Consider the following 448,759-nt stretch of genomic DNA (forward strand, 5'->3'; position numbering starts at 1 on the left):
TCCATTCGGTGGCCAGCTGCGGCACGACCTTCAGGTTCGGATCGATATCGACCAGCTTGTCGCACAGCGCCGAGAAGACCAGGCGGCTGACAAAGGTGCGCGCCAGCGTCGGGTCGAGTGCGTCCGGATCTTCCGCCAGACCGAATTTCAGCGTCTGTGCAGAGGCGCCGCCGGCCCCCAGCACCATCACGGCGGCCAGCGCCGCAAAAGCAGTCTTCCTCATCATGTCAGCCTCTCCTGTTTATGGTTGTGATGTGGTGTGTAAAAAACGGGCCTGCAGCCGGGCGAGGCGTGCCGCGCCTGCGCTGTCGCTCTCGGCCGGCAATGGTGCGGCGGCCGGCAAGTCGCGCCAGTGATGGCAGGCGACGCTGTGGCCTTCGGAGGTGGTTTCCGTCGCCGGCTTTGTCTGCCGGCAGAGATCGGTGGCGAAGGGGCAGCGCGTATGGAAGCGGCAGCCGCTCGGCGGGTTGATCGGGCTCGGCACATCGCCGGTCAGGATGATGCGCTGGCGCGTCGCGCCCGGCTGCGGCACCGGGATGGCCGACAGCAGTGCGCGGGTATAGGGATGCTGGGGCCTGGCAAACAGTTCGGCAGCCGGTGCGACTTCCACGATATTGCCGAGATACATCACGGCGATGCGCTGCGAGATATGGCGCACCACGGCCAGATCATGCGCGATGAAGACCATGGTGATGCCAAGCCGGGCCTGCAGGTCCTTCAGCAGGTTCAGCACCTGGGCCTGCACCGAGACATCGAGCGCCGAGACGGCTTCGTCGCAGACGATCAGATTCGGCTGCACAGCCAGCGCACGGGCGATGCCGATACGCTGGCGCTGGCCGCCGGAGAATTCATGCGGATAACGGCGCGCGTGAGAGGCACGCAGCCCGACGAGGTTCAGCAGCTCTTCTACGCGCGCCTTGCGCTTCCCGGGCGGCACCAGGCCATGCAGCATCAAAGGCTCTTCCAGCGTGGCGGCCACCGTCATGCGCGGATTAAGCGAGGCATACGGATCCTGGAACACCAGCTGCATCTCGCGGCGCAGGTCGCGCAACGCCGTGCCGGTCAGTGTCGTGATGTCGCGGCCATCGAAGCGGATCGTGCCGGCAGTCGGCTCGATCAGGCGCAGCAGCAGCCGGCCGGTGGTGGATTTGCCGCAGCCGCTTTCGCCCACCAGGCTCAGCGTCTCGCCGGGCTTGAGATCGAAGCTCACGTCATCCACGGCGGAGACATGGCTGATCGGGCGGCCGAACCAGTTGGTGCTGGCGGTGAAATGCTTGGTCAGGCCGCGGACTTCCAGAAGGTTACTCATATCAGGGGCGCCTTCCAGCAGGCGACGGCATGGCCGGGCAGTACCTCGCGCAAGGCCGGCGCAGCGGTGCGGCACTCTGCCTCGGCAAACGGACAGCGCGGACTGAAGCTGCAGCCCGGCGGCGGATCGAGCGGATCTGGCACGCTGCCCTCGATGGAGGCGAGCCGGTCTTTGGTGTGGTCCAGCCGCGGAATAGATCCCAACAGGCCGATGGTGTAGGGATGCTGCGGCGCATCGAACAACTGCTCGACGGGCGCCTGTTCCACGATGCGCCCGGCATACATCACCGCGACATGATCGGCCATCTCGGCGATCACGCCCATATCGTGGCTGATCAGCATGATGGCGGTGCCGAGATCGCGCTGCAGTTCGCGCAACAGATCGAGGATCTGCGCCTGTACAGTGACATCGAGCGCCGTGGTCGGTTCGTCGGCAATCAGCAGCTCCGGGCCGCAGGCCAGCGCCATGGCGATCATGGCGCGCTGGCGCATGCCGCCGGACAGCTGGTGCGGATAGTCATCGACGCGCTTTTCCGGTGCGGGAATCTTCACCTTGCGCAGCATGGCGATGGCCTGCTCGCGCGCCTGCGCGCCGGTCAGCCCCTTGTGCCGCGTCAGGCCTTCCATGATCTGGTCGCCGATGGTGTAGGCCGGATTGAGCGAGGTCATCGGTTCCTGGAAGATCATCGCCAGGCGATTGCCGCGCAGGTCGCGCAGGTCGTCGGCGGAGAGTCCGCGCAGGTCCTTGCCGGCAAAGCGGATGCTGCCGCTGGCGATACGCGCGCCGCGACTGGGCAGCAGGCCCATGACGGTCAGCGAGGTGACCGATTTGCCGCAGCCGCTCTCGCCGACGATGCCGAGCGTCTTGCCTGACTCGACCGCGAAGCTGATGCCATCGACGGCGCGGAATTCGCCGCCGCCCTCGGTGGCGAAATGTGTGCGCAGGTCGTCGACTTCCAGCAGGGCCATTTAACGCTGCTCCGCTTCCAGGCGCGCGACTTCGGCCTCGACCAGTGTGCGATCCCAGATGCCGCTCGGGTTCTCGCGCGTGGCGTAGAATTTCGTGAAGGCCGCCGGACGGCCGCGTGAAACGACGTGGAGGCGGCGCAGCTCGGCCAGCGGCTCGGCATGATCGTCGACGCGCAAACTCAGCGCCGGATAATCCTGGTCAGTATGGATGATCAGCGCAGCCGACTGTCTGCCGCGCTTGTCGCCGCCTTCGGCCTGTCCGGCATCCAGCGCGTCGAGGAAGCGCTCGGCGAAGGGCTTATTGCTGCCTGCGAAGCTGGCAAAGGTCGCGTCCACCACGCTTTCGCCGGCCAGCATGTTGCCGGCGACCGAGAAGCCCTGACCGGTCCTGTGTCCGCACCAGCCGATGCAGTCCCTGCCGGTAAAGGCAGCCGTGTTGCCCTCGCGATCCACCACGTGAAGCTGGCGCGCCTCGCGGCCGTCATCGGAAGCCACCAGCCAGCGCACGACTTCCGTGGCCGGAAGTTCATCGCTGAGCATGCGCAACCCGCGCGGCCCCCAGGTCGGATTGAGGAAGGCCTGCGTCGCCAGCGCGCCGGTCCCACTCATCGCATGCGGGCACATCGCGCCGACGGCGAAGAACTTGGTGGTGACAGCAACGCCATAAGCGCCAGTCGCGGGATCGCGGGCGACGATCGACCACGTCATCTCTTAGCGACCCACCGCGTAGCCCTGCATGCCGCGCGGGTTGGCGCCGGCAGTGAGAAGCGTGCCTTCCGGGGTTTCAGTTGTGCCGCAGGCCGTCAGCCGGCCTTCCGACCAGTCGCCGCCGACTTCGACCTTATGGCCGCGCGCCTTCAGCGCCTCGATGGTCTCTTTGCTGAAGCGGCCTTCGAGGCCGAGATGGCCCGGCTTGGCGGCGCGCGGATAGAAGGAGGAGGGGAAATGTTCGCTGTGCCAGGCCGGGCTGTCGATGGCTTCCTGCAGGTTCATGCCGTGATGCACCACTTTCAGGAACATCTGCGGCGACCACTGGTCCTGCTGGTCGCCACCGGGCGTGCCAAACGCCAGCGCCGGCTTGCCGTCGCGCAACGCCATCGACGGAGAAAGAGTCGTGCGCGGCCGCTTGCCGGGCACCAGTGAATTGGGCAGGCCATCTTCCAGCCAGAACATCTGCGCACGGGTGCCGAGGCAGAAGCCGAGTTCGGGGATCAGCGGCGAGGACTGCAGCCAGCCGCCTGACGGCGTGGCCGAAACCATGTTGCCCCATTTGTCGATCACGTCGATATGGCAGGTGTCGCCGCTGGCGGCACCGCGCGCCGTGACCTTGCCGTCGCTGCCGGCGAGACGGCCCACCGTGGGCTCGCCGACACCGACGCCGCCGGATTCACCCGCCTTGATCGAGGTCAGTTTCGCGGCCTTGCCCATCGGATCGCCCGGGCGCAACTCGAGCGAGGCCTTGTCGGTGATCAGCCTGGCGCGCGCGGCGTTATAGGTATCCGACAGCAGCGCGGCCATCGGCACATCCACATGGTTGGGATCGCCATACCAGGCCTCACGGTCGGCGAAGGCCAGCTTGGACGCCTCGACCAGCGTATGCACGAAGTCCGGGCCGGCCGGATCCATCGCGGAGAGATCGAAATGCTTCAGGATGGCGAGCTGCTGCAGGAAAGCGGGCCCCTGACTCCATGCGCCGCATTTCGCCACGGTCCAGTCCTGGTAGTCGTAGGTCAGCGGCGCTTCGATATGCGCCTGCCACTTCGCCATGTCGTTGCCGCTCAGCACGCCGCGATGACGCTTGCCCGAGGCATCCATCGCCTCGGTGCCGGCGACATATTTGTCGATCGCCTCGGCGACGAAACCTTCGCGCCAGCTTTTACGCGCGGCTTCGATCCGCTGCTCGCGGTTGCCGGCGCCGGCGGCCACCAGCTTGCGATAGGTAGCGGCCAGGCCCGGCTGTCTGAACAGCGCATAGGGCTTGGGCAGGTTGCCGCTCGCATCCAGCCACAGCGCGCCGGAAGTTTTCCATTCGTCCTGGAACAGCTTCTGCACGGTCGAGATCGTGTCGATCACGCGCGGCACCAGCGGCGCGCCGTATTCGGCATAATGAATCGCCGGCGCCAGCGCATCGGCGATGTCGATGGTGCCGTAATCGCGCAGCATCAGCAGCCAGCCATCCACCGCACCCGGAACGCAGGGCGCCAGCAGACCCGAGCCGGGGATCAGGTCGAGGCCGAGCGATCTGAAATGCGCGATCGAGGCTTTTTCCGGCGCCGGACCCTGGCCGCACAGCACTTCGATCTTCTGCTTTTTCGCACTCCACATCAGCGCCGGCAGATCGCCGCCGGCGCCATTCAGATGCGGCTCCACCATATGCAGCACGAAGGCGGCGGTGACGGCGGCGTCAAACGCATTGCCGCCGCGCTCCAGCACGCCCATCGCGGTCGACGAGGCAATCCAGTGCGTGGTGGCGACGACGCCGAAGTTGCCTTTGATTTCGGGGCGGGTGGTGAAGGCGAACGGAACTTTCATGACACGATCCAACTCAAAAAAGAGAAATGCTGGGCTTATTCGGCAGCCGGAGAGACCGGCGCGAGGTTCATCGCCTTCAGCAGGGCTTCCTGATGCGTGGTGATATGCTGGCGCATGATCTGCGCCGCCTGGTTGCCGTCGCGCGCGGCGATCGCATCGGCAATGGCGAGATGCTGCTGCGCCGAGCGCATCTTGCCATCCGGTGTGCGCGCGCGCGCGCGCATGCTCTGCCACGAGGTGTCGTTGCGGATCTTGTCGATCACCTCGAACAGGTCGAGCAGCAGGCGGTTGCCGGCCGCTTCGGCCAGGCTGCGATGGAAGGCGCTGTCCCAGCGTTCCAGCGTCGCCGGCTCGGTGTCGAGGCTGGCGGTGGCGATGCGCTCGGCCAGACGGCGGATCATCGCGATCTGGTCCGCACTGGCACGATGCGCTGCCAGCTGCGCCATGCTGGGCTCGATATGCAGCCGCACTTCCATGATCTCGTAGAAATTCGTGCGGCTGGCCAGCCGGCTGAGCGACGGCGCGGAGGCCGACGGGGCAGGGCCGATGAAGGTGCCCTTGCCCTGGCGGCGCCAGATCTTGCCTTCGGCCTCCAGCTCGGCCAGCGCCTGGCGGATCACGCGGCGACTCACGCCCAGTCGGGCGGAGAGATCGCGCTCGGTCGGCAGCGGGGTTTCGGGATGCGGGGCGTGTTCGACCAGCAGTTTGCGCAGCACGCCCAGGGCCTCGACGGCCGAGGAGACGCGCAGGGTGGTGGGGGGCGACATTTCGTTCATGTCCCCGAACCTAAACCCAATGGTTTAGGCAGGACAACTGCAAATCATTGCTTTAATTGCCAATTAAATGCCCAATACGCTGCCTCTTATGGCATTTTGATCGCCTGAACGACGAACCATTTCCCAGATTGGTTCAAAGAGGTCCAACCCCGCTGCGGCCCAGCTCCGGCATCGGTGAATCTGGAGGCGGGAGCGGCTATTGATTTGTCGACACTGACCCGGTACACACCGCCTCGCGCCGGGCAACCGGTGCTGCTGCCGGATCATTTGATTCGCGCAGCCACAGGCCGACCCCATCGTCTAGAGGCCTAGGACGTCACCCTTTCACGGTGAAGACACGGGTTCGAATCCCGTTGGGGTCGCCAGCTTACCTGGCTGGTCTGACCAGGCCATTCACGACATTCCAGATGCACCGCCCAGCTCAGGCTCGCGCCTGCGCGTGCGGGAGGTTTATCGCCTTGACCTTCCCACACGGTAAGGACTTAGATTTCACTCATGAGCCGTCGAGGACAAGCGAATCATCAGCCCAGCAGACTGCGCCGTTTTGGCACAGTCTTGGCGCTGCTCGGCCTCATCTTTGCCAGCACCATCGCTTCGATCTCGCACAGCATCGCCATGCCGATGATGGCCGGCGCGGTCCTGCAGTCGGTTGAGCAGGACAGCGCGCCGGGTGGTCATTACATGGCCAGAATGGCGCATGACTGCGAGAGTGAAGCAAGCGCGGAGGCCGCGCCGCAACAGCCGCAGGGCCCCTGCGATGAAGGCTGCATGCTATGCAATGACTGCACGATGACGAGCTTCACGCTGATATCGCCGATCGGCGTTGGCCTGGCCGAAGGCTACAGCATCTATGCGCCGGCTGCCGTTCTTGTCCCGGCGAGCATTACACCTCCGTCTCCCAGTGAGCCTCCGAGAGTCTGAGCCACAGCACATCTGCGCCTGACGCCACAACCGTCAGTCGCAGTCGGAGTTTGTTGCTCAACGTCGTGAGGTATTTCCATGTCTTCCCGCATGCAGTCGGCAGCTTTTACGTTGCTGATGCTGACACTCGGTCTGGCTGAAGCGGCCAGTGCCGGTGACAAGCGCCCGGATCCCGCGGATCCAGAGGCTGTTGTTCCGCCGCATCGCTACGTCTCGAATTTTACGTCCTACCGTCAGCCGCAGCTCGAACAGAAGCTCGACTGGCGTCAGGCCAATGACACCGTCCGCGATGTCGGCGGCCATGCCGGCGCCTTGAAGGGCGCACCCACGCAGGCAGCCGGGCAGCCTGCCGATCAGTCGCCCGCACATCACAGGCCAGCGATGCCTCACGCAGGGCATGCCGGTCATGGAGGGCATAAGCCATGAGCGCGAAGATCACGTTGCGACGCGTGACAGCGTCGGTTGCGCTTGTCGCCCTTCTCGCGGCCTGCGCCAGCCCGGTGGCGAATGGCGCGTTTGACGAGGTGGCAGACACCACCGAGCAGCGCATCGGCAAACGCCCGCTCTGGATCAAGAGCGAACAGGAAGAGCAGACGGTCCGCGAGGCGTTGGACAGGCTGCTGGCAAAACCGCTGACGGCCGACGATGCTGTTCAGGTCGCGTTGCTGAACAACCGGCGCCTGCAGGCCGGTTTTGCCGAACTGGGCATCGGCGCCGCTGACCTGACCAGTTCATGGCGTCCGGCAAATCCGGGCTTCACCTATGGGCGCCTGCGCGGCGGCGGCGAGACCGAGATCGAACGCGCTGTCACGCTTGATGCCCTGAGCCTGCTGGTGCTGCCCATCTCGGCCGGGATCGAAAGCCGGCGATACGAGCGCACCAAGCTCAACACAGCAACGGAAGTCCTGTCGCTGGCTGCCCGCACCCAGCGCGCCTGGTATGAGGCGGTCGCGGCTGAGCAGATCGCAAAATATGCCGTGGATGTCCGGGAAGCGGCCGATGCGCAGGCCGAACTGGCGCGGCGCATGAAGCAGGTCGGCAATTTCTCCATGCTGGCCTATGCGCGCGAGCAGCTGTTCTACGCGGATACCACAGCCCGTGTCGCAAAGGCACGCATGGCCGCCACCGCCGCCCGCGAACGGCTTGGCCGTCTGATGGGGCTATGGGGCAGGGATATGGCATTCAAGCTGCCCGAGCGCCTGCCTGACATCCCGAAGCAGCCGCGTGACATCGAGAATATCGAGGCCAAGGCAATTGCCGAGCGGCTCGATGTGCGGATGGCCAAAGCCAATGCTGAAGCGACGCGCAAGGCCAATGGCCTGACCCAGGCGACACGCTTCGTCAATGTGCTTGAAACCGGCTTAATGCGGAACAGCGAGACCGGCAACAAGGACAAGACTGGCTACGAAATCTCGATTGAAGTACCGATCTTCGATTTCGGCGATGCCAAGGCGACCAAGGCGGAGAATCTGTACATGCAGTCGGTCAACCTGCTGGCCGATACCGCCATCAATGCCCGCTCGGCGGCCCGAGAAGCCTATACCGGCTACCGCACGGCTTACGACCTCGCGCAGCATTACGCGTTCCACATCATCCCGCTGCGGCAGAAGGTCTCGGAGGAAATGGTGCTGCGCTACAACGGCATGCTGATCTCGACATTCGAGCTGCTGGCCGATGCCCGCGACCAGATTGCCGATGTGAGCGCCGCGCTCGAAGCGCAACGCGATTTCTGGATCGCCGATACCGATCTGACCTTTGTCACCATTGCACCCGTAGACGCATCGGGCAGCCCGTCCTCCCTGGGGATGGTGGCTGCGCGATCCGGCGCGGCTGGTCATTAAGGAGGCCATCATGCTGTCACGTCGTACCCTGTTTGCTGCCGCTGCTTCCGGCATTGCTGCCACAGCCGTCAGCCGCACGGCTCTCGCGAACCTGCCTGACCCGGTCTATTCGCCAGGCCCGAAAACCGCGCCGCCGCCACAGCCCTCCAGCGGTCGGCCGTTCAACCCGGTTGTCACCCTGAATGGCTGGTCGGCGCCCTGGCGCATGAATGGTGACTGGAAGGAATTCCATCTCGTTGCCGAACCTGTCGTGCGCGAACTGGCGCCGGGTATGAAGGCCAATCTCTGGGGTTATAACGGCAGTTCACCCGGTCCGACCATCGAGGCAGTCGAAGGCGACAAGGTGCGCCTGTTCGTCACCAACAAGCTGCCGGAACACACCACCATCCACTGGCATGGCCAGCTGCTGCCGTCGGGCATGGATGGCGTCGGCGGTCTGAGCCAGCCGCATATCAAGCCGGGCGAGACTTACGTCTACGAGTTCCAGCTCAGGAAATCCGGCACCTTCATGTACCACCCGCATGCCGATGAAATGGTGCAGATGGCCATGGGTTTGATGGGCATGTTCATCGTGCATCCGCGCGATCCGAACCAGTATCGGGTGGACCGGGATTTCGTCTTCCTGATGAGTGCCTATGACATCGATCCCGGCGCCGCCACGCCCAAAGTCGCCGAGATGCTGAACTTCAACCTGTGGACCTGGAACAGCCGGGTCTTTCCCGGCATCGACAGCCTGCCGGTGCGGCTCGGCGATCGCGTGCGCATCCGCTTCGGCAACCTGACCATGACGAACCATCCGATCCACCTCCACGGCTATCACTTCTCGGTCACGGGTACGGATGGCGGCTGGGTGCCACCTTCGGCGCGCTGGCCGGAAGTCACCATCGATGCGCCGGTGGGTGCGATGCGTGCTTTCGAGTTCGACGCCGATGCGCCGGGCGATTGGGCATTCCACTGCCACAAGTCGCATCACACCATGAATGCCATGGGCCATGACGTGCCCACCATGATCGGCGTCGATCATCGTGGCATGACCAAGCGGCTTGTCTCGCTGATTCCCGATTACATGACGATGGGCGAACGTGGCATGGCCGATATGGGTGAGATGGAGATGCCGCTGCCGGACAACACGTTGCCGATGATGAGCGGCAGCGGGCCGTTCGGTCCTCTTGAGATGGGCGGCATGTTCACCGTGGTGAAGGTGCGCGAGGGGCTGGCCCGTGGCGATTACCGCGATCCCGGCTGGTACAGGAACCCGCCTGGGACAGTGGCCTACAAGCTCAATGCCAGTTCGATAAACGCGGCACCCCAGCCGCCCAAACCCACGCACAACCACTAAGGAACAGTCCCATGTCGTCTATTTTCCTAAAGGCCGCTTTCACCGTTGCGACTGCCGTGGTCATTCCTGTCGCCGCTCTGGCCCATGGTCCGGAAGCGCATTCACCCGTGGGGGAACCCGGCAAGGCCAGCGCCGTCACCCGCACCATCGACGTCAAGATGAGCGACACCATGCGGTTTCATCCGGAAAACATCTCGGTCCGGCGCGGCGAGACCGTGAGGTTTGTGGTGAAGAACGATGGCCTCGAGCCGCACGAATTCATGCTCGGCGAGATCAAGGCGCTGCAGGAGCATGCCGAGGTGATGCGCAAGCATCCGACTATGGTGCATGACGAGCCGAACGCCATCACCGTGAATCCCAGCCAGACCGGCGAACTGGTCTGGACATTCACCACATCCGGTCGTGTCGATTTCGCCTGCCTGATTCCCGGCCATTTCGAGAAGGGCATGAAGGGCGACATCCGGGTTTCACAATAAGGGGTACTGACATGAAGTTCAGTGCATTCGCGTTCGCCGCAATCCTGCTGGCGTCTGCCGCCAGCTTCGCCCAGACCGGCAAGACGGAGGGCGATATTCGCAAGGTCGATCCGGAGACCGGCAAGATCACTTTGCGCCACGGTCCGATTGAAGGCGAGTTGGAGATGCCCGCCATGAGCATGGTGTTCCAGGTCAAGGACGCGTCCCTGCTCAACAGGCTGAAGGTCGGCGACAAGGTCGCGGCCACGATCTCCAAGGAAGACGGCGTCTTCTACATTCAGTCAGCCGAGAAGAAATGAGGACAGCCATGAAAGCAGTTATCGCCAGCCTGTTGGTTCTCATGGGATGGGCAGGCACCGCCCATGCGCAGCATCAGCATGGCAGCGGCTATGCCGCCATGGCGACGCGGCCCATCAAGGCGCTGTCGGAGGACCAGATCACGCAGCTCAGGGAAGGCCGGGGCATGGGGCTGTCCCTGCCGGCCGAACTGAACAGCTATCCCGGACCGATGCATGCGCTCGAACTGGCCAATGCACTCAGGCTCACGCCGGACCAACGCACGCGACTCAACGCGATCAAGCAGCAGATGAGCAGCAGGGCCATTGCCCTGGGCCATCAGGTGATCGCTGCCGAGGCGCAGCTCGATCGCGCTTTCGCCTCAGGCCAGGCCGACCCGTCAGCCGTCGTCCAACAACTCTCCGATATCGGGCACCTGAACGGCGAACTGCGATCCGTTCATATCCTGGCGCATATGGAAACGAGAGCACTGCTGACGCCCGACCAGGTGGCGCGGTATGACGCGGAGCGCGGGTATCGGCCTGCCGGTCATCAGGCGCCGCAGCGGCACAATTCAGGAGAACACCGGCGGCAGCATTGACAACCTCCGGGGCATCATGTGGTCAGCGCCTACTGCGAACGACATCGCTGCTGTCGTCTGACGGTTTCCCGCGAGTTTTGGAGCAGAATCTGACCGATTCGTATTTAATTCTTAATCCATTCAAGATTGCAGCGAGGCGAAACCTGGCCATATAATCTGGGTAGAGACTAGATTATGCCTGCGCCGACCAAACTCGCTCAGCTGAACGACCTGCTCAACAAGGCGGAGCTGCATGGGGTGGCCATCATCCGCAAGATGGCCGAGCCGGAGAAGTTTGCCGCCAGCTTCGATCAGTTCCGCGGCTATATCGACGAGATCGACAAGTTCTACGTGCTGGTCGACCTGGTGGAAGACCAGTTGCCGCTGTTCGAGGCCGCGCGGCGCGACAAGCTGGCGCATAACCTGGTGAACCTGCGCTGGCAGGTCTGCATCGTCGAAGTCAACGCCACGCGCATCTTCATCCTGCAGATCGGCGAGAAGGGGCGCAGCATGCCGTTCGGCAGCCGCGACTTCCTGCAGCGCCGGCGCGACCGGCTGGGCGACATCGACCTGTTTTACGACCGCTTTGGCGAGCAGCACGGCTTGCCCAAACTGCAGGCCGAACTGGTCGACACCGTGCGCCGCCTGCTCGACAACGTGATCGGCAAGAGCAGCTCGCTGCCCGACCTGCTGGCGGACGCGATGGAGCAGAGCCGCGACGAACCGGTTATCCAGCAGCCGCGCCTGCGTTCTCCGGGCGAGATCACCGGCAGCGTCACCCAGAAGCGCAGGCCGGCCGAACTGAAGGTCAAGGTGGTCTACGGTCGCTACTATGCCGATGGCATGTCGCTGCAGGCGGTGGCCGAGGCTTGTGCTGAATCGAAGATGACGATGGACCAGCTGGCGCAGCAGCTCGGCGTCAACCGCACCCAGCTCGGCCTGATGCTGAATGGCGCCGATGCGATGTCGAAGCGGATTTATGAGGACCTGCGCGATTTCCTGCGCAAGGGCTGAAAGTCCCTTCAAGCAAAATCAATAACTTGCCTTACGACGGAATGGTTGCTATAATGTTCCGAGTGGCCTTATGCTGCTTTTTAAGTAATTGAATTTACGTCGAAAACAGAAATTAAGCAGAAATAAGTACCGAATAAGCCGGAATACGCCGAAACAGACTGCGGGCAAGGCCGGGAATGACTGGATCAGGCGTCCTGACGGGAAAGAACAGCCGCTTCCGATGAGCAGGGACACCTCCATGATCCGGGTCACCGGCCGCATCAGTCTCGATCCGCGCGAGCTGGAGATCAGCTTCATCCGCGCATCGGGGCCGGGCGGGCAGAATGTCAACAAGGTGTCCAGTGCCGTGCAGCTGCGCTTTGACGTGCGGCAGTCGCAGGCCTACAGCGACGATGTGCGGGCCCGGCTGGAAAAGCTGGCCGGCAACCGGCTGACGCTGGACGGCGTGCTGGTGCTGACGGCGCAGGAACATCGCAGCCAGGAGCGCAACCGCGAGGACGCGATCGAGCGGCTGCTGGGCCTGATCCGCGCGGCGGCCGTCGTCCCCAAGGTGCGGCGGGCGACCCGGCCGACGCTGGGCTCGAAGAAGCGCCGCCTGGAATCCAAGAGCAAGCGGTCGGGCGTGAAAAGCATGCGCTCGCGCCCCGGGATGGATTGAGTATGATGTTCGCCGCGATCATGCCACATTCCCCCAGCAAGACAGACGGGCCATATCCCATGACGAGTCCGTCCCGCCAGATGTTTTCCCGCACACCCGCCTTTGTCTTCGCGACCACACTGCTGGTCGCGCCTGCGGTTTTTGCCGCCGACCCGCCGGATCTCGCCAAGCAGGCCGAACCGCAGGTCGGCATTTTCAGTTTCGTGCTGGAGAACGACCTTTTCTACAACACCGACCGGCGCTACACGAGCGGGTCGCGCCTGAGTTACCTGACGCCGAAGAACGGCGAGCCGGAATGGCTGCGCGATCTGGCCTATGAAGTGCCGATGCTGGCCTGGCACAGCGATATCCGCGTCGAATATTCCATCGGCCAGAATATGTACACGGCGTCGAACAAGCTGCTGCGCGATCCGCCGCGTGATGATCGCCCCTATGCCGGCTGGCTCTACGGCTCGGTTGGTGTGGTTGCGCGTACCGGACAGGTGCTCGACCAGTTCTCGGCCAGCGTCGGCGTCGTCGGCTCGGCCTCGCTCGCGCATGAGACGCAGGATTTCATCCACTCGATCGTCGATTCACCCGAGGCGCAGGGCTGGAGCAAGCAGCTCAAGAACGAACCGACCCTGCAGCTGACCTACCAGCGCAGCTGGCAGTCGCCCGAATTCAAGCTGCCGGGCGGTTTCGGCATCGATGCCACGCCGCATGCGGGCGCCGCCATCGGCAATGTCTACGACTATGCCAATATGGGCATGATGTTCCGCTTCGGGCAGAACCTGCCGATCGATTACGGTCCGCCGCGCGTGCAGCCCAGCCTGCCGGGCTCGGGCTATTTCGAGAAGGCGCCGGGCGGTTTCGGCTGGTATCTGTTCGCCGGTGTCGATGGCCGCGCCGTGGCGCATAATATCTTCCTCGATGGCAACACCTTCCGCGACAGCCGCAGCGTGGAGAAGGAAAACTTCGTCGGCGATGCGCAGTTCGGCCTCGCCGTGGTGGTGGATGGCGTGCGGCTGGCCTACACGCATGTGTTACGCACGCGTGAATATGTCGGCCAGGATGCCAGCGACCAGTTCGGCGCGTTCAGCGTGTCCTTTGCTTTCTGACCGGTAAGCGGCTCAGCCCAGCGGTGCCGTCCGGGCTCTCGCCCTTGTGACCCGATAGCGCTTGCCCGCGAGGGCGATTTACGGGAATTTTATGGCATGCGCCGCTTCGGTTTTTTCCGCCGCCTGCACCAGGCCGCCCTTGTGGCTGTCCTGGTCTTTGGTTTGCTGCCAAGCGTTCAGGCGCAGCCATCGGGAAACGACCTCGTCGATGCCGCGCTGATCGCCGAGCCGCAGAGCATTCGCGCCGGTCAGCCGTTCTGGGTCGGCGTGCGCCTGCGCATGGCCGAGCACTGGCATACCTACTGGCGCAACCCGGGTGACTCCGGCCTCGCCACTGAAATCAGCTGGGCCTTGCCGCCGGGCTTCAGCGCCGGACCGATCGTCTGGCCCGTGCCGGAGCGTATCCCGGTCGCGCATCTGGTCAATTATGGCTACGAGGGCGAGATCGTTCTGCTGACGCAGATCACGCCGCCGGCTGCATTGCCGGGTGGCGATGTGCCGCTGCGCGCCGATGTGAACTGGCTGGTCTGCCAGAAGGAATGCATCCCCGGCGAAGCAACCGTCGATCTCGCGCTGCCCGGCGGCAATGGCGACATCAATGCGGCGACGAAATCTGCGTTCGATGCCGCGCGCCAGAAGGTGGCACAGGTCTCGCCCTGGCCGGCGCGCATGCAGATGACCGATGGCGGCTTTGTCCTGTCGGTTGCGGCAGCGGGACTGGAGGCCGGCCGCATCCGCGAGGCAACATTCCTGCCGCACCAGGAATCGATGATCGAGCATGCCGCCGCCCAGCTGCTTAGCATCGACGCCAATGGTCTGGCCCTGAGGATGCAGCGCGGCAGCTTCGCCACAGCCGGCCTGCCGCAGCAGACCGGCGGCCTGCTGCTGATCACGGAAGACATTGGCGGCAAACTGCAGCAGCAGGCGTTTGAATTCTCCCAGATCGCCTATGGCGCAGCACCTGCTGTCGCCACAGTTGCCGATTGGGCCACCGTGCTGCAGGCGGCGTTGCTGGCTTTGCTGGGCGGGGTGCTGCTCAACCTGATGCCCTGCGTCTTCCCGGTGCTGTCGATCAAGATACTTGCGCTGGTGTCGCACAGCGGCCAAGACGGAGAAAAGGCGCGCAGGGCGCAGATACGTCGTCATGGCATCGCTTATACACTCGGCATTCTCGTCAGCTTCGCGGCGCTGGCTGGCCTGCTGCTGGCGCTGCGTGCCTCTGGTGCGCAGATCGGCTGGGGCTTCCAGTTGCAGATGCCGCTGGTGATCGCGCTGCTGGCCTATCTGCTGTTCGCCATGGGCCTCAGCCTGTCGGGCGTGTTCCATGTTGGCGGCAGTTTCGCCGGCATCGGCGACGCGCTGACGCGGCGCGGCGGTTATCAGGGCTCGTTTTTCACCGGTGTGCTGGCAGCCGTCGTCGCCACGCCCTGTACCGCGCCGTTCATGGCCACCGCAACAGGCTTCGCTTTGACCCAGCCGGCGACTGTCGGCATCGGTATCTTCCTCGCGCTGGGTTTCGGCCTGGCACTGCCATTCCTGATTCTCACCCTGGTGCCGCAACTGGCCGACCGTCTGCCGCGTCCGGGCCTGTGGATGGAGCGCGTGAAGCAGGCGCTGGCGTTTCCGCTTTATGCGACTGTCGCCTGGCTGATCTGGGTCTTGAGCCAGCAGGTCGGACAGCAGGGACTGCTGACCGCCATGCTCGGCCTCGTACTGGTGGCGGCTGCGGCCTGGAGTTTTGGTTTGCGCGGACGTGTGGCGATGGCAAGCGCCGCGCTTCTGCTGGTTGCCGCCGCCGGGGCGCTGTACAGCACCGCGCGCGATCCTGCGGCACCGGCTGCATCGGTGGCCCAGACTCAGCCGGGTGGTGCGACGACCGAAGCCTTCAGCCGCCAGAAGCTCGATGGCCTGCTGGCGCAGCAGACGCCGGTCTTTGTCAACATGACGGCGGCCTGGTGCATCACCTGCATGGTCAACGAGCGCACGGCGCTGTCGAGTGACACCGTGCAGGCCGCCTTCCGCGAGCGCAGCATCGTCTACATGAAGGGCGACTGGACCAACCAGGATCCCGAAATCACCCGCGTGCTGGAACAGAACGGCCGCAGCGGCGTGCCGCTCTATCTCTATTACGCTGGCGGCAAGAGTGTCGTGCTGCCGCAGATTCTCACCCCGGCCATCGTGCTCGAGCATCTCGACCAGCTCGACCGGCCGCAGAAAAGTGTGTCGCTTTCCAACCCAACCCTCAATCCTCAACGATAGGAGCATGCAGTCATGACCATCTCTCGTCGCATCCTGCTTTCCGCCGCCGCCATCGGCGCTGTTGGTCTGCTGGCCATCCCGCAATTCGGCAATGCCTCATCCGGCGTTCAGGTTGGCCAGCCGGCACCGGCCTTCAGCGTCAAGGACACCAACGGCAAGACCGTCTCGCTCGCCGACCTCAAGGGCAAGACCGTGGTGCTGGAATGGTCGAACCACGAATGCCCCTTCGTGAAAAAGCACTACACCGGCAACAACATGCAGACGCTGCAGAAAAAATGGACCGGCCAGGAGGTGGTCTGGCTCACCATCGTCTCCTCGCCGGTGGGTGAGCAGGGCTATGTCGATGCCGGCCAGGCCAACAAGCTGACCACCGAACGCGGTGCCGCCCCGTCGGCCGTGCTGCTCGATCCGAAGAGCCAGATTGCCCGTGCCTATGGCGCGACGGTGACGCCGCATATGTACGTGATCGACAAGACCGGCAAGCTGGCCTATGCCGGCGGCATCGACGACAAGCCCTCGGCCCGCATTGACGACCTGAAGGGTGCGAAGAACTTCGTCGATAGCGCCCTGACCGAACTGGCGCAGGGCAAGGCGGTCAGTACCACCACGGCACGTCCCTATGGCTGCACGGTGAAATACGCGTCGCCGTCGGCCTGATCCTGATATCGCTCTGAAATGGAAACGCCCGGTTCTGAACCGGGCGTTTTCTTATTCGGCGGCCTGCGGGACTGCCGGACGCAGGCTGGCCTCGAAATCACCCAGCATGTTGCCCAGCGACTGGCCGTCCGGGTCGGCCAGCGCGGCGGTGCGTGCCTGCACCAGCGCATCGGTCGCGGCAGTCGTCGAGAGGCGGTGCTCCAGCGCCGGCAGGATCACACGATCGCGGATGCGTTCGAAATTGCCGGCGCCACGTTTGAAGGTATCGCCATAGCCCTTGATCAGCCGGGCGCAATCGACGATCTCGCGGGCCAGATGGAGATTCAGCGCGGCGGCGCGGCGGATCAGGTCAAGCCAATCCTCGATACGGGCCTGCTCCTCGGCGTAACGCGCGCTGCGCGGCCGCCAGCCCCGCAGGCCGGCCAGCATCCGCAGTTTCAGATAGCCGCCGATGCGGTTGGACTGCACGGTCATCGCCAGATGCAGCTTCTCGGTCCAGCCCCTGCGTTCGCAGAGTGCGATCACGCTGCGCGCCATGGCCGGCGGCAGCAGCGAGGCGATCTCTTCCACGCCGGGTTTGAGAAATTCGGCTACGGTATAGGGCTGGCCGGGTTTCACGCGCTGCTCGCGTTCGATGGCGGCAAAGCGTTCGGGTTTCAGCTTCAGTTGCGCGACGCGGATCACGTCTTCGAAGCTCATGCGCAGCGCCAGATGCCGCGCGGTCTCATTGGCCAGCGCCTCATCGCCCAATTTCGCGACGGTATCAAGGCGGTCGAGATAGAGGCGGGCGTAAGCCACGCCCTGATAGTCGACCAGACGCTTGATGCCTTCGGCGGCAAATTTCTGCACGGCCATCGGCAGGCGCGCGATACGGTCGGCCAGCGCCGGCATAGCGGCAGCCGGTGGCAGCGACGACAGTACGTCGGCGCGTGCCTCGATCTCGTTCTGGCCATGGCTGAGGCCGAAGCGGAAGCCGGCGAGATTGCTTTCCACCGCTTTGCCCTCGGTGCGGATGCCGTCCTCGAAGGCGGCGGCGTCTAGCGGCAGGGTGCCGGAGCCGGCCAGCGCACCGAGCAGCACGGCATTCAGGATGCTGCCGGCATCTTTCGCGGCCTGGTCCATGTCGAACAGGATGGTGTGGCGGGCATGGTCTTTCGCGGCCCGGAACAGCTTGCCGGTGTCGTAACGGCCGTCGCCCATGGCGCTTTTCTCGGCCACGGCAAAGATGCGATGCGTGGAGGCGATCAGCAGCGTACGGTCCGGCGAGACAAAGCCGTTGGCGATGGCGCGACCGGCCTCGACGAATTCACTGGCGATCATCACGTCGACCTGGCCCGGCATCGGGTTCAGGCACATCACCGGGCGCTGTGTCGTCTTTTCCGGCCAGATCTCGATGTAGTAGGTGGTGGCGCCGGTGCGCTGGGCGACGCCGGGAATGGATGTGCTCTGCACCGGATAGCCGGCGCGTTCGGCGGCATCGACGATCCAGCCGGTCAGCACGCCGCCGCCTTCGCCACCCATGGCGGCGATCAGGATGCAGAGAGGGCGAGTCTGATTCATTTTACTCTCCCGCAGCCGGCATGGGCGCAGGTGCAGCCTTGCTGCCGCCGAGCCAGCCGATCACGGCGCGATGCAGGCGGTCGCTGAAGCGGTCCCACCAGCCCGGGTTATGCACGATCTCGGTCTTGTAAAAGGACGGGCACAGCACGGCGGCATGCGCCACCTCACCGCAATGGCCGCAACCGACGCAGCCGCTGTTCACGCTGGCCACCGGATCGGTGCGCAGCGGGTCGGGATTGGGCTTGATGGTCAGCGACGGGCAGCCCGACAGGCGGATACAGGAATGGTCGCCGGTGCAGACCGCGTCGTCGATACCGAAGCGGGTGCGTAGCACGCGCTCTCCCGACTTCAATGCCTTGGCCTCGTCGCTGCGCAGGCGGCGCTGACGTGCCAGCTGGCATTCGCCTTCGGCCAGGATGATCTTCAGGCCCTTGGTCGTGGTGGTGAGCGCGTCACGCAGGGTCTCGCGCATGGTGCCGAGGCTGTAGGAGCGGATGCGTTTGACCCATTTGACGCCGAGCGCCTTCACCGTCGTCTCGATATCCGAACCGCTGGCGAGGCCGTCGACGCGGTTGCCGGCCGAGGAGGGAATGTACTGCACGCCGGTGGCCGACGTGTAGCCGTTCTGCATCACCACCAGCACGCCGTCGCCACGATTGAACATGGCCGAGGCCACGCCCGACAGCACGCCGTTATGCCAGAAGCCGCCATCGCCCATGATGGCGAGTGAACGCGTGTTCATGAGCGGTCCGACGCCAGCCGCCGAGGCCAGCGACATGCCGTAACCGAGAATGGAATGACCCAGCGAAAACGGCGCGAAGGTCGCCAGTGCATGGCAGCCGATATCGGCGGCGACATGCACCTTGCCGATCTCGCGCTCGACCAGCTTGATCGCTGTGAACACTGGCCGCTCGGGGCAGCCGGTGCAGAAGGTAGGCGGGCGCAGCGGCAGGTTGGTGCCGATGAGCGTCTGCGCGGTCTTGCGATTTTCAAGCGCACCATTGAATGCGGCGTCGGCGGCAGACACATCGATCTGCGGCTGCTCGGTCTTGACGAAGGCGAGCAGGCCGCGGGTCAGCGCCTCGATGGAATATTCGCCAGCCGCCGGCAGCATGCCCTTGCCATGCACGCGGGTATTCACATCGGCACGGCGCAAGGCAGTGTGCAGCGCCTGCTCGATATAGTCCGGCGAGCCTTCCTCCACCATCAGCACGGCGCGCTTGCCGGTGCAGAACTGCACCAGCTGCTCCGGCACAAGCGGGTAGGTGACATTCAGCACCAGCGTCGGTACGCGGCTGTTGCCGAAGGCATCGGCCAGGCCGAGATTCATCAGTGCGCGGTTGAGCGCATTGTACAGGCCACCCTGCACGACAATGCCGATCTCCGATAGATCGCCCGGCATGGTCTCGTTCAGCCCGCGCTCGAGGATGAACTTGCGCGCCGCCGGCAGGCGCTGCTCCAGCTTGAGCTTTTCCTGCATGAAGGTGGCGGGTGGATGCGCGAGGCGGTCGTAGTTGAAGGCCGCGGGGCCGGGCAGGCGGCTGTTGCGCGAGACTTTCGCCGGCTTGTTGTTCTTGGCCGGGAACTCGCCGGTGACATGGCAGGCGCGGATGCGCAACTCCAGCATGACCGGCGTGTTGGTGGCTTCGGAAAGTTCGAAACCCTCTTCGACGCAGCGGGTGATCATCGGCAGGTCGGGGCGCGGATCGAGCAGCCAGATGGACGACTTCATCGCATAGGCGTGGCTGCGTTCCTGGATCACGCTGGCGCCTTCGCCGTAGTCTTCACCGACCACGATCAGCGCGCCGCCGGCGACACCGGGAGAGGCAAGGTTGCTGAGCGCGTCAGACGCCACGTTGGTGCCGACGATGGCCTTCCAGGTGACGCAGCCACGCGCAGGATAATGGATCGAGGCGCCGAGCAGGGCGGCAGCCGAAGCTTCATTCGTGCAGGTTTCGAGATGGATGCCGAGATCGTCGAGCATGTCCTGCGCCTGCACCAGCACGTCGACCAGATGCGATACGGGCGCGCCCTGGTAGCCGCCGACATAGGAGACGCCGGACTGCAGGATGGCCTTGGTGACGGCGAGAATGCCTTCGCCGCGGAAGATGTCGCCATCACCCAGACGCAGCGATTCAATCTCTTTGGCGAAAGAGCGTTCCATTCGATTCCTCCCAAGCGCGCGGAATCTTGCACCGCACACTCGCAGGGTCAAGAAATTAGTTTGGTATCCAACAAAACAATCTGGACAGCCCCCGCCGGGCCGGGCTACGCTGCCGCCGCAAAAACAAAAAAAGGGCTGTCAGGTTTCGCTGACGGCCCGCAAGCGGAGGAAACACATGACCAGCAAACGCCACAGTTATGTCTGTGCCGCAGCCCTCGGGCTCGGTGTCGCGCTCGGCCTCGCCGCCGTTGCGCAGCCCGCCATCGCGCAGGACAAGCCTGTGAACCTGCGGCTCGGCCACTGGCTGCCGCCGTCGCATCCCCTGCATCCGGCTTTCACCGAATGGGGCGCTTCGCTGGAAAAGGCGACCAACGGCACGGTGAAGACGCAGATTTTCCCGGCGCAGCAACTCGGCCAGGCAAAAGACCATTATGACATGGCGCGTGACGGCATTGCTGACATCACCTATGTGAATCCAGGCTATACGCCGGGCCGCTTCCCGGTGATCGCCGGCAGCGAAATCCCGTTCCTGTTCTCGAACGGCAAGAGCGGTTCGGCCGCGATCGATGCGTGGTATCGCAAGTATGCCGAGAAGGAAATGAGCGACGTGAAGGTCTGCATGACCTTCGTGCATGATCCGGGCACCTTTCACAGCAAGATCAGGATCGCCAAACCGGATGATCTGAAGGGCCACAAAATCCGTCCCGGCAATGCCTCGGTGGCTCGTCTGGTGACACTGGCTGGCGGCACCAACGTGCAGGTCACCGCACCGGAAGCCCGCGATGCGCTGGAACGCGGCCTGGCCGATGCGATCAGCTTCCCGTGGGGCAGTGTGTTCATCTTCGGCTTCGAGAAGGCCGTGAAGTATCACATGGACGCGCCGCTCTATATCAGCAACTTCGTGCTGGCGGTGAACAAGGCAGCCTATGGCAAGCTGTCGGCGAACCAGAAGAAGGCATTTGACGCGCATTGCACTTCGGAAATGTCGGAGAAGGTCAATACGGCCTGGTCGGATGCCGAATCTTCGGGAAAAGCCAAGATGCTGGCATTGCCGGGACATGAAGGCGTGAAGCCGAGCGACAGCGATATCGCGGCCTGGCGCAAGCTGTCGGATGAAATGACCAAGGCCTGGTACGAAGACGCCAAGAAGGTTGGCGTCAACGGCGAACAGGCGCTGAATGAATTGAAGGCGGAGCTGAAGAAGCGCAACGCTGCCTTCTGATCGTGTAAAGCCTGCGTAAAAAGGGCGGCTGCGGTCCGACAATGGCCGCAGCCGCCCAATTTATTCTAGAATGACGTGATTCGGATTCCGCAGTGCTGCCGCGTACCGGCAGGGGGAGCTGCCTCATGAAGACATTCATCTCATGAAAACATTGATCGACAAGGCCGAGCTGGTGGCCGGGCTGCTGCTCGGCGCTATCGCCGTGCTGACCTTCGTGGCCGTGATGTTGCGCTGGCTGGTCAACTATGGCCTGCCGGACACCTTCGATTTCTCCCGTCTGCTGCTTGGCACCGCGATGTTCTGGGGCATCGCGCTAGCCGGGTTTCACAACCGCCATATCCAGGTCGACGGGTTCTGGGAAATGGCGCCGGCCTGGGGCAAGCGCCTGATCGACATTTTCGCCACGCTGGTGACGCTGGCGTTCATGGCGCTGTTCACCTGGATGCTGGAAAGCAAGGTCAGCAGTGTGTTTGCCAGCAACGAACAGACTTTCGATCTGCGCCTGCCTGTCTGGCCGTTCCATGCCGTGGCGGCGCTGGGTATCGCGCTTGCCACCGTGCTACTGGCATTGCGTCTGTTCCGCCTGATCACCCGGCGGGAAGGGGCCTGACGCAATGGATCAGGATTTTGTCACCATAGCCGGCTTCGTCGTCCTCTTCGTATTGATGATGCTGCGTGTGCCAGTCGGCGTCGCCATGGGCATAGTCGGCGTTGGCGGTTTCGGCATTCTGGCCGCCACAAAGCCAGCGCTGAACCTGCTGGCACAATCGCCGATCCGTGTTGCCACCGATTACGATCTCGCCGTCATCCCGATGTTCATCCTGATGGGCAGCTTTGCCACCGCTGCCGGCATGAGCCGCGAACTGTTCCGCGCCGGCGAGGCCTGGCTCGGCCATCGTCGCGGCGGCCTCGCCATGGCGACTGTGATGGCCTGCGCCGGTTTCGCCGCGATCAACGGCTCGTCGGTGGCCACAGCCGCCACCATGACCAAGGTGGCGCTGCCCGAGATGCGACGCTTCGGCTATCACCCGGGCTTCTCGACCGGCGTGATCGCTGCGGGCGGCACGCTCGGCATCATGATCCCGCCGTCCGTGGTCTTCGCGCTATATGGCATCCTGACCGAGCAGGATATCGGCAAGCTGTTCATCTCCGGCATCCTGCCCGGCCTGCTCGCCATCGTGCTGTATATCATCACCATCCAGATCGTTGGCTGGTGGAAACCCGATCTGGTGCCACGCGGCCCGAAGACCAGCTGGCGCGAGAAAATCACCTCGCTGCGCGACATCTGGGCCACTGTGCTGCTGTTCGCCGGTATCGTCGGCGGACTTTATGGCGGCGTGTTCACCGCGACCGAGGCGGCCGGCTGCGGCGCCTGCGGCGCGCTGATCATCGGCATCCTGCGTGGCCGGCTGCGCTGGACCGAGATCAGGGAAAGCCTGATCGATGCCGTGCGCACCGGCGGTTCGATCTTCACCATCGTGGTTGGCGCTTTCCTGTTCGGCTATTTCCTGGTGATCACCCAGACGCCGCAGAAGGTGAGCGATTTCCTCACTGCCCTGCCGGTCGGCCCCTACGGGGTTCTCACCCTGATCCTGATCATGTACCTCATCCTCGGCGCGCTGATGGACGAATTGGCGATCATCCTGGTCACCGTACCGATCATCTATCCGGTGATGATGCAGCTCGGTTTCGATCCGATCTGGTTCGGCGTGATCATCGTGATGGTCACCACGCTGGGCATGGTGATGCCGCCGGTCGGCATCAATGTCTTTGTCATCAACTCGATCGCCCGCGACATCAGCCTGTGGGAAATCTACAAGGGCGTGATGCCGTTCATCCTGGTCGATCTGATCCGCCTGGCGCTGCTGGTGATCTTCCCTGCGATTGCGCTTTGGCTGCCCGGGAATATGAACTGACATGCGCGGCAAGAAGGAACAGAGCGGCGAGACCGTTGCACCCGTCCGCAAGGAAGCGAAGGTCCGCAGGCTGGACCGTGGGCCGCTGCCCGGCCTTTATGGCTACAATCTGCGCATCGCCCAGGTCGCTGTTTTCGACAACTTCATCAAGGTGGTGGGCACCGGGCTCGCGGGCCGAATGGGCGGACTGACGCCCGGACGTTTCAGCCTGCTGGTGCTGTTGCGCGCCAATCCCGGCATCAACCAGACGGATCTCAGCCGCGGAGTAGGGGTGGACAAGTCGACCCTGACGCCGGCGCTGGACCAGCTGGAGAAGAAGGGCCTGATCCTGCGCCAACGCACCGCAGCCGACCGGCGGACCTACTCGCTGTCGCTCAGCCCGGCGGGCGAACAGCTGCTGACCGAGCTGATGGTCAAGGTCGAGCAGCATGAGCGGAATATCGTGGCCGGGCTTACGACGTCGGAACGGGTGACGCTCAACCGGCTGCTGAAGAAAATGGCGCGTAGCTTGGGCAGTGAAGCGCTCGGCTAAGCTGGCGTCACTGCAAGGATTTTTCTACCACAAGTCGCCCTGTTTTAACTTGGCCGTAGAGCCATTCGCAGAAAACGGCGATGCAGGCGAGCTTGGCCATAAAAGACGACATCTCTTAAGGGGTCGAACTTTCGGGGTAGCTATCGAACAAAACCTGATCATATGGATTGACAAGCCTTTGCTACATATGGCGAAATTGTCGTCGCTGGTTGGCAACTGCAGCCAGCGCATTTTGTATTCCTCCCGGTAAACTGCGGGCGATTGCCGCGAAACGCTCCGGGTGAGAGAATTAACGCGTTGATTGATATGTTCCGCCGTGACGGGGTGCAGAATCGGGTTGTAAGAGCCTACGCTTCGCCTACGGGTAGGGCTGTGCGCCGTGAGTGGCAGGATGCCTGCATCCAGTTGCCTTCGGCGCCCCGGATTGCCGGCCAGCCTGCAAACGACAGATATCGGGACATAGACCTAAATGAGCGACGAAAAAGCAGTAACGATCGTGATGGTCGAGGATGACGAAGGTCATGCTCGTCTGATCGAAAAGAATATTCGCCGCGCCGGCGTCAACAACGAGATCATCTCCTTCTCCTCCGGCACGCCCGCGGTGGAGTATCTGCTGAAGGCAGGCGACAGTGACAACGGCACGCATGGCGGCGCCTATCTGGTTCTGCTCGATCTGAACCTGCCAGACATGCAGGGCACCGAGATCTTGCGGCGCGTGAAGGAACATCCCGGTCTGCGACGCATGCCCGTCGTGGTGCTGACCACGACTGACGACAAGCAGGAAATCCAGCGCTGCTATGATCTTGGCTGTAACGTCTACATCACCAAGCCGGTGAATTACGAAAACTTCGCCCAGGCGATCCGTCAGCTTGGCATGTTCTTCATGGTCATGCAGGTTCCCGAGACGACGTAATGACCCCCGATCGGCCTCGTCTGCTCTATATCGACGATGATCCGGGCCTCAGCCGCCTGGTGCAGAAGGAATTCGAGCGCAACGGATTCACCGTCGAACTGCTGACCAGCGGTGCGGCCGGTGTCGAACGGCTGCGGACATCGAACGATGTGGATGTTGTCGCGCTGGATCATCACATGCCGGACCAGCTGGGTCTCGACACGCTCCACATGATTTCCGCTTTGCCCAATCCGCCGCCGGTGGTTTATGTGACGGGCGAGTCCGAAGGGCGTGTTGCGGTGGCGGCACTCAAGGCCGGCGCGGCCGATTATGTGATCAAGGATGCCAGCCCTGAATTCCTGACCCTGCTGCGCGCAGCCATCGATTCCGCGCTGGAAGGCCGGCGGCAGAAATTCCTGCGCGAACAGGCCGAAGCCGAGATGCGTGCCGCGCGCGACCGCTTTGAGGCCCTCGCCAACGAACGCGCCGTTCTGATCCGCGAGGTCAATCATCGCGTCTCCAACAGCTTGCAGCTGATCGCCAGCCTGCTGCAGGTGCAATCGGCCGCGCAGAGCGACATGAAGTCGGCGCAGACGCTGCTGAATGCTTACAAACGCGTATCGGCCGTGGCGCGGGTTCACAAGCGCCTGTACACCAATGCCGACGTACGATTTGTCGATCTGGCGGACTATCTCTGCGGCCTGGTGGAAGACCTGCGGCAATCGGCCGATCAGGGCAGCCGTATGCTGCAGTTCCTGGCCAGCCAGACCCGGATAGGCACAGATTTCGCCATCCCGATCGGCCTGATCGTGACTGAACTGGTGATCAACGCCTATAAATATGCGTATCCAGACGGTGATGGTCCGATCCGGGTGAAGGCGGAGCGCACCAATGACCTGATCACCGTGCAGGTGCAGGACGACGGTATCGGCGTGACGGAGCACGACTGGCGCAGGGGCGGCGGCATCGGCAGCAAGATCGTACTGGCCATGGTCGAGAAGATCGGCGGCGCGATCAATATCGAGAGTGGGCGGAGCGGCGCCTGCATCACCATAACCTTCACGGCCGTCGATCCTGCCCCGGAACTGGATGCGGTGGGCGACAGCCTGACGTCTGTGCTGGTGATTGCCGACAGCCTGGTGCGCGGTATGGCGACCAGCGACGAGGCGCGGGATGAGATCGAACCACCAGTCCTGCTGCTGGTGGAAGACGATCCGCTGATGCGCATGGTTGTTGCGGGCAACCTCGAGGCTGCGGGATTCCGTGTCGAGGAGGCCGGCAGCGGCGAAGAGGCGCGCGCCATCTGGACCCGCACGGGCGGTGTGGCCGCAGCCATTGTCGATATCGGTCTGCCCGATTGCCGTGGTGATCAGCTGGCCAGCGAATTCCGCGCATCCATGCCAAACCTGCCGATCATTCTGGCGACCGGATATGACGAGAAGGTGGTGGCGCCGGGTTTCGTCGGCAGCCGCTACAGCCGCGTTCTGGCCAAGCCGTATGACGATACGGCGCTGCTCGGCATCCTGGGTGCGCTGGGCATCACCGGCGGCACTATACCGGTGAGCGAAACCGGGCCGGCGTTAGCACCGCGCGTAATGTGACCTGCCGCGGCTTTAGCCGCGGAAGACAACCGTCTTGTTGCCATTCGGGAAAATGCGGTGCTCGACGTGGTATTTCACCGCGCGGGCCAGAACCAGGCTTTCGATATCGCGCCCTGTCGCCGCGAGCTGCTCCGGCGAATAGCCATGATCGACGCGGGCGACTTCCTGCTCGATGATCGGACCTTCATCCAGGTCGGCCGTCACATAATGCGCGGTCGCGCCAATCAGCTTCACACCGCGCGCATGCGCCTGCCTGTATGGGTTCGCCCCCTTGAAGCTGGGCAGGAACGAATGATGGATGTTGATGATCCGGCCGGCATAGTCACGGCTGAAGTCGGGTGACAACACCTGCATGTAGCGGGCGAGCACGATCAGGTCGATCTTCTCCTGCTCGATCAACTCGCGCAGCATCTTCTCCTGTCGTGCCTTGCTCTCCGGCGTCACCGGCCAGTGATGAAACGGGATGTTGTGGTTGGCGGCACGCTGATACCAGTCGCGGTGATTGGAGACGATGGCGGGAATTTCGATCGGCAGCGCATCGATCGAATAGCGATAGAGCAGGTCGTTCAGGCAGTGACCGAATTTCGAGACCAAAACCAGCACGCGGGACTTTGCGCGCTCGTCATGGATTTCCCAGGTCATGTCGAACGGCGCCGCGACCGGCGCGAATGCGGCGCGGACCTGTTCCAGCGGCCGCCCGTTCCCATCTGGCCCGGCTTCCAGGTCCTCGACGCTGACCCGCATGAAGAACAGGCCGGTCTCGCCATCGCCGAACTGGGCGGAATCGCGGATGTTGAAGCGATGGGTGGCGAGGAAGCCGGAGACGGCCGCGACAATGCCGGGGCGGTCGTGACAGGACAGTGTGAGGATCAGGCTCATTGGGACGCGATAAAACCAATATTCGGGCCAGGGGCGGGCGCGACAGTACCCGCGCGGTGGCAGAGTCGCAACCGCAGGGTTAAGAAAGGGTGGACTATGCAGGCGGTTTCCCGGCTAACAAGATGCTCGCTTCGGGTGTAGGGCTTGATTAAGCTGCACTCAAACTGAACGGACTAGGCTCTACAGACATGATCACCCGCGGCCCCGATTTACTGCGCCAGATGGCCAACAAGCTGCTTGATGCGCTGCTGCAGGGGGCTGAGGCCGAGGCCCGCAAGGCGCCGTTCACCACCGACATGCTGCGTCAGCTCGTCGAAGCGATGAAGACGGCGTCGGATTACGACCATTATTATCGGGCGTCCTACGACAGCCTGATGAAAGTGGTGGAGGAAGACGCCCGCCGCGGCGCCCGCGTGAATGCCTTCGGCCGCCTGCTGGTGCATCCGCTCGATCCGCTGTTCAGCGAAGAGAAGCTCGACCGCCGCCTGATCGGCAACTTCTTCTTCTTCGTGCGTTCGCTGTTCGGCGACGAGGTCGAAATCATGGCGGACGAGGCGGCCACCATCGCCGAGGAAATCCGTACCCGCGCCGACGGCAACCTGGACTGGGCCAGCTTCTATGCCGACCCGCGCGCCAAGCAGCTCTATTTCAGGGTCATCGCCCGCGTGATCCGCGCCTTCCGCGTTTTCGAGACGCGCCGCGACTGGGTGATGAAGGTGATGCAGCACGATCCTACCGCGGTGGGGCTGTCTTCGAATGTCTATATCGAGCGGCCATTCGAAGGCCAGGCGCTGCCATTCGGCAACCGCGAATTCTATCTGTTCTTTGATGGGCTGATCCGGCCGCTGGCGCAGCTCACCGCCGAAGATGCGGCACTGTTCCAGAGCGCAACCGGCGAGGACCCGGCCAGGATTGTCGGGCACTTCCTGTCCGAACTGGAGCAGCACCGTACGCTCAGCTGAGCGTGCGATGTCCTGCTATCCGCGAACAATCAGTTGGAGTTGGCGGGCTCGCGGTGATCGAGCTTGGCGGCAAACTGCTCGAACAGTTCCGACACGCAGCGGGCAACAGTGCGCTGATGGTTGTCGTTGAGCTGGTCGGCAGCCCGCATGCACATATCGGCGAACTTGCGGGCGAGGATCACTGCGTCGCGGTTGCTTTCCAGCCGGATCTCATCGAACACAGTGACGATGAAGTCGCGCGTCTGGTTGCTTTCATGATGCGAAACCGGACGCTCGCCCATCAGTGAGTCCAGCATCGCATTGAAAGTCTGCGAGGTGTCGATGGCGATGCTCGCCAGGATCTTCTCGATCCGCTCGTTGTCTTTTGGCGCCAACTGCTTGCGGGTGCCGGTGCTGGCGCCATTAGAGCCCGCGCGGACTTCAGTCGGCTGGTTCTCGGTCTGGTTGGGTCGCTGGCTACGGTTCCACATGAGACTGAATCCTGCTGTTACGGTCAGGCGATATGACGATCAGGGTGGTGGCCGAACGCGCCAGCGCCGGCTTTAGTTCACGACTTCGCGCGAGGCACGGATCATGTTGTCGATATGCCAGCCTTGGAACAGGCGGATGCCGGCAGCCAGGCCGGCCTTCAGCGCCTCTTCGGTCTCGCAACGCGCCATGATCACCCGGTTGGCGTCGGTCTCGCCGATCTTGCTCGCCAGTTCCTTGTCGATCCAATCCTCGTGGCGGTCCTTGAAATAGAACAGCTTCACGAAATCGGCCTTCAGTTCCTTGCGGCCGAACAACTGCAGAAGATCCGGCGTGATGCCGTCGATCAGCAGGCGATAGCCTGAATTGTGCAGGAATTCGCAGGCCAGCAGATATTCGTTGTAATCCCAGAACACATCGTAACGCTGCAGCTCGATGATGATCTGCTCCTTCTTCACGATGTTGCCGATGCGGCTGTCGAAATCGCGGAAGGTGTCGCTCAGGATGGTGCTGACGTTCAGGTTGATGCTGAACGGGCCGCTGTTACGGGTGACGAAACCGTCCAGAAGCGCGCGGAACACGCGGGTATCCAGCGTGCGGGTGAGGTGGTGGAACAGCGAGCGGGCGCCGCGCAGGTTCACGGTCGGCGCGATCGCCTGGCGCAGTTCGTTCACGCCGACGAAGATTTCCTGGAAGATCGGCTTGGGCGGCTGGTTGCCAAAGCACAGCGTCACCGGCTGGCGCTTCATGAAGGTCGAGACGTCGGCCTTCTTCAGGATGTCGTCGATCTGCTGCAACGCGCCTGGCGTCAGCGGCGTGCCGTCGCCGGTAGTGGCGGCAGTGCCGGCCTTGGCGAGCAGGCGCTTGCGGCGCTCGGAGAAGACGCGGAAGCGCTGCTGGAAATTATCCATCAGCTCCTGCAGGTCTTCGAACTGGCTGTCGAAGCGATACCAGCGAACGGCGTTCTCGGCTTCCTCGGGTGTCAAGCCGATGGCAACGTTGTTGCGGGTGAGGATGTCGTCGATCTCAAGCACCAGCTTTTCGAAGGTCTGGTCGAAGAAGCGCTCGGAGAGACGGATGAACATCACGATCGAATAGTCGTGCAGCGTGTAGAACGTGCCTTCGTATTTCGACATGAGCGAGCGCATCGAATGCACAACGATGTTGTAGCTTTCGCGATTGCGCTCGAAAGTCTTCGGATTCACGAACTGAATCACCGAGGCGAGGCGTCCACCGAAAATCTTGCCGCGCGCAAGGCGGTCAAAGTCGGTGAACATCTTCTCGTCATCGGACGATTGGTTCTGTACAGCCTCACTCATAGAAAAGGTCGCTTTCTCCGGTAACGGTCGTGGAGAGGGCGACAACCAGCCAATCTAAGCTGCCCCCTGCGGCACTATGGCAAATTCCACCCTTGGGAAAAAGCCGGAAGACATAGTTAATGTCGTGCTTGTGGATAATATTCAATTAATGCCAAGGGTTTGCGGTTAAGACTTGATAACCCCTCGGGCTGCCAGCGCGGCTGGAGTGTCGTAATCGTGGAGGATCCCGGGATCATCCACAGACACTTCGCAGACCCATTCTGCATGCGGCCCCAACAGGCTTCGCGCTCCGCTGTCGCCGTCGAGCCGCATCAGTTCAGGCAGGAATTGCAGGCCCCAGAGTGTCGGATTGCCGCGTTTGCCGCCAATCACCGGCAGGCAGATCGCCCGGCCTTCAACCGGGTTGAAAGCGGCAATCAGTGCCTCAAAGGTTGCAGATGAAACGTCCGGCATATCGCCCAAACAGACGATGACGCCGTCCAGGCCCTGAGGCAGCGCGCTCAGGCCTGTGCGCAGCGAACTGGCCAGACCTTCGGCATAGGCAGGATTATGGATCGCTGTGACGTCCGGTCCGGCGGCGGCACGCACCTCGTCGGCGCGATGGCCGGTCACCAGCAGCACCGGGCTGGCCGAAGAAGCTGTCGCATGGTCGACGACATGGCGCAGCACCGGTTTGCCATCCAGATCGGCGAGCAGCTTGTGCCTGTCGCCGAAGCGGCTCGAGAGCCCGGCGGCCAAAATCAGGGCGGCGACTTTCGGTCGGCGCGGCGCCGGACTTGCCGCAGCGGCGACGTCAGTTCCGGCGCGTGGCCCCTGATCGCGGAGCATCGGCCGGGTCGGGATTTCCTTCAGCAGGCCGCCGCTGCCCATGCGCATGATGTCGCGCCGCGCGATCGGCACGCCGGCACAGAGACGTTGCAGCACCCAGTCGAAGCCGTTCAGCTTTGGCGAACGTGCGCAGCCGGGTACACCAATCACGGAAACGTCATCGTGGCGGCCGAGCATCAGCAGGTTGCCGGGATCGACTGGCATGCCGAAATGCAGCACTTCGCCGCCGGCCCGCGTCAGGCCTGCCGGCACCACGTCATGGCGATCCACCGTGGCCGAGGCACCGAAGACGAAGATCGGCGCGCAGCCGCCGGCCTTCAGCTCGGCGATCGCCTTGGCTACCTCGGCTTCATCATGCGACACGATCCGCTGCTGTCTGATCCGGCTTCCGAACTGGGCCAGCCGCAGTGCCACCGCCTGCTCGGTCTTTTCCAGCACACTGTCCTTGGTGCTGGGGACGCGGGTCAGCACCAGGCCGACCTCGCGCGGCGCAAACGGCATCACCTGCACCAGCGGGGCATGGCCGCGCAGCAGCTGTTCGCCTCGCTCGACGGCATGGCGCGGCGCGGCGAAGGGGATCACCTTCACGGTCGCCAGCATCTGCCCGGCTTCGACCGGCTCGTAATCGGCCAGTGTCGCGACGGTCACGGCCTCGTCGATCCCGTTGAGTTCATCCAGCCGCGCTGCATCGACGCGCACGAGGCCCGGTGCTTCCGCATAGAGGTTGGCGCGCCCGGTGAAGGCGGCAGCCGTTCTCGCATGCGGGCCGGTCAGGGCCAGCGCGATGCGGTGCGCGGCTTCGTCTTCGGCAACGTCACCGTCTTCCAGTCGGGCGACATAGATCGTGGCATGGCCGGATTTCTCAAGTGCGGTGATGTCTTCGGCGCTGAGCCGCCGGCCCTTGCGGAAACGTTCGCTGCCGGCCGACAGGCTGTGGCCAAGAATGCCGCCCTCGGCTTCGCGCACCGGCACCGGGCCGAAGAACATCAGGCCGCCGCCGAACTGGCCGACGCTGCCGGCTGCCGCAGGGCTGCCGTCATCTGCGCCAGGATGGAAATCGAAATCTCGGCCGGCGACTTGGCGCCGATGCTCAGGCCGACCGGACCATGGATGCGGGCAAAGTCGTCTACCTCGAAACCGGCATCCGTCAGGCGCTCGATCCGCGCGGCATGCGTCTTCTTGCTGCCCAGCGCGCCGATATAGAACACATCGGATTTCAGCCCGGCGATCAGCGCCGGATCGTCGATCTTGGGATCATGCGTCAGCGTGACCAGTGCGGTGCGGAGGTCGGGGCGCAGCTTCTCCATCGCCTCATCGGGCCAGTCGTTCGACAGCTGCACGCCGGGGAAGCGCTCGATGGAGCCGAAGGCACTGCGTGGATCGATCACGATCACTTCGTAACCGGCGAGCTGTGCCATCGGCACCAGCGCCTGCGCGATATGCACGGCGCCGACCAGGATCAGCCGCAGCGGCGGATTGAATACATTGAGGAAAAGGGGGCCTTTTTCGGTCTCTATCGTGCGCGGCTTGTCTTCGATCAGCGCTGCGCGCGCCGCTTCGCCGATGCGCGGGTCGATGTCCTTCAGTCCCTTCTTGCCGACCAGATAGAGCAGGCGCTGTTCGCCGGTCTTGAGAAACGTGGCCAGCACCACAGGGCGTTGTTCCGCGCGGTCAGCCTGCAGCTGTTCGAGAATCTCGCGCTTCATGAGTCGAGCCGCTCGACATAGACCTGGATCTTGCCGCCGCAGGCGAGGCCGACTTCCCAGGCCTGTGCATCGGAGACGCCGAAATCCAGCATGCGCGGCTTGCCGTCGGCGATCGCATCCAGCGCCTCGGTGACCACGGCACCTTCGATGCAGCCGCCCGACACTGATCCGATGAACTTGCCCTCATCATCCACGGCCAGCTGGCTGCCGACCGGCCGCGGCGCCGAACCCCAGGTGGTGACGACGGTGGCCAGCGCCACGCCCTTGCCGGCCTGTTTCCAGTCGAGCGCGGTGGCGAGAATGTCGGCGGATACATCGGTCATCGGTTCGCTGTTCATGCGGCCAGTCTCCCGAGATTGAGCTTCAGCCGGTTGCCTGCCTCGGAGGCATGGCTCAGGGCATGGGCCAGATCGGCAATGGAACTAAGATTGTGAACCGGACGGAAATCGTCAACATGAGGCAAAATGGCGCGGATACCGGCGGCTTTCGGCTCAAACCCGTCCCAGCGCAGCAGCGGATTGAGCCAGATCAGCCGGTGGCAGGATTTGTGCAGTCGCTCCATTTCGCGCGGCAGGCCCGCGCCGCCTTCGCGGTCCAGCCCGTCGGTCAGCAGCAGCACGACGGCGCCCTGACCCAGCACGCGACGCGACCACAGGCGGTTGAACTCGGCCAGCGTGGCGCCGATGCGGGTGCCGCCCGACCAGTCGGGCACACGCTCGCTCACCGCATTCAATGCCTTGTCGACATCGCGCTGGCGCAGCATGCGGCTGATATTGCTCAGGCGCGTACCGAACAGGAAACTGTGCACACGGCTGCGGTCGTTGCTGAGCGCATGCATGAAATGCAGGAACATGCGGCTGTACTGGCTCATCGAGCCCGAGATGTCGCACAGCACGACCAGTGGCGGCGGGCGCTCGCCGGGACTCTTGCGCTTCAGCGGAATGATCGTGCCGCCGGTGCGCAGGCTGGCCTGGATGCTGGCGCGCAGGTCGATGCGTGTCCCGCGCGGATCTGCCTGCAGGCGGCGGGTGCGGGCAGGGCGGAACGGCCAGTCGATCCGCGCCATCGCGGCCTTGGCCTGATCCATTTCCTCCGCCGTCATATCGGCGAAGTCTTTCTTCTGCAGCAGTTCGTCGGCCGAGAAGGTCAGCGTCGCGTCGATCTCGACCTCCTTCTTTTCATTCTCGGCCCTGCCTTCGCCGCGACCGGGCAGCAAAGCTTCGCGCAGCCGCTGCGACATCTGGTTCTTGCTTGGCTCGGCGGTGCCTTCGGCCTGCGGCAGCAGCAGGCTCATCATGCGTTCGAGAATCTTCGGATCGCGCCAGAAGATGTGGAAGGCCTGGTCGAACAGCTCGCGCTGGTCGCGCCGGTTCACCAGCACCGAAAACAGGGTCCAGTACAGATCGTCGCGCCGCCGGATGCCGGCAACTTCGACGGCGCGCACCGCATCCATCGCCTTGCCGGGCCCCAGCCGCAAACCTGACGCGCGCAGCAGCCGCACGAAATGCACGATATTGATGGCAAATGCGCCGCCGGGCCCGTCCGTAGAAGGCGGTTCAGGCAGCAGCATCCCGCGCCTCAGATGCCCAACGCGGCCATATCCTGCTGCACCTGGCGCAGGATATTCGCGGCTTCCGAGCCCTTCATCTTGGCGATGTCGTCCTGGTATTTCAGCAGCACGCCAAGCGTATTGTCGATCGTCTCGGGATCAAGGCTCACCTTGTCGAGGAAGGCGAGCGCGCGCGTCCAGTCAATGGTTTCGGCCACGCCGGGCAGCTTGAACAGTTCGGTCTCGCGCAAATGCTGCACGAAGCCGACGATCTCGCGGCTCAGCCGCTTCTGCACGCCCGGCACCTTGCGCTCTAGGATCGCCAGTTCGCGTTCGGCGCTGGGATAATCGACCCAGTAATACAGGCAGCGGCGCTTCAGCGCGTCGTGGATTTCGCGCGTGCGGTTCGAGGTGATGATCACGATCGGCGGTTCGGCTGCCTTGATCGGGCCGATTTCCGGAATGGTGATCTGGAAGTCGGACAGCACTTCGAGCAGGTAGGCCTCGAAAGGCTCGTCGGTGCGGTCGAGTTCATCGATCAGCAGCACCGGAGCGCCGGCCGGGTCGGGCTTCAACGCCTGCAGCAGCGGCCGTTCGACCAGGAAATCCGGGCTGAACAGATCGCGCGCGAGCGTCTCTTTGTCGCCCCCGCCGGTGGCTTCGGCCAGACGGATTTCCAGCATCTGGCGCGGATAGTTCCACTCATAGACCGCCGAGGAGAGATCGAGGCCCTCGTAGCATTGCAGGCGCACCAGCCGGCGGTTCAGCGTCGCGGCCAGCACCTTGGCGATCTCGGTCTTGCCGACGCCGGCTTCGCCTTCAAGGAACAGCGGCCGCCCCATCTTCAGCGCCAGGAACAGCGTGGTGGCGAGCGAACGGTCGGCAACATAATCGCCGCTGTTCAGCAGGGTTTCGACGGCATCTATGGAATCTGGCAGGATGGACATGGGCTTACATATAGGGCTGGGTCGAAAAAAGCCGGGGGAGAAATCATGCCCGGTTCGGCCTGCTGTCACAAGGCGGCACGGCTGGCCGTCTGGGCTTGGAAACCCGGAGGAAACCATGATGCCCGCGCCCCATCCCAACCGCCTGATGCTGCAGCGTCATCTGGCGGCAGAAAATGCCCATGACATGGCAGCCACGCTGGCCACCGTGCATCCCGACTGCGTGTTCCGCGATCTTGCCACCGGCCAGGTGTTTCCCGGCCGGCCCGGGGCCGAGCGGCATTACCGGCAATGGTGGGAGGCTTTCGGCAACGTGGTGGAACGTTCACCGAGCGGCAGCGCGCAGTGGATCGATGACGATACCTATGTGGCCGAACCGCAATATACCGGCCGCCATATCGGGCCGTTCCTCGGTCTGGCGCCAACCGGACGGACTTTCGTGCTGCCCTTCGTGGTCTTCGTGAAATTCCGCGATGGGCTGTTCGTGGAGGAACGCTTCTACTACGATCTCGCCACGCTCATGCGCCAGTTGGGAGAAACGCGGATCGATCCGCAGGCGCTCCAGGCTGCGCGGGACTGGGCGGCGGGGAAGCAAAGCTAAACGGGAGCAGGGCATGCCGAAGCCGCGTGCGGTCTACTGGATCGACTACCAGCGTGGCCCGACATGGCCGGTGGGTCAGTCCGCGCCGACACAGGCGCTGCACGATCACCAGATCTATCTCGAACGCCTGATGCAGGACGGCAAACTGCTGATGGCCGGCCTGTTTCGCGACGATGCGGGCGGTGGCATCGCGGTGCTGGACAGCAGCGATGAAACAACGGCCCGGCGCATGATGGAAGACGATCCGGCGGTGCAGTCGGGTCTGCTGTCGGCGCGGCTGCGGCCCTGGCAGATGGTGTTCAATCCGGCCAGCGGCACATCGCCGTTTGCCGAGACCTGATGCGGCCGATTACTTCGTAACCGCCAGCAGCGTGTAGCCGCGTTCGATCACGCGCTTGGTTGCTTCGAAGGCGTGCAGCAATTCGTCGTTGGCTTCGCGCGCGGCCTTCAGCCGGTTAATGTCATCGGACGAGGGATTGGCGTTGGCGGAAAGCTCCAGTGCGATCTTCAGGTAACGGGCCCGCGCCTCGGCGACGCGGACGGCGAAGGCGACGAAGGATTCCCGGGTCAGCTCGGGGACGGCTTTCTTCATCACCTCGCGATTGGCGTTGAAGATCGCCATCTCGGTCTCTTCCAGGAATTTCTGCAGCTTGCGTTGCGATTCCCGGTCCAGCATTTCCCTGGTGACCAGGTGATCAACTTTTTCGGTCTTGCCGTAGCCCAGAATCTTCATCGCCGCCTCCTGCCGCGATTAACTACCTGAAATCAAAAGATAGCCACGCCGGAGCGGGGATAGAAGGGGGGTTATCGCCATTTAAGGTTCCCGGCGGCCGGAATGGCAGCCCGGGCGGGAAATCTGGGCGTTTTGGGAGGGGAAATTGGAGGTCCGGGCCGGAATTGAACCGGCGTACGCGGATTTGCAGTCCGCTGCGTCACCACTCCGCCACCGGACCTCGCGCGCGCGGCCCCTTACTAAGGGTTGCCGCCCGGTGGGGTCAAGGCCTTCCGGGGCCGGGCGGCAAGGCCGACCGGTCAGGGGTCAGGGAGTGGCAGCAGCCTCCCGGCCGGCCGGCTAACCCCCAATACGACCGTTGTTTTCGCGGCATTGCAGCATTATAAACGGCGCCTGTCCCAAACACCTGTTCCAGCCCGGATTCTCACCCCATGGCCACTGCAGAACGCCAATTCGCCGAAGCGCGCCGCCAGATGGTGCTGACGCAGCTCCGTCCCAACAAGGTGATCGACGAGCAAGTGATCGCCGCCATGGCCGCGCTGCCGCGCGAGCAGTTCGTGCCCAAGGCCTATCGTGGCGTTGCCTATATGGACGAGGACGTGGCGATTGCGCCCGGTCGCCACCTGATGGAACCGATGGTCCTGGCCCGCCTGCTGCAGGAAGCCGAGATCCAGCCCTCCGAAGTCGCCCTCGTGATAGGTGCTGCCACCGGATATGAAGTGGCCGTGCTTGCCCGCCTGACCAGTACCGTGATCGGCCTCGAAGTCGATGCCGCGTTGAGCCAGCAGGCCGGCCAGACCCTGCAGGCTCTCGGCATCGATAATGTAGCGCTGGTCGACGGCGCGCTGAAAGACGGCCTGGCCAAGCAGGGCCCGTTCAACGTGATCCTGTTCGCCGGCGCGGTGCCGGAATTTTCGCCCGCCGTGCTGCAGCAACTGGCCGATGGCGGCCGCCTGATCGGCGTGCTGCGCGCGCCGGGTGCTCCGATCGGCCAGACAGTGCTGGTCAAGCGGGCCGGCGACCTGTTCCCCCATCGCGTGCTGTTCGATGCCGGTACCCCGATGCTGCCCGGTTTCGAGCGCCCGGCCGGCTTCGTATTCTGACCGGCATGACCGACGCACCCCTGGAAATCGGCGTTGCCGAACTCGACTCCTGGCGCAAGAGCGGCAAGGACGTTGCGGTTCTGGATGTGCGCGAGGATTGGGAAGTGGGGACGGTATCGCTGCCGGGCACGCTGAATATTCCGATGCAGCAGGTGCCGCTGCGGGTTACCGAATTGCCACGTGACAAGCCGTTGGTGGTGATGTGCCATCACGGCGGTCGCAGCCGCCAGGTGACCGGCTGGTTGCGACAGAACGGCTTTACGCAGGCGACCAACCTTGCCGGCGGAATTCATGCCTGGGCCGAACAGATCGAACCTGGCATGGCGACATACTGAGTGCATAACAAAAATATAAGAGTTCGGGGACTACGATTGGGACGCGCCGCGGCGACAACAATGAAACGGAACGAAGGACGGATGCGCGTCATGAGCTTCACGAAAACCATCTTGGCCACGGCGGTTGCCGTGAGCTGCATCATGTTGACGCAGCCCGCCAGTGCGCAGTCGCTGACCGATGTGTTCAGCGCGGCCTACAACAACAACCCCACGCTGCTCGCCGCCCGAGCGGCCCTGCGCGCCACCGACGAAGGTGTGCCGCAGGCGAAGTCGGGCTGGCGTCCGACCGTCAGCGTCAGCGGTGAACGCGGCTGGCAGGATGTCGAGTACACGCCGGAATCGGCGAGCGCACAAAGCGGCTCGATGAATCCGAACACGCTGCAGCTGACCGTGTCCCAGCCGCTGTATCGCGGCGGCCGCACCGAAGCCGCAACCGACTCTGCCGAGGCGCTGATCCTCGCTGGCCGCCAGGATCTGGCCAGCACCGAACGCCGCGTGCTGCTCGATGCCGTCACCGCCTACATGGACGTTGTGCAGAACCAGGCCGTGCTGGACCTGACCCGCAACAACGAGGAAGTGCTGCGCCGCCAGCTCGAGGCCGTGCGTGAACGCTTCCGCGTCGGCGAAATCACCCGTACCGACGTGGCGCAGTCTGAATCACGCCAGGCGCGTGCGACCGCTGATCGCATTTCGGCGGAAGGCGTGCTGGTGTCTTCGCGTGCCGTGCTGGCCCGCGTGATCGGTGAGATGCCGCGCACGCTTTCAGCACCGCCGCCGCTGCCGCAGTTGCCGAAGAGCGAGGAGGAAGCACTCGCGATTTCCTATGACGAGAACCCGGATCTGCAGGGCGCGCGTTTCCGCGAAGTTGCCGCCAAGAACGATGTGCGCGTTGCATCCGGTGCGCTGCTGCCATCGGTGTCGCTGAACGCATCTGCTTCAAAGGCGGATGAAAACACCCGCAACAACTTCCGGCAGGACACCCAGAGGGTTGGTCTTGTGGTGACGGTGCCACTGTATGAAGGTGGCGCGGTGTACAGCCAGACGCGCCAGCGCAAACAGACGCACAACCAGCGTCGCATCCAGGTGGAAGAGCAGCGTCGCAGCGTGCGCCAGTCGGTCGTGCAGTCCTGGGAAAATCTTGGTACCGCGCGGTCCAACATCACGGCGCGTGTCAGCCAGGTGCAGGCGTCGCGCATCGCGCTTGAGGGCGTGCAGCAGGAAGCCGAAGTCGGTTCGCGCACCACGCTGGATGTGCTGGACCAGGAGCAGGAGTATCTTGACGCCCGCGTGGCCGAAGTGCGTGCTCGCCGCGATGAGTATGTCGCTGGCTTCGCGCTGCTGTCGGCGGTTGGCCGGCTCAATGCCCGTGGCCTCAGCCTGCCGGTCGAATATTATGATCCGACCGAAAATTACGAGCGCGTACGCGACAAGTGGTTTGGCACCGACGGCGGTCTGAACGTCGAGTAATCCCGAATGCTTTGAGCCCGGTTCGCGGTGGAAAGCGCCGCGAATCGGGCGAAAAGCGCAACCGGACCGGCGATTTGGGGAGAATCCCCTTAACCCAGGTTAACAGTTCGGTTATCTTTCCCCCGCATACCATTGACCTGATTGATTCGGCCCGGGTTTCAGCCTTGGCTGGGTTGGCGATGGCCTGCATGCCATGCCGTCATCCTGACGGCTCGCGTAACAGAATGAGTGTATCGGGCGGATGAGCGACCCCAAGGCAGGCCAGAATGAACCGACCATGGAGGAAATCCTTGCCTCCATTCGCCGGATCATTTCCGAAGATGGCGCCGACCAGGGTGCAGCCGCGCCTGCAGCGGACCCTGCGCCGCCGCCAGCCCCCGAGCCGGAGCCTGAACCCGAGCCGATGATGGCAATGCCGGAACCGGAGCCTGAGCCGGAACCGGAGCCCGAACCTGAGCCGTATATGCCGGAACCGGAGCCCGAGCCGGAACCGGAATTCGAGCCGGAATACGAACCCCCGCCGCCACCTCCGCCGCCGCCGCCGCGACCCCGTCGCGCTGCTGCGCCGCCGCCGCCGCCGCCGCCGCAATACGGCGACGATATCCTCGAGCTCACCGATGTGGTGCGCGACGAAGCAGAGGGTCTGGTGTCGCAGCCCACGGCTGCCCGTGCGGCCGCCCATCTGGGTCAGTTGTCTGGCGCCATCGCCGGCAGCCGCGCCATGGGGCTGGGCAACAGCCAGCGCACCCTTGAGGAGCTGGTAAAGGAATTGCTGCGCCCGATGCTGAAGGAATGGCTGGACGCCCATCTGGCCACCATCGTTCAGCGTATCGTCGAGCGCGAAGTCGCCCGCCTGACCATCCAGGCGGAAGAAGAGCAGGACCACCTCTAGAAACTGCGGTTTTGGCCGTGTCTCTGCTCTCCGACCGCCCGGCCGGGGGCTGGACTGCTGCTGCCGGATCGTCTTTTATTTCCGCCCTTTCCCGTAAGCCCCGATGACTGAGTTGCCACCCATGCTGGACAAGAGTTTTTCCCCCCAGGACGTCGAAGCCCGCCTGTACAAGGCCTGGGAAGAGGGCGGCGCGTTCAAGGTCGGCGTGAAGTCGGGCAAGCCCTATACCATCGCCCTGCCGCCGCCGAACGTGACCGGCAGCCTGCATATGGGCCATGCGCTCAATCACACGCTTCAGGATATCCTGATCCGCTATCACCGCATGCGCGGCTTCGACGCGCTGTGGCAGGCGGGCACCGACCATGCCGGCATCGCCACCCAGATGGTGGTGGAGCGCCAGCTGGCCGAAAAACAGATGAACCGCCACGAGATGGGGCGCGACAAGTTCGTCGAGCGCGTCTGGGAGTGGAAGGCGGAATCCGGCGGCATGATCACCAGCCAGCAGCGCCGCCTGGGCGAAAGCTGCGACTGGAGCCGTGAACGCTTCACCATGGACGAGGGCCTGTCCGAGGCCGTGCTCAAGGTCTTCGTCGAACTCTATCGCCAGGGCCTGATCTACAAGGATCAGCGGCTGGTGAACTGGGACCCCAAACTGCTGACCGCGATTTCTGATCTAGAGGTCGAACAGCATGAAGTGAAATCTCACCTCTGGTACTTCCGTTATCCTGTTGAAGGTATGGAAAATACTTTCATTACGGTGGCCACGACGCGACCCGAGACAATGCTGGGCGACACCGGAATCGCCGTGCATCCGGATGACGAGCGCTACAAGCACCTGATCGGCAAGCACGCCGTCCTGCCGCTGGTCGGTCGCCGCATTCTCATCGTGGCCGATGAGTATTCCGATCCCGAGAAGGGCTCGGGCGCGGTGAAGATGACGCCTGCGCATGACTTCAACGACTTCGAGGTCGGCAAGCGTCACAAGCTCGAGATGATCAACATCTTCGACAAACATGCGAAGCTGAACGAGAACGTGCCCGAGAAATACCGTGGCATGGAGCGCTTCGCCGCCCGCAAGCAGATCGTCGCCGATCTGGAAGAACTGGGCCTGGTCGAGAAGATCGAGCCCAACACCCATATGGTGCCGCATGGCGACCGCTCGCAGGTGGTGATCGAGCCCTGGCTGACCGAGCAGTGGTATGTGAATGCCGAGGTGCTCGCCCGTCCGGCCATCGAGGCGGTAGAGAAGGGCGACATCCAGTTCGTGCCCAAGAGCTGGGAAAAGACCTACTTCGAATGGATGCGCAACATCCAGCCCTGGTGCATCTCGCGCCAGCTGTGGTGGGGCCACCAGATTCCGGCCTGGTATGGCCCCGACGGCAAGGTTTTCGTCGCTCATGACGAGGCCGAGGCGCAGGCCGAAGCGACGACGCATTACGGCAAGGCCACCGAGCTGAAGCGCGACGAAGACGTGCTGGACACCTGGTTCTCGTCGGCGCTATGGCCGTTCTCGACACTCGGCTGGCCGGAACAGACGCCAGTGCTGAAGTCGCATTACCCGACCGACGTCCTGGTCACCGGCTTCGACATCATCTTCTTCTGGGTCGCCCGCATGATCATGATGGGGCTGCACTTCACGAAGAAGGCGCCGTTCCACACGGTCTACATCCATGCCCTGGTCCGTGACGAGAAGGGCCAGAAGATGTCCAAGACCAAGGGCAACGTGATGGACCCTCTGGATGTGATCGGTAAATACGGCGCCGATGCACTGCGGTTTGCGCTGACCATCTTCGCCGCGCAGGGCCGCGACGTGAAGATGTCGGAACAGCGCGTGGAAGGTTACCGCAACTTCGCTACCAAGCTGTGGAATGCCGCGCGCTTTGCCGAAATGAACGGCTGCGCGCTTCCGGCTGATTTCAAGCCGGAAGCCGTGCAGAACACTGTCAACAAGTGGGCGATCGGCGAAGTGGGCAAGGCGGCCCGCGAGGTCGAGACGGCGCTTGCGGCCTACAAGTTCAACGAGGCCGCCGGCGCGCTCTATCATTTCACCTGGGGCACCTTCTGCGACTGGTATCTGGAGCTGATCAAGCCGGCGCTGATGGGCGAGGATGCCGCGCTCAAAGCCGAGACGCAGGCGACATGTGCCTATGTGCTGCGCCAGCTGATCCACCTGCTGCATCCCTTCATACCCTTCGTCACGGAAGAGCTGTGGGACAAGCTGTACGGCGCCCCTGAAGGCTTCCTGATGCTGCGCGACTGGCCGAAGGACGGCGAGCGCGGCGAGGATAAGGCGGCGTCTGCCGAGATCGACTGGCTGATCCGCCTGATCGACGGCGTGCGCGCGGCCCGCGCGGCCCTGAATGTGCCGGCCGGTGCCAAGATCGCCATGATCGCCAATGGCGGCAATGCCGAGACGGCGGCGCGTCTTGCCCGCCATGCCGATCCGATCAAACGTCTGGCGCGCATCGAGACGCTGAGCGAGAACCAGCCGGCGCCGCAGGGTTCGGCGCGCATCGTGGTGGACGAAGCCACCTTCGTGCTGCCGCTGGCCGAGGTGATCGACATTGCCAAGGAAAAGCAGCGTCTGGGCAAGGAACGCGAGAAGGCACTGGCGGAGATCGCCAAGATCGACGCCAAGCTGGGCGACCAGACCTTCATGTCGCGCGCGCCGCAGGCGGTGGTTGACGAGCAGCATGAGCGCCGCGCCACCCAGTCGTCGCTGGCTGAGAAGCTGGCCGACGCGCTGCAGCAGCTGGGTTGACATGACGCTGCCGGCCGCCGATCAGGAACTGCTGGATGCCGCCACGGCGCTGATCCGCCAGCGCTACATCGTCGGCCGGCATCACATCGCAGCGGCACTGCGCACGAAGTCTGGCAAGATCATCACCGGCCTGCATCTCGACACTTACGTGGGGCGCGCCTCGGTCTGCGCCGAAGCGGTAGCAGTCGGCCAGGCTATGGCGCAGATCGGACCGAATGATCCGATCACCGATATCGTCTCGGTGCGCCATCCGCGCCCCACCGAGCAGAACCAGGATATCCAGGTGGTGGCGCCCTGCGGCATCTGTCGCGAGATGCTGCGTGACTTCGCGCCCGATGCCCGCGTTCTGCTGACCGACGATACGTCTGGCGGCCTGCGCGCCTATGCGCCTTCCGACCTGCTGCCGCTGAAATACCACCGCAAGCCCTGATTGTCGGGATGCATTGCCGCGCTTGACCCTGCCGCGCCCGGCTGATCTGCTGCGTATCAGCAGGAGGACAGCATGAGCAACGCGCAGATCAACGACATTCTCGCCACCGTACAGGTCTATCTCGACGGTCTCTTCGAAGGCGACACCGCGAAGATCCGCCAGTCTTTCCATCCTGCCTCCAGCCTGTTCGCTGTGGCCGCCGACGGTAAGCTGGTGAACATGCCGCGTGAAGAATGGTGCAAGATGATCGAGGGACGCGCTTCACCCAAGGCCAGCGGCATGACGCGCGAGCATGAGCGGATTCTCTCGGTCGACATCACTGGGCCGAACACGGCGCTGGTCAAACTGAACTGCGCCATCGCGCCGCGCTTCTTCACGGATTATCTGAGCCTGATTAAGCTCGACGGCCGCTGGGTGGTGATCAACAAGACCTTTGTGGCCGAGACACTGACGGCTTAACCCTGCGCTGACTGTGTCTGCATCCTGCTAACGAGGACGGCCTGCGCCATACAGGATTAATCAGGCAAGATACGCCCGAATTCTGCCGCAATCCTGCGGCCTGCTGCCGCTCAAGAAAACGGGGGCAGATGATGGTGAATATCCGGCTTTGGGTCATGGTCTTCGCGCTGGTAATTGCAATCGCTACCAGCCTTGTCTTCGTCGCCGATTGCTCAGCGGCAGACAGCAGCATCCGCAGCAACAGTCCCTATCAACGCCCTGTCTTGCGCAAGCAGTATCCGACAATGGCCCGGGGGGTCGAACGCATCCAGTTCGAAGCAGGCGAAAGTCTGCTGACGCCGGCCGCGATCAACATTCTGGATCGACAGGTGGCTAGTATCCGCGCGCAGCCCAAAGCGCCCGTAACAATCTACGGCTTCGCCGATGCTGAGGAAGGGGAAGCGCAGGTCGTCGAACGCCTGGCGCGCCGCAGGGCTGAAACAGTGCGCGATTACCTCTTGGCAAAGAGCCTGAATCTCTACCGGCTGAAGTTGGAGACCATTCTGCCATCGGCCGGTTACGCCCCGCCATTGGCAAGCGGCTGGCCGCGACCAACCCGATATACACTCACGCAACTGTCGCCCTGGGACGAGTAATTACTCCGCCGCGACGGCAGTCGTCTTCTTCGTGGAGGATTGCCGGATCGCGACTGCTGTCAGCGTGGTGAGCGCGAGCATTAAGGCCACGAACCACAGCACGTAGTCAGCACGGCCATGATCGAGCAGCAAGCCGATCACCAGCGGCGCGATCGCCGAACCGGCATCGAGGCCGGAATAGACGAAGCCGAAGACGCGGCCCGAGGCACCCTTGGGCGCAGCGCCGCGCACGATCAGGTCGCGCGACGGCGTGGTGAAGCCCTGCAGGAAGCCGGCCGCGGTAATGGCTGCCACCAGCGCGCCAGCGGGCAGGTCGAGATTGGCAATCAACAGGATCAGCGCTGCCGCGCCGAGCAGGCCGGAGATCACGATGGCTTCCAGCTTCACGCCCTTGTCCGCGACCCAGCCGCCGACCATCACGCCGGCGGACGCGCCAAGCAGGAAACCGGTCAGCGCCGTGGTCGCCAGTGCGAACGGCGTGGCATAGAGCGCCGCGAGCGTCGCCGGCAGGAAATTCTGTGTGCCAATCAGCGCGAATGACAGCAGCAGGAAATAACCGAAGCACATCACCACCGGCAGGCTGAGCAGGGGCCCAAGCGCCTCGGTTTTCTCACCGGCCTTGGTGGCTGCGCGCCGCGCGGCGCCGGCATCTTCCTTCAACAGGTCGCGGTTTAGCAGCAAGGCAGCAAGAATGGCGTAACCGACCAGCGCTGCGATGATGGGGGCGGCGCGCCAGCCGAGCATCGCTGCGCCGCCGGCCATCAGCACCGGCGCGAGGCCCCAGCCGAGATTGCCGCCCAGCGTATGTGTGCCATAGGCGCGGCCGAGCCGCTTCTGGTCGACCGAGGCATTGAGGATCGAGAAATCGGCAGGATGGAACACGCTGTTGCCTGCGCCAGCGAGAACAGCGACGGGCAGCAGCATCCAGTAGCTCGGCACCAGACCATAGAGCAGGATCGCAGTGCAGAAGAGGGCGAGGCCGCCAATCAGCACATTGCGCGCGCCGATACGGTCGACCAGGAAACCGGCCGGGGTCTGCAGCACGCCGGAGGTGACGTAGAACAGCGTCATTACCAGGCCAAGTTCGGTGTAGCTGACTGCGAAGTCGTTTTTCAGGAAGGGGAACAGCGGCGGCAGCACCAGTTGGAAGAAATGGCTGCAGCCATGCGCGACGCTGATGAGCGCCATCACCTTGATGTCGCGATTGGGAATGGAGGAGGGGCTGCCGGCGGGAATGGCGAAGTCGGTCATGATGAGGGCCTGCGAGACGAAATCTTGGGTATTGGCGGGACTGCTCCGGCTGTCTCGCCGGTTGTGCCAAGCCTAGCAGAGAATGCCGCACGGGCCAGTGAAAACTCTTGCCACGGAGTAAACTGCGCATAAAAAAGCGCGGGGCTTTGAGGCCCCGCGCCGGTACTCAAACCTGACTGCCAGTAGCGTGGCAGCGGCTTACTTCTTCATCTTCACGGTCTTGTCGAGAAAGTCGTTGCTGTAGACCTTGGTGACGTCGAAGTCCTTCTCCATGCCGAAGTAGGTCTTCACCATGTCGTAGTCGTTCTGCATGCGCTTGGCGTCGAAGGCGCCGAGCGCGACGCCGGTGGTGGCCGGGTCGGTCATCAGTTCCTTGATGCGGTTCCACTGGTCGCGCTGGTTGGCTTCGTCCAGACCGCTGACGCCGGTCATCAGCGCCTTCAGGCAGGGGCTGACATCGGCGACGCAGGCGGCAAAGGCCTTCTGCGAGACCGACACGAACTTGGCGACTTTATCCTTGTTCTTGCCGAGGTATTCGCCGTTCACGATGATCGAGTTGCCATAAAGGTTGAGGCCGATATCGCGCCAGGCCAGGAAGCCGAGATCGGCGCCGAACTCGCGTACCTTCAGGTCATGTTCGTTGTAGAAATCGCTGGTGATGTCGATCGCCTTGGCCTTCAGTGACGCCACCTTGGCCTGCGGCGTGATGTTGACGAAGGTCACGCTGTCGGTGGCGATGCCGACCTGCTTGGCAAAGGCCGGCCACATCACGCGCGAGGCGTCGCCCGGCGGATTGCCCAGCTTCTTGCCGGGGAAGTCCTTCGCCCCAGTGATCCCGGAGCTCTTGAGCCAGTAGAAGCCCTGCGGCGAGTTGGCATAGACGGTCATCACCGCCACCACATCGGCGCCCTTGCTCTTGGCGACCAGCGCGGTGGCCATGTCGGCGATGGCAAATTCGGTGTTGGCCGCGCCCACGCGCTGGGCCGAAACGCCCGACCCCTTGCCGCTTTCGATATTCACATCCAGGCCAGCCTGCTCGTACCAGCCCTGCGCCTTGGCGTAGTAGTAGGGGGAGTGATCGGCGGTCGGCACCCAGTTCAGCAGCAGGTTAACCTTGTCCTTGGCCTGGGCGAGCGCGCCCCCGGCCGGCAGCAGGGCCGCCGCTACCGCGATGGCAAGAAGTCGACGTGATGTCATGATGGTCCCCTGTATGTTGTGATTCGGCCAAGTCTGGGCCCGGCCCCCGCCGGGTCTGAAAGAAACTCTAGCCAGACCGCAGCGAACCGGTCAATAATTAATCAACTAGTTGGATGATAAGAGATGAGTATGGCAGGCCCTGCTGCAGATCGAGCCGCCTCCCGCGAAATGGGGGCCCGCGAAGACGGCGACGGACGCCGCCGCGACCCCGTGGCGACGAAAGCCGCACTGTTGCGCGCGGCGGTGGCGGAATTCGCCGGCAAGGGCCTGGCCGGTGCTCGCATCGACGAGATTGCCCAGCGGGCCGGGGTCAACAAGCAACTCGTCTATCACTACTTCGGCAGCAAGGACGACATTTACGCGGCGGCGCTGGAGACGGTGTATGCCGAGATCCGCGAACGCGAGCGTGGCTTGCATCTGGGCGATCTGCCGCCCGAAGCGGCGATGGAGCGTCTGATCGGCTTTTCCTTCGACTATCTCGCCGAGCACCCGGAATTCCTCGCGCTGCTGAATGATGAGAACCGCCAGGAAGCCCGCCATGTGCGCGGTTCGCAGCGGCTCGAGCAGATGCATTCGCCGCTGGTCAGCCTGATTCAGGAAACCATCGAGCGCGGTGCGAAGGAGGGCGTGTTTCGCGCCGATCTAGATCCGGTGCAGCTCTACATCTCGATTGCTGGCCTGTCGTATTTCTTCTTCTCGAACAACCGCACGCTGTCGGCCATTTTCGGTCGCGCGCTCGACAAGCCCAAGGCCGTGGCCGAACGCCGCCGCCATATTATCGCTTTCGCGATGGGCGCTTTACGGCCCGAATAGCGCCGATTTCAACGATCCAGCTTCCAATCAACTGGTTGGTTGATTAACTCAAAACAGCCTGCTAGGCTGCCGTCAGCAGGAGGGGAGCCATATGGCCGCAGCCGAACCGGACACGCCGCAGGACAAGCCGAAAGGTCCTTACCTGCGCTGGCTGATGATCCTGGCGATCCATGTCGCCGCCATCATCCTGTGGGAACTCGCGGTTCGCGCCACCAAGCTGCCGGCCTTCATCCTGCCGGCGCCGAGCGCCATCTTCGCCACGCTGGCCAAGACCAACTACGCATGGGCGAGCAACACCTGGGTGACGGCGCAGGAAATCTACGGCGGCTATCTGCTGTCGGTGATCGCCGGCGTGGCGCTGGCGCTGATGTTCACCTGGTCGCGACTGCTGACGCTGCTGATGTTCCCGCTATTCATCACGCTGAACATGATCCCGAAGGTCGCGCTGGGTCCGCTGATCATCGTCTGGTTCTCGTATGGCATTGGCACCAACATCCTGATCACCCTGTCGCTGTGCTTCTTCCCGATCCTGCTCACCACTGTACGCGGCCTGAAGGAAGTCGAGCCCGACCTGCTCGATCTGGTGAAATCGCTGAAGGGCTCGCAGTGGCAGACCTTCATCTACATCCAGCTTCCAGGATCGTTGCCGTATCTGTTCTCCGGCATGAAGGTGGCGGCCATTCTGGCTGTTGCAGGCGCCGTGGTCGGTGAGTTCATCTCGTCCGACAAGGGGCTTGGCTACCTGATGATCCAGGTGCAGGCCGCGCTCGATACGCCGGCCATGTTCATGGCCGTCATTCTCATTACCCTGCTCGGCATCGCGCTGTATCTGCTGGTGCTGCTGCTGGAACATCTGCTGGTTCGCAAGGATGCGAGGATTTCGTCATGACCAAGCACGACATGAAAAAAGACCTCTGGCTCGACGATAGCGCGCTGCCGACCGGTTTTGCCGATGAAGCCGCGCTGGAAGAATTCATGACGCGGCCGAGCCGCGCGCTGGCTGCCGATCTTGAGGCCCTGGATGGTGACATCATGATCCTCGGCGTCGGCGGCAAGATGGGGCCGACCATGGCGCGTCTGGCCAAACGTGCGGCACCGAACAAGCGCGTGATCGGCGTGGCCCGCTTCAGCGAGAAGGGCCTCAAGGACGGCCTCGAAAGCCACGGCATCGAAACCATTGCTGCCGATCTGATGGATCGCACCGCCGTCGACAAGCTGCCGCGAGTGAAGAACGTGATCTTCATGGCTGGCCGCAAGTTCGGTGCCAGCGGCAATCAGGCGCTGACCTGGGCGATGAATGCCCATGTGCCGGCGCTGGTGGCGGAAAGCTTCAGCGATGCGCGCATCGTTGCCTTCTCGACCGGTTGCGTCTATCCCTTCGTGCCGGTCGCCAGCCAGGGCTCGACCGAGGAGATGGCGCCCAATCCGCCGGGCGAATATGCGATGTCCTGCATCGGCCGTGAACGCATGTTCGAGCATTTCTCGCAGGTGCATAACACGCCAGGCCGGCTGTTCCGCCTGAACTACGCCATCGACCTGCGCTACGGCGTGCTGCATGACGTGGCCGCTTCGGTCATGCGTGGCGAACCGGTCGATGTCACCATGGGTCATGTCAACGTGATCTGGCAGGGCGATGCCAATGCGCAGGCACTGCGCTGCCTGAAGGCCGCCACCGTTCCGACCACGCCGCTGAATATCACTGGCCCGGAAACCATCGCCGTGCGCTGGCTGGCCGAAAGCTTTGGCAAGCGCTTTGGCAAAAAGGCGGTGATCACAGGCGAGGAAGCGCCGACCGCCTGGCTCAACAATGCCGCCGAAGCCGCGCGGCTGTTCGGCTATCCGCGCATTTCGCTGGCCAGCATGATGGACTGGGTGGCCGACTGGGTGTCGCGCAGCGGCCGCAGCCTCGGCAAGCCGACCCATTTCGAGGTGCGCGATGGCACCTATTAAGGCGTTCGATATCGATCGTCTTGATAGCGCCGGTCTGCCCGGGGCGCTGGCGCTGTCGGCCGAGGCCGGCTGGAACCAGAGCGCGGATGACTGGCGCGTTTTTCTCGAACAGGGCCAGGTCTTCATCATTCGCGATGACGGTCGCATCGTTGCCACGGCCGCCATCCTGCCTTATGGCGATTTTGCCTGGATCAGCATGGTGCTGGTCACCGCCAGTCATCGCCAGCGCGGGCTCGGTACGCTCCTGCTGCGTCACTGTATTGCCGAATTGCAACGCAGGGGCTGCACGCCCTATCTCGATGCCACGCCGGCCGGTGAAAATGTTTACCTGCCGCTGGGCTTCCGGCCGGTGATGGAGATCACCCGCTGGCAGGGCCGGGGTGCGGGGCTGGCGGTGCCGGCGTCACTGGCCGAGCTCGATGCCTGCCTGGCGCGCGACACGATTGCCTTCGGGGCGAGCCGCGAACCGCTGCTGCGCGCTTTCCTGAGCGGTGTTCCGGAACTCGCGATCCGCAGCAACAACGGCTTCGTTGCCGCCCGCAGCGGCCGGCTCGCCATCCAGATCGGACCGCTTGGCGCCGACAGTGAGGCCGATGCTCTGGCGGTGCTCCGCACGGCGCTCGATCGCGTGACCGGCCCGGTCTTCCTCGATGTGCCGAACCGCTGGACCATGCTCAGCGACGAACTGAAATCGCGCGGCTTCACGGTGCAGCGCGGCTTCCGCCGCATGGCACTGCATACATCAAAGTGCAATGGCAATCCCGACCAGAGCTTCGTGCTGGCCGGGCCTGAATTCGGATAGCAGGGGACGTCAATCATGGGTTTGCATCATTCCAAACTGCCGGCTGATGTTCTGGCCAATCTGCGCAAGGGCGTGGCGATCCCCGCACACCCGCTGGCGCTGGATGCCAACCGAAAGTTCAACCGCAAACGCCAGCGCGCGCTGAGCCGCTACTATGTCGATGCCGGTTCTGGTGGCCTTGCGGTCGGCGTGCACACGACGCAGTTCGCCATCCGCGAGGTCGGGCTCTATGAGCCGGTGCTGGCCGCCGCGATGGAAGACGCCAAAGCCTGGACCGATCGTCCGCTCGTCATGGTCGGCGGTCTGGCCGGCAAGACCGCGCAGGCCGTGAAGGAAGCGCAGACCGCCGTGAAGCTCGGCTACCATGCCGGCCTGCTCAGCCTGGCCGCCATGAAAGACGCCGGCGTCGATGCCATCATCGCGCATTGCGAAGCCGTGGCGGCTGAAATCCCGCTGGTCGGCTTCTACCTGCAGCCCGCCGTCGGCGGCGTGGTGCTGGATGCCGAATTCTGGCGGCGGTTCGCCAGTATCGACAACGTGATCGCCATCAAGGTGGCGCCGTTCCACCGTTATCGCACGCTGGATGTGATGCGCGGTGTTGCGGCGGCGCGGGCCGAGAAGCGTATCTCGCTCTATACCGGCAACGACGACCATATCGTGCTCGACCTCACCATTCCCTTCACGGTGAAGCGCGATGACGAGACCGTGAACCTGCGCTTCGTCGGCGGCCTGCTTGGCCACTGGTCGGTCTGGACCCAGCAGGCGGTCAAGCTGCTCGACAAGGCCCATGCCGCTGTCGCTTCCGGCAGCGTGTCGCCCGAACTGCTCGGCCTCGATGCGCGCGTCACCGACTGCAACGCCGCCTTCTTCGATGTTGCCAATGATTTCCACGGCTGCATCGCCGGCTGCCACGAGATCCTGCGCCGTCAGGGCCTGCTGGAAGGCATATGGTGCCTCGACCCGCAGGAAGGTCTCAGCCCCGGCCAGGCCGCACTGCTGGATCGCGTCAGCCGCGAGCACGCCGACCTGTCGGACGACGCCTTCGTGAAGGCCAATCTGGAACGGTGGCTGTCATGATCACGCAGACTGCTGCTACAGGCAGCGCGCCGTTCATTCATCTCGAGAACGTCCGCAAGACCTATCGCGGTCGCGGCAAGGAGTTCGTCGCCGTTTCCAATGTCACCTTCGATGTCTACGAGGGCGATCTGGTCTCTCTCGTGGGCCCGTCGGGCTGCGGCAAGACGACGGTGCTGAAGATCCTCGCCGACCTTCATTCGGCAGATGACGGCTGCAAGGTCGAGATCGGTGGCGGCACGCCGTTCACGCCGGGGCGTGACGTAGGCATGGTCTTCCAGCAGGCGTTGCTGCTGAAGTGGCGCACGATTATCGACAACGTGCTGCTGCCGGCCGATATCCTCGGCCTGCCGCGCAAGGCCGCGAAAGCGCGCGCGCGCGACCTGCTCGCCATGGTCGGTCTCGCCGGGTTCGAGAGCAAATATCCGTATGAACTTTCCGGCGGCATGCAGCAGCGCGCCGCCATTGCGCGTGCGCTGGTGCATGATCCGAAGCTGATCCTGATGGACGAGCCGTTCGGCGCTCTGGATGCGCTGACGCGCGAGAAGATGAACCTCGAGATGCTGCGCATCTGGCAGGAGAGCCGCAAGACCATTCTGTTCGTCACCCACAGCATCCAGGAAGCGGTCTTCCTCGGCTCGCGCTGCGCGGTGCTGACGGCCGGTCCGGCGCGCATGGCCGATTTCTTCGAGATCGATCTGCCATTCCCGCGCGCGCTGGATGTGAAGACCACCGAGAAATTCGGCGATTATACCAAGCGCATCTACCGCCAGCTCGGGATGGACTGAGTTTTAAACCGGCTGGCTGCCGATCCAGTCGAGATAGGCCTGCAGGATATAGCTGGCCGCCAGCTTGTCGACCAGTTCGGCGCGGCGCGCGCGGCTCAGATCGGCCTCGTCGGTCATCATCCGCTGCACCGCCATGGTGCTCATCCGCTCGTCCCACAGCGCGATCGGCAGTGGCAGCAGCTGGGCGAAGTTGCGCGCAAACGCCCGCGTCGCCTGGCAGCGCGGTCCTTCGGTGCCGTCCATATTGACCGGCAGGCCCAGCACCAGGGCAGCCACGCCTTCCCTGGCGATGATCTTCTGCAATTCGCCGGCATCCTGGCCGAATTTCTTCCGGGCGAGCGTCAGGTAGGGCGAGGCGATGCGGTGCCCGGCATCGGACAGCGCGAGTCCAATCGTCTTGGTGCCGAGATCGAGCCCGAGATAGCGCTGGCCGGTCTGCAGCCGGACCGGGCCTTCTGCGGGCTTGAACAAGGACTTAGCTTGGGGTGAGGCGGGGTTGCCGGGGCCGGTCACGAGTGTTATTTTCCGCCGCTATTTCAATGGATTCTCCCCAGTTTACCACCAGAGAACGGACAGCGCATGTCACTGGATAAAGCGGCCGTGGCGAAAATCGCCAAACTGGCCCGGCTGAAGATGGAGCCGGACCGGCAGGAGGCCCTGGCTTCCGAGCTGAACAGGATTCTTTCCTTCGTCGAGGAATTGCAGGCGGTGAACACCGACAACGTGCAGCCGATGACCTCGGTGGCCCCGATGAAGCTGCGCCACCGCGAGGATGCCGTCACCGATGGCGGCAAGCCGGAAGCCGTGCTCAAGAACGCCCCGCAGCGCCAGGGCGACTTTTACACCGTGCCGAAAGTGGTTGAGTAATGACCATCGATCCCGACAAGTTCACCATTGCCAGCGCCCTGGAGGGCCTGGCGAAGAAAGAGTTCACTTCGGTCGAGCTGACCCAGGGCAGCATCAAGGCGATGCAGGCGGCCAAGCCGCTGAATGCCATGATCACCGAGACGCCGGAGAAGGCGCTGGAGATGGCCAGGGCCGCCGATGCGCGCCGTGCCAAGGGCGAGGCCGGATTGCTGGAAGGCATTCCGCTGGCGATCAAGGACCTGTTCGCCACCCAGGGCGTGCTGACCACGGCGGCCAGCCATATCCTCGACGGCTTCCACCCGGAATATGAATCGACCGCCACCGCCAACCTGTGGAAGCAGGGCGCGGTGATGCTGGGCAAGCTCAACCTCGATGAATTCGCCATGGGCTCGTCGAACGAGACCAGTTATTACGGGCCAGTGGTCAATCCCTGGCGCGCCAAGGACGGCACCAGGCTGGTGCCCGGCGGTTCGTCGGGCGGCTCTGCGGCTGCCGTGTCCGCCGGATTCGCGCTTGGCGCCACCGGCACCGATACCGGTGGCTCGATCCGCCAGCCGGCCTCGCTCTGCGGTATCACCGGCATCAAGCCGACCTATGGCCGCGTGTCGCGCTGGGGCATCGTCGCCTTCGCGTCCTCGCTGGACCAGGCCGGTCCGATGGCTCGCACCGTGCGCGACTGCGCCCTGATGCTGCAGGCCATGGCCGGTTTCGATCCCAAGGACAGCACCTCGGTCGACCGCCCGGTGCCGGATTACGTCGCCAATCTGGACGGCGGCGTGAAGGGCATGCGCATCGGCATTCCGCGCGAATACCGCATGGACGGCATGGACCCCGAGATCGTGGCGTTGTGGGAGCAGGGCAAGCAGTGGCTCAAGGAGGCGGGTGCCGAGATCGTCGACATCAACCTGCCGCATACTCATTACGCGCTGGCGACCTACTACATCGTCGCCCCGGCCGAAGCCTCGTCGAACCTCGCTCGCTATGACGGCGTGCGGTATGGCCTGCGCGTGCCGGGCAAGGACCTGACCGAGATGTACGAAAATACCCGCGGCGAAGGGTTCGGCCGCGAGGTGCAGCGTCGCATCATGATCGGCACGTATGTGCTGTCGGCCGGCTATTACGACGCGTATTACACCAAGGCACAGAAGGTGCGGACGCTGATCAAGAAGGACTTCGAACAGGCCTTCCAGCGCGTCGACGCCATCCTGACGCCGACTGCGCCGAATGCGGCTTTCCCGATCGGCATGAAGAACGACGATCCGGTCACCATGTATCTGAACGACGTGTTCACCGTGCCGACCAGCCTGGCGGGTCTGCCCGGCATGTCGGTGCCGGCGGGGCTGTCCAGCGGCGGGCTTCCGCTGGGCCTGCAGCTGATCGGCAAGCCGTTTGAGGAATCGCAGCTGCTGCGCGTCGGTCGGACGCTCGAAAAGGCCGCCAACTATACGGCGAAACCTTTCCATTGGTGGGAGTCGTAAGATGGCCGAGAAGGATTATATCCAGGGCGCCACGGGTCCGTGGGAGATCGTGATCGGCATGGAAGTCCATGCCCAGGTTGCGTCGAAGTCCAAGCTGTTCTCAGGCGCCGACACCACGTTTGGCGCCGAACCGAATCATCAGGTCAGCCTGGTGGATGCGGCGATGCCGGGCATGCTGCCGGTGATCAACGGCTTCTGCGTCGAGCAGGCGGTGCGCACCGGTCTCGGCCTGAAGGCGCAGATCAACCTGCATTCGGTGTTCGACCGCAAGAACTACTTCTACGCCGACCTGCCGCAGGGCTATCAGATCAGCCAGTATCTGCAGCCGGTCGTGGGCAAGGGCGAACTGCTGCTCGACATGCCTGATGGCAGCACGCGGATGATCGGCATCACCCGCCTGCACCTGGAACAGGATGCGGGCAAGAGCCTGCATGACCAGAGTCCACGCGAGAGCTTCATCGACCTGAACCGGTCTGGCGTGGCGCTGATGGAAATCGTCTCCGAGCCCGACATGCGCAATTCGGAAGAGGCCGGCCTCTATCTGAAAAAGCTGCGCACCATCGTGCGCTATCTCGGCACCTGCGACGGCAACATGGATGAAGGCTCGATGCGCGCCGATGTCAATGTGTCGGTGCGCAAGCCGGGCGGCCCGCTTGGCACGCGCTGCGAGATCAAGAACGTCAATTCCGTGCGCTTCGTTCAGCAGGCTATCGAATACGAAGCCCGCCGCCAGATCGAGATTCTGGAAGATGGCGGCAAGATCGACCAGGAAACCCGCCTGTTCGACACCGGCAAGGGCGTGACGCGCAGCATGCGCTCGAAGGAAGAGGCGCATGACTACCGCTACTTCCCCGATCCTGACCTGCTGCCGCTCGAATTCGAGCAGGGCTGGGTGGATGGCATCAAGGCCACGCTGCCCGAACTGCCGGATGAGAAGAAGGCGCGCTTCATCGAAAAGCTGGGCCTGAGCCCCTATGACGCCGCCGTGCTGGTGGCCGAGAAGGAATCGGCCGACTTCTACGAGAAGGTGGCCAAGGGCCGCGACGGCAAGCTGGCCGCCAACTGGGTGATCACCGAGTATTTCGGCCTGCTTAACAAGTCGGGCCAGTCGATGGAGGATTTTGTCATCACCGCCGAGAAGCTTGGCGGCCTGATCGACCTGATCGCCGACAACACGATCTCCAATCGCCTGGCCAAGGATGTTTTCGCCCTGATGGTGGAAACCGGCAAGGACGCCGCCACCATCGTGGAAGAGAAGGGCATGCGTCAGGTCACCGATACCGGCGCCATCGAGAAGGTGATCGACGAGGTGATGGCGGCCAACCAGGACAAGGTGGCCGAATATCGCTCAGGAAAAGACAAGTTGTTCGGCTTCTTCGTCGGCCAGACCATGAAGCTCTCGGGCGGCAAGGCCAATCCGGCGGCGGTCAACGAACTGCTGAAGAAGAAGCTGGCCGGCTGATTGCCGTGACCAAGCTGTGAACAGAAAGCTGTGCCAGGCCGGGGTGGTTTGACCCCGGCCTTTTTTCTGGCAGTTTCGCGGGATTATTTCCGATCTGCGTCGTTATGCTCCGCCCCAGATAAGGAATCCCCATGATCCGGCCCGTTCTTCTTTCGGCAGCGCTGCTGCTTGTTCTGACTGCCTGCAGCGGACGGCGCGAGACCGATCCGGTTCGCTCCGCATCCGAGATGCTGCTGGTGTCCACCGCGGCTGACCGTGCCGCCGACAAGCTGACCTTCAGTCTGCAGCCCGGCACGAAGGTGTTCATTGATGCCAGCTATGTCGAGGGTACCGACAGCAAATACATGATCAGTGCCCTGCGTGACCGCGTGGCGCGCAAAGGCGGCGATCTGGTGGACGACAAGGGCAAGGCCGATCTGCTCATCGAGCCGCGCATCGGCTCGCTGTCGATTGATCGCGACAGGACCCTGTTCGGCACACCGGCCATTCCGGTTCCGCTGGTGGGTGTCGAGGTGCCCGAAATTGCGATCTTCAAGCGCAGCTATCAGCAAGGTGTCGTGAAGCTGGCGGCCACGACCTATGACCCCAAAACCGGCCTGATGGTGCAGTCGCATGAACCGGTCTACGCTTTCTCCAACCGCAAGGACTGGACCTTCCTGATCTTCTTCTCCTGGACCACGACTGACCTGATGCCGGAGGAGGACAAGAAGCACTGGATCGGCGATTGAGACCTGTAATCACGGCAGGCTAGTGTTTCCAACCATTCAAAGCAGGTACGGGTAGCATTTCGCTCTGCGACAGCATGGATGGTTGCGGAGCAGGGCTGTGCGCGTTAAGCCAGCGGCAGCTTTCCCCGGAAATCCGCCAGTTCGATGTTCTGCGAAACCGATGCCGATGCCTTTGCCGACCCGGCCCGTGAACTGATTTTTCAGGTCGCGCGCGGCTATCTGGAGCGTCAGGGCATCACCAGCACCAATCTTGTCTTCGATCCCGCCCAGCATCGCGCGATGCTGGATGACGGTGCGCGCTTCCAGGAAATCCTGCAGCGCGTGGCGCTGCTGCAGGGACAACATACGCGGCGCCCGGTCAGCGAACGCATGAAGGAACTTACGGCGCTTGCCGAGGCCGGTATGCAGCGTGTCGAGACGATCTCGGCCGCATTGCCCGCTATTGTGTCTTTCGCCGATGCGCAGCGGCAGGGCCTGTTCGGCGGCCGCAATCTGGATGAATGGATCCGCGGCGGCGTCGCGCTGGCCCGTCTGCTGGCCCTTGCCGGGGACTGGGAGAAGCGGGCAGCACTCTGCCTGGATGTGCTGGAAGCGGCGGCGGAGGGCAGCGAAAGCCATGGCATGGCCGACCAGACGCTGGCCGAAATCCTGCGCCTGCAGCCAGCGGCCCCGGTGTTGTTCGGCGAGAAGGCCAATCGGCGGCGCATGATCGCCCTGTCCCTGGGCGTGGGCGGCGGCGACATCCCGGCCGATACGCATGCGGTGTTGCGGCGTCTGCGCGATGTGGTGACGAAACAGACCCTGCCACGCACGACTGACGCCCTGCGGGCCCGTCTGGTCGAGATGATGCATGGTACGGCGACTATCTTCTCGCCTGAGCCGCAGGATGAATGGCGGGCGATGCAGGGCTTGAAGCAAAAGATCAGCGATCTGAAGCTGTTCTCGGGCGATCCGGAGATTGCCGCGAGCCTGACGCGGCGTTTCACACGCTTCGCCGGCCCGGAAATGCTGAATCCGATCCTGGCGCGCGAAACCGAAATCGCCCGCAAGCTGCTTTTCCTGCTGCAACTCTATGCCGAGATCGACGATGGTAATGCCCGCTTCGAACTGCAGGGCATCCTGACGCATTATATGGATCATCGCGATTTCAAGACGCAGTTCATTGGCCCGCAGACCGGACGCGAGGATTTCGCCAGCCTGGCCGCTGCGATTTCCGGCGCACTGGCCGCGATCGACATACCCGAACCGCGCAAGGGCAGGCTGCTGGAGCAGTTCCGCAACCAGCTTGCGGCTGTCGTGAAGCCGTCGGGCGCGCGCAGCAACCAGCGCGGCATTGGCGGTGCCAAGGATGCAGTGATCGTGCGCGGCCTGCGGTTCCCGTTGAAAAACTGGAGTCCGGTCGGATTGCAATTCGGCCCATGTTCGCCGGCGCTGACCAGCAAACTCGAAGCCGGCAGCAAGCTCTCGGTCGCGGTCGAAATCCGCAACAGTCTAATCAGTCTGGATTTCGCGGCAGAGGCCGAGGTGCTGCGCGTCGGCGATGGCATGATCGCCGCGCGCTATATCTGCAGCGATATTGCCGTGCAGCAGCGCATCAAGACCTATTTCGCCTGAATTTTTATCTGTCCGGGCGGTCCGGCCTGCCCTGATCACCGGATAGGGGCGCTCAGAGCAGGACCATGTTTCAGCGTATGCCTGCCAGGCTCTGGCCGTGCAGACCGCCAGCTTCGGACACCTTCTTCAGGGCTTCGCCGGCATGGCGTGGCTGAGTCTCGGTCGCCACATCGCCCAGCGACACGATGCCGACCAGACGCTTCTGGCGGTTCAGCACCGGCAGGCGGCGGACCTGGATATTACCCATATTTTTGGCGACATGGGCGAGATCCTCGTCCTCGAAGCAATATTTCACATCCGGCGTCATCACCTCGCGCACCTTGGTGTCGGGCTCGCAACTCTTGGCGACGCCGCGAATGGCGATGTCGCGGTCAGTGATCATGCCGACCAGCCGGTCTTCCTCGCCGACAGGCAGGCTGCCGGCATCGATCTCGGCCATGATCTGGGCCGCTTCGGCAATACTCTGGTCCGGAGAGGCGATCCGCACCTCGCGGCTCATGGCTTCGCTGACACGCATGATTCCATCCTCCTTTTCAACACCTGCAATGGCTTGAAATAGGTAAGAACCATCCGGCGGATCGCAACCTGAGCCGCAGCCTGCAGGCCATGGGTCACAGGCGGGCCACAGCCATGCCGCGCAAATGGCTGGCGTCGGTTAAGCTATGCTAGAGTAAGGCGGGAATCGCCGGGAAGACATCTGGGAAAGCGATTATGAATCTGATGGAAGCCACCATCTTTGCCCTGCTGATCAGCACACCGCCGACCGATGGGCCGCCCTTCGGCTGCCGGGCGACGGCCGAGAAGGAAGCGCTCTGCACCAATGACCTGGTGATCAAGGAATTCCAGGACGGCACGCTGGAATTCGGATCGAAGGTAACAGTGAAGAAGAGCCGGCGCCGCGACCTGATCTTCTCCAATGGCATCTCGTCGTATTTCGACAGCTTCGGCTGGCTGCAGTTTTCCAACGGCTATGCCGTGCGCCGTATCGAAGGCGATATCTTCAAGATCACGCAGCAGGGTGCGCGCGAATTCACCTGCCGCTATGCCATCCAGGGCAAGCAGACGCGCTGCACGGTAGGTTGACGATCTGCAGACGGGTGGCGCTTTAGCGCTTCATGTCGACAGCGCGCGACAGCATGGTGTCGGCGGCGCTGATCACCTGGCCGTTCATTGAATAGGCCTGCTGCGCCACCATCAGTCTGGTCATCTGCTCTGCGATATCGACGGTCGACTGTTCCAGCGCGCCAGTGATAAAACCGCCAACGCCGTTAGTGCCCGAAGTCGGTCGACCGAAGACGACCTCGCCCGAGGCAGTACTCTCCGTAAAAACGGTGCCGTCCAGACGCTCAAGCCGGTCTGGCTCGCGGAAATTGGCCAGCATGATCACGCCACCGATGGCGCTGCGGCCATTCTCATAGTTGTACATGATGCGGCCGTCATCCTCGAAGGAGACGTATTTGAATTCACCGCCGCGCAAGCCATTCTGATTGATGCTGATGTTGCTGGCTTCGCGATCCTCGCCGGCATACTGCGTCAGGCTAGGCAGTTCGGTTGGATCTACGACACCATTGCTGCCCATGTCGAGGCGGATGGTTTGCGACCCTGAACCATAATCAACTGCGACATCGACCCAGATTGCTCCATTGGCGCCGTCAGCGATTGTGGCATTGGGATCGGCTGTAACGGCAGTAGCGAGCACACCGTTGTTGAATGTGTAAGTGATCGGGCCGAAATTGTTTGGTGTCGCCTGAGTGGTGTTGATGTTCAGGTCCCAGGTATTGTTCCCGGTCTTCGTCCAGATCAGCTGGAAATTCTGCTCGTTGCTCTCAGCGTCGATCACGCCGATGCCAGTGACGATTTCCTTACCGGCCAGCGCGGTGGCCGGCAGGTTGATGCTATAGCCGACAGTGGAGGTCGGCACGGCGGCGATCGGACGCGTATCGACCACAAAATCGCCTGGCGTAGCCGTGTCGAGGTTGACTGTCTGCCCTGGCTGCGCCGTCACGGCCTGTAAATAGAAGCCTGCCGAGTTGACCAGGCGATTCGACGACTCCATGCGAAAGTCGCCAAGGCGGGTGTAATAGGTCGTGTCCTCGAAACCGCTCGGTTCCCGCGTTAGGGCATCGACGCCGGTCGCCCGCGAGACCGGGATGAAACCGGCGCCGTTCACGGCGATCGAGGTCGTGTTGGACCCGTCGCGGATGATTGTGCCCTGGCGGCGGTTGCCGAAGTCGGCAGTTGCCGTAACGCCCATATGCTTGTTGGAGTCGATGATCTTGCTGTCGCCGATCACCTTGTTATTCACAAGGTCGCCAAACAGGGTGTTGACCTGCTTGTAGCCGATGGTGGAGGCATTGGCGACATTGTCGGAGATGTGTCCGATGGCCGTCGCCTGGGCAGTGATACCCTGCACGGCCGTGCCGAGGGCGCCGAAGAAAGTCATGTCTGGACTCCTGGTCCGCAGAATCGTCTCGGACCTGCCGGAGCAAGCCCCGTGCCAACCGGGGCCTGACACTATGTTTCTGAAATAAAGGCGAAAAACTGTATCAGCCGGGGCTGGTCACTAGGCAAAATTTGCCTCCGCCTTTCCCCCGAGGGGGCCGGGGGTCATAATGTGCCGGGGACTCAATGCTGCAACCGCCGCCATCATCACTGCTGCAAGCCGCCGACGACAGGCGCCTGTTCCTGTGGACCGGTGAGTTTCGCGACCGCCGGGTCGAGGAGATGTACCGCCAGCAGCGGCTGGAGCCGGTGCGCGTTCTGCTGCTGGCCTGCGGTGTGGCGGCCACCACGGTTTTCTTCCTGCTGATCATCCGGCAGTACTTGCTGTTCGGCGACAGCCTGACCTTCTGGCTCGACGCCGCGGTGCGCGGCATCGGCCTGCTGATCGGTGTGATCTATCAGGTGCTGGTCCGTCGCGCTTCGGCGATTGCCATGCTGGATGTCATTGGCGGCGTTGGTATGGCGTCGCTGACGACGCTGACGTTCATGACATGGCTGATCGGCGCGCCACCGGCGCTGAATGCCGGCACGCTGAGCTTCGGCTACCTGCTGGTTTTTTTCCTGCTGATGCCGTCGCCGGCCCAGATCGTCCTCGCCAATGCAATCTATCTCACTCTCGGCACGCTGCTCCTCACCATGCTGTGGCTGCCGTCGCAGACCTCGGCCGCCTTCAGCGTCGTGCTGTTCCTGATGATCGGCAATGGCCTCGGCGCGGTCGGCATGCGGCAGTTCAAGCTGGAACGCCGGCGTAACTTTCTCGCTCGCGAAGAAGCCCGCCGCGTCACCGAGGCATTGACCCTGGCGCGTCAGGAGGGGCGGCGGCGTAACGAATACCAGGCCTGGGCGCTGGATGCGCTGCAGGTCGGCGTCATCCTGTTCCATCCCGGCGGCGAAGTGCACAGCCTGAACCGCCGCGCCACCGAGCTGCTGGCGCTGCCGGCGGGCGCGCTGCGGCCGGGCGACACGCATGAAACCCTGATGCGCTTCCTGTTGCAGCGTCGCGACTTCGGCGATCTTGAACTGAGTGATGTGCGCTATCATGTCGACCGCCTGCTGCGCGGCGCCGGCTCCATCGCCGCGATCCGTCACGCCGGCACCGGAAAGATACTCGAATTCACCCTGAACCGGCTGCCCGACCAGTCGGTCGCCGTCACCATTTTCGACGCCACCGAACGCTATGCGCTGAACCGCCGGCTGCGCCATGCGGTGGAAGTCGCCGGCGACGGTTTCGCCATCTACGACGCGCAGGACCGCATCGCCATCTGCTCCAGCCGTTTCGCCGCGCTCTACGGCCTGACCGCCGATCAGGCGATCGGCAAATCCTTCGAGGACCTGCTGGCGCTGGGCTACGAGCGCGGCGTGTTCGGCCGCGACGAGCGTGAAGCCGGCAGCACCGCCGGCGCCACCACCACCTCGCGTCGCCATATCCCCGAGCGCATGATCGAAATCCGCACCACGGCGGGCGAGTGGTTCCTGGTGCACGAACGCGTCACGCCGTCGGGCGACCTGGTCGTGGTGCGCACCAACATCACGGCGCGGCGGCGCATGGAAGACGAACTGCGCCGCGCCAAGGAAGAGGCGGAGCGGGCGCTGGCCGACCTGCGCGGCGCGCAGGCCAACCTGATCCTGGCTGAGAAAATGGCCTCGCTTGGCTCGCTGGTCGCCGGCATGAGCCACGAGATTTCCACGCCGCTTGGCATTGGCGTGTCGGCCGCCTCGCATCTGTCGGAAGAGGTCGAGCAACTGACCAACAGCTTCCGCGACGGGCAGCTCAAGCGTACCGACCTGGAAGACTTCCTTGAAACCGCCACGGAAGCGACGCGCATCATGCAGGGCAACCTGACGCGTGCTGCCCGCCTGATCCAGGCCTTCAAACAGGTCTCGGTCGACCAGACCACAGACGAGATCCGCGATTTTGGCCTTGGCGAATACCTGCAGGAAATCATGCTCAGCCTGGCGCCGGCCATGCGCCGCACCACGCATCGCGTTGAGATCGACTGCGCGCCGCATCTGATCATCCGCAACCGGCCGGGCGCGCTCGGCCAGATCGTTACCAACCTGCTGATGAATGCGCTCCAGCATGCCTATGAGGGCCGCGCCGAGCCGGGCATCATCCATATCGCCGTGTCGGTACCACGCGAGGGCCGCATCGTCATGGAATTCCGCGACGATGGCAAAGGCATCGCGGCCGAAGACCTGCCGCGCGTCTTCGATCCGTTCTTCACCACGAAGCGCGGCACCGGCGGCACAGGCTTAGGGCTCCACATCGTCTACAACCTGGTCAGCCAGGTGCTGGGCGGCACCATCGCGGTGTCGAGCCGGCCCGGCGAGGGTACGCGCTTCACGATAAGTTTCCCGCAATCCGCATCGTCCTGAGCTATATCGGCGGTTATGAACGTCGCAACACGCACAACACCCCAGAAGAATCTCCCGGCGGCCTGGAAACGTGGCTGGCCCTGGCAGGAAGGAGCCGCCGGGCGCTTCTCGCCGTTCAAGGCCGTGGTTTTTGCCCTGCTGCTGCTGCCGGCTTTGTGGCTGCTCTGGCGCACGGCGGAGAATGATCTCGGGCCCCGGCCGCTCACTGAACTGATCCTGCAGACCGGCACCTGGGGCGTTCGGATCCTGCTGGTGTCGCTGTTCGTCACGCCGCTGCGCCAGATTCTGCGCTACGGCCGGCTGGCGCTGCTGCGTCGCATGACCGGCGTCGCGGCGGCGTTGTATCTTCTGTCACATTTCATCCTTTACATGGCGAACCACGCATTTGTGCTCGACAAGATCGTCACCGAGATCGTCAAGTCGAACTACCTGATCATCGGCCTGGTCGCGCTTACCGCGCTGCTGCTGCTGCTCGCCACCTCGACCGATGCCATGCTACGCCGGCTCGGTGGCCGCCGCTGGCAGATGCTGCATCGCCTGGTGTTTCCGGCCGCCATGCTGGGCGCCTGGCATTATTTCCTGCAGGTCAAGGCCGACATCTTCCAGCCGCTGCTGATCATCGGCTTCCTCACCTGGCTGCTGGGCTACCGGGTGTGGCGCAAGTGGCAGCCGCAGGGGGGCACGCTGCCGGTCGGGGCCGTCGCGGTGCTTGGAATTTTTGCAGCGGTGCTGGTGGTGGTCATCGAAGCTGCCTATTTCAGCTGGAAGATTGGTCCGGCGGTGGTTCCGCGCGTGCTGGAGGCCAACCTGTCCATCGACATGGGGCTGCGTCCGGGAATATGGGTGCTGCTGGTGGCGGCAGGGGTGACACTGACCGCCGGACTCGCCACAATACGGGCTCGTCGTTCCTAACAGCGAGAGTCGCCCGTGCGTGCCGTTTTCGTCGATGCCAACCCCACGCTTGGCGATCTCGCCGGGCGTCTGCACAAGTCTTCCGATCCCGCCGTCGCCGTCAATCGCGACCCCGATGTGAAGCCGGCCGATCTGCCGACTGTCCTGGGCGACGCTGAAATTGCCTGGATCGACCACACTTATCTGCCGACCGACGTGGCGAAGCAGTGCAAAGGGCTTAAACACGTCGTGTTCCTCGGCACCGGCGCGCGCAGCTACATGAATGTCGAAGAACTGGCCGCACTCGGCATCGAGGTGCATCTGATCAAGGGCTATGGCGATACCGCCGTGGCCGAATGTGCCTTTGCCCTGATGTGGGCCGCCGCCAAGGGCTTCGCCACGATGGATCGCGGCATGCGTGGCGGCAACTGGCTGCGCATGGATGGCGTGCAGCTGACCGGCAAGACGGTCGGCCTGATCGGCTATGGCGGCATCGCCGCTGAAATGGCGCGGCTCTGCCTCGGCGCCGGCATGAAAGTGCTGGCCTGGAACCGGACGAAGAAAGACGCCGCCGACGGCGTCACCTTCGTCGAACTCGACCAGCTGCTGAATCTGAGCCATGTCATCTCGATGCACCTGCTGCTGAACGACGAGACGCGCGGCTTCCTGTCCGCCGAGCGGATCGCGAAACTGCGTCCCGGTGCCATTCTGGTGAATACCGCGCGCGGCGCCGTGGTGGATGAAGCCGCGATGATCGCCGCGCTGAAGTCGAAGCAGATCGGCGCTGCCGGCCTCGACGTGTTCGACGTCGAGCCGTTGCCCAAGGATCACCCACTGACCAAAATCGACAACGTCACGCTCTCGGCGCATTCGGCCTTCCGTACACCGGAAGCCAGCGAGAACCTGATCGAGGCGGCGCTTAACCATACCCGTCGGATCGCGAAATGACCCGGCGCTACGATCTCGCCATCCGCAACGCCCGTATCTTCGACGGCAGCGGCGCGCCACCCGTCACCGGCGATGTCGGTGTCAGCGGCGACCGTATCGTGGCGGTCGGCGACCTCGGCGCGCAGGCGGCTGATCGCGAGATCGATGCCAAAGGCCTGGCCATCGCGCCGGGCTTCATCGACGCCCATACCCATGACGACAATGCCGTGCTGCACGGCCCGGACTGCATGCACTGCAAGCTCAGCCAGGGCGTCACCAGCGTGGTGACCGGCAATTGCGGTATCAGCCTGGCGCCCGCCACGATGAACCGCCGCCCGCCGCCGCCGCTTGACCTGGTCGGCCTCGAAAGCGCCTGGACCTTCCCGACGTTTGCCGACTACGCCAAACAGCTGCGCAAGACGCCGCCAGCCACCAACACCTATGCGCTGGTCGGACATATGTCGCTGCGCGTCGTTGCCATGGACCACGACGTTCAGCGTGCCGCCACCGATAAGGAAGCGGCGCAGATGCAGCAGCGGCTGGAAGAGTCGCTCGATGCCGGTGCATCCGGCCTGTCGTCCGGTCTGTGGTATCCGCCCAGCCGGTCTGCGCCCACCTCGGAAGTGATCGCCGTGGCCGAAGGCCTGCGCTCGCGCGGCGGGCTTTACGTGACGCATATGCGCGATGAAGCCGATGGCGTGATCGACAGCATCCAGGAGACGCTGAAGATCGGCCGCGACAGCGGCTCGGCCGTGGTGATCAGTCACCACAAATGCACCAATCCGGAGAATTTCGGCCGCTCGACCGAAACGCTGGCGCTGATCGACAAGGCTGCGAAAGAGCAGATGGTCGATTTCGACGTCTACCCTTACGCGGCCAGTTCCACTGCGCTGCTGCCGGATCGACTGCGCGACGACATGGCGGTGCAGATCGCGTCGTCCGAGCCGTATCCCGAAATGCGCGGCCGCATGCTGGCCGATATCGCGAAGGAATGGGGCACCGATATCGTGACGGCAGCCAATCGCCTGCTGCCGGCCGCGGCGATCTATTTCATGATGAACGAAGACGACGTGCAGCGGATCATCGCGCATCCGCGCAGCATGATCGGCTCCGACGGCATCCCGTCCAACGACATGCCGCATCCGCGCCTGTGGGGCACGTTCCCGCGCGTGCTGGGCCATTACAGCCGCGATCTGAAGCTGCTGAGCCTTGAACAGGCCGTGCACAAGATGACCGGGCTCACCGCCCGCGTCTTCGGCATGGTTGATCGCGGCGCGATCCGCGCAGGCGCCTTTGCCGATCTGGTGCTGTTCGATCCCGAAACGGTGATCGACACAGCCACGTTCAACAACCCGATCCAGCCGGCGGCCGGCATCCGGGAAGTCTGGGTGAACGGCGCGTCCAGTTATGTGGGTGGCAAAGGTGTCACGGGTGCGGCCAACGGCCGGCTGATCACCCGCAACAAGGCCTGATGCGCCGGCTGGCGGTTTTACTGGCAGTGCTGGTTGCCGGCAGCGCCGTCGCCGCCGAGCTGCCGCGCGAACAGATCGTGCTCCGCTCGGCGGTCAGCGTCGATGCCGAAGCCAATACGGTGACGTTGCCACTATTTCGTGGCGAGGTCTCCGGCAAGACCGTCTGGTACATCGTGACAGACTCATCCGACGCTGCCGATGCATTGGCGCGCGGTGTGGTGCATGCGCCGCTGCTGGCCCGCGCCGGCCATGTGCAGGCGGCAACGCGGAAGGGCGGACTCCTGCATTTTGCCGCCGCGCCTGATTTCGCACCCCGGCGCGGGCTGACGCCCGGTCCGCAGGGCTTTCCGCCGGCCGAAGCGGTTCCGGGCGCGACGGCTCCGGCAGCCTATTCGCCGTTCATTCGACTTTCGTCTGATGGCCCGGTGCTGAATGCCCCCATCGTGGCAACCGGCGAAGGGCCATTTGATCTTGCCGGCCATACCGATGTGATGGATCGCGTGCTGGCCATCGACACCGGCCGGGGCACGGTCACGCTGCTGCTCAGCCATGGTTTCGCCGAAGGCCGCCGTGTCGTTTATATCAGCACCGAAGCCTCCGACTCCGCCGCAGCGGCGCTGGAGCGTGCAACCTGGGTGCCGCGACTTGGCGAAGGCGAGGCGGATATCGCGCTGCTGGTCTTCATGTCAGCGCCTGATCAGGGCATGGCGCAGGCCCTGCTGCGCGGCGGACTGGCGCGCGAAGCAACACTGGGGGCAGCCAGGGAACTGGGCGCGCCGCTGAACATCCTTTCGGCCTTTCCGATGGGAAAGACGGCGCGCGGATATTCTCCGTCCTGGCGCGTCACATTGCTGCAATGGGCCGAGGGTGCATCGCCGCGCCGCCTGGAGGGACAAGCGGAAATCTGGCGCCTGATCTCGGGCAAACAGATCCTCGGTCCAGGAGGCGTACCGCCGGCGCCGGGCGACATGGTGGTGAATTGTCCGGTCATCGCCTGGCTGGATGGCCCGGTACCATAGGCAAACCAATCCCGCAGCGGGGCTGCCGATTGCCTTTTTGCGGGCGATCCCGTCTACTGATTTGCATACGGATTCGCCCTTTTGAGCTATAAATGATCCTTCCAGACACCACCGTGCAGGGGAATGCTCGTTATTTTCCCAAGTCGACCGATCTCGTCGTGCTGCGCTGGTGCAGCGCGCGCGGTGTGACGATGGATGAGCTGGCAACGCAGGTCGGCGTGCCCCGCATCAATCTCGGCCTGATCCTGAAGGGGCTCGACCCCGTCACCTCCGCGCTGGAACGCAAACTGCGTACCGTCATCGACGGCAACTGACCATCAGGCCAGCAGCGCCTGCATGAACTCCGGCACCCGTCGCTTTTCCCCCAGCAGATAGCGCGCCATCGCGCCGGCCACCTGACGCACGCTGGCACGTTCGCCGATGCGGCCGCGCCAGGCGATCAGGCGATGGTGCGACACCGGGATCGGTGCGCCCATGCGATCACCGAAAACCTGCGCCATGTAGAAGGCGATGTCGGCATAGGTGAAGGCCGCGCCGGCCAAGTATCTGCGGCCGTCATCAAGCAAGGCTTCCAGCTCGTCGTAGAATTTTGCGGCACCCGCCCGCGCCGCAACGGCGGCAGGATCGTCAGGCGCCTGCTGCAGGCCCATCAGCCGAATGATATGCGGGAAATAGACCTCGTCGGATTTCAGTTCCAGCAAGCGGGCACGTGCGCGCTCTGCCGGCACCTGCGGCCACAACCGTGGTTCCGGTGTCAGGTCTTCCAGATATTCGAAGATCTGCGTGGAGTCGAAAATCTCCAGATCACCATGCACCAGAACCGGCACCTGTCGCTTCGGATTGATGCGGAGCACGTCAGGGTGCTTGGGTTCGTACAGCGCTTTCATCTCGAAAGGCACCATGATCACGGCGGCGTCGATCCGCTTCTCCAGCGCGGCGATCTGCGCCTTCGCGCCGAACATGCTGAGTGGACCGGAATAGAGCTGGATGGCTGCCATGATTTTCCTCCCGAGGCGGATCAAACCTAGAGAGCGCGCGCGTTGCGGGCAATCAGTCCCGGAAACACTACTGACAACCCCTGTCAGACTCGACCCGGTCTGGATCGGCGATATCTCAAATTGCGCGACTTCGCGGCGCTGCCCTCCAAGGTAGGGGTAAGCCTTGTTGGAAAACAGCAGATGACACCTATGAAAACTAAGTCATACAGTCGTAGCCATGGGGGCGCTGGAAAGCGGGTTTGAGCTGCCGCGGCGCGCGATACGGGTATCATCGGTCGCGCTGGTTTGCGTTGTCGTGCTGCTGGCTTGCCTGGCACCGATCGGCTTCGTCACATGGCATGCCTGGCAATCGCGTGCTGCCGCGCTGGAGCGTGGCTTCGCTGAGGCCGAAGACCTGGTCCAGGCGCTGAGCCAGCATGCCGCGCGCACTTTCGCAGAACCCAACCTGATCCTTCAGGATGCCATCGAGCATGTGCAGTCCGATGGTACCGGACCGGCAGCACAGCAGCGCCTGCATAAAATCCTTGTGAATCACATCAAGACTTCGCGGGTGATCCGCGAACTCGGCGTTCTGGATGAGCGGGGCTACTGGCGGAACTCGTCGCTGCCCGTGCTGCCGACGCACAGCAACGGCGACCGTGAATATTTCATCTACCATCGCAACAACCCCGACGGCGGGCTGCGCATCAATACGCCGATCCTCAGCCGCCTGACCGGCAAATGGACAATTCTGGTCACCCGGCGCATCAACGATGCCGACGGCGGCTTCGCAGGCATCGCGCTTGCTTCCATCGGCACCGAGTACTTCCAGGCTTTCTACGATACGCTGAATGTCGGCACCCTTGGTCATGTCGGGCTCTATCGCGACGATGCGCGGTTGCTGGTACGCCGACCATTCGTGGAATGGCACCTGACCTCGGATCGCTCCCAGGCCTTTTTCGAGGCCACGCAACGCCAGCCTGTCGGCCGTTTCCATGGCGCTTCGGTTTATGACGGCATCACGCGTCTGGCAGCCTGGCGCACACTGGAGGATTTCCCGCTGATCATGACGGTCAGTCGTGCCGAAACCGATGTACTGGCAGCCTGGCGCAAGTCGGCAGACGTAGATATTGCGGTTGCGGCCGGGGCATCCATCATCATCATGCTGCTCGGTAGCCTGTCGGTGATCCTGCTGCGTCGACGCATCCATGCCGAGAGTGTCGCCGCCGAAGCTGGCCGGCAATATGCCATGCTTGCCGAAACCGCCACTGACGTGATCGTGCGGATCAGCCCCGCCGGCAGGCGGTTATACGTCTCGCCGGCCAGTCGCGACGTGCTCGGATACGAACCTGAAGAACTGCTGAAGCAAAACCTGACGGATATCGTGCATCCCGATGATGTTGTCGTGCTGGAACAGACAATGACGGCTCTGCAAAGCGGCACGCCGCGCAGCACGGTGATCTATCGCGGTCGACACAAGGATGGCCATTATGTCTGGCTGGAAATTGCCTTCCGCGCAGTCCTCGATCCGGACACCGGTTTGCTGCGTGAGATCATGGCCAGCACGCGCGATATCAGTGCACGCAAACTGTCGGAACTGCAGCTGGCGCGCGCCAAGGAAGCGGCCGAGATCGCCAATCGCGCCAAATCGAGCTTCCTGTCCGGCATGAGCCATGAACTGCGAACACCGCTGAATGCCATTATCGGTTTTTCGGATCTGATGGTGAATGAACTGTTCGGTCCGATCAGCAATCAGAAATATGCCGGTTATGCGCGCGACATCAAGGCGAGTGGCGAGCATCTGCTCGATCTGATCAACGACATCCTCGATCATGCCAAAATCGAGGCCGGCCAGTTTGAATTGCATGAAACAGCTCTGGATCTGGCAGAGGTGATGGAATTCACGGTTCATATGGTGGCGTTGCATGCCGAGCAGGCAAAACTCTCCTTGCACGTCGACGTTCAATCCGGCATTCGCCTGTTTGCCGATGAAAGACGCATCCGCCAGATACTGCTGAACCTGCTCAACAATGCGATTAAATACACGCCCGAAGGCGGTCATGTCCGGGTCGGCGCCGATTTCAGCGCCGACGGCGGTCTTTTGCTGATCGTATCGGATACCGGTATTGGTATGTCCGCGGCTGATCAGCAGCGTGCATTGCAGCCATTTGCCCAGATCGACAATGAACGGAACCGCAGCCAGCAAGGCACCGGACTTGGCCTGACGCTGACGCGCCGGCTCGCCGAACTGCATGGCGGGCGACTTGATTTGCGCAGCGCCGTAGGCGAGGGAACGACGGTGACTGTGACATTCCCGGCAGGACGCGTTCTGGCGCGGCCGAAGCCTGAAGCGATGCCGGCTTAGCCGGCGGCGGCGCCGCGATACAGCTGCACCAGGGTGGCCTGGCGGCTGGACGACAGGCTGAGGGCTGCGACGCTGAGCTGCTTCTGTACAGCAAGCGAAGCAAGCACGGCGTCATTTGCCGAGATGTCGCTGTCGACCAGCGCACCGACACCGAACCGCATCGCATCGACCAGGGACTCGTTGAAATCCATCTGCAGTGTCAGCTGCCGCCGCACGATAGCGAAATCCGCAATCGCTGCGGTGGAGGCGGAGGTCAGCGGTTCGATCAGGTTATAGGCGGCGCTGGCCGTGGTGGCGTCAGTGATGGCATCAATCGCGCTGCTCAATGCGCCATGCTCGGCGCTCATGTCGAAGACCGGCACCGTAAAGCTGTTGCCGGCAAAGTCGGCGATGAAAGTGGCCGTCGTCGAACTGGCGAGTAACTGGTTGCGGCCCTGGAAGCTGCCCTGATTGACGATAACGAGCATCTGCTGGGCCAGCTGCTGTCCGTCACTGCGATAAATGCTGCGCTGCGCATCCGACAGTGAACCATCAGATGCCTTGATCAGGGTGGAGCGCATATTGTCGGCCAGCTGCAAAACACCGTTAAGAGCGGCAATGGTGACGTCGATCAGGCCGATGCCCTGTTGCATGGACGAGTGCGCGGCGGCGTGGGCACGGAAATTCGTGCGGATACCCTGGGCGACAGCAAAGACAGAGGCATCGTCAAAAGCATCAGCGACGCGAAAGCCGGTTTCCAGCTGCTTCGACGTCATGTCGATCTGTGCGTCAGTGATACGCAACGCGGCAATAGCCGACATCGCGCCGTAATGAGTGTTAATTGACGTCATTCAGTTGCGCGCAGGGCTTAACGCGCCCTGGTCCCCCGATAACCTTCTCTATCCCTGCATTTTTTGCATGTGGTTAATGAAGTGTAAATACAGAATCTGCAACCGGTTCATGATTCGCGAGCGGGGCAGATAAATTAATCCGATGGCTGATTAACCTTAACGGGACTTGATTGAGCGCGAACAATATGAGAACATAAAACTTAAAGCCGGCCCCGGATGGTCGTCGCGAACCCGGACGAACCACCGAGAACGCTCACGAACTCCTACGAACCCGCACGAACGCCCGCGAACCAGCACGAACGCCAGCGAACCGGCACGAAGCAGGACGAGCTGCTGCGAAGCCGGATGAATGCGAACCAGGCTGCCCTGGGCATTTGGGTAGCTTCCTGTGGGTAACTAGTTGTTCGGGCTGACTTTCACGTTAGCTGATGGGGGCCGGTGGCTTGTCGAGCCGGTGATCCTGTCCCATCCTGCGCGCCTTGATACTCTTGCGCGCTTTTACTGGCGACCCTGCCGCGGAGCTTCCCGATGATCGACCTGTATTACTGGCCCACCCCGAACGGCCACAAGATCACCCTGTTTCTGGAAGAGGCAGGTATTCCCTACACCATCAAACCGGTGGCGATCGGCAAGGGCGAGCAGTTCAAGCCGGACTTCCTGGCGATCAGCCCGAACAACCGCATGCCGGCCATCGTTGATACCGCGCCCGCCGATGGCGGAGCGCCGATCAGCGTGTTCGAGAGCGGCGCGATCCTGCTGTATCTCGCCGACCGCTACAAAAAGTTCATCCCGCAGGATCTGCGCGGCCGTGTCGCCTGCACCGAATGGGTGATGTGGCAGATGGGCGGACTGGGGCCGATGTGCGGCCAGAACCATCACTTCACCCAGTATGCACCCGAGAAGATCGAGTATGCGATCAACCGCTATGTCAACGAGACCAACCGTCTCTATGGCGTGCTGAACAAGCGGCTCGACGGCCGCGCCTTCATCTGCGGCGACGACTACACGATTGCCGATATGATGAGCTATCCCTGGATCGTGCCGCATGAGCGCCAGAGCCAGAAGTTGGAAGACTTCCCGAACCTGAAGCGCTGGTTCGACAGTATCTGGGCCCGTCCCGCCACCAAGGTGGCCTACGAGAAGGGCAAGGCGATCAACCAGGGCATCCCGGTGATGACCGAGGAGGCCAAGAAGGTTCTGTTTGGTCAGACCGCCGGCGTGGTGAAGGGGTAGTTGTTTTTTTATTTGTCGTTCCCGCGAAAAGCTGGAACCCAGAACTGCATCTGGATCCCCGCTTTCGCGGGGATGACGATTGTGTAGTGGAGACCAATGAGCATTTCAGTTCACATCGCCGAAACCGACGCGCAGATCTCTGCCTGTTTTCCCGTTATGCAGGACCTGCGGCCGCATCTGAAGGATGCCGACGAACTGGTCGCACGGGTGAAGCTGCAGCAGACGGAAGGTTATGTGCTGGCCTATTCGACTGGCATCGATGGCAAGCCGGTCGGCTGCATGGGGTTTCGCCGGCAGAACCGGCTCGTGCACGGCCCGGTGATCTATGTCGATGATCTCGTCACGCTGGGTAACCAGCGCTCCAGCGGTCATGGCGCGGCCTTGCTCGACTGGCTTGAGGCACTGGCGAAACGCGAAGGTTTCAAGGCTGTCGATCTCGACAGCGGCACGCAGCGCACCGATGCGCACCGCTTCTACCTGCGCCAGCGCTTCGCCATCACCGCTTTCCATTTTCTGAAAAGGATCTGACCCGTGATCGATCTCTACACCTGGGGTACGCCGAACGGCCGCAAGGCTTCTGTCATGCTGGAGGAAACCGGCCTGAAGTATCAGGCTTTTCCGATCAACATCTCGAAGGATGAGCAGTTCGCGCCTGACTTCCTCAAGGTGAACCCGAACAACAAGATTCCGGCCATCGTCGACCACGAACCGCCGGCCGCTTATGGCAAGGAGCCGGTGAGCGTGTTCGAATCCGGCGCGATCCTGATCTATCTGGCCGAGAAGAGCGGCAAGTTGCTGCCGACCGATGCCAAGGCGCGGATGCAGGCGCTGCAGTGGCTGATGTGGCAGATGGGCGGCTTCGGTCCGATGCCGGGCCAGCTGCATCACTTTGGCCGCTTCGCCAAGGAGAAGATTCCCTACGCCATCGAGCGTTTCACCACCGAAACCGCGCGCCTCTACAAGGTGCTGGATGGCCAGCTGGCGAAGAACGAGTTCGTGTCCGGCAAGGATTATACCATCGCCGATATCGCGATCCTGCCATGGGCCGCGCGCTGGGAATGGCACAGCATCGACTGGGCGACCCATCCGAATGTGAAGCGCTGGTTCGATGCCGTGATGGCGCGTCCGGCCGTGCAGCGCGGCTTCGAGGTGCCATAAGGCATGTCGTCTGCCGCGATTCTCGAGAATGCCTCGGTGAAGCGCGTGCGCGAGGCGCTCCGCCTGCGCGGCGTTGAAGGCGAGCGCGTGATTGCCCTGGATGGCGCCGCGCGGACGGCAGCCGAGGCCGCAGCTGCGCTTGGCTGTGAGGTGGGCGCCATCGTGAAGTCCCTGGTCTTCTCCTGTCCGGCCGAGGGCGGCGAAAAGCAGGCGGTGATGGCCCTGGTGGCCGGGGATCGGCAGTGCAATGTCGAGATGCTGGGCCGGGCGCTGGGCCTGGGCGTAACGCCCGGCCGGGCGGATGCCGATCTGGTGCGCCGGGCGACCGGTTTTGCCATCGGCGGCGTGGCTCCGCTGGGTCATCCGGAGCAGCTGCCCATCGCGATTGACGGCAGCCTGGCGCGCTTCCCGCTGCTGCATGCCGCGGCCGGGCACCCCCATGCCGTATTTCCGTTGACTTACGACGAGTTGCTGGAATGGACCGGGGGGCTGGCGGCCCCTGATCTGGCAAAGGCTTGAGCGTTGACAGGCCATCTTCGGGCCCTTAGAAGAAGCCCCGCATACACTGTGTTAATACCCACTCACATGCGGAGGGGTGGCCGAGTGGCTGAAGGCAGTGGTTTGCTAAATCACCGTACGATGTCAAGTCGTACCGCGGGTTCGAATCCCGCCCCCTCCGCCACTTACTTTTTCTTCTTTCCCGAGCCCGACTCCTGCCCGGCGACGATGCCGAGCTGCTGAAGGATCGGCAGGGTGCGCTGCCGGAATGTCTCGTAGCGCTCGCGCAGATGCGCCAGGTTTTCCTCGCGGGTGGCCAGCGCCTTGCCATCGCGGACCAGCACTTCGTTGCGGGCTGTCAGGCAGTCGGTGACGAAGGCGGCGGGATCCTGCTTGCGCTGCTCGCCCAGCAGGAACAGCTGTTCGAACCGGCCGATCTGGTAGCCGCCGCCAGTTACCGGCGAGGCGAGGAACTGCAGCTCGTTGCTGTACAGCGCGCGCTCCATGATCGCGGTGTTGAACGCCGCCGTCGACCTGGCGCGCTCCGCATCGCCCGCTGCGGGAAGGCAGGGCTGCACATGGTTCTGGCCGACCAGAGCGGTGATCGCCTCGATCACGGCGACGATGTTGACGGCACTGAGCGCGGCATCCTGCATCAGCTCGGCCAACGTGCGCGGGCCACGGGCCAGCACTGCAATCAGCGGGTCGAACACCGCAGCGTTCAGACCCAGGTTGCCCAGCGGCGTCAGCACATTGCGCTTGATCGTATCATCGGGAGAGGTCAGCACGAAGCGTGTCGCCAGTATCTGTCGGTTTCTTTCCGCAGCATCCAGCGGCAGCCGACCTTTGATGTAGAGATCGCGGCGGAACTGGCGGTTGGTCAGGAAATCGCGCATCACCTCGCGATGATCCGGATTCTCGGTGCCTTGCAGCAGCGCCTGCTGCTCGGCCGTCAGGTTGAAGTTGTCGAGATGCTCGAAAAGCTCGACGGTTGTTGCATAATCCAGCTTGGCGCTGCGCATGTCGCGCGCCACATCGGTATGATAGAAAATCGTCCAGTCGCGATTAAAATACTCGTGGGCGATATACGGGCGCGTCTGCTTGCGAACGCCCTCGAAGCGGTCTTTCAGCATCGGGTTGACGCGCGAATACATGCTGTTCGTGTCGAACAGTCCTTGGATTTTTGATAGCGCCTGATCGATGCGCGGCAGCAGCGGGTCGCTCGAATTGCCCGACAGCATCACCATAAGCTGGCGCAGCGGCGCCATGGTGGCCCAGCCTGGATAGCAGTTGTAGCTGATATAGACGGTGCCGCCGACCTTGAGCCGCTTGGCGAGGAAATTGATGATGTGGTTGCGGTTCTCCTCATTCACCCAGGTATAGACGCCATGCAGGGTGATGACATCGAACTGCGGCAGGTCGCGTTTGACGAATTCCTCGAAGGAGTCATCATAGAAATGGACGTTCTTCATCCCGGGCTCCGCCGCCAGATTCTGGGCATAGCTGATATGGCCGGGCAGGAAGTCGTTGGCGTGGAATTCGGCCTGCGGGTGTGCCGCCGCCAGCAGCGCCGTACTGAAGCCATGGCCGCAGCCGAGCTCGCAATAGGTGATGCGATCGAGATTGACATGACCGGGATCGATGCTGCGCGACAGCAGGGCGAAACGGTGCAGGGCAGGGGTCAGCTCACGATAGAAATCGTGGGTATAGCCGACGTCCACGTAACCTTCTGTCCAATCCACGCCTGACCCCCATTGTTGGCTTCTGGCATGGTGCGTAACGCAATAACGTAAAACAAGCCCTAACATCGCTGCGCCAACGCGCCGCGGCAGGCGTGGTTGACCCCGGCCGGGCTCAGGGTCAACTATGGGGCATGGACAAGATCAGGCTGACGAGGCGGGAAGCGATAGCTGCGGGCGCAGCCGCTTTGTTGATTGCGCCGCGCGGCGCAAAAGCCGCCCCCGAACCGGTGACCCTGACCGCTGCCGTTGTCCCCCGCACCCTGCCGGGCAATGTCGGACCCTCTGATCTCTGGCTGTACAACGACACCATCGCGCCGGTTCTTCGAACACGCCGTAACGAAGTGTTTACTGCCGTGTTCCGCAACCGTCTGGCCGAGCATAGCGCGATCCACTGGCATGGCGTGCGCGTGCCGCATGACATGGATGGCGTGCCCTATATCACGCAGCCACCGGTGAAGCCGGGCGAAAGCTTCACCTACAAATTCGCGCCGCCCGATCCCGGCACCTTCTTCTTCCATCCCCATTGTAACACTGTTGAGGCTCTGGGCCGTGGCCTGGCCGGGGTGCTGATCGTGGAGGACCCGCGCGAGCAGGGTCTGTTCGACATCGAGCATGTGCTGGTGCTGAAGGATTGGCGCAGCCGGCATGACGGCAGCTTCGAGGAGTTTCTGACAGATGCCGGCGCAACGCGGTCAGGCACCTTCGGAGATCTGCGCACCGTGAACGGCGAGGCCCAGCCGGTGCTGCGGGTGCAGCCCGGCGCTCGTGTCCGCCTGCGGATCGTCAACGTCGACCCGACGCGTATTCCGATGCTCAGTCTGCGTGGCGTCGAGCGGTCGATGGTGATCGCCACCGACGGCAATGCCTGCGATCCCTTCGCGCTGAATGGCTGGCGGCTGGGTCCAGCGCAACGCGCCGATGTTGCCTTCATCGCGCCTGAGAAGGAAGGCGCGGAGATCGTTCTGGAAGACGTGTTCAGCACCCGGCCGCGCCCTCTGGCCAAACTGGTGACGGCTGGGCAGGGATTGCGCTCGACCCGGGCGGTTTTGCGCCTGCCTGCCGCTGAACTGCCGCAACCAGACCTGAAGACCGCGACCATGCTGGATGTGCAGCTGCTGGCCGGCAGCGCCGATCCCAAGCTGCTGGCCTGGGCCAGGGAGATGGGCGTCAGCCCGGATGAAATCTGCCTGACGCAGAAAGCCTTCTGGTCGATCAACCGTCAGGTCTGGCCCGGCATGGGCCATGAGAAACTGCCGCCGCCGCTGTATGAACTGAAAGCCGGCCGCAGCTATGTGATGGAAATGTTCAACGGTACGCCGCATCAGCACCCCATGCATATGCATGGCCATACTTTTCGGGTGCTGTCGTCGTCGAACCGCGACCTGCCGGCGCACTGGGCCGACACCGTACTGGTGCGGCCCAAGGAGCGCATCCGAATTGCCTTCGTAGCCGGCGAAACCGGCGACTGGATGTTCCACTGCCATATCATAGAACACCAGGAAACCGGCATGATGGGGTATCTGCGGGTTTCCTGACCTCCAGGATTAAAAAGATTTAATCCGGCGTTCAGGCGCGCTGAAAGTACGGCTTCCTATGTTGCAGGGGTGAGTTCCCCCTGCCCAAGGAGCAGACGCCATGAAGACCCCCTCCAGTATAAAACGCGCCGTCATTGCAGTTCTGCTGGCCAGCACCGTGCTGTCCGGCGGCGGCGGCTATCTGGCAGCCCGCGCCTATGCGGCGAACGACGCGCCGATCACCATCACTCCGGCCGAACAGCCGATGACGGCAGCCAGGCCGTCCTTTGCCGATCTGGTCGAGAAGGTGAAGCCGGCAGTCGTGAATATCTCGACCACCGAAAAGGTCGAAGCCAAGCAGCGCCAGCAACAGCAGATGCAGCCCGGGTCGATGGAAGACTTCTTTCGCCAGTTCATGGAGCAGGGCCAGCGCAAGCGTGGCCCGCAACATGCGCTGGGTTCAGGTTTCATCATCGACGCCTCAGGCTACATCGTAACCAATAACCATGTGGTCGCGGATGCGGCCAAGATCGTGGTGACGCTGGAGGATGGCAGCGAACATCCCGCCGTGGTGAAGGGACGTGATCCCAAGACCGACGTGGCGCTGCTGAAGATCGAGAGCAAGACGCCGCTGCCTTATGTCGCTTTTGGTGACTCCGACAAGGCGCGGATCGGTGACTGGGTGATCGCGGTCGGCAACCCCTTCGGCCTGGGCGGCAGCGTCTCGGCTGGCATCCTGTCGGCGCGCGGCCGCAACCTGAACAGCGGGCCTTACGACAACTTCCTGCAGATCGACGCACCGATCAATCCGGGCAATTCCGGCGGGCCGATCTTCGATGCGGCTGGTCGTGTGATCGGTATCTCGACGGCGATCTATTCGCCGAGCGGCGGCAGCGTCGGCATCGGCTTTGGCGTGCCATCCAATCTGGCTGGCAGCATCGTCGCGCAGCTGAAAGACGGCGGCAAGGTCGAGCGTGGCTGGCTCGGCGTCAGCATGCAGCCGATGACCGAAAGTTTGGCCAAGGCGATCGGCCGCAAGTCCGCCGACGGCGTGCTGGTCAACGATGTGATGGCTGACGGTCCAGCGGCCAAGGCGGGCCTGAAGCAGGGCGACGCGATCGTGACCATCAACGGCCAGACAATCCGCGATCCGCGCGATCTTGCGACCCAGGTGGCCGGGCTGAAGGCCGGCGACAGCGCGAAGTTCGGCATCTGGCGCGACGGCCGCGAGCGCAATCTGACCGTGGCGATCGGCACTCAACCGAGCGACCAGACGGCGGCGCTGAACGATGCCGCGGGCGAGGACGGCAAGGTCGGCCTCAGCCTGGCGCCACTGACACCCGAACTCCGTAATCGCTTTGGCCTGGAAGCCGGTGCGAAGGGCGCTGTGGTCGCCGAGGTGGCGTCTGACAGCCAAGCCGAGGAAAGTGGTGTGAAGCCGGGCGACGTGATTGTTGGTGTCGCCGGGAAGTCGGTCGCCAATCCGGGGCAGGCGGTCGATGCCATCAAGTCGGCGCAGCGCGAGAAAAAGGAGGCCGTGACCCTGCTGGTCATGCGTGACGGCACGACCTATTATCTTGCCCTGCATCTCGTCTGATCCATCATTGGCCAGGGCGGCAGACCCGCCCTGGCCGATCCTCCAGCGATCCATGAAGATTCTCCTCGTCGAAGATAACCAGCAGGTCGCGCAGTTTGTCCGGAAGGGGCTGACGGAGGCGGGCCATGCCGTCGACCATGCCGATAACGGGCGTGACGGGCTGTTCATGGCCAGCAGCGAAAGCTACGACGCGCTGATCCTGGACCGCATGCTGCCGGGCGGCGTGGATGGCCTGGGGATCATCGAAGCATTGCGCCGCACCGGCAACACGACGCCGATCCTGATCCTGAGCGCGCTGTCCGATGTGGATGAGCGCATCCGCGGACTCAAGGCCGGCGGCGACGACTACCTGACCAAGCCCTTCGCCTTCGGTGAACTGGAAGCACGCCTGATGGCACTGACCCGGCGCGGCCAGTCGGCCGGGCAGGAAACCATGCTGAAGGTCGGCGATCTCACGCTCGATATCCTCAGCCGCACGGCGATGCGCGGCAGCAAGGCGATCAGCTTCAAGCCGCGTGAATACAAGCTGCTGGAATATCTGATGCGGCATGCCGGACAGGTGGTCACGCGCACCATGCTGTTGGAGAATGTCTGGGACTATCATTTCGACCCGCAGACCAATGTGATTGACGTGCATATCAGCAACCTGCGACAGAAGATCGATGCCGGCTTCGACAAGCCACTGCTGCAGACCGTGCGCGGGGCGGGATATCGCTTAAGTGAAAATGCCTAAGCTCCTGCGCTCGACGGCCACGCGGCTGGCGCTGGTCTTCGCCATTCTGTTCATGGTGGCGGCTATGCTGCTGGCCGGGCTGCTGTGGTGGACCACCACCGGCTACCTCGACCGCGAAACCGATGCTGTGATCGCCGCCGATACCCGCGCCATCGGCGATCGCCTGAGTGACTTCGGTCTTGCCGGCGCGGTGCAGACCATGAATGAGCGTATCGCTGCCGATGCTGATAATCGCGGCATCTACCTGCTGACCGATCCGCGCCTGCGGCCGCTAGGTGGCAATGTCGATGCCTGGCCGCTGAAAGTGGGACCCCGGCCCGGCTGGTACGAGATCGAACTGGTGCATCGCGACCGACTACATGTCGCCCGTCTGCTGCATGTGACGCTGCCGGGAAATTTCCAGCTGCTGGTTGGCCGCGACGTGCAGGACCGCGTGGAGATGCGCAACCTGTTCCTGCGCGGCCTGGTCTGGGCCGGCGTGGCGGCGCTGACATTTGCCTTCTTCGGCGCCTGGCTGATCCGCCGTGCCGTCGAGCGCCGCATCGAAGGCATCAACCGCACGGCCCTGGCAATTGTTCAGGGTGACCTCGCACGGCGTGTTCCATTGCGCGATGCCGATGACGAATTTGACCAGCTGGTCGCCACCATCAACCGCATGCTGGACCAGATCCAGCAACTGATCGAGGGCGTGCGCAATGTGTCGAATGCCATCGCGCATGACCTTCGCACACCGCTAGCCGAAACCCGGGCGCGGCTGGAGGGCTTGCTGCGTCAGCCGGCCGGGATGGATGTCTCTCTGGATGGCATCGCTGCCGCCATTGCCGATATCGATCGGCTGATAGGTGTGTTCAATGCGCTGCTGCGACTGGCCGAACTGGAGACCGGCCTGCGGCGCGCCGGCTTCGCGTCGGTTGATGTGCCGGCATTGCTGGACGATGCGGCCGAACTTTATAGCCCGGCGGCAGACGCCAAGGGGCTTGATCTGGTCAGCCATGCCGATACCGGCCTTGTCCTGAACGGAGACCGCCAGCTGCTGGCCCAGGCCATCGGCAACCTGCTCGACAATGCGGTGAAATATACCCCGGCGGGCGGGCGTATCGATGTGCGGGCCGAGGTTGGCACGGATGGCCGAATCCTGATCAGCGTGGCCGACAGTGGCCCGGGAATACCCGAAGCTGAGCGGACCAGGGCCGTGCAACGCTTCTATCGTGGCGATGCCAGCCGCCATGCCGAGGGCGTGGGGCTGGGACTCAGCCTGGTTGAGGCCGTGGCTCGGTTGCATGGCGGAGAGTTGCGATTGGATGGCAACAATCCGGGCTTACGAGCCGTCTTGGCACTGCCGCCTCAGGCTTGATAGGATCGGGTCATGACGCATGACCACGATCACGACCATCATCACCATGATCACGACCACGATCATGGCACCGTCCTGAGCGATGTCGAGCTGCGCGTGCGCGCACTCGAAAGTATCCTGGTTGAAAAGGGCTATGTCGATCCGGCAGCACTCGATGTTCTGATCGAGACCTATGAAACCAAAGTCGGGCCGCACAATGGCGCCCATGTGGTGGCCAAGGCCTGGAGCGATCCGGCCTATCGTGACTGGCTGCTCAAGGATGCGACCGCGGCGATCGAGTCCCTCGGCTATGTCGGCCGGCAGGGCGAGCATATGGTCGCGGTGGAGAACACGCCTTCGACGCATAACATGGTCGTCTGCACGCTGTGCTCCTGCTATCCGTGGCCGGTGCTGGGTCTGCCGCCGGTCTGGTACAAGTCGGCGCCGTATCGCTCGCGCGCGGTGATGGATCCGCGTGGGGTGCTGCAGGATTTCGGCGTCACACTACCCGAGGGCAAGAACATAAAGGTCTGGGACTCGACGGCCGAGATACGCTACCTCGTGCTGCCCGAACGGCCGGAAGGCACCGAGGGCTGGAGCGAGGAGAAGCTGGCGACGCTAGTGACGCGCGACAGCATGATCGGCACCGGTGTCGCAGGGCAGCCGACATGAATGGCGGCGCCGATATGGGCGGCATGATGGGCTTCGGCCCGGTGCGCCATGAAGGCGAGCATGAGCCTAAATTCCATGCCGAGTGGGAAAAGCGCGTTCTGGCCCTGACGCTCGCGATCGGCTCGACGGGGCAGTGGAATATCGACATGTCGCGTTCGGCGCGCGAAAGCCTGCCGCCGCCGCAATATTTCGCCAAGACCTATTATGAAATCTGGCTGGCCGGCATCGAGAAACTGATGATCGAGCGCGGCATGATCTCGGCCGACGAGATCGAGACTGGCCGCGTGCTGGCGCCGCCGAAGCCGCTGCCGCGCATCCTCAAGGCCGAGAGCGTCGCCGCCGTATTGTCCAAGGGTGGACCGACCGCGCGTGCCAGCGAACAGCCGGCGCGCTTCAAGGCCGGCGCCCGCGTGCGCGCGAAGAACATCCATCCGGCCGGTCATACACGCCTGCCGCGTTACGTCCGTGGCCATGTCGGCACAATCGAACTGCTGCATGGCGTGCATGTCTTCCCCGACAGCAACGCCAGGGGGCAGGGCGAACAGCCACAATGGCTTTATACCGTGCGTTTCGAGGGGCGTGAGCTCTGGGGACCGGAGGCTGATCCGACGCACTCGGTTTCAGTCGACGCCTGGGACAGCTATCTGGATCCGGCGTGACCAGCCTGAAAGACATTCTGCCGGATCTGCCCTGTGACGACACTGCGGCACCGGTATTTCGCGCGCCATGGGAAGCGCAGGCCTTTGCCATGGCCGTCAGCCTGCACCAGAAGGGCCTGTTCACCTGGACCGAATGGGCAGCGGTGCTGACTGCCGAGATCAGGGCCGCGCAGGCGGCGGGCGATCCCGATACCGGCGCGACCTACTATCACCATTGGCTGCGCGCGCTGGAGCGCCTGGCCGTCGAGAAGGGTGCTGCGACACCGGCAGCTTTGCAGGCCAAGGCCGCGGCCTGGGATCGCGCCGCGCGCGCCACGCCGCACGGCCAGCCCGTTACGCTGCTTTCCTGAAGCTACGCCGTCTTTGGCACCGATATGCCGAGCTTGTCGGCCCAGGGCCGCAGGCTCGGCATGATCTCGGGATGCAGCGTCACACCTTCGGCCTGCTGCTGCGTCCGCAGCTTCAGGCCGCGTTCGCCCGGCATGCGCACCGACGGGTTGCCGGGCTTGACCGGTGCGGTACGGCAGGCCTCGGCCAGCCATTCGGTTTCCTGGGCAAATGCTTCGGCGCCGCCGAAGGCCGCTGGATCGATCACCTGCACGAAGACGCGCGCGCCCCACTGTTTGGAACCTTCGGCACGGCCCGAACCGGCGAGGGCCGAGGTCAGCATTTCGACCAGCAGGCCGAGCGCGAAGCCCTTGTGGCCGAGATCCATACCGCCGAGCGGTAGTACCGCGCCGGGCGGCGTCGCGGTGAAGCTGGCGGGATCGTCGGTGGCGTTGCCCTTGTTGTCGACCAGCCAGGGGCCACCGAGTTTGCCACCGGTGCGGTTCAGCCGCGCCACCATGCCGTTCGTGGTGGTCGAAGCGCTGATATCGAAGATCACCGGCGTGGTTTTGGTCGGCCAGCCACCGGCGATGGGGTTGGGTGTGTAGCGGCCGACAATCGCACCGAATGGCGCCACTGAGCCGCTATGCGGGTCGGAACTGGCGATCAGCAGCGCCATGCCGCGCTCGATCACACGCAGCGGATAGGCGGCGAGACAGGCGATGTGGTGCGAATGGTTGATCACCACGGTGCCGGTCCCATAGGTCCTGGCTCGCGTGATGGCGTTCTCGATGGCCTTGAGCACCAGCCAGGGACCGGGCAGGTAATGGCCGTTCCAGGTAAGCACCGCAGGGCGCTCGGCGATGATCGTCGGCTCGCCGTTCTTGGCCATGCGGCCGGCTTCCAGCTCCGCAAGGTAAGGCCCGAGCAGCTGCAGGCCATGCGTGCTGTGGCCCATCAGGTCACCTTCGACCAGGATCGCGGCGGTGGCGCGGGCCTTTTCCACATCCAGCCCGCCCTTGCGAAGCAGATCGATGGCGAAGGTGACAAGATCGGTGGCGGCAAAGCGTTCGGTCATGGCCTGTCCAGACAGCGCGAATCAAAAACGGCGCGCCATTGTAGTCGGGCGCGCCGTCGATGTGAAAGCTATGATCTCAGCCGAGCGCGTTCTGCACGGCGCGCTTGGCGACCACACCCACCAGATGAGCACGGTATTCGCCGCTGCCGTGGATGTCGTTGTTCATCTTGGCGGGATCAGTCTTGATGCCCTTCAGTGCGTCAACGCTGAAGGATTTCGACAGTGCCGCTTCCATTTCCTTGTGACGGAACACGCAGGGGCCAGCGCCGGTGACGGCAACGCGGACACCATCGGCAGTTTCAGCCACGAAGACGCCAACCATGGCGTAGCGCGAGGCCGGGTTGCGGAACTTCTCGTAGCCGGCGCGCTTGGGCACCGGGAACTCGATCTTCGTGATGATCTCGCCGTCTGCCAGCGCGGTCTCGAACAGGCCAGTGAAGAAACTGTCGGCGGCGATCTTTCGCTTGGTGGTATGCACCGTGGCATTCAGGCCGAGCACGGCGGAAGGATAGTCCGCTGCCGGGTCATTGTTGGCGACCGAGCCACCCACCGTGCCCATGTTGCGCACGGCGGGGTCGCCGATCAGGCCGGCGAGTGTGCTGAGCGCCGGGATGGCCTTCTTCACCTCGGCCGAGGTGGCGACAGCGCCATGCTTTGTGATGGCGCCGATGCTGACGGTGCTGCCTGCGACTGAAATACCGCTCAGTTCGGCTATGCCGGTGAGGTCAACCAGGTCAGACGGCGAGGCGAGGCGGTTCTTCAGCGTCGGCAGCAGGGTCTGGCCGCCGGCGATGAATTTGCCGTCGCTGGCGTCGCCAAGCAGCTTGGCGGCATCGGCCAGCGATTTCGGTCGATGATAGTTGAACGCATACATGGGGGCTTCTCCTGGTCTCTTACTCGGCGGCCGCGGCGAGATTCTGGCTCTGGATCACGCGCCAGACATTCTGCGGCGTCGCCGGCATGTTGATCTTCTCGGTGCCGAGCGCATCGGTAATGGCATTCATCAGCGCGGCCGGAGCTGCAATCGCACCGGCTTCGCCGCAGCCCTTCACGCCCAGCGGATTATGCGGGCAGGGCGTTTCGATCATGCCGACGTTGTAGGATGGCAGGTCATCGGCGCGCGGCATGCAATAGTCGTTGAACGATGCCGTGAGCAGCTGGCCGCTCTTGGGATCGTAGACCACGCCTTCCAGCAACGCCTGACCGATGCCCTGGGCGATGCCGCCATGCACCTGGCCCTCGACGATCATCGGGTTGACCACCTTGCCGAAGTCATCGACCGCCACCCAGTTCACGATGTGGGTGACGCCGGTATCGCTGTCGATCTCCACTTCGGCCACATGCACGCCGGCGGGGAAGGTGAAGTTCGCCGGATCGTAGAAGGCGCTGGCCTCCAGCCCCGGTTCCAGGTCGGCCGGATAGTTGTGCGGCACGTAAGCCGTGAAGGCGATCTGCGCCATGGGCACCTGCTTGTCGGTGCCTTTCACCGAGAAGACGCCCTTGTCGTAAGCGACATCGTCGGCCGACGCCTCCATCAGATGGGCGGCAATCTTCTTGCCCTTGTCGATGATCTTGTCGGCCGCGCGCATGATGGCGGAGCCACCGACGGCCAGTGAACGTGAGCCGTAGGTGCCCATGCCCATCGGCACCAGTGCGGTATCACCATGCACCACTTCGATACTCTCGAGCGGCACACCGAGGCGGTCCGACACGATCTGGGCAAAGGTGGTTTCATGGCCTTGGCCATGGCTGTGCGAGCCGGTATGGACGAACACACTGCCGGTGGCGTTGAAGCGGATCTGTGCCGACTCCCAGAGGCCGACGCCAGCGCCGAGCGAGCCGACCACGGCCGAGGGCGCGATGCCGCAGGCCTCGATATAGGCGCAGAGGCCAATACCGCGCAGCTTGCCTTTCTTGGCGGCATCTGCCTTGCGCTGCTTGAAGCCACTGTAGTCAGACATCTTCAGCGCTTCATCCAGCGCCTTGGCATACTGGCCACTGTCATACACGCAGGCGACCGGCGTCTGGTACGGGAATGCGTCGTCCGGCACGAAATTGCGCCGGCGCAGTTCCGCCGGATCGACCTTCAGCTCGCGCGCCGCTGCTTCGACGATACGTTCGACCACATAGGTTGCTTCCGGACGGCCGGCGCCGCGATAGGCGTCCACCGGGGTGGTGTTGGTGAACACGGCCTTCACCTCGGCATAGATCGCCGGCGTGGTGTACTGGCCCGCCAGCAGCAGTGCGTAAAGATAAGTCGGTACGGCCGAGGCGAAGGTGGACAGATAGGCGCCCATATTTGCCTTGGTCTCGACGCGGAAGCCGAGGAATTTGCCGTCCTTGTCCATGGCCAGTTCGGCATGGGTGACATGGTCGCGGCCATGCGCATCGGTCAGGAAGGCCTCGGTGCGATCCGAGGTCCACTTCACCGGCTTCTTCAGCTTGCGCGCGGCCCAGACGCAGACGGTTTCTTCGGCATAGTTGAAAATCTTGGAGCCGAAGCCACCGCCGACATCGGGCGCGATCACGCGCACCTTGTGTTCGGGCAGGCCGAACACGAAGGCGCAGAGGATCAGCCGGATGACATGCGGATTCTGTGAGGTGGTGTAGACCGTGGTGTTGTCGGTGCCCGGTTCGTATTCACCGATGGCGCTGCGCGGCTCCATAGGATTGGGCGACAGCCGATTGTTCACCAGGTCGATTTTGGTGACATGCGCGGCCTTGGCGAAGGCAGCTTCGGTGGCAGCCTTGTCGCCGAAGTCCCAGTCGTAACAGAGGTTGCCGGGTGCATCGGCATGCACCTCCGGTGCTCCGGGTTTCAGGGCGTTGACCACATCGACCACCGGCGTCAGTACGTCGTAATCGACCTCGATGGCCTCGGCGGCATCGCGGGCTTCACCCAGGCTGCGCGCGATCACTACGGCCACCTGATCGCCGACATGGCGCACATGATCGATGGCGATGATGTCGTGGCGCGGCGCCTTGTGCGGCTCGCCCTTCTTGTCCTTGACGGTCCAGCCGCAGATCAGGCCGCCGACCTTGTCGGCCGCCACATCCTTGCCGGTATAGACGGCAACGACGCCTGGCATCTTGCGGGCGGCGTCGGTGCTGATCGATTTGATTTTTGCGAAAGCGTGCGGTGAACGATGGAAGTAGGCGTAAAGCTGGCCGGGGCGGTTGATATCGTCGGTGTAATGGCCCTGACCCGTAATGAAGCGGAAATCTTCCTTGCGACGGACTGACTGGCCGATGCCCTGGTTGGTCATAACGCTTACCCCCGCATTGCCTGTGCCCCGGCCATCACGGCCTTGACGATGTTGTGATAGCCCGTGCAGCGGCAGAGGTTGCCCTCCAGCTCGTGACGAACGGTTTCCTCGTTGGGGTTCGGATTGCGCTGCGCGAGGTCGACGGCACTCATGATCATGCCCGGCGTGCAGAAGCCGCATTGCAGGGCGTGATGCTCGCGGAAGGCTTCCTGCATTGGGTGCAGCTTGCCGTCCTGGGCCAGGCCTTCGATCGTGGTCACCTTCGCACCCTGCGCTTGCGCGGCGAGGATGGTGCAGGCTTTCACGCTTTTGCCGTCGACATGGACGACGCAGGCACCGCACTGGCTGGTGTCGCAGCCGACATGCGTGCCGGTCAGCTGGAGATGCTCACGCAGGAACTGCACCAGCAGGGTGCGGGGTTCGACGTCACGCGTTTCCGGCTGACCGTTGACGGTTATCGTCACGGAAATGGTCATGCTGATCCTCCCATGGGGCGCGGAGAAGTGTTGGGGCATTCGCGCGCCGCACCCGATAACTTTGGGCGCAATGCGCGAGGGGCGTCAAGTTGCAAAACGGTGGATATCAGCTGCGCAGGATCAAAACCGTAGCTGCGCATACGATCGCGATCAGGCCGGTGATCCAGAGCCAGCTTGGTATCCCACCAGTTACTGGCGTCGATGGTTGCGTTGCAGCAGGGCGTTGCAGCGCGTCGGCTGCTGCCGAAGCCGAGATCGGTTCCGCCATGGCGATGTCTTTGGCGGCTTCCGCTACGGTAGACGCAATGTCCGCGCCGGCGGCCGGCCCGCCGACGATCTGGTTGAACTTGGTGAAGAAGTCTTCGGCCATCTTGGCGGCGACGCCATCGATCAGACGCGCGCCGATCTGGGCCAGCTTGCCGCCAACCTGGGCATTGACTGAATAGGAGAGACGGGTGGCGGGACCCGGCGTGCCGTCGATCTGGGCGTCGACGAGCTGCACCTTGGCGCTGCCCTTGCCGAAACCGGCGGCGACGCCGCCCTGGGCCTCGCCTGAGATGGTACAGCTGCTGGGCGGATCGAGGTCGCCAAGTGTCACCTTGCCCTTGAAGCGGGCTTTGACCGGCCCGACCTTGACCAGTACAGCGGCTTCAAAGTCAGTGTCCGAGGTCTTGGTGACGCTCTCGCAGCCGGTAATGCACTGGCGAAGGATCTCGGGGTCGTTGATGGCATCCCAGACCGCCTGACGAGAGGCGGGAATAAGCTGTTCGCCGGTCAGTTCCATGACAAACCTCCAAAAATCACAACATTAAGTGGCTGAGAAACGATTCACGGGCTGTTAAGATTAGCCGCCTAGGTTCGACAGAACTAGGTTCAGGTCCAGTGCAAGGGTAGGGGTGCTATGGTCCCCGCGACACGATCCGGCATCGATGTAAGTTTCTGGCTGCTCGAACAGGCGGCGACAGAGCGTATTGCCATGTCGCTGCCGAAACTGCGCTGGCTGCTCTATCTGGCGCAGGCGCATTATGCGATTGCCCGCGACGGCGCCAAGCTGATGCCGGCGACCTTCCTGGTCGGCGACGACGGTCCCATCGAGCCGACACTGGATCTGGTATTCCAGGCCGGCATTGAAAACCCCTGGTCCCCCGCTTTGAGCGAGACTGCGGCCGCCTTCCTGGAAGGTTTCTGGAAGCGCTTCGGTGCCCTGCCGGCGATTGCGCTGCACAAACTCGTGATTGGCGACCCAGCTTGGCGCAAGGCGCAGGAGAATGGCCCGGGCAGCGAGATCGCCGTCGACCTGCACCGCGCTTCCGCGCCCAAGCCCACAAGTCTCGGCCATGCACCTGTCCATCCGGCATCCGCCACCGGCGCGCGCCGCCGGCCGCCGGCGCCGCCGGCCGTGCTGCCGCCGTTCGAAGAAGCGGTGCGGCAGAAGATCGCCGAGCATGCCATCGACGCGGCTCATCCGCTCACCCGGGCAGTGCGCACTGCGCAGCCGGCCCGGCCCGGGCAGCAGTCGCAGGCCAAGACCGCATCGGTTCAGGAAGCCGCTGGCCACCTCCGGGCAGCACCGCCTGACAGTCAGGAAGTCCGGTTCACCGCGGACGGCCGCTCGGTCACCCGATGGCGCCCGAAGCGGCGCGTCGAAGGCCCCACGATTTGAACTGACAGCCCTTCGTAACCCTCCGCAGCCCTTGTTAGAATCGCTTTGGCACCGCCCGTAAAAGGTGTTACGGTTAGACGTTTAGTGGGGCAATTGAAGGGCTAAAAGAGTGGATCAAGGGGGCTTCGGCGACGCCGAGATCGTCAAGATTTCCGGCAAGGTCAAGTGGTTCAACGCAGTCAAAGGCTTTGGTTTCGTCAGTCCTGACGACAACTCCGGAGACATCTTTCTTCATCTCTCCTGCTTGCGACAGGCTGGTTACGAAAGCATCGAAGAAGGCTCGACCCTGATGCTCGAAGTGGCCAAGCGGCCCAAAGGCATGCAGGCCGTCCGCGTTCTGTCGGTCGATACCAGCACTGCGCAGCCCTCGAGTGGCGGCCCTGGCGGCGGTTTCGGTGATCGCGGCCCGCGTCCCCCGCGTCAATCGCGGTTCGGTGACCGCGGTGGTTTCGGTGATCGCGGCGGCTTTGGCGACCGTGGCGGTTATGGTGACCGCGGCGGCGATCGTGGTGGCTTCGGCGATCGCGGTGGTTATGGCGACCGCGGCGGTGATCGTGGCGGCTTCGGTGGCGATCACGGCGCAGCTCGCTTCCCCTCGGTTGTCGCCCAGGGCGATTTCTTTGAAGCCAAGGTCAAGTGGTTCAATGCCGTAAAGGGCTATGGCTTTGTGTCACGCGGTGACGGCGAGCAGGACATTTTCGTCCACATGGAAGTGCTGCGTCGCGAAGGCATCAATGAGCTGCAGCCGGGCCAGTCGGTTCGCGTGCGCATCGGTCAGGGCCCGAAGGGCCCGCAGGTGGCCGAAATCCGCAACGAGTAATCGACCCACACCAGATTTTTGCAAAAACGCCGGCGGATCAAACCGCCGGCGTTTTCATTTTGGCGGTGCCGGATGGCGAACTGCTGGGCGCGACGCCTTGCCTTCAACGGCCGGTGCCGCAGTCTTTTCCTCGTCGGGGTAGGCGTTGAGGATGAGCAGCATGTCGACATTTTCGCCGTCCCGGGCCAGCGGAAAATAGACGCGCTCGGTATCGATGAAATCGCGGCCGGGATGCGGCATGCCGAACCGGTCGTAGACGGCTTCACGCCTTTCAAGCACGGCCATCATGTTACCGTGGATACGGCCGAAATATTCCGGCAGAACGGCATCCTCAAGATACTGGCCGCTGATCTCGCGGCCGGCAGCCGTGCTCTGCAGCGTGCCGATCAGGCGGAAGCGGAAGCGGATTTTTCCGTCCGTACGCTCGACATCGACGAGGTTGGTGAAAGAGAGCAGGGCGCGTATGGCCAGCGGATCGATATGCTGCCGACCGGGCAATTTGCCCGGCGGGGCAACCCCAGCCAGATAGTCCCGCATACGCGCAAATTGCGCATCCAGCTTGGCGTAATCCGGTCGCTGCATTTCTGCCTCCCCCTGACGCCACGGGGATCAGCCTAATCCTGTTGCGCCGTCAGCGCAATTCAGCTGCATAATCCGCGACCGGCAGGGCGTTGGGGATCAGGCCCTGTTTAACGAGGTAATCGGCGAAGCGGCTGTAGCGGTGATTGTCCAGCGCCCGAGGTGACTGCGCGAAGCGCGGCAGAGTGGCACCCCAGGCGCGGCGGTTCAGTTCGTCGTCCAGGCTTTTGCTTTCCTTGATGAACGCCTGCCAGCTTTTCTGCGGTTCGTTATGCATGTAGGCGACCGCTTCTTCGATGGCGTCCAGTAGTCGCTTGAGGCGATCGTCGTTCAGTTTGTCCTTATGGGCGACCAGTACCAGTTCGTCATACAGCGGCACGCCGTAGTCCTCTGGATAGAAGGCGCGGCCTGGCTTGCCCGCGATGTCCATCTGGTTCAGCTCAAAATTGCGGAAGGCACCGATGGTGGCATCGACCTGGCCGGAGAAAATCGAGGGCGAGAGTGAAAAGTTGACGTTGATCAGCGTCACGTCGGTAAGCTTCAGGCCATATTGCTCCAGCATGGACTTGAGCAGGGCATCCTCGAAGCCGCCGACGGAATAGCCGATCTTCTTGCCCTTCAGGTCGGCAATCGACTTGACCGGACCATCGCGCAGCACGACCAGCGAATTCAGCGGTGTGGCGACCAGCGTGCCGATGCGGCGCAGCGGCAGACCCTGCGCCACCTGCACATGCAGTTGCGGCTGATACGAGATCGCCACCTCGGCCTTGCCGGCGGCAACCAGCTTGGGCGGATCGTTCGGATCGGCGGGCGCGACCAGATCCACCAGTAGCTCGTTGCGGTCGAAGATGCCGGTGTGCTTGGCGACAATCAGCGGCGCATGATCGGGATTGACAAACCAGTCGAGCAGCACGGTCAGCTTGTCATGTGCCGAGGCGATGCCAGGCAGCAGGGCGGTGACAAAGCCGGCAATGGCGATCATGCGTTTCATGGATGGACTCCTTCAGGATACGCGGTCGGTCGATAAGGGGGCATGGCTGTCGGCCTGCCAGCGCAGCAGTCGGCGGGTCGCGATGTCGACGCCGGCGTATAACCCGACGGCGCAGGCGGCGAGCAGGATCAGGGCGGCGAACATCAGGTCGGTCTGTACGCGCGCATTGGCCTGCAGCATGCGGAAACCCAGGCCTGCGCTGGCGCCGACCCATTCGCCGATCACCGCACCGATCGGCGCGACGGCGGCGGCAATCTTAAGCCCGCTGGCAAAGGCCGGCAGCGCGGCCATGACGCGGATATGCAGCAGGATGCGCAGGCGATGCCGCGGCGCATCGGCTGTCATCACGCGCGCCAGATCGAGCCAGCCGGATTCAGTGCGGCGCAGGCCATCGTAAAGCGCGACAGCGACAGGGAAGAAGATCACCAGCACCGCCATCATCACTTTCGAGGCCATGCCGAAGCCGAGCCACAGCACCAGCAGCGGTGCCAGCGCAAACACCGGCACGGCCTGGCTGGCGATCAGCAGTGGCAGTAACCAGCGCCGGGCGACTGGCGACAACAGCAGGCTGATCGCGGCAATGGCTCCCAGCAGGCTGCCGAACAACAGGCCGAGCAGCATTTCGGCCACCGTCACCGCTGCTTCGCCGAGCAGCAGTGCGGCATTGTCGACGAGGGCGACGGCCACGCGATCCGGCGCGGGCAGGATGTAGGGCGGCAGTTCAAACACCCAGACGATGCCCTGCCAGAGCAGCAGCAGGCCAATGAGGGTGATGGCGGTGCGGATCAGACTGTTCATACGGCCACAGCTTTCTGCAGCGCGGCCTGCACGCCGCGTAGCACGGGCAGCACGGATGCCGACAAGGGATCACGCGGCGCGGCCGGCGATAACACGGCAGCCTGCTGCAGGCTGGCCGGCTGGCCGCTCAGGATGAAGATACGGTTGGCAAGACGGCAGGCTTCGGCCGGATCATGCGTCACCAGCAGCACGGTGCGATGCGCCAGCATCTCGCTGGCCAGCTCCTGCATCGCCGCGCGTGTGATCGCATCCAGTGCCGAGAAGGGCTCGTCCATCAGCACCAATGGCCGGTCTTCCATCAGCGTGCGCGCCAGGGCTGCGCGCTGGCGCATTCCGCCAGAGAGAGAGGCCGGCAGGGCAGTGGCGCGGTCGGCCAGGCCAAGCCGCGTCAGCAGGGTCTGTGCCAGCGCAATGTCGGGTACTTCTCCGCGCAGGCGTGCGCCGAGCAGGATGTTGTCCTGCAGGCTGAGCCAGGGCAGCAGCAGGTCCTGTTGCGCCATCCAGGCAGCCTGGCCAGCGAAAGGGGAGGATTGGCCAGGCAGCAGGCCGGCGATCAGGCGGAGCAGTGTGCTCTTGCCGCAGCCGCTGGCGCCCAGGATCGCCACCGTTTCGCCGGCAGCAAGGTCGAGCGAGAAGGGTGCGAGCACAGCGCGGTTGCCATAAGCGAAACCGCTGCCTTCCAGCCGGAAGGCCGGCGCAGATGCGGACGGAGGAAGGGAGATGGAGTCTGCTGACAAACCGCTGATCCCTACGCCGGTATCAACCGGATCAGGTTCGAGGGGTCGTCCGGCTCACCCGGACCTCTCAGCCGCCAATCGGCTCCCCCTCAGCTGGGGCCATTATAGGCGAGCTGGACAGCTTGTTAAGCCCCGCAGGCCCACTAGATTCTGCCTATGCACCAGCCAGCACTGTTTATCGGCAACGAGATCTATCGGCATTCCAGCCTGGGCGGAAAACACCCGCTGTCGATCCCGCGGGTTTCGACCGTGATGGACATGGTGCACGCGCTGGGCTGGCTGGAAGACGGCCAGTATCGCGAAAGCCGCCAGGCAACGCCCGAGCAACTCGCGCGTTTCCATCGCGAAGACTATGTCGCTGCCGTGCAGGCGGCTGAGCGGACCCTGACCGTGAGCCGCGAGGATTCCGAGCGCTACAATCTCGGTCGCGGCGGTAATCCGGTTTACGCCACAATGTTCCGCCGCCCGGCCACCGGCGTCGGCGGTAGCCTGATCGCGGCGCAGCATCTGCTGCAGAACGGCGGCGGCATTGTCTACAGCCCCGGCGGCGGCACGCATCACGGCCGCCCGGCGCAGGCCTCGGGCTTCTGTTATTTCAACGATCCGGTGCTGGCGATCCTGGCCATGCTGGATGCCGGCCTGTCGCGAGTCGCCTATATCGATCTTGATGTCCATCACGGCGACGGCGTGGCCGATGCCTTCGCTGCCGATCCGCGCGTGCTGGTTGTCTCGGTGCACGAAGCTGGCCGCTGGCCGCATTCAGGGCAGCTCGATGAAGAGGGTGTTGGTAATCTTTTCAACCTGCCGATCACGCCCGGCATGGTCGATGACGAGATGATGGCGCTGGTCGAAGAGGCCATCGGACCGCTGGTCGAGGGCTTCCGGCCAGACGCACTGGTGATCCAGTGCGGTGCAGATGCGCTGGCTGACGATCCGCTGGGCAAGCAGACGCTGTCGAACGGTGCCTTGTGGCATGCGGTCGCAGCCCTGAAACCGCTGGCGCCGCGCCTGTTGGTGCTGGGCGGCGGCGGCTATAATCCGTGGTCGGTGGCGCGGTGCTGGACCGGCATCTGGGCGGAGCTGAACGGGCTGGAAAAGCCCGACCGGTTGCCACCTGTTGCTGAAACCCTGTTGCGGGGCCTGAGCTGGAACCGCAGTGCGGGCCGCCACCCGCCAAACCACTGGTTCGTCACGCTTGCCGATATCCCGCGCCATGGACCGGTGCGCGACGAGGTGCAGGGACTGGTACGGCGTGTGAAAGAGAGGATGAGGGCGTGAAACTCAGTCGGGTATGGACCGTTCTATGCGGCATGATTCTGTTGGCCACACTTACCGTTGCCCCGCCGATCGCGGCGCAGCCGCAGCCGACCCTGCCGCAGAGCGACCTGGTGATCCAGACCGCGAAGGGGCCACAACGTTTCCGTGTCGAACTGGCGGATAACGACCAGTCGCGGGCGCGCGGCATGATGTTCCGCACCAGCATGGCGCCGGATGCCGGCATGCTGTTCGACTTCAGGCAGGAGCAGATGGCGTCCTTCTGGATGCGCAACACGCTGCTGCCGCTGGATATGCTGTTCATCAAGGCCGACGGCACCATCCTGAACATCCACCAGCGCGCTATCCCCCGGGACGAGACCGGTATCAACTCGGTCGGGCCGGTACGGGCGGTGCTGGAGGTGAATGGTGGCACGACCGCCCGGCTGGGCATCAAGGCCGGCGACAAGGTCGAACACGCCATTTTCGGAAACACGCCCCGGAAGTGATTCTGGCGAGAAAGCCGGTTTCCGGGCCCCGTCCGGGCCAGTTTAAGGCTGGGCAGGGGCTGGTCGGGGACGATGGCTTCATGCTAAAAGGCGGCCACTTTCCGCTATTTACGGGCGGGGTGTAGCTCAGTCTGGTAGAGCGCTTGCTTTGGGAGCAAGAAGTCGCTGGTTCGAATCCAGTCACCCCGACCATAATGGCCCTGACGACCAGCAGACCCAGGATCAGGACGATGACCAAGGCCCGTATCTATCAGCCGACCAAGACCGCCATGCAGTCGGGCAGGGCGCGGACCCAGCAATGGGTGCTGGAATACGATACCGCTGCCAGCCGTTTCGTCGAGCCGCTCATGGGCTGGACCGGGGCTGCCGGCACGCTGGGCCAACTGACGCTGAAATTCGACAGCAAGGAAGAAGCGATCGCCTATGCCAACAAGAAGGGCATCGCCTACGACATCGAGGAGCCGCAGGTTCGCAAGCTGAACCGCCGCGCCTATGCCGATAACTTCGCGTATACCAGAATCCGCTAAGCAGTCTCCGGCGAGGTGCCCGCAGCGGCCGGCCTCGCCGGCCGTTTTTGTTTGCCGCCAGAGTCTCCTGCGTGCCCTTAGCTCAGTTGGATAGAGCAGCCGCCTTCTAAGCGGCAGGTCGGTGGTTCGAATCCACCAGGGCACGCCATTCCTCACATTCGTCATCTTCGCAGTAACGACGTGGGAGTGTTCCGCGCGTTCACTCGTCACTGCGAAATACAAGCTTGACGCGACAAATTTTCGTTGACGGCCTCAAAGTCTCTGCCCTAACTACCATACAAGATATGGAACATGGCCATAGATGCCATGGCGGGAGGAAAACAGTTGGCGGCGATGGGGCGCAGTCAGTCAGCAACGCGTGTAAAGCAGCGCCAGCGAGAAGCTGATGTGCTGCCGGTGGCGCGTCCACGACGGATGCGCGGCAATACCTCGCCGGGCGGAGCCACCGCATCGGCCCAGGTGTATCAGCAGCTGCGCGCGCAGATCATCGCACTCGACATTCCGCCCGGCGCAGCTTTGTCCGAGAACGATCTTGCTTCGGCATTCGGTGTAAGCCGTACGCCCGTTCGCGAGGCGCTGCTGCGACTGGCGGACGAGGGACTGGTCGAGATCGTGCCGAAATCCGGCACCACCGTCAGCCGTATTCCCTATGCCCAACTCGCCGAGGCCATCGTCATCCGCAAGGCGCTGGAGGAGGTGGCGGTGCGCGAGGCGAGCCTGCGTGCCACCAAGAGCCAGTTCACCGGTCTTTGGGCGCTGATCGAGCGCCAGCGTGAAGCGGCGAAGGCCGATGATCGCGATGCCTTCCATGCCGCTGACGAGGCGTTTCACGCCGCCATTGCCGAAGCAGCCGGCTATCCCGGCATCTGGCGCCTGGTCAATCAGGTGAAGGTTCAGGTTGACCGCCTGCGGCATCTGACGCTGCCGGAAGGCGGTCGCATGCTGCGCGTGACCAAGGAACACGCCGCAGTGCTGACCGCCATGGAGAAGCGCGACGGCAACAAGGCGATTGCCGCCATGCGTGGTCATCTGGACGGGCTGGAGTACAGCCTGCCGGAAATCCGTCGCAGCAATCCCGATTATTTTGTTGGTGAAACAGGAGTGTTCGTGTTGCCCGGTGTTGCTGGGCGAAAAACCAGAAGTGCGTGACAACCAAAACGAGGGAGAGAAACATGAAAAAGATGATGACAGGCCTGGCTGTGGCAGCACTGTTTGCGGTCGCTGGTCCGGCAGGGGCGCAGACCAAGCTGAAATGGGCGCATGTTTACGAAACGCCTGAACCCTATCACACCGAGGCAGTCTGGGCCGCCGGCGAGATCGCCAAGCTTACCAACAACAAGTATCAGATCGATGTGTTTCCGGCCTCGCAGCTCGGCAACGAAAACCAGATCAACGAAGGCCTCGGGCTCGGCACTGTTGATATGATTTATACCGGCGTGGCTTTCGCCGGCTCGATCCACAAGCCGATCGCCATCACCAATGCGCCGTTCATCCTGCGCGATTTCGATCACTGGAAGGCCTATCGCGATTCCAAACTGTTCCGCGATATTGCCGCCGGTTACGAGCAGAAGACCAAGCATAAGGTGACGGCGCTGACCTATTACGGCCAGCGACACGTCACTGCCAATAAAGCGATCAACAAGCCCGAAGACATGAAGGGCATGAAGCTGCGTGTGCCGCCAGCGCCGCTGTTCCTGATGTTTACCAAGTCGGTTGGCGCCAATGCTACGCCCATCGCCTTCGCCGAAGTGTATCTGGCGCTGCAGCAGGGCACGGTGGACGGGCAGGAGAATCCGCTGCCGACCATCATGGCCAAGAAGTTCTATGAAGTGCAGAGCCACATCATGCTGACCGGCCATATCACCGAGTCTCTGCTCAGCATTGTCGGCAGCCATGTCTGGGCGAAGCTGAACGACGCTGAAAAGAAAATCTTCGACGAAACCCTCCGCGCGGCGGCGATGCGGGCGTCCGACAAGATCCGTGCTTCGGAACTGAGCCTGGCGGATGAGTTTAAGAAACTCAACAAGACCGTCGTGACACCGGATCGTGAGGCTTTCCGCAAGGCCGCGATGCCGTTGCACAACGACGCTTCGGCAGGCGCCGGCTGGAGTCAGGCGGAGTACGACGCGCTGCAGGCGCTGAAGTAAGTCGGGTTGCCGGCGGTCCGCGCAATCGGGCCGCCGGCGTCCTTCAACTAATAACGATTGGCGTGAAGGCCTGCCGTTTGGCAATGGCGTCCCAGTTCCAGTCGATGCCGAGACCAGGCGCCATCGGCGCCACGGCCTTGCCATCGGCGATCTCGAGCCGGTTGAGCGTGACATCGTCGAGTTGCGGAATCCATTCTACCCAGGCGGCATTCGGTACGGCAGCGCAGAGTGAAACGTGAAGTTCCATCAGGAAATGCGGGCAGATCGGCGTGTTGAAGGTCTCGGCCAGGTGGGCGACCTTCAGCCATGGCGTGATGCCGCCGATGCGCGCCACGTCGGGTTGCACGATGCTGCAGGCGCGCTGTTGCAGATACTCCCGGAAATGACTGGGATGATAGATCGACTCTCCCACCGCGATGGGCAAGGTCGTCGCGCCGCAGAGCCGCCTATGGCCATCCAGATCCTCGGCCGGCAGCGGTTCCTCGAACCAGGCGAGATCGAAAGCCTCGAACTGACGTGCCCGACGGATTGCTTCGGCGGCGGTGAAGGCCTGGTTGGCGTCGGTCATGATCTCGAAGGCCGGACCGACAGCCTGACGAACGGCGCCGAGCCGCGCCACGTCTTCCGCCACATGGGGGCGGCCGACCTTGATCTTGGCGCCGCGGAAGCCGGCATCGCGCGCCTTCAGCGTATCATCCACCAGCGCTGCAGGCTCTATATGCAGCCAGCCGCCCTCGGTGGTGTAGACCGGTACGGCCGGCTGGGCACCGCCGGCTTCCTGCCAGAGCGGACGTTCGGCTGCCAGGCAGCGCAGATCCCACAAGGCGGTATCAATGGCAGCCAGCGCCAGGCTGGTAATTGCGCCAACCGCAGTGGCATGCGTGGCGAAGAACAGATCCTTCCATATCATCTCGATCAGCGCCGGGTCGCGGCCGATCAGTCGCGGCGCAAGATGGTCGCGCAGCAGCGCCACTACGGACGAGCCGCCAGTGCCGATTGTATAAGTGTAACCTGTCCCGACAAGTCCGTCGGTGGTGGTAATGCGCACCATCGGCGTTTCCTGCGTGACGAAAGACTGGATAGCGTCGGTTCGTTTCACTTTCGGCGGCAGGTCGACCTGTCCCACCTCCACGCGTGCAATTCTCGCCATAAAAACGTCCTCCCTGATTTTTACTTGGCCACAGAATGCCAAGGCTTTCGCTATAAGGAAATGAGGAAATGACCGACCTGAAAACCGACGACACACCGCATTTGATCAGCACGGTCGATCCTGAGGTCAAGATCGAACATCATGTGGAGGATTGGTTGTCCTTCGGCATCTTCTGGACATTGGCCGGAGTGGTGTTTCTGCAGTTCTTCACCCGGTACGTGCTGAACGATTCAGTCGCGTGGACCGAGGAGATTGCACGTTATCTGTTGATCTGGATCACCTTCATCGGCGCTACCATCTCTTTTCGCCGGGGCACTCATATCAGCGTCGAGATGTTGCAGCACTTCATGCCGGAAAAGCTGGTGCGACCACTGCGTTTTGTCATCGATGTGCTGACGGTAGGATTCGTCGCGCTGCTTTGCTGGTTTTCGATCGCCATTACCGAGCGCATGCACATTCAGACCATGACGGTGATCGAATGGCCAATGAGCATCGTCTATGCCGGCGTCGGGCTAGGGTGCTTCCTGATGTTTTACCGCGCGGTACAGGTGTTCATCGCCAACGCCAGGCGTCGCTGGGCCGAGGATCCGGCCAAGCAGACACTGATCATTGATTGAGGGTATCCATTATGGCTCTTCTTCTTGCCGTTTTCTTTGCTGCATTGCTCACGGGCCTGCCGATCTTCATCGCACTGGCTGGCTCCTCTCTGGTCTACACCCACTTTTCCACAATGATTCCGGATTTCGTGGTGCTGCACCGCATCGCCGGTGGCGTCGATTCCTTCCCACTGATTGCGGTGCCGTTCTTCATCCTGGCCGGCAACCTGATGAACACGGCGGGTATCACCAACCGGATCTACGACTTCGCCACCGCCGCAGTGGGCTGGATGCATGGTGGTCTGGGCCACGTGAACGTGGTGGGATCCGTGATCTTCGCCGGCATGTCGGGCACGGCCGTAGCGGATGCCGGCGGTCTGGGCACCATCGAGATCAAGGCGATGCGCGATCACGGTTATCCCGATGATTTCGCCGTCGGCATCACCGCAGCATCCTCCACAATCGGACCGATCATCCCGCCCTCGCTGCCCATGGTGATCTTCGGCGTGATGGCGAATGTCTCAATCGGTCAGCTGTTTGCCGCCGGTTTCCTGCCCGGCCTGCTGATGGCTGCCTGCATGATGGTCTATGTCGCCTGGTATGCCTGGAAGCACAAGATCGGCGCCGATCAGCGCTTCTACTGGGCTGTGCTGGGCCGCACCCTTATCGGCGCCATTCCTGCGTTGCTGACACCAGCTATCATCATCGGCGGCATGGCGACGGGTGCCTTCACGCCGACAGAAGCGGCCATTGCGGCCTGCGCCTGGGCATTGATCCTGGGCACGCTGCTGTACAAGTCGCTGAACTGGAAGCAATTCTATCGCATCTCGATGGAGACCATCGAAACCACGGCCAGCGTACTGATTATCGTAGGTGCAGCTTCCCTGTTCGGCTGGGTGCTGACCACGACGCGCGTCACTGAACAGGTGACATCAGTCCTGCTGTCGATCACATCAGATCCGCTGCTGCTGCTGCTGATCATCAACGTGCTGTTGCTGATTGTTGGCTGCTTCATGGAGACGATTGCGGCAATTTCGATTCTGGTGCCGGTGCTGATGCCGGCCGTGCTGAAGGTCGGGATAGACCCGGTACAGTTCGGCGTCATCATGGTGCTGAACCTGATGATTGGCCTGCTGACACCGCCGGTCGGCATGGTGCTGTTCGTGCTTTCAAGGGTGGCAAAGATGTCGTTCGATCGCACGGTGATGGCCGTGCTGCCATTCCTGTTCCCGCTGCTTGCGGTGCTGGTGCTGATCTCGATCTTCCCGCAGATCACGCTGTATCTGCCAACACTCTGGTATCGTTGACCTGCGCGACCACGGGATGTTTCCCTAATGTTCCGAGGCGGATAACAGCCAGCCGGACTTCCCCCTGTTGTCCGGCTGGCCGCACTGAAATCCATCAATTAGGCGTTCCTGCAGGCCATCGCACGCGCCGGCGCTTTTCAGTCGCGGGCGGTTGGTTATTGTAGGTGTACATAAATTTGGAGGAACCCCAGCAATGACATCAACAAAGGTCGCACTGGTTACAGGCGCAGGCACGGGTATCGGCAAGGCTTCAGCCATTGCGCTGGCCAAGGCAGGGTACAATGTAGTGTTGGCCGGCCGCCGGCTCGAGGCGCTCGACGCCACCGCGCGCGAAGCCGAGGCGCATGGCGTGCGCGCGGTGGCAGTGGCGACCGATGTGGGCGATCACGCTCAGGTCAAGGCCCTGTTCGCCAAGACCAAGCAGGCCTTCGGCCGCCTTGATGTGCTGTTCAACAATGCCGGCATGGGCACCCCGGCCATGCCGCTGGAAGACCTGTCATACGAGCAGTGGAAAGCCGTGGTCGATGTCAACCTGACCGGCCCGTTCCTGTGCACCCAGGAAGCCTTCAAGATCATGAAGGACCAGACCCCGCGCGGTGGCCGGATCATCAACAACGGCTCTATTTCCGCTTATGCGCCGCGTCCGTTCTCGTCGCCCTATACCTCGACCAAGCATGCGATCAGCGGCCTGACCAAAGCCAGTTCGCTGGATGGCCGGGCCTACGATATCGCCGTCGGCCAGATCGACATCGGCAATGCCGCCACCGACATGACCGAGCGCATGAAGAACGGCGTGCCGCAGCCCGATGGCTCGATCCGGGTCGAACCGCGCATGGATGTCCAGCATGTCGCCAACGCCGTGGTCCATATGGCCAGCCTGCCGCTCGACGCCAATGTGCTGTTCATGACAGTGATGGCAACCAAGATGCCCTTCGTCGGCCGCGGCTGACGCGCCGGCGGCACGACTACGCCTTTTGAATAGCTAGGCGGCTTTCGCCCGTGCCTTTATGTAATCGGCACGGCGGGGGCGGCCGTTGCGAATCAGTGAAGGAGAACGGGGTGAGCGACGCCATTACCCAGATGCGGGAGCAAATCCGCAAATATCAGGACGACAAGGCGCGGCTGGAGGGCGATCTGGCCACATTGGCGAAAAAGCGCCCTGAACTCGACAAGCAGATCATGGCCGCCCAGGCCAAGCTTAGGGACGCCAAGGGACCTGCGGTCCAGCAACTCCAGAATGAAATGCGCAACGCCAAGGAAGCCGCCCAGGGCGCTGCCGGCGGCATGCAGAGTTTGCGGGGAAAAATAGCGGAACTGACCGGAAAGATTGCAGAACTGGATAAAAACATTAAAATCGTTGAAGATTTCATGCGGCCGAAGAAATAGGCTGCCGAGGGCACGGAAATAGGGGGCAGGGGCAGTATGAACCCCATGGAAGTAGAACGGATGCTGGCACGCCATCGGGAGTGGCTGGCCAAGCGTCCCCGCGGTGCCCGTCTGAATCTCTCACTGGCAGACTTGCAGGGCTATGATTTCAGCGGTGCCGATCTGCGCGCCGCCAAGATGTCTGGCGCGAATATGTCGCGCGCCGTCCTGGTCGAGACCAATCTGTCCGAAGCCGACCTGTTTGCCGCCAATCTGGAACGCGCGGACCTGTCGAAGGCCGACCTGACCAAGGCCGACCTGCGCGGGGCCTCGATGCGCGGCGCCACCCTGGCTGGCGCCCGCCTGATGGGGGTGGATTTCCGCGGTGGCGCACTGATGCAGGCCTCTGACAACGGCGTTGGTTTTGGCGGCCCGGATTCAAGCGGCAACAAGCCGAAAGCGAATACCTCGGGCGCTGACCTGGCGGAGGCCAATCTACGCGGTTCGAACCTGACCGGTTCGAACATGAACGGCGTCAATCTGGCTGGCGCCAATCTCTCGCGCGCCAACCTCACTAAGGTGTCTCTGCGCAAGGCCAACCTCGCTGGCGCAGATTTCAAGGGCGCCTGCCTGCGTGGCGTCGACATGTCGCTGGCACTGATCGACGGCGCCGATTTCCAGGGTGCCGACCTCAAGGGCGCAATCCTGGAAGATGTCGACATGGACTCCGCCAACTTCACCGGTGCCGAGCTGTTCGTCGATGTCGCCAGCTTCGGCGATACCGTCGCCAGCATCCTTCAGGAGCACGAGAAGTGGATCAAGACGGACGGGCGCGAAGGCACCCGCGCCGATCTTGCCGGCCTGAACATGGAGCGCATCGATCTTTCCAATAAGGATCTCAGCGGCGCCAATCTGAAAGGCGCGAAGCTGGCCGGTGCCAAGCTGCAGAATTCCACTCTGGTCATGACCGATCTTTCGGAAGCCGATCTGACCGGTGCCAACCTGATCGGCGCGCTGGCCAACGGCGTCAATCTCGCCCGCGCCATCCTGCAGAAGGCGATACTCACGCGTGCCCAGCTCGGGCAGGTGCCGCTGCGTGGCCCTGACGGCAAGCCGATCGGCCGTTTCTGGTCAGCCAGTCTGGCGGCTGCCGATGCCAGCGACGCGGATTTCTCGGACGCATTGCTGAAGGGCGCCAACCTGATCGACGCCAAGCTCAATCGGGCCCGGCTGGTGAATGCCAACCTGACCGATGCCAAGATGGTGAATGCCGATCTGACGGGCGCCGATCTGACGGGTGCGCAAATTCCGCAGCAGGGGTGATCCGGTCTATCGACCGGATCAGCAATCTTTCCGCTCAGCTTTCCATGTTGCGTGCACGCTCAAGGCGCATGCGACCGGCATGGTCGATGGCTTCCTTGTAGGATTCGGGCGCCAGCGACGACAGCTTGTGGCTAAGGTTGCGTGACATCTGCCATTCCTTGCGCGGCTCGTTTTTGCTGAGCAGAGCCTTCGAGCTCAGGTTTGACAGGATGCGTTCCCACAGCGTGTCGGCGCAGAGCGGCAGCTTGTTCTCGCCCAGCAGTCGATTGACCTTTTCCAGCAACGGATCGGGCTTGGCCGGCATTTCCAGCTTACCGGCCGACAGGTCGGCCAGTGCGATCAGCGCCTCCGAGAGGCCAGGGCGCGAGCCCAGCAGGTCCTGGATCAGTGTGGTTGAATCCATGCATGCGGCCGAAATCTCATCCAGCAGCACTGCAGTGCCGTGCATCGGTCGCTCGATCATGTCGTTCAGCGCGAGATCCAGTCGTGCCGCATAGCTCGACAGCGACTGGGTCACTTTCGTCGTCTGGAAGAAGAACGTGAAGCGCAATTCATCATCTTTCATGCGCTGCGACAGACGCTCGTACAGCCGGGCATAATCATTGTTCTCGAATGCCGGCAGGTTTTTCTCGGCCAGGGCATTGCGCGTATGCGCCATCAGCTTGTCGAACAGCGCTTCCAGTTTCTTGCTGCGTTCGGCCTGGCCGGGCAGGCCCGGCTGTGTCTGTGCGCCAGCAAGCGCATAGATACCGGCCCGCATGAAGCTGCTCATGTCGTTGAGCTTGCGCTGATGCTGCGGTGAATGAAGTAGCTCGATCGCGGTGGCATTCTGCTTGTCAAGGAATTCGCGGAAGACAGTGCCGAACGCCTTCACCGAAGGACGCTTCGCCATGTCGAAGATGGTGTCGCAGACCGGGAACACGCCCTTGTAGGGGCGCGTCGCCATCGTCTTGGGGCGGGCAGTGGCGACCTTGTTGAAGATTTCCGACTGTGTGCCGAAACCATCCGAACGCTCACGCGAGCGCAGCACCTTCACGGCCTGGAAGTCACCCATGTTGAGTAGGGCATTGGCCTGGGCGATGGCACTCTTTTCAAGCTGTTCATTGGCGTTCTGCGTGTTACTGGCCTGGCCTTCAAGCCGCTTGTCGAGCCGCCAGCGGCCATCGACCTGCACATAGATCTCGTAGGCAAAGGCGCGGGAGCCCGCACCGAACATCGAACCGAAAACCATGACTTCCCCACCAACTCGCTTTGTATGTTTTAGTCTGAATCGATCCTTGCCGCCGGACACGGTTATTGCAAGGCGATTGTCACTCAGTCCTGCTTGTCGCGGCGCTGCTTCTCAGCAATCGCACGCTGCTCGACTGTCTGTAATTGCTTGGCAAACCGCTCAAAAGCCTGAGACACCGAGAGTACGAATTGGCGTTGCTGCGGTTCCGGCATTTCCAGCGCAGCCTCGGCGAATTTACGAGCCTGCTGACGCGCCAGCCCGGCGGCGTCGCGGAACGCATCGACGCGCACCTGCTCGAATGTGGACAGGATGCAATGTCGGGTGATGCTTTCTTCAACGGTCTTGAAAGAGGCTTCCTTGACCATGCCGTCTTTCAGCAGGTCGAAAACCAGAAGTGTCTCTTCAGAAATCCGGTTGATGATGCCATCGACCCGCTCGCGGTCGCGCGGAGTCGGGGCCAGGTCGGGCTCCGACGGCCGCTTGTTGGAACGCTTTACGACACTGGACCACATGACCCGCGGTGACGGCCCTTTCTGGCATCCGTCGGAATTGCCTTGCCCCTTGCTATAGTGCGACACAACCCCGAGGTGCGCCATGATTATGGCCGATAAATGGTTGCCCAAGGCTTAAGTCTTGATAACCCGGATCGGGTTAGCGAAATGTTCTCGGCGGGATTTGCCGAGAATCACGACAACAGGCAAGAAAAAAGGCCCCGCAAGCGGGGCCTTTCTCCGGGTTCAGAAAGTGGCTGGATCAGCCGCCCTTCTTGGGCGGAGCGGCAGCGCGACGCTGCTGCGTTCCGGCGATCATGAAGTTGTCGAAGGTGTTTTCGGCAACACGGAACCAGGCAACTTGGTCGTTACGGAAATTCACCCAGCTGTCATAGACCTTCTTGAACTTCGGATTCTTGGCAGCGGTTTCGGCATACAGCTCGTTGGCTTCTTTCAGGCAGGCTTCCATCACCGGCCGCGGGAAGGCGCGAAGCTGAGTGCCACCGGCAATGAGCTTTTTCAGGGCTGCCGGATTAAGCGCGTCATACTTCGAGACCATCCAGATATTGGCTTCGGCGCAGGCCGCTTCCAGAACGCTCTGGTACTCCTTCGGCAGCTTGTTCCACTGCTCGATGTTGACCATGACCGACAACTGCGGGCCGCCTTCCCACCAACCCGGGTAGTAGTAGTATTTGGCGACCTTGTTGAAGCCGAGCTTCTCGTCATCATACGGACCGACCCATTCGGCCGCATCGATGGTGCCTTTTTCCAGCGACGGATAGATATCGCCGCCAGCGATCTGCTGCGGTACCACGCCGAGTCTGCTGAGCACCTGACCGGCGAAACCACCGACGCGGAACTTCAGACCGGTGAGATCTTCAACTGTCTTGATTTCCTTGCGGAACCAGCCGCCCATCTGCGCACCGGTATTGCCGGCCGGGATCGCATGGCAGTTGTAGTCCTTGAAGAACTCGTTCATCAGGGCGCGGCCGCCGCCATGATACATCCAGGCATTCTGCTGACGGGCATTCAGGCCGAACGGAATGGAAGTATCGAAAGCGAAGGTCGGATCCTTGCCGACATAATAATAGTTGGCGGTGTGGCCGCATTCTACGGTGCCAGCCTGAACCGCATCCAACACCTGCAGGCCGGGGACGATTTCTCCCGCGGCAAAACAGCGGATCTGGAACTTGCCACCCGTTGCGGAGTTCACGCGATTGGCGACCACTTCGGCTGCGCCGTAAATGGTGTCCAGGCTCTTCGGGAAGCTCGAAGCCAGGCGCCAGCGGATTTCCGGCTGGCTCTGCGCGATCGCCGGCATCGGGAAGCTGGAAGCAACACCAATACTGCCGGCGCCGGCCAAGGCCGCGCCTTTTAGGAACTTGCGTCGTTGCATTGTTTATCTTCTCCCTGTTTGACGGGCCGGACTCTGTCGGCCCGATTACCCACCGTCCTTGCAGACTGACGCTGCTTAAGACGATGGAGGGAGATTACGGGATCAGTTTCATCAGAACAATGACTGATAAAGAAAAGCCCCGCAGGGCGGGGCTTTTCCATAGTTCGTATACTGAAAGTCTTTAGGCTGTTGTATCAGCCCTTCTTCGCAGGGGCCTTGCTCTTGCGTTGGCTGGCGGCCGACATGAAGTTGTCGAAGGTGCCTTCAGCAACACGGAACCACAGCAGCTGGTCATCGCGATACTTCACCCAGCTGTCGTAGACCTTCTTGAACTTCGGATTGGCAGCAGCGACTTCGGCGTAGACTTCGTTCGTTGCATCGAAGCAGGCTTCCATCACCGCACGCGGGAACGGGCGCAGCTGCGTGCCGCTCGCGACGAGCTTCTTCAACGCAACCGGGTTCTGCGCATCGTACCTGCCGAGCATCCAGTTGTTGCATTCCGCGCTGGCGGCTTCGAGGGCAGCCTGATATGGCTTCGGCAGGCTCGCCCACTGTGCGTTGTTGACGTACAGCGAGACCTGCGGACCGCCTTCCCACCAACCCGGATAGTAGTAGTACTTGGCAACCTTGTTGAAGCCGAGCTTCTCGTCATCATACGGACCCACCCACTCGGCGGCGTCGATGGTGCCCTTTTCAAGCGCCGGATAGATATCGCCGCCAGCGAGCTGCTGCGGTACGACGCCCAGCTTGGTGAGGATCTGGCCGGCGATGCCTGCGATACGGAACTTCAGGCCCTTCAGATCTTCAACGGTCTTGATTTCCTTGCGGAACCAGCCGCCCATCTGCGTGCCGGTGTTGCCAGCCGGGAACTGCACGATGTTGTAGTCCTTGAAGAACTCACGCATCAGTTCGAGGCCGCCGCCATTGCGCATCCAGGAATTCTGCTGGCGCACGTTCAGGCCGAAGGGCAGGCAGGCGTCGAAGGCGAAGGTCGGGTCCTTGCCGACGTAGTAGTAGCTGACGCTGTAACCGGCTTCGACGGTGCCAGCCTGAACGGCATCGAGCACCTGCAGACCCGGGACGATTTCGCCGGCGGCGAAGACGCGAATCTGGAACTTGTTGTCGGTCAGCTCAGCGACGCGCTTGGCCAGCTGCTCGCCACCGCCGTGGATGGTGTCGAGGCTCTTCGGGAAGCTGGTGGGCATACGCCACTTGATTTCGGGCAGGCTCTGCGCGAGCGCGGGGGCCGGGAAGCTTGCGGCAGCGCCTATGCTGCCCGCGCCGGCAATGGCCGCGCCTTTCAAGAATTTACGACGAAGCATGTTTGGTCCTTCTCCCTAGCGTGTCTGTCAGCCGGTATTCCGGTCCGGAAATTGAGGCTACAGGAACTACGTGTACACGGAGAATCCGTATACGTCGGGGGAAAATACCCCTCTAGGGAACCCCAGGCAAGAAACCCGGATCAGACAAAGGTGGGAACGGCGGGGGCCGCTTGAGGTATCGGATCGGCTTCCTGGTCGAGGAGTCTCCAGCCCTCCTGGGTGAGGGCTTCGAGCGGCCGGAATCGGCTCTTATAGGCCATCTTCCGGCTCTCCGAGATCCAGTAGCCAAGATAGACATATGGCACGCCCAGGTCGCAGGCGTTCTGGATATGCCAGAGGATGATGAAACTGCCCGGACTGCGGTTTTCGAAGTCAGGATCGAAGTAGCTGTATACCAGCGAGATGCCGTCGTTCATCTCGTCGATCAGGCAGACGCCGAACAGGCGGCCGTCGGCGTTGCGGAACTCGGTCAGGCCGCTGCGCACCGGACTGTCTTCAACCATGGCGCGGTAATCGGCGAATTCCATATCGGCCATACCGCCGCCATCGTGGCGCGCGGTCACATAGCGGCGGAACACCTGGTAATGCTCGCGCGTCGCGTAGGCCGGCAGGCGGCGTGCCATCACACCGCTATTCCGCCGCAGCACTCGGCGTTGTGCCTGATCGGGCTGGAAGTCGGCGGCGGGTACGCGCACCGGCACGCAGGCATTGCAGTTCTCGCAGGCTGGCCGATACGCCAAATCCTGGCTGCGGCGGAAGCCCGCCTGGCTGAGCGCATTGTGCAGCCCATCGGGATCGTCACCGGCCAACAGTGTCACTACCTTGCGCTCCAGCCGGCCCTGCAGGTAGGGGCAGGGCGTAGGCGGCGTCGCAAAGAAGTGCCGCAAGGGTATCTGCAGGCGATGTTTCACGTCGCAGTCCGTCCGCGTGAGAGTCGGATTGAGATTAGCGTAATTGACCGGCTTGGGGAGGGGGTAATCTGCGCTTTTCTCACATGCGGCCCAGGCGGCGAACCACCATCGTGCCGCAAAGCTGGTCATGCAGGCAGCGCCGGCGATTGCTGAACAGCGGCCAGAGCAGGATCAGTCCGCCGGTGAAGCTGGTTGTAACGTAAAAGACCGCAGTATGCAGTAAAGCCTGGATATAACCCGGTTTACCGCCATCCCACACCCGCACCTGCAACCCGAAGAGACGCATGCCTAAGGTTGCAGAGCCCGAACCGCCGATAGTGAGGGTGTGATAGGCGACGGGTATGGCAGCCGCTAGCAGAACCAGCAACGGCGTGGCGAGGCCGAAAGTGATTACCGTGAAGAAGACCAAAGCGACCTTGTAGACCAGCAGCAGGCCCAGCAGGATGCAGAGGTCGATGAAATAGGCTAGGCAGCGTCGCCATAGCAGGCCATCGAACTGTGCGGGATCAGAGAAGGGATCCACGACAGGGATCGTGGTCGACGCAAGTTCAGAAGGTGGTTTTTGATCTGACACGATCAGCGACTCGGCATGACGCGGATCTGACTGTTGCTGCCCGGTCCGTTGAGCCCCGGCGGCGGCGGCGGCGGCGGCGCCGGGTTACGCAACGCGCCGGGATTGACCCGACCCGGCGTAAAGCCGCCGCTGTTATTGCTGCCTGCGCCACCACTACGATTGCCGCCAGGCGTGTTATTGCCACCGGGTGCGGCCTTCGGCACATCGCTCAGCAGCAGGATCGCGATGCGACGGTTACGCGCATCGAGCGGGTTGTCCTTGATCAAGGGATCCTGGTCGGCATTGCCGGTCACCTGACGAATGCGCTCGCTTGGCACGCCAGCCTCGATCATGGCGCGGCGCGCAGCGTTGGCGCGATCGGCCGACAGTTCCCAGTTTGAATAGGAACCCTGACCACGGAACGGCTGCGCATCGGTGTTGCCACTGATCGCCAGCTTGTTCGGCAGTTTGGAGACGGCCTGAGCCACCTGCTGCATGAGGCGGCGAGTCTTGTCGGTCATGCCCGAACTGCCCGACGGAAACATCGAGGACTGCTCTTCATCGACCAGTTGGATGCGGAAGCCTTCCGGCGTGTTGTCAAACACGATCTGCTTCGACAGTTCGGAGAGCTGCGGGTTGTCGCGGATCGCCTGGCGAATCTGGTTTTCCAGTTCGTGGAAATTCTCGGCCTCGGCCTGCGCGACGCGCTCGCGCGCGGCCTGCGCATCGATCTGCTGCAGGTCGGTGACCTGCTCGGGTCCGCCGCCGGTGCCATCCTGGTTCTGTTGGCCGGCACCGCGCTGTGCGGCGTCAGCGGGATCGGGGAAACGATCGCCCTGCGTGCCGGGCGCTGGCGGCGGCTGGCGCGCATCGGGATAGCGCTGGTCGTATTGTGGCTGGTCCGGCTGGTCGCTTTTTTCCGATGAGGGGCCGATCACTACGGTCGGCAGGCCGAAGCTGGAAATCTTGCCGCCATCTTCCAAGATGGTACGGCCGCCCATCACGCCGCCGGCGCCGGACAGGCTGCGGCTGACGGAAGCGGGCGAAAAGTAATCGGCAACGCCCTTCTTTTGCTCATCGGTGGTCACGTTCAGGAGCCAAAGCAGCAGGAAGAACGCCATCATCGCGGTCACGAAGTCGGCATACGCAACCTTCCACGCGCCGCCATGGGCGGAATGCACGCCCTTCTTGATCTTCTTGACGATGATCGGGCGATCGCCCTCGATACCGGCCATGGTTCAGAGCCCTGCGGTCGTCACACCGACTGCACTTTGCTAGTCGCTTCTTCCACTTCGTAGAAGGTCGGCCTGACATTCGACATCAGGGACTTGCGGGCGAACTCGACCGAGACGGCCGGCGCATAGCCCTGCAGGTGGGCCAGCAAGCCGGCCTTGATGCACATCAGGTATTTGCTGTCATGCTCCATCGTGGCCTTACAAGCGGCCGCAATCGGCGAGACGATGCCATAGGACATCAGAATGCCAAGGAAGGTGCCGACGAGCGCGCCACCGATCAGCTTGCCGAGCACTTCCGGCGGCTCACTGATCGAGCCCATGGTTTTGATAACGCCGAGCACTGCGGCGACGATGCCGAGCGCCGGGAAGCTTTCGCCAAAGGCGTTGATCGCGGACTGGGCGAGGTGATCTTCCTGATGGTGAACTTCAAGTTCCATATCCATCAGGGATTCCATCTCATGCGGGTTTTCGCTGCCCAGGGTCATCAGGCGCAGATAGTCGCAGAGGAAATCCATATTGTGATGGTCGGCCATGAATTTGGGAAACTGGGTGAAGAGCTTGCTCTCTTCCGGTTTCTCGATGTGCTGCTCCAGCGCCAGCATGCCTTTACTTTTGGCGAGCTTGAACGTGCTGTACAGCATCGACAGCAGTTCGAGATAATCGTCCTTGCTGTATTTCGGGCCTTTGAAAGCGGTCTTGAATCCATTCAGGCCGGCCTTCAGCACCGGCTTCGGGTTACCGACAATGAAAGCGCCAACGCCGGCACCGCCGATGATGACCAGCTCGAACGGCTGCCATAGCACCATGAGCTTGCCGCCCATGGCGACATAGCCGCCCAGCACGCAGCCCAGACCGACGATAGAGCCGATAATGATGAGCATTCAAAATCTCCATACCCACGCCACGATGGCTCGCAGACGCGAATCCGCCTGAGACGTGCAACCCGACCCTTCTTATCTTATGCGGGGGGTAAATAGAATATTGAAAAGGGGTAATGGCTTACGTCGTAAAGGGCTGATTTGATCACTTTTTCCGGCTCTTGGCCGGCTATCGAGCGGTCAGGCGCAGGCGTCCCAAGGCTCCGGTCTCGAAATCGGCGGGCCGCATCGACATGGGAATATACTCAACTGCCGCCCAGGGGGTCGCATAATCCCGGTAGTGTCGCGACAGGACATGGCCGGACTGGCCGGTCGAATGCATGAACTGCGACCGGTTCAGGTCGGCCAGATCGTAGATCGCCCGCAGCGACGCGGCATGGCGATTCCCGAACGGATCCTTGTCGTTGGCAAGATCGTTGCGGCCGACATTCACCGTAAAGGCATCGCCACCGGTGGGAACGCTGACTTCGAAGAAGCGCCGCAGCATGGCGATGTTACTGAAGGGCCGGTGCGTGCCCCGTGCCGAATGGGCCTCACCCCAGCGCCAGCGCGCCATGTCCGACCCGTAGCGCACCTTGAGGTCGTCGAGTGCCCGGTCCAGCGCTTCGGCGACCAGTTCGGAGCAGGGCGTGGTGGCGCCGGTCGCCTGGTTGGCGCACCAGCGGCTCTGGCCGTTCTGGTTGGTGAGGATATTCTTGATCAGAATCGGCCGGAAGCGCCACAACGGCTGGAAGGCATCCCCCAGTTCGTCGGCTAGGATCAGGCGGGTGAGTTCGCGATACCAGGCCTGGAAAATCAGCGGCTCGGCGCGATTGACCGACATGTTGCCGTCCCATGAGGCCATCAGGCCATGGCTGCCCGGCAGTTCGCTGTTGCGCGGCAGGTTCTTCGGCGGCACGGCCAGCAGGAGCGGCAGGATTTCCCCCACCATCGGTGACATGATATCGCCCTGCAGCTGTTTGAAGCTTTCCACCGAGTGGACATTGCGCTCCTTCAGCAACTGTTCGATGCGGCGGGCGCGATACGGCTCAGCCCAGTCGGCGGTGATGAAATGAGGATAACTGTCGGGCACGATCTTGTTGTTAGCCGTGACGATGGTGCCGGGCGGTGGATTGTAGCTGCGCGGCAGTTGGTCGAACGGAATGAAGCCGTTCCAGTCGTAGCGCGCATCCCAGCCGGGGGCCGGTGCAAGGCCCTTTAGATCGTTGTCGGCGCGGCGGATCGGGATCAGTCCCGGCGCGACGAAACCGATATTGCCCTCTCGGTCGGCGTAAACGATGTTTTGCTGCGGCGAGACGAAGCGGCGCAGGTTATCGTTGAAACCGTTCCAGTCCGTCACACTGTCGAGGCCGAGCAGGGCGTCGGCCGTAGTGTCTTCATCCAGCAGGGCGGTCCACGCAAAAGCGAGGACATAACCGGCCTCCAGTTGCTGGCGTGCGCCGTCATGTACATCGGAGATCACCGGGCCATGGCGCGTTTCTCGCACGGTGATGACGACATCCTCGCCGCTGCGCTGCTTGATAGTTTCCTGCCGCGTGACGAAGGCCGCCGAGCCCTCAGGCGTGACATACTGCGTCGTATCTGCGGGATCAATCTTCTCGATATAAAGGTCCTGCGTGTCCGGGCCGGTATTGGTGAAGCCCCAGGCGATGCGGCCGTTATGGCCCAGCACCACGCCCGGCACGCCGGGCAACGTCGCGCCGATCGCAGCGCCGGCGGGTGACGCCATATGCGCGAAATACCACAGCGCTGGCGTGGCGAGACCGAGATGCGGATCGTTGGCCAGCAGCGGCTGGCCGGTCACCGTGCGCTTGCCGTTTATCACCCAGTTGTTGGAGCCGATGCCTTCCGGCCGCTCGGGCGGCAGGATTTCAAGCAGGCGCTCGACATCAACGGCGGCCGCAACCTGGCGATACAAATCTGTCATATCAGCCAGGGCGACCGGGCCATCGCCGGGATAGGGCGGATAGAATTCTTCGATCTGCTGCTTCGTCAGGCGTTTTGCGAGACCGAGTGTGGCGAGTTCACGGCCCCAGTTGCCGCCCAGATCCCAGGCCATCATTTTCAGCCAGCCGAGAGAGTCTGCCGGCGTCCAGGGCTCGGGCGTAACATCGAAGATCAGAAATTCCGGCGGCAGTGGACCGTTGCGGCTGGCGAGGAAGGCATTCACGCCATCGGCATAGGCCTGCAGCGTCGTCTGCGTCTCGGGCTTCAGATGCGCAAAGGCGGTGACGGCCTTGCGTCGGATGCCCAGCGTACGAATGAATTTGTCGGTGTTGAGCGCAGCCGCGCCAAACAGTTCAGCCAGCCGGCCGGCGGCAATGCGACGCTGAACTTCCATCTGCCAGAGACGGTCCTGCGCATGGGCATAGCCGAGGCCGAAGGCTGCGTCATTGCGGCTGCTGGCGCGGATATGCGCGACGGCATTCCGGTCACGCAGAATCTCAACGGGGCCGGACAGTATCTGCCCGACTTTCACTTCTCCATTGACGACTGGCAGAGAGAGGCGGGCAACAACATAACTGCCGCCAGCGGCAAGGCCCAGAAGCACGAACAGAAGAACGACTAACCTGAAAATCCAGCGCATGCGATCCCGATCAACCTGTACCGGAGATCAGGCTTAACAGATTCGACAATGATTTGCAGGTTCGAATCGCCACATGACCGTAAACACACGGTCACGGAATGGGATCAGGCTTCAGCAACCTGCTTGCTGCCGGTCGGAACGCCCTGCAGGCTGCTGAACGCGGCAGCTGATGCCGCGACCACCTGCGGAGCAGGAGCCGTGGGGTTCGGCGCAGGCGCGCTGGCAGCACGATCCTCGGCACTGCCGATGATGCGAGGCTGCGGTACAGTTCGGTCGTGCCCACCCTGCGGACGCAGGCTCGAATCCTCGGGAAGGTGCTGCTGATACTCGCGCACGGCGCGCGGGCTCGGATACTGTTGCTGCACTTCGCCGGTTTCGCTGTTGCGAATTTCGACAATGGCTAGACGTGCCGTGATGTCGAAGCGGATGAAGGGGCTGACAAACACAGCCAGGTTCGCGGATGGAGAGGAAACCTGAACCTCTTCTCGCGGCGCACTCTCAGAATGCACTGAAACAGCCGCGTCCCTGGAGGATGCAGCTGCGGAGATCTGGTCGTTTACTCGGGCAGTATTGCGGGCGTTCGCTCCGCTACTGCCCGACGCGGCAACAGTGCCGAGGATGTCGAGCGGCATGATGGGTTTCTCCCACGCAGATACAGCAACGTTAGTAATTATTTACCATATTTTTCTTGGACTTGCTAGCAGTAATTGTGTCTTGCAGCTCACCAATCGCTATAAGAGCGTTAACGGGGCGATTGCCCGAAAGTTCCTCATGGTGCAAACTGCCGACCGCTGCGGCAGTTAACCTTAACTGCTTATGATTCTTGGACTTTAGGGGGAAACGATGGCGAAAGTGGCGTTTATTGGCCTGGGAGTGATGGGCTACCCGATGGCGGGGCACTTGGTAAAAGCCGGCCATACCGTGACGGTCTGGAACCGCTCAGCCGACAAGGCTGACAAGTGGGTTGCTCAGCATAAGGGCCAAAAGGCTGCCACCCCGAAGGAAGCCGCAACCGGCGCAGAACTGGTCATGGCCTGCGTCGGCAACGACGATGATCTGCGGTCGGTGACCTACGGTGATACCGGTCTCTTGGCGGGTCTGGCCAAGGGCGCGATCTTTGTCGATCACACCACGGCCTCGGCTGATGTGGCGCGCGAGATCGGCGAGAAGGCCAAGGCAAACGGTCAGGGCTTCATCGATGCCCCTGTGTCAGGTGGGCAGGCCGGCGCCGAGAACGGTCAGCTTACCATCATGTGCGGCGGCGATGCGGCCACCTATGACAAGGTGCATCCGGTGATCCAGGCCTACGCGAAGATGCAGAACCTGATGGGCCCGACCGGCAGCGGCCAACTCACCAAGATGATGAACCAGATCTGCATCGCCGGTCTGGTGCAAGGCCTGGCCGAAGCGCTGGCCTTTGGTCGCGCTTCAGGTCTGGACCTGACGAAAGCTGTGGAAGTGATCTCCAAGGGCGCAGCCGGCTCGTGGCAGATGGACAACCGCCACAAGACGATGATCGAAGGCAAGTTCGATTACGGTTTCGCCGTCGATTGGATGCGCAAGGACCTCAGCATCTGTCTGGCCGAAGCGCGTCGCAACGGCGCCAGCCTGCCAGTGGCTGCACTGGTCGACCAGTTCTATGCCGAAGTGCAGCAGATGGGCGGCAATCGCTGGGATACGTCCAGCCTGATCGCGCGCCTGGAAGCGACCAAGACCGCCAAGAAGTTCTGATTGAGGTGAAAGCCGGGGAGGCAGCCGATTACGGCTGCTTTCCCTCGGCAATCATGCGCGCGATGTCGCGTGCAAAATATGTCAGCACGCCATCGCAGCCAGCGCGCTTGAACGACAGCAGGCTTTCCCAGGCCACCTTGGCGCGATCCAGCCAGCCGCGCTCCGCAGCACCAGCCAGCATCGAATACTCGCCCGACACCTGATAAGCGTATGTTGGCAGGCCAAAGGTGCTTTTCACCCGCCAGCAGATGTCGAGATAGGGCATGCCCGGCTTGACCATCACCATGTCGGCGCCTTCAGCAATATCCAGCGCGACTTCACGTAGCGCCTCGTCGCCATTGGCCGGATTCATCTGATAAGTGCGTTTGTCGCCCAGCCCCAGATTGACCGACGAGCCGACGGCATCGCGAAACGGCCCGTAGAAGGCAGACGCATACTTTGCGGCATAGGCCATGATCTGCGCGTGTTTGAATCCTTCGCGCTCGAAGGCCTGGCGGATCGCGCCGATGCGGCCATCCATCATGTCGGACGGCGCGGTGATGTCGCAGCCGGCCCTCATCTGCACGAGTGCCTGCTGCACCAGCAGCTCGACGGTTTCGTCGTTGAGGATTTCACCATCCTTCAGCAGGCCGTCATGGCCATGGCTGGTATAGGGATCGAGCGCGACATCGCAGAGGATGCCGAGATTCTTCGTTGCGCTCTTCACGGCGCGAACCGTGCGGCAGACCACGTTGTCGGGATTGAGCGCTTCGCGGCCGTCTTCGCTCTTCAGCTTCGGATCTGTGGCCGGGAACAGGGCGATGGCGGGAATGCCAAGTTGCTCCGCTTCGCGGGCGGCTGCAACGGCGGCATCGATGCTCAAGCGCTCGACGCCCGGCATGGACGCGATCGGTGCGTTGTTCGCGGCGTCATGCACGAAGATCGGCCAGATCAGGTCATTGACGCTGAGGCTGTTCTCGGCGACGAGGCGACGGGTCCAGTCGGCACGGCGCAGACGGCGAGGGCGCGCGAGAGGGAATTGCGGCAGGGGCGGTACAGCGGTGTCGGTCATTCAGAAAGCTTTATCAAACCGCTCCTGAAACGCAATCCAGACCCAGGGAGAAGTGCCCAGAATTCTGCCCAGCCGCATGGCCAGGCCGGAGGAAATCGGCCGTTCGCCGGCCAGGACCTGCCGCAGCAGCTTGCGGGGAATATGGGCTTCGCGGATGAAATGCTCGGGATCGCTGCCGCGGGCGAAAATGGCCCGCTCAAGCAGAATGCCAGGATGGATCGGCAGCATCGCATCACCTCGCGCATCGAACTGTACCGTCCGATTCTCGCGCGGCAGTGGTTAATGCCCCGTAACGCCACTCCGGGCAACTTCTCCCGTCTTATTTTTCCTGGGGTTTGCGGCCGGCCAGGCGGTCGAACTGCTTCACCAGATCAGCGATATCGGCATCGATCGGGCGCGGCGGCAGTATTGTCGCGGCATCGTTGGCCGGCGGGCGCGCAGCAGGCTGAGCCGGCTCCTGCAGCGCCAGTTTCGCGGTCAGTTCGAGATCTTCGCGGCAGCGCACGGTGAACCAGAAGGTGGAGCCTTCGCCCGGGGCGCTGATCACGCCGATCTCGCCGCCCATCAAATGCACCAGGTGCTTGCAGATGGTCAGACCAAGCCCGGTGCCACCATAGCGACGGGTCATCGAGATATCGGCCTGGGTGAAGGGTTCGAAGAGAGTCAGTTGCTGCTCGGCGGCGATGCCGATGCCGGTATCGCGGATCGCGCAATGCAGCATGAAGTCACCGTTCTGCAGGCCCGTCGCCGTGATTGTGATTGTCACCGTGCCTTTCTCTGTGAACTTGATGGCGTTGCCGATCAGGTTGGTGAGAATCTGCCGCAGGCGAAGCGGATCGCCAATCACATGCTCCGGCACGCTCTCGGCAACATCAAGGATCACCTGATTGCCGTTTTCGCGGGAGCGCGGCGTGAGCAGGGCAACGATGCTGTCGATGGTCGGTCGCAGGTCGAAATCAATCGCCTCGATCTGCAGCTTGCCGGCCTCGAGCTTGGAAACATCGAGAATATCGTCGATCAGGCCGAGCAGGTCGCGTGCCGACTGGTGCGCGACTTCCGAATAACGCTTCAGTGCTGGCTCAATGTCGCTGCGGTTCAGCAGGCTGAGCATGCCCAGTACGCCGTTCATGGGCGTGCGGATTTCATGGCTCATCATGGCGAGGAAATTCGACTTGGTCTTATGCGCGGTTTCTGCGGCATCCCTGGCGGCGGCCAGAGCCTGGGCGGTTTCGGCCAGCTTGACCGACTGTTCTTCCAGCATATGGCGCTGCAGTTCGAGTTCGTTCATCTGGCGGCGAATCTGGTCGACGTCTTCGAGACTACCGATCAGTCGCGAAGCGCGACCAGTTGCCGTGTAGCTCGGTTCGGCGCGCGCCAGAACCCAGATATACACGCCATCGCTGCGCCGGATGCGGAATTCGGCCTCGTATGTGCGCCGCTGCTTCAGCGCGGTGTTGACGCGACGCGTTACCATGTCGCGGTCATCGGGATGCATCAGCTCGGTGAAGGCTTCGATCGTGGTGCGCGATGACAGCAGTGTCGTGTCGTCACGGTCCTGCAGATAGTTGGCGACGATCAGCAACTCGCCGGTCAGCAGATCCCAGTCCCAGATGCCGAGCCGGCTGCTGCGCGCAGCGGCTTCGAACAGGTCGTTGCTGGCCTGCAATGCCGCGCGTGCCGCCGCCATGGCGCGCTGCTGCACCATCACGCGTACTGCAAGGGCGATCAGTCCGGCGATCATGTAGGTAGCGACCAGACAGGCCATGAAAGACAGCATGGCAACGAGCGGCAGCGTCGTGCTGGCGCTCGTTGCCTGCCACAGGATGAAGGAGGCGACGATACCGCCGATCAGGACGATGGCCTGGCCGGCCAGCAATGGTAGCGGCGCGATCTGTGACGAGGGATGGAAGGTGCGGGCGGCACAGGCCGCGCCCAGCAGAAGCAGAACGATGGCGCCATCGGGCATGGCGGCGGAGTGCGCCGTCCAGGCAGCCGTCTGCGGCAGCAGGTCGAGTGCACCGATAGACAGCGTGAGTGCCAGCGCCACAAGTGTCATCGCAACTGACCACCCGAGTGGCACATTGCCCACGGTGGCGCGTGGCGAGGCGGGAACATACAGGCGCGCGGCCGTCAGCAGCGCGCCAACGCAGAGTACCGGCCCCATGCTGCCACTCCACAGCATGGCTAGTGTTGGCGCGACTGAAGCTTCGGTGGCCTGCAACAGGCTGCCATGCAGAATATAGTTGCCCAGCCCGGCGATGCTAAGGCAGGCGAGCGTCAGCGCCAGCAGGCGTGAGGCCGGTGGCGCGGTATCGCGCAGCAGCAACGACAGACCGGCCAGTGCGGCCACGACCGCAACATCGGCATGGAAGGGCGGTGTACCCGGCAGCCAGGCGGTGGTCATGGTGCCGCTGAACAGCGGCGCACCGGCCAGCAATACGGTGAGTCCAATCAGCAGGCCAGCTAGCCCGTAAGCCAGGCCGCGCAAAGGCCAGCCGATGCCGGTTTCGGCATCCGGTTGTCGCTGAGGATCGAGAGGCAGCATGGGCGGTGGCAATGGACCTGATGAAGCGCGAAAGGCTAGCATGCAGAAACAGCCCATGCGACTCTGTTCGGGCCTAGTTCGTCTGGACTAGACCGGCCGTTGACGGCTGATTGGCGGGCAATTAAGACCCGGAATAAGGGAGAAAACAGCATGCTGTTCGAGTTGTCCGATGATCAGCGGGCCATCCAGGAAACCGCCCGGCGTTTTGCGCTGGATCGGATGCAGCCCAATGCAGCAGCGTGGGACGAGAAGAAGCACTTTCCCGTGGACGAACTGCGCGAGGCCGCTGCGCTCGGCTTCGGCGGCATCTATGTCGCTGACGACGTCGGCGGCTCGGCGCTCAGCCGCCTCGATGCCGCGATCGTCTTTGAGGAACTGGCGGCGGGCTGCACATCGACGGCGGCCTATATCTCGATCCACAACATGGCGGCCTGGATGATCGACCGCTTCGGCGGCGACGAACAGCGCCAGCGCTTCCTGCCCGATCTTTGCAGCATGCAGAAATTCGCCTCCTATTGTCTGACCGAACCGAATGCCGGCTCCGACGCCGCAGCGCTGCAGACGCGCGCAGCTGATGCCGGTGACCATTACATACTGAACGGCAGCAAGGCCTTCATCTCGGGTGGCGGACGTTCTGATATCTATGTCTGCATGGTGCGTACTGGCGAGGCCGGCGCGCGCGGCGTCACCTGCCTGGTGGTCGAAAATGGCACGCCTGGCCTTTCGTTCGGCGCGCAGGAACGCAAGCTCGGCTGGAACAGCCAGCCGACCGCGATGGTGAATTTCGACGATTGCAAAGTGCCGAAGGCCAACCGTATCGGCGCCGAGGGCGAAGGCTTCCGCATTGCCATGGCCGGGCTGGATGGGGGCCGCATCAATATCGGTGCCTGCTCGCTGGGTGCGGCCAAGGCCTGTCTGACCACGGCGCGTGAATATGTCGCCGGCCGCAAGCAGTTTGGCAATGCGATCGGCAACTTCCAGGCGACCCAATTCAAGCTGGCCGATATGGCCACGGATCTGGCCGCCGCGCGGCTGATGATCCGCCAGGCTGCAGCTATGCTGGATGTAAAGCATGTCGAGGCGACGATGTACTGCGCCATGGCCAAGCGATTTTCCACCGATGCCGGCTTTGCCATCTGCAACGAGGCATTGCAGTTGCATGGCGGTTACGGCTATCTGAAAGACTACCCGGTCGAACGCTATCTGCGCGATGCGCGGGTACACCAGATACTGGAAGGCACCAACGAGATCATGCGCGTGATTATCGCGCGTGCGCTGACATCCGGTTCATTTCACGATTGAGCTTTGGAGTAAATCTTGAGCAACGACATTCTGTTTTCGGTTCAGAACGGCATCGGCATCATCCAGCTCAATCGTCCGCAGGCGCTCAATGCGCTGACGCACGACATGTGCATTCCGCTGGAGCAGCATCTGCGCAGCTGGGCGAAAGATGCTGCCGTCAGGGCGGTGATCATCAAGGGCTCGGGCGAGAAGGCCTTCTGCGCTGGTGGCGACATCCGCAAGCTGGCCGACCGTGGCCCGGATGGCGTGCAATATCGCAAATCTTTCTGGTATGACGAATACCGCTGCAACACCCTGATCGGCGAATATCCGAAACCGTTCATCGCACTGATCGATGGCATCTTCATGGGCGGCGGCGTTGGCCTGTCAGTGCATGGCAGTCATCGCATCATCAGCGAGTTCGCGCATTTCGCCATGCCGGAAACCGGCATCGGCCTGTTCCCCGATGTTGGTGGCACCTATTTCCTGCCGCGCTGCCCGGGCGAACTCGGCGTCTATCTCGGTCTGACGGGTGCGCGTCTGAAAGGCGCCGATATCCTAACCGCCGGCGTGGCCACACATTTCGTGCCGCGGGCCAGCATGGCGGCGCTCGAGCAGGGATTGATAGATGCTGCACCGACCGATAAGGCCGGCATCGATGCCGTGGTGGCGAAGTTCGCGACTGATCCCGGCCCGTCGCAACTGGCTGAGCGTAAAACCGAGATCGACAGGCGTTTCGGCGGCGAGAGCGTGGCGGCGGTGATGGCGGCGCTGGAAGCCGATCCGTCGCCGTTTTCGATCGAGCAGGCCGGCATCATCCGAGCCAAGTCCCCGACGTCCGTGAAACTGACCTTCGCACAGCTGCGCCGTGGACGCAGTCTCTCGCTGCGCGACTGCATGAAGCTGGAATGGCGCATCTGTAATCATGTTGCCGTCGGCCATGACTTCTATGAAGGCGTGCGCGCGGTGATCATCGACAAGGATCACAAACCGAAGTGGCAGCCGGCACGACTTGAAGACGTGACCGATGCCGAGATCGAGGCTTATTTCGCGCCGGTCTCGGACGGCGAGCTGCTGTTCGACTGAATAATCCAGAAATATAACCGGAGGAATGACCATGGCGACGATTGGTTTCATCGGCGTAGGCAATATGGGCGGCCCTATGGCCCGGAACCTGCTGAAGGCCGGCCATAGGGTGAAGGCTTTCGACCTGATGCCGGATCCGGTGCAGAAGGTGGTCGATGCCGGCGGAACCAGGGCCGCAAGTGCTGCCGATGCCGCGCGTGATGTCGACGCCGTTATCACCATGCTTCCGGCCGGTAAGCATGTCGCCAGCGTCTATACCGGCGACAAAGGCATTCTCTCCGTGGCGCGTCCGGGCACGGTTTTTATCGACAGTTCGACCATCGACGTGAAGACAGCGCGTGACGTTATCGCTGCGGCTGAAGCCAAGGGCATGCTGATGCTGGATGCGCCGGTGTCAGGCGGCATCGCCGGCGCCGAGAATGCGGCGCTGACTTTCATGGTCGGCGGCAGCGATGCGGCGTTTGCCAAGGCCAAGCCGATTCTGGAAGCCATGGGCAAGAAGATCGTGCATGCCGGCGGTGCGGGGAACGGGCAGGCGGCCAAGGTTTGCAACAACATGGTGCTGGGTATCACCATGATCGGCATTTCGGAAGCCTTCGTGATGGCCGAGAAGCTCGGACTGTCGCCGCAGGCGATGTTCGACATCGTCGGAAGTTCGTCGGGCTCCTGCTGGGCGCTGCTCAACCATTGCCCGGTGCCGGGTCCGGTGCCGACCTCGGCTGCCAACCGCGACTACAAGCCCGGCTTTGCCGCTGACTTGATGCTTAAGGATCTGAAACTTTCGCAGGAAGCGGCGAGGTCGGCAAAAGTCCAGACGCCGCTGGGCTCAGAGGCCACGGCGCTCTATGCCGAATATGTCGAGGGCGGCAACGGTTCGCTGGACTACTCCGGCATCATCCGCATGATCCGCGATCTGGGATAAGGCGTCTCAGCCCGGCTGGCGCTTCGGTGGCGAGAATTTCGCCATAGCGAGCAGTTCCTCACGGCTGAGCGGCGTGACGAAGCTGACGACCGAATCCCTGCGCTCAAAGCGGACCTGTTTCCATTCGATCTCAACGCGATCTTCAGCCAGGCCCAGCATTTTGTCCACGCCGACCACAACCCCGACGGCCTGACCGTCGCGATCCAGGATGATGTTTTCGACCGTGCCGATGACGTCGCCGCTTTCATTGCGCAGCTTGGCGCCGACCACAGCAACCTGATCGCTGCTCAGGTGTGGCATATGTTTGTCCACAGAGAAGTCAGGTGCTTTTGACTTCTCGCCCAGCGGCACGCCCGGTTCGGCGTTGGGGCCTGGCACTGCTGCACGCGGCTGCCGCGGGGCGGGGTCTTCCTGCTTGGGCGCCTGGGCCAAGGCGGCAGTCGCGGCCAGCGCGGCGATGCCGGCGATGAGGGCGGTACGCATCACTTGCGCTCGCCAGACATGCTGACGGTCATCACTTTGGGCATGTTCGGCATGCTGTAGCTCGAGCCGGTTTGACGCAGATCGTCGCCCCACATCGCCACGCTGGACTGGCGGGGTGTGGTCTGCAGGAAGCCGCTGAAGGCGACAAAAGGCAGGCTGGCGATGCAGGCTGCTCCCAGGATCAGTATCAGTTCGCGCATGACCCACCTCCGTTTGAAGAACGCCGTGGCTGGCATTCGTAAACCAAACGTAAATGGCCATGGGCGGTTCCGGCCCTGACAGGTAGGGAATCCGTGATTTGCCTGTGACAAAAGTCGGCAGGTCAGGAAGCGGAGGGCATCACCGCAGTGGCTTCGATCTCGACCTTCGCGCGGTCTTCGAGCAGGGATGCCACCTGCACCAGGGTCATTGCCGGGTAATGCCGGCCAAGAATTTCGCGGTAAGCTTTACCGATGTCGGCATTGCGGGCCATGTAGTCGCGCTTGTCGACGACATACCACGTCAATCGCACGATATGCTCGGGACGGGCACCGGCCTCTGCAAGTACACGAACGATATTGCGCAGTGCCTGACGCGTCTGGTCGGCAATATCGTCGCTGTCGAAGGTTGCTTCGGCATTCCAGCCGATCTGGCCCGCGACGAAAACCTGACGGCCTTCAACGGCGATGCCATTTGCATAGCCTTTCGGCTTGGCCCACTCGGCTGGATTGAGAATCTGCATGGGATGCCCCGACGGAAATTTGTTTTATATATAAAATACTATTCCGGAATCGGCAAGGCGCGTGTAAAGCAGCAATTAAATTTCCCGCATCGGCATACTCGCGCAGCATGACGTCGGAACCTGTGCAAAACCCGCTTAACCCTTGAGAGCAGTAACAAATAAATGTACAGACGATTCATGTCAGACGCGACAGGGAGCGATGACGGGGACTGGGAAGCGATCATCGAGTTTCGCCGCATCGGTACGGCGTTGCAGGTGATAGCGATTGACCCGGAGACCGGGAGGGAAGTGTCGATGGTGGGCGATCCACGCCTGTCGCGGCATGAACTCGGACGGCTCGCGGCGCAGAAACTCCGCTATGTGCTGACCAAGCACGCGGACCAGTCGAACGGATGATCGGGGGCGAATGGAGTATTTTCTTCAGCAGTTGATCAACGGTCTGACGCTGGGCGCTGTGTATGCGCTGATCGCCATCGGTTACACGATGGTTTACGGCATCATCGGAATGATAAATTTCGCCCACGGCGAAATCTACATGATCGGCGCCTTCATCGCGGTGATCACGTTTTCCATCCTCGGGATCGTCGGCATCACCTGGGTGCCGCTCGCGCTTCTGATCGTGCTGATCGTCTCGATGATTATCACCGGCCTGTATGGCTGGACCGTCGAGCGCATTGCCTACCGGCCCTTGCGCGGTTCCTTCCGTCTGGCGCCGTTGATCTCTGCCATCGGCATGTCGATCTTCCTGCAGAATTATGTGCAGATCGCCCAGGGCGCCAAGATCAAGCCGCTGCAACCGATGATCCGCGGCGGTATCGAACTGATGAAGGGCGAAACCTTCTCGGTCACGATCTCTTATCTGCAGATGATCATCATGGCGATGACCCTGGTGCTGATGCTGGGCTTCTCCTACCTGATTTCGGCCACGCCGCTCGGTCGCGCGCAGAGAGCATGCGAGCAGGATCGCATGATGGCCTCGCTGCTCGGTGTGAATGCTGACCGCACCATCTCTCTTACCTTCGTGCTTGGTGCCGTGCTGGCGGCTGTCGCCGGCGTAATGGTTTCACTCTATTACGGCGTGGTGGACTTCTACATCGGCTTCCTCGCCGGCCTGAAGGCGTTCACGGCCGCGGTGCTGGGCGGCATCGGCAGCCTGCCGGGCGCAATGCTCGGCGGATTGCTGATTGGTCTGATCGAGGCTTTCTGGTCTGCCTATTTCAGTATCGAGTACAAGGATGTCGCCGTCTTCACCATCCTGGTGGTGGTGCTGATCTTCCGTCCGACTGGTCTGCTGGGCCGGCCTGAAGTGGAGAAGGTGTGATGACGGCGGCTGAACGTCTCAAGGACGCGATTATGGCTGCCGGTGTGGCGGCCCTGCTGGCGCTGCCGCTGATCGGTTTCGAAACCGTCGATACCGGCGGCCCGCTCGGCATCAAGACACGGTTCGACTACATCGCCTATGCCGCGATCGCCGTCTTCCTCGGCCGGCTTGGCATGCGGATCGCGCTCGACTGGCGACGAAACTACCGGGAATCGCTGGTCGATAAGCTCGATCCCGTCGCTGCGGTCAAACACCAGTCGGTGCTGTCCGATCTAGGGCAGAAGGCGGACAAGTGGCTGATGCCGGTGATGATAGGCTTTGCCATCATCATGCCGTTCCTGCCATTCGCCAACCGCACCGTGATCGACCTCGGCACCGTGGTGCTGATTTATGTAATGCTGGGCTGGGGCCTCAATATCGTGGTCGGCCTCGCCGGTCTGCTCGATCTCGGCTACGTCGCTTTCTACGCGGTCGGCGCCTATACCTTCGCGCTGCTGTCGATGCATTTTGGCTTCGGCTTCTGGGAAACGTTGCCGCTCGCCGGGCTGTTGGCTGCCACCTTCGGCGTCGTTCTCGGCTTCCCGGTACTGCGCCTGCGCGGCGATTACCTCGCCATCGTCACGCTCGGCTTCGGCGAGATCATCCGCGTGATCCTGCTCAACTGGCAGCCGGTCACCGGCGGCCCGGCCGGCATCTCGGGCATTCCGCGTCCGTCCTTCTTCGGCTTCCCGTTCTCGGCCGACCCACCGGCCGGCATGACGTCGTTCCACCAGCTGTTCGGGCTGGAATTCGCCTCGCTCCATCGCATCACCTTCCTCTACTACCTGATCCTCGCGCTGGCGCTGATCACCAACATCTTCACCATGCGGATCCGTAAACTGCCGGTCGGTCGTGCCTGGGAAGCGCTGCGCGAGGACGAGATCGCCTGCACGGCGCTTGGCATCAATCCGACCAACACCAAGCTGACTGCCTTCGCCATTGGTGCGATGTTCGGTGGTTTCGCCGGCAGCTTCTTTGCCGCACGCCAGGGCTTCATCAGCCCGGAAAGCTTCAGCTTCATCGAGTCCGCCGTGATCCTGGCAATCGTCGTGTTGGGTGGCATGGGCAGCCAGGCCGGCATCGTGCTGGCCGCGGCTTTCCTCACGCTGCTGCCGGAAGTGGCGCGCGAATTCTCGCTGTTCCGAATGCTAGCCTTCGGTGCCGCCATGGTGCTGATCATGGTGTGGCGTCCGCAGGGCCTGCTGGCGCATCGCGAGCCGACGATGCGGCTGCATCCTGCCGGGGCCAAACCGGGCGGAGGCAAGCCATGACTGCTTCCACCGTGAAGACTGGGCCTCTGCTCAGGGTCGAACACCTGACCATGCGTTTCGGCGGTCTGATTGCGGTGAACGATGTGTCCTTCGATGCACATGAAGGCCAGATCACGGCAGTGATCGGCCCGAACGGCGCCGGCAAGACCACGGTGTTCAACTGCATCGCCGGCTTCTACAAGCCGACAGTCGGCCGACTGGCTCTGACCAGGAATGATACGCCATATCTGCTGGAGCGCATGTCCGGCAACGACATTGCAGGCAAGGCGCGCGTGGCGCGCACCTTCCAGAATATCCGTCTCTTCCCGAAGATGACTGTGCTGGAAAACCTGATCGTCGCGCAGCACAACAAGCTGATGCGGGCATCAGGTTTCACGCTGCTTGGCCTGTTCGGCTGGCCGGGATACCGCAAGGCCGAGGCCGCTGCCGTCGATATGGCGCGTTACTGGCTGGAGCGCACCAACCTGACCGATGTCGCCGACGAAGTTGCCGGCAGCCTGCCGTATGGCGGCCAGCGTCGCCTCGAGATCGCGCGCGCCATGTGCACCGAACCGGTGCTGCTGTGTCTTGATGAGCCGGCCGCCGGGCTCAACCCGCGTGAGTCGGCCGACCTGAACACACTGCTGCGTTTTATCCGCGATGAACACAAAACCGGCGTGCTGCTGATCGAGCATGACATGAGTGTGGTGATGCAGATTTCAGATCATGTCATCGTACTGGATTACGGTCGTAAGATTGCCGATGGCTCGCCGGATACCGTGCGAAACGACCCGAAGGTGATCGCTGCCTATCTGGGCGAGCCGGAAGAGGTTGTTGTTGCCGAGGGGATCGCCTGATGCTCTCGATCAGCGGCCTGCATACCTATTACGGCGCGGTGCATGCGCTGAAGGGCGTCGATGTTGAAGTGAAGCAGGGCGAGATTGTAGCGCTGATCGGCGCCAACGGCGCCGGCAAGTCGACCCTGCTGATGAGCATTTGTGGCAGTCCGAAGCCGCGGCATGGTCATGTGAAGCTCGCCAATGAAGACATCACCGGCATTGCCACGCATCATCTGGTGCGTCGCGGTCTGGCGCATGCGCCGGAAGGCCGCCGGATCTTCCCGCGCATGACAGTGCTGGAAAACCTGCGTATGGGCGCAGTCGCCGGCAATCCTGCGCATTTCGAGTCCGATCTTGAGCGTGTCTACGGGTTGTTCCCGCGTCTGAAAGAGCGCAGCGAGCAGCGCGGCGGTACGCTGTCGGGTGGCGAGCAGCAGATGCTGGCCATTGCCCGTGCCCTGATGAGCCGGCCGAAGCTGCTGCTGCTGGACGAACCGTCGCTTGGTCTGGCGCCACTGGTGGTGAAGCAGATTTTCTCGATCATTGAGGAAATCAACCGCGCTGATGGGGTGACGGTCCTACTGGTCGAACAGAATGCCTATCATGCACTCAAGCTTGCCCATCGCGGCTATGTACTGGTGAATGGGCACATCACCATGAGCGGTACCGGCAGCGAGCTGCTGGCTAACGAGCAGATCCGCGCGGCCTATCTGGAAGGAGGGCACTGATGGTGCACGCCATCCTGGGGGAGAGTATCCTGGTATTCCTGGGATTGACCGTTGTCCTGGTGGGCGGTTGCGCCTTCCTGATGGGGCAGGCGATTGCCGGAACCTGGCGGCCCTATTGGCAGATCCTGCCCTACAGCCTGATCATGGCGGCTGCGAACCGCTTCCTGGCTTTCTCGCTGTTCAAGGAGCAGTTGCTGGCGATAGTGCCGTACCTGATCTCTATTTTCGTCGTCTGGGCGTTTGCCACATTCGGCTTCCGGCTGACCCGGGTTGATCAGATGGTGCACCAGTATCCGTGGCTCTACGAACGATCCGGCCTGCTCGGCTGGCGGGAAAAGCAGGGGACACCTTAGGTTGTTGCCGAGGTCGGCCCGACTGCATTAGACTTTGTTCAACGTTGTATAACAGGGAGAGGATGTCATGCGTAAACTCACTACCGGTTTGGCTGTTGTCGCTGCGGTCGGCCTGTTCGCCGGTGCTGCTACGGCACAGATCAAGGTTGCCCTCAACGGTCCGATCACCGGCCAGCTCGCCAGCTTTGGCGAACAGATGAAGCGTGGCGCCGAAATGGCCATCGCCGACATCAATGCTGCTGGCGGCGTCAACGGCCAGAAGCTGCAGCTCGTGATCGGCGATGACCAATGCGATCCGAAGCAGGCGGTGGCGGTTGCCAACCGCGCGGTGCAGGAAAAGGTTGCCGTCGTGTTCGGTCACTTCTGCTCGGGTTCGTCAATCCCGGCCTCGGATGTCTACAAGGAAGAGAATATCCTGCAGATCACCCCGGCCTCGACCAATCCGCGCTACACCGAGCGCGGCTACAAGAACACGTTCCGCGTCTGCGGCCGTGATGACCAGCAGGGCATTGTCGCCGGCGACTACATCCTTGAGAAGTTCAAGGGCAAGAAGGTCGCCATCCTGCATGACAAGACCCCGTATGGTCAGGGCCTTGCCGAAGAGACCAAGAAGCGCCTGAACTCGAAGGGCATGACCGAAGCCATGTTCGAAGCGGTCACCGCTGGCGAGAAGGATTACTCGGCGCTCGTTTCGAAGATGAAGCAGGCCGGTGTCGAGCTGATCTATCTCGGCGGCTATCATCCGGAAGGCGGCCTGATCGTTCGTCAGGCCAAGGAGCAGGGCCTGAATGCTCCGCTCATGGGTGGTGACGCTCTGGTCGACAAGCAGTTCTGGGCGATTTCCGGCCCGGCCGGCGAAGGTTCGCTGATGACCTTCGATGCCGATCCGCGCAAGAACCCGATTGCCAAGCCGCTGGTCGACAAGTTCAAGGCGCAGGGCTACGACCCGGAAGGCTACACGCTCTACACCTATGCTGCGGTTCAGGTCTGGGTGCAGGCTGCCACCACGGCGAAGTCGGTGAAGACCGCTGACGTCGAGAAGGCAATGCGGGCCGGCAAGTTCCAGACCGTGCTGAATGAGATCTCGTTCGACGCCAAGGGTGACACCACCTCGCCGGCGTACAAGGTCTATGTCTGGAAGAATGGCTCCTACGACTACGTGAACTAATCTCCGTATCCGGAGAGTAGGGAAGCCCGGGTCGCCATTCGATATGGCCCCGGGCTTCTTTTTCGGACAAATGTTCGCTAATTGTACGCATGAATGAAAGATGGCAATCCGCCACGGCCAAGCATTTCCCTTGTTGGTAGGGTTGGCACCTGCCACCGGATATTGTAGGGTCCGGCCGTCTTTCCCGAGGTGTCCTGCCGATGTCCAAGCCCACGGTCGCTCTCGCTGCCGATCATGCCGGTTTTGAGTTGAAAAACCTGCTGCGCGATGAGCTTAAGGCCGAGGGCTATGACGTACTCGACCTCGGCACCAATTCTTCCGACAGCGTCGATTACCCCGATTTCGGCCGCCAGCTTGGCCAGACCGTGGCCGCTGGCAAGGCCGCCTTTGGCGTTGCCGTCTGCGGCAGCGGCATTGGCATCTCGATTGCCGCCAACCGCGTCACCGGTTGCCGCGCTGCCCTGGTGCACGATGCCACCAGCGCCCGGCTCTGCCGCGAGCATAACGATGCCAATGTGCTGGCGCTTGGCGCTCGCCTGATCGGCATCGAGACCGCGCGCGACTGCCTCAAGGCTTTTCTCGCCACCCCATTCGCCGGCGGCCGCCATCAGCGCCGCGTCGACAAGCTCGACCAGCCGGCCTGACCGAATACAGACGCTTTAGGAGTCCGCCGATGTCGAGCACCGCAGCCAAGCCAACCGTCACCCATGCCGGCTTTTTCGAGCGCACGCTCAAGCAGGCTGACCCGGAAATCTTTGACTCCATCGTCAAGGAACTGGATCGCCAGCAGAGCCAGATCGAGTTGATCGCCTCGGAAAACATCGTCAGCCGCGCCGTGCTGGAAGCGCAGGGCTCGGTGATGACCAACAAGTATGCCGAAGGCCTGCCGGGCAAGCGCTATTACAACGGCTGTGAATTCGTCGACATCGCAGAAAACCTCGCGATCGAGCGCGCGAAGAAGATCTTCGGCTGCGGCTTCGCCAATGTGCAGCCGCATTCGGGCGCGCAGGCCAACCAGGCGGTCTTCATGGCTATGCTGAAGCCGGGCGACACCTTCATGGGCCTTGACCTCGCGGCTGGCGGCCATCTGACGCACGGCGCATCGGCCAATCAGTCGGGCAAGTGGTTCAATGTTGTCAGCTACACCGTGCGCAAGGACGACATGCGCGTTGATATGGACCAGGTTGCTCAACTGGCCGAGCAACACAAGCCGAAGCTGATCATCGCTGGCGGGTCTGCCTATCCGCGCTTCTGGGATTTCGCGAAGTTCCGTGAGATCGCTGACAGCATAGGCGCGATCTTCATGGTCGATATGGCGCATTTCGCCGGCCTGGTCGCGGGCGGCGCGCATCCGAGCCCGTTCCCGCATGCACATATCGCCACGACCACTACGCACAAGACGCTGCGTGGCCCGCGCGGCGGCATGGTGCTGACCAATGACGAGGCGCTGGCCAAGAAGATCAACTCGGCGGTGTTCCCCGGTCTGCAGGGTGGCCCTCTGATGCATGTGATCGCTGGTAAGGCCGTTGCCTTCGGCGAAGCGCTGACGCCTGAATTCAAGTCCTACGCCCAGGCTGTGGTCGACAACGCCAAGGCGATGGCGGCAGCGCTGCAGGAGCGGGGCTACGACCTCGTGTCCGGCGGCACCGACAATCACCTGATGCTGATCGATTTGCGATCAAAGGGTCTCAAGGGCAATGTCTGCGTCGAGAGTCTGGAACGTGCACGCATCACTGCCAACAAGAACGGCGTGCCCTTCGATCCGGAAAAGCCGACCGTGACGTCTGGTATTCGTGTCGGCAGCCCGGCTGGCACCACGCGCGGTTTCGGCGTCGCCGAATTCCGTCAGATCGGCGGCCTGATCGCCGATGTGCTGGACGGTATTGCCAAGAAGACCAACGACAATTCCGATGTCGAACGCGCTGTGGCGGAGAAGGTGGTGGCGCTTTGCAACCGCTTCCCCATCTATCCGCAGCTCTGACACTATAATCATAAGGCGGGGGAAAACCGACCATGCGTTGTCCGTTCTGCGGCAATGACGACACCCAGGTGAAGGACTCGCGGCCGACCGAAGATAACTCGGCGATCCGCCGCCGGCGCTTCTGTCCGAATTGCGGCGCGCGTTTCACTACCTTCGAACGCATTCAGCTGCGCGAGCTGACCGTGATCAAGAAGAACGGCCTGAAGGCGCCGTTTGATCGTGACAAGCTGGCGCGCTCGATCATGATCGCCACCCGCAAGCGGCCGATCGATCCCGAACGTATCGAGCGCCTGATCAACGGCATCGTGCGACGCCTTGAAAGTTCGGGCGAGAGCGAGATCAAGTCTGACTCGATCGGCGAACTGGTGATGGATGGCCTTGCTGCACTCGACAAGGTGGCCTATGTGCGCTTCGCCTCGGTGTATCGCAACTTCCGCGAAGCCAAGGATTTCGAAGACTTCATTGGTTCGCTGAGTGGCGCCAGCGAAGATGACTGACAAAGCCGCTGCCGCCCGGGACGAGCGCTACATGCGCATCGCGCTCGGGCTGGCGGCGCGCGGGCTGGGTAATACCTGGCCCAACCCGGCCGTCGGCTGTGTGATCGTGAAAGACGGTCGCATTGTCGGTCGCGGTTGGACCCAGGTGGGGGGGCGCCCGCATGCCGAAACCGTCGCCCTGCAGCAGGCTGGTGAATCTGCGCGTGGCGCAACGGCCTATGTCACGCTCGAACCCTGTGCTCATCATGGCAAAACGCCGCCCTGCGCCGAAGCGCTGGTCAGCGCGGGAGTTTCTCGTTGTATTGTCGCGCTGGAAGACCCGGATGCGCGCGTGGCGGGCAGGGGGCTCACGCTGCTGCGTGAAGCCGGTATCGATGTTGCCGTCGGTTACCTGCGGAATGCCGCCGCCGAACTGAATACCGGCTTCCTGCTCAGCCGCGAACGCAACCGTCCTGCCGTCACGCTTAAGCTGGCCGTCAGCCTCGATGGCCGCATCGGCACGCATTCCGGCGACAGCAAATGGATCACCAGTCCGGTGGCACGTATGCGCGCCCATCTGCTGCGTGCCCAGCACGATGCCGTGATGGTGGGCAGCAATACGGCACTGCAGGACGATCCGGATCTGACCTGCCGTCTGCCGGGCCTGCCAAAACGTCCTGCCGTGCGTATTATCCTGGACGGCCGGCTGCGGCTGAGCCTGACCTCGAAAGTGGTGGCGACGGCAAAGCAGACACCGACCTGGATCATCACCCGCGAGGATGTCGAGCCGGCCCGCCGCCAGGCTTTCGAGGATTGTGGCGTCGAGGTGATCGCCGTCGAACCGGACGAAGCGGGCTTTCCGGCCCTGGCACCCGCCTTTGCCATTCTGGCCGAGCGCGGCCTGACACGGATACTGGTGGAAGGCGGCGGGAAACTGGCGGCCAGCCTGATCCGGGCCGATCTGGTCGATCGCATGATCTGGTTCCGTGCCCCCAGCGTGATCGGGGGCGACGGCCTGCCGGGAATTGCCGCTTTTGGCATCGATACCGTGGCGGAAGCGCCACGCTGGCAGCGGGTCAGGGCTGATATTCTTGGCGATGACCTGCTGGAAACCTTCATCCGCCCCCTCTAAAACTAGGCCCATGTTCACAGGCATCGTTACCGATATCGGCACAGTGGTCGCCCGCGAGACGCGCGGCGATACCCATTTCCGCATCCGCACCCGTTATGAGACCGCCAGCATAGACATCGGCGCTTCGATTGCCTGCGCCGGCGTCTGCCTCACCGTCGTGCAGAAAAGCGCCGACTGGTTTGCCGTCGATGTCTCGGCCGAGAGTCTGTCGCGCACCACGCTGGGCAACTGGCAGGATGGCTCGACCATCAACCTCGAACGCAGTCTGAAGGTGGGTGACGAACTCGGCGGCCATATCGTGTCCGGCCATGTCGATGGCGTGGGCGAGGTGGTGGCGACGCGCAACGAAGGCGGCTCGCTGCGCATCGATTTCCGCGCGCCGGCCAGCCTTGCCGGCTTCATTGCCGAAAAGGGTTCGATCACCATCGATGGTGCATCGCTGACCGTGAACGGCGTCGATGGCGCCGTCTTCGGCGTCAACCTGATCCCGCATACCCAACAGGTGACCACGCTCGGCAAGCTGAAGACCGGCGACAGGGTCAATCTGGAAATCGACGTGCTGGCGCGCTACGTGGCGCGGCTGCAGCAATGGAGCAAGTCGTCGTGAACAGTATGGATGACATAAAGCGCTATATCGCCTCGGCCGAGGAAATCATCGAGGAGGCCCGTCAGGGCCGCATGGTAATCCTGGTCGATGAAGAAGATCGCGAGAACGAAGGCGATCTGTATATCCCGGCCGAAATGGCCGATGCGGCCGCTATTAACTTCATGGCGAAGTACGGCCGCGGCCTGATCTGCCTGACACTGACGCGCCAGCGCATCGAGCAGCTCGGCCTGCCGCTGATGGCGCAGAACAATGCCTCGCGACATCAGACCGCTTTTACGGTTTCCATCGAGGCACGCGAAGGCGTCACCACCGGCATCTCCGCGGCCGACCGCGCGCAGACCGTGAAAGTCGCCATCGATCCTTCCAAGGGCCCGGCCGATATCGCGGTGCCCGGCCATATCTTCCCGCTGATGGCGCGCGACGGTGGCACGCTGGTGCGCGCCGGCCATACTGAAGCCGGCGTGGACATCGCGCGGCTGGCCGGCCTCAATCCGTCCGGGGTGATCTGTGAGATCATGAACGACGACGGCACCATGGCCCGCCTGCCGGACCTGATTGCCTTCGCCCAGCATCACAATCTCAAGATCGGCACCATTGCTGACCTGATCGCCTATCGTCGCCGCCACGACAACCTGATCCAGCGTGTGGTGGAAGGCGAGATCGATAGCGTCTGGGGCGGCAAGTTCCGTATGCTGGTTTTCCGCAACCGGGTCGAATATGCCGAGCATATTGCGCTGGTAAAGGGCGACATCGCCGACGGCAATCCCGTCATGGTGCGCATGCATGCCATGAACGTGCTCGAGGATGTGCTGGGCGACCATGGCGCACGTTCGGGCGTGCTGCATGGCGCCATGCAGATGATTGGCGAAGCGGGGCGGGGCATTGTGGTTCTGATCCGCGAGCCGCGGCCGACCGCACTGTCTGACAACGTGCGCCAGAAGATGGGTGAACCAGTTGAAAAAACAGCGTATCTCCGGGATTATGGCATCGGGGCACAGATCCTGATCGATCTGGGGGTTAAGGACATGATCGTCCTGTCAAACGTCGAACGCACCATCGTCGGTCTGGAGGGTTACGGCCTCTCGGTCGTCGAAACTCGACCGATCAAGGTTCGCAGGGAGAACTGAGACCATGGTAGCGCGCAGGGGGAAACCGGCGGCCAAGACGGCACCGGTCAAGCAGGCAGCGGTGAAAAAGGCCAAGAAGAAATCCGGCAAGACCGCGACCTTCTCCAGCCTGGAAACCGAGATGGCAGGCGATCTCGCCATCGAGATACGCAAGCCCCGCGTGCTCATTGTCGAGGCACGGTTCTACGAGGATATTGCCGACGCGCTGTTCGAAGGCGCCAAGGCGATCATCGAAGCTTCGGATTTCGAATATGACCGGATCGACGTGCCCGGCGCCCTGGAGCTGCCGGCCGCGATCCGCTTTGCGATGAACCGCAAGGGCGACAAGGCCTATGACGGCTTCGTCGCGCTTGGCTGCGTGATCCGTGGTGAGACAGCGCATTTCGACGTCGTGGTGAATGAGAGCGCCCGCGGCTTGCAGCAGCTGGCCATCGAGCATCAGCTTTGCATCGGCAACGGTATCATCACTGTCGAGAATGAAGAGCAGGCTTGGGACCGCGCCCGCAAGGACCGCCAGGATAAGGGCGGCCAAGCCGCACTGGCAGCCGTGGCCATGATCGGCCTGAAGCAGTTGTTCTCGGCATGAGTGATGGAGGGCAGCGACGGGGAGCGCGCACCGATCGCCCGGCAGGACGCCGGTCGGTCGCGCGGCTGTTTGCCGTACAGGCCCTCTATGAGATCGAATTTGGCGGCACCAACCCCGAAGCGGTGATTGCCGACTTTCGTACCAATCGTCAATCGGAAGAAATCGAAGGCGTGCAGATGCGCGAGGCCGATGCCGACTGGTTCGCCGAAGTGGTCCGTGGCGTCGCCCGGCAGCAGGCCGAAGTCGATCGTGTGATCAAGGACGCCATGCCGCGCGTCGATGCTCTCGATCGTATGGAAGCGATCCTGCGCTATGCGTTGCGGTGCGCCGCCTATGAGATCATCGCGCGTATCGATGTGCCGGCGACCACGGTGATCGACGAGTATCTCGGCATCGTACGCGCCTTTTTCGGCCCGCGCGAAATCAAGCTGGCGAATGGCGTGATCGACGCGGTGGCGCGCAAACTGCGCCCCGGCGAATTTACGGCCTGAGGCGGTCATGCCCGCGCAAACGGGCCTTGGCGAGTTCGACCTGATCGCTCGCTATCTTGCGCCGCTCTCGACCGCTGCACCCGGTGCCTTCAATCTGCGCGACGATGCCGCTCTGCTTCCGGTTCAGCCGGGTGAGGAGCTGGTTGTCACCACCGACGCCATGATCGAAGGTGTGCATTTTCTCGCCAAGGATGGCGCGGAACGCATCGCGCGCAAACTGTTGCGCGTCAATCTGTCTGATCTCGCCGCCAAGGGCGCAAAGCCGATCGGCTATCAGCTCATTCTCGGCCTGCCGGGCACACCTGACGAAACCTGGCTAACGCAGTTCTGCAGCGGGCTGCGCCGCGATCAGGAGGCCTTCGGTTTCCCGCTCTATGGCGGCGACACGGTGCGCAGCCCCGGCGGCATCATACTGGGCGTCACGGCTTTCGGCAGCCTGCCGGCTGGCAGCATGCTGCGTCGCTCCGGAGCACAGTCTGGCGACGATCTCTATGTGACGGGGAGCATCGGCGATGCCGCACTCGGCCTCGAAACCAAGCTGAATCATCGCCTGTTCTCGTCGGCTGCGATGCTGTTCTTTGACTCGCGCCTGCATATCCCGACACCACGCCTTGCGCTGGGCCAGGGGCTGCGCGGCCTGGCCCATGCGGCGCTCGATGTCTCGGACGGGCTTGTGCAGGATGCCGGGCATCTCGCTGCGCAATCCAATCTGATGGCTGTCATCGAGGCCGCAGCCGTGCCGCTGTCGCTGGCCACGCGACAGGTGGTGCAGGACGATCCTGATCTGCTGGATGTCGTGCTGACCGGCGGTGACGATTACGAACTGCTGTTCGCGGTGTCGCCCAGCCGGGCGAGCCAGATCGCTGCGCTGTCGCGTTCGGTCGGGCTGGCAGCGACCCGGATCGGCCGGCTGGAGTCCGGGCAGGGGGTTGTGGTGCAGGACCAGAGCGGCAGTCCGTTGACGCTCAATCGCACCGGTTTTCAGCATTTCGGCGGATCATAAACCCGGAATCGACTAGACTGCCTGACGCATTGAGTCGCGGAGACCGAATTTGCGCAAGATCATTCTGATCGTTGTAGGCCTGATCGTACTGGCGTCGCTCGCCGGCGGCGGCTTCGCGGTCTATATGTTCGTCTTCGCGCCGAAGCAGCAGGAACAGCCGGTGGCGGACACGAACGATCCGCCGCCCGAAGCACCGGTCAAACGCCCGGCCTTCATTCCGCTCGAACCCTTCAGCGTGTATGTCGTGCCCGAAGGCCAGAAACCGCGCGAAGTGATGGTGATCCTGCATCTGGAAGTGCCACCGGATAACGTACCGCTGGTCAATGAACGAATGCACATGGTGCGTGATCGCTATATCCGCGAACTGCTGCGGGGCGATCCGATTGCGGTACCGTCGCGGTTTACCAGCAAGGACCTGTTTGTGTTGCGCGACCGACTGCGTGGGCCCACGGAAGAGATTCTTGGCAAGGGCGTGGTGACGCAGGTTCTGCTATTGAATATTATTACCCAGTTGAAATAAGTAGAATCGATCCGTCTCCCATGACCACTCTGTCGCCGGCCGCCGCAAGGCGGAATGTCTCTATTCTGGCCGTTTGCATGGCACTGGCCAATTCCGCCACGACCTTGCAGGTCACGCTCGGCGGTCTGGTTGGCTTCCTTCTGGTTGAGGATAAAGCGCTGGCGACCCTGCCGGTCACCTTCGTGGTGGCGGGCACGGCCTGCGCCACCATCCCGGCCTCGATGCTGATGCGGCGGATCGGTCGGCAGCTCGGCTTCATGGCCGGCAGCGTGCTGGGTGCGATCGGATCTTTGATCGCTGCGTCGGGCGTGTATCACGCGCATTTCTGGCTGTTCTGCCTCGGCGCCTTCATGTTCGGCGCATCGGTGGCCTTCACCCAGCTCTATCGATTTGCGGCGGCCGATATCGCGCCCCAGGAAATGAAGAGCCGGGCGATCTCATGGGTGATGGTCGGCGGACTTGTGGCTGCCTTCATGGGCCCCGAGATCGCCAAGCACACGCGCGAAATCCTGTCGCCCTATCTGTTCCTCGGCTCCTACCTGGCTGCGTCGGCGCTGTCGCTGCTGGTACTGCCGATTTTGGTGGCCGTGCGCCTGCCGCGTCCGACCGTTGCCGAATTGCGCGAACCGGGGCGGCCGCTGGCCGAAATCGTGCGGCAGCCCGCATTCATGGTTGCCGCCATGGCGGGCATGTTCGGCTATGGCGTCATGAACCTGATGATGACCGCGACCCCGCTGGCCATGCAGCTCTGCGAGCATCCCTTTGCCGCTGCCGCCACCGTGATTCAGTGGCATGTCTTCGGCATGTATTTCCCCAGCTTCTTCACCGGGCATCTGATCGCGCGATTCGGCGCCCTGCGCATTATACTTTTGGGGGTGGCCCTCAACCTGGTCTGCATTGCGATTGCCCTCAGCGGGATCGAGGTCCTGAACTTCCAGGCGGCCCTGCTGCTGCTCGGGGTGGGCTGGAACTTCATGTATATCGGCGGCACGGCGCTGCTGACCGAGGTTTACCGTCCGGCTGAACGCAACAAGACTCAGGCCCTGAACGACTTTCTGGTCTTCGGCACGGTCGCGCTGGCGTCACTCGGCTCGGGGAAGCTGCTGTACAACTGGGGCTGGGACCTGGTGCCGATGTCGGCCCTGCCATTCATCATCATGGCTGGCCTGGCGGTGGTCTGGCTGATGCTGCAGAAGCGGCGGGTTGCCACTCCGGCTTAAGCGTCGGAAAAACCAGCCATATTGCGCCGCAAGCGCATCTCTGGCATAACGACTCGCAGTTCGCCCTGCCCCGAGTCTGGGGCCAATAATGGAAGCAGTCGCGTAACCCGAACGGGCAACGCATGCCCGTCGGGATTCAAAAAGTCTCGATTACAAATCTGAGCAACGAAGGGAAACGCTCATGACCGAGTTGTGGTTCGCCATCGCCTGTGGCGTGTTGGCGCTGTTGTACGGCATCTGGACTTCGAAATCCGTGCTGGCTGAATCTGCAGGCAATCAGCGCATGCAGGAAATCGCTGCGGCGATTCAGGAAGGCGCATCGGCCTACCTCAATCGTCAGTATCGCACCATCGGCGTAGTCGGCATCGTGGTTGCGATCATCCTTGCCTTCACGCTGGGCCTTAAGGTTGCCATCGGCTTCATCATCGGCGCCGTGCTGTCGGGCGCTGCCGGTTATATCGGCATGAACGTTTCGGTCCGCGCCAACGTCCGCACTGCGGAAGGCGCGCGCAAGGGCATGGAACATGCCTTGAGCATCGCCTTCAAGTCGGGCGCCGTCACCGGCATGCTGGTGGTCGGTCTCGCGCTGCTCGGCGTCGCGATCTACTACATGATCCTCATCAAGATCGGCGCAGGCTCGCGTGAAACCGTCGATGCGCTCGTAGCGCTCGGTTTCGGCTCCTCGCTGATCTCGATCTTCGCCCGCCTGGGCGGCGGCATCTTCACCAAGGGTGCCGACGTCGGCGCCGACCTCGTCGGCAAGGTCGAGGCCGGTATCCCGGAAGATGACCCGCGCAATCCGGCCGTGATCGCGGACAACGTGGGCGATAATGTCGGCGATTGCGCCGGTATGGCTGCTGACCTGTTCGAGACCTATGCGGTGACCATTGTCGCCACTATGGTGCTGGCGTCGATCTACTTCGCCACCGATGCCGTTCTGATGGCCAAGGTCATGGCCTATCCGTTGGTGATCGCGGGTGCCTGCATCATCACCTCGGTGATCGGCACCTACTTCGTCCGCCTCGGCAAAAGCCAGAACATCATGGGCGCTCTGTACAAGGGCCTGATTGTCACCGGCATCCTGTCGGCGATCGTGCTGTGGCCGATCACCGACTACATGCTGGGCATGAAGACTGTCATGACGGCGGGTTCCTCAACCTTTACAGGCATGAGCCTGTTCTGGTGTGGCATCATCGGTCTGCTGGTCACGGCCGCCATCGTCTGGGCAACTGAGTACTACACCAGCACGGAGTTCCGTCCGGTGCGCAGCGTGGCTCAGGCCTCGACCACCGGTCACGGCACCAACGTGATCCAGGGCCTTGCGATTTCGATGGAAGCTACGGCTGCGCCGGCGCTGTTCATCGTCATCGGCATCATCGCCACCCACATGCTGGCCGGCCTGTTCGGCATCGCGATCGCCGTGACCACGATGCTGGCGCTCGCCGGCATGGTCGTTGCGCTCGATGCCTACGGTCCGGTAACCGACAATGCTGGCGGCATCGCTGAAATGTCGGACCTGCCGAAGGACGTGCGCAAGACCACCGACGCGCTCGATGCGGTCGGCAACACCACCAAGGCCGTGACCAAGGGCTATGCCATCGGTTCGGCCGGCTTCGGCTCGCTGGTGCTGTTTGCCTGCTACACCGAAGACCTGAAGTATTTCTTCAAGGGTGTCACGATCGACTTCTCCCTGAGCAACCCGTATGTCGTGGTTGGCCTGCTGATCGGCGGTCTGCTGCCGTATCTGTTCGGCGCCATGGGCATGACGGCTGTCGGCCGCGCGGCCGGCTCGGTCGTCGTGGAAGTGCGGCGTCAGTTCAAGGAAATCCCCGGCATCATGGAAGGCACGGCGAAGCCTGATTACTCGAAGGCTGTCGACCTGCTGACCAAGGCGGCGATCAAGGAAATGATCATCCCCAGCCTGCTGCCGGTGCTCAGCCCGATCGTGCTTTACTTCATCATCAACGTGATCGCGGGCCAGGCTGCTGCCTTTGCCGCGGTGGGCGCGATGCTGCTCGGCGTGATTGTCACCGGTATCTTCGTCGCCATCTCGATGACGGCGGGCGGCGGTGCCTGGGACAATGCCAAGAAGTACATCGAAGAGGGCCATCATGGTGGCAAGGGTTCGGACGCCCACAAGGCGGCCGTGACCGGCGACACCGTCGGCGACCCGTACAAGGACACGGCTGGTCCGGCCGTGAACCCGCTGATCAAGATCACCAACATCGTAGCGCTGCTGCTGCTCGCCATCCTGGCGCACGGCTAAGCGTTACGACGCTTCGAATACGGAAAGGGCCGGGGCAACCCGGCCCTTTTCTTTTTGGAAATCCTTACGCCGCGATCGTGGCGGCGCCGATCGCCAGCAGCACGCCGACTTCGGTGATCTGCTGCGCCGTGCCCAGCACGTCGCCGGTATGACCGCGGATTTGCCACTGCGCCAGCGCGGCAACTGCCATCGCCAGAACGGCAGCGGCGGCACAGGCGACAACGAAGGCAAGGCCGGGCAAGGTGGCGAAAGCGATCAAAGCGGCGATGACCGCAGCGGCGACCGCAGAGCCGAAAGAAACGGTGCCGCTGCCGGCGGCCAGGCCATCGGTGCGCGCGGGTGGCAGCAGGTACCACACGACAGCCATGGCGGCTCGCGACAGCGCACCGGCGGCGATCAAAGCGATAATGACGGCCGAGTTCTGTCCGGTGGCTTCATCCAACTCGTCGCTGATCGACAGCAGGTTGCTGGCGATGTCCTGCAACGCGGTGAACCGCAGCGACAGGACCAGCACGAGCGCAACCACGCCATAGGTGCCGATGCGACTGTCGCGCATGATCTCCAGCTTGCGCTCGCGGCTGCGGCCGCCGCCGAAACCGTCGGCGGTGTCGGCAAGGCCATCCTCGTGCAAAGCGCCGGTCAGCAATACCTGGCTGCCCATCGCCAGCAGGGCGGCGCTCGCCATTCCCAGCCCGAGAGAACTGGCCAGCATGAAGACGCCACCACCGGCCGCGCCGACCAGCAGGCCGATGACCGGGAAAATCCAGGCGGCGCGTGCAACCGTGGCGTCCTCCGGGCTGGCGGATTTGCCGGCCGGCAAGCGGGTCAGCAGCATCAGGGCAAGACGGAGGTCGCTGAGCCAGCGGCTGCGCCGAGAGTTCTGATGACTGGAATTCTGATGGTTGGGGTTGTCGGTCATGGGCTGTATTGCGGCAAAGGCTGGCGTAGCTTATAGCACGCTGGCGCCTCTGGCGCGACGCGGGGCGGAAGAGGCAGGCGTGACTACAGCATGATCGGTACATTTCCGAACAAGGCTGCCATCGTGGCAGCGGCACGATCTCTGCCCGCCAGCGATTCGGCGTCTGTCGCCGCAGCCACGTCCCATGACGCCGATCTGACTAAGCCGGCCGGCGCGCTCGCCCGCCTGGAGGACTGCATCCGGCATCTGGCGGGCTGGCAGCAGCAGCCGGTTCCGCGCCTCGATACGGTGGCGATCCTGATCTTTGCCGGCAATCACGGCGTCACCACGCGTGGCGTTTCGGCATATCCGGCCGAAGTCACCGTGCAGATGGTGGCAAATTTCGAACGAGGCGGCGCGGCGATCAACCAGCTCGCCAAACTGCATGGCGCGACCCTCTCGGTGATGCCGCTCGATCTCGCCTCACCGACCGAGGATTTCACCACGGCGCCGGCAATGGGCGAGGTGGCGTTCCTCGATGCCATCAATCGCGGCGCTGCGGCCGTGCCGGCCAGCGCCGATCTGGTGATTCTGGGCGAGATGGGCATCGGCAACACCACGGCTGCCGCCGCACTTGCTGCGGCACTTTATGGTGGTGATGCCGCCAGCTGGGTTGGACCAGGCACCGGCGTTGCCGGCAGCGCGCTGGCCGCGAAGATTACCGCTGTCGATACAGCATTGAGTCTGCATGGCGATGCCATGCGCGACGATCCACTCGAAGCTCTGCGTCGTGTCGGCGGGCGTGAACTTGCCGCGCTGTTCGGCGCGGTGCTGGCCGCGCGGCACAATCGCATTCCGGTGCTGCTGGATGGTTTCGTTGTCGGCGCGGCTGTAGCCGTGCTGGCAAAGCTGGCTGATGGTGGCCTTTCGCATTGCCTGGCGGGGCATGCCTCTGCCGAGCCCGGTCATCGCCGCCTGCTGGAGGCGCTCAAACTGCAACCGCTGCTCGACCTCGGCATGCGACTGGGCGAGGGGTCTGGGGCTGCTGTGGCACTCGGCGTGCTGAAAGCCGCCGTCGCCTGTCACGCCGGCATGGCGACGTTCAGTTCAGCAGGCGTCAGTAATAAAAGCTGAGTGGTTCGGATCAGCGACCGCGGCCGCCGCTGCCGACACTGTTGTTGAAGCGGCCAAGGTTGCCGAACAACTGTTCCAGCACCGTCATTTCCTTGCCGCGCGTCGGCGTCTCACGGTCAATGAAGGCGACCTGCTTGCCGTCCTTGACGCCGTAACGCTTGATCTCCCTGACGACACTGTTCCTGTCGAACGAGATTGCCAGCACATGCTGGTCAATCAGTTCCGGTGCCAGGAAAGCCACCGTCTCGGTTTCGCTGGAGATGTAGTAGTAGACCGTGCCCCAGTCGGGGAAGGTCGAGATCGTCGACGGCGAGCCGAGCAGTGCGTTGACCTGGCCTTCGCTGGTCTGGCCAACCTTGATCAGGTCGAGCTTCTCCTGCTCGATGGCGATACCGCGATAGTCCTGGCGCGGCGCGCAGGCGGCACCGATCAGCAGGATTGTGAGAGCAGCGACAAGGCGGAACGACATACGGAAGACTCGCTTTAACGTGGCCCGCATATTAACTTCACGCGCCCCCGAAGGCAAACAGCGCCACCCGCAGGCGCGTTTTACGAAGTAGTGACAGATGCTTAATCGGCTTATTTCCTTATTTGCTGGGAAGCAGCATAACCCGGCTGCCGTGGCGCTCTACAGATGCATTGTCGAACAGGCGCGGCAACCCGATTTCTACACCCGGCATGGTGTGCCCGACAGCCTCGACGGTCGCTTCGACATGATTGTGCTGCACACATTCTTGGTCATGCGCCGTCTGCGCAATATCGTCGGTCAGGGGGGCGATCAACTCAGCCAGGACCTGTTTGACCTGCTGTTTGCCGACATGGACAACAACCTGCGCGAAATCGGCGTGGGCGACCTCGGGGTCGGCAAACGGGTAAAAAAGATGGCCCAGGCCTTCTACGGACGGGTTGAAGCCTACGAAGCCGGCCTGCTGGCCACCGACGACGCCATCCTGACCGATGCCCTGACTCGCAACCTTTACGGCACGACTCAGCCGGCTCTGCCCAACCAGTTAGCCATGGCAGCCTACATGCGGTTTGCCGGGACCCAGCTGGCGGGTCAGACCGATACGAAAATTCTGGCGGGAAACGTGGTTTTTCCGGCTGCCCCGGCCTGATTTTCCGAGCTTTTCCGGCGGTTGACCGCCACCTCGCTTGCCCCTATGTTCCGCCGCCTTGGCCGACCGGTTCGTTTATGATGGTTCGGCGGCCCTGCTGAACGAGGATTTGCCGTGTCGAAAGACGAACCTGGCAAGGAATTCAGCCATGTCGTCGAGGTCGACCGGATCGGTCCCCAGGGGCTGCAGATGCAGCTGGAGGCCGACCAGGCGGCTCGCGTCGCCGTGGCGCGCCAGCTCAGGATTCTGGGCGTTCTGTCGCTGAAGGCTGACCTGAAGCTGGCTCCCGAGGCAAAGTCCGGGCATTTCCGGCTGATCGGGCAGATCGAAGCCGAGGTGGATCAGGCCTGCGTTGTAACGCTGGAGCCGGTCCGGCAGCAGATCAGCGAGGCGTTTGTCCGCCGTTTTGGCCCCGAGACCGAGGCCAGGCCGGAGACGGAACCGGGTGAGGACGAAGCCGAGTGGCTTGATCCAGACGCGGACGATCCGCCGGATCCGGTGATTGGCGGGCAGATCGACCTGGGTGAAGTGGTGGCCGAGGAACTGGCGCTGGGATTGGACCCCTATCCGCGCAAGCCCGGAGCCGAAGTGCCGGACACCTACCGCGAGGCCGCGGAAGCGGGGGCTAAAATCAGCCCCTTTGCCGCTCTGGCCAAGCTGAAGGCGACGAAAAAGGATTGAGGCGAAAGCGCTTGGCCCCCGGGCGCGCCGAGAGTATATAGGCGGGGATTCTGAGCCGGGCGGGGCATGCATGCGCCAACCGCTTGTGCGAATTGTTGAAAGAGAAGTGTCATGGCTGTTCCGAAGAAGAAGAAGTCGAAGTCCCGCCGCGATCAGGGTCGTTCGCATGACGCGCTGAAGCCCAGCGCGCATATGGAATGCTCGAACTGCGGTGAGCTGAAGCGCCCCCATCATGTGTGCGGCGCCTGCGGTCATTATGACGGCCGTGAAGTCGTAGCGAAGACGGCTGCCGCCTGAGCCCGCTCAGGCATCCGTACTGAACGGTTGCAGGCAACGGGATGACCGCGGCCTTAACGATTGCGCTCGACGCCATGGGGGGCGACCACGCCCCCGACGCGGTGATCAAGGGCGCAGCCGCTCTGCTTCCACGTTTTCCGCACGTCAAGTTCATCCTGTTCGGCGATGCCGCACAGGTCGAACCGCTATTGCGTAAATTCCCCACGCTGAACGATCGCAGCGAATTGCGCCACACCGCAGAGAAGGTGGCTAGCGACGACAAGCCGAGCCAGGCGCTGCGCCGTGGTCGCAACACCAGCATGCGTCTCGCCATCGACGCTGTCGCCAATGGCGAAGCCCAGGCTGTCGTGTCGTCGGGCAATACCGGCGCACTGATGGCAATGGCCAAATTTGTGCTACGGACTCTTCCTGGTATCGAGCGCCCTGCGATTGCGTCCTTCCTGCCAACACAGAAGGGCGAAACCGTCGTTCTCGATCTTGGCGCCAATGTCGAATGCGACGCCAGAAATCTTGTGCAGTTCGCCGTCATGGGCGCGAACCTGGCGCATTCCGCGCTGGGCCGGCATCGTCCGCGCGTCGGCCTGCTGAATGTCGGCGTCGAAGACGTAAAGGGCCATGACGAAGTGAAGGCCGCAGCTGAAATGCTGCGCGCCGTGAACAATCCGCCGTTCGAATTCATCGGCTTCGTCGAAGGCAATGATATCGGCGGTGGCAGTGTCGACGTCATCGTCACCGACGGATTCACCGGCAACATCGCGCTGAAGACGGTAGAAGGCACCGCCAAGCTGATGTCGTCTCTGCTGCGCTCGGCTTTTCAGCGTTCGATCTTCACCAAAATCGGCTATCTGTTCGCCAGCGCAGGTCTGGCGATGCTGCGCGACCGCATGGATCCCCGCTTTTACAACGGCGGCGTGATGCTGGGCCTGAATGGCATTGCGGTGAAGAGCCATGGCGGCACCGACGATGTGGGCTTTGCCTCGGCTCTGGAACTGGCGATCGATATGGCGCAGGATCGCCTGATCGACCGTATCAAGGCTGACTTCGCTGGCGCCTTTGCTGAATCGCTGGCCAAGCAGGTAGCAAACAGTGAAGCGGTCCTCAACGAACAAGAGTCGAGTGCGAGGGCCGGATGATTCGCTCTGTTGTGGTGGGATGCGGCAGCTATCTGCCGGAGCGGATTCTGACCAATGCCGACCTCGCCAAGATGGTCGATACGACCGATGAGTGGATCGTCGATCGCAGCGGAATCAAGCAGCGCCATATCGCCGCCGAAGGCGAGCTGACTTCAGATCTTGCGCTGAAGGCCTCGCAGGCAGCGCTGAAGAACGCCGGACTGACTGCCAGCGACGTTGACCTGATCGTGCTGGCGACGGCCACGCCCGATGAAACCTTCCCGGCGACAGCCTGCCGCGTGCAGCACGGCCTAGGGATGACGCGCGGTTTTGCCTTTGATGTGCAGGCGGTGTGCTCGGGCTTCATCTATGCGCTGGCAACGGCCGACAACTTCATCAAGGCCGGCCAGGCTAGGACCGCGCTTGTGATCGGTGCCGAAACTTTCTCGCGCATTCTAGACTGGAACGACCGCACCACCTGCGTGCTGTTCGCAGATGGCGCTGGCGCGCTGGTTCTGCAGGCACAGGATGGCGAGGGCACCAATGATGATCGCGGCATCCTGACCACTCATCTGCATTCCGATGGTCGTCATCACGACCTGCTCTATGTCGATGGCGGCCCGTCCAGCACCCAGACCACGGGCAAGCTCCGGATGCTTGGCAAGGAAGTCTTCCGTCATGCAGTGGTGAACCTCGCCGATGTGGTGAAGGAAACGCTGCAGGCCGTGAACATGACCGCCGACCAGATTGACTGGCTGGTGCCGCATCAGGCCAACAAACGGATTATTGACGGCACTGCCCGCAAGCTCGGCCTGAGCACCGACAAGGTGGTGCTGACCGTTGATCACCATGGCAATACCTCGGCCGCATCCGTGCCGTTGGCGCTCGCCGAAGCTACGGCTGATGGCCGTATCAAGCCGGGCCAGATGGTGCTCCTGGAGGCCATGGGCGGCGGCTTCACCTGGGGCAGCGCCCTGGTTCGCTGGTAGTTCCGATTCTGGGCGGGATTTCCGCCCCTTAAGCCAGATTCCTGCTTTTGATACGCTCAAGGTCTTATTGACGACCGCTTGGGCTTAAGTTAGCGTCATCCCTATAAAATTTAGAAAAAGGGGCGTTGGCGATGAGCGAGAATACCCTGACGCGGGCGCAGCTCAGCGAAGCGATCTACCAGGAAGTTGGCCTGTCGCGCAGTGAATCCGCGCAACTGGTTGAAACTGTTCTGAATGAGATCATCGACAGCCTGATCGCCGACCACATGGTCAAGATCTCCTCTTTCGGCACCTTCCAGGTGCGTTCCAAGGGCGGCCGCATGGGCCGCAACCCGAAAACCGGCCAGGAAGTGCCGATCGACCCGCGTAAGGTGTTGGTTTTCCGCGCCAGCCACGTGCTGAAAGAAAAGATCAACGCCGGCATGCATGCTGCAAGCCAGCAGGTTAAAAGCGGCTCGTAACCTGTCGTTATTCCTGTATGATCGGAGCCCATGGCGACTCCGACCGAGACTCAGGACAAGACCAGCCCCGATAAGTCCGCTAGGACCAAGACCGACGCCGCCTTCCGCACCATAGGCGAGGTCGCCGATCAGCTCGGCCTGCCGCAGCATGTGCTGCGTTTCTGGGAAAAGAAATTCCATCAGATCCGCCCGGTGAAGCGCAATGGCGGCCGGCGCTATTACCGCACCGGCGATATTGCGCTGCTCGAGGAAGTGCGGGTCCTGCTGCATGACCAGGGTTACACCATCAAGGGCGTGCAGAAGCTGTTGCGCGAAGGCGGGCTCGCCAAGGCCGTGCGCGCACGCGGCAAGGCGCAGGCCGCGCCTGAAGCGACGCCAGCTGCCATTGCCAGGAAGCCAACACCTGACCAGCGTCAGATCGGCATGCCGTTCGAACTGCTCAGCGACATGGGCAACCTGAAGCAGGCGCTGAAATCCTGCCTTCGGGAGCTGGAAGCCATCCACGCCGACATCATTTCGCGACAGACGCGCTGACGGTTTCGCCGGTCACGATGAGCCGGCATTCATGCTCATTTTCTAAGGGTTTGGCGCGGTTGCGCCGGGAGGGGGCGGTGGCTATAGTGCGCGCCGCTTCGCAAGGCCGCCTGCATACCCGGCCGCTTCGCGAAGCCCGGTCGGACTGTAGCGCAGCCTGGTAGCGCACTTGTCTGGGGGACAAGGGGTCGTGGGTTCAAATCCCGCCAGTCCGACCAATTCTTCCGATTATCACTCGGCCCCATCCTGCTCGTCGGCCAGACGCGGCAGGTGCCAGACTTCGTGCTCGACCAGTACGCCAACCTCATCCCACCACCAGCGTTCAGCCTCGGCGTCGGTGGCGGCGAAGATAATGGCCTCACGGTTTGTAGCTGCGGTCATCGGACCCTCGCTGTTTGAATTGCTCAGCAGCCGAACGGGTTTGGTCAGGGCATGTTCCTGTGCAGTGCGGTATGTCCAAACTTGGACACAGCGGAACCGCCGAATGTTACAGCACAACCCGATTCTGCCAGGACCACTACCTATAGGGGTAATGCAATATTAACCATGCCGGCTGTCCACTCATCACTGGGCCGGCATCGTGTCGGACGGCGGGAGAGCCAATGTCTGACGTGGTCGCTGAGACGCAGAGGTTCAGGCAGGGGGACCGGATCGACTTCGTCGATATCCGTGTTCGCGATGGCCTGCTGATCATTGAAATTGCCGGCGCGCCGGATACCGCCAAAGTGCTGGATGGCATGCGGGCCGGCTATGAAGCCGGCTGGATTCTCACCGATATGCCGACCCTGGTGGACGTCTCGGGCTTCCAGGGCAAGATAGACTGGGCGGCAATCAAGCGCGTCAGCGAACTCGCGGCCTGGGGCGGCAAGGCGCAGCCATCGCGCGTCGCCTATATCAGTCCCGACTATTTCTTCTCCTTCGTGATCAAGGCGGTGAGCATCCTGTTTCCGCGCGCCTTGCATCGCATGTTCTCGGATCGGCGCGCCGCGCTCGTCTGGCTACAGGCGCCCCAGCCGCACTAGGGACCGCACTGGCAGCAGCTTGATTCTCAAGGCTTTTCGGTGAATGAGCGAGGGGTCCGAACAGGCCTCAGGCGCTTGCAATTGGGGCATCGGCGGCTATAGTCCGCCTCTCGCGTCGCGCGGTCCCCGATAGTCGGCTGGGCTGCCGCGGCCCCAATCATCGACAGGGAGTTTTCTATGCTGATTTCCGAGGCCTATGCGCAGGCGGGTGGTGGCACCACCGACATGCTGACCTCGCTGCTGCCGCTGGTCCTGATCTTCGTCGTCTTCTACTTCCTGCTGATCCGTCCGCAGCAGAAGAAGATGAAGGAACACAAGGCGATGATCGAAGCCGTGCGTCGTGGCGACATCGTCACCACCGCTGGCGGCATCATCGGCAAGGTCATCAAGGTGCAGGAAGATGGCGTTGTGCAGGTTGAGATCGCCGAAGGCGTGAAGGTCAAGGTGCTGAAGGGCACCATCGGCGAAGTCCGCGCCAAGGGCGGCGACATCGACGATGAAGACAAGGCTGAAGCCAAGGCTGGCTGATTGCCACATACGGACGGCGCCGCGCGGCGTCGTCCGCTTTTCACTGCCTGCATGATGTGACTATCCGATGATGTATTTTGCGCCCTGGAAGATCGCGCTGATCGCCCTGGCCTGTCTGGCCAGTGTGATCTTCAGCATCCCGAGCTTTTTCCCGGCGGCCACGGTCGCAGGCTGGCCCAACTGGCTGCCCAAGCGCCAGGTCAGCCTCGGCCTTGATCTGCGCGGTGGCGCGCATCTGCTGCTGGAAGTCGATACGTCCGTCGTGCTGCGCGAGCGTCTGGAAGCTCTGGTTGAAGGCGCCCGCAACGAACTGCGCCAGGCTCGCATCGGCTACACCAATCTGAGCGTCTCCGGCACCAACAGCGTCGTCGTGCGCCTGCGCGATGCCGCGCAGACCGAACAGGCACGCCAACTGCTGATCAAGCTGGCCCTGCCGGTACAGAGCACCTCGGGCCTCGGCTTCGGCACCGGGCCGGTCGATATGGATCTGTCCAGTACGGCCGATGGCCAGCTGCGCATGACATTGTCGGAGCCCGCCTTGCAGGAGCGCGCGCGCAACGCCGTTACACAATCCATCGAAATCGTGCGGCGTCGTATCGACCAGACCGGCGTATCCGAACCCACCATCCAGCGTCAGGGCGCGGACCGTATCCTGGTGCAGCTGCCCGGCATCGACGATCCCGAGCGCATCAAGCGCCTGCTCGGCACCACTGCGAAGCTGACCTTCCGCATGGTGGATGTTGGCGCCGATCCGAATGCACCGGCACCGCCGGGTTCTGAAATCCTCGAAGGCGACAGCCGCGCCGAACGCTACGTCGTCAAACGCAAGGTCGAAGTTGCCGGCGACAATCTGGTTGATGCGCAGGCCGGTTACGACCAGCGCGGCGGCCAAGCAGTGGTGAACTTCCGCTTCGACACCGTGGGCGGCAAGCGCTTTGCCGAAATCACCCAGCAGGCAGTCGGCCAGCCGTTCGCCATCGTGCTCGACAACAAGGTACTGAGCGCGCCGGTCATTCGCGAACCGATCCTCGGCGGTTCTGGCCAGATCAGCGGCAACTTCACGACCGCTTCGGCGAATGACCTTGCCGTGCTGCTGCGCGCCGGTGCATTGCCCGCACCCCTGAAGGTGGTGGAAGAACGTACCGTCGGTCCGGATCTCGGCGAGGATTCGATCCGCGCCGGCCTGATCTCGATCGGCGCCGCTGCCGTGCTGGTGGTGATCTACATGGTGCTGGCGTATGGCCTGTTCGGTCTGTTCGCCAATGTCGCGCTGATCGTCAACCTGGTCATGACGCTGGCCGCCATGTCGCTGCTGCAGGCGACCCTGACGCTGCCGGGCATTGCTGGCCTGCTGCTGACGCTCGGCATGTCGGTCGACGCCAACGTGCTGATCAACGAGCGCATCCGCGAAGAAACCAAGATCGGCAAATCACCGATGGCAGCGATGTCGGCCGGCTTCAGCCGCGCCTTCAGCACCATCGTCGATGCCAACGTCACGACGCTGATCAAGATGGCGCTGCTCTACGCGCTCGGTTCGGGTGCGGTGAAGGGTTTCGCCGTCACGATCTCGATCGGTATTCTTACCTCGATGTTCACTGCTACCGTGCTGGTCCGCCTGATGATGGTGACCTGGCTGCGGCAGCGCCGGCCCACCCTGTTGCCGGTGTAAGGAGACGGGCATGTACAAGCTCCGCCTGATTCCAGACAATACCAGCTACCCGTTCATGAAGGGCCGCATCATCGGCCTCGCCATGTCGGCGTTCCTGTCTGTCATTTCAGTAATCCTGTTCTTCCATCCGGGCCTGAATTACGGCATCGACTTCAAGGGTGGCATCGTGATCGAGGCCCGCCTGCAGCAGCCGGCCGACTTCCCGGCATTGCGGACCCTGATCGGCAATCTCGATCTCGGCCATGCGGCCCTGCAGCAGTTCGGGTCACCGAACGACGTGCTGATCCGCCTCGAGCGCCAGGGCACCGAAGATTCGGCCGCCCAGCGCGCCGCCGACAAGGTGCGTGCTACCCTGCAGCAGTCCTATCCGGGCACTGAAATCCGCCGTGTCGAAGCGGTGGGCGCCAGCGTGTCGGAGGGGCTGTTCCGTGACGGTATGCTGGCGATGGGCCTCGCCATGGTCGCCATGCTGATCTACATCTGGTTCCGCTTTGAATGGCAGTTCGGCATCGGCGCCATCGCAACGCTGGTGCTCGACGTTACCAAGACGATCGGCTTCTACGTTATCACCGATATCCAGTTCAATCTGGTGGCCATCGCCGCTGTGCTGACCATCATGGGCTTCTCGGTCAACGATAAGGTCGTGGTCTATGACCGCGTGCGCGAGAATCTGCGCAAGTACAAGACGCTTCCGTTGCGCGAACTGATCGACAAAAGCATCAACGAGACCCTGAACCGCACGGTGAACACCTCGATCACGGTGTTCCTCTCAACGCTGCCGCTCGCCCTGTTCGGCGGTGAGGCGGTGAGCGAATTCGCCATCGTGCTGCTGTTCGGCATTGTGCTGGCAACGTCGTCGTCGATCTTCATCGCGGCGCCGATCCTGCTGTTCCTGGGCGAGAACCGGCTGCGCCGCGGTCAGCCGTCCGATCAGCCGGAAGCCAAGGCGGCCGCGCAACGGCCGTAGCAAGGAGGCAGGTATGGACCTGCTGCCACATATTCCTGCCGATCGGCAGGTGATCAACGCCTATGGCGACGGGGGTTTCCGAATCAGTGGCAAGCACTGGACGGAGTCCGTGCTGGTTTTCCCGGGCCAGACGCTGGCCTGGGGCATTCCCGACATCAAGGCGATGACGCTGGAGTCGCTGGAACCGGTATTTGCCGCCGGTACCGATGTCGAGATCCTTTTGCTCGGCTGCGGCCCGAGCATGGTTTTTATCGACAAGGCTCTGCGGGCTGCAGTGCGCGGCAAGGGCCCGGTGATCGAAACGCTGGATACCGGCGCTGCCTGCCGTACCTACAATCTGCTGATGGGCGAGAGTCGGCGCGTGGCCGCCGCTCTGATCCCCGTCTAGGGCTGCGGGCAAAGAAAAAGGGCAGCCTCTCGGCTGCCCTTGATCGTTTGAGCGGAACGCGCTGTTACCAGGCGCCGCCATTCTGCTGCGCGACCATGCAATACAGCATCGGGATCGACAGCATGAAGTTGGTGCGCGAACCGAGCATCGCAACGCGGGCCGCCTTGGCCTTGGCTGCGTCGTCGGCCGGTACGATGCCGAGCGCTTTCTTCTGGTTCGGCCAGATGATGAACCAGACATTGGCGGCCATGAACAGGCCGAGATACATGCCGATGCCGATGGTGCGGCTGCCTTCCTGCATGGCGAAGGCCTGATGGCCGTAGCCGTTCAAAATCGACAGGATCAGGCCGGTGATCACGGTGGCCAGCGCAGACCAGCGGAACCAGAACAGCGCTTCAGGGGCGATGAACTTGCCGACGGCGGGCTTCAGCTCGGCGGGAATCTTCGGCATGGTCGGGATCTGCACGAAGTTGAAATACCACAGCAGGCCGATCCACAGGATGCCGGACAGCACATGCAGCCAGCGGAAGAAGAAGCTGACGAAAGCAGCATCGAAGCTGCGATGGACGAGGAAGAAGACGATCAGGGCGAGCACGACGCCCGCGCCGAGCGCCTTGTAGAGGTTTTCGAGAATCTTTGCCATGATGCGGGTCCTTGTTGTTCTTGTTCAGGCTGACCAAGAGAGGCTTGGGCTGCTGATCCGCAACGCACCCTCATTAAAACGAGGGCAGGGGAAGGACGAATCGATCACCGTGTGTGCGTGCATCAGCCTGATTCGCAGGGGTGAGGCTACCATAAAACCCGGTAGCGACAAGCAATCTTCCCGGATTCGCGCGGTTCCTGCATGACCGAGACACCCGCAGATCAGTGCGGCCGCGACCTGCAGCGGCTTGATCCCGACCGCTGGTTGACCACGCTGTTCGCGCCGGATGCGTCGCGTCCTGGCCTGTTCGCGCTTTACGCGTTCAACGCCGAAATTGCGCGGGCACGCGAAAGCGTCAGCCAGCCAATGATCGGCCAGATCCGGCTGCAATGGTGGCGCGAGGCCTGGGACGGAATTGTTGCCGGTACGCCACGTCGGCATCCGGTCGTGCTGGCGCTGCATGACCATTGCCGGCATCTCGACCAGACCATCGTTATGGCGCTGATCGATGCCCGCGAACGCGACATGGAAGATGCGCCTTTTGCCGACCTTCCCACGCTCACTGCTTATGCGAGGGCCACCTCGGCGCCGCTGATGAAGCTCGCTGCACAGCAATTGGATGCGCAGGTGGATGACGCCGTGATTGATGCTGCCGGAGCTGCTTATGCACTGGCTGGCATCCTGCGTGCGGCACCGCATCTGCTGGCGCGGCAGCGCGTGCTGCTGCCGCTGGACCTGCTGTCGGCACAGGGCCTGTCGCCCGAAGCGGTTTATCAGACTGAGGCGAGCGCCTCGCTGAGGCAGATCCATGCCCGCATCGCCTCAGATGCTGAAGCATTTCTGCAGGTAGCTCGGCAGCAAAAAGTCGCTCGCGCCGCTTTGCCGGCTTTGCTGCCGGCAACATTGGGCGGACTGGCGCTGAAGGCATTGCGCCGCAACAACCACGATCCGGTTGCAGCAGAAATGGCCCTCACGCCGCTGAAGAAACAGATGGCCTTGCTGTGGGCCAGCCTGCGCGGACGCCTTTAACGGCTGAAAGTACGGGCGAGGCCGGTCGAGATGTCGATCGGCTCGACGCCTAGCCGGCGGCGCATCTCGTCGATGGGGAAGGTCTTGTCTTCACCCAGGCGGCGCACTTCGTCGATCCTGATCGTGGGAATGCCGGGAACAGCAGCGGTGAGTGCCGCCGCGATCTGCAGGGCGAAACCGGGTACCGGCAACACGGTGGGTGATGTGCCGATCGCGCGGCCGACAGCCTGCACAAGATCGCGATACGAAATGACCTGCGGGCCAGCAACGATGACGGGCTCGCCCGGCGCTTCATCGCGCTGCAATGCAGCCTCGATGCAAGACACGACATCATCAGTATGGATTGGCTGCAGCAGAGCCGTGCCGCCAGCCGGCAGCGGCACCGCGCCGAACTTGCGGATATAAGCTGCAATACGCTGCACATTGGCATCGGCCGGCCCGCCATAAATCATGGTCGGATGCAGCACCACGCCGGGAATGCCGCTGTTGGCCAGCGCCGCCACCGCATCCTTCTGCTTTTCGATATTGCGGTTGGAATAGCGGCTGAAGATGCGGGTCGAGCCCAGCAGCACCACGCGCTTCACCGTCGCCGGCAAGGCCGCCACCACCGCGGCGCCGTCATAGGCATGCACGCAGGAGACAACATACTCGGCGCCCTGCAATGCGGTCTGCAAGCTACCTGGCTGTTCGAGGTCGAAGTGTCGCGCGTCAGTCCGCTGTTCAGGTGTCAGCGCATCAAGCCGGCGGCCAAGCGGAATGACCTTGCGCCCGCGGCCGGCCAGCCTGCGCATCAGGTTCTGGCCGAGTTTGCTGGTGGCACCAACAAGTGTGACGGGACCGTCTGTCATGCAGCCGCGGCGGTCGCTCCGTTGAGCCAGGTGGCCAGATCGCGCAGGGCACGGCGGCTCAGGCCGGGCTTGCGCTCGTTGCGCGGCACATCCGTGCCGAGCGGTGGAAACAGGCCGAAATTGACATTCATCGGCTGGAAATGTTTCGCATCTGCGCCGCCGGTGATGTGGGTATGCAGCGCGCCCAGTGCCGTGGTCGGCGGTGGCGCAGGTTGTTCGCTGCCCAGCCGCTGCGCAGCCGCCATGCGGCCGGCGAGAAGTCCGATCGCGGTGCTTTCGACATAACCCTCCACGCCAGTCACCTGGCCGGCAAAGCGCAGACTGGGCATGGCCTTCAGGCGCAATTGACTGTCGAGCAGCTTGGGAGAGTTGAGGAAGGTGTTGCGATGGATGCCGCCGAGCCGCGCGAACTGCGCATTCTCCAGGCCGGGGATCATGCGGAAGACGCGGGTCTGCTCGGCGTATTTCATCTTGGTCTGGAAGCCGACCATGTTGAACAGCGTGCCCAGCTTGTTGTCCTGGCGCAGTTGAACGACCGCATAGGGTTTGCGGCCAGTGCGCGGATCGGTCAGGCCGACCGGTTTCATCGGGCCGAAGGTTAGCGTGCGTGGGCCGCGCTCCGCCATCACCTCAATGGGCAGGCAGCCCTCGAAATAGGGCGTGTTCTTTTCCCAGTCCTTGAATTCTGTTTTCTCGGCCGCGAGCAGGGCTGCATGAAATTCAAGGTAATTCGGCTTCTCGAAGGGGCAGTTGATGTAATCCGCGCCTTCGCCCTGTTCGCCGGCGCCGCCAGGGCCCACCTTGTCGTAGCGCGACTGGAACCAGGCCTTGTCCATGTCGATACTGTCGCGATGCACGATGGGCGCGATCGCATCGAAGAAGGCGAGACTCTGCTCACCGGTCAATGCACGCACGGCATCCGCCAGCGGCGGTGAGGTGAGCGGGCCGGTTGCCACAATCACATTGTCCCATTCGGCGGGCGGCAGGCCAGCGATTTCCTCGCGGCGCAGTTCGATCAGCGGGTGCGCTTCGATGACTTTCTGCACCTCGGCGGAAAAGACATCACGGTCGACCGCCAACGCGCCGCCGGCCGGCACCTTGGCGACATCGGCTGCCCGCATGATCAGGGAGTCGCAGCGGCGCAGTTCCTCATGCAGCAGGCCGACGGCATTGCCTTCGGGATCGTCGGAGCGGAAGGAATTCGAGCAGACCAGTTCGGCCAGCCCTTCACCCTGATGCGCATCGGTCTTGCGCACGGGACGCATCTCGTGCAGCACCACGGGCACGCCGGCGCCGGCGATCTGCCAGGCGGCTTCCGAGCCGGCCAGACCGCCACCAATCACATGGATGGGTCGAATGTTCTCACTCATTCAAAACTCACTCTGTACCTGCTTGGGCAAGCGAAAGATCTTTCATCTTCTCTCGCGCTTCTGCGGGATTCACTTCGCTTACGTGAAACGAACGTTTCGTTCCACTGTCACCCGAAAGGATCGTGCTGAGTGCTTTTGTGCCCGGCGACAAAGTCTCAATCGTGGTGTAAGTCGCCTCAAAGAAGCGTTCTTCGCCCGGTTTCAGATTAAGACGGTAAGTGCCTGTGGTTATTATACCGCCGCCACCTTTTGCAAGGAACACGATGTCCCGGTCAGCCACAACATCGTGAATGTATACGCCAGCCTGACGAATAACATAGTATTTGCGATCATCGATGTACGTGATTGGGGCATAGAGGCTGCCATATTCAGCAGCCTGACGAAAAACATAAATACGCGCCTTGTCGGAAGCGATAGGCTTTACACCTCCCGAGGCAACAACCTGGCTCATTTTCTGCCCACCGGCCTGGCAACCGGTCATCCAGACAAGAAGCGGAATAACAAGCCAACGCCACGAAGCTAATTTTCCCATCCTTCCCCCTCGAGCAGCTTTTCTAAGTCAGCAATATCTTTTGAATTGAGAATCTTCATTGCCACGGCCTGACTGAAGCCGCGACGGGCGAGGGCGCCCAGATCCTTTTGCCGCATCTCGGCCCGCTGCGCCGGATCGCCGCGATACGGGCCCAATTTGCGCTTGCGGGCAAAAGCCGCCGCTGCAGGCAGGTCGGAAACCGGGGTTGCGGATTCAGCCGCCAGCCGCTCCAGCGCCGCATCGGCATCTTCCTTGCCGATACCTTTGACCGCAAGGGTCTGCCGGATGCGGCCCAACGATTTGCCCTCCGCGTACAGGCGTCGCACACGGCTGATTGCATAGGCCTGATCGTCCAGCAACCGGTTGCGCTGCAGTTTGGCGATTAACTCGGCAACCCAGCCGATGGCTTCCTCTTTGGTCGGCGCGCCGTGTTCCCTGATCGAACTGCTGATCTTGCGATCCAGCACCCGGCGGAGATTCCCCGCCGAGCTGCTGTAGCGTTCCAGATAGAAGAGGGCTGCCTTTTCCAGATATCCCGGCGTGATCTTTTTCGGGACTTTCCTCTGGCGGCCGCCGGTCATGGAACGGGAGGCGTTCAGGCGCCCAGCTTGGCGATACCGGCGCGGGCGATGATCGCATCATCACTCGACTTCACGCCCGACACGCCAACACCGCCGATGCAGACACCGTCCACGATGATCGGCTCACCGCCTTCCAGCAGTACCATATCCGGCACCGACAGGAACGCATTACGGCCGCCGCCGACGATATCTTCCAGCGCCTTGGTCGGCTTGCGCGAAAAGGCGGCTGCCTTGGCCTTGCCCTGGCTGATATAGGTCGACTGCGTCGGCGCGCCGTCCAGGCGCTGGAAATGCAGCAGGTGGCCGCCATCGTCGGTGATGGCGATGCTGACCTTCCAGTCGTTTTTGATAGCCTCGGCTTCGGCGCCGGCGGCAATGGCCTGAACATCGGCCAACGTCAGGGCTTTACGCGTGATCATACAAACTCCCCCTCAATCACTTCGGTTCGTGGTTATTCGGCCGCGTCGCGGCTCGATTTCTTCAGGCTGGGGGTGCTGCGCTGCGCCGCCGGCTTGAGATATTCCTTCAGGTACTGGCCAGTATAGCTGTCCTTCACCTTGGCGACATCCTCCGGCGTGCCCTGGGCGACCACGCGGCCGCCACCGCTGCCGCCTTCCGGGCCCATGTCGACGATCCAGTCAGCGGTCTTCACCACTTCAAGATTATGCTCGATCACGATCATGGTATTGCCGGAATCGACCAGCTCGTGCAGTACTTCCAGCAGTTTGCGCACATCCTCGAAATGCAGGCCGGTGGTCGGTTCGTCGAGGATGTAAAGCGTGCGGCCGGTGGCGCGCTTGGACAGTTCCTTCGCCAGCTTGACGCGCTGGGCTTCGCCACCTGACAGCGTGGTGGCCGACTGGCCGATCTTGATATAGCCGAGGCCGACGCGGTTCAGCGTTTCCAGCTTTTCGCGGATGGTCGGCACCGCCTTGAAGAACTCGGCGCCGTCTTCCACCGTCATGTCGAGCACATCGGCAATCGACTTGTCGCGATAGTGGATTTCCAGCGTCTCGCGGTTGTAGCGCTTACCCTTGCAGACATCACATTGCACATAGACGTCGGGCAGGAAGTGCATCTCGATCTTGATCAGGCCGTCACCCTGGCAGGCTTCGCAGCGCCCCCCCTTGACGTTGAACGAGAAACGGCCGGGCGCATAGCCGCGCGTCTTGGCCTCGGGCAGTCCGGCGAACCAGTCGCGGATCGGGCCGAAGGCGCCGGTATAGGTGGCCGGATTGGAGCGCGGCGTGCGGCCGATCGGCGACTGATCGATGTCGACGATCTTGTCGAGCCATTCCAGGCCTTCGATCCGCTCATGTGCGCCGGGCAGTTCGCGGCTGTTGTTCAGCTTGCGCGAGATCGCCTTGTACAGCGTCTCGATGGTCAGCGTCGATTTGCCGCCACCGGACACACCGGTGACGCAGGTGAACAGGCCGAGCGGAAAATCGACCGACACATTCTGCAGATTGTTGGCCTTGGCGCCGATCACCTTCAACAGCTTGTTCGACACGCGCTTGCGGCGGACCTTGGGCACGGCAACGAACCTGGTGCCGTTCAGATACTGGCCGGTGACGGATTTCTTCGCCGCCATGATGTCTTCAGGCGTGCCCTCGGCGATGATTTCGCCGCCATGCACGCCAGCCGCTGGCCCCATGTCGATGACATAGTCGGCCTGCCGGATGGCTTCCTCATCATGCTCCACCACCAGCACGCTGTTCCCGATGTCGCGCAGATGCACCAGCGTCTCGAGCAGTTTGGCATTGTCGCGCTGATGCAGGCCGATCGAAGGCTCGTCCAGCACATAGAGCACGCCGGTGAGGCCAGAGCCAATCTGCGAGGCCAGCCGGATACGCTGGCTTTCGCCGCCCGACAGCGTACCCGACGAGCGTGACATCGAGAGATAGTCGAGGCCGACATTGACCAGGAAACCCAGGCGGTCGTTGATTTCTTTCAGGATGCGCGCCGCGATATCCTTTTCCTTGGGCTTAAGCTTTTTCGTCAGGCTGAGGAACCAGTCGCGCGCCTCGGAAATCGAGAATTCGCAGGCCTGGCCGATATGCAGGCCGCCGACCTTCACCGCCATGGCCTCCGCCTTCAGACGATAGCCGTTGCAGGTCTCGCAGGCCGTGGCCGACTGATAACGCGACAGGTCCTCGCGGATGGTGTCGGATTCAGTCTCGCGCCAGCGCCGCTCCAGATTCGGCAGCACGCCTTCGAACGGCCGCTTCACCGTGTAGGTCCGCATGCCATCGTCGTAGGTGATCGGCACGATGTCATCGCCGGAACCATGCAGGATGGCGTTGCGGGTCTTGGCCGGCAGCTCCTTCCACTTGGTGGTGAGCGAGAATTTATAGAACTTCGCCAGGCCTTCGAGCGTCTGCAGGTAGTAGGGCGAGGGCGTGGCGGCACGCGACCATGGCACGATGGCGCCTTCCTTCAGGGAGATGCCTTCCTCCGGCACCACCATGGCGGCGTCGAAATACATCTTCGAGCCGAGGCCATCGCAGGTCGGGCAGGCGCCATGCGGGCTGTTGAACGAGAACAGCCGCGGCTCAATCTCCTCGATGGTGAAGCCTGAGACCGGGCAGGCGAATTTCGCCGAGAAGATGGTGCGTTCGTCCTTGTCGGCATTCTCGGCAAAGGCAATGCCATCGGCGAGATTCAGCGCGGTCTCGATGGAATCCGCCAGTCGCGTCTTGATGTCAGCGCGCACGACCACGCGGTCAACCACCACTTCGATATCGTGCTTCAGCTTCTTGTTGAGCGCCGGCACCTCGGCGATCTCGTAGAGCTTGCCGTCGACCTTCACGCGCTGGAAGCCGCGCTTCTGCAGGTCCTGCAATTCTTTTCTGTATTCGCCTTTGCGGCCGCGCACGATGGGCGCGAGGATCAGCAGGCGGGTGCCTTCGGTCATGCCCAGCACGCGATCCACCATCTGGCTGACCGTCTGGCTTTCGATCGGCAAACCGGTGGCGGGTGAGTAGGGCACGCCGATACGCGCGAACAGCAGGCGCAGGTAGTCGTAGATCTCGGTGACGGTGCCGACCGTCGAGCGCGGATTCTTCGAGGTGGTCTTCTGCTCGATGGAGATCGCCGGGCTCAGGCCGTCGATATGGTCGACATCGGGTTTCTGCATCAGCTCGAGGAACTGGCGCGCATAGGCCGACAGCGATTCGACGTAGCGGCGCTGGCCCTCCGCATAGATCGTATCGAAGGCGAGGGAAGACTTGCCCGACCCCGACAGGCCGGTCAGGACGACCAGCTTGTCGCGCGGGATGTCGACATCCACGTTCTTCAGATTGTGCTCGCGGGCACCGCGGACCGATATGAACTTCTGCATGGGTAAAACGCCGTATCTGGGGGGCCGATTATTGCTCTTTTCGGGCCGGGCTTTCATTATACGCCCGACTCATGATATAAGATCATCTCGTGAACGGATAGGGGTTAAGATATGGCTGGCAGCGTCAACAAGGTGATCCTGGTTGGTAATCTAGGGCGCGACCCCGAAATCCGCAGCATGCAGTCGGGCGAAGAGATCGCCCAGCTGTCGCTGGCGACGTCGGAAACCTGGAAAGACAAGGCTTCGGGTGAGCGCAAGGAGCGCACCGAATGGCACCGGGTCGTGATTTTCAACGAGAATCTGGTCAAGGTCGCCAAGTCCTACCTGAAAAAGGGCTCCAAGGTTTACATCGAAGGCTCCCTGCAGACCCGCAAATGGACAGACAAGGACGGCGCCGAAAAATACACCACCGAAGTGGTGTTGCAGCGCTTCCGTGGCGAACTGACCATGCTGGATGGCCGTGAAGGCGGCGGCGGATCATACGGCGGCGGCGGGGACGATTATGGCAGCAGTGGCGGCCCCGGTGGCGGTTCTGGCGGTGGTGGCCGCTCCTCTGGCAGTGGTGGTGGTGGTTCAGCCCCGCGCCGCGACGACATGGACGACGAGATTCCGTTCTGATCTGTCTGGGCATCTCAACGCGAAAGGGCGCAGCCGCAAGGCCGCGCCCTTTTCATTTTGAGCCTCAGCGAGGCGTCAGCGTTTCAGGATCGAGGTCAGCAACACGCCCAGTCCGGCTGCGACGCCTATGCTGGCCAGCGGATGCTTGCGGGCCAGCGGTTCGATCTCGTCACGCAGCTTGTCGATTTCTTCTTGCAGGCCATGCTTGGGCCAATAGTTCCACACCAGCCCGGCGATAATGCCCAGGATGAGGATGAAACCGATCAGCGTCGCGCCGGCTACAGCCGCGGCCCAGTGTGGCGCCATCGACGTGCCGTAGCCCAGGAAAAGCGCCCAGCCAAACAGGATGAAGCTGGCCGAGAGCGCGGCAAAGGCGATGATGCCCAGCACGGCAATGACGGCAAGGCGCCGTTTCTGCCGCTTGGATGCAGCCGCCTGCAACCCGCTCAGCAGCAAGCCGGGCAGCAGGGTCGCCATCGTGTTCATGCTTAGCGCTTCAGCAGAACGGTGAGCAGGGCGCCGGCGGCAAATGCGGCGAGCAGGCTGCCGGCCGGGTGCTCCTGAACGGTCTCCTCGATACGGTCGATCGCCTCGCGGCCGTGCTCCTTCAGGCTGCCGCCCAGTTCGACGATGCGGCTCTGCAGTTGTGCCAGTTCGGCTTCGGCCAGCGCGGTGCCTTCGGTCTTGGCACGCGTGACGAGGTCGCCGAGATCGCTGCCGAGTTCAAGTACCTGACTGCGCAGGTCTGCCAGTTCGGCTTCAGGGGTGCGGGCGCGGCGCCGGGTGCGGGTTGCTGCTGCGGTAGCCATGGGATGCTCCTATTTCTTTTTCGGGTTTCTGGGTTGGCGTCTGTGTTAGTGCTTGCTGGGCTTCGGCCTGGCGACGCCTTTGTCGGCCTCGGCCAGTTCATTCATCCAGGCTGCGACCTGGCGCTCGGCCTGGTCGGTGACGATGCCGTAGCGCTCCTGAATCTTGCCCACGAGCTGCTCGCGGCGGCCGGCAACGACATCGAGGTCATCATTGGTCAATTCGCCCCAGCGCTCCTGAATTTTGCCTGTGAACTGCTTCCAGTTCCCTTCGATCCGGTCCCAGGAGGGCATGGTGGCTTTGGCATTGGCGGTTACGCGGTCCATTGGGGAGGTTCCTTTTTTTTGAGTTCTGGTAGGGGTCAGCGGACGGCCTGGGTTTTCTCCCATTCATCCACCTGCTTCTCGGCTTCCTTCTTGGCGACGCCGTAGCGTTCCTGGATCTTGCCGACCAGCTCCTGACGCTTGCCGTTGATCACGGTCACGTCGTCATCGGTCAGCTTGCCCCAACGCTGCTTCACCTTGCCGGCAAACTGGTTCCAGTTGCCCTCGACCTGGTCCCAGGTGCCACTGCTGGCGGCATAGGCGGACGGCGCCATGGTCATTGGGGCGGCGGCGGCGAGCAGGGCGAGAGCGGAAACGGCTGCGATTGCGATCTTGCGCATGGCGATACTCCTTCGTGGTGCTGGGAAGGTGCCAAATTAACCGTGAGCGGGTGCGAAAAGTTCCGCTTGGCAGGCCTTTGTCTGGCCAATGTCACGAGGCAAGTATCTGATTTGCAAGGGAATCGGGCGAGGGCAGTGCGCTGCCACAGGCGGTGTCCAAAGGCCGTGGCCGGACGTTATTTCTGCTGGTTTTCCAGTAGCTTGGCCTTATTCCAGGCCGCATCCATGGTGTCGAGGTCGCATTCCGCCAACTGTTTACCTTCTGAATTGAGAATGATTTCCATATGACTGAATCTACGCTCAAATTTTCGATTTGCTGCTCGCAGCGAGGCTTCCGGATCGAGCTTCAGATGACGGGCCAGGTTGGCGACCACGAACAGAAAGTCGCCAAACTCTTCCTCAATGCGATCTGATCCACCAGATTCGATTTCAACCTCAAGCTCTTCGAGTTCCTCACGAATCTTTGCAAGAACAGGGCGTTTGTCCGGCCAGTCGAACCCGACCCGGGCGGCCCGGTTCTGCAGCTTCACGGCGCGTAGCAGCGCCGGAAGGCCCGGGGTGACGCCGGCCAGCACGGCCGACAGGCCATGATCGACGGCTGCCTCGGCCTTTGCGGCGCGCTCGGCGGCCTTGATGCTTTCCCAGTTCGCACTGACGGTCTCGGGATGATCGGCGTTCACATCACCGAAGACATGCGGATGCCGGCGGACCATCTTGTCGGCGATCCCGGCGGCGACGTCCGGGAAGGCGAAATGGCCGGCTTCCTCGGCCATGCGGGCATGGAACACGACCTGCAGCAGCAGGTCGCCGAGCTCATCCTTGAGCGCCGGCAGGTCGTTGCGCGCAATGGCGTCTTCGACCTCGTAGGCTTCCTCGATGGTGTAGGGCGCGATGGTCGCGAAACTCTGCTCGAGATCCCAGGGGCAGCCACCATCCGGGTCGCGTAGCCGCGCCATGATGCGCAGCAGTTCGGCCAGGCTGGTGAGATCATGGGAAGCTGTCATGGCGGCCTAGGTGCGTCTGGATAAGAATCAGATGTTTTCATCCTGCAGGAATCACGGCTGCCTTGCCATCGCCGCCAAAAACGAGCCTCTGCTTCCGACAAGGCCTCATTGAATACGGGACAAGCTGTCGAGTCTGCTCCTTCTAAGGATGTGAATATTTTCGCCACAATACTCCTTTAAGGGTATTCTAATTATATTAATTACACTTATTGCGATTGACAGTTTTTCTCCGGTTGTGGAAATGTCGCCAGCAACTGATAGCGATTCCGGAGGGGAAAAGATGGCTGTTATCACTGGCGATGCCACAGATAACGTTTTGAATGGTACGGCCGCTGCCGATCAGATTTACGGCCTTAATGGCAATGACACCCTCACCGGCGGCAATGGCATCGACCTGCTTGATGGTGGCGATGGCGATGACAGCCTCTATGGCGGCAATCAGAACGACACGCTCAATGGCGGGAATGGCATCGACACCGCCGTGTTTGAGAAACCGATCGGTCGCTATCGGATCACCTACAATAACGGCGTCATCACGGTTGATGCGCAAAGTGGCTACGAAGATGTCGACACGCTGACCGGCATGGAGAAGCTGAAGTTCAACGGTCTGGTCTATGACTTTACCGGCTGGACGGGCGGCCCGTTGCCGGAACCGACAATGCCAGCGGGAACCGTGTATGGCACGGAAGGCCACGAGACGCTGACCGGGACCGGCGGCGTTGACTATCTACACGGCCTTGGCGGCGACGATGTTATGATCGGCGGCGCCGGCGGCGATATTCTGGTCGGCGGCAGCGGCAATGACACGGCGAGCTATGCCGGTTCATCTGCCGGCGTCACGGTCAGCCTGGAGACAGGGCTTGGCTTCTATGGCGATGCCGCAAACGATGTACTGCATGGTTTTGAAAACCTGCAGGGATCCAGTTTCAACGACACACTGACCGGCAATGGCGGCGACAACATTTTCATCTCCAGTGGTGGTGTCGACGATATCACCGGAGGAGCCGGTGTCGATTGGGTCGACTACAGCGATATCGTGAAGCCTGCCGGTATGACCGGCATGTTTTTCCAGAGGGGCACGCCCACGAATATTGCTTCCTATTTTTACAACGCATCAATCAATCCGTTTAAGGATACATTGCGCCAGGTAGAGGGTGTCCGCGGTTCGGCTTACGACGATGTTTACATGAACATTCTCACCTCTGACGACATGTTTGAAGGCGGCGCCGGAGCGGACATCTTCGATGGCAGAGGCGGGAATGACACGCTGGTTTACACGCATTCCGCCGCGGGTGTGAATGTCAATCTGGCAACAGGTGCTGCCAGCGGCGGCGATGCAACCGGCGACCAGTTCACTGGCAGCTACGTATGGCGCGGGACTACGCGAAACCTCGCAGGTGCAACCAATCTCTCAGGCTCTGAGCATGCCGACACGCTGACCGGCAGCAGCGTTGCCAATGTGCTGCGTGGTGCCGATGGCGACGATACCCTGCGTGGCGATGGCGGCAACGACACCCTGGATGGCGGAGCCGGTGTTGATATCGCGGTTTATGCCCTGTCGCTGAACAACTACACGATCAGTTACAACAGCGGAGCCATCACGGTCGCTGCCAACATTGGCACCGAGGGCACCGATACACTGACCGGTATCGAGAAGCTGCTCTTTGCTAATGGCACCCTCGATCTTACAGAGTGGACAGGCGGGCCTCTGCCGCCGCTGCTCGGGCCGAACGACATCATGGGCAGCAGCGGTGATAACGTCTTGACGGGAACCGCGGCCGGCCAGTCGATCTACGGGATGGCCGGCAATGATTCCATTAGCGGTGCCGGCGGGAATGACGTTCTGACCGGCGGAGACGGCAGTGACACTTATCTGGTCGCACGCGGTGATGGTGTCGACGATATCGTGCAGGCCGGCATAACCGATGCAGCCGGCACCACCGATGCTGTCCTGTTCGGAAGTGGTGTGTCCTACGACCAGCTCTGGTTCCGACAGGTCGGCAACGACCTGCGGATCGATGTGATCGGCGAGAGCGCCAGCAGCGTGCTGCTGAAGAGCTGGTATACCGACAGCACCCGTCGGGTCGACAGCATCCAGACTACGGATGGCAGTCACAGCCTTTCGGCAGCCAATGTGCAGGCACTGGTTGACGCCATGGCGACCTACACCCAGCCGGGAACCGGCGACTTCACGCTGTCGCCCCAGCTGGCGAGCGATCTTGCCCCGGTGTTTGCCACAACCTGGGCCTAGAAAGCCGCTCCCCAGAATTGATGTCTGCCCCAGCCCTGACTGCAACGGCATTCCAGTTCTCCGCAACTAGCCCTATAGTTGCTACAGTGGATTGATCCCCCCAGAATGGGGGGAGGTGTGGGGGATTTCGTTGGAGCAGGGAGCAGGCAAGCCGGCTGAAGGCGACAGGGGGCTCCTCTGTCTCGCGCTGGTCATGCGCGTGCTCGGGCGGCCGGTCGATGCCGGGCAGCTCTTGCACAGATTTGCGAACCCCGGCGGGCAGACTTCCGGCGATGACATCATTCGTGCGGGACGGCAGCTCGATCTCAAACTGCGAAAGATCGCCACGACCTGGCAACGGCTCAGCCGCACCCCGCTGCCGGCCATTGCCGGCCTGAAGGATGGCGGCTTTATCGTACTGGCCGCCGTGCGCGAGGAACAGGGCCGGGAAGGCGTACTCGTCGCGGACGGGCACGACGGAAAACCGCGACCGATGACGCGGGCCGAGTTCGAAGCGATCTGGAGCCAGGAACTGATCCTGGTGGCAACACGCGCCGATCTGTCCGGTGTCCGGCGTCACTTCGACGCGTCCTGGTTCATCCCCGCCATTGTCAAATACCGCAAAATGTTCGGGGAGGTGCTGCTCGCCTCCTTCATCATCCAGTTGCTGGCCCTGGTTGCACCCCTCATGTTCCAGGTCGTGATCGACAAGGTCATGGTGCATCGGTCGCTTTCAACGCTGGACGTTCTGGTCTTTGCGCTGGTCGCGATTGCCATATTCGAGGCGATGTTCGGCGGGCTGCGGACATACCTGTTCTCGCACACCACCAACCGGATCGACCTGGAGCTTGGCGCGCAGCTCTTTCGCCATCTGATGGGTCTGCCGCTGGCCTATTTCGAAGCGCGCCGCGTTGGCGACAGTGTCGCCCGGGTACGCGAACTGGAGAATATCCGTAATTTCCTCACTGGCTCGACCGTCACCGTCGCCGTGGATCTCGTCTTCACCTTCGTTTTCATTGCCGTGATGTTCTTCTACAGCCCGCTGCTGAGCTGGATATGTCTGGCGGCGGTGCCGTTCTATATCGCCATTTCCCTGATCGTTACCCCGACGCTGAAGCGTCGTCTCGATGAAAAGTTTGCCCGCGGCTCGGAGAACCAGTCCTTCCTCGTCGAACGCGTTGGCGGAATCGAGACGGTGAAGGCGATGGCCGTAGAGCCGCAGATGCAGCGCCGCTGGGAAGAACTGCTGGCGGCCTATGTACGGGCCTCCTTCCGTGTCGGCAATCTTTCCAACTTCGCCAGCCAGGCAGCCCAGCTGATCAGCAAAATCGTAACGGCGGCAATCCTGTGGGTCGGCGCGAAGCTGGTGATCGGAGGAGGGCTGACAGTCGGCGAGCTGATTGCCTTCAACATGCTGTCTGGCCGCGTCAGCGGCCCAATCCTGCGCATTGCCCAGCTCTGGCAGGATTTTCAGCAGGCGCGCATCTCCATCGAGCGACTTGGCGACATTCTGAATACACATTCGGAAGCCGGCATCAGTGCTGGCCGGCAATCATTGCCTCAGCTGAAAGGTCATATCGAATTCGATCGCGCGACGTTCCGCTACCGGCCCGATGGTCCTGAAATCCTGCGCAATCTCTCGCTGACGATCCCTGCCGGGCAGATCCTGGGCATTGTCGGCCCGTCCGGCTCGGGCAAGAGCACTTTGGCCAAGCTGGTGCAGCGTCTGTATGTGCCTGAGGCAGGCAAGGTCAGTGTCGATGGCCTCGATCTGACCCAGATAGATCCGGCATCGCTGCGCCGTGCCGTCGGTGTGGTGCTGCAGGAAAATACGCTGTTCAGCGGGAGTATTCGCGAAAATATCGCGCTGTCCGATCCGGGTGTTCCGCTCGAACGGGTGATCGCCGCGGCCCAGCTGGCGGGCGCACATGATTTCATTGTCGCGCTGTCGCAGGGTTACGACACGCTGGTCGGTGAACGCGGTTCGACTTTATCGGGTGGCCAGCGCCAGCGCATCGCCATCGCCCGTGCGTTGATCGGCAATCCACGCATCCTGATATTCGATGAGGCGACCAGCGCCCTTGATGTGGAATCCGAAGCCGCGATCCACACCAACATGGAGCATATCTGCAAAGGGCGTACGGTTCTGATTATCGCGCACCGGCTTTCGGCCGTCCGTCTGGCACACCGCATTATCACAATTGACCGTGGCCAGATCGTGGAGGATGGGGCGCCCGACCAGTTACTGCGGCAGGGCGGTCGGTTTGCCGCGATGATGCGGCAGCAGGCAGGGGGACTCCATGTCGTCTAAGGCTGGACGCCCCTCGGTCTGGAATGGTCTGCGCAACGCGACCGAGATCGCCCATGCTGCATGGAAATTCGAAAAACAGCGCGGTCCGCGCGAACCACGGCAGCGCGATGAAGTCGAGTTCCTGCCTGCGGCGCTTGAAGTTCTCGAAAGCCCGCCATCGCCGACGGCGCGATATACCTTCTGGTCGCTGACAGCGTTGCTGGCAGTAGGCTTGGCCTGGTCGTTTATTGGCGAGCTCGACGTGGTTGCCGTTGCCGACGGGCGCACCATTCCGGCCGGGCAGACCAAGGTGATCCAGCCATTGGAGCCGGGCGTGGTCCGTGCCATCCGTGTGCAGAACGGCCAGCATGTGAAGGCAGGCGAACGCCTGGTTGAGCTCGATCCCACGACGGCTGGCGCCGACATGCGGCGCCTGACCGCAGAACTGGTCGCCTCGCGTCTTGATGCGGCGCGGCTTGAAGCCTCGGCAATACCGGCCGACGCGCTGCGACGGTTTGTCCCTCCGATCGGCACGCCCAGATCTCTCGTCGAGCTGCATACTGCGATGCTTGTCAGTCAGGTCGATGAACATCTGGCCCGCCTGGCCGGGATGGATGCAGAACTGGAGCGCCGCAATGCCGACCGGAAGTCGGTGGAGGCCGATATTGCCCGGCTCGAGAACGCCTTGCCGCTGCTGCGTACGCGCAGCCAGGCCAGAACCGAGTTGGCAGACAAGGGCTTCGGGTCGCGATTGCTGGCGCTCGAACTTCAGCAGCAGCAAGTCGAGATGGAATACGCCCTCAGGGGACAGCGTCACCGTCGCGAAGAGGCTGCCGCCGCAGTCGCGGCCCTGCAGCGCCAGCGCCAGCAGATCCAGTCCGAGTATCTCAAGGTCGTCCTCAACCAGCGTGACGAGGCCCAGCGTAAGGCCGCTGTGCTTGAGGAAGAGTTCCTCAAGGCGGAACAGCGTCACGGACTGCAGACTCTGACGGCGCCACTGGATGGTGTCGTCCAGCAGCTGGCGATTCATTCCATTGGTGGTGTGGTGACTCCGGCCCAGGTTCTGATGGTGATCGTTCCTGACAATGCGACGCTCGAGGTGGAAGCAACGGTGCAGAACCGGGATATCGGCTTCATCCAGCCCGGCCAGGAGGTCGAGGTGAAGATCGAGACCTTCCTGTTCACCAAATACGGCACCATTCCGGGCAAGGTGATTTCGGTTTCCCGGGATGCCGTGCCGGATGAAAAGCGGGGGCTGGTCTATCCGATCCGGATCGCGCTGGAACGCAGTTCAATGAACGTTGATGGTCGTCAGGTGGAACTCGGCGCCGGCATGGCGCTGACCGCGGAGGTGAAAACCGATCGCCGACGCATGATCGACTATCTGCTGTCGCCAATCGCCCGGTACCGCCAGGAAAGCCTGCGCGAGCGCTGAGGTCGAACAGGCCGGGATAGCCGGAGCGCAGGCAGCGAGGAGCCTCAAAGACGCCGCCCTATCAATACCCATATATCGGATAATGTATATTATGGAAAATAAATGATATAGATTTTCCAATAGATTACCAAAATCAACCCGCAACAACCATGTGGTTGTCCCATTGCAGTCGTCCGGCCTCTGCCACTGTCGCCATGCGACCGTCATTGCCCAGCCGGTACATGCGGCCAAGCCCGTTTGATACCAGGAAGCCCGCGTCTGGTTGTGCCGCAAGCCCGCAGACATCGCGCGCCTCGCCGACCTGCAGCAGCGCCAGCCGCTCCATGTCCCAGATCAGCACCCGGTTGCCGCGCGGACTGCTGACCGCCAGATAGCGGCCGCTGCGGTCCATGGCCGCCGAGCCGCAATACTGCCGCATGGCCGCCCGCTGATCCTCGGGCATCGGCAGATAGCCCAGCCGGTCAGTCCCGGCCGGCGCGTCATGCACAGCCACCAGCGGCACCGTATCAGTCTCCGGGCCCTCATACTGCATGGCCACGGCCACCCGGCCGCGCCGGTCGATGGCGATATGGCGGATGCTGAGCTGGCGCAGTTCGGCCGCCGGGCGAACCTGACGCACCAGGCTGCCATCCCGGGCATCCAGATAGACCAGCGACGGGTCCATGTCCGGGATGTTGAGTTTGAGCCGCGGCATGTCTGAGCGCATCAGGATGCCGCCATTGGCCACCACCAGCGTGCGGCCGTCCGGCATCAGGCGGACCTCATGCGGGTCCAGGCCATGGGTGCGAATTTCACCGACACGTTTCCAGCGATCGGCGGCGTCATAGATGCCGAGCACGCCATCGCCGGTCGAGCCGATCGCCTCGGTGGCAAACATCAGCTTGCCGTCAGCGGTGAAAGCGCCATGCCCGCAGAAATTCCGGTCCTCGACCGCCGGGATCAGATGCAAGGCCGTGCCGGCGACCGGATCGAAAACCAGCGCGTAGTCGCCCGGCCGCCGCGCAAACGCCACCGCGATGCGGCCATCGTCACGCTTCGCAAAACTGTGGCCACGACCCGGCAGCGGCAACCGGTAGCGAAGCTGGCCATCGGCGTCGAAACCGGCCAGACCAAAGGTGCCCCTGTCGCCATAGGCGTTCAGATACAGGCGCGTCCGGGCGGCGCCAAAAGCCGACGAACCGACTAGCGGCAGCAGACCTGCTGCACCCAGACCAGAGAGAACCTCACGACGCGAAATCATCGTTCAGTCTCCATCCAGCGCGTTGAAGCCGACCGGGATATCCAGAGCCGGCGGCAGCCGGTCGCCCAGCAGCTTCTTCAGCGCCAGCAGTTCAGCAGCCAGCGCCTCGGCCTGGGGACGGGTTTTCGCGTCCTGCACAGCGGTCTCGAGCGGAACTCTGATCGCATTGGCCGTCGTCACCGATTTGGCGATGCCATCGCGGATCGCGGTGTCGACCGCTTTGTCAGTCACGGCCGGAGAGAAACTGTTCAGATAGAGATCCTGTGCGGCGGCCAGATTCCGCTGGATGTTGCGCAGCGAGCGCTCGCTGCGCCAGGATTCCGCCAGCCGCGGCCGCGCATCCTTCAATGCCGCGCCCAGTGGCCGCGCCAGCTTGTGATCGGCGGCCAGTTCGACAGCCAGGTACAGCGCCTTGAACAGCTCAAGCGTGGCTTCCTGCGGTTCGCGATACGGTGCATCGGGATTCCTGCCGTCCTGCATCACGGCGGCAAAAGCCTTGTCGCCACCTTCCCGCCACGCCGCCTGCGTCTCTTTCGCCATCTGCGCCAGGTTGATCGCAATGGCTTCCACATAGCGGCAGCGGTAGGCCGCGTCTGTACCCGACTTCAGCTTGCTGGCGTCTTCACCAAAGATCAGGCGTTCCAGTGCCGGCAGACCCTGCGTGGCGACGCTGCCCTTGGCCAGCAGTTCCGGGTCGACCGAACCAGACTGGTGCTTCGACAGCAATTCAGCCATCTGCTTGCCTATGGTGTTGCGCGGATCGGGCCAGAATGCAAAGCGCTGGCTGCGGAAGAACCAGTCGATCGGCCCGAAACGCACATGCTGGATATCCTGCCAGGCATCCAACGTCTGACCGAACGCCACCTGCAGATCGGCGACCGGTCTGGTCGCCGGCGCAGCGCAGTAGGACTTGGCCGCGGCATTCAGTCCGGCGGTGGCCGTCACCAGCGCGTCATAGCGCGGCAGGATGTGTTGGTCGATGGCGGCCTTGTTCAGCGCGGCATAGGCGCTCGCCTCCACGGCATGGCCGGGATTGCCGGCGAGGAACAGCAGAACAGCCAGGACGGATGCAATCGAGCGCATGATGAAGACTCCCGGAAACTAAAGCGACTGAATGAAGGCGAGCAGGTCGGCGCGTTCGGCACGGCTCATGCGCTGCACGCGCGCCCTTGCCGCCTCGGCCTCACCGCCATGCCACAAGATGGCTTCCAGCGCGCCACGGGCGCGGCCGTCATGCAGCATCATATCATGCCCACTGACCGTGCGGGTCAGGCCGATCCCCCAGAGCGGCGACGTGCGCCACTGGCGGCCATTGGCTTCACCTTCCGGCCGTTCATCGGCCAGCCCCTCGCCCATGTCATGCAACAGCAGGTCGGTGTAGGGGAAGATTCGCTGCGCTGATTGCTCAGGCCGCGCCGGATCGCGGCCGGTGACGAAGCTCGGTACATGACAACCACTGCAGCCGACCGCCGCGAACAGCGCTTTGCCGCGCAGCACGGCCGGGCCCTGCGGATTGCGCTGCGCCGGCACGCCCAGATTGCGCGCATAAAAAACCACGAGATCAAACATCTTGCGCGGCACTTCCACCTTTTCGCGCGCATCGTCGCCGGTTGGCAGGCTGAGGCAGGCTTTCTGCGTCGGCGTGCAGTCGCCATGCGAGGCCGGCACGAGATGCGTGGAGAGACCGAGATCGGTGGCGAAGGCATCCGCCACCTGGTCGGCAACCGTGGGCATGCCGGCTTTCCAGCCGAAGCGCCCGATCATCGCCCTGCCCTCGGCATGGCTGCGCACGCGGTTCGGCTTGCCGGCAATGCCGTCGCCATTGGCATCCTCCGGATCGGCATGTTTCAGCAAGGCCTCTTCCGGGATCATCTCCAGCAGTCCGAGGCCGATCATCGGCGGCGCGATACGCGGCGAGATCATGGTCTGCCGGTGCATCGGTCCGTAGTTGAGCTCGGTCGCGCCATAGCGCGGCTTGCGCAGCCGCACCACTTCACCATCGGCCAGCGTGACCGGATGTTCGGTATAGGCAATCGTCATGCGGCCTTCGGCCAGCAGGCCGTTCACCGAGAAATTCTGCAACTGCCCGCCATAGGTTGGTTCGGGCGTCGCCGCACGCATGTAAGTCGCCAGCGCCAGACGGTCGGCCTCAGTCTGCGGTGGGATGCTGAGGCGCAGGACCATCGAGGTGGCGGCTTCGTTCGCTGCCGGCGGCCGCCCGCGGCCATCGCGCAGATGGCAGGACTGGCAGCCGCGCGCATTCAGCAGCGGGCCGAGGCCATCCGACGATTTCGTCGAACTGGGCGACGGCACCCAGAGCTTGCGGAAGATTCCGTCGCCAACCTTGAAATCGAGCTGGCGCTCGAATGCCATATTGGCCGAGGGTTGCGAAAACGCGGTGGCATCGAAGCGCCGCACGGTGGCGGCGCCTGCCAGCTGGTCGGAAGCTTCCGCGTGCGCGGCGCCAGCCAGCACCAGACCAGCCCACAGGGAGCCAGCCAGTACCGTGAGCGCGTACCGCTTACTTCTTGCCGACCTTGTCGGGTGCATCGAGGCTGTCCGAACCTTCAAAGGTCGCTTTCAGCTTCAGCGACCCCACGACGCGCTCGAGCATCCTGGTCTGGTCGGTCAGCCGGTCGATAGCAGCCTGGATCACGGCATTACCCTCCGCGTTGCCGTCGGCCAGCATCTGGTCATAGGCTTCCTTGGTCTCGGCACGCTGCTTGATCGCGGTCATCGCATCCAGAGTCGCCTTCAGCTTACCGCGCATCTCGGTATCAAGGTCCGCCGCACCGCCGCGCACCAGCTGGCTCAGGCTGGCGCCCTTCACCATGCTGCCGTTCACGCGCTTATATTCACCACCATAGACATTCAGCATGCCGACGACGTTGTAGTAATGCGAATTGTGGGTGTTGTCGGAGAAGCAGTCATGCTCTTCTTCGGGATCATGCAGCAGCAGGCCGAGCTTCATGCGCTCGCCGGCCAGTTCACCGTAGGACAGACTGCCGATGCCGGTGATCATCATGCTGATGCCGGCATCTACGCCCTTGACGGTCAGCGCCTTGCGCGCTTCGCCGTCTGCGGCCCACTGCTTGGCCATGAAGGCCAGGTCCTCGACCAGAATCTGGGTGGCAACCGACAGATACTGCGCACGACGGTCGCAGTTGCCGTTGGTGCAACCCTGCTTGGCATAATCGGTCCAGGGACGGTTGCCGGCGCCCGGGCCAGTGCCGTTCAGGTCCTGGCCCCAGAGCAGGAATTCCACCGCATGGTAACCGGTGGCTACATTGGCCTCAACACCACCCACTTCATGCAGGTTGCGCAGCAGGCGCCAGTTGATCTGGCTGGTATTCATCGTCTTGCCGCCGAAGCTCAGCTTCTTGTTGGCGATGACGTTAGCGGCATAAAGCGGGTTCTCGTCCGACTCCTCGCCATATTTGCCGGCATCGACATAGTCGATCAGGCCTTCATCGAGCGGCCAGGCATTGACGCGGCCTTCCCACGCGTCGACCACCGGATTGCCGAAGCGGAAAACTTCCGACTGCTGATAGGGAACGCGGGCCGCGATCCAGGCCTCGCGCGCCGCCTTCATCGTCGCCTCCGACGGCCTGGCAATCAGCGCATTTACGGCCTTCTGCAGGTTACGCGCGGTACTGACGGAATCATCGTAGATCGCCTGCGCAATATCGGCATAGGTCTTCAGCACGGCCGCTTTGCCGGTTTCTGCAGCCAGCGCCGGCATACCTCCCAGCAGGCCGAGGCCAAGAATTGCTGCTGCCAGAATTGAGCGGATCATCGGCTCCCCCTGTTTCTTTTTGACTCTGAAACTACTTCAGGAAAAACTGTACCGGGACCACGACATCGAGCCTGGACTTGCCAAGCGATGGCGGAATCGGCGGCAGTGGCGACGCCTTGGCGATCATGCGTTCGACGGCATCGTCCAGCGCATCATGACCCGAACTGCGCTCGATCTTGTACGACATCACGCGACCGTTTTCGTCGATGACAAAGCGCAGATGCGCCACGCCTTCCATGCGGCGCAACTGGGCGCGGCGCGGATATTCCTTGTTCTTCTCCAGCCAGGCCAGCAACTGGGCGTAGTAGTTCGCCTCGGCATCCGGATTGACCACGACGCGTGGCGCCGAGTTCACCGGTGCAGGCGGAGCAACAGCCACCTGCTGCTGCGGCGGCTGGTAGACTGGCTGTGGCGGGGTTTCCACCTTCGGCTGTTCCTTGGGCGGCTGTGGCGGAGGCGGCGGAGCCGGCCGACGCACAACGGGCTTGGGCTTGGGCGGGGGTGCCGGTTCAAGGTCCGGCTCCTCCGACTTCGTTGTGATCGGATCGACTTCCGGCGGTGGTGGCGGCGGCGGGGGCGGTGGCGGCGGAATATTCACCACCTGCGGCTCCGGCGGCGCAGCCGCCAGCAGCAGAACCTCTATGCCCTGGAATTTTTCCTCGGCCTGGATCGGCTTCTGGAAAAACGGGAATCCGAACAGCAGGAACGCAATCGCAGCGAGATGGGCGCTGACCGAGACGACCCAGGATGTGACTGTTGCGCGCATCAGCCTTACTTCGTAGGCGGCGGCGTGGCGCCTTCGGCGACGAGAGAAATCTTGCCGAAGCCGGCCTGTCCGACCTTGCCCATCAGATCCATGATGCGGCCGTATTCAAGCGTCTTGTCACCGCGCACATAGATCACGGTGTTCGCCTCGTTCTCGTTCAGCGCCTGCAGGGCGGCGACAAGATCGGCCTCTTCCACCGGATTCTTGCGGATAAACAGCTTGCCGTCCTTGTCCATGCTGACGACCAGCGGCTCCTTCGGCGGAGTCACCTTGGCGGCGGTCGTCTTGGGCAGTTGCAGCGGCACACCCACCATCATCAGCGGTGCGGCGACCATGAAGATAATCAGCAGCACCAGCATGACGTCGACGAACGGCGTGACATTGATGTCAGAGATCGGCTTATAGCCGTCGAAGCCATCGTTGCTGTAGTCGTTACCGCCGTTGCCGATCGGAGAAATCGCCATGATCAGTTGTCCTTACTGACCTGCCTCGGCCATCGAACGGGGATGCACCGTGCTGCTGCGCGAGAACTGCCGGGCGGCCTCATTGATGGCGACGTTGAAACGCTGCGCCAGACGGCCGAGATCGGTGCTGAACTTGTTGTAAAGCACGACGGCGGGAATCGCGGCGACGAGGCCGAGCGCGGTGGCGAACAACGCCTCGGCAATGCCGGGCGCCACAACCGCGAGGCTGGTATCGTTCGAACCGGCAATAGCCGAGAAGCTGTTCATGATGCCCCAGACGGTGCCGAACAGGCCGATGAACGGCGCGGCAGAGCCCACGGTGGCGAGGAACGGCAGGCCGGGCTCGACCTGGCGCAATTGCTGCGCCATCGCCTGACGCATCACCATTTCGAGACGGACGCGGAATTCATAGCGGCTCTCGCCGGCATCAATGCCGTCCTTGCGCTCGCGCGCAGCGGCATTCAGGATCGCCGTCTGGATGCCCTCGCCGGCTTTCGGATTGCTCAGCAGCGCATCGGCTTTCACAGCGGCTTCGAAATTGCGGGCCGCACGACGCAGCGAGCCGAACCGCACCAGCTTTTCCACCGTGATCGCCCAGCAGGCTACAGACGACAGGACCAGGATCGCCATCACCGCTTGCACGATCGGGTCGGCGTTGATGATCAGCGCCATGAAGGAAAGTTCATGGTTCATCAGTATCTTACTCCTGATTTGCCGCGGTTTTTTGTGCGGCTGCGTCTGTGAGGCCGCCTAGTAATAATGAGAACCGGTCGCAAAATAAAGCGGCTTCGGCCCCAAAAGCGTTATAAAGTATCATAAAAGCGTGGATGCGCGACAAACCGCCTCAGGTGGCGACTGGCTTAAGCCCAGCCGAGCCGGTCGCGGATATCACGGGCGATATGGTCCATATCGTCGATACGGCCATTTTCCCACTGCATCAGGCGGCCATCGAACCACTGGATCAGGCCACGTCGCAGCAGGCTGTCGTAGAACTGTTCAAAGCGCCTGGATCGCCCCGGCAGGCGCGCCACCAGAACCGGTTTGCCGGTCGAGCAGGCTTCCGAAATCATCGAGATCGACTCACTCGTCACCACGATGGCGTCGGCCAGGCCGAGGAAGCCAAAATAAGGGTTTGGTCCCTTCCCGTCCCACAGGATCGCCGGCAGGCTGGCCAGACCGCCACGCAGAATGTTGGCTTCGGCCTCGCCGGTGCGACGAGACACGGTGGCGAGGATGCCGCAGCCGGAACGTTCGGTCATCAGACGGAGCTGCGCGACGAACTCACGCATCCAGTCTTCGTCGAGCGTGTAGTTGCGGTTGCTGCCGCCGACCAGCACAGCCACTCGTGGAGTTGGAATCCGGGCGCATTCGGCGCGCAGCGCCGCGGCTCCGCTCTCCAGCTTGAATTTCGTAACGCGATGCAATGCGCCATTGGTCAGCAGCACATTCGGCCCACGCACATGGTCGTGCTCCGGCACCACCAGGATATCCCAGTGGCGCGGATTGCTGCGCGGATCCTGGGTCAGTACGGTGCGTGTCTTGCCGCCGCTCGCCTTGCGGATCGCCAGCGCGGCGAAGGCCGCCTTGCGACCACTGGCGATCAGCAGGTCGGGCCAGCCTTGTTTCGCGACCTGCGCCATGATCGGCGTCAGCGTATCCGGGCTCAGCGCCCCCATGCCGGCGAATACCGGATGCATGGGCAACCAGCGTTGCGGCGCGCGCAGCGCCACCTCGAAGTTTTCGGGCATGGCGAAGCCTTCGGTGGTGAACAGCGCCTCGGCCAAGCCAAGCGCCTGGCTCTGCATCCCTGCTGCACCACGTTCCGAGATCGCCCAGATCGTCTTCAACATGTCAGCAGTGCAGCACCATGCCGTCATAGGCGGGTTCGACGCCTGGCGGCAACTCTGCTTTCAGCTTGTTATAATCGAGATCGATATGCAGGTTGGTCAGCACCGCGCGTTCGACATCCAGCCGCGCGATCCAGCCCAGCGTCTGTTCGACATGACTGTGCGTTGGATGTGGCTCATGGCGCAGCGCATCCACCACCCAGAGCTTGATGCCTTCCAGTGTCGCAAAGGCTGCGTCATCCAGCGCCACGACATCGTTGGAATAGGCAAAATCACCGCAGCGGAAACCCAGCGAGTGAATCGCACCATGCTGTTGGCGGAATGGAATCACCTCGAGATCGCCGACCGTGAACGGACCGTCGATCGTCTTCGGCTCAAGAATCGGCGGATAGCCGTCGCCCATCTTCTGGAAGCAATAAGCGAATTTCCTGGTCAGGCGCTCATGCGTGAAGGCATCGGCATAGCCTTCGATGCGCTTTTTCTGGATATAGGCCAGCGTGCGCAGATCATCGATGCCATGCGTCTGGTCAGCATGGTCATGCGTCCAGGCGACAGCAGTGACCCAATGGAAGTTGTTCGCCAGAAACTGGCTGCGCAGATCGGGGCTGGTATCGATCAGCAGGCGCGTCTCGCCCTGCTCGATCACGATGGAGCCACGGCTGCGCCGGTTCTTCGGCTCGTTCGGATCACAGGCGCCCCAGTTGCCGTCGATGCGCGGCACGCCTACCGATCCTCCGCTGCCCAGGATAGTGATCTTCATGCGCGAGTCAGGCCGCCCGGCGGTCGCTGACCGCCTCGTGCGGCACCTTGTCGAACAGGCGCAGGAAATTCGCCGTGGTCGTCTCCGTGATCTCTGACACACCGACACCCTTCAGCTTGGCGAGGAAGGCCGCGGTATGCGCCACGAAGGAAGGTTCGTTGCGCTTGCCGCGCATGGGAACGGGCGCGAGATAGGGCGCGTCGGTTTCCACCAGCAGGTTCTTCATGGGCAAGGCCTGCGCCGAGTCCTGAACGGCGCGCGCCTTGTTGAAGGTCAGGATGCCGGAGAACGACACCATCATGTCATGGCGGACTGCCAGTTCGGCGAGCGGCTGGCCCGACGAGAAGCAGTGCAGCAGGCCCTTGAACTTGCCCTTGGCCATCTCTGCATCGAGGATGGCCGCGGTATCGTCGTCGGCATCGCGGGTATGGATCACCACCGGCAGGCCGGTTTCGCGTGCGGCCACGATATGCGCCAGGAAGCAGGTCTTCTGCGCGTCACGGTCGCTGTGTTCATAGAAATAGTCGAGCCCGGTCTCGCCCAGCCCCACCACCTTGGGATGTTTGGCCAGCTCGATCAGCCTGGCGGCGGCGACATCGACATGGTCGTCAGCTTCATGCGGGTGGATACCGACAGTGCAGTAGACATCCGGATAGGCTTCGGCCACCGCCAGCACGCGCTCGAACTGATCAAGCCGCGTCGAGATTGTCAACATCAGGCCAATGCCGGCCTGCCGAGCGCGCTGGATGATCGCATCGCGCTCCTCAGCGAAATCGGGGAAATCCAGATGGCAATGGCTGTCGATCAGCATTGCCATCTCAGACACTCGCAACCGCTTCGACATGACGCGGGAACACGCCCTGCGGCGTCGGCAGCGGCGTACCGGCACGCAGACGGCCAGGTTCGCCCAGATGCGCGAAGCTGCGTGCGGCTTCCGATACGCCAAGCTGTTCCAGCATCTTCGCCGAGGCCTGCGGCATGAAGGGCTGCGACAGGATCGCCAGCTGGCGGATCGCTTCCAGCAGGCACCACAGCACGGTCTGCATGCGCGCCGGATCAGTCTTGCGCAACGTCCAGGGCGCTTCAACGTCGATATACTTGTTGGCGGCATCCACCAGGTCGAACCACTGCTGAAGCGCGACATGGATCGACTGCTCGTCCAGCGACGCGCGCATCTGCTCGATCAGGCTGTCGGCCTGCGCCAGCAGCGCGTCGTCGGCATCGTTCAGCGGACCTGGTGCGGGCACGGACGCATTGGTGTTCTTGGCGCAGAAGCTGAGCGTGCGCTGGGCCAGATTGCCAAAGCCATTGGCCAGTTCGGAGTTGATGCGACCGACGACGGCGGCTTTGCGGAAATCGCCGTCATTGCCAAATGGCACTTCGCGCATCAGGAAATAGCGCGTCTGGTCGAGGCCGTATTCCTCGATCAGCTTGAGCGGGTCGATCACGTTCCCGAGCGACTTGGAAATCTTCTGGCCTTCATTGGTCCACCAGCCATGTGCGAAGACGCGCTTCTGCACCGGCAAGTCAGCGGCCATCAGGAAGGCCGGCCAGTAGACCGCATGGAAACGCAGGATGTCCTTGCCGACCATATGCAGGTCGGCCGGCCAGAACTTCGTGTAGGTCGCGCTCTCGGTATCCGGATAGCCGGCGGCAGTAATGTAATTGGTCAGCGCATCGAGCCACACATACATGATATGTGCTTCATCACCCGGCACCGGGATGCCCCACTTGAAGGTGGTGCGTGACACCGACAGGTCCTTCAGCCCGCCCTTCACAAAGCTCATCACTTCGTTGCGGCGGCTGGTCGGCAGGATGAAGCCGGGATTGTCCTCGTAGAACTTGATCAGCCGGTCGCCCCAGGCAGACAGGCGGAAGAAATACGACGGCTCTTTCACCCATTCGACCGGCGCGCCCGACGGCGCCAGCTTCTGGCCGTTCGGACCATCGGTCAGTTCGTCTTCCTGGTAGAAGGCTTCGTCGCGCACGGCATACCAGCCGGCATAATCGCCAAGATAGATGTTTCCGGAGGCGACCAGCTGCTGCCACAGCGCCTGTACGGCGGTGACATGCCGCGTCTCGGTGGTGCGGATGAAGTCGTCGTTGGAAAAATTCATCGTCTTGGCGAGATCGCGGAAGCTCAGGCTGACGCGATCGCAGAAAGTCTTCGGATCGATGCCGGCTGCTTCAGCCGATTTCTCCACTTTCTGGCCATGCTCGTCGGTGCCGGTCAGGAACATCACGTCGTAGCCATCAAGGCGCTTGAAGCGCGCCAGCACGTCGCAGGCAAGCGAGGTGTAGGCATGCCCGATATGCGGCTTGTCGTTGACGTAGTAGATCGGCGTGGTGATGTAATAGTTTTTGTGGGTCATTGGCTTAAACTAGGGTCTGGGCGCCGGCCAAGCCAGCGGCGGGCCCTTGCTAACACCCGCAGGCCTATTTTGCCAGCAATTCGAGGCCCTTGGCGACCGCCTCAAGCTGGCTTTCCGCGCCCCGGTCATGGCTGCGCCGGAAAATCCGCATGCCCGCGTACCAGGGCGTGCCCTCGCCTTCCGCCATCAGATAGAAAAACAGGCTGCGGCCGGAAGCCGGCGCCAGCAACCAGACCGGACGGCCCAGCGAGCCGGCAAGATGCGCGGTGATATTCGACACCGTGACGGTCAGGTCGAGCGCGGCAATCTGGTCGGCCAGTCCGGCCAGATCGTTCTTCGCGTCGATCCCGGGATCGACGATGTAGCGGTCGCCGAAAAGCGACCGCAGCGCGGCATGCTCCTCTGGCGTCGCGCCATATTGCAGGCAGACGAAACGCAGCCCGGCAATGGCCGCCAACGGCGCCAGTTCCGGTATGCTGAGCGACTTGGCTGCGCCGAGCGTCGGATTGGCGCTGCGCCACGACAGGCCGACCAGGCGATCGCGGCTGTCGCCCCGGTATTTGCCGGCGAGCGCATTGCTGCGGATCGGATCGGCGCGCAGGATCGGCTTGCCAGGCGGCGCGGTGACAGCAAGATCACCGAGCGGGCGATGCCCGTCGAACTGGCGTTGCAGCAACTCCGGATCGGCATGCGTGCCCTCGGCTGCGAAGTCGATCCCGGCAAAGCTGCGCTGCAGCAACGGGATCAGGCGGGGATCGGTTTCCAGCGTCACCTTCGCGCCGTCTTCGATCAGCGCCGGCAGGAACTGCAGCAGCATCAGGCGGTCGCCCAGCCCCTGCTCGCCCCAGATCAGCAGGCGCTTGCCGGCAATGTCATTCTCGGTCCAGACCGGCCAGGGCCAGGCGCGGTGCGGCAGTGGCGGCATGGCCTTGCGCCAGCGCCAGGCATAGGCTTGCCAGCCGGCGGCGAAATCACCCGCCGTCAGCGCGGCCAGGGCGTAATTCCACTGTGTCTCCGCATCGTTGGGTTCGCGCGCCAGCGCATCGCGATACAGCTGCCGCGCCTCATCGATCTGGCCAAGGCTGTGGCGCGCCTGGGCAAGACCGGCGACAGCTTGCGGATGCCCATTCGTCAGCGCCATCGCCTGCTGCAGCAACAGCACGGCGTCAGCCGCCTGCCCGGTCTCGCGCAGCGACGCCCCCTTGTTGATCAGGGCGGCGGGATAGTTCGGCCGCAGCGCCAGCGCACGCTCGAAATGCGGGAGCGCCGCAGCGTGATCATCGCTGGCGGCATGGAGGCTGCCCAGGTTGTTGTGACATTCGGGCGCCTGCGGTGCATGCTGTACCGCGCGTTCGGCCGCCTGTTTTGCGGCGGGCAAATCGCCCATGGCCTGCAGGCAGGTGGCAAGCTGCAGCCAGGCCCCGGCATGATCGGGGCGCACGGCCAGCAAACGGCGATAACCATCGGCCGCGGCAATCCACGCAGACGCCGCACGCTGCGTTTCGGCCCAGACATAAAGCACGTCGGGATCTTTCGGCGCGAGCTGCCGCGCTTTTTCCGCGGCCTCGCGGGCTGCCTCATGCGCGCCATAGGTCAGCAGCGCTTCGGCATAGCTGATCCACAGACCCGACTGGCCGGGGTTGCGGTCGAGTGCATGGCGCAGCAGCGGAATGGCATCGCCGACGCGGCCGCCCTGTACCAGCAGGCGGCCCAGCAGATTATAGGCATCGAGCGTATCGGGGGCCGTCTGCAGCACCAGCCGATACAGACGTTCGGCCGTGGGCAGGTCACCACGCCGATGTGCTTCCAGCCCGGCCTGCAGATTTTGCAGGTCAGTCTGTGCGGTCGCCGCCGGCATGGTGTCGGACGGCGGCGGGGCGCTCATGTCTCGAAACGGAAGTCTGGAACGTCGATGCAGCGATCGAGCAGGCGTTTCAGCCGCCCCATCACTTCTTCGCACAGCCCCGCCATCGCTTCCGGCACCAGTTGCGGCGGTACTTCAGGCAGGATTTCGGCCTGGAACTGCGCCAGCACATCATGCTGCATCAGGAAAACGGCCTGGGCGAAGAAATTGATCATGTCGCGCTTTTCCAGCGCGACCAGATAGGCCCCCATCGCCTTCAGCAGGGCATGGAGGGCGCGCACCTTCACGGCGGTCACTTCGTGCAGGATCGGCTCGCGCGTCGCCGGCGGCAGGTTCTCCAGCTTGCTTTCGATCACATCGCAGAAAGACAGGAATTCCTGCACCCGGCGGAACCCGTCGGCGTAGTCCGAAAACGACAGGATCGTCGCCAGCGTGAACATGCGGGCGGTCACGCCCTGTACCTCATTGGCGCGGCCATTCAGCACCTGCAGCAGGCGCACGGCCTGACTGGCGATATCGGTGCCGCCGGCAACATCGACCTGATTCTGGCTAAAGTCCTGCATCATCGAAATCAGCTAAGCAGAAAATGGTTAAAGCTTTGATTGCCGGTTCATTGCCCGCCGGGGCACTTTTATGTATGGTGCATTTTTAATGTCTGCGAGTCGCACTCCCCCCGCCGAATCCGCCGGCCTCCGGCCGCTGCCACCATTTTCTCATCGGCATCTCCTTGGAATCGAAGGGCTTTCCGCCCAGGACATCCAGACGCTGCTGGACCATTCCGACCGTTATGTGGACCTGAACCGGGCGGTCGAGAAGAAACAGAGCAGCCTGCGCGGCCGCACCATCATTAACCTGTTCTTCGAGAACTCGACCCGTACCCGCACCAGTTTCGAGCTGGCCGGCAAGCGGCTGGGCGGCGACGTCATCAATATGTCGGTCGCCACCTCCTCGGTGAAGAAGGGCGAGACCCTGATCGACACCGCCATCACCCTGAATGCCATGCACCCCGACCTGCTGGTCGTGCGGCACCAGGATTCCGGCGCGGTGGCGCTCCTCGCGCAGAAGGTCGGCTGCAGCGTCATCAATGGCGGCGACGGCAGCCACGAGCATCCGACCCAGGCCCTGCTCGACGCCCTGACCATCCGCCGCCGCAAGGGTCGCCTGGAAGGCCTGTCGGTCGCCATCTGCGGCGACATCCTGCACAGCCGGGTGGCGCGCTCGAATATCCACCTGCTGAACACCATGGGCGCCCGCGTGCGCCTGATCGCCCCGCCCACACTGCTGCCGGCCTTTGCCGAACGGCTTGGTGTCGAGGTCTACCACGATATGCGCAAGGGCCTGACCGACGTCGATATCGTGATGATGCTGCGCCTGCAGATGGAGCGTTTCCACGGCTCCTTCGTGCCATCGACGCGCGAGTATTTTCATTTCTACGGCCTCGACCATGAGAAGCTGGCGTTTGCCAAGCCCGATGCGCTGATCATGCATCCCGGCCCGATGAACCGCGGCATCGAGATCGATACCGAGGTGGCTGACGACATTCATCGCAGCGTGATTCACGAACAGGTCGAGATGGGTGTCGCCGTGCGCATGGCCTGCCTCGAATTGCTGGCGCAGCACAAGCCGAACTGGCGTCACTCCACGCCGGCCGGAGCATGAGTCCCAATCCCATGGCCCGCCGTCGCAAACTCTACACCAACGCCCGCCTGCTCGATCCCGCCTCCGGCCTGGATGTGAAGGGCGCGCTGCTGACCGAAGGCGACCGCATCGTCGATCTCGGTCCCAAGCTGTCGAGCGGCGGCTTTGCCGGCGATGTCGAACAGATCGACTGCCAGGGCCACTGTCTCGCACCCGGCCTGATCGACATGCATGTCTGGCTGCGCGAGCCGGGCGCCGAGCATCAGGAAACACTGGCCACCGGCGCCCGCGCCGCGGCAGCCGGCGGCGTCACCACCATGGTGGCGATGCCCAATACCGAACCGACGATTGACGAGGTCGCGCTGGTCGAATTCGTCGCGCGCCGCGCCGGCGATACCGCTGTTGTGCGCATCCTGCCGGCCGCCGCGGTCACCAGGGGCACCAGAGGCGAAGAACTCACCGAACTCGGCCTGCTGGCCCAGGCCGGCGCCGTCGCCTTCACCGAGGGCGACAAGCCGATCGCCTCGCCGCGCCTGATGCGTCGCGCATTGTCCTACGCCACCACCTTCGACCTGCTGATCATGCAGCATTGCGAAGATCCCTCGCTGGCCAAGGGCGGCGTGATGAACGAGGGCGAAATTGCGGCCCGCCTCGGTCTCGCCGGTATTCCGGCGATGGCGGAAGTGATCCTGCTGGAACGCGATGTGCGACTGCTGGAAGCCACGCAGGGCCGGCTGCATGCCTCGCATCTCTCGACGGCGGACTCGCTCGATGTCGTGCGGCGCGCCAAACAGCGCGGCCTGCGCCTCACCGCTGGCGCCGCGCCGCATAACTTCGCGCTCAACGAACTCGATGTCGGCGACTACCGCACCTTCGCCAAGGTGAAGCCGCCGCTGCGGGTGGAAACCGACCGCAAGGCGGTGGTGGACGCCATCGCCGACGGCACCATCGACGTGATCTCCTCGGCGCATGCGCCGCAGGACCCCGAAAGCAAGCGGCTGCCGTTTGCCCAGGCCGAATTCGGCATGATCGGGCTGGAGACGCTGCTGCCGCTGACGCTGGAACTCTATCACAACGGTTCAGTGCCGCTGTTGCGTCTGCTCGCCTGCCTGACCTGCAATCCGGCCCGGCTGCTCAAGCTCGATACCGGCCGCCTCGCGCCGGGCGCGCCGGCCGACCTGCTGATCTTCGACGTCGATACACCCTGGCGCGTCGATGAAAAGAAATTCCGCTCCAAGGCCAAGAACTCGCCTTATGATGGCCGGCGTGTGCAGGGCCATGCGCTGCGCACTGTGGTGGGCGGCGAAACGGTGTTCCAGCGCAAGCGCGAAAGCTGACGTATCATGACCATGATGATGGATCCGGTCGCCTGGGATTCGCCGTTGCCCTACTATGTCGCGGCAGCCGTGCTGGGCTACATGCTGGGCGCGATTCCGTTCGGCCTGGTGATCACCAAGCTGAGCGGCCTGGGTGATATCCGCAGCATCGGCTCGGGCAATATCGGCGCCACCAACGTGCTGCGCACCGGCCGCAAGGATCTGGCTGCCGCCACGCTGCTGCTTGATGGCGGCAAGGGCACGGCGGCCGCGCTGCTCGGAGCCTACTATGGCCCGGACGTGATGCTGGTGATGGCCTTTGCCGCCTTCTTCGGCCATCTGTTTCCGGTCTGGCTCAAGTTCAATGGCGGCAAGGGCGTCGCCACCTTCCTCGGGGTAATGCTCGGCGTCGCCTGGCCGATCGGCGTCTTCGCCATCCTGTGCTGGCTCGCTGTCGCGTTCACGCTGCGCTATTCCTCGCTGTCGGCGCTGGTCGCAGCGGCAGCGTCGCCGGTCGTCGCCTGGTTTATCGTCGGGCCCGACGTGGCCGGGCTGGCCGCGATGATGGCCGTGCTGGTCTTCATCCGGCACCACCAGAATATCGCCCGCCTGCTCAAGGGCGAGGAACCGAAGATCGGCAAGAAGAAACCCGAGGATGGCGACAAGCCCGCTGCCTGATCAGGACAAGCGCGACTGGCTGCGGCTGATCCGCAGCACCCATCTGGGACCGATCACCTTCCATCACATACTCCGGTATTACGGCAGCGCCGCCGAGGCCATCGCGCGCCTGCCCGAGATGAACGCGCGCGCCGGTGGCAAGCGCAAGATCGAGCTGGCCGACGAGAAAAGCATCGCGGCTGAACTCAAGGCGCTGAAAGCCTGTGGCGCCTATCTGCTGGCCTGGGGCGAGCCAGGGTATCCCATCAGTCTGATGCAACTGGAAGACGCGCCACCCCTGCTGGCCGTGAAGGGCGATGCGAATGCCGTCACCGTCCTGCCCGGCATCGCCATGGTCGGCGCGCGCAATGCTTCCGCCATCGGTCAGCGCTTCACCCGTGACATCGCCGCCGCGCTGACGCAGCACGGTTTTACGATCCTCTCCGGTCTCGCGCGCGGCATCGACAAGGCCGCGCATGAAGGCGCGCTGAGCGTAGGTGGCAAGACGGCTGCTTTCATCGGCACCGGGATTGACGTCAGCTTCCCGCCCGAGAATGCGAAACTGCAGGACGAGATCGCCGAACGTGGCGCGGTGTTTGCCGAGATGCCCTGCGGCACGCCGCCGCTGGCGCAGAATTTTCCGCGCCGCAACCGTCTGATCTCCGGCGCGTCAATGGGCGTGCTGGTGGTGGAGGCCGCGCTGAAGTCCGGTTCGCTGATCACCGCACGCATGGCCGCCGAACAGGGCCGCGAGGTGATGGCGGTGCCGGGCTCGCCGCTCGATCCGCGCTGCCGTGGCAGCAACGGCCTGATCCGCGATGGCGCCGCGCTGATCGAAACAGCGGACGACATTCTCGCCATTCTCGCACCGCAGCAGGCGCAGCGTCGGACAGAAGCCCCAATACCGAAACCCGCACCGCTTGCAGATGATGACCTGTCTCGCGCCCATGCCGAGATCGAACGCCTGCTGTCGCCCAGTCCGGTGCTGGTCGATGACCTGGTGCGTCTGAGCGGCATGGCCTCAGGCCTGGTGCAGATGGTGCTGACCGAAAAGGAACTGGCCGGCCGCGTGCTGCGCCATCCCGGCGGCAGGGTTTCGACCGCCTGAAAAAGCTGCTTGCCTTTCGGCCGGCACGGCGATAAGTCTCAGCCCACGGGGACAACGCGGTCTCCCCGCATCTTAGATACTCCGGTATCCAAGCGCCGCTCCTGCAGCCGTGTCATGCACGGCAGGAGTCGCTTTATGGATACCAGCACCCTCCCTCCTTCCATCTCGATTACTGAACTGGCGCGCGAACAGGCCGCCGGACGTTTTCCCGTTCTGCTCGATGTGCGGCGCGAGGAACGTTATGCCGAAGCCGGCAGCACACTCCGCGGCGCCCGGCGTCGGCGTCCTGACGCATTGGCACATTGGGCGAATGACCTGCCGCGTGATGCCGAGATCATTGTTGCCTGCGTCCATGGCCATGAAGTCAGCCAGGGCGCGGCGGCAGAGCTGCGGCGCCGCGGCTTCCGCGCCCGCTATCTCGCCGATGGTATCGAAGGCTGGCGGAGCGCTGGCGGACCGATGCAGCCCAAACCGTCAGCAGACAGCCGCCGCTGGATCACCCGCGAACGACCCAAGATCGACCGCATCGCTTGTCCCTGGCTGGTGCGGCGCTTCATCGATGCCGATGCGACGTTTCTGTACGTGCCGAGTGATCAGGTCTTTGCACGCGCCGCAGAGTGGCAGGCCACGCCCTACGACATTCCGGGCGCCGCCTACAGCCACGATGGCGCGTTCTGCAGTTTTGACACTTTTATCGCCAGACATGACCTGAAGGACGATCCGGCGCTGGCGCAGCTGGCCCTGATCGTGCGCGCTGCCGATACCGGCCGGCCGGAACTGGCACCGCAGGCGCCCGGCCTGCTGGCCATCTCGCTCGGACTGTCAGCCATGTTGCAGGACGATGACATCATGCTGGAGCGCGGCATGCTGATCTACGACGCGCTTTACGCCTGGTGCGCCAGCGCGGTAAACGAAAGTCATGGCTGGCCGCCGGCGGCCTGACGGGACAGAAAAACATCATGAATATCCAGACGCAAAACCACCCGACTTTCGCCGAAGCCTTCTGGACCTGGGCACGGATCGGCCTGCTGAGTTTCGGCGGGCCGGCCGGCCAGATCGCGCTCATGCACCGCATCGTGGTGGATGAAAAGAAGTGGGTCAGCGAACCGCAATTCCTGCATGCGCTGAATTTCTGCATGCTGCTGCCCGGACCCGAGGCGCAGCAGACCGCCACCTATATCGGCTGGCTGCTGCATCGCTGGAAAGGCGGCCTGGCTGCCGGCCTGCTGTTCATCCTGCCGGGCCTCGCCGTCATCCTCGGCCTCAGCACCATCTATGTGCTGTGGCGCGAAATCCCGCTGGTCGATGGCCTGTTCTTCGGCCTGCAGGCCGCCGTGCTGGCCATTGTGTTCGAGGCGACGCAGCGCATCGCCAGGCGCGCGATCAAGACGCGCTTCCTGCTGTCGCTCAGTGCAGCGGCCTTCATCGGCATTTTCGTGCTGCAGATACCCTTCCCGCTGATCGTGCTGGGCGCCGGCGTGATCGGCTGGATCGTCGGCCGTAAGCGGCCCGACTGGATCGCCGCGCAGGCAAAGCATGACGGCGACGTGCTGCCCAGCGTGGCGCCGAGCTGGTCGCGCAATCTCGGTATTCTCGTGATCTTCGCCACCCTCTGGGCCGGGCCGGTGCTGTGGAGCTTCGCCGTCTTCGGGCCCGACCATGTGTTGAGCCGCATCGGCGTGTTCTTCAGCGAGATGGCTGTCGTCACCTTCGGCGGTGCCTATGCGGTGCTGGCCTATGTCGGTCAGCAGGCGGTCGAGCATTACGGCTGGCTCGCACCGGGCGAGATGCTGCATGGCCTCGGTCTCGCCGAGACCACGCCCGGTCCGCTCATTCTGGTGCTGACCTTCGTCGGCTATCTCGCCGGCTTCAAGGATAGCGGCCTTGATCCGCTGCTGGGCGGACTGCTCGGCGGACTGCTCGCCACCTGGGTCACCTTCGTGCCCTGCTTCCTATGGATCTTCCTGGGCGCACCCTATGTGGAACGCGCCCGCCATGTGCAGGCCTTCGCCCATGCGCTGGCGGCGATCACTGCGGCCGTGGTCGGCGTGATCCTGAATCTCGCCGTCTGGTTCAGCCTGCATGTGCTGTTCCGCCAGATGCAGACTGTGTCGCTCGGCGGTTTCAGCTGGGATCTGCCGGTGCTGAGCAGTCTCGATCCCTGGATGGCGGCGCTGTCAGCCGCCGCACTGATCGCCGTCTTCCGCTTCCATCTCGGCCTTGGCTGGCTGCTCGGCGGCGCTGCGCTGGCCGGTATCATGCTACGGTTGCTCTAGACGGGCGCGGTTTCTGTCTGGCCAATACCGAAGCGTTGCATCGTTTCCGCCACCTGCCTGCCGATGAACTTGTCCGGCGCATGCATGGTCTCGACGGGAGTGAAGAATTCACCGGCGATCATCCGGTTGCCAAAGGTGACTTCGTGGAAAATGGTTTCGCCGTTTGCAATCACGCAGCTCAGGGCCGGATAGCTGATCCGGTGACGCGGCAGAATATTGCCAAGTTTCGCGGTCAGGGCGTGATTGAGATCGTTCCTGTTAATTCCGGCCGGGATATCACCAAGCAGGTCGCGGTAGACTTCCAGCGCTCGTGGCAGGGAGTAAGACGTCTGCCACTCGCGATTCTGGCTATCGATGTTGATAAAAAATTTCATCCGGTGCATGGGCGATACGCCGCCGCCGGCAAAGGCGTCGAGATGCATGCCCTCGTCCCGGGTCGGCACGCAGCGGAAGGTCATGTTCGCCTCGACCAAACGGTAGCGACCGAACAGGCGTGCGATATCCAGCCGGATCTGGCGGAATGCCAGCTGGATCTGGTCACGCAGATAGATCGTCTCCATCATCTCTAAATTGAGATTCAACAGCGGGTTAATCCCGACATACTTGTTGTCCTTGGTGCGCTTGAAAAGCGGCCCATCGATGCCGTTGGCCGAGCCGATCTTCTTGTATGCCGGCGGCATGGTGATCGATTGCAGGAATGCCAGATCAATCGGCAGCGGCCAGTGAGGCACCACGATGGCAGTATGGTCCTCGTACCATTCCGCCAGCTTGTCGCCATACGTATTGATATAGCCTGATATGCTGTCGTGGCGGTCGAGCACGATGGCGTTGTCGTCGATCTCAGGATTACGTTCGACGACCAGCCCGTTCTGCAGTCCTGATCCCGGATTGCTCTCTTTCATCGACAGCCATTCACTCGTTGCAGCTGTCAATCGCCTTAACATGCGCGTCCGCCACACGACATAACCCGGTCGCCTTAAGACTCGTGGTGGAATGCGTGTATATCGTGGGAATATGCGTGGAAAATAAAAGAAAGGGGGCCGAAGCCCCCTTTTCCGTCTCGTCTCGCGCAGAAGCTTAGAGGCCGACCTGCGTGATGAACTTGGTGTTCAGGTAGGATTCAATGGCTTCCGAGCCGCCTTCCGAACCGTAACCCGAATCCTTGATGCCGCCGAACGGCACTTCCGGCAGGGCCAGGCCATGGTGATTGATCGACACCATGCCGGACTCAAACGCCGCACCGATGGCAGCCGCGGTCTTGGCCGACTTGGTATAGGCATAGGCCGCCAGACCGAAGGGCAGACGGTTGGCCTCTTCCACCACGGCATCGAAGTTCGAGAAAGGAATGATCGGCGCCAGCGGGCCGAACGGTTCCTCGTTCATGATGCGCATGTCGTTGTTGATGTTGGTCATCACGGTGGGCTCGAAGAAGTTGCCCTTGTTGCCGATCCGCTTGCCGCCGGTCTCGATCTTGGCGCCCTTCGACACGGCATCAGCGACGAACATTTCCATCGCCTGCACGCGACGGTCATTCGCCAGCGGGCCCATGCGGGTGTCCTTGTCCATACCGTCGCCGACCTTCAGCGACTTGGCGAAGTCGGTGAAGCCCTGCACGAACTGGCCATAGACCTTCTCATGCACCAGGAAGCGGGTCGGCGACACGCAGACCTGGCCGGCATTGCGGAACTTGTTGGCCGACAGCACCTTGATGGCGGTATCGACATCGGCGTCTTCAAAGACGATGGCCGGCGCATGGCCGCCCAGCTCCATGGTGATGCGCTTCATATGCTGGCCCGCCAGCATCGACAGATGCTTGCCCACCGGGGTCGAGCCGGTGAAGGTGATCTTGCGGATCACCGGATGCGGAATCAGGTATTCCGAAATCTCCGACGGAATGCCATAGACCAGCTGGATCACGCCAGCCGGCACGCCGGCATCGACGTAAGCCTGCACCAGCGCGGCGCAGGCCGCCGGGGTCTCTTCCGGGCCTTTGAGGATGATCGAGCAGCCCGCGGCAATCGCGGCCGAGCATTTGCGCACAGCCTGGTTGATCGGGAAGTTCCACGGCGTGAAGGCGGCGACCGGACCGACCGGCTCCTTCACCACCAGCTGATACACGCCCTCGGCGCGCGGCGGCACGATGCGGCCATAGGTGCGACGGGCTTCCTCGGCGAACCAGTCCATGATGTCGCCGGCGAGCATCGTCTCGCCCTTGGCTTCGATGAAGGGCTTGCCCTGCTCCATCGACATGATCTTGCCGATCTCGTCGGCGCGGCTGCGGATGATGTCGGCGGCCTTGCGCAGCACCTTGTAGCGGTCGAAGGGCGAGACTTTCTTCCAGGCCTTGAAGCCCTTGTCGGCAGCGGCCAGTGCGCGGTCCAGGTCGGCCTTCTCGGCATGCGCCACCTTGCCGATCTCTTCGCCGGTGGCGGGGTTCAGCACGGGGATGGTCTTGCCACCAGCGCCCTTGGTCCAGGCATTGTCGATAAAGAGCTGTACTTCGGGATACATGCAGTCCTCCTCAGTCGGGGCGAGCGGTCGTTTTTCGGGGCCGGATTATGGCGCAAACACACTGCCCCCGCTACCGGTTGCGCCCTGCCCGCGACGCCCCCAGAATGGTTCACCTTTCACTTGTATTTTCTGATGACAAGCATGTCCAAAAAGCCCGCGAAAAAAGCCGTCCGTCCTCCTGTGAAGCCTGCTGCAAAGCCCGCAGCCAGCGCTGCTGCTCACCTGGACGAAACCGCCCTGCTGCGCATCGCTGCGGCGCTGGAACGGCTGGCGCCGCCGACCGCCCCGGCGTTCGATGACATGGCGGCCGATGCCTTCATCTGGCATGCGGACCCCGCGCCCGGCTGGCTTGCGCCGGTGCCCCGGATCAATGCCGTGCCGATCCGCCTGCTGCAGGGCGTGGAGCGCGTGCGCGACATCCTGCTCGACAACACGCAGCGCTTCGCCAAGGGCCTGCCCGCCAATAATGCCCTGCTGTGGGGCGCGCGTGGCATGGGCAAGTCGTCACTGGTCAAAGCCGTGCATGGGGCGATCAACGCCAAGAAGCCGCACGCGCTCGCATTGGTCGAAATTCATCGCGAGGACATTCCCAGCCTGCCGGCGCTGCTGACACTGCTGCGCGACTCAAAGCGCCGTTATGTGCTGTTCTGCGACGACCTGTCGTTCGATGCGGAAGACCAGCATTACAAGTCGCTGAAGGCGGTGCTCGATGGCGGCATCGAGGGCCGGCCGGAGAATGTGGTGCTTTACGCTACCTCGAACCGTCGCCACCTGCTGCCGCGCGACATGATGGAGAACGAGAAGTCGACCGCGATCAATCCGCATGAGGCGGTCGAGGAAAAGGTGTCGCTGTCCGACCGCTTCGGCCTCTGGCTCGGCTTCCATTCCTGCAGCCAGGACGATTTCTTCGCCATGCTGGATGGCTACAGCAAAGCCTTCGGCCTGAAGATCGACCAGAAGCAGTTGCGCGCCGAGGCGGTGGAATGGTCGATGACGCGCGGCGCGCGCTCGGGCCGCGTTGCCTGGCAGTTCATCCAGGATCTTGCCGGCCGGCTGGGCCAGCCGCTCACCGTTCCTAAGCCCTGATTGGGCCGAAGCCCTAATCAGGCGACCGAGAGGAATTTCGCGGGATCGACCGCCTGCGTGCCACGGCGGATTTCGAAATGCAGCTGTGGCTGGCTGACACCGCCGGTGCTGCCCACCGTGCCAATCGCCTGGCCCTTCGTCACCTTCTGGCCCTTCTTGACCAGCTGCTTGTCGAGATGGGCATAGGCCGTCATCCAGCCATCGGCATGGCGGATCAGCAGCAGGTTGCCGAAGCCCTTCAGCTCGCTGCCGGCATAGACCACTACGCCATTCTCGGCAGCGATCACCGGCGCACCGGCGCGCGCCGCGATATTGATGCCGTCATTGTGCAGGCCATCCGGCGTCGGGCCGAAACCGGCCAGCACGCGACCCCGCACCGGCCATGAGAAAGTGCGGCCCGACCGCGGCGGCAACACGGTATCCTGTTTCGGATCGGCGGTCGGCCCCGCGCTCGACGGCGGTGCGCTGGCCACTTGCGGTGCTGGCGCCGGTGCGGGGGCTGGTGCAGGCGTGTCTGGCGCTGCCTGTTGCGGAATGGGCGGCAGGCCGGCGCTGTTGGGCGCCTCATCGCTCTGCACCGGTGCCGCGACTGTCGCACCGGGCGTTACCGGCAGCGTATCGGCCTGATAGCCGCGCGGCGCAGGCTCCTGCGGCGCGCTTGGGCTTTCTGGCGCAGGCGCGGAGGCCACGGCATAGCCGGTGGACGACGGCACTTTCAGCTGCTGGCCGATGCTGATGCTGTAGGGCTGCGGCAGGTCGTTGGCCTGCGCCAGGCTGTAGAGGTCAACACCGGTGCTGCGCGAAATGCTGTACAGCGTCTCGCCGCGCTGCACGGTATGGAAACGACTCTGCGGCAGGTTCAGGCGCTGGCCGGGCTGCAGTGCATAGGGCGGCTGCAGGCTGTTGTCCTCGATGATTGCACGGACGGGACGATTGTAGCGGCGCGACAGCGCATAGACGGTGTCGCCCGGCTGCACGATCACGGCATCGTCGAGACTGGACGCGGCAGGCGCCGAGGGCTGCTGTTGCACAGGCTGCGTGCGTACCGTCGGCGCGGGTGTCCCGCCCGGCGGCCCGAGCTGCTGCATCTGCACCACGCCCTGCGGTGCAGCCTGTGGCGTTGCACCGGCCGGGCCGCCAGCCTGACTGCTGCTTGGGCTGCGCTGGCTCTGCGTATGCGGCGGCGGCGTACCGGCTGCGACGGAGGGAGGCTGATCGCGATGGCCGAACACCACCGGTGCCGGGGCCTGCTGCCCACAGGCAGCCAGTCCGGTCAGGGTCAGTATGGCCAGAACGCGAATCCGAAACATGATGGCGGAGTCTAAGGCCCTTCCCCGGTTACGACAACGGAAGCCGGCCGTACAAGGCCGGGGCGCCGCACACGGCCCAAAAGCTCAGGTTGCCGCTTCGCGGGCGATTCCGGGCAGCAGCGGCACGAAACGCACCGGCAACAACCGCTCCTCGCGTATGTCATCGCCCTCGCGGGTATAGCGGATCACATCCTGTTCGGTCGTGTTCACCGCCACCGGGGCCACCATGATGCCGCCATTGGGCGAAAGCTGTGCGATCAGGCCGTCTGGCCGCGTATCGGCGGCGGCTGTGACCAGGATGCGGTCGAACGGCGCCTGCTCGATCCAGCCCTTGTTGCCATCGCCGAGTTTCGTGACCACGTTGGTGATCTTCAGCTCGTTCAGCCGTTTCTCGGCGGTGGTCAGCAGCGAGCGGTAGCGCTCGATGGTGTAGACGCGGCGGCTGAGGCGGGCCAGCACGGCGGTCTGGTAGCCCGAGCCGGTGCCGATCTCCAGCACCTTCATGCGGTCGGTCAGCTTCAGCGCCTCGGTCATATAGGCGACCACATAGGGCTGGCTGATCGTCTGGCCCTGCGTGATCGGCAGGGCGATGTTGTCATAGGCGTGTTTCAGGAACTGCTCGGCAACGAACTGCTCGCGCGGCACCCGTTCCATCGCCGCCAGCACGCGGGTGTCACCGATGCCCTGCTTGCGCAGTTCCATCAGCAACTGGATGACGCGGGTGTCCATCGTCTCAAGCAAGGGCGGCCTTCAGCGCCTTCATGCCGGTCTTGTGCGTGAGGTCGAGCTGCAGCGGCGTCACCGAAATTGCGCCGCTCTCGGTCGCGCCGAGATCGGTATGCCGCTTGGCCTTGTTCTTCTGTTTGCGATACCCGATCCAGTAATACGGCACACTGCGCGCATCGACACGGGCATCGAGCAGCAGGTCGGCCAGGTCACGCTTGCCCTGCGGCACCACTTCGATGCCGGTGACGGAGTCTGCCACCACATCGGGGAAGTTCACGTTGATCAGCGTGTCTTTCGCCCAGCCGATCTTGAGCAGCTTCTTGATGACGCGCGGCGCATGGTATTCGGCCGTGCCCCATTTCACCGGATGGCCATGCTGGAAACACTGGCTCAGCGCGATCGACGGCACACCGAGCAGCGAGCCTTCCATGGCGACGGCGACGGTGCCCGAATAGGTCACGTCCTCGCCCAGATTGGCGCCACGGTTGACGCCGGACAGCAGCAGATCGGGCCGCTTGTCCTTGAAGATTTCGTGCATCGCCATCATCACGCAGTCGGTCGGGGTGCCGCGCACGGCGTATTTGCGCGCGTTGATCTTGCGCAGGCGCAGCGGCAGGGTCAGCGTCAGCGAGTGCGAGGCACCCGACTGTTCGTATTCCGGCGCCACCACCCACACATCCTTCGACAGCGAGCGCGCGACCTTCTCCAGGATTTTCAGGCCCGGCGCGTGAATGCCGTCGTCATTGGACACCAGGATACGCATTACTTCCCCACCTTCTCGACTTTTGTCAGCCCGCCCGTATAGGGCCTGAGCACATCCGGCACGCTGATGCTGCCGTCTTCGTTCTGATAGTTTTCCATCACCGCGATCAGCGCGCGGCCGACAGCTAACCCTGAGCCGTTCAGCGTATGCACGAAACGGGTCTGCTTCTCGCCCGGGGCACGGCAGCGCGCATTCATGCGCCGCGCCTGCCAGTCGCCGCAATTCGAGCAGGAGGAAATCTCGCGATACTGGTCCTGGCCCGGCAGCCAGACTTCCAGGTCATAGGTCTTGCGCGCCGCACCGCCCATATCGCCGGCACAGAGCAGCATGGTGCGGAACGGCAGGTCGAGGCGCTTCAAGACCGTCTCGGCTGCTCCGGTCATGCGCTCGTGCTCTTCCACCGACTTGTCGGGTGACACGATGCTGACCAGCTCCACCTTGTTGAACTGATGCTGGCGGATCATGCCGCGCGTGTCGCGGCCAGCCGCACCCGCTTCCGAGCGGAAACAGGCGGTCAGCGCGGTGAAGCGCCAGGGCAGCTCGCTCTCGTCGATGATCAGATCGCGCGCCAGATTGGTCAGCGGCACTTCCGCGGTCGGGATCAGCCAGTAGCCCGTCGTGGTGCGGAACAGGTCGTCGCCGAATTTCGGCAGCTGGCCGGTGCCGAATGCCGTGGCATCGTTCACCAGCATCGGCGGCTGCATCTCGGTATAGCCGAATTCGGAGGTGTGCAGGTCGAGCATGAATTGCCCGAGCGCACGCTCCAGCCGCGCCAGCTGGCTCTTCACCACAGTGAAGCGTGCGCCGGCCAGCTTCACACCATTGGCAAAGTCCATATAGCCAAGCCCTTCGCCGAGGTCGAAATGCTCCTTCGGCTTGAAGCTGTAGTTTTTCGGCGCGCCGGTGCGGCGCTGCTCGACATTGCTTTTCTCGTCCAGACCGTCCGGCACGTCGTCGGCCGGCAGGTTCGGAATGCGCGACAGCGCGTCGGTCAGCGCCTCTTCATGCGCCTTCTGCTCGACTTCCAGGATGCCAAGCCGCTCCTTCAGGCGGGCGACTTCGGTCATCAGCTCGTTGGCGCGAGCCTCGTCCTTCTTGGCCTTGGCGGCGCCGATTTCCTTCGACAGCGTGTTGCGCTTGCCCTGAAGCTCGTCGAATTCGGTCTGGGCGGCGCGGCGCTTGCGGTCCAGTTCGATCAGGGTGACAGACAGCGGCGCGACGCCACGGCGGGCAATGGCCTGGTCGAAAGCCTCCGGATTGTCCCGGATCAGTTTGATGTCATGCATAACGCGTTACCTTCGAGGCACGGCAATCAGGGCCCGGCCGATCAAGGCGCAGGCGGCGTGTAAGGCTCGTCCTTAGCCGGCGCGGCAGTTTCAGTGGTGGCGTTTTCCGCATCCTCGGCGGCCTTTTCGGCGGCTTCTTTCTTGGCGCGGTCGCGCTCGATCAGCTTCACCATGATGATCGAGATTTCGTAGAGCAGGATCAGCGGTACGGCGAGGCCGACCTGGCTGAACACATCGGGTGGCGTCACCACGGCGGCGAACACGAACATGCCGACGATGGCATATTTGCGCTTGGCCGCCAGGCCCGCCGAGGTGGCGATGCCGACCTTGCCCAGCAGCGTAAGCAGCACCGGCAGCTCGAAGGCGATACCGAAGGCGAAGATCAGCGTCATCACCAGCGAAAGATATTCGCTGACCTTGGTTTCGAGCTGGATCGGGATACTGCCCTCGCCGCCCGGCGCCTCGAAGCCGATGAAGAATTTCAGCGCCATCGGCATGATGAAGAAATAGACGAAGGCGCCACCGATCGTGAACAGGATCGGGGTCGCGACCAGGAACGGCACGAAGGCCGACTTCTCATGCTTGTACAGGCCGGGCGCGACGAACATCCAGATCTGCACGGCGATCATCGGGAAGCTGATCAGCATGGCGGCCCAGAAGGCGAGCCGGATATAGGTGAAAAAGGCTTCCTGCGGCGCCGTGAAGATCATGCGGCGGCCTTCGGTGCCGGTCGCCTCGATCAGCGGCTGCATCAGCACGTGATAGATGTATGGCGCCAGGAAATAGCAGGCGGCGAAGGCGATGAAGATCGTGCCGACCGACCACATCAGGCGGTTGCGCAGCTCGATCAGGTGATCGAGCAGCGGCATGCGGGAGGCTTCGACCTCGTCCTCCGGCTTGGCGTCTGTCTTGGTGTCGCTCACGGCTTGGGCGTCTCGGTTTGGACAGCAGCCGGCTGTTCAGGGACCGGCTGTTCAGGGACCGGCGGTTCGACAGGCGCGGCGTCAGGTCCCGGATCGGTGATCCTGGTGGCACCCTCGCCTTTTAGGTCCGAGGTGGCGTCCATGATCGCCTTGTTGTGCTCGGTGAACTGCTTTTCCAGCGAACCGTCGGGATCGAAGGTCTTCTTCACTTCGTTCTCGATCGAGAAATCGCTGACCTGCTTGGCGGCCTTGCGCAGCTCGTCCAGTTCGGTCTCGCGCACCATGTCGTCAATGCCGCTCTGGAATTCACGCGCCATGGCGCGCGCCTTCGCGGTCCATTGCCCGATGCTGCGCAGCACCTTGGGCAGGTCCTTCGGGCCGATGACGATCAACGCCACCACCGCGATCACTCCGAGTTCCGACCAGGCAATGTCGAACATCGCCGCCTACGCTATCCGTGCTGCTGATCCGGCCTGTCCCTAGGAGAGAGACGGCCGGCGGGCTGCTGTTAGTGCTGCGCGGTCTTGTCGGCCGGTGCGCTGCTCGTCGCGCTACCGGTCGGCTGGCCAGGCTGCTGGTTGATGACCGGCGGCGGAGCGTCGGTCTTGTCCTTGTCGTCGCCGGGTTCGGCCATGCCCTTGCGGAAATTCTTGATGCCGGACGCGAGGTCGCCCGCCACCTTCGGCAGCTTGCCGGCCCCGAAGATGATCAGGATCACCAGCAGGACAATCAGCCAGTGCCAAAAACTAAAGCTACCCATACCCTTATCTCCTCCAAAGCGGGGCCCAGGCGGGCCCGGCTCACGCAGGCCGCACTATGGCAGAGATCGCCCGCCCGAGGCAATCTTCGGCCCCCGGACTCTCAGCCCTTCATCGCAGTTAAGCGGCTGGAAAAACGAAGCAGAAATCCGGGTTCAGGCCGAAATGCAGCACGGCGCCGCTGGCCGGCAGCGGTCCGGCCGGCAGGCGGGCGGCAAAGCGCTGCCCGGCAACACCGATCTCAAGCCGGCGATAGGCGCCCAGCGCGGTGGCGCGCTGAACCGTGACGGCGGCGGTGCCGGCGGCATCAGCCCCGGCTTCCTGCAGCGCCTCGGGCCGGAACATCAGCAAAGCAGCACCATCCGGGACCGGCGCCGGCAGGCGACCGAACGGCGTCTCCACCGCGCCGCCGCGCACCTGCACCGGAATTTCATTCGTCTCACTCAGGAAACGGGCCACAAACGGCGTGGCCGGCGCGGCATAAACCTGGGCTGGCGTGTCGATCTGTTCGATCCTGCCGGCATTCATGATGGCGATACGGTCGCCCATGCGCATGGCCTCTTCCGGGTCATGCGTCACCAGCAGCGTCGCCGTGCCGGCCTGTTTCAGCACTTCCACGGTTTCGTCGCGGATCTGGTCGCGCAGCCGGCTGTCCAGGCTGGAAAACGGCTCGTCCAGCAGCATCACGCGCGGCTCAGGCGCCATGGCGCGAGCCAGTGCCACGCGCTGCTGCTCACCGCCCGACAGCTGATGCGGATAGGCCGCCAGCAGCGGCGACAGGCCAAGCCGCCTGCCCCAGCGCTCGATCCGCCCCTGCCGTTCGCCGGCTGCCAAATGGCCAAGCCCGAAGGAAATATTCTGCGCCACGCTTAAGTGCGGGAACAGCGCATGATCCTGGAACACCATGCCGACATGGCGGCGTTCGGTCGGGATGTTGAGGCCGCGGTCGGCCATGATCTCGCCGCCGATGCGGACCACGCCCTGCTGCAGGTCTTCCAGGCCAGCCACCAGACGCAGCGTGGTGGACTTGCCGCAGCCCGAGGGGCCGAGCAGCCCGAGGATTTCACCCTGCGCCACGGTGAAGCTGACGCCATCGACAGCGCGGCGGCGGCCGTAGTCGTGACTGACCGCGCTCAGATCGAGGCTGGCCCTGCTGGTTCTTTCACTGGCGGCGGACCGCTCACTCATCGTCGGAGGCGGACTTTTCCCTGGCGGCCTTCTCGTCGGCTTCCTCGTCCACCAGCGGCTCGAGGAATTCGCGGCCGTCATCATCTTCGTCCAGCGGGTCTTCGCCGGCTTCGTTGAGAGATTCACCCGGCATCGGAATGCCGCCAGATGCCGGCAGGGCTTCCAGCAGGCCGGACGCGCGCAGTTCCTCGATGCCCGGCAGCGCATCGGCGCTTTCGAGGCCGAAATGCACCAGGAATTCGTCCGATGTGCCATAAGTCACCGGGCGACCGGGAACACGCCGGCGGCCGCGCACCTTCACCCAGTCGATTTCCATCAGCAGGTCCAGCGTGCCCTTGCTCAGGCTGACGCCGCGGATCTCCTCGATCTCGGCGCGCGTGCAGGGCTGGTGATAGGCGATGATCGACAGCGTCTCGAGCGCGGCGCGCGACAGCTTGCGCTGCACCTGGCGATGCTCTTCCAGCATGTGCTGCAGGTCGGGCGAGGTCATGAACGCCCAGCGCCCGGCCACCTTCTTCAGCACCACGCCCCGGCTGCGATAAATGTCTTCCAGCGCGGCCAGCACCGCCGGCACGCGGGTGCCGCGCGGCATGCGCTTGCGCAGCGTCGCCTCGTCCAGCGGCTCGGCGGCGGCGAACAGCAGCGCCTCGGCCATGCGGATGGCGGCGGCGAAGACAGCTTCCTTCTCGGCATCGCTCAGGCCGGCTTCGGCGGCGGCGGCTTCGTCGTCTTCGCTGCCCTCTTCGGTGGCGGCAGCCTTCCTGGCGCGGGGCTTGCGCGCCGGCGGCGCGGCTACCTCGGCCGAGGCTTCTTCACCCTCGTCCTCATCTTCGTCGTCTTCATCATCCTCGTCGTCATCCGACTCATCATCGTCAGAATCGTCATCGTCCGAGTCATCGTCATCGGCGTCATCATCATCGGAATCATCGTCGTCATCATCCGAATCATCATCTTCGTCATCGTCATCGTCGCCATCATCGTCGTCCTCGCGACGCTTCGGCGCGGCACCGGCAGACAGTGCGGTGTCATCCGCGTCAGCCTCATCTTCGGCCGCGGCGATGATCTTGATCTCGTCGTCCAGCCGCTCGTCGGCCGGCAGTGCGTCGTAGGACTGCATCACGTATTACTCTTCCGGAGTGGCATTGGTCTCGACCGGCAGATTGCCATGGCCGCGGCGGATATAAATGGTACCGAAGGTCTGCGCCTGCTTCAGCTCGATCAGGCCCTGCTTGGCCATTTCGAGGCTGGCATTGAAGGTCGACGCCAGCGCCGACTTCACGGTGAAGGGATCCTCGGAATCGATGGGCAGGAAGGACTGCAGCGTGGCCCAGTCGGGGATCTGGCCGATCATGTTGCGCAGACGGGCCAGCGCCTCTTCCACCGAGACGATGCGGCGGCGGGCCATCTTCATGGTCAGCACTTCCGTCGACCCCTTGGAGGCGCGGAACTCGGCATAGGCCTTCAGCAGTTCATAGAGCGTGGAGGTGTAGATCGACTTGCGGATGACGCGGACGCCTTCGGGCTGGCCGCGCAGGAACATGGCCAGACCGACCTGATCGCGGCTCATCAGCTGTTCGGAGGCCCGGCGCATGGCTTCCAGCTTCTGCAGCTGGAAGGCCAGGCGGGCAGCGAGGTCGGCGCCCGACGGCTCGCCTTCCTTCTCCGGCTCGGGGATCAGCAGGCGCGACTTCAGGTAGGCCAGCCAGGCGGCCATCACCAGGTAGTCGGCCGCGATCTCGATGCGCACCTTGCGCAGTTCGGCGATGAAGCGGAGATACTGCTCCGCCAGGGCGAGAATGGAAATCTTGCGCAGGTCGACCTTCTGGTCGCGCGCCAGGGCCAGCAGCACGTCGAGCGGGCCCTCGAAAGCATCAAGGCTGAGGATCAGCTGTTCGCCGATGCGTATCCCGTCATCGGCCACCCCGTCGCGATGGGCGGCCTCGAAAGGCTCGGCCCCGGCGGGTGCGCTGTCCGGCGCGGATACAGGTGTCTCGGCAGCCTCGGTCACTACTTTCAAATCCTCGCCTAAACCTTTGATGGGCCGGGGTTGTTAACGACCGTGTCCCGACAATGCAAGCAGGGAATCCGCCAGCCAGTTCACCACCGGAGTGATCAGCGCAAACAACGGGTTCCAGTCGATGCCGAATTGACTGGCCGCCAAGGGCACGGCGAGCAGTAGAATCAGCAACAGCACCATGCCATAGCGCTCCAGCCGGGCCAAGGGACGCGCCAGCGCCAGAGGCAGCAAACCGACCGCGACCCGGCCGCCATCCAGCGGCGGTAAAGGCAACATATTAAATACACATAGTATCAAATTGATCTGAATAGAATTTTCAAGATTCTGCGCCACCCACTGATCGACCGTCTGGCCAAACATCGGCAGCAGGTGAAACAGCAGCAGTGCGATATAGGCCTGCATCAGATTGATGCCGGGCCCGGCGGCCGCGACGATGGCCATGTCGCGGCGCGGCGAAGGCAGGTTGTGGAAGTCGACCGGCACCGGCTTGGCCCAGCCGAACAGGAACGGCGCTTTCACCAGCAGCAGCATGGCCGGCAGCACCACGGTGCCCATCGGATCGACATGTCGCAGCGGATTGAGCGACAGCCTCCCGGCGTCCTTCGCCGTCGGATCGCCGAGCCACCAGGCGACAAAGCCGTGCGCCGCCTCATGCAGGGTGATGGCCAGCAGCGCCGGCAGGATCCAGGTCGAAGCCGTGTAAACGACGTCCATCATGGCCGGTTCAGGCCGTGGCCTGCTCCAGCAGCGCCTGGTGGCGCAGCCGCTCGGCATCGGTGAAGGGCCTGGGCGCCGGCAGCGCGGCCCGGGCATGGGCGACGCGGCGAGCCGCCTCCGGACTCATCGCCGGCAGGGCTGCGAGCAGCGCCTGCATCTCGGGCAGGTCGCCCGAGCAATGCAGCACCAGGTCGCAGCCGGCCTTCAGCGAGGCAACGCCGGTGACGGCCGGGCTGCCCTTCAGCGCCTTCATGGTCAGGTCGTCGGAGATCAGCACGCCATCAAAGCCGATGCGGTCGCGGATCACCCGCTTGATCACGTTGGGCGACAATGTCGCCGGCAGAACGCCATCATAGGCCGTATAGACGATATGGGCGGTCATCGCCCAGGGTGCGTGGCGCAATGCCACGAAGGGCAACAGGTCGCTGCTTTCCAGCACCTCGGCGGGCGTATCGACCACCGGCAAGGCAAGGTGACTGTCGGTATGCGAGCGGCCATGGCCGGGAATGTGCTTGATCACTGGCATGACGCCGGCTTCGGCCAGGCCGCGCATCACTGCTTCGGCAATCAGGGTGACGGTATCGGCGTCGCGGCCATAGGCGCGGTCGCCGATCACGTCATGCGCGCCTTCGATCGGCAGATCGGCCACCGGGGCACAATCGACATCGATGCCAAGGGCTGCGAGTTCGGCGCCGATCCAGCGATAGTTCAGGTAAGCGGCTTCCTCGGCCAGTGCCGGATCGCGGGCATAAAGCTCGCCAAAAGCAGCACCGCGGGGAAAGACCGGCCAGTGTGGCGGCTTCAGGCGGGCGACACGGCCGCCCTCCTGATCGATCAGCACCGGCGCAAGGGCATTGCCCACCACACCGCGGAAATCGTTGATCAGCGCCCTCACCTGCGCCGGGTCAGAAATATTGCGCGCGAACAGGATCAGGCCAAGCGGCTTGCGTACACCGAACAGCACGCGCTCTTCGGACGTCAGCTGCGTGCCGGCACAGCCGACGACGACAGGCGCGTAAGCGCTCCAGTCGACCGATTTAACGTCCGACAACGATGCAGCCCTGGTTCTTGGCAGCCAGCGCGCTGCAGGCAGCCTGCGCATCGGCACGATCTTTCAGCGGACCGGCTTGCAGACGGATGAACGTGCCCTTGTCGGCGATCTCGACGCGCTCATATGACGGCTGCAGACCGCCGAGTTCGGCGGGGAATTTCTTCTGCAGCGCAGTCCAGGTCGCGGTGGCCGCCGCCTGATCCTTCAGCGAGGCGAGCTGGATCTTCGCGGTGCCGCCAGTTGTCGGCGTGACAGTGCGTGCGGCTGGCGCGGCGGCCGGAGTCTGCTGGGCAGGTGCCGGCGTCGGCACGGCTGCCGTGCGCGCCGATTGGGTCGGCGGCGTCACCGGCTGCGGCTGGCCTGGCGCCGCGGGCGTGATCGGAGTGGCGCTCGGAGCATCGGTGCGATTCGGCACTGCCGATGTCGCCGGCGGTGTCGCGGGAGTCTGATTGGGCACCGTCTGCGCGCTGCGATTGGGCACAGTCACGGCCGGCGAGGTCGGCGCGGCGCTCGGCCGTTCCGGCGGCGGCAGCAGCTTTTCGGTCTGGCCGGCGGCGGGTGCCTGGGTGCTGTTGCCCGGCAGGCGTTCGTAGATCTGCTTGTCCTGGTTCGGCACCTGCATGCCGCCGGGATTTTCCGGCGCGACCTTGGTTGGCGACTGATCGGCACGGATCAGCGGCGGCGCACCCGAGGCGCCACGCTTCACGCCCTGATCATAGGCAAACCAGATACCGATCCCGAACGCGGCCACCGCGCCGAGCGCGATGCCGGCGGTGATCAGGCGCTTCGGGCTGCGGAGGCCGGGGCCGGCGGATTCGCCAGGAACCGGACGCATGTTACGGTCGCCGCGCAGATCACTCATCACTCACCTCATTTCTTCGACGGGCGTCACGCCCATCACCGCAAGGCCCGAAGCGATCACCAGCGCCACGGCACGCAGCATCGCGAGCCGCGCACGGGTCAGGTCGCCATCCTCGGGCAACAGGAAACGCATTCCCACATCGTCACGCCCGACATTCCACAACCCGTGGAAGCTGGCTGCCACATCCTGCAGGAAGAAGGCCACGCGATGCGGCTCATGCGCCTCGGCCGCCGACTCGACAAGCCGCGGCCACGACGCCAGCAGTTTGACCAGCGCCAGTTCGGCCGGGTGTGACAACTTCGTCATATCGGCCTTGGCCAATGCGGCATCCGACGTCTCGACGTCGGGCACTTCGGTTTTCGCATTGCGCAGCACCGAACAGATGCGCGCATGGGCATACTGCACATAGAAGACCGGGTTGTCCTTCGACTGCTCGGTCACCTTCTTGAAATCGAAATCGAGCTGCGCGTCGTTCTTGCGCGTCAGCATGATGAAGCGAACGACATCCTTGCCGACTTCATCCACCACATCGCGCAAGGTGACAAACGTGCCCGCGCGCTTGGACATGCGGACCGGCTGGCCGTCATCCAGCAAGTTGACCATCTGCACCAGCTTGACGTCGAGCTCGGCCTCACCGTTCGAGAGCGCCTTCACGGCCGCCTTCATGCGCTTGACGTATCCGCCATGGTCAGCGCCCCAGACGTCGATCATCTGGTGGAAGCCACGCCGATACTTGTCGTCATGATAGGCGATGTCGGCGCCGAAATAGGTCCAGCTGCCATCCGACTTTTTCAGCGGCCGATCCGTGTCGTCGCCAAATTCGCTGGCCTTGAACAGCGCCTGCGGACGCGCCTCGTAATCGTCAGGCAGCTTGCCCTTCGGCGGCTCCAGCACGCCGGTATAGATCAGGTCGCGCTGGTGCAGGCGGTCGAACGCGGTCTGCACCGCGCCGCTCTCATGCAGCGCTTTTTCCGAGGTGAACACGGCATGATGGATGTTCAGCGCGGCGAGATCCTCGCGCACCATGCCCATCATCGCCTCGGTGGCTTGGGTCCGGAACAGTGTCAGCCACTCGGCTTCGGGTGCGGATTGGAACTTGTCGCCATACTTCTTGGCCAGCGCATCGCCGACCGGCTTGAGGTAGTCTCCCGGATACAGGCCCTCGGGAATCGTGATGCTCTCGCCCAGCGCCTCGCGGTAACGCAGATGCGTTGAGCGCGCCAGTACATCGACCTGCGCGCCGGCATCGTTGATGTAGTATTCGCGGGTGACGTCGAAGCCACCCTTGTCGAGCAGGGCGGCCAGCGCATCGCCGAACACCGCGCCTCGGCAATGGCCGACATGCATCGGGCCGGTCGGGTTGGCCGAGACGTATTCCACATTCACTTTCACGCCCTGCCCGGCCGTGCTGTCGCCATAAGCCAGACCGGCCTTGAGGATCGTGGCGATCTGCGCCTGCCAATATTCAGGCTTGAGGCGCAGGTTGATGAAGCCGGGCCCGGCGATCTCGACGGCGGTGACCTGCGGATTGGCTTCCAGCAGGGGTTTCAGCTTTTCGGCCAGCGCGCGTGGCGCCATCCCGGCCGGCTTGGCGATCACCATGGCGGCATTGGTGGCGAGGTCGCCATGGGCGGGGTCACGCGGCGGTTCGACCGCGACCGCCTTGAGCGGCAGGTCGCCCGGCAGATTCAGGCTTTCGACGGCCCGCATCACATCGCGGCGGAATTCGGAAAAAACGTTCATTTTCGGACAGGCTTTTCTTTTATGTACTGGGCGGCGGTATTCGGGCGGAAAGTAGCCATATGACCGCCCTGCCGCAACGCGGCGCGGGGGAATGTGTGGTCTGCCAAATTGACTTCCGCGCGGCAGCCCCTAAATTGCTGATCGAATGTGGCAAATTATTGGTAAACCAAGCGTAAACACCAGATGACCGAGACCGCGACCCAGACTGCACCTGCTCAGACCCCGAGCGCCCCTGCCGGCGGCGAGTTGGGCCTGACCGCGTCCGCGGCCCGGCGCATCCTGAAAGTGGCCGAGTCGGAGGGCAATCCGGCGCTCGGCCTGCGGATCAGCGTCTCGGGCGGCGGCTGCTCCGGCTTCCAGTACAGCTTCACGCTGGATGCCGACGAGACCGCTGATGACGTGGTGATCACGCGCGACGGCGCCCGTCTGCTGGTCGATACCGTGTCGCTGGACTTCCTGCGCGGCTCGGAACTGGATTTCGTCGAGGACCTGTCCGGGGCCGGCTTCCGTATCAACAACCCGCTCGCCACCTCGAGCTGCGGCTGCGGCAATTCGTTTGCCGTCTGACGGCGCGCGCCTCTAGGCGCAGCCACCGCCTTGGCCGATACTCGCGGCCATGAGAATCGCCACCTGGAATGTGAACTCGGTCAAGGCGCGCCTGCCCAATGTCACCGGCTGGCTGCGCGAGGCGAAACCCGATGTCTGCGTGCTGCAGGAAATCAAATGCCAGGACCCGGATTTCCCGCGCCTGGAATTCGAGAGCCTCGGCTATCACGTCACCAGCCACGGCCAGAAAAGCTACAACGGCGTCGCCTTCCTCAGCCTGACCAAACCCGACGACGTGCGCATCCGCCTTGCCGGCGACGACACCGATGAACAGTCGCGCTATATCGAGGGCGACGTCGGCGGTGTCACCATCTGCGGACTGTACCTGCCGAACGGCAATCCGCGCCCGGGCGAGAAATATGACTACAAGCTGCGCTGGATGGAGCGCCTGCGGCAGCGCGCCATCGCGCTGCTGGCCACCGGCGCGCCCTTCATGATGACCGGCGATTTCAACATCTGCCCAGCCGACGCCGATGTGTACGATCCGGCCGGCTGGGCCGAGGATGCGCTCTGCGCGCCCGACAGCCGCCGCGCCTGGCGCGCGCTGTGCAACCTCGGCCTGACCGAAGCCTGGCGCGCGCTGCATCCGCGCGAGGTCGAATACAGCTTCTGGGACTACCAGGCCGGCGCCTGGCCGCGCAACAACGGGCTGCGCATCGACCATTTCCTGCTCTCGCCCGCGCTGGCCGACCGCTTGTTGTCCTGCGAGATCGACCGCGGCCCGCGCGGCCAGGAAAAAGCCTCCGACCACACGCCGGTGATCTGCGAGATCGCCTGAAACTCAGTCCGCTTCGATGCGGTCGACGCGGTCGGGATAGAAGGCGACGAAGCCGCCGATTCTTGAGACAGCCGGATTGGGCTCCTCGTAGCTCCACACCGCATCCCGGGCGCGTTTGCCATCGACATCGAGATGGAAATACGACGCCTCGCCCTTGTAGGGGCAATGGCTGGCATGGTCGCTCGGCGTGAACAGGCGCCAGTCGCAGTCGTGGCGCGGAATGTAATAGACCGGCGGGTAATCGGCTTCCTGCAGCCGCACGGCATTGGCGGTGTTGGCGATCAGATGCCCGTTGAAGGCGACGCGCACGCGGCCGGGGAATTCGTCGATCTGGATGGGATGCTTTTCATTCGGCTCAAGGCGCTGTTTGCCGCGATTTTTCGACTTGCCGGTCGCTTGCTGGGTATTGGCCATGCTTCGTCCCTCCGCGCTGGGTCTGCAGCTCCAGCTAGGACAACGCGGGACAGAGGCAATGGTTTCCTATTTCAGCAGCTCATACGGCCCGCCAGTCTCAAGCGCGCGCAGGAAGGCCGGACGGGCGTGGATGCGTTCGAGGAAGTCGCGGATCGGGCCATGGCCCTCGCCCAGCCCGACGCGCGCCGCCGCGGCCTCGAGCGGGAAGCTCATCATGATATCGGCGGCCGAGAAGGCCTTGCCGGCGAACCAGCCATTGCCCTGGCGCAGCGCGTCGGCCCAGTAGAGCATATGCTGGCTGATCTGCGGATCGGTCACCTTCACCTGCGCCGTCTTCGCGATCTTCTTCACCAGCGGCCGCAGGAAGAAGGGCACGCCCGCCGGCATGCGCAGGAAGACCAGCTTGAGCAGCAGCAGCGGCATGGCCGAACCTTCGGCGTAATGCAGCCAGTAGGTCCATTGCAGTTTTTCCGGCGTGCCCGGCGCGGGCACCAGCATGCGCTGCGTGTCGTAGCGTTCGATCAGGTATTCGATGATCGCGCCGGTCTCGGCGAGACGGTCGCCGCCATCCTCGGTCTCGATCACCGGCGACTTGCCGAGCGGATGCACCTGCTGCAGCTCGGCCGGCGCGCGCATGGTGGCCTTGTTGCGCTCGTAGCGTTTCACCTGATAGGGCACGCCGAGTTCCTCGAGCAGCCAGAGCACGCGCTGCGAGCGCGAATTGTTCAGGTGATGGACGGTGAGCATGGCAGTTTTCCCTTCAAAGCCTGCGGCAATCTAGGAGATTCCACGCCGCCGCAACAGGGGCGCGAGGCCGATCAGGCCCAGCACCGGGCCGGGCAGCAGCAATAGCGCAACGTAAGGCCCGAGCAGGCTGAGCCACTGCGTCGCCAGCGCGATGGCGACCGTGGTGATGGCGAAGCCGATGGCATTCTGGATCGCCAGCGCGCTGCCCACCGCATCCGGCGGACAGGCGGCGCCCGACAGGGCCGAGAATTGCGGCGAGTCCGCCACCACGGCAAAACCCCAGACCAGCAGCAACACGAGCAACGCCGGCCAGGGCAGACCGCTGCCGAACACCGGATAGAACAGACACAAGGCACCCGACAGCCCGAGCATCAGCGCCGCGACCTTCGCGCTGCCGATGCGCTTGCTGACAATGCCGCCCAGCACGCAGCCGAGCGCGCCGATGCCGATCACCGCGAAACTGAGCAGCGACACCGCGCCGGCCGCGAGATCCGGTCGTGCCATCACGAGTAAAAACGGCAACAGCGTCCAGAAGGCATAGAGTTCCCACATATGCCCGAAATAGCCGAGCGCCGCGGCGCGAAACGCCGGAATGCGGAAAGCCGTCAGCACCGCGCGTCCGCTCAAGGGTTTCGCGCGCCCTCTGGCGAGATACGGCCCCTCGCCCAGCCACAGCACGGCAAAGCCGCCGAGCAAAGCCAGAACCGAGGCCGCGCCGACCGCGATCTCCCACGGCACGCCACTGTCCACGCCGCGAATGCCATGCGGCAAGGCAGTGCCCAGCACCAGCATGCCGACGAGCAGGCCTAAAGCGCCGCCGGTGGCGCCCCTGGTCCAGCCGATCACCAGCTTCATGCCGATGGGATAGATGCCGGCGAGCGACAGGCCGGTGAGCACGCGCAGCGCAAACGCCAGCGGATAGTCGCGATAGCACAGGATGAAGGCGGCATTGGTCGCCGCGCCGATCAGGCAGGAGACAAAGAAAATGCGATGCGCGGCGAAGCGATCGGCCAGGCCGGACAGCGCAATGAGCAGCGTGCCGGCGATGAAGCCGAGCTGCACCGCATTGGTGAGCCAGCCGATATCGCCCGCCGACAGATCGAGGATCGCCTGCAGATCGATGGCCGCCGCGTTGAAGGAGAACCACAGCGAGGTGCCGAAGAACTGCGCGACGACCAGGATGGCAAGCGGTGCACGGAGCATCATGCCTGCCTCACTTGCCGCCGCCGGTATGATCGAAAAAACCGATCACAGTCTTGATCACAATCAATTTCCCCGAAGATGGCGCAAGGCATAGTCTGGCTCCGCTCAAGCTTGAGCCGGTGAGACAGGAGACACGACATGACTGCAGGCAAATGCCCCGTGATGCATGGTGGGATAACGGCGGCGGGCACCACCGTCACCAACTGGTGGCCCAACGCGCTCAACCTCGACATCCTGCACCAGCACGATGCCAAGACCAACCCGCTGGGTCGCGGCTTCAGCTACCGCGCCGCGTTGCGCGAGCTGGATGTCGCCGCCCTCAAGGGCGACCTGACCGCGCTGATGACCGACAGCCAGGACTGGTGGCCGGCCGACTGGGGCCATTACGGCGGTCTGATGATCCGCATGGCCTGGCATGCCGCCGGTTCCTATCGCATGGCCGATGGTCGCGGCGGCGGCGGCACCGGCAACCAGCGTTTCGCGCCGCTGAATTCCTGGCCTGACAATGCCAATCTCGACAAGGCGCGCCGCCTGCTCTGGCCGATCAAGAAAAAATACGGCAACCGCATCAGCTGGGCCGACCTGATCATCCTGGCCGGCACCATCGCCTATGAGTCGATGGGCCTGAAAACCTTCGGCTTCGGTTTCGGCCGCGAGGATATCTGGCATCCCGAGAAAGACGTCTACTGGGGCGCCGAGAAGGAATGGCTCGGCTCGGAGCGTTATGACGGCGACGACCGCCAGTCGCTGGCCAATCCGCTCGCCGCCGTGCAGATGGGCCTGATCTACGTCAATCCCGAAGGCGTCGGCGGCAAGCCCGATCCGCAGCGCACCGCGCATGACGTGCGCCTGACGTTTGCGCGCATGGCGATGGACGACGAGGAAACCGTCGCGCTCACCGCCGGCGGGCACACGGTCGGCAAGGCGCATGGCAACGGCGATGCGGCGAAACTCGGCCCCAGCCCGGAAGACGGCGCGGTGGAAGACCAGGGCTTCGGCTGGCTCAACAAGACCGGCCGTGGCATCGGCCGCGACACCGTCACCAGCGGCCTCGAAGGCGCCTGGACCACGCATCCGACCAAATGGGACAACGGCTATTTCAAGCTGCTGCTCGGCTATGAGTGGGAGCTGAAGAAAAGCCCGGCCGGTGCCAACCAGTGGCAGCCGATCGGCATCAAACCGGAAGACATGCCGGTGGATGTGGAAGACCCCAGCATCCGCCGCATGCCGATCATGACCGATGCCGACATGGCGATGAAGGTCGATCCGGCCTATCGGCAGATCTCCGAGCGTTTCGCCAAGGATCAGGCGTATTTCTCGGATGTCTTCGCCCGCGCCTGGTTCAAGCTGACCCATCGCGACATGGGCCCGAAGGTGCGCTATCTCGGCCCGGATGTGCCGCAGGAAGACCTGATCTGGCAGGATCCGGTGCCGGCCGGCAGCACGCAATACGACATCGGCCATGTGAAGGCGCGCATCGCCGCCAGCGGCCTCAGCATCGCGGAGCTGGTCAGCACCGCCTGGGACAGCGCGCGCACCTATCGTGGCTCGGATATGCGCGGCGGCGCCAACGGCGCGCGCATCCGGCTGGCCCCGCAGAAGGACTGGGCCGGCAACGAGCCGCAGCGCCTCGCCAAGGTGCTCGGCATTCTGGAGACCATCGCACGCGACAGCGGCGCAAGTGTCGCTGACGTGATCGTGCTGGCCGGCAATGTCGGCGTCGAACAGGCGGCGAAAGCCGCCGGCTTCGACAGCATCACGGTGCCCTTCGTACCCGGCCGCGGCGACGCGAGCGATGCGCAGACCGATGCAGCCTCCTTCGATGTGCTGGAGCCGATCCATGACGGCTACCGCAACTGGCTGAAGGAGGACTATGCCGTCAGCGCGGAAGAGCTGCTGCTCGACCGCACCCAGCTGATGGGGCTCACGGCCCCGGAAATGACCGTGCTGGTCGGCGGGTTGCGCGTGCTGGGCGCCAACCATGGCGGTGCGAAGCATGGCGTGTTCACCGACCGCGTCGGCGCGCTGACGACTGATTTCTTCGTCAACCTGACCGACATGGCCAATACCTGGAAACCGGCGGGCAAGAATCTCTACGAGATTCGCGACCGCAAAACCGGCCAGGTGAAATGGACCGCGACGCGCGTGGACCTGGTGTTCGGCTCCAACTCGGTGCTGCGCGCCTATGCCGAGCTCTATGCCCAGGACGATGCGAAGCAGACCTTCGTGCGCGACTTCGTCGCCGCCTGGACCAAGGTGATGAACGCGGATCGCTTTGATCTGGCGTAAATCCCGACGACAGGTTTCCCCGGCCGCCGCTGAACGGTGGCCGGGGAAACGCACTTTCGCCCTTGTGTATTACGTTTGATCACAAAACGGCGAGCGACTCTCGCGCTGCGCCGGAGTCTGAAAAAGCGACTGGACTCCCTACCTACCAGTAGGTAAGTAGCCGGCATGACCGCCGACACAGGACAGCTGATTCTCGACAAGGCCGAAACGCTGATGCGTTCGCGCGGCTACACGGCCTTCAGCTATGCCGATCTTGCCGCCGATCTCGGCATCACCAAGGCGAGCGTGCATTATCACTTCGCCAGCAAGGAAGCGCTGGTGCTGGCGATCCTGGCGCGCTGCCTCGATCGCGGCCGCGCGACGCTGGTGCAGCTGACGCGCGATCATGCCGATGTGCGCGACAAGCTGCGCGCCTATGCCGCCACCTTCCTCTTCTCGGTGGAGAGCGGAATGATGCCGGTCTGCGGCACGCTGTCCGCCGAACGCGGCGTGCTGCCGGAAAGCACCTATCCGTCGATCCAGCAATTCTTCCAGATGCAGATCGACTGGCTGGCCGACGTGGTGCGCGAGGGCACCGCCGCCGGAATCCTTGCGCCGCCGCTGCCGCCCGAACAGGCCGCCGTGGTGATCTTCAGCGCGCTGGAAGGCGGCACGATGATCGCCTGGGGCATGGATCGCAAATCGGTGGTGCTCACCGCCTTCGAGGCGATCCTCGACTGCATGATGATGCAGACACAGATGACCAGGCAACCGACCTCTGCGGCCGTTGGGAAGCGGCAACAGAAGAGTCAGACGGGGCCGCGCACACGCAAGCGCAAGGGTGCCCCCTCACGACGGAGCGCAGCCCAGGCTGGAGGACCGCTCAAATGACGTCGACCTGACGCAAGCGCCTGCTGAAGGCGCGCGGGTGCCGCATGCGGCCCCGCTTCCCGCAAAACATCAATCCAGCCAGAGATCCATCATGACTCATACGCACACCGGTGCCTGCTTCTGCGGCGCCGTCGAGATAGAAGTGTCCGGAGCCCCCGAAGCCATGGGCTATTGCCATTGCGAATCCTGCCGCTCGTGGTCGGCCGGGCCGGTGAATGCCTTCACCCTGTGGAAGCCGGAAAACGTGAAGGTGACCAAGGGCAAGAGCTTTCTCGCCACCTTCATCAAGACCCCGACCAGCGAACGCCAGTTCTGCACCAAATGCGGCGGGCATGTGATGACCGGGCATCCCACCTTCGGGCTGACCGATGTCTATGCCGCGACGATCCCTTCAGTTGAGTTCAAGCCCGGCGTGCATGTGAACTACGCCGAGACCGTGCTGCCGATGCGCGACGGCCTGCCGAAACTGAAAGACTTCCCCGCCGAACTCGGCGGCAGCGGCATCGCCGTTGCCGAATGAGTGAGGTGATCGGCCGACGCTGAATGGCGTTCGGCTGAACCCAAGCCTGTCCGGCCCCACTGGAAGCGCTCCGTGGGCCGGACAGGCGAGGTCGTCATTGAGCGGGGCACGTGATATAGACGCAGTAGATCATATGACTGCGGCGGCTACGCAGAAAGCGAGGTGCCGAAGAACTGTGCGAGTACAAGCCGTGGTATACTTGCTAGCTATTTTCCGTCTGTTCTCATTCTCGCTCAATCCCGTGTCCCGGACAGTCTGACTCAGGGTATCATTTTGGAAGCCATCGCTTCCACTCAAGTCCCTCGCGATAAATTCAAACCTAATATTGTAGGCGGGATAAGTCCTAAACTCTTCTTCATAAAATCGGACAATCAACTATAGATTGTCTGTAAATGAGGGGGGCACAATGAAAAATCACTTGCCAGAAAATCATGGATTGTCGCCGGCTATTCAGGCTACTGCCGAACTTATGCCGACTGAAAATGGCGAACCTTCATTAACAGACATTCAATTTGAAGCGTTGGAAAGAGGAATTGCTACAGGCCGAAGCGCCCTTATAAGCGCGCCTACATCCACAGGTAAAACGCTTATTGGATGGTGGACAATTGCTTCAGCCATCCAGAGCGGAGCGCGAGCTGTATACCTAGTATCTCATCGTGCGCTAGCGAAGCAGAAATTCGTAGAAGTCCAAACTCTCTTTAACAATCCAAACTTTGGGATCGACGCAAGCTCAATAATATGCGCCACAGGAGATGGAGTTGAGGACGCGTCTGGACGGAAGGTAAGCGCACCCCTCACCGCAACTATTCTTATCGCCACATACGAAAAGTTTCTTGGATGCCTGTCCTCAGGCGGCGCTCCGAGAGATTTAACAAACACCTGTCTGGTCTGCGACGAAATACAAATACTAGGAGATAAAAGACGCGGTCAGAATATCGAGCTTCTCTTAACCTTACTGAGAAAGGCTAGATGGAAGCAGTTCATTGGCCTGTCTGCAGTCTTAAGTGAAAATGACGCGAATCACATTTCCGACTGGCTCGACCTCGAACTAATAAGAAATCCTATTCGAGAAAAAGCTCTACAAATTGAATGTCGTTCAAACACGGCAGTTTACGACGTAGCCTTAGCGCCAGGCAGAGACGGCGCACCCCAAATACAACAGGTGGTACGGCAAAGAGCAACAAACCGAATTGTCACTGAACTTTTGGCCAACCGAGACCACTATCCGGTGATAGTGTTCTGCATGAGAGTTGACGACACGTACAACTTATCGTCGGAGTGGATCGCCGGAAAGCCTATTACGAACCAAGTTCGCGTCCCTGCTGGACTGGATATTAATCCGGATTTAATCAGAGCTTTGGAGCGTCGATGCGCCTTCCATAACTCCGAACTAAGTGAGGACGAAAGAAATTTCGTTGAAGCTAAGTTAGCAGAGAATAGTGTCGATGTCGTCTATGCGACTAGCACATTAGCGGCTGGTGTCAATTTCCCCCTTGGAAGCGCGGTTTTCGCTTCTTGGAGACGTTGGAATTCGGAACGTCGAGTTTACGAACCAATTGGAAGAGCAGAATTCCAGAATATGGCTGGGCGAGTGGGACGCATGGGCCAAGCCGCTCGTGAAGCGAAGGTGATTATAGCAGTGGAGGATGACGCTCCCATTATGAGCGCCTTAGCACTTATAAACTTCAACGAACAAGAGGCGATAGGGATTGGAATTACACCTGATGATTTTGGCTCGTTAACCCTCCAAATATTTGCGGGAAAGCTTTGCGCAACACGTGCGGATGCTTTTGCTCTGCTAGAATCTAGTTTAAGCGCCGAGCGCGAAAGATCACGGAATGCTCAAGGGGTACAACACTGGGAAGAGCATCTTAACGGACACATAGATCGTTTAATTAATGCCGGCTGCCTCATCGAAGCGCGAGGACGTTTAACAACAAGTGCGTTCGGATATGCCGTTGCACAGTCAGGACTCAAACCTGAAACCGCCCTCTACTTCATAAACGGCCTTGTCGAATCTGGGGCGCAACTAGTGGCAATGCTGCCGCAAGATGATGAATCTGATGGAGAAGACGACCTCCTTTTCGTGCTGGCACACGCGGCATTGAGTTCTCCGGAATTTAATTATGATGGCGGTCGGCCAACACGATACGTTAGTTGGCGTGTGTCACAGCCGAATTTATTGCCGAACGATTACGCTCGTCGCCTCGATGCCGTACTATTCCATCGTCCATGGATGGGTGATGTCTCCGCCGCAAATGGTGCCCTAATTATAACCAAGCGATCTACCGGCAGTATTCGCCGCGACGCAGATATGCCAGCTCAAGGCATACGCATGGGGGTGGCACAATCTCTGTGCACAGATGCAGCTTGGATATTGACAGGTATATCGGAGATTTTAGCCGCCACAACATCGCCAACTTTGGCAGACGAAAGCAAACCAGAAGCATTGAGGGGTGGAGGAGTAGAGGTTGAGGCTTTACGTCGCCTCGCCCGACCAATACGGAGAGTAGCCACAAGAATTAATGCGGGCCTGCCTGGGAACGTATTATGGATGACGGCTTTGGAACTCCCTGGAAGGCGCAAACGGTTGTCACGACTCCAAATCCTTTCATTGTCAGATTACAACTTGGTCCGACCTATCGATTTAATGAATGGAAATGAAGCGGCAGACGCCAGTAGGCGCGAAGCATTGGATGCGGTCGACAATCCAGGAATTGCAAACAATGTTCGCGATGCCGCGAAGAGGTGGAAAGTCAAGGACAGGGAGTTTTGTCTGCAACTTCACCGAAGGCGCGCTGAACGCTTCCACGGCGTAGACATCATCAACAATCTATATTTACGCCGAGGAGACGAGTTTGAGGCTTCCTTTGAGGACTGTTTGCAGTTCGCCTCAATAAATTTTGAGAATCTAGATGGCCGCAAGAAACAAGCACACCCTGATTACTTAGTTACCATTGAAAAGTATCCGCCTCTTGTTGTTGAATTAAAGACCCGACAGACCGATACGGACTTGGTTCCGTTAAATTCAGCGATGGAGGTTTTGGGCGCATCTGAAGTAATCGGCCTTCGGGAGAACTTCTGCGTTACATTGTGCAGCCCTGGTGTCGAACCTAGCGTCCCCGGCATTATAGAGCGCTGCGGGCGACTGTGCGTCGTTGATGTTTCAGATTTTTGTGAAGCTATACTTCGTTTGCGAGAAGGGACGCTCACCCGTGACGAATTTTACAACTGGCTAACTACGCCTGGGATAGCACTGATCGAAGACCTTCCGTATGGGCGTTAGCTCTAAATGTACTGAACCTTCGCCCCGCCTGATCCGCCGCCTGCATCCCCCACCGCGCTCGCCGCCATGCGCAGCACTTCCAGATAGCCGCCGCGCAGCTCCATCTGCTCGCGCAGGCCTTTCGCGATCAGCACACGATGCGCCGCCGGCAGTTTCCAGCACGGCAGACTGAGCAGCAGGTGATGCTCGAGGTGGTAGTTCACCCAGTAGGGCGCGAGCAGCAGCCGCGCCAGCGGGTTCGCGTAGGTCGTGCGCGTGTTACGCAACGGGTCGTCGTTGTCGGGCACCACGGCATGTTCGGCGATGTTGCGGATGCGGCTGACCAGCTGGTACCAGGTGAGCAGCGGCAGCAGCCACAGCGCCGGATAGAGCCACCACAAACCAACGGCGCTCATCGCCATCCACATCAGCGCATTGGTGATGACGAAGCCGACCAGGCCGCCCTGTTTCAGGCGCAACCAGCGTTCCGCCCATGACAGGCCCGCCTCGCGCCAGATGGCCATGATCTGCTGTTTGCGCCGCGTGAGGCCGGTATTGCCGGTGATGTCGCGCCAGATCTTGCGCCGCAGGCTCTGGCGGCTGATCGGGAATGGCGCCGAGAGCACCAGGTCGGGGTCGTCGGCCTGCTGGGTATGGCGATGATGCTTGAGGTGATACGGCCGGTAGAGATGCAGGTCGGTGCCGACCGGAAAGGCGCAGAGCCACTGCCCGGCGAACTCGTTCAGCCGCCGCGTTTTGAACAGCAGGCCGTGGGCGGCATCATGCATCAGGATGGCGAGGCCGAGCTGCCGCCCGCCGATCACCATCACGGCCACAAGGAAGGTCAGCGGATTGGGCAGCCAGACGAAGAGTCCCATGGCAAGGGCGATCAGCGCCCAGGCATGCAGCACCAGATACGCGCCCATCCAGTCCGAGCGCTGGCTCAGGCGTCTGATCTCGTCCGGGGTGAACACCTGCCGCGCCGTCGCCGCTGCCACGCTGCCGTTTCCTCGTCGTTTGTTGTTGGTCGGGAGTTTAGGTGATTCCGCGAACCGCCCCTACAAAATCGTTATCCTCACCCTTCGTCACCCTCGCGACCCCAGACGTCACCCTCGGGCCTGACCCGAGGGTCTCTCTCCGGCCGGCCAAAGATGCTCGGGTCAAGCCCGAGCATGACGCGGGTTTTGGAGGGCTTGAAAACCACCCATCAGTTCCACATATGTTCCTGTTGGGCCACGCCTGCACTTACGGGTGTATGCGATACCCGGCGATAGACGCCGTTAGGCCCGGATAGACGGAGATATGCCGAACGAACCGAAACGAACACCCACGAGCATCGCGCGAACGCTGGCGAACGCCTACGAAGCGCCACGAACACTGGCGAAGCGCCACGAACACTCACGAACGCTGGCGAACGCCCACGAACCGCCACGAACACGCGCGAACCACACCGATACGATCCGGAGCCGCATTCAAGCGTATGCCGTCGTCTAGAAGGCCCTGCCCTTGGGGGCCAGTTTCATGCCCTTGCGCAGCTTTTTATAGGGCAGCGTTTCGGCGCGTTCGATGAAGGCGCCGGGGCTTTCGACATTGAGGATATCGTGCGCGATGTCGGTGAAGTCGCCGCGGAAATGCACCGTGCTTTTCACGCCGACGATCTGCCGCTCGCCCGGCTCGATGCCGAGATGGCGGTACTGGTCCTTGTCGGCGGCCTGCACGCGGGCGGATGCAATAACAAGATCTACACCATTGACCTGTAATCTGGCCATCAGGCCGAGGTCCATGCGCGTGCCCTTGTAGAACGGCCCGGTGCAGAGGAATTTGCCGCTGCCGAGTTTCGCCACCCTGAAGCGGTTGCGATAGGGCCGCGCGCCCTCGACATCGAGCAGCTTGCCGCCGACGCTGACCTCGATCTCGCTGCCCTCGCCGGCCTGGTGCGCGATCTTCGCCACCTCGGGGTCATACAGCAGCCCGAGCGTGGCATCGGGCACATGCTCGGCGACGAGCGCCGCCAGCAGCCCGGTGGTATCCGACGTGGCGCCCGTGCCGGGATTGTCCTGCACATCGGCCAGCACGATGGATTTGCGCGCGCCGGCCTGGATCAGCTTGCGCGCCTGGTCGATGGCGGCATGCGGCGACAGGAGATTGAGTTTGAACTCGGCCTCGCGTTCGATGATCTGGCGCGCGAAATCATCGGCGGCCTTGTCAGCGGCGGCCTGCGTGTCGCCATAGGCGATCACGCTGGGGCCGCAGTGATGGATGTCGGCCGGATGGAAGCCGGGGCTGAAGCTGAGCGACGACACCGCGCCGTGCTCCATGTCGCCCAGCGTGTCGTACAGGCTTTTGCATGGCTCGATGAAGGTGCATTGCGCCGTCAGCGGAATCAGGAAGGGAATCTGCCGCAGCGCCTTGGCCTGCTTTTTACGCTCGCCGGTCAGCAGCTTTTCCATATGGCGCAGCACGCGCGCGCCGGTGACGGCCATGTCGAGATGCGGATAGGTGCGGTAGCCGATCATCACGTCGGAATACTGCAGCATCTCCGGCGTGACATTGGCATGCAGGTCAAGGCTGACGCCGATCGGCATATCGGGGCCGACCAGCGCCCGCACACGGCGCAGCAGCTCGCCCTCGCCGTCCTCATGCGCTTCCGTCACCATGGCGCCGTGCAGGTCGAGATACACCGCGTCGATGCGGCCTTTCAGCGCCGCAATGCCATTCAGGATCTTGCCGGCGATGTATTCAAACGCCTCGGTCGAGACATAGCTGCTGGGCGCGGCGGCGGCCCAGACGATCGGATGCAGCTCCCAGCCCTTCGGCTTCGCCGCATTCATGAAGCCGCCGATCGGGATATTCATCGGCGAGAAGACCTCGACGATGTCCCTGCCCTCGGTCAGCGGCGGCCAGCCCTCGCCCTTGATGAACAGGTCGAGCGTCGCGCGCGTTGGCGCGAAGGTATTGGTCTCGTGCTGGAAGCCGGCAATGGCGACGCGATAGGTCATTCACACACCTCGTCATGCCCGGGCTTGACCCGGGCATCTCATGCAGAACGGCGCGAGATCCTCGGGTCAAGCCCGAGGATGACGGGCCTGTAAAAATCAAATATCAGCGTATTCTTTGACTTCCTTGGCGCCGCCGGGATGCGTCACCGCGCCGTCATGGGCATCGCCCACGGTCTGGGCGTATTTCCACAGCGTGCCCGACTGGTACTCGGTCTTGCGCGGCTTCCACTTCTTCCTGCGCGCCGCCATTTCCTTGGCGGAAACGTCCACGCTCAGGATGCCCTTCACCGCGTCGATGGTGATGATGTCGCCGTTCTTGATCAGGCCGATCGGGCCACCGACAGCAGCCTCGGGCCCGACATGGCCGACGCAGAAGCCGCGCGTGCCGCCCGAGAAACGTCCGTCGGTGATCAGCGCCACCTTCTCGCCCATGCCCTGGCCGTAGATCGCCGAGGTGGTCGACAGCATTTCGCGCATGCCGGGGCCGCCCTTGGGGCCTTCGTAGCGGATGACGATCACGTCGCCTTCCTTGTACTTCTTGGCCTGCACGGCGGCGAAGGCCGCTTCTTCGCTGTCGAACACGCGCGCCGGGCCGACATGCTTCAGCCGCGCCATGCCCGCCACCTTCACGATGCCGCCGCGCGGGGCCAGATTGCCCTTCAGGCCCACCACGCCGCCGGTCGGCGTGATCGGATTGCTGATCGGGCGCACCACGTCCTGGTTCTTCGGGAAGGTGACGCCCTTCAGGTTCTGCTCGATGGTCTTGCCGGTCACCGTCAGGCAGTCGCCGTGAATGTAGCCGCCCTTCAGCAGCTCGTTCAGCACCACCTGCACGCCGCCGATCTCGTACATGTCCTTGGCGACATAGCGACCGCCCGGCTTGAGGTCGGCGATATAGGGCGTCGACTTGAAGATCTTGGCGACGTCGTCGAGATCGAAGCGGATGCCGGCCTCATGCGCGATCGCCGGCAGATGCAGCGCGCCGTTGGTCGAACCGCCGGTGGCGGCCACCACGCGGGCGGCATTCTCCAGCGCCTTGCGGGTCACGATGTCGCGCGGGCGGAGGCCGAGCTTGATCAGCTCGACGATCTGCTTGCCCGAGGCTTCGGCATACTGGTCGCGCGTCTCATACGGCGCCGGCGCGCCGGCCGACCCCGGCAGCGCCAGGCCGATGGCTTCCGACACGCAGGCCATCGTGTTGGCGGTGAACTGGCCGCCACAGCTGCCGGCCGACGGACAGGCCACGCATTCCAGCTCGTGCAGGTCCTTGTCGCTCATCTTGCCAGCGGCATGCTGGCCGACGCCTTCGAACACATCGACCACGGTGACGTCCTTGCCGCGGAACTTGCCGGGCAGGATCGAGCCGCCATACATGAAGATCGACGGCACGTTCAGGCGCACCATGGCCATCATCAGGCCGGGCAGCGACTTGTCGCAGCCGGCCAGGCCGACGATGGCGTCATAGCAATGGCCACGCACGGTCAGTTCGGTGGAGTCCGCAATCACTTCGCGGCTGATCAGCGACGACTTCATGCCCTGGTGACCCATGGCGATGCCGTCGGTAACCGTAATGGTGGTGAATTCGCGCGGCGTGCCGCCATTGGCCTTCACACCCTTCTTCACCGCCTGGGCCTGGCGGCCGAGCGTGATGTTGCAGGGCGCGGCCTCGTTCCAGGTGGTGACGACGCCGACGAAGGGCTGGGCGATTTCCTTCTCGGTCATGCCCATCGCGTAATAGTAGCTGCGATGCGGCGCGCGCTCGGGGCCGACGCTGACATGCCGGCTCGGCAGCTTGGACTTGTCGATTTTTCCACCCGTCATCACGGATGCGCGCTTGGGCGCGCGCGCCGCTGTTTTCTTTTTCTTGGTCGCCATGGTTGCTGGTCCCATCCCTCGAGGCAAAAGCACAGGGGACGGAGCATAGTCCAGCGGGTCAGCCTCCGGCCAGAGCCTTGGGGCCGGCAGGCGGCGGATTTTCCGCCTTCTTTTTTTCGCGCCGCAATAGAGCGGAATTCAACTCGGCCCCGAAGATGAACAGGACCGCCGAAACGTAGAAGAAGACCAGGGTGATGATCACGCCGCCCAGGCTGCCATAGGTGGCGCTGTAGCTCCCCAGCTTGGCGACATAGACCGAGAACAGGCTGGCGGCCAGCAGCCACAGTGCCGTGGTGGCGAGCACGCCGGGCAGCAGGCTGCGCAGGCTCAGACTGCGGCCGGGCAGCCAGCGGTGCAGCGCCAGCAGGCCCGCCAGCATCACCAGGGTCGCCAGGGTGTAGCGAACGGTACTGAAGGCCCAGCGATCGGCCTCCCCCAGCGGGAACAGCCAGAGCAGCCCTTTCCAAATGACCGGACCCAGGATCACGAGCACGGAGAGCAGCAGGAAGACGACACCCCCCACAAAAATGGCGCCGATGCTGCCCAGCTTGATCAGCCACCAGGGCCGCTCTTCCTGAATATCGTAAGCGGTGTTGAGAGCGATGCGCAGCGCATCGATCCCATTGGAGGCCACCCACAACGCGCCCAGCAGGCCCAGCGTCAGCAGGCCGCCGTCACGGCTGTCGAGCACTTCGTGGATCACCGGCGATAGCGTCTTCGCCACATCCTGCGGCAGCAGGTTCAGCATGCTTTCCATGGAGGCCAGCCCGCCGGCGGCATTGCCGAGGAAGCCTGCCAGGGCGGCCAGGAAGATCAGGAACGGAAAGATCGCCAGCAGGCCGGTATAGGCGATATGGCCGGCCAGTTCGAAAGACAGGCTGTTGATCATGGCCCGGCCGGCGCTGATCAACAGGCGGCCGAAGCCCAGCAGCCGGGTATTCATCCCGGCCGCCCCATCTGCACCTGCTTGAGCAGGGCGGCGCAGTCGCTGTCGGTTTCAAGGCCCGGTTCGATGAAGGCGAGGATCGAGGCCAGCGGCGTCAGCAGCACACCGAGCGCGATGGCCCCGGCCCCGCGCGCCGCCAGCGGAGCCGCGTCGACGCCAACGGAAGGCCGGCTGAAGGCGCCGCTGATGTTGATCGGCGTACGGGCCGACAGCAGGCTGGGGTCCTTGGGATGTGCCTTGATCTTCAGGCCAAGCAGTTCCTGCGTCAGGCTGATGCTGCCTTCGGCCGTCACCGTGGTATCGCTGGTATCCAGCACGAAGACACGCGGTACCATCAGTCCCTGCTCGACATTGAAATCAGTGACGAAGCAGCGTAGCGGAATCTGTTTGTCGCCGCCGGCCCAGAACCGCGCGGCTTCCGCCACGTCCAGGCCAACCAGCTCCATCGCCAGGTTCGACAGCGATCCTCCATCCATCGCCATGCGGATTTGGCCGTTGGCACTGCCGAGCGACTTCTGCACGGTATCGCCGTAGCCGACCAGCTGGATGCGGCCATTGATCTCGCCGCTGCCGCTGTCTTTCAGGCCGGCAGATTCGAGGAAACGTTCGAGCCGGAACTTGTTCAGTTTCACGTCGTACTGCGTCAGCACGGCATCAGTACGTGCGTCGATGCGGATATCCGCATTCACCAGCCCGCCGGCGACACCCAGCTTCAGCGGCCGCAGATGCAGCACGCTGTTCTCCAGCAGCAGGTCGAGCTCAACCGCGCTGAGCGGCGTATTCGGCGCCTCCACCTTGTCGCCGCGGAATTTCACCTTGGCATCAACTTCGCGGATCTGTTCAATCGCCAGCGGCGCATCGGGCAGCACTTTGGGCGGCGGGCCCTTGGCGGCCACCTGCGCCGCTTTCTGGGCCACCGCCTTCTGGTTTTCGGTCATGGCGGCGGTATTCGGCGCGCGCTCTTCTTCCGGCCGAAGGCCAATCAGCGGGCCGATATCGCGATAGTCCAGTACCTTCGACCGCAGGTCCGCCTCGATATAAAGCCGCTCGCGCCCGGTATCGACCTTGACCATGCCGCCGAGATCGCTGTTGCCGACCCGGCCCGCCATGTTCTCGATCCGCAGAATCGCACCATCGCGATGCAGCCGGCCCTTCAGATCGTAGGGCGGCGTCATCGGCAGCGGCACGCCGGTGATGATCTGCAGCTTGCCAAGATCGGGACCGCTCAGGGCCACCTCAAGATCGAGGCCCTCGAACTTGATCGGATCAGCCAGCGTGCCCGAGATGCGGCCCTTCGTTGCTCCGACCGTCATTTCAATGGTGAGCGGATAGGGCTCCTCGTTTTCGCGCAGCGACAGCAGTGAACCGCCAGTCATGCGGAGCTGGAACGGCTCGCCGTGCATGGTTCCGCGACCGCCCAGCCGCACGCGGTCCCTGCCCTCGCTGTTGGCGCCGACCACGGTCGCGACCTGGGCATCGATATCGATGCCGGCCTTTTCGTCATGATAGAGGAAGCGACCATCCTGGATGCGAAGCCGGCCGATCAGCGGCATCTCGGTGCGATCCTCCGGTGCGGCGATATCCTTTGCCGCCTTCACACCAAAGGTCCAGTTGCCTTCGCCATCGGCGCGACGCTCCAGCGCCACCTGCGGCTTCACCAGCAGGATTTCCCGCAGCACGGTGCGGCCGCTCAGGAGTTCGCGCAGATCGACCACCACCTCGGCACGCTCGAAACTGATGAGTTCCTTCTCGCGCGCCCAGTCGGCATTGGCCATGTGGAAGTCTTCGATCACGAAGCGCGGCGTCAACGACCATTCGCCCGCCAGCCGGCCGTTGATCACGGTCTGCCGACCGGTCGCGGCGGTGATGAAGCTCTGCGCCGGATTGCGCAGCCAGTTCCAGTCAAACAGGACGGCAACCGCAACGAGAGCGAGCAGCAGCACGGCAAAGCCGCCGGCCACCCAGTGCCACCAAGGGCGACGCCAGAAAGACTGAGATGTGGGTTTTTCCCGCAATTCCGGTATTTCTGCCCGGGGATCGGACGTGGCCATGGCAATCTCCAGTAGGATAACCAAACCGTTGGTATGTCCTTGGAGTTCCGTGGAAATTGGCCGGTGACGGAAATTGTTAACCGCCGTTTAAAATTCGTTAATCACGCCCTGCCAAATTGGGTGCTATGGGCGTTCAGACGGAGATCATTATCCCGCGCTATGTCGTGATGACACGACTGGCTGACAGCTGGATTCCGCGCGCCTCGCATGGCGATGTCGAACGTGCCGAAGCCGAAGCCTTCCGCTGGCGTCGCATCTACGGTCCCGATCGCACCCGCGTCGCCGAATTCCTCGTCCCTGAAGAAATCGATGGCCCTTCGCTGCACGAGGCCGTCACCGTCACGGCCCTGCCGATCCTGTCGCGCACCTCGTCGCGGGTGCTGCCAGACAAATACCATGCCTGGCGCGAGGCCGGCCTGCGCGCGCTCGCGCTCTATCTCGGCTTCGGCCTTGCCACCCGCGCCGTCGACCTGCTGATCATCATGGTCCAGCATTAGTCTCCCGGCATTAGTTTTAGACTTCGGCCTGGGCTAGACTCGCCCGCAGTATCTCCTGCCCGAGTCCAGCATGCTCTCCGTCATTTTCGCCATCATCCCGATCTTCCTGCTGATCGCACTCGGCGGCGCGCTCAAGCGCACCAACTTCCCCGGCGATGCCTTCTGGCCACTGGCCGACAAGATGACCTACTTCATCTTCTTCCCAGCCCTGCTGGTCGACAACCTGAGCAGCGCGCGGCTCGGAAATCTCGATCCGACCGGCATGCTGGGCGCGCTGCTGGCCGTGATCCTGCTGCAGGCCGCATTGGTTTACCTGTTGCGGCCTTTGGCAAAAGTTGACGGACCTGGATTTACATCGCTGTTTCAGGGCGCTGTGCGCTTCAACACCTTCGTCGGTCTCGGTGCCGTGGCGGCGCTGGATGGCGGTGCCGGCATCACGCTGTTTGCGATTGCGATCTCGCTCGCCATCCCGGTGCTGAACGTACTCTGCGTGCTGACGCTGGCACGGTATGGCGCGCACGGCCAGAGCACCAGCTTCAAGGGCCAGGCGCTATTCCTGATCAAGAACCCGCTGATCATCGCCTGCCTGATCGGCATCGCCATGAATCTCACCGGCCTGTCGCTGCCGCGCGGCATCGAGCCGGTGTTCAAGATGCTGGGCAGCATGGCCGCCCCGATGGGCCTGCTGACCGTGGGCGCCGGCCTGCAATGGGAGGCGGCGCGCAGCGGCGGCCGTGCCGTGCTGCTGGCCTGCGCGCTCAAACTGGCGATCTATCCGCTGATGCTGTTTGCCGCGGCAAAGCTGTGGGGCCTGGGTCCGCTGGAGACCAAGGTGATGGTGCTGTGGGGCGCCATGCCCACCGCCAGCGCCAGCTACATCCTGGCCAGACAGATGGGCGGCGACGCGCCACTGGCCGCCGCCATCGTCACGGTCAGCACGATCCTGGCGTTCGTGACCGTGCCGGTCTTCATGCTGATGGCAGGCGTCTAGTTTTTGGGGAAATCGAGCCCCATCGCCTCGTAGCGCTCTGGGTCGTCGCCCCAGTCCTCGCGCACCTTCACGAACAGAAACAGGTGCACGCGGCGATCGAACTGCTCTTCCATGATCTTGCGGGCAAAAGCGCCGACCCGCTTGATCATCTGACCCTTCTCGCCCAGCACGATTTTCTTCTGGCTGTCGCGCTCGACAAAGATCACCTGCTCGATGCGGGCCGAGCCGTCCTTCTGGTCTTTCCAGTTTTCGGTCTCGACCGTGATCGCGTAGGGCAGTTCGTCATGCAGGCTGCGATAAACCTGTTCGCGCGTGATCTCGGCGGCCAGGAAGCGCATCGGCACATCGGCCAGCTGGTCTTCCGGATAAAGCCAATGGCCGGCCGGCATGCGCCCGGCCAGATCGGTACGCACGTCGTCCACGCCGGTGCCCTTTTCGGCCGAGATCATGAAGACGCGCTCGAAGTCGTAGGTCTCGCTGATTTCCTTGGCCAGACCGAGCAGCTTTTCACGCTGTACGGCATCGACCTTGTTGAGCGCCAGCAGCACATTGCGGCGCTTGCGATCCTTCAGCGCCTCGATGATGGCGCGGCTTTCGTCGTCAAAGCCGCGCTCCGCATCGATCAGCAGCAGCACGGCATCGGCTTCTTCGATGCCGCTCCAGGCCGCATTGACCATGGCGCGATCCAGACGCCGCTTCGGCTTGAAGATGCCGGGCGTGTCGAGGAAAACGAGCTGTACGTCGCCTTCCATACCGATAGCCGTGATGCGGGCGCGCGTGGTCTGCACTTTTTTCGAGACAATCGAAACCTTCGCGCCGACCAGTTTGTTCAGCAACGTGGACTTGCCCGCATTGGGCGCGCCGACAATGGCGACGTAACCGCAATGCGGCGCCGCCGGAGTACCTGTAATGTTTTCGGTCATGCTTTCTCGGTGACAAGCCGGTCGAGCAAACGACCGGCGGCTTCCTGTTCAGCGGCCCGTTTCGAGCCGCCCTGCCCCTTGGCCGGCTCACCATTCCCGAGCTTCACGGCAACGGTGAAGCGTGGTTCATGCGGCGGGCCTTCGGTGCTGACGATTTCATAACGCGGCGCGGCCTTGCCACGCGCGGCCGCCCATTCCTGCAAGGCGGTCTTGGGATCCTTGGCAGCGCCGTTGGCGACTTCGCTCATCATCGGTTCCATGTAGCGGCGCACGAAGCGCTCGGCCACCTTGAGGCCACCATCGAGATACAGCGCCGCCACCACGGCTTCGCAGGCATCGGCGAGAATCGCCGGCTTGCCAGCACCGCCGGAATCGCGTTCGGAGCGCGACAGCTGGATGAAGTCGCCCAGACCGAGTGACTGCGCGAAACGTGCCAGGCTCTCCTGCTTGACCAGTGCATTGTAGCGCAGCGCCAGTTCGCCCGCTTCGGCCTGCGGAAAGCGTTCGGCCAGCAGCGTGGCAACGACGAGGCCCAGCACGCGATCGCCGATGAATTCGAGGCGGTTGTAGTCGCGCACGGTCGGCGGCGTTTCGACAGCCTTGGCCTTGCCCGACTTGGCACGGCTGCGGCGCGGATTGGCCGAAGGATGCACCAACGCTTCTTCCAGCAGCTTGACGTCGGCGAACTTGTGGCCCAGCGCCTGCTGTATCTGCTCGAGTGCCGGCTTGCGGGTCTCCGCGCTCAATGCCGGCCTCAGTTGATGCCAGTGAACATGCGGCCCCAGCGCAAGGCACCGAACCATGTCCAGGGCTTGAGCAGTGACGCGCTTTGATCGATGGAAATCCAGCGCACTTCCGCGCGGCCGATCAGGTGGTCGGCCGGTACATAACCCACGCCGCCAACTTCAACCGGCACGCGGCTGTCCTGCGAATTGTCGCGGTTGTCGCCCATCATGAAGAAATGGCCGGCCGGCACGGTATAGACGCCGGTATTGTCGCCGGCATTGTAGTTGTAGAGGTCGAGTGTGTTGTAGACGGCGCCGCCCGGCAGGGTCTCTTCCCACTGCGCAATGCGTTCCACCACATTGCCGAAGCGGTCGCGGCGCTCAAAGTCCTCGATGCGGCGACGCTTCACCGGCTCGCCGTTGATCAGGAGTGCGCCGTCGCGAACCTGCACACGGTCGCCCGGCAGACCAATCACGCGTTTGATGTAGTCGATCGACGGATCGCGCGGCCAGCGGAACACCACGACATCGCCGCGCTTGGGCGCCGAGCCGAGGATGCGACCATCGAAAACCGGTGGACTGAAAATGATGGAATACTTGCTGTAGCCGTAGGCGTATTTCGAGACGAAGACGTAGTCGCCGACCAGCAGGGTCGGCAGCATGGACTCCGACGGGATATGGAACGGCTCGTAAGCGACAGTGCGGATACCGATCGCGATCAGCACGGCATAGACGAGCGTGCGCAGGCTGTCCCAGAGATCGCCACCGCGCGTCTTCGCCTTTGCCACTGCCTGCTCCTGATCCATATAAATCAACCTCTTACGCGTAAAATCCGGCGCGCCGGAGCGGCGCATCAAGCCGTGTTCCGCCCCGCAAAGTCAAGCGCTGGCTAGGCGCCTGATCCGGCAGGTATTTTCGGCCTGGCCGAGATGATGATGATGGCTTGCGCCATGGGCGGTTCATCGGTCAGCGAGATATCGATCTGGGCCTCGTATCCAGCGGGTAACATACTCTCCAGCCGCGCCAGCGCGCCGCCTGTCAGCGCCATCGACGGCTTGCCGCCGCTCAGGTTGACCACGCCCATGTCGCGCCAGAACACGCCCTTGCGAAAGCCGGTGCCGAGCGCCTTGGAACAGGCCTCCTTGGCGGCATAGCGCTTGGCGTAAGACTCGATGCGGGTGAGCTGGCGCCGGTCCGACCGCGCGCGTTCGACCGGCGTGAAGATGCGGTTGAGGAAGCGGTCGCCGAAACGCTCTATCGTCTTCTCGATCCGCCGGATATCGATCAGGTCGGATCCCAGGCCGATGATCATGCCGATTTCGCGGTCAGGCCGCGCGCATCGTTCATCAGCGCCCTCATGCGGCGGATCGCGCCATCCAGGCCGCCGAAGATCGCCTCGCCGATCAGGAAATGACCGATGTTGAGTTCGATGATGGTGGGAATGGCGGCCACCGGCGTCACCGTCTCGAAATTCAAACCGTGGCCGGCATGACATTCCAGGCCAAGCTTTTCGGCATGGACAGCGGCCTTGCGGATACGCTCCAGTTCGGCAGCCTGTTCGGCGCCTTCGGTCTCGCAGTATTTGCCCGTGTGAATCTCGATCACCGGCGCGCCGAGCGCCTTGGCGGCATCGAGCTGTGTCTCGGAGGCTTCGATGAACAGCGAGACGCGGATGCCGGCCTCCGACAGTCTGGCGATCATCGGCTGCAGATGTGCAAACTGTCCGGCGGCATCCAGTCCGCCCTCGGTGGTGCGTTCTTCGCGGCGCTCCGGAACGATGCAGGCCGCATGCGGCTTGTGGCGCAGTGCAATCGCCAGCATCTCTTCGGTGGCCGCCATTTCAAGATTGAGCGGCAGGCTGATTTCGGCCATCAGGCGGTCGATGTCGCTGTCCGAAATATGCCGGCGATCCTCGCGCAGATGCGCGGTGATGCCGTCGGCGCCGGCGGCAGCCGCCAGCTTGGCGGCGCGCACCGGATCGGGATGCCTGCCACCGCGCGCGTTGCGGATGGTGGCGACGTGGTCGATGTTGACACCGAGGCGGAGGCTGCGCGCGGTCATGGTCGAACGTCCTATTTCAGGCCACGCGAGCCGGGCTTGATCGCCGGAATCTTCTGGAGTTCAGGCGGCAGTGCATCGGCCGTGTAGGACGGTACCTTGAAGCCGCAGAGCGCAAACAGCGGCACGCCGAGATCGACTTCGCCATCCGAGCGATCGACGATGCAGGAGGCCGCGACAGTGACGCCGCCATGCTCGGCGATGCAGTCGATACATTCGCGGCTCGACTTACCGGTGGTGACGACGTCTTCGGCCATCAGCACGCGGGCACCCTGCGGAATGTCGAAGCCGCGGCGCAGCGCGAATTTGCCATCGACACGCTCGGTGAAGATCGCCGGCACGCCGAGCTGGCGCGCCAGCTCGTAGCCCACCACAACACCGCCCATGGCCGGCGAGCAGACCAGGTCGACCGGCTTGGGACCATAAGCCTTGCGGAGCTTGGCGGCCAGCGCCTCGCACAGTGCGGCTGCGCGCTCGGGGAACATCAGCACGCGGGCCGACTGCATGTAGACCGGGCTGTGCAGGCCGGAGGTCAGCAGGAAATGGCCTTCCAGCAGGGCGCCGGAGTCACGGTAATGCTGCAGCACGTCCTCACGAGTCATGGTCTTCCGGTCTCTTTCTTGGTTTGCTGGTCAGCCACGGGCACGTTCCACCGAACTGATGACGGAGGTGGCGCGCAACGCCGCGATGATGTTGGTGAGATGCTTCACGTCACGCACCTCGATATCGACGAACATCTCGAAGAAATCGGTGGTGCGGTTGGTGATCTTCAGGTTCGTGATATTGCCCTTGTGTTTGGCGATGATGGTGGTCACCGCGCTCAGGGCGCCCGGCTCGTTGTTGATCAGCAGATTCACGCGGCCGACATGGCCATGCGTCTTTTCGGCATCCGACGGCGGATCCCAGGCCAGATCGAGCCAGCGTTCCGGCTGCTCGGCGAATTGCTCCAGCGTCTCGCAGTCGATGGTGTGGATGGTCACGCCCTTGCCGGTGGTGACGATGCCGACGATGCGGTCGCCCGGCAGCGGATGACAGCAGCCGGCGAAATGCATCGCCATGCCCGGGATCAGGCCGCGGATCGGGATGCCGCTGCCGGCCTTACTGTGATCGGTCGGCTGGCGATGCGGGCGCGGCAGCGGTGGGGCCTTGTCGGCCTCGTCTTCCTTCTGGCCGGGGAAGACAATGTTGATCACCTGGCGCGCGGTGAAATTGCCCTCGCCTACACCAACGAAAACATCGTCGGCATTGCGCAGCTTCAATACCTTCACGACCGGTTCCAGCACCTTTTCGGTGGCGGAGCTGTCATGCTCCTTGAACGCCTTGGTCAGGATCGCCTTGCCCAGTTCATGATACTGGCCGCGCTGCTGCTGGCGGATGAAGCGGTTGATGCAGGATTTGGCACGGCCCGACTTGACGAAATTCAGCCAGGTCGGATTGGGCGCCGTCACCTTGGAGCGCAGGATTTCCACCTGGTCGCCATTGCGCAGTACGGTGCGCAGCGGCACCACGCGGCCGTTCACCTTGGCGCCGACCGCCGTATCGCCGACATCGGAATGCACGGCATAGGCAAAGTCGACCACGGTGGCATCACGCGGCAATGCGATCAGATCGCCCTTCGGCGAGAAACAGAAGACCTGATCCTGGAACATGTTGAGCTTGGTATGCTCCAGGAATTCTTCCGGGTCCGAGGCCTGGTCGAGGATTTCCAGCAGTTCGCGCAGCCAGCGATATTGCCGCGCCTCGGCCTCCGGCGCCGGCGCATGGCTGCCGCCATTCTGCTTGTATTGCCAGTGCGCCGCGACGCCGAGATCGGCAATGGTATGCATCTCGTTGGTGCGGATCTGGATTTCGATACGCTTGTTTTCCGGACCGATCACCGTGGTGTGCAGACTACGGTAGCCGTTCTGCTTCGGCGTCGACAGATAGTCCTTGAAGCGGCCCGGCACCGAAGGCCAGGTCTGATGCACCACGCCCAGCGCGTGATAGCAGGCGGCGATATCGGCCATCACGATCCGGAAGGCCATGATGTCGGACAGCTGCTCGAAAGCGATGTTCTTGCGCTGCATCTTCTGCCAGATCGAATAGGGCCGCTTCTCGCGCCCTGAAACCCAGGCATCGACGCCCTGCTCCGCCAGTGTGCGCTTCAGCTTGTCGACGATACGATCGACCAGACTGCCGCTTTCGTTGCGCAGCTGATCAAGGCGCGCGATGATCGAGGCGCGCGCATCGCCGTTCAGTTCGGCGAAGGCCAGGTCTTCCAGTTCTTCACGCAGATCCTGCATGCCGATGCGGTCGGCAAGCGGGACGTAGATTTCCATCGTCTCCTTGGCGATGCGCCGGCGCTTGTCCGGGTCCTTGATGAAATGCAGCGTGCGCATGTTGTGCAGCCGGTCAGCCAGCTTGACCAGCAGCACACGGATGTCGTTCGACATCGCCAGCAGCAATTTACGGAAATTCTCGGCCTGCCTTGTGCGGTCCGACTGCAGCTCGATGCGCGAGAGCTTGGTGACGCCATCAACTAGCCGCAACACATCGGCGCCGAAATTCTTCTGGATCTCTTCCGGGGTCGCGACCGTGTCTTCCAGCGTGTCGTGCAGCAGGCCGGTGGCAATGGCGGTCGCATCCAGCTTCATGCCGGCCAGGATGCCGGCCACTTCGACGGGATGGGAAAAGTACGGATCGCCCGACGCACGTTTCTGCGCGCCATGCGCTTTCATCGAAAACACATAGGCGCGATTCAGCAAGTCCTCATCCGCCGACGGGTCGTAGGCGAGGACTTTCTCCAGCAGTTCAACCTGGCGCATGACTCGCGGGCGCATCGTCTTTGGTCCGTTCTCCGGTCACTCCGGCAAACGGTTGTTCCTAAAGACTTATTTTGGGCTAATTTCCGCCGGGGACAAGCCCAGCGGGCGGAAAAACGTTAATAAAGCCGCCGGATCACTCTTCAGTGGGAGCTGCCGGCTCTTCGGCAGCCTCTTCGGCCTCATCGCCGTCAGCTTCGTCGGCATCGACTTCATCGATGCCCATGCCTTCGGCGAGGTCTTCGTTGTCCTGCGGGACACCGGCCCACTCGCCCGACTGCATCAGGGCGGCCATGTTGTCCTCTTCCGGCTCGTCGACTTCCGGGCTGTCCTGCATATCGCCGATCATGCGCTGACGCAGACCTTCGATATCCACGGTTTCATCAGCGATTTCGCGCAGGGCGACGACCGGATTCTTGTCGTTGTCACGATCCACCGTGAGGGGCGCGCCAGTGCCGATGGCGCGGGCGCGCTGGGCGGCGATCAGAACCAGCTCGAAGCGGTTCGGGATCTTGGTGACGCAATCTTCGACGGTGACGCGGGCCATGGCTTACCCTCGGGCAAAACAGGAAAAAACAGCGGAAGCGGGTTATTAAGGGCCTTTCCGCTCCGATGCAAGGCCCCATTGAAGCAGAAACGTGGCCCCGAGGCCAAGGAATTCCTTATAACTTATTGATTCTTATAGGATGCGCTGCGGCAATCAGGTCCGGTAACGCTGCGCCACTCAGCGGATGGCGCCAATCAGGGACAATTTCCTGCAACGGCAACAGCACAAACCACCGGTCAGCCAGCCGCGGATGCGGCAAAACTAGGTCGCTGCCCTGCCCGCCAGTCTGCTGCTGGCCGCGATAATCGATCAGATCAAGGTCCAGCACCCGCGCTTCCCAGCGTTGCTGCCGGACGCGTCCGCAAGACGATTCGATCCGGTGCAGGGCCGCCAGCAGATCAACCGGCGACAGGACCGTTTCAATCTCGATCACACCGTTGATGAAATCGGGCTGCTCTGACGCCGGCTGCGGTCCGGATTGCCACCAGGAGGAGCGCTGCAGGATCGCGATACCCTCTTTGGCAAGCAGCGACAGCGCAGCTTCGAGCGTTGCATGCGGTGAACCATGTTCTGCGCTGGGCAGATTGGCACCAAGCGCGACAAAGATGCCGCCAGTTTTTGTTACAGCGTTTCCACTTGCCATCGCGATTGCAGAGTTAGCACACTGGCTGCATAAGAAGGTCGCATAACGCGTCAGCGTTTTTATACCAAAATTATATGATGAGGACAGCCAATGAAATTTTATCAGCAGGAGCGCGTCGCATTATTCATCGATGGCGCCAATCTCTACTCGGCCGCCCGCAGCCTCGGTTTTGAAATCGATTATCGCCGTCTGCTTGAGTCCTTCCGCAAGGAATCGCAGCTGGTGCGCGCCTTCTACTACACCGCGCTGGTCGAGGATCAGGAATATTCGCCGCTGCGCCCGCTGATCGACTGGCTCGACTACAACGGCTTCACCATGGTGACCAAGCCGGCCAAGGAATACACCGATGCCATGGGCCGCCGTAAGGTGAAAGGCAACATGGATATCGAGCTGGCCATCGACGTGATGGAAATGTCGCCGCATATCGACCATGTCGTGCTGTTTTCCGGCGATGGCGATTTCCGCCGTCTGGTCGAAGCCGTGCAGCGCAAGGGCGTGCGCGTCAGTGTCGTCAGCTCCACCCGCACGCAGCCGCCGATGGTGGCTGACGAACTGCGCCGTCAGGCCGATACCTTCATCGAGTTGCAGGACCTGATGCCGAAGATCATGCGCGACCAGACCGCGCGCGACCAGTCGCGCACCGCCGGCGTGCATGCCACGTTGCGCAGCGGTCAGAACAACGATCGGGGCAATGATCGTGGTGGTAATGTCGCGCCCTCCAGTCCAGCCCATGCGATGGACGATTTCGACGAGATCGACACCGCCGATCCGCGCAAGCATCTGCGCTGACCAGACTGCCCTGCCCTGATAAAGACTGTCCCGATGACGACTGCTGCTCCCGTCCTGCCGGGCCATGACTGCCCGCTCTGCCCGCGGCTGGCCGAATACCGCATGGCCAATCGCGCCACGTTTCCCGATTTCTTCAATGGACCGGTGCCGCCCTGGGGCGACCCGAATCCGAGACTGCTGATCGTAGGCCTCGCGCCCGGCGTGAAGGGCGCCAACCGCACCGGCCGACCGTTCACCGGCGACTATGCCGGCGTGCTGCTGTATTCGACGCTGATCAAGTACGGCTATGCCAAAGGCGAGTTCAAAGCCGATCCGAATGATGGACTGCAACTGGTGCACAGCCACATCACCAATGCGGTGAAATGCGTACCGCCGGAAAACAAGCCGACGCCGGCTGAAACCAAGACCTGCATGAAGACCTTCCTGTCCGGCGAGATCGCCGCGATGGAAAGCCTGAAGGCGATCCTGGTGCTGGGCCAGATTGCGCATATTGCGGTGCTGGATGTGCTGAAGATCAGGCGGGCCTCGGCGCCGTTCGGCCATGGCGCCGAGCACAAGCTGGCGAGCGGTGCGACGCTGTTTTCCAGCTATCACTGCTCACGTTACAACACCAATACCGGCCGCCTTACCGAGGCGATGTTCCATTCGGTATTCGACAGGATCAAGCAGGTGACGGGCTGAGCCCGTCACCTGCTTCTTTGTTGTCTTAAGCCTTCGGTTTCATCATCAGTGCATTGAAGCGCCGTTCCGGGCGCGGCGTGATGGCGATAGCCGCCTTGCTGGCCATTTCGGCATTCGGATGGAAGACCGGGATGATCGCCTGCTCGTTCATCGAAATCTCGATGGCGGCCTGCACCAGCGGCTTGCGCTTCACCGGATCCATCTCGGCCTGGGCCTTCTCGATGGCCGCGTCGATATCAGTATGCGAGAATTTGGTGCGGTTGGCTGTGCCATAGACGCCGCCTGGGGTATGCACCAATGCACGCGGACCAATGGACGCCTCTTCCGTGCCGTACTGCGCCATGAAGACGGAATATTCCTGCTTGGTCGCCTGCGTGAAGAAGACCGTGCCAGGCAGCGCCTCGACGGCAACCTGCAGGCCGATCCGGCTCCAGAACTGGCCCACGGCCTGCGCGATATCCTTGTCCTTCGGATAACGGTCGCCGGTCGCATGCAGTGTGATCTTGAAGCCGTTGGGATAACCGGCTTCCTTCAGAAGTCCCTTGGCCTTTTCGACGTCATAGGGATCGACCTTCAGCTTGGTGCTGGTGCCGTCAAAGCGTGACGGCAGGAACTGCGAGGCCGGCGTGGCCGAGCCATCCAGAATGCGGTCGACGATCAGCTGGCGGTTGATCGCCAGCGACAGCGCCTTGCGCACGCGGCGGTCTTTCAGCGGATTGCCGAGCAGCGCCGGCTGGCCGTCCTTCGCCGAGATGAACGGGCTGACGTCGCGCACAGCGTCCATGGCGATGTACTGCACGGTGGCCGAGGCGCCGCTGACGACATTAAAGCGCTTATCCTGCTTGATGCGCGGGATATCGATTGTGGGGACCTCATCGATGGCATCCACATCGCCCGACAGCAGCGCCGCGATACGCCCGGCATCGCCCTTGATGACTTTCTCTGTCACCTTGGCCCAGGGCTGCTTCTCGCCCCAATAGGCATCGTTGCGGGCCAATACCAGCTGCTGGCCGTTGACCCAGTCGGTCACCTTGTAGGGACCGGTGCCGATGGCAGCGCCCGCAGCGCCGTTGTTGAAATCTGCGGTGCTGCCGGTGACATATTTCTTCGAGATGATGAAGACACGCGCCAGATCGGATGCCAGGGTTGGTGTCGGCGTCGCCGTCTTGAAACGGATTTTATGATCGCCCAGCTTCTCCGTGGACTGGATGGACCGCGTGAACTGCGTGAAGGGATTCGGACTGTTCGGTACCTTCGGCACGCGCTCCAGCGTGGCGATCACATCATCTGCGGTGAAATCCGAACCATCGTGGAATTTCACATTCTGGCGCAAATCGAATTCCCAGGTGACAGGATCGATGTTGCGGTAGGCCGTGGCAAGCCCGGGCACCAGACGCAGCTCGCTATCGAGTGCCAGCAACGCATCGAAGATCAGTGAATGCGATGACCCTTGCGGGAAGCCGTTGAAGAAATGCGGGTCGAGCGTGTTGAGCTCGAGCTTGGTACCGAGCACCAGTGCGGGGCCGCCCTGCGCAAAACTGCGCGAACCAATTCCGGCTGCTGCCAGCGTCGCAATGGTTCCACTCATGAACAGGCGGCGAGAAACTGGGAGCATGCCGTTTTTCCTTCTGGTTTTTGGCGTCGCGTCGGACCTATAACAAACGCCTTCGTTCGTTGAGTCAATCAGACAGGGTGACATTAAGCCATGCCGCGCAGTTATCGCATCGCCATTGGTGGCTTCATGCTGGAAAGCAACGGCCATGCGCCGGTTTCGACCCGCGAGGAGTTCGAGGCCGCCGTGCTGCTGGAGGGCGAAGGCCTGCTGGCCGATCTCGCCAGCCGCAATCCGCGCAGTCCGACCACGCTGACCGGTTTCACGGGTGAAATGGACCGCCTGGCCGACTGGGAACGCGTGCCGCTGGTGATGGCGGCCGTTGGCGCCTCGGGGCCGGTGGACCAGGACTTCTTCGACTGGGTGATGGAGCGCCTGCGCAAACTGCTGCGCGACGCCGGCCCGGTGGATGCGGTATTCCTGTCGCAGCATGGCGCGGCCACTGCGACGGCCGACATCGATCCCGATGGCACGGTGTTTCGTGCTGTGCGTGAAATCGTCGGACCCGATGTGCCGGTGGTGGCAACGCTGGATCTGCACGCCAATGTCAGCCCCGCGATGGTGGACCTTGCCGACATTCTGGTCGCCTATCGCGAGAATCCCCATACTGACATGCCGGAGCGCGGCGCCGATTGCGCGCGCCACCTGAAAGCCATGCTGGATGGCATGAAGCCGTATTCGGCCTTCGTGAAGCTGCCCTTCATTCCGCCGTCAACGAGCCAGAACACCAAGTCCGGGCCTTATGCCGATGTGATCGCCTATGGCCAGAAGAAGGTTGGCCCAGAAGCAGGCTTGGGCGTGATCGATGTGTCGATTTCCTCTGGCTTCTCGCTGGGCGATACGCCGAAGAACGGCATGTCCGTGATCGTGACGGCAACGGATATGAAGCAGGCGGAGGCCGTTGCCCGCGATGTTGCCAGCCATTGCTGGAGCCAGCGCCAGCGCTTCACCACCAATCTCACCAGCCTTGAGCGTTGCACGGAGATGGCGCTGGCCTGCAGTCGCGATCCGGCCAGACCCGCCCTGCTATTCGCAGACGTGGCCGACAATCCCGGCGGCGGCGGCCGTGGCAACACGGCTTATATCCTCAGCGCCTTCCACAAGGCAGGCGTCACCGGTTGCGCCATCGGGCCAGTGTATGACCCTCTGCTGGCCGCCGAGGCGCACAAACTCGGCATCGGCGCGAGTTTCGAGGCAAAGTTCAACCGCGACGAAACCACCACCTTCTCCGAAGCCTTCACTGCACAGGGCAAGGTCGTAGCACTGAGCGACGGGCTGTTTGTCGGCCGTCGCGGCATGGCGGCGGGCCGCACGCTGGATATGGGCCCGGCAGCGGTCGTGCAGGTCGACGGCATCCAGGTGGTTGTCACTACCAATCGCCACCAGGCGCTCGATCCGATGTTCTTTGAAACCTTCGGCATCGACATCACGGCCTTGCGCAGTCTGGTGGTGAAGTCGCGTGGCCATTTCCGCGCCGGCTTCGACGAGTTCTATCCCGATGAGCGCATCATCGAGGTGGATGTGCCCGGCCTGACCACACCGATGCTCAAAAACGTGCCCTGGCGCCAGGTGCCGCGGCCGATCTATCCGCTGGATCCGGAGACGGAATGGGCGCCATGAGCGCCTATTCTTCTTGAGAACATATTGGCAACATGCTATAATTCACGTCTATATTAAGCAAAATCAATAACTTGATTGGTATTCGCAATGATCCAGACCTCGATCATTCCTGACCATCAAACCGTCTTCGGTCATCTGAGCAGCCGGTTTGATCTCGAGGCCGCGATGCAGCCCCTTCTCGGGCGGACCCCGACACTGCAGCGCTACGATCTGTCGCTCGACCTGCCGACACTGGAAACCGCCTGCCGCGAGGTGATCGGTCACCATGGCCTGCGCGGCTTCCGCAACACGGCCGACGATGTCGCCAGCCCGGCCTATGGTTCGCTGTCGCTGACCTGCAATCCCGATGTCGCCGGTGATCCGCACAGCGCCACGCTGGGCTCAGCTCACTTGCGCAATGGCCAGTATTTCTACGGCACCAGGGATACGCAGGCGCAGATGCCGAAGCTGAAAGGCGACTATTACGACAGCTATGGCTTTCGCCAGCTCACGCCGGCCGCCAACCATGGTGCGCTGGGTGAGCTGCTGCGCGGCTTCACCCTGCCGGTGATCCGCTCGCGCCTCAGCGTGATTCCGGGCGACAATCCGGAAGCGTTGAAGGACAGCTACGGCTGGCACCGCGATGAAAACATCTTCCACAATCTGCGGATCAACATTCCGGTCTGGACGGCGCCGGAATACCTGCTGGAAATCGAGGCCATGCTGCCGCAGCCCGAAGCCGGCTCGGCCACCGCACAGCGCCATCACCTGCGGCGCGGGTTTGCCTGGTCATGGGATACCAATCAGCCGCATCGCGTCTTCGCCAGAGGACTGACCGCGCAGTCGCGCTGCCATCTCGTGATCGGTCTGGCGCCATGGTTCGACTACGATGCTGCGAATGATGCCTGGTCACCCAACCAGTGGTTCGGGCGCGTGCACCCGCATGATCTGGTCGCCGATGGGCTGGCGCATCCGCTGATCCGCGCTGGCAGGCGCAGTTAGATCAGAGCCACTTCATCTTGCGCAGCAGCGCCACTTCGGCGACCAGCAACCCAAGCGTGATCCCGCACACCGCTGCAAAGGCCCAAGGCTCGTCGGCAAAGGGAATGCCGGCGACATTCACGCCGAGCAGACCGGCGATCAGGCTGGGCGGCAGCAGGATGGCGGTCAGCGCGGTCAGGCGATTGGTGGTCGCAGCAATCTGCTCGCTCATCAGCGTGGTCAGGTCTTCATGCAGGATGGTGAGGCGATCGCGCAGTGAATCCAGCGTTTCCACGCTGCGCAACACTTTATCGGTAAGCTCGCGCAGGCGCTGGCGGTCACGCGGCGAAATCCAGTTGCCGGTCGCGCCCTGCAGGCGGAACATCGCTTCGCGTTGCGGCGCCATATAGCGGCGCAACGAAATCACGCGCCGCCGCATGTCGCTGAGTTCGCCACGCGCTTCGCGCACGTCGCATTCTTCGATCTGATGATCGAAGGCATCCACTTCGTCCTCAAGCTGCTCAAGCACCGGTTCGATATACTTGAAGACGCGACGGGCGACCTTGGTCAGCAGATGCCCGATATGCAGCGGCCCCTGCCCCTCACCCAGGTCTTCGCGGATATCGCGCAAAGCGTGCAGGTAATGATCCTTGTCGCGCAGCGAGATCATGCGATGCTCGTCGGCCCAGAAATGAATCGGCACCAGATCGAGCGTATTCTCATGCGGATCGCGATTGACGCCGCGCAGCACGGCAATCAGGCCGGTATTGGTTTCCTGAACGCGCGGCCGCGACTCTTCGGCCAGCAGCGCGTCACAGACCACCATGTCCAGGCCGCTTTCTTCACGCAACCACTTGGCCGTGGTCGGATCGTCGCGTTCCAGATGCACCCAGAGTGCTCCCTGGGCTGGTCGCCACCGCCGGATTTCATCCCAGCCAATCTCGCGCGCGCCGCCAGAGCCATCCAGAATCATGGCGAAGCGCAGGCCGGGCTGCTGGCCGTAAATCAATCCGCGCTGCTGGTCCATGCGTCCCCCGACTACACAAACTGGCCGGCCTCAGCCGTACCGCTCTTCTTTCCACGGGTTGCCGGTATTGTGATAGCCGCGCACTTCCCAATAGCCCGGCGCATCGCGATCCAGAAACGCGATATGCTTAACCCACTTGGCGGATTTCCAGAAATAGAATTGCGGCATCACGATCCGCACCGGTCCGCCATGCTCGCGGGTCAGCGGTCCACCTTCCCAGGAATGCGCCAGCAGCACGTCCGCGGCGGAAAACATTTCCAGCGTCACATTGGTGGCATAGCCGTCATAGGACTGAAACACGACATGCTTCACTTCGGGCCGGGGCCGCACGGCCTTGAGGAAGTCGCGCGCCAGCACGCCCGACCACTTGTTGTCGTAGCGCGACCAGGCGGTGACGCAATGAATGTCCGAGACCGTGTCGCTCTGCGGCAGGTCGAGGAAATCATTCCAGTTCAGCTTGAGCGGCTTTTCCACCAGGCCACCGACCGTGAGCTGCCAGCGATCCAGCAGGATGTTGGGCTGCACGCCGAGATCGAGCACCGGCCAGTCGCGCGTCAGGCGCTGGCCCGGCGGCAAGCGGCGCTTGTCGGGTGACGAGGCCTCGCCGGTCAGCAGCCGGCCATCCTTGGCCCATTGCTGTTTGGAGGCGATCAGCTTGTCCTTGATCTGGCCGAGCAGTCCGGGCTTGTAGTCGTCGCTCATCACTTGCCTCCGTCTGCCCGCCAAGAGGGCCGGCTAGTCCTTGGTCTTCAGCAGCCGGTGCTGCTCGCGCTTCCAGTCGCGCTCTTTCTCGGACGCACGCTTGTCATGCAGCTTCTTGCCGCGTGCCAGCGCGATCTTCACCTTGGCGCGGCCACGTTCGTCGAAATATATGGTCAGCGGCACCAAAGTCACGCCGCCGCGCTGCAGGGCGCCGATCAGCTTGTCGATCTCGCGATGCTTGAGCAGCAGCTTGCGATGACGCCGCGGTTCGTGATTGAAGCGGTTGGCGCCATGAAACTCGGGAATATGCGAGTTGATCAGCCAGATTTCGCCGCCCTGTTCGGCAGCGTAGGCATCCTGGATGCTGGCGCGACCATCGCGCAGACTCTTCACCTCCGAGCCGACCAGAACCACGCCGGCGTCGTAGGTGTCATCCAGATGAAAGTCGTAGCGCGCCCGGCGGTTTTCGGCCACCGTGCGCGGTTGCTGCGGCATGAAGAGCTACTTCTTCTTTTTCTTGCCGCCCTTGGCCTTGGCAGCGGACTTGCCACCCTTGGCCTTCGGACCGACAAGACCGAGCTGCTTGACCAATGCCTTGACGCGATCGGTTGTCGCCTTGGACGGCCGTGCCATCGGCAGACGCACCTCGTCGGAGCAGATGCCCAGCATCGCAGCCGCATATTTCACCGGGCCCGGGCTGGGCTCGGCGAACAAAGCCTTGTGCAGCGGCATCAGCTTTTCCTGGATCGCCAGCGCCTTGGCCTGTTCACCGGCGAGACTGGCTTCCTGCATCTGCGACACCAGCCTGGGCGCGATATTGCCGGTCACCGAAATACAGCCGGTGCCGCCATGGGTATTGAACCCCAGCGCGGTGGTGTCGTCGCCATCCAGCTGGCAGAATTTCGTGCCCGATGCGATACGCTGCAGCAGCGGACGCTCCAGGTTGCCGGTGGCGTCCTTGACGCCACGGATGCGCGGCAACTTCGATAGCGCGGCCATGGTCTCGACCGACATGTCGATGATGCAGCGTGGCGGGATGTTGTAGATGAAGATCGGAATCTTGGTCGCGTCGTGGATCGCCTTGTAATGGGCGTACAGTCCAGCTTGGCTGGGCTTGTTGTAGTACGGCGTCACGATGAGTGCGGCATCGGCTCCGGCTTCCTGGGCATGCTGGGTCAGCTCGATCGCCTCGTCGGTCGAGTTCGAACCGGTACCGGCCATCACCGGAACGCGGCCGTGCGCCACCTCGATGCAGATTTCCACCACGCGCTTATGCTCGTCATGGCTCAGTGTCGGGGATTCGCCCGTGGTGCCGACCGGCACCAGGCCGTGCGTACCCTGGGCAATCTGCCATTCGACGAAATCGCCGAACGCTTTCTCGTCCACCTGCCCCTTTTTGAACGGGGTGATGAGTGCGACGAAAGAGCCCTTGAACATGGTGGTTCCTTTACCTTTGCGCGTTACGAAACGGGTTGCCGCGACCTTACTCGCGCCGGCAGCCCCAAACAAGGGCAAGCCGAGCTTTTGCGCCGGTCGGCTGGCTGCTATCATCCATTTGGATTTGCGAGAGATTCGCCGTGCCGCTGCATTGTATCGATTGTCCCTCTGGTCGCTCGCGCCCCAATCTCAATTGGGGCCTGATGGCAGCCCTGCTTGCCGGGCTGTGCCTTGTCGGAATCGCTCCGGCCATCGCCCGCCAGCCGGTTCCGGAAACCAAACCCGCCCCGGAACTGGCCTCAAGCAGCACGGCTGCTCCGGTACCTTTGGCCAAGCCGCGACGCGGCACACCGCCGGCACGGCCCGAGCAGACCCGCCTGCCGGCCCAGCATGAAATCCTCAGCGCCACCGATCGCGAGATCGGACGTAAAGCCCTGCAGGAGGCCGCCGCCTTCCGCTTCGACGCCGCGCGGCGCATAGCCGCCACGGCCAGGGAGCCGATGATCGCCCAGCTGACCCGCTGGCTCTGGCTGCAGACCGCGAACAGCGGCGCCAGCTTCGAGGAGATCACCCAGTTCATCAGTACCAAGCCCGACTGGCCGGCCCGCGAAGCGCTGCTGCGCCGTGCCGAGGAAGCCATTGACGGTGCCACGCCCGAGGGCCGCGTCCTCGCCTGGTTCGACACGCATCCGCCGGAAACCGGCCTCGGCCTGCTGCGGCTGGGCGAAACGCTGTTGCGACTTGGCCGAGAGAAGGATGCCTTTCCGGTCATGCGGCGCGCCTGGGTCGACGGAAACCTGTCGCAGCGCGACGAGAAGGTGCTGTGGAACGAATTCGGCAACCGCTTCACGCTGGCCGATCATGCCGCGCGCGCTGATCGCCTGCTGTGGGATGGCAATATCGAGGCCGCGCGCCGCATGCTGCCGCGCCTCGGCGAAGAGGCCCGTCAACTGGCCGAAACCCGTATCGCGCTGGCCAACAACGTGCCGGGCGCCGAAAAGATGGTGACCGCCCTGCCCGCGCATCTGCGCGACGATGGCGGCCTCAATTACGACCGCATCCGCTGGCAGCGCAAGCGCGGCATGAGCGATGGCGTCGAAGCCCTGCTCTACAACGCTCCGGATGATCTCGGCCGCGCCGAGAAATGGTGGGTTGAACGTCATTTCCGCGCCCGCAAGGCGATGGCCGAAGGCCGCATCTCGGAAGCTTATCGTCTGGCTGCCGGTCATGGCGTATCGGGCGGCGCCGCGATGGCCGAGGCCGAATGGCTGGCCGGCTGGATCGCGCTGCGCCTGCTGCAGGAGCCCAGAGCTGCACTGAAGCATTTCACCACCCTGCAGGACGCCGTGCGCTTTCCGGTCAGCCAGTCGCGTGCCGCCTACTGGCTCGGCCGCACCCACATGGCATTGGGCGATACCGAACGGGCGCGCCAGTCGTATGCCCAGGCGGCACTGCATGGCACCACCTTCTATGGCCAGCTGGCCGCCCATGAGCTCAACCCCAAACAGACACTCGACCTCCCGGATGCGATCCAGCCTACGGCAGAGCAGGCGCGCCAGTTCCAGCGCCGTGAAGTGGTGCGGGCGTCGCAGATCCTGGTCGAACTCGATCAGGAAGAGCGACTCCGCCCCTTCATCATGCGTCTGGCCATCACCGCAGTGACGCCGGAAGAGCACAAACTGGTCGCGCAGCTCGCGCGCAACCTGCGCCGTGTCGATCTCGCGGTGGCATCCAGCAAGCGTTCCGCACGTCAGGGCATCATCCTGCTGCATGAGGCTTTTCCGCTGGTCGAACCGATGCTCCGCGTCGATGAACCGGAAACCGCCCTGGTGCTGGCATTGTCACGGCAGGAAAGCGAATTCAACCAAACCGCCGTTTCGCCGGCTGGCGCGCGTGGCCTGATGCAGCTGATGCCAGCTACCGCCAAGGGCGTGGCCAAGGAACTCAAGCTCGGTTTCGATCAGGGCCAGCTGACGCAGAATGCCGGCTACAACGTGCAACTCGGCTCGCATTACCTGAAAGGCCTGTTGCGCAACTGGGACAACAACTTCGTCCTGGCACTGGCTGGTTACAATGCCGGCGAGGCGCGCGTGCGCCGCTGGATCCAGGATTGGGGCGATCCGCGGCAGGCGAATGTCGACGTGATCGACTGGATCGAACTGATTCCCTTCTCCGAAACCCGCAATTATGTGCAGCGGGTGCTGGAAAGCGTGCAGGTCTATCGCCATCTCCTGCATAACCAGCCGGGGACAGTGGACCGTATCTACATCGACATGCGCGGCACGCCTCGGCAAGCCTGCAGCACACCATCCTGTTGATCCAAGGGCCCTGCTGATCCGATGACACGCGCTGAGGGAATCAAGGCCTGCCTGTTCGACGCTTACGGCACATTGTTCGATGTGAATTTCGCCGCGCGCGCCCTGGCCGATGAACTGGGGCCGCACTGGCAGCCACTGGCCGAAACCTGGCGCGCCAAGCAGCTGAATTACTCCTGGCTGCGCAGCCTGATGGGCGCTCACGTCGATTTCCGGCAAGTTACCGCCGATGCCCTCGATTTCGCGCTGGAAGATCGCGGCCTGCAGGATGCCGGCCTGCGGCAGCGCCTGCTCGACCTGTACCTGAACCTCGCCTGCTATCCGGAAGTCCCGGCCATGCTGCAGCAGCTGAAGGACGCCGGCTTTGTCACCGGCATCCTGTCGAACGGCGCGCCCGCAATGCTGGAGGCAGCCTGCCGTTCGGCTGGCATCGATACGCTGATCGATCACCTGATCTCGGTGGAGGATGTTGGCATTTACAAGCCCGACCCCCGCATCTATCGGCTGGCGATGGAAAAGCTCGTTCTGCCGGCACATGCCATTGCCTTCCACAGCAGCAACGGATGGGACATCCATGCCGGCAAGCGCGCCGGCTTTTACGCGATCTGGATCAACCGCAGCGGCCAGCCGGCCGAACGCCTGCCCAATCCACCCGATGTCGTGTTGCGCGGCCTGGCCGAGGTGCCGGGCATATTGGGTCCCGCCGCATGATCGCCGAATTCCGCGAGAACCATTTCCATAGCCATGACGGCCTGCGGCTGTACTACCGCGATTACGGCGACCGCACAGGTCCACGCACGCCACTGCTCTGCCTGTCCGGCCTGACACGCAATTCAAACGACTTCCATGAATTCGCGCTGCGGCATGCGGCAACGCGGCGCGTGATCTGCCTCGACTATCGCGGCCGTGGTCGTTCCGCCCACGACCCGGACCCGATGCATTACGAAGTGCCGGTCTATCTGGACGACATCCAGCATCTTCTGGCGGTAACGCATATCCGCCGCGTGATCGTGACCGGCACATCGCTGGGCGGCATCATCGCCATGGCATTGGGCATGGTGATTCCCACGCTACTGGCCGGCGTGATCCTGAACGACATCGGCCCCGATGTAAAAGAAGACGGCCGCCAGCGGATTGCCGGTTATGTCGGCCAGGCCGTGCATGTGCCGGACTGGACCGCCGCCATCGCCCATATTCGTAAGGGGTATGGCGCGGCGTTCCCGGTGATGGACGATGCTGGCTGGAAACGCATCGCACGCGGCACCTTCATCGAGACGGCCGCCGGTAGAGGGCTTGCGCTGGCCTATGACCTGAATATTTCGGTGGCGCTGCGCGAACAGGCCAAGGTTGCACTGCCTGATCTGTGGCCGCTGTTCCGCAGCCTGCGCCCCCTGCCGGTGCTGGCCCTGCGCGGGGCGCTGTCGGATATCCTCACCGCCGATACCTTCATTCGCATGAAGCGCGAGCATGCCGGCATGATTGCCGTGACCGTGCCCGATGTCGGCCACGTCCCGATGCTGGATGAACCGGCAGCCGAAACCGCCATCGATGCCTTTCTGGCAGACCTGTAACACAGCGGGACGCATGCTATAGTTCCGGCTCCCGTCCAACAGCGAGCCGAACATGAACGCGCCTGCAAAACTGCCTGCCCTGCCCACCGTCAGCGATGTCGAGGATGCCGCTCGCCAGCTGCGCGGCGTTGCCATCCGCACCCCGTTGCTGGAAAGCCAGTTCCTCAACGAGCGCCTGGGTGGCCGCCTGCTGATCAAGGCAGAACCGCTTCAGGTCAGCGGCTCATTCAAGTTCCGTGGCGCGTATAACCGGATCAGCCGGCTGAATGCCGAAGAACGCAAACGCGGCATCGTCGCCTTCTCGTCCGGCAATCACGCACAGGCCTGCGCTTGGGCTTCCAGGATCACCGGCACGCCGGCCGTGATCGTGATGCCGAGCGACGCGCCGAAGATCAAGATCAGCAACACCCGCGCCTATGGCGCCGAGGTGGTGCTGTATGATCGCCACAAGGAAGATCGCGAAGCCATCGGCCGGCGCTATTCGGATGAGCGCGGCATGACACTCGTACCGCCGTTCAACGATCCCTATATCATCAGCGGCCAAGGCACTATCGGCCTGGAGATCGCCGCGCAATGCGCCGAGCGCGACATCAAGCCCGATGCCGTGCTGGCGCCGGCGTCTGGCGGCGGACTCATCTCCGGCATCTCGCTGGCAATCAAGGACCGCCTGCCGGGCACCGATGTCTACTGCGCCGAACCCGACCAGTTCGACGATATCGATCTCTCGCTGAAGGCCGGCAAGATCGTTGATCATGCCGGCAAAGGCACAACCTTCTGCGATGCGCTGATGGCACCGCACCCGGGCGACATCACCTTCGGCGTGATGAGCCGTAACCTGAAAGGCGCGGTTTCCGCGACGGACGCCGAAGTCGAGATCGCCATGGCCACCGCTTTCAACTACTTCAAGCTCGTGGTCGAACCCGGTGGTGCGGCGGCTCTGGCCTCTGTGCTGAATGGCAAGGTGCCGTGCGCTAACCGCACGGTGGTCGTGGTCTGTTCGGGCGGAAATGTTGACTCCTCGCTTTACTCCGCCATCATCGCCCGCACGCCGCCGGTCTAAGCACTGGCGTCGTTTATTTCACTCGGCCGCGAGACCTTAGGGAGAGACATATGACCGAGGCATTCATCTGTGACGCCATTCGTACGCCGGTTGGCCGCTATGGCGGTTCGCTGTCAAGCGTACGCGCCGACGATCTCGGCGCCGTGCCAATCAAGGCACTGATGCAGCGCAATCCGGCCGTCGACTGGGAAGCCATCGACGACGTGATCTATGGCTGCGCCAACCAGGCCGGCGAAGACAACCGCAATGTCGCCCGCATGTCGCTGTTGCTGGCCGGTCTGCCCGAAAAGGTGTCGGGCGCGACGGTCAATCGTCTGTGTGGTTCCGGCCTGGAAGCTACCGGTGCAGGTGCCCGCGGCATCAAGACCGGCGAGTTCGATCTCGTTATCACCGGTGGCGTGGAAAGCATGAGCCGTGCCCCCTTCGTGATGGGCAAGGCCGAGAGCGCTTTCTCGCGCACCGCCGAAATCTATGACACCACCATCGGCTGGCGCTTCGTCAACAAGCTGATGAAGCAGAAGTTCGGTGTCGACTCCATGCCGGAGACGGCCGAGAACGTCGCCGAGCAGTATCAGATCAATCGCGCCGACCAGGATGCGTTCGCGCTTCGCAGCCAGCAGCGTGCGCTGAGTGCGATCAAGCTCGGCCTGTTCGAGGCCGAGATCACCTCGGTGACGATCCCGAGCCGCAAGGGCGACCCGGTGGTCGTGGACCGCGACGAGCATCCGCGCGACACCTCCATCGAGGCACTGGCCAAGCTGCCGACGCCGTTCCGCCAGGGCGGCACGGTCACTGCCGGCAATGCCTCGGGCGTGAATGACGGCGCTGCCGCGCTGATCCTCGCGTCCGAAGCGGCCGCCAAGAAGCATGGCCTGACGCCGCGCGGCCGCGTGATCGCCACGGCGACCGCTGGCGTGGCGCCGCGCGTGATGGGCATCGGCCCCGTGCCCGCCACCGAGAAGGTGCTGGCCAAGGCCGGGCTTTCCATTCGTGACATGGACGTGATCGAGCTGAACGAAGCTTTCGCCGCCCAGGCGCTGGCCGTACTGCGCCAGCTCAACGTGCCGGACGATGCCACTTACGTGAATCCGAATGGCGGCGCGATTGCCATCGGCCATCCGCTCGGCATGAGCGGTGCCCGCCTCGTCACCACGGCGCTGAATCAGCTGGAACGCACCGGCGGCCGCTATGCGCTCTGCACGATGTGCATCGGCGTCGGCCAGGGCATCGCCATGGTGATCGAACGCGTCTGAGCAGCCATAGCTGCTGCAAAGCGAAAGGGCCGTCCAATGGGCGGCCCTTTTTTTGAGATCGATCAGGCCGTCTTGTAGCCGATGCGGAAGCCGCCCCAGTGGCGGCCCTGCACCGTGATGGGCGCGGACATGTCCTTCATCAGGATGAAGACACCGCCGCCCATGTCACGGCGATAGCACTGCAGCAGATACGGTTTGATGTTGCGGCCGCAGGCCAGGCCGACCGGATCGTTGAACAGGCGGCGGTTGCGCGAATTGGCCGTATTCCAGACCGGATCGCTGCCCTGCGGCTGGCAGTATTTCAGGTTGTGGGTCGGGATCAGGCCATTGCGGTCGATGCCGACGCAGAAGGCAATGTTGGGATTCGATGTCAGCAGCGGCTCCTGCACCTTGGGCAGGAATTCGTCGGTGAACTTGAGGAACCGCGTCATGTATTGCTGCGGATTGGTGCCCTTGATCGGCACGTAATTCTCGTCGAACAGGTCTTCCATGCTGAGCTGGCCGCGCCGCACGGCATCCTCGAAACCTTCACTGATCCGGGCTGCCGCATCCTTAGCAGCAACCAGGAACGGCCGGTCCTCGGTGGTGGTGACGAAGGCGATCTGCGTGGCCAGATTGGCGACCTGCTGGTCGATATCCTGGATCGCCTTGCCGGTACGCTGCACTACGGCGAGATAGCCGCGCGTCGCCGCGTTGATCTCGCTGATCGAACCGGTGACAGCATTGACGCGGCTGGACTGGTCTGTGCTCGCCTGCTCAATCTCGTCAAGCTGCTGGCCCATCGAGTCAATCGCCTCGACAATTCCGTTCAGTACTTTTCCGGTTTCACTCACCAGCGTCACGCCGGACTTCACCTTGTCATCCGACTGCTTGATGATCGCGCCGATATCCTTCGAGGCATTGGCCGAGCGCTGGGCCAGCGCGCGCACTTCCTGCGCCACCACGGCAAAGCCCTTGCCGGCTTCACCCGCACGCGCGGCTTCGACCGAGGCGTTCAGTGCCAGCAGATTGGTCTGGAAGGCGATCTCGTTGATCAGCGAGGTGATCTCGGAAATGCGTTGCGACATCTCTGCCATTTCATTCATGGCATCAACCGAACGCCGTACCACTGTCACGCCATTCTGGGCCGCGGCGCGCGCCTGTTCGGCGCGCTGGCTGGCGCGCTTGGCTGCTGCTTCGTTGGCGCGGGCCGCCTCGCTGAGCGAGGCGGCGTCGGCCGCGGTGCGGTCGAGGCTGTCGGACTGCGCTTCAGCGCTCTGCGCCAGCCCCTTGGCTTCGCGATTGAGTTCGACAGAAGCACTGGAGATCGAGTTCGCGGCCTGCACGATGGTGCCGATCACGCCGCCAAGCCGCTCGGCGGCCTGGATCGCGCCATCGCGGATGACGGCGAAATCGCCGCCGTAACTGTTGTCCACGCCGGTCGACAGGTCGCCTTCGGCCATCCGTGCGAACAGGACCTTGAGGTCGCCCACAACACCATCCAGCGTTTCAGCCATATGATTGAAGCGCGCAGCCAGGTCATGCGCCTGCGCCTCGCCCTCATGCGCGGCAACGCGCCGGTTCAGCACGCCGCTGTCGATGTCGCCGCACAGTTCGGCGATTTCGCTGATGACAGCGCTGTCGGATTTCTGCACGCGGTCGAGTTCAGCCTGCACGTCGGCCAGTCGACGCTCCAGTGCCTCACGCCGGCTGGTTTCCTCGTCCCAGCGTCGCGCCATGACCTGCAGCGGTTCGCGCAGATCGGACGGCGCAATGTCGGCCTGCCCGGCGCTGGCCGGCCAGTTGCGCAGCATATCGGCAACGGCAGACCCGCCGCCTGCCAGCGACACAATCATCGCACCGCCAATGATGACTGCGACCAGACTGATGATCAGCGGCAGCATCATGCCGCCGGCTGTTTGACTCGCACCCCAGACCCAACCGCCTGCAACAACGATCAAACTACCAATTGCCACGCCAATGCGCAGACCCGTGGGCAAACCAGAAAACATGCTCAACTCCTCCCGCGTCGGACGTGTATTTCGAACCCAGAGCCCTGTTGGGTTCGGACGTCCGCTCATGCCCTGTTTTTTGACAGTGTAGCGTAATGAATACCCGGTTGGGCAGAATAAGCCGGTAGTCTAAGCCCTTAGCCCCATCCGACTTTAGTCGAAAATTTACATCCGTTCGCCGCCCGGTTGCGGATGAGTTTCATCCTCTCGTCACATGGACGCGCTACCCATCGGCTTCCCCAGCGCCGCCGAGTCCGGCGGTTTCAGTACGTCCAGGAGCCCCTATGGCCAGCCCCGCGTCCCCGATCCCTCTCAGCCGCAGTGAGGCCTACGAAGAGTCGCAGAATGTCGGCATCAATCCGAGCGACAATGCCACCATCGCCGAGGTGATCCGACGCCGTTACGGCCGCCGCGATGTACTCAGGGGTCTGCTAGCGGGCACGGCGGTCGCGGGCCTCGGCGGCACCGGCCTGTCTGTTGCTTTGCCTGCCAGCGACGCTCAAGCACAGGTAGCATCGCGCTTTACCTTCACCGAAATCAGCCACGGCGTCGATCGCACGCATCATGTCGCGCCGGGCTATGACGCCGATATCCTGATCCGGTGGGGCGATGCGGTGATGGCGGATGCGCCCAACTTCGATCCGCAGCACCAGACCGCCGCCGCACAGATGAAGCAGTTTGGCTACAATAACGACTTCATCGGCTATCTGCCGCTCCCGTTCGGCAGCCAGAGCGCCGATCGCGGCCTGCTTTTCATTAACCATGAATATACCAGCGAAGAGGTCATGTTCCCCGGCATCGGCCGGCAGGAAGCCAAAGACAAACTGTTCAAGGACATGACCCGGCCGCTGGTCGAGATCGAGATGGCGGCGCATGGCGCCAGCATCATCGAGATCCAGAAAAATGCCGATGGGAAATGGGCCGTGGTCAATGGCAGCCGCTATGCCCGTCGCATCGATGCCGGCACCACAGCGATGGAACTGACCGGCCCGGCCGCAGGCCACGCCCGCCTGCGCACCAAGGCTGATCCGACCGGTCGCAGTGTGATCGGCATGTTGAACAACTGCGCCGGCGGCATGACACCCTGGGGCACGGTGCTGACCGCGGAAGAAAACTTCCATGGCTACTTCTGGGGCAAGCTGGATGCCGGCCACTCGGAAGCGCGGAACCACAAACGCTATGAGGTGCCGGGTAACTGGTACAACTGGGGTCAGCATTTTGATCGGTTCGATATCGCCAAGGAACCGAACGAGGCCAATCGCTTCGGCTGGCTGGTCGAGATCGATCCTTACGATCTGCAATCCGTGCCGAAGAAGCGCACCGCGCTAGGCCGCTGCAAACACGAAGGCGCCGCGGTTGTTGTGAATGGTGATGGCCGGGTGGTGCTTTATTCCGGCGACGATGAGCGGTTTGAATATGTCTACCGCTTCGTCTCGGCCGGCCGCTACAACGCCAGCGACCGCCGTACAAATTCGGGCCTGCTAGACGAAGGCACGCTGTCGGTGGCGAAGTACAATGCGGATGGCTCGGTGGACTGGCTGCCGCTGATCTTCGGGCAGGGCCCGCTGACCGCCGCCAATGGCTTCAACAGTCAGGCCGATGTGATGATCGAAACCCGCCGGGCCGCGGACCTGCTCGGCGCCACCAAGATGGATCGCCCGGAAGACATCGAGGCCAATCCGGCCACCGGCAAGGTCTATGTCATGCTGACCAATAACACCCGCCGCAAGGACGACCAGCGCGACGCCACCAACACCCGCGCCGCCAACGAATGGGGCCAGGTGCTGGAGATGATCCCGCCTGGCGGTGACCATGCGGCCCCCAGGGCCAGCTGGTCCCTGCTGGTGCAGGGCGGCAATCCGGCCGACGCGAAAACCGGCGCGAAATTCCACCCTTCCACCACCAGGAACGGCTGGTTCGCCTGTCCCGACAACGCCGCCGTCGATCCGCAGGGCCGGCTGTGGATCACCACCGATCAGGGCGAGGCCTGGCAGAAGGCCAGCGGCACAGCCGACGGCGTCTGGGCATTGGAAACCGAAGGCCCCAATCGTGGCCTGGGCAAGATGTTCTTCCGCGTTCCGGTCGGCGCGGAAATGTGCGGTCCGTGCTTTACCCCAGACGGGCGCACCCTGTTCGTGGCGGTACAACATCCTGCCACCGATGGTGGCGAGGGCTTTACCCGGAGTGGCAAGGGCTCGACCTTCGAGGATCCGGCAACACGCTGGCCGGACTTTCAGCCGGCCATGCCGCCGCGACCTTCGGTAGTGGTGATCACCAAGCGGGATGGCGGCATCATCGGCAGCTAGCGGCCGTGAGCATCAGCCCAGGTTACGATTTGTGAACCCGGGCTGATGCTATACAGCGCCTGCCCCGGTCGATATAACCCGAAATGCCCGCACGGCGGGCATTTCGCCCACTTCATTCATGCAAGAATGCTGGGGCATTCTGGTGGGGAACGGCTGGGCATGGCCAAGGCCGAAAAAGCAAAGTTCATCAAGGCGCCGCAGGACCTGCGGCAGAAGGCGGTCAACTTCCACACTGGTGTCGACCTGACGCTCACCGATGAGGTGCGCAGCCGGATCGAGGCGGTGATTACTGAATCCGCCGATGCCTTCTCCAAGGATGTGCTCGACAAGCTGCGCGAGATGCGCGTGCAGGTGAAAGCGGCCGAGGACGATGCGCTGTCGCGCATTTTTATTCTGACCACAATTTCGGAACTGGCCTTCGACATTAAAGGCATGGGCGGCACCTTCGGCTACCCGCTGCTGAGCCACCTGGCCAAGTCACTGAAGGACTTCATCACCGAACTGGCCCTGCCCAATGAGGCGCAGCTTGAAGTCATCAGCATCCATGTCGATGCCATGTATGTGGTGCTGGCCCAGGGCGTACGCGGCACCAGCGACAAGCTGCAGAAGGACCTGCTCGATAACCTGAGCATCGCTGTCAGCAAGGTGCGCGATCCGGTTTAATGCTGCAGCATTAACCATTTTCCGCCATACTTCGCTAACGTTTTGCCAGCAGTGTAGCGCCATGGACAACAGTTCCGACGCTGAGATTTACCGCACGGCCCGCGACCTGATCGCCGATTACGGCGCACGGGGCGCGGAATCGCATGCGAACCGCCAGCTCACCGAGATGACGCTCGCCAGCAATTTCGTCGGCATGCTGGTCTGGCGCCGCATCCTGCGCGCGGTCAAAGGCATGAACTCCGCCAGCGCGAGCAGCTCCGCCACGTCCCGCCGGCGCTGATATCCCGGAAAAATTCAGCTAGTTCTTCCTGTCGTTCATCACGACAGGCAGGCCACGCGACCCTTCGATCAGCGCACCGCGCAGATCGGCATCCGTCAGGTTTGCGTGCATGAGGTTGCAGTCGCGCATATCCGAGCAGATCAGCTTGGCCCCGTGCAAATTCGCATTCGACAGGTTGGCCTGCCGCAGGTCGGCGCCATTGAGATTGGCAAGCGCCAGATGCGCGCGTGACAGGTACCAGCCCGACATGATAGCGCGGCGGCCCTTCTGGCCATCGGTATCGATCCAAGTCTGATGGTCCTGCACCACCTGCTCCAGCACTTCGGGCGCGATCACCTTCGGCAGCTTTGCCCCGCTGCCCTGCAGCTGCTGCAGCATGTCGGACGGAAAATCGGCCAGATGGAAATTCGCATTGTGCAGCTTGGCGGTCTTGAACTGCACGTTGCTGAGCGTCGAATAAGAGAAATCCGCGCCTTCCAGGTCGGCATTGTCGAGAATGCAGCCGTCGAGGATGGCGCCGACAAAGGATGCGCCGAGCAGTTTGGCCTGCGTCAGATTGGTGTTGTGCAACGTGGTTTCGCTCAGCGACACCACACCGCCCTTGCCATGCGGCAGCACCGGGGGGTCGGTCATCGGCCGCATATCGGCATTCTCGAACCGGGTGCCTTTCAGGATCGCGCGCGACAGGTCGGCACCGCGCAGGTTGGCCCAGACGAAACGCGCATTGGTCAGATCGGCGCCAGAGAAATCGCAGCCTGTCAGCACGGCCTGGCTGAAATCGGTATTGCGCAGGTCGGCGCAATAGAAGCGGCAGCCGCGGAAGACGGTGCGCTGCAAATTCATGCCAACCAGCTTGATGCCAGTCAGATCAGCGCCCACGAGGGTGAGCTGCTTGCCGCGCGTCAGCTTGCCAAGGCGGCCTGACAGGAATTCGCCATGTGCCTTGATCTGTTCGTACAGATCATCGGGCCAGGGAGCGTGATGGGTGTCGCCGGTCGTCATTTTTCCATCCGCGTACCGGCGGCGGCCGGATTACGAGTCACTAGATGGAATGTAATTGGGGCAATTTCAAGAAAGTGTTAACGAGAAGTTGCCTGCTGCTGGGCCCGGTAAGTGGCCCCCAGCCGGGCATAGTGCCCTGCCGTTTCGGTGATATTCCGCAATTCGTCCGTATCAAGACGGCGCATCAGCTTCGCCGGCCGGCCGGCCCAGAGTTCACCGGCCGCAATCCGCTTGCCCGGCGTCAGCAAGGCGCCGGCGGCCAGCATGCCCTGGCTCTCGATCACGCAGCCATCCATCACGGTCGCCTGCATGCCGACGAAGCAGTGGTCCTCAAGCCGGCAGCCATGTACCAGGGCCAGATGCCCGATAGTGACACCCGAACCGATCTCCGTGGCGAATTTCGCCCGGGTCACATGCACGACGCTGCCGTCCTGGATGTTGGTGTCGCTGCCGATACGGATGCTGTTGACGTCGCCACGGATCACCACGCCGAACCAGATCGAGCTGCGTGCGCCGACTTCGGTGTCGCCGATCACAGTGGCGTTCGGCGCGACAAAGGCATCCGGCGCAATGGCCGGATGCTTGTCACCGAACGGCAGGATGAAACTCACGCTCTGCGTCTCAGGGGAACAGGGCGATCTGCTCGAGGCCCGTGGTCTCCGGCAGGCCGTACATCACGTTGAAGTTCTGCACGGCCTGGCCGCTCGCACCCTTCATCAGGTTGTCGATCACGGAGAACAGCATGGCGCGTCCCTTCACCCGATCGGCAAACACCCCGATATGGCAGGAATTCGTGCCCCGCACATGGCGGGTCTGCGGCGAAACGCCCTGCGGCATGATCTGCACGAACGGTTCCTCGGCGTAGCGCTGCAGCAGAGTCGTCCGCAGGTCGTCAGCCGTGACGCCCGGCTTCAGCTTCACGTAGATGCTGGCCAACATGCCGCGGTTCATCGGCATCAGGTGTGGCGTGAAGTTCACGGCCATCGGCTGACCCGAGGCATCGGCCAGGATCTGCTCGATCTCCGGGCCATGCCGGTGCGAGCCGACACCATAGGCATGGATGCCCTCGGCCGCCTCGCAGTACAGCGAGCCTTCCTTCAGCGCGCGACCGGCACCCGACACGCCCGACTTGGCATCGATCACGATATCGTCCGGGTCGATCTGCCCGGCCTCCAGCAGCGGCATCAGCGGCAGCTGGGCCGAGGTCGGATAGCAGCCCGGATTGGCCACCAGCCGCGCCTTGGCCACCTTGTCGCGATAGACCTCGGTCAGGCCGTAAACAGCTTCGTCCTGCAGCTTGGGCGCCCGGTGCTCGTGACCATACCACTTGGCATATTCGTCCAGGTCCCGCAGCCGGAAGTCGGCCGACAGGTCGACGATCTTCAGATGCTCGGGCAGGCCGGCGATCACTTCCTGGGTGGTCCCATGCGGCAGGGCGCAGAAGACAGCATCAACACCGCTCCAGTCGACCTCCTTGATGGTCACCAACTTGGGCAGGTTGAGGCCCATGAACTGCGGGAAGACGGTCTCGATTCCCTCGCCTGCCTTCCGGTCGGCGGTCAGGGCGACCACGCGGACGCGCGGATGACGCAGCAGCACGCGGAGCAGTTCCGCGCCCGTATAACCGCTGGCACCCAAAATCGCGACCCGAATGGCGTCCGTGGCCATAACAACCTCCTGAGGAAAAATGGACCTTAAAAGACGAGGAGGATGGGTATAACGCGCCAGCCGCCGGGTTCAATAGGTAAATTGACCCCTTCAGATGCGGAATTGACCCACTAAATCTGCCAATTCCTGGGCCTGCCGTGCCATGGCCGTGGCCGAAGCCGTGGTCTGTTCGACCAGAGCCCCGTTGCGCTGCGTCATCTCATCCATATTGGCGACCGCCGTATTGACCTCTTCCAGCCCGACCGCCTGCTCGCGACTGGCCGAGGAAATCTCGCCAACGATATCCGCCACTTTTTTCACTGCCGTGACAATCTCGGTCAGGCTGGTGCCGGTCAGGTTGACCAGACGCGCCCCTTCCCGCACCTCGCCGGTGCTGGCCTGGATCAGGCCTTTGATCTCGCGGCTGGCATCGGCCGAGCGCTGCGCCAGGGCGCGCACTTCCTGCGCCACCACGGCAAAGCCCTTGCCGGCCTCGCCCGCTCTCGCGGCCTCGACCGAGGCATTCAGCGCCAGCAGATTGGTCTGGAAGGCGATCTCGTCAATCAGGCCGACGATGTCGGAGATTTTCTTCGCGCTGCCTTCGATGCGGCTGACGGCCGCCACGGCGTCCTGCACCACGCTGCCGCCCTTCTCCGCCGTGTTGCGTGCGGTGGCCGCCAGTTTGTTGGCGGCTTCGGCATTGTCGGCATTCTGTTTCACCGTCGCGGTGATTTCGTGCATCGACGCTGCGGTCTCCTCCAGGCTGGCTGCCTGTTGCTCGGTACGGCCGGCCAGATCGCTGCTGCCGGTGGAAATCTCGGCTGCAGCATCGCGTACCGACGAGGCGGCGAATGTTACCTTGCCGACGGTTTCCGACAGTTGCTGTGCCGTGCGATTGGCATCCTGCTTCAGGCGATCGAACACGCCGTCATAGTCAGCCTCGATCCGGTGCGTGAAGTCGCCGCGCGCCATCGCGCCCAGTGCATCGCCCAGATTGACAAACACGTTGTCGACAGTGCCGAGCAGTCCGTTCATCCGCTCGCCCAGTCGCGCCGTCATGCCACTGAGCGCGCTGGTGTCAATGCGGGCAGACATATCGCCACCGGCGGCAGCCCCGACCACTTCGCCCACTGCGCGATCCAGCAGGTCTTCCTGCGCCTTGCGCTGCTCTTCGGTACTCTGGCGGTTGCGCTCGACCTCGACCTGCAGCTGCTCGTTCTCCAGGCCGTTTTCCTTGAACACCTGAACCGCCCGCGCCATGGCGCCGATTTCGTCGCTGCGTTCGCGATCCGGGACGTCGGTGGTCCATTCGCGATTGGCAAGGCGATCCATCGCGCCCGTCAACAGAGTGAGCGGATCGGCAATGCGCCGGCCTATATACAGCCAGCCGACCAGAAAAGCGGCCGCCAGACTGGCCAGCGCAACGATGACCAGCGTGGTCATGCCGACCATGCTGACGCGCTTGGCCTGCTGCGTAGCATCGGCAACACCGATATTTGCATCCTCGACAACGCTCTGGGCCAGCGCACCCAACCGCTTGGCGGCTTCGCGGCTGGTGCGCAGCGTGGAGAGCGAATATTCCTGCGAATCAATTTCCTGTTCGCGGAAACTGAGCAGGCCAGTGCCTTCGTCACCGAACGACAACACCTCCTTGGTCGCCTTGATCAGTTCGGGATGCGGGTTGATCTTCTCGACAACGGTCAGCGCCTTGGTCACGCGCTCGGACGAGGCAGCAAAACGCTTGGAAATATCGGCCAGCTCTGCCCTGTTGGCGGCCTGGGCGCCGACGGCCAACTGGCCGACCGCATTGTTGACCTCGCCAATCAGGGTCGCGGTCGCCTGCACCAGAGCAAGATCGTTGTTGGCCATGCGCGTAAGCGAGCGCTCGATGCGCGCCACATCGCCGCTGCGCGTCACACCCAGCATGCTGCCACTCAGATCCACCACGGCGTCATCGATCAGCGGATTGGCGAAACGCAGGAAGCCTTCATGCGCCTTGGAAAGCCCCTGGGTTTCCTGCAGCCGCTGGCTGCTCGTCTGGATACGCGCGGTGACCAGCTGCTCCAGCCGGTTGATGTTGGCGAGCAGGCCGTTGGTTTCGGTCTTGATCTTGTCCAGCGTCTCTCCGGTCACGCGGGCAGCGACCAGATCCAGCACGGCGCGGATATCGGCCTCGCGCTCCTTGTTACCCGCTGCAGTAGCTTTGACTTCCGCCTCGGTCGCGGCCGAAACCAGATCCGGAGCTGCGCCGGCCATGTCCGCCACCCGCTCGGCCAGCGCCAGGGCGGCCACCACGGAAGCAACGCCTTCATCCGTCACGGTCACAATTGCCCGGTCGAGCCGGGACAGGGAAACCCACCCCGTGACTGCCGAAATCAGGGCGAAAGAGGCAATCGCCCCCACCGCCAGGTAAAGCCGCTGGCGGATTCCGCCCTGCCGCTTTTTGATCGGCGTCTCGACCATCGTATTCCCCCTCATGATTCTAATCCGGAGGGATTGTTCTGGGTTTTTGCTCTAGGGGCAACCCCATTGATTCTGCAAAGTAAACTGGTAGATCGCATACTAGCGGGGCGGGTGCGGAGCCGTGGCGTTCACGCCGGAGGGTATGCTAATCTGTCCGCATTGAGGAATGCCCGACCATGCTCGTCCTGATCGACAACTACGACAGTTTTACGTGGAATCTGGTCCACTACTTTGGCCAGGTTGGCACCCCCGTGCAGGTCTTTCGCAATGACGAGACCACGCCCGAGGCGATCCTGGCGATGAAGCCCGCTGGCGTGGTGCTGTCGCCTGGTCCGTGCGATCCTGACCGGGCCGGTATCTGCCTCGCCATGATCGACAAGGCCGCTGAGGCCCGCCTGCCCCTGTTCGGCGTCTGCCTCGGCCACCAGGCCATCGGCCAGGCCTTCGGGGGCAAGGTGGTGCGTGCGCCGCAGCCCCTGCACGGCAAGATGAGCCGGATGCACCATACCGGCGAGAGCGTCTTTGCCGGCCTGCCGCAGGATTTCCTCGCCACCCGGTATCACTCGCTGACCATCGATCCCGCCACGCTGCCCAACAGCCTGTCGGTCACCGCCCGGGCCGAAGACGGCGTGATCATGGGCGTGGCGCATCGCGACCTGCCCATCCATGGCGTGCAGTTCCACCCCGAGAGCATCGCCTCCGAGCACGGGCTTGCGATGCTGGCGAATTTTGTGCGCTATTGCGGCCTTCCGGTGGGCAAAATTTCGGAGCACGGACAGGCGGCATGAGTGCGGACGTAACGGAATTCAAGCGGCTGCTTGGGCTGGTCGCGGGCGGCGCGCGACTGAGTGTCGAAGATGCCTGCACTGCCTTTGACGTGATGATGTCGGGCAATGCCACGCCGTCGCAGATGGGCGCCTTCCTGATGGCGCTGCGGGTGCGCGGCGAAAGCGTCGACGAGATCACCGGCGGCGCCATGACCATGCGCGCCAAGGTCAACGGCGTGAAAGCCCCGGTTGACGCCATCGACATTGTCGGCACCGGCGGCGACGTCAAGGGCACCTGGAATGTGTCGACCTGTTCGGCCTTCGTGCTCGCCGGCTGCGGCGTGCCGGTCGCCAAGCATGGCAACCGCGCGGTGTCGTCCAAGACCGGTGCGGCCGATGTGCTCACGGCACTGGGCGTGAATATCGATTGCGACTTCCGCCTGATCGAAAAGGCGATTGCCGAAGCCGGTGTCGGTTTCCTGATGGCGCCACGGCATCATGGCGCGATGCGTCATGTCGGCCCCACGCGCGTGGAGCTTGGCACACGCACGATCTTCAACCTGCTCGGCCCCTTGAGCAACCCGGCACTGGTGAAGCGCCAGCTGATCGGCGTGTTCGACCGGCAGTGGGTGCAACCACTCGCCGAGGTGATGGGCAAACTGGGCGCCGAGAAGGTCTGGGTCGTACATGGCTCTGACGGCCTGGACGAGATCACGACTACCGGCCCGACCTACGTTTCCGAAATGGATGGCGGCAAGCTGCGGCATTTTGAGATTTCGCCTGAGGATGCCGGCCTGCCGCGCGCAAAGCTGGAAGACCTCAAGGGCGACGAGCCGACCGCCAATGCTGTTGCGTTGCGCGCCGTGCTGAACGGTGCGCCCGGCGCTTTCCGCGACATTGTTCTGTTCAACGCCGGCGCTGCACTGCTGATTGCCGGCAAAGCGAAGGACCTGCGCGATGGCGCCGCTCAGGCCGCGCAGGCGATCGACAGCGGCAAGGCGCGCGCCGCTCTGGCTCGTCTGATCGAGATCACCCACGAACCGCCGCCGCCGCCGCCCGAGGCGGAAAAGCCGGTGAAGAAGAAAGCGTCATGAGCGACGTTCTTGCCAGGATCAACGCCGACAAGCGCGAGCATATCGCGCGCTGCAAGGCGGCCGTGCCTGCATCCGCCCTGGACCAGCAGGCGCGCGCTACGCCGGCGCCGCGCGGTTTCATCCGCGCCCTGCAAAGCGCAGTCGCGGCCGGCCGTTACGGCCTGATCGCTGAGATCAAGAAAGCTTCGCCGTCGAAGGGCCTGATCCGTGCCGATTTCGATCCCCCGGCCCTCGCCCGCGCCTATGCCGCCGGTGGCGCTGCCTGCCTGTCTGTCCTGACCGATGAGCCTTACTTCCAGGGCCATGACGATTACCTGCGCGCCGTCCGCGCTGTGGTAAACCTGCCGATCATCCGCAAGGATTTCATGCTCGATCCCTATCAGGTGATCGAAGCGCGCGCGCTGGGCGCCGATTGTATCCTGTTGATCATGGCCTCCTTGGGCGATGCGCAGGCCGCTGAACTGGAAGCCGCCGCTCGCGACTACGGCCTCGACGTACTGGTGGAAGTGCATGACAGCGAAGAGCTGGATCGCGCGCTGAAGCTGAAAAGCCCACTGCTGGGCGTGAACAACCGCAATCTCAAGACCCTCAATGTCGATATCGCCACCACGGAAGCGCTGGCGACCCGCGTGCCGGCCGGCAAGATGCTGGTCGCGGAATCCGGTCTCTACACCAAGGCCGATCTCGACCGCATGGCAAACTGCGGGGCGCGTTTCTTCCTGGTTGGCGAAAGCCTGATGCGCCAGCCCGATGTAGAGGCGGCCACCCGACTGCTGCTCACCGGCAAGGAACTGGCGGCATGAGCGGCCGTAAGCTCACACATCTGAATGACGCGGGCGAAGCCCATATGGTCGATGTCTCGGCCAAAGCCGAGACCGAGCGCGTGGCGAAAGCTGGCGCGCGCGTGCTGCTGCAGAAGTCCACGCTCGATCTGATCTTGTCGGGTCAGGCGGCCAAGGGCGATGTGCTGGCAACGGCACGCATTGCCGGCATCATGGCCGCAAAGAAGACCTCCGATCTCATTCCGCTCTGCCATCCGCTGGCGCTGAGCCAGGTGACGGTGGAACTGATCCCCGATCCTGCAGGCAATGCGATCGACATCGTCGCGACCTGCAGGCTGAAGGGCCGCACTGGCGTGGAGATGGAAGCGCTGACCGCCGCCAGCGTTGCTGCCCTGACCATCTACGATATGGTCAAGGCGGTGGATCGCGGCATGCAGATCACCGATATCCGGCTGCTGCACAAGTCGGGTGGCAAATCGGGCGATTTCAACGCATCATGATCCCTGTTCGCGAGGCCCGCAGCCGCATTGTCGCCGCCCTGCCGCAGATGGCCGCAGAGACGGTGGCGGTGAGCGCGGCCTCCGGCCGGGTTCTCGCGCAGGACGTGGCCGCGCGTCGCACGCAGCCGCCCTTCGATGTCAGCGCCATGGACGGCTGGGCCTGCCGGCAGGCCGATCTCGGCAGCATTCCCGCCAAGCTCAAGCCCGTTGGCCATGCCGCTGCCGGCGGCCGGCATGACGGCACCGTCGGTACCGGCGAATGCGTGCGGATCTTCACCGGTGCGCCGCTGCCTGATGGCGCCGATGCCATCGTTATCCAGGAAGACGCCGATCTCGCCGGCGATATTCTGACCGTGCGCGAAGCACCGAAGCCCGGCCAGTGGATCCGCAAGGCCGGTCTCGATTTTGCCGAAGGTCAGGTGCTGCTGTCTGCCGGTCGCCTGCTCGGCCCTGCTGACGTCGCGCTGGCCGCCGCGATGAACGTGCCGTGGCTGCAGGTGCGACGGCAACCGCGCATCGCCGTGCTGGCCACCGGCGACGAACTGGCGCGCCCGGGCGAACCGATCGGCCCGAACCAGATCGTCAGCTCGAACAATATCGGACTCTGCGCGCTGGTCGAGGCGAATGGTGGTGTTGCTGTCGATCTCGGCATCGCACGCGATACCGAGACCGACCTGCGCGAAAAGGCCGCCGCGTCAGCCGGCTGCGACCTGTTGCTCACGCTCGGCGGCGCCAGCGTCGGCGAGCATGACCTGATTCACAAGATTCTTGGCGGTGGCGGCAAGAGCATCGATTTCTGGAATATCGCGATGCGGCCGGGCAAGCCGCTGATGTTTGGTCGCGTCTATCTCGGCAACGGCGCCTCCATTCCGCTGCTCGGCCTGCCGGGCAATCCGGTTTCGGCGCTGGTCTGCGGACACAATTTCCTGCTGCCGGCCATGCGCGCCATGCTGGGGCTCGATTGGGAAATCCGCTTCGAGACCGCGATCAGCAGCGCCGACCTGAGCGAGAATGACAAGCGCGAGGATTACCTGCGCGCCACGCTGCAGCGACAGGACGATGGCCAGCTGGTCGCGACGGCTTTCGGCAAGCAGGACAGTTCGATGCTGCGCCGCCTGAGCGATGCCGATTGCCTGATCGTGCGCCCGTCGCATGATCCTGCCATCAAGGCCGGCATGGCAGTTCCTATCCTGCGGCTGCGCTGATCATGCGCGTCACACTGCTTGGTACCGGCTGCCCTCAGGTTTCCACACGCCGCTATGGCCCGGCCTCTTTGCTGCGCACCGCGACGCGGCAGTTCCTGATCGATTGCGGCTCCGGTGTGACGCAGCGCCTGCTGGCGGCGGGTACATCCGGCAAGCAGATCGATGCCGTGCTACTGACGCATCTGCATTCCGACCATATCGTCGACCTGTTCCAGCTGATCATCTCGAGCTGGCATCAAGGCCGTGACCGGCCGCAGCACATCTTCGGTCCGGTCGGCACGCGGCAATATCTGAAAGGCCTGATGGCCCTGTGGAAGCCCGAGTTAGATCAGCGCATCGCGCATGAAAAGCGGCCGTCCACCATCGCACTGGAACTTGAGGTCACGGAAGTAGAGCCCGGCCGGATCATCCAGGATGGCGGCCTCTCGGTGATCGCCGTGCCGGTGCGGCACCAGCCGGTGAAAGCCGCCTTCGGCTATGTCTTCGCTGACAGCAAACACAAGGTGGCGTTCAGTGGTGATACGGCCTATTGCCCCGAACTGATCCAGGCAGCGAAAGACGCCGATGCCCTGGTGCATGAATGCTTCCTCCACCGCGAAATGCTGGCCCTGCCCGGCCGCTCGCCGGAGACGCTCGCCAATGTCGCCAGTTACCACACGCTGTCGACCGAGGTCGGCAAAGTGGCCGGGCAGGCGCATGCTGCCTGCCTGATCCTCAACCATTTCGTGCCGGTCGAGTTCGATCCTGCCGCGCTCATGTCCGAGGTCCGTGCCGACTATGCCGGCCCGGTGCTCGTCGGCGAGGACCTGATGGAATTCGACGCTGCCACTCGTGTGGTCAGCCACGCCAACGGAAGCATTGCCCTGCCCCTCGCCACCTGATCAAATAGCCGGGCCGCCCGAGGAATAACCCGAGACAAAAACCACGAGGCCGTAATGCCCGTCGCCTGGCGCATCCTGTTCTGCGCCTGCCTCAGTTATACGATCAGCCAGTTCTACCGCTCGGCCAACGCCGTGATCGGGCCAGACCTGATGGTCGAGCTGGCGCTGACGCCGGAAGACCTCGGCATCCTGACCGGCGCTTTCTTCCTCACCTTCTCGATCAGCCAGTTTCCCGTCGGCATCGCGCTCGATCGCTGGGGACCGCGCCGCACCATCCTGGTTACGCTGGTGATCGCCCTGATCGGTGCATTGGCTTTCGCCTTCGGTCGCAACCTCACGGAACTGACTCTGGCGCGTATCGTGCTGGGCTTTGGCTGTGCCGCGCTGCTGACCGGCCCGATGGTGCTGTTTTCGCGCTGGTTCCCGCCGGATCGCTTCGCCACCATGTCCAGCATCCTGATTGCAGTCGGGAATATTGGTGTTATCGCCTCCACTGCCCCGCTGGCCTGGCTTGCAGAGGCTTATGGCTGGCGCTCGGCTTTCTTTATCACGGCGGCGATTACCGTCTGCCTGATTGCCCTGTCCTTCTGGGCCATCGAAGATCATCCCGATCCGGCCAAGGCGCGCAGCGGCGCCAATGAAAGCCTGGCAGAAACCCTGCGTGGCATCGGTGCCGTGATCCGCCACCCTGCTTTCCCGAACCTGTTCGTCATCATCGCCTCAGCCTATGCCACTTTCATCACCATCATCGGCCTGTGGGGTGGCCCCTATCTGCATGATGTCCATGGCATGGATGCGGCCGCGCGCGGCAATGTGCTGATCTTCATGGCCGCAGGCGCGGCTGCTGGTTATTTCATCTGGGGTCCGCTGGATCGCGTGTTCAACACGCGCAAATGGCTGCTGGCCGTCGGGTTGGGCAGCCAGCTCGCCTGCCTGCTGGTGATCATCCTGGTGCCGGGCCTGAGCGTGTTCGTGATCACCGCGCTGTTCTGCTTCATGGGCGTGATGAACGGCTGCATCGTGATGATCTTTGCGCATGCACGCTCGGTCTTCCCGGCTGCGCTGATCGGTCGCGGTATCACAACGCTGAACATCGGCACCATGGGCGGCGGTGCCTTCCAGCAGTTCCTCACCGGCTGGCTGATGGGCCGCATGGCGCCGAAAGGCACCGTGCCGACCGAACTGGATTACCGCATCATCTTCGGTGTGCAGTTCACCATCCTGCTCGCGGCGCTGCTGTTCTATCTGCGTACGCCGGATGCCAAACCGCATGAAGCGGCATGACGGCCGGACAGCCCCTTCGTATTGAGCCGATCAGCGAGGCAGCTGTAACCCCTTTCGGCTGGATGCTGGGCAAACCGCTGCCGTCCGCGACTGACGCCACGGCCTTTGCCAGCCCGGCCTCAGATTTCTGGCACGAGCATGTCTTCAACGCCGGCGATGGCGGCGAGCCCGAAATTCTGTGGGTGACATACCGGTCCGACGACCCGGCCGTGACCCGACTGGAGGTTCATCACCTGACGCAGCAGGCTGTGGTTCCGGTTATCGGCAGCATCGTGCAAATTGTGGCCGCCAGCGACGCAGCGGGTGAACCCGACCTCAGCACTGTGCGCGCCTTTACCATCACCCCCGGGCAGGGCCTCTGCATGCGGCCCGGCATCTGGCATGCTACGCGGTCCGTGGGTGGGGAATCCACCTGCCTGATGCTGACACGAGGATCCACCACGATTGATCTGGTGCGCCATCTCAACCAGGGTGCTGCGGTCGAAGAGTCCCGCATGACTGATATCCCCCAATTGCACCTGGAGCGGTGATGACCGAGCCCGCGCCGTCCCGCTTCAATCTCGCGCGCTATTGCCTGGCGGAGAATGCTCGGCTGCGGCCGGACAAGACCGCGATGATCCTGGTCGGGGCGGATACCGAAGTCCGCATGAGCTTTGCCGAGGCCGATCTTGCCATTCGACGGCTGGCCGCCGGTTTGCAGAGCCTGGGCATGCCCCCGCAGAGCCGCATCATGATCCGCATGGCCAATGATGCGGATTACGCGCTCACCTATTTCGCCACTATGGCGGCCGGCTATGTCGCGTTGCCGTCCAGCGCGCAACTGACCGCCAGCGAAGCCGCCTACCTGCTGGAGAATTCCGGCGCTGCCGCCGTCGCTGCCAGTGCTGAACTGGCGACAGACCTGAGTCTCCCCTCCGGCGTACTGCTGCTCGATCCGGCCAGGCTGCAACAGCTCAAGCAGTTCGCGCCACTGCCTGACTTCGCCGATACCGCGGCCGACGATCCGGCCTATCTGGTCTATACCTCGGGCACCACCGGACGCCCCAAAGGCGTGCTACATGCGCACCGCGCGGCCTGGGGTCGACGTCCGATGCATCAGGGCTGGCTCGGCCTGCGCGACAGCGACGTGATGCTGCATGCCGGCGCCTTCAACTGGACATACACGCTGGGTGTCGGCATGGTCGATCCTTGGGCGGTCGGCGCCACGACCGTGCTGTATAACGGGCCGCGCGATATCCAGGTCTGGCCGCAACTGCTGGCGCGCTACCGCGCCACGATCTTTGCGGCCGTGCCGACGCTGTATCGCCAGATCCTGAAATACTGCGATCTCGACGCTTACGACCTCTCGGCGCTGCGGCACGGCGCGACGGCGGGCGAAGCACTGCCGCCTGCGCTGCTGCAGGAATGGCAGGACCGCACCGGCAAGCCGATGTATGAGGCGCTCGGCATGTCGGAAATCTCCACCTACATCTCGACCGGCCCCGGCATGACGATCAAGCCGGGCAGCCCGGGTAAGCCGCAACCCGGCCGCCGCATCGCCATCCTGTCGCCAGACACCGACAGCACCACACCGCTGCCGCAGGGCGAAACCGGCTTGCTGGCGGTGCATCGCAGCGATCCGTCGATGATGCTCGGCTACTGGCACCGCCCCGAGGAAGAGGCGCTGGTCTATCGCGGCGACTGGTTTTGCGGGGGCGATCTCGCCAGCCTTGATGCCGATGGCTATGTCTGGCATCACGGCCGCAACGACGACGTGATGAATGCCATGGGCTATCGCGTCTCCCCGGTCGAGGTCGAGATGGCGATGGCAGACCACCCGGCGATTGCCGAAGTCGCCGTGACCGAGATCAGGGTGCGCGCTGATGTTTCCGTCGTTGCCGCCTTCATCGTGCTGCGCGAAGGCATGACCGCCGAGCCGGTCGAACTCGGCCGGTTCGCCGAGAGTCGACTGGCGGCCTACAAATGCCCGCGCGAATGGCGCTTCGTCACCAACCTGCCCCGCACCGCCAATGGCAAGGTGCAGCGCAAGAAACTGGCTGACATCAGTCCGAAATAATGTGGCATCGGCCTTGCAATTTACCCATCAGAGCAATCGATGGGGTTTTGTCATGGGTACCATTGCCACCGCATCCGCCAAGGCCGTTTTCGGCGATCTGATGACCGCGCATCAGACACTGGCCAGCAACACGCCGGCCAAGGTCGCTGCTGCAAAATTCGCGGATTACCTTGAAGAAAAGCAGTCGGCCAACCGCCTGCCGAGCGTGTCGCCCGGCCAGCATCCGAGCCCTGAACTGCTTGGCAAGGTGCTGTTCGGCACTGCCTGGGACGCCGATACCAAGACCATCCGGCTCGACAAAATTGCCGCCGATATCCAGAAGCGCACGGCAGAATTTGCCGGGCAGTTCAAACAGGCCCTGGCCAGCCACGGCATCGATCCCAACATTCCGGTGGAACTGAGCACCGGCGGCGATGGCCGCATCATCGTCGACAACGGCCATCCCAACGCGGAAGAAATCAGCAAGCTGTTCGCCGCTGATCCCCAGCTGGCGCAGACCTATCGCGACGTGGCCGCCAGCAATGATCACCTGACCCTGATGCAGGCCGGTGCGGCCTATGTGAAGGACTGGAATGCCGCCAAGACCGATGGCGAGCGCACGGCACTGTGGAACCGCTACAGCACGCTGATGGACAAGATGATCAGCATGTTCAGCAGTCGCATGACCTTCGGCCCCAGCACCGTCGTGGCCGAAAGCCAGCAGATGCTGCGCCGGATGGGCATATCGTAAGGCTTACGTTATCGACAGCCCGTCATCGGCGGCAATGATCGCGCCGTTGATGAAGCGCGCCTCGCCCGAGGCCAGCAGCAGGATCAGCCCGTCGAGGTCCTTCACATCGCCGACACGTCGGCGCGGCAGCATCTCGATCAGCTTCTGGCCCCCCGGCGTGGCCCAGTAGTCGCGGTTGATCTCGGTCTCGATATAACCGGGGCAGATCGCCGAGGTGTTGATCCCGTAGCGCGCCCATTCCAGCGCCATGGCCTTGGTCATATGCACCACGGCCGCCTTCGACATGCAGTAGACCGACAGCTGTCCCAGCACGCGCATGCCGGCGACAGATGCAATGTTGATGATACGGCCCTCGACCTTGCGGTCGATCATATCCTTCGCCGCCGCCTGGGCGACGAAGAAAGCGCCCTTGGTGTTGGTGTTCATATTAAAATCGTAGTCGTCCGGCGTGACATCGATGATACGGCCCTGCTTGCTGACGCCGGAATTGTTGATCAGGATATCGGTGCCGCCGAGCTTCTGCCGCACCTCGGCGAAAGCCGCCTGGATATTGTCGTAGTCATTCACATCCAGTTTCACGGTGATCGCCGTGCCGCCGGAAGCCGCAATCCGGTCGGCCAGGGACTGCAACCGGTCGGTCCGGCGGGCCGCCAAAGCGACGCTTGCCCCGGCCTCGCTCAGGATCTCGGCAAACCGTTCGCCCAGGCCGCTGCTGGCCCCGGTCACCACCGCCACTTTGCCCTTCAGACTGATCCCGCTAGCCATCGAATCCTCCCAAGTTTTCCATTGCTTGAATGCTGGGCGGGCCACTGCCTTCGGTCAAGGGCTGGCCGGATCACCCGAGCTGCGCTACCGTAACGGCATGCGCATAGAAATTGTCTCCGACGTCATCTGCCCCTGGTGTTTCATCGGCAAGCGCCGCCTGGAACAGGCCATGGCGCAACGCCCGAACATCACTTTCGAGATCGGCTGGCGGCCATTCCAGCTCAATCCGGATATGCCGCGCGAGGGCGCCGACCGCAAAAGCTATCTCGAAGCCAAGTTTGGCGGGCCGGAACGGGCCAAACAGATTTATGCCCGCGTCACTGCCGAAGGCGCCAAGGAAGGCATTGCCTTCAATTTCGACGGTATCAAGCGCACGCCCAACACCCTGGCCGCCCATAGCCTGCTGCGCTGGGCGCTGAAGGCCGGTGTTCAGACCGAACTCAAAGAGCGCCTGTTCAACTTCTATTTCATCCAGGGCCGGGATATCGGCGACCATCAGGTGCTGGCCGATGCGGCAAATCTTGAAGGCATGGATGGCGCGCTGGTGAAGCAGCTGCTGGATGAAGGCCGCGATGCCGAGGTCGTCCAGTCGGAGGACATGACGGCGCGCGAACTCGGCATTACCGGTGTGCCCTTCTTCATCTTTGAGGGTAAATACGGCGTCTCCGGCGCGCAGCCGCCGGAAGCACTGCTGCAGGTGATCGACAAGGTCGCCGCCGAGCCCGCGGACGAGGCCTGACCGTGGAACTGACTGGCCCCCAGAGCGCGACCACGCAGGGCGGCCAACCCAGCATCGAATTCATCACCGACCCGGGCCGCATCAGGGATGCCAATGTCAGGCAGTTCCTGGAGCTATGGCAAGCCGCCCATGTCGATGGCCGCGCACCGGGCAAGTCTTTCCTCGATCCGCTGCGCCTGCGCTTTCTGCTCGGCTCGCTGTCGCTGCTCGAGGTCGAACACGATCCGCTAAGGTTCCGGTATCGCCTGGTCGGCACCGATATCGTGCAGCGTCTTGGCCATGAACTGACCGGGAAATTCATGGAGCAGCATCCTGATGCCGCCCTGCGTCCCTTCCTAATCAAGGGCGCCACCATGGTCCATCACGCCGCCATGCCGATCTACGGTCATGCAAAGGCGCGCACGCTCGGTCAGGACTGGCTGCTGGAAGTGGTGGCGGTGCCGCTGCTTGGGCCCGATGGCGAAGTGGCCTTTATCGGCTCCGGCCAGAGCTTTCCGCCCGGCAAGTTTGAGCTGTCCGGCCGCGCCTGAACGGCGTCAGGCTTTCTTGACGATCCGCGTCTTCGCCTTGGTGGCGATCTCGGCCAGCCGCAGCGAGGCATGCAGCACGCCTTTCAGGCGATCCTGCGGCTCTGGCCAGTCGCGCATCAGCACCACCTTGTGATCGGGCCGCAGCTTGGCGCCGCGTTCCGACTGGATGAACAGCACCAGCCCGGCCGGATCGGCAAAGGTGTTGTCGCGGAAGGTCAGCGTCGCACCCTTCGGGCCGGCCTCGATCTTCAGGATATTCGCTTCCAGGCAGAACTTCTTGATCGCCACAATGTCGAGCAGGTGGTGAACCTCTTCCGGCAATGGTCCAAATCGGTCGATCAGTTCGGCGGCGAAGGCATCGATATCGGTGCGGTTCTCCAGATCGGCGACACGGCGGTACAACTGCATGCGCAGGTTCAGGTCAGCGATATAGCTGTCCGGAATCAGCACGGCCGTACCGATCTGTATCTGCGGCGACCATTTCTCGCTCAGCGCGCTGACGTCGCCACGCGCCGCAGAACGGGCTGCCGCAATCGCCTCCTGCAGCATCTCCTGATACAGCTCGAAACCGACTTCACGGATATGCCCGGACTGCTCCTCGCCCAGCAGATTGCCCGAGCCGCGCAGGTCGAGGTCATGTGACGCCAGACTGAAGCCCGCACCCAGGGTATCCAGGCTCTGCAGCACATGCAGGCGCTGCTCGGCTGACGTACTGAGCAGACGGCCGCCCTGATAGGTGAAATAGGAATAGGCGCGCAGCTTGGAACGGCCGACGCGACCGCGCAGCTGATACATCTGCGCCAGACCGAACAGGTCGGCGCGATAGACCACCAGCGTATTGGCCGACGGGATGTCGAGTCCGCTTTCGACGATATTAGTTGCCACCAGCACATCGTAGCGCCGGTCGTAGAAGGCGTTCATCACGTCGTCCAGATCGGTCGGCGCCATCTGGCCATGCGCCACCACGGCTTTCAGTTCCGGCACATGATCGCGGATAAAAGCCATGGCCGTATCGAGATATTCGATGCGCGGACAGACGAAGAAGCTCTGGCCACCGCGGAAATGCTCGCGCAGCAGCGCCTCGCGGATCACCACGCCGTCGAAGGGCGTCACGAAGGTGCGCACCGCCAGACGATCGACCGGCGGGGTGGCGATCAGACTGAGTTCGCGCACGCCCGACAGCGCCAGCTGCAGCGTGCGCGGGATCGGCGTCGCCGACATGGTCAGCACATGCACTTCGGCCTTGATCTCTTTCAGCCGCTCCTTGTGCTTGACGCCGAAATGCTGCTCCTCATCGATAATCAGCAGACCGAGACGCTTGAAGTCGATACTCTTCGACAGCAGGGCATGCGTGCCGATCACGATATCGACCGTGCCGTCCGTCAGGCCGGCCTTGGTGTCTTTGGCCGACTTGGCCGTCACCATGCGGGACAGCTGCTCGATGCGCAGCGGCAAGCCACGGAAGCGCTCGAAGAAGGTGCGGTAATGCTGGCGGCACAGCAGCGTCGTCGGGCAGACCAGAGCCACCTGTTGTCCCGACATGGCGGCCGCAAAGGCCGCCCGCAACGCCACTTCGGTCTTGCCAAAACCGACATCGCCGCAGATCAGGCGATCCATCGGCTTGCCGCTGGAGAGGTCGTCCAGCGTCTCGTTGATGGCGCGTTCCTGGTCTTCGGTCTCTTCGTAGGGGAAGCGGGCGCAGAATTCCTCGTACAGGCCTTCCTGCGGAATTACGCGCTCACCCTGCCGCAGCTCGCGCTGGGCAGCGATCTTCATCAGCTCGCCGGCCATGTCCTTCAGGCGCTGTTTCATGCGCGCCTTGCGGTTCTGCCAGCCGACGCCGCCAAGCTTGTCCAGCGTCACGTCCGCTTCGGGCGAGCCGTAGCGCGACAGCATCTCGATATTCTCGACCGGCAGATACAGCCGGTCGCCGCCGTCGTAATGCAGCAGCAGGCAGTCATGCGGCGCGCCGGCCACATCCAGCGTCACCAGATCCTTGTACTGGCCGATGCCGTGATCGATATGCACGACATAGTCGCCCGGTTGCAGCGCGCTGGCCTCGGCGATGAAATTCTCCGCCCGGCGCTTCTTCTGGCGCGGCCGCACCAGACGGTCGCCCAGAATATCCTGCTCGGCCACCACGCAGAGATCGCCAGCCTCGAAACCATGCTCGATCGGCAGCACGGCAATGGCCGGCACCGCCTTCGGTACGGTCTCGATATCGCGGGCCGTCTCGATGGCCTGCGGCATCGGCAGGCCATGGTCTTTCAGCACCAAGGCCAGACGGTCGCGCGCACCGACAGAGAAGGTGGCGAACAGGACCCGACGCCCCTGCCCGGTCTGCCTGGCGATATGGCCACCCAGCGCGTCATAAACGCTGACCACCGAAGCCTTCTTCTCAGCCGCCTGCGCTGCCTGGGTGCGTTCAGGGGCGAAGTCGCGGCCTGGCCGGGCATTCAGGTCGACCACCTTCACATCCGGGCCGCCGACAGCTTCGAACGGAAACAGCGCGCCGACCGGAAATTTCTCCAGCCGCGCCGTCCATTCGCCGGCCGTCAGATACAGCCGGTCCGGCGGCAGCGGTTTGTAAGGCGAACCGCCCTCTTCCAACCCGCGCTTCATCGCCGACTTGCGCGCATCGTAGTGATCGGCAATCGCCTTGAAGCGTTCATCGACCGCGTCGCCGGTCAGATGATCGAGCGTCACTGCTGCCTGCGGCAGGTATTCGAAAACGGTCGATAGCCGCTCGAAGAACAGCGGCAGCCAGTGTTCCATGCCGATCTGGCGCCGACCGGCCGATACCGCTTCATAGAGCGGGTCTTCCTTGGTGACGGTACCGAACAACTCGCGATAGCCACTGCGGAAACGCGCGATGGAGTCTTCATCCATCGGCACTTCGCTCATGGCTGTCAGCGACAGTTCGGTCACGGCGTCGATGGTGCGCTGGGTGGCCGGATCGAAACGGCGGATGTTCTCGACCTCGTCACCGAAGAAATCCAGCCGGTACGGCGCCTCGGTGCCCGGCGGGAACAGGTCGACCAGGCCGCCGCGCACGGCATACTCGCCGGGTTCGTTCACCGTGGAGACGCGGCTGTAGCCATTGCGGCCGAGATACCCGATCAGCGTTTCCGGCTTCACCCGGCCGCCCTTGGCGGCGCGGAAGCCTGTGCCCTTGAACCAGTCCGGTTGCGGCAGACGCTGCAGCGCGGCGTTCACCGTGGTCAGCAGCAGCCATGGCACATCGGGCCGCTCGCCGGACAGGCGGTTCAGCGTGTCCATGCGCCGGGCGGCGATCTCGGCAATCGGCGAGACGCGGTCATAAGGCTGGCAGTCCCAGGCTGGCAAGGTCAGCACCGGCAGATCGGGGGCAAAGAACTTCAGCGCCGCTTCCAGCGTCGCCATGCGCGCGTCGTCGCGGCAGACATGCAGAACGCCGCGGCCCTTCTGCCGCTGCGCCAGGGCAGCCAGCAGGCGCGCATCCTGCCCTTCCGGGCTGCCGGCCAATGCCCAGCGGCCCGGCCGGGTCAGAATATCCGGCAGCACAAAGGTCATATGATCAGAATGATAACTTGTAGGCCTTGAGGAGCTTCATCACACCGGTATCGAGGTGCGGTGGCACCGGATCTCGGCCGATGGCCCAGGCATAAATCTGCGGATCGTCGTAGCTCTCCAGCAACGTCTCATACTGGTCGAGTTCGACCTCGGTAAAGGTCTGCAGGTGCCGGCGCGCAAAGCTGCCCAGCAGGATGTCGACCTCCTTCATGCCGGTATAGAGGCTGCGATGCAGCAGGCGCTTGCGGCGGATTTCGATATCCTCGGCCATCGGGCGGCAGTCCCTTGGGGGTGTTTCCGGAACGTGGGCAGGATATAGTACGCGAACCTACGGATTCTCAAGGTTTACCCGGAAATTTCCGCCTCCCATGCGCCCGGAATCGCTGTTTCCCGCCTTCGCACCGATCACCAGCCTGAAGGGCTGTGGACCGAAGCTGGCGCCACTGGTGGAAAAACTGGTCGGCGGCGGGCGGGTCCTGGACCTGTGGTGGCACCTGCCCAGCGGACTGATCGACCGGCGCTACCGCCCCGCCATTGCCGAAGCCGAGCCCGGCCGCATTGCCACGCTGGAAATCACCGTCGACCGGCATCTGCCGCCGCGCAACAGCCGCATGCCCTACAAGGTGCAATGTCATGACGGCAGCGGACGGCTGACGCTGGTCTTCTTCAACGGCCGCGAAGACTTCCTGAAGAAGAGCCTGCCCGAAGGTGAGACCCGCATCGTCAGCGGCATGGTCGAACTGTTTGACGGTCAGGTGCAGATGACGCATCCAGATCGCATGGGCACTCTGGCTGAGATCGAGCAGATGGCGAGCATCGAGCCGGTGTACCCGCTCACCGCCGGCGTCGCGGCGCGCACGCTCGGCAAGATCATCAATGGCGCGCTGGAGCGTGTGATGGAACTGCCGGAATGGCTCGATCCGGCCTGGCAGAAACGCGAAGGCTTTCCGGCCTGGCGCGAGGCGCTGCTGACCGCCCACAAGCCGGAACGCCTGGCAGATATCGAGAAAGATACGCCGGTGCGGCGACGGCTGGCCTATGACGAGCTGCTGGCCAACCAGCTTGCCCTGTTGCTGGTGCGCCGCCGCCTCAAGCGCCAGACCGGGCGCAAGCTGACCGGCGACGGACGGCTGCGCGACAGGCTGGAAAAGCTGCTGCCATGGCCGCTGACCAATGCGCAGCGCCAGGCCAATGCCGAGATCGCCGCCGATATCGCAAGCGAGCGCCGCATGCTGCGCCTGCTGCAGGGAGATGTGGGCAGCGGCAAGACCATGGTGGCGCTGAATGCGCTGCTGCTCTGCATCGAAAGTGGCGCGCAGGGTGCGCTGATGGCACCGACCGAAATCCTCGCGCGCCAGCATGCCGAAACGCTGGCGCCCTATTGCTTGCAGCTTGGCATCACCATTGCGCTGCTGACCGGCCGCGACAAGGGCAAGGCGCGTGCAGCGTTGCTGCAACGGCTGGCCGATGGCGAGATCGACATTCTGATCGGCACACATGCGCTGTTCCAGGACGACGTCGTGTTCAAGGACCTTGCGCTGGCCGTGATCGACGAGCAGCACCGCTTCGGCGTCAGCCAGAGATTGGGCCTTGCCGCGAAAGGCGCGCGGGATAAAGGCGGCGTCGACATTCTGGTGATGACGGCAACCCCCATCCCGCGCACGCTGTCGCTCACGGCCTATGGCGACATGGATGTCTCGAAGCTGACCGAGAAGCCGCCCGGCCGCAGTCCGGTCGATACGCGCACCATTGCGTCTGACCGCTACCTCGACGTAGTGGCCGCGGTGACGCGCAAGATCCAGTCCGGCGAGCAGGTCTACTGGGTCTGTCCGCTGGTGGAAGAAAACGAGCAGCTTGATCTTGCGGCGGCTGCCGAACGCCATTCGGCGCTGAAGCTGGCGCTGGAACCGGAACTGGGCGACGGCAGCATTGGGCTGGTGCATGGCAAGATGACGCCGTCGGAAAAAGACGCCGCGATGGAGGCCTTCTCTGCCGGCAGGTCGAAACTGCTGGTGGCGACAACCGTGATCGAGGTCGGCGTCGATGTGCCGAATGCGACGCTGATCGTAATCGAGCATGCCGAACGCTTCGGCCTGGCGCAGCTGCACCAGCTGCGCGGTCGTGTCGGGCGCGGCGGCAAGCCCGGCGCCTGCCTGCTGGTCTACAGCGGGCCGCTGGGCGAGACTGCGAAATCCCGACTGAAGATCATCCGTGAAACCGATGACGGCTTCCTGATCGCCGAGGAAGACCTGCGGCTGCGCGGTGCCGGCGAAGTGCTGGGCACGCGCCAGAGCGGCCTGCCGGAATTCCGTACCGCCGATCTGGCTGCCCATGCCGACCTGCTGGTCGTGGCGCGTGACGATGCGAAACTGATCCTGGAACGAGACCCGAAACTGGCCAGTGACCGTGGTAAAGCCTTGCTGGCATTGCTGTATCTGTTCGAACGCGATGCCGCCATCCAGTATCTGCAATCGGGCTGACCCGTCCCGTTCGGCGCCAGTTCGAGGCCAGTTCCGGCCTGTTTCGTCCCGTTTAGGCCAGTTAGAGCCTGTTTCGTCCCGTTCCGGCCAGTTAGAGCCTGTTCGGTCCGGCAACTGCCCGGCCATGAATCCTGCGCGCATCACCGCGCTTTTTCATGTAGGACGCGCCGCCGACTTTTCCAGTCACCACGCGATCACAGGTGTCCGCCGGAATTCTGCACGGATTTGGACACAAAGCCGCCATGACTGCTGCGTGGAATCCGGATGCGGGCCGCCCTCTCTGGAATCGGCGGCCGCTTCCCGGGAGCCAGCATGTCCATGCATCGAGGGTTCAAGGTCGCAGCAACAGCCGCGCGGCGGACTCTTGCCGTCTGCGCTGCCTCCGCGCTGATCGCCAGCACGGCATTCACGCCACTCGCCCCTGTCTTCGCGCAGACACCCCAAGCCAGCCAGGGTGATTCCGCCAAGCCCTGGCCCGGCCCGCCGATCACGGCGCAGACCGATGCCAACGATCCGCCGGCACGTGTCGGCCGCATCGCCAGGATGAACGGCACGGTGTCGTTCCACACCGCCGATGAAGACCAGTGGGGTCCGGCGACGCTGAACTATCCGCTGACCAACGGCAATGCGCTGTGGACCGAACCAGGTGCGCGCGCCGAACTGCAGATCGGCAGCGGCAACCGCCTGGTGATGGACAGCAGCACCGAACTGAATGTCACCACGCTGGATGACACGAGCTTCGAGGCCGGCTTGCCGCAGGGCAGCGCCTATCTCAATATCGCCGATGTGGCGCCGGGCGAAAGCTATGCCCTGCAGACGCCGCGCGGCCGCGTGGTGATCACCGAGCCCGGCCGCTATCTCGTCTCTGCCGGCGATGACGATGCGCCGACCACGGTATCCGCGCTGGACCGCGGCAGCGCGAAACTGTCCGGTCGCGGCACCGACCGCACCGTGCCTGCCGGCCAGGCCGCGACCCTGAGCGGCCCGCTGGATGGCGACGAACCGATAAAAACTGCACTCGCGCCAGCGCAGGCCAGTGCTTTCGCCCAGTCGGTGCTGCAGGACGAGAAAGCGCTGACACAGACTGCAACGATACTCAACCCGAACACCGCGCAGGCTGCTGTGCCGGCACAGCGTGCGGCGGCGCTGCCCGCCAATGCCGCGCCTGTACCGATGCCGACGCAGGTGCAGGGCATGACCGGTGCGCAGGATCTCGCCGCCTATGGCGCCTGGTCGAGTGCGCCGGACTATGGCGCGGTCTGGTATCCGCCGGTCGAGACCGGCTGGGTGCCCTATCGCCATGGCCACTGGGCCTATGTGCAGCCCTGGGGCTGGACCTGGGTGGCCGACGAGCCCTGGGGCTTCGCGCCCTTCCACTATGGCCGCTGGGTGGTGGTGCATGACCGCTGGGCCTGGAGCCCGGGTCGGCATCACCACCGTCATCACCATCATCACCATTCCCGGCCGGTCTATGCGCCGGCACTGGTGGCCTTCTTCGGTGGCGGCAGCGGTATTTCTGTCACAGTCACGACCGGCAATGTGGGCTGGGTACCGTTGGGTTGGCATGAACCCTATTACCCCCCCTATCGCGTCAGCCGTCACTACATCCGCAATGTAAACGTCACGCATGTCACCAACATCACGAAGGTGACCAACGTGACGAATATCAACAACGTGACGGTCAACCGCTATGCCAATCGCGGCGGCGCCACGATGGTGTCAGCCGATGCGATGCGTCGCTCCGAGCCGGTGCAGCGCGCCGTGCAGCGGGTCGATCATCGCCAGATTGAAAACGCGCGAATCGACCGTCGCGCCCGGATCGAACCGAGTGCCGCAACGGCCGGTATGTCGTCGCGCACCGCCGAACGTATGGGCATCCGCGACAATGAGCGTGGCGCGGCGCAGCGTCGCGAGGCACCCGGTCCGGACATCCGCCAGAGCGACCGCAGGTCTACGGACCTGAAGCCGGTGGACGCACGGCAGAGTGAGGCCCGACGTCAGCCACAGCCGCGGCAGGATCAGGCCAGACCTGATCAGGCCCGGCAGGATCGCCGTGACCAGCAACCGCGCACGGTACGAGAACCGCAGCAGCCTGCCGTTGAGCGCCCGCAAAATACGCAGCGCGAGGCGCAGGACCTGCAGCGCCAGGAGCAGCGCCGCCAGAATAACCAGCGGCAGCAGCGAGAGGTTCAGGAGCGCCAGGTTCAGGAACGACAGGGCCAGGAACGGCAACGCCAGCAGCAGGAGATGCAGCGACAGGACCAGCACCGGCAGGAACAGCAGAGGCAGGCTGTCCAGCGCCAGCAGGACGTTCAGCGACAGCATGCGGATCAGCAGCAGCGCGAAGCCCAGCGGCGTCAGCAGGAGGTCCAGCAGCAGAGCCGCCAGCAGGAGGTGCGGCGTCAGCAGCAGGACATCGACGACCAGCGTCGTCAGCGCCGCGAGCAGAACTAGGTCAGCTCGCGGCGGAGATGGCTCAGGCGAATTCCAGGATCACCTGATCGACGGCGAGGCTGTCACCCTTCTTGGCGTTGACCTTCTTCACTGTGCCGTCGCGCTCGGCGCGCAGCACGTTTTCCATCTTCATGGCTTCGACCACGGCCAGCGCCTGGCCGGCCTTGACCGCCTCGCCATCGGCCACCGCAATCGACACCACCAGACCCGGCATGGGGCAGAGCAGATACTTCGACATATCGGGCGGCAGCTTTTCCGGCATCAGCCGCGCCAGTTCGGCAGCGCGCGGCGTGCGCACGGCCACATCCAGCTCGGCGCCGCCATGCACGACGCGCACGCCATCGGGTCGCGCCGAGACACGGGCGACAACCGTTGCGCCGTTCACGGTGCCGCGGAAGAAGGGCTCACCCGGCTTCCAGCCGCTGCGCACTTTCAGCGCCTTGCCCTTCCCCACCTTGACGTCACAGCCGCCCTCGGCGTCAGAAACGCTGAGCTTGTATTCCCGCTTGTTAAGAATAGCGATCCACTCCTCGCCCGGCACCCATTCCGGCAGGCCCAGCTTGCCACCGAGATGGCGCGCGCGCAATTCGTTGCGGATATGGATCAGGGTCGCGACGGCCAGCGCGCTGTTCTGCCGCTCTTCGGGCAGCACAGTACCGGCATAGCCATTCGGCCATTCCTCGGCGATGAAGTTGGTTGAAATATCACCCGAGCGGAAGCGCGGATGATCCAGCACGGCCGAGAGGAAATTGACGTTGTGTCCGATGCCGGCGATCCAGGTTTCGTCCAGTGCCGCCGACAGCGTCTCGATGGCTTGGGCGCGATCCTTGCCCCAGGAGCACAGCTTGGAAATCATCGGATCGTAGAACATACTGATCTCGCTGCCCTCGACCACGCCGGTGTCGTTACGGATCACCTTCGACTCTTCAGCCGTGCGCCAGCGGGCCAGGCGGCCGGTGCTGGGCAGGAATCCGCGCACCGGATCTTCCGCATAGATGCGCACTTCGACGGCCCAGCCATCCAGCTTCACGTCATCCTGTTTGATCGCCAGCTTTTCGTTGGCCGCGACGCGGATCATCTGCTCTACCAGATCGATTCCGGTGATCAGTTCGGTGACCGGATGCTCGACCTGCAGGCGGGTGTTCATCTCGAGGAAGTAGAAGCTGCGATCCGGGCCGACGATGAACTCCACCGTGCCGGCGCTGTCGTAATTCACGGTCTTCGACAGCGCGACAGCCTGTTCGCCCATCGCCTTGCGGGTCGCCTCGTCCAGGAACGAGCTCGGCGCCTCTTCAACCACCTTCTGATGGCGGCGCTGGATCGAGCATTCGCGTTCGCCCAGGTAGATCACGTTGCCATGCTTGTCACCCAGCACCTGGATTTCGATATGGCGCGGCTGCTCGATGTATTTCTCGATGAAGACACGGTCATCGCCGAAGGAATTCTTGGCTTCGTTGGTGGCGGACGAGAAACCCTGCGCCACTTCGTCGGCCGAACGTGCGATGCGCATGCCCTTGCCGCCGCCGCCGGCCGAGGCCTTGATCATCACCGGGAAACCGATCTCGGTGGCGATCTTCACGGCCTCGTCGGTGCCGCCGATCGCGCCCAGATAGCCCGGCACGGTACTGACGCCGGCCTGCTTGGCCAGCTTCTTGGATTCGATCTTGTCGCCCATGGCGTAGATCGCATCGGGATTGGGGCCGATAAAGGCGATGCCGGCCTCTTTCAGCGCCGCCGCGAACTTGCGGTTCTCCGACAGGAAGCCGTAGCCCGGATGCACCGCCTGCGCGCCGGTCGCTTTGCAGGCCGCAACAATCTTCTCGATGACGAGATAGCTTTCAGCAGCAGCCGCCGCGCCGATATGCACGGCTTCATCCGCCATGCGCATATGCAGCGCGCCATCATCGGCATCGGAATAGACCGCCACGGTCTTGATGCCGAGCCTGCGGCAGGTCTTGATCACGCGACAGGCAATTTCACCGCGATTGGCGATCAGGATCTTGTCGAACAGTTTATTGGCCATGATCTCTGATCTCACAACGGAATGTTGTCGTGCTTCTTCCAGGGATTCTCCAGCTTCTTCTCGCGCAGCATGGCGAGCGAGCGGGCAATCCGGAAGCGCGTATTATGCGGCATGATCACATCGTCGATGAAACCGCGATGGCCGGCCACGAAAGGATTGGCGAACTTCTGGCGATATTCCTCCGTCCGCGCTGCGATTTTCTCGGCATCGCCGATTTCACCGCGGAAGATAATCTCCACCGCACCCTTCGGACCCATCACCGCGATTTCCGCCGACGGCCAGGCGTAGTTGACGTCGCCACGCAGATGCTTGGACGACATCACGTCATAGGCGCCGCCATAGGCCTTGCGCGTGATCACCGTGACCTTCGGCGTGGTGGCTTCGGCATAGGCGAACAGCAGCTTGGCGCCGTGCTTGATGATGCCGCCATATTCCTGCGCCGTGCCCGGCAGGAACCCCGGCACATCGACGAAAGTGACAATCGGAATGTCGTAGCAGTCGCAGAAACGCACGAAACGCGCACCCTTGCGGCTGGAGTCGATATCCAGACAGCCCGCCAGCACCATCGGCTGGTTGGCGACAATGCCCACGGTCTGGCCGCCGATGCGGGCGAAACCGATGATGATGTTCTTGGCGTAATTCGGCTGCACCTCGAAGAAGTCGCCCTCGTCCACCACCTTCTCGATCAGCTCCTTCATGTCGTAGGGCTTGTTCGGATTGGGCGGCACCAGCGTATCGAGCGAGGCTTCCTGGCGGTTGATCGGGTCCCAGGTCTCGCGGACCGGTGCTTTCTCGCGGTTGTTCAGCGGCAGGAAATCGAACATGCGGCGCGTCTGCGCCAGCGCCTCGACGTCATTCTCAAAGGCGTTGTCGGCCACCGACGATTTGGTGGTATGCGTCACCGCGCCGCCCAGCTGCTCCTGCGTCACCACTTCCTGCGTCACGGTCTTCACGACATCGGGACCGGTGACAAACATATAGCTGCTGTCTTTCACCATGAAGATGAAGTCGGTCATCGCCGGTGAATACACCGCGCCGCCGGCACAGGGCCCCATGATCACCGAAATCTGCGGCACCACGCCCGAGGCCAGCGCATTGCGCTGAAACACTTCAGCATAGCCGGCCAGACTGTCGACGCCTTCCTGGATGCGCGCGCCACCGGAATCGTTCAGGCCGATCACCGGCAGGCCGACCTTCATGGCGCTGTCCATGATCTTGCAGATCTTGCCGGCATGCGCCGCCGACAGCGAACCGCCGAAGACGGTGAAATCCTGACTGAAGACGAATGTGGCGCGGCCGTTGATGGTGCCGTAGCCGGTGACGACGCCATCGCCGGCCACCTTCTGCTCGGCCATGCCGAAATCGGTGCAGTCATGTTCGACGAACATGTCCCACTCCTCGAAGGAGCCGGGGTCGAGCAGCAGCTCCAGCCTTTCGCGGGCCGTCAGCTTGCCTTTGGCGTGCTGCGCCTCAATGCGCTTGGCGCCGCCGCCCTGGCGGGCCTGGGCGCGCTTTTCTTCCAACTGGCGGATGATGTCCTGCATGCAACTCCCCACTGCAAGGCTTTACGCCGGGCGCTTATGACGCGCCGATGACATGACCATGCCATAGGCCTTAGCATATCGCGCGACAGGGGCAAATAGCTTGGGGTGCAGTGCAAAAACTCCAGCCATAAGCGGAGTTTATCAAGGCTGATATATGAGTTATGCGGTCCGCCCGCCAAGCATCAGCGGCGGGCGTCAGCTCTGGCGCTGCGGCAGCCGGGCGTCGGACAGGTCCGCGCCCTCCAGCAGGGCACGCGACATGTCGGCCTCGTCCAGCCAGGCCTGATTCAGCCTGGCACCGCGCAGGTCGGCGCCACGCAGTATACTGCGCGTCAGATTGACCGGGAAAGCGCGGTCCACGCTCACCTTCAACGGGCCGAGATCGGCATCGCGCAGATCGGCGCGCACCAGCATGGCGCCGGTCAGATTGGCGCCGCGCAGATCGGCGCCCGAAAGATTGCAGTCGCGCAGATCGGCTTCCGCCAGCTTGGCGCCCTGCAGCGAGGCGCGCGCCAGATCCAGCCCCTGAAGAATGACGCCGTCCATGGCCGCACCGGTCAGCACGATGCCGGGCCGGGCGCCGATCAGGCGCAGATCGAGACGGCTGAAATCGAACAACCGGCCCTGACGGCCGCCGGTCTCCACCCAGGTCCGGTAGAGGCGGAAGGCTTCCTCGATCGGCACGCCAAGTTCCGCCAGCGGCCGGCCGCGCGGCTTGTCATCCAGCACGCCATGCACATCGGCGCCGGCCATCATGGCATTCTCAAGCTTTACACCGACCAGCACCGCACCGCGCAGATGCGCATCCTTGAGATTGGCACCACTGAGATCGGCGCCGGAAAGATTTGCGCCATCCAGTTTCGCGGAGGTGAGATTGGCGCGGGTCAGCACGCAGTTGACCAGCACCGCATCCGTGAAGTCGGTGCGGCCGGCGGCAACGCCCGTCATGTTGGCGCCGGTGAGATCGGCTGCAACGAGACGCGCACCACCAAGATCAACAGCTTCGTGATCGGGTTTCTTCAACCGCATATTGCCGGTGGTGTCGCGCTCGGCGATGACGCCGTCGCGCATGTCGGCATCCTGCAGGCGCGCGCCGGTCAGATCAGCGCCACGCAAAGACGCGCCGCGCAGATCGGCGCGATCAAGGCGTGCGCCATGCATGACTGCGCCGCGCAGATCGACGCCATACAGGACGGCGCTGCTGAGATTTGTGTCGGAGAAATTGGCGGATTGCAGATTGCAGCCGGTAAAGTCGGCGCCGGACAGATCGGCACCAGCCATGGTCAGATGCGAGAGATCGCGAAACTGAAAGATAGCCCGCTTACCGCCAGGCAAGCGCTGGCGGTATTTTTCATGGTCGGCGATGGTGGCGAGCAGTTCGCCATATCCCACCTTCGGCCGCTGACGCTTCGATGTATCTATACCTGCCACGGTCGGACCCCCCGGCCGACACAAAACCCTGTAATCGGCCTCTTATAGCAAGCCGACTCGCATTAGGGTAGCACAGCCAGCGTTACGAATCAGTCTCGCAGCCAGTGGCAGTATGGTTAGTTTCGAGCGCGTAACAGCGCTAGAAATTGGGCAGTTGCCTGCAGGTCGGCCAGCAGCCCGGTGCGGCGGGCGACGGCTTCGGCATCCTCCCCCCAGCGCTCGGCCTGATACAGCTCGTCCAGCAGGGCAGCCCGGTGCGCGCCATCGGCATCCAGACGGCCATCCAGCAGGGCCAGTCCGATCACCACGGACCCCGTGTTTGTGGTGGCGCCATGCAGGGCCGTCAGCCGCCAGGCATCCAGCCCGTCACAGACCCGCTCCAGCCGCGGCGTCAGTTCGGCGGGTTGTGTCACCGCAATGATGCCGGACGTGACGTTCATCTGAACGTCATACCGGTCGCGGAACCAGTCGAGCAGCGGCTGCCACTCCGCCGCCTGCCGCTCGGCCAGAACCGCCGGTTCGTCGGCGCGGTAGGACAGCAGGTCGGTCCCGCCGTAGCGGACAACGTCGGTGCGGGCAAAAGCCGGATCGATCATCACGCGGTCGATTGATGTGGCGGCAAGCTGCATCAGCGGCATCGACTGCGGCCGGATCTCAACCTGCTGGGCCTGCCATTCGCCGGCAATCGCCTCGGCCAGCGCGAGCGTCGGCAGGCGCATCTCGGCCTTGGCCGGGGTTTTCAGCACCCGGCCATCCAGGCGGATGATCGCGCCGTCGTCCGCCTGCTCCGCCGTGACGAGCTTGTAGAAACGTTTCATGACGGCGGCTTATAGCGGCGCGTCAGCGCCCCAGCAAGTTGCCCAGACCGCGACGCAGGGCATCGCCCCGGCTTTCGGGCTTTTGCTGGTCCTGCGTCTGGGTGCCAGTTGCAGGGGAACCCGTAGCTGGCTTCGCCGATTGCGGCACCGGCCGGCCTTCCGCCAGCGCCACAGCCTTGGCGCAGGCCGTCGCGGCATCGTCTCCACCCGAGCCCATGGCCGGCGACAGCAGCGCCAGCGGGCCAAGCGCCGCCACGCCGGCAACAGCGCCGAGCACGCCCTTGGCGAGCGCCGCGCTGTCTGGCGTGAAGCTCGGATCGGCCAGGCTGCCGCGCACATTCACCGGCGGCAGCATCGCGGCCAGGCCAGTGTCGCGCGACGACGGCACCAGCTTGAGGTCGATCCGCTCGGTGCCCAGATTGATGGTGCCGTCGCCAGTCATCGTCATGCTGCCGGTTTCAGCCAGGATCGCCTTGGGAGTCACCACGCCGTTCTTGAAATCCAGCCCGCTGACCACGCAATGCAGCTTGGTCTTCGCCGTGGCACGATCGAGTGCAGAAACAGCGCGTGCAAGGCCCGGCAGGAAGTCGCGGATATATTCTTCCTTCAGTTCGCCCTCGCCGACCTTCAGCACCATCTTGCCGTTCAGGCCGGCCATCATCTGCTGCATGGAGGCCGCGCTGCTGGTGACATCGAGCACCAGATCGGCCGGGCCGCCGCGCCGCACGATATCGGTGATGCCGGCCTTCTGCAGATACTCGCTCAGCACCACGCCCTTGCCATCGAGTTTCGCGGTCATTGATTTCGATTTGGCATTGACGGTGATGTCGCCATTCAGGCTGCCATTCGACAGATTGGCGATGGCCGGTTTTGCATTCAGCACGCCGTCCTTGAGCGTGAGATTGAGCGCCACGCCCTGCGCATCGAGCTTGGGCGCTTTCAATCGCTCGGCCTTGTAGCTGCCGGTCGCATCGACGGCATTCAACCCCTCCAGCGGCAGCGGATCGCTGCTAAACAGGCGCTTCTGCCCGCCGGCGCTGCTGCCGGCAGACCCCCCAGCCGCTGTACTGCCGCCAGTTGCCGGTTTGGCGCTGTCTTTCGGCATCAGTTGCGTGACATCCATATTCTTCGAGGCGAGATCGAACCGCACGGCAGGCTTCGCGCCCGCCAGATTCACTTCGCCGTTGCCGGACAGATCGCTGTCGGCAACTTTGGCGGCGATGTTGCTGAGCGCGTAACGCTGCGGCCCGGTATCCTTCACATCGGCCTGCAGGGTCAGCGGCACAGCCGGCGCGCTGGCGCCGGCGAGCGCGGCAACCTTTGAAAGGTCGGGCGCATCGACGGTCAGTTTCAGCGCAATACCCTTGGCCTGCATCGGCTGGGCGATGCTGCCATCCACGCTGACTTTCGCGCCCGGCAAGGTCGCGGCCATCTTCACCGGCCAGGGCCGGCTGCCCGACATCAGGTCGTCGAAGCTGCCCAGCGTGCCGTCGGCGGTGATCGCCTTGCCATCCACATCGGCAACCATCTTGACGGCCAGCAGGCCACCCTTGGCCTGCTTCACGGTCAGTTCGCTCAGCACGACATTATTCTGGCTATTGGCCTGGGCATCGCGATAGGTGAGCCGGACATTCTTCAGCGCGACATTCTCGATCGACGGAATGATCGTGCCGCCGGACTGAGTTGTAGCCTGGCTCTGCGGCTGCTGCTGGGGGGCCGGTTTCTGGCCGGTAAAATCCCAGTTGCCCCGGCCCTGCCGGTCCTTTTCCAACAGCAGGTCGACGTCGTTCAGCACAAGGCTGTCGACCTTCACCTGCCCGCCGATCAGCGCCATGAGATCGACCTGTGCGGTGAACTCGCCTACGGTCGCCATCTGCGGACGGCCGCCCCAGGCAGCGTTGGCGAAGCTGACCTGCTTCACCCCGATGCCCAGCGGCCAGAGGCTGAGCTTCATGTCCTGCGCGATGTCGAGCTTGCGCCCGGTGGCGTTCTCGACGGCCGCCACGATCTGCGGCTTGAAGCGGTTCACATCCACCGTCAGCACGGCGATAACCGCACCGGCGACCAGCAGCACGACAACGGCCACTATCCATTTCAGAATACGCATGCGGTCCCTCCTCAGGCGGCTGACGAGGATCTGGTCAAAAGCTCAATTACCAGATCAGGAAGTTCCCCAAAGTTTTTGATTATGCTTGCTGCTCCGGTTTCGAGCAGTATCTGTTCATCGTGATAGCCCCAGGCCACGCCGATCGCCTGAACGCCGGCATTGCGGGCCATCTCCATGTCGTAAGTGGTGTCACCGACCACGATTGTCGAGGCCGGAACGGCGCCGGTTTCAGCCATCGCCTGCAGCACCATGTCAGGCGCCGGCTTGCCGTTCGCCACCACATCACAGGTCTGCAGGGTGATGAAGCGTTCGGTCAGGCTGTGGGTCGCCAGCGTGTAGTTCAGCCCGCGCCGCGCCTTGCCGGTGGCGACGCCGAGCAGGAAACCAGCCTGCTCGAGCCGGTCCAGCGTCGCAACGAGTCCGGGGAACAGCGGCTCGTGGTGATCGGGCTCCAGCCGCTGGGCTATGGCGGCGGTCTTGTAGGCATGGACCACGGGATTGAGCGCCGGGGAGCCAAGTGGCAGCAGCAGATGTTCGATGGCCACTTCCAGCGGCAGGCCGACCGTACGGCGCACGGCATCCGCGTCGGGCAGGACCAGGCCATTGGCAGCGAAGGCGCTGTGCATGGCGCTGACGATGTGGTGTTGGCTGTCTACCAGCGTCCCGTCGCAGTCAAAGATCACCAGACGCGGCGGGTCGAGGCTGTCGGACAGTTGAATCAGGTCTGCACTCATAGGGGCAGAATCGCACGGTCGGCCCCGCGGCTCAACCACGCCGACCGGCAGAAACAAATATTTGATATTGCTCAGAAAATAGAAGGCCCTCCGCTGTCCTCCAGCGAAGGGCCTTCCTCATGAATCCGGATAGGCCGGGCTAGTTCACACTGCGGGCCTTCTCGTCAGCCTTGCGCTGCTGCTTGCGGGCATCAGCCTTCTGTTCGTCGGCCTTGCGCTGGGCAGCGGCCTTGTCGCTGTTGGCATCGCGCTGCGCGTCGGCTTTCTTCTCCTCGGCTTTGCGCTGCGCCTTCATCGCATCGGCCTTCTTTTCGTCGGCCTTGCGCTGCTCCTTGCGGGCGTCCGTCTGGGCGTCCTGCGCGATCGCGTCGCCGCGCGGGGTACTTGGGGTCGTGCTCTGCGCCCAGGCGCCGCCAGCCGCACCCAGCGCGACGGTACCAGCCACGGTCAGGGCAGTGGCGAGGGATTTCAGCGAAACAGTGTTGGACATGACTAAACCTCCTGGACTTGTAAACTCTGGCAAGGCGGTCTGCCGCCTCACCCGACTAAGATGGATGACGAAAGTGGCCTCACAAGGCTGCAAAAAAGGTCATTCTGTGTCATAGGTTAGGCATGAAACGCACCGCCAAGACCACCCGCAAAACCGCCTCTTCCGCCTCCATCACCCAGGGACTGACGCAGCTCGGCCAGAACGCGACGCAGCCGCAAAGCCCAGATGAGGCTTCGCTGGAGACCGTGCCGAATCCCCAGCCCGGCACGACCTATCTGATCCGCTTCACGCAGCCGGAATTTACCAGCCTGTGTCCAATGACAGGACAGCCGGATTTCGCCCATCTGGTGATCGACTATGTGCCGAACCGGCAGATCGTTGAGTCGAAGTCGCTGAAGCTGTTCCTCAACAGCTTCCGCAATCACGGCGCCTTCCACGAGGACTGCACGATCAGCATCGCGAAGCGACTTATCGCGGCGATGAAGCCGCGCTGGCTGCGCATCGGCGGCTACTGGTATCCGCGCGGCGGCATGCCCATCGACGTGTTCTGGCAGACCGGCAAACCGCCGGCCGACCTGTGGCTGCCCGACCAGGGCGTGGCCAACTATCGCGGTCGCGGCTGACGACCCGATGCGGCGCGGTGCTCTCCACGCGGCGCTGATCTTTCTCGTGGCCGGACTCGCCGGCTGCGATAACATGCGCGACCTGAACCGCAGCCTGTATCGCGGACTGGGCGGCGAAACCCGTACGCGCCCCATCGAAGGCAGCACCAGCACCAGCACCAGCGCCGGCATCCCCTGCTTCAGCGCCGAGACCGGGCTGCTCTATACCAGCCAGACCGGCCGCTGCGCGCCGGGCTACGCGCCGATCGGCACGACGGAAGCCCAGCAGCAATTCCAGACCGCGGCGCAGCGCGCGCCGGTCGCCGGTCGCGGCGCGCCTGAGATCACACCGATGCCGCAGCAGACAAGGCAGGCCGCGCGTCCAGGTATCGGAGCCGTACCGCAATCCAACGTGCCGCCATCAGGGCCCAGTGGATCTCCTGGGGCTACGCCCAGTTCGCCTTACGCCGTGAACGACGCCCGCGTTGGCGAAGGCGTGTTTGCGCTGTGCTACAACGACAGCGCTGGCCATGTCTTCGAGGCACCGGGCTGTCCGCCGGGCAGCCGCTGGATCAACACCGACGAGGCCGAGCTGCTGCAGCGCGCACAGCTGGCCGAGGCCTCGTGGTGCTTCTTCCCCGGCCGCAGCGTGCTGTATCGCAGCCGTGCTTGCCGCCCCGGCGATCAGAAACTCAACGTGGCCGAAGCCGACCGCGTCTGGGACACCCTGCCGGCCGACCGCCGCACGCGCAACCGGCCATCCGCGACCGGCGGTGGCGCGGGAGCACCGGTCCCAACGATGGACGCTGCGCCGCGCGGCGGCGTGAATGCGACGCCGCTGCCCCCGACACGGTAGACTCTTAAGCGATAGCAGCCGCGTTCGGGATCACCAGCGCGAAACGGTCATTCAGCGCCGCCATGGTGATGCGGTGCATTTCAGCCGCCGCGATCGTACCGGTGCCGGCCGGATCCGGCAGGTCGCGATCGGCACAGGCCGCATTCACCACCACGCCGCGATAGCCGTGGTCGATGGCGTTGCGCGCCGTGGCGCTGACGCACATATGGGTCTGGAAGCCGGCAATGATCAGCTCCTTGCGGCCCAGTTCCTTCAGCACGGCATCCAAATCGGTGCCGGCGAAAGAGTTCGGCAGCCCCTTGGTGACCACGCGCTCATTGCCCTGCGGACCGACACCGGCGATGAACTCCGCCTTGGGGCCTTCGGGATTGAACAGCGCGCCGCCCGGCTTGCCATAATGGCGCACATGCACGATGGGTGCGCCGGCCTTGCGGGCAGCAGTCAGCAGCTTGCCGATCTCGGCCACCGCCGCATCCATGCCGGTCAGCGGCAGGCCGCCATCGGCCAGGTATTCGTTCTGGTGATCGATCAGCAGCAGGGTGGACTTCTCCCAGGCCACCGGGATCCCGGCAGCGCCGGCCATTTCCAGCAGGGTTTTCGGACGCGACATCACACTCTCCATAAATAACGATGCCGTCTGAAATAGCGGCTGGCAGCATCTGTGCATATTCCATAAGATCGCGCGATGCCTCTGCAAAAACGCACAGACGCTCTGGACTGGAACGACCTGCGCTACGTACTGGCGCTGGCCCGTCATGGCAGCCTGTCGGCCACCGCTCGGCTGCTGAAGGTGAACCACGCCACGGTGGCCCGGCGCATCGCCGCACTGGAAGGTAGCCTGGGCATGACACTCTTCGAACGGCGCGCACGCGGCTATGTGCCGACACCGGCGGCGGCACCCGTACTGCAGGCCGCCGAGCAGATCGAGGCGCCCCTGCTGCGGCTGGCGCGCCTGGGCGATGCAAAAACGGGCGAGCAGATCGCCGGCACCGTACGCATCACCTGCACCGAGGGTGTCGCGAGCCACACAGTGGCACCGCAGCTCGCCGGCTTACGTCAGCGCTGGCCCGGCCTGCAGATCGAACTGGCGGTGGAACATCGCTCACTCAGCCTGGCGCGCCGCGAAGCCGACATCGCGATCCGCTGGGCGCGTCCCAAAACCGGCGAGCTCTATGCCAGCAAACTCGGCGCGGTGCCCTATCGGCTGTACCGCAATCCGGCAGCACTCGATCGCAATGCCGTGGCGGCCTTCGATGAAAGCCTAGCTGAAATTCCGGAATCACTCTGGCTAAAGACATCCGGGCTGACGCAGGCGATCCGCAGCAACAGCATGATCCCGCTGGTGGCGGCTGCGCGCGCCGGCGCCTGCGCCGTGCTGCTGCCGGAATATATCGGCCGGCAATATGCCGAACTGATGCCCGATCCGGGCAAACCACCGGTGACGCGCGAACTGTGGCTGGTGCTGCATCGCGACCTGCGCAACACGCCACGCATCCGTGTCGTGACGGACTATCTGTCCGATAGCATCCGCAGGATGCTGCGCACCGCCTAGTGCAGCCCCGCCTTCTGCAGCGAGCGCCGGAATCGCCGCAGCCCCCACCACACTGCAACTGCCACCACCGGGATCGCCACGCCGATGGCGATTTCCTTGTTCACCGGCAGACCGGCCGCGTGCAAGGCCTGCGCGGCATAACCCACCAGCCCCACCACGTAATACGTGATCGCGGCGACCGAGAGACCCTCGACGGTTTCCTGCAAGCGCAATTGCAGCCGCGAGCGTTGGTTCATCGCCTCGAGCAGTTCGACATTCTGCCGCTCCAGCGCGACATCGACGCGGGTACGCAGCAGGTTGGCCATGCGCGTCGCCCGGCGCGACAAGCCCTCGATGCGTTCGGCCATCGTGCTGCAGGTCCGCATCGCCGGCGATAAACGCCGCTCCATGAATTCACCCAGCGTGGGCATGCCAGCGATACGGCTCTCGCGCAGCTCGGCGATGCGGCGCTCGACCAGGGCGTGATAGGCGCGTGCCGCGCCAAAACGGTAGGGCGTATCGACGGCGAGCGTCTCGACCTCGGCCGCGAGGCCGGCCAGTTCGAGCAACAGCGTCTGTTCGCTTTCCTGCCCGACATCGACCATGCGGCCGGATAATTTCGCCAGGCCCTGTTCGAGCGCGGTGATGCGCGGCGCGACCTGCTGCGCCAGCGGCAGCGCCAGCAGCGCCATCATGCGGTAGGTTTCGATATCGAGCAGGCGCATGACGATGCGGCCACGCTGGGCCTCGGTCAGGCCGTGGTCATGGATCAGGAAACGCACGCTGTCATCCGCACCGAGGAAGAAATCGGTCCAGACCGTGGCGTGCCCCTCGGCCACGCGGCTCGCCACCAGCGTGGGGCCGTCGAACAGCCGCTGCAACTGCAGATCGGTTGGCGCGGCTTCATCAGAACTGAGCAGCGTAATATCCGCCGTCACCATCAGTTGCCCCGGCAGGGCTTTGAGCCAGCCGTCGGGCAACGGCAGGTCGCCCGGCGCATCCAGTGCGGCACCGGCCTGCCGCGGCAGATACAGCGTGTAGGTGGTGAATTCGGTGCGACGTTCCCAGATCAGGTGGCCAGCACCGGAAAGTTCAACCGCCACATGCTTCGCATCCGCTGGCGGTGCATCGGCATGGCAACTGCGGCACAGCGCCGCCAGATGGGCATGTTCGGCGGCGACATCATCGGGCTGCAGCATCAGGCCGAGATGCAGCACGCGGGCGGGTGCTGCAATTGGCAAGGGCGGACGGGCATGGACTTCAGCGGCCAGTGCGGCACGCAGCGGATGGGCGCGATGCCGCAGACCGTCAGGCAGCAGTGGCTCGCCTATTCTTCCAGCCATGCGTCGGCGCTTTTGTCCAAAGTGAGGCCGAGGAAATCCCAGGTCGCGGCCATATGCGGCGACAGGGGCGCGCGCACTTCCAGCTTGCCGCCATCGGGATGCGCCAACCTGATGCCGCGCGCATGCAGATGCAGCTTGCGGCTGACTCCGCCCGTGAGAAACGCTTCGGCCGCACCGTATTTGCCGTCGCCGACAATCGGCGTGCCCATCGCCGCCGCATGCACGCGCAGCTGATGCGTGCGACCGGTCAGCGGCGCCATGCCGAGCCAGGCGGCGCGCTTGCCGGCTGTCTCGATGGTGCGATAGAGCGTGACGGCGTTCTTGCCTTCGTCTTCGTCATAGACCATGCGCTCGCCAGCGCCGCCCGCCAGCTTGGCCAGCGGCAGGTCGATCTTGCCCATGCGCTGCTCCGGCACGCCCATCACCAGCGCCCAGTACAGCTTGTGCGCATCGCGCTTGCGCAGGGCCTCGGCCAGTTTGGCGGCCGCGCTGGCACTGCGCGCCAGCAGCAGAACGCCCGACGTATCCTTGTCGAGGCGATGCACCAGACGCGGGCGTTCGGCATTGCCGAATTTCAGATAGCCGAGCAGGCCGTCGAGATGCTCGGTCAGTCCGGTGCCGCCCTGCGTGGCGAGACCGGCCGGCTTGTTCAGCACGATCACCGCATCGTCCTTGTGCAGGACAGCGGCTTCCAGTTCGGCGATGCGCTCGGGGCTGGCTTTGGCCGGCTGGGGCGTGCGCGGCCTGTCATCATCCTTCGGCGGATCGCCGAGCGGCGGAATACGGATGGCCTGACCGGTTTCCAGCCGTGTCGCCGCCTTGACGCGGCCGCCATCGATGCGGACCTGTCCGGTGCGCAGCAGCTTTTCCAGCTTGGCATGGCCAAGCCACGGGTAATGACGCTTGAACCAGCGGTCGAGACGCAGGTCGGCTTCGTCGGCACTGACGGTACGGGTGGTTACCTGGGACATGGGGGCACTCTAGAGCGGGAGGATCGACCTGTCAGCGCCAGACGCGGCGCAGGGTGTCCTTTTCCTTGGGTTCGTCCGCGACCGGAGCGGGGTCCGGGTTGAGGGCGCGCTGGCGTTCGCGTTCGGCCTGCCGCTCCATCCATTCCTGGCGGCGCTGCTCATGCCCTTCGACCGACTGGACCTCGATCTCGCATTCCTGGGCGGCAGCGAACAGTATCTGGCGGGTGACGTTCTTGAACTGGGCCAGCTTGCCGTAGAAGCAGTCGTCCCGGCTCGGCACAACGCCCGGCGTGTAGAAGGCCTTTTCCTTCGGCGTCGCCAGAAAAAAGGTGTAGACCCCCGCGCCTGCCAGCAGCAGGAGAGCGATCACACCGAGAAAACCCATGCGCTGCAGCACGGAAAAGCGCTCCATGAAGGAATGTGCGGGCGGTCTGCTCGAAGGTGACGGCATACCCGCAATTTACATCAAATTTATAGTACGGTCAGCGTTAGGACTTGGTTAACGCAACGCTGGCTGCAGGACCGCGTCAGTCCTCTTCATCCTGGCGACGACTGCGCAGCTTCTGCCAGTAATCCAGCCTTTTAATGATGTCGCGCTCAAAGCCGCGCTCCACCGGGCGGTAGAAATGCTGCCGGTCCATCCCATCGGGGAAGTAGTTCTGGCCCGAGAAGCCGTCGGCAGCGTCGTGGTCGTAGGCATAGCCGGCGCTGTAGCCAAGCTCCTTCATCATCTTGGTCGGCGCGTTCAGGATATGCATCGGCGGCGCCAGCGACCCATGCTCGCGCGCCGCACGCTTGGCGCCCTTCTCGGCCTTGTAGGCCGCATTCGATTTCGGCGCGGTGCCGAGATAGATCACCGCCTGCACCAGGCCGAGCTCGCCTTCCGGCGATCCGAGGAAATCGTACATGTCCTTGGCGGCGAGCGCCTGCAGCAGGGCATTCGGATCGGCCATGCCGATATCCTCGGCGGCGAAACGCACCAGGCGACGCACGATGTAAAGCGGATCCTCGCCGCCGACCAGCATACGCGCCATCCAGTACAGCGCCGCATCGACATCGGAGCCGCGTAGCGATTTGTGCAAGGCCGAGATCAGGTTGTAATGCTCATCCTGACTCTTGTCGTAGATCGGTGCGCGCTTTTGTAATGTTTCTGCGAGCCTTGCAGAATCAAGCGGCTCGGTCTCCGGCGGCAGGGTATAGATCTGTTCGGCCATATTGAGCAGATAGCGGCCGTCACCATCGGCCATGGCACGCAATGCGGCGCGCGCTTCCGGTGTGAGCGGCAACGGGCGTTCGATGGCTTCGGCGCGCGACAGCAGCTTTTCCTGCGCCTCGTCATCCAGCCGGTGCAGCACGACGACGGACGCCCGCGACAGCAGCGCCGAGTTCAGCGCGAAGCTGGGATTCTCTGTGGTGGCGCCGACCAGGACCACGGTGCCGTCTTCGACATAGGGCAGGAAGCCATCCTGTTGCGCACGGTTGAAGCGATGGATTTCATCGACGAACAGCAGCGTGCGCTGGCCCAGCGCGCGGCGCTCGCGCGCGGCCTCGAACACCTTGCGCAGATCGGCCACGCCCGAGAACACCGCTGACAGCGGCGCGAATTCGAGGCCGGTTGCATCCGCCAGCAGCCGCGCGATCGAGGTCTTTCCGGTGCCCGGCGGGCCCCACAGGATCAGGCTGGAAAGTTTTTTTGCCTGTACCATGCGGGCGAGCGGCCCCTCGCCCTGCAGCAGGTGATCCTGGCCGATCACGTCGGCCAGTGTTTTTGGTCGCAGACGGTCGGCCAACGGCCCGGCGGCTTCCATGCCGGCAGCCGCGAACAGGCTTTCTCCCGTGCCACCCACTGCATCGCGCTTCGCCATGCTCAGCTCCGCACCGTGAAGGTCAGCACCTGTTTGTTGCGTCGCAGGGTCACGACCCACTGATTGCTGCCGCGCAGCAGGCTCTGCAGCGAACGCACATCTTCCACGTCGCGGTCATTGATCTTGACGACAATATCACCGGTGCGGATTCGCAGCCGGGCGGCAGGCGATCCGGGTGCGATCTCGGTGACGATCACACCGCGTTCCAGCATGTCGATGCCGAGCTCGTCGGCGAAGGCCGGCGACAGGTTACCGACCGTCGCGCCGGCGAGCGGCTGGTTGCCGCTGAGTTGGGTCAGATTGCGCGCCGGTGTTTCGGGCGCATCCTGCAGGGCAATCTGCAGGTTCACGCGCTGGCCGCGCCGCAGCACATCGAGTGCTGCCGTGTCGCCCAGCTTGCGCGTCGCAATACGGAAGCGCAGGGCCTGCGGATCGTTGACCTCGCGGCCATCGATGGCCAGCACCACATCGCCCGCTTTCAGCCCGGCGCGATCAGCCGGACCGCCACGCCAGACTTCGCCGACCAGCACGCCGTTGGGCCGCGCCATGCCCAGGCCCTGCGCGATTTCGCTGGTGACGGCTTCGCCGTTGGCGCCGAACCAGGGCCGCTTGATCCCCTTCCCGGCCATGGCGCTCGCCACGGTGGACGAGACGAGGTTGGCCGGAATGGCAAAGCCGATGCCGATGGAGCCGCCGGAGCGCGAGAAGATCGCCGTGTTGATGCCGACCAGCTTGCCATCCATGCCCAGCAGCGCGCCGCCGGAATTGCCGGGATTGATCGCCGCATCGGTCTGGATGAAGGACTGCGCCGTCATGTCATCGGAGATCGCACGGCCGACCGCTGAGATAATGCCCTGCGTCACGGTCTGGCCGACGCCGAAGGGATTGCCGATGGCCAGCACCAGATCGCCGACCTGCAATTCGTCGGAGTCGCGGAATTCGAGATACGGCAGGGTTTCGCCGCGTGTATCGATGCGCAGCACAGCAAGGTCGGAACGCGGATCGGCTGCGATCACGCGCGCCTCGAATTCGCGCCGGTCGCTGAGCGCCACCACGATCTCGGTGGCGCCCTCGATCACATGGTTGTTGGTGACGATGACGCCCTCGGCTTCGACGATCACGCCAGAGCCAAGCGACTGCGCGATGCGCTCGCGCGGCATCCCGAACGGCGACTGGTTGCCAAAGAAGCGCCGGAAGAAAGGATCGTCGGCGAAGGGCGACGCCACCCGCTCGACCCGGCGGCTGTAGACGTTGACCACGGCCGGCGCGGCGCGCTGAACCAGCGGTGCGAAACTCAGCTGGATTTCGGTCCGGCTGGCCGGCAGCCGGGTCTGTGCCGTCTGGGCGACAGCGACGACCGGCAATGCGGCCAACACTGCGGCCAACGCCAGTTTGAGAACAGTCCGGACAGAGAATTGCGCCATGGTTTGATTTACATAGGGGGCTTGGTATCGGCTTTTCAATGGCTGGCTGCCGGTCGACAGAGGGTTAACGCGGTATTCACAGCTTCCCCCCATTCTGCCTGCCCATGAAACTCGACAAGCCGATCCTGCAGCAACTGCAGGCCTATTGGGAGGTCAAGCGCGGCGACCGCCCCTATCCGGGGCGTGAGGATATCGATCCCCTGGAACTGCGCTTCATCATCGGCCACCTGATCCTGGTCGATATCGAACTCAGCCCGCTGCGTTTCCGCTATCGCCTGTTCGGCACCGCCATCGTGCAGCGCCAGGGTTTCGACATGACCGGCAAATATCTCGACCAGCATCCCTGGCCGGAACTCGCCGCGATGGCCCAGCAGACCTATCTCGAGGTAATCGACAGCGGCAAGCCGGCCCTGATCCGCCGCCGCGGCCTGGTCAACGACGGTTACGTCGATCACCAGTCGCTGATCCTGCCACTCGGGCACAGCCGGGTCGAGATGCTGCTGTCTGGCGTCGTTTTCACGCCGGAAGCCGAGCAGGACTGACCCCAAAAAGAAAACGGCGGCCCGGAAACCGGACCGCCGCTTCTGATAGTGTATGCGTCAGCCGATCAGGCCGCCGCTTCCTCGGTCGCTTCAGCCACCGGGCCCGAATCCTGGCCCTTGGCGGAAACGTCCCGATCGACCAGTTCAACCACGGCCATCGGAGCGGCGTCGCCATAGCGGAAGCCGGCCTTCAGCACACGGCTGTAGCCACCGTTGCGCGAGGCATAACGCTGGTTCAGCGTCGAGAACAGCTTGTCGACAGCCGACTTCTCCGGGATGAAGGAGAGCGCCTGACGGCGAGCATGCAGATCGCCGCGCTTGCCGAGCGTAATCAGCTTGTCGATCAGCGGCTTCAGCTCCTTGGCTTTCGGCAGCGTGGTCGTGATCTGCTCGTGCTTGATCAGCGAGGCAACCATGTTGCCAAACATGGCGCGACGATGTGCGCTGGACTTATTCAGTTTGCGGCCGGCATTGCGGTGACGCATGAGACTCTCCTCGATCTTCCTTTAGGCGGACAGGATCAGTACTGATCCTGCAGCTTCTTCGCCAGTTCCTCGATATTCTCCGGCGGCCAGTTGGGGACATGCATACCGAGATGCAGACCCATCTGAGCCAGAACTTCCTTGATCTCATTGAGCGACTTGCGGCCGAAATTCGGCGTGCGCAGCATCTCTGCTTCGGTCTTCTGGATCAGATCACCGATGTAGACGATGTTGTCGTTCTTCAGGCAGTTGGCCGAACGCACCGAGAGCTCGAGCTCGTCGACGCGGCGCAGCAGGTTCGGATTGAACTCCGGCTCGCTGGCAATCTTCTCACGGCTTTCCGCCTTCGGCTCTTCGAAGTTGATGAAGAGCTGCAGCTGGTCCTGCAGGATGCGGGCGGCATAAGCCAGCGCGTCATCCGGCTTGATCGCGCCATTGGTCTCCATCTGCATGGTCAGCTTGTCATAGTCGAGAATCTGGCCCTCGCGGGTGTTCTCGACCTTGTAGGAGACCTTGCGCACCGGGCTGTACAGCGCATCGACCGGGATCAGGCCGATCGGCGCATCTTCAGGACGATTGGCCGAAGCCGGCACGTAGCCCTTGCCGGTCTCGACGGTCAGCTCCATGCGGATGCTGGCGCCGGCGTCCAGGGTGCAGAGCACGTGATTCGGATCCATGACTTCGATGTCATGGCCGGTCTCGATCATCTTGGCGGTCACTTCGACCGGACCCTGCGCATTCAGATGCATGCGCTTCGGGCCTTCGCCGTGCATCTTCAGTGCCATCGACTTGATGTTCAGCACGATGTCGGTGACGTCTTCACGCACGCCCGGAATGGACGAGAATTCATGCAGCACGCCGTCGATCTTGATCGACGTGACGGCAGCGCCCTGCAGCGACGACAGCAGCACGCGACGCAGCGCGTTGCCCAGCGTCAGACCAAAACCACGCTCCAGCGGTTCGGCAACAATAGTGGCAGTCCGGCCCGGCACAGCGCCCGGCTCAATTACCAGCTTGTTCGGCTTAATCAGATCGGTCCAATTCTTCTGGATCACCTGTAACCTCGTTCGGTTGCGGCGGGTGCGGAACTCCGCCTAGACCACCTCGGGTGCGGCAACGGCCGCGCTGACGGCGGCCGGCCTCATGTTCTTTTCTGCGCCGGACCTAAATCCGGCGCGGACCGTTTAGATGCGGCGGCGCTTCGGCGGACGGCAGCCGTTGTGCGGGATCGGCGTGACATCGCGAATGCTGGTGATGACGAAGCCGACGGCCTGCAGAGCGCGCAACGCGGATTCGCGACCCGAACCCGGGCCCTTCACCTCAACCTCGAGGGTACGCACGCCATGCTCGGCAGCACGACGACCAGCGGTATCGGCGGCGACCTGAGCGGCATACGGGGTCGACTTGCGCGAACCCTTGAAGCCCTGGCTACCAGCCGACGACCAGGCAATGGTGTTGCCCTGCGCGTCGGTGATGGTGATCATCGTGTTGTTGAACGAAGCATTCACATGCGCAACGGCAGAGGTGATGTTCTTCTTTTCCTTGCGCCGAGGGCGCGCGGCCTTGTCCTTGACCATGAGTATCCTGCAGTCCTTAAAACGGGGGCTAACGGTTTAGCGCGCGGCCTTCTTCTTGCCGGCGATGGCGACCGCCTTGCCCTTGCGGGTGCGGGCGTTGGTATGGGTACGCTGACCGCGAACCGGCAGGCCCTTGCGGTGACGCAGGCCACGGTAGCAGCCCAGATCCATCAGACGCTTGATGTCCATGGCGATCTCGCGACGCAGGTCACCTTCGACCTTGTAGTCACGATCGATGGCTTCGCGGATCTGCAGCACTTCGGCGTCAGTCAGCTGATTGACGCGGCGCTCCGTCGGAAGGCCCACCTTTTCGCAAATCTGTTTCGCCTTCACCCGGCCAATGCCGTAGATGTAGGTCAGTGCGATCTCGACCCGCTTATTGGTCGGAATATTCACGCCAGCGATACGCGCCACGTTCTTCTCCTCGAATCACCCGCTCCGACCTTGCCGGAGCGTTCACCTTGGCACCGATGAGACATGAGCAAACCCAACGAAGTCATAGACTTACGTCGGGATCCGCAGCCTCAATTGTCGCTCGCGCCCGTTGCCAAGGGGCGCGATTATAGAAACTTCCTCTACTCAGTCAACTACTTAAAGGCACTCAAAGCGAGGCTAAAACGTCCTCGATCTGGCGCGTTACATCGTCGATTTCAGCCATCCCGTCGACCCTCCGCAGGATGCCCCGCCCCTCGTAATACGGGAGAAGCGGTGCCGTCTGCTCGTGGTAGGCCTTGAGCCGGGGAACCACGGTCTCGGCCTTGTCGTCCGCCCGGCGGGTGAACTCGGTCGAGCCGCAGCGGTCACATACGCCCGGCTGCTTGGTCGGCTGAAACTTGTCATGGTAGCCCGCGCCGCACTTGGCGCAGGTGAATCGGCCGGTGATACGCTCAACCAGAATGGAGTCGTTCACCTGCATCTCGATCACGGCGTCCAGCTTGAGCTTGCGCTCCGCCAGCATCTTGTCGAGCGCTTCGGCCTGCTTGGTGGTGCGCGGGAAGCCGTCCAGGATGAAACCCTTGCGGCAATCCGGCTGATCGATGCGGTCGGCGATGATGCCGACCACGATCTCGTCCGAGACCAGAGCGCCGCTGTCCATGATCGCCTTGGCCTTCAGGCCGATGGCGGTGCCGGCCTTGACGGCGGCACGCAGCATGTCACCGGTCGAAAGCTGCACCAGGCCATGCTGGGCGGTCAGGCGCTGGGCCTGGGTGCCTTTGCCGGCACCCGGCGGTCCGAGCAGGATCAGCCTCATTATTTGCGCGCTCCCCTCAGTTTGGCCTTCTTGATGAGGCCCTCATACTGGTGTGCCAGCAGATGCGACTGGATCTGGGCGACGGTATCCATGGTCACGCTGACCACGATCAGCAACGAGGTACCACCGAAATAGAACGGGACCGAGTACTGGGAAATCAGGAATTCAGGCAACAAGCAGACGCCGGCGATGTAGGCAGCACCAACCACGGTCAGACGGGTCAGCACGTAATCGAAATACTCCGCCGTACGCTGGCCCGGGCGGATGCCCGGCACGAAACCGCCGTACTTCTTCAGATTGTCGGCCGTCTCGTTCGGATTGAACACCACCGAGGTATAGAAGAAGCAGAAGAACACGATCAATGCGACATAAGTCACCATATAGAGCGGCTGGCCATGACCGAGCATGGTCGTGACCGTGGTGACCCAGCCAGGCGCGCCGGAGCTGGCGGTGAACTGCGCGACGGTCGCCGGCATCAGCAGCAGGGACGACGCGAAGATCGGCGGAATCACGCCCGAGGTGTTCAGCTTCAGCGGCAGATGCGAGCTCTCGCCGCCGAACATGCGGGCGCCCTGCTGTCGCTTGGGATATTGCACCAGGATGCGGCGCTGGGCGCGCTCCATGAAGACGATGAAGGTGATGACGGCGACAATCAGCACCAGCAGGAACAGGATGAAGAAGGTGCTGATGGCGCCGGTGCGGCCGAGTTCGAGCGTGGCAGCCAGCGCGCGCGGCAGTTCCGCGATGATGCCGGCGAAGATGATCAGCGAGATGCCCTGGCCGACGCCGCGCTGGGTGATCTGCTCGCCCAGCCACATCAGGAACAGCGTGCCGCCGGTCAGCGTGACCACGGTGGTGAGGCGGAAGAACATGCCCGGATCCATCACGGCGCCGCCGCGGCTGCCAGTCATGCCTTCAAGGCCGACCGCAATGCCGTAGGACTGGATGAGGGCCAGGAAGACCGTGCCGTAACGGGTATATTGATTGAGCTTCTTGCGGCCCGCCTCGCCTTCCTTCTTCAGCGCTTCGAGCTGCGGCGTGACCGCGGTCAGAAGCTGCACGATGATGGAGGCCGAGATATACGGCATGATATTGAGCGCGAAGATGGTCATGCGCTCAAGCGCGCCACCCGCGAACACATTGAACATGCCGAGAATGCCGCCAGCCTGCTGGCGGAAGATGTCAGCCATGATCTGCGGGTCGATACCTGGCAGGGGAATATAGGTACCGAGCCGGTAAACGATCAGGGCGCCGATCGTAAACCAGATGCGCTTCTTCAATTCGGTCGCTTTGGAGAACGCCCCGAGGTTGAGGCTGCCTGCCATGCGTTCCGCTGCCGATGCCATATACGAGCCCTAAATCCGACCGCGTGAACCTGAAAACTGGCGACGGGGCCAAAGCCCCGTCGCTGAGACCTGAAAGGTCTGACTTACTTCTTCTTGCCCTTCGCCTTGGCCTTCTTCTCGGCCTTCGGCTCGGCTTCCGCCTTCGGAGCGACCAGCACGGTGATGCTGCCGCCAGCCTTCTCGACTGCCGCCTTCGCAGTGCCCGAGGCACCGCTGACGGTGATGGTCACCTTGGCCTTCAGCTCACCGGTGCCGAGCAGACGCACGCCGCCGGCCTTGCGTGAGCACAGGCCAGCAGCCTTCAGCGCCGCTTCGTCGATCGGCTGCGAGGCATCGATCTTCTTCTTGTCGATCGCCGACTGCAGGCGGCCGATGTTCACGGTCTCGAAATGGACCGGGTTCAGCGGATTGAAGCCACGCTTCGGCAGACGACGATAGATCGGAGTCTGACCGCCTTCAAAGCCCTTGATGCTGACGCCGGTACGGGCCTTCTGACCCTTCACGCCACGGCCTGAGGTCTTACCCTTGCCGGAACCGATGCCGCGACCGACGCGCATACGATTCTTGCGGGCGCCCTCGTTGTCGGCAATCTGATTGAGACGCATTGTTCTAACCCTTCCGCTCGGACCGGCCTGAAGCCAGTCCTGTGATCCTTAGCCTTCGACCTGCACCAGGTGCTGCACCTTGGCGATCATGCCGCGCACCGAGGGTGTATCCTCGAGTTCGCGGGTCTGATGCAGCTTGCGCAGACCCAGACCGACCAGCGTGCCCTGCTGATCAGCAGTGCGCTTGTTGGCCGAACGGATCCAGGTGACCTTCACGGTCTTGCCGGCCGCCTTGGCGGCTTTCTTCTTCGCAGCAGCCATGGGGCTTACTCCTCAGTCTCGGACTTGCGGCCGAGCAGGTCGGAAACCTTCTTGCCGCGCTTGGACGCAATATGGCGCGGCGCATTCAGGCCCTTGAGAGCCTCGAAGGTCGCCTTCACCATGTTATGCGGGTTCGACGAACCGAGCGACTTGGTCACCACGTCGGCGACGCCCAGCGTCTCGAACACGGCGCGCATCGGGCCACCGGCGATGATGCCGGTACCGGCCGGAGCCGTACGCAGCAAGACCTTACCGGCGCCATGACGGCCCTCGATGTCGTGATGCAGCGTGCGGCCTTCGCGCAGATTGACGCGGATCATGTTGCGCTTGGCATGTTCAGTTGCCTTGCGGATCGCTTCCGGCACTTCACGAGCCTTGCCCGAACCATAACCGACGCGGCCCTTCTGATCGCCAACGACGACGAGAGCGGCGAAACCGAAGCGACGACCGCCCTTCACCACCTTCGCGACGCGATTGATGCTGACCAGCTTGTCGACGAGATCGTCGCCACGATCGCGGTCACCACCGCGGTCGCCACGTTCCCGATCGCCCCGTTCACCCCGTTGAGTAGCAGCCATTGTACCCAAACCTTTCTTAGAATTTCAGACCAGCTTCACGCGCCGCGTCTGCGAGCGCCTTGATGCGGCCGTGATAGAGATAGGCGCCACGGTCGAAGGTGACATCGGTGATGCCGGCGGCCTTCGCGCGCTCGGCAATCAGCTTGCCAACTTCGGAGGCGGCCTTGCTGTCGGCACCGGTCTTCAGCGAGCCGCGCAGGCCAGCTTCCAGAGACGAGGCAGCAGCAACAGTCACACCCTTCACGTCGTCGATGACCTGGGCGTAAATGTAGCGCGAGGAGCGATGCACGCTCAGACGCGGACGACCATGTGCGGCGGCAACGATCTTGGTGCGGTTGCGCTGCTTGCGGCGCTCGTTGAGAGCGTTCAGGCGGGTTTTCATGCTCATAGCGGCATCCCTTACTTCTTCTTGCCTTCCTTGCGCAGGATGGTCTCGGAGGCATACTTGATGCCCTTGCCCTTGTAGGGCTCCGGCGGCTTCACGCTGCGGATGTCCGCGGCGACCTTGCCGACCAACTGCTTGTCCGCACCCGAGATCTTGATCGAGGTGGGCTTTTCCACCTTGATTTCGATGCCGGCCGGGATCGGATAGATCACTTCGTGGCTGAAGCCCATGTTCAGCTGCAGGTTCTTGCCCTGCATCGCCGCACGCAGACCGACGCCGTTGATTTCCAGCTCTTCGCTGTAACCGTCCTTGACGCCCTTGACCAGGTTGTTCACCAGCGTGCGCTGCATGCCCCACATGGAGCGGGCACGACGGGTAACCTGACGCGGCTTCACGGTGATCTTGCCGTCAGCCAGAGTGACGTCCAGGTCTTCCACGATGGTGAGCTTGAGCTCGCCCTTCGGGCCCTTGGCGGTCAGGGTCTGGCCGGCCAACTGGACCTGCACGCCCTGAGGCACCGGGACCGGATGTTTGCCGATACGCGACATGATCAGCTCCTTAGAACACGCGGCAGAGGACTTCGCCGCCGACATTGGCGGAGCGAGCCTCAGTGTCGGACATCACGCCGCGCGGGGTGGACAGGATCGAAATCCCGAGACCGCCACGCACCTTGCCGAGGTCCTTGATTGCCGAATACACGCGACGGCCGGGCTTCGAGACGCGGTCGATGGTCTTGATGACCGGCTCGCCCTCGAAATACTTCAGCTCGATGCGCAGGTTGCGCTTGTTGCCATCTTCCACGACTTCGTAGCCGCGGATATAGCCTTCCTTCTTGAGCACTTCGAGCACGTTCATACGCAGCTTCGAAGCCGGGGAAGCGATTGCCGCCTTACCCGCCTGCTGCCCGTTACGAATACGGGCAAGCATATCGCCCAGGGGATCGGTCAGAGCCATCTGTTGCTCTCCTTACCAGCTCGACTTGGTCATGCCGGGGATCTGGCCGCTCGAGGCCAGTTCACGCAGCATGTTGCGCGACAGTTTCAGCTTGCGATAAACGGCGCGCGGACGGCCGGTCAGTTCGCAACGGTTGCGCACACGGATCTTTGCGGAATTGCGCGGCAGTTCGGCCAGCTTGAGGGCCGCCTCGAAACGCTCTTCCGGGGTGATGGTCTTGTTCTTGATAGTCGCCTTCAGCTTCGCGCGCTTGGCGGCGAACTGAACCGACATCCTGCGACGACGTTCGTTCTTTTCGATGGAACTGGTCTTTGCCATATCGGGTGTCCCTTTTCGGCTCAGTTCGTGAACGGCATGCGGAAACCGGCCAGCAGGGCCTTGGCTTCCTCGTCCGTCTTCGCCGTGGTGCAGATGATGATGTCCATGCCGCGGGCAGAATCGACCTTGTCGTAGTCGATTTCCGGGAAGATGAACTGCTCCTTCAGACCCAGGGCATAGTTGCCGCGGCCGTCGAAGCTCTTGCCGTTCACACCACGGAAGTCGCGCACGCGCGGCAGGGCGATGTTGATCAGGCGATCCAGGAACTCGTACATGTGCTCGCGACGCAGCGTGACCTTGCAGCCGACCGGCTGATTTTCACGCAGCTTGAAGTTCGCGATCGCCTTGCGGGACTTGGTCAGGATCGGCTTCTGGCCGGTGATCGCAGCCATCTCGGCAGCGGCGGCCGTGATCTTCTTGGAGTCCTGGGCAGCTTCGCCCACGCCCATGTTGACGACGATCTTGGTGATCTTCGGCACTTCCATGGCGTTCTTGTAGCCGAACTTCTCGGTCAGCTGCTTGCGGACCTGCTGTTCGTAAATGTCTTTCATGCGCGGATTGGCCACATCAGCCTCCATCAGCGGTCGATGACTTCGCCGGAGCGCTTGGCAAAGCGCACCTTCCGGCCGTCATCGAGAGTCTTCACACCAACGCGGGTCGGCTTGCCGTCCTTAGGATCGGCCAGCATCACGTTGGAAACATGCAGCGGGGCTTCGCGCTGCTCAATGCCACCCGCACCCGTGCGGGTCGGCTTGACATGCTTGGTCACCTTGTTGGCGCCCGAGACGGTCACGCGCGATGACTCGCGGCTCACGCTCAGCACCTCACCGGTGGCGCCCTTCGAGCGGCCGGTGATCACGACGACCTTGTCGCCCTTCTTGATCTTCATAGCTTCGGCCATGGCTTACAGAACCTCCGGCGCCAGCGAAATGATCTTCATATGGCCCTTGCCGCGCAGCTCGCGGGTGACCGGCCCGAAGATACGGGTGCCGATCGGCTCTTCCTGCTTGTTGATCAGGACGGCGGCATTGCGGTCGAAGCGGATGGCGCTGCCATCGGCGCGGCGGATTTCCTTCGCCGTGCGAACGATGACGGCGCGATGCACGTCACCCTTCTTGACCTTGCCGCGCGGGATCGCGTCCTTGACGGAGACGACGATGACATCGCCGACCTGGGCCGTCCGGCGCTTCGCGCCACCCAGCACCTTGATGCACTGGACTCGGCGTGCGCCCGAATTATCGGCGACGTCGAGATTGGTTTCCACTTGGATCATTGGACCTGTACCTCGCTAAACTATCTTGGTGCGGTTCAGGAAACGGTTTCGATGACGATCCAGCGTTTCAGCTTGGATATCGGCTTCGATTCCTGAATCGACACGACCTCGCCCTCTTTCCGAGAATTGTTCTCGTCATGGGCATGGTAATTCTTCGAACGGCGAATGAACTTCTTGTACACCGGGTCCATGATGCGGCGCTCGACCTTCACAACAATGGTCTTGTTACCCTTGTTGCTCACCACGACGCCCTGCAATACGCGCTTCGGCATCTTTTCTCTCCTTACGCCTTCTTCGCGCCGGCCTGCTTATGCAGGGCGGTGCGCACTCGGGCGACGTCGCGACGCACTTGCTTCACGCGCGCGGTGTTTTCCAGCTGACCGGTCGCCTTCTGGAAGCGCAGGTTGAACTGCTCTTTCTTCAGGTCGACAAGCTTGGTGTTCAGCTCGTCCTTGGTCTTACCGACCAGTTCATTGCTCTTCATGGCTTACGCTCCCTCACCCAGGCGGGTGACGACCTTGGTCTTGATCGGCAGCTTGGCCGCGCCGAGCAGGAAGGCTTCCTTGGCGAGATTCGCCGGGATGCCGTCGAGTTCGAACATGATGCGGCCGGGCTTCACGCGGGCCACCCACAATTCGGGCGAGCCCTTACCGGAACCCATGCGGACTTCGGCCGGCTTCTTAGACACCGGCACATCGGGGAACACGCGGATCCACATACGACCCTGGCGCTTGATGTGACGGGTGATCGCACGGCGGCAGGCCTCAATCTGGCGGGCAGTGACGCGCGCCGGCTCCAGGGCCTTCAGGCCGAAGGCGCCGAAATTGAGATCAGTACCACCCTTGGCCACGCCATGGATGCGGCCCTTAAAGGCCTTGCGGAATTTAGTACGCTTCGGTTGCAACATGTCTCGTTACTCCCGGCTCAACCCTGACGGCCGCCCTGGTGGCTCGGACCCTGGCTCTGTTCAGCCATACGCTTGTCCTGAGCCATCGGGTCATGAGCCATGATCTCGCCCTTGAACACCCAAACCTTCACGCCGCAGCTGCCATAAGCAGTCTTGGCAGTGCTGCGCGCGAAATCGACATCGGCGCGCAGGGTATGCAGAGGCACGCGGCCTTCGCGATACCACTCGACGCGGGCGATTTCGGCACCGCCGAGACGACCGCTGCAGGTGATGCGGATGCCACCGGCACCCAGACGCATCGCCGACTGCACGGCGCGCTTCATCGCACGGCGGAAGGCCACGCGGCGCTCCAGCTGCTGGGCGATATTCTCGGCGACCAGCTTGGCATCGAGCTCCGGCTTGCGGATTTCGACGATATTCAGGTGCACTTCCGACTTGGTCATCTTGGCCAGGTCAGAACGCAGCTTCTCGATGTCGGCGCCCTTCTTGCCGATCACCACGCCCGGACGAGCCGAGTGGATGGTGATGCGGGCCTTCTTGGCCGGGCGCTCGATCACGATGCGGGCAACACCGGCCTGGGCCAGGCGCTTTTCCAGATACGCACGGATCTTCAGGTCTTCATGCAGCAGGCCGGCGTATTCCTTGTCGCTGGAGTACCAGCGGGAATCCCACGTACGGTTGATGCCGAGACGAAGCCCGATCGGATTGACTTTCTGACCCATTACGCCTGCTCCCCGCTCTGCGCTTCAGCCGTCTTCGCCTTCGGGGCCGACTTGGCACCCTTCGACTTAGCGGCCTTGGCCGGAGCTTTCTTCTCTTCCTCGCGCTCGCGCACCACGATGGTGAGGTGGCTGAACGGCTTCAGGATCGGCGCGCCGCGGCCACGGGCGCGGGCGTGGAAACGCCGCATCACCAGGCCCTTGCCGACGCTGGCTTCGGCGACGACCAGACGGTCGACGTCGAGCTGATGGTTGTTCTCGGCATTGGCGATCGCCGACTGGAGGACCTTGCGGACGTCCTGGGCGATACGACGCTTGGAGAAGGTGAGTTCGGACAGGGCAGTCTCGACCCGCTTGCCGCGGATCAGACCAGCCACCACACCGAGCTTCCGGGGGCTAACACGGATGTTGCGCCCCACGGCCATGGCCTCGTTCTCGCCGAGGCGGGTTTCGCGCGCCTGCTTGCTCATGGTTACTTCTTCGCCTTCTTGTCGCCAGCGGTGTGGCCGGGGAAGGTGCGGGTCGGCGAGAACTCGCCAAACTTATGCCCGACCATATCCTCGGTCACGTTCACCGGGATGAACTTGTTGCCGTTGTGAACGCCAAAAGTCAGGCCAACAAACTGCGGCATGATCGTCGAGCGGCGCGACCAGGTCTTAATGACCTCTTTGCGGCCCGACGTTGCGACCTTGTCGGCCTTCTTCAGCAGATACCCGTCAACGAACGGGCCCTTCCAGACAGAACGTGTCACGATCGACCTCCTAGCCCGTTCAGCTATGCTTGCCCGGCGGGCGACGGCGCAGAATCATATTCTGCGTCCGCTTGTTGTTACGCGTGCGCTTACCCTTGGTGTTCTTGCCCCACGGGGTCACCGGATGGCGGCCACCAGAGGTACGACCTTCACCACCACCATGCGGATGGTCGATCGGGTTCATGGCAACACCACGAACGGTCGGGCGGATGCCCATCCAGCGCTTGCGGCCAGCCTTGCCCAGCTTGGTGTTCTGGTTGTCCGGGTTGGACACCGCGCCGATGGTGGCCATGCACTCGGCCTGCACCAGACGCTGCTCACCCGAGGCCAGGCGTACCAGGGCCATGCCCTGATCCTTGCCGACCAGCTGCACGAAGCTGCCGGCCGAACGGGCCATCTGGCCACCCTTGCCCGGCTTCATCTCCACATTGTGGATGATGGTGCCGACCGGAATGGACTTCAGCGGCATCGCATTGCCAGGCTTGATGTCGGCCTTCTCGCCCGACACCACGCGGTCGCCGGCCTTCAGGCGCTGCGGGGCGATGATGTAGGCGAGCTCACCGTCATCATACTTGATGAGCGCGATGAACGCGGTGCGGTTCGGGTCATACTCGATCCGCTCGACAACAGCGCTGATATCGAACTTGCGGCGCTTGAAGTCGATCATGCGGTAGCGGCGCTTGTGGCCACCACCGATGTGACGGGTCGTGATGCGACCGAAATGATTGCGGCCACCAGTCTTCTTCAGGCCCTCGGTGAGCTCCTTGACCGGGCGGCCCTTGTGGAGCTGCGAACGGTCAATGAGCACGAGGCCGCGGGTCGACGGCGTAACCGGCTTATAAGTCTTCAACGCCATGGCTTAGATCCCCGTCGTCACGTCGATCTTGTGGCCGTCGGCGAGGGTGACCATCGCCTTCTTCCAATCCGAGCGCTTGCCCGGCTCGCCACGAAACAGTTTCACTTTACCCTTGCTGCGCAGGGTGTTGACCGCCGTCACCTTGACCTTGAACAGCGCCTCAACGGCGGCCTTGATCTGCGGCTTGGTCGCGGTCAGCGGCACCTTGAAGGTGACCTGGTTGTACTCGGAAGTACGGGTCGCCTTTTCGGTGATCACCGGCGAGAGGATCACATCGTAGTGGTTCACGTTGCTCATTTCAGGCGAGCCTCCAGAGCCTCGACCGCGGCCTTGGTCAGAACCAGGGTGTCACGGCGCAGGATGTCGTAAACGTTGGCGCCCTGCTCCGGCAGAACGTCGACGTTGTGGATCGCACGGATGGCGCGGGCGAAATTTTCGTCCAGCACGTTGCCGTCGATGACCAGCGCGCTCTCCAGGCCCATGCCCTTCAGCTTGCTGGCGAGGTCCTTGGTCTTGCCGACGGTCAGCGTGGCGGCGTCGACGATCTTCAGCTTGCCTTCGGCCAGCTTGGTCGACAGCGCGGTCTTCAGCGCCAGCTTGCGGACCTTCTTCGGCAGGTCGATGGCATGGCTGCGCGGCACCGGGCCGAAAGCCTTACCACCACCGCGGAACTGCGGAGCGCGGATGCCGCCGTGGCGGGCGCCGCCCGAGCCCTTCTGCTTGACGATCTTGCGGGTCGAACCGGCAACTTCGCCATAGGTCTTGGTCTTGTGAGTGCCTTGCTGGCGCTTCGCAAGCTGCCAGATGACATAACGCTGCAGGAGGTCCGCACGCGGCGGCAGACCGAACACGTCCTTGGACAGCGTGAGCTTGCCCGAGTCCTTGTTCTCCAGCGTCGTCACGGCGATTTCGATTTTATCGGCCATGATCCTATACCCTTACTTGGCGGCCTTGAGAGCGGCCGGCATCGGCAGGTCCTTGGCGCGCGGCTTCTTCACCGCATCGCGAACCACCACATACTGACCCTCTGAGCCCGGAATGCTGCCCTTGACCATGATCAGGCCGCGATCAGCGTCCGTACGCACGATCTGCAGGTTCTGCTGGGTGCGCTGACGGTCGCCCATATGGCCGGCCATCTTCTTGCCCTTGAACACCTTGCCCGGATCCTGGCGCTGACCCGTCGAACCATGCGAACGATGGCTGACCGACACGCCGTGGCTGGCTTCCAGACCACGGAAATTGTGCCGCTTCATGACACCGGCAAAGCCCTTACCGATCGTGGTGCCGGTCACGTCGACAAACTGGCCGACAATGAAATGCTCCACCGACAGTTCGGCGCCGACTTCCACCATCGCGTCGGCCGCAACGCGGAACTCGACAAGCTTGCGCTTGGGTTCGACATTCGCCTTGGCGAAGTGGCCGCGCAGGGCCTTGGTGACATTCTTCGGCTTGATGGTGTCGACGCCGAGCTGGAGGGCCGTGTAGCCATCCTTCTCGGCAGTGCGCTGCTGCACCACCTGCAAATTGTCCACCTTCAGCACGGTGACGGGCACGTGTGTGCCGTCCTCCGAGAACAGCCGGGTCATCCCCAGCTTGCGTGCAACCAATCCGGTCCGCATCGGTCCAGTTCCTTACAGCTTGATCTCGACGTCCACGCCGGCGGCGAGGTCGAGCTTCATCAGCGCGTCCACCGTCTGCGGGGTCGGGTCCACAATGTCCAGGAGCCGCTTATGGGTGCGGATCTCGAACTGCTCGCGCGACTTCTTGTCGACGTGCGGCGAGCGATTCACGGTGAAGCGTTCGATATGGGTCGGCAGCGGGATCGGGCCACGCACGCGCGCACCAGTGCGCTTCGCGGTCGACACGATCTCGCTGGTGCTCTGATCGAGCACCCGATGATCGAACGCCTTGAGGCGGATGCGGATATTCTGACTATCCATTGTCCTGTGTCCTGTCTGACGCTCGAGACTTACGCGACGATCTTGGCGACGACGCCGGCGCCGACGGTGCGGCCGCCTTCGCGGATCGCGAAGCGCAGGCCTTCATCCATGGCGATCGGGGCAATCAGCTCGACTTCCATCGAGACGTTGTCGCCCGGCATCACCATCTCGACACCGGCCGGCAGCGACACCACACCGGTCACGTCGGTGGTGCGGAAGTAGAACTGCGGGCGGTAGTTGGTGAAGAACGGGGTGTGGCGACCGCCCTCTTCCTTGGTCAGGATGTAGGCTTCGGCCGTGAACTTGGTGTGCGGAGTGATCGAACCCGGCTTGGCCAGAACCTGGCCGCGCTCGACGTCCTCACGCTGCACGCCGCGCAGCAGCGCGCCGATGTTGTCGCCCGCCTCGCCGCTGTCCAGCAGCTTGCGGAACATTTCAACGCCGGTCACGGTCGTCTTCACCGTGGCCTTCAGGCCGACGATCTCGACTTCCTCACCGACCTTCACGATGCCGCGCTCAACGCGACCGGTCACAACCGTGCCGCGGCCCGAGATCGAGAACACGTCTTCCACCGGCATCAGGAACGGCTTGTCCTTCGGACGCTCCGGCTGCGGGATGTAGCGATCAACTTCAGCCATCAGCTTCAGGATCGCGTCGTGGCCCAGTTCCTTGTTGCTGTCTTCCAGCGCCGCCAGCGCCGAACCGCGCACGATCGGAATGTCATCGCCCGGGAAATCGTACTTCGACAGCAGCTCGCGCACTTCCAGCTCGACCAGGTCGAGCAGTTCGGCGTCGTCCACCATGTCGCACTTGTTCATGAACACCACCAGCGACGGCACGCCAACCTGGCGGGCCAGCAGGATGTGCTCGCGCGTCTGCGGCATCGGGCCGTCAGCGGCCGACACCACCAGGATCGCGCCGTCCATCTGCGCGGCGCCGGTGATCATGTTCTTCACATAGTCGGCGTGGCCGGGGCAGTCGACGTGCGCATAGTGGCGGTTCGCGGTCTCGTACTCGACGTGGCTCGTCGAAATCGTGATGCCGCGCGCCTTCTCTTCCGGCGCCTTGTCGATCTGGTCGTACGCCGTGAACGACGCGCCGCCGCTCTCCGCAAGGACCTTCGTGATCGCAGCCGTCAAAGACGTCTTGCCATGATCGACGTGGCCGATCGTGCCAATGTTGCAGTGCGGCTTGTTACGCTCAAACTTTGCCTTGCTCATTTTACTTCTCCGTTAGATCGGACGTGTTCGGTGATGCGCGTTCGTGTGTGAGATCAGCCGGCGAGCTTCGCCAGCACCTCGTCGGACACGTTCTGCGGCACCTGGGCGTAGTGATCGAAAGTCATGGTGTACTGCGCGCGGCCCTGGGTCATCGAGCGCAGGTTGTTGACGTAGCCAAACATGTTGGCCAGCGGCACCATGGCGTTGATGACCTGCGCGTTGCCGCGCGGTTCGGTGCCGGTCAGCTGACCGCGGCGGGACGACAGGTCGCCCATGACGTCGCCGACGAACTCTTCCGGCGCGACGACTTCGACGCGCATGATCGGCTCGAGCAGCTTGGCCCCGGCCTTCGGCGCAACTTCGCGGAACGCCGCACGAGCAGCGATTTCGAAGGCGAGCGCCGAGGAGTCGACGTCGTGGTAGGCGCCGTCATACAGCGTGACCTTGAAGTCGATGACCGGGAAGCCGGCCAGCACGCCCGAAGCGGCGATCTGGCGGATACCCTTTTCAACGGCCGGAACGTATTCCTTCGGCACGTTGCCGCCGACGACATCGTTTTCGAACTGCACGCCCTGACCGGGCTCCAGCGGCTCGAAGCGCAGCTTGACGCGGGCGAACTGGCCCGAACCGCCCGACTGCTTCTTATGGGTGTAGTCGATTTCGGCCTTCTTGGTCAGGGCCTCGCGGTACGCCACCTGCGGCGCGCCGACGTTGGCTTCAACCTTGAATTCGCGACGCATACGGTCGACGAGAATTTCAAGATGAAGTTCGCCCATGCCCTTGATCACGGTCTGGCCGCTCTCATGGTCGACCGACACGCGGAAGGACGGATCCTCGGCAGCGAGACGATTGAGCGCGAGGCCCATCTTCTCCTGGTCATTCTTGGTCTTCGGCTCAACCGCGACTTCGATGACCGGCTCGGGGAATTCCATGCGCTCGAGCACGATCGGATGGTTCGGATCGCAGAGCGTGTCGCCCGTGGTGGTGTTCTTCAGGCCGGCCAGCGCGACGATGTCGCCAGCACGGGCTTCCTTGATTTCTTCGCGGGTGTTCGCATGCATCTGCAGCATGCGGCCGATACGCTCGCGGTTGTCCTTCACGGTGTTCAGGACGCCCGAACCGGCTTCCAGAACGCCCGAGTAGATGCGCACGAAGGTGAGCGAACCGACGAAGGGATCGTTCATGATCTTGAACGCGAGGCCCGAGAACGGCTCGTCGTCCGAGGTCTTGCGGATCAGCTTATCGTTGCTCTCGGGCTTCAGGCCCTCGACGCCCGCGACGTCGACCGGCGACGGCAGGTAGTCGATGACGGCGTCGAGCAGCGGCTGCACGCCCTTGTTCTTGAAGGCCGAGCCGCACAGCACGGGCACGAACTTGCCGGCAATGGTGCCCTTGCGGATGCAGGCGGTCAGGGTCTTATCGTCGGGCTCGTTGCCCTCGAGATAGGCTTCCAGCGCCGCGTCATCCATCTCGATGGCGACGTCGATCATCTTCTGGCGCCACTCGGCAGCCTGTTCCTTCAGATCGGCCGGAATCTCGTCGTAGAAGAACTCAGCGCCCAGGCTCTCATCCTTCCAGATGATCGCGCGGTTGCGCACCAGGTCGACCACGCCCTTGAAGTCGGCTTCCGCGCCGATCGGCAGCGTCAGCACCAGCGGCTTGGCACCCAGGCGGTCAATGATCATGTCGACGCAGCGGAAGAAGTTCGCGCCCATGCGGTCGAGCTTGTTGACGAAGCACATGCGCGGCACGCCGTACTTGTCGGCCTGGCGCCACACGGTCTCCGACTGTGGCTCAACGCCGGCAACGCCGTCGAACAGGCAGACCGCACCGTCGAGCACGCGCAGCGAACGCTCGACTTCAATGGTGAAGTCGACGTGGCCGGGGGTGTCGATGATGTTGATGCGGTGATCGTTCCAGAAGCAGGTCGTGGCGGCCGACGTGATCGTGATGCCGCGTTCCTGCTCCTGCTCCATCCAGTCCATCGTGGCAGCGCCATCATGGACTTCGCCGATCTTGTGCGAACGGCCGGTATAATAAAGCACGCGCTCCGTGGTCGTGGTCTTGCCGGCATCGATGTGGGCCATGATGCCGATATTGCGGTAGCGCTCGTAGGGAGTAGTGCGAGGCATGACGATCTCCGAAAACTCTTAAGCCGCTTCTTACCAGCGGTAGTGGGAGAAGGCCTTGTTGGCCTCCGCCATGCGATGGGTGTCTTCGCGCTTCTTCACCGAACCGCCGCGGTTGTTGGCGGCATCGAGCAACTCGCCCGACAGACGATCAATCATGGTGTTCTCGCCGCGCGAACGGGCAGCAGAGATCAGCCAACGGATCGCGAGAGCCTGGCCACGGTCATGACGCACTTCCACCGGCACCTGGTAGGTAGCACCGCCAACGCGACGCGACCGGACTTCGATCTGCGGGCGAACGTTGTTCAGCGCATCGTGGAACATCTTGACCGGATCGTTGCCCGACTTGGACTTGATGCGGTCCAGAGCGCCATAGATGATGGCTTCGGCGGCAGACTTCTTGCCGTCGTACATCAGCATGTTCATGAACTTGGTGAGAACGAGATCACCGAACTTCGGGTCCGGCAGAATCTCGCGCTTTTCAGCTGCGTGGCGACGCGACATCGTGTCTCTCCTGAATTACTTCGGACGCTTCGCGCCGTACTTCGAACGGCGCTGCTTGCGGTCCTTGACGCCCTGCGTGTCGAGCACGCCGCGGATGATGTGATAGCGAACGCCCGGAAGATCCTTCACGCGGCCGCCGCGGATCATCACCACCGAGTGTTCCTGCAGGTTATGGCCTTCGCCAGGAATGTAGCTCGTGACTTCGAAGCCGTTGGTCAGGCGCACGCGGGCAACCTTACGAAGCGCCGAGTTCGGCTTCTTCGGGGTCGTGGTGTACACACGCGTGCACACGCCGCGACGCTGCGGGCATTCCTGCAGCGCGGGAACCTTGTCACGGACCGGCTTCGGGTGACGCGGCTTGCGGATCAGCTGATTGATCGTCGGCATACGAGTTGAAACTCCGCCAAGTTGGTCCAACACATAAAAAAACACCAAGGCGAACCACCGGCGGCTTTTACAAGCCTGGCGATCCGCCTCGAACTTCCGCTCCAGACCCATCCTTACGGCCCATTGGCCGCGGAGAGGGGTCTTTATGTCCAGTGCGTTAGCTAGCCTCAACGTGAGCGCTACGGAGGCCCGCTGTTCATCAACCGCGTTTAGGAAAGTTCCCTACGGGCCGGTCGAATCGCGGGGCGGACATTACTCACCGTGCCCTACCCGGTCAAGGGCGATTTCCCGCTTTCCGCCGATCTTTTTCGCATTGCATAAAAGCCGGAGAAAAGCCCGGTATTCCAAGGCGTCCAACGCCGGAAATTGACCAGCCCGATACGAACAATCAGAGAACTTCACAGGCCTCCGCGAACTCCAGTCGCGGGCTGCGGGCGAAGAGCTTGGTAGAATCGCCATGACCGAGGTTACAGAGGAAGTTGGACCGGACCCGGCCGCCCGGGAAGAATTCGGCATCCACCCTGGCATTGTCGAAGCCCGACATCGGCCCGGTATCCAACCCCACCGCGCGGGCGGCCAGGATGAAATAGGCGCCCTGCAGGCTTCCGTTACGGAAGGCAACCATCTCGGCCACCTTGGGATCGTTGAACCAGTTCCGGGCATCCGGGTTATGCGGAAACAGCCGGGGCATATGCTCCGCAAACTGAAGATCGTAGCCGATGATCGCGGTCACCGGCGCGGCCATGGTCTTCTCCAGGTTGCCCGGGCCCATCGCCGGCTTCAGCCGCGCCTTGGCCTCCGCTGAACGAACAAAGACGATGCGGGCCGGCGAGCAGTTGGCGCTGGTCGGCGCCATCTTCATCAGGTCGTAGAGCCGGTGCAGGTCATCGTCGGTGACCGGCCGGTCCAGCCAGCCGTTATGGGTGCGTGCGGTCCTGAACAGGGTATCGAGAGCGGCGGCATCGAGCATAAGCGTCCATCTCCGGGGCAAAGTAAGTTTCCCTGCCCTAGCACGGCAATGTATGGATGCAAATGCCGAGTTACGGTGGCGTAACATACAGCGGCGGCAGGAAATTTATTCATCCAAGGTCGGATATTTTGCGAGCCGAGAACACTTTTCTCTGGCGCGGGCCCCGCCCTATAGTGTTGTTACAACAACACATATGCAGTTCCAATCTGGGGGTACCCGAATGACCACCGGCAGCAAGCCTGTTACGCTCACCGATCCGAATACTGGAAAGACCGTCACCCTTCCCATGCTGGACGGTTCGGTTGGCCCGTCGGTGATCGACATCCGCAAGCTTTATGCCGAGACCGGTCACTTCACCTACGACCCGGGTTTCACCTCGACCGCCAGCACCGAAAGCAAGATCACCTACATCGATGGCGATGAAGGCGTGCTGCTGTATCGCGGCTACGACATTGCCGAACTGGCCGAACATTCGACCTTCCTCGAAACCTGCTACCTGCTGCTGAACGGCGAGCTGCCGAATCCCTCGCAGAAGACAAGCTTCGAGAATTCGATCACCAATCACACCATGCTGCACGAACAGATCCACTTCCTGTTCCGCGGCTTCCGGCGCGATGCGCATCCCATGGCCGTGATGTGCGGCGTGGTGGGCGCCCTCTCCGCCTTCTATCACGATGCGACCGACTACGACGATCCGAAGCAGCGCATGATCGCGCAGCATCGTCTGATTGCGAAGATGCCGACGATTGCGGCAATGGCCTTCAAGTATTCGATCGGCCAGCCGTTCATGTATCCGCGCAACGATCTCGGCTATGCCGAGAATTTCCTGCAGATGACGTTCGGTGTGCCGGCCGAGCCCTACAAGATGAGCCCGGTTCTGGCCAAGGCCATGGATCGCATCTTCATCCTGCATGCCGATCACGAGCAGAATGCCTCGACGTCGACCGTGCGCCTCGCCGGTTCGTCGGGTGCCAACCCGTTTGCCTGCATCGCCGCCGGCATCGCCTGCCTGTGGGGCCCCGCACACGGCGGCGCCAATGAAGCCGTGCTGAAGATGCTGGAAGAGATCGGCTCGGTCGACAAGGTCGGCGAAGCCGTGAAGAAGGCCAAGGACAAGAATTCGGGCTTCCGCCTGATGGGCTTCGGCCACCGCGTCTACAAGAACTACGATCCGCGCGCCAAGGTGATGCGCGAGACCTGCTACGAGGTTCTGGAAGAACTGGGCGTGAAGGACGAGCCGCTGCTGAAGATGGCGATGGAACTGGAGCGTATCGCGCTGGAAGACGACTACTTCGTCTCCAAGAAGCTGTATCCGAATGTCGACTTCTATTCGGGCATCATCCTGCGCGCCATGGGCTTCCCGACCGCGATGTTCACCGCGCTGTTCGCCCTGGCCCGTACCGTCGGCTGGATCTCCCAGTGGAACGAGATGATCGAGGATCCGGCCCAGAAGATCGGCCGCCCCCGTCAGCTTTACACCGGCGCGACCCAGCGGCCGTATATTCCGCTCGACAAGCGTAAATAATCCTCGGATTATCGACGCGGACTTCACGGCACCGTTGGGAGGCGGGCCGCATGGGCAAACAGGCAGAGCAGCGCGGCGGGCAGCCGCCTTCGGGAACCCGGGCCACCGGGTACGGCTGGTTGCGTCCGGGCTATCTGGATCTGCCGGCTGCCGCCAATGACAACCGGATGACGCCGCAATCGCTGCTGCGTCAGCCGCGGGTCTGGGGCTGGGTTGCCATGATCGGCCTGTCCATCGCCCTGATCGCCGCCCGGCTCTAATCCGCCGTACCTGTCAATTGCACCAGGGCTGCCTCCGGGCAGCCCTTTGTTTTTCCGGGTTTCGCGCCGCTCGAAAATCCGGTCGAACATCAATACCATTGCAGACTGTCGCCGCCGCCAACCCGGACCCGTCATGCACCTGAGTGTGCGCCTTAAACTGGCTGCCGCCTTTGCCATCTCCGTCCTGACCGCCGCCGGTCTCGGGCTCGCGGCATTCTGGGCGGTGCAATCGGTCGGCGACCTGGTGGTGCGTCTGTATGACCAGCCGCTGATGACCATTAATTACGCCCGGCTGGCGCAAACCAGCTTCGTCACCCAGGAATTGCTGACGCGGGAAATCGCCGCCGCAAGCCACGTCGTCGACAGTGGCCAGCATGCCGAGGACATCCGCGACCGCAACGAGGATTTCATTTCCGATATCGCCGTTGCTGAAGAGCGTGGTCTCAATCCCGGCATCCGCAAATACGGCGAGGAAATCCGCACGCTGAACGGATTGTGGGTGGATGCAGCCCTGCGCGCGCTGGAACACCCCCCCGAAAGCCGCGAACGCGTGGAACTGCTGCAGACCCGTGAAGCAATTGCCGGCGAGATCACCGAGGCTCTGGAAATCCTGACCCAGCTCGCCGCCGAAGACGGTTTTGTCTTTCGCAGCGAGGCCGAGGAAACCATCCAGCAGACCAAAGACCGGACGCTGATGATGATCGCCGCGCTGGCCGTCGTCATCATCGTCGTCTCGCTTCTGTTGATCCGTAATATCGTGGTGCCGCTCGGCACGATGACCAGCGCGATGTTCCGCCTGGCCAAGGGGGAAACCGGGCTGAGCCTGCCCAAGCTGAAACGCCAGGACGAAATCGGCCGGATGGCGTCTTCGCTCCGCGTGTTCCGTCAGGCCATGGAAGACCTGCAGATCGCCCGTGAGCGGGCCGAGGCGGCAACCAAGGCCAAGTCGGAATTCCTGGCGATGATGAGCCACGAAATCCGCACCCCCATGAACGGCGTACTCGGCCTCACCCGCCTGCTGACCAAGACGCCACTGAATCCCGAACAGCGCAACCTCGCAGGCACGGTACTGGATTCTGCCGAGGCACTGCTGGTCATCCTCAACGACATTCTCGACTTCTCCAAACTGGAAGCTGGCCGGGTCGATGTCGAAAAGATCGACTACGACCTCAATCGCGTGGTGTCGGCCTCACTAACCCTGATGCGGAATCGGGCCGAGGAGAACGGCCTGCAGATCAATGCCGATATCGACCCGCATCTGCCGCGCTATCTGATCGGCGACCCGAATCGCCTGCGACAGATCGTTCTGAACCTGCTCGGCAATGCCATCAAATTCACCGAGCGCGGCCGGGTCGATGTGGTGGTGCGCGCCGAGCATGACGCGCAGAATGCAACGCCGACGATCCGCTTTGAAATCCGCGACACCGGTGTCGGAATTTCAAAGGAAGGCCTCGCCAAACTGTTCGGCAGTTTTGCCCAGGCCGACTCATCGATTACGCGCCGCTTTGGCGGCACCGGGCTCGGCCTTGCGATCTGCAAGCGCCTGGTCGAGGCGATGGACGGCAATATCGGCGTCGAGAGCGAAGTCGGCAAAGGCAGCACCTTCTGGTTCCGCCTGCCGCTGATCGCCGGTGCCGAGCCGCTGGCCGTGCAGAAAGGTGTCGATGAAACGCCTATGCCGCCCCTGCGCATTCTTGTCGCCGAGGATAATCCGGTGAACCGCAAGGTGGCTGCCGGTATACTGATGGAGCAAAAGCACCAGGTTGCCTTTGCCGTCAACGGCAAGCAGGCCGTCGAGGCGGCATCACAGGCCGAACCGCCGTTCGACGTTATCCTGATGGATGTGCATATGCCGGAGCTGGACGGGATCTCCGCCGCACGCGCCATCCGCCGGTTGCCCGAGCCGCACCGCGACACCCGGATCATCGCCGTCACCGCGTCGCTGAGCCACGATGGCGTGCAGCGCTGCCTGGCTGCAGGCATGAACGATTATGTCGGCAAACCAATCGTGCCCGAAGCGCTGGACCAGGCGATACGGCGCGTCATGGGATTTGCGACTGGCGCCCAGCTTGAGGGCATGGAACCGGTGCCGTATGGCGGCCCGGAAGGCGAGTTCGATGGCACGCCCTTGGAAGACCTTGTGCGCGACCTTGGCGCCGAGATGGCGGTCGATCTGATTTCGACCTTTATCGAATTGACCTCGGAGATGAGTGCCGGGCTGGCGGATTTCGCCACGGATCAGGATTGCCACCGCATGGCGGAGCTTGGCCATAGCCTGAAAAGCTCCGCGGCCAGCCTTGGCCTGCGGGAAGTTCAGCGACTGGCTACGGGTCTGGAGCAGTCTGGCCTCGCGGGCGACGTGGCGACCGTAAATGAGTACACTGAGGCATTGAAGCTGGCCCTCGAGTCTGGGATAGCATGGTTGCGTGGCCGGAGTATGGAGCTGCAGCAGGGCGCAGCCGCGGGATGAAATATGCTGGATAACAAACTACCTGGCTTGGAACTTTTGCGCGTGCTGCTCGTAGAGGACGACATGTTCGCCCAGCGCCTCGCTGCCAGCGTATTGCGCCAGCTTGGCGTGCGGGACCTGACCATCGTCAAGGATGGCCAGGCCGCTATCGATCTGCTGGGATCTTCCCAGATTCAGTTCGACCTGATTGTGTCGGACTGGAATATGCCGAAAGTGACCGGCCTCGACCTGCTGAAACATGTCCGGAAAACCTGGGTCAACATGCCCTTCCTGATGTTGACCGGGAATGCGAACGAGGAGTTCGTCATCACCGCACGCGAGAACAAGGTTGACGCCTATGTCATCAAGCCCTTCTCGGCCGGCCAGCTGCAGCAGAAACTCGCCGTGATGTTCAATATCCGGCTGCCGGGGACCTGATTTTCCCGCCTGCCCTTGACCGGGCTGTCATCCAGTCTACTAGTTCTTCCGTATAAGCTGAGGATTCACCCCTCCTGGAGGAACAATGCGTATCGCCGCCACAGCCGCCCTTAGCGCCTTCACCCTGCTCGCCGCCGCTCCCGCCCTCGCCCTCGACATGGCCGGCCTGACCAGCCGTAACGAGCTGCTGCTGTTCAGCGACAAGACCCCTGGCAAAACCAAGACCGTCGCGATCACCGGCGTGGAAGGCAAGCTGCTGGGCATCGACGTGCGCCCGGCCGACGGCAAGCTCTATGCCCTGGGGCATGACGGCACGCTCTACACGGTTGATGCCGCCAGCGGCGCGGCGACCCGCAAGTCAAAGCTTTCGGTTGGGCTGGATGCCATCGACCATCTGGTGGTCGACTTCAATCCGCAGGCCGACCGGCTCCGCGTGATCGCCTCGACGGGCCAGAACCTGCGCGTCAATGTCGATACCGGGCAGACCGTGGTGGACGGCAAGCTGTCTTACCGCCCGCAGGACCGCAATGCCGGCAAGCCGATCGGTGTCTACGCCGGCGCCTATATCAACTCCTACGCCGGCACAACACAGACCCAGTTGTTCGACATCGACAGCCTGAATGGCACCTACGTGGTGCAGGACCCGCCGAATGACGGCGTGCTGCGCACCGTGGCACCGACCGGAACCAAGCCGGGCACCATCGTTGATTCGATCGATATCTACACAGATGCCAAGGACGAGTATGCCGGCTTTGCCGTGTCGGAAAACCGGCTGCATCGCTTCGATGTGGCAACCGGCAAGGTCGGCAAGGGCAGCGCCATCGGTACCGGCAAGATCACCGTGATCGACATTGCCGTGCTGACGCCCCGTCGCTGACCCGATGCGTAAAGGACATGCAATCTTTGCCGCACTGTTCGGCCTCGCACTGGGCGGTGCTGTGGGGCTGTATGCTCATCTGGCCGAAGCCCAGACCGGCACCGTGATCGTTCAGCAGGGCATCGCCTTCAAGCCCGGCAAAGCCACTGTGAAAGCCGGTGGCCAGATCACCTTCCGCAATGAAGATCCGTTCGGGCACAATGTCTATTCGCCCAGCAAGGGCGGCATCTTCGACATCGGCCTGCAGCAGCCGGAGTCTGAAACCGCCGTCGTCTTCAAGGAGGCTGGCGAATACGTCATCCAGTGCCGCATCCACCCAAAGATGAAAGCGACCATAACGGTCACGCCATAAAAAAAGCCCGGCCCGGAAATTGATCCTGGCCGGACTTTTCCTTATCCGCCGGTCTCAGACCGGCTTGCGTTCGATCAATTCGATCTTGTAGCCATCCGGGTCTTCGATGAAGGCGATCACGCTGCCGCCATGCTTCATCGGACCGGGCGGGCGCGGAATCTTCACGCCGGCTTCCTCCAGCACTTTGCAGACGCCATAGATATCCGGCACGCCAAGTGCGAGATGTCCGAAACCGGTGCCGATAGTGTAGGGCTCTTTCTGTCCCCAGTTATGGGTCAGCTCGATCACCGTGTTGCTCTTCTCGTCGCCATATCCGACGAAGGCAAGGGTAAATTCGCCCGAAGGATAATCGGTCTTGCGCAGCAGGGTCATGCCGAGTTTTTTGACATAGAAGTCGAGCGACTTCTCCAGGTCCAGCACGCGCAGCATGGTGTGCAGCATCTGGAAGCTGCCCGCTTGCACGGCGGCTTTGGTGATGGGGGCGGTTTCATTCATTGGCAGTCCTCCGAGGCTGGGTCGGCAATGATATGGGCATTCAGGCTGCCGGTGGCAACCGTTTTGCGGCCGCGGCCAGCACGGCGCGCGCAGCCCGATGTGCCGGTGGCACCGGATCGTCAGCCCCGAGCTGTGCGGCCACGGCAGCGCAGCCATCGATCTGACGTTGCCGCGCGGCCGGATCGGTCAGCAGCTGCAGCAACACCGGCGCGATCTTCTCCGCTGTGCAATTCTCCTGCAGGAATTCCGGCATCACGACGCGCTGCTGCAGGATATTGACCAGCCCGACATAGGGAATTTTGATGAAGCGCCGCATGATCGCCGCGGTGATCGGGTTGACCTTGTAGGCCAGCACGGTCGGCGTACCGGTGAGGCCAAGCTCCAGCGTTGCCGTGCCGGAGGCAGCCAGCGCGACCTCAGCCGCAAGCATCGCCGCGTTCCGTTCGGGTGCGGTCTCCAGCACGGTCGCCGGGAATGGCAAAGAAGGCAGCGCGGCCTTGACCGCATCGGACACCGTTTCCACCGTGGGGATCACGAGGTGCAGCGAGACACCGGCTGTCTTTACATGCTGCAGAACCTCAGTAAAGACCGGTAGCAGTTTCGTCACCTCGCCCTTGCGGCTGCCCGGCATCAGGGCTAGCAGCCGTGCATCGGCAGGAATGCCATGGCGCTGGCGAAACCCCTGCCCGGCGGCTTCCGCAGTCGCTTCCGCCTTGCGGGCTGTCACCAGCATTTCGACGGCAGGATGACCAACGAAGGTGGTGGGCAATCCAACGACTTCGAAATACGGCGGCTCGAACGGCAGCAGTGCCAGCAGATGGTTGCACAACTGAGCCAGCCGCCGCGCACGTCCGGGCCGCCACGCCCACACAGTGGGCGCGACATAATGCACGATGGGAAAGCTGCGAACCACCAGCCGCTGCATCACGCGCTTGGTGTAGCCCGGGCTGTCGATGGTCACGAGCACATCGGGCGATTCAGCCAGCACGAATTTCGCAGCCTGGTCGATGCGGCCAAGCAGGAAGCGTGCTCTGGGCAGGAGTTCGACCAGGCCCATCACGGCCATGTCGGCGATCGGAAACAGGCTGCGCAGTCCCTCCGCTTCCATCAATGCGCCGCCGGTACCGATGAACTCGACACGGTCACCGGTTTCGGCGCGCAGCGCACGCATCAGGCTGGCGCCAAGCACGTCTCCCGAAGGCTCGCCGGCCAGCAATGCGACGCGCAGTCTGCGCTCATCCACCATGGCGCAATCCGATCAGGAACAGGCCAAGACGGTCCGCGGCACCGGACGTAGCTGCGGCATCGACCATCAGGGCAGCGCCCGCTTCGATGGCAATACCGGCAAGGCCGGCTGCGGCCGCATTCTCTACAGTCGTTACGCCGATGGTCGGCAGATCGACCCGGCGATCCTGCTGCGGTTTGGCGCATTTCACCAGCACGCCGCCGCGGGCTGCCGGCTCAGCCGCCATGCGTCGCAACAAAGCGTCAGTGCCGGAGTCATCCTCCAGGCCGACGACCCTGCCCTGTGCGGCGACTGAAGCCTGCCCGCGGTCATCGGCGCCAAGCTTCCGTGCTGCAGCCAGTGCCGTCGCCACGTCGGCTGTCTGTCCGGCAGTCGGCTGTCGGCTGCCGTAGTTTTTCTCCCGCACCAGCAGGGACGCCATCAGCGCATCGGCACCGACCGGACGAAAACCTTCGCGCTCGAAAGCATCGACGACGACACGCAGGATGGCATCGTCCCCAGTCAGCGCGGCTTTCAGAAGCCTGGGTAGCAGCAGAGCGCCCTTCAGGTCGGGTTTTAGCGCAGAGAAGTCGGGCTTGGTGACGCTGCCGCAGAGGCAGACATCCTGTACATTGGCCGCCTTCAGCGCCTTCATCAAAGCGCCGACCTGTGGCAGATCGAACCAGCCATGCTCTACGCCACTGACGGTGTCAGGCGCACAGAATCCATTCAGGGCGGCGATGTAAAGAGGTCTGCCTTCAGTGTGGCAGGTATCGCGGATCAGGGCCGGAATCTGGCCGCCTCCGGCGATCAGCCCGAGTTTAGGCAGCCCGGAGTCAGGCAGCGGCGCCATCTTGCGGCTGGCAGACGCCGCGCTTGGAGGCGTTCCGGATGAAGTCGACCAGCTCCTGCACGACGACAACACCGGCGAACTTCACAGCCACATCGTCGAGCCGCTTGCTCATTGTGTCGCCTCGCGCGAAGACCGCTTCATAGGCCTCGCGCAGTTTGCCGATATCTTCGCGCTCAAACCCGCGGCGCTTGAGGCCGACAAGATTGAGACCGGTGAGATGCGCGCGGTTGCCAATCACCATGCCGTAGGGAATGACATCCTGCTCGACGCCGGACATGCCACCTATCATCGCATGCGGCCCGATGCGGCAGAACTGGTGGATCGCAGCCAGGCCGCCGACGAAAGCGAAATCGCCGACCTCGATATGGCCGGCGAGAGTGGCATTGTTTGCCATGACGATGTTGTTGCCCATCTGACAGTCATGCGCCACATGCGCACCGGTCATGAACAGGCAGTTATCGCCTACCTTGGTCAGCATGCCGCCGCCCTCGGTGCCCGGATTCATGGTCACGCCTTCGCGGATCACATTGTTCTTGCCGATCACCAGACGCGACGGTTCGCCCTTGAATTTCAGATCCTGCGGCGCATGACCGACGGATGCGAATGGAAAAATCCTGGTACCGCTGCCGACGGTGGTGATACCGGCCACCACTGCATGGCTGAGCAGCTCGACGCCATCCGCCAGTTCGACCTGCGCGCCCACCACGCTATATGGCCCGATGCGAACATCGGCCCCCAGTTTGGCGCCGTCTTCGACGATCGCAGTCGGATGGATCTTTGCCATGCTCGGCTTACTTCCTGTCGAGGATCATGGCGGAGAAGATCGCCTCGGCGGCGAGCTTGCCATCTACCATCGCCTTGCCCTCAAATTTCCAGACCGCACCACGCTGCTTGATCGCGGCAACATGGATATGCATCTGGTCGCCCGGGGTGACCGGCTTGCGGAACCGTGCTTCGTCAATGGTCATGAAATAGACCAGCTTGCCTTCGGCTTCCTTGCCCAGACTGTGCACCACGACCACGGCGGCAGTCTGCGCCATTGCCTCGACGATCATCACGCCCGGCATCACCGGCTGGGTCGGGAAATGGCCAGTGAACTGCGGCTCGTTGATCGTGACATTCTTGATGCCGATCGCGCTCTTGCCGACCCTCAGGTCGACCACACGATCGATCAGCAGCATCGGATAACGATGCGGGATCATTTCCATGATCCGCAGGATATCGATGCTCTCCACGCTGACAGCTGCCTCAGCTTCACTCATTGTCCGCACCCTTCTTCTGCGCCAGGCGCCTGAGTGTGGCCACCTGACGGAAATATTCTTTCACGCGGGCGGCCGGGATTCCGAAATGGCTTTCGCCGGCCGGAATGTCCGTCATCACGCCCGATTTCGCACCCACCCGCGCACCGGTGCCAATCTTGAGATGGCCGGCGACGCCACTTTGCGCGGCCAGCACGACGAAATCGCCGAGCTGGGTGGAGCCGGCCACACCGGCCTGGGCAATGACGATACAGCCACGGCCCATGGTCACGTTGTGCCCGATTTGCACCAGATTATCAATCCAACAGCCCGGCCCGATCACGGTATCAGGACCCGCGCCGCGGTCGATGGTGCTGTTGGCGCCGATTTCACAATCGCTGCCGATCTGCACGCGGCCAAGCTGCGGCACTTTCACATGGCCGGCCGGGTCCGGCGCAAAGCCGAAGCCATCCTGGCCGATGCGAACACCAGGATGCAGCAGCACCCGATCGCCGATCAGGCAATGGCTGAGCGTCACCTGCGCGCTGATCCGGCACTCCTTGCCAAGCACCACGTTGCGGCCGATGACCGTACCGGCGCCGACCATCGAGCCCGCACCAATCTCAGCCCCGGCTTCGATCACAGCATGCGCGGCCACGGACACGCCATCGCCCAGACGGGCGGTCGGTTCGACTACAGCGGTCGGATGAATTCCGGGCACGGCCTTGGGCGCGGGATAGAACAGCTGCGCGACCCGGGCGTAAGACAGATACGGCTTGGGCGACAGCAGCAGGATCACGCCCGCTGGCGCAAGAGCGGCATGTTTCTCATGCAGGATACAGGCGCCGGCCTTGGTCTGTGCGAAGGCGTCCGTGTATTTCGGATTGTCGAGAAAGGTGAGCTGACCGGGACCGGCCTGATCGAGCGTCGCAACATCGTCGACCGTGCACGCCGCCATGGCCGGATCGGCAAGGCGGGTACCACAGCGCTCCGCCAACTCACCCAGTGTGAATGGCCCGGCCCGCTCGAAGAAGCGCGGATCCGCCATCCGTTATTTCCCGGCGGGCAGGTTCACTTTGACGGTCGGCAGGCGCTGATCAAGGCGCTTCAGCACTTCCGGCGTGATGTCGATACTGTCGCCGATGAAGATCTGAACCTGCGCGCGATCAAGCACCATGTTGAAACCACGCTCCGTGGCGAGGCTCTTCAGGATCTCGATCACCTGAACAGTCACCTGCTCACGCACGCCATTCAGCATCTTTTCCAGCGACTGCGACCGTTCCTGGATGCGCTTCTGCAGTTCGACCACCTTGGCCTGGAAGGCCTGGCGACGCTGCTCGAAAGCTTCCGGCGACAGCACGGAGCGCTGGCGGGCGATCTCCTGCTCTTCGGCGCGCAGCTTCTCTTCTTCCTTGGCGATTTCCGACTGGAAATTGAAGCGGAACTGCTCGAGTTGCTGGCGGGCATTTTTCAACGCGGCAGCTTCGCGATTCACCCGCTGGCTGTCGATCACCGCAATGATTGCAGGCGGAACCTTGCCGCCGGCCTGTGCCAGCGCGAGACCGGGCAGCGCCGATGCGACCAGCGCGGCCAGTGCGATTACGGTTTTGATGACGGACTTCATAACTGTCAAACCTTGCTAAAAGCGAGAACCGAAATTGATACGAATAACTTCCGTCTCGTCATACTTTTCCTTGACGATCGGGAAGCCGAAGTCGACACGGATCAAGCCGAGTGGCGACTTCCACTGTACGCCGGTGCCGATCGCAACACGGATGCTGGTGTCATCCACCACTTCAACACCAGAGTCCGGTGTATCCCACAGGCTGCCAGCAATCGCGAACAGCCGACCCTTGATGCCGAACTCATTCGGCAAGCCGATTGGGAACATCATATCGGCTTCGCCGGTGTAATACTTGGTGCCGCCAAGCGCGTCCTTGGTGGTGATATCACGAGGACCGATACCGCCCGTCTCGAAACCACGGAAACTGTCGCCACCGACGAAGAAGCGGTTTGGCAGGCGCACATCGTCGCTCAGCCCGTTGATCATGCCGAGCTCAGTGGCAAAGGACAGCACTGTTTCGTCGGTCAGCGCAAAGTATTTCGCGGCATTGACCACGTTCTTCACATAGTGCTCGGTGCCGCCAATGCCGGCAAATTCCTGCGACAGCCTGACAAAATAGCCGGAGGTCGGGTCGATCTTGTCGTCACGCCGATCGTAAGTCAGCGCATGTCCGATGGCCGAAGTGACATAGCTGCCTTCCTGCGCCCGGATGAAGCGGGAAGCAGAGACCTCAATGTTATCAATCTCATCCTGACGGATACGATAATAGACCAACTGCGACAGATTCTCTGTAATCGGGTAAGCCAGACGTGGCGTCAAGGACGTGGTCGTCTGGTCGAGACTGCTGCGTTCCGTGTAGTCCGTGCGACGACGGAGTGCATCGACGCCCGCCGCCAGTTCGCGGTCCAGGAAGTATGGCTCCGTAAACGACGTGTCGATCTGCTGGCGGCGCGTCGACAGGCTAAAGCCAAGCTTCAGGTCCTGGCCCCGCCCAAGCAGATTGCGCTCGCGGATCGAGATATCGCCGAGCACGCTTTCCGTCGTCGAATAGCCAACACCAAAGGATAATTCGCCGGTCGACTTTTCAGTAACTTCGGCTGTCAGCACAACCTTGTCCGGCGAACTGCCGCGGCTCTCGCTGATCTCCACCTTTTCGAAGAAGTTCAGGCCACGCAGTCGGGTCCGGGTACGGCGCAGCTTGGCCGAGTTGAAGGCATCACCTTCGGCCAGGCGGAACTCACGGCGCACCACTTTGTCCAGCGTGCGCACGTTGCCAACGATGTCGATCCGCTCGACAAAGACGCGCGGGCTTTCGCCGACACGGTAAGTCACGTCGATGATGCGCTTCTCGCGATCCTTGTTGACGTCAGGCCGAACATCGACGAAGGCATAACCGAAACGACCGAGCTCGGTCGTGATATCCTGAATTGTTTTCTCGACAAGGTCAGCGTTGTAGACCTCGCCGGTCTTGGTCCGGACGAAGTCGCGCACCTGCGCGCCGTCGACGCCCTTGATCTCGCTGACCACATCCATCTTGCCAAAGCGGTAGCGGTCGCCCTCTTCCACCGCGAAGGTGAGCATGAACTTTTCACGATTGGGCAACAGCTCGGCGACGGCGTTGGTCACCGCAAAATCAGCATAACCCTTGCTGAGATAGAACTTGCGGAGTTTCTCACGGTCGAAAGTGACGCGATCGGGATCGTAGCTGTCGTCAGAACTCAGGAAGCGCCACCAGGCGGTTTCCTTGGTCTGGATCTGCTCGCGCAATTGCGAGTCCGAGAAGCGCTCGTTGCCGATGAACCGGATGCGGCTGACGCCGGTCACCGGGCCTTCGACGATCTCGAAGACAAGGTCGACGCGGTTTTGCGGCAGCTGGATCACTTTCGGCTCGACGGTGGCGGCAAAACGGCCGCTGCGGCGATAAATCTGCTGGATGCGTTGCGTATCGGCCTGCACTTTGGCGCGGGTATAGACTTGGCGCGCCTTGAGCTGCAGTTCGCTGCGCAACTGCTCGATCTGCATGCGGCGATTGCCTTCGAACAGAATGCGGTTGATCACCGGGTTTTCGGTGACACGCACGATCAGCGTGCTGCCCTGCATGCGCAGATTCACGTCCGCGAACAGCCCAGTGGCGAACAGCGCCTTCAACGACTTGTCGGCTTCGACGCTCGAATAGGACGAGCCCGGCTGCAGGGTCAGGTAATTCTGGATCGTTGACAGTTCGATACGCTGGTTACCCTCAACCACGATGTCGCGAACAGTGCCGGCCACGGGCTGGCCCTGCCCCTGCGCCAAGGTCTGCCCGGGGGCCTGTGCCTGCGCCGGCATATGGCAAATGAAGACGGCAGTCGCGAAAACGGCAGCCAGAATACCCCGGCGCAACCGCCGCAGCAGATCGTGTTGGATCATACCCGCCACACTTCCCATCGAATGCAGACCGCCCCTCACTTAGCCGGATTCACGAGAAAAGCCCAGTGAGGAAATTGAAAATGGGCAGGCGATTCAAGTCGTTCCAAGTGGCGAACAGGAACAGCGACATGACCAGGGCAAAGCCGATGCGGAAGCTGTATTCCTGGGCCCGCTCACCCAAGGGGCGCCCGCGTACGGCCTCATAGGCGTAAAACACCAGGTGGCCGCCATCCAGCATGGGGACCGGGAAAAGGTTAATCAGGCCGATAGCGACCGAAAGCGTAGCCATCAGGGAGACCAGGCCGAGCCAGCTGGACTTGGCGACATCGCCCGACATCTTGGCGATGCCGAGCGGGCCGCTGAGCTGATCGCCGGATTCCTTGCCGTTAATGATCCGGCCCAGGTAGGTGAAGGTATTGGCCACCACCAGCCAGGTCTCGCGCACGGCCTGAATGACGGCAGTGCCCGGGTCGTGGCGCACGAAATCGACACCGGAGGTCCGGATACCGATCTGGCCAACCCGCTGCGTCCCGCCTGAGCCGTCCGGCACGTCGACGCGCAACGGCACGACCGTCAGGCCGATTTCGCCGCCATCGCGCAGCACGCGGAGCATGATCGGCGTCTCGGCGCGCAGGGCAACATAGGCGCGCAGTTCTTCGAAGCGCTGAATCTCGGTGCCGTCGGCGGTCAGGATGCGGTCGCCCGCGCGCAGACCGGCGTTTTGCGCTGCACTGCCGGGTACCACATCGCCCACCACGGGCGGCGTGAACGGCTGGCCGACCAGGCTGAACAGCGCGGCGTAGATCAGGATGGCGAAAATAAAGTTCGCGATTGGGCCGGCTGCGACGATGGCGGAGCGCTGGCCCAGCGTCTTGTGATGGAACGACACGCTGCGCTCTTCGGCGCTCATCGTGGAAACAGCGGCATTGTCCGTGGTCGACGCGGCATCTGCGTCGCCAAAGAACTTCACATAACCGCCCAGCGGCACAGCGCTGATCTTCCAGCGCGTGTTGTGCTTGTCATACCAGCCGAAGAGTTCCGGGCCGAAGCCGATCGAGAAAACCTCGACGCGCACACCGCAGCGGCGCGCCACCCAGTAATGACCCAGCTCGTGCACGAAGACGATGATCGTGAGGACGACCACGAACGGAATGATGTAGCCGGCAAGATTGGTAACGAAATCCATGGCACCTCGGCTGCCGGCCTAACGCCGGTTGCGTCCTCTTGTTTGCACCCGCACCACCCGGTCGTCATCCGTCGGGTCGATCAGATGCGCCGCATAGCGACGTGCCGCGCCGTCGGCTTCGTGGACCGCGGCGAGTTCACCAAGCGGGCCGCTCGGAACCCGGCTCAGTGTCTGCTCGACGATCCTGGTGATGTCGAGAAACCCGATCCGACCGTTCAGGAAGGCGTCGACGGCGACCTCGTTGGCTGCGTTCAGGATAGTAGGGGCGCTGCCCCCGCTTTGCAAGGCTTGCCGTGTCAGGTTGAGGGCAGGAAAACGAGCAAAATCAGGGACTTCAAAGGTGAGTTTGGCAATCGCGGCCAGATCTAGCCGTGCCGCCGGCGTCGGCATCCGGCCCGGCCAGGCGAGCGCCACCGCGATGGGGGTTCGCATGTCCGGGGTGCCGAGTTGAGCCAGTACCGAACCGTCCACATAGGAGACCATGCTGTGGATCACCGACTGGGGGTGAATCAGCACCTCGATCTTCGCCTCGGGCACCGAGAACAGGAAGCTGGCCTCGATCAGTTCCAGCCCCTTGTTCATCAGGGTGGCTGAATCGACAGAAATCTTGGCGCCCATGCTCCAGACCGGATGGGCGATCGCCTGGGCCGGGGTCACATCGCGCATGTCGCCCAGGCTGAGCGTGCGGAACGGCCCGCCGGACGCGGTCAGGATGACCCGGTCGACGGTCTCGGGGGCGTCGAAGTCAAAAACCTGGAAGATCGCGTTGTGCTCGGAATCGACCGGCAGGATGGTGGCGCCATGCAAAGCCGCCTCGCGCATTACCAATGGGCCGGCACAAACCAGGCTCTCCTTGTTAGCCAGCGCCACGATGGCGCCGCGCCGGACTGCGGCCAGCGTCGGTTCAAGTCCGGCCGCCCCCACGATCGCGGCCATGACCAGATCGGCCGGACGATCCGCTGCCTCGACGATCGCCTCCACGCCTGCAGCCGCTTCTATGCCGCTGCCGGCCAGACGCTGACGCAATTCAGGCAGCAGAGCTTCGTCACCGATCACTGCGAGCCTCGCCTTCAGGCTGAGTGCCTGTTCGGCCAGCAGTGTGACGTTGCTTTGCGCCGTCAGCGCCTCGACGGGAAAACGTTCGGGCTCGCGTGCGATCAGATCGACCGTCGAGCAGCCAACCGATCCGGTCGAGCCCAGGATAGTGACGCGGCGGGTCGCGGGCGTCGTCAGCCCCATAGCATCCTCCCCGACAGCAAATCCCAGGCCGCGATGAAGGGCGCGGCAAACAGCAGGCCATCCATGCGGTCCAGCACGCCGCCATGTCCGGGAATGAGCTGGCTGGAATCCTTGGCGCCGAAATAGCGTTTCACGGCAGACTCTGTGAAGTCACCGGCCTGCGCCACCACGGCCACCAGCGCCGCAAGCGCGGCCAGCGTCAATGCGGGCATGGCGGGATCTATGCTGGCGACGAGGCCGCCTGCAATCCCCGCAGAGACCATGCCGCCCAGCAGACCGGCCCAGGTCTTGTTCGGCGAGATGCGAGGGATCAACTTCGGCCCGCCGATGGTGCGCCCGGCGAAATAGGCGCCGGTATCGGTGGCCCAGACCGCACAGAGCAGCCAGAAGACGATGTGACGGCCGATCTCCGGCGTCTGCCGCAGCCAGATCAGCGCGGCGCATGGCAGGACGACATAAATCAACCCGAGCAGCATCCAGAGCGGCCCGCGCGTCCATGCCGCAGGCTGCGTCACGGCCTGTGTCGTTGCCGCCGGCCGCGGGAAACGCCACCACTCCCACAACATCGCGACACCGGCCAGCACGATCAGCGCGTTGAATGCGATCCCGCCGATCCAGGCGGCGCCAACGCCGACAGGCAGCATCACCGCCGCCGAAAGAATGCGGAGTTGCAGACTGCTGAGCGGACCTGAAGCCATGCGGATTGCGATTACTCGCTGGCGCCGTAGCGACGTTCGCGGCGCTGGAACTCGATGACGGCGTCGGCGAGGTCCTGCGCCGAGAAATCGGGCCACAGCTTGTCGATGAAGATCAGTTCGCTGTAAGCCGTCTGCCAGAGCAGGAAGTTCGACAGCCGCTGTTCGCCGCTGGTGCGGATCACCAGATCGGGATCCGGAATGCCGGCCGTCTCCAGATTGTTTTCCAGCACCTGCGCCGTGATCTCGGACGGCTGCAGCTTGCCGGCCGCCACCTGCTCCGCGATACGCCGCGCCGCGGTGACGATTTCATCCTGGCCGCCATAACTGAGCGCGATCGTCAGAGTCAGCGTGCGGTTATCGCGCGTCTTGGCTTCTGAATCAGCAATCAGCTGCACGATATCAGGCGCCAGCTTAGTGCGGTCACCGATCATGCGGATGCACACGCCGTTGCGCCACAGGTCATCCAGCTCGCGACGGATGAACAGGCGCAGAAGGTCCATCAGGCCCGCCACTTCGGTTTCCGGACGCTTCCAGTTCTCGGACGAAAACGCGTAGAGCGTCAGATACTCGATGCGCAGAGTGCGGCAGGCGCGCACAATGTCACGCACCGTATCGATCCCCTGCCGATGCCCCAGATTGCGCGGCAAACCGCGCGCCTTCGCCCAGCGGCCGTTACCATCCATGATGATGGCAACGTGGCGCGGCGGCGATGGCGCAAGCGCCTGCGATGCAGCGGGCTGAGACATGCTAAACCTGCAGGACCTCCTTGGTCTTCTGCGCAAGCATCTCGTCGATCTTCTTGGTCGCGTCGTCGGTCAGCTTCTGGATCTCTTCCTGATACATCTTGACGTCGTCCTCACCGAGGTCGCCGTCTTTCTCCGACTTTTTCAGATTGTCCATGCCGTCGCGTCGCACGCCGCGCACCGCCACCTTGGCCTGCTCGGCATACTGGCCGGCAACCTTGGTCAGTTCCTTGCGGCGCTGCTCGTTCAGCTCGGGAATCGGAATGCGGATCAGAGTGCCATCGGCCTGCGGATTAAGGCCCAGACCGCTGGCGGTGATCGCCTTCTCGACGGCCTTCACGTTGCTCTTGTCCCAGACCTGCACGCTGATCATGCGCGGCTCGGGAACGCTCACGGTGCCGATCTGGTTGATCGGCATCATGCTGCCATAAACCTCGACGCGGACGGGGTCGAGCATGCTGACGCTCGCGCGTCCGGTGCGCAGGCCGACAAATTCCTGCTTCAGCACGTCGATCGCCTTGCCCATGCGCCGTTCGATGTCGTCAATATCCGGTTCGGCCACTGCCTGCTCCCGTCTTTTTTCTTAGATATATCAATAGCTAATGGCTTATTCGCCGATGATGGTGGTACACCGGCCGGTGCCGGCCAGCACTTTGGCGAAGCCGCCTGCCTCGTGCAAGGAGAACACCAGGATCGGAATACGGTTTTCACGCGCCAGGCTGATCGCCGAGGCATCCATTACTTTCAGGTCCTGCTGCAGGACATCAAGATAAGTGAGTGTCTCGTAGCGGGTGGCCGTCTTGTCCTTCTTCGGGTCGGCGCTGTAGACGCCATCCACCTGCGTGCCCTTCAGCAGCGCATCACAGCCCATCTCGGCGGCGCGCAGCGCGGCGGCGGTATCGGTGGTGAAGAAAGGATTGCCGGTACCGGCAGCGAAGATCACCACGCGGCCCTTTTCCATATGACGGATCGCGCGGCGGCGGATATAGGGCTCGCAGACCGTGTCCATGCGGATGGCAGACATCACGCGGCTCGGCACGTCGTGGCTTTCCAGCGCATGCTGCAGCGCCAGCGCGTTGATCACGGTTGCCAGCATGCCCATATAGTCGGCCGAAGCGCGCTGCATGCCTTGGGTGGCACCAGCGACGCCGCGGAAAATGTTGCCGCCGCCGATCACCAGACAGACCTCGCCGCCGAGCTGATGCACTGCCTTGATCTCGGCGGTGATGCGGTCGACCGTCTCGAAATCGATGCCATAAGGGGTCGGGCCCATCAGGGCTTCGCCCGAGCATTTCAGCAGGACACGACGGTATTTCATGGTCATGGACATTCCTCGGACGGCGTCCTTGGCGGCGGGGCTGCCAAGGGATGACGGAAAAGCGCGGCGATTCTGTGGCAAAGGTTATACCACGGCCGGTCCGGGCTGGCAGGCCGCCCAGCCGGACCGGAGCCGCAGCAGGCATAAAAAAGGGGGGCAATGCCCCCCTTTTCCGTAATTCTGCCGCAACCGGTCAGCCGGCCATTTTCGCCACTTCGGCGGCGAAATCGTCGGCCTTCTTCTCGATGCCTTCGCCGAGCTGGAAGCGGACAAAACCGGTCACCTCGATCGGTGCGCCGGCATCCTTGGCGGCCTTCTCCACGGCCTTGCCCACCTGGGTCTCGCCGTCGATCACGAAGGTCTGCTCGAGCAGCACCACTTCCTGATAGAACTTGCGGATACGGCCTTCCACCATCTTGGCGATGATCTCGGCCGGCTTGCCCGAGGCAGCGGCCTGATCGGTCAGCACCTGACGCTCACGCTCCACCAGGGTCTGATCCAGATCCTTCGGGCTCAGCGACTGCGGATTGGCAGCGGCGATATGCATGGCCAGCTGCTTGCCGATCTGCTCCAGCACTTCACGCTTGCCGGTCGACTTCAGCGCAACCAGCACGCCCAGCTTGCCCAGGCCATCGGCCAGCGCGCTGTGGACATAGGATACGACCACGCCGCCGTCGACGGTCAGCTTCTTGGCGCGACGCAGCGTCATGTTCTCGCCGATGGTGGCGATGGCATGAGTCACTTCGTCCTTCACGTTGCGGCTGCTGCCCGGGAAGGCGGCGGCTTCGATCGTGGCAACGTCGTCGCCCGCGCTCAGCGCCACGGCGGCAACACCGCTCGCCAGCGCCTGGAACTGCGGGTTGCGACCGACGAAATCGGTCTCGGAGTTCACTTCGACGATGGCGCCGACGTTATCCTTCACGGCAACGGCGACCAGGCCTTCAGCGGCCACACGGCCAGCCTTCTTGGACGCGGCCGAGAGGCCCTTCTTGCGCAGCCAGTCGATGGCCGCATCCAGATCGCCACCGGTCTCGCCCAGCGCCTTCTTGCAATCCATCATGCCCGCGCCGGTCTTCTCGCGCAGGTCCTTCACCAGGGCCGCAGTAATCTCAGCCATGCAATTTCTCCAATGTCATTGAACCGTCTTGAACGGTCGTGTCACAGAAACGGCTGCGGCGCCCCGTCGGAATCGACAGAGGCGCCGCGACCGCAATGGAATTCAGGCTTACGCCTGGGCCGCAGCGCCTTCGGCTTCCGCCTGCGGAACCTGTTCCACCGGCAGATCGTCAGACGCGCCAAGATCGGCGCCAGCGGCAGACAGGTTGTCATCCACGCCGCTCAGCACGGCGAGCGAGAACAGATCGCAGTACAGGTTGATGGCGCGCAGCGCGTCATCGTTGCCCGGCACCGGGAAGGTGATGCCCTGCGGATCCGAGTTGGAGTCGAGGATCGCGACGACCGGAATACCCAGCGTGCGGGCTTCGGCGATGGCGATGTCTTCCTTCACCGTGTCGATCACGATCATGATGGCCGGCAGGCCGCCCATGTCCTTGATGCCGCCCAGCGCGCGATCAAGCTTCTCGCGCTCACGGGTCAGGTTCAGCACTTCCTTCTTGGTCAGGCCGGCAGTGCCCTGCTCGCCCGAACCCAGCAGTTCTTCCAGCTCCTTGAGGCGCTTGATCGACTGGGAGATGGTCTTCCAGTTGGTCAGCATGCCGCCGAGCCAGCGATGGTTCACGTAGTACTGGCCGCACTTGGCGGCAGCTTCCGCAATCGCTTCCGAGGCCTGGCGCTTGGTGCCGACGAACAGCACCTTGCCGCCGCCGGCAACCGTGTCACGCACGGCCTGCAGGGCGCGATGCAGCAGCGGAACGCTCTGCTGCAGATCGATGATGTGAATATTGTTGCGATCTCCGAAGAGATACGACTTCATCTTCGGATTCCAGCGATGAGTCTGGTGTCCGAAATGGACGCCAGCTTCGATCAGCTGACGCATGGTAAAGCTCGGCAGGGACATCCTATATCCTTCTCCGGTTGGGCCGCCGCAGGCACGTCCATGATTCCGTCGTGGGTGGAACCGGGACACCGGAACGCTGCATCGGGATGTCTCCCCGATAACCGCGCACGCCTGCGTGTGGGTTTGAGTGGGCGCGTTTTAGACGGTTCGGGACGGCATTGCAACCGGCTTACGGAACCCTCCGGAGCCCCGCCCGCCCCGCCTCGCTGGCAGAGGTCGCATTAACCCTGCTCCTGACGGGTTATCAACACATTTTTCCGTGCCCTGACAAATACATACTGGCGCCCTAGGGGCGCGGCATGATCATATGCCGGCCATGTCGGACCCGGTGGTGCATCAGAAAGATCTGGACCCCCTGATCGCCGGCCACGAGCGCTTTGCGCGTGGCATGCGGGGTGGTCTCAGGCTCAACCTGCAGTTTCGGGACGCTTCGGGCCTCAACTTCGCCAACCGCGATCTGCGGGAAGCCGCCATGGTCGGCGGTCGATTCAATGCGGCCGTCTTCAAATTCGCCAAGCTGGGCGGCGCCAATTTCTACGGCGCGAGCCTGGAAATGGCCGACCTCTCCTCCGCCGACCTGACGCGCTCCGATCTGCGCGGCGCCATCCTGCGCGGCGCCATCCTGGAATTCGCTGACCTGTCAGGCGCGGACCTGCGTGACGGCCGGCTGCTGCGACCCGACGAGGACGGCAATCTGGTGCCGATTTCAGTGGGCGGCGCGGTCACCGAAAAAGCCCATATGACCCACTCCAAGCTGGTCGGCGCCAAGCTCGGCCGCCTGATGAGCCAGCAGGCCGATCTGAGTCACGCCAACCTGGCCAATGCGCGGCTGATCGATGCCGACCTGTCCAATTCCGACCTGCGCGGCGCGATTTTCGTCGGCGCCGACCTGACCAACACCAACATGAGCGGCTGCACCCTGTCTGGCGCGGTGCTCGCTGGCGCCATGCTGAATGGCACCAATTTCGATGGTGCCGATCTGGCTGGCGCGTTCTTCCGTCAGAACGAAATGCGCGATGCCCGGCTGTCTGGCGCAGTGCTGCCCAAGACAATTTCCGAACTCGAAAAGCCGCTGCAGATCATCCTGCGCGAACATCTGACCTGGGCGGATTCCCTCGGCGCCAAGGGCCGACGTGCCGATTTCAGCCGCATCGACATGTCGGGGGTCAAGCTGGCCCAGATCGACCTGTCGGCCGCCCTGTTCATCCAGTCGACGCTGGTGGAGGCCGATTTCGGCAGCGCCACCCTCACGATGTGCGATTTCACCGATGCCATGCTGCTGAACGGACAGTTTTCCGGCGCCGATATGCGCGGGGTCAAACTCAGCGGCGCGAACCTGATCGGCGCCAATTTCCGCGGCGCCCGGCTGTCACCCATGCCTATCTCGACCCTGCATGGCAAACGCTGGCATGCCAATCTGGAGAATGCCAATCTGAGCCAGTCCAATCTTAGCGCCTGCGATCTGGAAGGCGCCAATCTGACCCGTTCCATTCTGATGCATGCCGATCTGCGCGACGCCAATCTGAAAGGCGCCAATTTCCGCGGCGCCGACCTGACCGGTGCGGATTTGCGGGACGCCCAGGTTTCGGGGGCCGACTTTACCGGCGCCAGCGGCGTCAACCTGTCGTGAACCATTGCCCCCTATGCTAGGCTGGCCACAAAAGAACCCGAGACAGACCCCGCGAGCATGAACAACCCCGTCAAGGTTATTGCCCAATACGAAGTGGACGAGATGTTCGAGTCCCACGCCAACTACGTGCGTGGCGTACGCGGCGGCAAGCGGATGGTGCTGCATTTCCGCGATGCCTCACGCGTCGATTTCAGCGGCAAGGAACTTACCTCGGCCGATTTCGTCGGCAGCAAGCTGAACTATGCCGACTTCAGCCATGCAGCCCTGGTGGGCTCCTCATTCTTCGCCGCCGACATGCAGGGTGCCGATTTTCGCCGCGCTGACCTGACCAAGGCCGATTTGCGCGGTGTGAACCTGCGTAACGCCAATCTGGAAGCGGCCAATCTGACCAATGCCGATATCCGCGATGGCGTACTGCTGCGCCCGGATGAGGACGGCAACCTGATTGCCGTGCTGAAACGCGCCACCTCGATTGATAACGCCAAGATGGCGGGCGCCAATCTCACCTCCGCCAAGCTCGGCAAGGTGGTTGGCCGCAACACCGATCTCAGCAACTGCAATTTCTCCAACGCCAAGCTGAACGGCGCGGATTTGTCTGGCTCAAATCTCTCCGGATGTTTGTTCACCGGCGCCGACCTCACCGCGTCCAATCTCTCGCATTGCATCCTGCATGGTTCCGTACTTGCAGGCGCCGTGCTGAACGAGACGAATTTCGAGGGCGCCGATCTGACGGCAGCCTACTTCCGCCCGATCGATCTGCGCGACGCCGACGTCACCAAGGCGATCATGCCGCGCAGCCTTGAGAGCCTCGACCGCTCGCTGCAATTCATCGTGAAAGAGCATCTCACCTGGATCGAGACGCTCGGCAAGCAGGGCATGCGGGTGGATTTCAGCCGCTACGATCTTTCCGACCTCAAGCTGACCAACATCAACTTCTCGGCCGGCGATTTCTCCTACGCCATCCTGCGCAACACTGATTTCTCCGGCTCGCGTTTCGTGCTGTCGGACCTCCGTGGCGCGATGATGCTGAATGCCAATTTCGCCACCTGCAACCTGCAGGGCGCGAAGTTCGACCGTGCAATCATGACCAACGCCGACTTCCGCGGAGCGAAGCTCTCCACCGTCAGCATTTCCGGCGCGATGCATCGCCGCCAGTCGGCCTCCCTGCAGGAATGCAATCTCACGCAGGCCAAGTTCCAGGGCGCGGACCTGGAAGGCGCGGTGTTCAACCGTTCGATCCTGACCCTGACCGATTTCCGCAGCGCCAATTTGCGCGGCTGTTCTTTCCTGGATGCCGATCTGACCAATGCCGATCTGCGCGGCGCCGATCTGGAAGGCGCCGATCTACGTGGCGCCATCGGCTTCAAGCTGCCGAAGCCCACCGTTCAGAAGGCTGAAGACTAGGCGGCGACGCCCTCCTCCTCCATTGCCGGGGGCAAAGCCGTCAGCGCGGGCATCTGCGACAGCAGAATGACGGCGAGTTGCACGCCATAGCCCGCGACCGCCAGCCAGATCGCTGCCTCCAACCCAAATCTCTCACCGACCACACCGCCGACCAGCGCACCGAGCGGCCGCATGCCCAGTGTCGCCACCTGCTGTATCGCGCTGACGCGGCCGATCAGCCGCAGCGGCACGATGGCCTGACGCAAGCTGGTCTGGCCTATGGTCCACAGCATCGGACCGAAGCCGAACAGGAAGAAACCGGTCAGCAGCATGGCGAATGCCGCGTCGTCGCGCAGCATCGTCGATGCGCCGATGGCCAGGGCCGCGAACAACGATGTCGCCGGCCCGAGAATGATCATGATTCCAAGCCGCAGTCGCGCATGAATCGTGGGTGCCGCCAGTGCGGCCAGCAGCATCCCCAGCCCCTGCGCGCCGAGCGCGATGCCGACCTGCGCCGGCGTCAGCCCCAGCGTGTTGACCGCGAACAGCACGAACACCGCCATCAGCACGAACCAGCTGAAATTCCATGCCATCGCACAGCCGGCAATCGCACGCAGCAGCGGGTGCCGCCACACCACCACAAGGCCTTCGGCCAGCGCGCGACGGATCGGTGGCCGCGCGGTGACGGGAAGATCGCGCCGCATGCCCGGTGACAGCATCAGCAAGACCGCCATCGCCGAGGTGACCGCCGAGACCGCCAGCGCCCAGGCCGGCGAGGTCCAGCCGGCAATCGCGCCGGCAATGCCCGGCCCGAGAAACACGGCGGCCGCGCGGGTAAATTCGATCTTCGCATTCGCCGCCGGCAGGCCTTCGCGCGCCACGATGGCCGGCAGATAGGCCTGCGCCGCGACGTTGAACATCACCGTGCAGGCCGACAGGGCAAAACCCAGCAGCCCGAGGCTGACCAGATCGAGCCATCCGGCAAAGGCGAGTACCGGCACCAGCACCAGCAGCAGCGCGCGGCCGGCTTCGCTGCCGGCCATCAGCAGGTGGCGCGGCATGCGGTCGGCCCAGATGCCGGCCACCAGCGAGAACAGCAGGAACGGCAGGGTCTGGACTGCACTCAATGCCCCCATGGTCTCGGCCGTGGCACCCAGGGTGAGCGCTGCCATCAGCGGGATCGCTGCCATGGCGAGTTGCTCGGCCCCGTTGGCAGCCAGATTGGCAAAGGACAGGCGATTCAAGGGGTTGATTGGCATGATTCGGCTCCGGTTCAGGCCTTTGGATACGCCCGGGCGGGCTTTCGAAACTATCCGGGCCTTGCGCAGCCATTCCCTGTGACCGGGATCACGGGTGCTCGGTTATTTCATGGACAGATCCGTACAGTAATTCTATTGATGACCTCGCCTCCCTTCCCCGGAACCCGACCATGACCAAGAAAAAAGCCGTCCTCTCCGCTGTCGCTCTCGTGGCTACCGCCGGTGCCGCCTATGGCGCCTGGCACTGGTGGAGCTACAGCCGCTTCATCGAAAGCACCGACAACGCCTATATCGGCGCCGACATCACTGTCGTCGCGCCGAAAGTGACCGGCTACATCACCAATATGGCCGTGACTGACAACCAGCAGGTCAAGGCCGGCACGGTTCTGTTCGAGATTGATGCCAGCGATTACCGCGCCAAGGTCGCGCAGGCCGCCGCCGCCGTACAGGCGCGCCGCGCCGCCATCGACGTGATCGACCGCCAGATCGCCAGCCAGCATGCCGCCATTGCCGAAGCCGATGCCTCGCTGCGCAGCACCCGCGCCGATCAGCAGCGCAGCGACGAGGATCTGAAACGCTATCGCGCGCTCGCCGCATCCAACTACGTCTCGAACCAGAAGCTCGAAATCGCCCAGACCGACCAGCGCAAATCGAGAGCTGCCGTCGACCGCGCCGAAGCGGCACGCACATTGGAGCAGAACCAGACCGGCGTGCTGCAGGCCAACCGCGCACAGGCCATGGCGCAGATCGCCCAGGCCGAAGCCGATCTCGCCGCCGCCAAGCTTGATCTCGACAATACTGTTGTGCGCGCCGCCGTCGATGGCGTGATCGGCAACCGCACCGGTCAGACCGGCCAGTATGTGAAGCCCGGCACGCAGATCATGGTGATCGTGCCGACCGACGAGCTTTACGTTGTCGCCAACTTCAAGGAGACACAGCTGAACGGCATGAAGGCCGGCCAGAGCGCCACTTTGCATGTCGATGCCTTCCCCGATCTGGCGATCAAGGGCCGCATCGACAGCTTCGCACCGGCATCGGGCGCCAAGTTCAGCCTGCTGCCGCCTGACAATGCCACCGGCAACTTCACCAAGATCGTGCAGCGCGTGCCGGTCAAACTGATGCTCGACAAGGCCGAGGGTAATCCGCCGCTGGTGCCCGGCATGTCGGTGGTGGTCGATATCGACAAGCGCGGCACCGCCGCCATGCAGACCGCCGCGCGCTAAGCCTATGTCTGCCTCAGCAGCGACCATGGCTGCGCCCGCAATGCCGGCCGAGGGCGCCCTGCCGAAGGGCCGCATGATCGGCTACTTCGCCATGGTGCTCGGCATGTTCATGGCGATCCTGGATATCCAGATCGTGTCGTCATCGCTGACGGAAATCCAGGCGGGTCTGTCGGCGTCCGCCGACGAGATCAGCTGGGTGCAGACCTCGTATCTGATTGCCGAAGTGATCATGATCCCGTTCAGCGGCTATCTCTCGCGGCTGCTGTCGACGCGCGTGCTGTTTACCATCTCGGCCGCCAGCTTCACGCTGGCCAGCATCGGCTGCGCCATGGCGACCAATCTGGAAACCATGATCGTGCTGCGCGCCCTGCAGGGCTTCCTCGGCGGCGCGATGATCCCGACCGTGTTTGCCACCACCTACATGATCTTTCCGCGCAACAAGATGGCCGGCGCGACCGTGATCATCGGCCTGGTCGCCACGCTCGCGCCCACGATAGGCCCCACGCTGGGCGGCTACCTGACCCAGCTGTTCTCCTGGCACTGGCTGTTCCTGATCAACATCGTGCCCGGCATCGCCGTGATCGCGCTGGTCTGGAGCTTCATGGATATCGACAAGCCCGACTACTCCCTGATCAAGGGCTTCGACTATTCCGGCCTCATCGGGCTGGCGCTGTTCCTCGGCAGCCTGGAATACGTACTGGAGGAAGGCACCCGCAAGGACTGGTTCGCCGACGAGGCGATGCGCTGGTTCGCGCTCGCCAGCTTCATCGGCGCGCTCGTCTTCTTCTGGCGCAGCCTGACCTATCGCAATCCCATCGTTGACCTGAAGGCCTTCCGTAATCGCAACTTCGCCACCGGCTGTCTGTTCAGCCTGACCATTGGCGTCGGCCTCTATGGCCTGGTCTACCTGCTGCCGCTCTATCTCGGCCGCGTTCAGGGCCTCAACAGCCTGCAGATCGGCGAGATCATGTTCATCACCGGCCTGGCCCAGTTCTGCTCGGCGCCGCTGGCCGGCTTCCTCGCCCGCAAGTCGCCCGATCCGCGCCCGGTGCTGGCCTTCGGCTTTGCGCTGCTGGCCGCCAGCACCTGGATGATGAGCGGCCTGACCGGCGACTGGAAATTCGACGAGCTTCTCATTCCGCAGATCATGCGCGGCGCAGCCCTGATGTTCTGCATCGTGCCGATCAACGTGATCGCGCTCGGCACACTGCCGCAGAGCGAGCTGAAAAACGCCAGCGGGCTTTACAACCTGACACGCAATCTGGGCGGCGCGTTTGGTCTGGCCGGCATCAACACGATCATGACCGAGCGCACCAACTTCCACTGGAACCGGATGGTGGATTTCATCAATCCCGGCCGCTGGGAAGTGCAGCAGTATATCGATAGCATTGCCGGCATGTTCGGCGACCGCAGCCCGGCCGACCAGACCCAGCTGGCGATCAGAATGCTGACCAACAAGGTGCAGGGCCAGGCCTATCTGATGAGCTTCATCGATGTCTTCTTCCTGCTGAGCCTGCTGTTCGCCGCCGCGGCCGTCGCCGTGGTGCTGGCGCAGAAGCCGAAGCAGACACCCGCTCCGGGAGACGCACATTGAACAAGATGTCGCCAAAACGCGGACGTCCCGTCGATCCCGCCAAGCGCGCGGCGATCCTGGATACCGCGCGCGAGCTGTTCTTCGAGCACGGCTATGGCGTCGGGCTGGAAACCATCGCCGCCCGTGCCGGCGTCTCGCGCCAGACGATCTACAATCTGTTTGAGTCGAAGGACGATCTGTTCGCCGCCATCGTGCAGGACACTTCGGGTCCGATCACGGCGGCGCTCGCCGAACTGACACCGGATGCCACGCCCCGCGACGTGCTGACCGCACTGGGCGTCAGCTTCCTGACCAAAATACTGTCTGACCGCGCCGTGCAGTTCCAGCGCCTGCTGATCGGCTCCGCAGCCAGTTTCCCGACTCTGGGCCCGACATTTTACGCCAACGGCCCGGGCCGGGGTCTGGCGCGCCTCGCCGCCTATCTCGACCGCGAGACCAGTGCCAAACGGCTGGCAGTCAGCGATCCGGTGCTGGCCGCCGAGCAGTTCTTCGGCATGCTGATGGGCCACCGCAGCATGCGGCGCACGCTGCGCATCGACGGCGAGATGCCGGCCGAGGAAATCCGCCGCCGCGTCGATGCCGCGGTCAGCGCCTTCCTGCGCGCCTACAGTCCTTAGTTTTCCAGCGACTTCGAGGCGATCTCGTAGACATCGCGCGACAGGTTCGGCTTCGCCAGCACCCGACGCAACTCGGCTTTCATCTTTTCCTGCCGGGCCGCGTCAAACCGCCGCCAGCGCCCCAGCGGCGCGAGCAGTCTTGCCGCCACCTGCGGATTGATCGGCTCCAGTTCCAGCATGCGGTCGGCATGGAAGGCATAGCCCGAGCCATCGGCGGCGTGATAGCGCAGCGCATTGGCGGTAAACGCCCCGATCAGCGAGCGCACCTTGTTCGGCTTCTGCATCGAGAAAGCCGGATGTGTCAGCAGCGACCGTACATTCTCCAGCGTCTCGGGAAGCGTCGAGATCGCCTGCAGCATGAGCCATTTGTCCAGCACCAGCGCATCGTCGGCGAAGCGCTGGTAGAAATCGGCCAGCGCCGCCTCGCGTTCAGGGCCGGCGATGTCGACCAGCAGACGAAGGGCTGCCGCGCGGTCGGTCATGTTGTCGGCTTTTGAATACTGGTCATGGATCAGGCGGCGCAGGCCGGCGTCTTCATCGGCCTGTTCCGACAGGTACGACAAAGCCGCATTCTTCAGCGCGCGCCGGCCGGCCGAGGTTGAATCCGGGCTGTAGGTGCCGGGCGTCGTGTTGCGGCTGTAAATGTCTTCAAGCTGCTTGCGGTATGTCCGCACGATTTCCAGCCGGAGCGCGCGGCGTGCCGCATGAATGCCGTCCACATCCACCACGGCCATGCGGTCGGCGATATAGTCCTCGCTGGGCAGCGTGATGGCTTCAGCGACGAAGGCCTGCTCTAGCTTGTCGTCACGCAGTGTCAGACCGATGGCCTCAATGAAGGCCGGATCGAACGGCTTGGCCGGATTGGCGACGCGGGCGAGCAGCAGCTCGGTGGCATATTGCTGGCCGGCCTCCCAGCGCGCGAAGGCATCACTGTCATGCGCCATCAGGAAGGCCTGCGCCTCGCCCGGCTGCTTCGCTTTCACGACCACCGGCGCTGAGAAGCCACGATTAAGCGAGATCGCCTTCGGTTTGGGCACGCCCTTGAATTTGAAGGTCTGCGTCGGCGCCGTGACATTCAGCATACCGGGCCGCGGCATCGCGGCAGTATCCGCTTTCAACGCGATGTCACGACCCTGTGCATCCAGCAGGCCGATGCCGAACGGCATCTGCACCGGCTGCTTGTCGGGCTGGCCCGGCGTCGGTGGCACAACCTGCGTCACCGTCAGTTCGTAATCGCCGCTCCCGGGATCATAGCTGCCCTCGACCACCACTTCCGGCGTGCCGGCCTGGCTGTACCAGCGCTGGAACTGCGAGAGGTCAACTTTGTTGGCGTCGGCCATGGCGGCGACGAACTGGTCGCAGGTCGCGGCTTCGCCATCATGGCGCTCGACATAGAGCTTCATGCCCTTCTGGAAGCCGTCCTCACCCAGCATGGTATGGATCATGCGGATGACTTCGGAACCCTTCTCGTAGACCGTCGCCGTATAGAAATTGTCGATGGCGATGTAGCTGTCGGGCCGGATCGGATGCGCGAGAGGTCCTGCGTCTTCCGGGAACTGGCGGCCGCGCAAGAGGCGCACATCCTGGATGCGCTTGACCGGGCGCGAACGCATATCGGAGGTGAATTCCTGGTCGCGGAAGACGGTGAGGCCTTCCTTCAGGCTGAGCTGGAACCAGTCGCGGCAGGTGATGCGGTTGCCGGTCCAGTTATGGAAATACTCATGCGCCACCACCGCCTCGATGCCGGCATAGTCGGTGTCGGTGGCGGTTTCGTGGTCGGCCAGAATGTATTTGTCGTTGAAGACATTCAGGCTCTTGTTTTCCATCGCGCCCATATTGAAGTCGCTGACGGCCACAATGTTGAACAGGTCGAGGTCGTATTCCAGATCGAAGCGCGTCTCGTCCCAGCGCATCGAACGCTTCAACGCATCCATCGCGTAAGCCGTGCGCTCCACCTTGCCATGCTCGACAAAAATCCGCAGCGCCACCTTGCGGCCGCTGCGAGTGACGAATTCATCCTCGTTGACGGCAAGGTCACCGGCGACCAGCGCGAAGAGATAGCAGGGCTTCGGGAAGGGGTCGTGCCAGACGGCATAATGCCGGCCATCCGACAAACCGCCCTCTTCCACCAGATTTCCGTTCGACAGCAACACCGGGTTGGCCTTTTTGTCGCCACGAATAGTGACGCGATAGGTCGACATTACATCGGGCCGGTCGGGGAAATAGGTGATGCGGCGGAAGCCCTGCGCCTCGCATTGTGTGCAATAGACACCGCTCGACTGATACAGACCCGACAGATGCGTGTTGCCCTTCGGATTGATCCTGGTCTCGATTTCCAGCGTGAAGGCCGAGGACGGCACGGTGGCGATGGTCAGGCCGTGTTCGTCCGCCGTGTAATCGGCCGGCAACAGCTTGCGGCCATCAATGACGACCGACAGCAGTTCGATATCTTCGCCATCCAGCTTGAGTGCCGCGCCGGCGCTTTGGGGCGCAACCGCCAGCTTCGACTTGACCCGCGTCGCCTCGGGCTGCAGGTCGAATTCCAGCTCCACCGTCTCGATGCGGAAATCGGGGGCGCGATAATCCTTGCGATGGATCGCGGTCGGCTGCGCGGTCATGGAGTCACCCTAGATGTCATAAACCTCGCGCACGCCGGGCAGCACGCGGATCTGGTGGCGCGTTGCCGGGTTGATGGCGAAGGTTTCCTTCAGCTTGATATCGGCTTCGATGTCGGGCTTGCCGGCCTCGTCGATCTGCAGACCGAGCATCACCTGTCCCCTGCCCTTGCCGGCCTTGTCGAGCAGGGTGCGAATCTGCGCCAGCGGGCGGTCGTCCTCGATCAGGATCTTGATCCCGGCGGCGGCGCGCGCCGCCACGTCATCCAGCTTCTCGATCTTCTGCGCGCTGAGCCGCGGCTGCTCGCCATCGGCACGCGCCGACAGAGTCCAGACCACATTGGTGCCGGCTTCCAGCATGTCGCGGTGCTGCGCGAGGATTTCGGAGAACAACATCACCTCGTACATGCCCGAGGCGTCCGAACACTGCACGAAGGCAAAACGGTTCCCGGTCTTCTGCGAGGTACGCTCCTGCTTGGAGATCACGGTGCCGGCCAGCTTCACGATGCTTTCGCTGGCGCCGATCATTTTCAGCGCCTCGGTGTAGCGCTTCACGCCGACGCGGTTGAGCGTGGCCTGATAGGCATCGAGCGGATGCGCCGACAGATAAAAGCCGATCGCCTCGAATTCCTTGGCGAGCTGGTCCATCGGCGTCCAGATGTCGCCCTCGGGCAGCTTGGGCAGGCGCTCTTCGGTCTTGCCGCCGCCGAACAGGTTCACCTGGTTGGAATTGCGTTCCTCGGCCTTGCTCTGGGCAAAGCGGATCAGGGTTTCGAGTCCTGCGATCACCCTGGCGCGGTTCTTTTCCAGATGATCAAAAGCGCCGGCCTTGGCCAGATTTTCCAGCATGCGCTTGTTCAGCGCGGCGGGATCGACACGGCTGGCGAAGTCGAACAGCGACTTGAACGGGCCATTCTTCTCGCGCTCGGCCACGATCACCGCCATCGGCGCGGCGCCGACATTGCGCACAGCCGAAAGCGCATAGCGGATCGCGCCTTTCTCGTGCCTGTCGTATTCGACCGAGAATTCGACCAGCGACTTGTTGATATCCGGCGGCAGCAGCGTGATGCCCTGTCGCGCGCATTCCTGGCGGAAGACATTCAGCTTGTCGGTGTTGGAAATATCCAGCGTCATCGAACCGGCAATGAACTCGACCGGGTAATTGGCCTTCAGGTAGGCGGTATGCCAGGCGACCAGCGCATAGGCCGCCGCGTGGCTCTTGTTGAAACCGTAGCCGGCGAATTTCTCGACCAGTTCGAAGATGAAGGCGGCCCGCTCCGGATCGACGCCCTTGGCTTTGGCGCCGTTGACGAAGCGGTCCTTCTGCGCGTCCATCTCCGCCTTGATCTTCTTGCCCATGGCACGGCGCAGCAGATCGGCATCGCCCAGCGAATAGCCGGCCAGCACCTTGGCGATTTCCATCACCTGTTCCTGGTAGATGATGACGCCGTAGGTTTCCTCCAGCACCGGCTTGAGCCAGTCATGCAGGTAGTCGGGCTTTTCCTTGCCATGCTTACGCGCGATGTAGCTCGGGATATTTTCCATCGGACCCGGGCGATACAACGCCACGAGCGCGATGAGATCCTCGAAGGCGTCGGGCTTCATGTTGCGCAACATGTCGCGCATGCCGCTGCCTTCAAACTGGAACACGCCGACCGCATCGCCGCGTCCGAGCAGGTTGAAGGTCGGCTGGTCCGACAGGGGAATTTCCGCCAGTTCGATGTTCACGCCCCTGAGCCGGATCAGGTTGATGGCCTTTTCCAGCACGTCGAGGGTCTTGAGGCCGAGGAAGTCGAATTTCACCAGGCCGGCGGCCTCGGCGTATTTCATCGAGAACTGCGTGGCCGGCATGCTGGCATGCGGATCGCGATAGAGCGGCACCAGTTCGACCAGCGGCCGGTCGCCGATCACCACGCCGGCGGCATGCGTCGAGGCGTTGCGGTAGAGACCTTCCAGTTTCAGCGCCACGTCCATCATGCGGGCAACATTCTCGTCGCGGTCGCGTTCCTCGCGCAGACGCACCTCTTCCTTGATCGCCTGCGCCAGCGTCACCGGATTCGCCGGGTTGTTCGGGATCAGCTTGCAGATGCGGTCCACCTGCCCGAGCGGCAGCTGAAGGACGCGGCCCACATCTCGCAGGGCAGCGCGGGCCTGCAGTTTGCCGAAGGTGATGATCTGGGCGACGTTGGCGGAGCCGTATTTGTCCTGCACATAATGGATCACCTCTTCGCGGCGTTCCTGGCAGAAGTCGATATCGAAGTCGGGCATCGACACGCGTTCCGGATTTAGGAAACGTTCGAACAGCAGGCCGAAGCGCAGCGGATCGAGATCGGTAATGGTCAGCGCCCAGGCGACCACCGAACCGGCACCCGAACCGCGGCCCGGACCCACGGCAATCCCGTTGCGCTTGGACCACTGGATGAAATCGGCCACGATCAGGAAGTAGCCGGGGAATTTCATCCCGATGATCGTGTCGCATTCGAAATCGAGACGGTCGTGGTAGACCTTGGCCTTTTCCGGGTCGGTGACGCCGATCTGCTGCAAGCGCAGTTCCAGGCCCTCGCGCGCCATCCGGCGCAGCATGTCGGCCTCGCTCTCGCCGGTGCCGTCGCCAAAATTGGGCAAAATCGGCGCGCGCTCATTGGCCTTCACGGCGCAGCGGCGGGCGATCACCAGCGTGTTGTCGATCGCCTCGGGCAGGTCGGCGAACAGCACCCGCATTTCCTCGGCCGACTTGAAGCGGTGGTCGGGGGTGACGCGGCGACGGTTCTGCTCGCCCACGTAAGAGCCCTCGGCGATGCAGAGCAGCGCGTCATGCGCCACATACATGTCCTCGTCGGGGAAGTAGCAGTCGTTGGTGGCGACCAGCGGCAGGTTGAGCTCATAGGCCAGGTCGAGCAGGCCGGGCTCGCTCTTGGCTTCCGAGGCCCAGCCATGGCGCTGCAGCTCCACATAGGTCCGGCCGGGGAAGATACCGGCCAAAGTCTTGAGCTGCTCGCGGGCGGCGTCGATCTGGCCGTCCAGCACCAGCCGGGCGATTGGTCCGCTGGGACCTCCTGTCAGGCAGATCACGCCCTCGGCGCAGGCTTCCAGGTCGGCCCACTGGATCTGGGCCACCTCGCCCGGCGGCGGCTCCAGATAGGCCTTGGTTGAGAGCTTCATCAGGTTGGCGTAGCCGGCCTCGGTCTGGGCCAGCAGCACGACCTTGTCCGGGTCCGGCTTTTTCAGGTTGCGGGCGCTGGGCTGAGCCAGGTCGGCACGGGCCAGGCTGAGCTGGCAGCCGAGGATCGGCTGGATGCCCTTGCCGGCCATCTCCTTGGAGAATTCCAGGGCGCCGAACAGGTTGTTGGTGTCGGTGATCGCCACCGCCGGCATGCGGTACCGCTGGCAAAGGTCGCCCAGCTTACCGACCCGGATCGCGCCCTCGGTCAGCGAATAGGCGGTATGAACCCGGAGATGGACGAAATCGGCGTGGCTCATGCGACCTTCGTTTCAGCGAATCAGGCGGCGGATTTTCGAGTCCCGTTCACGGTCTACGATACGCGACCTAGGGCCGCAAAACCAGAACGCAAGGAATCCGAATCCCAGACTGGGTGTGGCAGAATTGTGTTGATTCCCAATATCTTGTGGATAAGTGGTGCTCCGGAGGGCTATGCCGGAGAACGTTCGCGGACGAATCCCAGATACGGGAGAACGGAGCGGCAAAGACGTCTAACTCTTGCGAAAGCCCATGTCGGGAGCAGTTGAGGCGCCGCTGCAAATTCTAACTTTTAGGGTTATATAAAAACAGTAAGTCATTATTTTCAATATAATAAGTACAAATATAAATTCCACTGCGTGTTTCAGCACATCGCCGCCGGGACTGCCGTTGTGCCGGGAACACGTCGAGACAGTTTTTCGACTATATTCGTGGTAATAATCAATTATTTGAAATACTTATAATTCATTATTGATGTGATATTTTAGCTTATTCCGCCGTATATTCGCTAATCCACTCCCTATTCCGGCTTATTTCTGCTTAATTTCTGTTTATCCTGCTTTCGCAATATGTTAGCCGGTACTATCGCCCGATCAGGCAGACATAATGCACGGCCCGATCCAGACAAGAGCATGTTCTCATGACCCAGCTCGAAACCGCCCGCCTGATCCTGCGGCCGCCGGAACGTGAAGATTACGAACCCTGGCTCGCCTTCGGGGCCGACGAGGAGGTCATGCGTCATCTGGGCGGCGTGATGCCGCCGGCCCTAGTCTGGCGCTCGATCTGCCTCATGACCGGCGCCTGGGCCATCGACGGCTTCTCGATGTTCTCGGTGATCGAGAAGTCGACCGGGCGCTGGATTGGCCGGCTGGGTCCCTGGCTGCCGGCCGAATGGCCCGGCACCGAAGTGGGCTGGAGCCTGACGCGCGACGCCTGGGGCAAGGGCTACGCCACCGAGGGCGCGACGGCGGCCATCGACTGGGCCTTCGACCATCTGGGCTGGACCGAGGTGATCCACTGCATCGCGCCGGAGAACGCTGCCTCGCAGGCGGTGGCGAAGCGGCTCGGCTCGAGCTACCTGCGCGAGGGACGGCTGCCCGCCCCGATCAATGCCACCACCCACCTCTGGGGCCAGACCAGGGAACAGTGGCGGGCGCGGCGTAGCATCGCTCAATAAATATTCGTCATGCCCTGGCTTGTCCCGGCCATGACGGCTATTCGTGGCTTACGCCGCCTGCAGCTTGCCTTCGTGCAGGGTCACGACCCGGTCCATGCGCCGGGCGAGATCTAGATTGTGGGTGGCGATCAGCGCGCCGATGCCACTGTTGCGCACCAGAGAGGTCATCTCGCCGAACACGATCTCGGCGGTCTTCTCATCCAGATTGCCGGTCGGCTCGTCCGCCAGCAGCAGGTCGGGCTTGCCGACCACCGCGCGGGCAATCGCCACACGCTGCTGCTCGCCGCCCGACAGCCGCGCCGGGCGATGATCAAGGCGATGGCCGAGGCCGAGATGCTTTAGCAGGTCGCCGGCGGTCTGCGCTGCGGCCCCCGCCCCCTGCCCGCGCACGCGCAGCGGCATGGCGGCATTTTCCAGGGCCGAGAATTCCGGCAGCAGGTGGTGATACTGATAGACGAAGCCGAGCCGCTCGCGGCGCACCAGCGTGCGTTCGGCATCGTTCATGCTGCTGCAATCCTGGCCGCCGATCACGATGCGACCGGACGACGGCTGCTCCAGCAGGCCGGCGATATGCAGCAGGGTGGATTTGCCCGAGCCCGAGGGGCCGAGCAGCGCGACGATCTCGCCGCGCGACACAGTGAGATCGACGCCGCGCAGCACGTCGACATTGACGCCACCCTGGCTGAAGGTGCGCTGGACGTTGTCGAGAACGAGGACGGCCTCACTCATAACGCCGTTACTCATAACGCAGCGCCTCCACCGGATCGAGGCGTGCGGCACGCCAGCTCGGATAGAGCGTGGCCAGCAGGGTCAGGATCAGGCCCATCGCCACGACATAGACGACTTCGGTGCTGTCGACCTTGGCCGGCAGCTGCGACAGGAAATAGATTTCGGCCGGGAACAGCTGCCAGCCGGTCATCGCCTGCAGGGCCTGCCGGATGCTTTCGATATTGAGACAGAAGGCCAGCCCGAGCGCGAAGCCCGAGGCCGTGCCGAGCACGCCGATGCTGGCCCCGGCGATGACGAAGACGCGCATCACGGTGCCGCGCGCCGTGCCCATGGTGCGAAGGATGGCGATGTCGCGGGTCTTGTCCTTCACCAGCATGATCATGCTGGAAATGATGTTGAAGGCGGCCACCACGATGATCAGCGTCAGGATCAGGAACATGACATTGCGCTCGACCTGCAGCGCGCTGACGAACTGGGCGTTCGCCTGCTGCCAGTCATACATGCGGTAGCTGGGTCCGAGCCGCTGGCTGATCATGCGGGCGGCTTCGCGCGCCTTGTCCGGTTCGACCAGCCGCACTTCCACGGCCGAGGCCTGGTTCTGCAGGCGGAAATAGATCTGGGCGGCTTCAAACGGCAGATAGACGAAGGCGCTGTCATACTCGAACATGCCGACATCGAAGACCGCGACAACGTTGTAGCGCACCGAGCGCGGCACGCTGCCGAAGGGCGTGGCATTGGTCTGCGGCGAGATCATGCTGATCTGGTCGCCGACCCGCAGGCCCAGCTTGCGTGCCAGACGATGGCCGATCACGGCGCCATCGTCGCCCTGGAAATCACGCAGGCTGCCCTCGCGGATACCCTTGGCGATGGCGCTCTCTTTCGCAAGGTCTTCCGGCCGCACGCCGCGGATCATCACGCCCGAGGCACCGCGGTCGGTGGTGGCCATCACCTGGCCCTCGATGATCGGCACCGCCGTCACCACGCCGGGCAGCTTGCCCACCGCATCAGCCACGAACTGGAAATCGCGGATCACCGGCGCGGCATCGGACTGGATGGTCAGATGACCGTTCAGGCCGAGGATGCGGCCGACCAGTTCGGCGCGGAAGCCGTTCATCACGCTCATCACAATGATCAGGGTCGCAACCCCCAGCATGATGCCGAGGAAGCTGAACACCGCGATCACGGAGATGAACCCCTCCTGCCGCCGCGCCCGTAAATACCGCAGGGCGAGCATCCATTCGAAACGCGAGAAGAAGGGCATGGTTTTCCTAAATCAGACCTTGGCTGCAGAGAGCTTGTTAAGCGCCGCTTCGACGGAAAGTTCCTCTTTCTCGCCGGTTTTGCGGTTCTTGATCTCGACCACGCCGCTCTTCAGGCCGCGCGGGCCGACCGTGACCTGCCAGGGCAGGCCGATCAGGTCCATGGTGGCGAACTTGGCGCCGGCGCGCTCGTCGCGATCATCCAGCAGCACGTCCAGTCCGGCCGCCTTCAGCTTGCCGTAGAGGTCGTCGCTGGCCTTGTCGCAGTCGGCATCGCCAACCTTGAGGTTGATCAGACCGACATGGAAGGGCGCGACGCTCATCGGCCAGATGATGCCGTTGTCGTCATGACTGGCCTCGATGATCGCGCCGACCAGACGCGACACGCCGATGCCGTAGGAGCCCATCTCGAGCGTGATCTGCTCGCCGCCTGGACCGGAGACCACCGCGCCCATCGGCTTGGAATACTTGGTGCCGAAATAGAAGATATGGCCGACCTCGATACCGCGGGCCGCCACCTGGCGTTCCTGGGGGAGTGCATCGAACCGCGCCGTGTCGTGCTTTTCGTCGGTGGCCGCATAGGGCGAGGTCCAACTGTCGACGATGGGCTGCAGGTCGGCGTTATAGTCCACGCCCTCGCCCAGCACATCGCGCTCGATCAGCGCCTTGTCGCAGAACACGCCGCTTTCGCCGGTCTCGGCCAGCACGATGAACTCGTGGCTCAGGTCGCCGCCAATCGGCCCGGTATCGGCCTGCATCGGGATCGCCTTCAGGCCCATGCGCGCGTAAGTGCGCAGGTAGGCGACGAACATGCGGTTATACGAGCGACGTGCCGCGGCCTGGTCGAGATCGAAGGAATAGGCATCCTTCATCAGGAATTCGCGGCCACGCATGACGCCAAAGCGCGGACGCACCTCGTCGCGGAATTTCCACTGGATGTGGTAGAGGATCTTCGGCAGGTCGCGGTAGCTCTTCCACTCGTTCGCCACGATGTCGGTGAGCATTTCCTCGTTGGTCGGACCGTACAGCAAAGGCCGCTCGTGGCGGTCGGTGATGCGCAGCATCTCCTTGCCGTAATCCTCGTAACGGCCGCTCTTCTGCCACAGCTCGGCCGACTGGATGGTCGGCATCAGCATTTCCTGCGCGCCGGCATTGTCCTGCTCCTCGCGCACGATCTGCTCAATCTTCTTCAGCACGCGATGGCCCAGCGGCAGCCAGCTGTAGATGCCGGCGGCATTCTGCCGGACCATGCCGGCCCGCAGCATCAACCGGTGGCTGACGATCTGGGCCTCGGAGGGGTTTTCCTTCAGAACGGGCAGGAAGTAGCTGCTGAGCCGCATATTGTGGGATTTCCTGAATTTATCGTGCGGTGATGGCGGGGTAATGGGGCGTTTTTAAGGCCCTGCTCCCTCAGTCGCAATGGCCCGGGAGTTGTGGAGGCGTCAGCGCTTTGGCTGGCCGGCCCTGGCCAGATAGTCGCGGCAGGCGACGGCCACGGCATCCTCGGTCTGCGGCTGCAGCGGCTGGCCGTTGAAGGCGAGCTTGCCGCTCATCGGATCGATGGCCAGCGTGGCGATCGCCAGACCGGATTCGCGCTTCATATCCGTGGGCACCTGCGACAGGCCAGGCAGGCCCGACAGCGGCATGGTGAGCGGCAGCTGGATCATGCCGTCGAGCGGCAGCGGATTGCTGCCCGGCAGATCGGCCGGGGCAATCGGGCGGCCCTGGGAGTCGACGTCGCGGCCGGGCTGGTAATTCACATCCGGCGCGGGCTGATGCGGCACCAGGATATTCTGCCGGGCCAGCAGGCGACGGCATTCCTGGGCATCCAGTGCCACGACCACAGGGAGGGCCGAGTCGGGGGCATTTTGCGGAGGTTTGGCCGGCTGGGAGGCAGTCTGTGCCGGAACTGCCGCAGGTAGCAGCAGCAGACCGAGCAGCAGGGTGGTCGGAATCCGGAGCATTTTCCCAGCATGCAGCGGCATTGTTACGATTCTCTTATGAGGCCATAACTTTTTGGATGACAACGCTTTCATCATTCGGTATAGAAATTACGCAACCGCTTGGTAACAGGCGGCCCAAGTCTGGGGAGGCTTAAACTTACCCGTGCGAGACGGGGTACGGAGCGAGGCATGTCCTTGCTCCTTTTCTTTTTGTGGCTACCCCCAGTAAAAATTACCCCTATAAGTAGAGACAATTTTCGCCCGTTCAGGGTGAAGCCCTTTTTGAGGGCAGCTCAGATCAGCCGCGGCCCAGCAGGCCCGGCACGTTGAGCAGGTCGTAAGTGCCGACCACGTAATAGATCCCGAAAATCACGCTGCTGATGCCAAAGCAGAGCAAGAATTTGAAGCCCAGCCGCGGATTGCTCGGGGCGGAATCGGCCTGTCCGGGCAGCTTCTCCTCGCCGGCCTCATCGGCCGTCTTCACGCCGATCGGCAGCACGCAGAACAGGATGACCATATAGATCATCATGAAGGCGACGAGATTGTTGTACCAGGTCACGCAAACTGCTCCGGGACGTCAGACCTGTTCGATCTCGACCAGCGTGCCGGCGAAATCCTTCGGATGCAGGAACAGCACGGGCTTGCCATGCGCGCCGATCTTCGGCTCGCCGTCGCCCAGCACACGCGCACCCTGCTGTTTCAGCTTGTCGCGTGCAGCAATGATGTCTTCGACCTCGTAGCAGACATGATGCATGCCGCCCGACGGGTTGTTGGCGAGGAACTTGGCAATGGTCGAGCCCTCACCCAGCGGATGCAGCAGCTCGATCTTGGTGTTGGGCAGCTCGACGAAGACGACCGTGACGCCGTGATCGGGCTGCGCCAGCGGCGCTGACACCTTGGCGCCGAGCGTATCGGCATACATGGCGGCAGCGGCGGCGAGGTCGGGGACCGCGATGGCAACGTGGTTGAGGCGACCGATCATGGACGGGATTCCCTGCTGGCGTTTCTGCACTGCAATATGGGGGCGAAAAAGCCTGCCGGCAAGCGGACGAAAAGCCGCACCGGTGTAAAGACTTACCTTACGGCATCCGCACGATCTGCACCTGGCAGATCGGCTTGCGGCCGGTCAGGCTGCGCAGGTAGCTGCGCATCGCCTTGACGGCGGCCTGCTCCAGCGCCGCGTCGTCGCGCGACGATTTCAGACTGTCGATGGCGTCGGCGATCTCCTCGGCGATCTCGTCCTCGATATCCTCGATCTCGAAATTCACCACGCCGGCCAGCATCACCTGCGGATCGGCCAGCAGCTTGCCGCGATCGTCGACCACGAGCGTCACTGCGGCAGCACCGTTGAAAGCGAGCTTGCGCCGCACGCCCAGCGTCCCGCCCTGCAGCGGGATCAACTCGTCGCCGTCGATCGCCAGACGCCCCGCCGGCACCTGCTCCACCACATCGGGTTCGCCCGGCGCCAGCCGGATCAGGTCGCCGTTGCGCGGCACGATGCCATGCGGCACCTGCAGGCTCTGGGCGAAGCGCGCATGCTCCACCAGATGACGCGGTTCGCCATGCACCGGCACCGCGATCTGCGGCCGGACCAGCGCATACATCTCGGCCAGTTCGTCGCGCGACGGATGGCCCGACACATGCACGAAGGCATCCTTCTCGGTGATCACCTCGATGCCGCGGCTGACCAGTTCATTGTGCAGCCTGAACAGCGTGCGCTCGTTGCCCGGAATGATCTTGGAGGAAAACACCACGGTATCCCGGGGCGACATCACCACATGCGGATGGCTGCCAAACGCAATGCGCGCCATGGCGCCGCGCGGCTCGCCCTGACAGCCGGTGCAGATGTAGAGAATTTTGTCGCGCGGCAGGAAGCCGGCCTCGCGCTCATCCACCTGGTTGGGGACATGCTTCAGATAGCCGTTCTCCTGCGCCGCCGCCATGAACCGGTGCAGCGAGCGGCCGATCAGGCAGACATGGCGGCCGAGATCCTTGGCCACCAGGAACAGGCTTTCCAGCCGCGCCAGATTTGACGAAAACGTGGTGATCGCGATGCGGCCGGTCTTGTCCCTCAGCAGCGGCAGCAACGCGTCATGCACCTCGCCTTCCGAACCAGACGTGCCGCGACTGAACACATTGGTACTGTCACAGACCAGCGCCAGCACGCCCTTGTCGCCATAGCTGCGCAGCGTTTCGATCTCGGTCTGGGGCCCCAGCATCGGGCGCGGATCCAGCTTCCAGTCGCCGGTATGCAGCACGGTGCCACGCGGCGTCTCGATGGCCAGCGCCTGACTCTCCGGCGTCGAATGCGTGATGTTCATCGAGCGGATCCTGAACGGGCCCAGTTCGATCAAATCGCCCGGCTGGTAGATATGCACCGGCACGTCATCGACCATGCCCTTCTCTTCCAGCTTGCGCCGCAGCACGCTGGCGGCAAAGCCGGTAGCCCAGACCGGGCATTGCAGCTCCTCCCAGCAATGGCTGATCGCGCCGAGATGGTCTTCATGGGCATGGGTGAGGATCAGCCCCAGCAGCTTCTCGCGCCGGCCAGCAATCCAGGCCACATCGGGCACCACCATGTCGACGCCCGGCATGCCCTCGTCGGCAAAGCTGGTGCCGAGATCGACCATGATCCACTGATCCCCGTAGCCATACAGGTTCAGGTTCATGCCGATTTCGTTCACCCCGCCGAGGGGAAGGAAATACAGGCTGTCCTTGTCGAGGCGTTCTGACATCAGGGCCTATTGCTGCATGCTGCGGCGGTAAATCTCGATCAGGCCGCGCACGGTGATATCGGGCACGATCTTCTCGATCACGTCGGTGGCGCCGTCGAAGACCGGCGCGAGACCGCCGGTGGAGATCACCCGCATCGGCCGGCCGAACTCACCCCGGATGCGGGCGACGATGCCCTCGATCAGCCCGACATAGCCGTAGAACACGCCGGAATGCATGCAGGCCACGGTATTCACGCCGATCACGCTTTTCGGTTTCTCGACAACGATCCTTGGCAGCAGGGCCGTGGCATTGACCAGCGCCTCGATGGACAGGTTGATACCCGGCGCAATCACGCCGCCGCAATAGGCCCCCTCCTCGTCGACCACATCGAAGGTCGTCGCCGTGCCGAAATCGACGATGATCATCGCCGTCTTCGGGAACATGACGGAAGCGCCGACCGTATTGCAGATGCGGTCGGCGCCGGCGCCCTGCCCCTTGATCTGCACGCCGTATTTCACATTCGGCTCGCCCAGTACCAGCGGCTCGGTGCTGAAGTAGCGGGTGCAGAGCCGGCGCAGGTTGAAGGTCGCCTGCGGCACCACGCTGGCGAGGATGGCGGCGGTAATCTGCTTCGGGTCGATGCCTTCAAGCTGCATCAGCTGCAGCAGCCAGACCGCATGTTCGTCGGCGGTGCGCATGGCCGAGGTATGCTGGCGCCATTCGCCGACAATCCGGTCGCCGTCGATGACACCGAATTTCACATTGGTGTTGTTGGCATTGATGGCGAGCAGCATGGCGCGTCCTTTTCAGCCGGCCGGGAACACGTCGCCGGCCGTGACAGTCTGCCTGCGGCCGTCAGGCAATTCCAGCAGAAGCGCGCCGCCATCATCCAGCGCGACAAACCGCCCCTGCAGTTCACTGTCAGGCAGTCGCACCACCACGGGCTGCCCCAGCCCCTGCGCCCGCGCCAGCCAGGCGGTGCGCACCGGGGCGAAGCCTTCGACCTGCCAGCGACCATACCAGTAGCCGTAGCGCGCCAGCAGCCACGGGGCGAAGTCCTCCGGTGTCACAGTGATGCCATGAGCCGCCAGCGACGTGACCGGATACGGCGTTCCCTCAGGGTGCCAGGCGAGGTTGACGCCGATACCGACCGTGACCCAGCCCAGCGCACCATCCGGGCCAGTGCGGGATTCGAGCAGGATGCCGGCGATCTTGGCGCCGTTGACCAACACGTCGTTCGGCCATTTGCAGGTCAGCGTCGCCGGCACCGACGCGAGGTCGAGCGCCTCAAGCAACGCCACAGCTGTCAGGAAGGACAGCGTGGCGGCTTCGGCCGGAGTTACCTTCGGTCTCAGCAGTAGTGAGAGAAAGAGATTGCCCGGCGGCGAGTCCCAAGCACGGCCACGGCGGCCGCGACCAGCGGTCTGCTGTTTCGCCAGCACCGCGAGGCCTTCCACAGCACCGGATTCAGCCTGGCGGCGGACTTCCTCATTGGTGCTGTCGACGCTGTCGAAGACCTGGACATCCCACTTCATAGGATTGGCCAGGCCACCATGCCAGGGAACCGTACGGCTTACGGGAACAGCGAGCGGGCGGCTGTGGCCGCCATGCTGAGCAGCGGTGCCGGCCAGATGAAGAACAGCATGGTGAACAGCCCGGTCACGGTCATCACCGCGCCCAGTTCGCCACGCACCGGCTTGGCCAGCGGCTCGGAGGCTTCGTCGAAATACATGATCTTGACGATGCGCAGGTAGTAGTAAGCGCCGACCACCGAGCTCAGCACGCCGATCACCGCCAGCGTATAGAGGCCAGCGTTAATGGCGGACATGAAGATGTAGAACTTGCCGAAGAAGCCGGCCAGCGGCGGCACGCCGGCAAGCGAGAACATGAAGCCGGCCAGCAACAGCGCCATGCCCGGATGGGTCTTGGCCAGGCCGGCCAGATCGCTGACGCCCTCGACCATCTGGTCTTTCTGGCGCATGCAGAGAATGCAGGCAAACGTCCCGACATTCATGGCGAGATAGATCGCCAGATAGATCAGGATGCCGCGCACGCCCTCTTCCGTCCCGGCCGCGAGGCCGATCAGGGCATAGCCGACATGGCCGATGGACGAATAGGCCATCAGGCGCTTGATGTTGGTCTGCGCGATGGCGGCGAAAGCGCCGAGCAGCATCGACAACGTGCTGACCACGATGATGATCTGCTGCCATTCATGGGCGACCTCGCCGAACGGCGTCAGGATCGCGCGCACGAACAGCGCCATGGCCGCAATCTTCGGCGCCACGGCAAAGAAGGCCGTCACCGGGGTCGGCGCGCCTTCATAGACGTCAGGCGTCCACATATGGAAGGGCACGGCCGAGACTTTGAAAGCGAGGCCCGCCGACAGGAAAACAATACCGACCACCAGGCCGATCGAGGCCTGGCCGCCGAGCGCCACCGCGATCTGGGTGAAGCTGGTCGAGCCGGCGAAGCCGTAGATCATCGAGGCGCCGTAGAGCAGCATGCCCGACGACAGCGCGCCGAGCACGAAATACTTCAGGCCGGCTTCGGTGGCGCGGCCGGAATCGCGCTTGAAGGCAGCCAGCACATACAGCGACAGCGACTGCAGCTCGAGACCAAGATAGAGCGCGATCAGGTCGTTGGCCGAGACCATCATCATCATGCCGGTGCTGGCCAGCAGGATCAGCACGGGATACTCGAACCGCTCCATGCGTTCGTAGCGGTTATAGCCAAGCGACAGGATGATCGAGAAGGCTGAACCGAGCAGGATCAGAACCTTGGCGAAGCGGCCGAAGCCGTCAGAGACGAACAGCCCGCCGAAGGTGAGAACCGAACCGGCCGGCTGCATGGCAACCAGCGCCACCGCGATCAGAAGCACCAGCACGGCAAGCCACGACACCATGCGGGTGGAGCCATCGCCACGGAAGACGCCGAACATCAGCAGCGCCATGGCCGAGAGCGCAAGCCAGAGTTCCGGATAGGCAGGCGCGAGTGCGGGCAGGGTCACGATCTAAACTCCTAGCGAGCAGCGGTGGCCATCGCCTTCGCGGCGGCCATCGCAGTCTGGTGCTGGTCGAGCAGATGCTTGACCGAGGCGGCCATCACATCGAAGAACGGCGCCGGGTAAATACCCATCCACAGCGTCATGATCACCAGCGGTGCAAAGATGGCGATCTCACGCGGCGACAGGTCGGTCATCGCCTTGAGGTCGGCCTTGGTCAGCTCGCCGAAAACAACGCGACGGTAGAGATACAGCGCGTAAGCCGCGGCAAAGATCACGCCGCTGGTGGCGATCAGCGCGACCCAGGTGTTGGCCTGGAAGGCGCCGACCAGCGTCAGCAGCTCGCCAACGAAACCGCCGGTGCCCGGCAGGCCGACATTGGCCATGGTGAACAGCATGAAGATCACGGCGTATTTCGGCATGTTGTTGGCCAGGCCGCCATAGCGCGCGATCTCGCGGGTATGCAGGCGGTCGTAGACCACGCCGACGCAGAGGAACAACGCGCCGGAGATAATGCCGTGGCTGAGCATCTGGAAGATCGCGCCTTCAATGCCCTGCGTGTTGAGCGCGAAGATACCCATGGTGACGAAGCCCATATGCGCCACCGAGGAATAGGCGATCAGCTTTTTCATGTCCTCCTGCACCAGCGCCACGATCGAGGCGTAGACGATGGCGATCACGCTAAGCGCGAAGACGAAGGGCGCGAAGTATTCCGAGGCAATCGGGAACATTGGCAGTGAGAAGCGCAGGAAGCCGTAGCCGCCCATCTTCAGCAGCACGGCGGCCAGGATCACTGAACCGGCGGTCGGCGCTTCAACGTGTGCGTCCGGCAGCCAGGTATGCACCGGCCACATCGGCATCTTCACCGCGAAGGATGCGAAGAAGGCGAGCCACAGCCAGGTCTGCGCCTGGGCCGAGAACAGGCCGGTCTTCATCAGGCTCGGGATATCGGTCGTGCCAGCGGTGAAATACATGTACAGCAGCGCGAGCAGCAGCAGCACCGAGCCGAGCAGCGTGTAGAGGAAGAACTTGAAGCTGGCATAAATGCGGCGCTTGCCGCCCCAGATGCCGATGATCAGGAACATCGGGATCAGGCCGGCTTCGAACAGCAGGTAGAACAGCACCAGATCGAGCGCGCAGAACACGCCGACCATCAGGGTTTCCATGACCAGGAAGGCGATCATGTATTCCTTGACGCGATGTTCGATGGCTTCCCAGCTGGCCAGGATGCAGAAAGGCATCAGGAAAGTGGTCAGGATGACGAACAGCATGGAAATGCCATCGACGCCCATATGATAGTTGATGCCGGCGCCGATCCACTCGCCCTTCTCGACGAACTGGAAGGTCGCGGTCGAGTTGTCGAAGTTCAGCCAGATCAGCAGCGACACCAGGAAGGTGATCGTGGTGGTCCACAGCGCCACCGAACGGGCGTTGCGGGCCACGATCTCCTCCGGGCCGCGCGCCAGGAAGATGAAGGCGGCACCGACCAGCGGCAGGAAGGTGACGATCGACAGCAAGGGCATGCTCGACATCGGATTAGTGCCCCATCGCACTGAAGAAGTAGGTCACCAGCACCGCCACGCCGATCAGCATGGCGAAGGCATAGTGATAGACATAACCGGACTGCAGGATCGAGGCGCGCCTGGCCAGACGCACGACCGTGGCGGCCAGCCCATCCGGGCCGAGGCCGTCGATGATCTTGCCGTCCCCGCCCTTCCACAGCAGATTGCCGAGCCAGAAGGTCGGGCGCACGAAGACGCGGTCATACAGCTCGTCGAAATACCACTTGTTGAGCAGGAAGCTGTACAGCATGTGGTGCTGCGCGGCGGTCCGGCCCGGCAGGCTGGTGTCGCGGATATAGGCGATCCAGGCGATGAAGATGCCGATGACGCCGACGATGATCGGGCCGACCTTGACGAGGAACGGCACATGATGCGCCTCGTCCATCGCCTTGTGATTTTCCAGGATCAGGATCGAGCTGCCCCAGAATTCCTTCCAGTGATGGCCGACGAAGCCGTCGTAGAAGACGATACCGGCCAGGACCGCACCGGTGGCCAGCACGAACAGCGGGATCAGCATGACCATCGGACTTTCATGCACGTGTTCCATCACGTGATGATCGGCGCGCGGCTTGCCATGGAAGGTCATGAACAGCAGGCGCCAGGAGTAGAAGGCGGTCAGGATCGCGGCGGCCATACCCATGATGTAGGCATACTGCCCTACCCCGCCAGCGGCATAGGCCACTTCGAGGATCATGTCTTTGGAGTAATAGCCGGCGAAGATCGGGAAGCCGGCCAGCGCGAGGCTGCCGATCCACATCATCGCGTAGGTGATCTTGATGTGCTTCCACAGCCCGCCCATGCGGCGCATGTCCTGCTCGCCATCGACGGCATGGATCACCGAGCCGGCGCCCAGGAACAGCAGGGCCTTGAAGAAGGCATGCGTGAACAGGTGGAAGATCGCGGCCGGATAGGCCGAGACGCCCAGCGCGAAGAACATGTAGCCGAGCTGCGAGCAGGTCGAATAGGCGATCACGCGCTTGATGTCGTTCTGCGCAAGACCAACCGTCGCGGCGAAGAAGGCCGTGCTGGCACCGATCACGGTGACGAAGGCCAGTGTATCCGGTGCGTATTCGAACAGCGGCGAGCAGCGCGCGACCATGAAGACGCCGGCGGTGACCATGGTGGCTGCATGGATCAGCGCCGACACAGGCGTCGGGCCCTCCATGGCGTCCGGCAGCCAGGTGTGCAGGCCGAGCTGGGCCGACTTGCCCATGGCGCCGAGGAACAGCAGGAAGGTGGCGACAGTCAGGATGTCCCAGTCCTTCCACAGGAAGTGGAAGGTCTTGCCGGCAAGATCAGGGGCAGCGGCGAAGACAGCCTCGAAGGTGACGCTGCCAGTGGCAAAGAACAGCGCCATGATGCCGAGCGCGAAGCCGAAATCACCGACGCGGTTGACCACGAAGGCCTTGATCGAGGCGGCATTGGCGCTGGGCTTGTGGAACCAGAAGCCGATCAGCAGATATGAGGCCAGGCCGACGCCTTCCCAGCCCATGTAGAGCTGCACGAAGTTGTCCGCCGTGATCAGCATCAGCATCGCGAAAGTGAACAGCGACAGATACGAGAAGAAGCGCGAGCGGTGCGGATCGTGGCTCATATAGCCGACGGAATAGACATGCACGACGGCCGACACGGTGTTGACCACCACCAGCATCACGGCGGTGAGCTGGTCGATCTTCAGTGCCCAGTCGACGCTGAAGGTGCCGGAATCGATCCAGTCGAGCACCTTGACGGTGACGACCATGCCCTTGGAGATCACGAGATAGAAGGCAACCCAGGACAGCACGGCCGAGATGATCACCGCCACGCAGGTGACGGCCATCGAGGCGACGTCGCCGATGCGGCGGCCGAACAGGCCTGCAATAATGGCGGCCAGCAGCGGCAGGAAAACGATCAGATGGTACATCGTCATCGCTGGCCTCAGCCCTTCATCATATTGATATCTTCAACCGCGATGGTGCCGCGGTTGCGGAAGTAAACAACCAGGATCGCGAGGCCGATGGCCGCCTCACCCGCCGCCACCGTCAGTACAAACAGGGCGAATATCTGGCCGACCAGATCGTTCAGGTGGGTGGAGAACGCCACCAGGTTGATGTTGACGGCGAGCAGCATCAGCTCGATCGACATCAGGATGACGATCACGTTCTTGCGGTTCAGGAAGATGCCGAGGATCCCGAGTGTGAACAGGATCGCGGCAACCGTCAGATAATGTCCGAGGCCGATGGTCATGGTCAGATTCCCTTCCTCGGCTCGACCTTACGGATCGCCACCGCTTCGTCGCGCGGGCGATTGACCTGCTCGGAAATGCTCTGGCGCCGCACGCCGGGGCGCGAGCGGAGCGTCAGCACGATGGCGCCGATCATGGCGACCAGCAGGATCAGGCCGGCGCCCTGGAACAGATAGATGTACTTGGTGTAGAGCACCGCACCCAGCGCATGGGTGTTGGTGACCTTGTCGAGTGCCGGGATCGGATCGGCTGCGACCGAGCGCGCCTCGGGCGCGATCACCCAGCCACCCAGCACCATGGCCAGTTCGATCAGCAGCACGATGCCGATCATGCCGCCAACCGGCAGATACTGCAGGAAGCCCTGGCGCAGTTCGACGAAGTTGATGTCGAGCATCATCACCACGAACAGGAACAGCACCGCCACGGCGCCGACATAGACAATCACCAGCAGCATGCCGAGGAATTCCGCGCCCATCAGCACGAACAGACCGGCCGCATTGAAGAAGGCCAGGATCAGGAACAGCACGCTGTGCACAGGATTGCGCGACGCAATCACCATGAAGCCGGAGGCCACGGTGATGGCTGCGAACAGGTAGAAGGCCAGAGCCTGGATAATCATCGTTTACCCCCTCGCCTGCGGCGCGCTCATCGATACGGCGCGTCCGCGGCGATGTTCCGCGAAATCTCGTATTCCCAGCGCTCGCCATTCGCGAGCAGCTTGTCCTTGTCGTAAAACAGTTCTTCACGCGTCTCGGTGGCGAATTCAAAATTCGGCCCCTCGACAATGGCATCGACCGGGCAGGCTTCCTGGCAGAAGCCGCAATAGATGCACTTGGTCATGTCGATGTCGTAGCGCGTGGTGCGACGCGAACCGTCATCGCGCGGCTCGGCCTCGATGGTGATGGCCTGGGCCGGGCAGATCGCCTCGCAGAGCTTGCAGGCGATGCAGCGCTCTTCGCCATTGGCATAGCGGCGCAGCGCATGTTCGCCGCGGAAGCGCGGGCTCAGCGGGCCTTTTTCATACGGATAGTTCAGCGTGGCGCGTGGCTTGAACATATAGGCAAAGGTCAGGCCCAGGCCTTTCACCACTTCCCAGAGGAAGATCGAGCGTGCACCGCGATCGAGCAAAGCCATGGCTCAGACACCTTTCGGGAGCAGGTCGAAGGCGAGCAGGAAGCCCGCGGTCAACACCACCCACAACAGCGAGAACGGCAGGAACACTTTCCAGCCCAGACGCATCAGCTGGTCGTAGCGGTAGCGCGGCACGGTGGCGCGCACCCAGATGAAGACGAACAGCAGCACGAAGATCTTCAGGCAGAACCAGACGATGCCCGGAATCCAGTTGAACGGCGCGACATCGAAGGGCGGCAGCCAGCCGCCAAGGAACAGGATCGTGGTCATGCCCGACATCAGGATCATGTTCGCGTATTCGCCGAGGAAGAACAGCGCAAAGGCCATCGACGAATATTCGACCTGGTAGCCGGCGACCAGTTCGGCTTCGGCTTCCGGCAGATCGAAGGGATGCCGGTTGGTCTCGGCCAGCGCCGAGATGAAGAAGACGATAAACATCGGGAAGAGCGGCAAGGCGAACCACACCGTCTTCTGCGCATTCACGATGGCGCTCAGGTTCAGCGACCCGACGCAGAGCAGCACGGTGATGATGACGAGGCCCATCGAGACTTCGTAGGACACCATCTGCGCCGAGGAGCGCAGCGCGCCGAGGAAAGCGTAGCGCGAATTCGACGACCAGCCGGCGATGATGATGCCGTAGACGCCCAGCGAGGAGATGGCGAAGAGATACAGCACGCCCACATTGATGTTGGCGATCACCCAGCCGTCAGCGACCGGGATCACCGCCCAGGCGATCAGCGCCAGGATGAAGGTGATGCAGGGCGCGGCGATGAACAGGAACTTGTTCGCGCCCGACGGGATGATGGTTTCCTTGAAGATCAGCTTGGCGGCGTCGGCGAACGGCTGCAGCAGACCGAAGGCGCCGACCACGTTCGGGCCCATGCGCAGCGACATCGCCGCCAGCACCTTGCGCTCCATCAGCGTCAGATAGGCCACAGCGATCAGCAGCGGCACCGTCAGCATCAGGATATGGGCAAGGATCAGCCCGCCCGGGAAGACGTAGCCGGTCCAGAGGGTTTGCCAGAGAGACTCAGTCATGGGTACCCGTCTTCGGCTGGGCGGCGCCACGCGCCAGCGCCGAACATTCGGCCATGGTCGCGGACGCGCGGGCAATCGGATTGGTCAGGAAGAAATCAGCCACGGTGGAGGCGAACGGCGCATCAGTGACGCTGCCGGCCGCGCCAAAGGCGCCCCAGGCCGCAGTGGCGAGTTTGTCGACGCCGGAGAAATGCGGCGCGAGTTCCAGCATGCGACGACGCAGCATGCCCAGATTGTCATAGGGCAGCTTGTGACCGAGCGGCTCGGACACGGCGCGGATGATCGACCAGTCCTCGCGGGCATCGCCCGGAGGCGCCGCGGCGCGACGGCCAAGCTGAACGCGGCCCTCGGTATTGACCCAGGTGGCGTCCTTCTCGACGTAAGCAGCGCCTGGCAGGATCACGTCGGCGCGCTTTGCGCCGACATCGCCATGGCTGCCCTGATAGATCACGAAAGCAGAACCGAGCTTGCTGGTGTCGATCTCATCGGCCCCCAGCAGCCAGACCGTCTTGATCTCGCCCGACTGCGCGCTGGCCAGAATGCCGGCGACATCTTTACCACCCTGCCCCGGCACAAAACCGAGATCGAGCGCGCCGACGCGGCTTGCAGCCGTATGCAGCATGTTGAAGCCGTTCCAGCCATCCTTCACGAGGCCGAGGCTGTCGGCAACCTGCTTCGCCAGCGCCAGCACGGCGGCACCATCGGCGCGGGCGATCGCGCCCTGGCCGAGGATCAGCATCGGCTTCTGCGCGCCCTTCAGCACTTCGGCAAAAGCATGACGGCCTTCGGCGATGTCCTTCAGCGTCGCAGCGCCAGCGCCGAGATAATCATATTTGTAGGTCAGTTGTGGCTGCTCGGCGCCGATCAGGGCGATCTTCACCTTGCCGGTGAGATAGCGCTTGCGCAGGCGCGCATTGATCAGGGCGGCTTCGCGGCGCGGATTGCTGCCGACGATCAGGATGGCGTCGGCCTCGTCGATGCCGGCAATACCGCTGTTGAACAGATAGCCGGCGCGGTTCGACGGGTCGATCTGCGCGCCATCCTGGCGGCAGTCCAGATTGGTCGAACCCAGCTTGCCCATCAGGTCCTTCAGCGCGGTCATGCTTTCACCGCAGGCCATGTCGCCAGCGATGGCGGCGATCTGGTTGCCCTGCAGGCCCTTCACGTTGACAGCGATGGCGGCGAAGGCTTCGGCCCAGGTGGCTTCCTGCAGCTTGCCGTTCTTGCGAACATACGGCCGGTCGAGGCGGCGGTTGCGCAGGCCGTCATAGGCGAAGCGACTCTTGTCGGAGAGCCACTCTTCGTTAACGTCCTCGTTCAGACGCGGCAGCACGCGCATCACTTCGCGGCCGCGCACATCGACGCGGATATTGGCGCCAACGGCGTCCATCGCGTCGATGCTTTCGGTCTTGCGCAGTTCCCAGGCGCGTGCCGTGAAGGCATAGGGCTTGGAGGTCAGCGCACCGACCGGGCAGAGGTCGATCACGTTGCCGGACAGTTCCGACGTCATCGCCTGCTCGAGATAGGTGGTGATCTGCATATCCTCGCCGCGACCGATGGCGCCGAGTTCCGGCACGCCGGCGACTTCCTGCGCGAAGCGGATGCAGCGGGTGCACTGGATGCACCGGGTCATCACCGTTTCGATCAGCGGACCCATATACTTGTCGGTGACGGCGCGCTTGTTCTCGTCGTAACGAGAAGAGCCCTTGCCATAGCCCATCGACTGATCCTGCAGGTCGCATTCGCCACCCTGGTCGCAGATCGGGCAATCCAGCGGGTGATTGATCAGCAGGAATTCCATCACGCCTTCGCGGGCCTTCTTCACCAGCGGCGTGTCGGTCTTGATCACCATGTTGTCGGCGGCGGGCATGGCACAGGAAGCAATCGGCTTCGGCGCCTTCTCCTGCTCGACCAGGCACATGCGGCAGTTGCCGGCGATGGTGAGGCGTTCGTGATAGCAGAAGCGCGGGATTTCCTTGCCGGCCAGTTCACAGGCCTGCAGCACGGTGGTGCCGGGCTCGACCGTTACCTGGATGCCGTCGATGGTCAACGTGGGCATTTCTAAGCCTTCCCCCGCCTACTCGGCTGCCGCCGGCAGAACCGGCGAACCCGTATGATATGCGTCGATGCGACGTTCGATCTCGCCGCGGAAATGCCGGATCAGGCCCTGGATCGGCCAGGCCGCGGCATCGCCGAGCGCGCAGATCGTGTGGCCTTCCACCTGCGTGGTGACTTCCAGCAGCATGTCGATTTCGCGCTTCTCGGCCCTGCCCTGCACGAGACGCTCCATCACGCGCCACATCCAGCCGGTGCCTTCACGGCACGGCGTGCACTGGCCGCAGGATTCATGCTTGTAGAACTTCGACAGGCGCGCGATGGCGCGCACCACGTCGGTGCTCTTGTCCATCACGATCACGGCGGCGGTGCCGAGGCCCGAACGCTGTGCGCGCAGGCTATCGAAATCCATCAGCACGTCGTCGCAGATCGACTTGGGCAGCAGCGGAACCGACGAGCCGCCCGGAATGATCGCAAGCAGATTATCCCAGCCGCCGCGCACGCCACCGGCATGCTTCTCGATCAGCTCTTTCAGCGGAATGCCCATCTCTTCTTCGACATTGCACGGCTTGTTCACATGGCCGGAAATGCAGAAGACCTTGGTGCCGGTGTTGTTCGGACGGCCGATGCCGGCGAACCACTCGCCACCGCGACGCAGGATGGTTGGCGCGACCGCGATACTCTCCACGTTGTTCACCGTGGTCGGGCAACCCCAGACGCCCATATTGGCCGGGAACGGCGGCTTGAGGCGCGGCTGGCCTTTCTTGCCTTCCAGGCTTTCAATCAGCGCGGTTTCTTCGCCGCAGATGTAGGCGCCGGCGCCGCGATGGATATAGACGTCGAAATCAAAACCCGAGCCGCAGGCATTCTTGCCGATCAGGCCGGCGGCATAGGCTTCGTCGATCGCGCCCTGCAGGTTCTCGGCCTCGCGGAAGAATTCACCGCGGATATAGATGTAGGCGGCGACCGCGCGCATGGCGAAGCCGGCGACGAGGCAGCCTTCGACCAGCTTGTGCGGATCGTGCCGCATCATGTCGCGGTCCTTGCATGTGCCCGGCTCGCCCTCGTCGGCATTGACGACGAGATACGACGGTCGGCCGTCGGACTGCTTGGGCATGAAGGACCACTTCATGCCGGTCGGGAAGCCGGCGCCACCGCGACCGCGCAGGCCGGACTTCTTCATCTCGTCGATGATCCAGTCCTGGCCCTTGTCGAGAATGGCCTTGGTGTTGTCCCAGTCACCACGCTTGCGGGCAGCCTCAAGGCGCCACGACTGCTGGCCGTAGAGATTGGTGAAGATGCGGTCTTTATCCTGAAGCATGTGCCGGCTCCGCCTCAGTCGTCATTCCCGCCGGCCGAAGCCGCGGGATTGAAAGTGGTCAACGTGGTGGCGCCGCCGAGCGGCTCCGACGACAGGCGGCCGTTCTGCGGGCCGGGCTTCGGCGTCTCGCCGCGCTTCAGCGCTTCGAGGATGCGGCCGGTGCTCTCTTCGTCGAGGTCCTCGAAGAAGTCGTCGTTATACTGCAGCATCGGCGCATTCACGCAGGCGCCGAGGCATTCCACCTCGATCACGGTGAACTTGCCATCGGCCGAGGTCTCGCCCGGATTGAGGCCGAGATGCTTCTTGCAAGCGCTCAGCACCTTGTCCGAGCCGGCGAGCCAGCACGGCGTCGTGGTGCAGACCTGCACGAAATGCGTACCCACGGGCGCCAGGTTGTACATCGTGTAGAAGCTGGCGACTTCCAGCACTTTGATCACCGGCACGTCGAGCATTTCGGCGATATAGCGGATCGCGGCCTGCGGCACCCAGTTGTCGTGCTGGCGCTGCGCGATATCCAGCAGCGGCATCACCGCACTGCGCTGACGGCCAGCCGGATACTTGGCGATATGCGTCTTGGCCAGCGCCAGGTTTTCCGCCGTGAAGGCGAAGCTGGCCGGCTGCTGCTCGGGCGGTGCGATATGAACGCCGCTCATCGATCGATCTCCCCGAACACAACGTCCATGTTGCCGACGATGGAGACGGCGTCAGCCAGCATGTAACCCTTCGACATGAAATCCGTGGCCTGCAGATGCGGGAAACCCGGCGCGCGGATACGGCAGCGATACGGCTTGTTCGAGCCGTCCGACACCAGATACACGCCGAACTCGCCCTTCGGCGCTTCAACGGCGGCATAAGCCTCGCCTTCGGGCACGCGATAGCCTTCGGTGTAGAGCTTGAAGTGATGGATCAGTGCTTCCATCGACTTCTTCATCTCGCCGCGCTTCGGCGGCACAACCTTGCGATCATCGGACGCAATCGGTCCGGTCGGCATTTTCTCGATCACCTGCTCGATGATGCGCGCGCTCTGGCGCATCTCTTCGATGCGGCAGAGATACCGGTCGAAACAGTCGCCGTTCTTGCCCACTGGCAGGTCGAAGTCATACTGCTCGTAGCCGTCATACGGCTGCGACTTGCGCAGATCCCAGGCAATGCCAGACCCGCGCAGCATCACGCCGGAAAAGCCCCAGTCGATCGCATCCTTGCCGCTGATCACGCCAATATCGACGTTGCGCTGGCGATAGATGCGGTTCTCGGTCAGCAGGCCTTCGATATCCTCGATCACCTTCAGCATGCGCGGCAGGTAATTGACGATATCCTCGTCCATGCCCTTGGGCATGTCCTGGTGCACGCCACCGGGGCGGAAATAGGCCGCATGCATGCGCGCGCCGGAAACACGCTCGTAGAATTCCATCAGCTTCTCGCGTTCCTCGAAGCCCCAGAGCGCCGGCGTCATCGCGCCGCAATCGAGAGCATGAGTCGTCACGTTCAGCAGGTGATTGAGCAGACGGCCGATCTCGGCGAACAGCACGCGCACGGCCTGGCCGCGCGCCGGCACTTCCAGGCCGAGCAGGCGCTCGGTGGCCAGAGCAAAGGCATGCTCCTGGTTCATCGGCGCGACGTAATCGAGGCGGTCGAAATACGGCACCGCCTGCAGATAGGTCTTGTGCTCGATCAGCTTCTCGGTGCCGCGATGCAGCAGGCCGATATGCGGATCGCAGCGCTCGACGATCTCGCCGTCGAGTTCCATGACAAGGCGCAGCACGCCGTGGGCCGCGGGATGCTGCGGCCCGAAGTTGACCATGTAGTTGGCAATGGATACTTCGGCCATGTTACTTCTGCCCCTCGGCCTTTTCGTCGCCCGGCAGCACGTATTTCGCGCCTTCCCACGGGCTCATGAAATCGAAGCGGCGGAACTCCTGCTGCAGCTGCACGGGCTCGTAGATCACGCGCTTCTGCGACTCGTCATAACGCACTTCGACATAACCGGTGAGCGGGAAATCCTTGCGCAGCGGATGCCCTTCGAAACCGTAATCCGACAGGATACGGCGCAGGTCCGGATGGCCGGAGAACATCACGCCGTACATGTCCCAGGTCTCGCGCTCGTACCAGTTGGCAGCGGAGTAAACGCCAACAGCCGACGGCACCGGCGTCTCTTCGTCGGTTTCCGCCTTGATGCGCACGCGCTGGTTCAGTTTCAGGCTCAGCAGGTGATAGACGATGTCGAAACGCTTGGCGCGTTCCGGCCAGTCCAGGCCGGTAATGTCGACCAGTTCGGCGAACTGGCAGTTGCCGTCGTCGCGCAGGAAGGTCAGCACCTGCACGATGCGCGCGGCCGGCACGCGGATGGTCAGTTCGCCCAGCGCGATATTCGTGTCGAGCAGATCGGCGCCGAGACCGGCAGCCAGATGGTCGGCCAGGTCCCGCAGGCTCTGTTCCTGTTCGCGCAAGATCGCCTTGCTGTCGGTCATGTCCGTGTCCTCAGCGGGCAATCGTGCCGGTGCGGCGGATCTTCTTCTGCAGCTGCAGAAGACCATAGATCAGCGCTTCGGCGGTCGGCGGGCAGCCGGGGATGTAGATATCGACCGGCACGATGCGGTCGCAGCCGCGCACCACCGAATAGGAATAGTGATAGTAGCCGCCGCCATTGGCGCAGCTGCCCATCGAGATCACGTAGCGCGGCTCGGCCATCTGGTCGTAGAGCTTGCGCAGTGCCGGCGCCATCTTGTTGGTCAGCGTGCCGGCGACGATCATCACGTCGGACTGGCGGGGCGAAGCGCGCGGCATCGAGCCGAAGCGGTCGAGATCGTAGCGCGCCATATAGGCGTGGATCATCTCGACGCCGCAGCAGGCCAGGCCGAAGGTCATCGGCCAGAGCGAGCCGGTGCGGGCCCAGTTGGCCAGCTTGTCGAGCGAGGAAATCACCACGCCCTTGTCGGCCAGCTCGTCGGAAATATCCTTGAAGAACACGTCCTGGTCGGAGCCGGGCTGAATGCCCTGCACGGTGGACAGGCCGGTGGCTGCAGGCTGATTGCTGGTCACGTTACTCATTCCCACTCCAGCGCCCCCTTCTTCCATTCGTAGATGAAGCCGATGGTGAGGATTCCGAGGAAGATCATCATCGACCAGAAGCCATAGACGCCGATCTCACCCAAGCTGATCGCCCAGGGGAACAGGAAGGCCACTTCAAGATCGAAGATGATGAAAAGAATGGCGACGAGGTAGAAGCGCACGTCGAACTGCTTGCGGGAATCGCCGAAGGGCTCGAAGCCGCACTCGTAGGTGGAATTCTTCTCGGGGTCCGGCGCGCGCTTGGCGGCCACGAAGGGCAGCAGGGCCAGAACCGCGGCCAGCACGATGGCCAGACCAAGGAAAAGCAGGATCGGCAGATATTCCCGCAGCAGGGCGTCCACGGTCATTCCCCTCCGAAAAAAAGCGTTCTGCCCGGGTAGGTCCCACCCCGCCCGAGTTCCGGCACGTTCTAGCCGTTTCCGTGCCGCGCCGCAACACGCCTCGGAATGGTAAAAACGTCGCAAGTTGCAGGGCCAGAAGCGATTTTCGGCTTTTTGAGAGTCGCTCGCAACAGCTTTCGGAGCCGACTCGATCCGTATACGAAAAAGCTATTTCGAGCCTGGTGCAGGCCCGGTCACGGATCGGATTTTCTGGAAGGGTTGCCAGCGGGGAAATGGCGAGAGTGACGGGACTTGAACCCGCGACCTCCGGCGTGACAGGCCGGCGCTCTAACCAACTGAGCTACACCCCCGCGGCGGCAGGCGGTTTACCCTTGGCTACCCCCGATGTCAAGCAGGCGCGACCGATATTCCGGCCACGCCTGCAAAGACTTGTCACGACAGCGGGAAGACGCCGTCAGGCCAGTGCGAGGTGGCTCGCATCCTCCAGCGCCGGTGCGATCTTTTCACCGGCCTGGCGGGCCTTGCGCTGCACGGCGGACTGCAGCTTGCTGAAGGCCTTGGTCTCGATCTGGCGCACGCGTTCCTTGGTCACGCCAAGCTTGCCGCCAAGCTCTTCCAGCGTGGCCTTGTCCTCGTTCAGCATGCGCTCGGTAATGATCATCTGTTCGCGCGGGCTGAGCTCCTGCAGCGATTCCGTCAGCCAGACGTGGCGCAGGCCGCCGTCCATCTTGGAGGTGACGATTTCCTCGGGATTCGGGCCCGGATCGACCAGGAAATCCTGGAAAGCGTCGCCGCCCTCCTCGCCGCCAACCGTCTCGTTCAGCGAGTGATCCTTGCCCGACAGGCGCTGCGCCATGTTGGTCACGTCCTTGGGCGAGACCTTGAGCGCCGTGGCAATTTCATCGCGCGTGGCGTCGTCGAGCGTCAGCGTGCCGCCACCGGCCCGCTCCAGCTTGGCGCGCAGCCAGCGCAGGTTGAAGAACAGCGCCTTCTGGCCAGCCGAGGTGCCGGAACGCACGATCGACCAGTTGCGCAGCACATATTCCTGGATCGACGAGCGAATCCACCAGGACGCATAGGTGGAAAAGCGCACGCCGCGTTCGGGATCGAAGCGGTTCACTGCCAGCATCAGCCCGATATTGCCTTCCTGGATCAGGTCGGGCATCGGCAGGCCGTAATTGCGGAAACGGGTCGAGGTGGCGACCACGAGGCGCAGATAAGCCGTCACCAGCTTCTGCATCGCCTTTTGATCTCCATCAAGGCGCCAGGCGCGGGCGTAGCGTAATTCTTCTTCCTCCGTCAGCATGGCCTTGGTCATGACGGTGGACAGGTAGCGCCGGTCGGCGCTGTCGAGAGTCCGGGGGGCGGAAGCGATGGCCATTTGTATGTCCTCCATCGACTTTCACCCTTAGCTGCACTAGGTTGCTTGCACTGGAGCCAAGTACAGGGTCGGGCGAAGGGGCTAGTTGGTATCGGGTCGATACAAAACCACGATACGCCCGCCGATGTTCCTCCAGCAAGCGGTAATAGCGAGTCGAAACCAAACTGTGATGCCGATCACCGACCTTAGCCATGCCGTAGCCGGCAGCCCCCCCAGCGGAGCTGTGCAGAGCGATAAATCCGCGATAGCTCAAAGGGTTATCGTTTTGCTCGACCGCCTCGGCCGGCTCACCCGCGAATTGCAGTTCGCCGACGGGCTGAACCCGGCCCAGTGGGAAGCCCTGCGCTTCCTCGCCAAGGCCAACAAGTATTCCCGCTCCCCCACCGCGCTGGCCGACTATCTCGGCGCCACCAAGGGGACCGTCTCCCAGACCCTGATCGCGCTCGAGTCCAAGGGGCTGATCACCCGCTGCAAAAAGACCGAGGACCGCCGCCAGGTCGATCTCTGCCTCACCGATGCCGGGCAAGCGATGCTGGGCAAGGATCCGATGCAGACCCTGGAACAGGCGACCCTCGAAATCGCCGATGAACTGGGCTCGGAAATGGTCAAAGGCCTGTCCCGCCTGCTGCATGATCTGCAGACCCGCAACCAGATCAATGAATTCGGCGTCTGCCAGGATTGCTCGCTGTTCTGCGTGAACAGCCAGGCCGCATTGGCCGCGCTGGAGGTCAAGCCGGAGGCCGGCACCTGCGGTAATACCGGCGAGACCATCGACATGGCCGAAAAGACCAAGATCTGCGTCAACTACAAGACGACCAACTAGGTCCTCCCCCCTTTCCCGCTGCGAATGTTGACGCTACGTCATGCCCTGGTGCTCCACCAAGATGGTTGCGCGCTGCCATGACGCGACCTAGCGTTCATCGACACATTCATTTCGCAGATTCCGGGAAAGCCGACAGATGAAGTTCAAGGGTACCGAGTCCTACGTCGCCACCAACGACCTCAAGGTGGCGGTGAATGCCGCTATCACGCTGGAGCGGCCGCTGCTGGTGAAAGGCGAGCCGGGCACCGGCAAAACCGTGCTGGCCATCGAGATCGCCAAGGCGCTGAACGCCCCGCTGCTCACCTGGCATGTGAAGTCGACTACCAAGGCACAGCAGGGCCTGTACGAATACGACGCGGTCTCGCGCCTGCGCGACAGCCAGCTCGGCGACGAGCGCGTGAAGGACATCCGCAACTACATCAAGAAGGGCAAGCTGTGGGACGCCTTCACGGCACCGCAGCGCCCGGTTCTGCTGATCGACGAGATCGACAAGGCCGATATCGAATTCCCCAACGATCTGCTGCTCGAACTCGATCGCATGGAATTTTTCGTCTACGAGACGAATGAGACGATCAAGGCGAGCCAGCGGCCGATCATCATCATCACCTCGAACAACGAGAAGGAACTGCCGGACGCCTTCCTGCGCCGCTGCTTCTTCCACTACATCCGCTTCCCAGAGCGCGAGACGATGGAAGAGATCGTCGATGTGCATTATCCGGGCGTGCAGAAGAACCTGCTGCGCGATGCGCTGAATGTCTTCTACGATATCCGCGAGACGCCGGGCCTGAAGAAGAAGCCCTCCACCTCCGAACTGCTCGACTGGCTCAAGCTGCTGATGGCCGAAGACCTGCCGGCCGATGCGCTGCGCACCAAGGACCAGGGCAAGCTGATTCCGCCGCTGGCCGGCGCGCTGCTGAAGAACGAGCAGGATGTGCATCTGTTCGAGCGGCTCGCTTTCATCGCTCGGCGTGAGCGCAATTAGGGCGAGCGCAACACGATGTTCATCAACTTCTTCCTCGAACTGCGCAAGGCCAAGGTGCCCGCCACGCTGCGGGAATACCTCACGCTGATCGAGGCGATGGACAAGAACGTGGCCGAGTATCGCGTTGAGGATTTCTATTATCTCTCGCGCACGACACTGGTGAAGGACGAGCGCAACCTCGACAAGTTTGACCGCGTCTTCAGCCAGTGCTTCAACGGCCTGCAGTTTGCCGGGGCCGGCGCCGAGATCACCGCAGAGATCCCCGAGGAATGGCTGCGCAAGCTGGCCGAGAAGGTGCTCACGCCCGAGGAAATGGCGCAGATCGAGGCGCTGGGTGGCTGGGACAAGCTGATGGAGACGCTGAAGCAGCGCCTCGAAGAGCAGAAAGGCCGTCACCAGGGCGGCAACAAGTGGATCGGCACGGCGGGTACCTCACCCTTCGGTGCCTATGGCTACAATCCCGAAGGCGTGCGCATCGGCCAGGACAAGTCGCGCAACCGCCGCGCCGTGAAGGTGTGGGACAAGCGCGAATACAAGAACCTGGACGACAGCGTCGAGCTCGGCACGCGCAACATCAAGGTGGCGATGCGGCGTTTGCGCAAATTTGCCCGCGACGGTGCCGATCTGGAACTCGACCTGCCCGACACCATCAAGTCGACCGCGGCCAATGCCGGTTATCTCGACATCAAGATGGTGCCCGAGCGGCATAACAAAGTGAAGGTGCTGCTGCTGTTCGATATCGGCGGCTCGATGGACGACCATATCCGAGTCACCGAGGAGCTGTTCTCGGCGGCGCGCGCCGAGTTCAAGCACATGGAATTCTTCTACTTCCACAACTGCGTCTACGAGAAGCTGTGGAAGGACAATCGCCGCCGGCACAGCGAATTCATGCCGACCTGGGAAATGCTGCGCACCTACCAGCAGGATTACAAGCTGGTCTTCGTCGGCGATGCCACGATGAGCCCGTATGAGATCGTGCAGCCGGGCGGCAGCGTGGAACACTGGAACGAGGAAGCCGGCGCGGCCTGGATGCAGCGCCTGCTCGACACCTACCCGAAGGCGATCTGGCTCAACCCGGTGCAGGAAAAATACTGGGATTACACGCCGTCTGTCGGCGTGATCCGCCAGCTCATGAACAACCGCATGTTCCCGCTCACGCTGGACGGGCTGGAACGCGGGATGCGGGAGTTGAATCGCTAGGCTTGGCGTTTCGCCACGGGCCGCTTGAAAGCCTTGCGCGCCTTTTCGGCCTTCGCACGGATCACACACCCCTCGGCATGATCGTTGATCAGCCCCATCGCCTGCATAAAAGCGTAGACCGTAGTCGGGCCGACGAAAGCCCAGCCCAGCTTCTTCAGTTTTTTCGACAGCGCGATGGCCTCGGCCGAGGTCGAAGCCGTCTGCGGCTTGGCCAGTGACTTCACATCCGGTTCGTGACACCAGAAGAAAGCCGCCAGCGAGCCATGCTCGGTCACTGATTCCTGCGCGCAACGGGCATTGTTGATCACCGCCTCGATCTTGCCGCGGTGACGCACGATCCCCTCGTCTTTCAGCAAACGGGCCACGTCGCGCGGCGTGAAGCGCGCCACCGTGTTGAAATCGAAATTCTGGAAAGCGGCGCGGAAATTCTCGCGTTTGGCCAGAATGGTGCGCCAGCTCAGGCCCGACTGAAAACTTTCCAGACAGAGTTTTTCAAACAGGTGGTGGTCGTCGTCGACCGGAAAGCCCCATTCCGTGTCGTGATAGGCGGGGAATTCCGACGCGATGCTGCACCAGCGGCAGCGTGGCTTGCCGTCGGGGCCAGGAAGCGTGCCGGCCATATCACGCCACCATGAAATTCAGGCGCTCGTCGGCCCTGGAGGGTGCGATTTCGAGAATTTCTGCCCGCACCACATCCCCGGCCACGAAGGGGTCGGCGTTCACGCGCTGCTGCAAATCCTCTGCTGTTGCACCATGTGCGAGAATGGCACCGCCTTGACCTGGCTTGATGCTGCCGGCCAGCAGGAACACGCCATCGGCAAAACCCTGGCGGAGCCAGGCATTGTGGCCATCCATGAACTCACCGGCTTTCGCCTTGTTGGCGGAGAATTTCAGCAACACGACAAACATCCGGTGGCTCTCTTTCAGCGTTTCTTCGTTTTTGACGGCACGAGACAGGCATCGAGCCAGGCATGCATCTGATGCACTTCTTGACGCATGAAAGCCTCGTCATGGAAGGCTGTGGCCAATGTCGCCACGCCCTGACTGCGCATCAGCAGATGCATCGCCAGTACATCCGCATCGGCCTTCCGGCCGAGCAGTTCAAACTGCCGCCGCAACCAGACGCGGAACAGCGTGAACAGTGCTTTCGCATCGTCTTTGGCCACATGACCAAGTTTGGCCAGTTCGGTGCAGAGCGTGCCGACCGGGCAGCCATAACGTTTGATGTCGGTCCGGTTGACAATCAGCATGTCGATGAAGCTGCGCAGCCGCGCCACCGGTGTCGTGCCGGCGATCTCCCACTGATCCAGCATGGCGCGGGTATTGACCAGGCGCCGCGCGATCACTGCATCCAGGATTTCATCCTTGGTTTTGAAATGGTAATAGAAATTGCCGCGCGAAATACGCACAGCGGCGGCGATATCGGCGAAGGAAGTGTGGTCATAGCCACGCCGGTAGAACAGCCCGTCGGCCGCCTCCACGATCTCTGCGCGCGTTCCTTGCTCGCTCACTGCCTGCATTGCCCCACACTTGAATCAGACGATCGCCCTAATTATTAGGACGATTGTCCAAATGACGTCAAGCCCGATCCTGAATGTACGACCGGACAAATTTTCGGGGTTTATGTGAGGGAACGGGCCCTAGCCCACTTCCACCTGGTCGAGCGACATCGGAGCTTCGGCCGTGCTGCCGCGCGGCGGCGCCGGATCAACGGTGAAACCGTCGCGCAGCAGGAAGCGGCTCTGCATCGCCTGCACGGCGTATTCCATGTTGGGCGCCGGCACTTCGTAGTAGCGGCCCTCGATCCATTTATGCGCCGGATGGCTGAACGAACCGGCACTGCTGCCCAGATCGGCATTGCGCACCACTACGCGCCAGGTGCGATAGCGGCGGTCAACCACGTCGACGATGGTGGAGGTATAGCCGTAAGGCAGGTCGGTCTCCTTATGACGCGCCGCCAGCGAGTCCAGATCCTGCTCGGCGCGCACCACCTGGTTCTTCAGGTCGGCGATGCTTTCATGCAGCGCCCGCACCGCCTGTTCGGCATCGTTCACCTGCCGCTCGAAGTCTTCCTTCACCGCCGAGATCTCGTCGGCCTTCAGCCGCACCCGTGTCCAGGCGGCGTGGCTGCGCTCGCCCAGCAGGATGATGATCATCACCGCGATGCCGATATTGGCGCCAGCGGCGAGCACGCCGATGAACTGGGTCATCGAGAAATCAGGCATCGCCGAGCCTGATCTTGCCGTTGAACGGACGGATCAGCATGACTTCCGACAGCGCGCCGAAGATCTTCTTGCTGCGCAGCCGTACCGCCTGCTCATCAGGCAGGCCCCACATCACCACGCGTGCGGTGCGCCGGCCGGGGAAGGCCGCGACGCTGGAGCCCGGGCCGCTGAACATCTCGTGCATTTCCGGACCGATCAGCTTCACATACCAGCCGGTCTCGTGCGGCTTGGGCGAACCGACCTCGTAGATCACCATGTTGCGCGCATCGCTGAATTCGACTTCGCGCGCCATCATCGCGCCATAGGCATTCTGCTTCTCGGACAGGCGCAGTTCGAGCGTGGCCTTGTCTTCCTGCAGCTTGTCGTAATCGACCCGGATGTCGGAGAGCCTGGTGCGCAGCTGGTCGGCCTCGCTGACCAGCCGGTCGAGCTGGAACCGGCCGCGGGCATAGTTGAACACATAGCGCTCGAGGTTGTTCGCGCCGAGCGAGACGGCGAAGAACATCAGCAGCGACGGCAGCAGTGCAGAAACGATGTCGACGACATCCATGCCGACCGGCCTTCCAGCTATTGCCCCTGAGGGTGTATTCCCTCCGGGTACTGTCGGCCAAAGGCGGGCCCAAATCAATCCGTGTTTTACCGCTGATTGTGCAGTTTGCCGGGCGAATCGCCCTTCGAATCCATTGGCCAATCCAGCAGTTATGCCGAAGGCATGGGCGAATCCGACGATGCCTCGCCGACGTTAACCACCACGAAACCGCGATGGCGCGGCAACAGGCGGTCCATCACCGACCGCGCCTCGGCCTGGTTCTCCGCGGCGATGACGTAGAGCCGCCCCTGCCCCCACTGCCCGGCCGGCTCGGTCTCGGGCAGGTCGGCACCAAGCGCGGCATGGCGTGCGGTGAACCGCCACGAGCGCGCATGCATGTCGCGGCTTTCCATCGGCACGACGGTATAGGCGAAGGGATATTCGGTGCTGTCGAGCCCGCGCTTCAGCGCGTCGCATTCCGCCACGGTCTCGATCAGCTGGCGTCGCACGGCGCCGATGGCGGGCTTCTGTTCGGCAATGGCACGTTCGACCTGCTCCAGCCGCTGGGTGAGCTCGTACTGGCCCTGGCGACGCATGGCCTTCTCGCTTTCGGCACGGCGATAGCCGAGCCGGGCACGGTCCACCACGATCCCAAGCGCCAGGCCGAACAGCAACAGCGCGATCAGTGTCGACAGCACGGTGAGCAGATCGTCCATCGCTCAGGCCTCGTGCCAGAAAAGCTTGCCGTCGAACGGCCGCTGGTCGATCACCCTGGCGCCGTCACCACTGAAATTGAGCATCACCGCCTGCGCCGAATCGAAAGTTGCAGCCCAGACGACCAGCCGCACGCGGCGCCGGCCGCCCATCGCGGTCGGCAGCGAGGCAAGACCGGCGAACGGCATCACCGCTGCCGGACCTTCAATGCGGAAATAGAAACCCGGCACGCCCGGCGCGGGAGCCCCGGCTTCGGCCACCATGTTGTTCTGGCGGTCGGCGAGACGGCGTTCCTGGTCCTGCAGGCTGGCGCGTTCCTTGATCTGCATGGCGAGATCGCCGTCGAGCTGCGCCTTCTCGTCGCGCAGGGACGCCAGCTCGCCGCGCTTGCGGCTGTAGTCGCTCTGCAGCTGTGCCTGCCTTGTCGCCTCGCCGGTACCGGAACCGCTGGCATTGAGCTGGTAGATGGCGGTTTCGATATAACCGGCCAGCCCGCCGGCGGCGAGCAGCACCAGCATTGCCGGTACGACAAGAAGCAGTACTGATTCGGCATCCATGTCGCCCCTCCCCCCGCGCCGTAGATGATAGTGAACTGCACTGGTACTCAAACGAAAAAAGCCGGAGCTTGCGCTCCGGCCTTTCTCTGAGGCTGCAACAGCAGCCGATCGGATATTAGCGCTTCGAGAACTGGAAGCTGCGGCGAGCCTTCGGCTTACCGTACTTCTTACGCTCGACCACGCGGCTGTCGCGGGTCAGGAAGCCCTGCGCCTTCAGCGCCGGACGCAGCGTCGGTTCGAAGTAGGTCAGCGCCTTCGAGATGCCGTGACGCAGCGCGCCGGCCTGGCCCGAAAGGCCGCCGCCGACGACGGTGGCGTAGATGTCGAACTGGCCGGCACGATTGGTCACGACCATCGGCTGGGCGAGCAGCATGCGCAGCACGGGACGAGCGAAGTAATCGTTGCTCTCCTTGCCGTTCACGGTGAACTTGCCGGTGCCCGGCTTGATCCAGACGCGCGCGATGGCGTTCTTGCGCTTGCCGGTGGCGTAGGCGCGGCCGAACTTGTCGAGCTTGCGCTCGCCCTCGACGGCAGTGGCGGCGACGGCGGCCTTGGCGTTGCCCAGGCTCAGATCGGCGAGTGTACGGGACTCAGCCATTAGTCGTTCCTCTTGTTCTTCGGATTGAGCGCGGCGACATCCAGCTTCACGGGCTGCTGCGCCTCATGCGGATGCTCGGCACCCTTGTAGACCTTGAGCTTGCTGAGCTGGCGGCGAGCCAGCGGGCTCTCCTTCGGCAGCATGCGCTCGACGGCCTTCAGGATCACGCGCTCGGGGAAGCGGCCGGCAAGGCCCTCACCGATGGTACGGCCCTTGATGCCGCCCGGATGACCGGTATGCCAGTAGAAGACCTCGTTCGCGGCCTTGCGGCCGGTCACACGGACCTTCTCGGCGTTGATGACAATGATGTTGTCGCCGGTATCGCAGTTCGGCGTGAAAATGGCCTTGTGCTTGCCGCGCAGACGCATGGCGATCAGGGAGGCGAGCCGCCCCAACACCAGGCCATCGGCGTCGATCAGCAGCCACTTCTTGTCCACTTCGGACTCTTTGGCGGTGAAGGTCTTCATCTGACGTCCTGACAGAGTAGTAAAAATCCCGCCGGACAGCCGGCGGGCGGATCGGGGCGCACTATGAGGATTTTTGCTGCGCTGTCAAACGGGTTCTGCCCTGTGAAATCAATATGTTAGGTGGCGGTATTATTTTACCTACACACCACTTCATATAAATCAAGGACTTAAGCCTCTCATCGTCATTCCCGCGAAAGCGGGAAGCCAACTTTTCTGCTGGATCCCCGCTTTCACCGTGGCGACGGGGACTGAAAACGCTTCATTCCGGCTCGCGCGGGTTCGTGGCGCTTCGCCAGCGTTCGCGGCGGTTCGTGGGTGTTCGTAGCGCTTCGCCAGCGTTCGTAGCAGTTCGTGGGCGTTCGCAGCGGTTCGTTCTGCTCCTGCGGGTTTGGCAACCGGGTGGCACACGCCAACAGAACGATATGGGAACGCCGCGTCCTGCCGTCAAGGCCCCACTCGCCCGCTACATCATCGGTTTACGCAGCGCCGCAAACAGTTTTGGCGTGGAACGGATCGCATGCTCGATGCGCGACTTCAGATCCTTGGTCGTGGTCGGCTTGATCAGGTAGCCCGAGACCTTCAGCGCCTGCGCTTCCTTCACCGTATCCGCGTTGCTGTCGCCGGTGATCATGATGACCGGCGTATCCTCTATACCCTTCATATTGAGCTGACGCAGGCCCTCGAGGAATTTCAGGCCGCCCAACGGCTTCATATGCACGTCGCAGAGGATCAGGTTGGGCTTGAACTTGGCCACTTCCATCAGGCCTTTCATGCCATCCGTCGCTTCCGCCGTCGCGGTCACGCCGAACTGCCCCAGCATTTTCTTGACTGTCTGACGAACGATCTCCTCGTCATCGACGATCAATACGCGCATCTTGCCGAAATCGACCGGCAGGCCGTGATGCACCCGGGCAGCCAGCTCGGCGTCGTTAGCGATAATGCTGTCGATCTGCTCCCGGATCTGGTTGAGGCTGACCGGCTTCACCATATAGCCCGCGACCGAATGCCCCTGCGCTTTCAGTCGATTTTCATAACCGCCATCGGCCGTGAGCATGACAATCCAGGTACGATCAAGATCGTCGCTAGTGACGGTACGGAACTGCTCGATGAACTGGAAGCCATCCATGAAACCCATATTGATGTCGCAGAAGATGATGTCGGGCCGCGCCCGCACGATCTCGCCCAGGCCCTCTACGCCATCCCGAGCCTCTGCCACATCGCGCACGCCGATCTGCGTCAGGATGCGCCGCGTGATCACGCGCGTGTAGGATTCATCCTCAATCAGCAGAATGTTCAGTCGCGAATAATCGATCTTGGGCATCGGGCTCCCCGGTCTATGCGGCGGGCTTAAGGGCGGAGATGGCAGCCGAGAAACTGTCGGCCTGCTTCTGTAGTTCGGCGATACGCGCAGCAGCCGCTGGGACATTCCCGGCATCGAGATCGCTTTGCATCTCGGCGGCGCACTCGCCCAGTTGCACTGCCCCAATACTGCGGCCGGCACCTTTCAGCGCATGCACCAGATCGCGCGCTTCGGCGGCGTTGCCCGCCCTGAGTGCGGCGTCGATGGCGGTAATGCGGTCTGGCAAATCACCCGCGAAGCCCTGAACCAGTTCGGCGGCATCCATCGTGTAGCCGCCGAAGATATCGGCGATCCGGGCAAGGTCGAAAACCGACGACTCGTTGACGGGCGCCGTCGGTACGGGTGTAGCGCTCGCCACCTCACCATTGCCATCGTGGCGCCGCAACGCTGTGCCTTGCGGCATCCATTTCTCGATCGTCGACCGCAGCAAGGCAGTGCTGATCGGCTTGGTCAGGAAACCGTCCATGCCGGCGGCGATGCAATGCTGTTCGGTTGCCGCCATGGCATCGGCGGTCAGGGCGATGATCGGCAGCCGCGTCCCGCTTCCCTCCTCGACTTCGCGGATGGCCGTCGTCATGGCGAAACCGTCCATCACCGGCATATGGTAGTCGGACAGGATCAGGCCATAGCCGCCCTGTTCGTACATCTTCAGCGCTTCTTCGCCATTCTCGGCGATTTCATGTGCGTAGCCCATGCGCGTGAGAATGCGGCGGATGATGTGCTGGTTGGTCTTGTTATCTTCCGCCACCAGGATCAGCGCCCGATTGGCGCGCGCTTCGGCCACCGACGGCGGCAGCCACCCGGCTTCTACCGACGAACGGATATCATGTTCGCCCATATCGGGGACGCGACCAGACGCGTAGGCAAGGCCGCGCCAGAATAGCTGTCGCGGCAGCGGCAACGGCAATACCGCGCTGGCGCCGTCTTCCTTGACGCGACCCATGGTGGAGAGCATCGCACGCTGCGTGGCCACCAGCACTTTCAGGTTGGACAGGCCAAGCTGACGAATGCGTTCCATCGCCTCAACCGCCAGGAAAGAGTCGCGCAGCAGCAGGAAAGCAACCGCGACTGGCACACGCCGCGCCATGGCTGTCAGGGCCTCCTCGAAATCGTGGTGCCCGGCAGTCTCGACCTGCGTGATCTTCGCCGCCGTCAGATAGCGCTGCACGATGGCGCCACCGGTGTCATCGAAACCGACCATCACGACGCCAAGATCGGATATATCCGCCGGCGGCGCATCCAGCACCGGATCGACCACCTGGAACGGCACTTCGAACCAGAAGGTGGAGCCTTCGCCGAAGATCGAATGGACGCCGATCTCGCCCCCCATCAGTTCGACGATGCGTTTCGAGATGGTGAGACCCAGCCCGGTGCCGCCGAATTTGCGTGACGTCGATGCATCGGCCTGCTGGAAGGCCTGGAACAGCCGCCGCACCTGGTCATCGGACAGGCCAATACCGGTATCGCTGACATCGAAGCGGATCGTTTCGACGCTACCACGCGCGCGCGACGCCAGCCGCCGCGCCTTGAGCAGGACATGGCCCTTCTCAGTGAACTTGACCGCATTGCCCAGCAGATTGATCAACACTTGGCGCAGGCGGTTGGGATCGCCCAGCAACTTGACCGGAATATTCGGATCGACCTCGACCAGCAGTCGCACCGCCTTGTCATGCGCGTTTAGTGCCATCACCTCGGCGGCATTTTCAGAAACAGCGGCCAGATCGAACGGCACGGCTTCCAGATCGAACTTGCCAGCCTCGATCTTCGAGAAATCGAGAATATCATTGATGATGGTCAGCAGCGCTTCCGCCGACGAACGGATCACGCGCGAGATGTCGCGCTGATCGCTGTCGAGATCGGTAGAGTCGAGCATTTCCACCATGCTCATCACGCCGTTCATCGGCGTGCGGATTTCATGGCTCATCATCGCAAGGAAGGAGGATTTCGCCCGCGTCGCCTCTTCCGCCGTTTCCTTGGCTTGCAGCAGGGCCTGCTCGGCTTCCCTGCGCTGGGTGATGTCGCGCACTGCCGCTGAGACCAGCTTCTCGCCGGCAATCGGGCTGAGACTGACATCGATGGGGAATTCCGTACCATCGCTGCGCCGCGCCGCGAGCGGACGACCCGTGCCCATTGACCTTGCCGTCGCGTGATTGAGGAATTCATCCCGAATCTGCACATGCCCGCCGCGAAAGCGTTCCGGCATCAGCATCTCGACAGGCCTGCCGATCACATCGGTTCGCCGATACCCGAACAGGCTTTCCGCCATGTGATTGAAATGAACGATGTTGCCTTCGGCGTCTACAATCACTGTCGCATCCGGCGCCCCCTCGAACAGCGCAGCGGAAAGGTTGCGTTCCTTTTCAAGCTGGCGCTCAGCGTCGCGCCTCTCGGTCACATCCTCGACGAAGCTGATCAGGCAGTCTTCATCGCCGAATTTGATGCGGCTGGCAGCAGCGGTGAGTATGCGCGACTGGTTCGAAGCTAAACGAAAATACTTGATATCCTTTGGTCCGTGGCCACCCGCAGTGAATGCACGTTTGAAGTATTCACCGACCTGCGCCCAGTCGATGGCAGCGGTCACCTGCTCCAGATGATCCGGATCGGAAACGGAATGCGCCAACCCCAGAATGCCGAGTGCTCGTTCATTGATAAAGCGCACCTGCAGCCCCGGCGTCGCGACGAGCACGCCCAGAGGCGTACGGTTCAGCAGCTCAGCCAGCCGCTGCTCCTTCTGCGCCACGCTACGGGCGAGATTGTCGTTACGCTCATAGGCCGCCTTGAACTCGCGCACGGCCTGCGCCATGGCGCCGATCTCGTCACTGCGTTCCACATACGGCACGCCGATCGCGAGATTGCCCGACGACAGGCCGGTCATAACTTCCGAAAGCTTGCGGATCGGCCGCGTCAGCGTGCGCGCGAAGAAGAAACCGATCAGGCTCACGATCAGCACCGCCGCCAACGCACTGGTGATCGCCGTGCGATGGCCTTCTTCCAGTGCCGCGAAGAGTTCCCGCGTGCCGGCCTGCGTGATGAGCGCCCAGGTGACACCATCCAGATTCACCGGCTTGTACAGCGCTAGCACCGGCTGGCCACGGACATCCGTGGCCGTCTGTTGTGCTTCCTTGCCGGCCAGTGCGCCACGCACCGGCTCTCCGTCCATCCTTGCCATCAGGAATGCGTTGGAACTGAACCGGCTGTCGGACCGCATCAGATAGTCCGGCCCGACCAGCAATACTTCGCCGGTTTCGCCAAGGCCGGTCGGATCGAGCACAATCTGGCTGATGCGCTCGCTGGAGAACGAAAGCACGAGCGCGCCGATGGCGTGCTGCAGATCCACATTCAGTTTTGAGGCGACGAAGGCGAGGCCCTCGCCGCCGGCAGGGGCATATCTGGAAAAGTCTGCGAAGGCGGTATCGCCGAGCGGCACATGAGCGAGCGCCCGTGTATAGAGTTTGGCAAGCTCCGTATTGGCGTAGGGACCGTTCAAAACATTTGTGCCGAAATCGTCGTCCTTGCGCGTGGTATAGACGATGTCTCCGGCATCGTTGATCAGCTTCACATCCCGGATGCCCTTGATCTGAGCCAGACGCCGGATGTTGTTATGCACCTCGCGATGGATAGTGGAATACAGCGAGCCGTCATCGGCATCGTCCACGGCCTGACGGGCACCCACCGGAAAGCGTGACTCACTGCCATAGGCACGGCGCAGGTCTTCCACCTGCTCCGGTGTCATGCGCTTGAAGGCGTTTGACAGGCGCCGCATGGCGTCCTGGATATCCTGCCGCCGGGCGGCGACGGCGACTTCTTCCCGGATATCGATGATCTCCCGGATGACGGCAGCCCGCCGGCTCTCTGCCGCCGAATTCAGCTTGTCGATGGCAGCGGTGCTCAGGCCGCGCTCCGTGGTTGGCCAGATCGATCCCACCACGGCCAGGCCAACCAGCAGCGCAATCGCGCCGATCAGAACCGGAAGCTTGTATTCATAGCGCATCCCACCCCCCGGCGCCGCTCGACCTAGACTAGAATATAGCAGGCAAATACGAGCTATGCCTGCAAAATCAGTAGGTTAGAGAATGCCGAGAAGAGGCGGAAGTGAAAATTCCTTTGCTTTCAATACTTTGCGCCCGGACGCCGGTTTTTCAACGATTCAGGTGCGACGTGCAGGTGGAATGGCGTAAGTCAGCACCGAATGCGCCACGGGCTCATCCACCCCTGCCGAATACAGGCTGAGTTCGATGATGGCGAGCGTCTTGCCCAGTTTGAGCATGGTGGCCGCGGCACTGAGGTCGCCCAGGCCGGGCTTGCGCAGGAAGTTGATGTTGAGATTGGTGGTGACCGCCAGCGCCACCGGGCCAATAAGGCCGAGCAGCAGCATATAGGCGGCGCAATCGGCCAGCGTCATCATGGCGGGGCCGGAGACCGTGCCGCCCGGACGCAGATTCTGCTCGGTGATCGGCATGGCAAGGCGCAGCGTGGCGCCGTCCCACTGTTCGATTCGGAGTTTGAGCGGCCGCATCTGCGGGAATTCGCTGTCGAGAAAGGCCGTCAGTTCAGCCTGGGTCATTTTCATAGTGATGGTTCCCTCACCCGCTTCAGCTTTCGGGCTTAGCATCTGGCGCACAAAGGGAAAAGCCGGTTTCGGAACGCGCGGACGCGGCCGCGAAATTTTCGCCAGGGTGAGTTCCTGGGGGCTTGCGGTCGGGGGCCTAGGTGGCTAGGTTCCGCCCCGCACTGATCCGAGGTAGCTCAGTGGTAGAGCAGGCGGCTGTTAACCGCCCGGTCGGGGGTTCGAATCCCTCCCTCGGAGCCATTTTTCCATAAATTGAATCTGGCCCGCCGACTTTCGGCATCGCATCCGCATGCCTGCTGCGATGCGTGACGCCCCTCCCTTACACCTCCGGTTCACAGCAAAAGCAGGACACGGTCTGATCCGCGTCTCCGAGAGGTATTGCCGACTGAGTTATGAGTGTGTTCCGGCTGCAACAGCCGCGCCTTTCTGTCGCAGCCCGGGAATTTCAGAACGGCCGCACCGTTTTTTTGCAGTCCCTGTTTTTTGGAGCGACCAGTGCCCCGTCATATCTTTTTCGTATCCATCGCCGCCCTGCTCTCACTTGGTCTTGCCGGCGCCGCATCGGCGCAGGACGCGTCGTCCACCATGTCGCAGTCGCGGAGCGGCTGGTACGGCACACTGTCGGGCAACTGGCTGGTGCCGCGCGACTACGACGGCGAAGGCCAGGAGTGGAAAACCTATAACGGCTATGGCGTCTATGGCGCGCTCGGCCATCGGCTGAATGAGAGCTGGCGCGCGGAAGCCGAAATCGGCTATGGCACCGTCGAGAACGACCGCATCTCGGTCGGCAATTCCAGCACCAAGGTCGATGGCGATATCCATACCTACTCGGCGACGGGTGCGCTCTACTACGACACGCCCACGCTCTTCTCGCTGCAGCCCTATCTGGGCGCCGGCGCCGGCGTGGTGCGTCAGCGCAATGAGCGCAATGCCGTCACCGTCGGCGGCCGCAGCTTTCCTGAAGGCAGCACGCCCACCGACCTGACGGCCTTTGCCGAGGCCGGTCTGAGCTTTGATCTGGGCAATGCACTGGAGCTGGTGCCGTCCTATCGCTATCAGTGGATCGATGACGGCCGGGATGGCTTCGACGACAGCGGGATTCACGTTGCCCGCCTCGGCCTGCGCTACTGGTTCAACTGAACAGCGCGACCGCAGAATCCTGTCACTGGTACTGGGCGGCCTCGGCCGTTCGCGTCTGCCGCACCAGCTGCAGCAGATCTTCAGGCTGGAACGGCTTCTGCAGCGTGGCCATGGCGCCGAAAGCCTCGGCCATGCGCAGATAGTCCATGCCGCCGTCGCGGCCGCTGCCGGACACGGCGATGATTTTCACGCCCGGCTGCTCTTTTACGAGGGCGCGGATCGTCTCGATGCCTTCCTGATCCGGCATCAGGATGTCGGTGATGACGAGATCGAACCGCTGTTTCGCAAACAGCTCCATGCCGCTACGCCCGTTGGCGGCGCGTGTCACGCTGTGATCAGCCGCCACGAGGATCGTCTCGATGATCTTGGCCATCGGATCGTGGTCTTCGATTACCAAGATATGCATCGTCACCTCCGGTAGATTGGATGTGCGGCACTGCGCCGATCAGCAGTAAGCAGACGATTATTTCTTTCGCATTACGCCTCGGAGTCAACCTCATATTCGCGTGAGCGCTGCAGAAAATACCTGCATACACGCGTTGCAGTGCAAAAAATGCTGCAACGCATGAGTTGCTTCAACGTCTCACTGTCTCACCATGCGTGACACTGCCTTGCGCGCCAGCGGCGCCACCACCAGTACGACCGGGAAGGCCACCATCCAGGACGGCAGCCATGCGCCGAGCCAAAGGTTGATGAAGCCATCGGTCAGTACGATGCCCGGGCCTGCCGTGCGCAGGGTGGCGATACCGGAGACGATAAAAGACATCAGGGCGGACAGTACGAAACCGAAAATGACGGGAGCGAAACGCGCGGAGATCATGGAAGTTTCCTTTCGGGGAATGAGTGACAAAGAATCAGGCCGCTGCGAGCAGACAGGCCGCGAGATAAAGTCCGCAACCAAACACCAGATGCGTGATCAGGCTGCGCAACCGAGTCGCCAGCGGATCGGGCGTCCGCGCACCGGCGACACCTGAGCCGAAGGCCGGCTGCATCACCAGGTACGGCAAAGCTACGCTGACCAGGCCGAAAACCAGGGCCGGCATCGGCATGGGCGCCTGCAGCCAGCCCTGCCCTACGGCAGCGACCAGCACAGCGGCAAAAACAACGCCGATCGCGTAATGCGCGCCCCAGCCGATCAGGGCCTCGGCCGGCACCGGCGCGGCCCGTCCGATACCGTCATGGCGGAATTGCCCGTGCGCCATGTGGCCGACCCAGCGCCCGACCATGCGGTAGTCCAGACCGCTGACGCCATAGACGCGCCGCAGCAACCAGCCCCAGAGGTCCATCACCAGCGTCGCGCCGATGCCGACCAGAAGAATACGTAGTGCCGTCTCTGCCATCCTGAAAACCTTTCTTGTCAGATGTGAGAATGACGCTATCCTACAAATTCAAGTTCACTTGAGGTCAAGCATGAAATTGCTCGATATTGCCGAAGTCGCGGCACAGGCCGGGGTGCCGGCCTCGGCGCTGCGTTTCTATGAGGAAAAAGGCCTGATCGCCTCGGTGGGCCGGCGCGGCTTACGCCGTCTGTTCACCGCCGATGTGCTGGAGCGGCTGTCGCTGATCGCGCTGGGCCGGCTGGCCGGTTTCAGTCTGGAAGAAATTGCCGCGATGTTCTCGCCCGATGGCCGGCTGCGGATCCGGCGCGAGAAACTGGCCGACAAGGCCGACGACCTCGACCGCACCATCCGCCGGCTGGCGGCGATGCGCGACGGTCTGCGCCATGCCGCGGTGTGCAAGGCGCCCAGCCATCTGGAATGTCCGACCTTCCGCCGGTTGGTGAAGGCGGCCGGACGGCGCAGGACGCAGCCGGTGTCAAAAGCGGTGTCGAAGCGCGTCGCCTAGCTGGCGGCGTCCTGCTCCGGCATGGCCGCCATGCCCGGCGCGGCCAGCGGGAAATGCAGGCGCATTTCCACGCCGGCCTGGTTCAAATCATCCTGTGGCGCATCGCGCCAGGTGAAGCTGCCTTCGATCTGTTCGGCCAGGACGGCGGCGAGCTTGGTACCCGAGGCGCTGACGCCCTCGCTGGCCAGTCCGACACCGTTGTCGCGCACGATGATCTCGGCGGCATCGCCATCGCGGCGCAAGGTAATGGTGATCTCGCCGGACCGCCCGTCCGGAAAGGCATGCTTCAGCGCATTGGTCACGGCTTCCAGCACGATCAGCGCAACCGGCACGGCCTGGCGCACGTCGATCGTCACAGTTTCAAGGTCGCAGTGGACGGCAATACCGCGCTCGGGCGGCACGACGCCGGGATTCACCGCCAGCGCCCGAATGAAGGAACTGAGTTCCAGCGAACTGTATTCGGCACTGCGATACAGCAGGCTGTGAATTTCCGAGATCGCCCAGATCCGCTTGCCGATTTCCTTCAGCATCACCGCCGGTTCAATCGGTTTGCGGCTCTGGATGCGGATCAGCGACTGGATGGTCTGCAGGTTGTTGTGAATGCGGTGATTGACTTCTTTCAGCATCGCTTCGCGGATCGCACTGGTGCGCCGCGCCTCATCGAGCAGGCGGCGGTCATGCTCGGCGGCAACGCGGATGCGGTCCAGGTCGATCCGGCGCAGCATGCCGGTCAGCGCGAAATGGGCAAGAATGGCGCAGACGATCAGGATCAGGACATTGCCGACCATGGCGCGTAGCGTGTCGAACCAGACCACCTGCCTGGAGAAACCATGCACGGCAAACAACGGCAGATCGGGCACGCGGACGAAGGCATAGGTGCGCACGATGCCATCCATCCGCCCCGGCGCGTCGAAGTAGCCGGCGGCAGACTGCGCCATCGCGCGCATGCCGGCTCCGTCAGGCAACATCGTGGTCGGCGGCTCGCCCGGATCGGGGCGCGCCAGGATCTTGCCGTCGGTCCGCACCAGCACTGCGGCAGAGCCTTCGTCGAAGCCCATCTTCGACAGGAAGTCGGTGAATTTACTGATCTCGGTCGAGGCCGTGGCAATACCGCGGAACTCGTCACCGGGCAGCCGGCGCGCGATCGTCATGGTGTCGCGCTGCAGCGGCCGCAGCAACAGGCGGTCGATCACCAGCTTCTGGCTGCCGCCGCTGAGTGCGATGAAATAATCGCGATCGGCAAAATTGGCCTTCAACGGATAGGTGCGGCTGCCGGCGACGGCGTCGCCGTTTTCATCGATCACGCCGAGGCTGGTGGTGTACTGAAAGCCCGCATCCATTGCCTGCAGCATCTGGTGCAGGCGGCGCGGTTCGATCCCGGGATTGTCCTGCATCACGCGATCGATCTGATTGAGCAGCATGATCTTGCTCTGCAGCACGCGGCTGGCATATTCGCTCACCAGCGCAGCACCCTGACGCGACCGCTCCAGCGCGGCGGAATGCTTTTCCTGCCAGACCTGCCAGGTCCACAGCGATCCGATCGCCACCACGGCCACCAGCAGGATGGCGGCAATCAGTTGCGCGGAATATCGCGCGGCGCCAGCCTGTGTCTTTCCGCTTTTGACCTTCATGTCGATGGTGGCCTCAACCGGCCGCGCCGGCGAGCAGCGGCTCGATCCGGCGAACCACCTCGTCGATGTCATAGGGCTTCAACAGCAACTCGCAGGTACCGCGCAGATCGGCCGGCACATCCTGCGTCGTGATCGCACCTGAGGTCAGCAGCACCGGCGTTTCCGGCCGGTGGTCGCGCAGCCAGCGCACCAGGCCAATGCCGTTCAGCGTTCCGGGCAGATTAACATCGGAAAACACGACATCGACGCGCAGGCCGTTTTCCATCAGCACAACCGCCTCGTCGGCGGAGCGGGTCTCGGCCACCTGGTAGCCGGTGTCGCGCAGATGGTCGGCTATCACCATGCGCACCAGAGCCTCGTCCTCGACGACGAGGATCGCGGCCTTGCCGGCCGCCTGCCCCGCTGCCTGCCCTGGCGCAGAATGATTGTTGTCTGCCTCACCCATGCCATTTCCCACCCGAAAGACTCGCCCTCAACTTTGTCTGAACCGTCTGGTTACGGCAAAGTTCCGTCTGACGGCACGGAAAAATGGGTTCCTGGGGATAACTCCGTTGATCCACCGCCGCCGGTCCGCCCCGGCAAGTCATTGTCAGGGTACATCTCTTTGCTTGTTTCGGCGGCCCGGCGGGGCAAAGCTGCCGCCATGATCGACGACGTCAACCTCCCCCTCATCCTGCTCGCCGCCCTGCTCGCCACCGGCAGCCCCGGCCCCGCCACGCTCAACATCGCCGGCACGGCGATGACCTCGGGCCGCCGTCATGCGTTGGCGATGGCGTCCGGCGTCAGCACCGGATCGCTGATGTGGTCGACCGCTGCGGCCTTCGGTCTCGGCGCGGTGATGCTGGCCAATGCCTGGGTCTTCGAACTGATGCGCTATTTCGGCGCCGGCTACCTGATCTTCCTGGCGGCGAAATCGGCCAGATCGGCCCTGACGCCGGGCGATCTCGCCACGCGCGCCGGCATATACTCGTCCGCGCGGCGCGCCTATGCCGGCGGACTGGCGCTGCATCTGACAAACCCGAAGGCGATCCTGTTCTTCGGTTCGCTCTATGCCGTCGGCGTACCGGCCCAGGCCTCGCCGCTCACGCTGCTCACCATCATCGCCGCCATCGCGGTACAGAGCACACTGCTCTTCCATGGCTATGCGCTGCTGTTTTCCAGCGCGCCGGCGGTGCGCGTCTATCTGCGGCTGCGCCGTTGGTTCGAGGGCGTGTTCGCGCTCGCATTCGGCTATGCCGGCTTCAGGATTCTGACCGCCAGACTTCAGTAGGAAATTGTCGGAATCAGTGGCTGGTGTTTTCGAGTGAATCCGCCTGCAGCGCCATCAGGCGCAGCGCGGCATCCACCACCTTGTCGAAGGATGGCTGCGTGGCGCCGATCAGGCGGCGGCAGATTTCTTCCTCACTGATACCCGTACGCTTCGCCAGTTCGGCGATCCTGTTGCGCTGCTCAAGCGTCAGCAGCGGCGTGGTCGAGCCCGGAAACTCGGTCCGGACTTCTCCCATCGCCACCACGCGCGGCTTTTTCGGCATCAGCATGGAAGCCCATACGGCCGATCCGGGTAAAAGTTCCCGCCAAGCTGCGATTTCCGGGAGGGGGAATACCCCCTCCCGGACTCAACTAGCCGCGGAAGACCGGACCGCCGAACGGCGCGCCATTGGTGCCGCCATCGACGAAGAGTTCGGCACCGTTGATATAGGCGGCCTCGTCCGAGGCGAGGAACAGCACGGTCTTCGCGATCTCGTTGGCCTCGCCCAGGCGACCAAGCGGGATGACGCCCGACAACCGCTTTTCCAGCTGTGCCTTCGCGTCCGGTGTTGGGGCAGAACTGTCCCAGATCGGCGTGCGGGTGGCGCCGGGCGACACGACGTTGACGCGGATGCCGCGCGGCGCGAATTCCGAGGCCAGCACGCGGCTCATGCCACGCAGACCGGCCTTGCTGGCGGCATAGGCCGCGGACCCCGGCGAACCCATCTCAGACATCACCGAGCCGGTCAGGATGATCGCACCGCCGTCATTCAGGTATGGCGCGGCGGCCTGCACGGTGAAGAAGGCGCCGGTGATGTTGGTGCGCAGCACCTGCTCGAAAGCCTCCAGGGTGCTGGCGCCGACCGGCGTGCGGCCGGGGACGCCGGCATTGGCGAACACGATATCCAGCTTGCCGAAAGCCTCCGCCGCATCGGCCACCGCCTGCTCCGTGGCAGCGACATCGGTGGCGTCGGCCTGCAGGGCAATTGCGTTGGGGCCGAGTTCGGCCAGGGCGGCGTCCAGCGTGGCCCGGTTGCGGCCAGTGATCGCCACGCGGGCGCCTTCGGCGATGAAAAGCTTCGCGGTGGCCAGGCCGATACCGCTGTTGCCACCGGTGATTAGCGCCGTCTTGTTCTTGAGCCTCATGGAAGTCTCCTGTCCGTTTCTTTGGTTTCATCATAAAACCATGCTTGTGGTGTAATCTCGTCAGTTTTATGATGCAACCACATTGACCGGGCGGCGCGTGACGGCGCGCACAGGAGACACGGATGAGACGGACCAGCCTGAACGATGCTGACTGCCCCGTGGCCCGGGCGCTGGATGCCGTGGGCGACTGGTGGTCGCTGCTGATCGTGCGCGACGCCATGTTTGGCCTGCGCCGCTTCGGCGAATTCCAGAAAAGCCTGGGGATGGCGAAAAACATCCTGACCACGCGGCTGCGTGACCTAGTAGCCGCCGGGATTCTGGACACCGTGCCTGCAACTGATGGCGGCGCTTACAAGGAGTATGTGCTGACCCAGAAGGGCCGCGACCTCTTCCCTGTGCTGGTCGCCCTGCGGCAATGGGGTGAGACACACCAGTTTCCCACTGGTGCCTGCCGGATCGAGCTGCTGGATCGCGAAAAAGCTGAGCCGGTGCGTCCGCTGGAACTGCGCGCCGCCGATGGCCGGCTGCTGAGCGACGCCGACACGATGATACGCCTGCGCAACTAAACGCAAAAAACGGTGAAGCCGGGCCGAAGACTCGACCAGCCTGCGTTTCTTTTGGTGGCCGATCGGCTACACTGCTCCCGCAACGGGAGACACCACTTGGCAGACCCCTCGATCAACTTTCTGGACGATACGCGCCCGCCTGGCCCTCCAGGCGGCGGCGCGAGCGACAAACGTAACTGGAAAGTCCTGATCGTCGACGATGAGCCCGACGTTCATTCGCTCACCAAGCTGCTGCTGCGCAATTTCAACTATCGCAAGCGCGGTCTGAATTTCCTCAGCGCCTATTCCGCCACCGAAGCGCGCGACGTGATGCGCGACAATACGGATATCGCGCTGGTGCTGCTGGACGTGGTGATGGAGACCGAACATGCCGGGCTGGCGCTGGTCGATTTCATCCGCACCGACCTGAACAACAAGTCGACACAGATCGTGATCCGCACCGGCCAGCCGGGCCAGGCGCCGCCGCTGACCGTGGTGTCGAACCACGGCATCAACGACTACAAGGAAAAGACCGAACTGACGCAGCAGACCATGATCCTCACCGTGGTGAAGGCGCTGCGGCTGTATGAGGAATTCCTGCCGAGCTACATCGCCGCCGCGAAATTCGCCAATCTGGCTGAACGCGCGAAAGCTGGCGCCGACGACCGCGAATTGCTGCGCAGCCTGCGCCACGAACTGGAAGGCAGCGACGATGGCGCCGCACGGCCCGCCGCGGTCGCCGAACCAGCCGATCCGCGCCTTGCCGCGCTGACCGATCGCGAACGCGAAGTGCTGAAATGGGTCAGCCAGGGCGATTCAAACAAGGCCATCGCGATCCGCCTGGGCGTGCAGGAAGTGACCGTGAAGGCGCATCTGCGCCAGATCTTCACCAAGATGCAGGTGTTCAACCGCACCCAGGCCGCCTCGCTGGCGCTGCGGCTGCTGGAACGCGACGTCGAGACGCCGATCCGCTGATTCAGCCGAACCACAAGGGTGATCCACCCTGTGCCGTCTTACGTATCAAAATGATGAATGCCGCCAGTTGCGCGCGGCAGCATCGCGATACGGTTTGGCATGACGTCCCCTGTTTCTGCCTCCTCCTCTCCCCTCATTGTCTGGTTTCGCCAGGACCTGCGCCTGAACGACAATCCGGCGCTGGCTGCCGCGGCCGCCTCCGGCCGGCCGGTGATTGCGCTTTACATTCTTGAAACCGCGACGGGCGATTGGGCTTTGGGCAGCGCGGCACGCTGGTGGCTGCATCACAGCCTCGCAAAGCTCACCGCCGCTTTACGCAAGCAGTACGGTCTGCAGCTCGTCCTGCGCCGCGGCAATCCGGCGACGTTGCTGCCAGCGCTGCTGCGCGAGACCGACGCGGGCGCCGTATACTGGAGCCGCGTCTATGAACCGGCCGGGATTTCGCGCGACACCACGATCAAGGCCGCGCTGCAAACCAGCAGCATCGAGGTCGAAACGCATAACGCCGCCCTACTGTTCGAACCCTGGACGGTGAAGACGCAGGCCGGTGGCTGGTTCAAGGTGTTTACGCCCTTCTGGCGCGCCTGTCTGGCGCAACCCTCGCCCGCGCCGCAGCGCGCGCCGAAGACCCTGACGCCCTACACCGGCGCACTCGACAGCGATGCGCTCGACAGCTGGGGCCTGCTGCCGACCAGGCCCGACTGGGCCGGCGGCCTGCGCGACAGCTGGACACCGGGCGAAGCCGGCGCGACGGAACGATTACAGGCGTTCATCGACAAGGACCTGTATCGCTATGCCGATGGCCGCGACCGGCCCGACCTGAACTGCACATCGCGCCTGTCGCCGCATCTGCATTTTGGTGAAATCAGCCCGCGTCAGGTCTGGCATGCCGTGCAGATGGCGGCCGATCAGGGCGGCGCCGGTATCGCACAGAATGCCGCGAAGTTCCTGTCCGAAATCGGCTGGCGCGAATTCTGCCACCATCTGCTGTTCCATTTCCCGACCCTGCCACAGCAGAATTTCCGCTCTGACTTCGACGCCTTTCCGTGGAACCCCAATGCAGATCACGTGAAAGCGTGGCAGGCCGGCAGCACCGGCTATCCCATCGTCGACGCCGGCATGCGCCAGCTCTGGCATACAGGCTGGATGCACAATCGCGTGCGCATGATCGCAGCCTCCTTCCTGATCAAGCATCTGCTGCAGGACTGGCGCGTGGGCGAAGCCTGGTTCTGGGATACGCTGGTCGATGCCAACCTCGCCAACAATGCCGGCGGCTGGCAATGGGTGGCCGGCTCCGGCGCCGATGCCGCGCCGTATTTCCGCATTTTCAATCCGATCATGCAGGGCGAGAAATTCGACCCTGAGGGTGACTATGTGCGGCGCTGGGTGCCGGAGTTGGCGCAACTACCCAACAAATACATTCACAAGCCCTGGGCCGCCCCCGACGGTGTGCTGAAACAGGCCGGACTTGTGCTCGGGCGCGACTACCCGCTGCCCGTGGTGGATCATGACACGGCGCGCAAGGCGGCACTGGCAGCCTTTGCGGCTTTGCGTAATGATGCTGGTCAGGCAGTGGGGGATGTATGACGGAAACTGCGGGGAGACGGCGACAACGTATCGCTGTGATCGGCGCCGGCATCAGCGGCCTGGGCGCAGCCTGGGCATTGGCGCGACACCATGATGTCACCGTATTCGAGGCCAATGCCACGCCCGGTGGCCACAGCAATACGGTCGATATTGATTACGACGGCGCATCCATTGCGGTCGATACCGGATTCATCGTTTTCAACGATTGGAATTACCCCAACCTGACCCGCCTGTTCGCGCATCTGGATGTGCCGGCGATCAAGAGCGACATGTCCTTTGCGGTCTCCGTCGGCGGCGGCACGCTGGAATGGAGCGGCAACAACCTCGCCACGCTGTTCGCGCAGAAGCGGAACCTGCTGCGTCCCAGTTTTCATCGCATGTGGCGCGACATCCTGCGCTTCAACAAAACTACCGTGACGGACCTCGTCGCCGGTCGCATGACGGGCCTCAGCCTCGGCGACTATCTGGCGCGTGGCAGATACAGCGACAGTTTCATGCTGGACTACCTGCTGCCGATGGGCGCCGCGATCTGGTCGGCGCCGCTGGCCGAGATGATGGCGTTCCCGGCCGAAACCTTTGCGAATTTCTTCCGCAATCACGGCCTGCTCAGCATCGACGACCGTCCGCAATGGTACACCGTGCAGGGCGGCAGCCGCGAATATGTGAAGCGTCTGCTGGCCGACAGCGATTTCGCGCTGCATCTGCACACGCCGGTGCATGCCGTGCATCGGGGTACTGACGGTGTCGGTGTCGTTACCGCGCGCGGCAGCAGCCATTTTGACCAGGTCGTGCTGGCCTGTCATGCCGATCAGGCGTTGCGCCTGCTGGACGATCAGGCGACACCGCAGGAACGCAGCCTGCTCGGCAGTTTCCGTTTCGAGCCCAACCGCGCGGTGCTGCATCGCGATCCTGCGCTGATGCCGCGGCGGCGCAATGTCTGGGCGAGCTGGAACTACCTGTCCGAGCCGCGCCGCGACCTGCAGCGCCGCGTCGGCCTCACCTACTGGATGAACCTGCTGCAATCCATCGACAGCAGCCGGCCATTGTTCGTCACCATGAACCCGGTGACCGAACCGCGTGACGATCTGGTTTTTGCTGAATTCGCCTACGAGCATCCGCTGTTCGACCGTGCCGCCATCGACGCGCAGGCGCGGATCGGCGACATCCAGGGCAAGGACCGGCTGTGGTTCTGTGGCGCCTGGTGCAAATACGGCTTCCACGAGGACGGCTTCACGGCAGGACTGCGTGTGGCCGAGGCGCTGGGGGCGACGCCCTTTGCCGACACTGCGACTGCGCAGCAGGAGGCCGCCGCGTGATGGAACCTGCCGTCATGGCATTGCCTGCCGCCAGTCTCTACTGGTGCCGGGTGATGCATGAGCGACTGCTGCCCTTCCGGCACAAGTTCGATTACCGCGTCTTTTCCCTGCTGCTGGATATCGACCGGCTGCCCGAGATCACGGCAGCTTCTCGGCTGCTGCGCCATAATCGCTTCGGCCTGTTCAGTTTCCACGACCGCGATCACGGTCCGCGCGACGGCTCAGGCTTGCGGCCCTGGGTCGAGGCGGCACTCGCGCGCGACGGCCTGCAGGAGGCGGCAGCACGCATCCGCATCTTCTGCTTCCCGCGCCTGTTCGGTTATGTGTTCAATCCGCTCAGCGTCTTCTTCTGCTATGACACGGACGATCGCCTGCGCGCCGTGCTGTACGAAGTGAAGAACACCTTCGGCGACCAGCACGGCTACCTGATCGAGGTACCGCCGCAGAACGCCGGCCTCACAATCGAGCAGAGCGCCACCAAGCAATTCCATGTCTCGCCCTTCCTGCCGCTGGAGGGCCAATACCGTTTCCGCCTGCTGCCGCCGGGCGAGAAAATCGGCATCACCATCACCCAGTTGTCGCCCAGCGGGGCCGTGCAACTGGTGGCAGCGCAGACCGGGCGGCGCGACGTGCTGAACGATCACAGTCTGTTGAAAGCCTTCATCCGCCACCCGCTGATGACCGTAAAAGTCATGGCCGGGATCCATTGGGAGGCGCTGCAGCTCTGGCGCAAGGGTGCAGCCTTCTTCCGCTGGACGGAACCGCCGCGTGAGGCGGTGTCGACCGGCCGACCGGCCAATGACAGGAACGCCGCGGAGTGATGCATGAGTGACGTCTTTGCGGATCGCAAGTCAGCGCTGGGTCGCGCCGCCGAAACGATCAGTCCTGCCGGCGCAGCGCATCGCGCCGCAGCCAGTGCTGAACCGCTGCTGCTGAAGACCGCGCAGGACGCACTGCGCCTTCGCAATGTGCCGCGCTGGACCCGGCTGATGCTGGCACTGGCCGCACGGGTTACGCATGGCAGCCTCACCGTCACCCTGCCCGATGGCCGCGCGTTGCAGGCCCGCGGCACGCAGCCCGGCCCCGATGCACGGCTCGACATCAATCGTCACCGGCTGGCCAAACGCCTGCTGCTGGGCGGCAACCTCGCGGTCGGCGAAGCCTATCTCGACGGCGATTTCGATAGCCCGGATCTGGCCGTGCTGACCGAATGGGCCTGTCGCAACGGCGAGCTCGACAACACGCTGATGGGCAAACCATGGCTGCGGCTGCTGCGTCGCATCGGTTTCGCGCTGGCCGCCAACAGCCGGCGCGGCAGCCGCCGGAACATCGCTTACCACTACGACCTCGGCAACGACTTCTACGCCCGCTGGCTTGATCCGGGCATGACCTATTCGGCCGCATTGTGGCGTGACGAGCAGCAGACGCTGGAACAGGCACAGACCGAGAAATACCGCCGCCTCGCCGGCGAAGTGCTGCGCCTCAGGCCCGGTCAGCGCGTGCTGGAAATCGGCTGCGGCTGGGGTGGCTTTGCCAGTCTGGCCGCGCGCGAGTTCGGCGCGCAGGTGCATGCCGTCACGATCAGCCGCGAGCAGCATGATTACGCGCAGGCGCGTATTCAGCGGGAAGGTTTAAGCGAGCAGGTGCAGATCGAACTGCGCGATTATCGAGATCTGACCCGTCGCTATGACGCGATCGCCTCCATCGAGATGATCGAGGCTGTGGGCGAGAAATACTGGCCGCGCTATTTCACCCAGTTGCGCGAGCGGCTACTGCCGCATGGCCGCGCCGGCATCCAGGCCATCGTGATTGCCGACCGTTATTTCGAGGACTACCGCAGCACGATGGATTTCATCCAGGCGCATGTTTTCCCTGGTGGCATGCTGCTGTCACCACAGGCCGTGCAGCAGCAGGCCACGCTGGCCGGACTCAGAGTCGAGGATGCTTTCAGCTTCGGCCGCGATTACGCCCGCACGCTGCATCTGTGGCACAGGAGTTTCGAGGCGGCCTGGCCGCAGATTCGCGCACTGGACGCCCGCAACAAGCTGGCGTTCGACGAGCGCTTCCGTCGCATGTGGCGCTATTACCTGGCCTATTGCGAAGGCGGCTTCAACGCCGGCACCATCGACGTACTGCAATACGGCTTCAGCCGCAGCGCCTAACTTCGTGTCATCCGGCTGACGAGCGGGAAGTAGATGCGGTAAGGCAGCAACCGCAGCAGCTTGAGCAACCAGGCAAAGCGGCGCGGGAACACGATCTCGAACCCGCTGCCGCTTTCGAGCGCCTGCCATAACCGTTCGGCCGCCGCGTCCACCGGCATCAGGAATGGCATGGGAAACGGGTTTCGGTCGGTCAGCGGCGTCTTGACGAAACCAGGTGCGATCAGCCGTACACGGATGCCGCTATCTTGCAAATCCAGCTTCAGGGCCTCAGCCATGTTGATCAGCGCCGCCTTGCTGGCGCCGTAGCCCGCCGCCGACGGCAGGCCGCGATAGCCGGCCAGCGAGGCATTGATCGCCACCATGCCTGTGCGCCGCGCCAGCAGGACCGGCAGCACCGCGTCGAGTGCATTGGCCACCGTCATCACATTGGCATCCAGCAACTGCCGCACCGCCTCTGCCCGGAACGACCGCCCCGGTGTCGGCAAATGGGTGCCGGCATTCAGCACCGCGAGCCGGATCGGGCCGAGCTCGGCCTCGATCCGCGCCACCGTCGCACGGGTGGCGGCGAGATCGATAAGGTCTGCTGGCAAGGCATTGAACTGGCTGCCGGCCTGCCCTGCTTCAGCCTTGAGGCTTTCCAGCGTGTCGATACGCCGCGCCGTGCCGGCCACAACCGCGCCGGCCCGCAGGTAGCGCAACGCCAGCGCACGGCCGATACCTGAACCGGCCCCGGTGATCCACACGACTCCGTTGCCGCCTGCCGTCATTGCAGCAGGTATTCGATCTGGGAGCCGTCGCGGGCGGTGAAAGCGGTTTTCACCCAGCGCCCGTCGCGGCCATACCACAGGGTCAGCTCGACGTCGCCGCTCAGGTGATAGCGTTGCGCCGGCACCTCGTTGTGCGCAGCACTGGCGAGTTCGTACTGCTGCGGACGGATGGCAAGATCGAGGCGACGGCCATTCTGGCTGTCCATGATCGTCGCGCGGCGCACGAAATCGGGCCGCCAGTAGCTCGTCGGCATGGTATCGGCCGGCAATAAACCGCTGTAGCCCGACCCGTTCACCCGCAGACCATCTGCACCAGCCTGTGCGTTCAGATATTCCTGACGGCCATCATTGTCGGTGGTCGACCGCAGGCTGACCAGGCGGTCGCCCTCCCAGATCTCGCGCGACTGGTGAAGATAGCGAAAGAGCGTGAGGAAGCCGGCGGCCCTGACCCGAAGTTCAATATCGACATCGACCTCGCTACGCTGCCCCTCGCTGCGTACGACCACGCGGTGATGTCCGATCGGCGAACCGTTGCGCAACACCTGGAAATCATATCGCTCGCTCGACGCAGGCATCCCGGCCAGCACCGCCCATGGCAGCGCCAGCACCACCAGAAATGCGCTCAGGCGGAGAAACGCGCCCATTGATTGAAGAACCAGCCAAGCGCTCCGCTGAAGCGCAGCGGCGCATCGGTGATCGCCAGACAGATGCAGGGCTGGTCCAGCATGGCGAGCGGACGGTGTTCAACGGCAGGATCGGCGATCTCGACATCGCCGCGGCGGAAGGCCGCATCGCCGGCAGTATAGCCGCCGCTGAGAACCAGCGTGATTTCATCGCCCGTATGCGTGTGCCGCGGCAGGCCGGCGCCAGGCGCCACTTTCAGCAGGCTGACCATGCCGCCCGCCTTCCTCTGCCTGGTCATGGGCAAAGCAAAGGACTGCAACCCGGCCCCGCTCCAGCGCCAGCGGACATCGGCCAGACCGCCACCGAGATACTGGCGCAAGGGCTGCGGCAGGCCATCGGGGTCGGCGACGGGCCGTGCGTTGCGGGCCGATTCCTGCGGGCCAAGCCGCCCGGCGATGCCGGCAAACCCGGCCACGGCCCGGTCCTGATCGGCAATGGGCTGCGGCACGATCTGCTCGACCATGCTGCCGGCCATGGCCTCGACGGCCTTCAGCTCATGGCGGCAATGCGGGCAAAGGGTGAGATGGCAGGCGGCCGCCAGCGACCAGGCCTCGGACAAGGTGCCTGTCGCGTAATCCAACAGCAACTCGGCCGGAATATGGTGGGTCGGGCCCAGAGGGGTCGAATCGGTATGTGCGGCCAAATCGGTCACAGCCCTGATCTTTGCGAAGTTTCGCCTGCTGCTCTACACGGTATTGTACGTTTCGAGATGTAATCTGGATCAATCCCCAGTCCGGTCAAGATTGCCCGCCATGATGTATTTTTTCTACGGCACGCTGTGCGATGCGGATGTGCAGCGGCTGGTTCTTGGCTATCGGCCCGGTCCGCACCAGCTCCGCCCCGCTCGCCTGCCCGGCTACCGCCGCAAGCAGGCCCGCGGCCGCAGCTATCCGGTGCTGCTGCGGGCCGCTGGCAGTCAGGTGGCCGGCCTGCTGTTCCGCCCGGCCCGCGCCAGCGATGCACCGCGCCTGAGCGCTTATGAGGGTCCGGAATACGTCACCCGCGTCCTGCCGGTGCGCCGGTCCCGCACAGGTGGCGTCGCGCCGGGTCGCGCCCGGGTCTTCCTGCCGGCAGGCGCTTCGCTGCCAGCCGACTTCCACGACTGGGTCCTGCCGCGCTGGCAACAGCGTGACAAGGCCGCCTTCCTCCGTTCATTGCAAGACCAGGGTCCGATGCCATGCACAAGCCGCTAGACACGTCCAAGCAGCCCTACCCGATCGAAATCGTCAGCCATGAGCGCGTCTACGACCGGCATCTGAAGGTGGATGAACTGCACCTGCGCCACGGCCTGTTCCGTGGCGGCATGACGCCGGTGATCAGCCGCGAGGTGGTGGGACGCGGCGATGCCGTGAGCGTGGTCCCCTATGATCCCAGGCGCGATGAAGTGGTGCTGGCCGAACAGTTCCGCACCTCCGCCCTGGTCAATGGCGACCGCGCCTGGATGACCGAAGTGGTGGCCGGCCTGATCGAGGACGGCGAAAGCCTGGAAGAGGTTGCGCTGCGGGAAATGAAGGAGGAAAGCGGCCTCGACCCCATCGGGCCGCTGATCTTCATCAACTCAATCTACGCGACACCCGGCTTCTGCACTGAGCGCTATCATATTTTCTGCGCGCCGGTGGATGCGACACAGGCTGACGGTGTGCATGGGGTCGCCAGCGAGAATGAGGAAATCCGGGTTTTCACCCTGCCCTTTGCCAAGGCCTATGCCCTCTGGGAGGCTGGGAAAACCCCCAATCCGCTGGTGGCTTTCGGCCTGCTCTGGCTTGCCCTGCACCGGGACAAACTGCGCCAAACCTGGGCGGATCCACGCGGGTTGCAGCCCTAACCCCCCCTCGGTATAGGATGGAGGCATGGATTGCCCGGGAAAGCGCATTATATGGCCGCGCTCCCCCCTGATTTGAGAGCGTTATGGATACTCGCAAAGACTTCATCGACAGCATCGGCCGCACCCCTCTGATCCGCCTGCGCCGCGCGTCCGAACTGACCGGCTGCAATATCTACGGCAAGGCCGAATTCATGAATCCCGGCGGCTCGGTGAAGGACCGCGCCGCGCTGTACATCGTGCAGGATGCGCTCAAGCGCGGCACGCTGCGTCCGGGCGGCACCATTGTGGAGGGCACCGCCGGCAATACCGGTATTGGTCTGGCGCTGGTCGGCAATGCGCTCGGTTTCAAGACCGTGATCGTGATGCCTGATACCCAGAGCCAGGAGAAGAAGGACTTCCTGCGCCTGTGCGGCGCCGATCTGCGGCTGGTGCCTGCCGTGCCCTACAAGGACCCGAACAACTACGTGAAGTATTCGGGCCGGCTGGCCGAGGAAATCGCCAAGACCGAGCCGAACGGCGCGATCTGGGCCAACCAGTTCGACAATGTCGCCAACCGCGACGCGCATCTGCACACCACCGGGCCGGAAATCTGGGAGCAGACCGATGGCAAGGTGGATGGCTTCACCTGCGCGGTCGGCTCCGGCGGGACTTTCGCAGGCGTGCTGATGGCGCTGAAAGAGCGCAATCCGAAAATCCAGGTGGCGCTGGCCGACCCGATGGGCGCCGCGCTGTATCACTACTACAAGCACGGCGAACTGAAGGCCGAGGGCAGCTCGATCACCGAAGGCATCGGCCAGGGGCGCATCACCGCCAATCTGGAAGGCATCACGCCCGATGACGCGTTCCAGATCCCGGACGAGGAAGCCCTCCCGGTGGTGTTCGACCTGATCGAGCATGAGGGACTGGTGCTGGGCGGCTCGTCCGGCATCAACATCGCGGCGGCGATCCGTCTTGCCAAAAAGATGGGGCCGGGCCACACGATCGTTACCATCCTGTGCGATGGCGGTGCGCGCTATCAGAGCAAGATGTTCAATCCCGAATTCCTGCGCTCCAAGAATCTGCCCGTACCGCCCTGGATGAGCTAAAGCCAGATGACCAGCTTCCTGTTTCGCGACGATGCCTATCTGAAATCCTGCGACGCCGTCGTCACGGCGATCGACGAACGCGGCTTCCAGACCGACACCACCATCTTCTACCCGATGGGCGGCGGCCAGCCTGGCGATACTGGCCGCTTCGTGCTGGAAAGCGGCGAGACGGTGGAAATATCCGACACGCGCAAGGGCGACGGCCCGGATGGCATCGTGCATGTGCCGGCCGCGGGTTCGGCTGCGCTGAAAGTCGGCGCGAAAGGCAGGCTGGACCTTGACTGGGACCGCCGCCATCGTCTGATGCGCATGCATACCTGCCTGCATCTGCTGTCGGTGCTGGTGCCCTTCCCCGTCACGGGCGGCCAGGTCAGCGACGGCAAGGGCCGGCTGGATTTCGACATGGCCGACAGCATCCCGGACAAGGACACGCTGACCGCCAAGCTGAACGAACTGATCACCGGCGACCATGCCGTCACCGCGCGCTGGATCACCGATGATGAGCTGCTGAACAGTCCCGACCTGGTGAAGACCATGGCGGTGAAGCCGCCGATGGGCCTTGGCAAGGTGCGTCTGATCGAAGTGGCCGGGCTGGACAAACCACTCGACCTGCAGGCCTGCGGTGGAACCCACGTCGGCCGCACCGGCGAGATTGGTCCGGTCGCCGTCGTCAAGATCGAGAACAAGGGCAAACAGAACCGCCGCGTGAATATCGCTTTCGCGGCTCAAGTAGTCTGATCAGGGAGCAAACGATGTCGTCGTATGTCAATCCGGATGCACTGGTTTCGACCGAGTGGCTGGCCGAGCACCTGAAGGCGCCCGACTTGCGCATCGTCGATGCTTCCTGGTATCTGCCGACCATGAGCCGTAACGGCAAGGCCGAATACAACGACGCGCATATTCCCGGCGCAGTGTTTTTCGATATCGACGAGATTGCCGATCTCGACGTGCCGCTGCCGCACATGCTGCCTAACCCGGAAAAATTCGCCGCCCGCATGCGCCGGCTTGGCATCGGCGACGGCAACCGCATCGTGGTCTATGACGGCTCGGATGTGCATCTCTCCGCCCCGCGTGCCTGGTGGATGTTCCGCGTCTTCGGCCATACCGACGTGGCCGTGCTGAATGGCGGCTTCAAGAAGTGGAAGGCCGAGGGCCGCCCGGTGGAAGACCTGCCGCCACTGCCTCGCGAGCGGCATTTCACCGCGCGCCGCAACGATCTTCTGGTGCGCGACGTGGATCAGGTGCGCACGAATATCGGCAGCAAACGCGAACAGGTGGTGGATGCACGCAGCAAGGGGCGTTTCGACGGCACCGAGGCGGAGCCACGCATCGGCCTGCGCGGCGGCCATATTCCAGGCTCGCTGAACGTGCCATCGTCGCTGATGACAGATCCCACGACCGGCCTGTTCCAGTCCGCCGAGGCGCTGAAGGACATTTTCGGCAAGGCCGGTGTCGACCTGAGCAAGCCGGTGGTGAATACCTGCGGCTCGGGCGTGTCGGCCTGCATCCTGACACTGGGCATGCATCTGCTCGGCCATCGCCAGGTTGCGGTCTATGACGGGTCGTGGACCGAATGGGCCGGTCGCACCGACCTGCCGGCGGAAGTTGCCTGAGGAGATGACGCTTGGCCGAGGCGCGCGATATCCGCTCGTCTGAAACGGTTGCACCGGCGATCTTCCGTCTGCCGCCAGCCACCCTGCTGGACGATGGCCGCTACAATGTCACCGTCGTCTATCTGGAGATGACCAGAACGCCACCGGAGACGGCCAACCTGCCGCCGCTGGTGCCCAAGCTCGCGCTGTTGAAACTCGACAAGCCGACCACCGGATTCTACCGTTATCTCTACGATGTCGTCGGCCGTCCGTGGCACTGGGTCGACCGCCATCGCATGACCGATCTGGCGCTCGGCGGCATCATCACCGATCCGCATGTGGAAATCTGGGTGCCCTATGTCGGCGGCGTGCCGGCCGGCTATATCGAACTCGACCGCCGCAACACCGATGCCGATGACCGCAGGACCGTCAACATCGCCTATTTCGGGCTGACTCCGGAATTCTTCGGCCGCGGCATCGGGCCCTGGCTGTTGCGCGCCGGCATCCGACAGGCCTGGTCCTCCGGCATCGACCGGCTGACGGTGAATACCTGTAATCTCGACCACCCGGCTGCGCTGCCGCTGTATCAGAAATGCGGCTTCCGCCCCTTCCAGATGCGCGACGCGCTGTTCGACCCGCGACGTTAGCCGGGACTTCTCAGCTTCGGTTCGCGATCCCAGATGCGATGCTGCTTGGCGGCAGCGATGAAGGCCTTGGTACCACCAGCCCCCTCCAGAGCGACAATCCCGTCATCGGGCTCGACCCCGGCCTTGTCCATCAGCGGCTTCGCGGCAGCAACATTGCCGATCACCTTGAGATGGCTGAAGGCGTCATGCACCCAGGCTACCGCGCCAGCCTCGCGCACCAGTTTCTTCACGCCATCGGCTGACGGCAGCAGCACGACGGCATCGAACAGCACAGACGGCCCGCCTGAAATGGTGTGATTGGCCACCACCGTGCTGCCGTTGCCCAGTTTGGTGCCGCCGATCTTCGGCGCGACGATCTCCACCATCGCGCCTTCGCCATGCGCTGCATCCTGCACGGCTTTCAGGAGTTTCGCATCCGCGCCATCGGTGACCAGCACACCGATCTTGCGGCCCTTGATGGTCGGTTGCGCCTTGGCAATCAGGCTGAGCGCCTTCGAGATTTTCATCGTCTTGGCCGCTACGGCAGGCTGCAGCGTCTCGGCTTCGCCTTCCATGCCCAGCGCGGCTTCCACGCCGTTGCACAGATCGGCATGCACCAGCTTCAGCCGGCCCAGCACGCGGCGGCGGATGGCGATGGTTTCCACCTTGGCCAGTTCAAAGGCGAAAGCACTGACGATATGCTGCTGCTCCGGCCTGGTCATCGAGAGCCAGAACAAACGCGCATGACTGTAATGGTCGGCGAAGCTTTCCGGCCGCTGGCGCAACTTTGGTCCGTCGGAGGGTTCGGGGAAACTGGCAAAGCCCGTTGGTGTCTCACGCGGGGTATCGGCGCCAAGACTGTTGGGCTCATAATTCACCCGCCCCTTGGCGACCGCCATGCGCATCAGGCCATCACGCTGGAAGTTGCGCATCGGGCAGACTGGCTTGTTGATCTCGATCTCGTGGAAGTTCGGCCCGCCCAGACGACTGAGCTGAGTGTCTATGTAGGAAAACAGCCGGCCCTGCAGCAGCGGATCATTGGTGAAATCGATGCCCGGCACGACATGCCCGGGATGGAAGGCCACCTGCTCGGTCTCGGCGAAGAAGTTGTCCGGATTGCGATCCAGCACCAGCTTGCCGATCATCTGCAGCGGAATGATTTCTTCCGGGATCACCTTGGTCGGGTCCAGCACGTCGAAGCCGAGCTTGTTGGCCGTCTTCTCGTCGAAGGCCTGGATGCCGAGTTCGAATTCCGGATAGTCGCCGGCCTCGATGGCATTCCACAGGTCACGGCGATGGAAGTCGTAATCCGCGCCAGCAAGCTTTACGGCCTCGTCCCAGATCAGCGAGGTAGAACCGATCGTGGGCCGCCAGTGGAACTTCACGAAGGTGGAATTGCCCTTCTCATTGACGAAACGGAAGGTGTGGACACCGAAGCCTTCCATCATGCGGTAGCTGCGCGGGATGCCGCGATCCGACATCGCCCACATCAGCATATGCGTGCTCTCCGGCACCAGCGACACGAAATCCCAGAAGGTGTCATGCGCCGAGGCTGCCTGCGGAAAGGCGCGGTCGGCTTCCATCTTCACCGAATGCACCAGGTCGGGGAATTTCATCGCATCCTGGATGAAGAAGACCGGGATGTTGTTGCCGACCAGATCGAAGTTGCCTTCCGAGGTATAGAACTTGACGGCAAAACCGCGCACATCGCGCACCGTATCGGCCGAACCGGCGCCGCCGGCCACGGTTGAGAAGCGCACAAAAACGCGCGTCTTTTCGCGCGGGTTGCGCAGGAAGGCGGCGCGCGTGAGCGCACTCATATCCTTGTAGGGCCGGAAATAGCCATGCGCGCCCGAGCCGCGCGCATGCACGATACGCTCGGGGATGCGCTCGTGATCGAAATGCGTGATCTTCTCGCGCAGGACGAAGTCTTCCAGCAGCGTGGGTCCCCGCGCGCCCGACTTGAGCGAGTTCTGGTTGTCGGAGATCGGAACGCCCTGGTTGGTCGTCAGGGCGCGGTCGTCGCTGTCGGTCTGCTGGTGTGTCTCACCGCCCTTGCCCGCGACGGTCTTGATCCTGGTCTTGCCTGCCGCAGGCTTCGCCGTGCGCGTCGTCTTCGCCATGATGATTCATCCCTTGCTGGTCTTTTGGAGCCATTCCAAAAGAAACCGCAGAGATGAAAGTTCCGGCAGTGGAAGCTTGGCTGCGGGATCAGTTCTTGTGTTTCTGATAGTGCCGGCGCGCTTTCGCGCGATTGCCGCAGCTTTCCATCGAGCACCAGCGGCGACGCTTGTTCGGGCTTGTATCGTGAAACAACCAGCCGCAACCCGGACCGGCGCAGCAGCGAATGCTGGCCGGCTCGGCGCTCACCAGCAACTCCGCCCCCAGCCGCGCCATCGCGCCAAGCGGAGAGCCTAGTTCCAGCCCGTCGCCATGCGCCTTCCAGCCAAGCCGCGCACCGTTCACCGCCGCGATCACGCGCCCCTCAGGGTAACGCAGCAGGCAGCGGTTCAGCACGTCGAGATCTGCAGGTTTCGCAGCCTTGCCCTGTCGTGCGGCCTGGGCCAGACGATGCAGCGCTTCGCGCAGGTCTATCGCCTCGGCCAGCACGACAGCGGCCTGCGCCGGCTGGCGCACAGCGGCACGCTCCAGCCCTGCTTGTGCGGCGGCGCCAATGATGTCGAGCCGGCGCCAGCAGGCCAGCAGGGCGGCATAAGACACCAGCATCTCGTCGGGTCCGCCCTCGGCCGCGGGACGGTCGCGCCAATCCAGCGTGTTGACGAAATCCAGCGCCGGATGGCCGCCATGGAGTCCGGTGGATACGATACGGAGAGCCTCACCCATATAACCATCATACCGGTTGACTGGCTGCCGGCCAATCCCTAACTTTCGCCTCCATGGAATCGCTCCCCGACCAGCCGGAACCGGCAACCTTTACCCGCGCCGGCATCTTGCACGGCATGAAGCTGACTATGCCATACAGCATCAGCGCACTGCCCTTCGGCCTCGCTTTTGGCGCGGCTGCGCTGGGCGTCGGCATGACGCCAGGCGAAGCCATCCTGATGAGCGTGGCCGCCTTTGCCGGCAGCGCGCAGTTCGCCGTGCTGGCACTGTGGACCGCCATGCCGCTGCCGGTCGCGGCGATCATCCTGACCGCCTTTCTGGTCAATGCACGCCATATCGTGATGGGCGCCGCGCTGTATCCCTATATCTCCAACCTGCCACTGCGCCAGGTGTTGCCGGTCTCGGCTGGAATGACGGACGCGGGCTGGGCCATTACCCTGCAGGCGATGATGAATGGCCGCCGCGATCTCGGCATCCTGCTCGGCACCATGATCATGCAATGGCCGGTCTGGGTCGGCGGCACTGCTGTTGGCGCATTGATTAGCAGTGGTGGCCTGGATGTGAAACGCTGGGGTCTGGATGTGCTGATCGCCGGCGTCTTCGCCACCTCTGTCGTCGGCCTCTATCGCGGTCGCGACGACATCTGGCCCTGGATCGCGGCCACGGCCGGCACCGTGGGCGCGCTGCTGTGGCTGCCGGGCAACTGGTACATCCTGATCGGCGGCATCTGCGCCGGCCTTGCCGGACTCATCACCAGCCGCGATGAGGAAAAAGCGGCATGATCGAGGGTCTGACCACATTCGACACGGCCGCCGTGATTGCCATTCTCGGCATGGGCATTGTTACTTACGCGACGCGCGCTGGCGGCTTCTGGCTGATGGGCTATGTCACCCTGTCGCCGAAGCTGGAGCGCTTCCTGCGCCAGACCGCCGGCGGCGTGCTGGTCGCCATCGTGGTAGCCGCTGTGGTGAAGGGCGATCCGGCCATGTGGGCCGGCCTGGCGGCAGCCATCGGTATCATGATCGCGATCCGGAAATCTATGACCGCCATCTCGATCGGCATGATCGTGGCGGTTGCCATTCGCTACTTCGTCTGACTCAGTTGCTGGCGATCAGGTTGACCGTCAGCGCGATCACGGTGGTGTTGAAGAAAAACGAGACGATACTGTGCACCAGCGTTAGCCGACGCATGCCGCGCGACTGGATGCTGATATCGGAGACCTGGCAGGTCATGCCGATGACGAAGGAATAGTAGAAGAAATCTGAGTAGTCAGGATCGCCCTTGCCGGGGAATTCGAGCCCCTTGCGATCGGCTTTCTTGCCATCGCCCTCTGCATCGCCGTAATACAGATGCGCGTAATGCAGCGCCAGCACGGTATGGATCAAAAACCACGACGCGATCAGGCTGGCGCCGCCAAAGCCCAGCCGCAATCCCAGCACAAGCCCGGTCGCCCCACCCTTGCCATAGATTATCAGGCCAAGCCCTAACAGGCTGATCAGGGCCGCGATTACCACCAGCAGCGAGACGACCCAGGCGTTGTCATCCAGCTCGCGGGCACGTTTGCGCAACTGCGCGATGGAGATGCAATGGACGGCATAGGCGGTCCAGCCGAGGAACAGCAGCACGCCGGCCAGCCAGGCTGCACCGGCATGCACCATCGGATCGTCGGGCTCGAAGGGCCAGAGGAAAATCCCGCTGCCGATGCAGAGGCAGATCAGCAGCCGCCAGCCTGCCGAGAGATGGCGCAGAATATCGAACAGACGTGTCATACCTGATACAACGGTAACAGAATGGCCAAGTTCCGCTTTGCTGCCAGCGTGTTCAGTGCGCGGCCGGATGCTGTCCCGGCGGCGACTGCCAGTCGACCACCTGCCAGCGGCCGTCGACCTGACGCAGCCGGTAGCTGGTCGGCGGCGCCGGCGTGGTGAAGCAGTCGGGCTCGGCAGTCTGCAGGCCGCACATGCGGCCCGCCACGGCGATCAGCGCCTCGCCGGCACCGGACAGCTCGGCCGCCGCAATACGATAGCTCCACCAGTAGCGCGAGCTCTGCAGCTTGGCCAGGAAGCCTGACACACCCTCGCCGCCCGACCAGACAATGCGGCACAGCTCGGCATCGCGGCGCGCGAAGCAGGCCAGCAGCGTTTCGACGGCGCAGAGCGGCGTCTCCGACTGACCGATGCAGCGGCTGTCGCTGCGGTCTGCAGGTCCGATCAGGCGATACTGGTTGGCGGGATCGACAGTCGGGAGCTGTGCCCTGGCTGACGGAATGAACAGGAGACTTAGAAGAATCGCGGCTGCAAAACGCATGACGCTCCTCCCATCTGTTATGGGAGGAGCGTAGCACGGTTTTAAGATATGCCGATCTGCTTATTGCAGTATGGCTGCTTAATGCAGGATCTGGCTCAGGAACAACTGGGTGCGTTCATTCTGCGGGTTCGAGAAGAACTCGTCAGGCGTGTTCTGCTCGATGATCTCGCCGCGATCCATGAAGATCACCCGGTCGGCCACCTTGCGGGCGAAACCCATTTCATGGGTGACGCAGAGCATGGTCATGCCGCCTTCCTGGGCCAGGCCGATCATCACGTCCAGCACTTCCTTGACCATTTCGGGATCGAGCGCCGAGGTCGGCTCATCGAACAGCATGATCTTGGGGTTCATGCAGAGCGACCGCGCGATGGCGACGCGCTGCTGCTGGCCGCCCGAAAGCTGGCCGGGGAACTTGTTGGCCTGCTCCGGGATGCGCACGCGATTGAGATACTTCATCGCGGTTTCCTCAGCTTCCGCCTTCGGCTTCTTGAGCACCCAGATCGGGCCAAGCGTCAGGTTTTCCAGCACGGTAAGGTGCGGAAACAGGTTGAAGTGCTGGAACACCATGCCGACCTCGCGCCGGATGGCGTCGATATTCTTCAGGTCGTTGGTCAGTTCGGTGCCATCGACGATGATATGGCCCTTCTGATGTTCCTCCAGCCGGTTGATGCAGCGGATCATTGTCGATTTGCCGGACCCCGACGGTCCACATATGACGATACGCTCGCCCTTCTTCACGCTCAGATTGATATTCCGCAACACGTGGAATTCGCCATACCACTTGTTGACGCTCTGCAGATCGATAACTGACTCAGCCATTTTGCCAGGCCCCCTTAGCGCTTGTGTCCGGTTGCCAGACGAACTTCGAGATTCTGGCTGTATTTTGACATGCCGTAACAGAAGATGAAGTAGATCGCCGAAACGAAGACATAGGCCTCGATCGAGAAACCGCGCCATGCGGAATCGGTGAGCGCCACCTTGGTCGACTGCATCAGGTCATAAATGCCGATGATGACGACCAGCGAGGTGTCCTTGAACACCGCGATGAACAGGCTGCAAAGCGGCGGGATCACGATCTTCAGTGCCTGCGGCAGAACGACAAAGCCCATCTTCTGCGCGTAGGACAGACCGAGAGAATCGGCGCCTTCGTATTGCCCCTTCGGAATCGCCTGCAGGCCGCCGCGTACTACTTCCGCCAGATAGGCGGCGGCGAACATGATGATGGCGATCTGGGCGCGCAGCAGCTTGTCGATGCTGAAGCCTTCCGGCAGGAACAGCGGCAGCATCACCGATGACATGAACAGCATCGAGATCAGCGGCACGCCGCGGATCAGTTCGATATAGAGCACGCAGAGCGTCTTGATCGCCGGCATTCTCGAACGCCGGCCCAGCGCCAGCAGCACACCGAACGGGAATGCCAGCGCGATGCCGAATGTGGATAAGATCAGCGTGAGCGGCAGGCCACCCCACTGCGTATCCTCGACATAGCGCAAGCCAAAAATCCCGCCCCACATCAGGACAGCGACGGCAATCAGGCCGCCAACCCAGATAATGGGCAGGCTCATATTCCAGAAGCGCTGCATGCCGCTGGCGATGATCATGCCGATCATGATGATGGCCGCGATCAGCGGCCGCCACTGCTCGTCATACGGATACAGGCCAAACAGCATCAGGCGGTATTTCTGCCCGATAAAGGCCCAGCAGGCCCCGCCGCCGGCGCGGCATTCCTGAGATGTATTGGCCGTGAAGTTGGCCTTGATCAGCGCCCATTCGATGAAGGGCGGCAGGCTCATCAGAACCAGCCACACTGCCAGGACGGTGAGGATGATGTTGAGCGGTGAGGAGAACAGCCGTTCCCGCATCCAGGCAATCGGCCCGGATGTGGCGGTCGGCGGCGGCAGAGATTCGGTCGCTGTCGTCATCTTACCGCTCCACCAGCGCAATATGCTTGTTGTACCAGTTCATGAAGACGGAGATCGACAGGCTGATGCTGAGATACACCGCCATGATGATCATGATGCCTTCGATGGCCTGACCGGTCTGGTTCAGCGTCGTGTTGGCAATCGAGACGATATCGGGATAACCGATCGCCACCGCCAGCGAGCTGTTCTTGGTCAGGTTCAGGTACTGGCTGGTCATCGGCGGGATGATCACGCGCAGCGACTGCGGCAGCACGATCAGACGCAGCGTCTGGCTGCGGGACAGCCCAATCGCGCTCGCCGCTTCCCACTGGCCGTAATTCACCGCCTGGATGCCCGAACGCACCACCTCGGCGATGAAGCCCGCCGTGTAGAGCACCAGGCCAAAGAGCAAGGCGGCAAATTCCGGCGTCAGCGTCGCGCCGCCGACGAAGTTGAAGCCCTGCAGCTTCGGCACATCGAGTTCCCACGGCGCGCCGCCGATCAGCCAGCCGAGCAGCGGCATGCCGACCAGCAGCAGAATGCCGCCGCGATAGACTGGGAAGGCCTTGCCGGTGGCGTCCTGCCGCTTCTTGGCCAGATTGACCATGATGAAGATCAGCACGAAGGCCAGCAGGAATCCGATGGCTGCGAGGTCGAAGGCGAAATGCTCGGTCGGCGCCGGCACCTTGATGCCGCGGTTCGACATGAACACGCCCGGCATCACGTTGAGGGCCTGGCGCGGGCCAGGGAGCATTTCGGTGATGATGGCGTACCAGAAGAATAGCTGCAGCAGCAGCGGCACGTTGCGGATCACCTCGACGTAGATCATCGAGAGCTTGGCGACGAGCCAGTTCTTCGACAGGCGCGCGATGCCGATGACAGTGCCGATGATGGTGGCGAGGATGACGCCGATCACCGCAATGCGGATGGTGTTGAGGATGCCGACCAGAATGGCGCGGGAGTATGTGTTTTCCGGCCCGTAGGCAATCGGCGATTCACCGATGGCGAATCCAGCCTCACGGCCCAGGAAATGGAAACCGGTTGAAATATTGCGGATGGAAAGATTGTGCAGCGTGTTGCTGACGAGGAACCAACCGATGATGCCCACCAGCGCAACCGCGACAACCTGGTAGACGACAGAACGGACGTCCGGATCATTCCAACTCAGACGTCGCGGCGGTGCGGATTGCCCGCCGTTTACTCTTGGATCTGCCATGTGCCCCCCATGGCTAAGAGAAACTGAATACGCGTAGAGAAGCGATGGGCAGGCGGCGCCCTGTACGCCGCCTGCCCTGCTTTACACTTAGCGGATCGGCCAGGCGTACATCAGACCACCGGCATTCCACAGCGCGTTCACGCCGCGATCCAGCTTGAGCGGGCTGCCCTTGCCGACGTTGCGGTCGAAGCTTTCGCCGTAGTTACCGACCTGCTTGATGATGTTGTAGGCCCACTTCTCGTCAAGGCCGAGCGCCTTGCCGCCGCCCGGGGTAACGCCCAGGATGCGCTTGACGTTCGGGTTGTCGCTCTTGAGCATCTCGTCGACGTTCGCCGAGGTGATGCCGTATTCTTCGGCTTCGACCATGGCGTTCAGCGCCCAGCGGACCACGACCAGCCAGGTGTCGTCACCCTGGCGAACCAGCGGGCCGAGCGGCTCCTTCGAGATCACTTCCGGCAGGATGACATGGTCATCCGGGTTCGGCAGCTGGGTGGCGCGCGTTGAGGCGAGACCCGAGACGTCAGTGGTGTAGACGTCGCAACGGCCGGAGGCATAAGCGCCCACGACTTCGTCGAGCTTCTCGATCACGACCGGCTTGAAGGTCAGCTTGTTGGCGCGGAAGTAGTCAGCGAGGTTCAACTCGGTGGTGGTGCCGGGCTGGACGCAGACGGTAGCGCCGTTCAGTTCCTTGGCGCTCTTCACGCCGAGCTTCTTGGTCACGATGAAGCCCTGGCCGTCATAGTAGTTCACGCCAGCGCCGATCAGGCCCAGCGATGCATCGCGGGTCAGGGTCTGCGTGGTGTTGCGGGCGAGCATATCGACTTCACCCGACTGCAGGGCGGTGAAACGCTGCTGCGCCGTCAGCGGGGTGTGCTTGACCTTGTTGGCATCGCCGAACATCGCCGCGGCGACAGCGCGGCAGAGATCAACATCGAGGCCCTTCATTTCGCCCTTGGCGTCCGGCGCGCCGAAACCACCGACGCTGCCATTCATGCCGCACTGAACAAAGCCCTTGGACTTCACGGCGTCGAAGGTGGCGCCAGCCTGAGCGCCCTGTGCGACGAACACGAGCGCCGCTGCGGCAGCGGCCGTTGCAAGAAGTTTCATTGGTATTACCCTTCCCTGTTGTGACTGGTTCCGCCTTGGGCAGAACTGACTAAAATTATCACGACGCTGTAAAAATCGGCAAGACAAGCTCAGTTATCCACAGGACGGCCGCATACCGGGCCGCCTTGCCGATAGTAACCACTATCAAAAATCGGGCCAGTGGGTATCGCAGTGCCCCGGCTGCGAAGGTCAGAGGGTCGCCGACCAGCGGAATCCATGAGAAAAGCAGGATCCAGCCCCCCCACCGGGCGAAACGATCCCGGGCCTTCTGCATCTGCACGGGTGTGACCGGAAACCAGCGTCTGTGCTGAAAACGCAGGCACCAGACGCCCAGCAGCCAGTTCACGAGTGCACCGCACACATTGCCGCTTGTCGCGACCGCAAACAGAATTAGCGGGGGCGCCGCCGCCACGGCATGCGCCGCTGACAGCGCCACTTCGGACGAGATCGGCACCAGCGTGGAGGCGAGGAACGACCACAGGAACAGGCCACCGAGCGCACCCCAGAACTCACTGGCGTGTGTGAATGCCTGCTCTATCACGGCATCAAACTGTGAATGCGATTATCCTACGAGGGAAACACTGTGGCATTCGGTTCGCCGAGATCCCAGAGCAGACCGGCCATCATCGCCAGCCCCTCGCGCATCACTGGCAGCAGGATGTGTTCGTTTGGTGCATGCTGCGAACAGGCCGCGTAGGAATGCGGCATCCACACCGTGGGCAGGCCCAGCGTTTCGGCGAACACCTCATTGGGCAGCGAGCCGCCCAGATTGGGCAGCAGCGCCGGCTTGCGCCCCATGGTCTTCTCGACCGAGGCGAGCGCAAAGTTCACATAGGGGTGATCGGGGTCGAGCCGCGTGGCGGTGAAAATCTCCGCCCGCGCCTGCTTCACCTCCACTTGCGGGAAACCGTGCCGGTCGAGATGGCGGCGCAGCGCCGGCAGGAACTGTGTTGAATCCGGCCCTACGACAAAACGTATCTGGCAATGCGCCGTGGCGATGCCCGGGATCGCGTTGACCGGGAATTCCGGATTACCGGTCTTGAAAGCCAGCACGTCGAAACTGCACCAGCCATAGACGCGCTCGGCCGGGGTCAGGCCCGGTTCGCCCCACCAGGTGTCGATGCTGGGGCCGTCGCTGCCGCCACCGACTTCGCAATCGGCCAGTGCGCGTTTCACTCCGGCGGGCAGTTCCTTCGGCACCCATTCGGGAATACGTATCTGGCCGGTCGGGCCGGCGATGCTGGCAATGGCATGCGCGAGGATGATGCCGGGATCGGCCAGCAGACCACCCCAGTTGCCCGAATGATGCGCGCCTTCGCGCAGGTTGACGGTGAGATCGAAATTCAGCGCGCCGCGCGCACCGCAATAGAGCGTCGGCCGTTCCGGCGACAGGCGCGGACCATCGGAGGCCAGGAAGAGGTTTGCCTGCCAGGCGTCTTTCTGCGTCCTGCAAAACTCATCGAGACCCGGTGAGCCGACCTCCTCGCCGGTTTCGATCAGCAGCACCACATCGAAGCCGAGCTTGCCGTTGCGCGCCTTCAGGACAGCGGCCAGCGCCGCTATATTGACTGTGTGCTGGCCCTTGTTGTCTGCAGTGCCGCGGCCATAGAGCTTTTCGCCTTCCTGCACCACCTGCCACGGCGACAGGCCACTGCGCCATTGTGCTTCCTGGCCACGGATCACATCGCCATGGCCATAAGAAAATAGCGTCTTGGTCGCACCTGCCTCGCGACGGATCGCCACCAGGAACGGCCCGCCCTTCGGCGAGGGATTGGGATGGACGCTGCACTGGAAGCCGAGTGCCTCCAGGCTGCCGCGCATTTCCTTTTCCAGATAATCGCCCAGCGCGCCGGCGCGGTCAGGATTCTGGCTCTCGGTCGGGATGGCGACACGGCGGCTGAGATCGGCGAGGAAACCACCCTCGTCCAGATAGGCAGTGGCGGCATGAATGGCAGCGGCGCGGGTCATCTACAGGTCTCCGAAAACTCCCGCTGGCGCGGGAAACACACAACTCTCCTGGGCCAAGTCTTCTCTTTGACGGGGGGCTTTGCAATAGTCTGACTCCAGATTGGAGCCTGCCATGAAAGACGAAACCAAGCTTGCCGTCCTGGGCCGCGACCCCGAAGGTCACCACGGCGCCGTCAATATCCCGGTCTATCGCGCCTCGACCATTCTGCAGCCGAGTCTGAAGGCGCTGGCGGATGTCTATTCGGCGAAGATGAAGGACGAGCAGGTCACCACCTATGGCCGCGGTGGCACACCACTTACCTATGCCTTCGAGAATACGCTGGCTGAACTGGAAGGCGGCTATCGCGCCATGGCGTATCCGTCGGGCGCCGGCGCCTGCTCCGGTGCCATCCTGAGCGTGGTAAAATCGGGCGACCATATCCTGATCATCGACAACATCTACGGCCCGACCCGGCATTTCTGCGACACCGTACTCAAGCGCATGGGCGTCGAGACCGAGTATTTCCCCACCGCCATCAGCATGGCCGATTTCGCCGCGCGATTCCGCCCCAACACCTCTCTGGTGTTCATTGAATCGCCGGGCTCGCTGACATTTGAGATGGTGGATGTCCCAGCGATCGCCGAGATCACGCACAAGCATGGCGCCAAGCTGGCGATGGACAACACCTGGGGCACGTCGCTGTATTTCAAGAGCTTCAGTCATGGCGTTGATCTGTCGGTTCACGCCGCGACGAAATACATAGTCGGCCATTCCGACGCCATGCTGGGCATCGTGATCGCCAACAAGGAAACCTGGCCCAACCTGCGCGAAACCGCGCGCGCCATCGGCGCCAATGCCGGACCGGACGAGGTCTATCTCGGCCTGCGCGGCCTGCGCACCATGGCCGTGCGCCTTCCGCGCCATATGGAAAGCGGCATCAAGATTGCCGACTGGCTGCGCAGCCGCGACGAAGTCACCAGCGTGCGTCACCCTGCCCTGTCGCAGGATCCGGGCCACGCCTTGTGGAAACGCGACTTCCTCGGCGCCTGCGGACTTTTCGCCTTCGAGCTGCAGAAGAAATACTCCGATGCGGCGGTGGCCGAGTTCGTCGATCATCTCGAGCTTTTCGGCATCGGCTATTCCTGGGGCGGATACGAAAGCCTGATCTCGGTGCCGGCGATCAAGGGCGTGCGTACGGCCGAGCCCTGGCAGAATCATGGTTCGCTGATCCGTGTGCATATCGGCCTGGAAGATCCCGAGGATCTGATGGCGGACCTCACGGCCGGTTTCGATCGGCTGAACAGGGCGCAGGGGTAATGGCCGACATCCGCCTCCTGTCGCCGGCCGATGCACCTGCGCTGCAGGCATTTCTGACTGCACACGTCGCGCAGACCATGCTGCTGCGCGGCAACCTGCTGCGCACCGGCATCGTGGACGGCACCCAGCCTTATCAGGGACGTTACGCGGCTGCCTTCGAGCAGGACCGTATCGTCGGCGTCGCGGCGTTTTACTGGAACGGCAATCTGATCCTGCATGCGCCAAGGCATGTCGCCGCAGTGGCCCGTGCCGCCGCCGGCGACCGCCGCGTTAACGGCATCCTCGGTCCATGGCAGCAGTCGCTTGATGCGCAGGATGCGCTGGACCTCGGCAGCCACCACCTGAAACTGCGGTCGCGCGAAATCCTGATGTCGCTGACACTGGACGGCCTGCAGCAGCCCGAACCGCTGCCGACCCAGAAACTCTCGTGGCGCGTGGCGACATCTGACGATATCGACCTCCTGTGCGGCTGGCGCGACTCCATGATGCAGGAGACCCTGGGAGGCACGCCGTCGCAGGCCGCGTCGCGGGAAAGCCGCGGCGACGTTGAACGCTGGATAGCCGAAGGTAACCAGTTCCTGCTGCTGGACGATGGCCGGCCGGTATCAGGCTGCAGCTTCAATGCCCGCCTGCCCGATGCCGTACAGCTCGGCAATGTCTGGACACCCCCCGAGTGGCGCAGCCGTCGTTACGCAAGGGCAGTGGTCGCACGTGCACTGGAGCATGCCAGAAAGGCCGGTGCGGTGACGGCCGTTCTGTTCACTGACCGCGAGAATGCCGCAGCGCAAACGGCTTACGTTGCGTTAGGCTTCACGGTGGTCGGGGACTATGCCATTTTGCTCTTTGCTGACTAGGGAGCAAACACCATGAGCGACATCCTCACCGCGCAGGCCGATGGCGTCCTGACCATCACCTTCAACCGGCCCGACAAGAAGAATGCGCTGACATCGGCGATGTATGCCACGCTGGCCGATGCGCTGGAGGCTGCCGATACCGATCCGGCCGTGCGCGTGATCCTGTTCGCCGGCAATGGCGGCGCCTTCACCTCGGGCAACGACCTGCAGGATTTCCTCAACAATCCGCCGCAGGGCGACAACACGCCGGTCTTCCGTTTCCTGCGTGCAATCAGCACGGCCTCGAAGCCGATGATTGCGGCGGTCAGCGGCGTCGCCGTCGGTGTCGGCACCACGATGCTGCTGCATTGCGATCTGGTCTATGCTGGCGAGAGTGCGAAACTCTCCCTGCCCTTCGTCAACCTGGCACTGGTGCCCGAGGCAGCATCTTCGCTCCTGCTGCCCGCCATGGTCGGCCATCATCGTGCAGCCGAACTGTTCATGCTGGGCGAGGCTTTCACGCCGGCAACCGCCAAAGAGTACGGCATCGTCAATGCCATCTACCCGGACGACAGGCTGCTGGGCGAAGCCACTGCGGTGGCGCAGAAGCTTGCCGCCAAACCGCCGACCGCGATGCGCCTGACCAAGCAGCTGCTGAAACGCACCAAGGGCGATGTGGCCGGCCAGATGGCGCAGGAAGGCGAGCATTTCCGCAGCCAGCTGAAATCAGCCGAGGCACGCGAGGCGATGACCGCCTTTTTCGAAAAACGTCCGCCCAAATTCAGCTAAGCTGCGCTTAAAACAACCGGAACATCGTCGCTTGCGGCGGGTTGAATATGGCCCATCCCGAAAAGGAGGCCAGTAATGCCCAACCGCAATCCGAGACAGGCCGACACGCAGAAGCAGCCGCCCATGCCTGGCCGCAGCAGTGACGTCGGCAAGGACACCGATGGTGATGGCCGGGTGGTTCAGCCGGGTCATCAGGCCGGAGACGTCGATGGCAATCGCCAGCGCAAAGCCCAGTCAGGCAGTTCTGTCGGCAAGGATACTGACGGCGACGGCCGTGTTGTGCAGCCAGGCCGCAAGCCGGGCGAGATCGACGGCGACCGCCAGAAACAGAAGCACTGACGACACTTCAGTCGTAGCCGAAAAGGCCCGCCATTCAGGCGGGCCTTTTTTTGTTAATGCGCAACGCTGATCCGCGCATGCTTCGCCTCCGGCATCAGGCGGCGGAAATCCTCGCCCTTCACGTGTACCAGCGTGCAATGATCGCCGCCCTCAAAGTACAGATCATCCATCGTATCGAGGCGGCGGTCGATCACCACTTCCACGCCATAGGCATCGCCCAGCGGCGGCAAGGCGCCGCGCGCGCAATCGGTGAACAGCGTCATGATGTCGCTTTCACTGGCCAGACTGACCGGCCGCTTCACAGCTTTCGATAGTTTGGCCAGTTCAACATCGCAGGAGGCCGGCACGGCGGCCAGCATGAAGCCATCGTCGTCTTCAAGAAGAACCGCTTTCACCACGCAGGCTTCCGGCAGGCCGGCGCCGTGCGCCGCCTCGCGCATGGTGGCTGCGCCGGGATGTTCGACAAGTTTGTAGGGAACGGATTCCCGCTCCAGAAACTGCTGCAGGCTGCTTGCAAGTGCCATCGACACCCTCCTCTGGCAAGGGTGACGGCCGCCGGATCAAAAACCGGATTGTTTCCCCCGGCGGTGCCGCCGATTGCGATCAGGTTAGCCCGTGACACCGGCGAGGCCTAATGACAATACAGAGACCGGGGATTTTGTTGAATTACAGCCCTAGCTTCAGAGGGCGCGGCAGTCGCGGCAGACGCCGACGACTTCGATAGTCTGGCGTTCGACCTGGAAACCCAGCGCGCGTGCATCCTGCTGGATACGGGTGCCGAGTTCAGGATCGTTGATCTCAGTGGCCACGCCGCACTGGCGGCAGATGAAGATTTCCTGCTGCACGGCATGGCCAGGCTCGATGCAGCCGATAAACGCATTCAGGCTTTCAACCCGATGCACGAGACCCTGTTCCATCAGGAATTCCAGCGCGCGATACACGGTGGGCGGCGCCACCTTCTGGCCATCGCTGCCAAGCTGGGCCAGCAGATCATAGGCGCCGGCCGGCTTGTGGCTCTGCCAGATCAGTTCCAACACGCGGCGACGGATCGGCGTCAGCTTGGCGCCGGTGGCATGGCAATGGCTTTCGGCCGCCGCCAGCGCATCGGCGATGCAGACGGCGTGGTCGTGACCATGGCTATGAGAATGTGGCTGGTGGGCGTGGCGGGACATGCCCGTCATTATAGGGCGGTCGCCGCCGGCTTCCAATGCCTGCTATTCCGCCAGAAACTGGGCGATCAGCGCGATCTGCTCAAGCGTATCCAGCGCCGGGGCATGGCCGACGCCCGAAATGTCGATCCGGCGCGCCTTCGGGCCACGGCGGGTCATCTCGGCGGCGGTGTTCTCGGCCAGCAGGTCGGAAACCGCGCCGCGCAGCAGCAGCGTCCTCGCCGCGATCTGGTCATACAACGGCCAGGCGTCACCGGTGGCGGCGGCTGCCTGCCGGCCCAGCACGGCGGCGATCTGCGGATCGTAATGCGGAGTCAGCCGGCCGTCGGGCAGACGGCGAACTGATGTCTCGGCCAGCTTGCGCCAGCCGGCATCGCTGCTGATCCCGAACGGCGCATAGATGGTGCGGAAATACTGCTCGAGTTCCGGCAGGCTGGCAAACGATGGCGGCGAGCCGGCGTAGGTGAGGATGCGGCTGACGGCACCGGGTGCGATGGCCGGGCCGACATCGTTGAGCACCAGATGACTGATGCGGTCCTTCAGCGCCGTGGCAGCCACCACCATGCCGATCAGGCCGCCCATCGAGGTGCCGACCCAGCGCGCAGTTGTCAGCTCTAGCTGCGCGAACAGTTCGATGGCCTGGCGCGCATAGAACGGCACTGTGTATTCCGCGTCTGGTTCCGGGCTCCATTCGCTCAGGCCCCGGCCAATGGTATCGACCGCCAGCAGGCGATACTGCCCGGCCAAGGCCGCGGCCAGATTGTCAAAGTCATGCGCATTGCGGGCGAAGCCGTGCCACAGGATCACGGCGGGCGCCTCCGCCCTGCCCCAGTCGAGCAGATGGACGCTGCGGCCAGCCAGTGTGAGATAGCGTGAGACCGGGCTCATCTGCGCATCTGCCGCAGTTTGCCGACGATGCCGACCGGGAAGAAATAGACGCTGAGCACGAACAGGATGCCAAGCCAGAGCAGCCAGCGGTCGGCATGGAACAGGTTGGGCAGCAGCGGGATTCCTGCGCTTTCCAGCATGCCGCTGAACTTGCCCATCAGAACCTGCAGGTAATTCTGCGCCAGAATGAAGATCGCAGCCCCCAGCACCGCGCCATAGAGCGTGCCCATTCCGCCGATCACCACCATCAGGAGGATGTCGATCATGATGGCGAAGCTGAGCGTAGTATCCGGTCCGGTATAGCGCAGCCACAGTGCCATCAGCACGCCGGCCAAAGTGGCCATGCCTGCCGACAGGCAGTTGGCGACCGAGCGGTAAACCACCACGCGATAGCCCAGCGCTTCGGCACGGAAGTCATTCTCGCGGATCGCCTGCAGCACGCGGCCGAAGGGTGAGTTGACCACGCGCAATGCCAGCAGGAACAGGAGCAGCGCCGACAGGAAGATCAGGTAATAGGTCAGGATTCGGCCATTGATCATCACACCCATGACGGGCTCGTCGAACAGCCGGAAGGCCGGCCGCAGCATTTCCGGAATCCGGTAGCTGCGGCCGTCCTCTCCCCCCGTAATCTCATTGAGCTGCGAGGCCAGGATGGCGAAAGCGGAGGCCACCGCCAGCGTGATCATGGCGAAGAAGATCGCGCGGACACGAAGGCTGAACAGACCGATCAGAAGCGCCAGCAGGATCGCCAGCACCAGCGCAACGACAATGCCAATGCCAAGTGCCGGCCAGGTGGGGCTGAAATTGTACATGGCGATCGCCACGCCATAGCCGCCGATTCCGTAGAACATCGTATGGGCAAACGACACGATGCCGGTATAGCCGAGCAGCAGGTCGTAGCTGGCAACCAGAATGACGAAGACGCAGATCTTGGCCGCGACATTCAGCGGCTGGCTACCCGGGAACAGGAAGGGCGCGAAAGCCAGGCAGACCAGCACGATGGACAGCACGGCGCCCAGCACGCGCGAGCGCGGATAGTCGCCGGAGAGCAGGCTGTGGATCGGGTTATTCGGCAGCATGCGCCTCGCCCCCCTTACCGCTTGGCCACGGGATAGAGGCCCTGCGGTCGCCACAGCAGGATCGCCACCATCAGAAGAATGCTGCTGCCGAGCGCCAGCTTGGGCGCCAGGAAGCCGGTGTAGTTGGCGACCAGCGCGACCAGAATGGCGCCGATGAAGCAGCCGCCGACCGACCCCAGACCGCCAATGATGATGACGATGAAGATCAGCACGTTCACTTCCATGCCCATGCCGGCGGTCAGGGTCTGGCGATAAAACGCCCAGAGCACGCCGCCGAGGCCGGCCAGCGCCGAGCCGACAATGAACACACCAACGAACAGCCGGCGGATCTTGTAGCCCAAGGCCTCGACCATTTCGGGATTCTCGACACCGGCGCGGATCAGCAGCCCGATCTTGGTACGGTTCAGCACCAGATGCATGACTCCGAAAACGAGCAGGCCCAGCACCACGGCAATCACGCGATATTTTTCCATCGCCGCGTCACCGATCACAATGGCGCCGCGCAGGCCTTCCGGCAGGCGCAGCGGGATCGGGCTGGCGCCCCAGATCACATGGATCATCTGTTCGGCCACGATCATGCCGCCCATGGTGATCAGAATCTGCTTGAGATGCTGGCCATAGACCGGTCGGATCACCACGCGCTCGAAGGCATAACCCAGGGCACCAGTCACCAGCATGGCAACGAGAATGCAGGCCAGCAACGCGCCGACATTGAGCCAGAGATTGGTGCTCTCGACCCAGCCGGCCAAAGGCCCGAGCGCGACCAGGCTGACATAGGCACCAAAAGAGATGAACACGCCATGGCCGAAATTCAGCACGTCCATCAGACCGAAGACCAGCGTGAGGCCAGAGGCCATCAGGAAGATCATCATGCCCATGGCGAGTGCGGCCACGGTGAGCGTGACCCAGGTGGAAAAGCTGCCGACCAGCGGCAGAGCTACCAGCATCAGGATCGGGACCAGCAGCACCGGCAGGTAATCGACGCGTACTTTCGGCAGCGTCACGGTAGAGGCGGTTTCAGCAGCAGTGCTCATTGATGCGCATCCATGCTCAGGCCCAGCAGTTTCTGCTGCAAGGCGGCATCCTCGGCCAGTTCGGCCATCGCGCCGCGATGCACGACGCGGCCGTCATCCATCACCGCGACATGATCGCCCAGCAGTTTGGCGGCAAGGAAATTCTGTTCCACCAGCAGGATGGTCGCGCCGGTGGATTTCAACTCCTTGAAGGCCTGCACCATGTTCATGATGATGGCCGGCGCGAGACCTTTCGTGGGTTCGTCGATCAACAGCAGGTCGCGGGGCTCGACGATGGCGCGGGCAATCGCCAGCATCTGCTTCTGCCCGCCCGAGAGCACGCCGGCCGCCAGCGACCAGAATTTCTCCAGTGCCGGGAACAGGCCGAAAATCCATTTCAGCCTATGCGGATCGAGATCGCCGTTGCGCGCGGCGAGAACCAGGTTCTCGCGCACGGTCAGGTCGGCGAAGATCGCCATATTCTCGGGCACGTAGGCGATGCCTGCCTGTGCAATCTCAGGCGTCGGCAGTCTGGTGATGTCGCGACCATCGAAGGTGATGCTGCCTTGGCTCGCCTGCCACAGGCCCATGATGGTGCGCAGCGTGGTGGTCTTGCCGGCACCGTTGCGGCCGAGCAGCATAGTGAGCTGCCCGCGCGGGATCGCCAGATCGACGCCATGCAGGATGTGATACTGGCCGATATGGGTATGCACGCCCTGGAGATTGAGCAGATTGTCGCTCATGCGGCGGCACTCCCGTCGGCCGGCAGGCCGAGATAGGCCTGCTGCACCACCGGCGAGGCGATCACGGCGGCGGGTTCGCCATCGGCGACCAGGCTGCCGTTATGCAGCACGATGATGCGGTCGGCCAGGCTGCGCACGACATCCATCTTGTGTTCGACCAGCAGTACGGTCTTGTCGCCACGCGCCTTGATGCTGTGGATGAGGTCGAGAATGGTCGGCACTTCGTCGACCGACATGCCGGCGGTCGGCTCGTCGAACATGAAGATATCGGGCTCCAGCGCCAGAAGCAGCGCGACTTCCAGCTTGCGCTGATCGCCATGCGGCAGCGCACCGGCCGTGGCATTGCGCTTGTCGAGTAAACGAACAGCGTCGAGCAGACTGTCAGCCTTCTCGATCAAATCGTGGCGATGACTCCACAGCTGCAGCAACTGCAACCCCGCGCCCGCGCGGCTCTGCACGGCAAGCCGCACGTTTTCCATCACGGTCAGATTGGGAAACAGGTTGGTGAGCTGGAAGGCGCGGCCCATGCCCTGCTTGGTGCGGGCGGAGGCCGTCAGCCCCGTGACGTCCTGGCCACGCAGCAGCACCTGGCCGGAGGTGGCGCGCAGCTGGCCGGAGATCAGGTTGAAATAGGTGGTCTTGCCGGCACCGTTCGGGCCGACGATGGCGGTCAGTGTGCCGGGCTGGAAGGCGCAGCTCACGGCATTGACGGCGACATGACCGCCGAAGCGGATCGTCAGGTCGCGGGTCTCTAATGTGGGTGTTGCTGGCATTGTCCGGATAAAAAAAAGACCGCCGGGACAGTATCGTCCCGGCGGTGGCGTCAGTTAGCGCTTGTTGCGGATCGGCAGCGGCATGCCCGATTCCTGGATGGTCTGCACCAGTTCCAGAAGATCGTTGTCGTCCTTGCCGTCCTTCTTGACCTTGAAGTGGTACATCTGCTGCAGGGCCTGATGGTCTTCCTTGCGGAACAGCATGGTGCCCTTCGGCGTATCGAAGACCATGCCTTCCATGGCAGTGATCAGCTTCTCGGTATTGGTGCCACCCGCCTTCTGCACGGCGGTCAGCGCGGCCGAGGCGGCAGCGAAACCACCAGCGGTGAAGAAGTCCGGCGGATTGCCGTTGTTGCGCTTCTTGTGCTCGGCAACGAACCAGTCGTTGATCGGGTTCTTCGGGAAGTCATGGTAGTAATAGACGGCGCCTTCCATGCCCGGATAGGGCTTGTAGCCCTTCATCACCGGCAGGATGTTGCCGCCCGGCGCGATCTCGATGTTGAAGCGTTCCGGCTTCAGGTCGGCGATCTTGGGCAGCGGATGCGGGCCGGCCCAGATCACAGCGATCACGCGCTTGCCCGGCTTGTCCTTCAGCGCGTCGAACATGCGCTGGGCAGACGCCGTGAAGTCAGTGGTCTGCTGCGGGGCATACTCTTCGAACACGATCTTGACGTTCGGACGGATCTGCGCGAGCGCATCCTTCATCGCCTTCACGCCATCACGACCGAAGGCATAGTCCTGCGCCAGCGTGGCGACGCTGACCTCGCCGCTCGCCGGGAAGGCGGCAGCGCCGGCAATCGCGTCTTGCGACGAGTTGCGGCCGGTACGGAAAATATAGCGGTTCCACTTCTCACCGGTGATCGCATCGGCCACGGCGGGCTCGACGATCAGGATTTTCTTGTGCTCTTCGGCAACCGGCAGCATGGCGAGCGCGCCGCCCGAACCGGTCGTGCCCACGGCCAGGTCGACGTTGTCGTCGGCATAGGCCTGTTCCAGCATCGACTTGGCGAGGTCGGGCTTGAACTGGTCGTCCTTGGTGATGACCACGATCTTGCGGCCCTGCCAGGTCATGGTGCCCTTGGTCATATACTCAAGGCCCATCATGAAACCGGTTTCGGTCTGCTTGGCATAGGCCTCAAGCGGACCGGTCTTGCTGGTGATCAAAGCGATCTTCAGGTCGGCGGCCTGCGCCGACAGCGCCAGACCGGCGCTCAGTACGGCGGCGAGGCCTGCCGTCTTCATCACGCGCTGCATGTAGTCTCTCCCTTGCGATGCGGGCATGGCGACGGAGACGAAACGAATGGCATGCGACATGCGCGACATTTTCCGCTCCTCCCTTTGCTTGGCCCGGGTTATCCCGGTGCCGATGGCGGACCGCGCCCGCTGGACGGTCCACAAACATGACAGTTGATTCATGTTTCATAGATTTGTACTGTCCGGCCACTGGGACGTCAAGCTGCATTCCGGTCATTCTGGACAAACCGCCAGAGCCTGACCGCATGCGGATCGTCCCGATGAACGGATTATGACAAGAGATTCATGGCTTACATGAACCCGAGGAAACGCGTCCTGCCCCTGCCCAAGACTGGCCGGGGCGAGCAGACCCGCCGCAAGATTCTCGATGCCGCGCAGCGCGAGATCGGCCGGCGCGGCTTTGCCGAGGCTTCCATCGCCACGATCACGGCCGAAGCCGGCGTGGCGCAAGGCACCTTCTATATCTACTTCCGCAGCAAGGAAGACGTGATGCGCGAGCTGGTCCTGCATATGGGCCGCATGCTGCGCCACCATCTGACCGAAGCGACAACGGGCGCCAAGGACCGTATCGAAGCCGAACGGCTGGGTCTGCGCGCCTTCCTCGATTTCGTGCGGCGCAACCCCGACCTCTACAAGCTGGTGGAAGAATCGCAGTTCGTGGATGAGAAAGTCTATCGCCAATATTATACCGACTTCGCCAAGTCTTATCGTATCGCGCTGGCAGCCGCCGAGAAGCGCGGTGAGATCACGCCGGGCAAAGGCGATCACGCCACCGAAGTGCGCGCCTGGATGCTGATGGGCATCTCGGTCTTCCTCGGTCAGCGCTATGGCCTGTGGGATCCCAAGGCACCGCTCGATCCCATTGTGGATGTGGCATCCGCCATGGTCGCTGGCGGCCTTGCCGCTAAAGCCGCACGCTGATGCCTACGACGTTGCTGGATATCGCCGACGGCGTCGCGCGACTGACGCTGAACCGGCCGGAACGGCATAACAGCCTCGTCCCTTCCCTGCTCGACAGCATGAATGCCGATCTCGACCGCATTGCCGGCCATCGCGAGATTCGTGCCGTGGTGCTGCAGGCGAGCGGTCGTAGCTTCAGCACGGGCGGCGATGTTGCCGGTTTCCATGCCGTGCCGCGCGGCCAGCGCCGTGCCTATGCCGAAGGCCTCGTCGGCAGCCTGAACCGCACGATCCTGGCATTGCTGCGCTTGCCGGTGCCGGTGATCGGCCGTATTCAGGGGGCTGTTACAGGCGGTTCGCTCGGGCTACTGCTGGCCTGCGACCTTGCCGCGATCACGCCGCAGGCTTTCATCCAACCCTATTATGCACAGGTCGGCTTCAGCCCTGACGGCGGCTGGACCGCCATGTTGCCTGCCCGTATTGGCGCGCAGCGTGCCCGCGAAATCCAGCTGCTGAACCAGCGCGTCTCGGCGCAAGAAGCCCTGCAACTCGGTCTCGTCACCACGTGCATCGAAACAGACACACTGGATGCCACCATCGAAGGTTGGCTGGAGAAGCTGAAAACCATGCAGCCGGCCAGCCTTGCCAGCACCAAGGCCTTGCTGGCCGCCGATTGTGCCGCCGGTCTTGAGGCCGAATTGCGCAGCTTCCTTGAGTTGATCGACAGCGACGAAGCCGAAGCCGGCATGACACGATTCCTGAACAGGGGCATCTGACCCACCATGCAGATCGTGTTCGACATTGCTGCCCGCCGCGCCGAACTGACGCCGGACAAGATCGCCTTCACCGAAGTCGAGACCGGCAAGCAACTGAGCTACGCCGAGCTGAACGCGCGCGCCTGCCGCTTTGCATCCTGGCTGCAGGGCCAGGGCATCGGCAGCGGCGACCGCGTGGCTATTCTCTGCCTCAACACCACCAGTTTTTTCGAAATCCTATTCGCCTGCGGCAAACTTGGCGCCATTCTGGTGCCGCTGAACTGGCGCCAGCCGGCGCCGGAACTGCTGCCGGTAGTGCAGGATGCCGCGGCGAAACTGCTGATTCACGATGCCGAGAACGCAGCTGTCGCCGACGCGCTGAACCTGCCGCTGCTGTCGCTGGCCGGTTACGAGCAGGCCGTGGCGGCCAGCACATCCGACAATTTCGACACGGCATGGCCGGCAGACCGTATCTGGTACATGCTCTATACCTCCGGAACCACCGGCAAGCCCAAGGCGGTGATCCAGACGCCGGGCATGGCTTATGCCAATGCCATCAATATCGGTCAGGCCATCGACCTGACCTCGGCAGACACCACGCTCAATTACCTGCCGCTGTTCCACACCGCCGGCATCAACCTGCATACCCTGCCCGTGCTGATCTTCGGCGGCAGCGTACAGGTACTGAAGAAATTCGAGATCGATCCAGTGATGGCCGCACTGCAGAACGGTGACTGCACCGCTTTCCTCGGCGTACCGGCAATCTATCAGGCGATCAGCCTGCATAAGGATTTCGCCACTGCCGATTTCTCGAAAGTGCGCAGCTGGAGCTGCGGTGGTGCGCCGCTGCCCATCACGCTGATCGAACTGTTCGCCAGACGCGATGTTCTGGTCTGCAACGGCATGGGCATGACCGAAACCGGGCCGACGGTATTCCTGATGGACCGCGCGCATGCCAAGGCAAAGATCGGTTCAGTAGGCAAGCCGCAGATTCTGGCCGAGGTGCGCGTGGTGGATGACCACGACGCCCCCCTGCCCCACGACCATGCCGGCGAATTGCAGATTCGCGGTCCGGGTGTAACGCCGGGTTACTGGAACAACGAGAGCGCCACAAAATCCGCCTTCACCAGGGACGGATGGCTACGCACCGGTGATGTCGCGCGCCGTGATGCGAATGGCTACTACTACATCGTCGACCGCATCAAGGACATGTTCATTTCCGGCGGCGAGAACGTCTACCCCGCCGAAGTCGAGATCGTGATCTACCGCTTTCCCGGCGTGCTGGAATGCGCCGTGATCGGCGTGCCGGACGAGAAATGGGGCGAAGTCGGCTGCGCCTACGTGCTGCCACAGCCGGGCGGCAGCGTCGATGGCGAAGCGCTGCGTGTCTATTGCCGCGAGAATCTCGCAGCCTACAAGGTGCCCAAGCATATCCGCATCATCGAGGATTTCCCGCGCACCGCTGCCGGCAAGGTCCAGAAGCATATCCTGCGCAGCCGATTTTCCGAGACCCCGTCATGAGCCATCCCGGCATGATCAGTATTGTCCGCAGCCTCAGCCAGGCGGATTTCAACGCCTTCGCCGCCGTCAGCGGCGACAACAACCCTATTCATGTCGACCCGGACTTCTCGGCCCGTACCCGTTTCGGCCGCACGGTCAGCCACGGCATGCTGCTCTACACCGTGCTATGGGGCCTGGTGCAGAAATATTATCCCGGCGCGCGGCAGGTCAACCAGACACTGATGTTTCCTAACCCGACCTATGCCGACGATCCGCACCGTTTCACGTTGAACGAGATCGCAGCGACCGATGGCCGGATCGTGCTGTCGACCCAGGTGATGCGCGTCGCCGACGGCTCTCTGGTGCTGGACGGCCAGTCGGAGATCGCACTGTCATGAGCGAAGCCTGCATCCACAAGGGCATGCGCGTCGGCGATCATGCCGAAACCCGTCGCAGTTATGCGCCCGACGACATCGCCGCCTTCCACACTCTGGCCGGCGAACCGGACACCGCAAGAGACGCAGTACCCGAACCGCTGGTCGGCGCACTGTTTTCCTACCTGCTCGGCGTCAAGCTGCCCGGCTTTGGTACCAACTACCTGAAACAGGAACTGCAATTCGAACAACCCGTCCCGGTCGGCGTGCCGCTGATCGCTCGCGTCGAGATCACGCGTCTGCGGCCCGACAAGCATCTGGTTGATCTGGCCACCACCTGCCGCGATGAAAACGGCACTGTCTATTGCCGTGGCCGCGCCCTGGTGCTGGCAAAGGATGTTGAGGCCTGAGCGTATGATTCATGTGGCCGAAACAGGCAGCGGACGGCCGTTGATCTTCCTGCATGGCTGGTCGAGCCATGGCGACTACTTCGGCCCGCAGGTCGAAGCGCTGGCGCGCGATTACCGGCTGCTGATGCCAGATCTGCCGGGCCACCGCCGCAGCCCGGCGGCGCCCGAGGCGCTGAGCATCCCCGCCCTCGCCGCCGACCTGCACAAGCTGATCATGGCGCGCGGACTGGAGAAGCCGGTGCTGATCGGCTGGTCGATGGGCGCGATGGTGGCGCTCGACTACATCGCGCAGTTTGGCAGTGATCGCCTGGGTGGCCTGGTGATTGAGGACATGACCGTCAAGATCACTAATGAATCCGGCTGGCGCTTCGGCATCCGCAATGGCTTCGACGCCGCCCAAAGCACGGCAGCCGTTGCGGCGATGCGTGAAGACTGGGTGGGCTACAGCCAGAATGCCATGCCGCGGCTGTTCGCCCGCAGCTACACGCCTGCTGCTGAACTGGGTGACTGGATTTCGGCCGAGATCGCACTCAACGACGGCCATGCCATGGCCGCACTCTGGCAGTCTATGGCCGCCCAGGATTACCGCGCGCTGCTTCCTACACTGGCGCTGCCCGTGCTGATCCTGCATGGCGGCGAGAGTCAGTTATACGAGCCGGCGGTCAGCCAGTGGATGGCGGCCAACATCCCCGGGGCACACCGCTGCTGCTTCGACAATGCCGGACACAGCCCGCATCTCGAAGTGCCCGAAGCCTATAACCGGGCACTGGTCGATTTCGTCACGTCCCTGTGATCCGACCTGCTTCCCCCGAAAACTGTAACGGCCATCACTTGTCCTGACGCGTGCAAAGGCGGAAGGATCGCCACGGCCCTGCAGGGAGAGCGACACAATGACCACCCACTGGTTTTATGGCTGGCGACTGACCGCCCTGATCGCGTTCCTGCTGTCACTCATGACGCTGGGCATCATTGGGGCTCACGATTTCTCCGTAGACGGACTCCGCATGGCGATCCGCGCCACGGCACGCACCTCGCTGCTGCTGTTCCTGCCAGTTTTCGCCGCCTCCGCGTTGGTACGCCTGCAGCCCAACGATGGCACGCGCTGGCTGCAGCGCAACCGCCGCTATCTCGGCGTCTCTTTCGCCGCCTCGCATATCCTGCATGCTTTCGCGATCATCGCTTTTGCGGTCAGCGATCCGGTCCTGTTCGGCAGCATGACCAGCACGGGTACGCTGGTCACCGGCGGGCTGGCCTATCTGTTCATCCTCGCCATGGCCGCTACGTCGTTTGACGGCGCCGTGCGCTGGCTCGGCTTGCGGAACTGGCGTGCCCTGCACTGGAGCGGCAGCTGGTATATCGCGATCTCGTTCATCATCACCAACGCCAAGCGCACACCCGGCATGCCGCTCTACTGGCTGGCGGTGACGCTCACGCTCGCCGTGATCGTGCTGCGCCTGTTCGACTGGTGGCAGCGCCGCAAGGCCGCGCGGATCGTCAGTATACCGGCCTAGCGCGCAGCCTGCGCACCAGCCAGGTAGCCAGCGGCCAGAACAGGATGATGATGGTCAGCACGCCCAGGCTGGCTGAGATCGGCCGCTCGAAAAATACCAGCGGATTGCCATTCGCCTTGATCATCGAGGTGACGAAATTCTCTTCCAGCATGGTGCCCAGCACCACGCCAAGAATAGCCGGAGCCACGGGGAAGCCGTTCTCCTCCATCACATAGGCCAGCAGGCCAAAGGCCAGCGTGATGGTGACGCCGAAGACCGTATTGTTGATCGCGAATGCACCCACTGCGCAAAACAGCAGGATGATTGGCATCAGGATGTTGCCCGGCACGCGCAGGATGTTGGTGGACAGGCGGATCGCCAGCCAGCCGAGCGGTACCATAATGATGTTCGCAACGATGAAGACCAGGAAAATCGCGTAGACGTTTTCCGGGCTGTTCAGGAACAGCGTCGGGCCCGGATTGAGGCCCTTCAGATACAGCACGCCGATGGCGATGGCCGTGATGCTGTCACCGGGAATGCCGAAGACAAGCGCGGGAATCCAGGCACCGCCCAGCGCGCTGTTGTTGGCCGCGCCGGATTCCACGATGCCCTCCACATGTCCGGTGCCGAATTTCTCAGGTTCTTTTGAGAGTTTCTTGCTGAGCGCATAAGACATCCAGGAGGCCATGTCGGCACCCGCCCCCGGCATAATCCCCACCGCGGTCCCCAGCACACTGCCACGCAGAATCTGGGTTGGATATTTTTTGGTCAACGCCCACATGCCGGCAAAGACATTACCCAGACGCTGAACGAGAACGCGCGCCGGCGGATCGGTATTCACGACGAAGCGTAAAATCTCCGAGATGGCGAACATGCCCACCATCATCGGGATCATGCTGATCCCGCCCATCAGTTCGGTATTACCGAAGGTGAAACGCGGATAGCCGCCGGGATTGTCGAGGCCGACACAGCCGACCAGCAGGCCGATCAGCAGTGCTATGATCGCCTTCAGCACGCTGTTGCTGCCAATGAAGACCGCTGCCGAAAGCCCGAGGATGACGAGCCAGAAATATTCAAAGGACGAGAATTTCAGTGCGATCTCAGCCAGCGCCGGAGCGGCGGCGATCAGTACCGCCGTGCCAAACAGCCCGCCGATCGCTGAGAAAACCAAGCCGGCACCAAGTGCCTGTTCCGACTGCCCCTTCAGGGTCATCTGATAGGCTTCGTCGGTATAGGCGGCCGAGGCCGGTGTGCCGGGGATACGCAACAGCGCCCCGGGAATGTCGCCGGAGAAGATCGCCATAGCGGTGGCCGTCACGATGGCGGCCACCGCGGGCACCGGCGGCATAAAGAAAGTGATCGGCACCAGCAGCGCAGTCGCCATCGTTGCAGTCAGCCCCGGTATGGCACCGACGAAAAGCCCGAAGGCGGCCGCGCCGACCATGACCACCAGCACATAGGGATCGAAAACCAGTTTTGCGGCGGCAGCAGCGAGAGTCAGCAGGTCCATGACCGTCCCCTACCAGTGCAGGCCCTGCAGCAGCCCCCAGGGCAGCGGCACGCGCAGAAATTTGTAGAAGACGGTGTGGATCACCAGCGTGGCAATAATCGCGATCGGCAATACCAGGACTTGGCGCACGCCGAGCGCATAGAACAGCACAGCCAGGATCAGCACACCGGTGATGATGAAGCCGAGGAAAGTCGAGCAGAAGATATAAAAAAGCAGCGACGCGATCACGAGCAGAAAGTTGATCAGATGCGGCGTCGACCGTGTCCATGCCCCCATCACGACCAGCGGCATGCGTTCGCCGCGCAAGCCGCGCCAGATCAGCAGCAGCGAACAGCCGAGCAAAAGCATCGCGACCAGGCCGGGGAAAGCCGAGGGGCCGACATTCTGTCCCGGGATCGGCGGATACTGGCTGACGGTGACAAGGATTGCGACCGCCAGCAGCGCAAGCAGCAGCCCGCTCAAAGCATCATGAATTCGCATGGCACCAACCTGCGGAAAAGAAAGACCGGCGCAGCTTTGAGGGCTGCGCCGGCAGCACTGTGGGCGACGGCTTACTTGGCGATGCCGACGGCCTTCATGATGGTGCCCATGTCGGCATCCGACTTGGCCATGAACTTGGCGTAGTCCTCCGGACCGGCCCAGACGATGCCGAAGCCGCGCTGCGCCATGAAGTCCTGATAGTCCTTGCTGTCATAGACCTTCTTGACGGCGGCGGTCAGCTTGTCGGCGACATCCTTCGGCAGGCCCTTCGGTGCGGCAATGCCGCGCCAGGCGGCCATGGTCCAGTCGCTGCCGGTTTCCGACTTAAGCGTCGGCACTTTGGGGAACAGCGCCGAGGGCTTGGGGTCCATGATGGCAAGGCTCTTCACCTTGCCCGCCTCGATCAGCGCACGTGCTTCCGGCAGCGAGACCGGCGCGATCTGCACGCCCCCGGCAATCATGTCCTGCAGTCCCGGCGCCGCACCGTTGCTGGGCACCCAGCCCACGCTCGACGGATCAATGCCCTGGTCGCGCAGCAGGCCGGCCAGCGCCAGATGCCAGATGCCGCCCTGACCGGTGCCCGAGGCCTTGAACTTGCCTGGGCTGGCCTTCACGGCCGCGAGCAATTCCTTCACTGACTTGTAGGGGGCATCGGCCGGCACCTGCACGCCAGCGGGATCGGCATTCACCAGCGCGATCGGCGTATAGGACGACGGCGTCAGTTCGGTGAGGCCCTGCCAATGCATCATGGCGATCTCGACCGTGATCAGGCCGATGGTGTAGCCGTCGGCCGGCGCCTGCGCGATGGCGGCATGACCCACCACGCCGCTGCCGCCGGTGCGGTTCACCACATTCACCGGCTGCTTCAGATCTTTTTCCAGCAGGCTGGCGATGATGCGCGCAGTGGCATCGGTGCCACCGCCAGCCCCCCACGGCACGATCATGGTGATCGGACGATCCGGATAGGCCTGCGCACCTGCTGCGGCGAGCAGCGCCGCACCCGCGACCAAGCCCGTGACAAACGCCTTGAACCCACGCATGAAATCCCTCCTGCTGATTGACGTTTCCTCGATGCCGGCGCGTCTTCTCAATCGCGCGCCGTTACACCATGGGGAGTACTATCTCCCATCTCATATGTCAGATCAACGTGAAAGGCGCACCCATGCATCGCACTTTAGTGCGCTGCACACTCGTATCAGGAGGTGACAGGTCTGGTCAGGCCAGGCCGTGGCTGCCCTGACGCACATCCAGCCGCACGATGGCCTGTTCCAGGGCCGCGCGATCGGTCAGGTAGTAGGTCTTGTCCTTGCGCGTCACCTGGCCGCCATGCAGCAGGTTGGCCAGCACGCGCGCGACCGTCTCGCGCGTGGTGGCGGCGCGGCGGGCGATCTCATGCTGCTTGGGCATGGGATAGATCATCCAGCCGTTGTTGTTCAGCGGATCCTGGCGCGCCAGCTTGAGCAGCTCGCGATAGACACGCTGGATGGCGCCAAGCGTGGCAAGGTCCATGATGCGCTCGTTGTTGGCGCGGATGATGTTGGTCAGGCGTCGCATCACCTTGATGCCGACAGCGGGCTCGCGCGCCACCAGGGCCTCGAAGGCCTTCGGCGGCAAGGCGGCCAGGCGGCAGGAGGTCTGCGCCACGACGCTGGCTGAACGGCGCTCGCCATCAATGGCGGCGATCTCGCCGAAATAGCTGCCGGCGGAAACCAGCGCATAGGAAATCTCGCGACCGTTGCCGGAGAAGTTCACGACCTCGACGGTGCCATCGACGACGAAATAGACGTCACGGCTGTCGCTGTTGCGATCCAGAATTTGTTCATGCGCGGCGAAGCGGCGCCACTGGCAGGCGCGCTCCACTTCGGCACGCGCAGCCGGGCTGAGATCGCTCAGCAGATCGATCTTTTCCAGACTGTCAGGCGCGGCGGCGCCAACGGCTGCCTTGGCCATGAAATCCCCCTACCCGATCCCGTCTATGCTCGTCGATGTCAACGTGCCGCCGCCGACCGCCCGAGAGCGGCAAACAGGTTCAACAGCATCTGCTTGCGGTCAAGATTGACCGATTCCCCGCGGTCGAGCAAGCGACCGAGCTGCTCCCAGTCCTCGGCCCAGCGAGCCGGTGCCTGCCATTGCGACAGGCGTTGGGCCAGCGCAGTTTCGCCGGGGAAGATTTCCGCCCAGCCACTGCCGCCGATCCGGCCCGCCGCCGCGGCCCGCACCATACGGGCGAGCCACCAGCGAAACAGCTCGGCCATCAGCTGGAAGCCGGCGCCGCTGCGGTCGCGCGCCAGAACATCGCCAAAAGCGTGCAGCTTGGTCATGTCGGATTTCGGCAGCTGGCCCACGATGTCGAGCAGGCCATGCAGCAGTTTCAGCCCGCCCTGCGATGCCAGCACCACGGCACGGCCCGGCGAACCTTCCGCCAGCACGCCAAGGCCGCGCCGCTCGGCGGCATCCAGATCGGGCAGCAGGCGATCCAGCGTGGGCTGCATCGCAGCTTCGTCGAGCGGCTTCAGCGCCAGCCGGCGGCAGCGCGATCGGATCGTCGGCAGCAAGCTGCCCGGAGCATGGCTGACCAGCAGCAGTACGGCGTTCGCCGGCGGTTCTTCCAGGATCTTCAGCAGCGCGTTGGCGGCATTAATGTTCATGTCGTCGGCGGCATCGACGATGCAGACTCGATAACCACCCTCCGCAGCCGTCTTGCCAAAACGGTCGATCACCGCGCGGATATCCTGCACCACGATATCGCCGCGGAAGCGGTCGGCCTTGTCGTCCCAGCTGCGCTCGACCGCGATCAGGTCGGCATGACCAGCATTGGCAACGCGTGAAAATACCGGGTCTTCCTCGGAAACGGTGAGCGAGGTCGGCAACACTGGCGCATCGCCGAACAGGCTGGGGCCTTCATCGGCAGCCGAGGCCGGCCCATGCTTGAGCAGGAAGCGTGCGAAGCGAAACGCCAGCGTCGACTTGCCGACACCACGCGGGCCGGTGATCATCCACGCATGCGGCAGCCGGCCCGAGGCCCAGGCCTCGAGCAGTGCCTTCTCGGCTACTTCATGCCCGAACAGCGCAGTATTATGCCGCGGCGCCCAGGTGGCAGCCTCCTGCGGATCGAATTCGCTCATGCGGGCAGATTAAAGCGCGCGGCGACGGCCTGCCAGAGTGCTGCGGCCACCTGATCGGGATTCCCGCCGGCATCGATCAGTCTGCAACGCTCCGGCTCGCGTCTGGCGATCTCGTGAAATGCCGCCCGCAGGCTTTCATGGAAGGCCAGCCCCATCCGCTCGTAACGGTCTTCAGCCTGAGCCGCGCCGGTCATGCGGGTTTTCGCCCGAGCCAGGCCGGTTTCCACCGGCAGATCGAGCACCAGAGTCAGGTCGGGGGCAAAATCACCCAGCACGAGCCTATGCAGCGCCGCCACCGTCTCACGACCGACAGAACCGGCATAGCCCTGATACGCCATGGTGGAATCTGCAAAGCGGTCCGAGATCACCCAGGCGCCGCGCGCCAGTGCTGGCTTCACGGTTTTCTCGACATGGGCACGGCGAGCCGCGTAATGCAGCAGGGTTTCGGTCATGGCATCCCAGCGGGCGGGATCGCCGGTGACCAGCAGGCTGCGGATGTCTTCAGCGCCCGGTGTGCCACCCGGCTCGCGGGTCTGCACCACGTCGATGCCGCGTGCTGACAATGCAGCGGCCAGACGCTTCACCTGGGTCGATTTGCCGGCGCCCTCGCCGCCTTCCAGCGTGATGAAATGGCCGCCCCGAAGTCGATCGGGTTGGACGGTCACTGCTTGTTCGCGCCCCAGAGCAGGTAACTGACCGCCGCGCCGATGCGGCCGGTGAAGCCCAGCTGCTGCACATCGGCACCGGCCAGCAACGGCACTTCACTGACAACAGTGTCACGGTTCATCACCGTCAGCTTGGCGACCGGCGTTCCCTTGGCAATCGGTGCCGGGATCGGGTTGTCGTAGGACACCGTCACCTTGATATTGCCTTTGGTCTGTCGCGGCAGGGTGAGCGCCAGATTGCGATCAATCACCAGCGGGATGCGCCCCGCATTGCCGAGCCAGACATCAGCCTCGTCCACCACCGCGCCGGCGGTGAACAGCTTGTAGTTATCGAACTGGCTGAAACCAAGTTCGAGCAGCCGTTCGGCCTCGCGCGAGCGCTCGTTCATGCTCTTCAGGCCGTTGAATACCATGATCAGGCGGCGATCACCGCGCTTGGCCGACGCAGTCAGGCCATAGCCAGCGGCTTCAGTATGGCCGGTCTTCAGACCGTCGGCGCCGCCATCCTTGTAGAGCAGCGGATTGCGGTTTCCTTGCGTGATCGGCTTCTTGGTCGCGCCATCGATCCCGTAGGTGAACTCCTTCTGGGAGTAGAAGTGATAATACTGAGGGTGACGCGCAATGATCTGCTGGGCGAGAATCGCCAGGTCGCGCGCTGTCATCAGATGCTGCGGGTCGGGCCAGCCCGAAGCATTGCGGAAGGTGCTGCTCTTGAGGCCAAGCTGCTTGCCGCGCTCGGTCATCATTTCTGCAAAACGTTCTTCAGTGCCGGCAATGCCTTCGGCCAGCACAATGCAGGCGTCGTTGCCTGACTGGACGATCACGCCCTTCAGCAGGTCTTCCACCTTCACGCGCCCGCCGATCGGCACGAACATCTTCGAGCCTTGGATGCGCCAGGCCTTTTCGCTGACCGGCAGCATGTCGTCCATGCGCAGCTTGCCAGCTTCGAGCTGCTCGAAAACCATGAAGGCGGTCATCAGCTTCGACATCGACGACGGCGGCATCAGTTCGTCGGCGTTCTTCTCAAAAATGACCGTGCCGGTATCGTAGTCGAGCAGAATCATCTGCTTGGCCAGCGTCTCCACCTGCCCCAGCTGGGCAAACGACGGACGCGCAACTGCAACGGCGACCACGGCCGCAACAGCGGCGACAGCATACTTACTCCACAACGATACGCGCATTGGTCTGTCCGTTATTGATTGCTTGCTGCAACGCCTGATCCGCCTGCGTCACCTGATTGAAGGGGCCGAGGCGAACGCGGAAAAATTCCTGCCGGTTGATGAAGGTCGAGCTGACACTGGATGGGCCGAGCAACGACATCTGCGCCGCCAGCTTATGAGCATTCTCATGCAGGGTGAAGGCTCCAACCTGCACATAGATCTGGCCGCCGCGCGCCGGGCCGACCTGCGGCGTCTGACGGTTCAGCTCCGCTTTGGTGATCAGCTCGCCAGGCGCACCGGTCGCCTGCGGATTTTGTGTATTCTGCGCCGCGAGCACTTCCATCGCCGAAGGCTGCGACGGCGCCGAGCGCGCCACGTCGCCGCTGCGCCCGCGCATGCCGGGCGGCGGCGGCAGGGCTTCGGCCTGCACGCCACCGCGGGGCGCAGCCGACGGCGTTTCATCGGTGCCGGAACGCGATGCGATCTGCGCGCCTGGCTCGCCAGCGAGCGGCGCCGGGCCGATATACTGCACGCGAACCTTCGCCGTCCCCTGGCGCTCGTAACCGATCAGTTGCGCGCTGCGGCGCGACAGATCGATCACGCGGCCGTTGGCATAGGGGCCGCGATCATTCATGCGCACCACGATGGTGCGGCCATTCTCGAGATTGGTGACACGCACCAGCGACGGCATCGGCAGAGTCGGATGCGCCGCCGTCACCTCGTTCATGTCGAAGATTTCACCGTTGGCGGTCGCCTTCCCGTGGAACTGCTCGCCATACCACGAACCGATGCCGGTCTCGTCGTAGTTCGGGTCTTCCTTGGGGTAATACCAGACTCCGTTGATCTGGTACGGATTGCCGACCTTGTAGATGCCGCCCTTGGCAATGGCGGCCTGGCTCGGCGGCTCGCCGCTGCGGACAACCGATTTGGCGGAATGGTTCAGCAGGGCGGCTTCAGCACAGGCCGATAGACCGAACAGAGCCGCCAGCAGGGCCAGACTGCGAAGCGCCGGACTGCGTGAAATCGGGGCGCAGGTCTGCTGCGTGGTTCGGGAGTCCCCCCGACCCCCCCGGTTTAAGCAAGGGATGGCGTGTCGCTGACGATTCATAGCCTAGATGTTGGGTATTTTACCCGTCACCCAGCCGATCGGCAAGCAGGCTGACCGTCAAAGCATAGTGATGGGCGCAGTTGTAGCGCAGGATCGAGCGGTAATTGCCATAGACCAGGAAGGTGGGCCCGCCCGCCCCGTCAGGCTGTACCAGGGCTCCGCTCTGCTGGGCCTTGGGCAATTCGCCGCCATCGGTGCGGCGCACGCCCAGCCGGGTCCAGTCCTCCAGACTCATGTCACGGGTCATCTGGTCGATGGCGCGGCAGCCCGAACGGCCTTCCCGCGCATAATTGCCCAGTGTTTTCTGCAGTTCGGCCGAGATCCGCACTTCGCGACCCCAGGTCTGCGAGGTATTCCAGCCATGTTTGGCGAGGTAGTTGGCGATCGAGGCGAAGACGTCGCCGGTGTTACCCCAAATGTCGCGTTTGCCGTCGCCGTCGAAATCCTCGGCATAGGCCAGGTAGCTGCTCGGCATGAACTGCGGCTGGCCCATCGCGCCGGCCCAGGAGCCTTTCATGGTCGGGAAGTCGATATAGCCGCGATCCAGCATGGTGAGCGCCGAGAACAGCTCGTTGCGGAAATAGCTGGAACGGCGCCGATCGAAGGCCAGCGTGGCCAGCGAATGCATCAGCGGCACATCGGCCTTCACCGCGCCGTAGCGTGTTTCGATGCCCCAGATCGCCAACACGAAGCGCGGTTGCACGCCATAGCGCTGCGACACCTGGCGCAACAGCGCCTGATGATCATCGCGCAGCTTCTGGCCGCGCTGCACGTTCAGGGGCGTGATGACACGGTCGCGATAGGTGGCGAAGCTGAGTTTGAATTCTGCCTGGTTGCGGTCGCGCTCGATGATGCGCATGACCGGCTCGACGCCGGTCAGTGCCGTGCGCACGACGTCCTGCTTGATGCCCTTCTGAAGCGCCTCGTTGCGGACCTCGGCCAGGAAGGCTTCAAATTCTGCGCGATTGAATGGCGCCACCGCCTCGCTAGCCGGAGCCCCGGACGTGGCGGTCGGTGCGGCAGGTGCTGACGCGGGTGTGGAGGCTGCAGCAGGTGCCACTGCCGGAACAATCGGCGTCGCGGCAGACGCCGAGGGCGTCGCGCCTTCGCGCGGCTGTCCGGAAGGACGCCAGCCGCATGCCACGACCAGCCCGAAACCAAGCAGGACGACCGCCAGCCGCAAGCTTCGCATGCTCTACCTCCGAATCCGCAATCTCCAAACCGTTCAATGTGTTAACCTAAAGCCGACGGATTCGCCAAGCACCCGCCGTGATATCTCACGGCTTTGTTTCGGCTGTACCGCGCCCCGGCAGCAGACCAGACGTCCATCCCTGCAGCCGATACCAGAGCAGTCCCAGCATTTCCCGGGCCACAAAATTGAAGCCGGACAGCCGGCGCAAGGGGGAAAACTCCAATTCCGGCGGATTACCGGT

Annotated in this window: 463 protein-coding genes, 8 tRNA genes, 1 pseudogene and 1 riboswitch (2 of these 473 cut by a window edge); of the genes and pseudogenes, 206 read left to right on the forward strand and 266 right to left on the reverse strand. The window is 63.1% G+C overall.

Annotation, left to right across the window (positions count from 1 at the left end; genetic code table 11):
- The 6 genes in view from FNB15_RS15835 to FNB15_RS15855 are tightly spaced (at most 35 nt apart) and all read right to left on the reverse strand, a layout consistent with a single transcriptional unit that may run on beyond the window.
- On the reverse strand, nt 1-226 hold the 5' end (the start) of the coding sequence (locus tag FNB15_RS15835) for an ABC transporter substrate-binding protein (protein ID WP_144069641.1). The gene continues 1,280 nt to the left of window position 1, outside the view; only the first 226 of its 1,506 coding nucleotides appear in the window; the start codon lies at nt 224-226; its stop codon lies beyond the left edge, outside the window.
- A gap of 15 nt (nt 227-241) precedes the next feature.
- Complete coding sequence (locus tag FNB15_RS15840) at nt 242-1,309, reverse strand: ABC transporter ATP-binding protein (RefSeq protein ID WP_144069642.1); 1,068 nt, start codon at nt 1,307-1,309, stop codon at nt 242-244.
- Entirely contained in the window at nt 1,306-2,277 is a 972-nt protein-coding gene (locus FNB15_RS20970; protein WP_185973575.1) for an ABC transporter ATP-binding protein, read from the reverse strand. The genes FNB15_RS15840 and FNB15_RS20970 overlap by 4 nt, the downstream gene beginning before the upstream one ends.
- Complete coding sequence (locus tag FNB15_RS20975; protein WP_185973576.1) at nt 2,278-2,985, reverse strand: DUF1028 domain-containing protein; 708 nt, start codon at nt 2,983-2,985, stop codon at nt 2,278-2,280.
- A gap of 3 nt (nt 2,986-2,988) precedes the next feature.
- Nucleotides 2,989-4,809: a gamma-glutamyltransferase family protein gene (locus FNB15_RS15850; protein ID WP_144069643.1), complete on the reverse strand. Its 1,821-nt coding sequence runs from the start codon at nt 4,807-4,809 to the stop codon at nt 2,989-2,991.
- Nucleotides 4,810-4,844: 35 nt separating this feature from the next.
- Entirely contained in the window at nt 4,845-5,576 is a 732-nt protein-coding gene (locus FNB15_RS15855; RefSeq protein ID WP_144069644.1) for a FadR/GntR family transcriptional regulator, read from the reverse strand.
- 298 nt (nt 5,577-5,874) lie between these two features.
- Between FNB15_RS15855 and FNB15_RS15860 the strand changes: the two genes are divergently transcribed.
- Nucleotides 5,875-5,950: transfer RNA gene (locus FNB15_RS15860), tRNA-Glu, on the forward strand.
- 190 nt (nt 5,951-6,140) lie between these two features.
- On the forward strand, nt 6,141-6,506 hold the full coding sequence (locus tag FNB15_RS15865; RefSeq protein WP_144069645.1) for a hypothetical protein: 366 nt from the start codon (nt 6,141-6,143) through the stop codon (nt 6,504-6,506).
- A 57-nt stretch (nt 6,507-6,563) separates the two neighbouring features.
- On the opposite strand, the gene FNB15_RS15870 is transcribed toward FNB15_RS15865, so the two are convergent.
- Nucleotides 6,564-6,809 carry a hypothetical protein gene (locus tag FNB15_RS15870; RefSeq protein ID WP_144069646.1) on the reverse strand — a complete coding sequence of 82 codons (246 nt, stop codon included), beginning with the start codon at nt 6,807-6,809 and terminating at the stop codon, nt 6,564-6,566.
- Between the two features lie 119 nt (nt 6,810-6,928).
- On the opposite strand from FNB15_RS15870, the gene FNB15_RS15875 reads away from it, so the two are divergent.
- The 10 genes from FNB15_RS15875 (at nt 6,929) to FNB15_RS15920 (ending at nt 16,703) form a co-directional block, all read left to right on the forward strand.
- Nucleotides 6,929-8,347, forward strand: coding sequence for a TolC family protein (locus FNB15_RS15875; protein WP_221932664.1), 1,419 nt, complete (start codon nt 6,929-6,931; stop codon nt 8,345-8,347).
- 10 nt (nt 8,348-8,357) lie between these two features.
- Nucleotides 8,358-9,686 (forward strand): multicopper oxidase family protein, encoded by a 1,329-nt coding sequence (locus FNB15_RS15880; protein ID WP_144069647.1) that lies wholly within the window; start codon nt 8,358-8,360, stop codon nt 9,684-9,686.
- A gap of 11 nt (nt 9,687-9,697) precedes the next feature.
- Nucleotides 9,698-10,162: a cupredoxin domain-containing protein gene (locus tag FNB15_RS15885; protein ID WP_144069648.1), complete on the forward strand. Its 465-nt coding sequence runs from the start codon at nt 9,698-9,700 to the stop codon at nt 10,160-10,162.
- A gap of 11 nt (nt 10,163-10,173) precedes the next feature.
- Entirely contained in the window at nt 10,174-10,461 is a 288-nt protein-coding gene (locus FNB15_RS15890) for a copper-binding protein (RefSeq protein WP_144069649.1), read from the forward strand.
- 8 nt (nt 10,462-10,469) lie between these two features.
- Nucleotides 10,470-11,039 (forward strand): Spy/CpxP family protein refolding chaperone, encoded by a 570-nt coding sequence (locus FNB15_RS15895; protein WP_185973578.1) that lies wholly within the window; start codon nt 10,470-10,472, stop codon nt 11,037-11,039.
- Nucleotides 11,040-11,213: 174 nt separating this feature from the next.
- Nucleotides 11,214-12,032, forward strand: coding sequence for a hypothetical protein (locus FNB15_RS15900; RefSeq protein ID WP_144069651.1), 819 nt, complete (start codon nt 11,214-11,216; stop codon nt 12,030-12,032).
- 238 nt (nt 12,033-12,270) lie between these two features.
- A complete protein-coding gene (gene arfB, locus FNB15_RS15905) occupies nt 12,271-12,690 on the forward strand; it encodes an alternative ribosome rescue aminoacyl-tRNA hydrolase ArfB (RefSeq protein WP_144069652.1) in 420 nt (139 codons plus the stop codon).
- A gap of 59 nt (nt 12,691-12,749) precedes the next feature.
- Nucleotides 12,750-13,787 (forward strand): lipid A deacylase LpxR family protein, encoded by a 1,038-nt coding sequence (locus tag FNB15_RS15910; RefSeq protein ID WP_246068702.1) that lies wholly within the window; start codon nt 12,750-12,752, stop codon nt 13,785-13,787.
- A gap of 96 nt (nt 13,788-13,883) precedes the next feature.
- Nucleotides 13,884-16,046, forward strand: coding sequence for a protein-disulfide reductase DsbD family protein (locus tag FNB15_RS15915; protein WP_144069653.1), 2,163 nt, complete (start codon nt 13,884-13,886; stop codon nt 16,044-16,046).
- Nucleotides 16,047-16,058: 12 nt separating this feature from the next.
- Nucleotides 16,059-16,703, forward strand: coding sequence for a thioredoxin family protein (locus tag FNB15_RS15920; RefSeq protein ID WP_144069654.1), 645 nt, complete (start codon nt 16,059-16,061; stop codon nt 16,701-16,703).
- 51 nt (nt 16,704-16,754) lie between these two features.
- Here the strand turns inward: FNB15_RS15920 and FNB15_RS15925 are convergent, their stop codons facing one another.
- Together FNB15_RS15925 and FNB15_RS15930 are read right to left on the reverse strand one after the other, a co-directional pair.
- Entirely contained in the window at nt 16,755-18,263 is a 1,509-nt protein-coding gene (locus FNB15_RS15925; protein WP_144069655.1) for an indolepyruvate oxidoreductase subunit beta family protein, read from the reverse strand.
- Nucleotide 18,264: 1 nt separating this feature from the next.
- Nucleotides 18,265-20,427, reverse strand: a complete 2,163-nt coding sequence (locus FNB15_RS15930) for a thiamine pyrophosphate-dependent enzyme (RefSeq protein ID WP_144069656.1) — start codon at nt 20,425-20,427, stop codon at nt 18,265-18,267.
- A gap of 175 nt (nt 20,428-20,602) precedes the next feature.
- On the opposite strand from FNB15_RS15930, the gene FNB15_RS15935 reads away from it, so the two are divergent.
- The 6 genes from FNB15_RS15935 (at nt 20,603) to FNB15_RS15960 (ending at nt 26,590) form a co-directional block, all read left to right on the forward strand.
- Nucleotides 20,603-21,649, forward strand: coding sequence for a TRAP transporter substrate-binding protein DctP (locus FNB15_RS15935; RefSeq protein WP_144069657.1), 1,047 nt, complete (start codon nt 20,603-20,605; stop codon nt 21,647-21,649).
- 142 nt (nt 21,650-21,791) lie between these two features.
- Complete coding sequence (locus FNB15_RS15940) at nt 21,792-22,259, forward strand: TRAP transporter small permease (protein ID WP_144069658.1); 468 nt, start codon at nt 21,792-21,794, stop codon at nt 22,257-22,259.
- Between the two features lie 4 nt (nt 22,260-22,263).
- Nucleotides 22,264-23,565: a TRAP transporter large permease gene (locus tag FNB15_RS15945; RefSeq protein ID WP_144069659.1), complete on the forward strand. Its 1,302-nt coding sequence runs from the start codon at nt 22,264-22,266 to the stop codon at nt 23,563-23,565.
- 1 nt (nt 23,566) lies between these two features.
- A complete protein-coding gene (locus FNB15_RS15950) occupies nt 23,567-24,097 on the forward strand; it encodes a MarR family winged helix-turn-helix transcriptional regulator (RefSeq protein ID WP_144069660.1) in 531 nt (176 codons plus the stop codon).
- A gap of 469 nt (nt 24,098-24,566) precedes the next feature.
- Complete coding sequence (locus tag FNB15_RS15955) at nt 24,567-25,010, forward strand: response regulator (protein WP_144069661.1); 444 nt, start codon at nt 24,567-24,569, stop codon at nt 25,008-25,010.
- Nucleotides 25,010-26,590, forward strand: coding sequence for a response regulator (locus FNB15_RS15960; protein ID WP_144069662.1), 1,581 nt, complete (start codon nt 25,010-25,012; stop codon nt 26,588-26,590). Before FNB15_RS15955 ends, FNB15_RS15960 begins: the two co-directional genes overlap by 1 nt.
- A gap of 12 nt (nt 26,591-26,602) precedes the next feature.
- On the opposite strand, the gene purU is transcribed toward FNB15_RS15960, so the two are convergent.
- Nucleotides 26,603-27,469 carry a formyltetrahydrofolate deformylase gene (purU, locus tag FNB15_RS15965; RefSeq protein ID WP_144069663.1) on the reverse strand — a complete coding sequence of 289 codons (867 nt, stop codon included), beginning with the start codon at nt 27,467-27,469 and terminating at the stop codon, nt 26,603-26,605.
- A gap of 188 nt (nt 27,470-27,657) precedes the next feature.
- Between purU and FNB15_RS15970 the strand changes: the two genes are divergently transcribed.
- Nucleotides 27,658-28,431, forward strand: coding sequence for a hypothetical protein (locus FNB15_RS15970; RefSeq protein ID WP_144069664.1), 774 nt, complete (start codon nt 27,658-27,660; stop codon nt 28,429-28,431).
- A 29-nt stretch (nt 28,432-28,460) separates the two neighbouring features.
- On the opposite strand, the gene FNB15_RS15975 is transcribed toward FNB15_RS15970, so the two are convergent.
- The 7 genes from FNB15_RS15975 to FNB15_RS16005 all read right to left on the reverse strand — a co-directional run bounded on the left by FNB15_RS15975 (nt 28,461) and on the right by FNB15_RS16005 (nt 35,248).
- On the reverse strand, nt 28,461-28,901 hold the full coding sequence (locus tag FNB15_RS15975; protein WP_144069665.1) for a hypothetical protein: 441 nt from the start codon (nt 28,899-28,901) through the stop codon (nt 28,461-28,463).
- Nucleotides 28,902-28,973: 72 nt separating this feature from the next.
- The gene (locus FNB15_RS15980) at nt 28,974-30,218 is read right to left on the reverse strand and encodes an EAL domain-containing protein (protein WP_144069666.1); all 1,245 of its coding nucleotides are present in this window, start codon (nt 30,216-30,218) and stop codon (nt 28,974-28,976) included.
- Between the two features lie 165 nt (nt 30,219-30,383).
- Nucleotides 30,384-32,033 (reverse strand): NTP transferase domain-containing protein, encoded by a 1,650-nt coding sequence (locus FNB15_RS15985; protein ID WP_144069667.1) that lies wholly within the window; start codon nt 32,031-32,033, stop codon nt 30,384-30,386.
- Nucleotides 32,033-32,752, reverse strand: a complete 720-nt coding sequence (locus tag FNB15_RS15990; RefSeq protein WP_144069668.1) for an XdhC family protein — start codon at nt 32,750-32,752, stop codon at nt 32,033-32,035. Before FNB15_RS15990 ends, FNB15_RS15985 begins: the two co-directional genes overlap by 1 nt.
- Entirely contained in the window at nt 32,749-33,090 is a 342-nt protein-coding gene (locus FNB15_RS15995; protein WP_246068703.1) for an XdhC family protein, read from the reverse strand. Before FNB15_RS15995 ends, FNB15_RS15990 begins: the two co-directional genes overlap by 4 nt.
- On the reverse strand, nt 33,087-34,322 hold the full coding sequence (locus tag FNB15_RS16000; protein ID WP_144069669.1) for a vWA domain-containing protein: 1,236 nt from the start codon (nt 34,320-34,322) through the stop codon (nt 33,087-33,089). Before FNB15_RS16000 ends, FNB15_RS15995 begins: the two co-directional genes overlap by 4 nt.
- Before the next feature lie 8 nt (nt 34,323-34,330).
- A complete protein-coding gene (locus FNB15_RS16005; protein WP_144069670.1) occupies nt 34,331-35,248 on the reverse strand; it encodes an AAA family ATPase in 918 nt (305 codons plus the stop codon).
- 115 nt (nt 35,249-35,363) lie between these two features.
- Between FNB15_RS16005 and FNB15_RS16010 the strand changes: the two genes are divergently transcribed.
- Both FNB15_RS16010 and FNB15_RS16015 read left to right on the forward strand, forming a co-directional pair.
- The gene (locus FNB15_RS16010) at nt 35,364-35,846 is read left to right on the forward strand and encodes an ester cyclase (RefSeq protein WP_185973579.1); all 483 of its coding nucleotides are present in this window, start codon (nt 35,364-35,366) and stop codon (nt 35,844-35,846) included.
- Nucleotides 35,847-35,859: 13 nt separating this feature from the next.
- Nucleotides 35,860-36,186, forward strand: a complete 327-nt coding sequence (locus FNB15_RS16015; RefSeq protein ID WP_185973580.1) for a YciI family protein — start codon at nt 35,860-35,862, stop codon at nt 36,184-36,186.
- A 9-nt stretch (nt 36,187-36,195) separates the two neighbouring features.
- Here FNB15_RS16015 and FNB15_RS16020 read toward each other — a convergent pair whose 3' ends face one another.
- Together FNB15_RS16020 and FNB15_RS16025 are read right to left on the reverse strand one after the other, a co-directional pair.
- The gene (locus FNB15_RS16020; protein ID WP_144069673.1) at nt 36,196-36,579 is read right to left on the reverse strand and encodes a hypothetical protein; all 384 of its coding nucleotides are present in this window, start codon (nt 36,577-36,579) and stop codon (nt 36,196-36,198) included.
- A 146-nt stretch (nt 36,580-36,725) separates the two neighbouring features.
- Nucleotides 36,726-36,799 (reverse strand) — tRNA-Cys (locus FNB15_RS16025).
- 211 nt (nt 36,800-37,010) lie between these two features.
- Here FNB15_RS16025 and FNB15_RS16030 point away from each other — a divergent pair.
- The 8 genes from FNB15_RS16030 to FNB15_RS16065 all read left to right on the forward strand — a co-directional run bounded on the left by FNB15_RS16030 (nt 37,011) and on the right by FNB15_RS16065 (nt 44,661).
- Nucleotides 37,011-37,682, forward strand: coding sequence for a protein-L-isoaspartate O-methyltransferase family protein (locus FNB15_RS16030; protein ID WP_144069674.1), 672 nt, complete (start codon nt 37,011-37,013; stop codon nt 37,680-37,682).
- A 5-nt stretch (nt 37,683-37,687) separates the two neighbouring features.
- The gene (locus FNB15_RS16035; RefSeq protein ID WP_144069675.1) at nt 37,688-38,017 is read left to right on the forward strand and encodes a rhodanese-like domain-containing protein; all 330 of its coding nucleotides are present in this window, start codon (nt 37,688-37,690) and stop codon (nt 38,015-38,017) included.
- Nucleotides 38,018-38,107: 90 nt separating this feature from the next.
- Nucleotides 38,108-39,484: a TolC family outer membrane protein gene (locus tag FNB15_RS16040; protein WP_185973581.1), complete on the forward strand. Its 1,377-nt coding sequence runs from the start codon at nt 38,108-38,110 to the stop codon at nt 39,482-39,484.
- 241 nt (nt 39,485-39,725) lie between these two features.
- The gene (locus FNB15_RS16045) at nt 39,726-40,376 is read left to right on the forward strand and encodes a DUF2497 domain-containing protein (RefSeq protein ID WP_246068704.1); all 651 of its coding nucleotides are present in this window, start codon (nt 39,726-39,728) and stop codon (nt 40,374-40,376) included.
- Between the two features lie 121 nt (nt 40,377-40,497).
- Nucleotides 40,498-43,137, forward strand: a complete 2,640-nt coding sequence (locus FNB15_RS16050) for a valine--tRNA ligase (protein ID WP_144258785.1) — start codon at nt 40,498-40,500, stop codon at nt 43,135-43,137.
- Nucleotide 43,138: 1 nt separating this feature from the next.
- Complete coding sequence (locus FNB15_RS16055) at nt 43,139-43,567, forward strand: cytidine deaminase (protein ID WP_185973582.1); 429 nt, start codon at nt 43,139-43,141, stop codon at nt 43,565-43,567.
- 72 nt (nt 43,568-43,639) lie between these two features.
- Nucleotides 43,640-44,026 carry a nuclear transport factor 2 family protein gene (locus tag FNB15_RS16060; protein WP_144069678.1) on the forward strand — a complete coding sequence of 129 codons (387 nt, stop codon included), beginning with the start codon at nt 43,640-43,642 and terminating at the stop codon, nt 44,024-44,026.
- 128 nt (nt 44,027-44,154) lie between these two features.
- Nucleotides 44,155-44,661, forward strand: a complete 507-nt coding sequence (locus FNB15_RS16065; RefSeq protein ID WP_144069679.1) for an OmpA family protein — start codon at nt 44,155-44,157, stop codon at nt 44,659-44,661.
- Here FNB15_RS16065 and FNB15_RS16070 read toward each other — a convergent pair whose 3' ends face one another.
- Nucleotides 44,662-45,912: an MFS transporter gene (locus FNB15_RS16070; protein WP_144069680.1), complete on the reverse strand. Its 1,251-nt coding sequence runs from the start codon at nt 45,910-45,912 to the stop codon at nt 44,662-44,664.
- A 198-nt stretch (nt 45,913-46,110) separates the two neighbouring features.
- Complete coding sequence (locus FNB15_RS16075) at nt 46,111-47,109, reverse strand: ABC transporter substrate-binding protein (RefSeq protein ID WP_144069681.1); 999 nt, start codon at nt 47,107-47,109, stop codon at nt 46,111-46,113.
- 123 nt (nt 47,110-47,232) lie between these two features.
- Between FNB15_RS16075 and FNB15_RS16080 the strand changes: the two genes are divergently transcribed.
- The 6 genes from FNB15_RS16080 (at nt 47,233) to FNB15_RS16105 (ending at nt 52,536) form a co-directional block, all read left to right on the forward strand.
- The gene (locus FNB15_RS16080; RefSeq protein WP_246068705.1) at nt 47,233-47,922 is read left to right on the forward strand and encodes a TetR/AcrR family transcriptional regulator; all 690 of its coding nucleotides are present in this window, start codon (nt 47,233-47,235) and stop codon (nt 47,920-47,922) included.
- Nucleotides 47,923-48,013: 91 nt separating this feature from the next.
- The gene (locus FNB15_RS16085) at nt 48,014-48,811 is read left to right on the forward strand and encodes an ABC transporter permease (RefSeq protein WP_144069682.1); all 798 of its coding nucleotides are present in this window, start codon (nt 48,014-48,016) and stop codon (nt 48,809-48,811) included.
- Nucleotides 48,808-49,872 carry an NAD-dependent epimerase/dehydratase family protein gene (locus tag FNB15_RS16090; protein WP_246068706.1) on the forward strand — a complete coding sequence of 355 codons (1,065 nt, stop codon included), beginning with the start codon at nt 48,808-48,810 and terminating at the stop codon, nt 49,870-49,872. The genes FNB15_RS16085 and FNB15_RS16090 overlap by 4 nt, the downstream gene beginning before the upstream one ends.
- Nucleotides 49,859-50,674: a GNAT family N-acetyltransferase gene (locus tag FNB15_RS16095; RefSeq protein WP_144069683.1), complete on the forward strand. Its 816-nt coding sequence runs from the start codon at nt 49,859-49,861 to the stop codon at nt 50,672-50,674. The genes FNB15_RS16090 and FNB15_RS16095 overlap by 14 nt, the downstream gene beginning before the upstream one ends.
- Nucleotides 50,675-50,689: 15 nt before the next feature.
- Nucleotides 50,690-51,751 (forward strand): dihydrodipicolinate synthase family protein, encoded by a 1,062-nt coding sequence (locus FNB15_RS16100; protein WP_144069684.1) that lies wholly within the window; start codon nt 50,690-50,692, stop codon nt 51,749-51,751.
- Entirely contained in the window at nt 51,748-52,536 is a 789-nt protein-coding gene (locus FNB15_RS16105; protein ID WP_144069685.1) for an ABC transporter ATP-binding protein, read from the forward strand. The genes FNB15_RS16100 and FNB15_RS16105 overlap by 4 nt, the downstream gene beginning before the upstream one ends.
- A gap of 3 nt (nt 52,537-52,539) precedes the next feature.
- Here the strand turns inward: FNB15_RS16105 and ruvX are convergent, their stop codons facing one another.
- Nucleotides 52,540-53,007: a Holliday junction resolvase RuvX gene (ruvX, locus tag FNB15_RS16110; protein ID WP_144069686.1), complete on the reverse strand. Its 468-nt coding sequence runs from the start codon at nt 53,005-53,007 to the stop codon at nt 52,540-52,542.
- Nucleotides 53,008-53,115: 108 nt separating this feature from the next.
- Here ruvX and gatC point away from each other — a divergent pair, with 108 nt between their 5' ends.
- From gatC to FNB15_RS16135, 5 genes are all read left to right on the forward strand, one after another.
- Nucleotides 53,116-53,403 carry an Asp-tRNA(Asn)/Glu-tRNA(Gln) amidotransferase subunit GatC gene (gatC, locus tag FNB15_RS16115; RefSeq protein WP_144069687.1) on the forward strand — a complete coding sequence of 96 codons (288 nt, stop codon included), beginning with the start codon at nt 53,116-53,118 and terminating at the stop codon, nt 53,401-53,403.
- Nucleotides 53,403-54,881: an Asp-tRNA(Asn)/Glu-tRNA(Gln) amidotransferase subunit GatA gene (gene gatA / locus FNB15_RS16120; protein ID WP_144069688.1), complete on the forward strand. Its 1,479-nt coding sequence runs from the start codon at nt 53,403-53,405 to the stop codon at nt 54,879-54,881. Before gatC ends, gatA begins: the two co-directional genes overlap by 1 nt.
- A 1-nt stretch (nt 54,882) precedes the next feature.
- The gene (gene gatB / locus FNB15_RS16125; protein ID WP_144069689.1) at nt 54,883-56,343 is read left to right on the forward strand and encodes an Asp-tRNA(Asn)/Glu-tRNA(Gln) amidotransferase subunit GatB; all 1,461 of its coding nucleotides are present in this window, start codon (nt 54,883-54,885) and stop codon (nt 56,341-56,343) included.
- Nucleotides 56,344-56,474: 131 nt separating this feature from the next.
- Entirely contained in the window at nt 56,475-57,071 is a 597-nt protein-coding gene (locus FNB15_RS16130) for a DUF6655 family protein (protein ID WP_144069690.1), read from the forward strand.
- Between the two features lie 144 nt (nt 57,072-57,215).
- The gene (locus tag FNB15_RS16135) at nt 57,216-58,685 is read left to right on the forward strand and encodes a hypothetical protein (protein WP_144069691.1); all 1,470 of its coding nucleotides are present in this window, start codon (nt 57,216-57,218) and stop codon (nt 58,683-58,685) included.
- A gap of 70 nt (nt 58,686-58,755) precedes the next feature.
- On the opposite strand, the gene FNB15_RS16140 is transcribed toward FNB15_RS16135, so the two are convergent.
- A complete protein-coding gene (locus FNB15_RS16140) occupies nt 58,756-59,202 on the reverse strand; it encodes a CBS domain-containing protein (protein WP_144069692.1) in 447 nt (148 codons plus the stop codon).
- Between the two features lie 194 nt (nt 59,203-59,396).
- Between FNB15_RS16140 and FNB15_RS16145 the strand changes: the two genes are divergently transcribed.
- Nucleotides 59,397-59,768 (forward strand): hypothetical protein, encoded by a 372-nt coding sequence (locus FNB15_RS16145; protein WP_144069693.1) that lies wholly within the window; start codon nt 59,397-59,399, stop codon nt 59,766-59,768.
- A 22-nt stretch (nt 59,769-59,790) separates the two neighbouring features.
- Here the strand turns inward: FNB15_RS16145 and FNB15_RS16150 are convergent, their stop codons facing one another.
- Nucleotides 59,791-61,128, reverse strand: a complete 1,338-nt coding sequence (locus tag FNB15_RS16150; protein ID WP_144069694.1) for a flagellar hook protein FlgE — start codon at nt 61,126-61,128, stop codon at nt 59,791-59,793.
- 185 nt (nt 61,129-61,313) lie between these two features.
- Between FNB15_RS16150 and FNB15_RS16155 the strand changes: the two genes are divergently transcribed.
- The 6 genes from FNB15_RS16155 (at nt 61,314) to FNB15_RS16180 (ending at nt 68,186) form a co-directional block, all read left to right on the forward strand.
- The gene (locus FNB15_RS16155; RefSeq protein ID WP_144069695.1) at nt 61,314-63,563 is read left to right on the forward strand and encodes a PAS domain-containing sensor histidine kinase; all 2,250 of its coding nucleotides are present in this window, start codon (nt 61,314-61,316) and stop codon (nt 63,561-63,563) included.
- A gap of 15 nt (nt 63,564-63,578) precedes the next feature.
- Nucleotides 63,579-64,475 (forward strand): protein-methionine-sulfoxide reductase heme-binding subunit MsrQ, encoded by an 897-nt coding sequence (locus FNB15_RS16160; protein ID WP_144069696.1) that lies wholly within the window; start codon nt 63,579-63,581, stop codon nt 64,473-64,475.
- 15 nt (nt 64,476-64,490) lie between these two features.
- Nucleotides 64,491-65,402 (forward strand): NAD(P)-dependent oxidoreductase, encoded by a 912-nt coding sequence (locus tag FNB15_RS16165; protein WP_144069697.1) that lies wholly within the window; start codon nt 64,491-64,493, stop codon nt 65,400-65,402.
- Nucleotides 65,399-66,853 (forward strand): N-acyl-D-amino-acid deacylase family protein, encoded by a 1,455-nt coding sequence (locus FNB15_RS16170; protein WP_144069698.1) that lies wholly within the window; start codon nt 65,399-65,401, stop codon nt 66,851-66,853. Before FNB15_RS16165 ends, FNB15_RS16170 begins: the two co-directional genes overlap by 4 nt.
- Nucleotides 66,853-67,872 carry a hypothetical protein gene (locus FNB15_RS16175; protein ID WP_144069699.1) on the forward strand — a complete coding sequence of 340 codons (1,020 nt, stop codon included), beginning with the start codon at nt 66,853-66,855 and terminating at the stop codon, nt 67,870-67,872. Before FNB15_RS16170 ends, FNB15_RS16175 begins: the two co-directional genes overlap by 1 nt.
- Before the next feature lie 92 nt (nt 67,873-67,964).
- Nucleotides 67,965-68,186: a hypothetical protein gene (locus FNB15_RS16180; protein ID WP_144069700.1), complete on the forward strand. Its 222-nt coding sequence runs from the start codon at nt 67,965-67,967 to the stop codon at nt 68,184-68,186.
- Nucleotides 68,187-68,189: 3 nt separating this feature from the next.
- On the opposite strand, the gene FNB15_RS16185 is transcribed toward FNB15_RS16180, so the two are convergent.
- Nucleotides 68,190-68,870, reverse strand: coding sequence for a glutathione S-transferase family protein (locus FNB15_RS16185; RefSeq protein WP_144069701.1), 681 nt, complete (start codon nt 68,868-68,870; stop codon nt 68,190-68,192).
- A gap of 217 nt (nt 68,871-69,087) precedes the next feature.
- On the opposite strand from FNB15_RS16185, the gene FNB15_RS16190 reads away from it, so the two are divergent.
- Nucleotides 69,088-71,214 carry an ATP-binding protein gene (locus tag FNB15_RS16190; protein WP_144069702.1) on the forward strand — a complete coding sequence of 709 codons (2,127 nt, stop codon included), beginning with the start codon at nt 69,088-69,090 and terminating at the stop codon, nt 71,212-71,214.
- Here FNB15_RS16190 and FNB15_RS16195 read toward each other — a convergent pair.
- On the reverse strand, nt 71,211-72,044 hold the full coding sequence (locus FNB15_RS16195; protein WP_144069703.1) for a flagellin: 834 nt from the start codon (nt 72,042-72,044) through the stop codon (nt 71,211-71,213). The genes FNB15_RS16190 and FNB15_RS16195 overlap by 4 nt on opposite strands.
- Nucleotides 72,045-72,572: 528 nt before the next feature.
- Between FNB15_RS16195 and FNB15_RS16200 the strand changes: the two genes are divergently transcribed.
- The 5 genes from FNB15_RS16200 to FNB15_RS16220 all read left to right on the forward strand — a co-directional run bounded on the left by FNB15_RS16200 (nt 72,573) and on the right by FNB15_RS16220 (nt 75,117).
- The gene (locus tag FNB15_RS16200; protein ID WP_144069704.1) at nt 72,573-73,277 is read left to right on the forward strand and encodes a glutathione binding-like protein; all 705 of its coding nucleotides are present in this window, start codon (nt 72,573-72,575) and stop codon (nt 73,275-73,277) included.
- Between the two features lie 96 nt (nt 73,278-73,373).
- Entirely contained in the window at nt 73,374-73,805 is a 432-nt protein-coding gene (locus FNB15_RS16205; RefSeq protein WP_144069705.1) for a GNAT family N-acetyltransferase, read from the forward strand.
- Nucleotides 73,806-73,808: 3 nt separating this feature from the next.
- Nucleotides 73,809-74,435, forward strand: coding sequence for a glutathione binding-like protein (locus FNB15_RS16210; RefSeq protein WP_144069706.1), 627 nt, complete (start codon nt 73,809-73,811; stop codon nt 74,433-74,435).
- Between the two features lie 3 nt (nt 74,436-74,438).
- Complete coding sequence (locus FNB15_RS16215) at nt 74,439-74,954, forward strand: YbaK/EbsC family protein (RefSeq protein WP_144069707.1); 516 nt, start codon at nt 74,439-74,441, stop codon at nt 74,952-74,954.
- Nucleotides 74,955-75,024: 70 nt separating this feature from the next.
- Nucleotides 75,025-75,117 (forward strand) — tRNA-Ser (locus FNB15_RS16220).
- 1 nt (nt 75,118) lies between these two features.
- On the opposite strand, the gene FNB15_RS16225 is transcribed toward FNB15_RS16220, so the two are convergent.
- Complete coding sequence (locus FNB15_RS16225; RefSeq protein WP_185973583.1) at nt 75,119-76,675, reverse strand: methyltransferase regulatory domain-containing protein; 1,557 nt, start codon at nt 76,673-76,675, stop codon at nt 75,119-75,121.
- 188 nt (nt 76,676-76,863) lie between these two features.
- On the opposite strand from FNB15_RS16225, the gene FNB15_RS16230 reads away from it, so the two are divergent.
- The 7 genes from FNB15_RS16230 to FNB15_RS16260 all read left to right on the forward strand — a co-directional run bounded on the left by FNB15_RS16230 (nt 76,864) and on the right by FNB15_RS16260 (nt 83,533).
- Nucleotides 76,864-78,210 carry a multicopper oxidase family protein gene (locus FNB15_RS16230; RefSeq protein WP_221932665.1) on the forward strand — a complete coding sequence of 449 codons (1,347 nt, stop codon included), beginning with the start codon at nt 76,864-76,866 and terminating at the stop codon, nt 78,208-78,210.
- 100 nt (nt 78,211-78,310) lie between these two features.
- A complete protein-coding gene (locus FNB15_RS16235; protein WP_144069710.1) occupies nt 78,311-79,786 on the forward strand; it encodes a DegQ family serine endoprotease in 1,476 nt (491 codons plus the stop codon).
- Between the two features lie 52 nt (nt 79,787-79,838).
- A complete protein-coding gene (locus FNB15_RS16240; RefSeq protein WP_144069711.1) occupies nt 79,839-80,519 on the forward strand; it encodes a winged helix-turn-helix domain-containing protein in 681 nt (226 codons plus the stop codon).
- Nucleotides 80,512-81,873, forward strand: coding sequence for a sensor histidine kinase (locus FNB15_RS16245; RefSeq protein ID WP_144069712.1), 1,362 nt, complete (start codon nt 80,512-80,514; stop codon nt 81,871-81,873). Before FNB15_RS16240 ends, FNB15_RS16245 begins: the two co-directional genes overlap by 8 nt.
- Nucleotides 81,874-81,885: 12 nt before the next feature.
- On the forward strand, nt 81,886-82,524 hold the full coding sequence (gene nthA, locus FNB15_RS16250) for a nitrile hydratase subunit alpha (protein ID WP_144069713.1): 639 nt from the start codon (nt 81,886-81,888) through the stop codon (nt 82,522-82,524).
- A complete protein-coding gene (gene nthB / locus FNB15_RS16255) occupies nt 82,521-83,183 on the forward strand; it encodes a nitrile hydratase subunit beta (protein WP_144069714.1) in 663 nt (220 codons plus the stop codon). The genes nthA and nthB overlap by 4 nt, the downstream gene beginning before the upstream one ends.
- Nucleotides 83,180-83,533 carry a nitrile hydratase accessory protein gene (locus FNB15_RS16260; RefSeq protein WP_221932666.1) on the forward strand — a complete coding sequence of 118 codons (354 nt, stop codon included), beginning with the start codon at nt 83,180-83,182 and terminating at the stop codon, nt 83,531-83,533. The genes nthB and FNB15_RS16260 overlap by 4 nt, the downstream gene beginning before the upstream one ends.
- A gap of 2 nt (nt 83,534-83,535) precedes the next feature.
- Here the strand turns inward: FNB15_RS16260 and FNB15_RS16265 are convergent, their stop codons facing one another.
- The 5 genes from FNB15_RS16265 to FNB15_RS16285 form a co-directional block, all read right to left on the reverse strand.
- Nucleotides 83,536-84,588, reverse strand: coding sequence for an Ldh family oxidoreductase (locus tag FNB15_RS16265; protein ID WP_144069715.1), 1,053 nt, complete (start codon nt 84,586-84,588; stop codon nt 83,536-83,538).
- A 76-nt stretch (nt 84,589-84,664) separates the two neighbouring features.
- A complete protein-coding gene (locus tag FNB15_RS16270) occupies nt 84,665-85,462 on the reverse strand; it encodes an FAD binding domain-containing protein (RefSeq protein ID WP_144069716.1) in 798 nt (265 codons plus the stop codon).
- Between the two features lie 19 nt (nt 85,463-85,481).
- Nucleotides 85,482-87,854: a xanthine dehydrogenase family protein molybdopterin-binding subunit gene (locus FNB15_RS16275; RefSeq protein ID WP_144069717.1), complete on the reverse strand. Its 2,373-nt coding sequence runs from the start codon at nt 87,852-87,854 to the stop codon at nt 85,482-85,484.
- 5 nt (nt 87,855-87,859) lie between these two features.
- Nucleotides 87,860-88,330, reverse strand: a complete 471-nt coding sequence (locus FNB15_RS16280) for a (2Fe-2S)-binding protein (RefSeq protein WP_144069718.1) — start codon at nt 88,328-88,330, stop codon at nt 87,860-87,862.
- 106 nt (nt 88,331-88,436) lie between these two features.
- The gene (locus FNB15_RS16285; protein ID WP_144069719.1) at nt 88,437-89,114 is read right to left on the reverse strand and encodes an SRPBCC family protein; all 678 of its coding nucleotides are present in this window, start codon (nt 89,112-89,114) and stop codon (nt 88,437-88,439) included.
- A gap of 117 nt (nt 89,115-89,231) precedes the next feature.
- On the opposite strand from FNB15_RS16285, the gene FNB15_RS16290 reads away from it, so the two are divergent.
- Together FNB15_RS16290 and FNB15_RS21485 are read left to right on the forward strand one after the other, a co-directional pair.
- The gene (locus tag FNB15_RS16290; protein WP_144069720.1) at nt 89,232-89,993 is read left to right on the forward strand and encodes a hypothetical protein; all 762 of its coding nucleotides are present in this window, start codon (nt 89,232-89,234) and stop codon (nt 89,991-89,993) included.
- A 109-nt stretch (nt 89,994-90,102) separates the two neighbouring features.
- Complete coding sequence (locus FNB15_RS21485; RefSeq protein WP_144069721.1) at nt 90,103-90,813, forward strand: cold-shock protein; 711 nt, start codon at nt 90,103-90,105, stop codon at nt 90,811-90,813.
- A gap of 54 nt (nt 90,814-90,867) precedes the next feature.
- Here FNB15_RS21485 and FNB15_RS16300 read toward each other — a convergent pair whose 3' ends face one another.
- The 4 genes from FNB15_RS16300 to FNB15_RS16315 form a co-directional block, all read right to left on the reverse strand.
- Complete coding sequence (locus FNB15_RS16300; protein WP_144069722.1) at nt 90,868-91,395, reverse strand: PAS domain-containing protein; 528 nt, start codon at nt 91,393-91,395, stop codon at nt 90,868-90,870.
- A gap of 49 nt (nt 91,396-91,444) precedes the next feature.
- Nucleotides 91,445-92,383 carry an ABC transporter substrate-binding protein gene (locus FNB15_RS16305; protein ID WP_144069723.1) on the reverse strand — a complete coding sequence of 313 codons (939 nt, stop codon included), beginning with the start codon at nt 92,381-92,383 and terminating at the stop codon, nt 91,445-91,447.
- 12 nt (nt 92,384-92,395) lie between these two features.
- The gene (locus FNB15_RS16310; protein ID WP_144069724.1) at nt 92,396-93,181 is read right to left on the reverse strand and encodes an ABC transporter permease; all 786 of its coding nucleotides are present in this window, start codon (nt 93,179-93,181) and stop codon (nt 92,396-92,398) included.
- Nucleotides 93,178-93,918, reverse strand: coding sequence for an ABC transporter ATP-binding protein (locus FNB15_RS16315; RefSeq protein WP_246068707.1), 741 nt, complete (start codon nt 93,916-93,918; stop codon nt 93,178-93,180). Before FNB15_RS16315 ends, FNB15_RS16310 begins: the two co-directional genes overlap by 4 nt.
- Nucleotides 93,910-94,017, reverse strand: a riboswitch (TPP riboswitch). (Overlaps the previous gene by 9 nt.)
- Before the next feature lie 57 nt (nt 94,018-94,074).
- Between FNB15_RS16315 and FNB15_RS16320 the strand changes: the two genes are divergently transcribed.
- From FNB15_RS16320 to FNB15_RS16350, 7 genes are all read left to right on the forward strand, one after another.
- Complete coding sequence (locus tag FNB15_RS16320) at nt 94,075-95,196, forward strand: acetoin utilization protein AcuC (RefSeq protein ID WP_144069725.1); 1,122 nt, start codon at nt 94,075-94,077, stop codon at nt 95,194-95,196.
- Nucleotides 95,197-95,228: 32 nt separating this feature from the next.
- Nucleotides 95,229-95,681, forward strand: a complete 453-nt coding sequence (locus tag FNB15_RS16325; RefSeq protein WP_144069726.1) for a DUF192 domain-containing protein — start codon at nt 95,229-95,231, stop codon at nt 95,679-95,681.
- Nucleotides 95,682-95,796: 115 nt separating this feature from the next.
- Nucleotides 95,797-95,873 (forward strand) — tRNA-Pro (locus FNB15_RS16330).
- 38 nt (nt 95,874-95,911) lie between these two features.
- On the forward strand, nt 95,912-96,208 hold the full coding sequence (locus FNB15_RS16335; RefSeq protein ID WP_185973584.1) for an ETC complex I subunit: 297 nt from the start codon (nt 95,912-95,914) through the stop codon (nt 96,206-96,208).
- A 71-nt stretch (nt 96,209-96,279) separates the two neighbouring features.
- Nucleotides 96,280-96,356 (forward strand) — tRNA-Arg (locus FNB15_RS16340).
- 143 nt (nt 96,357-96,499) lie between these two features.
- Nucleotides 96,500-97,357, forward strand: coding sequence for a GntR family transcriptional regulator (locus FNB15_RS16345; RefSeq protein WP_221932667.1), 858 nt, complete (start codon nt 96,500-96,502; stop codon nt 97,355-97,357).
- Nucleotides 97,358-97,380: 23 nt separating this feature from the next.
- A complete protein-coding gene (locus FNB15_RS16350) occupies nt 97,381-98,355 on the forward strand; it encodes a sialic acid TRAP transporter substrate-binding protein SiaP (RefSeq protein WP_144069728.1) in 975 nt (324 codons plus the stop codon).
- Nucleotides 98,356-98,398: 43 nt separating this feature from the next.
- Here the strand turns inward: FNB15_RS16350 and FNB15_RS16355 are convergent, their stop codons facing one another.
- Nucleotides 98,399-99,505, reverse strand: coding sequence for a mandelate racemase/muconate lactonizing enzyme family protein (locus FNB15_RS16355; RefSeq protein ID WP_144069729.1), 1,107 nt, complete (start codon nt 99,503-99,505; stop codon nt 98,399-98,401).
- 68 nt (nt 99,506-99,573) lie between these two features.
- Here FNB15_RS16355 and FNB15_RS16360 point away from each other — a divergent pair, with 68 nt between their 5' ends.
- The 5 genes from FNB15_RS16360 to FNB15_RS16380 all read left to right on the forward strand — a co-directional run bounded on the left by FNB15_RS16360 (nt 99,574) and on the right by FNB15_RS16380 (nt 104,096).
- Complete coding sequence (locus FNB15_RS16360) at nt 99,574-100,122, forward strand: TRAP transporter small permease (protein ID WP_144069730.1); 549 nt, start codon at nt 99,574-99,576, stop codon at nt 100,120-100,122.
- Nucleotides 100,123-100,133: 11 nt separating this feature from the next.
- Nucleotides 100,134-101,408, forward strand: coding sequence for a TRAP transporter large permease (locus FNB15_RS16365; RefSeq protein ID WP_144069731.1), 1,275 nt, complete (start codon nt 100,134-100,136; stop codon nt 101,406-101,408).
- 193 nt (nt 101,409-101,601) lie between these two features.
- The gene (locus FNB15_RS16370) at nt 101,602-102,357 is read left to right on the forward strand and encodes an SDR family oxidoreductase (RefSeq protein WP_144069732.1); all 756 of its coding nucleotides are present in this window, start codon (nt 101,602-101,604) and stop codon (nt 102,355-102,357) included.
- A 110-nt stretch (nt 102,358-102,467) separates the two neighbouring features.
- Nucleotides 102,468-102,794 carry a hypothetical protein gene (locus FNB15_RS16375; RefSeq protein ID WP_144069733.1) on the forward strand — a complete coding sequence of 109 codons (327 nt, stop codon included), beginning with the start codon at nt 102,468-102,470 and terminating at the stop codon, nt 102,792-102,794.
- Between the two features lie 45 nt (nt 102,795-102,839).
- Entirely contained in the window at nt 102,840-104,096 is a 1,257-nt protein-coding gene (locus FNB15_RS16380; RefSeq protein WP_185973585.1) for a pentapeptide repeat-containing protein, read from the forward strand.
- A 34-nt stretch (nt 104,097-104,130) separates the two neighbouring features.
- Here the strand turns inward: FNB15_RS16380 and FNB15_RS16385 are convergent, their stop codons facing one another.
- The 9 genes from FNB15_RS16385 to FNB15_RS16425 form a co-directional block, all read right to left on the reverse strand.
- A complete protein-coding gene (locus tag FNB15_RS16385) occupies nt 104,131-105,327 on the reverse strand; it encodes a hypothetical protein (RefSeq protein WP_144069735.1) in 1,197 nt (398 codons plus the stop codon).
- Nucleotides 105,328-105,410: 83 nt separating this feature from the next.
- Nucleotides 105,411-105,923: a hypothetical protein gene (locus tag FNB15_RS16390; protein ID WP_144069736.1), complete on the reverse strand. Its 513-nt coding sequence runs from the start codon at nt 105,921-105,923 to the stop codon at nt 105,411-105,413.
- 157 nt (nt 105,924-106,080) lie between these two features.
- Nucleotides 106,081-107,214, reverse strand: coding sequence for a TRAP transporter substrate-binding protein (locus FNB15_RS16395; RefSeq protein WP_144069737.1), 1,134 nt, complete (start codon nt 107,212-107,214; stop codon nt 106,081-106,083).
- Between the two features lie 194 nt (nt 107,215-107,408).
- Entirely contained in the window at nt 107,409-108,536 is a 1,128-nt protein-coding gene (locus tag FNB15_RS16400) for a TRAP transporter substrate-binding protein (RefSeq protein WP_144069738.1), read from the reverse strand.
- 140 nt (nt 108,537-108,676) lie between these two features.
- Nucleotides 108,677-109,447 (reverse strand): arginyltransferase, encoded by a 771-nt coding sequence (locus FNB15_RS16405; RefSeq protein WP_246068708.1) that lies wholly within the window; start codon nt 109,445-109,447, stop codon nt 108,677-108,679.
- A 79-nt stretch (nt 109,448-109,526) separates the two neighbouring features.
- Nucleotides 109,527-109,970 carry an RDD family protein gene (locus tag FNB15_RS16410; protein WP_185973586.1) on the reverse strand — a complete coding sequence of 148 codons (444 nt, stop codon included), beginning with the start codon at nt 109,968-109,970 and terminating at the stop codon, nt 109,527-109,529.
- Between the two features lie 53 nt (nt 109,971-110,023).
- Entirely contained in the window at nt 110,024-111,235 is a 1,212-nt protein-coding gene (locus FNB15_RS16415) for a flagellar motor protein MotB (protein WP_144069741.1), read from the reverse strand.
- A gap of 20 nt (nt 111,236-111,255) precedes the next feature.
- Nucleotides 111,256-112,116: a flagellar motor stator protein MotA gene (gene motA / locus FNB15_RS16420; protein ID WP_144069742.1), complete on the reverse strand. Its 861-nt coding sequence runs from the start codon at nt 112,114-112,116 to the stop codon at nt 111,256-111,258.
- A gap of 166 nt (nt 112,117-112,282) precedes the next feature.
- Entirely contained in the window at nt 112,283-114,574 is a 2,292-nt protein-coding gene (locus FNB15_RS16425) for a penicillin acylase family protein (RefSeq protein WP_246068870.1), read from the reverse strand.
- Here FNB15_RS16425 and FNB15_RS21395 point away from each other — a divergent pair.
- Nucleotides 114,476-114,682, forward strand: coding sequence for a hypothetical protein (locus FNB15_RS21395; RefSeq protein WP_246068891.1), 207 nt, complete (start codon nt 114,476-114,478; stop codon nt 114,680-114,682). The genes FNB15_RS16425 and FNB15_RS21395 overlap by 99 nt on opposite strands.
- A gap of 122 nt (nt 114,683-114,804) precedes the next feature.
- Here FNB15_RS21395 and FNB15_RS16430 read toward each other — a convergent pair whose 3' ends face one another.
- Nucleotides 114,805-115,332: a hypothetical protein gene (locus FNB15_RS16430; RefSeq protein ID WP_144069744.1), complete on the reverse strand. Its 528-nt coding sequence runs from the start codon at nt 115,330-115,332 to the stop codon at nt 114,805-114,807.
- Nucleotides 115,333-115,543: 211 nt separating this feature from the next.
- Here FNB15_RS16430 and FNB15_RS16435 point away from each other — a divergent pair, with 211 nt between their 5' ends.
- Nucleotides 115,544-116,431: an NAD(P)-dependent oxidoreductase gene (locus FNB15_RS16435; RefSeq protein ID WP_144069745.1), complete on the forward strand. Its 888-nt coding sequence runs from the start codon at nt 115,544-115,546 to the stop codon at nt 116,429-116,431.
- A gap of 28 nt (nt 116,432-116,459) precedes the next feature.
- Here FNB15_RS16435 and hemB read toward each other — a convergent pair whose 3' ends face one another.
- The 3 genes from hemB to FNB15_RS16450 form a co-directional block, all read right to left on the reverse strand.
- The gene (gene hemB, locus FNB15_RS16440; protein ID WP_144069746.1) at nt 116,460-117,482 is read right to left on the reverse strand and encodes a porphobilinogen synthase; all 1,023 of its coding nucleotides are present in this window, start codon (nt 117,480-117,482) and stop codon (nt 116,460-116,462) included.
- A complete protein-coding gene (locus FNB15_RS16445) occupies nt 117,483-117,710 on the reverse strand; it encodes a helix-turn-helix transcriptional regulator (protein WP_144069747.1) in 228 nt (75 codons plus the stop codon).
- A gap of 91 nt (nt 117,711-117,801) precedes the next feature.
- Nucleotides 117,802-120,027, reverse strand: coding sequence for a hybrid sensor histidine kinase/response regulator (locus tag FNB15_RS16450; RefSeq protein ID WP_185973587.1), 2,226 nt, complete (start codon nt 120,025-120,027; stop codon nt 117,802-117,804).
- A gap of 150 nt (nt 120,028-120,177) precedes the next feature.
- Between FNB15_RS16450 and FNB15_RS16455 the strand changes: the two genes are divergently transcribed.
- From FNB15_RS16455 to mmsB, 3 genes are read left to right on the forward strand one after another with little or no spacing between them, the layout of a single operon-like run.
- The gene (locus FNB15_RS16455) at nt 120,178-121,329 is read left to right on the forward strand and encodes an acyl-CoA dehydrogenase family protein (protein WP_144069749.1); all 1,152 of its coding nucleotides are present in this window, start codon (nt 120,178-120,180) and stop codon (nt 121,327-121,329) included.
- A 15-nt stretch (nt 121,330-121,344) separates the two neighbouring features.
- Nucleotides 121,345-122,394: an enoyl-CoA hydratase/isomerase family protein gene (locus tag FNB15_RS16460; RefSeq protein WP_144069750.1), complete on the forward strand. Its 1,050-nt coding sequence runs from the start codon at nt 121,345-121,347 to the stop codon at nt 122,392-122,394.
- A 31-nt stretch (nt 122,395-122,425) separates the two neighbouring features.
- Nucleotides 122,426-123,316: a 3-hydroxyisobutyrate dehydrogenase gene (mmsB, locus tag FNB15_RS16465; protein ID WP_144069751.1), complete on the forward strand. Its 891-nt coding sequence runs from the start codon at nt 122,426-122,428 to the stop codon at nt 123,314-123,316.
- 6 nt (nt 123,317-123,322) lie between these two features.
- Here the strand turns inward: mmsB and FNB15_RS20980 are convergent, their stop codons facing one another.
- The 3 genes from FNB15_RS20980 to FNB15_RS16475 all read right to left on the reverse strand — a co-directional run bounded on the left by FNB15_RS20980 (nt 123,323) and on the right by FNB15_RS16475 (nt 124,520).
- Complete coding sequence (locus FNB15_RS20980) at nt 123,323-123,799, reverse strand: PRC-barrel domain-containing protein (protein ID WP_185973588.1); 477 nt, start codon at nt 123,797-123,799, stop codon at nt 123,323-123,325.
- Nucleotides 123,799-123,999: a hypothetical protein gene (locus FNB15_RS20985; RefSeq protein WP_185973589.1), complete on the reverse strand. Its 201-nt coding sequence runs from the start codon at nt 123,997-123,999 to the stop codon at nt 123,799-123,801. The genes FNB15_RS20980 and FNB15_RS20985 overlap by 1 nt, the downstream gene beginning before the upstream one ends.
- A gap of 122 nt (nt 124,000-124,121) precedes the next feature.
- Nucleotides 124,122-124,520, reverse strand: coding sequence for a RidA family protein (locus tag FNB15_RS16475; RefSeq protein WP_144069753.1), 399 nt, complete (start codon nt 124,518-124,520; stop codon nt 124,122-124,124).
- 177 nt (nt 124,521-124,697) lie between these two features.
- Here FNB15_RS16475 and FNB15_RS16480 point away from each other — a divergent pair, with 177 nt between their 5' ends.
- From FNB15_RS16480 to FNB15_RS16570, 19 genes are all read left to right on the forward strand, one after another.
- Nucleotides 124,698-124,916 carry a DUF6898 family protein gene (locus tag FNB15_RS16480; protein WP_144069754.1) on the forward strand — a complete coding sequence of 73 codons (219 nt, stop codon included), beginning with the start codon at nt 124,698-124,700 and terminating at the stop codon, nt 124,914-124,916.
- 10 nt (nt 124,917-124,926) lie between these two features.
- Nucleotides 124,927-125,841 carry an ABC transporter permease subunit gene (locus FNB15_RS16485; protein ID WP_144069755.1) on the forward strand — a complete coding sequence of 305 codons (915 nt, stop codon included), beginning with the start codon at nt 124,927-124,929 and terminating at the stop codon, nt 125,839-125,841.
- Complete coding sequence (gene livM, locus FNB15_RS16490) at nt 125,841-127,151, forward strand: high-affinity branched-chain amino acid ABC transporter permease LivM (RefSeq protein ID WP_144069756.1); 1,311 nt, start codon at nt 125,841-125,843, stop codon at nt 127,149-127,151. Before FNB15_RS16485 ends, livM begins: the two co-directional genes overlap by 1 nt.
- Nucleotides 127,148-127,987, forward strand: a complete 840-nt coding sequence (locus FNB15_RS16495; RefSeq protein ID WP_144069757.1) for an ABC transporter ATP-binding protein — start codon at nt 127,148-127,150, stop codon at nt 127,985-127,987. The genes livM and FNB15_RS16495 overlap by 4 nt, the downstream gene beginning before the upstream one ends.
- Nucleotides 127,987-128,697, forward strand: coding sequence for an ABC transporter ATP-binding protein (locus FNB15_RS16500; RefSeq protein ID WP_144069758.1), 711 nt, complete (start codon nt 127,987-127,989; stop codon nt 128,695-128,697). The genes FNB15_RS16495 and FNB15_RS16500 overlap by 1 nt, the downstream gene beginning before the upstream one ends.
- Nucleotides 128,697-129,050 carry a DUF6867 family protein gene (locus tag FNB15_RS16505; protein ID WP_246068709.1) on the forward strand — a complete coding sequence of 118 codons (354 nt, stop codon included), beginning with the start codon at nt 128,697-128,699 and terminating at the stop codon, nt 129,048-129,050. Before FNB15_RS16500 ends, FNB15_RS16505 begins: the two co-directional genes overlap by 1 nt.
- 67 nt (nt 129,051-129,117) lie before the next feature.
- Nucleotides 129,118-130,218, forward strand: a complete 1,101-nt coding sequence (locus tag FNB15_RS16510) for a branched-chain amino acid ABC transporter substrate-binding protein (protein ID WP_144069759.1) — start codon at nt 129,118-129,120, stop codon at nt 130,216-130,218.
- Between the two features lie 200 nt (nt 130,219-130,418).
- The gene (gene rpiB / locus FNB15_RS16515) at nt 130,419-130,862 is read left to right on the forward strand and encodes a ribose 5-phosphate isomerase B (RefSeq protein WP_144069760.1); all 444 of its coding nucleotides are present in this window, start codon (nt 130,419-130,421) and stop codon (nt 130,860-130,862) included.
- A 29-nt stretch (nt 130,863-130,891) separates the two neighbouring features.
- Nucleotides 130,892-132,199: a serine hydroxymethyltransferase gene (glyA, locus tag FNB15_RS16520; protein ID WP_144069761.1), complete on the forward strand. Its 1,308-nt coding sequence runs from the start codon at nt 130,892-130,894 to the stop codon at nt 132,197-132,199.
- Nucleotides 132,200-132,231: 32 nt separating this feature from the next.
- Nucleotides 132,232-132,696 (forward strand): transcriptional regulator NrdR, encoded by a 465-nt coding sequence (gene nrdR, locus FNB15_RS16525; RefSeq protein WP_144069762.1) that lies wholly within the window; start codon nt 132,232-132,234, stop codon nt 132,694-132,696.
- Complete coding sequence (ribD, locus tag FNB15_RS16530; protein ID WP_246068710.1) at nt 132,689-133,807, forward strand: bifunctional diaminohydroxyphosphoribosylaminopyrimidine deaminase/5-amino-6-(5-phosphoribosylamino)uracil reductase RibD; 1,119 nt, start codon at nt 132,689-132,691, stop codon at nt 133,805-133,807. Before nrdR ends, ribD begins: the two co-directional genes overlap by 8 nt.
- A 10-nt stretch (nt 133,808-133,817) precedes the next feature.
- Nucleotides 133,818-134,414, forward strand: coding sequence for a riboflavin synthase (locus FNB15_RS16535; RefSeq protein WP_144069763.1), 597 nt, complete (start codon nt 133,818-133,820; stop codon nt 134,412-134,414).
- Between the two features lie 5 nt (nt 134,415-134,419).
- The gene (gene ribB / locus FNB15_RS16540; protein ID WP_144258793.1) at nt 134,420-135,541 is read left to right on the forward strand and encodes a 3,4-dihydroxy-2-butanone-4-phosphate synthase; all 1,122 of its coding nucleotides are present in this window, start codon (nt 134,420-134,422) and stop codon (nt 135,539-135,541) included.
- A gap of 4 nt (nt 135,542-135,545) precedes the next feature.
- A complete protein-coding gene (locus FNB15_RS16545; RefSeq protein WP_342777562.1) occupies nt 135,546-136,127 on the forward strand; it encodes a 6,7-dimethyl-8-ribityllumazine synthase in 582 nt (193 codons plus the stop codon).
- Nucleotides 136,124-136,618, forward strand: a complete 495-nt coding sequence (gene nusB, locus FNB15_RS16550) for a transcription antitermination factor NusB (RefSeq protein ID WP_144069764.1) — start codon at nt 136,124-136,126, stop codon at nt 136,616-136,618. The genes FNB15_RS16545 and nusB overlap by 4 nt, the downstream gene beginning before the upstream one ends.
- A 7-nt stretch (nt 136,619-136,625) precedes the next feature.
- Nucleotides 136,626-137,621 carry a thiamine-phosphate kinase gene (gene thiL / locus FNB15_RS16555; RefSeq protein WP_144069765.1) on the forward strand — a complete coding sequence of 332 codons (996 nt, stop codon included), beginning with the start codon at nt 136,626-136,628 and terminating at the stop codon, nt 137,619-137,621.
- 49 nt (nt 137,622-137,670) lie between these two features.
- On the forward strand, nt 137,671-138,141 hold the full coding sequence (locus FNB15_RS16560; protein ID WP_144069766.1) for a flagellar basal body-associated FliL family protein: 471 nt from the start codon (nt 137,671-137,673) through the stop codon (nt 138,139-138,141).
- A gap of 20 nt (nt 138,142-138,161) precedes the next feature.
- Entirely contained in the window at nt 138,162-139,361 is a 1,200-nt protein-coding gene (locus tag FNB15_RS16565; RefSeq protein WP_144069767.1) for an MFS transporter, read from the forward strand.
- Between the two features lie 181 nt (nt 139,362-139,542).
- Nucleotides 139,543-141,627 carry a sodium-translocating pyrophosphatase gene (locus FNB15_RS16570; RefSeq protein WP_144069768.1) on the forward strand — a complete coding sequence of 695 codons (2,085 nt, stop codon included), beginning with the start codon at nt 139,543-139,545 and terminating at the stop codon, nt 141,625-141,627.
- 64 nt (nt 141,628-141,691) lie between these two features.
- Here the strand turns inward: FNB15_RS16570 and cobS are convergent, their stop codons facing one another.
- Nucleotides 141,692-142,546, reverse strand: a complete 855-nt coding sequence (cobS, locus tag FNB15_RS16575) for an adenosylcobinamide-GDP ribazoletransferase (RefSeq protein WP_144069769.1) — start codon at nt 142,544-142,546, stop codon at nt 141,692-141,694.
- 90 nt (nt 142,547-142,636) lie between these two features.
- On the opposite strand from cobS, the gene cobT reads away from it, so the two are divergent.
- Nucleotides 142,637-143,659, forward strand: coding sequence for a nicotinate-nucleotide--dimethylbenzimidazole phosphoribosyltransferase (cobT, locus tag FNB15_RS16580; RefSeq protein ID WP_144069770.1), 1,023 nt, complete (start codon nt 142,637-142,639; stop codon nt 143,657-143,659).
- Nucleotides 143,660-143,669: 10 nt separating this feature from the next.
- Here the strand turns inward: cobT and FNB15_RS16585 are convergent, their stop codons facing one another.
- Nucleotides 143,670-144,128: an outer membrane protein assembly factor BamE gene (locus tag FNB15_RS16585; protein WP_185973590.1), complete on the reverse strand. Its 459-nt coding sequence runs from the start codon at nt 144,126-144,128 to the stop codon at nt 143,670-143,672.
- 214 nt (nt 144,129-144,342) lie between these two features.
- Between FNB15_RS16585 and FNB15_RS16590 the strand changes: the two genes are divergently transcribed.
- The 8 genes from FNB15_RS16590 to FNB15_RS16625 all read left to right on the forward strand — a co-directional run bounded on the left by FNB15_RS16590 (nt 144,343) and on the right by FNB15_RS16625 (nt 149,066).
- Complete coding sequence (locus FNB15_RS16590) at nt 144,343-144,774, forward strand: ubiquinol-cytochrome C chaperone family protein (protein WP_246068711.1); 432 nt, start codon at nt 144,343-144,345, stop codon at nt 144,772-144,774.
- A 114-nt stretch (nt 144,775-144,888) separates the two neighbouring features.
- On the forward strand, nt 144,889-145,455 hold the full coding sequence (locus tag FNB15_RS16595; RefSeq protein WP_144069773.1) for a YceD family protein: 567 nt from the start codon (nt 144,889-144,891) through the stop codon (nt 145,453-145,455).
- 111 nt (nt 145,456-145,566) lie between these two features.
- The gene (rpmF, locus tag FNB15_RS16600) at nt 145,567-145,752 is read left to right on the forward strand and encodes a 50S ribosomal protein L32 (RefSeq protein ID WP_144069774.1); all 186 of its coding nucleotides are present in this window, start codon (nt 145,567-145,569) and stop codon (nt 145,750-145,752) included.
- Between the two features lie 41 nt (nt 145,753-145,793).
- On the forward strand, nt 145,794-146,885 hold the full coding sequence (gene plsX / locus FNB15_RS16605; RefSeq protein WP_144069775.1) for a phosphate acyltransferase PlsX: 1,092 nt from the start codon (nt 145,794-145,796) through the stop codon (nt 146,883-146,885).
- The gene (locus FNB15_RS16610; RefSeq protein ID WP_144069776.1) at nt 146,882-147,853 is read left to right on the forward strand and encodes a beta-ketoacyl-ACP synthase III; all 972 of its coding nucleotides are present in this window, start codon (nt 146,882-146,884) and stop codon (nt 147,851-147,853) included. The genes plsX and FNB15_RS16610 overlap by 4 nt, the downstream gene beginning before the upstream one ends.
- Nucleotides 147,854-147,984: 131 nt before the next feature.
- A complete protein-coding gene (locus FNB15_RS16615) occupies nt 147,985-148,314 on the forward strand; it encodes an integration host factor subunit alpha (RefSeq protein ID WP_144069777.1) in 330 nt (109 codons plus the stop codon).
- A gap of 30 nt (nt 148,315-148,344) precedes the next feature.
- Entirely contained in the window at nt 148,345-148,848 is a 504-nt protein-coding gene (locus FNB15_RS16620; RefSeq protein WP_144069778.1) for a MerR family transcriptional regulator, read from the forward strand.
- A 141-nt stretch (nt 148,849-148,989) separates the two neighbouring features.
- Nucleotides 148,990-149,066: transfer RNA gene (locus FNB15_RS16625), tRNA-Pro, on the forward strand.
- Nucleotides 149,067-149,079: 13 nt separating this feature from the next.
- Here the strand turns inward: FNB15_RS16625 and FNB15_RS20990 are convergent.
- On the reverse strand, nt 149,080-149,229 hold the full coding sequence (locus tag FNB15_RS20990; RefSeq protein ID WP_185973591.1) for a hypothetical protein: 150 nt from the start codon (nt 149,227-149,229) through the stop codon (nt 149,080-149,082).
- Nucleotides 149,230-149,450: 221 nt separating this feature from the next.
- Here FNB15_RS20990 and FNB15_RS16630 point away from each other — a divergent pair, with 221 nt between their 5' ends.
- The 5 genes from FNB15_RS16630 (at nt 149,451) to FNB15_RS16650 (ending at nt 153,422) form a co-directional block, all read left to right on the forward strand.
- Nucleotides 149,451-149,870, forward strand: coding sequence for a hypothetical protein (locus FNB15_RS16630; RefSeq protein ID WP_144069779.1), 420 nt, complete (start codon nt 149,451-149,453; stop codon nt 149,868-149,870).
- A gap of 177 nt (nt 149,871-150,047) precedes the next feature.
- Nucleotides 150,048-150,398: a preprotein translocase subunit YajC gene (gene yajC, locus FNB15_RS16635; RefSeq protein WP_144069780.1), complete on the forward strand. Its 351-nt coding sequence runs from the start codon at nt 150,048-150,050 to the stop codon at nt 150,396-150,398.
- Nucleotides 150,399-150,465: 67 nt separating this feature from the next.
- The gene (secD, locus tag FNB15_RS16640) at nt 150,466-152,067 is read left to right on the forward strand and encodes a protein translocase subunit SecD (protein WP_144069781.1); all 1,602 of its coding nucleotides are present in this window, start codon (nt 150,466-150,468) and stop codon (nt 152,065-152,067) included.
- Between the two features lie 10 nt (nt 152,068-152,077).
- Entirely contained in the window at nt 152,078-153,034 is a 957-nt protein-coding gene (gene secF / locus FNB15_RS16645) for a protein translocase subunit SecF (RefSeq protein WP_144069782.1), read from the forward strand.
- A gap of 13 nt (nt 153,035-153,047) precedes the next feature.
- Complete coding sequence (locus FNB15_RS16650) at nt 153,048-153,422, forward strand: Mth938-like domain-containing protein (RefSeq protein ID WP_144069783.1); 375 nt, start codon at nt 153,048-153,050, stop codon at nt 153,420-153,422.
- A 64-nt stretch (nt 153,423-153,486) separates the two neighbouring features.
- Here FNB15_RS16650 and FNB15_RS16655 read toward each other — a convergent pair whose 3' ends face one another.
- Nucleotides 153,487-154,065 (reverse strand): urate hydroxylase PuuD, encoded by a 579-nt coding sequence (locus tag FNB15_RS16655; RefSeq protein ID WP_144069784.1) that lies wholly within the window; start codon nt 154,063-154,065, stop codon nt 153,487-153,489.
- Between the two features lie 201 nt (nt 154,066-154,266).
- Between FNB15_RS16655 and FNB15_RS16660 the strand changes: the two genes are divergently transcribed.
- Nucleotides 154,267-155,094, forward strand: coding sequence for a phytoene/squalene synthase family protein (locus FNB15_RS16660; protein ID WP_144069785.1), 828 nt, complete (start codon nt 154,267-154,269; stop codon nt 155,092-155,094).
- Here FNB15_RS16660 and FNB15_RS16665 read toward each other — a convergent pair.
- The 6 genes from FNB15_RS16665 to uvrA are packed head-to-tail and all read right to left on the reverse strand — an operon-like array spanning nt 155,091 to nt 161,765.
- Nucleotides 155,091-155,942 (reverse strand): SDR family oxidoreductase, encoded by an 852-nt coding sequence (locus FNB15_RS16665; protein WP_144069786.1) that lies wholly within the window; start codon nt 155,940-155,942, stop codon nt 155,091-155,093. The two genes, FNB15_RS16660 and FNB15_RS16665, sit on opposite strands and share 4 nt — an antisense overlap.
- The gene (gene trmFO, locus FNB15_RS16670; RefSeq protein WP_144069787.1) at nt 155,939-157,312 is read right to left on the reverse strand and encodes a methylenetetrahydrofolate--tRNA-(uracil(54)-C(5))-methyltransferase (FADH(2)-oxidizing) TrmFO; all 1,374 of its coding nucleotides are present in this window, start codon (nt 157,310-157,312) and stop codon (nt 155,939-155,941) included. Before trmFO ends, FNB15_RS16665 begins: the two co-directional genes overlap by 4 nt.
- 7 nt (nt 157,313-157,319) lie before the next feature.
- On the reverse strand, nt 157,320-157,844 hold the full coding sequence (locus FNB15_RS16675) for a hypothetical protein (protein ID WP_144069788.1): 525 nt from the start codon (nt 157,842-157,844) through the stop codon (nt 157,320-157,322).
- Complete coding sequence (locus FNB15_RS16680) at nt 157,832-158,425, reverse strand: regulatory protein RecX (RefSeq protein ID WP_144069789.1); 594 nt, start codon at nt 158,423-158,425, stop codon at nt 157,832-157,834. The genes FNB15_RS16675 and FNB15_RS16680 overlap by 13 nt, the downstream gene beginning before the upstream one ends.
- A 14-nt stretch (nt 158,426-158,439) precedes the next feature.
- Complete coding sequence (locus FNB15_RS16685; RefSeq protein WP_144069790.1) at nt 158,440-158,844, reverse strand: GlcG/HbpS family heme-binding protein; 405 nt, start codon at nt 158,842-158,844, stop codon at nt 158,440-158,442.
- A gap of 32 nt (nt 158,845-158,876) precedes the next feature.
- Nucleotides 158,877-161,765 carry an excinuclease ABC subunit UvrA gene (gene uvrA, locus FNB15_RS16690; RefSeq protein ID WP_144069791.1) on the reverse strand — a complete coding sequence of 963 codons (2,889 nt, stop codon included), beginning with the start codon at nt 161,763-161,765 and terminating at the stop codon, nt 158,877-158,879.
- Between the two features lie 111 nt (nt 161,766-161,876).
- Between uvrA and ssb the strand changes: the two genes are divergently transcribed.
- A complete protein-coding gene (gene ssb / locus FNB15_RS16695) occupies nt 161,877-162,383 on the forward strand; it encodes a single-stranded DNA-binding protein (protein ID WP_144069792.1) in 507 nt (168 codons plus the stop codon).
- Nucleotides 162,384-162,458: 75 nt separating this feature from the next.
- Here ssb and FNB15_RS16700 read toward each other — a convergent pair whose 3' ends face one another.
- The 5 genes from FNB15_RS16700 to mazG all read right to left on the reverse strand — a co-directional run bounded on the left by FNB15_RS16700 (nt 162,459) and on the right by mazG (nt 164,858).
- Nucleotides 162,459-162,869: a hypothetical protein gene (locus FNB15_RS16700; protein ID WP_144069793.1), complete on the reverse strand. Its 411-nt coding sequence runs from the start codon at nt 162,867-162,869 to the stop codon at nt 162,459-162,461.
- A 2-nt stretch (nt 162,870-162,871) separates the two neighbouring features.
- Nucleotides 162,872-163,192, reverse strand: a complete 321-nt coding sequence (locus FNB15_RS16705) for a hypothetical protein (protein WP_144069794.1) — start codon at nt 163,190-163,192, stop codon at nt 162,872-162,874.
- A gap of 45 nt (nt 163,193-163,237) precedes the next feature.
- Nucleotides 163,238-163,516, reverse strand: coding sequence for a CsbD family protein (locus tag FNB15_RS16710; protein WP_342777563.1), 279 nt, complete (start codon nt 163,514-163,516; stop codon nt 163,238-163,240).
- Nucleotides 163,517-163,551: 35 nt separating this feature from the next.
- Entirely contained in the window at nt 163,552-163,854 is a 303-nt protein-coding gene (locus tag FNB15_RS16715; protein ID WP_342777564.1) for a CsbD family protein, read from the reverse strand.
- A 176-nt stretch (nt 163,855-164,030) separates the two neighbouring features.
- Nucleotides 164,031-164,858, reverse strand: a complete 828-nt coding sequence (gene mazG, locus FNB15_RS16720; protein WP_144069795.1) for a nucleoside triphosphate pyrophosphohydrolase — start codon at nt 164,856-164,858, stop codon at nt 164,031-164,033.
- A gap of 280 nt (nt 164,859-165,138) precedes the next feature.
- On the opposite strand from mazG, the gene FNB15_RS16725 reads away from it, so the two are divergent.
- The 3 genes from FNB15_RS16725 (at nt 165,139) to FNB15_RS16735 (ending at nt 170,813) form a co-directional block, all read left to right on the forward strand.
- Nucleotides 165,139-167,109, forward strand: a complete 1,971-nt coding sequence (locus FNB15_RS16725) for a calcium-binding protein (protein WP_185973592.1) — start codon at nt 165,139-165,141, stop codon at nt 167,107-167,109.
- Between the two features lie 130 nt (nt 167,110-167,239).
- Nucleotides 167,240-169,399, forward strand: coding sequence for a type I secretion system permease/ATPase (locus FNB15_RS16730; protein ID WP_246068712.1), 2,160 nt, complete (start codon nt 167,240-167,242; stop codon nt 169,397-169,399).
- Nucleotides 169,389-170,813, forward strand: coding sequence for an HlyD family type I secretion periplasmic adaptor subunit (locus tag FNB15_RS16735; protein WP_144069797.1), 1,425 nt, complete (start codon nt 169,389-169,391; stop codon nt 170,811-170,813). The genes FNB15_RS16730 and FNB15_RS16735 overlap by 11 nt, the downstream gene beginning before the upstream one ends.
- A 133-nt stretch (nt 170,814-170,946) precedes the next feature.
- Here the strand turns inward: FNB15_RS16735 and FNB15_RS16740 are convergent, their stop codons facing one another.
- The 13 genes from FNB15_RS16740 to FNB15_RS16800 form a co-directional block, all read right to left on the reverse strand.
- A complete protein-coding gene (locus FNB15_RS16740) occupies nt 170,947-172,053 on the reverse strand; it encodes a DUF1513 domain-containing protein (RefSeq protein ID WP_144069798.1) in 1,107 nt (368 codons plus the stop codon).
- A 3-nt stretch (nt 172,054-172,056) separates the two neighbouring features.
- Nucleotides 172,057-173,136: an imelysin family protein gene (locus FNB15_RS16745; RefSeq protein ID WP_144069799.1), complete on the reverse strand. Its 1,080-nt coding sequence runs from the start codon at nt 173,134-173,136 to the stop codon at nt 172,057-172,059.
- Nucleotides 173,137-173,154: 18 nt separating this feature from the next.
- Nucleotides 173,155-174,528 (reverse strand): di-heme oxidoreductase family protein, encoded by a 1,374-nt coding sequence (locus FNB15_RS16750; protein ID WP_246068713.1) that lies wholly within the window; start codon nt 174,526-174,528, stop codon nt 173,155-173,157.
- Nucleotides 174,529-174,574: 46 nt separating this feature from the next.
- A complete protein-coding gene (locus tag FNB15_RS16755) occupies nt 174,575-175,849 on the reverse strand; it encodes an imelysin family protein (RefSeq protein WP_144069801.1) in 1,275 nt (424 codons plus the stop codon).
- Nucleotides 175,850-175,880: 31 nt separating this feature from the next.
- Nucleotides 175,881-176,615 carry an energy transducer TonB gene (locus FNB15_RS16760; protein ID WP_144069802.1) on the reverse strand — a complete coding sequence of 245 codons (735 nt, stop codon included), beginning with the start codon at nt 176,613-176,615 and terminating at the stop codon, nt 175,881-175,883.
- Nucleotides 176,616-176,620: 5 nt separating this feature from the next.
- Nucleotides 176,621-177,079: an ExbD/TolR family protein gene (locus FNB15_RS16765; protein ID WP_144069803.1), complete on the reverse strand. Its 459-nt coding sequence runs from the start codon at nt 177,077-177,079 to the stop codon at nt 176,621-176,623.
- Nucleotides 177,080-177,091: 12 nt separating this feature from the next.
- The gene (locus FNB15_RS16770; RefSeq protein WP_144069804.1) at nt 177,092-177,772 is read right to left on the reverse strand and encodes a MotA/TolQ/ExbB proton channel family protein; all 681 of its coding nucleotides are present in this window, start codon (nt 177,770-177,772) and stop codon (nt 177,092-177,094) included.
- A gap of 167 nt (nt 177,773-177,939) precedes the next feature.
- Nucleotides 177,940-178,929, reverse strand: coding sequence for a mitochondrial fission ELM1 family protein (locus tag FNB15_RS16775; RefSeq protein WP_185973593.1), 990 nt, complete (start codon nt 178,927-178,929; stop codon nt 177,940-177,942).
- A 1-nt stretch (nt 178,930) separates the two neighbouring features.
- Nucleotides 178,931-179,686: an MBL fold metallo-hydrolase gene (locus tag FNB15_RS16780; RefSeq protein WP_144069806.1), complete on the reverse strand. Its 756-nt coding sequence runs from the start codon at nt 179,684-179,686 to the stop codon at nt 178,931-178,933.
- A 7-nt stretch (nt 179,687-179,693) separates the two neighbouring features.
- Nucleotides 179,694-180,497: a TatD family hydrolase gene (locus FNB15_RS16785; RefSeq protein WP_144258798.1), complete on the reverse strand. Its 804-nt coding sequence runs from the start codon at nt 180,495-180,497 to the stop codon at nt 179,694-179,696.
- A 7-nt stretch (nt 180,498-180,504) separates the two neighbouring features.
- The gene (metG, locus tag FNB15_RS16790; protein ID WP_144069807.1) at nt 180,505-182,058 is read right to left on the reverse strand and encodes a methionine--tRNA ligase; all 1,554 of its coding nucleotides are present in this window, start codon (nt 182,056-182,058) and stop codon (nt 180,505-180,507) included.
- 64 nt (nt 182,059-182,122) lie between these two features.
- A complete protein-coding gene (locus FNB15_RS16795) occupies nt 182,123-183,943 on the reverse strand; it encodes a tetratricopeptide repeat protein (protein WP_144069808.1) in 1,821 nt (606 codons plus the stop codon).
- Nucleotides 183,940-184,488: a hypothetical protein gene (locus FNB15_RS16800; protein WP_144257825.1), complete on the reverse strand. Its 549-nt coding sequence runs from the start codon at nt 184,486-184,488 to the stop codon at nt 183,940-183,942. The genes FNB15_RS16795 and FNB15_RS16800 overlap by 4 nt, the downstream gene beginning before the upstream one ends.
- A gap of 85 nt (nt 184,489-184,573) precedes the next feature.
- Between FNB15_RS16800 and FNB15_RS16805 the strand changes: the two genes are divergently transcribed.
- The 6 genes from FNB15_RS16805 to chrA all read left to right on the forward strand — a co-directional run bounded on the left by FNB15_RS16805 (nt 184,574) and on the right by chrA (nt 190,917).
- A complete protein-coding gene (locus FNB15_RS16805) occupies nt 184,574-185,581 on the forward strand; it encodes an aspartate carbamoyltransferase catalytic subunit (protein WP_144257826.1) in 1,008 nt (335 codons plus the stop codon).
- 11 nt (nt 185,582-185,592) lie between these two features.
- Nucleotides 185,593-186,897 (forward strand): dihydroorotase, encoded by a 1,305-nt coding sequence (gene pyrC / locus FNB15_RS16810; protein ID WP_221932668.1) that lies wholly within the window; start codon nt 185,593-185,595, stop codon nt 186,895-186,897.
- A gap of 15 nt (nt 186,898-186,912) precedes the next feature.
- A complete protein-coding gene (gene plsY, locus FNB15_RS16815) occupies nt 186,913-187,554 on the forward strand; it encodes a glycerol-3-phosphate 1-O-acyltransferase PlsY (protein WP_144258799.1) in 642 nt (213 codons plus the stop codon).
- A complete protein-coding gene (dprA, locus tag FNB15_RS16820) occupies nt 187,532-188,641 on the forward strand; it encodes a DNA-processing protein DprA (protein ID WP_144257828.1) in 1,110 nt (369 codons plus the stop codon). The genes plsY and dprA overlap by 23 nt, the downstream gene beginning before the upstream one ends.
- A gap of 135 nt (nt 188,642-188,776) precedes the next feature.
- On the forward strand, nt 188,777-189,583 hold the full coding sequence (locus FNB15_RS16825; protein WP_144257829.1) for a chromate resistance protein ChrB domain-containing protein: 807 nt from the start codon (nt 188,777-188,779) through the stop codon (nt 189,581-189,583).
- A gap of 17 nt (nt 189,584-189,600) precedes the next feature.
- The gene (chrA, locus tag FNB15_RS16830; protein WP_144257830.1) at nt 189,601-190,917 is read left to right on the forward strand and encodes a chromate efflux transporter; all 1,317 of its coding nucleotides are present in this window, start codon (nt 189,601-189,603) and stop codon (nt 190,915-190,917) included.
- Here the strand turns inward: chrA and FNB15_RS16835 are convergent.
- Together FNB15_RS16835 and FNB15_RS16840 are read right to left on the reverse strand one after the other, a co-directional pair.
- The gene (locus tag FNB15_RS16835) at nt 190,914-191,819 is read right to left on the reverse strand and encodes a hypothetical protein (RefSeq protein ID WP_144257831.1); all 906 of its coding nucleotides are present in this window, start codon (nt 191,817-191,819) and stop codon (nt 190,914-190,916) included. The two genes, chrA and FNB15_RS16835, sit on opposite strands and share 4 nt — an antisense overlap.
- Before the next feature lie 175 nt (nt 191,820-191,994).
- Nucleotides 191,995-193,428 (reverse strand): NAD-dependent succinate-semialdehyde dehydrogenase, encoded by a 1,434-nt coding sequence (locus tag FNB15_RS16840; RefSeq protein WP_144257832.1) that lies wholly within the window; start codon nt 193,426-193,428, stop codon nt 191,995-191,997.
- 141 nt (nt 193,429-193,569) lie between these two features.
- On the opposite strand from FNB15_RS16840, the gene FNB15_RS16845 reads away from it, so the two are divergent.
- On the forward strand, nt 193,570-194,514 hold the full coding sequence (locus FNB15_RS16845) for an ATP-binding protein (RefSeq protein ID WP_144257833.1): 945 nt from the start codon (nt 193,570-193,572) through the stop codon (nt 194,512-194,514).
- Nucleotides 194,515-194,531: 17 nt separating this feature from the next.
- On the opposite strand, the gene FNB15_RS16850 is transcribed toward FNB15_RS16845, so the two are convergent.
- The 14 genes from FNB15_RS16850 to argS all read right to left on the reverse strand — a co-directional run bounded on the left by FNB15_RS16850 (nt 194,532) and on the right by argS (nt 207,858).
- Nucleotides 194,532-195,824 (reverse strand): LysM peptidoglycan-binding domain-containing M23 family metallopeptidase, encoded by a 1,293-nt coding sequence (locus FNB15_RS16850; protein WP_144257834.1) that lies wholly within the window; start codon nt 195,822-195,824, stop codon nt 194,532-194,534.
- Nucleotides 195,825-195,908: 84 nt separating this feature from the next.
- Nucleotides 195,909-196,553, reverse strand: coding sequence for a protein-L-isoaspartate(D-aspartate) O-methyltransferase (locus tag FNB15_RS16855; protein WP_144258800.1), 645 nt, complete (start codon nt 196,551-196,553; stop codon nt 195,909-195,911).
- A 4-nt stretch (nt 196,554-196,557) separates the two neighbouring features.
- Nucleotides 196,558-197,313, reverse strand: a complete 756-nt coding sequence (surE, locus tag FNB15_RS16860; protein ID WP_144257835.1) for a 5'/3'-nucleotidase SurE — start codon at nt 197,311-197,313, stop codon at nt 196,558-196,560.
- Entirely contained in the window at nt 197,313-198,599 is a 1,287-nt protein-coding gene (serS, locus tag FNB15_RS16865; protein ID WP_144257836.1) for a serine--tRNA ligase, read from the reverse strand. The genes surE and serS overlap by 1 nt, the downstream gene beginning before the upstream one ends.
- 41 nt (nt 198,600-198,640) lie before the next feature.
- Nucleotides 198,641-199,522 (reverse strand): twin-arginine translocase subunit TatC, encoded by an 882-nt coding sequence (tatC, locus tag FNB15_RS16870; protein WP_342777565.1) that lies wholly within the window; start codon nt 199,520-199,522, stop codon nt 198,641-198,643.
- The gene (gene tatB, locus FNB15_RS16875; RefSeq protein ID WP_144257837.1) at nt 199,519-199,962 is read right to left on the reverse strand and encodes a Sec-independent protein translocase protein TatB; all 444 of its coding nucleotides are present in this window, start codon (nt 199,960-199,962) and stop codon (nt 199,519-199,521) included. The genes tatC and tatB overlap by 4 nt, the downstream gene beginning before the upstream one ends.
- Before the next feature lie 68 nt (nt 199,963-200,030).
- Nucleotides 200,031-200,282 (reverse strand): twin-arginine translocase TatA/TatE family subunit, encoded by a 252-nt coding sequence (locus tag FNB15_RS16880; protein ID WP_144257838.1) that lies wholly within the window; start codon nt 200,280-200,282, stop codon nt 200,031-200,033.
- 118 nt (nt 200,283-200,400) lie between these two features.
- Nucleotides 200,401-201,468 carry an ABC transporter ATP-binding protein gene (locus tag FNB15_RS16885; RefSeq protein ID WP_144257839.1) on the reverse strand — a complete coding sequence of 356 codons (1,068 nt, stop codon included), beginning with the start codon at nt 201,466-201,468 and terminating at the stop codon, nt 200,401-200,403.
- Complete coding sequence (gene scpB / locus FNB15_RS21400) at nt 201,461-202,585, reverse strand: SMC-Scp complex subunit ScpB (RefSeq protein ID WP_246068871.1); 1,125 nt, start codon at nt 202,583-202,585, stop codon at nt 201,461-201,463. Before scpB ends, FNB15_RS16885 begins: the two co-directional genes overlap by 8 nt.
- A gap of 6 nt (nt 202,586-202,591) precedes the next feature.
- Nucleotides 202,592-203,476: a segregation and condensation protein A gene (locus FNB15_RS16900; RefSeq protein WP_246068714.1), complete on the reverse strand. Its 885-nt coding sequence runs from the start codon at nt 203,474-203,476 to the stop codon at nt 202,592-202,594.
- 42 nt (nt 203,477-203,518) lie between these two features.
- Entirely contained in the window at nt 203,519-204,202 is a 684-nt protein-coding gene (locus FNB15_RS16905) for a site-2 protease family protein (RefSeq protein ID WP_221932669.1), read from the reverse strand.
- 7 nt (nt 204,203-204,209) lie between these two features.
- The gene (gene nagZ, locus FNB15_RS16910; protein WP_246068715.1) at nt 204,210-205,253 is read right to left on the reverse strand and encodes a beta-N-acetylhexosaminidase; all 1,044 of its coding nucleotides are present in this window, start codon (nt 205,251-205,253) and stop codon (nt 204,210-204,212) included.
- Nucleotides 205,240-206,115 (reverse strand): SPOR domain-containing protein, encoded by an 876-nt coding sequence (locus tag FNB15_RS16915; RefSeq protein WP_144257842.1) that lies wholly within the window; start codon nt 206,113-206,115, stop codon nt 205,240-205,242. The genes nagZ and FNB15_RS16915 overlap by 14 nt, the downstream gene beginning before the upstream one ends.
- A gap of 3 nt (nt 206,116-206,118) precedes the next feature.
- A complete protein-coding gene (argS, locus tag FNB15_RS16920; protein WP_144257843.1) occupies nt 206,119-207,858 on the reverse strand; it encodes an arginine--tRNA ligase in 1,740 nt (579 codons plus the stop codon).
- Between the two features lie 183 nt (nt 207,859-208,041).
- Between argS and erpA the strand changes: the two genes are divergently transcribed.
- Together erpA and xth are read left to right on the forward strand one after the other, a co-directional pair.
- Entirely contained in the window at nt 208,042-208,425 is a 384-nt protein-coding gene (erpA, locus tag FNB15_RS16925; protein WP_144257844.1) for an iron-sulfur cluster insertion protein ErpA, read from the forward strand.
- 49 nt (nt 208,426-208,474) lie between these two features.
- Entirely contained in the window at nt 208,475-209,242 is a 768-nt protein-coding gene (gene xth / locus FNB15_RS16930) for an exodeoxyribonuclease III (RefSeq protein ID WP_144257845.1), read from the forward strand.
- 3 nt (nt 209,243-209,245) lie between these two features.
- On the opposite strand, the gene FNB15_RS16935 is transcribed toward xth, so the two are convergent.
- From FNB15_RS16935 to FNB15_RS16945, 3 genes are all read right to left on the reverse strand, one after another.
- The gene (locus tag FNB15_RS16935; RefSeq protein WP_144257846.1) at nt 209,246-209,656 is read right to left on the reverse strand and encodes a DUF427 domain-containing protein; all 411 of its coding nucleotides are present in this window, start codon (nt 209,654-209,656) and stop codon (nt 209,246-209,248) included.
- 66 nt (nt 209,657-209,722) lie between these two features.
- Nucleotides 209,723-210,403, reverse strand: a complete 681-nt coding sequence (locus FNB15_RS16940; RefSeq protein WP_144257847.1) for a glutathione S-transferase family protein — start codon at nt 210,401-210,403, stop codon at nt 209,723-209,725.
- A gap of 30 nt (nt 210,404-210,433) precedes the next feature.
- Nucleotides 210,434-211,609, reverse strand: a complete 1,176-nt coding sequence (locus FNB15_RS16945) for an MFS transporter (RefSeq protein WP_221932670.1) — start codon at nt 211,607-211,609, stop codon at nt 210,434-210,436.
- Between the two features lie 135 nt (nt 211,610-211,744).
- Here FNB15_RS16945 and katG point away from each other — a divergent pair, with 135 nt between their 5' ends.
- From katG to FNB15_RS16965, 4 genes are all read left to right on the forward strand, one after another.
- Entirely contained in the window at nt 211,745-213,895 is a 2,151-nt protein-coding gene (gene katG / locus FNB15_RS16950) for a catalase/peroxidase HPI (protein WP_144257848.1), read from the forward strand.
- 165 nt (nt 213,896-214,060) lie between these two features.
- Complete coding sequence (locus FNB15_RS16955; protein ID WP_144257849.1) at nt 214,061-214,765, forward strand: TetR/AcrR family transcriptional regulator; 705 nt, start codon at nt 214,061-214,063, stop codon at nt 214,763-214,765.
- 91 nt (nt 214,766-214,856) lie between these two features.
- Nucleotides 214,857-215,285, forward strand: coding sequence for a GFA family protein (locus tag FNB15_RS16960; protein WP_144257850.1), 429 nt, complete (start codon nt 214,857-214,859; stop codon nt 215,283-215,285).
- Nucleotides 215,286-215,691: 406 nt separating this feature from the next.
- Nucleotides 215,692-218,571 carry a DEAD/DEAH box helicase gene (locus FNB15_RS16965; RefSeq protein WP_144257851.1) on the forward strand — a complete coding sequence of 960 codons (2,880 nt, stop codon included), beginning with the start codon at nt 215,692-215,694 and terminating at the stop codon, nt 218,569-218,571.
- Between the two features lie 2 nt (nt 218,572-218,573).
- Here the strand turns inward: FNB15_RS16965 and FNB15_RS16970 are convergent, their stop codons facing one another.
- The 5 genes from FNB15_RS16970 to FNB15_RS16990 form a co-directional block, all read right to left on the reverse strand.
- Nucleotides 218,574-219,548 carry a fatty acid desaturase family protein gene (locus FNB15_RS16970; protein ID WP_221932671.1) on the reverse strand — a complete coding sequence of 325 codons (975 nt, stop codon included), beginning with the start codon at nt 219,546-219,548 and terminating at the stop codon, nt 218,574-218,576.
- 492 nt (nt 219,549-220,040) lie between these two features.
- Nucleotides 220,041-221,549 (reverse strand): M81 family metallopeptidase, encoded by a 1,509-nt coding sequence (locus FNB15_RS16975; protein ID WP_144257852.1) that lies wholly within the window; start codon nt 221,547-221,549, stop codon nt 220,041-220,043.
- Nucleotides 221,550-221,645: 96 nt separating this feature from the next.
- A complete protein-coding gene (ilvD, locus tag FNB15_RS16980) occupies nt 221,646-223,424 on the reverse strand; it encodes a dihydroxy-acid dehydratase (RefSeq protein WP_425460265.1) in 1,779 nt (592 codons plus the stop codon).
- A gap of 58 nt (nt 223,425-223,482) precedes the next feature.
- Nucleotides 223,483-224,367 carry a YihY/virulence factor BrkB family protein gene (locus tag FNB15_RS16985; RefSeq protein ID WP_144257853.1) on the reverse strand — a complete coding sequence of 295 codons (885 nt, stop codon included), beginning with the start codon at nt 224,365-224,367 and terminating at the stop codon, nt 223,483-223,485.
- Nucleotides 224,364-226,421 (reverse strand): AsmA family protein, encoded by a 2,058-nt coding sequence (locus FNB15_RS16990; RefSeq protein WP_144257854.1) that lies wholly within the window; start codon nt 226,419-226,421, stop codon nt 224,364-224,366. Before FNB15_RS16990 ends, FNB15_RS16985 begins: the two co-directional genes overlap by 4 nt.
- A gap of 125 nt (nt 226,422-226,546) precedes the next feature.
- Here FNB15_RS16990 and FNB15_RS16995 point away from each other — a divergent pair, with 125 nt between their 5' ends.
- On the forward strand, nt 226,547-226,918 hold the full coding sequence (locus tag FNB15_RS16995) for a hypothetical protein (RefSeq protein WP_144257855.1): 372 nt from the start codon (nt 226,547-226,549) through the stop codon (nt 226,916-226,918).
- A gap of 70 nt (nt 226,919-226,988) precedes the next feature.
- Nucleotides 226,989-227,909: an AEC family transporter gene (locus tag FNB15_RS17000; RefSeq protein ID WP_144257856.1), complete on the forward strand. Its 921-nt coding sequence runs from the start codon at nt 226,989-226,991 to the stop codon at nt 227,907-227,909.
- On the opposite strand, the gene era is transcribed toward FNB15_RS17000, so the two are convergent.
- From era to folK, 9 genes are all read right to left on the reverse strand, one after another.
- Nucleotides 227,906-228,832, reverse strand: coding sequence for a GTPase Era (era, locus tag FNB15_RS17005; protein ID WP_144257857.1), 927 nt, complete (start codon nt 228,830-228,832; stop codon nt 227,906-227,908). The genes FNB15_RS17000 and era overlap by 4 nt on opposite strands.
- Entirely contained in the window at nt 228,829-229,578 is a 750-nt protein-coding gene (gene rnc / locus FNB15_RS17010; protein ID WP_246068716.1) for a ribonuclease III, read from the reverse strand. The genes era and rnc overlap by 4 nt, the downstream gene beginning before the upstream one ends.
- An 8-nt stretch (nt 229,579-229,586) precedes the next feature.
- The gene (gene lepB, locus FNB15_RS17015; protein WP_144257859.1) at nt 229,587-230,363 is read right to left on the reverse strand and encodes a signal peptidase I; all 777 of its coding nucleotides are present in this window, start codon (nt 230,361-230,363) and stop codon (nt 229,587-229,589) included.
- Nucleotides 230,364-230,446: 83 nt separating this feature from the next.
- A complete protein-coding gene (gene acpS, locus FNB15_RS17020) occupies nt 230,447-230,869 on the reverse strand; it encodes a holo-ACP synthase (RefSeq protein ID WP_144257860.1) in 423 nt (140 codons plus the stop codon).
- A complete protein-coding gene (locus FNB15_RS17025; protein ID WP_144257861.1) occupies nt 230,866-231,618 on the reverse strand; it encodes a pyridoxine 5'-phosphate synthase in 753 nt (250 codons plus the stop codon). The genes acpS and FNB15_RS17025 overlap by 4 nt, the downstream gene beginning before the upstream one ends.
- 11 nt (nt 231,619-231,629) lie before the next feature.
- On the reverse strand, nt 231,630-232,217 hold the full coding sequence (pyrE, locus tag FNB15_RS17030; protein ID WP_144257862.1) for an orotate phosphoribosyltransferase: 588 nt from the start codon (nt 232,215-232,217) through the stop codon (nt 231,630-231,632).
- A gap of 30 nt (nt 232,218-232,247) precedes the next feature.
- Nucleotides 232,248-234,419: a RelA/SpoT family protein gene (locus FNB15_RS17035; protein WP_246068717.1), complete on the reverse strand. Its 2,172-nt coding sequence runs from the start codon at nt 234,417-234,419 to the stop codon at nt 232,248-232,250.
- A gap of 133 nt (nt 234,420-234,552) precedes the next feature.
- A complete protein-coding gene (rpoZ, locus tag FNB15_RS21530; protein WP_144257864.1) occupies nt 234,553-234,963 on the reverse strand; it encodes a DNA-directed RNA polymerase subunit omega in 411 nt (136 codons plus the stop codon).
- Nucleotides 234,964-235,078: 115 nt separating this feature from the next.
- The gene (folK, locus tag FNB15_RS17045; RefSeq protein WP_144257865.1) at nt 235,079-235,606 is read right to left on the reverse strand and encodes a 2-amino-4-hydroxy-6-hydroxymethyldihydropteridine diphosphokinase; all 528 of its coding nucleotides are present in this window, start codon (nt 235,604-235,606) and stop codon (nt 235,079-235,081) included.
- 90 nt (nt 235,607-235,696) lie between these two features.
- On the opposite strand from folK, the gene FNB15_RS17050 reads away from it, so the two are divergent.
- A complete protein-coding gene (locus tag FNB15_RS17050; protein ID WP_144257866.1) occupies nt 235,697-236,395 on the forward strand; it encodes a LabA-like NYN domain-containing protein in 699 nt (232 codons plus the stop codon).
- 33 nt (nt 236,396-236,428) lie between these two features.
- Nucleotides 236,429-237,076: a uracil-DNA glycosylase gene (locus tag FNB15_RS17055; RefSeq protein WP_144257867.1), complete on the forward strand. Its 648-nt coding sequence runs from the start codon at nt 236,429-236,431 to the stop codon at nt 237,074-237,076.
- A 25-nt stretch (nt 237,077-237,101) separates the two neighbouring features.
- Here the strand turns inward: FNB15_RS17055 and FNB15_RS17060 are convergent, their stop codons facing one another.
- Nucleotides 237,102-238,691, reverse strand: coding sequence for an ABC transporter substrate-binding protein (locus FNB15_RS17060; RefSeq protein ID WP_185973594.1), 1,590 nt, complete (start codon nt 238,689-238,691; stop codon nt 237,102-237,104).
- Nucleotides 238,692-238,781: 90 nt separating this feature from the next.
- On the opposite strand from FNB15_RS17060, the gene FNB15_RS17065 reads away from it, so the two are divergent.
- Together FNB15_RS17065 and FNB15_RS17070 are read left to right on the forward strand one after the other, a co-directional pair.
- Nucleotides 238,782-240,308 (forward strand): M81 family metallopeptidase, encoded by a 1,527-nt coding sequence (locus FNB15_RS17065; protein ID WP_144257869.1) that lies wholly within the window; start codon nt 238,782-238,784, stop codon nt 240,306-240,308.
- 87 nt (nt 240,309-240,395) lie between these two features.
- Entirely contained in the window at nt 240,396-241,289 is an 894-nt protein-coding gene (locus tag FNB15_RS17070; protein ID WP_144257870.1) for a hypothetical protein, read from the forward strand.
- A 1-nt stretch (nt 241,290) separates the two neighbouring features.
- Here FNB15_RS17070 and FNB15_RS17075 read toward each other — a convergent pair whose 3' ends face one another.
- Genes FNB15_RS17075 through dapA form a run of 4 tightly spaced genes read right to left on the reverse strand, consistent with a single transcriptional unit; the run spans nt 241,291 to nt 244,434 of the window.
- On the reverse strand, nt 241,291-242,295 hold the full coding sequence (locus tag FNB15_RS17075; RefSeq protein WP_144257871.1) for a zinc transporter ZntB: 1,005 nt from the start codon (nt 242,293-242,295) through the stop codon (nt 241,291-241,293).
- Between the two features lie 30 nt (nt 242,296-242,325).
- Entirely contained in the window at nt 242,326-242,997 is a 672-nt protein-coding gene (locus tag FNB15_RS17080) for a sulfite oxidase-like oxidoreductase (protein ID WP_144257872.1), read from the reverse strand.
- A 33-nt stretch (nt 242,998-243,030) separates the two neighbouring features.
- The gene (gene smpB / locus FNB15_RS17085; protein ID WP_144257873.1) at nt 243,031-243,492 is read right to left on the reverse strand and encodes an SsrA-binding protein SmpB; all 462 of its coding nucleotides are present in this window, start codon (nt 243,490-243,492) and stop codon (nt 243,031-243,033) included.
- A 6-nt stretch (nt 243,493-243,498) separates the two neighbouring features.
- Entirely contained in the window at nt 243,499-244,434 is a 936-nt protein-coding gene (gene dapA / locus FNB15_RS17090; protein ID WP_144257874.1) for a 4-hydroxy-tetrahydrodipicolinate synthase, read from the reverse strand.
- Nucleotides 244,435-244,637: 203 nt separating this feature from the next.
- Between dapA and FNB15_RS17095 the strand changes: the two genes are divergently transcribed.
- From FNB15_RS17095 to pcaF, 5 genes are read left to right on the forward strand one after another with little or no spacing between them, the layout of a single operon-like run.
- Entirely contained in the window at nt 244,638-246,752 is a 2,115-nt protein-coding gene (locus tag FNB15_RS17095) for a lytic transglycosylase domain-containing protein (protein WP_144257875.1), read from the forward strand.
- A gap of 21 nt (nt 246,753-246,773) precedes the next feature.
- Nucleotides 246,774-247,460, forward strand: coding sequence for a haloacid dehalogenase type II (locus FNB15_RS17100; RefSeq protein ID WP_144257876.1), 687 nt, complete (start codon nt 246,774-246,776; stop codon nt 247,458-247,460).
- Nucleotides 247,457-248,320: an alpha/beta fold hydrolase gene (locus FNB15_RS17105; protein ID WP_144257877.1), complete on the forward strand. Its 864-nt coding sequence runs from the start codon at nt 247,457-247,459 to the stop codon at nt 248,318-248,320. The genes FNB15_RS17100 and FNB15_RS17105 overlap by 4 nt, the downstream gene beginning before the upstream one ends.
- 52 nt (nt 248,321-248,372) lie before the next feature.
- Entirely contained in the window at nt 248,373-249,380 is a 1,008-nt protein-coding gene (locus FNB15_RS17110; RefSeq protein ID WP_144257878.1) for a threonine ammonia-lyase, read from the forward strand.
- A gap of 50 nt (nt 249,381-249,430) precedes the next feature.
- On the forward strand, nt 249,431-250,633 hold the full coding sequence (pcaF, locus tag FNB15_RS17115; RefSeq protein WP_144257879.1) for a 3-oxoadipyl-CoA thiolase: 1,203 nt from the start codon (nt 249,431-249,433) through the stop codon (nt 250,631-250,633).
- A gap of 62 nt (nt 250,634-250,695) precedes the next feature.
- Here pcaF and FNB15_RS17120 read toward each other — a convergent pair whose 3' ends face one another.
- A complete protein-coding gene (locus FNB15_RS17120) occupies nt 250,696-252,519 on the reverse strand; it encodes a methyl-accepting chemotaxis protein (protein ID WP_185973595.1) in 1,824 nt (607 codons plus the stop codon).
- Between the two features lie 389 nt (nt 252,520-252,908).
- On the opposite strand from FNB15_RS17120, the gene FNB15_RS17125 reads away from it, so the two are divergent.
- The 3 genes from FNB15_RS17125 to FNB15_RS17135 all read left to right on the forward strand — a co-directional run bounded on the left by FNB15_RS17125 (nt 252,909) and on the right by FNB15_RS17135 (nt 255,873).
- Nucleotides 252,909-254,930, forward strand: coding sequence for a PhoX family protein (locus FNB15_RS17125; protein WP_144257881.1), 2,022 nt, complete (start codon nt 252,909-252,911; stop codon nt 254,928-254,930).
- A gap of 159 nt (nt 254,931-255,089) precedes the next feature.
- A complete protein-coding gene (locus FNB15_RS17130) occupies nt 255,090-255,593 on the forward strand; it encodes a hypothetical protein (RefSeq protein WP_144257882.1) in 504 nt (167 codons plus the stop codon).
- 61 nt (nt 255,594-255,654) lie between these two features.
- The gene (locus tag FNB15_RS17135; RefSeq protein WP_144257883.1) at nt 255,655-255,873 is read left to right on the forward strand and encodes a hypothetical protein; all 219 of its coding nucleotides are present in this window, start codon (nt 255,655-255,657) and stop codon (nt 255,871-255,873) included.
- Nucleotides 255,874-255,891: 18 nt separating this feature from the next.
- Here the strand turns inward: FNB15_RS17135 and FNB15_RS17140 are convergent, their stop codons facing one another.
- The 4 genes from FNB15_RS17140 to FNB15_RS17155 form a co-directional block, all read right to left on the reverse strand.
- Nucleotides 255,892-256,875: a pentapeptide repeat-containing protein gene (locus tag FNB15_RS17140; RefSeq protein ID WP_144257884.1), complete on the reverse strand. Its 984-nt coding sequence runs from the start codon at nt 256,873-256,875 to the stop codon at nt 255,892-255,894.
- A 77-nt stretch (nt 256,876-256,952) separates the two neighbouring features.
- Complete coding sequence (locus FNB15_RS17145) at nt 256,953-257,486, reverse strand: gamma carbonic anhydrase family protein (protein WP_246068718.1); 534 nt, start codon at nt 257,484-257,486, stop codon at nt 256,953-256,955.
- A gap of 10 nt (nt 257,487-257,496) precedes the next feature.
- Nucleotides 257,497-258,543: an N-acetyl-gamma-glutamyl-phosphate reductase gene (gene argC, locus FNB15_RS17150; RefSeq protein WP_144257885.1), complete on the reverse strand. Its 1,047-nt coding sequence runs from the start codon at nt 258,541-258,543 to the stop codon at nt 257,497-257,499.
- A 90-nt stretch (nt 258,544-258,633) separates the two neighbouring features.
- Nucleotides 258,634-261,000 carry a methyl-accepting chemotaxis protein gene (locus FNB15_RS17155; protein WP_144257886.1) on the reverse strand — a complete coding sequence of 789 codons (2,367 nt, stop codon included), beginning with the start codon at nt 260,998-261,000 and terminating at the stop codon, nt 258,634-258,636.
- 161 nt (nt 261,001-261,161) lie between these two features.
- Here FNB15_RS17155 and FNB15_RS17160 point away from each other — a divergent pair, with 161 nt between their 5' ends.
- Genes FNB15_RS17160 through FNB15_RS17205 form a run of 10 tightly spaced genes read left to right on the forward strand, consistent with a single transcriptional unit; the run spans nt 261,162 to nt 270,284 of the window.
- Complete coding sequence (locus FNB15_RS17160) at nt 261,162-261,773, forward strand: anthranilate synthase component II (protein ID WP_144257887.1); 612 nt, start codon at nt 261,162-261,164, stop codon at nt 261,771-261,773.
- A complete protein-coding gene (gene trpD / locus FNB15_RS17165; RefSeq protein WP_144257888.1) occupies nt 261,770-262,846 on the forward strand; it encodes an anthranilate phosphoribosyltransferase in 1,077 nt (358 codons plus the stop codon). The genes FNB15_RS17160 and trpD overlap by 4 nt, the downstream gene beginning before the upstream one ends.
- Nucleotides 262,843-263,649 carry an indole-3-glycerol phosphate synthase TrpC gene (gene trpC, locus FNB15_RS17170; RefSeq protein WP_144257889.1) on the forward strand — a complete coding sequence of 269 codons (807 nt, stop codon included), beginning with the start codon at nt 262,843-262,845 and terminating at the stop codon, nt 263,647-263,649. The genes trpD and trpC overlap by 4 nt, the downstream gene beginning before the upstream one ends.
- The gene (moaC, locus tag FNB15_RS17175) at nt 263,646-264,128 is read left to right on the forward strand and encodes a cyclic pyranopterin monophosphate synthase MoaC (protein ID WP_144257890.1); all 483 of its coding nucleotides are present in this window, start codon (nt 263,646-263,648) and stop codon (nt 264,126-264,128) included. Before trpC ends, moaC begins: the two co-directional genes overlap by 4 nt.
- Nucleotides 264,125-265,333, forward strand: coding sequence for a molybdopterin molybdotransferase MoeA (locus FNB15_RS17180; RefSeq protein ID WP_144257891.1), 1,209 nt, complete (start codon nt 264,125-264,127; stop codon nt 265,331-265,333). The genes moaC and FNB15_RS17180 overlap by 4 nt, the downstream gene beginning before the upstream one ends.
- A gap of 2 nt (nt 265,334-265,335) precedes the next feature.
- On the forward strand, nt 265,336-266,214 hold the full coding sequence (locus FNB15_RS17185; RefSeq protein WP_144257892.1) for an MBL fold metallo-hydrolase: 879 nt from the start codon (nt 265,336-265,338) through the stop codon (nt 266,212-266,214).
- 54 nt (nt 266,215-266,268) lie between these two features.
- Complete coding sequence (locus FNB15_RS17190; RefSeq protein WP_144257893.1) at nt 266,269-267,498, forward strand: MFS transporter; 1,230 nt, start codon at nt 266,269-266,271, stop codon at nt 267,496-267,498.
- Complete coding sequence (locus FNB15_RS17195) at nt 267,495-268,028, forward strand: ureidoglycolate lyase (protein WP_144257894.1); 534 nt, start codon at nt 267,495-267,497, stop codon at nt 268,026-268,028. The genes FNB15_RS17190 and FNB15_RS17195 overlap by 4 nt, the downstream gene beginning before the upstream one ends.
- A complete protein-coding gene (locus FNB15_RS17200) occupies nt 268,028-269,554 on the forward strand; it encodes a class I adenylate-forming enzyme family protein (protein ID WP_144257895.1) in 1,527 nt (508 codons plus the stop codon). Before FNB15_RS17195 ends, FNB15_RS17200 begins: the two co-directional genes overlap by 1 nt.
- Nucleotides 269,555-269,606: 52 nt before the next feature.
- Entirely contained in the window at nt 269,607-270,284 is a 678-nt protein-coding gene (locus FNB15_RS17205; RefSeq protein ID WP_144257896.1) for a hypothetical protein, read from the forward strand.
- Between the two features lie 3 nt (nt 270,285-270,287).
- Here FNB15_RS17205 and FNB15_RS17210 read toward each other — a convergent pair whose 3' ends face one another.
- Nucleotides 270,288-271,049, reverse strand: coding sequence for an SDR family oxidoreductase (locus tag FNB15_RS17210; protein WP_144257897.1), 762 nt, complete (start codon nt 271,047-271,049; stop codon nt 270,288-270,290).
- A gap of 97 nt (nt 271,050-271,146) precedes the next feature.
- On the opposite strand from FNB15_RS17210, the gene FNB15_RS17215 reads away from it, so the two are divergent.
- Entirely contained in the window at nt 271,147-271,788 is a 642-nt protein-coding gene (locus FNB15_RS17215) for a DsbA family oxidoreductase (RefSeq protein ID WP_144257898.1), read from the forward strand.
- Between the two features lie 2 nt (nt 271,789-271,790).
- Nucleotides 271,791-272,318: a PAS domain-containing protein gene (locus FNB15_RS17220; RefSeq protein ID WP_185973596.1), complete on the forward strand. Its 528-nt coding sequence runs from the start codon at nt 271,791-271,793 to the stop codon at nt 272,316-272,318.
- Between the two features lie 6 nt (nt 272,319-272,324).
- Here the strand turns inward: FNB15_RS17220 and mfd are convergent, their stop codons facing one another.
- Complete coding sequence (gene mfd / locus FNB15_RS17225; RefSeq protein WP_144257900.1) at nt 272,325-275,870, reverse strand: transcription-repair coupling factor; 3,546 nt, start codon at nt 275,868-275,870, stop codon at nt 272,325-272,327.
- A gap of 4 nt (nt 275,871-275,874) precedes the next feature.
- Nucleotides 275,875-276,141 (reverse strand): FAD assembly factor SdhE, encoded by a 267-nt coding sequence (locus FNB15_RS17230; protein ID WP_144257901.1) that lies wholly within the window; start codon nt 276,139-276,141, stop codon nt 275,875-275,877.
- 97 nt (nt 276,142-276,238) lie between these two features.
- Here FNB15_RS17230 and recG point away from each other — a divergent pair, with 97 nt between their 5' ends.
- The gene (gene recG, locus FNB15_RS17235) at nt 276,239-278,350 is read left to right on the forward strand and encodes an ATP-dependent DNA helicase RecG (RefSeq protein WP_144257902.1); all 2,112 of its coding nucleotides are present in this window, start codon (nt 276,239-276,241) and stop codon (nt 278,348-278,350) included.
- 312 nt (nt 278,351-278,662) lie between these two features.
- Nucleotides 278,663-280,804 carry a DUF6600 domain-containing protein gene (locus FNB15_RS17240; protein WP_144257903.1) on the forward strand — a complete coding sequence of 714 codons (2,142 nt, stop codon included), beginning with the start codon at nt 278,663-278,665 and terminating at the stop codon, nt 280,802-280,804.
- 22 nt (nt 280,805-280,826) lie between these two features.
- Here the strand turns inward: FNB15_RS17240 and FNB15_RS17245 are convergent, their stop codons facing one another.
- The 7 genes from FNB15_RS17245 to FNB15_RS17275 form a co-directional block, all read right to left on the reverse strand.
- Nucleotides 280,827-282,827 (reverse strand): acetyl-CoA carboxylase biotin carboxylase subunit, encoded by a 2,001-nt coding sequence (locus FNB15_RS17245; RefSeq protein WP_246068719.1) that lies wholly within the window; start codon nt 282,825-282,827, stop codon nt 280,827-280,829.
- Between the two features lie 11 nt (nt 282,828-282,838).
- A complete protein-coding gene (locus tag FNB15_RS17250; protein WP_144257904.1) occupies nt 282,839-284,371 on the reverse strand; it encodes an acyl-CoA carboxylase subunit beta in 1,533 nt (510 codons plus the stop codon).
- A gap of 195 nt (nt 284,372-284,566) precedes the next feature.
- Nucleotides 284,567-285,802 (reverse strand): pentapeptide repeat-containing protein, encoded by a 1,236-nt coding sequence (locus FNB15_RS17255; RefSeq protein ID WP_144257905.1) that lies wholly within the window; start codon nt 285,800-285,802, stop codon nt 284,567-284,569.
- A gap of 116 nt (nt 285,803-285,918) precedes the next feature.
- Nucleotides 285,919-286,620, reverse strand: coding sequence for an ATP12 family chaperone protein (locus tag FNB15_RS17260; protein WP_144257906.1), 702 nt, complete (start codon nt 286,618-286,620; stop codon nt 285,919-285,921).
- 22 nt (nt 286,621-286,642) lie between these two features.
- Nucleotides 286,643-288,727: an AsmA family protein gene (locus FNB15_RS17265; RefSeq protein ID WP_144257907.1), complete on the reverse strand. Its 2,085-nt coding sequence runs from the start codon at nt 288,725-288,727 to the stop codon at nt 286,643-286,645.
- A gap of 11 nt (nt 288,728-288,738) precedes the next feature.
- The gene (locus tag FNB15_RS17270; RefSeq protein WP_144257908.1) at nt 288,739-289,461 is read right to left on the reverse strand and encodes an HAD-IA family hydrolase; all 723 of its coding nucleotides are present in this window, start codon (nt 289,459-289,461) and stop codon (nt 288,739-288,741) included.
- Between the two features lie 139 nt (nt 289,462-289,600).
- Nucleotides 289,601-289,951: an acid-shock protein gene (locus FNB15_RS17275; protein ID WP_144257909.1), complete on the reverse strand. Its 351-nt coding sequence runs from the start codon at nt 289,949-289,951 to the stop codon at nt 289,601-289,603.
- Nucleotides 289,952-290,073: 122 nt separating this feature from the next.
- On the opposite strand from FNB15_RS17275, the gene queF reads away from it, so the two are divergent.
- Complete coding sequence (gene queF, locus FNB15_RS17280; protein WP_144257910.1) at nt 290,074-290,574, forward strand: preQ(1) synthase; 501 nt, start codon at nt 290,074-290,076, stop codon at nt 290,572-290,574.
- A gap of 7 nt (nt 290,575-290,581) precedes the next feature.
- Nucleotides 290,582-291,409, forward strand: coding sequence for a hypothetical protein (locus FNB15_RS17285; RefSeq protein ID WP_144257911.1), 828 nt, complete (start codon nt 290,582-290,584; stop codon nt 291,407-291,409).
- A 4-nt stretch (nt 291,410-291,413) separates the two neighbouring features.
- On the opposite strand, the gene FNB15_RS17290 is transcribed toward FNB15_RS17285, so the two are convergent.
- Nucleotides 291,414-292,019 carry a cysteine hydrolase family protein gene (locus tag FNB15_RS17290; protein WP_144257912.1) on the reverse strand — a complete coding sequence of 202 codons (606 nt, stop codon included), beginning with the start codon at nt 292,017-292,019 and terminating at the stop codon, nt 291,414-291,416.
- Nucleotides 292,020-292,094: 75 nt separating this feature from the next.
- On the opposite strand from FNB15_RS17290, the gene FNB15_RS17295 reads away from it, so the two are divergent.
- Nucleotides 292,095-292,961 carry a LysR family transcriptional regulator gene (locus FNB15_RS17295; protein ID WP_144257913.1) on the forward strand — a complete coding sequence of 289 codons (867 nt, stop codon included), beginning with the start codon at nt 292,095-292,097 and terminating at the stop codon, nt 292,959-292,961.
- On the opposite strand, the gene FNB15_RS17300 is transcribed toward FNB15_RS17295, so the two are convergent.
- The 5 genes from FNB15_RS17300 to FNB15_RS17320 form a co-directional block, all read right to left on the reverse strand.
- Nucleotides 292,958-294,283 (reverse strand): DUF3422 family protein, encoded by a 1,326-nt coding sequence (locus tag FNB15_RS17300; protein WP_144257914.1) that lies wholly within the window; start codon nt 294,281-294,283, stop codon nt 292,958-292,960. The genes FNB15_RS17295 and FNB15_RS17300 overlap by 4 nt on opposite strands.
- On the reverse strand, nt 294,268-295,254 hold the full coding sequence (locus FNB15_RS17305) for an RluA family pseudouridine synthase (protein ID WP_144257915.1): 987 nt from the start codon (nt 295,252-295,254) through the stop codon (nt 294,268-294,270). The genes FNB15_RS17300 and FNB15_RS17305 overlap by 16 nt, the downstream gene beginning before the upstream one ends.
- A 31-nt stretch (nt 295,255-295,285) precedes the next feature.
- Nucleotides 295,286-295,666, reverse strand: coding sequence for a hypothetical protein (locus tag FNB15_RS17310; RefSeq protein WP_144257916.1), 381 nt, complete (start codon nt 295,664-295,666; stop codon nt 295,286-295,288).
- 115 nt (nt 295,667-295,781) lie between these two features.
- Nucleotides 295,782-297,119 carry a replication-associated recombination protein A gene (locus FNB15_RS17315; RefSeq protein ID WP_144257917.1) on the reverse strand — a complete coding sequence of 446 codons (1,338 nt, stop codon included), beginning with the start codon at nt 297,117-297,119 and terminating at the stop codon, nt 295,782-295,784.
- Between the two features lie 2 nt (nt 297,120-297,121).
- The gene (locus FNB15_RS17320; protein WP_144257918.1) at nt 297,122-298,543 is read right to left on the reverse strand and encodes a DegQ family serine endoprotease; all 1,422 of its coding nucleotides are present in this window, start codon (nt 298,541-298,543) and stop codon (nt 297,122-297,124) included.
- 104 nt (nt 298,544-298,647) lie between these two features.
- Between FNB15_RS17320 and FNB15_RS17325 the strand changes: the two genes are divergently transcribed.
- Nucleotides 298,648-299,085, forward strand: coding sequence for a PAS domain-containing protein (locus tag FNB15_RS17325; RefSeq protein ID WP_144257919.1), 438 nt, complete (start codon nt 298,648-298,650; stop codon nt 299,083-299,085).
- Between the two features lie 65 nt (nt 299,086-299,150).
- On the opposite strand, the gene rplQ is transcribed toward FNB15_RS17325, so the two are convergent.
- The 32 genes and pseudogenes from rplQ to FNB15_RS17485 form a co-directional block, all read right to left on the reverse strand.
- Nucleotides 299,151-299,570: a 50S ribosomal protein L17 gene (gene rplQ / locus FNB15_RS17330; protein WP_144257920.1), complete on the reverse strand. Its 420-nt coding sequence runs from the start codon at nt 299,568-299,570 to the stop codon at nt 299,151-299,153.
- Between the two features lie 35 nt (nt 299,571-299,605).
- Nucleotides 299,606-300,622, reverse strand: a complete 1,017-nt coding sequence (locus FNB15_RS17335) for a DNA-directed RNA polymerase subunit alpha (RefSeq protein WP_144257921.1) — start codon at nt 300,620-300,622, stop codon at nt 299,606-299,608.
- Between the two features lie 129 nt (nt 300,623-300,751).
- Nucleotides 300,752-301,144 carry a 30S ribosomal protein S11 gene (gene rpsK, locus FNB15_RS17340; RefSeq protein WP_144257922.1) on the reverse strand — a complete coding sequence of 131 codons (393 nt, stop codon included), beginning with the start codon at nt 301,142-301,144 and terminating at the stop codon, nt 300,752-300,754.
- Nucleotides 301,145-301,180: 36 nt separating this feature from the next.
- The gene (gene rpsM, locus FNB15_RS17345) at nt 301,181-301,558 is read right to left on the reverse strand and encodes a 30S ribosomal protein S13 (RefSeq protein ID WP_144257923.1); all 378 of its coding nucleotides are present in this window, start codon (nt 301,556-301,558) and stop codon (nt 301,181-301,183) included.
- 187 nt (nt 301,559-301,745) lie between these two features.
- Complete coding sequence (locus FNB15_RS17350) at nt 301,746-302,396, reverse strand: adenylate kinase (protein ID WP_144257924.1); 651 nt, start codon at nt 302,394-302,396, stop codon at nt 301,746-301,748.
- Entirely contained in the window at nt 302,396-303,742 is a 1,347-nt protein-coding gene (secY, locus tag FNB15_RS17355) for a preprotein translocase subunit SecY (protein ID WP_144257925.1), read from the reverse strand. The genes FNB15_RS17350 and secY overlap by 1 nt, the downstream gene beginning before the upstream one ends.
- Before the next feature lie 83 nt (nt 303,743-303,825).
- On the reverse strand, nt 303,826-304,347 hold the full coding sequence (rplO, locus tag FNB15_RS17360; protein ID WP_144257926.1) for a 50S ribosomal protein L15: 522 nt from the start codon (nt 304,345-304,347) through the stop codon (nt 303,826-303,828).
- Between the two features lie 48 nt (nt 304,348-304,395).
- The gene (gene rpmD, locus FNB15_RS17365; protein WP_144257927.1) at nt 304,396-304,608 is read right to left on the reverse strand and encodes a 50S ribosomal protein L30; all 213 of its coding nucleotides are present in this window, start codon (nt 304,606-304,608) and stop codon (nt 304,396-304,398) included.
- A 5-nt stretch (nt 304,609-304,613) separates the two neighbouring features.
- The gene (gene rpsE / locus FNB15_RS17370) at nt 304,614-305,186 is read right to left on the reverse strand and encodes a 30S ribosomal protein S5 (RefSeq protein ID WP_144257928.1); all 573 of its coding nucleotides are present in this window, start codon (nt 305,184-305,186) and stop codon (nt 304,614-304,616) included.
- Between the two features lie 16 nt (nt 305,187-305,202).
- A complete protein-coding gene (rplR, locus tag FNB15_RS17375) occupies nt 305,203-305,568 on the reverse strand; it encodes a 50S ribosomal protein L18 (protein ID WP_144258809.1) in 366 nt (121 codons plus the stop codon).
- 17 nt (nt 305,569-305,585) lie between these two features.
- Nucleotides 305,586-306,119, reverse strand: coding sequence for a 50S ribosomal protein L6 (gene rplF, locus FNB15_RS17380; protein WP_144257929.1), 534 nt, complete (start codon nt 306,117-306,119; stop codon nt 305,586-305,588).
- Nucleotides 306,120-306,129: 10 nt separating this feature from the next.
- On the reverse strand, nt 306,130-306,525 hold the full coding sequence (gene rpsH, locus FNB15_RS17385) for a 30S ribosomal protein S8 (RefSeq protein WP_144257930.1): 396 nt from the start codon (nt 306,523-306,525) through the stop codon (nt 306,130-306,132).
- A gap of 12 nt (nt 306,526-306,537) precedes the next feature.
- Nucleotides 306,538-306,843 (reverse strand): 30S ribosomal protein S14, encoded by a 306-nt coding sequence (rpsN, locus tag FNB15_RS17390; protein ID WP_144257931.1) that lies wholly within the window; start codon nt 306,841-306,843, stop codon nt 306,538-306,540.
- 20 nt (nt 306,844-306,863) lie between these two features.
- Entirely contained in the window at nt 306,864-307,394 is a 531-nt protein-coding gene (gene rplE, locus FNB15_RS17395; RefSeq protein ID WP_425460318.1) for a 50S ribosomal protein L5, read from the reverse strand.
- Between the two features lie 26 nt (nt 307,395-307,420).
- On the reverse strand, nt 307,421-307,744 hold the full coding sequence (gene rplX / locus FNB15_RS17400; RefSeq protein ID WP_221932672.1) for a 50S ribosomal protein L24: 324 nt from the start codon (nt 307,742-307,744) through the stop codon (nt 307,421-307,423).
- 3 nt (nt 307,745-307,747) lie between these two features.
- Nucleotides 307,748-308,116 (reverse strand): 50S ribosomal protein L14, encoded by a 369-nt coding sequence (gene rplN, locus FNB15_RS17405; RefSeq protein WP_144257933.1) that lies wholly within the window; start codon nt 308,114-308,116, stop codon nt 307,748-307,750.
- A 35-nt stretch (nt 308,117-308,151) separates the two neighbouring features.
- Entirely contained in the window at nt 308,152-308,388 is a 237-nt protein-coding gene (gene rpsQ / locus FNB15_RS17410; RefSeq protein WP_144257934.1) for a 30S ribosomal protein S17, read from the reverse strand.
- An 11-nt stretch (nt 308,389-308,399) separates the two neighbouring features.
- Nucleotides 308,400-308,600: a 50S ribosomal protein L29 gene (rpmC, locus tag FNB15_RS17415; RefSeq protein ID WP_144257935.1), complete on the reverse strand. Its 201-nt coding sequence runs from the start codon at nt 308,598-308,600 to the stop codon at nt 308,400-308,402.
- Between the two features lie 3 nt (nt 308,601-308,603).
- Complete coding sequence (gene rplP, locus FNB15_RS17420; protein WP_144257936.1) at nt 308,604-309,023, reverse strand: 50S ribosomal protein L16; 420 nt, start codon at nt 309,021-309,023, stop codon at nt 308,604-308,606.
- A gap of 17 nt (nt 309,024-309,040) precedes the next feature.
- Nucleotides 309,041-309,745: a 30S ribosomal protein S3 gene (rpsC, locus tag FNB15_RS17425; protein ID WP_144257937.1), complete on the reverse strand. Its 705-nt coding sequence runs from the start codon at nt 309,743-309,745 to the stop codon at nt 309,041-309,043.
- A 95-nt stretch (nt 309,746-309,840) separates the two neighbouring features.
- A pseudogene (gene rplV, locus FNB15_RS17430) lies at nt 309,841-310,212 on the reverse strand (50S ribosomal protein L22); the annotation flags it as partial.
- Nucleotides 310,213-310,214: 2 nt separating this feature from the next.
- Complete coding sequence (rpsS, locus tag FNB15_RS17435) at nt 310,215-310,493, reverse strand: 30S ribosomal protein S19 (protein ID WP_144257939.1); 279 nt, start codon at nt 310,491-310,493, stop codon at nt 310,215-310,217.
- A 19-nt stretch (nt 310,494-310,512) separates the two neighbouring features.
- Entirely contained in the window at nt 310,513-311,349 is an 837-nt protein-coding gene (rplB, locus tag FNB15_RS17440) for a 50S ribosomal protein L2 (protein WP_144257940.1), read from the reverse strand.
- Nucleotides 311,350-311,352: 3 nt separating this feature from the next.
- Nucleotides 311,353-311,646, reverse strand: coding sequence for a 50S ribosomal protein L23 (locus tag FNB15_RS17445; RefSeq protein WP_144257941.1), 294 nt, complete (start codon nt 311,644-311,646; stop codon nt 311,353-311,355).
- Nucleotides 311,643-312,263, reverse strand: a complete 621-nt coding sequence (gene rplD / locus FNB15_RS17450) for a 50S ribosomal protein L4 (protein WP_144258811.1) — start codon at nt 312,261-312,263, stop codon at nt 311,643-311,645. Before rplD ends, FNB15_RS17445 begins: the two co-directional genes overlap by 4 nt.
- 24 nt (nt 312,264-312,287) lie before the next feature.
- Nucleotides 312,288-312,968 carry a 50S ribosomal protein L3 gene (rplC, locus tag FNB15_RS17455; RefSeq protein ID WP_144257942.1) on the reverse strand — a complete coding sequence of 227 codons (681 nt, stop codon included), beginning with the start codon at nt 312,966-312,968 and terminating at the stop codon, nt 312,288-312,290.
- Nucleotides 312,969-312,980: 12 nt separating this feature from the next.
- A complete protein-coding gene (gene rpsJ / locus FNB15_RS17460; RefSeq protein ID WP_144257943.1) occupies nt 312,981-313,289 on the reverse strand; it encodes a 30S ribosomal protein S10 in 309 nt (102 codons plus the stop codon).
- Between the two features lie 29 nt (nt 313,290-313,318).
- A complete protein-coding gene (tuf, locus tag FNB15_RS17465) occupies nt 313,319-314,509 on the reverse strand; it encodes an elongation factor Tu (protein ID WP_144069569.1) in 1,191 nt (396 codons plus the stop codon).
- 53 nt (nt 314,510-314,562) lie between these two features.
- Nucleotides 314,563-316,641 carry an elongation factor G gene (gene fusA / locus FNB15_RS17470; RefSeq protein WP_144257944.1) on the reverse strand — a complete coding sequence of 693 codons (2,079 nt, stop codon included), beginning with the start codon at nt 316,639-316,641 and terminating at the stop codon, nt 314,563-314,565.
- 30 nt (nt 316,642-316,671) lie between these two features.
- On the reverse strand, nt 316,672-317,142 hold the full coding sequence (rpsG, locus tag FNB15_RS17475) for a 30S ribosomal protein S7 (protein ID WP_144257945.1): 471 nt from the start codon (nt 317,140-317,142) through the stop codon (nt 316,672-316,674).
- Between the two features lie 15 nt (nt 317,143-317,157).
- Complete coding sequence (gene rpsL / locus FNB15_RS17480) at nt 317,158-317,529, reverse strand: 30S ribosomal protein S12 (RefSeq protein WP_144257946.1); 372 nt, start codon at nt 317,527-317,529, stop codon at nt 317,158-317,160.
- Nucleotides 317,530-317,917: 388 nt separating this feature from the next.
- Nucleotides 317,918-318,499, reverse strand: a complete 582-nt coding sequence (locus FNB15_RS17485; protein ID WP_144257947.1) for a malonic semialdehyde reductase — start codon at nt 318,497-318,499, stop codon at nt 317,918-317,920.
- Nucleotides 318,500-318,719: 220 nt separating this feature from the next.
- Between FNB15_RS17485 and gltA the strand changes: the two genes are divergently transcribed.
- The 6 genes from gltA to FNB15_RS17515 all read left to right on the forward strand — a co-directional run bounded on the left by gltA (nt 318,720) and on the right by FNB15_RS17515 (nt 324,400).
- Nucleotides 318,720-320,024 (forward strand): citrate synthase, encoded by a 1,305-nt coding sequence (gltA, locus tag FNB15_RS17490; protein WP_144257948.1) that lies wholly within the window; start codon nt 318,720-318,722, stop codon nt 320,022-320,024.
- Between the two features lie 50 nt (nt 320,025-320,074).
- Nucleotides 320,075-320,284: a hypothetical protein gene (locus FNB15_RS17495; RefSeq protein WP_144257949.1), complete on the forward strand. Its 210-nt coding sequence runs from the start codon at nt 320,075-320,077 to the stop codon at nt 320,282-320,284.
- A 133-nt stretch (nt 320,285-320,417) separates the two neighbouring features.
- Entirely contained in the window at nt 320,418-322,754 is a 2,337-nt protein-coding gene (locus tag FNB15_RS17500) for an ATP-binding protein (protein ID WP_144257950.1), read from the forward strand.
- Nucleotides 322,755-322,817: 63 nt separating this feature from the next.
- Nucleotides 322,818-323,171 carry a response regulator gene (locus FNB15_RS17505; RefSeq protein WP_425460319.1) on the forward strand — a complete coding sequence of 118 codons (354 nt, stop codon included), beginning with the start codon at nt 322,818-322,820 and terminating at the stop codon, nt 323,169-323,171.
- A gap of 85 nt (nt 323,172-323,256) precedes the next feature.
- Entirely contained in the window at nt 323,257-324,048 is a 792-nt protein-coding gene (locus FNB15_RS17510; RefSeq protein WP_144257952.1) for a DUF4394 domain-containing protein, read from the forward strand.
- Nucleotides 324,049-324,052: 4 nt separating this feature from the next.
- On the forward strand, nt 324,053-324,400 hold the full coding sequence (locus tag FNB15_RS17515; RefSeq protein ID WP_144257953.1) for a cupredoxin domain-containing protein: 348 nt from the start codon (nt 324,053-324,055) through the stop codon (nt 324,398-324,400).
- Nucleotides 324,401-324,454: 54 nt separating this feature from the next.
- Here the strand turns inward: FNB15_RS17515 and gloA are convergent, their stop codons facing one another.
- The 16 genes from gloA to rpsB form a co-directional block, all read right to left on the reverse strand.
- Nucleotides 324,455-324,895, reverse strand: a complete 441-nt coding sequence (gloA, locus tag FNB15_RS17520; protein WP_144257954.1) for a lactoylglutathione lyase — start codon at nt 324,893-324,895, stop codon at nt 324,455-324,457.
- A gap of 40 nt (nt 324,896-324,935) precedes the next feature.
- Nucleotides 324,936-326,141 (reverse strand): lipid-A-disaccharide synthase, encoded by a 1,206-nt coding sequence (gene lpxB / locus FNB15_RS17525; RefSeq protein ID WP_144257955.1) that lies wholly within the window; start codon nt 326,139-326,141, stop codon nt 324,936-324,938.
- The gene (locus FNB15_RS17530; protein ID WP_144257956.1) at nt 326,131-326,973 is read right to left on the reverse strand and encodes an LpxI family protein; all 843 of its coding nucleotides are present in this window, start codon (nt 326,971-326,973) and stop codon (nt 326,131-326,133) included. Before FNB15_RS17530 ends, lpxB begins: the two co-directional genes overlap by 11 nt.
- Nucleotides 326,957-327,757 (reverse strand): acyl-ACP--UDP-N-acetylglucosamine O-acyltransferase, encoded by an 801-nt coding sequence (gene lpxA / locus FNB15_RS17535; protein ID WP_144257957.1) that lies wholly within the window; start codon nt 327,755-327,757, stop codon nt 326,957-326,959. Before lpxA ends, FNB15_RS17530 begins: the two co-directional genes overlap by 17 nt.
- Before the next feature lie 7 nt (nt 327,758-327,764).
- Nucleotides 327,765-328,235 carry a 3-hydroxyacyl-ACP dehydratase FabZ gene (gene fabZ, locus FNB15_RS17540; RefSeq protein WP_144257958.1) on the reverse strand — a complete coding sequence of 157 codons (471 nt, stop codon included), beginning with the start codon at nt 328,233-328,235 and terminating at the stop codon, nt 327,765-327,767.
- A complete protein-coding gene (gene lpxD / locus FNB15_RS17545) occupies nt 328,228-329,259 on the reverse strand; it encodes a UDP-3-O-(3-hydroxymyristoyl)glucosamine N-acyltransferase (RefSeq protein ID WP_144257959.1) in 1,032 nt (343 codons plus the stop codon). Before lpxD ends, fabZ begins: the two co-directional genes overlap by 8 nt.
- A 3-nt stretch (nt 329,260-329,262) precedes the next feature.
- Entirely contained in the window at nt 329,263-329,835 is a 573-nt protein-coding gene (locus FNB15_RS17550) for an OmpH/Skp family outer membrane protein (RefSeq protein WP_144257960.1), read from the reverse strand.
- A 15-nt stretch (nt 329,836-329,850) separates the two neighbouring features.
- Complete coding sequence (bamA, locus tag FNB15_RS17555; protein ID WP_246068721.1) at nt 329,851-332,184, reverse strand: outer membrane protein assembly factor BamA; 2,334 nt, start codon at nt 332,182-332,184, stop codon at nt 329,851-329,853.
- A gap of 49 nt (nt 332,185-332,233) precedes the next feature.
- Complete coding sequence (rseP, locus tag FNB15_RS17560) at nt 332,234-333,370, reverse strand: RIP metalloprotease RseP (RefSeq protein WP_144257961.1); 1,137 nt, start codon at nt 333,368-333,370, stop codon at nt 332,234-332,236.
- 18 nt (nt 333,371-333,388) lie between these two features.
- Nucleotides 333,389-334,609: a 1-deoxy-D-xylulose-5-phosphate reductoisomerase gene (locus FNB15_RS17565; protein WP_144257962.1), complete on the reverse strand. Its 1,221-nt coding sequence runs from the start codon at nt 334,607-334,609 to the stop codon at nt 333,389-333,391.
- Nucleotides 334,600-335,307, reverse strand: coding sequence for a phosphatidate cytidylyltransferase (locus FNB15_RS17570; RefSeq protein WP_144257963.1), 708 nt, complete (start codon nt 335,305-335,307; stop codon nt 334,600-334,602). Before FNB15_RS17570 ends, FNB15_RS17565 begins: the two co-directional genes overlap by 10 nt.
- A gap of 11 nt (nt 335,308-335,318) precedes the next feature.
- Nucleotides 335,319-336,053 (reverse strand): isoprenyl transferase, encoded by a 735-nt coding sequence (locus FNB15_RS17575; protein WP_144257964.1) that lies wholly within the window; start codon nt 336,051-336,053, stop codon nt 335,319-335,321.
- Between the two features lies 1 nt (nt 336,054).
- Nucleotides 336,055-336,576 (reverse strand): ribosome recycling factor, encoded by a 522-nt coding sequence (gene frr, locus FNB15_RS17580; RefSeq protein ID WP_221932848.1) that lies wholly within the window; start codon nt 336,574-336,576, stop codon nt 336,055-336,057.
- Between the two features lie 81 nt (nt 336,577-336,657).
- The gene (pyrH, locus tag FNB15_RS17585) at nt 336,658-337,380 is read right to left on the reverse strand and encodes a UMP kinase (protein WP_144257966.1); all 723 of its coding nucleotides are present in this window, start codon (nt 337,378-337,380) and stop codon (nt 336,658-336,660) included.
- A 181-nt stretch (nt 337,381-337,561) separates the two neighbouring features.
- Nucleotides 337,562-338,485 (reverse strand): translation elongation factor Ts, encoded by a 924-nt coding sequence (gene tsf, locus FNB15_RS17590; protein WP_144257967.1) that lies wholly within the window; start codon nt 338,483-338,485, stop codon nt 337,562-337,564.
- Between the two features lie 108 nt (nt 338,486-338,593).
- Complete coding sequence (gene rpsB, locus FNB15_RS17595) at nt 338,594-339,385, reverse strand: 30S ribosomal protein S2 (RefSeq protein ID WP_144257968.1); 792 nt, start codon at nt 339,383-339,385, stop codon at nt 338,594-338,596.
- Nucleotides 339,386-339,692: 307 nt separating this feature from the next.
- Here rpsB and FNB15_RS17600 point away from each other — a divergent pair, with 307 nt between their 5' ends.
- Both FNB15_RS17600 and FNB15_RS17605 read left to right on the forward strand, forming a co-directional pair.
- On the forward strand, nt 339,693-341,015 hold the full coding sequence (locus FNB15_RS17600) for a pentapeptide repeat-containing protein (RefSeq protein WP_144257969.1): 1,323 nt from the start codon (nt 339,693-339,695) through the stop codon (nt 341,013-341,015).
- A gap of 57 nt (nt 341,016-341,072) precedes the next feature.
- Nucleotides 341,073-342,419 carry a pentapeptide repeat-containing protein gene (locus FNB15_RS17605; protein ID WP_144257970.1) on the forward strand — a complete coding sequence of 449 codons (1,347 nt, stop codon included), beginning with the start codon at nt 341,073-341,075 and terminating at the stop codon, nt 342,417-342,419.
- On the opposite strand, the gene FNB15_RS17610 is transcribed toward FNB15_RS17605, so the two are convergent.
- Nucleotides 342,416-343,657 carry an MFS transporter gene (locus tag FNB15_RS17610; protein WP_144257971.1) on the reverse strand — a complete coding sequence of 414 codons (1,242 nt, stop codon included), beginning with the start codon at nt 343,655-343,657 and terminating at the stop codon, nt 342,416-342,418. The genes FNB15_RS17605 and FNB15_RS17610 overlap by 4 nt on opposite strands.
- Nucleotides 343,658-343,827: 170 nt before the next feature.
- On the opposite strand from FNB15_RS17610, the gene FNB15_RS17615 reads away from it, so the two are divergent.
- The 3 genes from FNB15_RS17615 to FNB15_RS17625 are packed head-to-tail and all read left to right on the forward strand — an operon-like array spanning nt 343,828 to nt 347,091.
- The gene (locus FNB15_RS17615) at nt 343,828-344,880 is read left to right on the forward strand and encodes an HlyD family secretion protein (RefSeq protein WP_144257972.1); all 1,053 of its coding nucleotides are present in this window, start codon (nt 343,828-343,830) and stop codon (nt 344,878-344,880) included.
- A gap of 25 nt (nt 344,881-344,905) precedes the next feature.
- Nucleotides 344,906-346,474 carry a DHA2 family efflux MFS transporter permease subunit gene (locus FNB15_RS17620; RefSeq protein WP_246068722.1) on the forward strand — a complete coding sequence of 523 codons (1,569 nt, stop codon included), beginning with the start codon at nt 344,906-344,908 and terminating at the stop codon, nt 346,472-346,474.
- Between the two features lie 5 nt (nt 346,475-346,479).
- Nucleotides 346,480-347,091 (forward strand): TetR/AcrR family transcriptional regulator, encoded by a 612-nt coding sequence (locus FNB15_RS17625; RefSeq protein WP_246068872.1) that lies wholly within the window; start codon nt 346,480-346,482, stop codon nt 347,089-347,091.
- Here the strand turns inward: FNB15_RS17625 and pepN are convergent.
- On the reverse strand, nt 347,088-349,709 hold the full coding sequence (gene pepN, locus FNB15_RS17630; protein WP_144257975.1) for an aminopeptidase N: 2,622 nt from the start codon (nt 349,707-349,709) through the stop codon (nt 347,088-347,090). The genes FNB15_RS17625 and pepN overlap by 4 nt on opposite strands.
- A gap of 9 nt (nt 349,710-349,718) precedes the next feature.
- Nucleotides 349,719-353,186 carry a DNA polymerase III subunit alpha gene (gene dnaE, locus FNB15_RS17635; protein WP_144257976.1) on the reverse strand — a complete coding sequence of 1,156 codons (3,468 nt, stop codon included), beginning with the start codon at nt 353,184-353,186 and terminating at the stop codon, nt 349,719-349,721.
- 638 nt (nt 353,187-353,824) lie between these two features.
- Between dnaE and FNB15_RS17640 the strand changes: the two genes are divergently transcribed.
- Nucleotides 353,825-354,361, forward strand: a complete 537-nt coding sequence (locus FNB15_RS17640; protein ID WP_144257977.1) for a GNAT family N-acetyltransferase — start codon at nt 353,825-353,827, stop codon at nt 354,359-354,361.
- A 48-nt stretch (nt 354,362-354,409) separates the two neighbouring features.
- Here the strand turns inward: FNB15_RS17640 and FNB15_RS17645 are convergent, their stop codons facing one another.
- The 25 genes from FNB15_RS17645 to FNB15_RS17765 form a co-directional block, all read right to left on the reverse strand.
- A complete protein-coding gene (locus tag FNB15_RS17645) occupies nt 354,410-355,090 on the reverse strand; it encodes an ABC transporter ATP-binding protein (RefSeq protein WP_144257978.1) in 681 nt (226 codons plus the stop codon).
- Nucleotides 355,091-355,097: 7 nt separating this feature from the next.
- Entirely contained in the window at nt 355,098-356,351 is a 1,254-nt protein-coding gene (locus tag FNB15_RS17650; protein ID WP_144257979.1) for a lipoprotein-releasing ABC transporter permease subunit, read from the reverse strand.
- Between the two features lie 12 nt (nt 356,352-356,363).
- Nucleotides 356,364-357,689, reverse strand: a complete 1,326-nt coding sequence (gene proS, locus FNB15_RS17655) for a proline--tRNA ligase (RefSeq protein ID WP_144257980.1) — start codon at nt 357,687-357,689, stop codon at nt 356,364-356,366.
- Nucleotides 357,690-357,791: 102 nt separating this feature from the next.
- Nucleotides 357,792-358,313: a hypothetical protein gene (locus tag FNB15_RS17660; protein ID WP_144257981.1), complete on the reverse strand. Its 522-nt coding sequence runs from the start codon at nt 358,311-358,313 to the stop codon at nt 357,792-357,794.
- Between the two features lie 277 nt (nt 358,314-358,590).
- Nucleotides 358,591-358,851 (reverse strand): DUF1467 family protein, encoded by a 261-nt coding sequence (locus FNB15_RS17665; RefSeq protein ID WP_221932673.1) that lies wholly within the window; start codon nt 358,849-358,851, stop codon nt 358,591-358,593.
- Between the two features lie 18 nt (nt 358,852-358,869).
- Nucleotides 358,870-359,274 carry a methylmalonyl-CoA epimerase gene (gene mce / locus FNB15_RS17670; RefSeq protein WP_144257982.1) on the reverse strand — a complete coding sequence of 135 codons (405 nt, stop codon included), beginning with the start codon at nt 359,272-359,274 and terminating at the stop codon, nt 358,870-358,872.
- A gap of 97 nt (nt 359,275-359,371) precedes the next feature.
- Entirely contained in the window at nt 359,372-361,027 is a 1,656-nt protein-coding gene (locus FNB15_RS17675; protein ID WP_144257983.1) for a ribonuclease J, read from the reverse strand.
- A gap of 6 nt (nt 361,028-361,033) precedes the next feature.
- A complete protein-coding gene (locus FNB15_RS17680) occupies nt 361,034-361,801 on the reverse strand; it encodes a type III pantothenate kinase (RefSeq protein WP_144257984.1) in 768 nt (255 codons plus the stop codon).
- 12 nt (nt 361,802-361,813) lie between these two features.
- The gene (locus FNB15_RS17685; protein ID WP_144257985.1) at nt 361,814-362,542 is read right to left on the reverse strand and encodes a biotin--[acetyl-CoA-carboxylase] ligase; all 729 of its coding nucleotides are present in this window, start codon (nt 362,540-362,542) and stop codon (nt 361,814-361,816) included.
- A gap of 38 nt (nt 362,543-362,580) precedes the next feature.
- Nucleotides 362,581-363,957, reverse strand: a complete 1,377-nt coding sequence (nuoN, locus tag FNB15_RS17690; RefSeq protein WP_246068874.1) for an NADH-quinone oxidoreductase subunit NuoN — start codon at nt 363,955-363,957, stop codon at nt 362,581-362,583.
- A gap of 68 nt (nt 363,958-364,025) precedes the next feature.
- Entirely contained in the window at nt 364,026-365,540 is a 1,515-nt protein-coding gene (locus tag FNB15_RS17695; RefSeq protein ID WP_144257987.1) for an NADH-quinone oxidoreductase subunit M, read from the reverse strand.
- A gap of 4 nt (nt 365,541-365,544) precedes the next feature.
- Entirely contained in the window at nt 365,545-367,473 is a 1,929-nt protein-coding gene (gene nuoL / locus FNB15_RS17700) for an NADH-quinone oxidoreductase subunit L (RefSeq protein ID WP_144258814.1), read from the reverse strand.
- A 14-nt stretch (nt 367,474-367,487) separates the two neighbouring features.
- Entirely contained in the window at nt 367,488-367,796 is a 309-nt protein-coding gene (nuoK, locus tag FNB15_RS17705) for an NADH-quinone oxidoreductase subunit NuoK (RefSeq protein ID WP_144257988.1), read from the reverse strand.
- A 2-nt stretch (nt 367,797-367,798) separates the two neighbouring features.
- Nucleotides 367,799-368,413 (reverse strand): NADH-quinone oxidoreductase subunit J, encoded by a 615-nt coding sequence (locus FNB15_RS17710; RefSeq protein ID WP_144257989.1) that lies wholly within the window; start codon nt 368,411-368,413, stop codon nt 367,799-367,801.
- Nucleotides 368,414-368,439: 26 nt separating this feature from the next.
- On the reverse strand, nt 368,440-368,928 hold the full coding sequence (nuoI, locus tag FNB15_RS17715) for an NADH-quinone oxidoreductase subunit NuoI (RefSeq protein ID WP_144257990.1): 489 nt from the start codon (nt 368,926-368,928) through the stop codon (nt 368,440-368,442).
- Nucleotides 368,929-368,931: 3 nt separating this feature from the next.
- Nucleotides 368,932-369,963 carry an NADH-quinone oxidoreductase subunit NuoH gene (nuoH, locus tag FNB15_RS17720; protein WP_144257991.1) on the reverse strand — a complete coding sequence of 344 codons (1,032 nt, stop codon included), beginning with the start codon at nt 369,961-369,963 and terminating at the stop codon, nt 368,932-368,934.
- Nucleotides 369,956-372,022: an NADH-quinone oxidoreductase subunit NuoG gene (gene nuoG / locus FNB15_RS17725; protein ID WP_144257992.1), complete on the reverse strand. Its 2,067-nt coding sequence runs from the start codon at nt 372,020-372,022 to the stop codon at nt 369,956-369,958. Before nuoG ends, nuoH begins: the two co-directional genes overlap by 8 nt.
- Before the next feature lie 18 nt (nt 372,023-372,040).
- Nucleotides 372,041-373,339, reverse strand: coding sequence for an NADH-quinone oxidoreductase subunit NuoF (gene nuoF / locus FNB15_RS17730; protein ID WP_144257993.1), 1,299 nt, complete (start codon nt 373,337-373,339; stop codon nt 372,041-372,043).
- A gap of 14 nt (nt 373,340-373,353) precedes the next feature.
- Complete coding sequence (gene nuoE / locus FNB15_RS17735; RefSeq protein ID WP_144257994.1) at nt 373,354-373,992, reverse strand: NADH-quinone oxidoreductase subunit NuoE; 639 nt, start codon at nt 373,990-373,992, stop codon at nt 373,354-373,356.
- On the reverse strand, nt 373,989-375,167 hold the full coding sequence (locus FNB15_RS17740; protein WP_144257995.1) for an NADH-quinone oxidoreductase subunit D: 1,179 nt from the start codon (nt 375,165-375,167) through the stop codon (nt 373,989-373,991). Before FNB15_RS17740 ends, nuoE begins: the two co-directional genes overlap by 4 nt.
- A gap of 1 nt (nt 375,168) precedes the next feature.
- Complete coding sequence (locus FNB15_RS17745) at nt 375,169-375,807, reverse strand: NADH-quinone oxidoreductase subunit C (RefSeq protein WP_144257996.1); 639 nt, start codon at nt 375,805-375,807, stop codon at nt 375,169-375,171.
- 10 nt (nt 375,808-375,817) lie between these two features.
- A complete protein-coding gene (locus FNB15_RS17750) occupies nt 375,818-376,387 on the reverse strand; it encodes a NuoB/complex I 20 kDa subunit family protein (protein WP_144257997.1) in 570 nt (189 codons plus the stop codon).
- On the reverse strand, nt 376,384-376,749 hold the full coding sequence (locus FNB15_RS17755) for an NADH-quinone oxidoreductase subunit A (protein ID WP_144258815.1): 366 nt from the start codon (nt 376,747-376,749) through the stop codon (nt 376,384-376,386). Before FNB15_RS17755 ends, FNB15_RS17750 begins: the two co-directional genes overlap by 4 nt.
- A 273-nt stretch (nt 376,750-377,022) precedes the next feature.
- Nucleotides 377,023-377,099 (reverse strand) — tRNA-Asp (locus FNB15_RS17760).
- 104 nt (nt 377,100-377,203) lie between these two features.
- On the reverse strand, nt 377,204-378,130 hold the full coding sequence (locus FNB15_RS17765) for an RNA polymerase factor sigma-32 (RefSeq protein WP_144257998.1): 927 nt from the start codon (nt 378,128-378,130) through the stop codon (nt 377,204-377,206).
- A 265-nt stretch (nt 378,131-378,395) separates the two neighbouring features.
- Here FNB15_RS17765 and FNB15_RS17770 point away from each other — a divergent pair, with 265 nt between their 5' ends.
- From FNB15_RS17770 to FNB15_RS17780, 3 genes are all read left to right on the forward strand, one after another.
- Nucleotides 378,396-378,953: a MarR family winged helix-turn-helix transcriptional regulator gene (locus tag FNB15_RS17770; protein WP_246068723.1), complete on the forward strand. Its 558-nt coding sequence runs from the start codon at nt 378,396-378,398 to the stop codon at nt 378,951-378,953.
- A 136-nt stretch (nt 378,954-379,089) separates the two neighbouring features.
- Nucleotides 379,090-379,935 (forward strand): AAA family ATPase, encoded by an 846-nt coding sequence (locus FNB15_RS17775; RefSeq protein ID WP_144257999.1) that lies wholly within the window; start codon nt 379,090-379,092, stop codon nt 379,933-379,935.
- Nucleotides 379,936-379,950: 15 nt separating this feature from the next.
- Entirely contained in the window at nt 379,951-381,135 is a 1,185-nt protein-coding gene (locus FNB15_RS17780; protein ID WP_144258000.1) for a vWA domain-containing protein, read from the forward strand.
- On the opposite strand, the gene FNB15_RS17785 is transcribed toward FNB15_RS17780, so the two are convergent.
- The 12 genes from FNB15_RS17785 to FNB15_RS17840 form a co-directional block, all read right to left on the reverse strand.
- Nucleotides 381,132-381,755 (reverse strand): DNA-3-methyladenine glycosylase I, encoded by a 624-nt coding sequence (locus FNB15_RS17785; protein ID WP_144258001.1) that lies wholly within the window; start codon nt 381,753-381,755, stop codon nt 381,132-381,134. The genes FNB15_RS17780 and FNB15_RS17785 overlap by 4 nt on opposite strands.
- 1 nt (nt 381,756) lies before the next feature.
- Nucleotides 381,757-382,044, reverse strand: a complete 288-nt coding sequence (locus FNB15_RS17790) for a YciI family protein (protein WP_144258002.1) — start codon at nt 382,042-382,044, stop codon at nt 381,757-381,759.
- 14 nt (nt 382,045-382,058) lie between these two features.
- Entirely contained in the window at nt 382,059-382,646 is a 588-nt protein-coding gene (locus FNB15_RS17795; protein WP_144258003.1) for a TetR/AcrR family transcriptional regulator, read from the reverse strand.
- A 129-nt stretch (nt 382,647-382,775) separates the two neighbouring features.
- Complete coding sequence (locus FNB15_RS17800; RefSeq protein WP_144258004.1) at nt 382,776-383,345, reverse strand: hypothetical protein; 570 nt, start codon at nt 383,343-383,345, stop codon at nt 382,776-382,778.
- A gap of 7 nt (nt 383,346-383,352) precedes the next feature.
- On the reverse strand, nt 383,353-383,910 hold the full coding sequence (locus tag FNB15_RS17805; protein ID WP_144258005.1) for a hypothetical protein: 558 nt from the start codon (nt 383,908-383,910) through the stop codon (nt 383,353-383,355).
- A 149-nt stretch (nt 383,911-384,059) separates the two neighbouring features.
- Nucleotides 384,060-384,605 (reverse strand): hypothetical protein, encoded by a 546-nt coding sequence (locus tag FNB15_RS17810; protein WP_144258006.1) that lies wholly within the window; start codon nt 384,603-384,605, stop codon nt 384,060-384,062.
- Between the two features lie 3 nt (nt 384,606-384,608).
- Entirely contained in the window at nt 384,609-385,160 is a 552-nt protein-coding gene (locus FNB15_RS17815) for a hypothetical protein (protein WP_144258007.1), read from the reverse strand.
- A gap of 115 nt (nt 385,161-385,275) precedes the next feature.
- Nucleotides 385,276-385,758 (reverse strand): 30S ribosomal protein S9, encoded by a 483-nt coding sequence (gene rpsI / locus FNB15_RS17820; RefSeq protein WP_144258008.1) that lies wholly within the window; start codon nt 385,756-385,758, stop codon nt 385,276-385,278.
- Nucleotides 385,758-386,225 (reverse strand): 50S ribosomal protein L13, encoded by a 468-nt coding sequence (gene rplM, locus FNB15_RS17825; RefSeq protein ID WP_144258009.1) that lies wholly within the window; start codon nt 386,223-386,225, stop codon nt 385,758-385,760. Before rplM ends, rpsI begins: the two co-directional genes overlap by 1 nt.
- A 463-nt stretch (nt 386,226-386,688) precedes the next feature.
- Complete coding sequence (locus tag FNB15_RS17830) at nt 386,689-387,546, reverse strand: response regulator (protein WP_185973598.1); 858 nt, start codon at nt 387,544-387,546, stop codon at nt 386,689-386,691.
- 13 nt (nt 387,547-387,559) lie between these two features.
- Entirely contained in the window at nt 387,560-391,576 is a 4,017-nt protein-coding gene (locus FNB15_RS17835) for a PAS domain S-box protein (RefSeq protein WP_144258011.1), read from the reverse strand.
- Nucleotides 391,577-391,732: 156 nt separating this feature from the next.
- Nucleotides 391,733-392,155: a PaaI family thioesterase gene (locus FNB15_RS17840; RefSeq protein WP_144258012.1), complete on the reverse strand. Its 423-nt coding sequence runs from the start codon at nt 392,153-392,155 to the stop codon at nt 391,733-391,735.
- 165 nt (nt 392,156-392,320) lie between these two features.
- Here FNB15_RS17840 and FNB15_RS17845 point away from each other — a divergent pair.
- Together FNB15_RS17845 and FNB15_RS17850 are read left to right on the forward strand one after the other, a co-directional pair.
- Nucleotides 392,321-392,395: transfer RNA gene (locus FNB15_RS17845), tRNA-Asn, on the forward strand.
- 255 nt (nt 392,396-392,650) lie between these two features.
- Entirely contained in the window at nt 392,651-393,295 is a 645-nt protein-coding gene (locus FNB15_RS17850) for a porin family protein (RefSeq protein WP_144258013.1), read from the forward strand.
- Nucleotides 393,296-393,317: 22 nt separating this feature from the next.
- Here FNB15_RS17850 and FNB15_RS17855 read toward each other — a convergent pair whose 3' ends face one another.
- The 3 genes from FNB15_RS17855 to FNB15_RS17865 all read right to left on the reverse strand — a co-directional run bounded on the left by FNB15_RS17855 (nt 393,318) and on the right by FNB15_RS17865 (nt 394,635).
- A complete protein-coding gene (locus FNB15_RS17855; RefSeq protein ID WP_144258014.1) occupies nt 393,318-393,701 on the reverse strand; it encodes a response regulator in 384 nt (127 codons plus the stop codon).
- Nucleotides 393,702-393,878: 177 nt separating this feature from the next.
- A complete protein-coding gene (locus FNB15_RS17860; protein ID WP_144258015.1) occupies nt 393,879-394,115 on the reverse strand; it encodes a DUF2798 domain-containing protein in 237 nt (78 codons plus the stop codon).
- A gap of 34 nt (nt 394,116-394,149) precedes the next feature.
- Nucleotides 394,150-394,635, reverse strand: a complete 486-nt coding sequence (locus FNB15_RS17865) for a DUF2938 domain-containing protein (RefSeq protein ID WP_144258016.1) — start codon at nt 394,633-394,635, stop codon at nt 394,150-394,152.
- Between the two features lie 70 nt (nt 394,636-394,705).
- Between FNB15_RS17865 and FNB15_RS17870 the strand changes: the two genes are divergently transcribed.
- A complete protein-coding gene (locus tag FNB15_RS17870; RefSeq protein WP_144258017.1) occupies nt 394,706-395,140 on the forward strand; it encodes a helix-turn-helix domain-containing protein in 435 nt (144 codons plus the stop codon).
- Here the strand turns inward: FNB15_RS17870 and FNB15_RS17875 are convergent.
- A complete protein-coding gene (locus FNB15_RS17875; protein ID WP_144258018.1) occupies nt 395,137-396,843 on the reverse strand; it encodes a sensor histidine kinase in 1,707 nt (568 codons plus the stop codon). The genes FNB15_RS17870 and FNB15_RS17875 overlap by 4 nt on opposite strands.
- On the reverse strand, nt 396,785-397,216 hold the full coding sequence (locus FNB15_RS17880; RefSeq protein WP_144258019.1) for a response regulator: 432 nt from the start codon (nt 397,214-397,216) through the stop codon (nt 396,785-396,787). Before FNB15_RS17880 ends, FNB15_RS17875 begins: the two co-directional genes overlap by 59 nt.
- A 198-nt stretch (nt 397,217-397,414) precedes the next feature.
- Here FNB15_RS17880 and FNB15_RS17885 point away from each other — a divergent pair, with 198 nt between their 5' ends.
- Complete coding sequence (locus FNB15_RS17885; RefSeq protein ID WP_144258020.1) at nt 397,415-398,041, forward strand: LysE family translocator; 627 nt, start codon at nt 397,415-397,417, stop codon at nt 398,039-398,041.
- Nucleotides 398,042-398,054: 13 nt separating this feature from the next.
- Here FNB15_RS17885 and FNB15_RS17890 read toward each other — a convergent pair whose 3' ends face one another.
- Nucleotides 398,055-398,309 (reverse strand): hypothetical protein, encoded by a 255-nt coding sequence (locus FNB15_RS17890; protein ID WP_144258021.1) that lies wholly within the window; start codon nt 398,307-398,309, stop codon nt 398,055-398,057.
- Between the two features lie 82 nt (nt 398,310-398,391).
- A complete protein-coding gene (locus tag FNB15_RS17895) occupies nt 398,392-399,165 on the reverse strand; it encodes a glucose 1-dehydrogenase (protein ID WP_144258022.1) in 774 nt (257 codons plus the stop codon).
- A gap of 122 nt (nt 399,166-399,287) precedes the next feature.
- Between FNB15_RS17895 and FNB15_RS17900 the strand changes: the two genes are divergently transcribed.
- The 6 genes from FNB15_RS17900 (at nt 399,288) to FNB15_RS17925 (ending at nt 405,750) form a co-directional block, all read left to right on the forward strand.
- Nucleotides 399,288-399,731, forward strand: coding sequence for a winged helix-turn-helix transcriptional regulator (locus FNB15_RS17900; protein ID WP_144258023.1), 444 nt, complete (start codon nt 399,288-399,290; stop codon nt 399,729-399,731).
- Between the two features lie 96 nt (nt 399,732-399,827).
- Nucleotides 399,828-400,685 carry a LuxR C-terminal-related transcriptional regulator gene (locus tag FNB15_RS17905; RefSeq protein ID WP_185973599.1) on the forward strand — a complete coding sequence of 286 codons (858 nt, stop codon included), beginning with the start codon at nt 399,828-399,830 and terminating at the stop codon, nt 400,683-400,685.
- A 99-nt stretch (nt 400,686-400,784) separates the two neighbouring features.
- On the forward strand, nt 400,785-402,272 hold the full coding sequence (locus tag FNB15_RS17910; protein WP_144258025.1) for a cryptochrome/photolyase family protein: 1,488 nt from the start codon (nt 400,785-400,787) through the stop codon (nt 402,270-402,272).
- Nucleotides 402,269-403,588, forward strand: coding sequence for an NAD(P)/FAD-dependent oxidoreductase (locus FNB15_RS17915; RefSeq protein ID WP_144258026.1), 1,320 nt, complete (start codon nt 402,269-402,271; stop codon nt 403,586-403,588). The genes FNB15_RS17910 and FNB15_RS17915 overlap by 4 nt, the downstream gene beginning before the upstream one ends.
- The gene (locus FNB15_RS17920; RefSeq protein WP_246068876.1) at nt 403,588-404,409 is read left to right on the forward strand and encodes a DUF1365 domain-containing protein; all 822 of its coding nucleotides are present in this window, start codon (nt 403,588-403,590) and stop codon (nt 404,407-404,409) included. Before FNB15_RS17915 ends, FNB15_RS17920 begins: the two co-directional genes overlap by 1 nt.
- 3 nt (nt 404,410-404,412) lie before the next feature.
- Nucleotides 404,413-405,750, forward strand: a complete 1,338-nt coding sequence (locus tag FNB15_RS17925; RefSeq protein WP_144258027.1) for an SAM-dependent methyltransferase — start codon at nt 404,413-404,415, stop codon at nt 405,748-405,750.
- Here FNB15_RS17925 and FNB15_RS17930 read toward each other — a convergent pair.
- From FNB15_RS17930 to FNB15_RS17940, 3 genes are read right to left on the reverse strand one after another with little or no spacing between them, the layout of a single operon-like run.
- Nucleotides 405,747-406,517 carry an SDR family NAD(P)-dependent oxidoreductase gene (locus FNB15_RS17930; protein WP_144258028.1) on the reverse strand — a complete coding sequence of 257 codons (771 nt, stop codon included), beginning with the start codon at nt 406,515-406,517 and terminating at the stop codon, nt 405,747-405,749. The genes FNB15_RS17925 and FNB15_RS17930 overlap by 4 nt on opposite strands.
- Nucleotides 406,514-407,161 (reverse strand): DUF6134 family protein, encoded by a 648-nt coding sequence (locus FNB15_RS17935; RefSeq protein ID WP_144258029.1) that lies wholly within the window; start codon nt 407,159-407,161, stop codon nt 406,514-406,516. Before FNB15_RS17935 ends, FNB15_RS17930 begins: the two co-directional genes overlap by 4 nt.
- Nucleotides 407,140-407,853: a ChrR family anti-sigma-E factor gene (locus tag FNB15_RS17940; protein ID WP_185973600.1), complete on the reverse strand. Its 714-nt coding sequence runs from the start codon at nt 407,851-407,853 to the stop codon at nt 407,140-407,142. The genes FNB15_RS17935 and FNB15_RS17940 overlap by 22 nt, the downstream gene beginning before the upstream one ends.
- 100 nt (nt 407,854-407,953) lie before the next feature.
- Here FNB15_RS17940 and FNB15_RS17945 point away from each other — a divergent pair, with 100 nt between their 5' ends.
- From FNB15_RS17945 to FNB15_RS17970, 6 genes are all read left to right on the forward strand, one after another.
- Complete coding sequence (locus FNB15_RS17945; RefSeq protein ID WP_144258031.1) at nt 407,954-408,394, forward strand: gamma-glutamylcyclotransferase family protein; 441 nt, start codon at nt 407,954-407,956, stop codon at nt 408,392-408,394.
- On the forward strand, nt 408,379-409,026 hold the full coding sequence (locus tag FNB15_RS17950) for an NUDIX domain-containing protein (protein ID WP_144258032.1): 648 nt from the start codon (nt 408,379-408,381) through the stop codon (nt 409,024-409,026). Before FNB15_RS17945 ends, FNB15_RS17950 begins: the two co-directional genes overlap by 16 nt.
- A gap of 83 nt (nt 409,027-409,109) precedes the next feature.
- Complete coding sequence (locus FNB15_RS17955) at nt 409,110-410,111, forward strand: cysteine synthase A (protein WP_144258033.1); 1,002 nt, start codon at nt 409,110-409,112, stop codon at nt 410,109-410,111.
- 6 nt (nt 410,112-410,117) lie between these two features.
- The gene (locus tag FNB15_RS17960; RefSeq protein WP_144258034.1) at nt 410,118-410,849 is read left to right on the forward strand and encodes an alanyl-tRNA editing protein; all 732 of its coding nucleotides are present in this window, start codon (nt 410,118-410,120) and stop codon (nt 410,847-410,849) included.
- A gap of 14 nt (nt 410,850-410,863) precedes the next feature.
- Nucleotides 410,864-411,724 carry a 3-mercaptopyruvate sulfurtransferase gene (gene sseA / locus FNB15_RS17965; protein WP_144258035.1) on the forward strand — a complete coding sequence of 287 codons (861 nt, stop codon included), beginning with the start codon at nt 410,864-410,866 and terminating at the stop codon, nt 411,722-411,724.
- An 11-nt stretch (nt 411,725-411,735) separates the two neighbouring features.
- Nucleotides 411,736-412,350 carry a GNAT family N-acetyltransferase gene (locus FNB15_RS17970; protein ID WP_246068724.1) on the forward strand — a complete coding sequence of 205 codons (615 nt, stop codon included), beginning with the start codon at nt 411,736-411,738 and terminating at the stop codon, nt 412,348-412,350.
- On the opposite strand, the gene FNB15_RS17975 is transcribed toward FNB15_RS17970, so the two are convergent.
- Both FNB15_RS17975 and FNB15_RS17980 read right to left on the reverse strand, forming a co-directional pair.
- On the reverse strand, nt 412,347-414,452 hold the full coding sequence (locus tag FNB15_RS17975; protein WP_144258036.1) for a catalase: 2,106 nt from the start codon (nt 414,450-414,452) through the stop codon (nt 412,347-412,349). The two genes, FNB15_RS17970 and FNB15_RS17975, sit on opposite strands and share 4 nt — an antisense overlap.
- An 88-nt stretch (nt 414,453-414,540) precedes the next feature.
- Nucleotides 414,541-415,173 (reverse strand): CGNR zinc finger domain-containing protein, encoded by a 633-nt coding sequence (locus FNB15_RS17980; protein ID WP_144258037.1) that lies wholly within the window; start codon nt 415,171-415,173, stop codon nt 414,541-414,543.
- Between the two features lie 128 nt (nt 415,174-415,301).
- Here FNB15_RS17980 and FNB15_RS17985 point away from each other — a divergent pair, with 128 nt between their 5' ends.
- Both FNB15_RS17985 and FNB15_RS17990 read left to right on the forward strand, forming a co-directional pair.
- A complete protein-coding gene (locus FNB15_RS17985) occupies nt 415,302-415,955 on the forward strand; it encodes an AzlC family ABC transporter permease (protein WP_185973601.1) in 654 nt (217 codons plus the stop codon).
- Nucleotides 415,952-416,269, forward strand: a complete 318-nt coding sequence (locus FNB15_RS17990; RefSeq protein ID WP_144258039.1) for an AzlD family protein — start codon at nt 415,952-415,954, stop codon at nt 416,267-416,269. Before FNB15_RS17985 ends, FNB15_RS17990 begins: the two co-directional genes overlap by 4 nt.
- Before the next feature lies 1 nt (nt 416,270).
- Here the strand turns inward: FNB15_RS17990 and FNB15_RS17995 are convergent, their stop codons facing one another.
- The 8 genes from FNB15_RS17995 to FNB15_RS18030 form a co-directional block, all read right to left on the reverse strand.
- Nucleotides 416,271-416,942: a DUF1345 domain-containing protein gene (locus FNB15_RS17995; RefSeq protein ID WP_144258040.1), complete on the reverse strand. Its 672-nt coding sequence runs from the start codon at nt 416,940-416,942 to the stop codon at nt 416,271-416,273.
- A 52-nt stretch (nt 416,943-416,994) separates the two neighbouring features.
- Entirely contained in the window at nt 416,995-417,480 is a 486-nt protein-coding gene (locus FNB15_RS18000; RefSeq protein WP_144258041.1) for a hypothetical protein, read from the reverse strand.
- Between the two features lie 78 nt (nt 417,481-417,558).
- On the reverse strand, nt 417,559-418,299 hold the full coding sequence (locus tag FNB15_RS18005; RefSeq protein ID WP_144258042.1) for an amino acid ABC transporter ATP-binding protein: 741 nt from the start codon (nt 418,297-418,299) through the stop codon (nt 417,559-417,561).
- Nucleotides 418,300-418,313: 14 nt separating this feature from the next.
- Nucleotides 418,314-419,402 carry an amino acid ABC transporter permease gene (locus FNB15_RS18010; RefSeq protein ID WP_144258043.1) on the reverse strand — a complete coding sequence of 363 codons (1,089 nt, stop codon included), beginning with the start codon at nt 419,400-419,402 and terminating at the stop codon, nt 418,314-418,316.
- 1 nt (nt 419,403) lies between these two features.
- Nucleotides 419,404-420,597, reverse strand: coding sequence for an amino acid ABC transporter permease (locus tag FNB15_RS18015; RefSeq protein ID WP_144258044.1), 1,194 nt, complete (start codon nt 420,595-420,597; stop codon nt 419,404-419,406).
- A gap of 87 nt (nt 420,598-420,684) precedes the next feature.
- Nucleotides 420,685-421,704 (reverse strand): amino acid ABC transporter substrate-binding protein, encoded by a 1,020-nt coding sequence (locus tag FNB15_RS18020; protein WP_144258045.1) that lies wholly within the window; start codon nt 421,702-421,704, stop codon nt 420,685-420,687.
- A gap of 58 nt (nt 421,705-421,762) precedes the next feature.
- Entirely contained in the window at nt 421,763-422,245 is a 483-nt protein-coding gene (locus FNB15_RS18025; RefSeq protein WP_246068725.1) for a YqaA family protein, read from the reverse strand.
- 26 nt (nt 422,246-422,271) lie between these two features.
- Nucleotides 422,272-423,672, reverse strand: coding sequence for a M20 family metallopeptidase (locus FNB15_RS18030; protein ID WP_144258046.1), 1,401 nt, complete (start codon nt 423,670-423,672; stop codon nt 422,272-422,274).
- Nucleotides 423,673-423,784: 112 nt separating this feature from the next.
- Between FNB15_RS18030 and metC the strand changes: the two genes are divergently transcribed.
- The 4 genes from metC to FNB15_RS18050 all read left to right on the forward strand — a co-directional run bounded on the left by metC (nt 423,785) and on the right by FNB15_RS18050 (nt 426,930).
- Nucleotides 423,785-424,969 (forward strand): cystathionine beta-lyase, encoded by a 1,185-nt coding sequence (gene metC / locus FNB15_RS18035; RefSeq protein WP_144258047.1) that lies wholly within the window; start codon nt 423,785-423,787, stop codon nt 424,967-424,969.
- Nucleotides 424,969-425,823 (forward strand): GNAT family N-acetyltransferase, encoded by an 855-nt coding sequence (locus FNB15_RS18040; protein ID WP_144258048.1) that lies wholly within the window; start codon nt 424,969-424,971, stop codon nt 425,821-425,823. Before metC ends, FNB15_RS18040 begins: the two co-directional genes overlap by 1 nt.
- Before the next feature lie 12 nt (nt 425,824-425,835).
- Nucleotides 425,836-426,591: an enoyl-CoA hydratase gene (locus FNB15_RS18045; RefSeq protein ID WP_144258049.1), complete on the forward strand. Its 756-nt coding sequence runs from the start codon at nt 425,836-425,838 to the stop codon at nt 426,589-426,591.
- A gap of 75 nt (nt 426,592-426,666) precedes the next feature.
- Nucleotides 426,667-426,930, forward strand: coding sequence for a hypothetical protein (locus tag FNB15_RS18050; protein WP_144258050.1), 264 nt, complete (start codon nt 426,667-426,669; stop codon nt 426,928-426,930).
- A gap of 53 nt (nt 426,931-426,983) precedes the next feature.
- Here FNB15_RS18050 and FNB15_RS18055 read toward each other — a convergent pair whose 3' ends face one another.
- The 8 genes from FNB15_RS18055 to FNB15_RS18090 form a co-directional block, all read right to left on the reverse strand.
- The gene (locus FNB15_RS18055; protein ID WP_144258051.1) at nt 426,984-427,454 is read right to left on the reverse strand and encodes an aminoacyl-tRNA deacylase; all 471 of its coding nucleotides are present in this window, start codon (nt 427,452-427,454) and stop codon (nt 426,984-426,986) included.
- A gap of 156 nt (nt 427,455-427,610) precedes the next feature.
- Nucleotides 427,611-428,102, reverse strand: a complete 492-nt coding sequence (locus tag FNB15_RS18060) for a Fur family transcriptional regulator (protein ID WP_144258052.1) — start codon at nt 428,100-428,102, stop codon at nt 427,611-427,613.
- A 42-nt stretch (nt 428,103-428,144) separates the two neighbouring features.
- The gene (locus tag FNB15_RS18065) at nt 428,145-428,987 is read right to left on the reverse strand and encodes an alpha/beta fold hydrolase (RefSeq protein ID WP_144258053.1); all 843 of its coding nucleotides are present in this window, start codon (nt 428,985-428,987) and stop codon (nt 428,145-428,147) included.
- Nucleotides 428,984-430,066, reverse strand: coding sequence for a branched-chain amino acid ABC transporter permease (locus tag FNB15_RS18070; RefSeq protein ID WP_144258054.1), 1,083 nt, complete (start codon nt 430,064-430,066; stop codon nt 428,984-428,986). Before FNB15_RS18070 ends, FNB15_RS18065 begins: the two co-directional genes overlap by 4 nt.
- A gap of 14 nt (nt 430,067-430,080) precedes the next feature.
- On the reverse strand, nt 430,081-431,100 hold the full coding sequence (locus FNB15_RS18075; protein WP_144258055.1) for a branched-chain amino acid ABC transporter permease: 1,020 nt from the start codon (nt 431,098-431,100) through the stop codon (nt 430,081-430,083).
- Nucleotides 431,097-431,822, reverse strand: a complete 726-nt coding sequence (locus FNB15_RS18080; RefSeq protein WP_144258056.1) for an ABC transporter ATP-binding protein — start codon at nt 431,820-431,822, stop codon at nt 431,097-431,099. The genes FNB15_RS18075 and FNB15_RS18080 overlap by 4 nt, the downstream gene beginning before the upstream one ends.
- Nucleotides 431,819-432,595 (reverse strand): ABC transporter ATP-binding protein, encoded by a 777-nt coding sequence (locus tag FNB15_RS18085; protein ID WP_144258057.1) that lies wholly within the window; start codon nt 432,593-432,595, stop codon nt 431,819-431,821. Before FNB15_RS18085 ends, FNB15_RS18080 begins: the two co-directional genes overlap by 4 nt.
- 54 nt (nt 432,596-432,649) lie before the next feature.
- The gene (locus FNB15_RS18090; protein WP_246068726.1) at nt 432,650-433,918 is read right to left on the reverse strand and encodes a substrate-binding domain-containing protein; all 1,269 of its coding nucleotides are present in this window, start codon (nt 433,916-433,918) and stop codon (nt 432,650-432,652) included.
- A 225-nt stretch (nt 433,919-434,143) separates the two neighbouring features.
- Between FNB15_RS18090 and FNB15_RS18095 the strand changes: the two genes are divergently transcribed.
- The 7 genes from FNB15_RS18095 to FNB15_RS18125 all read left to right on the forward strand — a co-directional run bounded on the left by FNB15_RS18095 (nt 434,144) and on the right by FNB15_RS18125 (nt 439,299).
- Nucleotides 434,144-434,770 (forward strand): TetR/AcrR family transcriptional regulator, encoded by a 627-nt coding sequence (locus FNB15_RS18095; protein WP_144258058.1) that lies wholly within the window; start codon nt 434,144-434,146, stop codon nt 434,768-434,770.
- Nucleotides 434,770-435,525 carry an enoyl-CoA hydratase/isomerase family protein gene (locus FNB15_RS18100; protein ID WP_144258059.1) on the forward strand — a complete coding sequence of 252 codons (756 nt, stop codon included), beginning with the start codon at nt 434,770-434,772 and terminating at the stop codon, nt 435,523-435,525. The genes FNB15_RS18095 and FNB15_RS18100 overlap by 1 nt, the downstream gene beginning before the upstream one ends.
- A 6-nt stretch (nt 435,526-435,531) precedes the next feature.
- Nucleotides 435,532-437,025 (forward strand): acyl-CoA synthetase, encoded by a 1,494-nt coding sequence (locus tag FNB15_RS18105; protein WP_144258060.1) that lies wholly within the window; start codon nt 435,532-435,534, stop codon nt 437,023-437,025.
- Nucleotides 437,026-437,036: 11 nt separating this feature from the next.
- Complete coding sequence (locus tag FNB15_RS18110) at nt 437,037-437,402, forward strand: MaoC/PaaZ C-terminal domain-containing protein (RefSeq protein ID WP_144258061.1); 366 nt, start codon at nt 437,037-437,039, stop codon at nt 437,400-437,402.
- Nucleotides 437,399-437,788 (forward strand): hotdog family protein, encoded by a 390-nt coding sequence (locus FNB15_RS18115; RefSeq protein ID WP_221932675.1) that lies wholly within the window; start codon nt 437,399-437,401, stop codon nt 437,786-437,788. Before FNB15_RS18110 ends, FNB15_RS18115 begins: the two co-directional genes overlap by 4 nt.
- Before the next feature lie 4 nt (nt 437,789-437,792).
- Entirely contained in the window at nt 437,793-438,581 is a 789-nt protein-coding gene (locus FNB15_RS18120; RefSeq protein ID WP_185973602.1) for an alpha/beta fold hydrolase, read from the forward strand.
- Nucleotides 438,582-438,678: 97 nt separating this feature from the next.
- Complete coding sequence (locus tag FNB15_RS18125) at nt 438,679-439,299, forward strand: cytochrome b family protein (RefSeq protein ID WP_144258063.1); 621 nt, start codon at nt 438,679-438,681, stop codon at nt 439,297-439,299.
- Here the strand turns inward: FNB15_RS18125 and FNB15_RS18130 are convergent.
- The 10 genes from FNB15_RS18130 to FNB15_RS18175 form a co-directional block, all read right to left on the reverse strand.
- A complete protein-coding gene (locus tag FNB15_RS18130; protein WP_144258064.1) occupies nt 439,283-440,788 on the reverse strand; it encodes a tripartite tricarboxylate transporter permease in 1,506 nt (501 codons plus the stop codon). The genes FNB15_RS18125 and FNB15_RS18130 overlap by 17 nt on opposite strands.
- 9 nt (nt 440,789-440,797) lie before the next feature.
- Nucleotides 440,798-441,268, reverse strand: a complete 471-nt coding sequence (locus FNB15_RS18135) for a tripartite tricarboxylate transporter TctB family protein (protein ID WP_144258065.1) — start codon at nt 441,266-441,268, stop codon at nt 440,798-440,800.
- A 71-nt stretch (nt 441,269-441,339) separates the two neighbouring features.
- Nucleotides 441,340-442,308, reverse strand: a complete 969-nt coding sequence (locus FNB15_RS18140) for a tripartite tricarboxylate transporter substrate binding protein (protein ID WP_144258066.1) — start codon at nt 442,306-442,308, stop codon at nt 441,340-441,342.
- Between the two features lie 175 nt (nt 442,309-442,483).
- Nucleotides 442,484-443,218 carry a Crp/Fnr family transcriptional regulator gene (locus FNB15_RS18145; protein WP_144258067.1) on the reverse strand — a complete coding sequence of 245 codons (735 nt, stop codon included), beginning with the start codon at nt 443,216-443,218 and terminating at the stop codon, nt 442,484-442,486.
- 38 nt (nt 443,219-443,256) lie between these two features.
- Nucleotides 443,257-444,393 (reverse strand): DNA polymerase III subunit delta', encoded by a 1,137-nt coding sequence (locus FNB15_RS18150; RefSeq protein ID WP_144258068.1) that lies wholly within the window; start codon nt 444,391-444,393, stop codon nt 443,257-443,259.
- Nucleotides 444,390-445,058, reverse strand: a complete 669-nt coding sequence (gene tmk, locus FNB15_RS18155; protein ID WP_144258069.1) for a dTMP kinase — start codon at nt 445,056-445,058, stop codon at nt 444,390-444,392. Before tmk ends, FNB15_RS18150 begins: the two co-directional genes overlap by 4 nt.
- Nucleotides 445,055-446,239, reverse strand: a complete 1,185-nt coding sequence (locus FNB15_RS18160; protein ID WP_144258070.1) for a D-alanyl-D-alanine carboxypeptidase family protein — start codon at nt 446,237-446,239, stop codon at nt 445,055-445,057. Before FNB15_RS18160 ends, tmk begins: the two co-directional genes overlap by 4 nt.
- On the reverse strand, nt 446,217-447,326 hold the full coding sequence (locus FNB15_RS18165; RefSeq protein ID WP_144258071.1) for a septal ring lytic transglycosylase RlpA family protein: 1,110 nt from the start codon (nt 447,324-447,326) through the stop codon (nt 446,217-446,219). The genes FNB15_RS18160 and FNB15_RS18165 overlap by 23 nt, the downstream gene beginning before the upstream one ends.
- 19 nt (nt 447,327-447,345) lie before the next feature.
- Nucleotides 447,346-448,518, reverse strand: a complete 1,173-nt coding sequence (locus FNB15_RS18170) for a lytic murein transglycosylase (protein ID WP_144258072.1) — start codon at nt 448,516-448,518, stop codon at nt 447,346-447,348.
- 85 nt (nt 448,519-448,603) lie between these two features.
- Nucleotides 448,604-448,759: the 3' portion of a YdcF family protein gene (locus FNB15_RS18175; protein ID WP_144258073.1), read on the reverse strand. The gene runs 645 nt beyond the window's last position; only the last 156 of its 801 coding nucleotides appear in the window; its start codon lies beyond the right edge, outside the window; its stop codon occupies nt 448,604-448,606.

The sequence above is a fragment of the Ferrovibrio terrae genome (assembly GCF_007197755.1).
GTDB lineage: Bacteria > Pseudomonadota > Alphaproteobacteria > Ferrovibrionales > Ferrovibrionaceae > Ferrovibrio > Ferrovibrio terrae.

Bases quoted from the DNA above. Each gene is read 5' to 3' on its own strand.
- FNB15_RS15840 (WP_144069642.1), bottom strand. From the start codon at position 1,309: ATGAGTAACCTTCTGGAAGTCCGCGGCCTGACCAAGCATTTCACCGCC.
- FNB15_RS20970 (WP_185973575.1), bottom strand. From the start codon at position 2,277: ATGGCCCTGCTGGAAGTCGACGACCTGCGCACACATTTCGCCACCGAG.
- FNB15_RS20975 (WP_185973576.1), bottom strand. From the start codon at position 2,985: ATGACGTGGTCGATCGTCGCCCGCGATCCCGCGACTGGCGCTTATGGC.
- FNB15_RS15850 (WP_144069643.1), bottom strand. From the start codon at position 4,809: ATGAAAGTTCCGTTCGCCTTCACCACCCGCCCCGAAATCAAAGGCAAC.
- FNB15_RS15855 (WP_144069644.1), bottom strand. From the start codon at position 5,576: ATGTCGCCCCCCACCACCCTGCGCGTCTCCTCGGCCGTCGAGGCCCTG.
- FNB15_RS15870 (WP_144069646.1), bottom strand. From the start codon at position 6,809: ATGGCCGCCGACATCGCGGACGGTGTCATTGGCCTGACGCCAGTCGAG.
- FNB15_RS15875 (WP_221932664.1), top strand. From the start codon at position 6,929: ATGAGCGCGAAGATCACGTTGCGACGCGTGACAGCGTCGGTTGCGCTT.
- FNB15_RS15880 (WP_144069647.1), top strand. From the start codon at position 8,358: ATGCTGTCACGTCGTACCCTGTTTGCTGCCGCTGCTTCCGGCATTGCT.
- FNB15_RS15885 (WP_144069648.1), top strand. From the start codon at position 9,698: ATGTCGTCTATTTTCCTAAAGGCCGCTTTCACCGTTGCGACTGCCGTG.
- FNB15_RS15890 (WP_144069649.1), top strand. From the start codon at position 10,174: ATGAAGTTCAGTGCATTCGCGTTCGCCGCAATCCTGCTGGCGTCTGCC.
- FNB15_RS15895 (WP_185973578.1), top strand. From the start codon at position 10,470: ATGAAAGCAGTTATCGCCAGCCTGTTGGTTCTCATGGGATGGGCAGGC.
- FNB15_RS15900 (WP_144069651.1), top strand. From the start codon at position 11,214: ATGCCTGCGCCGACCAAACTCGCTCAGCTGAACGACCTGCTCAACAAG.
- arfB (WP_144069652.1), top strand. From the start codon at position 12,271: ATGATCCGGGTCACCGGCCGCATCAGTCTCGATCCGCGCGAGCTGGAG.
- FNB15_RS15910 (WP_246068702.1), top strand. From the start codon at position 12,750: ATGACGAGTCCGTCCCGCCAGATGTTTTCCCGCACACCCGCCTTTGTC.
- FNB15_RS15915 (WP_144069653.1), top strand. From the start codon at position 13,884: ATGCGCCGCTTCGGTTTTTTCCGCCGCCTGCACCAGGCCGCCCTTGTG.
- FNB15_RS15920 (WP_144069654.1), top strand. From the start codon at position 16,059: ATGACCATCTCTCGTCGCATCCTGCTTTCCGCCGCCGCCATCGGCGCT.
- FNB15_RS15925 (WP_144069655.1), bottom strand. From the start codon at position 18,263: ATGAATCAGACTCGCCCTCTCTGCATCCTGATCGCCGCCATGGGTGGC.
- FNB15_RS15930 (WP_144069656.1), bottom strand. From the start codon at position 20,427: ATGGAACGCTCTTTCGCCAAAGAGATTGAATCGCTGCGTCTGGGTGAT.
- FNB15_RS15935 (WP_144069657.1), top strand. From the start codon at position 20,603: ATGACCAGCAAACGCCACAGTTATGTCTGTGCCGCAGCCCTCGGGCTC.
- FNB15_RS15940 (WP_144069658.1), top strand. From the start codon at position 21,792: ATGAAAACATTGATCGACAAGGCCGAGCTGGTGGCCGGGCTGCTGCTC.
- FNB15_RS15945 (WP_144069659.1), top strand. From the start codon at position 22,264: ATGGATCAGGATTTTGTCACCATAGCCGGCTTCGTCGTCCTCTTCGTA.
- FNB15_RS15950 (WP_144069660.1), top strand. From the start codon at position 23,567: ATGCGCGGCAAGAAGGAACAGAGCGGCGAGACCGTTGCACCCGTCCGC.
- FNB15_RS15955 (WP_144069661.1), top strand. From the start codon at position 24,567: ATGAGCGACGAAAAAGCAGTAACGATCGTGATGGTCGAGGATGACGAA.
- FNB15_RS15960 (WP_144069662.1), top strand. From the start codon at position 25,010: ATGACCCCCGATCGGCCTCGTCTGCTCTATATCGACGATGATCCGGGC.
- purU (WP_144069663.1), bottom strand. From the start codon at position 27,469: ATGAGCCTGATCCTCACACTGTCCTGTCACGACCGCCCCGGCATTGTC.
- FNB15_RS15970 (WP_144069664.1), top strand. From the start codon at position 27,658: ATGATCACCCGCGGCCCCGATTTACTGCGCCAGATGGCCAACAAGCTG.
- FNB15_RS15975 (WP_144069665.1), bottom strand. From the start codon at position 28,901: ATGTGGAACCGTAGCCAGCGACCCAACCAGACCGAGAACCAGCCGACT.
- FNB15_RS15980 (WP_144069666.1), bottom strand. From the start codon at position 30,218: ATGAGTGAGGCTGTACAGAACCAATCGTCCGATGACGAGAAGATGTTC.
- FNB15_RS15985 (WP_144069667.1), bottom strand. From the start codon at position 32,033: ATGTTCTTCGGCCCGGTGCCGGTGCGCGAAGCCGAGGGCGGCATTCTT.
- FNB15_RS15990 (WP_144069668.1), bottom strand. From the start codon at position 32,752: ATGAAGCGCGAGATTCTCGAACAGCTGCAGGCTGACCGCGCGGAACAA.
- FNB15_RS15995 (WP_246068703.1), bottom strand. From the start codon at position 33,090: ATGAACAGCGAACCGATGACCGATGTATCCGCCGACATTCTCGCCACC.
- FNB15_RS16000 (WP_144069669.1), bottom strand. From the start codon at position 34,322: ATGCTGCTGCCTGAACCGCCTTCTACGGACGGGCCCGGCGGCGCATTT.
- FNB15_RS16005 (WP_144069670.1), bottom strand. From the start codon at position 35,248: ATGTCCATCCTGCCAGATTCCATAGATGCCGTCGAAACCCTGCTGAAC.
- FNB15_RS16010 (WP_185973579.1), top strand. From the start codon at position 35,364: ATGATGCCCGCGCCCCATCCCAACCGCCTGATGCTGCAGCGTCATCTG.
- FNB15_RS16015 (WP_185973580.1), top strand. From the start codon at position 35,860: ATGCCGAAGCCGCGTGCGGTCTACTGGATCGACTACCAGCGTGGCCCG.
- FNB15_RS16020 (WP_144069673.1), bottom strand. From the start codon at position 36,579: ATGAAGATTCTGGGCTACGGCAAGACCGAAAAAGTTGATCACCTGGTC.
- FNB15_RS16030 (WP_144069674.1), top strand. From the start codon at position 37,011: ATGGCCACTGCAGAACGCCAATTCGCCGAAGCGCGCCGCCAGATGGTG.
- FNB15_RS16035 (WP_144069675.1), top strand. From the start codon at position 37,688: ATGACCGACGCACCCCTGGAAATCGGCGTTGCCGAACTCGACTCCTGG.
- FNB15_RS16040 (WP_185973581.1), top strand. From the start codon at position 38,108: ATGAGCTTCACGAAAACCATCTTGGCCACGGCGGTTGCCGTGAGCTGC.
- FNB15_RS16045 (WP_246068704.1), top strand. From the start codon at position 39,726: ATGAGCGACCCCAAGGCAGGCCAGAATGAACCGACCATGGAGGAAATC.
- FNB15_RS16050 (WP_144258785.1), top strand. From the start codon at position 40,498: ATGCTGGACAAGAGTTTTTCCCCCCAGGACGTCGAAGCCCGCCTGTAC.
- FNB15_RS16055 (WP_185973582.1), top strand. From the start codon at position 43,139: ATGACGCTGCCGGCCGCCGATCAGGAACTGCTGGATGCCGCCACGGCG.
- FNB15_RS16060 (WP_144069678.1), top strand. From the start codon at position 43,640: ATGAGCAACGCGCAGATCAACGACATTCTCGCCACCGTACAGGTCTAT.
- FNB15_RS16065 (WP_144069679.1), top strand. From the start codon at position 44,155: ATGATGGTGAATATCCGGCTTTGGGTCATGGTCTTCGCGCTGGTAATT.
- FNB15_RS16070 (WP_144069680.1), bottom strand. From the start codon at position 45,912: ATGACCGACTTCGCCATTCCCGCCGGCAGCCCCTCCTCCATTCCCAAT.
- FNB15_RS16075 (WP_144069681.1), bottom strand. From the start codon at position 47,109: ATGACATCACGTCGACTTCTTGCCATCGCGGTAGCGGCGGCCCTGCTG.
- FNB15_RS16080 (WP_246068705.1), top strand. From the start codon at position 47,233: ATGAGTATGGCAGGCCCTGCTGCAGATCGAGCCGCCTCCCGCGAAATG.
- FNB15_RS16085 (WP_144069682.1), top strand. From the start codon at position 48,014: ATGGCCGCAGCCGAACCGGACACGCCGCAGGACAAGCCGAAAGGTCCT.
- FNB15_RS16090 (WP_246068706.1), top strand. From the start codon at position 48,808: ATGACCAAGCACGACATGAAAAAAGACCTCTGGCTCGACGATAGCGCG.
- FNB15_RS16095 (WP_144069683.1), top strand. From the start codon at position 49,859: ATGGCACCTATTAAGGCGTTCGATATCGATCGTCTTGATAGCGCCGGT.
- FNB15_RS16100 (WP_144069684.1), top strand. From the start codon at position 50,690: ATGGGTTTGCATCATTCCAAACTGCCGGCTGATGTTCTGGCCAATCTG.
- FNB15_RS16105 (WP_144069685.1), top strand. From the start codon at position 51,748: ATGATCACGCAGACTGCTGCTACAGGCAGCGCGCCGTTCATTCATCTC.
- gatC (WP_144069687.1), top strand. From the start codon at position 53,116: ATGTCACTGGATAAAGCGGCCGTGGCGAAAATCGCCAAACTGGCCCGG.
- gatA (WP_144069688.1), top strand. From the start codon at position 53,403: ATGACCATCGATCCCGACAAGTTCACCATTGCCAGCGCCCTGGAGGGC.
- gatB (WP_144069689.1), top strand. From the start codon at position 54,883: ATGGCCGAGAAGGATTATATCCAGGGCGCCACGGGTCCGTGGGAGATC.
- FNB15_RS16130 (WP_144069690.1), top strand. From the start codon at position 56,475: ATGATCCGGCCCGTTCTTCTTTCGGCAGCGCTGCTGCTTGTTCTGACT.
- FNB15_RS16135 (WP_144069691.1), top strand. From the start codon at position 57,216: ATGTTCTGCGAAACCGATGCCGATGCCTTTGCCGACCCGGCCCGTGAA.
- FNB15_RS16140 (WP_144069692.1), bottom strand. From the start codon at position 59,202: ATGCGTGTCAGCGAAGCCATGAGCCGCGAGGTGCGGATCGCCTCTCCG.
- FNB15_RS16145 (WP_144069693.1), top strand. From the start codon at position 59,397: ATGAATCTGATGGAAGCCACCATCTTTGCCCTGCTGATCAGCACACCG.
- FNB15_RS16150 (WP_144069694.1), bottom strand. From the start codon at position 61,128: ATGACTTTCTTCGGCGCCCTCGGCACGGCCGTGCAGGGTATCACTGCC.
- FNB15_RS16155 (WP_144069695.1), top strand. From the start codon at position 61,314: ATGCTGCAACCGCCGCCATCATCACTGCTGCAAGCCGCCGACGACAGG.
- FNB15_RS16160 (WP_144069696.1), top strand. From the start codon at position 63,579: ATGAACGTCGCAACACGCACAACACCCCAGAAGAATCTCCCGGCGGCC.
- FNB15_RS16170 (WP_144069698.1), top strand. From the start codon at position 65,399: ATGACCCGGCGCTACGATCTCGCCATCCGCAACGCCCGTATCTTCGAC.
- FNB15_RS16175 (WP_144069699.1), top strand. From the start codon at position 66,853: ATGCGCCGGCTGGCGGTTTTACTGGCAGTGCTGGTTGCCGGCAGCGCC.
- FNB15_RS16180 (WP_144069700.1), top strand. From the start codon at position 67,965: ATGATCCTTCCAGACACCACCGTGCAGGGGAATGCTCGTTATTTTCCC.
- FNB15_RS16185 (WP_144069701.1), bottom strand. From the start codon at position 68,870: ATGGCAGCCATCCAGCTCTATTCCGGTCCACTCAGCATGTTCGGCGCG.
- FNB15_RS16190 (WP_144069702.1), top strand. From the start codon at position 69,088: ATGGGGGCGCTGGAAAGCGGGTTTGAGCTGCCGCGGCGCGCGATACGG.
- FNB15_RS16195 (WP_144069703.1), bottom strand. From the start codon at position 72,044: ATGACGTCAATTAACACTCATTACGGCGCGATGTCGGCTATTGCCGCG.
- FNB15_RS16200 (WP_144069704.1), top strand. From the start codon at position 72,573: ATGATCGACCTGTATTACTGGCCCACCCCGAACGGCCACAAGATCACC.
- FNB15_RS16205 (WP_144069705.1), top strand. From the start codon at position 73,374: ATGAGCATTTCAGTTCACATCGCCGAAACCGACGCGCAGATCTCTGCC.
- FNB15_RS16215 (WP_144069707.1), top strand. From the start codon at position 74,439: ATGTCGTCTGCCGCGATTCTCGAGAATGCCTCGGTGAAGCGCGTGCGC.
- FNB15_RS16235 (WP_144069710.1), top strand. From the start codon at position 78,311: ATGAAGACCCCCTCCAGTATAAAACGCGCCGTCATTGCAGTTCTGCTG.
- FNB15_RS16240 (WP_144069711.1), top strand. From the start codon at position 79,839: ATGAAGATTCTCCTCGTCGAAGATAACCAGCAGGTCGCGCAGTTTGTC.
- FNB15_RS16245 (WP_144069712.1), top strand. From the start codon at position 80,512: ATGCCTAAGCTCCTGCGCTCGACGGCCACGCGGCTGGCGCTGGTCTTC.
- nthA (WP_144069713.1), top strand. From the start codon at position 81,886: ATGACGCATGACCACGATCACGACCATCATCACCATGATCACGACCAC.
- nthB (WP_144069714.1), top strand. From the start codon at position 82,521: ATGAATGGCGGCGCCGATATGGGCGGCATGATGGGCTTCGGCCCGGTG.
- FNB15_RS16265 (WP_144069715.1), bottom strand. From the start codon at position 84,588: ATGACCGAACGCTTTGCCGCCACCGATCTTGTCACCTTCGCCATCGAT.
- FNB15_RS16270 (WP_144069716.1), bottom strand. From the start codon at position 85,462: ATGTATGCGTTCAACTATCATCGACCGAAATCGCTGGCCGATGCCGCC.
- FNB15_RS16275 (WP_144069717.1), bottom strand. From the start codon at position 87,854: ATGACCAACCAGGGCATCGGCCAGTCAGTCCGTCGCAAGGAAGATTTC.
- FNB15_RS16280 (WP_144069718.1), bottom strand. From the start codon at position 88,330: ATGACCATTTCCGTGACGATAACCGTCAACGGTCAGCCGGAAACGCGT.
- FNB15_RS16285 (WP_144069719.1), bottom strand. From the start codon at position 89,114: ATGGAACTGACCGGCGAACAGCTTATTCCCGCCTCTCGTCAGGCGGTC.
- FNB15_RS16290 (WP_144069720.1), top strand. From the start codon at position 89,232: ATGGTCCCCGCGACACGATCCGGCATCGATGTAAGTTTCTGGCTGCTC.
- FNB15_RS16300 (WP_144069722.1), bottom strand. From the start codon at position 91,395: ATGCAGCGACCGGATTACGCCAAGCTGGATGCGCAATTTGCGCGTATG.
- FNB15_RS16305 (WP_144069723.1), bottom strand. From the start codon at position 92,383: ATGAAACGCATGATCGCCATTGCCGGCTTTGTCACCGCCCTGCTGCCT.
- FNB15_RS16310 (WP_144069724.1), bottom strand. From the start codon at position 93,181: ATGAACAGTCTGATCCGCACCGCCATCACCCTCATTGGCCTGCTGCTG.
- FNB15_RS16320 (WP_144069725.1), top strand. From the start codon at position 94,075: ATGCACCAGCCAGCACTGTTTATCGGCAACGAGATCTATCGGCATTCC.
- FNB15_RS16325 (WP_144069726.1), top strand. From the start codon at position 95,229: ATGATTCTGTTGGCCACACTTACCGTTGCCCCGCCGATCGCGGCGCAG.
- FNB15_RS16335 (WP_185973584.1), top strand. From the start codon at position 95,912: ATGACCAAGGCCCGTATCTATCAGCCGACCAAGACCGCCATGCAGTCG.
- FNB15_RS16345 (WP_221932667.1), top strand. From the start codon at position 96,500: ATGGCCATAGATGCCATGGCGGGAGGAAAACAGTTGGCGGCGATGGGG.
- FNB15_RS16350 (WP_144069728.1), top strand. From the start codon at position 97,381: ATGAAAAAGATGATGACAGGCCTGGCTGTGGCAGCACTGTTTGCGGTC.
- FNB15_RS16355 (WP_144069729.1), bottom strand. From the start codon at position 99,505: ATGGCGAGAATTGCACGCGTGGAGGTGGGACAGGTCGACCTGCCGCCG.
- FNB15_RS16360 (WP_144069730.1), top strand. From the start codon at position 99,574: ATGACCGACCTGAAAACCGACGACACACCGCATTTGATCAGCACGGTC.
- FNB15_RS16365 (WP_144069731.1), top strand. From the start codon at position 100,134: ATGGCTCTTCTTCTTGCCGTTTTCTTTGCTGCATTGCTCACGGGCCTG.
- FNB15_RS16370 (WP_144069732.1), top strand. From the start codon at position 101,602: ATGACATCAACAAAGGTCGCACTGGTTACAGGCGCAGGCACGGGTATC.
- FNB15_RS16380 (WP_185973585.1), top strand. From the start codon at position 102,840: ATGGAAGTAGAACGGATGCTGGCACGCCATCGGGAGTGGCTGGCCAAG.
- FNB15_RS16385 (WP_144069735.1), bottom strand. From the start codon at position 105,327: ATGGTTTTCGGTTCGATGTTCGGTGCGGGCTCCCGCGCCTTTGCCTAC.
- FNB15_RS16390 (WP_144069736.1), bottom strand. From the start codon at position 105,923: ATGGCGCACCTCGGGGTTGTGTCGCACTATAGCAAGGGGCAAGGCAAT.
- FNB15_RS16395 (WP_144069737.1), bottom strand. From the start codon at position 107,214: ATGCAACGACGCAAGTTCCTAAAAGGCGCGGCCTTGGCCGGCGCCGGC.
- FNB15_RS16400 (WP_144069738.1), bottom strand. From the start codon at position 108,536: ATGCTTCGTCGTAAATTCTTGAAAGGCGCGGCCATTGCCGGCGCGGGC.
- FNB15_RS16415 (WP_144069741.1), bottom strand. From the start codon at position 111,235: ATGGCCGGTATCGAGGGCGATCGCCCGATCATCGTCAAGAAGATCAAG.
- motA (WP_144069742.1), bottom strand. From the start codon at position 112,116: ATGCTCATCATTATCGGCTCTATCGTCGGTCTGGGCTGCGTGCTGGGC.
- FNB15_RS21395 (WP_246068891.1), top strand. From the start codon at position 114,476: ATGGGCATAGCCGAGGCCGAAGGCTGCGTCATTGCGGCTGCTGGCGCG.
- FNB15_RS16430 (WP_144069744.1), bottom strand. From the start codon at position 115,332: ATGCCGCTCGACATCCTCGGCACTGTTGCCGCGTCGGGCAGTAGCGGA.
- FNB15_RS16435 (WP_144069745.1), top strand. From the start codon at position 115,544: ATGGCGAAAGTGGCGTTTATTGGCCTGGGAGTGATGGGCTACCCGATG.
- hemB (WP_144069746.1), bottom strand. From the start codon at position 117,482: ATGACCGACACCGCTGTACCGCCCCTGCCGCAATTCCCTCTCGCGCGC.
- FNB15_RS16445 (WP_144069747.1), bottom strand. From the start codon at position 117,710: ATGCTGCCGATCCATCCTGGCATTCTGCTTGAGCGGGCCATTTTCGCC.
- FNB15_RS16450 (WP_185973587.1), bottom strand. From the start codon at position 120,027: ATGCTGCCTCTCGATCCTCAGCGACAACCGGATGCCGAAACCGGCATC.
- FNB15_RS16455 (WP_144069749.1), top strand. From the start codon at position 120,178: ATGCTGTTCGAGTTGTCCGATGATCAGCGGGCCATCCAGGAAACCGCC.
- mmsB (WP_144069751.1), top strand. From the start codon at position 122,426: ATGGCGACGATTGGTTTCATCGGCGTAGGCAATATGGGCGGCCCTATG.
- FNB15_RS20980 (WP_185973588.1), bottom strand. From the start codon at position 123,799: ATGCGTACCGCCCTCATCGCCGGCATCGCCGCGCTGGCCGCGACTGCC.
- FNB15_RS20985 (WP_185973589.1), bottom strand. From the start codon at position 123,999: ATGCGCGAACTGATACTGATCCTGGGAGCAGCCTGCATCGCCAGCCTG.
- FNB15_RS16475 (WP_144069753.1), bottom strand. From the start codon at position 124,520: ATGCAGATTCTCAATCCAGCCGAGTGGGCCAAGCCGAAAGGCTATGCA.
- FNB15_RS16480 (WP_144069754.1), top strand. From the start codon at position 124,698: ATGTCAGACGCGACAGGGAGCGATGACGGGGACTGGGAAGCGATCATC.
- FNB15_RS16485 (WP_144069755.1), top strand. From the start codon at position 124,927: ATGGAGTATTTTCTTCAGCAGTTGATCAACGGTCTGACGCTGGGCGCT.
- livM (WP_144069756.1), top strand. From the start codon at position 125,841: ATGACGGCGGCTGAACGTCTCAAGGACGCGATTATGGCTGCCGGTGTG.
- FNB15_RS16495 (WP_144069757.1), top strand. From the start codon at position 127,148: ATGACTGCTTCCACCGTGAAGACTGGGCCTCTGCTCAGGGTCGAACAC.
- FNB15_RS16500 (WP_144069758.1), top strand. From the start codon at position 127,987: ATGCTCTCGATCAGCGGCCTGCATACCTATTACGGCGCGGTGCATGCG.
- FNB15_RS16505 (WP_246068709.1), top strand. From the start codon at position 128,697: ATGGTGCACGCCATCCTGGGGGAGAGTATCCTGGTATTCCTGGGATTG.
- FNB15_RS16510 (WP_144069759.1), top strand. From the start codon at position 129,118: ATGCGTAAACTCACTACCGGTTTGGCTGTTGTCGCTGCGGTCGGCCTG.
- rpiB (WP_144069760.1), top strand. From the start codon at position 130,419: ATGTCCAAGCCCACGGTCGCTCTCGCTGCCGATCATGCCGGTTTTGAG.
- glyA (WP_144069761.1), top strand. From the start codon at position 130,892: ATGTCGAGCACCGCAGCCAAGCCAACCGTCACCCATGCCGGCTTTTTC.
- nrdR (WP_144069762.1), top strand. From the start codon at position 132,232: ATGCGTTGTCCGTTCTGCGGCAATGACGACACCCAGGTGAAGGACTCG.
- ribD (WP_246068710.1), top strand. From the start codon at position 132,689: ATGACTGACAAAGCCGCTGCCGCCCGGGACGAGCGCTACATGCGCATC.
- FNB15_RS16535 (WP_144069763.1), top strand. From the start codon at position 133,818: ATGTTCACAGGCATCGTTACCGATATCGGCACAGTGGTCGCCCGCGAG.
- ribB (WP_144258793.1), top strand. From the start codon at position 134,420: ATGGATGACATAAAGCGCTATATCGCCTCGGCCGAGGAAATCATCGAG.
- FNB15_RS16545 (WP_342777562.1), top strand. From the start codon at position 135,546: ATGGTAGCGCGCAGGGGGAAACCGGCGGCCAAGACGGCACCGGTCAAG.
- nusB (WP_144069764.1), top strand. From the start codon at position 136,124: ATGAGTGATGGAGGGCAGCGACGGGGAGCGCGCACCGATCGCCCGGCA.
- thiL (WP_144069765.1), top strand. From the start codon at position 136,626: ATGCCCGCGCAAACGGGCCTTGGCGAGTTCGACCTGATCGCTCGCTAT.
- FNB15_RS16565 (WP_144069767.1), top strand. From the start codon at position 138,162: ATGACCACTCTGTCGCCGGCCGCCGCAAGGCGGAATGTCTCTATTCTG.
- FNB15_RS16570 (WP_144069768.1), top strand. From the start codon at position 139,543: ATGACCGAGTTGTGGTTCGCCATCGCCTGTGGCGTGTTGGCGCTGTTG.
- cobS (WP_144069769.1), bottom strand. From the start codon at position 142,546: ATGACCGACAACCCCAACCATCAGAATTCCAGTCATCAGAACTCTCGG.
- cobT (WP_144069770.1), top strand. From the start codon at position 142,637: ATGATCGGTACATTTCCGAACAAGGCTGCCATCGTGGCAGCGGCACGA.
- FNB15_RS16585 (WP_185973590.1), bottom strand. From the start codon at position 144,128: ATGTCGTTCCGCCTTGTCGCTGCTCTCACAATCCTGCTGATCGGTGCC.
- rpmF (WP_144069774.1), top strand. From the start codon at position 145,567: ATGGCTGTTCCGAAGAAGAAGAAGTCGAAGTCCCGCCGCGATCAGGGT.
- plsX (WP_144069775.1), top strand. From the start codon at position 145,794: ATGACCGCGGCCTTAACGATTGCGCTCGACGCCATGGGGGGCGACCAC.
- FNB15_RS16610 (WP_144069776.1), top strand. From the start codon at position 146,882: ATGATTCGCTCTGTTGTGGTGGGATGCGGCAGCTATCTGCCGGAGCGG.
- FNB15_RS16615 (WP_144069777.1), top strand. From the start codon at position 147,985: ATGAGCGAGAATACCCTGACGCGGGCGCAGCTCAGCGAAGCGATCTAC.
- FNB15_RS16620 (WP_144069778.1), top strand. From the start codon at position 148,345: ATGGCGACTCCGACCGAGACTCAGGACAAGACCAGCCCCGATAAGTCC.
- FNB15_RS20990 (WP_185973591.1), bottom strand. From the start codon at position 149,229: ATGACCGCAGCTACAAACCGTGAGGCCATTATCTTCGCCGCCACCGAC.
- FNB15_RS16630 (WP_144069779.1), top strand. From the start codon at position 149,451: ATGTCTGACGTGGTCGCTGAGACGCAGAGGTTCAGGCAGGGGGACCGG.
- yajC (WP_144069780.1), top strand. From the start codon at position 150,048: ATGCTGATTTCCGAGGCCTATGCGCAGGCGGGTGGTGGCACCACCGAC.
- secD (WP_144069781.1), top strand. From the start codon at position 150,466: ATGATGTATTTTGCGCCCTGGAAGATCGCGCTGATCGCCCTGGCCTGT.
- secF (WP_144069782.1), top strand. From the start codon at position 152,078: ATGTACAAGCTCCGCCTGATTCCAGACAATACCAGCTACCCGTTCATG.
- FNB15_RS16650 (WP_144069783.1), top strand. From the start codon at position 153,048: ATGGACCTGCTGCCACATATTCCTGCCGATCGGCAGGTGATCAACGCC.
- FNB15_RS16655 (WP_144069784.1), bottom strand. From the start codon at position 154,065: ATGGCAAAGATTCTCGAAAACCTCTACAAGGCGCTCGGCGCGGGCGTC.
- FNB15_RS16660 (WP_144069785.1), top strand. From the start codon at position 154,267: ATGACCGAGACACCCGCAGATCAGTGCGGCCGCGACCTGCAGCGGCTT.
- FNB15_RS16665 (WP_144069786.1), bottom strand. From the start codon at position 155,942: ATGACAGACGGTCCCGTCACACTTGTTGGTGCCACCAGCAAACTCGGC.
- trmFO (WP_144069787.1), bottom strand. From the start codon at position 157,312: ATGAGTGAGAACATTCGACCCATCCATGTGATTGGTGGCGGTCTGGCC.
- FNB15_RS16675 (WP_144069788.1), bottom strand. From the start codon at position 157,844: ATGGGAAAATTAGCTTCGTGGCGTTGGCTTGTTATTCCGCTTCTTGTC.
- FNB15_RS16680 (WP_144069789.1), bottom strand. From the start codon at position 158,425: ATGACCGGCGGCCGCCAGAGGAAAGTCCCGAAAAAGATCACGCCGGGA.
- FNB15_RS16685 (WP_144069790.1), bottom strand. From the start codon at position 158,844: ATGATCACGCGTAAAGCCCTGACGTTGGCCGATGTTCAGGCCATTGCC.
- uvrA (WP_144069791.1), bottom strand. From the start codon at position 161,765: ATGCAGAAGTTCATATCGGTCCGCGGTGCCCGCGAGCACAATCTGAAG.
- ssb (WP_144069792.1), top strand. From the start codon at position 161,877: ATGGCTGGCAGCGTCAACAAGGTGATCCTGGTTGGTAATCTAGGGCGC.
- FNB15_RS16700 (WP_144069793.1), bottom strand. From the start codon at position 162,869: ATGAACACGATGGCGACCCTGCTGCCCGGCTTGCTGCTGAGCGGGTTG.
- FNB15_RS16705 (WP_144069794.1), bottom strand. From the start codon at position 163,192: ATGGCTACCGCAGCAGCAACCCGCACCCGGCGCCGCGCCCGCACCCCT.
- FNB15_RS16710 (WP_342777563.1), bottom strand. From the start codon at position 163,516: ATGGACCGCGTAACCGCCAATGCCAAAGCCACCATGCCCTCCTGGGAC.
- FNB15_RS16715 (WP_342777564.1), bottom strand. From the start codon at position 163,854: ATGCGCAAGATCGCAATCGCAGCCGTTTCCGCTCTCGCCCTGCTCGCC.
- mazG (WP_144069795.1), bottom strand. From the start codon at position 164,858: ATGACAGCTTCCCATGATCTCACCAGCCTGGCCGAACTGCTGCGCATC.
- FNB15_RS16725 (WP_185973592.1), top strand. From the start codon at position 165,139: ATGGCTGTTATCACTGGCGATGCCACAGATAACGTTTTGAATGGTACG.
- FNB15_RS16735 (WP_144069797.1), top strand. From the start codon at position 169,389: ATGTCGTCTAAGGCTGGACGCCCCTCGGTCTGGAATGGTCTGCGCAAC.
- FNB15_RS16740 (WP_144069798.1), bottom strand. From the start codon at position 172,053: ATGATTTCGCGTCGTGAGGTTCTCTCTGGTCTGGGTGCAGCAGGTCTG.
- FNB15_RS16745 (WP_144069799.1), bottom strand. From the start codon at position 173,136: ATGCGCTCGATTGCATCCGTCCTGGCTGTTCTGCTGTTCCTCGCCGGC.
- FNB15_RS16755 (WP_144069801.1), bottom strand. From the start codon at position 175,849: ATGATCCGCTCAATTCTGGCAGCAGCAATTCTTGGCCTCGGCCTGCTG.
- FNB15_RS16760 (WP_144069802.1), bottom strand. From the start codon at position 176,615: ATGCGCGCAACAGTCACATCCTGGGTCGTCTCGGTCAGCGCCCATCTC.
- FNB15_RS16765 (WP_144069803.1), bottom strand. From the start codon at position 177,079: ATGGCGATTTCTCCGATCGGCAACGGCGGTAACGACTACAGCAACGAT.
- FNB15_RS16770 (WP_144069804.1), bottom strand. From the start codon at position 177,772: ATGAACCATGAACTTTCCTTCATGGCGCTGATCATCAACGCCGACCCG.
- FNB15_RS16775 (WP_185973593.1), bottom strand. From the start codon at position 178,929: ATGTTGAAGACGATCTGGGCGATCTCGGAACGTGGTGCAGCAGGGATG.
- FNB15_RS16780 (WP_144069806.1), bottom strand. From the start codon at position 179,686: ATGAAGATCACTATCCTGGGCAGCGGAGGATCGGTAGGCGTGCCGCGC.
- FNB15_RS16785 (WP_144258798.1), bottom strand. From the start codon at position 180,497: ATGCTGATCGACAGCCATTGCCATCTGGATTTCCCCGATTTCGCTGAG.
- metG (WP_144069807.1), bottom strand. From the start codon at position 182,058: ATGACCCACAAAAACTATTACATCACCACGCCGATCTACTACGTCAAC.
- FNB15_RS16795 (WP_144069808.1), bottom strand. From the start codon at position 183,943: ATGAGCGCCCCGCCGCCGTCCGACACCATGCCGGCGGCGACCGCACAG.
- FNB15_RS16800 (WP_144257825.1), bottom strand. From the start codon at position 184,488: ATGATGCAGGACTTTAGCCAGAATCAGGTCGATGTTGCCGGCGGCACC.
- FNB15_RS16805 (WP_144257826.1), top strand. From the start codon at position 184,574: ATGTCTGCGAGTCGCACTCCCCCCGCCGAATCCGCCGGCCTCCGGCCG.
- pyrC (WP_221932668.1), top strand. From the start codon at position 185,593: ATGGCCCGCCGTCGCAAACTCTACACCAACGCCCGCCTGCTCGATCCC.
- plsY (WP_144258799.1), top strand. From the start codon at position 186,913: ATGATGGATCCGGTCGCCTGGGATTCGCCGTTGCCCTACTATGTCGCG.
- dprA (WP_144257828.1), top strand. From the start codon at position 187,532: ATGGCGACAAGCCCGCTGCCTGATCAGGACAAGCGCGACTGGCTGCGG.
- FNB15_RS16825 (WP_144257829.1), top strand. From the start codon at position 188,777: ATGGATACCAGCACCCTCCCTCCTTCCATCTCGATTACTGAACTGGCG.
- chrA (WP_144257830.1), top strand. From the start codon at position 189,601: ATGAATATCCAGACGCAAAACCACCCGACTTTCGCCGAAGCCTTCTGG.
- FNB15_RS16835 (WP_144257831.1), bottom strand. From the start codon at position 191,819: ATGAAAGAGAGCAATCCGGGATCAGGACTGCAGAACGGGCTGGTCGTC.
- FNB15_RS16840 (WP_144257832.1), bottom strand. From the start codon at position 193,428: ATGTATCCCGAAGTACAGCTCTTTATCGACAATGCCTGGACCAAGGGC.
- FNB15_RS16845 (WP_144257833.1), top strand. From the start codon at position 193,570: ATGTCCAAAAAGCCCGCGAAAAAAGCCGTCCGTCCTCCTGTGAAGCCT.
- FNB15_RS16850 (WP_144257834.1), bottom strand. From the start codon at position 195,824: ATGTTTCGGATTCGCGTTCTGGCCATACTGACCCTGACCGGACTGGCT.
- FNB15_RS16855 (WP_144258800.1), bottom strand. From the start codon at position 196,553: ATGGACACCCGCGTCATCCAGTTGCTGATGGAACTGCGCAAGCAGGGC.
- surE (WP_144257835.1), bottom strand. From the start codon at position 197,313: ATGCGTATCCTGGTGTCCAATGACGACGGCATTCACGCGCCGGGCCTG.
- serS (WP_144257836.1), bottom strand. From the start codon at position 198,599: ATGCATGACATCAAACTGATCCGGGACAATCCGGAGGCTTTCGACCAG.
- tatB (WP_144257837.1), bottom strand. From the start codon at position 199,962: ATGTTCGACATTGCCTGGTCGGAACTCGGAGTGATCGCGGTGGTGGCG.
- FNB15_RS16880 (WP_144257838.1), bottom strand. From the start codon at position 200,282: ATGGGTAGCTTTAGTTTTTGGCACTGGCTGATTGTCCTGCTGGTGATC.
- FNB15_RS16885 (WP_144257839.1), bottom strand. From the start codon at position 201,468: ATGAGTGAGCGGTCCGCCGCCAGTGAAAGAACCAGCAGGGCCAGCCTC.
- scpB (WP_246068871.1), bottom strand. From the start codon at position 202,585: ATGCAGTCCTACGACGCACTGCCGGCCGACGAGCGGCTGGACGACGAG.
- FNB15_RS16905 (WP_221932669.1), bottom strand. From the start codon at position 204,202: ATGATGGACGTCGTTTACACGGCTTCGACCTGGATCCTGCCGGCGCTG.
- FNB15_RS16915 (WP_144257842.1), bottom strand. From the start codon at position 206,115: ATGAGTGATCTGCGCGGCGACCGTAACATGCGTCCGGTTCCTGGCGAA.
- argS (WP_144257843.1), bottom strand. From the start codon at position 207,858: ATGAACGTTTTTTCCGAATTCCGCCGCGATGTGATGCGGGCCGTCGAA.
- erpA (WP_144257844.1), top strand. From the start codon at position 208,042: ATGACCGAGACCGCGACCCAGACTGCACCTGCTCAGACCCCGAGCGCC.
- xth (WP_144257845.1), top strand. From the start codon at position 208,475: ATGAGAATCGCCACCTGGAATGTGAACTCGGTCAAGGCGCGCCTGCCC.
- FNB15_RS16935 (WP_144257846.1), bottom strand. From the start codon at position 209,656: ATGGCCAATACCCAGCAAGCGACCGGCAAGTCGAAAAATCGCGGCAAA.
- FNB15_RS16940 (WP_144257847.1), bottom strand. From the start codon at position 210,403: ATGCTCACCGTCCATCACCTGAACAATTCGCGCTCGCAGCGCGTGCTC.
- FNB15_RS16945 (WP_221932670.1), bottom strand. From the start codon at position 211,609: ATGATGCTCCGTGCACCGCTTGCCATCCTGGTCGTCGCGCAGTTCTTC.
- katG (WP_144257848.1), top strand. From the start codon at position 211,745: ATGACTGCAGGCAAATGCCCCGTGATGCATGGTGGGATAACGGCGGCG.
- FNB15_RS16955 (WP_144257849.1), top strand. From the start codon at position 214,061: ATGACCGCCGACACAGGACAGCTGATTCTCGACAAGGCCGAAACGCTG.
- FNB15_RS16960 (WP_144257850.1), top strand. From the start codon at position 214,857: ATGACTCATACGCACACCGGTGCCTGCTTCTGCGGCGCCGTCGAGATA.
- FNB15_RS16965 (WP_144257851.1), top strand. From the start codon at position 215,692: ATGAAAAATCACTTGCCAGAAAATCATGGATTGTCGCCGGCTATTCAG.
- FNB15_RS16975 (WP_144257852.1), bottom strand. From the start codon at position 221,549: ATGACCTATCGCGTCGCCATTGCCGGCTTCCAGCACGAGACCAATACC.
- ilvD (WP_425460265.1), bottom strand. From the start codon at position 223,424: ATGGCGACCAAGAAAAAGAAAACAGCGGCGCGCGCGCCCAAGCGCGCA.
- FNB15_RS16985 (WP_144257853.1), bottom strand. From the start codon at position 224,367: ATGAATACCCGGCTGCTGGGCTTCGGCCGCCTGTTGATCAGCGCCGGC.
- FNB15_RS16990 (WP_144257854.1), bottom strand. From the start codon at position 226,421: ATGGCCACGTCCGATCCCCGGGCAGAAATACCGGAATTGCGGGAAAAA.
- FNB15_RS16995 (WP_144257855.1), top strand. From the start codon at position 226,547: ATGGGCGTTCAGACGGAGATCATTATCCCGCGCTATGTCGTGATGACA.
- FNB15_RS17000 (WP_144257856.1), top strand. From the start codon at position 226,989: ATGCTCTCCGTCATTTTCGCCATCATCCCGATCTTCCTGCTGATCGCA.
- era (WP_144257857.1), bottom strand. From the start codon at position 228,832: ATGACCGAAAACATTACAGGTACTCCGGCGGCGCCGCATTGCGGTTAC.
- lepB (WP_144257859.1), bottom strand. From the start codon at position 230,363: ATGGATCAGGAGCAGGCAGTGGCAAAGGCGAAGACGCGCGGTGGCGAT.
- acpS (WP_144257860.1), bottom strand. From the start codon at position 230,869: ATGATCATCGGCCTGGGATCCGACCTGATCGATATCCGGCGGATCGAG.
- FNB15_RS17025 (WP_144257861.1), bottom strand. From the start codon at position 231,618: ATGACCGCGCGCAGCCTCCGCCTCGGTGTCAACATCGACCACGTCGCC.
- pyrE (WP_144257862.1), bottom strand. From the start codon at position 232,217: ATGACTCGTGAGGACGTGCTGCAGCATTACCGTGACTCCGGCGCCCTG.
- FNB15_RS17035 (WP_246068717.1), bottom strand. From the start codon at position 234,419: ATGCGCCAGGTTGAACTGCTGGAGAAAGTCCTCGCCTACGACCCGTCG.
- rpoZ (WP_144257864.1), bottom strand. From the start codon at position 234,963: ATGGCCCGCGTCACCGTCGAAGATTGCGTCACCAAGATCCCGAACCGC.
- folK (WP_144257865.1), bottom strand. From the start codon at position 235,606: ATGGCAAGTGGAAACGCTGTAACAAAAACTGGCGGCATCTTTGTCGCG.
- FNB15_RS17050 (WP_144257866.1), top strand. From the start codon at position 235,697: ATGAAATTTTATCAGCAGGAGCGCGTCGCATTATTCATCGATGGCGCC.
- FNB15_RS17055 (WP_144257867.1), top strand. From the start codon at position 236,429: ATGACGACTGCTGCTCCCGTCCTGCCGGGCCATGACTGCCCGCTCTGC.
- FNB15_RS17060 (WP_185973594.1), bottom strand. From the start codon at position 238,691: ATGCTCCCAGTTTCTCGCCGCCTGTTCATGAGTGGAACCATTGCGACG.
- FNB15_RS17065 (WP_144257869.1), top strand. From the start codon at position 238,782: ATGCCGCGCAGTTATCGCATCGCCATTGGTGGCTTCATGCTGGAAAGC.
- FNB15_RS17070 (WP_144257870.1), top strand. From the start codon at position 240,396: ATGATCCAGACCTCGATCATTCCTGACCATCAAACCGTCTTCGGTCAT.
- FNB15_RS17075 (WP_144257871.1), bottom strand. From the start codon at position 242,295: ATGGACCAGCAGCGCGGATTGATTTACGGCCAGCAGCCCGGCCTGCGC.
- FNB15_RS17080 (WP_144257872.1), bottom strand. From the start codon at position 242,997: ATGAGCGACGACTACAAGCCCGGACTGCTCGGCCAGATCAAGGACAAG.
- smpB (WP_144257873.1), bottom strand. From the start codon at position 243,492: ATGCCGCAGCAACCGCGCACGGTGGCCGAAAACCGCCGGGCGCGCTAC.
- dapA (WP_144257874.1), bottom strand. From the start codon at position 244,434: ATGTTCAAGGGCTCTTTCGTCGCACTCATCACCCCGTTCAAAAAGGGG.
- FNB15_RS17095 (WP_144257875.1), top strand. From the start codon at position 244,638: ATGGCAGCCCTGCTTGCCGGGCTGTGCCTTGTCGGAATCGCTCCGGCC.
- FNB15_RS17100 (WP_144257876.1), top strand. From the start codon at position 246,774: ATGACACGCGCTGAGGGAATCAAGGCCTGCCTGTTCGACGCTTACGGC.
- FNB15_RS17105 (WP_144257877.1), top strand. From the start codon at position 247,457: ATGATCGCCGAATTCCGCGAGAACCATTTCCATAGCCATGACGGCCTG.
- FNB15_RS17110 (WP_144257878.1), top strand. From the start codon at position 248,373: ATGAACGCGCCTGCAAAACTGCCTGCCCTGCCCACCGTCAGCGATGTC.
- pcaF (WP_144257879.1), top strand. From the start codon at position 249,431: ATGACCGAGGCATTCATCTGTGACGCCATTCGTACGCCGGTTGGCCGC.
- FNB15_RS17120 (WP_185973595.1), bottom strand. From the start codon at position 252,519: ATGATGCTGCCGCTGATCATCAGTCTGGTCGCAGTCATCATTGGCGGT.
- FNB15_RS17125 (WP_144257881.1), top strand. From the start codon at position 252,909: ATGGCCAGCCCCGCGTCCCCGATCCCTCTCAGCCGCAGTGAGGCCTAC.
- FNB15_RS17130 (WP_144257882.1), top strand. From the start codon at position 255,090: ATGGCCAAGGCCGAAAAAGCAAAGTTCATCAAGGCGCCGCAGGACCTG.
- FNB15_RS17135 (WP_144257883.1), top strand. From the start codon at position 255,655: ATGGACAACAGTTCCGACGCTGAGATTTACCGCACGGCCCGCGACCTG.
- FNB15_RS17140 (WP_144257884.1), bottom strand. From the start codon at position 256,875: ATGACGACCGGCGACACCCATCACGCTCCCTGGCCCGATGATCTGTAC.
- argC (WP_144257885.1), bottom strand. From the start codon at position 258,543: ATGGCCACGGACGCCATTCGGGTCGCGATTTTGGGTGCCAGCGGTTAT.
- FNB15_RS17155 (WP_144257886.1), bottom strand. From the start codon at position 261,000: ATGAGGGGGAATACGATGGTCGAGACGCCGATCAAAAAGCGGCAGGGC.
- FNB15_RS17160 (WP_144257887.1), top strand. From the start codon at position 261,162: ATGCTCGTCCTGATCGACAACTACGACAGTTTTACGTGGAATCTGGTC.
- trpD (WP_144257888.1), top strand. From the start codon at position 261,770: ATGAGTGCGGACGTAACGGAATTCAAGCGGCTGCTTGGGCTGGTCGCG.
- trpC (WP_144257889.1), top strand. From the start codon at position 262,843: ATGAGCGACGTTCTTGCCAGGATCAACGCCGACAAGCGCGAGCATATC.
- moaC (WP_144257890.1), top strand. From the start codon at position 263,646: ATGAGCGGCCGTAAGCTCACACATCTGAATGACGCGGGCGAAGCCCAT.
- FNB15_RS17180 (WP_144257891.1), top strand. From the start codon at position 264,125: ATGATCCCTGTTCGCGAGGCCCGCAGCCGCATTGTCGCCGCCCTGCCG.
- FNB15_RS17185 (WP_144257892.1), top strand. From the start codon at position 265,336: ATGCGCGTCACACTGCTTGGTACCGGCTGCCCTCAGGTTTCCACACGC.
- FNB15_RS17190 (WP_144257893.1), top strand. From the start codon at position 266,269: ATGCCCGTCGCCTGGCGCATCCTGTTCTGCGCCTGCCTCAGTTATACG.
- FNB15_RS17195 (WP_144257894.1), top strand. From the start codon at position 267,495: ATGACGGCCGGACAGCCCCTTCGTATTGAGCCGATCAGCGAGGCAGCT.
- FNB15_RS17200 (WP_144257895.1), top strand. From the start codon at position 268,028: ATGACCGAGCCCGCGCCGTCCCGCTTCAATCTCGCGCGCTATTGCCTG.
- FNB15_RS17205 (WP_144257896.1), top strand. From the start codon at position 269,607: ATGGGTACCATTGCCACCGCATCCGCCAAGGCCGTTTTCGGCGATCTG.
- FNB15_RS17210 (WP_144257897.1), bottom strand. From the start codon at position 271,049: ATGGCTAGCGGGATCAGTCTGAAGGGCAAAGTGGCGGTGGTGACCGGG.
- FNB15_RS17215 (WP_144257898.1), top strand. From the start codon at position 271,147: ATGCGCATAGAAATTGTCTCCGACGTCATCTGCCCCTGGTGTTTCATC.
- mfd (WP_144257900.1), bottom strand. From the start codon at position 275,870: ATGACCTTTGTGCTGCCGGATATTCTGACCCGGCCGGGCCGCTGGGCA.
- FNB15_RS17230 (WP_144257901.1), bottom strand. From the start codon at position 276,141: ATGGCCGAGGATATCGAAATCCGCCGCAAGCGCCTGCTGCATCGCAGC.
- recG (WP_144257902.1), top strand. From the start codon at position 276,239: ATGCGCCCGGAATCGCTGTTTCCCGCCTTCGCACCGATCACCAGCCTG.
- FNB15_RS17240 (WP_144257903.1), top strand. From the start codon at position 278,663: ATGTCCATGCATCGAGGGTTCAAGGTCGCAGCAACAGCCGCGCGGCGG.
- FNB15_RS17245 (WP_246068719.1), bottom strand. From the start codon at position 282,827: ATGGCCAATAAACTGTTCGACAAGATCCTGATCGCCAATCGCGGTGAA.
- FNB15_RS17250 (WP_144257904.1), bottom strand. From the start codon at position 284,371: ATGCAGGACATCATCCGCCAGTTGGAAGAAAAGCGCGCCCAGGCCCGC.
- FNB15_RS17260 (WP_144257906.1), bottom strand. From the start codon at position 286,620: ATGAAACGTTTCTACAAGCTCGTCACGGCGGAGCAGGCGGACGACGGC.
- FNB15_RS17265 (WP_144257907.1), bottom strand. From the start codon at position 288,727: ATGCGTATTCTGAAATGGATAGTGGCCGTTGTCGTGCTGCTGGTCGCC.
- FNB15_RS17270 (WP_144257908.1), bottom strand. From the start codon at position 289,461: ATGAGTGCAGACCTGATTCAACTGTCCGACAGCCTCGACCCGCCGCGT.
- FNB15_RS17275 (WP_144257909.1), bottom strand. From the start codon at position 289,951: ATGTCCAACACTGTTTCGCTGAAATCCCTCGCCACTGCCCTGACCGTG.
- queF (WP_144257910.1), top strand. From the start codon at position 290,074: ATGAAACGCACCGCCAAGACCACCCGCAAAACCGCCTCTTCCGCCTCC.
- FNB15_RS17285 (WP_144257911.1), top strand. From the start codon at position 290,582: ATGCGGCGCGGTGCTCTCCACGCGGCGCTGATCTTTCTCGTGGCCGGA.
- FNB15_RS17290 (WP_144257912.1), bottom strand. From the start codon at position 292,019: ATGTCGCGTCCGAAAACCCTGCTGGAAATGGCCGGCGCTGCCGGGATC.
- FNB15_RS17295 (WP_144257913.1), top strand. From the start codon at position 292,095: ATGCCTCTGCAAAAACGCACAGACGCTCTGGACTGGAACGACCTGCGC.
- FNB15_RS17300 (WP_144257914.1), bottom strand. From the start codon at position 294,283: ATGGCTGGAAGAATAGGCGAGCCACTGCTGCCTGACGGTCTGCGGCAT.
- FNB15_RS17305 (WP_144257915.1), bottom strand. From the start codon at position 295,254: ATGTCCCAGGTAACCACCCGTACCGTCAGTGCCGACGAAGCCGACCTG.
- FNB15_RS17310 (WP_144257916.1), bottom strand. From the start codon at position 295,666: ATGGAGCGCTTTTCCGTGCTGCAGCGCATGGGTTTTCTCGGTGTGATC.
- FNB15_RS17315 (WP_144257917.1), bottom strand. From the start codon at position 297,119: ATGGCGAAGCGCGATGCAGTGGGTGGCACGGGAGAAAGCCTGTTCGCG.
- FNB15_RS17320 (WP_144257918.1), bottom strand. From the start codon at position 298,543: ATGGCGCAATTCTCTGTCCGGACTGTTCTCAAACTGGCGTTGGCCGCA.
- FNB15_RS17325 (WP_144257919.1), top strand. From the start codon at position 298,648: ATGAAACTCGACAAGCCGATCCTGCAGCAACTGCAGGCCTATTGGGAG.
- rplQ (WP_144257920.1), bottom strand. From the start codon at position 299,570: ATGCGTCACCGCAATGCCGGCCGCAAACTGAATAAGTCCAGCGCACAT.
- rpsK (WP_144257922.1), bottom strand. From the start codon at position 301,144: ATGGTCAAGGACAAGGCCGCGCGCCCTCGGCGCAAGGAAAAGAAGAAC.
- FNB15_RS17350 (WP_144257924.1), bottom strand. From the start codon at position 302,396: ATGAGGCTGATCCTGCTCGGACCGCCGGGTGCCGGCAAAGGCACCCAG.
- secY (WP_144257925.1), bottom strand. From the start codon at position 303,742: ATGGCATCGGCAGCGGAACGCATGGCAGGCAGCCTCAACCTCGGGGCG.
- rplO (WP_144257926.1), bottom strand. From the start codon at position 304,347: ATGCGTCTCAATCAGATTGCCGACAACGAGGGCGCCCGCAAGAATCGT.
- rpmD (WP_144257927.1), bottom strand. From the start codon at position 304,608: ATGGCTGCTGCGAAGAAGAAAGCCGCCAAGGCGGCCGGCAAGACCGTG.
- rpsE (WP_144257928.1), bottom strand. From the start codon at position 305,186: ATGGCTGCTACTCAACGGGGTGAACGGGGCGATCGGGAACGTGGCGAC.
- rplR (WP_144258809.1), bottom strand. From the start codon at position 305,568: ATGAAAACCCGCCTGAACGCTCTCAACGAGCGCCGCAAGCAGCGCAAC.
- rplF (WP_144257929.1), bottom strand. From the start codon at position 306,119: ATGTCGCGTATCGGCAAACATCCGGTCCCGGTGCCTCAGGGCGTGCAG.
- rpsH (WP_144257930.1), bottom strand. From the start codon at position 306,525: ATGGCTCTGACCGATCCCCTGGGCGATATGCTTGCCCGTATTCGTAAC.
- rpsN (WP_144257931.1), bottom strand. From the start codon at position 306,843: ATGGCAAAGACCAGTTCCATCGAAAAGAACGAACGTCGTCGCAGGATG.
- rplE (WP_425460318.1), bottom strand. From the start codon at position 307,394: ATGAAAGACATTTACGAACAGCAGGTCCGCAAGCAGCTGACCGAGAAG.
- rplX (WP_221932672.1), bottom strand. From the start codon at position 307,744: ATGGCCGAAGCTATGAAGATCAAGAAGGGCGACAAGGTCGTCGTGATC.
- rplN (WP_144257933.1), bottom strand. From the start codon at position 308,116: ATGATCCAAGTGGAAACCAATCTCGACGTCGCCGATAATTCGGGCGCA.
- rpsQ (WP_144257934.1), bottom strand. From the start codon at position 308,388: ATGCCGAAGCGCGTATTGCAGGGCGTCGTGGTGAGCAACAAGGGTAAC.
- rpmC (WP_144257935.1), bottom strand. From the start codon at position 308,600: ATGAAGAGCAATGAACTGGTCGGTAAGACCAAGGACGAGCTGAACACC.
- rplP (WP_144257936.1), bottom strand. From the start codon at position 309,023: ATGTTGCAACCGAAGCGTACTAAATTCCGCAAGGCCTTTAAGGGCCGC.
- rpsC (WP_144257937.1), bottom strand. From the start codon at position 309,745: ATGGGTCAGAAAGTCAATCCGATCGGGCTTCGTCTCGGCATCAACCGT.
- rplB (WP_144257940.1), bottom strand. From the start codon at position 311,349: ATGGCGTTGAAGACTTATAAGCCGGTTACGCCGTCGACCCGCGGCCTC.
- FNB15_RS17445 (WP_144257941.1), bottom strand. From the start codon at position 311,646: ATGAGCAACGTGAACCACTACGATGTGATCCTCTCGCCGGTGATCACC.
- rplC (WP_144257942.1), bottom strand. From the start codon at position 312,968: ATGCGGACCGGATTGGTTGCACGCAAGCTGGGGATGACCCGGCTGTTC.
- rpsJ (WP_144257943.1), bottom strand. From the start codon at position 313,289: ATGGATAGTCAGAATATCCGCATCCGCCTCAAGGCGTTCGATCATCGG.
- tuf (WP_144069569.1), bottom strand. From the start codon at position 314,509: ATGAGCAAGGCAAAGTTTGAGCGTAACAAGCCGCACTGCAACATTGGC.
- fusA (WP_144257944.1), bottom strand. From the start codon at position 316,641: ATGCCTCGCACTACTCCCTACGAGCGCTACCGCAATATCGGCATCATG.
- rpsG (WP_144257945.1), bottom strand. From the start codon at position 317,142: ATGTCGCGTCGCCACGCAGCTGAAAAGCGCGAGATTCTGCCGGACCCG.
- rpsL (WP_144257946.1), bottom strand. From the start codon at position 317,529: ATGCCGACGATCAATCAGCTGATCCGCAAGCCGCGTCACCCGAAGCCG.
- FNB15_RS17485 (WP_144257947.1), bottom strand. From the start codon at position 318,499: ATGCTCGATGCCGCCGCTCTCGATACCCTGTTCAGGACCGCACGCACC.
- gltA (WP_144257948.1), top strand. From the start codon at position 318,720: ATGACCACCGGCAGCAAGCCTGTTACGCTCACCGATCCGAATACTGGA.
- FNB15_RS17495 (WP_144257949.1), top strand. From the start codon at position 320,075: ATGGGCAAACAGGCAGAGCAGCGCGGCGGGCAGCCGCCTTCGGGAACC.
- FNB15_RS17500 (WP_144257950.1), top strand. From the start codon at position 320,418: ATGCACCTGAGTGTGCGCCTTAAACTGGCTGCCGCCTTTGCCATCTCC.
- FNB15_RS17505 (WP_425460319.1), top strand. From the start codon at position 322,818: ATGTTCGCCCAGCGCCTCGCTGCCAGCGTATTGCGCCAGCTTGGCGTG.
- FNB15_RS17510 (WP_144257952.1), top strand. From the start codon at position 323,257: ATGCGTATCGCCGCCACAGCCGCCCTTAGCGCCTTCACCCTGCTCGCC.
- FNB15_RS17515 (WP_144257953.1), top strand. From the start codon at position 324,053: ATGCGTAAAGGACATGCAATCTTTGCCGCACTGTTCGGCCTCGCACTG.
- gloA (WP_144257954.1), bottom strand. From the start codon at position 324,895: ATGAATGAAACCGCCCCCATCACCAAAGCCGCCGTGCAAGCGGGCAGC.
- lpxB (WP_144257955.1), bottom strand. From the start codon at position 326,141: ATGGTGGATGAGCGCAGACTGCGCGTCGCATTGCTGGCCGGCGAGCCT.
- FNB15_RS17530 (WP_144257956.1), bottom strand. From the start codon at position 326,973: ATGGCGCCGCTGCCTGACTCCGGGCTGCCTAAACTCGGGCTGATCGCC.
- lpxA (WP_144257957.1), bottom strand. From the start codon at position 327,757: ATGGCAAAGATCCATCCGACTGCGATCGTCGAAGACGGCGCCAAACTG.
- fabZ (WP_144257958.1), bottom strand. From the start codon at position 328,235: ATGAGTGAAGCTGAGGCAGCTGTCAGCGTGGAGAGCATCGATATCCTG.
- lpxD (WP_144257959.1), bottom strand. From the start codon at position 329,259: ATGGCGGATCCGCGCTTCTTCGAGCGGGCCGGGCCATTCACACTGGGT.
- FNB15_RS17550 (WP_144257960.1), bottom strand. From the start codon at position 329,835: ATGAAGTCCGTCATCAAAACCGTAATCGCACTGGCCGCGCTGGTCGCA.
- bamA (WP_246068721.1), bottom strand. From the start codon at position 332,184: ATGATCCAACACGATCTGCTGCGGCGGTTGCGCCGGGGTATTCTGGCT.
- rseP (WP_144257961.1), bottom strand. From the start codon at position 333,370: ATGGATTTCGTTACCAATCTTGCCGGCTACATCATTCCGTTCGTGGTC.
- FNB15_RS17565 (WP_144257962.1), bottom strand. From the start codon at position 334,609: ATGGGGCTGACGACGCCCGCGACCCGCCGCGTCACTATCCTGGGCTCG.
- FNB15_RS17570 (WP_144257963.1), bottom strand. From the start codon at position 335,307: ATGGCTTCAGGTCCGCTCAGCAGTCTGCAACTCCGCATTCTTTCGGCG.
- FNB15_RS17575 (WP_144257964.1), bottom strand. From the start codon at position 336,053: ATGTCTCAGCCCGCTGCATCGCAGGCGCTTGCGCCATCGCCGCCGCGC.
- frr (WP_221932848.1), bottom strand. From the start codon at position 336,576: ATGGGCAAGGCGATCGACGTGCTGAAGCAGGAATTTGTCGGCCTGCGC.
- pyrH (WP_144257966.1), bottom strand. From the start codon at position 337,380: ATGTCCATGACCATGAAATACCGTCGTGTCCTGCTGAAATGCTCGGGC.
- tsf (WP_144257967.1), bottom strand. From the start codon at position 338,485: ATGGCTGAGATTACTGCGGCCCTGGTGAAGGACCTGCGCGAGAAGACC.
- rpsB (WP_144257968.1), bottom strand. From the start codon at position 339,385: ATGTCCCTGCCGAGCTTTACCATGCGTCAGCTGATCGAAGCTGGCGTC.
- FNB15_RS17600 (WP_144257969.1), top strand. From the start codon at position 339,693: ATGCCGGCCATGTCGGACCCGGTGGTGCATCAGAAAGATCTGGACCCC.
- FNB15_RS17605 (WP_144257970.1), top strand. From the start codon at position 341,073: ATGAACAACCCCGTCAAGGTTATTGCCCAATACGAAGTGGACGAGATG.
- FNB15_RS17610 (WP_144257971.1), bottom strand. From the start codon at position 343,657: ATGCCAATCAACCCCTTGAATCGCCTGTCCTTTGCCAATCTGGCTGCC.
- FNB15_RS17615 (WP_144257972.1), top strand. From the start codon at position 343,828: ATGACCAAGAAAAAAGCCGTCCTCTCCGCTGTCGCTCTCGTGGCTACC.
- FNB15_RS17620 (WP_246068722.1), top strand. From the start codon at position 344,906: ATGGCTGCGCCCGCAATGCCGGCCGAGGGCGCCCTGCCGAAGGGCCGC.
- FNB15_RS17625 (WP_246068872.1), top strand. From the start codon at position 346,480: ATGTCGCCAAAACGCGGACGTCCCGTCGATCCCGCCAAGCGCGCGGCG.
- pepN (WP_144257975.1), bottom strand. From the start codon at position 349,709: ATGACCGCGCAGCCGACCGCGATCCATCGCAAGGATTATCGCGCCCCC.
- dnaE (WP_144257976.1), bottom strand. From the start codon at position 353,186: ATGAGCCACGCCGATTTCGTCCATCTCCGGGTTCATACCGCCTATTCG.
- FNB15_RS17640 (WP_144257977.1), top strand. From the start codon at position 353,825: ATGACCCAGCTCGAAACCGCCCGCCTGATCCTGCGGCCGCCGGAACGT.
- FNB15_RS17645 (WP_144257978.1), bottom strand. From the start codon at position 355,090: ATGAGTGAGGCCGTCCTCGTTCTCGACAACGTCCAGCGCACCTTCAGC.
- FNB15_RS17650 (WP_144257979.1), bottom strand. From the start codon at position 356,351: ATGCCCTTCTTCTCGCGTTTCGAATGGATGCTCGCCCTGCGGTATTTA.
- proS (WP_144257980.1), bottom strand. From the start codon at position 357,689: ATGCGGCTCAGCAGCTACTTCCTGCCCGTTCTGAAGGAAAACCCCTCC.
- FNB15_RS17660 (WP_144257981.1), bottom strand. From the start codon at position 358,313: ATGCTCCGGATTCCGACCACCCTGCTGCTCGGTCTGCTGCTGCTACCT.
- mce (WP_144257982.1), bottom strand. From the start codon at position 359,274: ATGATCGGTCGCCTCAACCACGTTGCCATCGCGGTCCCCGACCTCGCC.
- FNB15_RS17675 (WP_144257983.1), bottom strand. From the start codon at position 361,027: ATGTCAGAACGCCTCGACAAGGACAGCCTGTATTTCCTTCCCCTCGGC.
- FNB15_RS17680 (WP_144257984.1), bottom strand. From the start codon at position 361,801: ATGCTGCTCGCCATCAATGCCAACAACACCAATGTGAAATTCGGTGTC.
- FNB15_RS17685 (WP_144257985.1), bottom strand. From the start codon at position 362,542: ATGAAGTGGGATGTCCAGGTCTTCGACAGCGTCGACAGCACCAATGAG.
- nuoN (WP_246068874.1), bottom strand. From the start codon at position 363,957: ATGGCGCTGCTGATGTTCGGCGTCTTCCGTGGCGATGGCTCCACCCGC.
- FNB15_RS17695 (WP_144257987.1), bottom strand. From the start codon at position 365,540: ATGTCGAGCATGCCCTTGCTGTCGATCGTCACCTTCCTGCCGCTGGTC.
- nuoL (WP_144258814.1), bottom strand. From the start codon at position 367,473: ATGTACCATCTGATCGTTTTCCTGCCGCTGCTGGCCGCCATTATTGCA.
- nuoK (WP_144257988.1), bottom strand. From the start codon at position 367,796: ATGACCATCGGCCTCGGACATTATCTGACGGTTGCCGCGATCCTGTTC.
- FNB15_RS17710 (WP_144257989.1), bottom strand. From the start codon at position 368,413: ATGATTATCCAGGCTCTGGCCTTCTACCTGTTCGCAGCCATCACCGTG.
- nuoI (WP_144257990.1), bottom strand. From the start codon at position 368,928: ATGGCTTTGCTCGATCGCGGTGCACGCTCGATCTTCCTCTGGGAAGTG.
- nuoH (WP_144257991.1), bottom strand. From the start codon at position 369,963: ATGACTGAGTCTCTCTGGCAAACCCTCTGGACCGGCTACGTCTTCCCG.
- nuoG (WP_144257992.1), bottom strand. From the start codon at position 372,022: ATGCCCACGTTGACCATCGACGGCATCCAGGTAACGGTCGAGCCCGGC.
- nuoF (WP_144257993.1), bottom strand. From the start codon at position 373,339: ATGCTTCAGGATAAAGACCGCATCTTCACCAATCTCTACGGCCAGCAG.
- nuoE (WP_144257994.1), bottom strand. From the start codon at position 373,992: ATGAGCGGCGTTCATATCGCACCGCCCGAGCAGCAGCCGGCCAGCTTC.
- FNB15_RS17740 (WP_144257995.1), bottom strand. From the start codon at position 375,167: ATGGCCGAAGTATCCATTGCCAACTACATGGTCAACTTCGGGCCGCAG.
- FNB15_RS17745 (WP_144257996.1), bottom strand. From the start codon at position 375,807: ATGACCGACAGCAAGGCGATCTTGCGCGAACAGGAACAGAGCCTGCGG.
- FNB15_RS17750 (WP_144257997.1), bottom strand. From the start codon at position 376,387: ATGAGTAACGTGACCAGCAATCAGCCTGCAGCCACCGGCCTGTCCACC.
- FNB15_RS17765 (WP_144257998.1), bottom strand. From the start codon at position 378,130: ATGGCCATCGCTTCCGCCCCCCGGACTCTCGACAGCGCCGACCGGCGC.
- FNB15_RS17775 (WP_144257999.1), top strand. From the start codon at position 379,090: ATGAAGTTCAAGGGTACCGAGTCCTACGTCGCCACCAACGACCTCAAG.
- FNB15_RS17780 (WP_144258000.1), top strand. From the start codon at position 379,951: ATGTTCATCAACTTCTTCCTCGAACTGCGCAAGGCCAAGGTGCCCGCC.
- FNB15_RS17785 (WP_144258001.1), bottom strand. From the start codon at position 381,755: ATGGCCGGCACGCTTCCTGGCCCCGACGGCAAGCCACGCTGCCGCTGG.
- FNB15_RS17790 (WP_144258002.1), bottom strand. From the start codon at position 382,044: ATGTTTGTCGTGTTGCTGAAATTCTCCGCCAACAAGGCGAAAGCCGGT.
- FNB15_RS17800 (WP_144258004.1), bottom strand. From the start codon at position 383,345: ATGACCCAGTTCATCGGCGTGCTCGCCGCTGGCGCCAATATCGGCATC.
- FNB15_RS17805 (WP_144258005.1), bottom strand. From the start codon at position 383,910: ATGGATGTCGTCGACATCGTTTCTGCACTGCTGCCGTCGCTGCTGATG.
- FNB15_RS17810 (WP_144258006.1), bottom strand. From the start codon at position 384,605: ATGGACGATCTGCTCACCGTGCTGTCGACACTGATCGCGCTGTTGCTG.
- FNB15_RS17815 (WP_144258007.1), bottom strand. From the start codon at position 385,160: ATGGATGCCGAATCAGTACTGCTTCTTGTCGTACCGGCAATGCTGGTG.
- rpsI (WP_144258008.1), bottom strand. From the start codon at position 385,758: ATGGCTGAGTCCCGTACACTCGCCGATCTGAGCCTGGGCAACGCCAAG.
- rplM (WP_144258009.1), bottom strand. From the start codon at position 386,225: ATGAAGACCTTCACCGCCAAAGAGTCCGAAGTGGACAAGAAGTGGCTG.
- FNB15_RS17830 (WP_185973598.1), bottom strand. From the start codon at position 387,546: ATGCCCAAGATCGATTATTCGCGACTGAACATTCTGCTGATTGAGGAT.
- FNB15_RS17835 (WP_144258011.1), bottom strand. From the start codon at position 391,576: ATGCGCTATGAATACAAGCTTCCGGTTCTGATCGGCGCGATTGCGCTG.
- FNB15_RS17840 (WP_144258012.1), bottom strand. From the start codon at position 392,155: ATGAAAATGACCCAGGCTGAACTGACGGCCTTTCTCGACAGCGAATTC.
- FNB15_RS17855 (WP_144258014.1), bottom strand. From the start codon at position 393,701: ATGCATATCTTGGTAATCGAAGACCACGATCCGATGGCCAAGATCATC.
- FNB15_RS17860 (WP_144258015.1), bottom strand. From the start codon at position 394,115: ATGATCTCCGCGCGTTTCGCTCCCGTCATTTTCGGTTTCGTACTGTCC.
- FNB15_RS17865 (WP_144258016.1), bottom strand. From the start codon at position 394,635: ATGGCAGAGACGGCACTACGTATTCTTCTGGTCGGCATCGGCGCGACG.
- FNB15_RS17870 (WP_144258017.1), top strand. From the start codon at position 394,706: ATGAAATTGCTCGATATTGCCGAAGTCGCGGCACAGGCCGGGGTGCCG.
- FNB15_RS17875 (WP_144258018.1), bottom strand. From the start codon at position 396,843: ATGACATCGACGAGGTGGTTCGCCGGATCGAGCCGCTGCTCGCCGGCG.
- FNB15_RS17880 (WP_144258019.1), bottom strand. From the start codon at position 397,216: ATGGGTGAGGCAGACAACAATCATTCTGCGCCAGGGCAGGCAGCGGGG.
- FNB15_RS17885 (WP_144258020.1), top strand. From the start codon at position 397,415: ATGATCGACGACGTCAACCTCCCCCTCATCCTGCTCGCCGCCCTGCTC.
- FNB15_RS17890 (WP_144258021.1), bottom strand. From the start codon at position 398,309: ATGCTGATGCCGAAAAAGCCGCGCGTGGTGGCGATGGGAGAAGTCCGG.
- FNB15_RS17895 (WP_144258022.1), bottom strand. From the start codon at position 399,165: ATGAGGCTCAAGAACAAGACGGCGCTAATCACCGGTGGCAACAGCGGT.
- FNB15_RS17900 (WP_144258023.1), top strand. From the start codon at position 399,288: ATGAGACGGACCAGCCTGAACGATGCTGACTGCCCCGTGGCCCGGGCG.
- FNB15_RS17910 (WP_144258025.1), top strand. From the start codon at position 400,785: ATGACGTCCCCTGTTTCTGCCTCCTCCTCTCCCCTCATTGTCTGGTTT.
- FNB15_RS17915 (WP_144258026.1), top strand. From the start codon at position 402,269: ATGACGGAAACTGCGGGGAGACGGCGACAACGTATCGCTGTGATCGGC.
- FNB15_RS17920 (WP_246068876.1), top strand. From the start codon at position 403,588: ATGGAACCTGCCGTCATGGCATTGCCTGCCGCCAGTCTCTACTGGTGC.
- FNB15_RS17925 (WP_144258027.1), top strand. From the start codon at position 404,413: ATGAGTGACGTCTTTGCGGATCGCAAGTCAGCGCTGGGTCGCGCCGCC.
- FNB15_RS17930 (WP_144258028.1), bottom strand. From the start codon at position 406,517: ATGACGGCAGGCGGCAACGGAGTCGTGTGGATCACCGGGGCCGGTTCA.
- FNB15_RS17935 (WP_144258029.1), bottom strand. From the start codon at position 407,161: ATGGGCGCGTTTCTCCGCCTGAGCGCATTTCTGGTGGTGCTGGCGCTG.
- FNB15_RS17945 (WP_144258031.1), top strand. From the start codon at position 407,954: ATGATGTATTTTTTCTACGGCACGCTGTGCGATGCGGATGTGCAGCGG.
- FNB15_RS17950 (WP_144258032.1), top strand. From the start codon at position 408,379: ATGCACAAGCCGCTAGACACGTCCAAGCAGCCCTACCCGATCGAAATC.
- FNB15_RS17955 (WP_144258033.1), top strand. From the start codon at position 409,110: ATGGATACTCGCAAAGACTTCATCGACAGCATCGGCCGCACCCCTCTG.
- FNB15_RS17960 (WP_144258034.1), top strand. From the start codon at position 410,118: ATGACCAGCTTCCTGTTTCGCGACGATGCCTATCTGAAATCCTGCGAC.
- sseA (WP_144258035.1), top strand. From the start codon at position 410,864: ATGTCGTCGTATGTCAATCCGGATGCACTGGTTTCGACCGAGTGGCTG.
- FNB15_RS17975 (WP_144258036.1), bottom strand. From the start codon at position 414,452: ATGGCGAAGACGACGCGCACGGCGAAGCCTGCGGCAGGCAAGACCAGG.
- FNB15_RS17980 (WP_144258037.1), bottom strand. From the start codon at position 415,173: ATGGGTGAGGCTCTCCGTATCGTATCCACCGGACTCCATGGCGGCCAT.
- FNB15_RS17985 (WP_185973601.1), top strand. From the start codon at position 415,302: ATGCCATACAGCATCAGCGCACTGCCCTTCGGCCTCGCTTTTGGCGCG.
- FNB15_RS17990 (WP_144258039.1), top strand. From the start codon at position 415,952: ATGATCGAGGGTCTGACCACATTCGACACGGCCGCCGTGATTGCCATT.
- FNB15_RS17995 (WP_144258040.1), bottom strand. From the start codon at position 416,942: ATGACACGTCTGTTCGATATTCTGCGCCATCTCTCGGCAGGCTGGCGG.
- FNB15_RS18000 (WP_144258041.1), bottom strand. From the start codon at position 417,480: ATGCGTTTTGCAGCCGCGATTCTTCTAAGTCTCCTGTTCATTCCGTCA.
- FNB15_RS18005 (WP_144258042.1), bottom strand. From the start codon at position 418,299: ATGGCTGAGTCAGTTATCGATCTGCAGAGCGTCAACAAGTGGTATGGC.
- FNB15_RS18010 (WP_144258043.1), bottom strand. From the start codon at position 419,402: ATGACGACAGCGACCGAATCTCTGCCGCCGCCGACCGCCACATCCGGG.
- FNB15_RS18015 (WP_144258044.1), bottom strand. From the start codon at position 420,597: ATGGCAGATCCAAGAGTAAACGGCGGGCAATCCGCACCGCCGCGACGT.
- FNB15_RS18020 (WP_144258045.1), bottom strand. From the start codon at position 421,704: ATGAAACTTCTTGCAACGGCCGCTGCCGCAGCGGCGCTCGTGTTCGTC.
- FNB15_RS18030 (WP_144258046.1), bottom strand. From the start codon at position 423,672: ATGACCCGCGCCGCTGCCATTCATGCCGCCACTGCCTATCTGGACGAG.
- metC (WP_144258047.1), top strand. From the start codon at position 423,785: ATGAAAGACGAAACCAAGCTTGCCGTCCTGGGCCGCGACCCCGAAGGT.
- FNB15_RS18040 (WP_144258048.1), top strand. From the start codon at position 424,969: ATGGCCGACATCCGCCTCCTGTCGCCGGCCGATGCACCTGCGCTGCAG.
- FNB15_RS18045 (WP_144258049.1), top strand. From the start codon at position 425,836: ATGAGCGACATCCTCACCGCGCAGGCCGATGGCGTCCTGACCATCACC.
- FNB15_RS18050 (WP_144258050.1), top strand. From the start codon at position 426,667: ATGCCCAACCGCAATCCGAGACAGGCCGACACGCAGAAGCAGCCGCCC.
- FNB15_RS18055 (WP_144258051.1), bottom strand. From the start codon at position 427,454: ATGGCACTTGCAAGCAGCCTGCAGCAGTTTCTGGAGCGGGAATCCGTT.
- FNB15_RS18060 (WP_144258052.1), bottom strand. From the start codon at position 428,102: ATGTCCCGCCACGCCCACCAGCCACATTCTCATAGCCATGGTCACGAC.
- FNB15_RS18065 (WP_144258053.1), bottom strand. From the start codon at position 428,987: ATGAGCCCGGTCTCACGCTATCTCACACTGGCTGGCCGCAGCGTCCAT.
- FNB15_RS18070 (WP_144258054.1), bottom strand. From the start codon at position 430,066: ATGCTGCCGAATAACCCGATCCACAGCCTGCTCTCCGGCGACTATCCG.
- FNB15_RS18075 (WP_144258055.1), bottom strand. From the start codon at position 431,100: ATGAGCACTGCTGCTGAAACCGCCTCTACCGTGACGCTGCCGAAAGTA.
- FNB15_RS18080 (WP_144258056.1), bottom strand. From the start codon at position 431,822: ATGAGCGACAATCTGCTCAATCTCCAGGGCGTGCATACCCATATCGGC.
- FNB15_RS18085 (WP_144258057.1), bottom strand. From the start codon at position 432,595: ATGCCAGCAACACCCACATTAGAGACCCGCGACCTGACGATCCGCTTC.
- FNB15_RS18090 (WP_246068726.1), bottom strand. From the start codon at position 433,918: ATGTCGCGCATGTCGCATGCCATTCGTTTCGTCTCCGTCGCCATGCCC.
- FNB15_RS18095 (WP_144258058.1), top strand. From the start codon at position 434,144: ATGAACCCGAGGAAACGCGTCCTGCCCCTGCCCAAGACTGGCCGGGGC.
- FNB15_RS18100 (WP_144258059.1), top strand. From the start codon at position 434,770: ATGCCTACGACGTTGCTGGATATCGCCGACGGCGTCGCGCGACTGACG.
- FNB15_RS18105 (WP_144258060.1), top strand. From the start codon at position 435,532: ATGCAGATCGTGTTCGACATTGCTGCCCGCCGCGCCGAACTGACGCCG.
- FNB15_RS18110 (WP_144258061.1), top strand. From the start codon at position 437,037: ATGATCAGTATTGTCCGCAGCCTCAGCCAGGCGGATTTCAACGCCTTC.
- FNB15_RS18115 (WP_221932675.1), top strand. From the start codon at position 437,399: ATGAGCGAAGCCTGCATCCACAAGGGCATGCGCGTCGGCGATCATGCC.
- FNB15_RS18120 (WP_185973602.1), top strand. From the start codon at position 437,793: ATGATTCATGTGGCCGAAACAGGCAGCGGACGGCCGTTGATCTTCCTG.
- FNB15_RS18125 (WP_144258063.1), top strand. From the start codon at position 438,679: ATGACCACCCACTGGTTTTATGGCTGGCGACTGACCGCCCTGATCGCG.
- FNB15_RS18130 (WP_144258064.1), bottom strand. From the start codon at position 440,788: ATGGACCTGCTGACTCTCGCTGCTGCCGCCGCAAAACTGGTTTTCGAT.
- FNB15_RS18135 (WP_144258065.1), bottom strand. From the start codon at position 441,268: ATGCGAATTCATGATGCTTTGAGCGGGCTGCTGCTTGCGCTGCTGGCG.
- FNB15_RS18140 (WP_144258066.1), bottom strand. From the start codon at position 442,308: ATGCGTGGGTTCAAGGCGTTTGTCACGGGCTTGGTCGCGGGTGCGGCG.
- FNB15_RS18145 (WP_144258067.1), bottom strand. From the start codon at position 443,218: ATGGCCAAGGCAGCCGTTGGCGCCGCCGCGCCTGACAGTCTGGAAAAG.
- FNB15_RS18150 (WP_144258068.1), bottom strand. From the start codon at position 444,393: ATGAGCGAATTCGATCCGCAGGAGGCTGCCACCTGGGCGCCGCGGCAT.
- FNB15_RS18160 (WP_144258070.1), bottom strand. From the start codon at position 446,239: ATGCGCGTATCGTTGTGGAGTAAGTATGCTGTCGCCGCTGTTGCGGCC.
- FNB15_RS18165 (WP_144258071.1), bottom strand. From the start codon at position 447,326: ATGAATCGTCAGCGACACGCCATCCCTTGCTTAAACCGGGGGGGTCGG.
- FNB15_RS18170 (WP_144258072.1), bottom strand. From the start codon at position 448,518: ATGCGAAGCTTGCGGCTGGCGGTCGTCCTGCTTGGTTTCGGGCTGGTC.